This is a genomic window from Streptomyces sp. NPDC107562, from assembly GCF_055657325.1.
Map to the genome: position 1 here is coordinate 1 of NZ_JBVKBE010000003.1, position 461,373 is coordinate 461,373.

Below are 461,373 nucleotides of genomic sequence, written 5' to 3' on the forward strand. Positions count from 1 at the left end.
CCGGATATGGAAGCACGGTAACGTGTGGAGTTGACCGGTACTAATAGGCCGAGGGCTTGTCCTCAGTTGCTCGCGTCCACTGTGTTAGTTCTGAGGCAACGACTGTGTTTTTTCCGGTCGTAACTTCATAGTGTTTCGGTGGTCATAGCGTGAGGGAAACGCCCGGTTACATTCCGAACCCGGAAGCTAAGCCTTTCAGCGCCGATGGTACTGCAGGGGGGACCCTGTGGGAGAGTAGGACGCCGCCGAACAATTATTAGAAGAGTTGGACCCTGAACTTCGGTTCGGGGTCCAACTCTTTTTTGTTGTGCGTCACTTGAAGTTCACGTTGCGCAACCACGATCCGCAGCATGGGTACTGCTGCAATGCTCAGGGCCGCCGGCGCAGGAGTCGGTGACGAGGTCATCGTGTCGGCGTTCGGGAACGTCGAGGTCTGCGAAGCGGTGACCCTGGCGGGTGCGCGCCCGGTGTTCGCCGACATAGACCCCCTGTCGTACGGCCTCGACGCGTCCGCGGTCGAAGCGGCCGTAACTCCGCGAACCGCGGCAGTCGTTGTGGTCCATCGGTTCGGCAGGCCGGCGGATGTCGAGGCGCTGCGTGGCGTGGGGCAGCGGCACGGGCTGCTGGTGCTGGAGCTGGGCGAGTCCGAGGCGCCGTGCGACGAGGTCGCGCAGCGCCGGCAGCGAGCCGCCTATCTGGACGCCAAGTTGCGTGGGGTGCACACGCCGGACGGCGGTGTCGGGCACACCTATCAGCAGTACGTGGTGCGGGTGCCCGGGAACGGGCGACCCGACCGGGACGCGTTCGCGCGATCGCTGCGGGCCAGGGGAGTCGAGTGCTCGGTGCCGGTGAAGACACCGGTGCACCGACTGCCGGCTTTCCGTGAGTGGGTGGCGCTGCCGGAGACCGAGCGGGCCGCCGAGGAGACGCTCGCGCTGCCCGTGGACGGCGCTCTGACGAAGCGTGACATGCAGCGGACAGTGTCCGCGTGCAATGCACTGGGTGGGCTGTTGCAGCCGGCCTTCTGATCGTCCCTGGACGGGACGGCGGTGGTTGGGAGCAGCGGTCTGTTCGGGGTATGATCTATTCCGTCGCCGCGAGGGAGACCTCAAGACGGTGACCGGCCCCTATAGCTCAGTCGGTAGAGCGTCTCCATGGTAAGGAGAAGGTCAACGGTTCGATTCCGTTTGGGGGCTCCGAATCAGAAGGCCCCCGCCCATTCGGGCGGGGGCCTTCTTGCTTTTCAGGCGTTGCTCAGGCCGTTGTGGATGCCCGGGACACGCATCGCCAGGATCGCCATGTCGTCGGACGGCGCGTCCGAGGCGAAGCGCTCCACCGCGCGCATGATGCGCGCCGCCACCGCGCCCGCCGTGAGGCCGGTGCAGGTGGTGAGGACGTCGGCGAGGCCGTCGTCGCCCAGCATGCGGTTGCCCTCGCGGCGCTCGGTGACGCCGTCCGTGACGCACAGCAGGACGTCACCGGGGTCGAGGGTGACGGTCTGCTCGTAGAGGTCCAGGTCCTCCAGGACGCCGAGGAGCGGCTGGGGCTCGGCAGCGGCTTCCACCGTGCCGTCCTGGCGCAGACGCAGCGGGAGCGGGTGGCCCGCGCAGACGACCTTCAGCTCGGCGCTGCCGTCCTCCTGCGGGCGCATCTCGCCGTAGAGGAGCGTGAGGAAGCGGCTGCGGGCGCCCTCGTCGAGGATGGCGGAGTTGAGGCGTTGCAGGACCGCCGGGCCGCTGAGGCCCTCGCGGGCCAGCAGGCGCAGGGCGTGCCGGGCGAGGCCCGTGACGGCCGCCGCGTTCGGACCCGTGCCGCAGACGTCGCCAATGGCGAAGCCGTAGGCGCCGTCGCGGATGGGGAACAGGTCGTAGAAGTCGCCGCCGACCTCGTTGCCCTCGCCGGCCGCGCGGTAGATGACCTCGACCTCGACGCCGTCGATCACGGGGAGTTCGGGCGGCAGGAGGCTGCGCTGGAGGGACTGGCTGATGGCCGTGCGCTCGGAGTAGAGGCGGGCGTTGTCCAGGGCCAGGGCGGCTCGGCGGGAGAGGTCCTCCGCCAGCTCGAGGATCTCCTGGCGGAAGTGCTCGTCGGTGGGTTTGCCGAGGGTGAGCATGCCGATGACGCGGTTGCGGGCGACCAGGGGCAGGACGACGGTCTCGCCGCCGACCGCGGACGCCGTCGCCAGCGTCGTACCGATGCCGGAGCTGACCGTGGCGGGTTCGCCGAGGCCCAGACTGCGCATGGAGGTGCGCAGGGCGGCCTGGTGGGCGGCGTCCGCCGGGGCGGACCAGACGCGGGCGCCGGGCGTCGGTACCGGGTCCGGCGGGTCGATCTTGGACAGCAGGGACTTGATGCCGTCGATCAGTTCCTCGTCCTCGTGCAGGACGTACGAGAGGTAGGGCTCCGAGGCCTGGTCGGCGATCGTGTAGACCGCGCACCAGGTGGCGAGCGTCGGGACCGTCATCTGCGCCATGAGGGCGAGTGTCTGGTCCCGGTCCAGGGTGCCGGCGAGCAGGTCGGAGGCCTCGACGAGGAAGCTGAGCGAGCCGCGGCGCAGGCGTTCGAGCTCGCCGAGGCGGGCGGACTCGACGGCCAGGGCGATGCGGTCGGCGGCGAACTGGAGGCGCAGGGCCTCCTCGTTGGAGTACCTGCCGGCGCCCTCCGCGGCGACGCCGAGGGAGCCGGTGAGGCGGCCCTCGACCTTGAGCGGAACGGTGACGACCGAGCGCATGCCGGTGCCGTTGAGCAGGGGCACGGCGCCGGGGACGGCGGTGAGGTCGTCGTGGACGGCCGGCATGCGGGCCGAGCCGTAGCGGCCGGGGCCCGCCTCGACGGGGACGCGGGCGAAGCGCTGGCGGGCGGAGGGCAGGCCCGTGGAGGCGCGGACCTCCAGCTCCGTCTCGTCGTCGGTGGCGAGGAGGAGGAACGCGGAGTCGCCGTCGAGCATGTCGCGGGCGCGTTCGACCGTGCGCTGGAGCAGGCCGTCGAGGTCGTCCGGGGCCGGGGAGCCGATGAAGACCTCGAAGGGGTCGGTGCTCTGGCCCTCGGAGGAGGTGGCCGCGTCGGACGCCGCGATGCGCATGGGCGTCTGCAGGACGGCGCGTTCGTGGTCGCGGACGAGGAGGCAGACGGTGGAGGGCTCGCCGTCGGTGTCGCGGACGCGGAGGTGGGAGGCGTACACCGGGACGACCCGGCCGCCGGCGTCGCGGATGCCGTAGCTGCCTTCCCAGCGGGAGAGTTGCAGGGCCTCGGCGATGCCGGTGCTGGTGCCCGGGGTGTGCGGCCAGGCGGCGAGGTCGGTGAGGGGCTTTCCGGTGACCTGTTCGCCCTGGTAGCCGAAGAGCTCCTCGGCGTCCTCGTTCCAGGCGGTGATGGCGCCGCTCCGGTCGATCTGGACGACGGCGACGCGGACTCGGCCGTCGGCCAGGGGCAGCAGGTCGGCGGGGAGGGACGGGCCGGCGGTGCGGGTGCCCACGGCGCGCTCGGGGAGGTCGAGTTGGAACCAGACCTGCTTGTGCGTCGGTGTGTAGTCGACGCCCCAGCGGCCGGCGAGGGCCGCGCACAGCTGGAGGCCCCGTCCGCCCTCGCGGTCGGGGCTGCCCATGTTGACGGCGGAACCCTGCAGGGGGACTTCGCGTTCCGGGTAGTGGTCGGCGACCTCGATGCGGACGCCGCCGTCGAGGCGCAGGCACAGCACGTCGGCGGTGGTGCCGGCGTGGACGACGGCGTTGGTGACCAGTTCGCTGGTGAGCACCACGGCGTCGTCGACGACGTCGGCGTACCCCCAGCCCTGGAGCGTGTCGCGGACGAAGGAGCGTGCGGAGGCGACCGAGCGTCCGACGGGCTCGAAGCTGGCGGCCGCGCGCGCGGTGATCACAAAACTCCTCGATCTGCTCTCGATGTGCTGGGCTGCCGTGCCGGCCGGCTCGCCGCGCGTCTGTGTCGGCAGGCCGCTCGTCGGCCCGGGGTCCGGGGGCTGTCCCCCGGGGATCAGTCCGGTGGTCATGTGTGCGGCCGCCCCTCCGATGCCCGCTCGTTCTCGTGCCACCGCCCAGGCCGGACGGAACCGGTGCGGCTGGACAGCCGCATGCAAGGTTACTTACCTTCGCGGTTCATGCGGATGCCGGTCCGCAGTGTTTCCGTCCGGAGGGTGTGCGGACGATGTGCGAAGCTGCCGAACTGTTATGGCCTGGTTCAGCCGGGGTGAAACACTGGGCAGGCTTGTGATGGAGGTACGGGCAGGGCGAGTGCGGTGCGCCTTCGGTGGGCAGCAGCCCCTGGTGCGGACCGTTGCCTCCTGGTGGGATCGACGGCTGGTGCCACCGGGTGCGGATACGCAGTAGTGATCGATACGTCGAGCAGCAGTAGCCGAGCACAGCAGTAATGGTCGACCCCTGCGGGAGGGACACAGTGGAGTCTGGCGCAGCGACGCGGGGCACGAAGCCGCGCGCCAAGGGCGGACAGTCCCCGAGCAGCCGGAACGGGACCACTGAGGTGGACGCGGCTGCCCTGAACCGGCTGAAAGCGGCCCTGGTGTCGATGCGGGACGGCAACTTCCGCAAGCGGCTGACGGTGTCCGGGGACGGCGTGATGGCGGAGATCGCCGCCATCTTCAACGAGGTCGCCGACCGGAATCTGCACCTTACGGGTGAGCTGTCGCGGGTGCGGCGTGTCGTGGGGCGCGAGGGCAAGCTCACGGAGCGGCTGGAGACGGGCGCGTGTGAGGGGTCGTGGGCGGCCGCGATCGACGCGTCGAACGCGCTGGTCGACGATCTGGTGTGGCCGGTGTCCGAGGTCAGCCGGGTCCTGTTCGCGGTGGCCGAGGGTGATCTGGCGCCGCGGATGGAGCTGCGGACGAACGCGCCCGACGGGAGCGGGCACCCGCTGCGGGGCGAATTCCTGAAGGTGGGGCGGACCGTCAACAACCTGGTCGACCAGTTGTCGACGTTCACCGACGAGGTCACGCGCGTGGCCGGTGAGGTGGGCACCGAGGGCAAGCTGGGCGGACAGGCCCAGGTGCGCGGTATGTCCGGTTCATGGAAGGACCTGACGGAGTCCGTCAACACGATGGCGGACCGGCTGACCGCGCAGGTGCGGGACATCGCGCTGGTGACGACCGCGGTCGCGAAGGGTGATCTGTCCCGGAAGGTCACGGTTCACGTGGCCGGCGAGATGCTGGAGCTGAAGGAAACCGTCAACACGATGGTGGACCAGCTCTCCGCGTTCTCCTCCGAGGTGACCAGGGTCGCCCGGGAGGTGGGTACCGAGGGCGAGCTGGGCGGCCAGGCCCAGGTGCCCGGGGTGGCCGGGGTGTGGAAGGAGCTCACCGACTCCGTCAACACCATGGCCGGCAACCTCACCGCGCAGGTACGCGGTATCGCCGAGGTGACGACGGCGGTCGCCAGCGGTGACCTGTCCCGCAAGGTGACCGTGCAGGCGCGCGGCGAGGTGGCGCAGCTCGCCGAGACGATCAACCAGATGACCGAGACGCTGCGGATCTTCGCGGACGAGGTCACCCGCGTGGCCAACGAGGTCGGCGGGGAGGGGCGGCTCGGCGGGCAGGCGAACGTGCCGGGCGCGGCGGGGACCTGGAAGGACCTGACGGACTCCGTCAACACGGTGTTCCGGAACCTGACGACCCAGGTACGGGACATCGCCGCCGTGACGACGGCGGTCGCCAGCGGTGACCTGTCGCAGAAGGTCACGGTCGACGTGGCCGGCGAGATGCTGGAGCTGAAGAACACCGTCAACGGCATGGTGGACCAGCTGTCCGCCTTCGGTTCCGAGGTCACACGCGTGGCGCGGGAGATCGGCGACGAGGGTGAGCTGGGCGGCCAGGCGCAGGTGCCGGGGGCGGCGGGGACCTGGAAGGACCTGACGGACTCCGTCAACACGGCGTTCCGCAACCTCACCGGACAGGTGAGGAACATCGCGCAGGTGACGACGGCGGTCGCCAACGGTGATCTCTCGCAGAAGGTCACCGTGGACGTCTCCGGCGAGATGCTCGCGCTGAAGAACACCGTGAACACGATGGTGGACCAGCTGTCGTCGTTCGCCGACCAGGTCACGACGATGGCCCGGGAGGTCGGCACCGAGGGACGCCTCGGCGGCCAGGCGCGCGTGGACGGCGTGTCGGGCACGTGGAAGGAGCTGACCGACTCCGTCAACTCCATCACCGGCAACCTGACCGCTCAGGTGCGGCAGATCGCCCAGGTGACGACGGCGGTGGCGCGGGGTGACCTGTCGCAGAAGATCACCGTGGACGCGCGCGGGGAGATCCTGGAGCTGAAGAACACCGTCAACACGATGGTCGACCAGCTCTCCGCCTTCGCGGACCAGGTGACCCGGGTGGCCCGTGAGGTGGGTACGGAGGGCCGGCTGGGCGGTCAGGCGCAGGTGCCCGGCGTCGCCGGTGTGTGGCGCGACCTGACCGACTCCGTGAACGGTATGGCCGGCAACCTGACGGCTCAGGTGCGGCAGATCGCGCAGGTCGCGACGGCGGTGGCGCGGGGTGACCTGTCGCAGAAGATCACCGTGGACGCGCGCGGGGAGATCCTGGAGCTTAAGAACACCCTGAACACGATGGTGGACCAGCTGTCGTCGTTCGCCGAGGAGGTCACCAGGGTGGCCCGTGAGGTGGGCACCGAGGGCAAGCTGGGCGGCCAGGCCGAGGTGCAGGGCGTCTCCGGCACCTGGAAGGACCTCACGCAGTCCGTCAACTTCATGGCGAACAACCTCACCGTGCAGGTGCGCAGCATCGCCCACGTCACCACCGCCGTCGCCAAGGGCGATCTCTCGAAGAAGATCACCGTCGACGCCAAGGGCGAGATCCTCGAACTCGTCACCACCGTGAACACGATGGTCGACCAGCTGTCGTCCTTCGCCGACCAGGTGACCCGGGTCGCGCGCGAGGTGGGCACCGAGGGCATCCTGGGCGGTCAGGCGCATGTGCCGGGTGTCACCGGCATCTGGAAGGACCTCAGCGACAACGTCAACCTGATGGCCAAGAACCTGACCGTCCAGGTGCGCAACATCTCGCAGGTCGCGGCGGCGGTCGCCAACGGCGACCTGACGCGCACGGTGACGATCGAGGCGCGCGGCGAGGTGGCGCAGCTCGCCGACACCTTCAACACCATGGTGAAGACACTGAGTTCGTTCGCCGAGCAGGTCACCAAGGTGGCCCGCGAGGTGGGCACGGACGGCATCCTCGGTGGTCAGGCCCATGTGCCGGGTGTGGCGGGTACGTGGAAGGACCTCACCGAGTCGGTGAACCAGATGGCGTCCAACCTGACCGGCCAGGTGCGCAACATCGCGATGGTGACGACGGCCATCGCCAAGGGTGACCTGACGAAGAAGATCGACATCGATGCCCGCGGTGAGATCCTCGAACTGAAGACGACCATCAACACGATGGTCGACCAGCTGTCCTCCTTCGCCGAGGAGGTCACGCGGGTGGCCCGCGAGGTGGGCACGGAGGGCCAGCTGGGCGGTCAGGCGCGGGTGCGCGACGTCGACGGCACCTGGCGGGACCTGACGGAGTCCGTGAACGAGATGGCCGGGAACCTGACCCGGCAGGTGCGCGCCATCGCGCGCGTGGCGACCGCGGTGACCCGCGGCGACCTGAACCTGAAAATCGACGTGGACGCCTCCGGCGAGATCCAGGAGCTTCAGGACTACATCAACAAGATGATCGCCAACCTGCGCGACACCACGATCGCCAACAAGGAGCAGGACTGGCTCAAGGGCAACCTCGCCCGTATCTCCGCGCTGATGCAGGGCCGCCGGGACCTGGAGGACGTCGCCTCGCTGATCATGAGCGAGCTGACGCCGGTGGTCTCCGCGCAGCACGGCGCGTTCTTCCTGGCGCTGCCGCCGGCCGACACCACCGGCAAGGACGACCAGTACGAGCTGCGGATGCTGGGCTCGTACGGCTACTCGATGGGCTCCATGCCGACGTCGTTCCGGCCCGGTGAGGCGCTGGTCGGCACGGCCGCGCAGGAGAAGCGCACGATCCTCGTGGAGAACGCGCCCAGCGGCTATCTGAAGATCTCCTCCGGGCTCGGGGAGGCGCCGCCCGCCCAGGTCATCGTGTTGCCGGTGCTGTTCGAGGGCAAGGTGCTCGGCGTGATCGAACTGGCCTCGTTCACACCGTTCACGCAGATCCAGAAGGACTTCCTCAACCAGATCGCCGAGATGATCGCGACCAGCGTCAACACCATCTCCGTCAACACCAAGACGGAGGTGCTGCTGAAGCAGTCGCAGGAGCTGACCGAGCAACTGCGCGAGCGCTCCGCCGAGTTGGAGAACCGGCAGAAGGCCCTCCAGGCGTCCAACGCCGAACTGGAGGAGAAGGCCGAGCTGCTGGCCCAGCAGAACCGGGACATCGAGGTGAAGAACACCGAGATCGAGGAGGCGCGCCAGGTCCTGGAGGAGCGCGCCGAGCAGCTCGCGGTGTCGATGCGCTACAAGAGCGAGTTCCTCGCCAACATGTCGCACGAGCTGCGTACGCCGCTGAACTCGCTGCTCATCCTGGCCAAGCTGCTCGCCGACAACGCGGACGGCAACCTCACCCCGAAGCAGGTGGAGTTCGCCGAGACGATCCACGGGGCAGGCTCCGACCTGCTCCAGCTGATCAACGACATCCTGGACCTGTCGAAGGTCGAGGCGGGCAAGATGGACGTCTCCCCGACGCGGATCGCGCTCGTCCAGCTCGTCGACTACGTGGAGGCCACCTTCCGGCCGCTGACCGCGGAGAAGGGCCTGGACCTGTCCGTGCGGGTCTCCCCGGAGCTGCCGGCCACGCTGCACACCGATGAGCAGCGACTGCTCCAGGTGCTGCGCAACCTGCTCTCGAACGCGGTGAAGTTCACCGACTCGGGCTCGGTGGAGCTGGTCATCCGCCCCGCGCGCGACGACGTGCCGAAGGCGATCCGGGAGCAGTTGCTGGAGGCCGGGTCGCTGACCGGTCCGGAGGCCGGGCTGATCGCCTTCTCGGTGACCGACACCGGCATCGGGATCGCGGCGAGCAAGATGCGGGTGATCTTCGAGGCGTTCAAGCAGGCGGACGGCACGACCAGCCGCAAGTACGGCGGCACGGGCCTCGGCCTGTCGATCTCCCGCGAGATCGCGCAGTTGCTCGGCGGTGAGATCCACGCGCAGAGCGAGCCGGGCCGCGGCTCGACGTTCACGCTGTACCTGCCGCTGCACCCGAGCGAACTGCCCCCGAACGGCTACCAGCAGCTGCCGCCCGCCCCGCCCGTGGCGGAGCTCACCGAGTGGCCGGAGCCGGCCGAGGTGGCGGTCGAGAGGCCGGCCGAGACGCCGGCCGAGGTGAAGTCGTACCGCGAGACCCAGAACGGCGCCGCGGCGCTCTTCCGGCGGCGCCGCCGGAGCATGCCCGGGATCGAGCGGCGGGCGCTGCCGCAGGAGCCGTGGCGGGGCGCTGAGACGGTGGCGGAGGCGCACCCGCGCGCGGGCATCCGGTTCGGGGGTGAGAAGGTACTCATCGTCGACGACGACATCCGCAACGTGTTCGCGCTCACCAGCGTCCTGGAGCAGCACGGGCTGTCGGTGCTGTACGCCGAGAACGGCCGTGAGGGCATCGAGGTGCTGGAGCAGCACGACGACGTGGCGGTCGTCCTGATGGACATCATGATGCCCGAGATGGACGGCTATGCGACGACGACGGCGATCCGCCGGATGCCGCAGTTCGCCGGGCTGCCGATCATCGCGCTGACGGCGAAGGCGATGAAGGGTGACCGGGAGAAGGCGATCGAATCGGGTGCGTCAGACTATGTGACGAAGCCGGTCGACCCCGATCATCTGCTGGCGGTGATGGAGCAGTGGATGCAGGGCGAATGAACGGTGGATGTCGTTGGGGAGTTGCTGACTCAGAGTGCGCGTAGCCGTGTACGAGCGCGGGATTCGGGGAACCTTCTGGTCCCCTGCTGCGTTTCTGCTACGTGCACAGTGACATCGCGGTGACAGGGTGTGGCGACAAGCGGGGTGCGGCTACGATGACCGGCACGAGGATGGGCGGCGCAACGGAGTCGTCCCACGGGGCGGCGCCCGGTGCACTGCCGGGGCGAGGAGGGCGGGCCATGGTGCAGAAGGCCAAGATCCTCCTGGTCGATGACCGGCCGGAGAATCTGCTGGCGCTGGAGGCGATCCTCTCTGCGCTCGATCAGACGCTGGTGCGGGCATCGTCCGGGGAGGAAGCGCTCAAAGCACTACTCACGGACGACTTCGCGGTCATTCTGCTGGACGTCCAGATGCCGGGAATGGACGGTTTCGAAACCGCCGCGCACATCAAGCGGCGCGAGCGGACCAGAGACATCCCGATCATCTTCCTCACCGCGATCAACCACGGGCCCCATCACACCTTCCGGGGCTACGCGGCCGGCGCGGTGGACTACATCTCCAAGCCGTTCGACCCGTGGGTGCTGCGCGCGAAGGTCTCCGTCTTCGTCGAGCTCTACATGAAGAACTGCCAGCTGCGCGAGCAGGCCGCGCTGCTGCGGCTCCAGTTGGAGGGCGGCGGCAAGGGCGCGGTCGGCGGCAAGGAGGCCGCCGGGCTGCTCGCCGAGCTGTCGGCGCGCCTCGCGGCCGTCGAGGAGCAGGCCGAGGCGCTCTCCAAGCAGCTCGACGACGAGGCGGCGGACGCGGCCGCGGTGGCCACGGCCGCTCATCTCGAACGCAAGCTCACCGGTCTGCGGCGGGCGCTGGACGCGCTGGAGCCGGGTACCGGCGGGTCTCCCTCCGTGCCGTCGCAGAACTGACGGCGGGCCGGGCGGAGTTCCCCGCCCGTCCACCGGAGTTCACGTCACCGTCCCGCCGTGGCTCCCCTGGCCCCCGCTCGTGAGCCCGCGTCAGTTTCGCGCCTCCGTAAGGGCGACACGAACGGGTGAACCGGTAGGCGCGCGTGTCCACCGGCGACTCCACCGGTAATCTCACACCTATGGCCTCACGTCCCTCCGCAGCCAAGAAGCAGCCCGCCAAGAAGGCTGCCGCTTCCGCGAAGGCTCCGGCGAAGAAGGCCGCTGCGAAAAAGCCCCCCGCGAAGAAGACGCCCGCCAGGAAGGCACCGGCCAAGAAGGTCGCGCCCAAGCCCGCGCCGAGCCCGACCGGGGGCGTCTACCGGCTGGTGCGCGCCCTGTGGCTCGGCCTCGCGCACGCCGTGGGAGCCGTCTTCCGCGGCATAGGGCAGGGCGCCAAGAACCTCGACCCCGCCCACCGCAAGGACGGCGTCGCGCTGCTGCTGCTCGCGCTCGCGCTGATCGTCGCCGCCGGCACCTGGTCCAACCTGCGCGGTCCCGTCGGTGACCTCGTGGAGATCCTCGTCACCGGTGCCTTCGGCAGGCTGGACCTGCTCACCCCGATCCTGCTCGCGGTCGTCGCCGTGCGCTTCATCCGCCACCCCGAGCAGCCCGAGGCCAACGGCCGCATCGTCATCGGGCTGTCCGCGCTGCTCATCGGCGTGCTCGGCCAGGTCCACATCGCCTGCGGCTCACCCGCGCGCAGCGCCGGGATGCAGGCCATACGGGACGCCGGCGGCCTGATCGGCTGGGGCACGGCGACCCCGCTGACGTACGCCCTGGGCGAGGTGCTCGCCGTACCGCTGCTGGTGCTGCTCACGATCTTCGGGCTGCTGGTCGTCACGGCCACACCCGTCAACGCCATCCCGCAGCGGCTGCGGCTGCTCGGCGTGAAGCTCGGCGTCGTCCGTGACGTCGAGGCCTACGAGGACGAGTACTCCGACGACGACGAGCGCTACGACGAGCAGTGGCGGGAGGCGATCCCCGCCCGCCCGCGCGGACGCGCGCAGGCCCCGGCGGCCTACGACCCCGACGGTGCCGAGCAGGACGCCCTGTCCCGGCGCCGTGGCCGTACCAGACGTTCCTCGGTGCCGCAGCCCGAGGGGGAGCGGCAGCCGGACGCCGTGGACGTCGCGGCGGCCGCCGCCGCCGCGCTCGACGGCGCGGTGCTGCACGGCATGCCGCCGTCGCCGATCGTCGCCGACCTCACCCAGGGCGTCGCCGTGGGCGACCGCGCGGAGACCACCCCGACCCCCACGCCGGTGCCGGCCGCGCGTCCCCAGCGGGAGAAGATCGACAACGGCGTCCCCGACCTCACCAAGTCGCCGCCCGCGCAGACCCGCGACCTGCCGCCGCGCGCCGAGCAGCTCCAGCTGTCCGGCGACATCACCTACGCGCTGCCCCAGCTCGACCTCCTCACGCGCGGGGGCCCCGGCAAGGCGCGCAGCGCCGCGAACGACGCCGTGGTGGCCTCGCTGACCACCGTGTTCACCGAGTTCAAGGTCGACGCGGCCGTCACCGGCTTCACCCGCGGTCCCACGGTGACGCGCTACGAGGTCGAGCTCGGCCCCGCCGTGAAGGTCGAGCGGATCACCGCGCTCACCAAGAACATCGCGTACGCCGTCGCCAGCCCCGACGTGCGGATCATCAGCCCCATCCCCGGCAAGTCCGCGGTCGGCATCGAGATCCCGAACACGGACCGCGAGATGGTCAACCTCGGCGACGTGCTGCGGCTCGCGGAGTCCGCCGAGGACGACGACCCGATGCTGGTGGCGTTCGGCAAGGACGTCGAGGGCGGGTACGTCATGCACTCGCTGGCGAAGATGCCGCACATGCTGGTCGCCGGAGCCACCGGTTCCGGCAAGTCGTCCTGCATCAACTGCCTGATCACCTCGATCATGATGCGGGCGACCCCGGAGGACGTCCGGATGATCCTGGTCGACCCCAAGCGCGTCGAGCTGACCGCCTACGAGGGCATCCCGCACCTGATCACGCCGATCATCACCAACCCGAAGCGGGCCGCCGAGGCGCTCCAGTGGGTCGTGCGGGAGATGGACCTGCGCTACGACGACCTGGCCGCGTACGGCTACCGGCACATCGACGACTTCAACCGTGCCGTGCGCGAGGGCAAGGTCAAGTCGCCCGAGGGCAGCGAGCGGGAACTCCAGCCGTACCCCTATCTGCTGGTGATCGTCGACGAGCTCGCCGACCTGATGATGGTGGCGCCGCGGGACGTCGAGGACTCGATCGTGCGCATCACGCAGCTCGCGCGCGCGGCCGGCATCCACCTGGTGCTGGCGACGCAGCGGCCCTCCGTGGACGTGGTCACGGGTCTGATCAAGGCCAACGTGCCCTCACGGCTCGCGTTCGCCACGTCGTCGCTCGCGGACTCGCGCGTCATCCTCGACCAGCCCGGCGCCGAGAAGCTGATCGGCAAGGGCGACGGACTCTTCCTGCCCATGGGCGCGAACAAGCCGACGCGTATGCAGGGCGCGTTCGTGACCGAGGAGGAGGTCGCGCTCGTCGTCCAGCACTGCAAGGACCAGATGGCGCCGGTCTTCCGGGACGACGTCACCGTGGGGACCAAGCAGAAGAAGGAGATCGACGAGGACATCGGCGACGACCTCGACCTGCTGTGCCAGGCGGCCGAGCTGGTCGTCTCCACGCAGTTCGGGTCGACCTCCATGCTCCAGCGCAAGCTGCGGGTCGGTTTCGCCAAGGCGGGGCGCCTGATGGACCTGATGGAGTCGCGGAACATCGTCGGGCCGAGTGAGGGGTCCAAGGCACGTGATGTTCTTGTGAAAGCCGATGAGCTGGATGGCGTGCTCGCCGTCATCCGTGGGGAGTCTGAAGGGTAGGCAAGTGGGTCACGCTCGTCGGCTCGCCGCACATGGTTGTTCGATCGTGACTCACCCGTAAGGGATCATTGAGCAACCGTTTCCCCGCCCCGCACGTCAAGTTGAGGGAAGCGACAAGCACCCGCCCCATCATTCGTCAAGCACCACCCCCGTCATCGGGACGTCAGGCCATTCGGATGGCGTACAAAGTCCCTCCGCCGGGTTGCCCCACCCTTTTGCACCCCCCCTAGACTGAACCTCCAGCACAGGTGGCTACACGCTCGAAAGGCGCCCCCGTGTCCATCGGCAACTCCCCTGAAGACGAGCGTCCGTTCGAAGACGTTTCCGAGGAAGCCCGCACCTCCATCGGCCGTGCCCTGCAGCAGGCGCGTATCGCCGCAGGGCTGACCGTCGATGACGTCAGTACCGCCACCCGGGTCCGCATCGGCATCGTGCACGCCATCGAGTCGGACGACTTCGCGCCCTGCGGCGGCGACGTCTACGCGCGCGGGCACATCAGGACCCTGGCCAAGCACGTCCACCTGGATCCTGGACCCCTTCTCGCGCAGTACGACGCCGAGCGCGGCGGGAGCCCGGCGCCGACGCCGGCGGCGCCGCTGTTCGAGGCCGAGCGCATCCGTCCGGAGCGGCGGGGGCCCAACTGGACCGCCGCGATGGTCGCCGCCATCGTCGCCGTGATCGGCTTCGTCGGCTTCACCCTGTTCAAGGGGGACTCCGAGGACGGCTCCAAGGCGCCGGTCGCGGAAGGCGCCAAGCCCTCCGACGGCAAGACCGCCTCGCCGTCCGCGGACGCGCCGAAGCCCACCGACCCCAAGCCCGACCCCACCGAGAGCGCCATCGCGGCCGCGCCCCGGGACAAGGTCACCGTCCAGGTCAGCGCCACCGACGGCCGCAGCTGGATCTCCGCCAAGGACCACAACGGCCGGCTCCTGTTCGACGGTCTGCTCAAGCAGGGCCAGTCCAAGACCTTCCAGGACAGTTCCAAGATCAACCTGGTGCTCGGTGACGCGGGCGCCATCCAGCTCTACGTGAACGGCAAGAAGATCGACGACGACTTCCAGCCCGGCGCCGTGGAGCGCCTCACCTACACAAAGGGCGACCCGCAGGCCGGCTGACGGCCCATGCGGGGGCGCGGTGCGTACGGGGTTGGCCGTGATCGGCCAACCCCGTCGACGTGGGGTGTCCGTGGGACGAAGTAGTCTAGAGCCCATGCCTGAACGCCGTACCGTCGCACTTGTCACCCTTGGCTGCGCCCGTAACGAGGTGGACTCGGAGGAGCTCGCAGGCCGCTTGGAGGCGGACGGCTGGGAACTCGTCGAGGACGCCGGGGACGCGGACGTCGCCGTCGTGAACACGTGCGGCTTCGTCGACGCCGCCAAGAAGGACTCCGTCGACGCCCTCCTGGAGGCCAACGACCTCAAGGGACACGGCAGAACCCAGGCCGTCGTGGCGGTGGGCTGCATGGCCGAGCGGTACGGCAAGGAACTCGCCGAGGCCCTCCCCGAGGCCGACGGCGTGCTCGGCTTCGACGACTACTCGAACATCTCCGACCGCCTGCAGACCATCCTGAACGGCGGCATCCACGCCGCACACACCCCCCGCGACCGGCGCAAACTGCTGCCGATCAGCCCCGCCGAGCGGCAGTCCGCGCCCGACGTGGCGCTGCCCGGACACGGTGCCCCCTCGGACCTTCCGCAGGGCCTCGCCCCGGCTTCGGGCCCCCGCGCGCCGCTGCGGCGCCGGCTCGACGGCAGCCCCGTCGCCTCGGTGAAGCTGGCCTCCGGCTGCGACCGGCGCTGCACCTTCTGCGCCATCCCGTCCTTCCGCGGCTCCTTCATCTCCCGCCGCCCCAGCGACGTGCTGAACGAGACCCGGTGGCTGGCCGAGCAGGGCGTCAAGGAGATCATGCTGGTCTCCGAGAACAACACCTCCTACGGCAAGGACCTGGGCGACATCCGCCTCCTGGAGTCGCTGCTGCCGGAGCTGGCGGACGTCGACGGCATCGAGCGGGTGCGGGTCAGCTACCTCCAGCCCGCCGAGATGCGGCCCGGCCTGATCGACGTGCTCACCTCGACGCCCAAGGTCGCGCCCTACTTCGACCTGTCCTTCCAGCACTCCGCGCCCGCCGTGCTGCGCTCCATGCGCCGGTTCGGCGACACCGACCGCTTCCTGGAGCTGCTCGACACCATTCGCGGCAAGGCGCCGGAGGCCGGCGTGCGCTCCAACTTCATCGTGGGCTTCCCCGGCGAGACCGAGGCGGACCTGGCCGAGCTGGAGCGCTTCCTGAACGGCGCGCGGCTCGACGCGATCGGCGTCTTCGGCTACTCCGACGAGGAGGGAACCGAGGCGGCTACCTACGACGGCAAGCTCGACCAGGACGTCGTCGCCGAGCGGCTCGCGCACATCTCCCAGCTCGCCGAGGAGCTCGTCTCCCAGCGGGCCGAGGACCGCGTCGGCGAGACCCTGAGCGTCCTCGTGGAGTCGGTCGGCGGCGAGGACGGCACCTACGGCCGTGCCGCCCACCAGGCGCCCGAGACCGATGGACAGGTGCTGCTCAGCGGGGGCGAGACGCTGAGCGTCGGTCGTATGGTCGAGGCGAAGGTGGTCGGCACGGAAGGTGTCGACCTGGTGGCCGAGCCGCTGGTGTTCGCCGCGACCGGCGCCGACGGCAGGGCCGGCAGTGAGGAGGCGGGCAGATGACCGGAGTACCGGCGTCCGCCGCGGGTGGCCCCGCCCCGGCGAACGGCACGGCCGCGGCCTCGAAAGGGACCTCCTCGCAGCGCGCACCCCTGAAGGGCCCCTCGCCGGGCACGGAGACCCTGGGCGGGCTCGGCGCGGTCGGTCCGGTCGGCGCGGAGGCGGGTGTCACGGGGGCCGGCGCCACCAGCGCGCAGCCGGAGTCCAGGCCGGTGCGCGGCGGGAAGATCGCGGCCGCCGCGGTCAACCAGGCCAGCGTCTGGAACGTCGCCAATCTCCTGACCATGCTCCGGCTGCTCCTCGTCCCCGGCTTCGTCGCGCTGATGCTGGCCGACGGCGGATACGACCCCGCCTGGCGCTCGCTCGCCTGGGCGGCGTTCGCCATCGCCATGATCACCGACCTGTTCGACGGCCATCTGGCCCGCACGTACAACCTCGTCACCGACTTCGGGAAGATCGCCGACCCCATCGCGGACAAGGCGATCATGGGTGCGGCGCTGATCTGTCTCTCGGCGCTGGGCGATCTGCCCTGGTGGGTGACGGCGGTGATCCTCGGGCGGGAACTGGGGATCACCCTGCTGCGTTTCCTGGTCATCCGCTACGGCGTCATCCCCGCCAGCCGCGGCGGAAAGCTCAAGACGCTCACCCAGGGCGTGGCCGTGGGAATGTACGTGCTGGCGCTCACGGGCTGGCTGGCCACCCTGCGGTTCTGGGTCATGGCCGCGGCGGTCGTCCTGACCGTGGTGACCGGGCTGGACTATGTGAGACAGGCCATGGTGCTGCGCAGGCAGGGAATCGCCGAGCGCAAGGCCGCGTTGGAGGAGACGCAAGGGTGAGTGTCCCGGCCGGTTCGTCGGCCACCGAAGTCGTACGGCTACTCACGGTGAGGGGCGAGACCGTCGCCGTCGCCGAGTCGCTGACGGGTGGACTGGTCGCGGCGGAGCTGACGGCGGTGGCCGGGGCCTCGAAGGCCTTCCGGGGATCGGTGACGGCGTACGCGACCGAGCTCAAGCACGAGCTGCTGGGCGTCGACGCCACCCTGCTGGCTCAGCGTGGAGCGGTGGATCCGCAGGTGGCGGCCCAGATGGCGGCCGGAGTGCGGAAGGCGCTGGGCGCCGACTGGGGTCTCGCGACCACCGGTGTCGCAGGCCCGGACCCACAGGACGGACAGCCCGTCGGAACCGTTTTCGTCGCCCTGGACGGCCCGTTCGGGGCGGGTGCGGGTTCTGCCGGTGGCGGAAAAGTGGAGGCCCTGAGGTTGAACGGCCGGCGGGCGGAAATTCGTATGGAGAGTGTACGGAGCGTACTCGCGCTTCTTCTGAGGGAGCTTGCGAGCGAACACACTGGGAATGAGCGGGCACAGGATACGGAACGGAACGGGGGGTTTTGATGTTTGCAGCCCTGAGTGAACACGACATCGCTCCCCGCACGGCCGCAGCGCAAGGCGGTACGGTGGGGCGTGAAGGATGCGGCTACGCGGTCCGAGGAGGGAGCCACCGATGATTCTGCTCCGTCGCCTGCTGGGTGACGTGCTGCGTCGGCAGCGCCAGCGCCAGGGCCGTACTCTGCGCGAAGTCTCCTCGTCCGCCCGAGTCTCGCTCGGCTATCTCTCCGAGGTGGAGCGGGGGCAGAAGGAGGCTTCCTCCGAGCTGCTCTCCGCCATCTGCGACGCGCTGGACGTACGGATGTCCGAGCTCATGCGGGAAGTGAGCGACGAGCTCGCCCTCGCCGAGCTGGCACAGTCTGCAGCGGCCACCCCCAGTGAGCCTGTTCCCACGCCGGTTCGCCCGATGCTGGGTGCCGTGTCGGTGGCCGGTGTGCCACCGGAACGGGTGACCATCAAGGCGCCCGCCGAGGCGGTGGACGTGGTCGCCGCCTGAGGCGAGGCTCGCGTGCGCGGCACACCGCCGCGTCGCACGGGCTCCGTGACAGTCATGAACGTGTGAGGCCCCGGCCGGGGCTTCTCCGGGGAGACCCGGGGGAGCGGTCGGGGTTTTCGCGTGTTGGGAAATCCTTTACGTTCCGTTTGGGTGCGTTTGCCGGTCCGGGGTGTCGCGGTCATCGTGGAGGGAGATGACGGGGCCGGCCCAACGGAGGTGCGATGTACGTCGTGAAAAGTCCGCTGTCCGACGCGGATCTGAAGACCGTCGCCGAGGCGCTCCAGGGTGCCCTCGTCGATCTCATCGACCTCGCACTCGTGGCCAAGCAGGTCCACTGGAACGTCGTCGGCCCCCGCTTCCGCAGCGTGCACCTACAGCTCGACGACGTGGTGACCAGCGCGCGCACCCACTCCGACACGGTCGCCGAGCGCGCCTCGGCGCTGGGTGTCTCACCCGACGGGCGGGCCTCGACGGTGGCCGTGGGCAGCGGCATCGCGGCGACGGCCGGCGGCTGGATCAGGGACGCGGAGGCGGTCGGGGTGCTCGTGGACGCGCTGGGCGCCGTGATCGGGCGCATGCGGGAGCGGGTGGCCGCCACCGAGGCGCCGGATCCCGTCTCGCAGGACCTCCTGATCGGGATCACCGCGGATCTGGAGAAGCACCACTGGATGTTCCAGGCCGAGAACGGCTGACGTGCTGTGACGCGGCTGACGGACGTTCTGAGGAACGGCCGGCGGACGTGGTGAGAAGCGGCTGACCTGGCGTGCACGCCGGTCGCGCGTGCGCCTGGTCCCGCCAGTGGCTGCCGCGCCTGTGCGCCCCTGTGCCGTGGGTGCGCCCTCCCGTGGCGCGAGGGCACGCGACTAGCGTCGTCGGCGTCGCCCCGGAGATGAGGACGGCGTTTCTGGCGCCGAGCTGGAGGTGACGGCCATGGCGGGGCGAATAGTGGGCTGGGGGGCCGTACTGGGGCTCGGCGTGGTGTGGTGGTGGGCCGTGCTGCGACTGGCGACGGCGCCCGAAGCGGGGGCGCTGGAGGGGGCGGTCGTGGCCGGGGGGTGGGGGCTGAGCCTGCTGCCGGTGCACTGTGTGCCCGGGGGGCGTGCGGCAGGCTCGCTCGGGGCGGCGGCCTGGCGGATGGTCCGGGGGGCCGCTACCAGGGCATTGCCACACCCCCGTTCGGACGCAGGATCTGGCCCGTCGTGAAGGCCGACGCGTCCGAGGCCAGGTACAGGACCGCGTGAGCGACCTCCTCCGCCTCTCCGACCCGGCCCAGGGGCGACATCCGTGCCATCAGTGACTCCGTGTGCGCCTGGGCCGCGCTGTCGTGGCGGTCCGTCATCGGCGTGCGGATCCAGCCCGGTGCGACGGCGTTCACCCGGATGCCGTATCGGCCCACTTCGGTGGCCAGCGTCTTCGTCAGCTGTACGACGGCCGCTTTGGCCGCGCCGTAGCAGAGCAGTCCCGGGCCGCCGGTGTCGACGGCTCCGGAGGCCATCGTCACGATGCTGCCCCGCACGCCGTGCGCGAGCATCAGGCGGGCGGCTTCCTGGCAGGCGTACAGGACGCCCTTGAAGTTGACGTCCAGGACCCGGTCGAGGTCCTCGTCGCGGGTCTCAAGGACCGGGCTGCTGTGCATGACGCCGGCGATCGCGGCCAGCACGTCCAGGCGTTCGCAGGACTCGACGGCACGCCTGACCTGGGCGCGGTCGGTGACGTCGAGGTGGTGGGTGTGGGGGGCGCCGCCCCGGTCCTTGATGAGGGTGGCCGTCTCGTGCAGGCCTGGGGCGTCGCGGTCCGCGCAGTGCACGGTGGCGCCCGCCTGAGCGAGCAGGATCGCCGAGGCGCGGCCGATGCCGCCCGCGGCGCCGGTGATGAACGCGGTGCGACCGGTGAGGTCGTATGCCGGTACGGCCATGCTGGGACGGTACGAGGTTTTCTGACGGGTCGTCAATTGTGCTGACGTCACTGGGCCTTGTCGGGCGGTGCGGGGGCCTTGCCGGGAGGTGTGGGGGCCTGCCCCGGGTGCCGCCGCGTGGCGGGGCTGCCCGGTGTCGGGGCCGGGCCCGTCTGGCAGTGGGGGCACCAGTAGGTGGGGCGTTCGCGGGAGCCGTCGCCCTGGTCGGCCACGCGGATGGAGGTGCGGCAGCGCAGACAGGGGCGGGGCGCGCGGCCGTACACGAACAGGTCCTGGCCGCGGCGGCCTGTCGTGCTGCGGATCGGGCGGTCGCGGTTGGCCTCCAGGAGCTTCTTCGCGACGGCGGGCAGTTTGGCGGCGCGGTCGGCCGGCAGGGCGCCCACCGGGAGCCAGGGGGTCGCGCCGAGCAGGAAGCACAGCTCGCTCTTGTAGACGTTGCCGATGCCGGCGAGATTGCGCTGGTCCAGGAGCGCCTCGCCGAGGGGGCGGGCCGGGTCGCCGAGGAGGTTGGCGAGGGCTTGGTCGGGGTCCCAGTCCGGGCCCAGGAGATCGGGGCCGAGGTGGCCCACCACTCGGTCCTCGTCGGCGGTGCGGAGCAGTTCGAGGACCGGGAGGCGGTAGCCGACAGCGGTGTGCTCGGGGTTGCCGAGGATGGCCCGGATCTGGTGGGCGGGGCCGCCGGTCCAGCGCGCGCCGGCCGCGAACACCCTCCAGGAGCCGTCCATCCGGAGATGGGAGTGGAGCGTGAGGCCGCCTTCGATGCGGGTCAGGAAGTGCTTGCCGCGGGGGGTGACGTCCAGGACGGCGCGGCCGGTGAGGTCGGCCGTCGCGAACTTCGGTACGCGCAGGTCGGAGCGGGTCAGGACCTTGCCCGCGAGCGCCGTGTGCAGGCGTTTCGCGGACTGCCAGACCGTGTCTCCTTCGGGCATGGGTTCAGGGTGGCACGTTCTGCCGGGGGACACTCGGGGGGCGTCGGGTGGCGGCGACTCCTGAGGGCCGGGAGCCGGGAGCCGGGAGCTGCCGGGTGCCGCGGCGGGGCGTCGGCTCGGGGGCCTCGGGTCACGCCCGGAGGCGCAGGCCTCTCGGAGTGGCGATGAAGCCGGCCGCTTCCAGGAGCGTGCCGACGGGTGAGGTGAGGGCGGCCGCGCCGTTGATGCGTTCCACCGTGACCGTGCCGAGGGAGCCCGCGCGCGCGGCAGCCGCGAGGGCCTCGGCGGCGGCACCCAGGCGGGGGTCGTCGGTGGGGGTGGCGTCCTGGTCGGTGGGCCAGGCCAGCAGGGTCTTGCCGCCGCGTTCCATGTACAGCGCCGGTTCGCCGTCGACCAGGACGATCAGTGAACCCGCCTTGCGTCCCGGCTTGTGGCCGGCCCCGGTCGGGGGCTCGGGCCAGGGCAGGGCCGCGCCGTACGCGTTCGCCGGGTCGGCGGCGGCGAGGACGACCGCGCGGGAGGCGGCGGTGGCGCGGCCACCGCGTGCGGGCGAGCCGCGGTCGTACGGCGAAGGGCCGCCGTTGTGCCAGGGCGGTGCCTGGGCGGCTGCCGCCGCGGCGTAATCCTTGGGCGACACGTACTCATCCGGCGCGGGATGGGCCAGCGGGGGCTCGCCGTCCGCGTCGCCGTATGCCCCGTCGCCCTGGTAGGCGTGGTCGTCGAAGGGGCCGAGAGCGTCAGCCGGGGAGAAGAAGCCCTCGGGGGCGGTGCCGAAGGCGGCGGCGCCGGGCATGCCGTCGCCGTGGGGGGAGCCGAGCGCGTGCGCGGCATCCGGGCCGGGCAGGGCTTCGCCCCGGTCGCGGGCGTTGGCCACGGCGCGCAGGCGGTCGACTGCGCCGTCCATCGCGAACTGCGCGGCCCCGAGGCCCTCCACGACGTAGCCGCGCCGGGCCTGCCCGCTGTCCTCGAACGCGGACAGGATGCGGTACGTCGCCGAGAAGCCGCCCTCGACGCCTTCCGCGGAGACCGCGCCCCGGGTGACCACGCCGTGCCGGTCGAGCAGGGTGCGGGCCAGGGCGTGCGCACGGACCGTGGGGTCGGGTTCATGGGCCGGCAGCAGGGACCAGCGGCCGGCGACGGTCGGCGGGCCGCTGCGGGACGCCGTACGGGCGGCGGCGGTCAGCGAACCGTAACGGCCGCGCGGGACCGTGCGCTTGGCGCGGTGGGCCGTGGACCCCGCGGTGCGGCCCGAGCCGAGCACGGATCGCAGCGGGGTGAGGGTGTCGTTGGTCAGCCGCCCGGACCACGCCAGGTCCCAGAGGGCGTCAGCCAGTTGGGGGTCGGTGGCCTCGGGGTGCGTGGTGGCGCGCACCTGGTCGGCGATCTGGCGGAAGAACAGTCCGTAGCCCCCGGACAGGGCGGCGAGCACGGACTCGTGGAGGGCCGTCGGCTCCAGGGGGTGCGGGGGCGGCAGCAGCAGGGGGGCGGCGTCCGCCATGTACAGGGAGACCCAGCCGTCCTTGCCGGGGAGCGCGCCCGCCCCGGCCCACACCACCTCGCCGGCGGCCGTGAGCTCGTCGAGCATGGCGGGGCTGTAGTCGGCGACGCGGGACGGTAGAACGAGCTTCTCCAGGGCGGACGCGGGCACCGAGGCGCCCTGCAACTGCTCGACGGCGCGCACCAGTCCGTCGACGCCCCGCAGTGTGTGGCCCCGGCCGATGTGCTGCCACTGCGGGAGGAACTGGGCCAGCGCCGCGGGCGGCACCGGCTCCAGCTCGTGCCGCAGGGCCGCCAGGGAACGGCGGCGCAACCGGCGCAGGACCGCCGCGTCGCACCACTCCTGGCCGATGCCGGCCGGATGGAACTCGCCCTGGACGACCCTTCCGGACGCCCCGAGCCGCTGGAGCGCGCCCTCGGTGACCGCCACGCCCAGGCCGAACCGAGCGGCGGCCGTGGCCGACGTGAAGGGGCCGTGGGTGCGGGCGTAGCGCGCGAGGAGGTCGCCGAGCGGGTCCTTCACCGGTTCCGTGAAGGCTTCCGGGACGCCGACCGGCAGGGCCGTGCCCAGCGCGTCGCGCAGGCGGCCGGCGTCCTCGATCGCCGCCCAGTGGTCGGCGCCGGCGATACGGACCCGGATCGCGCGGCGGGCCCGGGCCAGCTCCTCGGCCCACTGCGGCTCGGCGCCCCGCTCGGTCAGCTCGGCGGCCGTGAGCGGGCCGAGGAGGCGGAGCAGGTCGGCGACGCCTTCGGCGTCCTTGACGCGGCGGTCCTCGGTGAGCCACTGAAGCTCCCGCTCCAGTTCGGTCAGCACCTCCGCGTCGAGCAGTTCGCGCAGCTCCGCCTGGCCGAGCAGCTCGGCGAGGAGACGCGAATCCAGGGACAGCGCGGCGGCGCGGCGCTCGGCGAGCGGCGAGTCCCCCTCGTACAGGAACTGGGCGACGTATCCGAAGAGGAGGGAGCGGGCGAAGGGGGACGGCTCGGGGGTGGTGACCTCGACCAGGCGGACCTTGCGGGACTCCAGGTCGCCCATCAGCTCGACCAGGCCCGGGACGTCGAAGACGTCCTGGAGGCATTCGCGGACCGCCTCCAGGACGATCGGGAACGAGCCGAACTCGCCCGCCACCTGCAGCAGTTGCGAGGCCCGCTGGCGCTGCTGCCACAGCGGCGTGCGCCTGCCCGGGTTGCGGCGGGGCAGCAGCAGCGCGCGGGCGGCGCATTCGCGGAAGCGGGACGCGAACAGGGCCGATCCGCCGACCTGGTCGGTGACGACCTGGTCGACCTCGCCCTTGTCGAAGACCACGTCCCCGGCGCCGACGGGAGCCTGCTCGGCGTCGTACTCCGTGCCCAGCTTCACCGGCTCCTGGTCCAGCAGGTCCAGGCCCATGAGGTCGGCGTCGGGCAGGCGCAGCACGATGCCGTCGTCGGCGTGCATGACCTGGGCGTCCATGCCGTACCGCTCGGACAGGCGGGCCCCGAGCGCCAGCGCCCACGGGGCGTGCACCTGGGCACCGAAGGGCGAGTGGACGACGACGCGCCAGTCGCCGAGCTCGTCGCGGAAGCGCTCGACGACGATGGTGCGGTCGTCGGGGACGTGGCCGCACGCCTCGCGCTGTTCGTCGAGGTAGGACAGCACGTTGTCGGCGGCCCAGGCGTCGAGGCCCGCGGCGAGCAGCCGCAGGCGGGCGTCCTCCTTGCCCAGGGAGCCGACCTCGCGCAGGAACGCGCCCACCGCGCGGCCCAGTTCGAGCGGGCGGCCGAGCTGGTCGCCCTTCCAGAAGGGCAGGCGGCCCGGGACGCCCGGGGCCGGCGAGACCAGTACCCGGTCGCGGGTGATGTCCTCGATCCGCCAGGAGCTGGTGCCGAGCGTGAAGACGTCCCCGACGCGGGACTCGTAGACCATCTCCTCGTCGAGCTCGCCGACCCGGCCGCCGCCCTTCTTCGGGTCGGCGCCGGCCAGGAAGACGCCGAAGAGGCCGCGGTCGGGGATGGTGCCGCCGGAGGTGACGGCGAGGCGCTGGGCGCCGGGGCGGCCCGTGACGGTGCCCGTGACGCGGTCCCACACCACGCGCGGGCGCAGCTCCGCGAAGGCGTCGGACGGGTAGCGGCCGGCCAGCATGTCGAGGACCGCGGTGAACGCCGACTCGGGCAGCGAGGCGAAGGGCGCGGCCCGGCGGACCGTGGTGAGCAGGTCGTCGACCTGCCAGGTGTCCATCGACGTCATCGCGACGAGCTGCTGGGCCAGGACGTCGAGGGGGTTGGCGGGGACCCTCAGGGACTCGATCTCGCCGGTGCGCATCCGCTCGGTGACCACCGCCGCCTGGACCAGGTCGCCGCGGTACTTGGGGAAGACCACGCCGGTCGAGACGGCGCCGACCTGGTGTCCCGCGCGGCCGACGCGCTGGAGGCCGGAGGCGACCGAGGGCGGGGACTCGACCTGGACGACGAGGTCGACCGCGCCCATGTCGATGCCGAGTTCCAGACTGGACGTGGCGACGACGGCCGGGAGCCGGCCGGCCTTCAGGTCCTCCTCGACCAGGGAGCGCTGCTCCTTGGAGACCGAGCCGTGGTGGGCGCGGGCGATGACGGCCGGGGCACCCTGGGCGGCGCCGGAGCCGCCCATGAGCTCGGCCGGGGAGTGGTGCTCGTCCAGGGGCTCGCCGGTCGCGCGCTCGTACGCGATCTCGTTGAGCCGGTTGCAGAGGCGCTCCGCGAGACGGCGGGAGTTCGCGAAGACGATGGTGGAGCGGTGGGACTGGACGAGGTCCGCGATGCGCTCCTCCACGTGCGGCCAGATGGAGGGGCGGTCGCCGCCCTCGGGACCGCTGTCGGTGGCCGGGGAGCCGCCCAGCTCACCCATGTCCTCGACCGGGACCACGACGGAGAGGTCGAACTCCTTGCCGGACTTCGGCTGGACGATCTCCACCTTGCCGCGCGGCGAGAGGAATCGGGCGATCTCGTCGACCGGGCGGACGGTGGCGGAGAGGCCGATGCGGCGGGCCGGCTTCGGCAGCAGCTCGTCCAGGCGCTCCAGGGAGAGGGCGAGGTGGGCGCCGCGCTTGGTGCCGGCGACCGCGTGCACCTCGTCGAGGATCACCGTCTCCACACCGGTCAGGGCCTCGCGGGTGGCCGACGTGAGCATCAGGAAGAGGGACTCGGGAGTGGTGATCAGGATGTCCGGCGGGCGGGTGGACAGGGCCCGGCGCTCCGCGGCCGGGGTGTCGCCGGAGCGGATGCCCACCTTGACGTCGGGCTCGGGCAGGCCGCGGCGGACCGATTCCTGGCGGATGCCGGTGAGAGGGCTGCGGAGGTTGCGCTCCACGTCGACGGCCAGGGCCTTGAGCGGCGAGACGTACAGGACACGGCAGCGCTTCTTGGGGTCGGCCGGGTGCGGGGTGGAGGCGAGCTGGTCCAGGGCCGCGAGGAAGGCGGCCAGCGTCTTGCCCGAGCCGGTGGGGGCCACGACCAGGACGTCCGACCCCTCGCCGATGGCCTGCCACGCGCCGGCCTGGGCCGCCGTGGGCGCGGAAAAGGCCCCCGTGAACCAGCCGCGGGTCGCGGGGGAGAAGCCGTCCAGGGCTCGGTGCGTGGAGCTCGCCATGCGTCCATCCTGCACCTCGGCACTGACAATGGGGCTGAGCTGCGGATCCGGGCGGAGGGGCGAGGTGCCGGCGGCCGTGACGCAGAATGAGGGCATGGGGTCGGGTGAGCGTGCGCGGCACTGGCGGTACCCGGAGCTGCCCGGTGTGGACCTGCTCCGGGCGCGCTACGTGCGCAAGACGTTCGTGCGGCACACCCACGAGCACTTCGTGATCGCGGCCATCGCGGACGGGGTGGAGGTCTTTCACCACGGCGGGGCCGATCAGTACGCGGCGGCCGGGGCGCTGGCGCTGGTCAATCCCGACACGCCGCACACCGGGCGGGCCGGGGTGCCCGAGGGGTGGCGTTACGGGGCTGTCTACCCCTCGCCCGACCTGGTGGCGGAGATCGCCGCCGAGACGACGCTGATTCGTGGGACACCGGGCTTCGTGCGGCCGGTGCTGGAGGATCCGTACGCGGTAGGGCTGGTGCACCAGGTGCTGCGTGCCGCCGACGAGGGGAACGCCCTCGCCGCCGACACGCTCCTGCGGGTCGCCGTGACGCGGCTGCTGCGGCTCAACGGCGGGGTGCTGCCGCGGCGCGAGGTGCGGACGGCGGGGGCGCGCGTCGCGGCACGCGCGCGGGAGGTCCTGGAGGTGCGGATGGCCGAGCCGCCGAGTCTGGAGAGGCTCGCCGAGGAGCTCGGGACCGGTCCGTTCGCGTTGCTGCGCGCGTTCCGGGAGTCGTACGGGATGCCGCCCCACACCTGGCTGACCGATGCCCGGGTGCGGCGGGCGCGGCGGCTGCTGGACGGCGGGACGGCGCCCGCGGAGGCCGCGGCGCTGGTGGGGTTCACCGATCAGCCGCACCTGAATCGTCACTTCAGCCGGATCGTGGGGGTCCCGCCGGGGGCGTACCAGCGCGAGCGCAAGAACGTACAAGACGAGGGCCGGGGAGTGCGCCTACCGTCCGTGGCGTGGCAGATCGGACAGCACTCGCAGACATACGAACCGACGGACGGCCGGATGCCGCCGTCGTACGGGACGCCCTCGGCGTCGGAGTCGCCGTAGGACTGTCGGGGTTCGCCTTCGGGGTGACCTCGGCGGGCAGCGGGCTCACCTTGTGGCAGACGTGTGCGCTCAGTCTGCTGGTGTTCACCGGCGCCTCCCAGTTCGCACTGGTGGGGGCGCTCGCCGCAGGCGGCAATCCGTTCACCGCGGCGGCCGGCGCCTTCTTCCTGGGCGTGCGCAACGCCTTCTACGGGCTGCGGCTGTCGCAGTTGCTGGCCCTCCCGCGCGCGGTGCGCCCGTTCGCCGCGCAGTGGGTGATCGACGAGACGGCGGCGGTCGCGCTGGCGCAGCCCACGCGGCGCGGCGTCCGGATCGGGTTCACGGTGACCGGGCTCAGCCTGTACGTGCTGTGGAACCTGACCACGCTGCTCGGCGCGCTGGGTGCGGAAGCCATCGGCGACACCGCCGCATGGGGGCTCGACGCGGCCGGCCCGGCGGTCTTCCTGGCGCTGCTGGCGCCGATGCTGACGAGCGGCACCGAGCGGGCGGTCGCCGGGCTCGCGGTTCTTCTGGGGCTGGGGCTGCTGCCGGTGCTGCCCGCGGGGCTGCCGGTGCTGGTGGCCGCGCTCGCGGCACCGGCGGTGCTGTGGGCGCGTGGGCGCCGCGCCGGATCGGAGGAGAGCCGTTGAACGTCTGGATCGCGATCGGTGTCACCGCCGTCAGCTGTTATGCCGTGAAGCTCGCCGGGCTGCTGGTGCCGGCCGGCGTACTGGAGCGACCTCTCGTCAAGCGCCTCGCCGCCCTGCTCCCCGTCGCCCTGCTCGCCGCGCTCACGGCCCAGCAGACGTTCGCCGACGGGCGGGTCCTGGTGCTGGACGCCCGGGCCGCGGGTGTCGCCGCGGCCGCCGTGGCACTGCTCCTGCGCGCTCCCTTCCTGCTGGTCGTCGCGGCGGCCGTGGTGGTGACGGCGGGGGTACGGGCGATCAGCGGCTGAGGTGCGGGGTCGGCCGACGGCGCGGAGTCGGCCCTTGTCGCGGAGCGAACCGGTCACGTGGGGTCAGCCGATGGCGCGGGCGTAGGACCTGAGGGTCCGCAGGGCCTGGATCGTCACCAGCGGGCGGGCCTCCAGCGCGGGGGCGGGAGCCCACCGGCGCCAGCGGATCGGCCAGCCGCCGTCCTCCTCCTGTTCGCCCGCGAGGAAGTCCAAGGAACGTTCCATCTCGTCGTCGGTGAACCACCCGCGCGCGAGGGAGTGCGGCGTCCTGGCGTAGTCGTGCGGGAAGTGGTGCTCGCCCGGGGCGTACCCGGGAGCGACGGGCTGGGCGTCCCGAGCAACGGGGTCAAGGGCGACGAGGCGGTGCTCGCGCACCAGGCGGCCCAGACGGGCGGCGGCCGCCTCCGCGCGCGGGCGGTCGGGTGCGGCTTCGAGGAAGGTCACCGCCGCCTGGATCTCGTAGGGATGGGACCGCTCCAGCGACTCGACCGCCTGCCAGCAGAAGTCGGTCGCCCTGAACAGCCAGGCGTGCCATACCTCGTTGCGGTGCAGGAGACCCACCACCGGCCCGGTGGCGAGGAGTTCGCTGGGCGGATCGTCGACGACGGGCACGAAGGGGGCCGTCGGATAGCCGAGCTGACTGGGAAGGACCGCGGGCAGAGCACCGTCCGGCGTGGAGACGGCGGTCAGATAGCGGCACACCCGCTCCACGCGCTGGCCGCCGCAGCGCCCGATGGCGTCCAGCACGTGCAGGGCGTGCGCGGTGTGCAGCGGCTGGCTGACCGGACCACGCAGATCGGGCTCCAAGGCGTGGCCGTATCCGCCGTCCTGGTTGCGGTACGCGTCCAGCGCCGTCTCCACCGGGTCGGCGCCGCCGTGGAGGAAGTGGTACGCGAAGAGGCGCTGCTCCAGCACGCGCGCGGTGAGCCAGACGAACTGCTCGGCGCGGAACAGCGGGGAGTGCGCCGGGGGCGTCGGGGGGAGTGATGAAGCTCCTGTTTCGGCCATGGCTCAGACCGTAGGACGGAAAGCGGTCTCGGCACGTGCTCCCGGCTCGGGCCCACTCTCAGGGGCGGGATACTGATGTCATGAGGTTGACGGTCTTCTGGGAGCGGATGGCGGAGCACTTCGGCACGGGGTACGCCGACACCTTCGCGCGCGATCACGTGATGTCGGAGCTCGGTGAACGCACCGTGCACCAGGCGCTCGACGCCGGCTGGGAGGCCAAGGACGTGTGGCGTGTGGTCTGCGCGGTCATGAACGTGCCGCAGGAAAGGCGCTGACCGGACAGGAAGATCGCAGGACGTCACCCGATTGTCGGTGACGTGGGCGAGACTTGCATCGTGGCAGACGAGACAGGGCAGGCAGCAGCACCGCACGCATCCCCCACCGGCACGACGCCGCCGCCCCGGCCCCCGGCCGGCGGTCGCGTCACGGCCGACGGGCGCATGCCGCGTTGGCTGCCGCGCGCCATGGTGCTTGCGCTCACCCTGGTCGCCGTCTTCCAGTTGGGCAGTTGGGCCTTCCACCAGCTCATCGGCCTGCTGATCAACATCCTGATCGCGTTCTTCCTCGCCCTCGCGATCGAGCCCGCAGTGAGCTGGATGGCCTCGCGGGGAATGCGTCGGGGGCTGGGCACCGGCCTGGTCTTCCTCGCCGTGATGATCGCGTCGGCGGGGTTCGTCACGCTGCTCGGCTCGATGCTCGCGGGGCAGATCATCACGATGGTCGAGGGCTTCCCCGGCTACCTCGACTCCGTCATCAACTGGATCAACGCCCACTTCAAGACCGAACTTCGGCGCGTGGACATCCAGGAGGGCGTGCTCCGCTCCGACTGGCTGCGCAACTACGTGCAGAACAGCGCGACCGGCGTCCTCGACGTGTCCGCGCAGGTCCTCGGGGGCCTGTTCCAGCTGCTGACGATCACCCTGTTCGCGTTCTACTTCGCCGCCGACGGCCCGAGGCTGCGCCGCGCGCTGTGCTCGGTGCTGCCGCCCGCCCGGCAGGCCGAGGTGCTGCGCGCGTGGGAGATCGCGGTCGACAAGACCGGCGGCTATCTGTACTCCCGCGGTCTGATGGCGCTCATCTCCGGGGTGGCGCACTACATATTGCTGGAGATCCTGGGCGTGCCGTACGCGCCCGTGCTGGCCGTCTGGGTGGGGCTGGTCTCGCAGTTCATCCCCACCATCGGCACGTATCTCGCCGGTGCCCTGCCCATGCTGATCGCGTTCACGGTCGATCCCTGGTACGCGCTGTGGGTGCTGATCTTCGTCGTGATCTACCAGCAGTTCGAGAACTACGTGTTGCAGCCCAAGCTGACCGCCAAGACCGTGGACATCCACCCGGCCGTCGCCTTCGGGTCGGTCGTCGCGGGGACCGCCCTGCTCGGGGCCGTCGGCGCGCTGATCGCCATCCCGGCGGTCGCGACGCTCCAGGCGTTCCTCGGCGCGTATGTGAAGCGGTACGACGTGACGGACGACCCTCGGGTCCACGGGCACCGGAGGCAGGCCCCGGGAACGGGGCTGATCACGCGTGCGCGGCAGGTGTGGGGGCGGCTGCGGGAGGCGGAGTCCGGGGACGCGCGGGACCTCGGTGAGTCGGACGGCTCGGGCGAGTCGGGGGACGGCTCGGCGGGCGGGCGTTCGTGACCTGAGTGCCCTTCTCGTACGGCCGGGGAGGTCGTCGCACCCCGGGGGAGCGGGGTGGGTTTCGGGGCGGTGGGGTGGAAACCGAGCCCGGTGTCGGTGCGCGGTCGTAGTCTCGGAGGTGCCGCGTGGTGAGCTTGACACCAAAATCGAACATCCATTCTCATGGAGGCTCCGGTGAGGCTCTCGGCGGGGATTTCCCCAGGGATTTGACACAGAAGTGCCCGAGTTATCCACAGGCCGGACCGGCGTCGGGGCGCATTGTCAGTGGCAGGCGTTAGCGTCTTTGACGTGAAGCGATCGACTCAAGCAAACCGGGTGGAACCCATGGCAGGAACCGACCGCGAGAAGGCTCTCGACGCCGCGCTCGCACAGATTGAACGGCAATTCGGCAAAGGCGCGGTCATGCGCATGGGCGATCGGACGAAGGAGCCCATCGAGGTCATCTCGACCGGGTCGACCGCGCTCGACGTGGCCCTCGGTGTGGGCGGCCTGCCGCGCGGCCGAGTGGTAGAGATCTACGGCCCGGAGTCCTCGGGTAAGACGACCCTGACCCTGCACGCGGTGGCGAACGCCCAGAAGGCCGGCGGACAGGTCGCCTTCGTGGACGCGGAGCACGCCCTCGACCCCGAGTACGCACAGAAGCTCGGCGTCGACATCGACAACCTCATCCTGTCCCAGCCCGACAACGGCGAGCAGGCCCTGGAGATCGTGGACATGCTGGTCCGCTCCGGCGCCCTCGACCTCATCGTCATCGACTCCGTCGCCGCGCTCGTCCCGCGCGCGGAGATCGAGGGCGAGATGGGCGACAGCCACGTGGGACTGCAGGCCCGCCTGATGAGCCAGGCCCTGCGGAAGATCACCAGCGCGCTCAACCAGTCCAAGACCACCGCGATCTTCATCAACCAGCTCCGCGAGAAGATCGGCGTGATGTTCGGCTCCCCGGAGACCACGACCGGTGGCCGCGCGCTGAAGTTCTATGCCTCGGTGCGACTCGACATCCGTCGCATCGAGACCCTGAAGGACGGCACGGACGCGGTCGGCAACCGCACCCGCGTCAAGGTCGTCAAGAACAAGGTCGCCCCGCCCTTCAAGCAGGCCGAGTTCGACATCCTCTACGGCCAGGGCATCAGCCGCGAGGGCGGTCTGATCGACATGGGCGTGGAGCACGGCTTCGTCCGCAAGGCCGGCGCCTGGTACACCTACGAGGGCGACCAGCTCGGCCAGGGCAAGGAGAACGCGCGCAACTTCCTGAAGGACAACCCCGACCTGGCCAACGAGATCGAGAAGAAGATCAAGGAGAAGCTGGGCGTGGGTGTTCGGCCGGAACAGCCGGCGGTCGAGCCGGGCACGGACGCCGCCGCCTCCGCCCCCGCGGACGACCCGGCCAAGGCGGTGCCTGCCCCGGCGGCGGCGAAGACCGCCAAGACCAAGGCCGCGGCTGCCAAGAGCTGATCCGTGACACGGCGAACCGACTGGGCCGAGTACGCATACCCCGATCCCGGCGTCCCGAGGGAGCCGGATCCGGGAAGCGCGGACGAGGGGGGCTTTGCCGGGGCCGGGCACGGTGAGGACGGGCAGGACGGCGGCTCGCGCGCCGCTGGGGGTGCGAGCGGTGGCGGTCGCTCTCGTGGCGACCGCGGGGGACGCGGCGAGGCCGGCGCACGGCGGGGGCGCGGGCGTCGTCGACGGGGCTTCGCGGAGTCGTCCGCAGAGGACGGGGGCACCTCCTCCTCGTCGAGGGCCGAGCAGGAGGAGTCCTCAGGGGACCCCGCTGAGCGGGCACGGGCTATCTGCCTGCGCCTGCTCACCGGGACCCCGCGAACCCGCAAGCAACTGGCGGACGCCCTGCGCAAGCGGGAGATCCCGGACGACGTGGCCGAGGAGGTGCTGTCGCGGTTCGAGGAGGTCGGGCTGATCAACGACAGTGCCTTCGCCGACGCCTGGGTGGAGTCCCGGCATCACGGCCGAGGGCTGGCCCGGCGGGCCTTGGCGCAGGAGCTGCGGACCAAGGGGGTCGACTCCACGCTGATCGAGGAGGCCGTCGCCCAGCTCGACACCGAGCAGGAGGAGGCCACCGCGCGCGAGCTGGTCGCCCGCAAGCTGCGCTCCACCCGTGGCCTGGACCGCGACAAACGGCTCCGGCGGCTGGCGGGGATGCTCGCGCGGAAGGGGTATCCCGAGGGGATGGCCTTGCGGGTGGTCAGACGGGCGTTGGAGGAAGAGGGCGAGGACACGGAGTCCTTGGGCGAGGACGGGTTCTAGGCGCGCCGGATTCCCAGGTGTTGCGCCCGTCGCCCGTCGCCTGTTGCCCCGTGGCCCGCCGGTTCCGAGCCGCGCGTCACGGAAGCGCTGTCACGGAGGGCGGTCACGGGTGTGCTGGTCATGGGTGTGCCGTCACGGGGAGCCCCGCACTGCGCCAGGCCTGGAAGCCCCCCGTCAGGTCGGTCGCCCGCTTCAACCCCAGGCGGTGCAAGGACTCCGCCGCGAGGCTGGACGCGTACCCCTCGTTGCAGACGACCACGACACGCAGGTCATGGCCGGTTGCCTCGGGAACGCGATGGCTGCCGAGCGGGTCGAGGCGCCACTCCAGTTCGTTGCGCTCGACCACCAGGGCACCGGGGATCAGGCCGTCGCGTTCGCGGAGGGCCTCGTACCGGATGTCCACGAGGAGGGCCTCGCCGGCCCGGGCGGCCTCGTAGGCCTCCCGCGCTTCGATCCGTACGTACCCCTCGCGCACCCGCTCCAGCAACCCGTCGATGCCGACCGGCACTTCACGCTCGCCGCTCATCGTTCCTCCTCAACGCCCTTGCGTGACCCGCGCGTCCAGCGGTGCTCCGACGCACCGGCCGGGATCTCACTGCCAGTCCTCCGGCCGTTCCACCTGTTCCAGCCGCAGCACGTTCCCGGACCGGCTGTACCGGCGGATGCGTGGCAGCGGCGGGTAGTAGGCGTGCACGGAGACGGCGTGCCGGTCGGAGGACTCGTTGAGCACCTCGTGGACGTGGTGGTGACCGAAGGAGCGGCCCCGGCCCGCCGGCAGGTGGCGCGACCGGTCGACGTCCTCGGTGAGTTCGAGGGTCTTCCAGCCGTCGGTGGGGAGCCGGGCGGCGAGGGAGTTCTCCTCGAGTGCGCCGCGGGCGGTGAGGAAGGCGCCGACCGAGTCGGCGTGGTCGTGCCAGCCGGTGCCGGTGCCGGGCGGCCAGCCGATGAGCCAGGCTTCGCTGCCGCCGGGCCCCTCCAGCCGCACCCAGGTACGGCCTTGCGGGTCGAGCGGAAGCGAGTCGATCAGCGCGTCGTCCGCGGCCGTGCGGCGGACGAAGTCGAGAAGCTCGGCCTGCGTCGGCGCGCCGACGGATCCCGCGGCGGAGGCCATTGCGGTGGAGCCGGACACGGCGACGGACTCCGCGGCGGAAACGGATGCGGAAGCGGAAGGAGAGACAGACAACGTGCACCGTCCTGATGAGCGTTCGCGTGAGCGCGCGGCGAGGAGTCAGCGGCGCGCGGAGAGAGGCGAGGTCAGCAGGAGGGGCGACACACGCAGCCCGCATAGCGGACGAGGTCCATATGGACCCTCCGCCACAGGCGCACACAGGTGTCGGTCACGATCCGGAGTACACCACGCCGGTCCGGACCGGTCAACTCTCCGCCACCCTGTGGACAGGGGGGCGGGCGGCGGAGAGGACGTGGCGGGTGCGGTGCCCGGGAGGAGTGACGTCAGCGCGATCCCGCGGTGGCTTCCGCCGTCGCCTGGGCCGGGCCGCCCAGCGCCGCCTCGGCGGCCGCGTACAGGTCGGCCGGTCGAACGCCGTTCAGGGCGGTGACCAGATGTCCGTCGGGACGGATCAGGAGGACGGTGTGGGCGGAGGCGCCCGGGTAGCGCTCGGCGACCAGCAGCTCGGCCGGGTGCGGCAGCGCCATGACGGCGGCCGCGAGCCGGGGCATGATCCCGGCGGTCACCCAGTGCTTGCGCTCCCAGACGCCGGTGCCCGGGGCGATCAGCACGACGAGCAGCGCACCGCGTCCGAGCCGGTCGCGCAGTCGTACGAAGGAACCATCCTCCGCCGTGACCCGCACATCCGTCACCGGCGCCCCCGGGGGCGTCTCGACGGGGACCTCCGCCTCGATGGGCGGGGGCGAGAGGGGCGAGTCGGCGTAGGTGGCCGTCTGGCCCAGCGGACCGCGCCCCAGGTGGCCGTCGGTGAGCAACGCGTCGTGGCCGCGGCTCGTGCCGGGGACGTAGGCGCGCAGGGCACCGCCGCCGCGGAGCAGGGGCAGTACCTGGTCGGCGGCGCGCAACCGGGCGGCGACGATGGCGCGGCGCTCGGCCTGGTAGCTGTCGAGAAGCGCTTCGCGAGGTCCGTGGTGCCAGGACAGGGCCAGTTTCCAGGCGAGGTTGTCGGCGTCCTTGAGCCCCTCCTCCAGTCCCTGGGTGCCGAGCGCGCCGAGCAGGTGGGCGGCGTCTCCGGCGAGGAAGACCCGGCCGACGCGCCACCGGCGGGCGAGGCGGTGGTGGACGGTGTGGACGCCGGTGTCCAGCAGTTCGTACGGCGGGGTGGAGCCGCCCTTCCAGCCGGCGAGGGTCTCCCGGATGCGGGTCACCAGCAGCTCGGGCGTGACCAGGTCCTTGCCGGGGGGCAGCAGCCAGTCGATGCGCCAGACACTGTCGGGGAGCGGGCGGGCGGTGATCTCGCCGGCCGAGGGACCCGACGTCCGCCACGGAGGTGTGCGATGGAGCAACGCCTGGCCGGGCCAGGGGAGTTCCGTGCGCAGTGCGGCGACGGCGTATCGCTCCACCGCCGTACGGCCGGGGAAGCGGATGTCCTGGAGCTTGCGCACGGTCGAGCGAGGGCCGTCGCAGCCGACCAGATAACTGCCGCGCCACCAGGTGCCGTTGGGGCCGCGGGTGTGTGCGGTGACGCCGGAGGCCTCCTGCTCGACGGTGTCGAGCCTGCTGTCCACGGCGATCCTGGTGAGGGGCTCGTGCTCGACGGCCGCGCGCAGGGCGTCGGTGAGGACGTGCTGGGCGAGGTGCAGGGGCGGCTGCTCGGGAGCGGCGCCGGTGGTCACGGCGTAGTCCGAGCCGAGTTGGCGTGCCGGGTCTGCCGGGCGGAAGCGGTCGGGCTCGGTGGCGTTCGGACGGGGGCCCGCGCCGATGACGCCGCCGGAGGCACCGGCGTGGCCGGGGTCCTCGAAAGTGACCTCACGAACCACCTGCTTGCGCCGCATCGACCGCCATCCGGCCCAACGGGTCCCGACCTCGTCGAGCGGCACGCCGGTCAGTCGTTCCATGAGCGCGGCGGTGTCCTCGCGCAGGACGAGGGTGCGGGCGAGCCGTGGTTCGTCCTTGCCGGGGCCCTCGTCGAGGACGACGGAGGGCACTTCCTGGCGTGCCAGCGCCAGGGCGAGCGTGAGCCCGACGGGCCCCGCTCCGACGATGATCACCGGATCCACGCGGCGCTCCCTGTCCGCAGCGGTGCCTTCGGAGACGTGTGTGAACAGGAGGTTGGAGCAGGGTGCACGATCACAGAACGTATGCAACCCATTGCCGGTGCTTGCGTCAAGTGACGTAGGCCTTGGTGATCACGCTGTTGCCCTACGGTCGTTCACCCGTGTGCCCGGACAAGCCGTCGCCAGGCAGGAGTCATCACAGGAGTCGTCCCCCACAGGGACCAAGAAGTCATCATGGGCCGTCGAGCGTCGTCCCCCGCGCGACCATGCACGAGGGGTGGCGCATCACATGCGCCACCCCTCGTGCTGAAACCCGCGGTCGAACCTATTTCTTGAGGTCGCTGCCGGCCTCCGGAGGCGCGTGACCCACGGTTTCGAGGTCCTCCATCATCTCCGCGCCGACCACGACGCCCGTGCTCTTCTTGCTGCGCCTCAGCCGGGCTTCCAGCCAGCCGGCGAACGAGGTGAGCGCGAAGTTGATCAGGATGAAGATGATCGCGACGATCGTGAAGCTGGCGATGGTGTTGGCGCCGTAGAAGGCGCTCATCGGGCGGACCGCCGCCATGAGGTCGGGGAAGTTCAGGAGCGCGCCGCCGAGCGCGGTGTCCTTCACGATCACGACCAGCTGGCTGACGATGGCCGGGAGCATCGCGGTGACCGACTGCGGCAGCAGGACGTACCGCATCGTCTGGCCCTTGCGGAGCCCGACAGCCATCGCGGCCTCGGACTGCCCCTTCGGCAGCGACAGGATGCCCGCCCGTACGATCTCCGCGAGCACCGACGCGTTGTAGAGCACGAGGCCGGTGACCACCGCGTAGAGCGGGCGGTCTTCCGAGCTGATGTCCGTGAACTCCGAGTACGCCGCGTTGGCGAAGAGCATCAGGATCAGGACCGGAATGGCCCGGAAGAGCTCCACCACCGCACCCGAGGGCCACCGGACCCACCGATGGTCGGAGAGCCGCGATATGCCGAAGAACGCGCCCAGCGGCAGCGCGATGACCATGGCGAGGGCGGCCGCGATCAGGGTGTTCTGCAGACCGGGGAGGATGTACGTGGTCCACGCACGGGAGTCGGTGAAGAACGGCTCCCACTTGACCCAGTCGAGCTGGTTCTTCTCGTCGAGCTTCTGGTACACCCACCAGAGCACGGCGGCGAAGACGGCGATGAACGCGACCGAGAGGAAGACGTTGCGCCGCCTGGCCCGGGGGCCCGGAACGTCGTACAGGACGGAAGTCATCGCTTCACCGCAACCTTCTTGCCCACCCAGCCGAGGATCAGACCGGTCGGGAGGGTGAGGCAGACGAACCCGAACGCGAAGATGCCACCGATGAGCATGACCTGGGCCTCGTTCTCGATCATCTCCCTCATCAGGAACGCCGCCTCGGCCACGCCGATCGCGGCGGCGACCGTCGTGTTCTTGGTCAACGCGATCAGTACGTTGGTCAGCGGACCGACCACGGAGCGGAACGCCTGCGGGAGCACGATCAGGGTGAGGACCTGCCGGAAGTTCAGCCCGATGGCTCGGGCGGCCTCGGCCTGGCCGACGGGCACCGTGTTGATGCCGGAGCGCAGCGCCTCACATACGAAGGCGGAGGTGTAGACGATCAGGCCGAGCACGGCGAGCCGGAAGTTGATGACCGTGAAGTCCTCGGCACCGAGCTTGACACCCAGGGTCTGGAAGAGGCCCAGTGACGTGAAGAGAATGATGATCGTCAGCGGGATGTTCCGCACCACGTTCACGTAGGCGGTGCCGAAGCCGCGCATCAAGGGCACGGGGCTGACACGCATGCCGGCGAGCAGGGTTCCCCAGATCAGCGAGCCGACGGCGGAGTAGGCGGTGAGCTGCACCGTCACCCAGAAGGCTCCCAGCAGGCTGGGGTTGTCGTAGTCTGCAAGAAAGTCGAACACTGTCTCCCGCGCTTCCGCGTTGGGCGAGGACGCGGCACGCCGCCCTCGCGGACGGCGTGCCGATGCGCCCCTGCTTTACTTGACGATGTTGCCGATCTTCGGCGCGGGCTCGTTCTTGTAGTTCGCGGGGCCGAAGTTGGCCTCCACGGCCTTGTCCCACGACTTGTCGGAGACCATCTTCTCCAGGGCGGCGTTGATCTTGGCCTTGAGGTCGCTGCCTTCCTGGACGCCGATGCCGTAGTTCTCGTTGCTCAGCTTCAGGCCGGCGAGCTTGAACTTGCCCTTGAACTGCTCCTGCGACGCGTAGCCGGCGAGGATGGAGTCATCGGTCGTCAGCGCGTCGACGGCCTTGTTCTCCAGGCCGGTCAGGCACTCCGAGTAGCCGCCGTAGGTCTGCAGGTTGGCCTTCGGCGCGATGGTGTCCTTGACGTTCTGCGCCGACGTCGAACCCGCCACCGAGCAGAGGTTCTTGTTGTTGAGGTCCTCAGGCTTCGTGATCGAGCTGTCGTCGGCCCGGACCAGCAGGTCCTGGTGCGCGAGGAGGTAGGGGCCGGCGAAGTCGACCTTCTGGTCCCGCTCGTCCGTGATGGAGTACGAGGCGGCGATGAAGTCGACGTCACCGCGCTCCAGCATCGTCTCGCGGTCGGCGCTCTTCGCCTCCTTCCACTCGATCTGGTCCTCGGTGTAGCCGAGCTCCTTGGCGACGTAGGTGGCGACATCGACGTCGAAGCCGGTGTAGTCGCCGTCCGCGGTCTTCTGGCCGATGCCCGGCTGGTCGAACTTGATGCCGATCGTGATCTTCTTGCCGTCACCCGAGCCCGAGTCGCCGTCGTCGCCGCCACCGCCGCACGCGGTGGCGGTCAGGGACAGGACAAGTGCGGTGGTCGCCGCGGCGGTGGCCTTGCGGAGCTTCATGTGAACATCCTTTGCGTGGTGAAGTGGAGGGCCGTCCGGTGCTGGAAACGCGGCTCGTCGCGAAGGTGCGAGAGTGCGAAGGTGCGACGAGTGACGGTCAGTGGTGGAGGATCTTCGACAGGAAGTCCTTGGCGCGGTCACTGCGCGGGTTGCTGAAGAACTGGTCCGGCACCGCCTCTTCGACGATGCGGCCGTCCGCCATGAACACCACGCGGTTCGCCGCGGATCGGGCGAAGCCCATCTCGTGCGTCACGACGATCATGGTCATGCCGTCGCGGGCGAGCTGCTGCATGACCTCCAGCACCTCGTTGATCATCTCCGGGTCGAGGGCCGAGGTCGGCTCGTCGAAGAGCATCACCTTCGGGTCCATGGCCAGCGCCCGCGCGATCGCGACGCGCTGCTGCTGGCCACCGGAGAGCTGTGCGGGGTACTTGTCCGCCTGCGAGGCCACGCCGACCCGGTCGAGCAGGGCCCGGGCCTTGGCCTCGGCCTGCTGCTTGTCGGTCCTGCGGACCTTGATCTGGCCCAGCATCACGTTCTCGAGCACGGTCTTGTGCGCGAAGAGGTTGAACGACTGGAACACCATGCCGACATCGGCGCGCAGCCGCGCCAGCGACTTGCCCTCCGCGGGCAGCGGCTTGCCGTCGATGGCGATCGAGCCGGAGTCGATCGTCTCCAGCCGGTTGATGGTGCGGCACAAGGTGGACTTTCCGGACCCGGAGGGTCCGATGACCACGACGACCTCGCCGCGTGCGATCGTCAGATCGATGTCCTGGAGTACGTGCAACGCGCCGAAGTGCTTGTTGACGCTCTTCAGGACGACCAGTTCGCCGGTCGCGGCCACATCTTCCTTGGCCACCGATACTTCGGTCATCGCTCTCGGGCTCCGTCCTCCTCGGTTTCGGAGGACAGTAGCTACCCTTTGCGACCTGCGTCATTACATCTGAGGCGAATTTGAGTATCACGATCCGGTAGCAGCTGGACACGGGTGGTAGTACGGAGGCCCGAGCGCGTATCGGCCGGATAACGGAAGGCCCGCGCAACCGGAACCCTCTTGACGCCGTCCTCTTCCATCAGCGTGACTGCCTTGGTGCACGCGCGCGCGTGCACACCTTTTTGTGCCCAGCGACCTGTGTACCCGCCGAGTCCGTACCGCCGATGAACCGAAGGAGGCCGGGATGAGACTGCTCCTCGTCGAGGACGACAACCACGTCGCCGCCGCCCTGTCCGCGGTTCTCGCGCGGCACGGGTTCGACGTCACGCACGCGCGCAGCGGCGAGGAGGCTCTCCAGGCGCTGGTCCCGGAGGGCGCGGGCTTCGGTGTCGTCCTGCTCGACCTCGGCCTGCCGGACCAGGACGGCTACGAGGTGTGCAGCAAGATACGCAAGCGCACCAGCACCCCGGTGATCATGGTCACCGCGCGTTCCGACGTCCGCTCCCGCATACACGGCCTCAACCTCGGCGCCGACGACTACGTCGTGAAGCCGTACGACACGGGAGAACTGCTCGCCCGGATCCACGCCGTCAGCCGGCGCACCGTCCACGAGGACCCCGCGTCCGGCGGGGAGAGCGCGCTGCTCCTGGGCGCCGTACGCATCGAACTGCACACCCGGCAGGTCACGGTGGACGGATCGGCCGTCCAGCTGACCCGCAAGGAGTTCGACCTGCTCGCCCTGCTCGCGCAGCGGCCCGGGGTGGTGTTCCGGCGGGAGCAGATCATCAGTGAGGTGTGGCGCACCAGCTGGGAGGGGACCGGACGCACCCTGGAGGTGCATGTCGCGTCCCTGCGCGCCAAGCTGCGCATGCCCGCCCTGATCGAGACCGTGCGCGGCGTCGGCTACCGGCTCGTCGCCCCGGCCACCTAGCGGGGCCGGGTGCACACACGTCTGCTGCCGCTGCTCATCGTCCTGATGGCGGCCGTACTGCTGGCGCTCGGCGTCCCGCTGGCCGTCAGCGTGGCCGCCGCCCAGCAGCAGAAGGTGGTCGTCGACCGGATCGACGACACGGCGTTCTTCGCGGCCCTCGCCCAGTTCGTCACCGCCTCGCCCACCGGATCCCGCCGCACCGAGCCGGACGAGCGCCTGGAGACGCTCAGCCGCGAACTCGACAGCTACTACGAGGTCTACGGCATCCGCGTCGGCGTCTTCTACGCCGACGACACCCCGATGGCTCATGCGCCGGCGGAGTGGTTCCTCCCCCGGGAGGGCGAGGTGCGCGCAGCCGTCGACGAGGCCCTGCTGAGCCGCCGCAGCGACGACCCGAAGCAGGTGTGGCCCTGGCAGGACGGGCGCCTCGTCGTGGCCTCGCCGGTCATCCGGGACGGCGACGTCGTCGCGGCCGTGGTCACCGACTCGCCCACGGACCAGATGCGTTCGAAGATCATGTACGGCTGGTGGGTGATCGCCGCGGGGGAGACGGCCGCCATGCTGCTCGCCGTCGGCGCCGCGCTGCGCCTGACCGGCTGGGTGCTGCGGCCCGTCCGCGTCCTGGACGCCACCACGCACGAGATCGCCACCGGACGACTCAAGTCCCGGGTCGCGGTGGCCAGCGGACCGCCGGAACTGCGGCGCCTGGCCCGGTCGTTCAACGAGATGGTGGACAACGTCGAGGACGTGCTGGAGCAGCAGCGCGCCTTCGTCGCCGACGCCTCGCACCAGTTGCGCAACCCGCTCGCCGCGCTGCTGCTGCGCATCGAGCTGCTCGCCCTCGAACTGCCCGAGGGCAACGAGGAGATCGCCTCGGTCCAGGCCGAGGGCAAGCGCCTGGCCCGGGTGCTGGACGACCTGCTCGACCTGGCGCTCGCCGAACACGCGGGGGCCGACCTCCGGCTCACCGACGTGGGCGCGCTGGCCGCCGAGCGGGTCGCCGCCTGGTCGCCGACCGCCGAGGCCAAGGGCGTACGGCTGGTGGCGGACTGCCCGGCGACGACGGCCTGGGCCGACCCGGTGACCCTGTCCAGCGCGCTGGACGCGGTGATCGACAACGCGGTGAAGTTCACGCCCGAGGGCGAGTGCGTGCAGGTCACCGTCGCCTCCAACGGCGGCACCTCCACCGTCGTGGTCGCCGACCGGGGTCCCGGCCTGACCGACGAGGAGCTGACCCGTGTCGGTGACCGCTTCTGGCGCAGCGGACGGCACCAGAACGTGAAGGGTTCGGGGCTCGGGCTGTCCATCACGCGCGCGCTGCTCGCGGCGGCCGACGGCTCGATCGCCTACGAGCACCACGCGCCGCACGGGCTGAAGGTCACGCTGACCGTGCCCCGCAACAGCCCTACGGCTTGACGGACCGGTAGTAGCGCCGGGCGCCGTCGTGCAGGGGAAGCGGGTCGGTGTAGATGGCGGTGCGCAGATCGACCAGCTGGGCGGAGTGGACGTGCGCCCCGATCTCGTCACGGCTCTTGATCACCGTGCGGGTCATCCACTCGGTGAGCTCGGGATCCATGTCCTTGCGGGTGATCAGCACGTTCGACACCGCCATCGTCGGCACGGTGCCGCCACCGCGAGTCCCGTAGGCCGACTCGGGCAGGTTGGTCGCGCGGTAGTGGTGGGTCGCCGGGCCCTGCCGGTGCAATGCGGAGACGAAGTCCGCGTCGATCGGCACGAAGCGGAACTTGAACTTCTTGGCCAACTGGAGCAGCCCGTCCGTGGGCAGCCCGCCGGACCAGAAGAACGCCTCGATCTCGCCCCGCCTGAGCCGTGCGGGGCCGGTGTCTATCCCGTCGGACAGCGGCGTGATGTCCTCCCGCGCGTCGATGCCCGCCGCCTTCAGGACCCGGGTCGCGATCAGCCGCACGCCCGAGTGGGGCAGCCCTATGGCGACCCGCCTGCCGCGCAGATCCTCGACCGACCGGACGTCCGAGTCGCGGGGGACGACCAGGTGCACGTAGTCGTCGTACAGCCGCGCGACGCCGCGCAGCCGGTCCGCGCCCGGCCCCTTGTTCAGCTCGTACGTCTCCACCGCGTCGGCCGCCGCGATGGTGAAGTCGGCCTCGCCGGTCGCCACGCGCGCGACGTTCTCCTGGGAGCCGTCACTGGTCAGCAGCCGCACCTTGAGGTTCGGCATGTCCCGGGACAACTCGGTGCGCAGCAGGGTGCCGTACTCCTGGTAGACACCGCGCGGGGTGCCGGTGCTGAACGTGATCGAGCCCTTCGGCGGCTCCTCGCCCAGCGGCAGCAGCCACCACAGCAGCAGGCCGAGGGCGACGGCACCGGCTGCCGTGCTCTGCAGGGCACGGCGGGTGCCGACACGGGGGAGCGCTCTGGACATGCGCGCGATCCTGCCAGTCCGTACGGCTGCTGACCAGGGCGGGAATCACAGGAGGCTGTCAGTGGGGGCGGCTAGTGTTCCCGGTATGAGTTCCTCGCCCGCCGACCTGGTCCGTGCGTTCCACCTCGCCTTCGGTCTCGACGCCCGCAGCGTTCCGACGGAGGTGTCGCCGAAGCTGGCGGGCCACCGGGGCGAGTTGCTGGCCGAGGAGGCCGCGGAGGTCGCCGAGGTGTCGGTGACGGGCCCCCTCGACAAGCTGGCGCACGAACTGGCCGACGTCGTCTATGTGGCGTACGGCACGGCCCTGGTGCACGGCATCGACCTGGACGCGGTGATCGCCGAGATCCACCGTTCCAACATGACCAAGCTGGGCCCCGACGGCCAGGTGATGCGACGGGCGGACGGCAAGGTGCTGAAGGGGGAGCACTACGAGGCTCCGGACGTGGCGGCGGTGCTGCGCCGGCAGGGGTGGCGGCCGGACGGGGTGTGAAGCGGTTCTCCCGGTAGTGGGGACCCCGCCCGGCCTGCGCGGTGTGGGGGCGTCTCAGTCCCCTACCGGCGCCTCCGTCACCGGTGCCTCGGTCCGGGCGTCCTCCTCGCGTCGTACCGGTGCGGACGACTTCTTGGAGCGGTGGCGCATCCAGCGCATCGCGATCGGCTCGGTGTAACGGGCCGTGAGGGGGCCGATGATGACCAGGATCAGGACGTACGCGGTGGCCAGGGGGCCCAGGGACGGTTCGATGCCGGCCGTCACCGCCAGGCCCGCGATCACGATCGAGAACTCGCCGCGCGCCACCAGCGCCCCACCCGTGCGCCAACGGCCCTTGAGGGAGATCCCGGCGCGCCGGGCCGCCCAGTAGCCGGTGGCGATCTTGGTGAGGGCGGTGACGAAGGCCAGGCCGAGGGCGGGCAGCAGGACCGGCGGGATGCTCGCCGGGTCGGTGTGCAGACCGAAGAAGACGAAGAACACCGCGGCGAACAGGTCACGCAAGGGGCTCAGCAGCGTGTGCGCGCCCTCCGCGACCTCCCCCGACAGCGCGATGCCGACCAGGAACGCGCCCACCGCCGCCGACACCTGGAGCTGCTGGGCGATGCCCGCGACCAGGATGGTCAGCCCGAGGACCACCAGCAGCAGCTTCTCCGGGTCGTCGCTGGAGACGAACCGCGAGATGACCCGGCCGTAGCGGACCGCCGCGAAGAGGACGAGGCCCGCCACGCCCAGGGCGATCGCCAGCGTCACGCTGCCCGCCGCCAGGCTGACCCCCGCAAGCAGCGCGGTGATGATGGGCAGGTACACGGCCATCGCGAGGTCCTCCAGGACCAGCACGCTGAGGATCACGGGCGTCTCGCGGTTGCCGATCCGGCCCAGTTCGCCCAGCACCTTCGCGATGACACCGGAGGACGAGATCCAGGTGACGCCAGCCAGGACCACGGCGGCCACTGGGCCCCAGCCGAGGAGCAGCGCGACGGCCGCGCCCGGCAGCGCGTTGAGCGCGCAGTCGACCAGGCCCGCCGGGTAGTGGGCCTTGAGGTTGGTGACGAGGTCGCTGGCCGTGTACTCCAGGCCGAGCATGAGCAGCAGCAGGATGACGCCGATCTCGGCGCCGATGGCGACGAACTCCTCACTCGCGCCGAGGGGCAGCAGACCGCCCTCGCCGAAGGCCAGTCCGGCGAGCAGATAGAGGGGAATGGGGGAGAAGCCCAGCCGGCCGGCCATCCGGCCGAGCAGGCCGAGGCCGAGGAGGATCGAACCGAACTCGATCAGCAGAACCGCGGAGTGCACCGGCTCACTCCCGCCCGAGTATCGCCGCGGCGGCGTCGACGCCCTCGCGGGTGCCGATGACGATCAGCGTGTCGCCGCCCGCGAGCCGGAAGTCGGGGGTCGGGGACGGAATGGCCTCGGCCCGCCGCAGCACGGCGACGACGGACGCGCCGGTCTCGGTCCGCAGCCGGGTGTCACCGAGCACGCGGCCGTTCCAGCGTGAGGTCGCGCCCACCTCGATCCGCTCGGCCACCAGGCCGAGGTCGGTGGTGGAGAGCAGGCTGTTGCTGTGGTGCGAGGGCTGCAGCGCGTCGATCAGTGCGCCTGCCTCGGCGGTGGTCAGGTGCAGCGACTGGGCGCAGGAGTCGGGGTCGTCGGTCCGGTAGACGTTGACCGTCCGGGTGCCGTCGCGATGGGCCACCACGGACAGGTGGCGGTGTTCCCGGGTGACGAGGTCGTACTGGACCCCGATGCCCGGCAGCGGCGTCGCCCTGAGGCGTGGAGCGGACACGATTGTTCCCCTTGCTGATCGTCGTGCGGATGCCGTGTGGTGTCGTGCGGATGCCGTGCGGCGTCGTGTGCATGCCGTGTCGTGCGCATGCCGTGTGGTGCAGTGCAGTGCAGTGCGGTGCGCGGTGCCGTACGGAAAGCGGTGCTGATCCTGGTGGCGCCGGGAGCGGTGCTTGCCTGCCGACGGTCGCGCGGAGGCCGTCGGCCCCGCCATGCTGCCATCCGCCCGTACCGTGGCGACATGGGTGTCAGCACGGATGGACAGCGGCGGCGGGGAGCGGAGAGGCTGGTCAGGGCGGTGCTGTCGGCCAGGGCAGGGAGAGGAGTCGGTACAGGCGTGTCGTTGTTCTGGCGGATCTTCTCCCTGAACGCCCTCGGCCTGCTCGTGGCCACCGCCCTGCTGCTCGGCCCGGTCACGGTGTCGACCCCGGTGCTGCCGGGCGAGGTGCTGGTCGTCGTCTGCGGCCTCGCGGCGCTGCTCGCGGTCAACGCCGCCGTCCTGCGCGTGGGTCTGGCGCCGCTGGGCCGTCTGGGACGGGCCATGGCCACCGCGGATCTGCTGCGGCCCGGCGCCCGCGCCGAGGTCTCCGGGCCGGTGGAGACCGCGGTGCTCATCACGACGTACAACACGATGCTGGACCGGTTGGAGACCGAACGCGCCGCGAGCGCGGCACGCGCCCTCTCCGCGCAGGAGCGGGAACGCCACCGCATCGCGCGCGAGCTCCACGACGAGGTCGGGCAGACCCTCACCGCCGTTCTGCTCCAGCTCAAGCGGGTCGCCGACCGCGCGCCGCGGGAGTTGAGGGACGAGGTCGGCCAGGCGCAGGACGCGACCCGGGCCGGTCTCGACGAGATCCGGCGTATCGCGCGCCGGCTGCGGCCCGGGGTGCTGGAGGAGCTGGGGCTGGCCAGTGCGCTGCGGGCGCTGGCCGGTGAGTTCACCGGCCATGGGCTGACGGTGCGCCACGACGTGCAGGGCGAGCTGCCCGCACTGGACCAGGAGACCGAACTGGTGGTCTACCGGGTGGCCCAGGAGGCGCTCACCAACACCGCGCGGCACTCCGGTGCCGACCGTGCGGACCTCCGGTTCGGACCGGTCGCCGGAGGCGTCGAGCTGTACGTCCGCGACAACGGCCGGGGTCTCCAAGGGGCGCCGGAAGGAGCCGGCATCGGCGGTATGCGGGAACGGGCGCTGCTCGTCGGGGCGGCGCTGACACTGGGGCCGGCACCGGGGCGGGGTGCGGAGCTGCGGCTGCTCGTTCCCACGGCCGGCGGGGAACGGTGAGCTCACGAGGGGCGCGATCCGGGCAGGGCCGACCGCGTGTGTACCCGGAAGGCGCTGGTCGGCGTTCTACCGTGTGCGGATGCGAACGGTTCCCAGGTGGGCCTTGGTCTCGTCGGGATGCCCGCCCGTCCTGCTGATCTCGGGCTGGACGGTCGCGGCACGACTGGAGGGACCGGCCTACGACCCCGTCACCCAGACCATCAGCGTCCTGGCGGCGTACGGGGCGGCGGGATTCTGGGTGATGACCGTCGCGCTGCTCGCCCTCGGCACCTGCCACCTGCTGACCGCCTGGGCACTGCGCGCGGCCGCGCTCGCCGGACGGGTGGCGCTGGCGGCCGGGGGAGTGGCGGCGCTCATGGTGGCGCTGCTCCCGACCCCGAGCAGCGGGGGTTCCCTGCGTCACGGATCCGTCGCCACGGTCGCCTTCACGCTCCTCGCGGTGTGGCCGGTGCTGGCCACCGAGCGCGGCGGGGGCGCTCCGTGGGCCCTGCGCCCCGCACCCTGCGTCGCGGCCACCGCCGTGATGTGCGCCGGCGCGGCCTGGTTCCTGGTCGAGGCGAGCCGGCAGGGCTCCGCCGGAGCCGTCGAACGCCTGGTGACCGGCTTCCAGTCCGTGTGGCCCTTCGTGGTCGTCGTGTCCTGCGTCCTCGCCTCACCACCGGCGACACCGCCGCCGTCACCGCGGACTCCACCCCTGCCTCCGCCCGGCGAGTGACGTCCCCGTTTGCCCGTGCGACCCTGCGACGGGGCCCTTCCGGGACCGGGAGGGCCCCCTTCCAGGACGGGGACGGCCCCCTCGCGGGACCGCCTACCCTTGACGCATGACCAGCAGCAGCGACCGGAGCCCGGCAGTGGACGTTCAAGCACCCAAGAGCTACGAGATCCGCACCTACGGGTGCCAGATGAACGTCCACGACTCCGAGCGATTGGCCGGCCTGCTGGAGGACGCCGGTTACGTCCGCGCCCCGGAAGGGGCGGACGGCGAGGCGGACGTCGTCGTCTTCAACACCTGCGCGGTACGGGAGAACGCCGACAACCGGCTCTACGGCAACCTCGGCCACCTCGCGCCGAAGAAGGCCCAGCGGCCCGGCATGCAGATCGCCGTCGGCGGCTGCCTCGCGCAGAAGGACCGCGACACCATCGTGAAGCGTGCGCCCTGGGTGGACGTCGTCTTCGGCACGCACAACATCGGCAAGCTGCCCGTCCTGCTGGAACGCGCGCGCGTGCAGGAAGAGGCCCAGGTCGAGATCGCCGAGTCGCTGGAGGCGTTCCCCTCGACCCTGCCGACGCGCCGCGAGAGCGCGTACGCGGCATGGGTGTCGATCTCCGTCGGCTGCAACAACACCTGCACCTTCTGCATCGTCCCGGCGCTGCGCGGCAAGGAGAAGGACCGCCGCCCCGGCGACATCCTCGCCGAGGTCGAGGCCCTGGTCGCCGAGGGCGTCTCCGAGATCACGCTGCTCGGCCAGAACGTCAACGCCTACGGCTCCGACATCGGTGACCGCGAGGCCTTCAGCAAGCTGCTGCGGGCCTGCGGCGGGATCGAGGGCCTGGAGCGCGTCCGCTTCACCTCGCCGCACCCGCGTGACTTCACGGACGACGTCATCGCCGCCATGGCGGCGACGCCGAACGCGATGCCGCAGCTGCACATGCCCCTCCAGTCCGGCTCGGACACGGTCCTGAAGGCCATGCGCCGCTCGTACCGCCAGGAGCGCTACCTCGGCATCATCGAGAAGGTCCGCGCCGCCATCCCGCACGCGGCGATCACCACGGACATCATCGTGGGCTTCCCCGGCGAGACCGAGGAGGACTTCGAGCAGACCCTGCACGTGGTGCGCGAGGCCCGATTCGCGCAGGCGTTCACGTTCCAGTACTCGAAGCGTCCCGGTACGCCGGCCGCCGAGATGGAGGGGCAGATCCCCAAGGAGGTCGTCCAGGCTCGCTACGAGCGTCTCGTCGCCCTCCAGGAGGAGATCTCCTGGGACGAGAACAAGAAGCAGGTCGGCCGCACCCTGGAGCTGATGGTCGCCGAGGGCGAGGGCCGCAAGGACGGCGCCACCCACCGCCTGTCGGGCCGCGCCCCCGACAACCGGCTGGTCCACTTCACCAAGCCGGACGAGGAGGTGCGCCCCGGCGACGTGGTCACGGTCGAGGTGACCTACGCCGCTCCGCACCACCTCCTCGCCGAGGGACCCGTCCTCGCCGTGCGCCGCACGCGCGCGGGCGACGCCTGGGAGAAGCGGAACACGGCGGAGGCCGCCAAGCCGGCGGGCGTGCTGCTGGGCCTGCCGACGGTGGGCGTCCCGGAGCCGCTGCCGGTGGCCACGGGCGGCGGTTGCGCCCTCGACTGAGGCCGACCGACCGGGCGGGCGGCCTCCGCGGGGTGGGCCTCTGCGGGGGCGAGCGCTTGAGTACGGGGGGCGGCGGGGCGGCTTGTGAGGATGACGTCCGCGGAGCGGCTTACGAGGATGACGTCCGCGGGGCGCCTTGCGAGGATGACGTCCGCGGGGGCGACGACGGTGGGGGTTACGCTGCCGATCATGCTTGTCGCCGCCGCAGTGTGCCCCTGCCCGCCGCTCCTCGTCCCCGCGGTCGCCGCGGGGGCCGCTCCTGAGATGGACCTCGCCCGCACCGCGTGCACGGACGCGCTGGGCGTCCTCGCCGCCGCCCGGCCCGACAGGCTGATCGTCGTCGGGCCCACCCGCGAGGGCGGGACCGAGTCGTATCCGGAGGGTACGCACGGTTCGTTCCGCGGCTTCGGTGTCGACGTCGGCGTACGGCTGGGCCGGGGCGGCGCGGCCGACGGGGCCGGGACGACCGTGCCGGCCACGCTGCCGCCCTCGCTCGCGGTCGCCGCGTGGCTGCTGGAGCGAACCGCCTGGGCGGACGCGCCGGTCGAGGGGCTCGCCGTGGGGGAAGATCTCCCGCCCGAGCGGTGCGGCGACATCGGCAGGGAGATCGCCGCCGGGGGCGAGCGGGTCGCGCTGCTGGTGATGGGCGACGCGAGCGCGTGCCGCACGCTGAAGGCGCCGGGCTATCTCGACGAGCGGGCGGAGCCGTTCGACGCGGCGGTGGGCCGTGCGCTCGGGTCGGCGGACCTCGCGGCCCTGGCGGCGCTGGACGTGGAGCTCGCGCGTCAGCTCATGGTGTCGGGGCGTGCGCCCTGGCAGGTGCTCGCGGGCGCGGCCGAGGGCGCGCCGCTCGGCGGGGCACTGCTGTACGAGGACGCACCGTACGGAGTGGGGTACGTGGTGGCGTCCTGGTCGTAGGGCCCGATACGGCGGACGGCCGGGAGCGTGGTGCTCCGCGGCCGCCCGTCGGTCGTGCCGTATGACCGGTTCGCTGGTCCGCGCTCGCCTCAGGAGGCCGGCGGCGGGCCGCTCGGCGGCGTGGTCGCACCGCCTCCCGTACCCCTGTCGTCCTTGTGCGCGAGCCGGTCCATGGCACCCTTCGCCTTGTCGGTGCCGTGGTGGATCTTGTCGCTGTACTTGCCCTTGGTCCGGTCGTCGACGGCCTTGGCGGCCTTGTCGATGCCGTGCTGGATCTTGCCCCCGTGCTGCTGCGCGAGGTCGGAGACCTTGCCCTTGGCCGGGCCCAGCCTGGCCTTCAGATTGTCCAAAAGACCCATGGGTTCACCTTCCCTCGCGGGACCGTCACGTGCGGGCGCCCTCGTCGGCCTCGCTGTCGGCCGCCTGGCCGGGCGACTGCTGCTGCGGGATCTCGACGGACTCCGGAGCGTCGCCCTCGCCGCCCGTCCTGGCCGCCGCGTCCGTCGCGGCCCCGGCTTCGGTCCCACCGGGTGCCTTGGCCTCCGTGACCTCGTCCGTCGCCGGCCGGGCCGACGGCTGGTCGGTCCCCGCCTCGGCGGTCGACGTCTCGGCGGTCGACGTCTCCTCCGTGGTCTTCTCCTCCGTCGTCTTCGACTTGCGGAAAAGTCGCGCAAAAACGCCCATATCAACTCCATACGTTACTCGCGCGGGCAAAATCCCGCGTCGCCATGAGGTCCCCCTGCCCGGGCGAGGCCGAGGAGGCCGGGAAGCGTCCGTGTGTCGCCCGGGTCGCCGCCCCGGTGAACCGGCGGCGCGAACCCCGCAACGGGCAACGACTCCGGGAAGCCTCCGTCACGTAACTCGTTCGAGAGCGGCCTCGGAGGTTTGCGAGACTGGTGCGGTGAGCAGCGCACTTCCCGCCCCCCGAGTCATCGCCGTCGTCGGACCGACCGCGGCCGGAAAGTCCGATCTGGGCGTCCACCTCGCCCAGCAGCTCGGTGGGGAGGTCGTCAACGCCGACTCCATGCAGCTCTACCAGGGGATGGACATCGGCACCGCCAAGCTGACGCCCGAGGAGCGCGGCGGGGTCCCGCACCACCTCCTCGACATCTGGGACGTCACGGTCACGGCTTCCGTCGCCGAGTACCAGCGGCTGGCCCGCGAGCACATCGAGCGCCTGCTGGCCGAGGGGCGCTGGCCGATCCTCGTCGGCGGCTCGGGCCTGTACATCCGGGGGGCGGTCGACAACCTGGAGTTCCCCGGCACCGACCCCGAGGTCAGGGCCCGGCTGGAGGAGGAGCTCACGCTGCGCGGCTCGGGAGCGCTGCACGCCCGACTGGCCGCCGCCGACCCCGACGCCGCGCGCGCGATCCTGCCGAGCAACGGCCGCCGCATCGTCCGAGCGCTCGAGGTGATCGAGATCACCGGGATGCCCTTCACGGCCAACCTGCCGGGGCACGACTCGGTGTACGACACCGTGCAGATCGGCGTCGACGTGGCGCGACCCGAGCTCGACGAGCGCATCGCGCTGCGCGTCGACCGGATGTGGGAGTCCGGGCTCGTCGAGGAAGTGCGCGCACTGGAGGCGCGGGGCTTGCGCCAGGGGCGCACGGCGTCGCGCGCACTCGGCTACCAGCAGGTGCTCGCCGCGCTGGCCGGTGAATGCACGATGGAGGAGGCCCGGGCCGAGACCGTACGGGCCACCAAACGCTTCGCGCGCCGTCAGGATTCATGGTTCAGGCGCGACCCCCGGGTGCATTGGCTCAGTGGGGCCGCGGCGGACCGCGGGGAACTTCCACGGCGCGCCCTGGCGTTGGTCGAACGACCGGTCACAGCCTGATCACGTGATGGCATCGGGACGCCCCGGCCGTCATCCGGGCCTCCGGCGCCGTGCCATCATCGAGCTTCGATCGACCAAGTGGAGTCCTAGTTGGGAGGGCGCGTGGCGATGGAGGCCGGCCCTCGCAACACGGCACAAGCCGCCGAGCACGCCGCCACCGGGAGTGGTGAAGCGGAGCGGGACGACCACGGGCGTCCGGGCGTCGACGTGGGGGGACCGACCGCGGGCGGCCATGTCCGTCCCGGCGCCGACACGGACGGGCCGGCCGGCGCCCACGGGGACGATCCGCTCGGCATCGACGGTGCGGCACCCGGCTCCGGCGCCGAGGCCGCCCCCGGACTCGGCGGTGAGAGCCCTCTGGCCTCGGACGGGGACGTCCGACTCACCCCGGACGGCGACGTCCGCCTCGCCGCGGACGGGCTCGACGAGACGCCGGACGGTGTGAGCGACGACGGCCCCGAGCCGGACGAGCTGTTCGTGGGCGGTCCCGAGGTCGAGGTCGAGCTGCGCCCGCAGCGCCGCCTGCGCCTGTGGCAGCTCGCGCCGATCGTCGGCCTGGCCGCGGTGGGCTCCCTGATGTTCGCCTTCCCGCTCGCCTTCGACTTCGGCGACAGCGGCGCCGTGATCGCCATGCTGGGGCTGCTGATCTGCTCCTGCGCGGCCGGCTGGGGCATGATGGCCGCTCGCAAGGTCGGCCACACCTGGCCGGGGCTGCCGCAGCGCGGCTCCGGACGGCGACCGGACTGGCGGGTGGTGCTCGCGTACGTGGTCGTGGTGGCCGCGGTGGTGGTGCTCGCGGTCTGGCGGGTCGCGCGGCTGCGCTGAGCGGGCGCTCGACCGCGCCCCGGGCGCGACCGGGTGCCGTGCTCACCCCGTACGATCGAGGAATGAGCACGCGGATCGCCTTCCTCAAGGGGCACGGCACCGAGAACGACTTCGTGATCGTCCCGGACCCCGAGAACGCCCTCGACCTGTCGGCCACCGCCGTGGCCGCCCTGTGCGACCGCCGCGCGGGCATCGGCGGCGACGGCCTGCTGCACGTCGTGCGGTCCGCGGCGCACCCCGAGGCCAAGGAGATGGCCGCCGAGGCGGAGTGGTTCATGGACTACCGCAACGGCGACGGCTCGATCGCGGAGATGTGCGGCAACGGCGTGCGCGTGTTCGCGCGCTACCTCCAGCGGGCCGGTCACGTGACCGAGGGTGACATCGCCGTCGCCACGCGCGGGGGCGTGAAGACCGTGCACCTTGCCAAGGACGGTGACGTGACCGTCGGCATGGGCAGCGCACGGCTCCCCGAGGGCGAGGTCACGGTGGGCGTGGGCGAGCGCAGCTGGCCCGCGCGGAACGTGAACATGGGCAACCCGCACGCCGTGGCGTTCGTGGACGACCTCACCGACGCCGGCGACCTGCTCTCCCCGCCGCCGTTCAGCCCGGCCGCCGCCTACCCGGACGGCGTCAACGTCGAATTCGTCGTCGACCGCGGCCCCCGGCACGTCGCCATGCGCGTGCACGAGCGCGGCTCCGGCGAGACCCGCTCCTGCGGGACGGGCGCGTGCGCCGTCGCCGTGGCGACCGCCCGCCGCGACGGCGCCGACCCCGCCGTCACCGGGACTCCGGTGACGTACACCGTCGACGTCCCCGGCGGACGCCTCGTCATCACCGAACGGCCGGACGGCGCGGTCGAGATGACCGGTCCGGCGGTGATCGTCGCCGAGGGTGAGATCGACATGGAGTGGCTCGCGGGCGCGACGGGCTGACGGGGCGTCCGCTTCTCCGGGCCCGCGTGATCGGCTGACACCCCGCCAGGAAGCGGCCGCCGTACGGCGAATGGCGGCCGGTCCTCCGCTCGGACGTTCGACACCTGGCAGCCCAGTTCATGCCGTGCCCGGCCATAAACATCCAAATCATCGCTCGAATGGGTGATCCGTTTCACGCTGGCCGAGAGGCGGTCAGGTGGGCGTGGTGGGCTCGATAGCATCAAGCACCGGCCCGGACGGGGGAGATGTCAACCACCCCTGAGCCGTGTCCGCCATGGGGCACCCCGTTCGCCGGTCCACGCAGCCGGAGGTGCCCATGAGTGCGGAGGCCACGAACCCTGCGAGCCCAGGTGCCGTAGCGGGCCCGATGACAGGCCCCGTGCCCTCGCCGGCGCCCCGCAGAAGGTCGCTCCCGCGACTCGACCTGCGGCGCCTCGGCCGCGCCGCCCTGCTCGGGCCCGCTGCCCGCGACCGGTTGCCCGACGCGATCGGCCACGTGGTCGAGGCGCATCGCGCCCACCATCCCGACGCCGACCTCGAACCGCTGCGCCGCGCCTACCTCCTGGCCGAGTCCTCGCACCGCGGCCAGATGCGCAAGAGCGGTGAGCCCTACATCACGCACCCGCTCGCGGTCACCCTCATCCTCGCCGAACTCGGCGCCGAGACCACCACCTTGACGGCCTCCCTGCTCCACGACACCGTCGAGGACACCGACGTGACCCTCGCCCAGGTGCGCGAGCAGTTCGGCGAGGAGGTGCGCTACCTCGTCGACGGCGTCACCAAACTCGAGAAGGTCGACTACGGCGCCGCCGCCGAACCCGAGACGTTCCGCAAGATGCTCGTCGCCACCGGCAGCGACGTCCGGGTGATGTCGATCAAACTCGCCGACCGGCTGCACAACATGCGCACCCTCGGCGTGATGCGTCCCGAGAAACAGGCCAGGATCGCCAAGGTCACCCGGGACGTCCTGATCCCGCTCGCCGAACGCCTCGGCGTCCAGGCCCTCAAGACCGAACTGGAGGACCTGGTCTTCGCGATCCTCCACCCCGAGGAGTACGAGCACACCCGCGCCCTGCTCGTCGAGAACGCCGCCCGTGGCGACGACCCGCTCGCCGAGATCGCCGCCGAGATGCGCACCGTGCTGAACGAGGCCGACATCGCCTCCGAAGTCCTCATCCGCCCCCGGCACTTCGTCTCCCTGCACCGCGTCTCCCGCAAACGCGGCCGGCTGCGCGGCTGCGACTTCGGCCGGCTGCTCGTGCTGGTGAACGAGGACGCGGACTGTTACGGCGTCCTCGGCGAACTGCACACCTGCATGAAGCCCGTGGTCTCGGAGTTCAAGGACTTCATCGCCGTACCGAAGTTCAACCTCTACCAGTCGCTGCACACCGCCCTCGCCCGCGCGGACGGCCAGGTCGCCGAAGTGCTCATCCGTACCCACCAGATGCACAAGGTCGCCGAGGCCGGAGTGATCGCGCTCGGCAACCCCTATGCGCCGCCCGCCTCCTCCGAGGACCCGGCCGACGGCGAGCGCGCCGACCCGACCCGCCCCGGCTGGCTCTCCCGCCTCCTCGAATGGCAGCGGGCCGCACCCGACCCGGACACCTTCTGGTCCACCCTGCGCGAGGACCTCGCCCAGGACCGTGAGATCACCGTCTTCCGCCCCGACGGCGGCACCCTGGGACTGCCGGAGGGCGCCTCCTGCGTGGACGCCGCGTACGCCCAGTACGGCGAGGACGCGCACGCCTGCATCGGGGCCCGCGTCAACGGCCGCCTGGCGACGCTGAGCACCGTCCTGCGCGACGGCGACACGGTCCAGCTGCTCATGGGGCAGGACCCCGCTTCCGAGCCCTCCCGGGAGTGGCTGGACCACGCCCACACGCCGGCCGCCCGGATCGCCATCCAGCGGTGGCTGACCGCGCATCCCACACCCACGGACACGGGCGGGACGGCCACGACGGAGACGAACCGCGAGCCACGCGCCGACGAGACCGCCGTACGCCCCGCGTCACCCGCGCCCACCGCGGCCGCGGCCGCGGTCGTCGACCGCCCGGGCGCGAGCGTCCGGCTCGCCCGCTGCTGCACCCCCGTACCGCCCGATGAGGTCACCGGCTTCGCCGTACGCGGGGGAGTCGTGACCGTCCACCGCGTCGGGTGCGCGGCGGTGGCCCGGATGAAGGGCACGGGACGTGCCGAGGTGGGCGTGAACTGGGGGGACAGCGCGGAGTGCCGGGTGACGCTGGTCGCTGAATCGTTCGGGCGCCCCCACCTTCTCGCGGACCTGACCGAGGCCATCGCCCTGCAGGGCGCCGAGATCGTCTCGGCCACCGTGGAACCCCCGACGCAGCAACGGGTCCGCCACACCTACACGCTCCAACTGACCGACGCCGCCCACCTGCCCGGCCTGATGCGCGCGATGCGCAACGTGGCCGGTGTGTACGACGTGAGCCGGGCGCAGCACCCCGTGTCGACCTGGTGACCCGGGCCTGAACCGGGCAGCCGCGTCCCGCGCGCACGCGGAACCCACTCGGGCCCCTCTGCGCCGCCCCCTGCCACTGCGCGCCTTGGCCCCCACCCCGCACCCCGTTCGGGTGCGCCCGGCGCGCGTCGCCGTGGCGCCGTACGCGCGCGCTGATAGCCGTAGCCCATGCTGCTCACCCCCCGTGACAGGGCTCACCGGCCCGCCACCGACGGCGCCCGAGCCCGCACCCACCGCCCCAGGATCAACCGTCGGCTGAAGGCCGCCCTGACCGCCTCCGCCGCCTCCGTCTGTCTGGTCGCCGCGAGCGCCTCGCCCATCCCCCTGGGCGTCGGCGACCGCCTCTTCCCGTACCTCGGCAACCCGGGGTACGACGTGGCGGCCTACGACCTGTCCCTCACGTATCCCGGCAGCAACGACAAGCCGCTCCAGGGCGTCACCACCATCGACGCCCGCACCACCGCCCCCCTCTCGCGCGTCAACCTCGACTTCGCCCGCGGCAAGGTCTCCTCCGTGGAGATGGACGGGGAGCCGGTCTCGTTCGCCGCGGCCGGCGAGGACCTGGTGATCACGCCGGAGGAGTCGCTGCCCCAGGGGCAGCGGATGCGCATCACCGTGCGGCACACCAGCGACCCCATGCCCGCCGCCGGCCGCGAGGGCGGCTGGGTCCGCACCTCCGACGGCCTGGCGATGGCCAACCAGGCCGACGCGGCCCACCTGGTGTTCCCCTGCAACGACCACCCCTCCGACAAGGCCGCCTTCACCTTCCGCATCACCGCCCCCGAGGGCTACACGGCCGTCGCCAACGGACTCCAGGCCGACGTACGCCGCGCCGGCACCGCGACCCTTTGGACGTACCGCACCCGGCACCCCATGGCCACCGAGCTGGCCCAGGTCTCGATCGGCCGCTCCACGGTGCTCCGCCGCACCGGACCGCACGGGCTCCCCCTGCGCGATGTCGTCCCGACCCGTTACAAGACCGCGCTGGAGCCGTGGCTCGCGAAGACGCCCGAGCAGATCTCCTGGATGGAGGAGAAGATCGGGCGGTACCCCCTGGAGACGTACGGCCTGCTGGTCGCGGACGCCTCCACCGGCTTCGAACTGGAGACGCAGACCCTCTCCCTCTTCGAGAGGGAGCTCTTCAGCGACCCCGCGTTCCCCGAGTGGTACGTCGACTCGGTCATGGTCCACGAGCTGGCCCACCAGTGGTTCGGCAACAGCGTCAGCCCCCGCACCTGGTCCGACCTGTGGCTCAACGAGGGACACGCGACCTGGTACGAGGCGCTGTACGCGCAGGAGAAGTCGAACCGGTCCCTGGAGTCGCGGATGCGCGCCGCATACGGCGCCTCCGACCGCTGGCGCGCCGCCGGCGGCCCGCCCGCCGCACCCATGGTGCCCGAGTCCGACAGCCGCCTCGGCATCTTCCGCCCCAACGTCTACGACGGGGCCGCCCTGGTGCTGTACGCCCTGCGCCAGGAGATCGGGCAGCGGGTCTTCGAGGGCCTGGAGAGGGCCTGGGTGAGCCAGTACAGGGACGGCACGGCGACCACGGCCGACTTCGTCTCCCTCGCCTCCCAGCTGTCCGGACGCGACCTGGACAGCTTCTTCCAGGCCTGGCTGTACGGCGAGAAGACCCCGCCGATGCCCGGGCACCCCGACTGGAAGCCGGAGACGGCCCGCCAGTCGCCGGAGAAGCCGGCCGCACCCAAGGTCAAGACGCCGAGGAAGGCTACGGCGGGGCACGGCGGGGAATAACACAGTGACGAGACGGGGCGTTGCGTGCGACCCTTTTCAGGTCGGCGGCGCAGGCGACGGGAATCTCCCCGGAGCCTCGTGCGTTGAGCACAGTGACGGACCAGCTACGCACAGGGGTCCGACAGGCTCTTCCGACGCGGCGCCCCGTCGCCGCACCACGGTATCCCCAACGACGTAAGGACCCAATGACCTCCTCTTCTTCCCCTTCCCAGGACACCAAGCGCCTCGCGCACGACTTTCCCGAAGGTCTTCGGGCCGATGCCCTGATGGAAGAGGACGTCGCCTGGAGCCACGAGATCGACGGAGAGCGGGACGGCGACCAGTTCGACCGTTCCGAGCGTGCGGCCCTGCGCCGCGTCGCCGGCCTCTCCACCGAGCTCGAGGACGTCACCGAGGTCGAGTACCGCCAGCTCCGTCTGGAGCGGGTCGTCCTCGTCGGCGTCTGGACCTCGGGGACCGTGCAGGACGCGGACAACTCCCTCGCGGAGCTCGCCGCCCTCGCGGAGACCGCGGGCGCGCTCGTGCTCGACGGTGTGACCCAGCGCCGCGACAAGCCCGACGCCGCGACCTACATCGGTTCCGGCAAGGCCGAGGAGCTGCGCGACATCGTGGTCGACGTGGGCGCGGACACCGTCATCTGCGACGGTGAGCTCAGCCCCGGCCAGCTGATCCACCTCGAGGATGTCGTCAAGGTCAAGGTCATCGACCGTACGGCGCTGATCCTGGACATCTTCGCCCAGCACGCCAAGTCCCGAGAGGGCAAGGCGCAGGTCGCGCTCGCGCAGATGCAGTACATGCTGCCGAGGCTGCGAGGCTGGGGTCAGTCGCTGTCCCGTCAGATGGGCGGCGGCAAGGGCGGCGGTCTCGCCACCCGTGGTCCCGGTGAGACCAAGATCGAGACGGACCGGCGCCGGATCCGCGAGAAGATGGCGAAGATGCGCCGGGAGATCGCGGAGATGAAGACCGGCCGCGACATCAAGCGCCAGGAGCGCAAGCGCCACAAGGTGCCCTCCGTCGCCATCGCCGGCTACACCAACGCGGGCAAGTCCTCCCTGCTCAACCGCCTCACGGGCGCCGGCGTCCTGGTCGAGAACGCGCTGTTCGCGACCCTGGACCCGACCGTCCGCCGGGCGGAGACCCCGAGCGGCCGGCTGTACACGCTGGCCGACACCGTCGGCTTCGTCCGGCACCTGCCGCACCACCTGGTCGAGGCGTTCCGCTCCACGATGGAGGAGGTCGGCGAGTCCGACCTGATCCTGCACGTGGTCGACGGTTCGCACCCGACCCCGGAGGAGCAGCTGGCCGCCGTGCGCGAGGTGATCCGGGACGTAGGCGCCACCGACGTGCCCGAGATCGTCGTGATCAACAAGGCCGACGCCGCCGACCCGCTGGTCCTCCAGCGGCTGATGCGGATCGAGAAGCGTTCGATCGCCGTCTCGGCCCGTACCGGCCGGGGCATCGACGAACTGCTCGCGCTGATCGACAACGAGCTGCCCCGCCCCTCCGTCGAGGTCGAGGTGCTCGTGCCGTACACCCAGGGCAAGCTGGTCGCCCGCGCCCACGACGAGGGCGACGTCGTCTCCGAGGAGCACACCCCGGAGGGCACGCTGCTCAAGGTCCGGGTGCACGAGGAGCTCGCGGCGGAACTGGCGCCGTACGTTCCGAGCCCGGCCGCCTAGCGGATCGACCCGTCCGCCCGGCGCCTCCGACGGAAAAGGCCCGCCCCTGATGTGAGGGGCGGGCCTTCGTCATCGGCGCGTCACCGACCGCCGTACGTCCGGCTCATGTTCTCGTACAGCGCCTGTGCGTCCTGCCCGAGCTGCGGCCCCGCGAGCCAGGTGCTGTCGGGCGGTCCGATCGAGGTGTTCGAGACCAGCACGGTCTTGCCGTCCACCACCCGGAACCAGCCGCCGCCCGACGAACCGCCCGTCATGGTGCAGCCGATCCGGTACATCGTCGGCAGCGCCGGGCTGAGCGAGAACCGCCCCGGCCGGTCGATGCACTTGAACATCTGCAACCCGTTGTACGGCGGCCCCGCCGGATACCCCCACGCGCCCATCTCGCCGGACTCCGCCGCGGACGGTGCCGAGAAGTCCACATCCAGTGCCGCGCCGACCGTCTCCTCCAGGGACTTGGCCCCCTGCTCGGGCTGCACGTGCAGCACGGCGTAGTCGTACGCCGCCCCCGCACCGCCGGTCGCCGAGCCGCCCTGCAGCCAGCCGTCGGAGGTGGAGGCCCAGTCCGCCCACCAGTTCCCGTACGGCGCTATCTCGCTGCTGGAGGCGTTGCCCAGCTCCGCCTGGGACTTGCCGAGGTCGTTGTAGGCCGGGGCGAACATGATGTTCCGGTACCAGCCGCCGTTCTGCCCCGCGTGCACGCAGTGGCCCGCCGTCCAGACGAGGTTGGACTTCCCCGGGTGGTTCACGTCCTTGATGACCGTGCCCGAGCAGACCATCGAGCCCTCGGGCGAGTCGAAGAAGACCTTGCCGACCGGTGCGGCGTTGCGGTGGTACGGCGTCTTCTCCGCCGCGGCCTGGACCGGTGCCGGCTCCGGATCGCTGACGCCCAGGCCGGCCGACGCGTCCTTCGTCGACAGCGTCTTGTCGGCCTCCTGCGCGGACTGCATCCGCTCCGGCTTCCACAGGCCCTCGATCACCGGATTGGCGAAGTCCTCGGCCGCACTGAGCCACTTGTCCTTGTCCCAGTTCTTCCAGCCGCCGTCCTTCCAGGCGTCCACGTCGATGCCCGCCTCGGCGAGGCGGTCCGCGATGTCCGCCGGTATCCCGGCCTTGCCGTCACCGTCGCCGGTCTCCTGCGAAGCCGCGGCGCCCGCCCGGTCGGCCCCCTCGTCCGCGCTGCCGCCGCCGCACGCGGTGGCGGTGAGGGCGAGGGCGATGAGCAGGGAGGAAGCGGCGAAGGTGGTGCGGGTGGTCCTGGCGGTCCTGGTGCTCCTGGTGGCTCTGGTCGTGCTGTTGGTGCGGCGTTCAAGTAGGGAACGCATGGTGGTGTGACCCCCGTTGAGATGTCGTCAGAAGGTGCTGGGCCGCGGTGCCCACGTGCTGGGCGCGGCCCAGCCTGATCACCGGCCGGCGAACTTGCCGCTCACGGCCTGGAACACACCCTCGGCCTCTTCACCCAGTCGCGGTCCCGCCAGCCAGCCCGAAGTAACCGGCCCTATCGAGGTGTTGGACACGAGCGCGGGCTTTCCGTCCGAGCCCGTCGAGACCCAGCCGCCCCCGGACGAGCCACCGGTCATCGTGCAGCCGATCCGGTACATCGTCGGGTCCGAGGCATTGATCGACAGACGACCCGGCTTGTCCTCGCACCGGTACAGCTTCTGCCCGTCGTACGGCGGCGCCGCCGGGTAGCCCGTCGCCGTCATGCTGTCCATCTCGGGCACGGCCGGAGCGTCGAAGTCGACCGGCACCGCCGCGCCCACCATCTCCTCCAGCGACTTGCCCCCACTGCCGTCCTCCGGCGTCACATGCAGCACGGCGAAGTCGTACGCCGCCCCCTGGCCGCCGGTCGCACTGCCCTGCTCGATCCACTGGTCCGAGGTCTGCACCCAGTCGCCCCACCAGACGCCGTACGGAGCGACCTCCTCCTTGGTGGCGCTCTGCAGCTCCGCCGCCGACAGGCCCGCGTCGTTGTACGACGGCACGAACGCGATGTTGCGGTACCAGCCGCCGCTCTTGCCCGCGTGCACACAATGCCCCGCGGTCCACACGAGGTTGGACTTGCCGGGGTTGGCCGGGTCCTTCACGACCGTGCCCGAGCAGACCATCGTGCCCTCGGGGGAGTCGAAGAGCACCTTGCCCGCCTCGGGGGCGTTGTCGTGGTACGACGCCGGCACGGCCTCCGCCTCCACCGGCTCGGGGGTCGGGTCGGTCACCCCCTGGTCACCGGAGATGTCACCCTCGTCGACCGCCTGGTCCGGCTCCTCGGCCTCCCGCATCCGGTCCGGGTCCCACAGGTCCTCGATGATCGGGTTGATGTAGTCCTCGGCCTCGCGAAGCCAGTCGTCCTTGTCCCAGTTCTTCCAGGCGCCGTTCCGCCAGTTGTCCAGATCGATCCCGTGCTCCTTGAGCTGGTCCTTGATGTCGTCCGGGATCTTGAACTCGCCGTCGGCCCCCGCAGTGGCCGAGGTCGACGCCTTGGCATCCACGGCGGAGTCACCCGAGTCGCACGCGGTGACGGTGAGCGCGAGCGTGGAGGCCAGCGCGACGGCGGCCAGCGCCGGGGAGGTTCTGCGACGGGCGCGACCCTCCCGGCTAGCGGTGAACGACGGCCGTATGGATCGCATGGTGGTACTCCCCCTGGTGGTGAAAGGACTCGGCGCCGCAGCCGCGATCCTGGCCGAACTCACCTGCGGTTCAGGCCGATCTCACGGCTTTCCGGGAACGGCACACCACACTATGCGCTCGCTGTGGGGGACTTCCGACGGAACGGCAACGGTTCCGTCACGGCAAGGATCTTGAAGCAACCCGTAACCCGGTGGCGGGACCGCGGTTGGTAGCGGTGGGGGCGGGGACCGGGGCCGGTCCTGTGTGCCCATGTACCACGTGGATCGCCTCGGGAGGTGTGCCGTCGACAGTGACCGTCCCGGGGTGCGGCGTGGGCGCGAGTCCTGCGACGGGCGCGTCGGATGTGTGGACGTCGTCGACGTCATCAAGGACACGCGTGGACAAGGCCCATCGGCCTTGGTGACCCCGTGGGCGTCTCGCGGCGCTCCGGGCTCCGAGGGCGGTGTGCGGGCAGAGCACGTGCGGGCAGAGCAGTGGGGCGACGGGCGCGCGCGTGCCGTGCGGCCCACCCGCACGTGAGCGCACCGCCGGCGGAGGCGGGCGAGACGCGGCCGCCCGCCGGGAGCGTGCGACCAACCAGCCACCCCACAGCGGCCGGAGGGTGCCCAAGAACGGGAGGACAAGGAGTCGTGCCAGTGACCGAGGGTGCCCCGCGCCGACAGCAGTCGCGCGAGACGGCGGCGCGGACCTACGCACGCGCCCTGCCGATCGTGCCGGTACGCGCCCGCGGCATGACCGTCGAGGGCGCGGACGGACGCCGCTACCTGGACTGCCTCTCGGGCTCCGGAACCCTCGCTCTCGGCCACAACCACCCCGCCGTACTCGCGGCGATCCGCAAGGTCCTCGACTCGGGCGCCCCTCTCGACGTCCCCGACCTCGCCACCCCCGTCGAGGACTCCTTCGTCACGGAGTTGAGGCGCACCCTGCCGCCCGGGCTCGCCGAACACGCCCGCGTGCGGTTCTGCGGCCCCTCGGCGACGGAAGCCGTCGAGACCGCCGTCGCGCTCGTACGCGCGGCCACCGGACGCTCCGGAATCGTCGCGCTGACGCGCACCGAGCGCGGGCCGCTCTCGGCGGGCGGGTCGAGGACCGGTTCTCGCTGCCCCTTCGGGGCCGCCGACGAGGGCCACGGCGACCTGGCGGCTCAATGGAGCGAGTCGGCTCGACGGAGCGAGTCGGCTCAGGGGAGAGAGGCGGCCTTTTCCGCCACGCCCGCTGCGACCGATCCCGCCGGAATCGTCGTCGAACCCGTCCACGGCGACTGTGGGGCCTTCCCCATGTCCGACGCCTGGATGCGGGCGACCCGGCAGTTCACGGCCGCCCGCTCGATCCCTTTGATCGCCGACGAGACGCGGACCGGCGTTGGCAGGACAGGTGCCTTCTGGGCCGTCGAGCACAGCGGGGCCACGCCCGACGTGATGATCCTCTCCGATGCCATCGGCGGCAGCCTTCCGCTGGCCGCGGTGATCCACCACGAAGCCCTTGTGCCGCCCCGGCCCATCGCGTCGGCCGGTCCCTTCCGCGGCAACCAACTCGCCCTCGCCGCGGGCGCCGCGACCCTCGCCCATGTCCGCGAACACCGACTCGCCCAACGAGCAGCGATCATCGGCTCCCGCCTTCTCTCCGAACTCGACTTCCTGGCTGATGAGTTCGCCTGCATCGGCGAGGTGCGCGGACGAGGGTTGATGATCGGCCTCGAGTTGGTGGCGGATCGGGAAGCGGCTGATGACCGACGGCCCCGCGATGAGTTCGGCACTGCATGGCCCGGCGGCGCTGCCGATTCGCCGCCGACCGGGGAAGTACCTGCGCACGGCGGCGCGCATTCCGCCGCCGCCGGCCTGGCCGCCACCGTGCAACGGGAGTGCCTCCGGCGCGGCTTGATCGTCGGCATCGCCCCTGGCCGACCGAGCGTCGTCCAGTTGCTCCCCCCGCTCACCATCACCGACGAACAGGCCTCGGCCGTGCTCGACCGCTTGGCCGACGCCCTGACGTCGACCGCCCGAGCCCACCCCGCCGGGGGCCGCCGCACCTCGCAACGCCCGCTTCGCCGCCCTCACGGCAACACCGCCCAAGGCGAACACTCCGGCGACACCGATCGACCCCCCCGCTTCCACAGGTCGCGATAGCGGGAGCGCGGATGCAGATCTCCCCCACACCCCACGGCGCGCGCTGTCGCCTGAGCCGGATCGACCCCCCAAGGAACCGACTTGACCACCGCCCCCACACCTGACGACTGTCTCCGCACCCCCGCGCAACGCCGCGAGGAGTATGGGACCGAACCCGCACCCACGGCAGCGACGGTCCCCGGACAGCACAACGATCGCCAGGAGCCCGCGCGCCTCGACGGCACCGTCACCGACCTCCTGGACCACCCCGACGCCCACACCGCCGCCGAGGCGGCCACCGTGGAGAACCTGCTGCGCTGCTGGGTACGCGAGACGAACCAGCCTGCCCCCGCCCATGACACCCTCCTCATCCCGCTCCCCGCCACTGGCACCGCTCTCCTCGCCCCCGTGCGTTACTGGTCTCGCACGGGCTGGCACCGCTTCGGCCCACCTCGTCCGGCCGGCGCACCGGCGGACTCCCCGCCCCTCGACGCGGTCACCGTCGCCGCACTGCTCGCCCGGGAGACGCCCGGCGGCTTGCACACGAGCGCGCACGGACACCGCGACGACCTCCACAACCGCGACGCCCGCGATGACCGCGACGTCCGCGATGACCGTCACGGCCGCGACGTCGGCGATGACTCCGTCGTCCGCGACGACCGTCACGGCCGCGATGACCGCGACGACTACGCCTTCCGCGACGACCGTCCCGTCCGCGACGACCATTACGGCCGCTACAACACCGACCTCGTCGCGCGCGTGGCCGACTCCGTCCGTCGCGTCGCGACCTTCATCGGCGAGCGCGGACAGCCCCCCACCGACAAGGCGGACCTCTTCCTCGCAGCCGAGCAGGCACTGCTCCTCGGGCATCCCCTGCACCCGACCCCGAAGAGTCGCGAAGGTCTCACCGAGAGCGAAGCGCGCCTCTGGTCACCTGAGCAGCGCGGTTCTTTTGCCCTGCACTGGATGGCCGTCGCCCCCTCCCTGCTCGCCACCGACTCCGCCTGGACGGAACGCGGCCGCGTCGTCCCCGCAGCCCGGCTCGCCGCTCACCTGGCCGGGGGCGGGCTGCCCCTGCCCGACGGGTACACAGCCCTTCCCCTGCACCCCTGGCAGGCGCGCGAGCTGCGGCACCGCGACGACGTCGGCACACTGCTCGACGCCGGACTGCTCCGCGACCTCGGGGTGCATGGGCCGGCCTGGCACCCCACCTCCTCCGTCCGAACCGTCTACCGGGGCCACGCCCCCGCCATGCTCAAACTCTCCCTGGGCCTGCACATCACCAACTCCCGTCGCGAAAACCTCCGCAAAGAACTGCACCGTGGTGCCGAGGTCCATCGACTGCTGCGCACCGGGCTGGCCCAGCAGTGGCAAGCCGCGCACCCCGGCTTCGACGTGGTGCGGGACCCGGCCTGGCTCGCCGTCGACGGGCCGGACGGCAGCCCGGTGCACGGTCTCGACGTCGTGATCCGGCACAACCCGTTCACGCCCACGGACGACGTCTCCTGCCTCGCCGGGCTCACGGCACCCCTGCCCCGGTCCGACCGCCCGCGCCGCCCCGACCGCCCGCAGCAGTCCGACCGGTTGTCGCCCCGGTCCCGGCTGGCCGGGATCGTCACCGGACTCGCCGCCCGGACCGGTCGTCCACGCGGGGCCGTCGCCGCCGAGTGGTTCCTGCGCTACCTCGAACACGTCGTCCGACCTGTGCTCTGGCTGGACGGCGAGGCCGGGATCGCCCTGGAGGCCCACCAGCAGAACACGCTGGTCCTGCTCGACAGCAACGGCTGGCCGGCAGGCGGCCGATACCGCGACAACCAAGGCTTCTATTTTCGCGAATCGCGGCGTGCCGAACTCGCCTCCCGGCTCCCGGGCATCGGCGAGCGCAGTGACACCTTCGTGGCCGACGAGGTCGCCGACGAGCGCTTCGCCTACTACGTGGCGATCAACAACGTGTTCGGTCTCGTCGGCGCGTTCGGATCGCAGCGTCTGACGGACGAGGGGCTGCTGCTCGCCGCCTTCCGCCGCTTCCTCGAACGCGCCGCCTCCGGTCCTGTCCGGCTGCGCACTTCACTTCCCTCCCGTCTCCTCGACTCACCCGTCCTGCGCTGCAAGGCCAACCTCCTGACCCGGCTGCACGGCCTGGACGAGCTCGCGGGCCCCGTGGACACCCAGTCCGTCTACGTCACCATCGCCAACCCCCTTCATCCCTGACCAACAGCAACTCCCTTCACCCACAAGGAAGACGCCCCGACGCCGCCTTCTGAGAGGAGCCTCAAGTGCCTCCGACCGACGCGAGCACCGACGCCGCTGCCGACACGCCCCAGGACACCGACGCCGAGGACACGCTGGACCTGCGTCTGCCCAAGGAGTTCCTCGCCTTCCTGGCCGAGCAGGACCAGGGCGCGGACCGGACCGAGCCTGCTGAGCCAGGTCAAGCACCGGAACCAGGTCCAGCACCGGCCCGGCGCGCCCCTGACGACCTCCTCGACCAGGTTGGCGACTGGGGGCCCACCGACACGCCCGCAGGCGTGTTCCAGCTAGTCCCCGTGCGTGTGGAACGGGATCTGCCCCTCCTCTGCCGCTGGATGAACGACCCGGCCGTGGCCGCGTTCTGGGAGCTGGACGGATCCCAGGAGCGGACCGAGGACCACCTGAACGCCCAGTTGGCCGGCGACGGACGCAGCGTCCCCTGCCTCGGCGTCCTGGACGGCACTCCGATGAGCTACTGGGAGATCTACCGGGCCGACCTCGACCCGCTGGCCCGCCACTACCCGGCCCGTCCGCACGACACCGGCCTTCACCTCCTGATCGGTGATATCGCCAGACGGGGACGAGGTCTCGGCAGCCTGCTCCTCAGATCCGTGGCGGACCTCGTCCTCGACAGACGCCCCGCCTGCGCCCGCGTCGTGGCCGAACCCGACATTCGCAACACCCCCTCCGTGGCCGCCTTCCTCAGCGCCGGTTTCCGGTTCGCCGCCGAGGTCGACCTGCCTTCCAAACGGTCCGCCCTCATGGTGCGAGACCGGTCCCTCCGTCATCTGCTGTAGCGCTGAGCGTCAGCGTCATCACTTTTGGTACACCGGTCGCGGCGATCCGGTTCCCACTCAATTTCTTCGCGGTCGGCGAGGGAGTTCGACGAGGGAGTCCGCGACCCGACCGATCGAGCTGCGCTCGATCACTCGTCGCTCCCATCCATCCAGGCCCGATCGTCGTCGGTCCGTACCGATCCCGTGCCGCACCCAACCGATCCACAGGCCGGCTGCACCCTCGGCCCGCACCCCGTCACCGCGGGTCTTGCCCTCACCTCCGCCCCATCCCCCACCTCCCCGTGATCACCCCTTTGTCAGTGCGGCGCCGTAGGGTGGTCGGGCTATGACGAAGCCCTCACTCCCCGAACTCCTGCATGCCGCCGTCACAGCCGTCGGCGGCACGGAGCGCCCAGGCCAGGTGACCATGGCCGAATCCGTCGCGGAGGCGATCGACGACGGCTCCCATCTGCTGGTCCAGGCCGGCACCGGCACCGGCAAGTCGCTGGGCTATCTGGTGCCCGCGCTCGCGCACGGGGAGCGGGTCGTCGTAGCGACCGCCACGCTCGCCCTCCAGCGCCAGCTGGTGGAGCGGGACCTGCCCCGCACGGTCGAGGCGCTGCACCCGCTGCTGCGCCGCCGCCCGGAGTTCGCGATGCTGAAGGGCCGGTCCAACTACCTGTGCCTGCATCGCCTGCACGAAGGCGTTCCACAGGACGAGGAAGAGGGCCTCTTCGACCAGTTCGAGGCGGCCGCACCCACCAGCAAGCTGGGTCAGGACCTGCTGCGGCTGCGGGACTGGTCCGACGAGACCGAGACCGGCGACCGTGACGACCTGACACCGGGTGTGTCGGACCGCGCGTGGGCCCAGGTGTCGGTCTCGTCGCGGGAGTGCCTGGGCGCGTCGAAGTGCGCGTACGGCGCCGAGTGCTTCGCGGAGATGGCCCGGGAGCGCGCCAAGCTGGCCGAGGTCGTCGTTACCAACCACGCGCTGCTCGCGATCGACGCCATCGAGGGCGCCCTGGTCCTTCCACAGCACGAGGTGCTGATCGTGGACGAGGCCCACGAGCTGGTCTCCCGGGTCACCGGCGTCGCCACCGGCGAGCTGACTCCCGGCCAGGTCAACCGAGCCGTCCGCCGCGCCGCGAAGCTCGTCAACGAGAAGGCCGCCGACCAGCTCCAGACCGCCGCCGAGGGCTTCGAGCGGCTGATGGAGCTGGCCCTGCCGGGTCGGCTCGAAGAGATCCCGGAGGATCTCGGCTACGCGCTGACGGCGCTGCGAGATGCCTGCCGGACGGTGATTTCCGCGATCGGCGCGACCCGCGACAAGTCCGTCCAGGACGAGGACGCGGTCCGCAAGCAGGCATTGGCGTCCGTGGAGTCGGTGCACGACGTGGCGGAGCGCATCACGCAGGGCTCGGAGTGGGACGTCGTCTGGTACGAGCGCCACGACCGCTTCGGCGCCTCTCTCCGCGTCGCCCCCATGTCGGTCTCGGGCCTGCTCCGGGAGAAGCTCTTCGCGGACCGGTCGGTGACGCTGACCTCGGCGACCTTGAAGCTCGGCGGCGACTTCAACGGCGTCGGTGCCTCCCTGGGACTCGCACCCGAGGGCACCGAGGGCGACGACCTCCCGCAGTGGAAGGGGGTCGACGTCGGCTCGCCGTTCGACTACCCCCGGCAGGGCATCCTCTACGTCGCCAAGCACCTCTCGCGTCCCGCGCGCGACGGTGATCGCGCGGACATGCTCGACGAGCTGACGGAGCTGATCCAGGCTGCGGGCGGGCGCACCCTTGGGCTGTTCTCCTCGATGCGGGGCGCCCAACTGGCCGCCGAGGAGCTGCGCGCACGCATCCCCGAGTTCCCTATCCTCCTCCAGGGCGAGGAGACCCTCGGCGAGCTCATCAAGAACTTCGCGGCCGACCCCAGGACGTGCCTGTTCGGCACGCTGTCGCTGTGGCAGGGCGTGGACGTGCCCGGGCCCAGCTGTCAGCTGGTCGTCATGGACAAGATCCCGTTCCCGCGCCCCGACGACCCGCTGATGAGCGCGCGCCAGAAGGCGGTGGAGGACGCCGGAGGCAACGGCTTCATGGCGGTGGCCGCCACCCACGCGGCCCTGCTGATGGCCCAGGGCGCCGGTCGCCTGGTGCGGGCCTCGGGGGACCGCGGTGTGGTCGCCGTGCTCGACCAGCGTCTGGCCACCGCCCGCTACGGGAGCTATCTGAAGGCGTCACTGCCCGACTTCTGGTACACCACGGACCGTAACCAGGTCCGGAAGTCGCTGGCCGCCATCGACGCGGCGGCGAAGAAGGCGGAGGCCGAGGCGGACCTGTAGCGAAGCACGTCATCGTGGGCGAGGCCCCGAGCCGGGCTCATCGGCCGTCCGGTCTGGACGCCCTGCCTTCGGGCTCATCGGCCATGGGCCGGACGCCCTGCCTTCCGGCTCATCGGTCGTCAGGTCTGGACGCACTGCCATCCGGCTCATCGGCCGTCAGGTCTGGACGACCCGCCTTCCGGCCCACCCGCCATCAGGTCTGGACGCCCTGCCTTACGGCTCATCGGCCGTCAAGTCCGGACGACCCGCCTTCCGGCCCACCGGCCATCAGGTCCGGACGCCCTGCCTTCCCACTCATCGGCCATCAGGTCCGGACGACCCGACTAGCGGCCCATCGGCCATCAGGTTCCGGGCGGTCGGCCCTCGGGGCATCAGCCATCAGGTCCGGGGCGCCGCGCTTCCCGGACCCATCCGCCATCGGAGCCCGGACGGCAGCCGCCCTCTGGGCCCCCTCGGCATGTGCGCCGGACAGCACAGGACCCCGGAACCGGCGCAGAGGTCCCGGGGCCCGGTCAGGGAGGGCGGCGGTCTCGAAAGGGCCGCCCGCGGTGGGCGTCAGACTCGCCGCAGAACGGCGACCACCTTGCCGAGGATCGTCGCGTCGTCGCCCGGAATCGGCTCGTAGGCCGCGTTGTGGGGCAGCAGCCAGACGTGGCCGTCCTCGCGCTTGAAGCGCTTGACGGTGGCCTCGCCGTCGAGCATCGCGGCCACGATGTCACCGTTCTCGGCGACCGGCTGACGGCGGACGGTGACCCAGTCGCCGTCACAGATCGCGGCCTCGATCATCGAGTCGCCCACGACCTTGAGCACGAACAGCTCACCGTCACCGACGAGCTGCCGGGGGAGCGGGAAGACGTCCTCGACCGACTCCTCGGCGAGGATCGGGCCACCGGCGGCGATGCGGCCGACCAGCGGAACGTAGGAAGCGGCCGGCTTGCCCGCGGTGTCCGTCGGCTGCACCGACGCGGCCTGGTCGGAGCCGCGCACCTCGTAGGCGCGGGGGCGGTGCGGGTCACGGCGCAGGAAGCCCTTGCGCTCCAGTGCCATCAACTGGTGGGCCACAGAGGACGTGCTGGACAGGCCGACCGCCTGGCCGATCTCCCGCATCGACGGCGGGTAGCCGCGGCGCTGCACCGAGTCCCTGATGACCTCGATCACCCGGCGTTGCCGGTCGGTCAGCCCTGAGCTGTCCGCCCGGATGCCTGGAGGTCGGCCCGGCAGGGAGCGCTTGTGCCCCTCTGGGTTCGTGGCTTCGTTCATCGCATGCACCGGCTCGAGTCGGCCCTGGGAGCGGTCCTGGGCAGTGATGGTGGCACTGTCTGCGGTGGTGGTCACGTCGGCCCCTCTCGATGGTCTCCCTGCTGGACAACGGTAGTTGCTTTCGAAAGGTTGCGCCAAACACACGTTCGAGTGAAAAAGCGCGAATCACGGGGTGTGATCGTGCGCCTGGGTGTATGGCTGACGCGGAGTCCCGCGGACAAAAGCGTCGATTGTTGTACCCTTCACCGCCGAGGTGATCCCTCGTGAAGCGCGGCCCAGTCTGCCATCCGGTGTCCTCCGGGCCGGGTATCGGCCCCCTCGGACGCGGGAAGTCGTACGTCTTCTCCGTGTGGCGCCCACGGTATCTCCCCACCTGCGACCTCGGTACGGCCGTGCGCCCAGGTCACCCGAGCGCCGCACGCGCGCGGGGAGCCGGATGGTGCCGCCGTCGACACGCGAGTCTGGGTGGATGTGCGAGCCAATCCCCACATGTAGTGGTTGGATGGCTACAGCAGCCCAGAAGTTGTGGTCCCCCCGGTCTTGGCTCGCACGATCATCGCCTATGCTTGTGCTCGCTTCGAGGGGCCCAAGGGTCTGTTGAGGCTATTGAGTCTGCTGTGAGGAGGGATGGGAATCCATGCACTGCCCCTTCTGCAGGCACCCCGACAGCCGTGTGGTCGACAGTCGTACGACCGACGACGGCACGTCGATCCGCAGGCGCCGCCAGTGCCCTGACTGCTCCCGTCGTTTCACGACCGTGGAGACGTGCTCGCTCATGGTGGTGAAGCGCTCCGGAGTCACCGAGCCCTTCAGTCGCACCAAGGTCATCAACGGGGTGCGCAAGGCGTGCCAGGGGCGACCCGTCACGGAGGACGCGCTCGCGCAGCTCGGCCAGCGGGTCGAGGAGGCGGTGCGGGCCACCGGGAGTGCCGAGCTGACCACCCATGACGTGGGGCTGGCCATACTCGGTCCGCTGCAGGAGCTGGACCTCGTCGCCTATCTGCGCTTCGCCTCCGTCTATCGGGCGTTCGAGTCGCTGGAGGACTTCGAGGCGGCCATCGCGGAACTCAGGCACAAGCGGGAACACCCCGCCGCGGACGACGGCGCCGGCGGCGTGGGGAGCCAGGAAGACGACCGCGGGTCCGGAGGAGCTGCTCAGCTCCCCGAGCCCGCGCGCTCCGCCGACTGACAGGTGGGCCGGGCCCGGGGGCGGCTTCCGGGTCGGCCGGTCGGCGGCGACAGAAGACCTGTTGCGGGTGGCAGTGGCAGGGCCCCGCAACACCAGACAGAACACGTGCCACGGGAACATCGTGGCACTTCAGGGCGTTTTTGCCCGTAGAGGGAGGCGGCATGACAGAGACGGCGAGCGGTCCGGCACGGAGTTCCCGCGCCAAGGGCATCAAGGCGACCAAGGGACTGCGTATCGAGCGCATCCACACCACCCCCGGCGTGCACCCGTACGACGAGGTGGCCTGGGAGCGCCGTGACGTCGTCATGACCAACTGGCGCGACGGCTCGGTCAATTTCGAGCAGCGTGGCGTCGAGTTCCCCGACTTCTGGTCGGTGAACGCGGTCAACATCGTCACCAGCAAGTACTTCCGCGGTGCCGTGGGCACCCCGCAGCGCGAGACCGGCCTTCGGCAGCTGATCGACCGCATCGTGAAGACGTACCGGAAGGCCGGCGAGGACTACAAGTACTTCGCCTCGCCCGCCGACGCCGAGATCTTCGAGCACGAGCTGGCCTACGCGCTCCTGCACCAGATCTTCAGCTTCAACAGCCCCGTCTGGTTCAACGTCGGCACGCCCCAGCCCCAGCAGGTCTCCGCCTGCTTCATCCTGTCCGTCGACGACTCCATGGAGTCGATCCTCGACTGGTACAAGGAAGAGGGCATGATCTTCAAGGGCGGCTCCGGCGCCGGCCTGAACCTCTCCCGCATCCGCTCCTCCAAGGAGCTGCTCTCCTCCGGCGGCAACGCCTCCGGTCCGGTCTCCTTCATGCGCGGTGCCGACGCCTCCGCAGGAACGATCAAGTCCGGTGGCGCCACCCGCCGCGCCGCCAAGATGGTCATCCTCGACGTCGACCACCCCGACATCGAGGACTTCATCGAGACCAAGGTGAAGGAAGAGGAGAAGATCCGCGCCCTGCGGGACGCGGGCTTCGACATGGACCTGGGCGGCGACGACATCACGTCCGTCCAGTACCAGAACGCCAACAACTCGGTCCGCGTGAACGACGAGTTCATGAAGGCGGTCGAGCAGGGCGGGAAGTTCGGTCTGCGTGCGCGGATGACCGGCGAGGTCATCGAGGAGGTCGACGCCAAGGCCCTGTTCCGCAAGATGGCCGAGGCCGCGTGGGCCTGCGCCGACCCGGGCATCCAGTACGACGACACGATCAACCACTGGCACACCTGCCCGGAGTCCGGCCGCATCAACGGCTCGAACCCCTGCAGCGAGTACATGCACCTGGACAACACGTCCTGCAACCTCGCCTCGCTGAACCTGATGAAGTTCCTCAAGGACGACGGCAAGGGCAAGCAGTCCTTCGACGTCGAGCGCTTCGCCAAGGTCGTCGAGCTCGTCATCACCGCGATGGACATCTCCATCTGCTTCGCGGACTTCCCGACGCAGAAGATCGGCGAGAACACGCGCGCGTTCCGCCAGCTCGGCATCGGCTACGCCAACCTCGGCGCCCTGCTGATGGCGACCGGCCACGCCTACGACTCCGACGGCGGCCGTGCCCTGGCCGGCGCCATCACCTCCCTGATGACCGGCACGTCGTACCGGCGCTCCGCCGAACTCGCCGCGGTCGTCGGCCCGTACGACGGCTACGCGCGCAACGCCCAGCCGCACCTGCGGGTCATGAAGCAGCACTCCGACGAGAACACCAAGGCCGTCCGCATGGACGACCTGGACACGCCGATCTGGGCCGCCGCCACGGAGGCCTGGCAGGACGTGCTGCGCCTCGGCGAGAAGAACGGTTTCCGTAACTCCCAGGCGTCCGTCATCGCCCCGACCGGCACCATCGGTCTGGCGATGTCCTGCGACACCACCGGCCTGGAGCCCGACCTCGCGCTGGTCAAGTTCAAGAAGCTGGTCGGCGGCGGCTCGATGCAGATCGTCAACGGCACCGTCCCGCAGGCCCTGCGCCGCCTGGGCTACCAGGAGGAGCAGATCGAGGCGATCGTCGCCCACATCGCCGACCACGGCAATGTCGTCGACGCCCCGGGCCTCAAGCACGAGCACTACGAGGTGTTCGACTGCGCCATGGGCGAGCGTTCCATCTCCGCGATGGGCCACGTCCGCATGATGGCCGCGATCCAGCCGTGGATCTCCGGTGCCCTGTCCAAGACGGTCAACATGCCGGAGTCGGCGACCGTCGAGGAGGTCGAGGAGATCTACTTCGAGGCCTGGAAGATGGGCGTCAAGGCGCTCGCCATCTACCGCGACAACTGCAAGGTCGGCCAGCCCCTCTCGGCCAAGACCAAGGAGAAGGAGAAGGCGGAGATCACGGAGAAGGCCGAGGCCACCATCCGTGAGACGGTCGAGAAGGTCGTCGAGTACCGCCCGGTCCGCAAGCGCCTCCCGAAGGGACGTCCCGGCATCACCACGTCCTTCACCGTCGGCGGTGCCGAGGGCTACATGACCGCCAACTCCTACCCGGACGACGGTCTCGGCGAGGTCTTCCTGAAGATGTCCAAGCAGGGCTCGACCCTCGCGGGCATGATGGACGCCTTCTCGATCGCCGTCTCGGTGGGTCTGCAGTACGGCGTGCCGCTGGAGACGTACGTCTCGAAGTTCACGAACATGCGCTTCGAGCCGGCCGGTATGACCGACGACCCCGACGTCCGCATGGCGCAGTCGATCGTCGACTACATCTTCCGCCGCCTGGCGCTGGACTTCCTGCCCTTCGAGACGCGCTCCGCGCTCGGCATCCACTCCGCCGACGAGCGTCAGCGTCACCTGGAGACCGGTTCGTACGAGCCGTCCGACGAGGACGTCGACGTCGAGGGCCTGGCCCAGTCGGCGCCGCGTGCCCAGGAGCTCAAGGCCGTGGTCACGCCGAAGGCGGAGGTCGAGGTGGCCGCGCCCGCCCCGAAGCAGGTGCACACCAGCGCCGAGCTGGTGGAGATGCAGCTGGGCATCCAGGCCGACGCCCCGCTGTGCTTCTCCTGCGGTACGAAGATGCAGCGCGCCGGCTCCTGCTACATCTGCGAGGGCTGCGGCTCGACGAGCGGCTGCAGCTGACGTCTGAGTGACACTCCCTGATGGCGAGGGGCGCCGGCTTCGTGCCGGCGCCCCTCGCCGTGTGCGCTCAGGTCCCCGATCGGTCGGCGGGATGTCGACATGTGGTCACGACTTGTGGTCGCGACCTGTGATCACGACATCTGGTCACGACATGCGTCACGACCTGTGCGGGTGGCCCATCGTGCTGGTGAAGGCGACCGGGTCGTCCTCGAAGCCGTGGACACCGGAGTGGAAGTCCCACGCCCCGGAATCGCCCCGGACGAACTCCGCGACCCTGGCGGCCGTAGAGCCGAGGACGCCGCCGAAGTCGTCCGTGGCGAGGTCCGCGTAGCCCTCGCGGATCCGCAGGGACGGCTTGATCACGCTGACGAATGTGCGCCGGTCGGGCCGCTGCTGGATGACGACGCCGACCACCACGCGCCCGTAGCGGGCGTCCAGCCGGTCGAGTTCCACCGTCATGACCTCGTCCCACCCGAAGCCCTTGCCGTCCTTGCTGTCCCGGTTGAGCGTGATGGTGCCGTCAGGGGAGCGGCTGTCGAAGTGGACCGTGTAGGCGGGATCGCCGTACGGATCACCCGCCAGGTAGGTGGCGGCCACTATGTCCAGATCGCTCGGCGGCTGCCCCGGCCCACTCGGGTCCCACTTGACCGCGATCTCGACCTTGCGGATGCCCTTGCTGATGCCGCTCATCGGACGTCGTCCCCCTTCTCCTGCGCCCGTAGCCCGAACTGCCGGGCGATTGAAGCCGGTTGTCCATCCTGCCACGTGCGTGGGCGGGTGTGCGCGAGTGCGCCTCGGCCGAACGTGACCGGGGCCACGCCCGTGGCCGTACGATGGCGCGGTGCTGGTCAAGTGGATTCGCTGCACCGTGGTGGACCGCCGCGGCTTCGAGCGGGGGCAGCGAAAATGGGCGGGGCTTCCGGGGGAGCCGGGATTTCGGGGACAGGGCGGAGGCTGGAGCCGGAGCCGGCCCTCGGTGGCGCACATCTTCGCCTTCTGGGAGAGCCGTGCGTTCTACGACTCCTTCATGGCCCGCTCCCATGACCGGCTGGCGGCGGCACAGGCCGGAACCTTCAAGGATGCCCAGGTCAGGCTGTTCGACTACCGCTTCGACGTGAAGACGGGCTTCGAACCGCGCTTCACGGACGCCGACCTCGTCCGGGTCGCGCTGTGCCGCGTCCACGAGCAGCGCGTCGACAATTTCACGCTGATGCAGGAGAAGGTCTGGAACCCCGCCATGGCGGGCTCTCCGGGGATGATCCGGGGCCTCTTCGCCGAGGCGCCGGGGCACGAGTTCATGGTCCTGTCGATGTGGCGGTCGGCCGCCGAGCACGGAAAATACCGCACCGAACGCGTGGAGAGGCTGGCTCTGCGGGCCCAGACGGAGGCGGACGTCGCGGCGCTGACGGGCGACATCGTGGAGCTGGAACCCAGCTGGATCGTCTGAATCCCGGCTCCGCGGAACGTGCGCCTTATGTGGCGTATGGTGCGGGAAGTGTGTGACCTACGCCGTATGGAGCCCGTACGAGTGCTCGATACGGCCTCGCCCGAACTAGGGTTTTGGCATGGCACGACCACGGCGCATCGTCCTTGTCCGGCACGGCGAGTCAACGGGCAATGTTGATGACTCCGTGTACGAACGCGAACCCGATCACTCACTGGCACTGACCGAACGCGGATGGCGACAGGCCGAGGAGGCCGGCAAGCGGCTTCGTGATCTCTTCGGGCGCGAACAGGTGAGCGTCTACGTCTCCCCCTACCGCCGCACCCACGAGACGCTCCGCGCCTTCCACCTCGACCCCGACCTGATACGCGTACGCGAGGAGCCCCGGCTGCGCGAGCAGGACTGGGGGAACTGGCAGGACTGCGACGACGTCCGGCTGCAGAAGGCCTACCGCGACGCGTACGGACACTTCTTCTACCGCTTCGCGCAGGGCGAGAGCGGCGCCGACGTGTACGACCGGGTCGGTGGCTTCCTGGAGAGCCTGTACCGCAGCTTCGAGGCGCCGGATCATCCGTCCAACGTGCTGCTGGTGACGCACGGCCTGGCCATGCGGCTGTTCTGCATGCGTTGGTTCCACTGGACCGTCGCCGAGTTCGAGTCGCTGTCGAACCCCGGGAACGGCGAGATACGGATGCTCGTTCTGGGGGAGGACGGCAAGTACACGCTGGACCGGCCGTTCGAACGCTGGCGAGACCCGGAACCGTACGGGATCACCGAATAGAGTGGCAGACCAATGACTGACTCCTCTCCCGGCGGGCGCCTGGATCGCGCCTTGGCCAGCCTGCGCGGCCTCGCCGTCGGTGACGCGCTCGGCTCCCAGTTCTTCGTGCCCGCGAACTATCCGCTGCTCAAACGCCGCGAGCTGCCGCCCGGCCCCTGGCAGTGGACCGACGACACGGAGATGGCCTGCTCCGTGGTCGCCGTCCTCGCCGCCCACCGCCGGATCGACCAGGACGCCCTCGCCCGCTCCTTCGCCGAGCGCCACGACTTCGACCGCGGCTACGGCCCGGCGGTCAACCGGATGCTCCGGCTGATCCGCGAAGGCGGCGACTGGCGGGAACTGTCCTCCGCGCTCTTCAACGGCCAGGGATCCTGGGGCAACGGCGCCGCCATGCGCATCGCCCCGCTGGGCGCCTGGTACGCCGACGACCCCGAGCAGGCCACGCACCAGGCGGAGATCTCCGCCTATCCGACGCATCAGCACCGTGAGGCGGTGGTCGGTGCCATGGCCGTAGCGGCAGCCGCCGCGCTGGTCGCGGCCCCCGGCGGACCACCGAGCCCCGAGTCGCTGCTCGACGACGTCGTCGCCCTCGTACCGAAGAGTGCCGTCGGGGCGGGCCTGCGCCGCGCCCGGGACATGCTCGACTACGGAGACGCAGGAACGGTGGCGGCGGTACTGGGCTGCGGGCGGCGGACGTCCGCCCATGACACGGTGCCCTTCGCCCTCTGGTCGGCCGCCCGCTCCCTCGGCGCCTACGAGCAGGCCTTCTGGACGACCGCACAGGCCGGCGGCGACGTGGACACCACCTGCGCCATCGTGGGCGGCGTGCTCGCGGCGGGGGAGGCCGGGGCGCCGCCCGCGGAGTGGGCGCAGCAGACGGAGGCGCTGCCCGACTGGACGGGCGTTCCGGTCTAGAGCCGGCCGTCTTTTCGGTTCGGTTCACGAGTGCGACGGTGGAGGCGCGGAGCGCTTCCGTGACGGCATGCCGAGGGACCTGCGCACGCGCCGTGCCCCCTGGCGGTGTCTTGGGGGACCGGGGTGTCGGAGTCGGTTGCGGGCGGCGTAATCTAAGGGCGCCATGCCGTACGAACCACCTACTCACACCGTCGAGCGCTCCCTCCGCGCAACGACCGGAGCGAAGATCATTGCCGGTGTCGACGAGGTGGGGCGTGGCGCTTGGGCCGGCCCCGTGACCGTCTGCGCGGCGGTCACCGGACTCCGTCGGCCTCCCCTGGGTCTTACCGACTCCAAGCTGCTCACCGTGAAACGACGGACCGAGCTGGCCGGGTTGTTGCGGACCTGGGTGACGTCGTACGCCTTGGGGCACGCCTCTCCGGAGGAGATCGACGACCTCGGGATGACGGCGGCACTGCGGATCGCGGCCGTGCGTGCTCTGGACGCGCTGCCGGTCCGTCCCGACGCGGTGATCCTCGACGGGAAGCACAACTACCTCGGGGCGCCCTGGCAGGTCCGCACGGTGATCAAGGGCGATCAGTCGTGCGTGGCCGTGGCGGCTGCCTCGGTGATCGCCAAGGTTCAGCGCGACAAAATGATGGCCGAACTGGGTATCGACCATGCAGACTTCGGTTTTGCGGACAACGCCGGGTATCCCTCACCCGTGCACAAGGCCGCACTGGCGGAGCGGGGCCCCACCCCCTACCACCGGTTGACGTGGGCGTATCTTGATGGGCTGCCGCAATGGCGGCACCTCAAGAAGGCCCGCAGCTGGGCGGACGGAAACGTTCCGGAGATCGACGGCCAGCTCGGCTTCGACTTCTGACGCTTCCGGTCGCACGTATGTGCCACCCGCTGGCGCGACCCGTACCAACGTTTGATAGACATCAACTCATGCCTCTCATCCCCGAGGAGCCTCAGATTCACGAGAGTGCCCAGGGCCCCCGCGCTGCTTCGGCCACCGGCCGTACCGCGCCGACCCCTCGTCCCGTACCCGGCCCCCGCCCCGCGGCCCCGCCGCGTCCTGGTCGTCCCGGCTCTCTCCGGCCCTCGCCGCCGGCGCAGCGTTCGGGTGCGGTCGGGTCGGCCAAGCCCGGCCCCGCGGGTCCGGCCGTAACTTCCACCCCTGTCGCGCCCGCTCCGGCCTCGGCCCCGGCGACCCCGCAGATCCAGTTGATCCCGGCCCCGGCCGGGGGTGCGCTGGACGCTGCCGAGGAAGCCGTGGACCTGCTGCTGGACTCCGGCCGCGCCCCCAGCGACGTGCTGGTGATCACCACCGGCGAGCCACACCCCTGGGCCGCTCACGAGCTGTCCTTCGGTGAGGCGTCGTACTGGGCGCAGCACGACGCGGGCGACGACGTCTTCTACACGGACGCCACCGTGGCCGAGCGTGCCGCGTCCCGGCCTGTGGTCGTGGTCGCCGTCAACGGTGGGTCCGACGGCGCTGCCGCCACCGCATTGCCCCTGGCTCTGGCCCGGGCCGGCGCCCTGCTGATCGTCTGCGGTGACCCGCAGCAGATCAACTCGGTGCTGGGCGCCGGCGTCTGAGCCGGTTCCAGCAGGTCGGGGGCGTTGGGTCGGCGGATGCGCCGGTCCGGCGGCACGCGCACAGCGAGGTCTTCGGCGTGCTCGCGTTCACGCCGTGCCGGGTGACCGGCGTGCTCGCGTCCAGGCCCGCTTGGGTGCCCGGGGTGTCGGTGTGAGGTGCGTCCGGGCTGGGTGACTGGCGTGTTCGCGCGAGGATCGCCGGGCTTGGGTGACCGGCGTGCTCGCGTGCGCAGCGCCGGGCCTGGGCGACCGGCGTGCTCGACTGCCGGGCGTGTGCGAGCCGGCGGTTCGTGCAGGGGTCTGGTGTCGTGCGGGTGCGTCGGTGTAGTCGCTCCTGTTTCGTGGCCCTCAGCGGGCAGCCACGCGGCTCAGGATGTCGGAGGCGGCGCCTCCGGTGCGCGGCAGTGGGGGCGGTGCCTCCGACGTCGCGAACGGCTCGGGCGCCGACACGGAGTTCGGGCGGCGGCCGCCCCGGCCCTCACCGAGGACCTGCCAGCCGTCGCGGGTCAGCGTGATGTACGCCCCGCAACGCAGTCCGTGCAGCGTGCAGGCGTCACGCAGGCCCCACATCCACGCGCCGTCCTCCTCGGTCCAACGCGCGTCGCCCTCCCGGCAGTAGAGCAGCACGGCGGTCCGTACCGGCGTGCGGCGGCGCAGGTCGTGCGGGATGACCCGGCGCAGCTGGTCGAGCAGCGCGTTACGGAACATCCAGCCGTCGGCGCCCGCCGGACGCCTGGTGAACGAGGCACTCGCGCACAGCCGATCGTCCATGTCGAGGACGGCCACGACCGCCGTCGACGGCCCGGGGCGGTGCCGCGTGTGCAGCCCGCTGACGACTTCGCGAGGATTGCGCAGCAGCGGGATGCCGGCGGCGGCCCACTCCGCGGGTTCCAGCAGCCGCGTCCCGGCGTTGACTGAGGCGGCGGAAGTCGACGTGGATGCCGCGGAGGACGGAGCGGATCCGAAGGTCACGTTCCTCCCTTCGGCTACGCGCCCACACTGCGGGCGGGGTCTGGATCGGGGGAGCGCACGCCGCAGCAGAGCCCTACCTGGTCACGGGGTGAGCCGTGCGGGGAGCGGACCTCAATTCTTCCCGCCGAACTGGGATGCGGCAACGAGCAATTGGGGCGCCCGACCCTTATCGAGTGGTCCGTGGCTTATATCCGTACCCGGCGGCGTGCCGAGTGATGCGAAGAGGGACGGCGCAGGTGACCGCTTCGTTCAGCCCTGTACGGCAAGAACGAGGGGCAACACCCCCTGCGCACCCGCGCGCCGGAGCAGGCGGGCCGTGACCGCGAGGGTCCAGCCCGTCTCCGTGAAGTCGTCGACGAGGAGCACGGGGCCGGGTGTCTCGGCCAGCGCCGCGCCCAGGGCGGGCGGTACGGTCAGGGCTCCGTCGAGCGCCTTGAGGCGCTGAGCGCTGTTGCTCCGTGAGAGCGGTGGCACGTCGGTCGCGTACTCCAGCGACCCCAGCAACGGCAGTCGGCCGATCTCGGCGATGCGTGCGCCGAGTGAGCTGATCAGCCGCGGCCGGGTGCGTGAGGGGACCGTGACCACACCCACGGGACGTGGCTGGGCGTCCGCCGCGCCCGGAGCCCAGCCCCCGGGGCCCTTGGCCCAGTCGGCCAGGACGCCGACCACCGCCTTCGCCACGTCGTCCGGCACCGCCCCGTCCGGGGTGTGCGGGGCGAGCATCGGCCGCAGCCGGTTGCCCCAGCCGATGTCCGACAAGCGTCCCAGCGCGCGGCCCGGCGAGGCCTGTTCACCGGCCGGAATGCGGCCCTTGAGGTCGACGCCGATCGCCGGCAGGCCGGTCGGCCACATGCGGCGGGGTTCCACCTCGACGCCCGCCCGGCCCAGATCGACGCGGGCGGCGTCCAGCGCGGCCGTGGAGGTGTCCACGGTGAAGCGCGCACCCGCGCAGTTGTCACAGCGACCGCAGGGCTTGGCGCCCTCGTCGTCCAGCTGGCGTTGCAGGAACTCCATGCGGCATTCCGTGGTCGCCGCGTACTCCCGCATCGCCTGCTGCTCCGCCTTGCGCTGGCGGGCCACCCAGTCGTAACGCTCCGCGTCGTACGTCCACGGCTGTCCGGTCGCGATCCAGCCGCCCTTGACCCGGTGCACCGCACCGTCGACGTCCAGGACCTTGAGCATCGTCTCCAGCCGGGAGCGCCGCAGCTCCACCAGCGGTTCCAGCGCGGGCAGCGACATGGGCCGCTCGGCGCGTGCGAGCACGTCGAGCGTGCGGCGCACCAGCTCCTCCGACGGGAAGGCGAGGGAGGCGAAGTACTCCCAGATCGCCTCGTCCTCCTTCCCCGGCAGCAGGAGGACCTCGGCGTGCTGGACGCCACGACCGGCGCGGCCGACCTGCTGGTAGTAGGCGATGGGGGACGAGGGCGAGCCGAGGTGGACCACGAAACCGAGGTCGGGCTTGTCGAAGCCCATTCCGAGTGCCGACGTGGCCACCAGGGCCTTGACCTTGTTCCCGAGCAGGTCGTCCTCGGCCTGCTGGCGGTCGGCGTTCTCCGTCTTCCCGGTGTACGACGCGACCACGTGCCCCCGATGGCGCAGGAACGCGGTGACCTCCTCGGCGGCGGCCACGGTGAGCGTGTAGATGATCCCGGAACCCGGCAGATCGTCGAGGTGGTCGGCGAGCCAGGCCATGCGGTGCGCGGCGTCGGGCAGCGGCAGCACACCGAGGCTCAGGCTCTCCCGGTCCAGCGGGCCGCGCAGCACGAGGGCGTCCGACGTGCCGCCGGTACCGAGCTGCTCCGCGACGTCGGCCGTCACCCGCGCGTTGGCGGTCGCCGTGGTGGCGAGGACGGGCACGCCCGCGGGCAGATCGGTGAGCATCGTGCGCAGCCGCCGGTAGTCCGGGCGGAAGTCGTGGCCCCAGTCGGAGATGCAGTGGGCCTCGTCCACGACCAGGAGTCCGGTCGCCGCCGAGAGCGCGGGGAGCACCTGGTCGCGGAAGTCCGGGTTGTTCAGGCGCTCCGGGCTGACGAGCAGGACGTCGACCTCGCCCGCGGCGATCTCGGCCTGGACGGCGTCCCACTCCTCCGTGTTCGCGGAGTTGATCGTCCTGGCGTGGATGCCGGCGCGGGCCGCGGCCTCCACCTGGTTGCGCATCAGCGCGAGCAACGGGGAGACGATCACGGTGGGACCGCTGCCGCGGGCGCGCAGCAGCGAGGTCGCCACGAAGTACACCGCGGATTTGCCCCACCCCGTGCGCTGCACGACCAGGGCCCGGCGCTTCTCGGCGACCAGCGCCTCGATCGCGCGCCACTGGTCCTCGCGAAGCCGGGCCGTGCCCGTGGCGTCGCCGACCAGGCGGGCGAGGACGGCGTCGGCGTCCGCGCGGAGTTCCGCGTTGCTCGTGTGCTCCATGCGTCCATACAACAGGACGGCACTGACAGACGGGCGACTCGGCCGGGGCGGGCGGCACACGCCGGGAGCTGGGCACCACGAGGTGTCGTGTCCCTGATCGGACTTATCCACAGGTCTGAGCGGAGTTTTGGATTCCGCGAGATCGTCGGCGCATGACGCATCACGGCGAATCGACAGAATCCTTCGAAAACGACAACGCGTCCAGGAGGGGTCGGGGGTGGCGACCCCGTGCCCACGGACGCCGAATGAACGGTGAGGGGCTCCCCGCCGCCCACCAGATCACCTTGCGCACCCCGGCCGAACTGGCCGACGCCCTCCCGTACCTGCTCGGCTACCGCCCGGAGGACAGCATCGTCCTCGTCGCTCTCCATGGCGGGCGCGGGCGGTTCGGCGGCCGGGCGCGACTGGGTATCCCGGCGAATCCGGACGACTGGGAGTCCGTCGCGGGTCAGCTGGCGCACGGCCTGATCCGGGGAGGCGAGCGCAGGGGAGCACGACCGGAACAGATCGTGGCCTACGTCTGCCAGGAACCGGGCGTCGGCGAGACCGGCCGGCAGGTCATGGAGCGACTCCGCCCGCTGGCCCACCATCTGCGCTACCAGTGCGGCCAGCTCGACGTGCCGGTGATCGAGGCCCTGTGCATCTCGGGCAGCCGCTTCTGGTCGTACTGCTGCGACATCAAGGGATGCTGCCCGGACGAGGGCGAGCCCATGGGACTCCCGGGCACGTCGGTACTGGCCGCCGCGGCCACCTACGCCGGTCTTCAGGTGCGCGGCACGCTGCGGGAGCTCAGGGCGAGGCTCCAGCCCTGGGAGACGGCCGCGGCACTGGAGCAGGAGGGCGCGCTGGACACCGCGAGCATGGCCCTGGTCCCCAGGATGCTCGACGGCACCCGTCGCGTGGGTGTGGCCGAGGAGACGGTGGACCTGGCCCGGCAGGTCATGAGCCGCCTGGCCGACGCGCCGCCCGCCTCCGGCGCGTTCATGGCGGACCTGCGGGACGACGGCATTCTCCGGTACGAGGAAGCGGCGACCCTGATTCTCGGCCTGCAGGACCGCACCACCCGCGACCGGGTCGCCGAGTGGATGGAAGGCGAGGAGGCCGCCCCCGCGCTCCGGCTCTGGCGCGCCCTGTCCCGCCGCTGCGTCGGTCCCTACGGCGAGCACGCGGCAGCGCCCCTCACCCTCGCGGGCTGGGTGGCCTGGTCGACCGGTGACGACCTCGAAGCACGGGAGGCGCTGGCCATGGCCTTGGGTGCCGATCCCGGCTATCTCTTCGCCCGACTCCTCCATCAGGCCGTCAACGAGGGCCTCGATCCTGAATCGATCCGCCGCTGCCTGCGCGCCGAGCGGGACGACCGGGTCCGCGTCACCTCCGAGGAGCCCGCAGCGGCGCGGGGAGGGTCGGACGTCGACACGACGCAGGGCACTGAGGGCGCCGATGGCGAGGGCAAGGGCAGCGGCGGTGACGGGGGAGAGAAGTCGCGAGAGAAGTCGCTCCCACGACGCGGCGTGGCAGCGGGAGGGACCGGTCCGGGGAACGGGCCCAGGGGCGGTACGCGTCCGCCGGTGGCCGGGAAGGGCGGCGTGCGGCGTCGCACGTCCCGGCGCGGCGTTCTTCCTGCTCGCAGGGACGGCGAGGGGAACGCGGCAAGGGTGGTCGAGTGAGTTGCCGCATCACTCGGCGCCCTGGCGCCCGCCACCGTTCGATCGCCGGGAGGGTGTCCGCACGGCCGGCGGTGCTCGCGTTCCGCCTGCCCATCCCCTGGGCGGGCCCGGTACGTGCGTGACCCGAAGGAGCCCCGATGCGTTCACCTGAGTGGCGGAACGCCTGGACGAGTGGCACCGCCGCGACGCCATGTCCCGACGGAGCTTCGCACCCGGTCCCGAACCAGTCCGAGGCGCACAGAGCGCAGAGGAAGCAGCCCGATGCACCAGACGACTCCGCCCTCCGGCGATCGCGCGATCCGCGGCCGGCATACGCCACGGTCCGGCCCGGGCACCGGCCCGCCGCAGCGGACCGACGGTCTCGGCCACCGGGAGTCCTCCATGAACGGCGGGGGACCCCCGTCTCGCGCGGCAAGTCAGGACGTGGCACCTTCAGCCAGGCCCAAGGGGGAGGTCCCGGCGGTGTCACCGACCCGGCTCCGCCCCGCGTCCCCGCTCCCACCCCGCCCCGGCGACCTGCCGCCCACCCACACCGTCATGGTCTGCGTCGCCCTTCCGGGCCTCGTCATCTCCACCGGGCAGGGGCAGTTGACGGGGGAGGGGCTGGAAGGCTTCTATCGCGCGGGCCGGCGGCTGCTCTCCCGGTGCCAGGTCCGCGTGGCCGGACGCGAACCACTCGCGGTGCAGGCCCGGACGACGGGCGCCGATCGCGCGCGCTTCGTCGGCACGCTGCGTGCCTCGCCGCACTCCGGACCGGACCCGGACGTCATGGTCGAGCGCACCCGGTGCGCCGACGGCACGGAGCGGATCACCCTGCGCAGCGCGGCTTCCCGCCCCCTGCGCCTGCCCGTCGAGGTCGCCCTGGGGACGGACCTCGCCACCCTGGGTGCCATCGCCTCCGGAAACGCGGGGCCGGAGGTGCCCGCCAGCGTTCATGACGCGGGTCTGCGCTGGACCGACGGGAAGGAGACCTCTTCGGTCACGGCGGACCCGCCGCCCACCGACGCGCTGGCCTCGGCGGGCCTGCTGCGCTGGGAGGTCGAACTGGCCCCGGGCGGCAGCACGACCCTGGAGCTGAGAGTGCGCACGACCGGCGCGGGACCCACCCGCGCGGTCGGCCGTTCGGCGGCGAGTCCGTTCGCCCGGGCGGCGGTGTCGGGCGACGACCCCCGCGTGCAGCCGTTCCTGCGGACCTGCGTCGACGACCTGCACGCGCTGCTGCTGCGCGATCCCACGCATCCGGCGGACGTGTACCTCGCCGCCGGCGCACCCTGGCGCTGCGGCCTCGCGCCGGCCGACGCCCTCGCGGCCGCGAGGATGGCACTGCCACTCGGAACCCGTCTCGCCACGGGCACGCTGCGCACGCTCGCCCGGACCCAACTGGCCGGTCCCGGGCAGCAGTCCGGCATGATCCCCGGGCCGCGCCGGGACGCCGGCGGTCATCTGCCGCCCGCCTGCACGGGCACCGAGGCCACGCTGCTGTTCCCGGTGCTCCTCGCGGAGGCCCGCCGATGGGGGATGCCGGAGCACGAGGTGGAGGAACTGCTGCCGGCCGCCGAGCGCTGCCTCACCTGGTTGCGGACGGCGGTGGGCGACGGCACGTACGTGTGCGACCCGCAGCCCGGTGGCCCCGTCCGGTGCGAGACACAGGCCCATGCCCATCGCGCGGCGCTGCTTGGCGCCGATCTCCTCGACGCCTGCGGCAGGCCGGGGGGCGCCGGACTGAGGGAGTGGGCGGGGGAACTGAGGTCCGCGTTCAGGACCGGCTTCTGGATCGAGGACCCGGGAGGCGGGCGACCGGCGGCGGCCCGTTCCCGCGACGGTCGCCTCGTGCCGCACCTCGGGGCGACCGTCGTCCACCTGCTCGACACCGGACTGCTGGGCGGGGGCGAACTGGCGCAGGGGCTGCTCGACCGGACGCAGGCCGACCAGGTCGCCCGGCTTCTGGGCAGTCCGGCGATGGACTCGGGGTGGGGACTGCGGGGCCTGGGCGTCAAGGAGACGGGCTACAACCCCTTCGGTCACCGCAGTGGTGCCGTACGGGTCCAGGAGACCGCGACAGCGGTCGCGGGGCTGGCTGCCGCCGGGTACGAGAAGGAGGCGAGTGCGCTGCTGCGGGGGGTCCTGGCGGCAGCCGTGGCATTCGAACACCGGCTGCCGGAGATGTACGCGGGCGAGCCGCGCGGCGACGGGAGTGCCCCGCTTCCCCACCCGGCGGCCTGTCGTCCCGCCGCCACCACGGCCGCCGCCGGGATCCTGCTGCTCACCACCCTCGCCGGCATGCGTCCGGACGCTCCTGCCGGCACGGTCACGCTGCGTCCCGTGCGCAGCGCGCCCCTGGGAGAGCTCACCCTGAACGGATTACGGGTCGCAGGCGCACCCTTCTCCGTACGGGTCAGCCGACTGGGCCTCGCCATGGTGGAGGAGGCCGCGGAGGGACTGCAGCTCGGGGTGTGACGCCACAGCGGGGCGAAGGCTCGGTCGAGCAGGTCCACGAGTGCGGGGCGACAGCCGGGAGCCGCAGGTGAAAGCCGCACCGCCAGGACGCGGAACGGCTGCCGACGGAGGCGACGAGGGGAGTGTTTATCGTCAGGCAGACGACTATGATCGCGGCATGCCCTACGACCCGTCAGCCTTCCCGCCCTTCGCCGTGACCGTGGACCTGGTCGTGCTGACCGTGCGTCGCCATGCGCTGTGCGCGCTGGCCGTGCGCAGGGGCGAGCAGCCGTTCCAGGGGCGCTGGGCGCTCCCGGGAGGCTTCGTGCGGGACGACGAGGACCTCTCCCAGGCCGCGGCGCGCGAACTGGTCGAGGAGACCGGGCTCTGTGTGCACGACCCCGCCGTCCCCACCCAGGACAACGGCGCGCACCTGGAGCAGCTCGCCACCTACGGCGACCCCAAGCGGGACCCCCGCATGCGCGTCGTCAGCGTCGCGCATCTGGCCCTCGCCCCCGACCTGCCGGCCCCGCGTGCGGGCGGCGACGCCAGCAACGCGCGCTGGGCGCCGGTCGAGGAACTGCTGCAACAGGGCGGCTACGGCCGGGACGGCGAGCCCGTGATGCCGCTGGCCTTCGACCACGCGCAGATCCTCGCGGACGGGGTGGAGCGCGCCCGTTCCAAGATCGAGTACTCCTCGCTGGCCACGGCGTTCTGCCCGCAGGAGTTCACCGTGGGGGAGCTGCGCCGCGTGTACGAGGCGGTCTGGGGGGTGGCGCTGGACCCGCGGAACTTCCACCGCAAGGTGACGGGCACGCCGGGCTTCCTGGTGCCCACGGGCGGTACCACGACCCGGCAGGGCGGCCGACCCGCACAGCTCTTCCGCGCGGGCGGGGCGACGCTCCTGAACCCGCCGATGCTGCGCCCGGAGGTGTGACCGCGCCCGCGTCGGGCACGGGGCGTCCGGTCGCGCTCCGCGGGGCCACGTGTTAGGTACCCGAAAAAACGGACATAGCACGCTATCTTGCTACGGGTGATCCAGGCCTTCGGATTGACCAGCAACTCCCGCAAGGACCTTCCGCCTGCCGTCGACGACGTCTCCTTCGAAGCGCCCGCGGGCCGCGTCACCGCGCTGCTCGGGGATCCGGGTGCAGGCAAGACGACGGCCCTCAGGCTGATGCTCGAACTCCAACCGGGCCGCGGCATTACCTACTTCAGGGGTCGCCCCCTGCACCGCATCGACCACCCGTCCCACGAGGTCGGCGTCCTGCTGGGCGACGTGCCGGGGCACCCCGGCCGGACGGTTCGGGGGCATCTGCGCATGCTGTGCGCCGCCGCGGGCATCTCCGCCCGCCGGGCCGACGAGGTCCTGGAAGTGGTGGGCCTCGTCAGCCTCCGTGACGAGTGCCTCGGCACCCTCTCGCGCGGGATGGACCGCCGCATGGGTCTGGCCTGCGCGCTGTTGCCCGACCCCCACACGCTCGTCCTGGACGAATCCGCGGCCGGGCTCTCGACCCGGGAGAGCCACTGGCTGTACGGCATGCTGCGCGCCCACGCCGCGCAGGGCGGCACGGTCCTGGTCACCACGTCCGACCCCAAGGAGGCAGCCCGCACCGCCGACCGCGTCGTCACCCTGGAACGGGGCAGGGTCGTCGCGGACCAGGAGGCCAAGGAGTTCGCCCGCACCCGGCTGCGGCCGCGCGTCGTCGTCCACAGCCCGCACGCCGCCCGCCTCGCGGCCGTCCTCACCAAGGAGGCCCGCACCGCGCACCGCTCCGTCGAGGTCGTCATGGAGAGCGGCAACCGCCTCTCCGTGTACGGCAGTACCTGCGCCGACGTCGGCGAGGCGGCGTTCCGCCACAGCGTCCTCGTGCTCAAACTCGCCGACGAGGTGGGGGACATGGGGCCGGGGGCCGGGACGGGGAAGACGTCCGCGGAACCGCAGCACGCGGAGCGGACGCGGGCGCAACTTGAGCGGTCCCAGGCCGAGGAGGGGCCCGAAACGGATCCGCGTCGCTCGGGAGCGGGCCTGCCGCGCCAGAGCGACAGCGGGTCCCACAAGGACGCGGCTGCGACACAGGGAGCGGTCGACAGAGAGGCCGTCGGAGGGGCCGCAGCCGGCAAGGCCACCACCGGCAGGCCCGCCAACGGCAAGGCGGCCACCGGCGGAGAGGCGACCGACGAGGCCGCCGGCAAACCCACCCCACGGTCGACGCCGGCCTCGCTCGACACCCCGCCCACGGCCGCGCCACTCGCCTCGGAGCAGAACGTCCCCGCAGAGGCGGACGGCCCACGCCCCACCACGCCGGGCAACTCCGTCGCGGCCGGCAACCCTCAGGCCGCCCCGGCCTCTGCTCCGGACCGCGCACCCCTGGCCGGTCGCATCGCCCTCGCGGAGCACGACACATCAGCCAGCCACACCACCCCCGACGGCGAGAACTTCGACCGCACGGTCTCTGACCGCGAGCCCCCCGACGGCAAGCCCCTCACCGGCACGTCCTCCGATGGCGCCCCGTCCCCCGATCGCCCCCCGGCCTCCGATCGCGCCCCGTCCCCCGATCGCGTCACCCCCGACGACAGGACCCGCGCCACCGAATCCCTGCCCGCGCTCCCACCCCCCATCTCCGTCCACCCCGCACCCACCCCCCTCCGCCCCCTCCGCTACGAACTGCGCCGGGCCACCGGCATCAGCACCGGATTCGTCACCAGCGCCGCCGTGCTGGTCGTGTCTGCGCTCACCGCCCTCGTGCTCGCGCGAATCGGGCACACCCCGCAGGCGCGCCTGCTCGCCGCGTGGCCGCAACAGCTGCCGTTGCCGCCCGCCGCGCTCGGTGCGGGCCTGCTGGGGGCGCTGGCCTTCGGGGAGGAGTTCCGCCACCCCGCCCTGGCGGCGGACCGGGGCACCGTCCCCCGTCGCCTCGGGCTGCTCACCGCCAAGCTCCTCGTCTCCGCGGCCACCGCGCTCGCCCTGGCCGTCCTCACGGTGGGCTGCGACGCCGAGGTGCTCTATCTCGTCTACGGGCAGGACCTCGCGCAGATTCCCGGCGACTGGCTGTCGCTGAGCGCGAGTTGGTTCGGGCTCATGGTCGGGTGCGCCTGGGCGGGCGTGCTGGCGGCCGGTGTCTTCCGGTCCACCACGGCCGGGCTGGCCGCCGTTCTCGCCGTACCGGTCCTCGTCGTACCGCTCGTACAGAAGGTCGTCGAGGGATCATCCGTGCGAGCCGCCGCGGGGCTGCCGATGCGGATGAGGCAGATGTTTCTGCTGCAGTGGCCGTTCGGCGGGGAGCGATATCTGGAGGCCGCGGCGCGGGTCGTCGCCCAACCCGTCGGCAGCGCGCTGACGTTGTCGCTCACCGCGCTGCTCTGCGCGTATCTGTACACGACCCTGCGCAGCAGGGTCCGATGACAGGCTTCTGACTACCCTCCGTGCCCTTCCGATCCGGTGCTGCGCACAACTCCCTCGGGAAAGCCCATTTCTTTCCGATAAGGCGTCAATTGCGACGGGGTGAGCGATCACCCTTTCGTGTGCTTTTCACCAAAGACCTCAAGGGAGTTGGAGACAGCGCCGACAAAGGACTCGTGAGTACCCTTGCGCACACCATGATGACCTCCGCCCGTTCCACCGACTCCGGTCTCGTCGGTCCGGGCGAACTCGACCGCTACCCCTACGCCGAGGCCCACGGCCCCGACCGTGTGAGCGCCCCCGTCTGGGAGGGCGCGGACCCCGAGCTGGGCCGTGTGGGCCGCCGCGCCGCGGGCAGCCGCGGCCGCGGCCTGCACGGCCAACTCGTGCAGCAGCTGGGACAGATGATCGTCTCCGGCGACCTGGGGGCGGACCGCCCCCTGGTTCCCGAGGAGATCGGCCAGCGCTTCGAGGTCTCCCGCACCGTCGTCCGCGAGTCGCTTCGCGTCCTGGAGGCCAAGGGCCTGGTCAGTGCCCGCCCGAACGTCGGCACGCGCGTGCGTCCCGTCAGTGACTGGAACCTGCTCGACCCCGACATCATCGAATGGCGGGCGTTCGGTCCGCAGCGTGACGACCAGCGCCGCGAACTGAGTGAGCTGCGCTGGACCATCGAACCGCTCGCTGCCCGCCTGGCCGCCGGCCACGGCCGTGAGGACGTCCAGCAGCGGCTGTCCGACATGGTCGAGATCATGGGGCACGCGATGGGGCAGGGCGACGCGATCACCTTCTCGCGCGCCGACGCCGAGTTCCACTCGCTGCTCATCCAGGTCGCGGGCAACCGCATGCTGGAGCACCTCTCCGGCATCGTGTCCGCCGCCCTCCAGGTCTCGGGTGGCCCGGTGACCGGTTGTGACAGGCCGAACGAGACGTCCCTCGCGCATCACGCCCGGATCGCCGACGCCCTCGCGGCGGGTGACGGCGGGGCCGCCGAGGCGGCCATGCGCCAACTGCTGACCGTCCACCCCGAGGTGGAGCGCGTGGTGCCCGCACCGCGCGAGCACTGACCGCGGACCGCGGTGTGCCGCGGCCGGTAGGTGTCCGAGGTGTCCTCCTCCCCGGTGCCGCTGGGCTTCCCCGGTAACGCTCGGCCGGACGTGCAGTGCGTCCCCCTCGGACCCCGCAGGTTTCCCCAAGATCTGCGGGGTCCGACGACGCGACGCGCTGGACGGGCAGCCGGACGGGCGGGCGGAGGGGCAGTCGGGTGAACGGGTGGACGGACGGGACGGGCGAGGCGCGCGGATGGCTGGGCGGACGGATGGTGGGTAGACGGACGGTGGGCCGACGTGGGCCCGCAGGACGTTCCGAACGGAACGAATCAGAGCTCCCGGTGACCCCCTCTGACCGTGTCTGACCGTTTTTGAGCGCTTACGGGGTGTGACTCGGGCCACGCAGATTGGGCGTAACACTCGTGGAAACAGCGCGATGACCTAAGAGGTGACAGCCGAGAAGGGAACACGGACGCCGGACACGGCGTTGTGGTTCCTCCCGGCACCCGCCCGCGCCGTCGGCCCATCCCCAAGCCGGCGGTCGGCTCCTGTCCGCCGTGGACGGGGCCGGAAGTCGTTTTCCAACGTTCCGAGAGGTTGTTCGTGTCGGCCAGCACATCCCGTACGCTCCCGCCGGAGATCGCCGAGTCCGTCTCTGTCATGGCGCTCATCGAGCGGGGAAAGGCTGAGGGGCAGATCGCCGGCGACGACGTGCGTCGGGCCTTCGAAGCTGACCAGATTCCGGCCACTCAGTGGAAGAACGTACTGCGCAGCCTCAACCAGATCCTCGAGGAAGAGGGTGTGACGCTGATGGTCAGTGCTGCAGAACCCAAGCGCACCCGCAAGAGCGTCGCAGCGAAGAGTCCGGCCAAGCGCACCGCCACCAAGACGGTCGCAGCGAAGACGGTGGCGGCCCGTAAGACCTCCACCGCCAGTGCTGCCCCGGCCGCGCCCGCCGTCGACGATCCGGCCGAGGAAACCGCGCCCACGAAGAAGGCCGCTGCCAAGAAGACGGCCGTCAAGAAGGCGACCGCGAAGAAGACGGTCGCGGCGAAGAAGACGGCCGCGCCCAAGAAGTCCACCGACGGCAAGAAGGACGACGTCGAGCTCCTCGAAGAGGAGGCGCTGGAGGAGCCCAAGGGGGCCACCGAGGAGCCCGAGGGCACCGAGAGCGCCGGGTTCGTGCTGTCCGACGAGGACGAGGACGACGCGCCCGCTCAGCAGGTCGCCGCCGCCGGCGCCACGGCCGACCCGGTCAAGGACTACCTGAAGCAGATCGGCAAGGTCCCCCTGCTCAACGCCGAGCAGGAGGTGGAGCTGGCCAAGCGCATCGAGGCCGGTCTGTTCGCCGAGGACAAGCTCGCGAACTCCGACAAGCTGGCGCCGAAGCTCAAGCGCGAGCTGGAGATCATCGCCGAGGACGGCCGCCGCGCCAAGAACCACCTGCTGGAGGCCAACCTCCGTCTGGTGGTCTCCCTGGCCAAGCGCTACACGGGCCGCGGCATGCTCTTCCTGGACCTGATCCAGGAGGGCAACCTGGGTCTGATCCGCGCGGTCGAGAAGTTCGACTACACCAAGGGCTACAAGTTCTCCACGTACGCCACCTGGTGGATCCGTCAGGCGATCACCCGCGCGATGGCCGACCAGGCCCGCACCATCCGTATCCCGGTGCACATGGTCGAGGTCATCAACAAGCTCGCGCGCGTGCAGCGCCAGATGCTCCAGGACCTGGGCCGCGAGCCCACCCCGGAGGAGCTGGCCAAGGAACTCGACATGACCCCCGAGAAGGTCATCGAGGTCCAGAAGTACGGCCGTGAGCCGATCTCGCTGCACACCCCGCTGGGCGAGGACGGCGACAGTGAGTTCGGTGACCTCATCGAGGACTCCGAGGCCGTCGTCCCGGCCGACGCGGTCAGCTTCACGCTGCTCCAGGAGCAGCTGCACTCGGTGCTCGACACCCTGTCCGAGCGCGAGGCGGGCGTCGTCTCGATGCGCTTCGGTCTCACCGACGGTCAGCCGAAGACCCTCGACGAGATCGGCAAGGTGTACGGCGTCACGCGCGAGCGCATCCGCCAGATCGAGTCGAAGACCATGTCGAAGCTGCGCCACCCGTCGCGTTCGCAGGTGCTGCGCGACTACCTCGACTAGGTCGTCCGCGGGTTTCGAACGCGGAACGACAGGAAGGCCCGGCCACCCTAAGGGGTTGCCGGGCCTTCGTGCTGGGCTGAGCGGGTGCGCGCCGTAGCGGCCTGAATCACTCTGGGTGTCTCACGAAACTCCCAGAGTGAGGAGCACACATGCGTCGTCCCACTGTCCGGGCCCTGACCCGGCCGCTGGTACTGGCGGCCGCGGCCACCGCGATACCCCTGGCCACCGCCGTTCCCGCCGCCTCGGACGGCATAGTCGTCGGCGGCTTCCCGATCGACGCCGCCGACAGTCCCTACACGGTCGCGCTGTCCAGCCGTGACCGGTTCGGAGGTACGCGGTCGGGCCAGTTCTGCGGTGCGGTCGCGGTGGGCCGGACCACCGTCCTCACGGCGGCGCACTGCCTGGGCGAGGACGTCCTGGGGAAACCGCCGGGCAAGGTGCGCGACCTCAAGGTCATCGCGGGCCGCACCGACCTGCGCACGGACGAGGGGCAGGAGATCTCCGTCAGTGAGGCATGGGTGAATCCCGCGTACGACAACATCAGCAACGCCGGCGACTTCGCGGTCCTCACGCTCGCCGAGGAGCTTCCGGAGAAAGCGGTGATCCCGATGGCCGCGGCGGGCGACTCCGCCTACGCGGCCGAGACGAGCGCCACGGTCTACGGCTGGGGCGACATCGCCGGCGCCGGCAACTACCCGTCCGGCCTGCGGGCCGCACGCGTGCGCGTACTGCCGGACGCGCTGTGCGAGAGGGCGTATCCGGGCAGTAGCGACGGCACGTATCGCGCGGACGCCATGCTGTGCGCGGGGCAGCGGGTGGGAGGCCGGGACGCCTGTCAGGGGGACAGCGGAGGGCCCCTGGTCGCCGAGGGGCGGTTGGTCGGCCTGGTGTCATGGGGCAGCGGCTGCGGACGTCCGGGCAGCCCGGGTGTCTACACGCGGGTGTCGGACGTCCTCAAGAAACTGGGCTGGGACCGGCCTGCCCAGGAAGCGAAGCACCGCGTGCCGGGTGAGGGCCGCGGCAAGGTGCCCGAGAAGCCCGTACGGCTTCCCTGAGGGGCCCGGAGATCCTGGGCCTGAGGGGGTCTGGAGGGCCCTGGGCCGGGGAGGCCCGGACAGTGGTTCCGCCAGGACCGCCGAGAGTGAGTGGACGAGGACGGGCGGCCGCCCTGAGCAAGGGCGGCCGCCCGTTCACCGGTCTGTACCGGAGCTCGTCGTGGACGCTAGGCGTCAGCGCTCATCTTCGGGAGCGGTCGCAGGAGCGGCCGTGAGTCGCTCCGTCTCGTCCTGTATCTCAGCGGCGATCTTCTTGAGTTCCGGCTCGAACTTGCGGCCATGGTGCGCGCAGAAGAGCAGCTCTCCGCCGCTGAGCAGCACGACGCGCAGGTATGCCTGGGCGCCGCAGCGGTCGCAGCGATCAGCCGCCGTCAGCGGGCTCGCGGGGGTCAGAACAGTAGTCACGTCGCCTCTTCTCTAGCTCGACGAGCTGTCGTACCAGGGTCAACATCCAACCAGCCCGAAAACGTTCCCGCTCGTGGCGTTTCCTCGAAAAAAATCTTCGAGGTGGCTGTCTGCTGCCGGTTGGCGGCGAATGTGCCGTATTACGTGTCTATGTGTCTTACGGGTTCGCGCAGTCTGTCGGTGTCGGTATCCTCCCCGGCCGGCTTGCCGGTTGTTCATGAGGACGTGCCCGGAGCCTAAATGGTTCATGCCTCGAAGGGAACGTGATATGTGCTTCACTCCAACGAGGGATCGAACACGCATGCGACCGTGGACTAGTCTGAGTTCCGGACGAGGGTGGCGTTACAACGGCTCTACCAGGCCTCGGTACCCTCTGAACGGCTACCGGAGCCGCGCCCTTACCCCAATGGGCCCCATATGAAATTCAGCGAGGAGCGAACCGCGTGACCGCCGAAACGTCCGTGCCGTCCACAGCGCTGCTGGCAGGAGCAGACCGGGACGGTTCCAACTACACCGCGCGGCACCTGCTCGTCCTGGAGGGACTCGAGGCCGTCCGCAAGCGCCCTGGCATGTACATCGGGTCGACGGACAGCCGTGGCCTGATGCACTGCCTCTGGGAGATCATCGACAACTCCGTGGACGAGGCCCTGGGCGGCTACTGCGACCACATCGATGTGATCCTGCACGACGACGGCTCGGTGGAGGTGCGGGACAACGGCCGCGGCATCCCGGTCGACGTCGAGCCCAAGACCGGTCTGTCCGGCGTCGAGGTCGTGATGACCAAGCTGCACGCCGGCGGCAAGTTCGGCGGCGGCTCCTACGCCGCGTCGGGCGGTCTGCACGGTGTCGGCGCCTCCGTGGTGAACGCCCTGTCCGCCCGGCTGGACGTCGAGGTCGACCGCGGCGGCCACACCCACGCCGTCAGCTTCCGCCGGGGCGTCCCCGGCGCCTTCGCCGCCCTGGGGCCCGACGCGAAGTTCGAGGCCGGCAGCGGCCTGCGCAAGGCCAAGAAGATCCCCAAGACCCGCACCGGCACGCGCGTGCGCTACTGGGCCGACCGCCAGATCTTCCTCAAGGACGCCAAGCTCTCCCTGGACAACCTGCACCAGCGGGCCCGCCAGACCGCGTTCCTCGTCCCCGGCCTGACCATCGTCGTCCGCGACGAGTACGGCCTCGGCGAGGGCGGCAGCAAGGGCGAGGAGTCCTTCCGCTTCGACGGCGGCATCAGCGAGTTCTGCGAGTTCCTGGCCACCGACAAGCCGGTCTGCGACGTCCTGAGGCTCTTTGGCCAGGGCACCTTCCGGGAGACCGTCCCGGTCCTGGACGAGCACGGTCAGATGACTCCCACCCAGGTGACCCGCGAACTCGACGTCGATGTCGCGCTGCGCTGGGGCACGGGCTACGACACGACCCTCAAGTCATTCGTGAACATCATCGCCACCCCCAAGGGCGGCACCCATGTCGCGGGCTTCGAACAGGCCGTGACCAGCACGTTCAACGAGGTGCTCCGCACCAAGAAGATGCTGCGGGTCGCCGAGGACGACATCGTCAAGGACGACGCCCTGGAGGGGCTGACGGCGGTCGTGACCGTCCGTCTCGCCGAGCCGCAGTTCGAGGGCCAGACCAAGGAGGTCCTCGGCACCTCGGCCGCCCGGCGCATCGTGAGCACCGTGATCTCCAGGGAGCTCAAGGCGTTCCTGACCTCCACGAAGCGGGACGCCGCCGCACAGGCCCGGGTCGTCCTGGAGAAGGCGGTCGCTGCGGCCCGTACGCGCATCGCGGCCCGCCAGCACAAGGACGCGCAGCGCCGGAAGACGGCCCTGGAGTCCTCGTCGCTGCCGGCCAAGCTGGCCGACTGCCGCAGCGACGACGTGGACCGCAGCGAACTGTTCATCGTCGAGGGCGACTCCGCGCTCGGCACCGCCAAGCTCGCCCGGAACTCCGAGTTCCAGGCGCTGCTGCCGATCCGCGGCAAGATCCTCAACGTCCAGAAGTCGTCCGTCACGGACATGCTCAAGAACGCCGAGTGCGGCGCGATCATCCAGGTCATAGGGTCGGGCTCGGGCCGGACCTTCGACCTCGACGCGGCCCGCTACGGCAAGATCATCATGATGACCGACGCCGATGTGGACGGCTCCCACATCCGCTGCCTGCTCCTGACGCTCTTCCAGCGCTACATGCGCCCCATGGTCGAGGCCGGCCGGGTGTTCGCCGCGGTGCCGCCGCTGCACCGGATCGAGATCGTCCAGCCCAAGAAGGGCCAGGACAAGTACGTCTACACGTACTCGGACCGCGAGTTGCGCGACAAGCTCATGGAGTTCCAGAGCAAGGGCATCCGCTACAAGGACTCGATCCAGCGCTACAAGGGACTCGGTGAGATGGACGCCGACCAGCTGGCCGAGACCACCATGGACCCGCGCCACCGCACCCTGCGCCGCATCAACCTCGCGGACCTGGATGCCGCGGAGCAGGTCTTCGACCTCCTCATGGGCAACGACGTCGCGCCCCGTAAGGAGTTCATCTCCAACTCGGCGGCGACCCTGGACCGGTCCCGCATCGACGCATAGCGCAGACCGGGGACCACCAGCGCCCCCGGTCACCTGATGGGGTGAAGAGCGGGAAGAAGAATAGTCAGGGATCTTCCCGCTCTGTCCATGCTTGGGCATGCCCTCAAGCAACGGTCGCCCCGCGCACTACGACGACCCCTGGTACGACTCCCTGGCCTCCGGCTGGGGCGAGCAGGCCGGCCCCGCCGCATCCGTGCCCCCCGCGCGCGAAGAAGCCCCGGCCGCCGGCGACGTCTACCTCGAGGTGCAGCGCAGCGCGGCCTTCCAGGAGGTGCGCAGCCGCTACCTGAGGTTCGTGATCCCCGCGGTGACCGGATTCTTCCTCTGGTACGTGGCGTACGTCGTGGCCGCCACGACCGCGCCCGGGTTGATGGCGCGGCCCGTGGTCGGCGCGGTCAACGTGGCGATGCTGGCCGGGCTCGGCCAGTTCCTCAGCACCTTCCTGCTCACCTGGGCCTACGCGCGGCACGCCCGGCTGCGCCGGGACCGGGCCGCGCTCGAACTGCGCTGGGACACCCAGGAACTGACGCGCGGCGTCCGTGGCGGTGCCCTGTGACGGGCGATCACCAGACGCTGGCCCTCCTGCTGTTCAGCGCGTTCGTCGCCGTCACCCTCGGGATCACGACCTGGGTGAGTCGTGACCGACAGGGTTCGGCGGAGGAGTTCTACGTAGGCGGACGCCTCTTCTCGCCCATGGAGAATGGTTTTGCCATCGCCGGCGACTACATGTCCGCCGCCTCCTTCCTGGGCATCTCCGGACTCATCGCGCTGTTCGGGTACGACGGGATGCTGTACTCGGTGGGCTTCCTGGTGGCCTGGCTCGTCGTCCTGCTGCTGGTCGCCGAACTGGTTCGCAACTGCGGCCGGTTCACCCTCGCCGACGTGGTGGCCGCGCGCATGCGGGAGCGGCCCGTGCGGATCGCGGCGGGAACCTCCTCGGTCACCGTGTCCGTTCTCTACCTGGTGGCGCAGATGGTGGGGGCGGGCAGCCTGGTCGCGCTGCTGCTGGGCGGGACCAGCGAGGCGGCGCGGTCCTGGACGGTCATCGGTGTCGGCGCGCTGATGGTGATCTACGTGTCGTTGGGAGGGATGCGGGCCACCACCTGGATCCAGATCGTGAAGGCGGTCCTGCTGATGGGCGGCACGATCGCCCTGACCGTGCTCGTCCTGGCGCGCTTCCACGGGGACTTCGACCAACTGCTGCGCGCCGCGGCCGCGCGCAGCGGCCACGGGGAGGCGTTCCTCGCTCCCGGGCTCAGGTACGGAGGGGACTGGACCGCCCGGTTCGACTTCATCAGCCTCGGGCTCGCCCTGGTGCTGGGCACGGCCGGGCTGCCGCACATCCTGTCCCGGTTCTACACCGTCCCCACCGCACGGGCGGCCCGGCGCTCGGTGGTGTGGGCGATCGGGCTGATCGGCGGCTTCTACCTGATGACGATCGTCCTCGGTTTCGGCGCGGCGGCCATCGTCGGGCCGGACGCCGTCCACGCGTCGAACGCCGCCGGGAACACGGCGGTTCCGCTGCTGGCCCTGGACCTGGGCGGCGGGGCGGGCTCCACCGGGGGAACGGTGCTCTTCGCGATCGTCGCCGCCATCGCGTTCGCGACCATCCTCGCGGTGGTCGCGGGCATCACCCTGGCCTCCTCGGCGTCCGTGGCGCACGACCTGTACGCGTCGTTGCGGCGCCGGAGGTCCGCACCGCGCAGCGAGGTGGCCGTGGCCCGCACGGCCGCGGTCGGCATCGGCATCGTGGCCATCGCCCTCGGGCTGCTCGCACGGGACCTCAACGTCGCCTTCCTGGTCGGCCTCGCCTTCGCCGTCGCCGCCTCGGCCAACCTTCCCGTGCTGCTCTACTCGCTGTTCTGGCGGGGCTTCACCACCCGGGGCGCCGTGTGGTCCGTGTACGGCGGGCTCATCCCGGCCGTGGTGCTGGTGGCGCTGTCACCCGTGGTGTCGGGCAGTCCCGAATCACTGTTCCCCGGCGTCGACTTCCAGTACTTCCCGCTGCAGAACCCGGGCCTGGTCTCGATCCCCCTGGGCTTCCTGGCGGGCTGGCTCGGCACGGTCACCTCGCCGGAGACGCCGGACCCCGCGAAGCACGCGGAGACGCAGGTGCGGGCGCTGACGGGCGCGGGAGCCGCCTGAGGGGACGGGACGGGGCTCAGGTGCGGGTCGTCATCTGAGGGGACGGGCTCAGGTGCGGGTCGTCATCTGAGGGGCCAGGCGCAGGGGTGGGTCGTCAGGCGCGGGTCGCCCACGTGTAACGGTGTTCCGGGCGGCCCGCGTCGCCGTACTTGAGGGTCAGCGTGGCCCGCCCCGTGCGCTCCAGGAGCTTCAGATAGCGCTGGGCGGTCTGGCGGCTCACCCCGGTGCGTTCGGCGATCTCCTGGGCGGACAGAGGGCTTTCCGCGTGCATCAGGGCCTGCCGTACGAGCTCGGCGGTGGTGGGGGAGTGCCCCTTGGGCAGATCCGGCTCCGACGTCGCGGACAGCGCGCCGAAGATGCGGTCCACCTCGGCCTGTTCCGCCTCGCCGCCGCCGTCCAGGGTGCGGCGCAGCGCGGCGTAGGCCTCCAGCTTCGCCCGCAGACCCGCGAACGCGAACGGTTTCACGAGGTACTGCAGCGCGCCCTGGCGCATGGCCGCCCGCACCGTCGAGACGTCGCGTGCCGCCGTCACCATGATCACGTCGGTCTGATGGCCGCGCCGGCGCATCTCCTGCACCGCCGCGAGACCCGTCCCGTCGGGCAGGTAGTGGTCCATCAGCACCAGGTCCACCCGCGGCAGCGCATCCAGCTGACGCAGCGCCCCGGCAGCGGTGTGTGCCTCCCCGGCGACACGGAAGCCCGGCACCTTCCCGACGTACGCGGCGTTCACGCGCGCGACCCTGGTGTCGTCGTCCACGACCAGGACCTCGATCATCACGCCTCCTTGCCGGCGGCCCGCCGGGCGGACGGGACGGGGAGCGCGGGCTCCGCGCCCGGTTCGGACAGCGCCTCGGGCAGGACGACGGTGAACTCCGCGCCGCCGCCCGCGGCTTCGCCGGCCGTCGCGGAACCGCCCTGCCGCTCCGCCAGCCTGCGCACCATGGAGAGGCCTATGCCGCGCTCCCGGTGCGCGGGCGGCTCCTTGGTGGACCAGCCCTCCGTGAAGATCAACTCCCGTAGCTCCGCCGGGACTCCGGGACCGGTGTCCCTCACCACGAGCACGGCGGTCCGGCCCTCGCTGTACACCTCGACCTCCACGCGCGCGTGCGGGGTGCCCGCCGCGGCGTCCAGCGCGTTGTCCACCAGGTTGCCGACGACCGTGACCAGCCCTCGGGCGTCGACCAGCCGGTCCGCAAGGCGGGTACGGCCCGACAACCGCAGGGCGACGCCCCGCTCCGCCGCGACGGTGGCCTTGCCGACCAGCAGCGCGGCGAGCAGCGGGTCCTCGATCCGCTCGGTGACCTGCTCCGCGGTGGCCCGGTGATCACCGACCACCTCGCCCACGAACTCGACCGCGTCGTCGTACATCTCCAGCTCCAGCAGCCCCAGAAGCGTGTGCATCCGGTTGGCGTGCTCGTGGTCCTGCGCGCGCAGGGCGTCGATCAGGCCGCGGGTGGAGTCCAGTTCGCGGCCGAGCTGCTCCAGCTCCGTGCGGTCGCGCAGGGTGGCGACGGCGCCTCCGTCGCCGGTGGGCATCCGGTTGGCGACCAGGACCCGCGGGCCGCGCACCGTGAGCAGATCGGTGCCGGGCACCCGGCCGGCCAGCACGTCGGCCGTGCGTCCCTCGCCGAGGGCCTCGTCGGGGGAACGGCCCACGGACTCGTGCCCGATGCCCAGCAGGCGCTGCGCCTCGTCGTTGAGGAGCCGGACACGGCCCGTGCGGTCCAGCGCGACGACGCCCTCCCGGATGCCGTGCAGCATCGCCTCACGCTCCGCGAGCAGCCCCGCGATGTCGGAGAACGCCAGGTCCCGGGTCTGCCGCTGCACCCGCCGGGAGATCAACCAGGCGGCCAGCGCGCCGACGGCCAGGGCGCCGCCCGCGTACGCCAGCAACTCCGGGACGGCGTGGACCAGCAGGGCCCGGACGCTGTCGTAGGCGATCCCGACCGAGACCGCGCCGACGATCTGCCCGTCCGCGTCCCGCAGCGGCACCTTCCCGCGCGCGGAGCGGCCCAGGGTGCCCTCGTCGATCTCCATGACCTCGCGTCCGGCGAGCGCGTCGCCGGGATCCGTGGAGACGTGTCTGCCGACCTGCGAGGGCTCGGTGTGCGACCAGCGCACGCCCCGGCGGTCCAGCACCACGACGTACTCCGCCTGCGTGGCCCGCCGGATCCGCTCCGCCTCCCGCTGGACGGGCCCGTCGGGCGTCGCGGGCGTGGCACGGAGCTCCTCGGCGAGCTGCGGTTGCGCCGCGGTGGTCTGCGCGATGGCGAGCGCGCGCCGCATCGCCTGGTCGTCGAGCTGGTCACCGAGGGGCGCGAGGAACAGCCCGGTCGCGAGCACCGCGACTCCCGCCGCGATCGCCACCTGCATCAACAGCACCTGCGAGAACACCCGGCGGGGGAGTCCCAGGCGCAGGCGTCGGGTGGGGGGAGTGGGGCGCATACCCACGAAGGTACGTGGGGGAACGCGGAGTGCCGCAGAGGGGTGGCGCGGCTCACCTCGGGGGCGACAGGGAGCGCCGAAGGCCGCCGGTCAGCTCGCGAGTGCCGAGGCCTCGAGTGCGTGGACCGCGACCACGTCCATGCGTGCCGGGGAGCCCAGGACCGACGTACCGCAGCTCTCCGCGCGCGGGGGGAGCGACGCTCCCTGGGCGACGATCACCCGCCATTGGCGTCCGTCCGTGTGGGCGACGACCACCTCCCAGCGCGCTGCCGCACCGTCCACACGTACCGCGTTCTCCGTCCGTGCGACGCTCAGCGCGTCCGCCGCGTACTCGTCGGCGGCTGTCCGCACGGCCAGCTCCGCCGCCTGGCCGGGCCGTTCCCAGGCCGAACGGCCACGGCAGCCCTCGGCGACCACGCGGCCCTCCTGGAGGCCGTCCAGGACGTCCTTGACGGTGTGGGCCTCGACCCGGCCGTACGCGTAGCCGTGGGGCAGCACGAGCACGGTCGGGGAGAAGCGATGACCGCCCAGATGGGTGACCTCCCAGATGCCGCCCATGCCGGAGGCGACGAGTTCGTTGGCCAGGGGGCGGCCGAGGAGCGCGCAGCAGCGGTCGCGCTTGCCGTTGGTGCAGACGAGGGCGAGCGGGGCGCCGGTGTGGGGGCGGGCCTGCAGCGTGGCGTCGAAGGAGCGGTGGTCGCCCGCGCCCAGGGCGGTGAGGTCGAGGTCGAGCAGCCGCTCCGGGTCGTCGACGGTGGCGGCCCGCAGCCAGGCGTTGCCGGGCAGGGTGTGCGCCGCGTAGACGTGGCGTACGGCGGGAGTGCCGAAGTCGGCGTGGCGGCCGGGGCGGCGGATGAGCGCGACCCGTACGCCTGTGCCTTTCGCGGCTGCTTCCAGGGCCCGGCCCAGCGCGGGATCCAGGTGGCTCGACGTGAGCGCCCGCGCGCCCCAGGGACCCGGCTGTTCCACCAGGAGCCAGGTCCTGGCGGTCGCGGCGGTTCCGGAAACGGGCTCGTCGAAGTCCCGCGAGACGGTTGCACACCTACTCACACAGGTGAGCCTAACCTGACTTCGTCCAGGGTGACTTCCGGACGTCCCCGTGTCCTGTTCCGGCAGCGGCTGTGGCAGCGGCTGTGGCCTTGGCAGCGGTTGCGACCGTGGTCCTGTCCGGTCGGCAGCGCGGTCCTACTCGGGCAGGGGCTGCGGAGGTCGCGAGCCGACGTACTGGCCGCTGGGGCGCATCCGCAGGGGACGTTCGCCGTACTCCTCCAGCGCGTGGGCGATCCAGCCCGCGGTCCGGGCCACCGCGAAGATCGTCTCGCCCGCGGTGGGTGGCATGCCGCCGGCCACGGTGAGCACGGCGAGGGCCAGGTCGACGTTCGCGTGCAACGGCGTGTGCCGTGCGGCGATGGCCACGACGTCGCGGGCGGCGGCCAGGGCCGGCTCGGCGTCGGGCATCTCCTCCAGGGCGGCGAAAAGCGCCCGCGCGCGGGGGTCCTCCCCCGGGTACAACTGGTGGCCGAGACCCGGGATGCGGCGGCCGGCCCGGAGCTCGTCCGCGACCACGGGCGCCGGGTCACCCTGGTCGAGGACCTCCACGAGCATCCGGTGGGCAAGACCACTGGCCGCGCCGTGCAGGGGGCCCTCCAGCACGCCGAGCCCGGCGGAGACGGCCGCGTAGGCGTGCGCTCGGGCCGACGCGGCGACCCGCACGGCGAGCGTCGAGGCGGCGAGGTCGTGGTCGACGAGCAGGCCGAGCGCCATGTCCAGGGCGCGCAGCGAGGTCTCGTCCGGGTCGCGCGGACTGAGCCGTCGCCACAGGCGCTGGGCCAGGGAGCCCTCGTCGCGCTGTGTGGGGCGGCGCGGCGGGAGGGCGGCGACGAGCGTGGGGATCAGCACGCGCGCGGTGCCGAGGACGGCGTCCTCGGACAGGTCGAACCGCAGCGGGTCCGCGCAGGCGGCGGCGACCACGGCGACGCGCAGCCGGTCGGTGGGTCGGCTGTGCTCGGGCAGCGAGTCGACGGCGCGCCGGGCCACGGCGACGGACGCCAGGGGCGCTGCGAAGGTGATCCCGGAGCGCAGTCGCCCCGTCCACAGCCACTCGGCGATCTCCTCGTAGCTGTGGCGTGCGGCGAGTTCGGTCGCGTCGACTCCCCGGAAGTAGTACCGGTCGTCGTCGATCAACGTGATGCGGGTGCGGACGGACAGCTCGGTGGCGGTGCCGGGACTCCCGGTGCTCTCACGCCTGTTGCGCCGGGCGAGCGCCGCCACTTCCTCGGCGTCGAACGTGCTGCCCCGGCCGCCCGGCGTGCGGTGGCTGGTCAGCTGGCCGCGGCTGACATAGGCGTACACCGTCTCCGCCTTCACGCCGAGCAGCTCGGCGGCCTCCTTGGTGCTCAGTCGCCGGCCCGGTGGGACGGGGCCGGGTTCTTGATCGCGCATGGGGGTCACCGTAGCGGCCTGGGCGACACGTTGACTCCTGTATTGATTCAATCAATATTGACAGCAATTGAGTCAACCATGGACAGTCACATCAAGTCCAGGGAGGAAAACATGTCCGTCAACAGGTCCGCATCCAGTGCCGTCGACGTGCCGCGGGGACTCGCGGGTGTCGTTGTGACCGACACCGAGATCGGTGACGTACGGGGTCTTGAGGGCTTCTACCACTACCGGCAGTACTCCGCCGTCGACCTCGCGCAGACCCGCTCGTTCGAGGACGTCTGGCATCTCCTGGTGCACGGAGAGCTGCCGGACGGCCCGAGCGCGGCGGCCTTCGCCGCCCGGACCGCCGCGCTGAGGCGGCTGCCCGACGAGGTGTCGGCGGCGCTGCCCGCCATCGCGGCGGCCGGTGGGCGCTCCGGTCCGCTCGCCGGGCTGCGCACCGCGTTGTCCCTGCTGGGCGCGGCGCACGGCTTCCGTCCGCTGTACGACATCGACGCGGACCGGCGGCGCGAGGACGCGCTCGTGGCGACCGCGGCCGTGCCGACCGTCCTCACGGCGCTGCATCGGCTCGGTCAAGGGCTCGCGCCGGTGCCGCCGCGGGAGGACCTGTCGTACGCGGCGAACTACCTGTACATGTTGACGGGCGAGGAACCGGATCGGCGGCGGGCCCGTGCGGTCGAGCAATACCTGATCTCAACCATTGATCACGGATTCAATGCGTCAACCTTCACCGCGCGGGTGATCGCGTCCACCGGTGCCGACGTGGGCGCGTGCCTGGTCGGTGCGGTCGGAGCGCTGTCTGGGCCCCTGCACGGAGGTGCCCCGAGCCGGGCGCTGGACACCCTGGACGCCATCGGCACGGTGGACCGTGTCGACCCCTGGATCCGGGAGCGGGTCCTCTCCGGCGACCGCATCATGGGCTTCGGGCACCCCGTCTACCGCACGGAGGACCCGCGTTCCCGCATGCTGCGGGGCATCGCCCAGGAGTTCGGCGGGCCGCTGGTCGACTTCGCGGTGGAGGTGGAACGCCGCGTCGAGGCGATCCTCGCCGAACTCAAACCCGGCCGTGAACTGCACACCAATGTCGAGTTCTACGCCGGCGTGGTCATGGAACTCTGCGGCCTGCCCCGCGAGATGTTCACCCCGACCTTTGCCGCGGCCCGCGTGGTCGGCTGGAGCGCCAACATCCTGGAACAGTCCCAGGACTCGAAGATCATCCGCCCGGCGGCACGCTACGTGGGGCCCGGGGCGCCGGTGAAGGTGCCGCAGGCGGCGTGAGGCCGGCCGCGGAACGAACGAGGTCCGGCACCGTTCTGGTGCCGGACCTGCACGCAGTGGTCCCGGCGGTTACCGGGCTAGGGCTGCGGTGGTGGTGGTTGGTCCGGAGACCGGTCTCTCGACCGCGACTTGAACGCGTTGATCACTGCTGCGATTCCGGCGAGCAGGCCGCCGGCCGCACCTACAAGCGCGGCTATCGTGGCGAGGTCCATAGTTCACTCACACATCAGGAATGTCGCGCTTTGCGCGAATAAGGGTTTCGCGGGTGATGACGACGATGCGCTCGTAATCGGCCCGTGAGGCGTCGGAGGGTAGATCCGGGTCGAGTGAGTCCGTGGCGTCCCTGCCGATGACGGCGAAGTTTCCGTCGGCCAATTCGAAGATGTCAGGGCAATTGCCTCCTCCAGTGCTTCCGCGCTGGCTTGGAGGTACACCGATCCGACGGATGATCTGACTCACTGTTTGTTCCCTTTGGTCCACGACTGAAGAGGGGTGCACGACGGCAGCTGGTGCGAAGGCGCCTTGTGGGTGCACTCGTCGTCCGGCAGCGTGAGCGACGCTTGTGGGGTCACTCGGCACGGTCAGGCGAGAGTCAACCCCAGTGGCGACTGGGACAACTGACGTATTCACCCGTTCGTTATGGCCCGAGGGTGTGATTTCTGCGCGAGCGTGTTCCTACTCGGGCGGCGGCTCGCCCACCACCCACCATTCCTCGGTGTCCGCCTCCTCCAACTGCCGAAGAAGGTCGTCCACCATGCGTCCCAACTCGGCCTCGTCCGAGTCCTCCGGAAGGGTGGCGCGCTGGCCGCGCGTCGCGATCCAGTACTCCCGGACGACCGGGTTCTGCAGCAGGCCGCGCATCCGTCCGAAGACCTCCTCACGGCTGAGGTTGCCGATGCGGTAGTAGAAGAGGAGGTTCGTGTAAAGGGCATTGGCGAAGAGGTACTGCCTGCGCTCCAGCGGTGACGCCGGTGCCTCGAAGATGTCCAGCACCTCTGCCAGTTCAGGACTGTCGATCGCCTTGCTGAGCAGCTCCCAGTGCAGATGCTGCTGGTTCGCGAGGTTCGCGTGCCGGTGCGAATGGGCCACCTGTGCTTCCAGGCGGTCGAGTCGCGCTCGCATGGCGTGTGCCGTGCGGCGTTCCGCGGCCAGCGCGGCGAGGGCTCCTGTCAGCAGACCCAGGCCCGCTGCCGCAGCGGTGCCCAGCCCCCGTGTCCTTATTTTCCGTGTGGCCATGTCAACCCCCGATTCAGGCAGCCGCCCGCCGGTCGTCGGGGTGCGGGTCGACGGGTGGGGACCGGCGAGCGGTGGGCGGCGCTTGCCGTCTCCCAGGGTGCCGAGCGGCTCTGATCGGCGGGGAGGCGGAGAGGAGGCGCACGGAAGGAAGCGAGGGTCGCACAAACCGGCGCCATGCCCAACGTCTGCCCCGCCCGCGCTGCTAACAATCGTTCACTACGCGGAGATTCTGCGTGCTCGTATCCTGGCCCGGCATGCAAGTTCCGTAAGGTGCGCCCGGGTGTGAACCGGTGTGCGCGTAGGCGTGAGAGAGGTCGCACGGTGGGTCCGAGCCCCGGTTCCCGGCAGATCCCGGTCGTCGTACTCGCCGGATTCCTGGGTTCCGGCAAGACGACCTTGCTCAACCATCTCCTGCACCGCAGCAGAGGCAGCCGCATCGGCGCCCTCGTCAACGACTTCGGGTCCATCGAGATCGACGCCATGGCGGTGGCCGGCGCCCTCGGGGACTCCACCGTCTCCCTCGGCAACGGCTGCCTGTGCTGTGCCGTCGACGCCGGTGAGCTGGACGTCTACCTCGAACGGCTGGCACACCCGGGCGCCGGGATCGACGTCGTGGTCATCGAGGCCAGCGGGCTCGCCGAGCCCCAGGAACTGGTGCGGATGGTGCTGGCCAGCGAGCATCCGGGCATCGTCTACGGCGGGCTCGTGGAGGTCGTCGACGCCGCCGAGTTCGACGACACGCGCGCGAAGCACCCCGAGATCGACCGGCACCTCGCGCTCGCCGACCTCGTCGTCGTCAACAAGACAGACCGGGCGCCGGACTCCGCGCGGGTCCTCGCCCTCGTCCGTTCCCTCGCCGACCGTGCGGCCGTCGTCCCGGCGACCTACGGCCGTGTCGACCCCGAGTTCCTCTTCGACTGCCGGCCCTCGCGGGAGCGCGTCGGGCAGCTGTCCTTCGACGACCTGCGCGAGCACCACGGCGCGGGCGCGGGCGAGGAGCACGAGCACGCCGGGCATCTGCACGCCGCCTACGACAGCCTCTCCTTCGTCTCCGAGACGCCCCTGGACCCGCGCCGGTTGATGACGTTCCTCGACAGCCGGCCCGAGGGGCTCTACCGGATCAAGGGGTACGTCGACTTCGGCCCGCACGATGCGCGCAACCGGTACGCCGTGCACGCCGTCGGACGGTTCCTGCGCTTCTACCCGGAGCCGTGGGAAGCCGACGCCGAACGCCTCACCCAGCTCGTCCTCATCGGCTCCGGCATCGACGCCCCCGCCCTCGACAAGGAACTCTCGGCGTGCGCCGACGACGCCCCGCACGCCGATGAGCACGGCATGTGGGGCGTCCTGCGCTACGTACCGGACGCACGGGATGCGCACCCCCGTGATGCGGACCCTCGGGATCCGTACCCCACGCATCCCGAGGAGCCCCCGCTCTAGACCGGCCCCGCCACCGCCCCGACCGGCTTCGCCAGGGACACGCCCGAGCCGTCGCGGCGGGGGTCGATCTCGGGCAGCTCGGTGGGCGAGCCGTTCTTCTGAGCGGCGAGGGCCGGCGTGGCGCCCGCCCAGGCGAAGGACAGGCAGTCCTCGCCCTTCAGGAACCGCTGGCAGCGCACGCCGCCGGTCGCCCGGCCCTTGCGCGGGTACTGGTCGAACGGGGTCAGCTTGGCCGTCGTGTGCACGGAGTCGTCCAGCGTGCCGCGCGAACCCGCGACGGTGAAGACCACCGCGTCCACCGCCGGGTCCACGGCCGTGAAGGAGATGACCTTGGCGCCCTCGGTGAGCTTGATGCCCGTCATGCCGCCCGCCGGGCGTCCCTGCGGGCGCACCTGCGAGGCCTGGTAGCGCAGGAGCTGCGCGTCGTCGGTGACGAAGACCAGGTCCTCCTCTCCCGTGCGCAGCTCGACCGCTCCGATGATCCGGTCGCCCTCCTTGAGGGTGATGACCTCCAGCTCCTCCTTGTTGGCGGGGTAGTCCGGCACCACCCGCTTGACGACGCCCTGCTCCGTCCCGAGCGCGAGTCCCGGGGAGGACTCGTCGAGCGTGGTCAGGCAGACCACCGTCTCGTCGCCCTCCAGGGAGACGAACTCGGCGAGCGGCGCACCGCCGGAGACGTTCGGCGCCGCCGCCGTCTCCGGGAGCTGGGGAAGGTCGACCACGTTGATCCGCAGCAGCCGGCCCGCCGAGGTCACCGCGGCCACCTCGCCCCTGGCCGTGGCCGGGACCGCCGAGACGATCACGTCGTGCTTGGCGCGCTTGGCCGCGGCGGCCTCGGGGAACGGCTCGGCGTCGGCCGTACGGGCCAGCAGCCCCGTCGAGGACAGCAGGATGCGGCACGGGTCGTCGGCGACCTGGAGCGGAACCGCGGCCACCGCCGTGGCGGTCGAGTCCAGCAGGACCGTACGCCGGTCGGTGCCGAACTTCTTGGAGACGGCGGCCAGTTCGGTGGAGACCAGTTTGCGCAGCTCGGCGTCCGACTCGAGGATCCGGGTCAGCTCCTCGATCTCCGTGGTCAGCCGGTCCTTCTCGGCGTCCAGCTCGATGCGGTCGTACTTGGTCAGCCGGCGCAGCGGCGTGTCCAGGATGTACTGCGTCTGGATGTCGCTCAGCCCGAAGCGCTCGATCAGGCGTTCCTTGGCCTGCGCGGAGTTGTCGCTGGAGCGGATGAGGCGGATCACCTCGTCGATGTCCACCAGCGCCGTGAGCAGGCCCTCGACCAGGTGCAGGCGGTCGCGCCGCTTGCCGCGGCGGAACTCCGAGCGGCGGCGCACGACCTCGAAGCGGTGGTCGAGGTAGACCTCCAGGAGTTCCTTGAGGCCGAGCGTGAGGGGCTGGCCGTCGACCAGCGCGACGTTGTTGATGCCGAAGGACTCCTCCATCGGCGTGAGCTTGTAGAGCTGCTCCAGGACCGCCTCCGGCACGAAGCCGTTCTTGATCTCGATGACCAGGCGCAGTCCGTGCTCGCGGTCGGTGAGGTCCTTGACGTCGGCGATGCCCTGCAGCTTCTTGGAACCGACCAGGTCCTTGATCTTCGCGATCACCTTCTCCGGGCCGACCGCGAAGGGCAGCTCGGTGACGACCAGGCCCTTGCGGCGTGCCGTCACGTCCTCCACGGCGACCGTGGCGCGGATCTTGAACGTGCCGCGGCCCGTCTCGTAGGCGTCGCGGATCCCGGTGAGGCCGACGATCCGGCCGCCGGTGGGCAGGTCGGGGCCCGGGACGTGCCGCATCAGGGCGTCGAGATCGGCGTTCGGATGCCTGATCAGGTGGCGGGCAGCCGCGATCACCTCGCGCAGGTTGTGCGGCGGCATGTTCGTGGCCATGCCGACCGCGATGCCGGAGGCGCCGTTGACCAGCAGGTTCGGGAAGGCGGCGGGCAGGGCCACCGGCTCCTGCTCCTGGCCGTCGTAGTTCGGCGCGAAGTCGACGGTGTCCTCTTCGATGGACTCCGTCATCAGGCTCGTGGCCTCGGCCATCCGGCACTCGGTGTACCGCATGGCGGCGGGCGGGTCGTCGTTGCCCAGCGAGCCGAAGTTGCCGTGGCCGTCCACCAGGGGCACCCGCATGGAGAACGGCTGCGCCATGCGCACCAGGGCGTCGTAGATCGACGCGTCGCCGTGGGGGTGCAGCTTGCCCATGACCTCGCCGACCACGCGGGCGCACTTCACGTACCCGCGGTCGGGGCGCACGCCCATCTCGTTCATCTGGTAGACGATGCGGCGGTGCACGGGCTTGAGACCGTCACGGGCGTCCGGCAGGGCCCGGGAGTAGATGACCGAGTACGCGTACTCGAGGAAGGAGCCCTGCATTTCGTCCACGACGTCGATGTCGAGGATCCGCTCCTCGTACGAGTCGTCGGGCGGCGGGGTCTTCGTGCTGCGGCGGGCCATCGCTGCCGGCTCCTCCTGTTTTCGGTCGTTCGCCCACGGGGCGCTCAGGTCCCTGCGGCTCACTCCAGCTGAGCGTGAACCACATCTGACGCGGACCATTGTGGACCGCGCCACTGACAGCGCGGACGCTGGACCCGACGTCGGCCACCCGGCCCCGCGCTGACCCGCAGGCTACGCCCTCGCGCCGGGCATCCGGATTCTCGCTGTGGGCGTACGCGCTCCGGGAACTTCACACCAGGTCCGCGCGCTTGCATACAGTGGCAGGACTGGCAGGATTTCCGCGGTTTCCCGACCGCACCGCGATCGAAGGGACGTACATGCCCATGGGTCACACGGCCACAGCCGAGGCAGGCTCCGGCGGGCTGACAGCGACAGAGCACCGCCTGGACAACGGCCTGCGTGTGGTGCTCTCCGAGGACCACCTGACCCCGGTCGCGGCGGTGTGCCTGTGGTACGACGTCGGCTCGCGCCACGAGGTCAAGGGGCGTACCGGCCTGGCTCACCTCTTCGAGCACCTGATGTTCCAGGGGTCCGCCCAGGTCAAGGGGAACGGTCACTTCGAGCTGGTGCAGGGTGCCGGTGGCTCCCTGAACGGCACGACCAGCTTCGAGCGCACCAACTACTTCGAGACCATGCCCACCCACCAGCTGGAGCTCGCCCTCTGGCTGGAGGCGGACCGCATGGGCTCGCTGCTCACCGCCCTGGACGACGAGTCCATGGAGAATCAGCGGGACGTCGTCAAGAACGAGCGCCGCCAGCGCTACGACAACGTCCCCTACGGGACCGCCTTCGAGCGGCTCACCGCCCTCGCCTACCCGGAGGGCCACCCGTACCACCACACGCCGATCGGCTCGATGGCCGACCTGGACGCGGCGACCCTGGAGGACGCGCGCCAGTTCTTCCGTACGTACTACGCGCCGAACAACGCGGTGCTGTCGGTGGTCGGCGACATCGATCCCGAGCGGACGCTCGAATGGATCAAGAAGTACTTCGGTTCCATCGCCGGCCACGACGGCAAGCCCGCCCCGCGTGACGGCTCGCTGCCCGAGGTCATGGGCAAGGAGTCGCGCGAGGTCATCGAGGAGGAGGTTCCGGCGCGTGCCCTGATGGGCGCCTACCGGCTCCCGCACGACGGCACGCGCGCGTGCGACGCGGCCGATGTCGCGCTCACCATCCTCGGCGGCGGCGAGTCGTCCCGCCTGTACAACCGGCTCGTCCGGCGCGACCGCACGGCGGTGGCGGCCGGGTTCGGCCTGCTGCGGCTGGCCGGAGCGCCGTCCCTGGGGTGGCTGGACGTGAAGACGTCCGGCGACGTCGAGGTGCCGGTCATCGAGGCCGCGATCGACGAGGAGCTCGCCCGGTTCGCCGAGGAGGGCCCGACGGCCGAGGAAATGGAGCGCGCGCAGGCGCTGTTGGAGCGCGAATGGCTGGACCGGCTGGGCACGGTAGCCAGCCGCGCCGACGAACTCTGCCGCTACGCCGTGCTGTTCGGTGACCCGAAGCTCGCCTTCACCGCCGTGCAGCGGGTCCTGGAGGTGACGGCCGAGGAGGTCAGGGAGGTCGCCAAGGCCCGCCTGCGGCCCGACAACCGCGCGGTGCTCGTCTACGAGCCCACGGCTGCGGCAGACGCCGAGACCGACGCAGACGACGACACCGAGGAGGCGGCGAAGTGACCGAGCTCGCCACGATGGACTTCCACCCGCAGCCGCAGGCGGGCGAGGCCCGCCCCTGGGCGTTCCCGGCTCCCACGCGCGGGACGCTCGACAACGGCCTCACGGTGCTGCGCTGCGATCGCCCCGGCCAGCAGGTCGTGGCCGTGGAGGTGCTGCTGGACGCGCCCCTGGAGGCCGAGCCGGCCGGACTCGACGGCGTCGCCACGATCATGGCGCGGGCCTTCTCCGAGGGCACCGACAAGCACTCCGCCGAGGAGTTCGCCGCCGAACTGGAGCGCTGCGGCGCCACCCTGGACTCGCACGCCGACCACCCCGGCGTCCGGCTGAGCCTGGAGGTGCCGGTCTCCCGCCTGCCCAAGGCGCTCGGGCTGCTGGCCGACGCGCTCCGGGCGCCCGCCTTCGCCGACAGCGAGGTCGAGCGGCTGGTCCGCAACCGCCTCGACGAGATCCCGCACGAGCTGGCCAACCCCGCCCGGCGGGCCGCCAAGGAGCTCTCCAAGGAGCTGTTCCCGACCGCCTCGCGCATGTCCCGCCCGCGTCAGGGCACCGAGGAGACGGTCGCGAAGATCGACTCCGCGGCCGTACGCGCCTTCTACGAGCGGCACGTCCGCCCCGCCACCGCCACCGCCGTGGTCGTCGGCGACCTCACGGACATCGACGTCGAGGTGCTGCTCGGCGAGACCCTGGGCGCCTGGGCCGGCTCCCAGGCGCAACCGCGTCCGGTGCCGCCGGTGACGGCGGACGACACGGGCCGCGTGGTGATCGTGGACCGTCCCGGCGCCGTCCAGACCCAGCTGCTCATCGGCCGCGTCGGCCCCGACCGGCACGACCGCGTGTGGGCGGCCCAGGTGCTCGGCACGTACTGCCTGGGCGGCACCCTCACCTCGCGTCTGGACCGCGTCCTGCGCGAGGAGAAGGGCTACACCTACGGGGTGCGCTCGTTCGGTCAGGTGCTGCGCTCCGCGCCCGACGGCAGCGGTGCCGCGATGCTCGCCATCAGCGGTTCCGTGGACACCCCGAACACCGGTCCCGCGCTGGAGGACCTCTGGACGGTGCTGCGCACGCTCGCCGCGGAGGGGCTCACGGACGCCGAGCGGGACGTCGCCGTGCAGAACCTCGTCGGGGTGGCGCCGCTCAAGTACGAGACCGCCGCGGCCGTCGCGGGGACGCTGGCCGACCAGGTCGAGCAGCACCTCCCCGACGACTACCAGGCGACGCTGTACCAGCAGCTGGCCGCGACCGGCACCGTCGAGGCCACCGCGGCCGTCGTCAGCGCCTTCCCGGCGGACCGTCTGGTGACGATCCTCGTGGGTGACGCGGCGCAGATCAAGGAGCCCGTGGAGGCCCTCGGCATCGGCGAAGTCACGGTCGTGTCGGCCGAGTAGAGGCCTGCGCACGGCACGCGCGTGCAGGGGCCCTGGTGACGGATGCGTCACCAGGGCCCCTTTATGTCCCAATTGAGGGAGAGGTCGCCTGTCTGGCCTGTGGGATGCGCTACAAACGCCCGGTTGGGTTTGGGGATTGAAAGATGTCCCGCTTAGCGTCATCCGGGCTGTCCGTCAGGCAGTGCGCCGCACCCGCGGCACCGGACAGCCATCGCCGAGTCCCCGTACGGCGCGAGCCAGGGGAGCCGGGGACCCAACCATGAAGTCCCTGGGGTGAATCGGACTCCCGCGCACGGCGAGGGAGTCCGTAGGAGACCTTCCTGCTCCGAACCCGTCAGCTAACCCGGTAGGCGAGAGGGAAGGAAAGGACCAGCCACTACATGGCGTTCACGCGCGCCACCGGGAAGCACCGTCGTCCCAGCCGGATGAAGCGCACCACCGCCCGCGCGGCGGGGGTCGCGGCCCTCACCACCACCGGTGTCATCGGCACCCTGGCCGCTCCCGCGCTCGCCGCCGAGCCCGCGGCCGAGCAGACCGGCCTGCTCCCGGTCATCACCATCGGCGACTCGGTCGCCGAACAGATAGACGCCCAGGCCGTCGCCCAGCAGCAGGCGGCCGCGGAGGCCGAGGCCGAGAAGAAGGCCGAGGCCGCCGCCAAGAAGCGCGCGGAGGAGCGGGCCGAGGAGGCCCGCGAGGCCAAGGAGCGCGCCGCCCGCGAGGCGGAGCGCAAGCGCCTCACCACCTATGTGTCGCCGATCAGCGGCTCCTACGTCTCCACCGGCTACCGGTCCGGCGGCGCCCTGTGGTCGTCCGGCAGCCACACCGGTGTCGACTTCCACGCGGCGAGCGGCACGCCCGTGCACGCGGTCGGGTCCGGCACCGTCGTCGAGGCCGGCTGGGGCGGGGCGTACGGCAATCAAGTGGTGATCAAGATGAACGACGGCACGTACACCCAGTACGGGCACCTGTCGTCCTTCTCGGTCTCGGTGGGCCAGACGGTCACGCCGGGGCAGCAGATCGCCCTGTCCGGCGCCACCGGCAACGTCACCGGAGCGCACCTCCACTTCGAGGCCCGGACGACGGCGGAGTACGGCACGGACATCGACCCGGTCGCCTACCTCCGCTCGCACGGCGTCGGCGTCTGACGGCGGATCGCCCGTTTCCCGTGGCCCCGGCTCCGTGAGCCGGGGCTTTCGGTGTTTCGCACGCCTGTATGTCCAAAAAATATGCATGGATTCCGGCCCGCCATCGGAAATTCCGGCTCATTGCAATAGAGTCGCGGAACACACGTCAGTCGTCGGCGTTTCACGGGGATTAAGGCGGAGGTCGGTCATGCGTGTTCCGGCGCATTCGGTGTGCACGGCCATCCGGGACGACATCGTCGCGGGTGTCTACGAGCGTGGCGGCCGGCTCACCGAGGAACTCCTCGCGCGCCGCTACGGGGTCTCGCGCGTCCCCGTCCGCGAGGCCCTGCGCACGCTGGAGGCCGAGGGCTTCGTGGTGACCCGGCGGCACGCGGGCGCGTGCGTGGCGGAGCCCACCGAGCAGGAGGCCGCCGACCTGCTGGAGATGCGCCTGCTGCTGGAGCCGCTCGGTGCCGCGCGGGCCGCGCAGCGGCGTACCGAGGCCCATCTGAAGGTGCTGCGCGGCCTGGTCCGGCTGGGCCAGGAGCGGGCGAGGCGGGGCAGCAGCGAGGATCTGCGCTCCCTGGGCGGCTGGTTCCACGAGACGCTCGCCCAGGCCTCCGGCAGCCCCGCGCTGATCGCGATGCTGACCCAGCTGCGGCACAAGATCGCCTGGATGTACTCCGTGGAGGCGCCGCTCAGCCACGTGGAGTCCTGGTCGGAGCACGGCGCGATCGTGGACGCGGTGGCGCGCGGCGACGGTGAAAGGGCGCGCGCGGTCACGGCGCTGCACGCCGAGCGCGCGACCGGCGCGCACCGGCTCCGATTTCCCGGCGTCGGAGACCGCGCGGACCGTGTGAGGACTTCGCAACATGCCGTCAACATGTCGGGCCTGCGGCATTAACACGAGCGCCGTATACAAAGAAACGACTTTCGGCGGCGGAGCAATTTCCGCTGCCCTTTTCGGCATGCCCTGAATTCGGGCGCGTCGTGGTGCGGAAAACCGACCGGGTGTGCCGGAGAACGGCAAAGCCGCGCCGCCCGGAAAGAGGCGACGCGGCTTCGGAAATGCCGTCGGGGGGGCTCAGACGGTCTCGGGAAGTTCCTCGAGGCCCTCCGCGACCAGCTTGGCCAGACGGTCGAGCGCGGCGTCCGCGCCCTCGGCGTCGGAGGCCAGGACGACCTCCTCGCCACCCTGGGCGCCCAGACCCAGGACGGCCAGCATGGAGGCCGCGTTGACGGGGTTGCCGTCCGCCTTGGCGATCGTCACCGGGACGCCTGCGGCCGTGGCGGCTCGGACGAAGATGGAGGCGGGGCGGGCGTGGAGACCCTCGGCCCAGCCGACGTTGACGCGGCGCTCAGCCATGTGATGCTGCCCTTCAGGTGTTCAGGGTTGTCTAGACCAGTTTCCCACATCGTGGAGCATGCCCCGACGGGCCCGGTGTCCCGCCCCGGGCGGCGCCGGAACGCGGCCTCGCTCCGGCTCGTGTCCCTCCACAGACTGCCTCGCGCCGTTGTCGTACGCGAGCCGTACTCTGGGCCCCATGCAGAGCCCGTCGGACCGGCACGAGTACCCCGCCCACTGGGAGGCCGACGTGGTGCTGCGCGACGGCGGCACCGCACGCATCCGGCCCATCACCGTCGACGACGCCGAGCGCCTGGTCAGCTTCTACGAGCAGGTCTCGGACGAGTCGAAGTACTACCGCTTCTTCGCGCCCTACCCGCGGCTGTCCGCGAAGGACGTCCACCGCTTCACGCACCACGACTTCGTGGACAGGGTGGGACTCGCGGCGACCATCGGCGGCGAGTTCATCGCCACCGTGCGCTACGACCGCATCGGCGCCGACGGGATGGCCGCGTCCGCGCCCGCCGACGAGGCCGAGGTCGCCTTCCTGGTGCAGGACGCCCACCAGGGGCGCGGCGTCGCCTCCACCCTGCTGGAGCACATCGGCGCCGTCGCCCGCGAGCGCGGCATCCGTCGCTTCGCCGCCGAGGTGCTGCCCGCCAACAACAAGATGATCAAGGTGTTCACGGACGCCGGGTACACCCAGAAGCGCAGCTTCGAGGACGGCGTCGTACGGCTGGAGTTCGACCTCGAACCCACCGACCGCTCGCTCGCGGTGCAGCGCGCGCGGGAGCAGCGCGCCGAGGGGCGGTCGGTACGGCGGCTGCTGACGCCCGGTTCGATCGCCGTCGTCGGCGCCGGGCGCACGCCCGGGGGAGTGGGCCGCAGCGTGCTCGGCAACCTCCGGGAGGCCGGGTTCACCGGCCGCCTGTACGCCGTGAACAGGGCGCTGCCCGACGGGTGGAAGGAACTCGACGGGGTGCCCGCCCACAGGTCGGTGCGCGACATCGAGGAGACCGTCGACCTCGCGGTGGTGGCGGTGCCGGCGGAGCATGTCCCGGACGTGGTCGCGGAGTGCGGGGAGCACGGCGTGCAGGGGCTCGTCGTGATTTCCGCCGGGTACGCCGAGAGCGGGCCCGACGGGCGCGAGCGCCAGCGTGAACTCGTGCGGCAGGCACGCGCGTACGGCATGCGGATCATCGGCCCGAACACCTTCGGGATCATCAACACCTCCCCGGCGGTGCGGCTCAACGCCTCGCTGGCCCCTGAGATGCCGCGGCCCGGGCGGATCGGGCTGTTCGCACAGTCCGGGGCGATCGGCATCGCCCTGCTGTCCCGGCTGCACCGGCGCGGTGGCGGGGTCACCGGGGACACGGGCGTGTCGACCTTCCTGTCCTCCGGCAACCGTGCGGACGTGTCCGGCAACGACGCCCTCCAGTACTGGTACGACGATCCGGACACCGACGTCGTCCTCATGTACCTGGAGTCCATCGGCAACCCGCGCAAGTTCACCCGGCTCGCGCGGCGGACCGCGGCGGCGAAACCGCTGGTCGTGGTCCAGGGCGCGCGGCACGGGGGCGCGGCGCCACAGGGACACGCGGTACGGGCCACGCGCCTGCCGCACGCCACGGTGTCCGCGCTGTTGCGGCAGGCCGGGGTGATCCGGGTGGACACGATCACCGAACTGGTGGACGCCGGGCTGCTGCTCGCGCGCCAGCCGCTGCCGGCGGGGCCACGCGTGGCGATCCTCGGGAACTCCGAGTCGCTGGGGCTGCTGACGTACGACGCCTGCCTGGCCGAGGGGCTGCGACCGCAGGCGCCGCGCGACCTCACGACCGCGGCCTCGCCCGAGGACTTCCGGGCGGGGCTGGCGCGGGCGCTCGCCGACGAGACGTGCGACGCCGTCGTGGTGACCGCGATACCGATGGTGGGGGAAGGCAGGGCAGGGGACGCGGCGCTGGCCGAGGCCCTGCGGTCGGGCGCGGCGGCGGTGCCCTCCAAGCCGGTGCTGGTGGTCCACGTGGAGCTGGGCGGTCTCGCGGACGCGCTGTCGGCGGCGGCGAGCACGGCACCGCAGGCGGGACCGACGAGCGAGGACACCGGCGCCGGCACGAGCAGGCCGGACGCCCTGGAGGAAGGCCCAGCCCGGTCACGGACACCGTGGCCCCCGCGCACGGGCACGCCTCCGAAGCCCCCGGAGTCCCCGAGGCCCCCGGAGCGACGAACGGCGCCGGCCCCCGACGGCCAGGAGGCCGCGGCCCCCTCCCCCCTCCCCGTCGATTCCCATCTCATCCCCGCCTACCCCGCCGCCGAGCGGGCCGTCCGCGCCCTCGCCCAGGCCGTCCAGTACGGGCAGTGGCGACGGGAGGCGGCCGACCCCGGCAAGGTGCCGGAGTACGACGACATCGACGAGAAGGGGGCGGCGGAGCTGATCGGAGGGCTGCTCGCGCGCGGGCAGGGCCTCACGCTCGGCATGGAAGAGACCTGCGAGCTGCTGCGCCGGTACGGCATCCATGTGCACCGCGCCCGGCCCGCCCCGACCCCCGACGACGCCGCCGAGGCCGCCCGCGCCCTCGGCTACCCCGTCGCGCTCAAGGCCACCGCCCCGCACCTGCGCCACCGTGCCGACCTCGGCGGTGTCCGGCTCGACCTCGCGGACGAGGAGCAACTGCGGCGGGCGTACACCGAGTTGAAGGAGCTGTTCGGGAAGCCGGAGGAGCTGCGGCCGGTCGTGCAGCGGATGGCGCCACGCGGAGTGGACACCGTCGTACGGGCCGTGATCGACCCGGCCGCCGGAGCCGTGCTCTCCTTCGGGCTCGCCGGTGCCGCCTCCCAGCTGCTCGGCGACACCGCGCACCGGCTGGTCCCGGTCACCGACCGTGAGGCGACCTCGCTGATCCGCTCGATCCGGACCGCCCCGCTCCTCTTCGGCTGGCGCGGCTCCACCCCCGTCGACACCCCCGCCCTCGAACAGCTGCTCCTACGGGTGTCCCGCCTGGTCGACGACCACCCGGAGGTGGTGGCGGTCACCCTCGAACCGGTCGTCGTCGCCCCCCACGGCCTCAGCGTCCTCAGCGCCTCGGTCCGCCTGGCCCCACCCCCCGTCCGCGACGACCTGGGCCCACGCACCCTGCCCACCTACTGAGCCCGGGGCCCGCACCACCCGAGCGGTGCCTCGCAGTCAGTGGGCCCCCGTAGGATGGACGGCATGGCCAAGACCAGTACGACGACCCAGGGGCTGCGTGCGGCGATCGAGCGCAGCGGCTACTACCCGGCCCTCGTGGCCGAGGCGGTGGAGGCCGCCGTGGGCGGCGAGCCCATCCGGTCGTACCTGGTCCACCAGGAGACGACGTTCGACCAGAACGAGGTGCGCCGGCACGTCACCGTGCTCGTCCTGACCGACCACCGCTTCGTCGTCAGCCACACCGACGAGCAGGCCGCCGACAGCACCTCGCCGACGCCCTACGCCACGACGTCCACGGAGTCGGTCAAGCTCGACCGGATCTCCTCCGTCGTGGTCAGCCGCGTCGTCGCGAACCCGGAGTCGTACACCCCGGGCACCCTCCCGCGCGAGGTGGTGCTCACCATCGGCTGGGGCGCCGTCTCCCGCATCGACCTGGAGCCCGCCGCCTGCGGCGACCCCAACTGCGAGGCCGATCACGGCTACACGGGCAGTTCGACGGCGGACGACCTCAGCCTGCGCGTCAGTGAGGCCGGGGACGGCCCCGAGACGGTCCGCCAGGCCCTCGTCTTCGCGCAGGCCGTCTCCGAGGCGACCGCGGACCCCACACGCTGATGGCACAGCCCGCCGCCTGGGACCACCCCGAGCCCCTCGCCGTCGACTCCGCCCCGCGCCCCGAGTACGGCACGGGCTCGCTCGCCGACCTGCTGCCCACCCTGGCCGCCGGCATGGGCGTACCCGACATGACCGCGGCGATCACCGAGCTCACCCCCGTCGACCGGGCCTGCGTGTTCCTGATCGACGGGCTCGGCTGGGAGCAGGTGAAGGCGCACCCGCTGGAGGCGCCGTTCCTGACCTCGCTCCTTCCCTCCTCGCGCGGCGGCACGGGCCGCCCCCTCACCGCCGGCTACCCGGCGACGACCGCGACCTCGCTGGCCTCGGTCGGCACCGGACTGCCGCCCGGCGCGCACGGCCTGCCCGGGTACACCGTGCGCAACCCGGACACCGGCGAGCTGATGAACCAGCTGCGCTGGCACCCCTGGACACCGCCGGCCGCCTGGCAGCCCTACCCCACCGTCTTCGAGCTCGCGGACCGCGCCGGGGTGCACGCCGCGCAGGTCTCGTCGCCCGCCTTCCAGAACACCCCGCTGACCAAGGTCGCGCTCAGCGGCGGAACGTTCCACGGGCGGCTGACCGGCGAGGAGCGCATGGACCTCGCCGCCGAGCAACTCGCCGCCGGCGACCGCAGCCTGGTCTACACGTACTACGCCGAACTCGACGGAGCAGGCCACCGCTACGGTGTCGCCTCGGACACCTGGGTCGGCCAGCTCATGTACGTCGACCGCCTCGTCCAGCGCCTGGCGGAGCAACTGCCCCCGCGCAGCGCGCTCTACGTCACCGCCGACCACGGCATGGTCGACGTGCCCTTCGACGAGCGGCACCGCATCGACTTCGACGAGGACTGGGAGCTGAGCGCGGGCGTCGCCCTGCTCGGCGGCGAGGGCCGCGCCCGCCATGTCTACGCGGTCCCGGGCGCCGCCGACGACGTGCTGACCTGCTGGCGCGAGGTGCTCGGCGAGCAGTTCTGGGTGGCCTCACGGGACGAGGCGATCGCGGCCGGGTGGTTCGGGCCGCACATCGACGAGCGGGTGTACGCACGCATCGGCGACGTGATCGCGGCCGCGCGCGACGACGTCCTGCTCATCGCCTCCCAGCGGGAGCCCAAGGAGTCCCTGATGGTGGGCAACCACGGCTCGATGACCCCCGCCGAGCAGCTGGTGCCGCTGCTCGAAGTGCGTTCCTGACCCCCACCGCCGACCTCTCCCCGAAAGGTGCTCAACTTCCCATGCCCGAGCTGGTGTTCTTCTCCGGAACGATGGACTGCGGGAAGTCGACGCTGGCTCTCCAGATCGAGCACAACCGTTCCGCGCGGGGGTTGCAGGGCGTGATCCTCACCCGCGACGACCGCGCCGGCGAGGGCAAGCTGTCCTCCCGGCTCGGCCTGGTCACGGACGCGGTCGAGGTCGCCGACGGCATGGACCTGTACGCGTACCTCGTCGACCAGCTCTCGCAGGGAGGTCGCGCGGACTACGTCATCGCGGACGAGGCACAGTTCCTGGCGCCGGAGCAGATCGACCAACTCGCCCGCGTGGTCGACGACCTGGGCCTGGACGTCTACGCCTTCGGGATCACGACCGACTTCCGCACCAAGCTCTTCCCCGGCTCGCAGCGACTGGTGGAGCTGGCCGACCGGGTCGAGGTGCTCCAGGTCGAGGCGCTGTGCTGGTGCGGGGCGCGCGCCACGCACAATGCCCGCACGGTCGGCGGCCAGATGGTCGTCGAGGGCGCCCAGGTGGTCGTCGGCGACGTCAACCAGGCGGACACCGTCGGCTACGAGGTGCTGTGCCGCCGGCACCACCGGCGCCGTATGACGGCGGCCTCGGCGCACGCGGCGGCGCTGTCGCCCGACGTGCTGCCGGTGTCACCCGTCTGAGGGCCGGCTCTGGATCAGCGCGAAGCGCGCGCCCTCGGGATCGGCCACCGTGGCCACGCGCCCGTGGGCGCTCTCACGCGCCGGTCCAAGGACGTGCCCGCCCAGTCCGGCGACATGGTGCAGCGCCTCGTCCGTGTCGTCGACCTCGAAGTACGTCAGCCAGTGCGGGCCCCGGTCACGGGGCACCGACATGCCCAGTCCGTGCACGCCGGCGACCGGGCGCCCGTCGAGGTGCAGGGTGAGGTAGTCGACGTCGGCGGAGACCACAGGCTCCCGCACATGGCCGAAGACGCTGCCGTAGAACTTGGCGACCCGCTCGGACTCGAACGTCAGCAACTCGTGCCAGGCCGGCGTCCCCGGCAACCCCGCGATGCCGATGCCCTGATGGGCCGCCGCCTGCCAGACACCGAAGACGGCGCCCGAGGGGTCCGCGCAGATGGCGAGCCGCCCGGCGTCCTCCGCGTCGAGGGGGCCCACGCCGACCGTGCCACCGCACAGGCGAATCGTCTCAGCGGTCCGGTCGACGTCGTCGGAGGCCAGGTACGGGGTCCAGGCGACCGGGAGATGCCGGTCCGGCGGCAGTCTGCCGATGCCCGCCACCTCACGGCCGTCGAGCAGCGCCCGCACATAGGGGCCGAGCTGCTGGGGGCCGGGCCGGAACTCCCAGCCGAACAGGATGCCGTAGAACTCCTCGGTCGCCGCCAGGTCGTGCACCATCAGGCTCACCCAGCAGGGTGTTCCGGGCGTGTACCGCGCGTGCGCCCCGCCCGCGCGGTCGGCCGGCCCCCGTGCCTCGGTCATCGTCACTCTCCCCTCGGCCCCTCGCGGTGGCCGTGTCGCTTCCGCCCTCGGACCCCCGTGCCCGATGCTCGCACCGCCCTCGTCGTCCCGCTCTCGGGGCGCGCCGCCGCATTCCGCTGCCCGCCCGGCAGTTGCCCGGTCCGCGGTTGCTTGTTCGGTTCCGTCGGATTGCTTCGGATGCCGCTCTGCTCTACGGGTTGTGCCCGATCCCGTACGCCTGGTGATCGAGCGTGCCCGGCCGAGCAGAGTAGCCCGAGCTGGACGATGCGGCCACCCTGTGCGCAAGACTGGTGACCATGAACGCCATCATCACCGCATCCGAACTCGCCGACGACCTGGCGGGTGGCCACCCGCCCGTCCTGCTCGACGTCCGCTGGCAGCTCAGCGTGGCCAAGGCGGCCGGTGAGCCGTCGTTCGACGGTCGCGCCGAGTACGCCGCCGGGCACATTCCGGGCGCCGTCTACGTGGACCTCGACCGTGAGCTGGCCTCCGCGGCCGGCGCGCACGGGCGTCATCCGCTGCCGGACCTCGCGGAGTTCGGTGCCGCGATGCGCCGTGCGGGTGTGTCCGCCGGTCGCCGGGTCGTCGTGTACGACGGCGGCCAGGGTTGGGCCGCGGCCCGCGCCTGGTGGCTGTTGCGCTGGACGGGTCACCCGGACGTGCGAGTCCTCGACGGGGGGTTGCCGGCGTGGGAGGGAGCGCTCTCCCGGGAGGAGCCGGTGCCGGCGGAGGGCGACTTCCGTCCCGAGCCCGGGGCGCGGGGGCACCTCGACGCCGACGGGGCGGCGGCATTGGCCCGTTCGGGTGTACTGCTCGACGCGCGGGCGGCGGAGCGGTACCGGGGCGACGTGGAGCCGATCGACCGGGTGGGCGGGCACATCCCCGGCGCGGTGTCGGCGCCGACGAACGAGAACGTGGGTGCGGACGGCCGCTTCCTGCCCGCCGGGGAACTCCGGACGCGCTTCGAGGCGCTGGGGGCGCACGACGAGGAGCAGGTCGGCGTGTACTGCGGCTCCGGTGTCTCCGGAGCGCATGAGGTGCTGGCGCTGGCCGTGGCGGGGATCCCGGCCGCGCTGTACGTGGGCTCGTGGTCGGAGTGGTCGTCGGACCCGTCGCGACCGGTGGCGGTCGGTCCGGATCCCCAGTGACCCGGGCCCTGGCGGGGCGCGCCGCTCTCCCGCGCGGGCAGAGGGCCCGCCCCTGAGCGATCAGGGGCGGGCCCTCGTGGCGATGGCGGCCGTGCCGCCGGTACTACTCCTGCTTCTTGCGTCGCGTCCCGAACACGATCTCGTCCCAGCTCGGGACCGCCGCTCTGCGCCCCGGGCGGACGCCGTCCGCCTCCGCCTGCCGGTCGGTGGCACCGACCAGGCGGTCGCGGTGGCTGCCGACGGAGCGCGGCATGAGGACGTCCGCGTAGGCGGAACCGGCCGAGGCCGCGGGCGCCGGGGGCTCCTCCGCCTCGGGTTCGGCGGCGGGCTCCTCCACCGGATCGGGCGCGGGACGCTCCGGGACCACCAGGTCGCCCCGGAAGCTCGGCACCGCCTCCAGGAGGCTGGTCAGCGAGTCCCGCTCGGCCACGCCCTCCTCGACCGGATCGACCGCGGGCGGCGGCAGGCTCGGCCGCTCCCGTTCCCGCTCCAGAGGGCGGTCCACCGTCCGCTCGCGCGGCAGCCGTGCGATGCGCGGCACGAAGGGAAAGCTGGGCTCGGGCGTGCCGAGGTCGTCGGCCTCGCCGATCAGCGAACGAGCCTCGTCGTCGACGGCCTGGACGAGCCGCCGGGGCGGGTCGTACGTCCAGCTCGCCGAGTGCGGCTCGCCCGCCACGACATAGACCAGCAGCACTTCCCAGGTGCCGTCGTCGCGGCGCCAGGAGTCCCACTGCACGGTGTCCTTCTCGGCGCCGCGCAGCACCAGCCGCTCCTGCACGGCCTCGCCGAGCAGGGGGCCGGAGTTCTCGCCGGGGCGGCGGACCGGAGTCTTACGGGCCCGCTCGGCCATGAACGCGCGCTCGGCCAGCACGGGGCCCTCGAAGCGACGTACGCGATCGACGGGGATGCCCGCCATCTGGGCGACCTCTTCCGCGCTCGCGCCCGCACGTATCCGCGCCTGGATGTCTCGGGGGCGGAGATGGCTCTCCACCTCGATCTCGATCTGGCCGAGGCGGGGACGGTCGCCGCGCACGGCGGCACGGAGCCGTTCATCGATCGGAAGCGTGTACTCCGTGCTGTCCGCAGCCTTCAGCACCAGCCGTGTGCCGTCATTGGAGACGGCCACGACACGCAGTTCGGGCATGGGGACCTCCCGGGTGGTGCCTGCCGACGTCACGTGCGTCGCTGCTTCCGCTAGTCGAGTGTGGCCTGCCCGGGTGCAGCCTGCCACAACCTTGCCGAGTTGCCCGGCGTGTCGGGCACAGGGCCCCCGACGCCGTTATGGCACGGTTACCTATTCGCAACGCTAAGTGACCAACTCCGTCACCCTGTGCAACTTGCCCCCTCCCGGCGGTCCACCGAGGTCGCGGACGCCCAGGCGGGAGACCGGACCCAGGGCTCGCAACAGTACTCCATTTGGACCACGTGCGTGGATTGGCGCGCCGCTCAACTTCTCCCAGGGGACGGTACTTGGCCGCCGCTGGTGGATTTTCCTGATCATGTACGTGGCGTACTTCACGGAATCCCCCGATACGGAACTACCGCTTTCGGCCGTACGTCCCCCTCTCGTACCCCCAGTCGATCAAGTACGGGAAAGGCAGGCAAGGCACCGGAATGCGTGAAAGGCCCGAAGTCGTCCAGGAGTCGAGCACCGGCGAGGAGGGGGGACGACGGCGGATCGACCTGAGCGTGCCCCAGGTGGCGGGCAGCGCCGTGGCCGCCGTGGTGGCCGCCAAACTCGCCTCGTACTTCGGGGTGTACGGCACCATCCTCGGTGCCGGACTCGTCAGCGTCGTCGCCACCTGCGGCGGTTCGCTGTTCCAGCACTTCTTCACCCGAACCGGCGAGCAGCTCCGTGACACCAGGGCGCCGGCCCCCACGGCGGAGCAAGCCCCGCGTGCGCCGGGCGAGTTCTCCGCGGGCACGGTCCACCGCGCGCGGGTCAGAGGCCCCAAGCGCCCCCTGCTGGCGGCCGCCCTGGTCTTCGGCGTCACGATGGCGGGCATCACCACGTTCGAACTGGCCTCCGGCAGCAGCTTCAGCGGCAAGGGCGACACGACGGTCGGCGACGCCCTCTCCCGCCACGGCGGGTCGTCCCCGGACTCCGGGGACCCCGAGGCCCCCGCGGGGACCGGCGGTTCCGGCGACTCCGACTCCGACTCCGACTCCGGTTCCGGCGGGGTCGGTTCGACACCGGCGCCGTCCGCGACCCCCGGCACCCCGGAGGGCGCCACTCCGTCCGACGGCGCCTCCTCGGGCGGCGACGACGGCGGTACGGCGGGGGACGCGACGGCCGAGCCCGGCCCGGGCGTGAGCGAAGAAGGCGAACAGGGAACCGGCGAGGAGCCGGCGGCGACCTCCACGCCCAGCGCGCCCGCTACGGACCCAGCACCCTCCGCAAGTAGTCGTTCTGGAAGCGGCGATCCGGATCCAGCCGGTCCCGCAGCGCCGTGAACTCCCCGAAGCGCGGATAGACCCCGGCGAAGTACTCCGCGTCCCTCGTGTGCACCTTGCCCCAGTGCGGCCGCCCCTCGTACGCGGTGAAGATCCGCTCGGCGGCCGTGAAGTACGCCTGGTGGGGGGTGCCCTGGAACATGTGGACGGCGATGTACGCGGTGTCCCGGCCCGACGCCGTGGACAGCGTGATGTCGTCGGCCGGGGCGGTGCGCACCTCGACGGGGAAGCTCACCCGCAGCCGGGACCGGTCGACCGTCGCCTTCAGCTCGCGCAGCGCCTCCACGACCGCCTCGCGCGGGAGGGCGTACTCCATCTCCACGAACCGCACCCGGCGCGGGGAGGTGAAGACCTTGTACGGGATGTCCGTGTAGGTGCGGGCGGAGAGGGCCTTGCTGGAGATCCGGGCGATCGCCGGGATGCTCGCGGGCGCGGCGCGGCCGACCCAGTTGGCCATCTGGAAGACGCCGTTGGAGAGGAACTCGTCCTCGAACCAGCCCTTGACCGGCCCCACCGGGCGCTCCGGCCCGGCGCTGCGGTTGTTGCGCTTGGTGTTGGTGTTTCCGGTGTGCGGGAACCAGTAGAACTCGAAGTGTTCGTTCTCCGCCCAGAGTTCGTCGAACGAGCTGGTGACCCGGTCGAAGGTCATCGGCTCCTCGCGCGCGGTGAGCAGGAAGAGCGGCTCGACGGCGAAGGTGATCGCGGTGACGATGCCGAGGGCGCCGAGGCCGATCCGGGCGGCCGCGAAGAGGGCCCGCTCCTCCTCGGTCCCCGTGTCGGAGCAGGTGAGCACCGAGCCGTCGGCGGTGACCATCTCCAGGCCCCGGATCTGGGCGGCGATGGAGGCGGAGTCGCGGCCGGTGCCGTGCGTGCCGGTACTGGTGGCCCCGGAGACCGTCTGCTCCATGATGTCGCCCATGTTCGTCAGCGACAGCCCCTCCCGCGCGAGGGCCAGGTTGAGCCTCTTGAGCGGAGTGCCGGCCTCGACCGTGACGGTGCCTGCCTCCCGGTCGATGTCGCGAATACCGGTCAACAGTTGAGGGCGGATCAACACACCGTCCGTCGCCGCTATGGACGTGAAGGAGTGCCCGCTGCCGACGGCCTTGACCGGGAGGCCTTCCTCGGCCGCCCGCCGTACCGCCTCGGTCAGCTCCTCCACGGAGGCGGGCGTGACCGCCCGTGCCGGGCGGGCGGCGACAGTGCCGCCCCAGTTACGCCACGTGCCGTTCTTCCCGTTCGCTGTGCTGCTCAACGGAGCCTCCCCGACCCGGAGCCGGCCGCTTGAGCCGGCGGTACCCGAGGAAACCGACCGCGACCGCGACGGCTCCGGACACCGCCGGAACCCCGTACCCGGCGCGCGCACCGGCGGCGTCGATCACCCAGCCGGCCACGGAGGAGCCGAGCGCGACCCCCACCGCGAGCCCGGTGCTCACCCAGGACATGCCCTCGGTCAGTTGCGCGCGTGGTACGTGCTCCTCGATCAGGGACATCGTCGTGATCATCGTGGGAGCGATGGACAGGCCCGCGACGAAGAGCGCCACGGCCAGAAACGGCAAGTTTCCGACCAGTAGGAGGGGGATCATACTCACGCCCATCGCACACACACCCAGCAGCCACCGAGGTTCGGGCGCTCCCTTGAAGTGCACGAGCCCGAAAACGGCACCCGCCACGCAGGAGCCCAGCGCGTAGACGGCGAGGACCACGCTGGCCGCCGCCTTGTGGCCCTGCTCGTCGGCGAAGGCCACCGTGACCACGTCCACGGCACCGAAGATCGCGCCGGTGGCCACGAAGGTGCTCACCAGGACCTGGAGGCCGGGGGAGCGCAGTGCGGAGCCACCACCGCGCCGCTCGCGCGGGTGCGGGGCGGGCTCCGTGGCCCGTTGCGCGGTCAGCCAGAACACGCCGGCCGCCAGGAAGCCGGCCGCCAGCAGCGGGCCCGCCTCCGGGAACCACGCGGTGGACAGGCCGATCGAGATGATCGGCCCGAAGATGAAGCAGATCTCGTCCACCACGGACTCGAAGGAGTACGCGGTGTGCAGCTGCGGCGTGCCCCGGTACAGCGCCGCCCAGCGGGCCCTGATCATCGCGCCGACGCTGGGCACGCACCCGATGCCCACGCAGGACACGAACAGCACCCAGTCCGGCCACCCGTAGTGCGCGGCGAGCAGCAGCACGGCCGCCGCGCACAGCGCCAGCAGGGTCGCCGGACGCAGCACCCGCCGCTGTCCGTACTGGTCGACCAGACGCGAGACCTGGGGGCCCGCCACCGCCGCCGACAGCGCGATGGTGGCCGACAGGGCGCCCGCCAGCCCGTACCGCCCGGTGAGCTGGGAGATCATCGTGACCACGCCGATGCCCATCATCGACAGCGGCATCCGGCCGAGGAACCCCGCGGCGGAGAAGCCCTTGGAGCCGGGGGCGGCGAACAGGGCGCGGTAGGGGCTGGGCACTGGGTCTCCGGGCGGTTCGGAAGAGGCGGCGAGGGATCGGAACCGCCGCATGCGCGCGCGGCACGGCTCGTACCGGTGGGTAAGGCGCGAAGTCGGCGCATACAGCTTACGAGTGCGGTGACCCCGATGCACCCACGGGTATGGCTCCGTGCGCGTGCGGCACCGCCGTTGCGGCACTGTCGGCGCCGGGTGGCAGGATCGGAGGCATGCCAGACGCGCTCGATGCCACCCCTTACGACGCCCTGCTCCTGCTCTCCTTCGGCGGCCCGGAAGGGCCGGACGACGTGGTCCCGTTCCTGGAGAACGTGACGCGCGGGCGCGGCATCCCCAAGGAACGCCTCAAGGAGGTCGGCGGGCACTACTTCCTCTTCGGCGGGGTCAGCCCGATCAACGACCAGAACCGCGCCCTGCTGGACGCCCTGCGCAAGGACTTCGCGGACCACGGCCTTCAGCTCCCCGTTTACTGGGGAAACCGCAACTGGGCGCCGTACCTCACGGACACCCTGCGCGAGATGGTCCGCGACGGCCGCCGCCGCATCCTGGTCCTCGCCACCAGCGCCTACGCCTCGTACTCGGGCTGCCGGCAGTACCGCGAGAACCTCGCCGACGCGCTGGCCGCCCTTCAGGACGAGGGCCTGGAACTGCCGAAGATCGACAAGCTGCGGCACTACTTCAACCACCCCGGCTTCGTGGAGCCCATGGTGGACGGCGTGCTCCGGTCCCTGGCCTCCCTGCCCGAGGACGTGCGCGACGGCGCGCACCTCGCCTTCACCACCCACTCCATCCCCCTCTCGGCCGCCGACACCTCCGGCCCGGTCGAGGAGCACGGGGACGGCGGGGCCTACGTCCGGCAGCACCTGGACGTCGCCGGGCTGATCGCCGACGCCGTACGCGAACGCACCGGTGTCGACCACCCCTGGCAGCTCGTCTACCAGTCGCGCTCCGGCGCCCCGCACATCCCGTGGCTGGAGCCGGACATCTGCGACCACCTCGAGGAGCGGCACGCGGCCGGCGTCCCGGCCGTCGTGATGGCCCCCATCGGCTTCGTCTCCGACCACATGGAGGTCCTCTACGACCTCGACACGGAGGCCGAGGCCAAGGCCGAGGAACTGGGCCTGCCGGTGCGCCGCTCGGCCACCGTGGGCGCCGACCCGAGGTTCGCCGCCGCGATCCGTGACCTCGTCCGGGAGCGGGCCGCCGCCGAGCGTGGCCAGGAGGTCACGCCGTGCGCCCTGGGCGCGCCGGGCGCGAGCCACGACCTCTGCCCGGTGGGCTGCTGCCCCGCCCGCGCCCCGCGTCCCGCCGCCGCGGGCGCCGACAGCCCCTACGCATGAGGAGCGACGTGACCGACGCCCACCACCTCGAACTGCTGGCGCTCGCCCAGGAGGCCGCGCGCCGCGCCGGAGAGCTGCTGCGCGACGGCCGGCCGGCCGATCTCGCGGTGGCGGCCACCAAGTCCAGCCCGATCGACGTGGTGACCGAGATGGACATCGCGGCGGAGAAGCTGATCACCGATCTGATCTCCACCCGCAGGCCCGACGACGGATTCCTCGGCGAGGAGGGCGCCTCCAGCGAGGGCAGCAGCGGCGTCCGCTGGGTGATCGACCCTCTCGACGGCACGGTGAACTACCTCTACGGGCTTCCCACCTGGGCCGTCTCCATCGCGGCGGAGCAACACGGCGAGACCGTGGTCGGGGTGGTCGCGGCGCCGATGCGCGGGGAGACCTACCACGCGGTACGCGGCGCCGGGGCCTGGGCCACGGGGGCCTGGGAGGGCGCACGCGAGCTGGCCTGTCGGCCCTCCGCGCCATTGGAGCAGGCGCTGGTGTCCACCGGCTTCAACTACGTCACCGCCGTCCGCGCCCACCAGGCCGAGGTCGCCCAGCGGCTGATCCCGCTGGTCCGGGACATCCGGCGCGGCGGTTCCGCCGCCGTCGACCTGTGCGACCTCGCCGCCGGCCGCCTGGACGGCTACTACGAGCGGGGACTCAACGCCTGGGACTACGCGGCCGGTGACCTGATCGCCCGGGAGGCGGGCGCCCTGACCGGGGGACGCCCCTCGGAGCGCCTTTCACCCGATCTGACGGTCGCGGGGACCCCCGGCGTCTTCGAGCCCCTCCAGCGGCTCCTGGAGGATTTCGGCGCCTGGCACGACTGAGGCCTTCACCGCGAGACCTCCCCGCACACCACAGCACAGCGGGCCCCCGGCGCTGGACTCGCCGGGGGCCCGCTGTCGTGCTGGGTCAGACGCTGGTCGCGCCTACTTCCACACCGTGCTCGGCCGCGAGGCGGCGCAGGTCGTCGAGCTCGCCCTGCTCCACGTCGACGAGGAAGTCGTCGCCCTCGTCACGCGCCCGCGTCAGATCGGACTCGGTAGCCCTTATGCGCTGCAGAAGTCCTGCGGTGAATGCGTCCATGCTGCGCCCCCTCGTCCTGGGTCGTGGGTCGATGGCACGGGGGTGTGCCGTTCGGAAGGGGCGATCACGGCTCCCATGGGTGCCCAGCGCTGCCCTGCCGGGCGGCGACGGTGCCGGACACCCACGCCCACTCTGCGGAAGCGGACCGCGGCGTACCGCATGGTGCTGCGGCACAAGCAGAGCGTGATCGCGGGGTGTAAACCGTCCTCCCCCCAGTCCCTCCCGCAGAAACCTCAACCGGAAGAGAAAATCTCGCATTCCCGGATCCGGCGCCCGGTTCCCGCGACGTCGGCGGCCTCCTCGCCTTACTGCCGACTTATGGCCGAAAAGGGCAGGATGGAGGTCCACACACCCCCGAAGCCCCCTGCTCGCGTGCGCCCGCCGGCGTCCCGTGGGCGGACACAGGAAGGACAAGCCGTGCGCGTACTCGTCGTCGAGGACGAGCAGCTGCTCGCCGATGCGGTGGCCACCGGACTGCGCCGGGAGGCCATGGCCGTCGACGTCGTGTACGACGGTGCGGCCGCCCTGGAACGCATCGGCGTCAACGACTACGACGTGGTCGTCCTCGACCGCGACCTCCCGCTGGTGCACGGCGACGACGTCTGCCGCAAGATCGTCGAACTCGGCATGCCCACGCGGGTGCTGATGCTCACGGCGTCGGGCGACGTCAGCGACCGGGTCGAGGGCCTGGAGATCGGCGCCGACGACTACCTTCCGAAGCCCTTCGCGTTCAGCGAGCTGACGGCACGCGTGCGTGCGCTGGGCCGCCGGACCAGCGTGCCGCTGCCGCCGGTCCTGGAGCGCGCCGGGATCAAGCTCGACCCGAACCGCCGCGAGGTCTTCCGGGACGGCAAGGAGGTGCAGCTCGCGCCGAAGGAGTTCGCCGTGCTGGAGGTCCTGATGCGCAGCGAGGGCGCGGTCGTCTCGGCCGAGCAGCTCCTGGAGAAGGCCTGGGACGAGAACACCGATCCGTTCACCAACGTGGTGCGCGTGACCGTCATGACCCTGCGCCGCAAGCTGGGCGAGCCGCCGGTCATCGTGACCGTGCCCGGCTCCGGCTACCGGATCTGACCCGCGGTGGCCGCGCACCCCGCGCCTCCCCAGGCGCCTCCGAAGCCGACCTGGGACCCCAGGAAGGCAGCCCCTCCGTTCCCGCTGCTGCGGCCGACGATCCGGATACGGCTCACGCTGCTCTACGGCGGCATGTTCCTGATCGCCGGGATCATGCTGCTGTCGATCATCTACCTGTTCGCCGCCAACGCCATGAACGTCGGCAGCGATCTGCCGTTCAAGATCCTCTCCGGGCAGGTGGCCAGCGAGACCTGCAACTTCCCGGCCTCGCCGAGCGCGTCCGAGCTCAACCAGGCCATGAACGCCTGCGTCAACGAGCAGCGCCAGCACGCCCTGGACAATCTGCTCAGCCGCTCCCTGCTCGCCCTCCTCGGCCTCGCCGTGATCGCCTTCGCCTTCGGCTACGCGATGGCCGGCCGCGTCCTGTCGCCCCTGGGCCGGATCACCCGCACCGCCCGCGCGGTCGCCGGGTCGGACCTGTCCCGGCGGATCGAGCTGGACGGCCCGGACGACGAGCTCAAGGAGCTGGCCGACACCTTCGACGACATGCTGGAGCGGCTGCAGCGGGCCTTCACCGCCCAGCAGCGCTTCGTCGGCAACGCCTCCCACGAGCTGAGAACGCCGCTCGCGATCAACCGCACGCTGCTGGAGGTGCACCTGTCGGACCCGGGGGCGCCCGTGGAGCTCCAGCAGCTCGGCAAGACGCTGCTGGCCACCAACGAGCGCAGCGAGCAGCTCGTGGAGGGCCTGCTGCTGCTCGCCCGCAGCGACAACCAGGTCGTCGAGCGCGGGCCCGTGGACCTCGCCGAGGTGGCATCCCAGGCCATGGACCAGGTGCACGCGGAGGCGGACGCCAAGGGCGTGCAGATGCGCGGCACCCGCGAGCCGGCGGTCGTCCAGGGCAACGGCATCCTGCTGGAGCGGATCGCCCTGAACCTGGTGCAGAACGCCGTGCGGTACAACGTCCCCGAGGGCGGCTGGGTGGAGGTCACCACCGAGATCCAGCACGGCCAGGCCGTCATGGTCGTCGCGAACACCGGGCCGGTGGTGCCGGCGTACGAGGTGGAGAATCTCTTCGAGCCCTTCCGCAGGCTCCGCACGGAGCGCACGGGCAGCGACAAGGGCGTGGGTCTCGGCCTGTCCATCGTGCGGTCCGTGGCCCGGGCGCACGGCGGGCACATCGCGGCACGGCCCCGAGAGGGGGGCGGTCTCGTGATGCGCGTCACGTTCCCGATCTGAGATTCTGGGACACACCCGAGGATGTTCGCTTTGCGCGGAATTTTTTGGGCACTCGTCCGAGGGTTGCCTGTGTGATCGATCACAAAGGCGATTTTCCGGCCATCTACTCTGCGTGATCATGATGGTCCCGTAAAGCCCGGAAAATCCGGGTTTTCCGGGGCCTTGATCACGGGAAGTACACGGTGGGACCCCTTTGAAGTGCGACATTCGGACCGTGTACGGTCCCGATCGCCATCCAAGCCGATCACTCGTGAGGAGTCCGGTTGGGTGTCGATTGAGTAACAGACCTTGATGTGAGGCAAAATCTCCGCCTCGGGTCGGGCACAAGTCCGGCCTCTCACGCGTTACGTGCGCTGGAGACACCGCAGACACCCGGAGGGGGAGAGCGACATGGCAACCGACTACGACACCCCACGCAAGACCGACGACGACGTCGACTCGGACAGCCTGGAAGAACTGAAGGCCCGGCGGAACGACAAGTCCGCCTCGGCCGTCGACGTCGACGAGTTCGAGGCCGCAGAGGGGCTGGAGCTTCCCGGCGCAGACCTCTCGAACGAAGAACTGGCGGTCCGCGTACTGCCCAAGCAGCAGGACGAGTTCACCTGCATGAGCTGCTTCCTGGTGCACCACCGCAGCCAGCTGGCCAGGGAGAAGAACGGTCAGCCGATCTGCCGCGACTGCGACTGAGGCGGGGTCGGCCGTGACTGGCTCGACCTCACCTCGGAAGCGCCGCTTCCCCTGGGGAGCGGACTCAGGGCCGTCCGACGGCCCTCACGGCGCGCGTGACGACGAGCGAGGCTCTTCCGGTACGGGGCAGTTCCCCGCCGGGTCGGCCTCGCTCGAACCCGCCGGTGACCGGGCTGACCTCCCGGTACCGGCGCAGGGCCCCGCACCCGTCGCCCGGCGGCGGGCGGCGGTGATCCGGGACAGGGCCCGGGACCTGGCGAAGGAAGGCGCCCGCAAGGGCGGCCGGCACGCCAGGGCCGGTCTCGGGTACCTCGCCGACCGGCTCATCGAGATCGCTCCGCGGATCCCCGTACGGGACCTCGCGACACTGCGCAGGCAGTTCCCGGGCCTCGGTCCCGAGCAGCTCGCCGACAAGCTCGTGGCGGGCGCGGCGAACGCCTCGGCGACGGTCGGAGCGGGCGTGGGAGCGGCGGCGATGCTGCCCATTCCGCCCGCGATGCCCACGGAACTGGCCGCGGAGATCACCGGAGTCGCGGCGATCGAGCTGAAGCTGATCGCGGAGCTCCACGAGGTCTACGGCGTCCGGCCGGCGGGCAATCTCAAGGACCGCAGCGCCGCCTACCTCAGATCGTGGTCCGAGGAGCGCGGCATCGACCCCATGAAGCCGAACACGGTCAACGCCGCTCTCGGCGGGCAGATGAAGCGCGAGCTGCGCCAGCAGATCATGAAGCGCATGGTGCGCAACCTGCCGAACCTGATGCCGTTCATGGTGGGCGCCGCGGTCGGCGCGGTCATGAACCGGCGCGACACCAAGAAGCTCGCCGCCCGGATCAGGGCGGACCTGCGCAAGACGCAGGTGCCGTGGGACCACCTGACGGAGCTGCCGCCCCTGGAGCGGCCCGCGGACGCGTTGCCGATGGAGAACGGCCGCTACGGCGAGCTCGGGCACTGAGCGGCCCGTGACGGGCCGCCTCGGCCGGGTTACGCGGCGGCGGACGCTTCCCGCGCGACCCTGATCGCCTCCGCCAGCCGCTGCGGCTCACGCGTCGACAGGTACAGGTACGGCGTGGGGTCCGCGGGGTCGCTGACCTCGACGCGCAGGGCTGTCGGGACGTAGGCGCGCAGCAGCATGAAGGCACGGGTGTCGGCCTTGTGCGTCCGCCAGGCCCGGGCCTCCTCCGGGTCGAGGATCTCCGTCCCGCCGAGCGCCGTGACCGGGATCTTCGCCTCGCCCGCGATCAGGGCGCCGCCCACCACGCGGATGCGGACCGAGCCGTACGAACTCGCCGCGACCGCCGCGGTCGCCGTGCCGCCGACGAGGCCGCCCAGCATCGGCAGCGTGCCGAAGGGGAGCAGGATCAGGGCGAGCGAGGCCCCGGCCAGGAAGCTGATCAGCCACCAGGAGCGGGGCGCGGTGAGGCGTTCTTCGTAAGGGGCGGCGGAGAGCTGCATGACGTCAAGCTTGGCACGGTGTCCGCGCACCGCCGACGCGCGGGTAAGGTCTGCGGCTGTGAGTGGTACATCCCCAGCTCTGACGCCTCCCGCCGACGCGACGAAGCCCGTGCGGCACGCCGACGCACCCGCCCCCGGTGAGCTGCTGGGCGCGCACTACGGCCAGTGCTTCGGCTGCGGTGGCGAGCAGCCGCACGGGCTGCACCTGGAGGCGCGGGCCGGCGAAGGGGTGTCGATCACCGCGGAGTTCACCGTCCGGCCCGAACACCAGGGCGCTCCCGGCCTCGCGCACGGCGGAGTGCTCGCCACGGCCCTGGACGAGACGCTCGGCTCGCTGAACTGGCTGCTGCGCACCATCGCCGTGACGGGCCGGCTGGAGACCGACTTCGTGCGGCCGGTGCCGGTGGGCACCACGCTGCACCTCGCCGCGGAGGTGATCGCCGTGGCCGGACGGAAGATCTACTCCTCGGCCACCGGACGCATAGGCGCCCCGGACGGCCCGGTCGCCGTCCGCGCCGACGCCCTCTTCGTCGAGGTCAAGGTCGATCACTTCGTCGACCACGGCCGCGAGGCGGAGATCCAGGCCGCCATGAACGACCCCGACCAGATCAGGCGCGCCCGTGCCTTCGAGGTGAACCCGTGACCAGCGACCCCGTGCACGTGCTGATCCGGCGCGTAGACGCGGACGTACCGCTTCCGACGTACGCGCATCCCGGTGACGCGGGAGCCGATCTGCGGACCACCGAGGCGTGCGAACTGGCGCCCGGCGAGCGGGCCGTGCTGCCCACCGGGGTGTCTGTCGCCCTGCCTGAGGGGTACGCGGCCTTCGTGCACCCACGTTCCGGTCTCGCCGCCCGCTGCGGTGTCGCCCTGGTGAATGCCCCGGGGACGGTTGATGCCGGGTACCGTGGGGAGATCAAGGTGATCGTGGTGAATCTCGACCCGCGCGAGAGCGTGCGGTTCGAGCGCTTCGACCGGATCGCCCAACTGGTCGTCCAGCAGGTCGAGAGGGTCCGCTTCCAGGAGGTCGCGGAGCTTCCCGACTCGGTGCGGGCCGAGGGGGGCTTCGGGTCCACCGGCGGTCATGCCGCGGTGGGCGACGAGAGCGGCACAAACGGTCATGCCGCCGTCGGCGGCAAGGCGGGTGGGAATCGATACGCTTCGGTCGTATCCGACCGGGAAGGACAGTGACGTGTTCGGACGTCGCAACAAGAAGGGTGCCGCCGAGGACGCGGCCGGCGAGGCCGAGCAGGTCGTCGACAGCGTCGACACTGAGGCGGACGAAGAGGTCGGGCGCGAGCGGGTACGGCTGGAGCCGGAGCCGCGCCCCGACGGACCGTGGGACAGCACCGAGGTGCGGAACCCGGCCGAGGGCCGGGTCGACCTGGGCGGACTGCTCGTGCCGGGAGTCGAGGGCATGGAGCTGCGGGTGGAGGTCGCCGGTGACGCGATCGTCGCGGCGACCGTGGTCCTGCGCGACAGCGCCGTCCAGCTCCAGGCCTTCGCCGCTCCCAAGCGCGAGGGCATCTGGGGCGAGGTGCGCGAGGAGATCGCCGGCGGCATCACGCAGCAGGGCGGCATCGTCGACGAGGTCGAGGGCCCGCTCGGCTGGGAGCTGCGGGCCCAGGTGCCGGTGCAGCTGCCGGACGGCACGGGCGGCTTCCAGGTCGTCCGGTTCGTGGGTGTGGACGGCCCTCGCTGGTTCCTGCGCGGTGTGATCTCCGGCCAGGGCGCCGTGCAGCCGCAGGCGGCCGGGCTGCTGGAGAACATCTTCCGGGACACGGTCGTGGTCCGCGGCGAGGGCCCGATGGCCCCCCGCGACCCCATCGTCCTCAAGCTGCCGAACGACGCGCAGATGGTTCCCGAGGGCGTCCAGCAGGACGACCAGGGCAGCTCGCGCTTCTCCGGCGGCATGGGACAGCTCCAGCGCGGACCGGAGATCACCGAGGTCCGCTGAGCCCGAACGACAGAGCGAGGGCCGCATCCCGACGGGGTGCGGCCCTCGCTCTTCGGTGCGTCAGGGTTCCGTCAAAGGCGTCACCCCGTGCCCTCTGTGTCCGTTTTGCCCTGAACGCTGGCCGTAAGGTCGACGCTGCGTACGCAGTTTGCAAAAGACGGACAATGAGGCCATGGCACGCGGCAAGCTTCGGATCTACCTCGGCGCGGCACCGGGAGTGGGCAAGACGTACGCCATGCTGTCCGAGGCCCATCGTCGGCTGGAGCGCGGCACGGACTGCGTGGTGGCCTTCGTCGAGCACCACGACCGGCCCCGGACGGAGGTGATGCTGCACGGTCTGGAGCAGGTCCCGCGCAGGCGGCTGGAGTACCGCGGCGGGACCTTCACCGAGATGGACGTGGACGCCGTCCTGGCCCGGCACCCGCAGGTCGCACTGGTGGACGAACTCGCGCACACCAACGTGCCGGGCTCACGCAACGCCAAGCGCTGGCAGGACGTCGCGGAACTGCTCGCGGCGGGCATCGACGTGGTGTCGACCGTCAACATCCAGCACCTGGAGTCGCTGGGTGACGTGGTCGAGTCGATCACGGGGGTGCGGCAGCAGGAGACGGTGCCCGACGAGGTGGTGCGGCGGGCGGATCAGATCGAACTCGTCGACATGTCGCCGCAGGCGCTGCGCCGCCGGATGGCGCACGGGAACGTCTACCGGCCCGACAAGGTGGACGCGGCGCTGTCGAACTACTTCCGGCCGGGGAACCTGACCGCGCTGCGGGAGCTGGCCCTGCTGTGGGTGGCGGACCGGGTCGACGAGTATCTGAAGCAGTACCGCAGTGAGCACCGGGTCTCGAGGATCTGGGGCTCGCGGGAGCGGATCGTGGTCGGTCTGACGGGCGGTCCCGAGGGACGGACCCTGATCCGGCGGGCGGCGCGGCTGGCCGAGAAGGGCGCCGGCGGCGAGGTGCTCGCCGTGTACATAGCGCGCAGCGACGGGCTGACGGCGGCCTCGCCGAAGGAACTGGCGGTGCAGCGCACGCTCGTGGAGGACCTCGGCGGAACGTTCCACCATGTCGTCGGGGACGACATACCGGCCGGGTTGCTGGAGTTCGCGCGCGGGGTGAACGCCACGCAGATCGTGCTGGGTTCCTCGCGGCGCAAGGCCTGGCAGTACGTGTTCGGGCCGGGCGTCGGCGCGACCGTGGCCCGGGACTCCGGACCCGACCTGGACGTGCACATCGTGACGCACGACGAGGCGGGCAAGGGGCGGGGACTTCCCGTCGCCCGCGGCGCGCGGCTGGGACGGGCCAGGATCATCTGGGGCTGGGCCGTGGGCCTCGCCGGTCCGGCGATCCTCGCGGTGGTGCTGAACGCCGTCGACCTCGGCCTCGCCAACAACGTGCTGCTGTTCCTGGCGATGACGGTGGCGGCGGCGCTGCTCGGCGGGCTGTTCCCGGCCCTCGCCGCGGCGGCCCTCGGATCGTTTCTGCTGAACTATTTCTTCACTCCGCCCCTGCACCGGCTGACCATCTCCGACCCCCGGAACATCGTCGCGTTGGTGATCTTCGTGGCGGTCGCGGTGTCGGTGGCCTCCGTGGTGGACCTCGCGGCACGGCGCACCCACCAGGCGGCCCGGCTGCGGGCGGAGTCGGAGATCCTGTCCTTCCTCGCGGGCAACGTGCTGCGCGGCGAGACCAGCCTGGAGGCCCTGCTGGAGCGGGTGCGCGAGACCTTCGGGATGGAGTCGGCCGCGCTGCTGGAGCGCGAGAGCGACGTCGAGCCGTGGACCTGCGTGGGCCGGGTCGGCGTCGGCGGGCCGCCGGCACGGCCGGAGGACGCGGACGTGGACATGCCGGTCGGGGACCACCTGGCGCTGGCGCTGACCGGGCGAGTGCTCCCGGCCGAGGACCGCCGGGTGCTGGCCGCGTTCGCCGCCCAGGCCGTGGTCGTGCTGGACCGCCGCCGGCTCCAGCAGGAGGCCGAGCAGGCCCGTGCGCTGGCCGAGGGCAACCGGATCCGCACGGCGCTGCTGGCCGCCGTCAGCCACGACCTGCGCACCCCCCTGGCCGGGATCAAGGCATCCGTCTCCAGCCTGCGCTCGGACGACGTGGCATGGTCCGAGGAGGACCGGGCGGAGCTGCTCGAAGGCATCGAGGCGGGCGCCGACCGGCTCGACCACCTGGTGGGCAACCTGCTCGACATGTCCCGCCTGCAGACCGGCACGGTCACGCCGATCGTCCGCGAGACCGACCTCGACGAGGTCGTGCCGATGGCGCTGGGCGGCGTACCCGAGGACAGCGTGACCCTGGACGTGCCGGAGACCCTGCCCATGGTCCGGGTCGACGCCGGGCTGCTGGAGCGGGCGGTGGCGAACGTCGTCGAGAACGCGGTCAAGTACAGCCCCGACGGCACGCCGGTGCTGGTCTCCGCCAGCGCGCTCGCCGACCGCGTGGAGGTGCGCGTCGTGGACCGGGGCCCCGGGGTCCCGGACGACGAGAAGGAACGCATCTTCGAGCCGTTCCAGCGCTTCGGCGACGCCCCGCGCGGCGCCGGGGTCGGCCTCGGCCTCGCGGTCGCCCGCGGCTTCACGGAGGCGATGGGCGGCACCCTGAACGCCGAGGACACACCCGGCGGCGGCCTCACCATGGTCCTCACCCTGCGCGCGGGGGCGCGTCCCGAGTCCCTCTCCGTACCCTCAGAAAGGCAGGCCTCATGGTGAGTTCCACTGGGGGTGCTCCCCAGCCCCCCAGAGTGCTCGTGGTCGACGACGAGCCCCAGATCGTGCGCGCGCTGGTGATCAACCTCAAGGCACGCAAGTACGAGGTCGACGCGGCCCACGACGGGGCGTCCGCCCTCCAGCTCGCCGCCGCCCGCCACCCCGACGTCGTGGTCCTCGACCTGGGGCTGCCCGACATGGACGGCGTCGAGGTGATCAAGGGACTGCGCGGCTGGACCCGGGTGCCGATCATCGTGCTGTCGGCGCGGCACTCCTCCGACGAGAAGGTCGAGGCGCTCGACGCCGGCGCGGACGACTACGTCACGAAGCCGTTCGGCATGGACGAGCTGCTCGCCCGGCTGCGGGCCGCCGTGCGGCGTGCCGAGCCCACCGGGGCCGGTGAGGACGAGGTGGTCGTGGAGACCGACGAGTTCACCGTCGACCTCGCCGCGAAGAAGGTCAACCGCGACGGCCGGGACGTGCGGCTGACGCCCACCGAGTGGCACCTGCTGGAGGTGCTGGTGCGCAACGCCGGCCGGCTGGTCAGCCAGAAGCAGCTGCTCCAGGAGGTGTGGGGGCCGTCGTACGGCACGGAGACGAACTATCTGCGGGTCTACATGGCACAGCTGCGGCGGAAGCTGGAGGCCGACCCGTCGCATCCGAGGCACTTCATCACCGAGCCCGGGATGGGCTACCGCTTCGAGAAATGAGTCGGAGCGCGCGTCGCGGCACGATCCCGGCACGAGTCGGGACCGTGCGGTCGGTTCGGGCGGTGGGACCGGGGTAGGTGACTGGGGGTACGTTGCTGTCAGTCACCCCGGTAGGCTTCAGACATGAGTGCTGTTCCTCGTTCCGACAAGCCGGTGGGCCGGTTCCGGCGCATGCTCGACCGGCTCTCCTCTTCGCAGGAGGACCTGGAGTCCGAGGAGCTGCGGGAGGACACCGAGACCGCGGGCTGTACGCGCATCGGCGACTGTCACGACCGGCAGATCGTCACCGTTACTGGTACCTTGCGCACGGTCACGCTGCGTCCGCGCGCGGGAGTCCCGGCCCTGGAGGCCGAGCTGTTCGACGGTTCCGCCGCACTGGACGTGGTGTGGCTCGGCCGGCGCTCCATCGTCGGAATAGAACCGGGACGCAAGCTGATCGCATCGGGCCGGATCTCGATGAGCCGGGGCCGCCGGGTGCTGTTCAACCCCAAGTACGAACTGAGACCCCTCGGACGGGAGTAGCCGGTGACGTCGCTCGACAAGCCGACTGAACACACCGAAGACACGGAGCACGAAGCCAGGGCAGTGACGGAGGCCGCGCTGTTCGAGGCCTTCGGCGGCGTGCGAGGCATGGTCGAGACGGTGCTGCCGGGCCTCCTCTTCGTGACCATCTTCACGATCAACAAGGACCTGCACCTGTCGGCGCTGGCCGCCCTCGGTGTGTCCGTGCTGCTCGTGGTGGTCCGCCTGGCGACGAGGGACACCGTCAAGCACGCCTTCAGCGGTGTCTTCGGCGTGGCCTTCGGCGTCGTCTTCGCGATGATGACCGGCAACGCCAAGGACTTCTACCTGCCCGGCATGCTGTACACGCTGGGCCTGGCGCTCGCGTACATCATCACGACGCTGGCCGGTGTGCCGCTGATCGGGCTGATGCTCGGCCCGGTCTTCAAGGAGAACCTCTCCTGGCGCACCCGGAACCCGGGCCGCAAGAAGGCGTACGCCAAGGCCAGCTGGGCGTGGGGTCTGATCCTGCTCGCCAAGTGCGCGATCCTCTTCCCGCTGTACTGGTGGGCCGACACCACGCAGCTCGGCTGGGTGCTGGTCGCGCTGAAGATCCCGCCCTTCCTGCTGGCGGTATGGCTGACCTGGGTCTTCCTGGCGAAGGCGCCGCCGCCCATCGATGTCTTCGCCGAGATGGAGGCGGAGGAGAAGCGCCGTGAGGCGGAGGAGGAGCGGCGCGGGGCCGAGGCACGGTCCGGCGAGTAGGCCTCCGGCGGTAGCCGGGATTGCAAGGATCTCCGTACGAGTGGCTCTCCGTGCGAGTGGCTCTCTGTACGAGTGGCTTTCTGTACGCGTGAGGGCGCCCCGCGAGTCGCGGGGCGCCCTCGTCGCCGTTGTGGGCCGGGCGGCTAGTCCAGCGGGGGTTCGCGGCGGACCGACAGCAGGTCCTCCAACTGCTCCTCACGGGCCTGTGCGGCCACGAAGAGCAGTTCGTCGCCCGCTTCCAGGGAGTCCTCCCGGGAAGGGGTGAGGACGCGGGTGCCGCGGATGATGGTGACCAGCGACGTGTCCTCCGGCCACTCGACGTCGCCGACCTGGGTGCCGGCCAGGGCCGACTCCTCGGGCAGGGTCAGCTCGACGAGGTTGGCGTCGCCGTGGCTGAAGCGCAGCAGGCGGACCAGGTCGCCGACGCTGACCGCCTCCTCGACCAGGGCGGACATGAGGCGGGGCGTGGAGACGGCGACGTCGACTCCCCAGGACTCGTTGAACAGCCACTCGTTCTTGGGGTTGTTGACGCGGGCGACGACGCGCGGGACGCCGTACTCGGTCTTGGCGAGCAGGGAGACGACCAGGTTCACCTTGTCGTCGCCCGTCGCGGCGATCACGACGTTGCAGCGCTGGAGCGCCGCCTCGTCCAAGGACGTGATCTCGCAGGCGTCGGCGAGCAGCCACTCGGCCTGCGGGACGCGCTCGACCGAGATGGCGGTCGGCGCCTTGTCGACGAGCAGGACCTCGTGGCCGTTCTCCAGCAGCTCACCGGCGATCGACCGGCCGACCGCGCCGGCTCCGGCAATGGCGACGCGCATCAGTGACCGCCCTCCACTTCGGGTCCCTCGGCGAACGACGCCTCGACCTTCTCGACATCGTCGCTGCGCATCATCACGTGCACGAGGTCGCCCTCCTGCAGCACGGTCTGCGACGTGGGCAGTATGGCCTCGCCGAGCCGGGTCAGGAACGCCACGCGGACGCCCGTCTCCTCCTGCAGCTTGCTGATCTTGTGGCCGACCCAGGCGCTGGAGGCGTGCACCTCCGCGAGTTGGACGCCGCCGGTGGGATCGCGCCACAGCGGCTCGGAGCCGGACGGCAGCAGGCGGCGCAGCATCTGGTCCGCGGTCCAGCGGACCGTGGCGACCGTCGGGATGCCGAGGCGCTGGTAGACCTCGGCGCGGCGGGGGTCGTAGATACGGGCGGCGACGTTCTCGACACCGAACATCTCGCGGGCCACCCGGGCGGCGATGATGTTGGAGTTGTCGCCGCTGGAGACCGCGGCGAAGGCGCCGGCCTCCTCGATGCCGGCCTCGCGCAGGGTGTCCTGGTCGAAGCCGACGCCGGTGACCCTGCGGCCGCCGAACGAGGAGCCCAGTCGTCGGAAGGCGGTGGGGTCCTGGTCGATCACGGCGACCGTGTGCCCCTGTTGCTCCAGGGTCTGGGCGAGAGCGGAACCCACTCTGCCGCAGCCCATGATGACGATGTGCACGACCGTCCTTCCGAGGTCAGGGATGTTGACTTGGCTTGAAACAGGGTCTCAGACCGCCGACCAAGCTACACACGCGCGGTCCGCGGCGGGGACCCCTGTGCACGGTTCGCGCCGATCAGCGCCCTCTGATGCTCCAGACGCTGAGAACGGTGAGGATGCCGAGGACGACCAGCGAGGCGAGGGCACCGATGAGCTCTGCGGTCGCGGGCATGGGACCTCCGGGGGAGAGGGGCAGCGGGAAGGCGCGCATGGAGGGGGTGCATTCGGGAAGACCGTACGAAAAGATGGTCGAAACGGTCGTACGGAAAGGGTTTTGTCATATAGACATGCGGGTGGTCTCGTCGGCCGGATCCGTGCCCTGACCTGCCGGGTATTTCACCCGTGGGGCAGATGCGGGGAGGCCGGTAGGCGGCCCCCTGTTCGAAGGCTTACGATCCTCTGTTGTGTCCAAACTGACCGACGTGCCCAAACGGATCCTGATCGGGCGCGCACTGCGCAGTGATCGGCTGGGCGAAACGCTCCTGCCGAAGCGCGTCGCACTCCCCGTCTTCGCTTCCGACCCGCTCTCCTCCGTGGCCTACGCGCCAGGCGAGGTGCTGCTCGTCCTGTCCATCGCGGGTTTGTCGGCCTACCACTTCAGTCCCTGGATCGCCGCCGCGGTCGTCGTACTGATGTTCACGGTCGTGGCCTCCTACCGGCAGAACGTCCACGCCTACCCGAGCGGTGGCGGTGACTACGAGGTCGCGACCACCAACCTCGGCCCCAAGGCCGGTCTCACCGTCGCCAGCGCCCTGCTCGTCGACTACGTCCTGACCGTCGCCGTCTCCATCTCCTCCGGCATCGAGAACCTCGGCTCGGCCATCCCCTTCGTCGTCGAGCACAAGGTGTTCTGCGCCACGGCCGTGATCGTGCTGCTGACCCTGATGAACCTGCGGGGGGTCAAGGAGTCCGGCAAGCTCTTCGCGATTCCGACGTACGTCTTCGTCACGGGCGTGTTCATCATGATCGCCTGGGGCTCCTTCCGCGGTCTGGTGCTGGGCGACACGATGCGGGCCCCGACGGCCGACTTCGAGATCAAGCCCGAGCACCAGGGCCTCGCGGGCTTCGCGCTCGTCTTCCTGCTGCTGCGGGCCTTCTCCTCCGGCTGCGCCGCGCTCACCGGCGTGGAGGCGATCTCGAACGGCGTCCCCGCCTTTCGCAAGCCCAAGTCGCGCAACGCGGCCACCACGCTGGCGCTGATGGGCCTGCTGGCCGTCACCATGTTCTGCGGCATCATCGGCCTCGCCATGGCCTCCAACGTGCGGATGGCCGAGAACCCGTCCCACGACCTGCTCGTCAACGGCGTGCCGGTCGGCTCCGACTACGTCCAGAACCCGGTGATCTCGCAGGTCGCCGAGGCCGTGTTCGGCAAGGGCAGCTTCCTGTTCATCGTGCTCGCCGCGGCCACCGCGCTGGTGCTGTTCCTGGCGGCGAACACGGCGTACAACGGCTTCCCGGTGCTCGGCTCGATCCTCGCCCAGGACCGTTACCTGCCGCGCCAGCTGCACACGCGCGGTGACCGTCTCGCCTTCTCCAACGGCATCGTGCTGCTGGCCGGCGCCGCCGCGCTGCTGGTCTGGGTCTACGGCGCCGACTCCACGCGTCTGATCCAGCTGTACATCGTCGGGGTGTTCGTCTCCTTCACGCTCAGCCAGATCGGCATGGTCCGGCACTGGAACCGCCACCTGGCCACCGAGACCGACCTCGCCAAGCGCCGTCACATGGTCCGCTCCCGGGCGATCAACACCTTCGGCGCCTTCTTCACAGGACTGGTCCTGGTCGTCGTCCTGGTCACCAAGTTCACCCACGGCGCCTGGGTCGCGCTGCTCGGCATGGTGATCTTCTACGCGACCATGACCGCGATCCGCCGCCACTACGACCACGTGGCCAAGGAACTCGCCGCCCCCGACGGTCCCAGCGACGACAGCGTCCGGCCGGCGCGGATCCACTCCGTGGTGCTGATCTCCAAGATCCACCGTCCGGCGCTGCGGGCCCTGGCCTACGCCAAGCTGCTGCGCGCGGACACCTTGGAGGCGCTCAGCGTCAACGTCGACCCGGCGGACACCAAGGCGCTGCGCGACGAGTGGGAACGGCGGGGCATCACCGTGCCGCTGAAGGTGCTGGACTCGCCGTACCGCGAGGTCACACGGCCCGTCATCGAGTACGTGAAGAGCCTGCGGCGGGAGTCGCCGAGGGACGTGGTCTCCGTGATCATTCCCGAGTACGTGGTCGGACACTGGTACGAGCACCTGCTGCACAACCAGAGCGCGCTGCGGCTGAAGGGCCGGCTGCTGTTCACGCCGGGTGTGATGGTGACGTCGGTGCCCTACCAGCTGGAGTCCTCGGAGGTCGCGAAGAAGCGGGCCGGCAAGCGCCAGGACTGGAACGCGCCGGGTGCGGTGCGGCGGGGACCGGCGCAGGACCACAGCAAGGAGCAGGCGAAGGAGCCCAGCGGCAGGGAGTGAGCTCGGCTTCTTCGGTGGCGAGCGGTTCGTTCAGCGGGGCTGTGGGCGGGCGTCGGTGCCGGGGTCGTGTCGGATTCGGTGTCTTCGGGAGCACGTAGACTGGTGGGCTGTTGTCCGGTCGTACCCCCTCTCGCATCTGGAGCGCCCCCGCCATGCAGGCAGAACCGAAGAAACCGCAGGTGGGGTCGCTCGTCGGCGAGGAGTACGAGGTCGAGGTCGGCCCCGTCGCCCACGGCGGGCACTGCATCGCCCGCACCGAGGCGGGGCAGGTGCTGTTCGTCCGGCACGCGCTGCCCGGGGAGCGGGTCGTCGCCCGGGTGACCGAGGGCGAGGAGGGTGCGCGGTTCCTGCGGGCGGACGCGGTGGAGGTGCTCACGGCGTCCAAGGACCGGATCGAGGCGCCCTGCCCGTACGCCGGCCCCGGCCGGTGCGGCGGTTGCGACTGGCAGCACGCCAAGCCGGGAGCGCAGCGGCGGCTGAAGGGCGAGGTCGTCGCCGAGCAGTTGCAGCGGCTCGCCGGACTCACGCCGGAGGAGGCGGGCTGGGACGGCACGGTGCTGCCGGCCGAGGGCGACAAGCTGCCGGCCGGTCAGGTGCCGCAGTGGCGGACGCGCGTGCAGTACGCGGTGGACGCCACGGGGCTCGCCGGTCTGCGCCGGCACCGCTCGCACGAGGTGGAGCCGATCGACCACTGCATGATCGCGGCCGAGGGGGTCAGCGAGCTGGGTGTCGAGAAGCGTGAGTGGCCCGGGATGGCGTCGATCGAGGCGATCGCCGCGACGGGGTCGCAGGACCGGCAGGTGATCCTGACGCCACGACCGGGGGCACGGCTGCCGATCGTGGAGCTGGACCGGCCGGTGTCGGTGATGCGGGTCGAGGAGAAGGACGGCGGCGTGCACCGCGTCCACGGCCGGCCCTTCGTCCGGGAGCGGGCGGACGACCGCACGTACCGGGTGGGTTCGGGCGGCTTCTGGCAGGTGCACCCCAAGGCCGCGGACACCCTGGTCAAGGCCGTCATGCAGGGACTGCTGCCCCGCAAGGGCGACATGGCGCTCGACCTGTACTGCGGGGTCGGCCTGTTCGCCGGTGCGCTCGCCGACCGGGTGGGCGACAAGGGCGCCGTCCTCGGCATCGAGTCCGGCAAGCGGGCGGTGGAGGACGCGCGGCACAACCTCGCGGACTTCGACCGCGTGCGGATCGAGCAGGGCAAGGTCGAGTCCGTCCTGCCGCGCACGGGCATCACGGAGGTCGACCTCATCGTCCTGGACCCGCCGCGCGCCGGCGCGGGACGCAGGACGGTGGAACATCTGACGTCCCTCGGGGCACGGCGCATCGCATACGTGGCATGCGATCCGGCGGCGCTGGCCCGGGACATCGGGTACTTCCGGGACGGGGGGTACCGGGTGCGGACGCTGCGGGCGTTCGATCTGTTCCCGATGACGCATCATGTGGAGTGCGTGGCGATTCTGGAGCCGGCGGCCAAGGGCTGACCCACGCACATGTCCGCGGCCGGGCGCTCGTCCGGGATCGGTACAGGCTCGATGCCGGCCGCAGCGCGGTCCATCCCGGCGCGATGCCGGCGGAGCGTGGACGATGCTGTGCGCATGGAGTACGTGTCCAGAGTGCCGCGACCGCCGCTGGACGGGCTGATCGACGACCTCTACTACCTGGAGGGTGCGTCGCCGTACGCCCGGCTGACGCTGCCGCCGATGCCGTCGGCGCTGCTCATCGTCAACCTCGGGGCGCAGTTCCGCATCCGCGGCGGCACCGACATCGAGACGGCCGGGTACGCCGACGGGTGCGTGGTCACCATGCCCACCCGCGCGCTGGAGTTCGGCTACCCACTGCGGACCCGGTCCGTCGGCGTGCACTTCAAGCCGTGGGGGCTGGCGCCGTTCCTGCCGATGCCCGCGGCCGAGCTGTGCGACCGGCCGGTGACGCTGGAGCAGGTGTGGGGCCGGCCCGCCGTCGCTGAGCTGCGAGACCGGCTGGCCACGGCGGACGGACCGCACGAGATGCTGACGCTGCTGGAGGAGGAGCTGATGCGACGGCTGTGCGAGACCGACGGTCTGGGGCTGGTCCGCCACACCAGCGGCGTCATCGCGGCGACCAGCGGGTCGGTGGCGATCGGCGAACTGAGCGTGGCAGCCGGTGTCAGCAGCACTCATCTGGCACACCGGTTCAAGGAGCTCATCGGCGTCACGCCGAAGCGGCTGGCCCGCACGTACCGCTTCGCCGCCACCGTGTTGTCGATCGACCCAGCCGGGCCGATCGACTGGGGCGATCTCGCCAGTGGCGCCGGCTACTTCGACCAGGCCCACTTCGGCCACGAGTTCCGGGCGTTCACCGGGCTCACGCCCACCCGGTACGTCGAGGTCCGGCGGCGGTTCCTGCGCGAACACCCCGGCCACGTGCTGGACAGCTGGCCGCTGCCGGCCGATTGATTTCTTACAAGAGCGACAGCTGACGACACGCTAATTTGGGGCACCCCAGAGCGGAGGAGGGCCCCGTGGGCAAGGTGGTCATGTACAGCTCGGTGTCGTTGGACGGCTTCGTCGCGGACGAGAGCGACCAGCCCGGACCGCTGTTCGACTGGCTGTCCGGCGGCGACGTTCCGTTGGACGAGAGCGGCGTCTTGAAGGTGTCGCAGACGTCCTACGACTACATCCGGCCGTACTGGGACCAGATCGGGGTGACGGTGGTCGGCCGCCACGTCTTCGACCTGACGGACGGCTGGGAAGGGAAGCCCCCGAGCGGGATCGACCACGTGGTCGTCGTGACGCATCGGCCGGAGCCCGAGGGCTGGGACCCCGAGGCGCCGTTCCACTTCGTCGACGGCGTCGAGGCGGCCGTGGCCAAGGCGCAGGAGCTCGCGGGTGATCGCGTGGTCGAGGTCGCCGCCGGCGACGTCGGTGGCCAGGTGCTCGCCGCGGGTCTGGTCGACGAGGTGCGCATGGACGTCGTACCCGTGGTGTTCGGGTCCGGCAAGCGCTACTTCGGGTCGGTCGACGCGCAACACCTGTTGGAGGATCCCGACGTGGTGATTCAGGGCAACCGGGTGCTCCACTTGCGCTTTCGGGTCCGCCGTTGACGATCTGAGCGCCTCAAGATCACTTTTTGCCGGTTTCCGCCCAGGCCGGTCCACGAAGCGACAGCCTGCAGGTGACGGTATCCCGGGGTCTTTTTGGAGGTGCCGGTCATCGGCTGGCGCGGATCCTCACGGTGAGGACGGGCGAGGCCGGTGACGGCCGGCTCTGTCCGATGTCGGCGGGGTTGACCACCCGGCGCCGATCCGGACGTGCTCTCCACCACGGTGTGGGCGCTCGTCCACGGCCTGGCGTTCCTGCATCTCGACGGCAAGCTCGACGCCTCCAGCTCCGAGGCGGTCGCCGACCGGTGCGCGCCACGGTCCGCGCGCTGTTCGCCGTTCCGGCGGCGACGTCTCCTGCCGGGACGGCCGTGCCGGGTGAACGGGCACAGGCGTAGCGGATCGCGCGAAGGCGTGGTCCCCCGGCGGTGCTACTCCTCGTGCCGATGCCGGAGGCGGCGGGGGAGGCGGGCGGCGAGGAAGTCGACGATCCGGCTGACCCGCCGCGGGATGTGCGCGTCGTCCTCGATCAGCGCGTAGATGTCCGCCGCCGGCGTGGGCACCCCGGGAAGCACCTGGACGAGTTCGCCGCGCTCCAGATGCGGTCCCACGTGCCACTCCGAGCGCATGACGATGCCCCGGCCCTCCAGCGCCCAACCGGTCACCACGTCACCGTCGTTGCTGGAGAGGCTGCCGTGGACGCGGATGTGCCGCGTTCCGGTGGTGTCCCCGAACCGCCAGAGGGCGTAGTCGCTCTCGTTCTCGCGCAGCACGATGCAGTCGTGCTCGGCGAGGTCCTCGACGGTGGCCGGCGTGCCGTGCCTGGCGAGGTAGGACGGCGCCGCGCAGGGCACCCGGCGGTTCTCGGCGAGGCGGCGCATACGCAGTGACGAGTCCGACGGGGCCCCCACGTGCACGGCCACGTCGAACTCGCGCCGGTGGGGCCGCAGCGGCAGGTCCGAGGTCTGGAGCCGGACGTGGAGGTCCGGGTGGGCCTCCGCGAACTCGCCGAGCAGCGGGGCGATGTGGGCCCGCCCGAGCCCGAGCGTGGCCTCGACGGTCAGCGAGCCGCGCAGCCCTCCCGACCGGTCGGTGAGCGAGTCCTCCAGCTCCCGCACCTGGTCGAGGATGGTCGACACCCGTGCCGCGTACAGCTCGCCCTCCGACGTCAGCACCAGGCGGCGGGCGCCGCGCTGCACGAGCCGCACGTCGAGCCGGCGCTCCAGCGCGCTGAGGCGCTTGCTGACGACGGGCAGGGAGCAGCCCAGTTCCCGCGACGCGGCCGTGAGGGTCTCGCTCGACGCGACGACCTGGAAGAACTCCAGGTCGTCCAGAGGAGAGCGGCCGGCGCCCGGCCGCCCGGGACGACGGAGGCTTTCCACGACGGAAAGCCTACCTTGCCGGTCGGCGCCTTGTTGCGGGCATCGCGGCTGGCCAGGGTGGTTGGCAGGGCGCAACGGGGCCCGCGCGTCGTGGCCGGCGCGCGGCCCCGGTGGCCGCGTCCACCGTGACCTTGCCGAGGAGTGAGTCTCGTGTCGCAGAGTTATCGCATCGCAGCGATCCCGGGCGACGGGATCGGCCACGAGGTCGTACCGGAGGGCCTCAGGAGCCTCCGGGCGGCCGCCGACGCGTACGGATTCACCCTCGACGTCACCGAGTTCGACTTCGCCGGCGCCGACTACTGGAAGCGCCACGGGACCATGCTCCCCGAGAACTGGCGTGACATCCTCGGCGGCTTCGACGCGCTCTATTTCGGCGCGGTCGGATGGCCCGAGGTCGTCCCGGACCACGTCTCGCTGTGGGGCAGCCTGCTGCAGTTCCGGCGTGGCTTCGACCAGTACGTCAACCTGCGCCCCGTCCGGCAGTTGCGCGGCGTCCGTAGCCCCCTGCGCGATCACGGCCCCGGCGACATCGACTTCTACGTGGTGCGCGAGAACACCGAGGGCGAGTACTCCAGCATCGGCGGCCGGATCTTCGAGGGCACCGACCGCGAGACGGTCCTCCAGGAGACCGTCATGACCCGCGTCGGCGTCGACCGCGTTCTGCGCTACGCCTTCGAACTCGCCGCCGGCCGCCCCCGCAGGCACCTCACCTGGGCGACCAAGAGCAACGGCATCTCGATCTCCATGCCCTACTGGGACGAGCGGGCCACCGCGATGGCCGAGCGGTATCCGCACGTGACCGCGGACAAGGACCACATCGACATCCTGGCCGCCAAGTTCGTGCTCCAGCCCGACCGGTACGACGTGGTCGTCGCCAGCAACCTCTTCGGCGACATCCTCTCCGACCTCGGTCCCGCCTGCACCGGCACCATCGGCATCGCCCCCAGCGCCAACATCAACCCCGAACGCACCTACCCCAGTCTGTTCGAACCGGTGCACGGTTCGGCGCCGGACATCGCGGGCCGCGGCATCGCCAACCCCGTCGGCCAGATCTGGAGCGGCGCGATGATGCTCGACCACCTCGGCGAGACGCGGGCCGCGGCCGCCGTCGTCGCGGCCGTCGAGACCGTCCTCGACGAGCAGCCCGGCGTGCTCACCCCCGACCTCGGTGGCACGGGCACCACCGCCGGACTCGGCAAGGCCGTCGCCGCCGAGATCACGGCGGGCGCGAGCCGGGCCACCGACCGGCCGGCCGGAAGGGCCGCGGCCACGCCATGACCTCGGCAGTACGCCATGTCCGTGGCGGTACGCCATGACCATGGCAGTCGCCGACCGACCGGCGACCGCCTCGCCACCGGGCCACGCGGCGATCGTCGTACGGCCCGTGCCGACGAGGCGGCATCCGTCGGCGCGTGGGCCCTCGCAGCGGCTGGCACCGCGTCCCCCGCCGTCGTCGTCCAGGCGCGGTCGTCGCCGCCCCGGCCCTCCCGCCGCCCGCGCGCCCGGTCGGCTCCCTCGGTGCCGACCGGCCCGCGGAGGTCGCCGGCGACCTGCCCCACGTACTCGCAGTGAACGCCCGCAAGTCCGCACCCCGCACCTCATCCGACAGCCGCCGGCCCGGCGGCGGCGCGAAGGGACGACCCGCATGACGACGACGTCGGCAGGGCAGCGCTCACGTACCCGCACCATCACCTTCCTCGTCGCGCTCGCGGTCTTCGCGCAGGAGTCGACCTGGAACTTCTACGAGTCCCAGGTCCCGCCCCTCCTGCGGGAGCACGTCGGCAGCGCGGCCGTCGTGGGGGTGCTGATGGGCATGGACAATCTGCTGGGCATCTTCATCCAGCCCTGGATCGGCAACCGTTCGGACCGCACCCGCACCGCCTGGGGCCGCCGTATCCCGTATCTGGTCGTCGGCATGCCGATCGCCGCCGCGCTGTTCGTGACCATCCCGCACACCGCGGCGTCCCTGCCGCTGCTGATCGCGGTGATGTTCACCTACGCGCTGGTCGCCAACACCTTCAAACCCGTCGCCGAGGCCCTGGTGCCCGACTTCATCGCGCCCGAGCGGCGCAGCCGTGCCAACGCGGCCGTCAAGATCGCGTCGAGTCTGACCGCCATCGTCGCCGCCCTGATCAGCATCTTCCTCGTCGACGACCATCTGCACATCGCCTTCGCGATCCCCGCCGCCATCATGCTGGTGTCGATCGTGGTGCTCGGCGTCACCGTCCGGGACAGCCGGTCCCCGGCCTACCAGGAGGTGGTCGCCGAGACGCGCGAAGAGCCTCCAGGCAGCCGGGCCCCACGGGTTCGCGACACCTTCGTCGAGATCGTCAAGGACCGGGATCGCAGCAGGCTGCTCCTGCTCGCCGCGATCCTCGTCTTCGGGAGCGCCTGGGCCGCCTCGCGGTCCCTGGTCACCCCGTACGGCATGGAGGCACTCGACCTGTCCCGTGGCGACGCGGGCGGTCTCACCCTTCCCAGCGGCGTCGCCTTCATCGTGGCCGCCTACCCGGCGGCGATGCTCGCCGAGCGCTACGGACGGCTGCGCGCCATGGCGGTCGGCATGTCCGTCTTCGCCGGTGCCATGCTGCTGGGGACCCTCGTGCAGACGCCGGCGGCCGTCGTCGTCGCCCTGTGCGTGGCCGCCGCCGGTGCGAGCAGCTTCCTGGTCAACGCGGTCGTGGTCCTGTGGAACCTCGCGCCGTCGGCGAGGGTCTTCGGGACGTACGCGGGTCTGTACACCGTCAGTTGGGCGGGCGGCGGCTTCCTCGGACCGGCCGTGATCGGGGGGATGGTCGACCTCAACGGCTGGTCCCTGATGCTCGTCGACATCGCCGTCGTCGCCGTGCTGGCCATCGTCCTCATCAGCCGGATCGGCCTGATGCGGCGGCGCACCGCCCTCTCCCCCGCGAAGTGACGGGCCGCCACGCAGCGGCACAGCCAGAAACGAGGACCGCGTGCCCCACATCCTGATCACCACGGACTATCTGCGCCCCGGCGACGAGGTCGACACCCACCTCCGCTCCCTCGGCCACACCACCGTCCACGCGCCCCTGGTCGGCCGGCGCGACCCCGAGGAACTCATCGCCGCACTGGACGGCGTCGACGCCGCCCTCGTCGCGAACGAGCCGCTCACCGCCGACGTCCTCGCTCGCGCGCCCCGACTGCGCGTGGTCGTGCGGACCGGTGTCGGCCACGACTCCATCGACATCGCCGCCGCGGGCCGGCGCGGGATCACGGTGAGCAACCTGCCCGGCGTCAATGCCAACGCCGTCGCCGAGTACACCCTCGGCCTGCTGCTGTCCGGCGCACGGCGCCTCGTGCAGAGCGCGACCGCCGTCGCCGCCGGCCACTGGCCCCGGGAGGACGGCCGCGAACTGCGGGGTGCCCTCCTCGGCCTGCTCGGGTACGGCGCGGCGGCACGCGCCGTCGTACCGCTGGCGCAGGCGTTCGGGATGCGGGTGCTGTGCACCACGGGCGTCCCCGAGGACCTGCGGACCGATCCGACGGTCACCTTCGTCACGCTGGAGGAACTTCTGCGCTCCTGCGACTACCTCTCCGTGCACACCGCGCTGACCGACCGGACCCGTGGCCTCCTGGACGCCGCCGCCTTCCGCCGGATGAAACCCACGGCGATCCTGGTCAACACGGCCCGCGGTGGCGTCGTGGACGAGGCCGACCTCGCCGCGGCGGTACGCGCGGGGGAGATCGCCGGGGCGGCGCTCGACGTGGTGTGCGAAGAACCGCTGCCCGCCGACAGCCCGTTGCGCGGCGTCGACGGCATCGTCGTCCACTCCCATCTGGCGGGCCAGACCGCCGAGGCCCGCGCGGCCACCGGAAGGGCAGGAGCCGCCGAACTGGTGGCGGCACTCGCCGGGCGACCCCGCCACGCGGTGAACGCCCACCTCCTGCCGGGCGCCGGCCGCAGCGCGTGAGCACGTCGGCCGCGTACCCCTGGAATCCGTACCCCTGAAAACCCGTACCCCTGAAACCCGTACCCCTGGAAGGGAAGAGGAACAAGAAGATGGACAAGGAACAACCCGTGCGGTCCGTCCGGGTCCTGGCGCCCACCGGCATGCTGGGCGCCGGGTTCCCCGAGGCGACCGTCGAGCGGGGCGTCCGACTCGGCGCCGACGTCATCTCCGTCGACGCGGGAAGCACCGACTCCGGGCCGTACTACCTCGGCGCGTCCCGCCCCAAGACCACCCGCGCCGCCGTCGCGCGCGACCTGCGCATCCTGTTGAAGGCCGCCGCGGGCGCCGGCATCCCGCTGATCGTCGGCTCGTGCGGGACCAGCGGCACCGACAGCGGCGTGGACTGGATCGCGGGCATCGTCGCCGAGATCCAGCACGACGAGGGCCTGGACCTGCCGGTGGCCCGCATCTACAGCGAGCAGAACGCCGAGGACCTCAAGAGGCGCCTGGCGGCGGGACGCATCCGTCCGCTGCGCCCCGCCGCCGAATTGCAGCCGGAGACCCTGGACAGCTGCACCCGCATCGTCGGCGTGATGGGGCACGAACCGATCGTCGCCGCCCTGGAGGCCGGTGCCCGCGTCGTGCTCGCCGGCCGGGCCACGGACACCGCCATCGCCGCCGCCTATCCTCTGATGAAGGGCATGCCGGCCGGCCCCACCTGGCACGCCTCGAAAATCATCGAGTGCGGTGGGCAGTGCACCACCGACCCGCGCCTGGGAGGAGTGCTGGCCACCATCGACGCGGGCGGCTTCACGGTCGAGCCGCTGGACCCCGCGGCGGCCTGCACCCCGATCCTGGTCGCCGCCCACATGCTGTACGAGACCGCGAACCCCTTCGAGATGCGCGAGCCCGACGGGACGCTGGACGTCCGGGAGGCCACGTACACCGCGCTGGACGACGTCACCGTCCGGGTCGAGGGCTCGCGGTTCCATGTCGCCGACCAGCACACCGTCAAGCTGGAGGGCGCCCGGACAACCGGGTACGAGACCATGTCGTTCACCGCGATCCGCGACCCCCACATCCTCGCGCGCATCGACGACTGGGCCGCGCTGCTGAGGACGACGCTCAGGGAACGGGTGGAGCAGACGATCGGCCTGAGCGAGGACAAGTACGCGTTCGACGTCCGCCTCTACGGCCACAACGCCGTCCTCGGCGACCTCGAACCGGCGACGGGCGTGCCGCGCGAGGTCGGCGTGATGCTTCTGGTTCGCGCCCCCGACCAGGCCACCGCCACCGCCGTGGCGAAGATCGCCAACCCCCTGATGCTGCACCTGCCGACGCCCGACATGCACCACCTGCCGAGCCTCGCGTTCGCCACCTCGCCCGCCGAGACCGAGCGCGGTCCGGCGTACGAGTTCGTCCTCAACCACGCCGTCGACACCACCGGACCCACCGACCTGTTCCGCATCGAGTACGAAGAGGCCCCCGCGTCATGACCGACACCACCGCGACCACCCTCGCCGATCTGGCCCTGGAGATCCGCTCGAAGAACGCCGGCCCCTTCTGGGTCACGATGGAACTCTTCCTGCGCGACGCGGACGCCTACCGGGTCGCCGCCGACGAGACGTTCCTGGACGAGCGGGTCGTCGCCCGGCTCTACGGAGTCGACGAGAGCGAGATCCAGATGTTCCGCATCCCCTCGCTGAACGTCGTGAAGATCTCCTTCCCCCGGCCGGTGAGCCAGGCGTCGCTGTTCGACCGCGACATCCACTCGGGTCAGCACCATGTGCCGCTGGCGATGCTGCCCGTGCCGGTGGCCCGGTAGGAGGGCGGGCCCGGCGACAATGGCCGGCGTGAGCGCTGACAGGTCTCGCGAGACGACCCCCGACGGGCATCACGTGGTCATCGGGGGTCGGCGATGGCGGGCCACCGATCCGTCCGTTCCCGAGGAGACGGCGGCCCGGCTCCGTCACCACCTCATGGCGGCCCGCCGTGCGGTGCGGGCGGCCTTGGCGGCGGGCGACGCGGAGGCCGAACGAGCGGCACGCGCACGCGTCGACGGTGCGAAAGTGGCGCTGGGCGAACGCGGTACGCCGTGGTGGGAGCAGTCCGAGGCCGTGCGCCGCCGGCGATGGGAGCGGGGGCTGGCCGCGCTGGACGACGACACGACGTCGTGAGGCGTGGCGGCTGTCGCAACTGCCCCCGCACCCTCACCGGTTCAGCCACCCCCGCAGCACCCTGCTGACCGCCGGCATCGCCGCGTACGTCATCAGGACGTTGAAGATGCAGGCGACGACGGCGCTGCTGACGACGACGGGCAGGGCGGTGAGGTGGGGGACGAGGAAGTAGCTGCCGAGCAGGGAGATCGGGTAGATCGCGAGGGTCGCGCTGATCGCCATCTTCCAGCGCGGCGGCGCCGGGCGGGTCGAGCCGGGCTCGGCGAACCAGGTCTCCATGCCGGTGAGTTCGCGGCGTGCGATCTCCGTGTGGTGATGGCCCTCGCAGTGCGCGAACCAGGCTGCCCGCTCCGGCGACTCCTGCCAGGTCCGGCAGGCCCGGGCGTCGCGGAAGCGGTGGACCAGGAACCACGGGGCGTCGCCGCCGGAGGATCGGAAGAGTCCGTACCCGAGATGGCCCTCGAAGCGGGCCGCGCAGTCGAGGATGCCTTTGGCCCACTTCTCGAACGCGGCCTCGTGTCCGGGCTCCACCCGGCGGGCTATCAGCAGCGTCACCTCGCCGGCGTCGGCGGGGACGGTGGCGTGCTCAAGGCTCACCGCAGTCACTCGTTCTCCTCGTGATCACGCCGCGCCGCCCCCAAGATACACAGCGGGGGCGGCGCGTCACGGTGCGGATGTCGGTGCGCGGACACCGTGAGGGGGTCACGGCAGTGGGCGCGCGTGCGGACGCGCGCCCACCGTTGCGCTCCCGCCGGCCGAGCAACCCGTTCATCCTGGTGATCTCCTCAGCCTGCGCCGTGACGACATCACGGGCCGGCTTCCACGCCGGGCCGAAAGCGCCGTCCTCGATCTCGCTCCGGGCCATCTCGACCGCGCCCGGTGGTGTTCGATGACCTCGCCCTCAGCCCCGATCCCTCGGCCCGCCGGACCCGCCCCCTCCGTGCCGCCGCCTCGCTGGCTCCGTGCCCCGTCGGACCGCGTCCGCGCTGTTCATGGTGTCGCAACCCGGCTCGCGTATCGTCGGGCCGAGTCGGGCGGCCCGTGGCCGGTATGAGGGAGTGGTCTTGAGCGAGACGTCGAACGGCGCCCGTACGCCGGACGAGCTGGACCGTCGGCTGGGCGTGCCGGACGCCGTGGTGATCGGGCTGGGCTCGATGATCGGCGCCGGGATCTTCGCCGCGCTCGCCCCCGCCGCGCAGGCCGCCGGCTCCGGGCTGCTGCTCGGTCTCGCGCTCGCCGCGGTGGTCGCCTACTGCAACGCCACCTCCTCGGCCCGGCTCGCCGCCCGCTACCCCGCCTCGGGCGGCACCTACGTCTACGGCCGGGAGCGGCTCGGCGACTTCTGGGGCTACCTGGCCGGCTGGGCCTTCGTGGTCGGCAAGACCGCCTCCTGCGCGGCGATGGCCCTGACCGTGGGCGCCTACGTCTGGCCCGGCCAGGCCCACGCGGTGGCCGTCGCGGCGGTCGTGGCGCTCACCGCCGTGAACTACGCCGGAGTGCAGAAGTCCGCCTGGCTGACCCGCGTGATCGTCGCCGTGGCGCTGGCGGTGCTCGCCGCGGTCGTGGTGGCCGCCCTCACCTCCGGCGCGGCCGACGCGGACCGACTCGCGCTCGGCGACGACGCGACGTTCGGCGGCGTACTGCAGGCGGCGGGCCTGCTGTTCTTCGCTTTCGCCGGGTACGCCCGGATCGCCACCCTCGGGGAGGAGGTCCGCGACCCGCGGCGGACGATCCCCCGGGCCGTCCCGCTCGCGCTCGGCATCACCCTGTGCGTCTACGCCGTGGTCGCCGTGGCGGCCCTGACCGTCCTCGGCCCGGCCGGCCTCGCGCGGGCGGCGGCCCCGTTGTCGGACGCCGCCCGGGCGGCCGGCGCGGACTGGCTGGCGCCGGTCGTCCGGGTCGGCGCCGCGGTCGCCGCGCTCGGCTCGCTGCTGGCCCTGATCCTCGGCGTCTCGCGCACCACCCTCGCGATGGCCCGCGACCGGCACCTTCCGCACGTCCTCGCCACGGTCCACCCGAGGTTCAAGGTGCCGCACCACGCCGAACTCGCCGTCGGGGCCGTGGTGGCGGTGGTCGCGGCGACGGCGGACGTACGCGGGGCCATCGGGTTCTCGTCGTTCGGCGTCCTCGCCTACTACGCCGTCGCCAACGCGTCGGCCTGGACCCTCGCCCCGGACGAGGGCCGTCCCCACCCCGCGATCCCCGTGGTCGGGCTGGCCGGCTGCCTCGTGCTGGCGTTCGCCCTGCCGCTCTCCTCGGTGATCTCCGGAGCCGCGGTGCTGGCCGTGGGCGCGGTGGCGTACGCGGTGCGCGCAGCCGTCCGGCAGCGCACCACCTGAGGAAACTCCCTTAGGCGCCGGGTTTCCGCGGCGTCCTGGCCCCGCCTCGCGGAATCGGGCATTCATTCGAGACCTTGACCACAGTTGCGCAGGTCGCCGTCGCTCGGGGTACCCGATACGAAACGGCAGCTCAGCCAACAGTTGCCGTTTGACAACTATGGCGTGAGGCAACAAAGTAACCGTGTGGTGACGGGGCACGGGGAAGGGTCGAGGATGTGTTCCGGTGAACGGAGGGCGCCCGGTGCCGGGCGTCGGCGCGACGGGGCGCGGCGGTCGTCCACGGATCGGCGGACTCAGGCGGTCCGGCCGCGCGGGATGCCGGCGTCCTCGTCGTGTATCCGCGCCGCGGCCGCGTCGCAGAACGCTTCCAGTCCCTGCACCAGCGCGATCCGGTGGGCCGCGGGCATCTGGTCCAGCACCGCCTGCAAGGCCCGTTCACGGCGCGTGCGCAGATCGGACAGGAAGGAACGTCCCCGGCCGCTGAGATACAGCCGTACCTCCCGCCGGTCCGTCGGGCTGACCACGCGCTCGACGAATCCGGCCGCCTGCAGCCGGTCGCACAGGCGGCTGGTGGACGGCGGGGTGGAGGCCAGCGAGTCGGCGAGGGTGCGCAGGTTGATGCCCTCGTGGTGTTCGAGGATGAGCATCACGCGCAGCTGGGAGGCGGACGCGGGCGCGGTGGAGGCCCGGCCCCACAGGACCTCCAGCAACTCCGCGGCCGTGGCCGTCACGCGCGCGGCGACCTCGTGCGGCTCGGGGCGGGGGCGGAAGGCAGTCACAGTCACACTCTCGCAGCTACTGGGATGTCCGTCAGCGTACTAGGCGCGGCAAGCGGCCGGAGATGCCCGTGAGGACCGGGGCGGGCGGCCCGGGCGGCTCCGGCGCCCGCGTGAGGACCGTACGCATTCGGCGAAGGATTGGTGTGTTGTGAACATCGTGAACAGATTCGTGGCCGCTGAGCGCGCGTTGCGCACGGCGGCACCCCATGAGTTGCTCGACGCCGTCCGGCGCGTACTGGTCGAGCAGTACACGGCGGAGTCCGTCGAGCTCTACATGGCCGACTACGGCCTGACGGTGCTGCAGCCGGTGTCCGTGCTGCCGCACACCCTGGAGCCGGTGTCGGTCCACGACAGCCCCGCGGGCCGGGCCTTCGGGGCGCAGGAGCCCTTCCTGGAGGATGTGCGCGACGGAGCCGTCCGCGTGCATCTGCCGGTCACCGTCCGCGGCGACCGGCTCGGCGTGCTGTCGGTGACGCTGTCGGACGGCGGCCAGGTCAAGGAGTGCCTGGGCGAACTGGCGGAGATCGCGGAGGTGCTCGGGCACGAGGTGGTCGTGGCCGAGCGGGACACCGACGTCTATCTCCAGGCCCGCCGCAGGGACCGGCTCACGCTCGCCGCCGAGATGCAGTGGCATCTGCTGCCCGGCCGCTCCTGCGCCCGCCGCGAGTACGAGCTGGGCGCCCAACTGGAGCCCGCCTACGCGATCTTCGGGGACAACTTCGACTGGTCCGCGACGGCCGACCGGCTGACGCTGTACGTCACCAACGGCATGGGCGAGGGCATAGAGGCCTCGCTGCTGACGAACCTCGCGATCAACGCGCTGCGCAACGCGCGGCGGGCCGGAATCCCCATCGCCGACCAGGCCGCGCTCGCCGACCAGGCGGTCTACGCCCATTACCGGGGCCGCAGCTATCTCTCCGTGCTGATGCTCGACTTCGAGCTCGCCACCGGCCGCGCCCGCGCGGTGGACGCCGGCTCCCCGCAGTTGCTGCGGATGCGCGACGGCACGGTCGAACGGATCACCTTCGAGGCCCAGCTCCCGCTCGGCATGTTCGAGGAGACCGACTACGTGGCGCAGGAGTTCCGGGCCGAGCCCGGCGACCGCCTCGTCTTCGTCAGCGACGGGGTCTACGACGTGGCCTCGCCGGGCGGGGAGGTGTACGGGGACGCCGCGCTCGCGCGCGCGATCCTGGCCACCCGCCTGCTTCCCGCGGCCGAGGTGCCGCGCGCCATACTCCGCGAGCTGACCGGCCACCGGGGCCGGCCGGCACCGGACGACGACGCCCTCGTGGTGTGTCTCGACTGGCACGGACGATGACCAAAGGCACACCGAGGCGCGGTCCGGGGTAGAGGGATCGCGTGTTGTTCGTCCCGCGCCGCCGGGGCTAATGTTTGTCATACGGCAATAAATGGCGGAGGCTGAGCCGCTCGCGAGGCCGCAGGAGCCTGTGGAGAAGGAGACGATGCAGGTGCAGGAGTACGACGCGGCGACCGAGTCGGCCGCGCGGCAGGTGGCCGCCTTCCTCGACCGTTCTCGGGAGCAGATCGCCCAGCGCTGGGCCGAAGCCGCCCTGTTCCGCACGGTCTTCACCGTCTCGCGCGACGAGGCGGTGGAGGCCGGCAAGGCCGTGGTCGACGCCCTGTCCACGGTCGCCGGGTCCGGCCGGCTGGAGGACATCGCGGCGCCCGGTTTCGAGGGCGTGCGCGACCAGTTGGGGCGGATGGCCTCCTCCCGGGCCCGTACCGGACTGACCCCGGCACAGATCGCCGACGAGGTCGCCGCGTTGCGTGAACCGGCGGTCCTGCTGCTGCGCGAGGGCTTCGCCGACCCGGCCGACCGGCACGCGGACGGCGCCGTCCTGGCGCTGACCGTGCTGATGGGTACGCTGCGGCTGGTGGTGATGGAGCGGGCGCTCAGCGCGGGCGAGGAACTGATCGAACGCCAGCGACAGCAACTGCTGGAAGTGGCCACCCCGGTGGTGAAGTTGTGGGAGGGGACCGTCGCCGTGCCGCTGATCGGCACCCTGGACAGCGCGCGCAGCCAGGTGGTGATGGAGAACCTGCTGGACGCGATCGTCGCCCAGCGCGCCCGCTTCGCCATCCTCGACATCACCGGTGTGCCAACCGTCGACTCGCTCGTCGCGCAGCACCTGATGAAGACGGTGGCCGCCGCCCGGCTCATGGGCGCCGAGTGCATCGTCTCCGGTATCCGCCCCGCCATCGCGCAGACCATCGTCCACCTCGGTATCGACCTCGGCTCGGTGCTCACCCGTGCCACCCTCGCCGACGCGCTGGCCCACGCCATCGCCCAGCAGGACGCCGAGGTCTCGGCCCGCGCGGCGGCGGGAGCGAGCCCGCGGTGAACGCCTTTCCCGACCCCGCGGCCCCGGTGCCCGTACTGACACTGGGGGACGTCCTGCTCGTCAGTCTCCAGGGCGAGTTGCACGACGGCATGGCCGAGCAGCTCCAGCAGGACATCGCACGGCGCATCGCGGACAGCGGGGTGGCCGGAGTGATCATCGACATCTCCGGCGTGGACATCGTGGACTCCTTCCTCGGCCGCATCCTCGCCGAGATCGCCTCCAGCGCCAGTCTGCTGGCCGCCCGTACGGTGCTGGCCGGCATGCGGCCCGCCGTGGCCATCACCCTGGTCGAACTGGGGCTCACGCTGCCCGGTCTGCACACCGCGCTGGACACCGAGCGCGCGCTCGAACTCCTCGGCCACGCGGCGGGCGGAGGGCACACATGACGTCGACCTCGCCCCAGGCCGCCACGACCACCCTGCCGATCGGCTCGGACGCCGACCTGGCCTGGGTGCGGCAGCAGGTGCGCCAGGTCGGGTCCGAACTCGGCTTCGGACTGGTGCAGTTGACCAAACTGGTCACGGCCGCCAGCGAGCTGGCCCGCAACACGCTGGTCCACGGCGGCGGAGGACATGTGGAGATCACCCCGCTGGACAACGGGCAGGAGCGCGGGCTGCGGCTGTCGTTCGTCGACGCCGGCCCCGGCATCCGGGACGTCGAGAGGGCCATGACCGACGGCTACACCACCGGCGGCGGCCTGGGCCTCGGCCTCAGCGGGGCCAAACGCCTCGTCCACGAACTCTCCATCGACACCGCGCCCGGCCGCGGCACCACCGTCACTGCCGTCGCCTGGGGCTCCGTGCTCCCCTCCGCCCGGCCGGGGTCCGTATGAGCAGGGTGTGGGACATCCCCGTGCACGACTCCACCCGGGTCCGGGACGTGCGGGTCGCCGCCGAGGCGGCCGGCGCGCGGGCCGGGCTGGACCCGCACCGCATCGCGGTGGCCTCGCTCGTGGCCACCGAACTCGCCACGAACCTCGTCAAGCACGCGGACGGCGGCCGCATCGTGATCAACCTCGTCGAACGCCCCACCGTGGACGCGCCCGTGCCCTCGGTGCAGCTCGTCTCCCTCGACCACGGTCCCGGCATCACCGACGTCGAGGCCGCGCTGCGCGACGGCCACACCACCGCCACCACCTCACTCGGCGCGGGCCTCGGCACGTGCCGGCGGATATCCAGTGACTTCGACCTCCACAGCATCCGCGGCCGGGGCACCGTGGCGATGGCCCGCATCGACCGGACGCCCCCGGCCCGGCACGCGGTGCCCGCGTCCGGCCCGCGCGTGGGCGGCGTCAACCTCCCCCTCGCGCAGGCCGATCACTCCGGCGACGCCTGGAGCTGGGTCCGCACCCCGACGCTGCTGACCCTGATGCTGGCCGACGGGCTCGGGCACGGCGACAAGGCCGCCCAGGCCTCCGGTGCCGCCGTCGAGGAGCTGCGCCGCTCTGAGCACCTGCCGCCGGTGGAGATCCTGCGGCACCTCAACACCGCGTTGCGGCCCACCCGGGGGGCCGCCATCGCCGTAGCGCAGCTGGACCTGGACACCGACCAGCTCCGCTTCGCCGGGATCGGCAACATCGGCGCCCGGCTGCACCACGGCGGCGACTGGCACGCCCTCGTCTCGCACCCCGGCATCGTCGGCTCGCACTTCCCGGCCACCGTCCCCGAGCAGCGACTGGCCTGGCGGCCGGACAGCCTGCTCGTCCTGCACAGCGACGGACTGCCCAGCCGCTGGACCCCGCCCGGCGACCCCGGCCTCCCGCATCACGACCCGGCGGTGGTGGCCGCCGCCATCCTGCGTGACGCCAGCAGTGCCGCCCGCCCCCTGCGCGACGACACCAGTGTGGCCGTACTGGCCCCCGACAGCCGGACCCGCGCCGATGACCGCCGCTCCTGACACCTGGACCATCAGCTCGGCGGCCGACGCCGCCCGGGCCCGCAGCGCCGTGGCCCGCCTCACGGAGCACGCCCCGGCCCTCGACCGCGCCCGCCTCCTGACCGACCTCACCGCCCAGCTGCGGCGCTGCCTCGACGAGGGCGGCGCCGAACTCGTCCTCAGCACCCGGCACACCGACCGGCTCCAGATCGACGTGCACCCCACCGGCCGGCCCACCCACCGGCTCACCCTCACCTGCCCCCAGCGCCCCGCCGGGAAGGGCCCCGAGGGCGCCGACCTCGCGGACGCGCTGCTCACCGCCGACGAGGACGCGGGCCGCCTGGTGGACCAACTCGACGGCGTCCGCGGGGAACTGGACGAACTCCAGGGCAAGCTCGCCGGACTCCGCCGCCAGCAGGGCGCCCTCCAGGAGAAACTCGACGAGAAGGAAGCCCTGGTCCGCTTCCATCGCGAGGAGCTGCACGAGACCAACCAGGGCGTGCTCGCCCTGCACGCCGAGCTGGACGCGGCGGCCCTCGCCCAGCGGGAACTGCTCGACGCCGAACGGGCCGCGCGCGCCGAGGCCGAGAGCGCGCGCCGGCTGCTGACGTTCCTCGCCGACGCCAGCGCCGTCGTCACCGCCTCGCTCGACCACGACGCCATCCTGCGCCGCCTGCCCGAGCTCCTGGTCCCCGAGTACGCCCGCGACGTCGACATCTGGCTCTTCGAGGACGAGCAGGTGCCCAGGGGCGGCACGCGCCCCGCCGCCGCCGTGACCGCCGCCCGCACCGGCCGCCCCCAGCACGCCGCGGACCACCCCGGCGGGTTGCCCGGCGTCGACGACCTGCCCCCCTCCGTGCTGGCGCCGGACCGGCCGCTGCTGTGCATCCCGCTCACCGCGCACCGCATGCTGGGCGTGCTCACGCTGACCGCGCCCGGCCCCCGCTTCGACCCGGACACCTCCGTCATGCTGGTCGAGCTGGCCCGCCGGCTCGGCACCGCGCTGGACCACGCCCGCCGCTACGAACAGCACCGCGACATCGCCGAGGCCCTGCAACGCGCCCAGCTCACCGACCTGCCCGAGGTCGCGGGCCTCAGCCTGGCCGCCCGCTATCTGCCCGCCACGCGCGGACTCAACATCGGCGGCGACTGGTACGACGCCTTTCCGCAGCCCGACGGAAGCCTGCTCGCGGTGATAGGGGACGTCACGGGGCACGGACTGCGCGCGGCGGTCATGATGGGCCAGTTGCGCACCGCGCTGCGCGCCTACGCCGTCGAGGGCGACGGCCCCGCCCGGATCCTGACGCGGCTGCACCACATGCTCCGCCACCAGCAGCCCGACCTCTACGCCACGGCGGTCGTCGCCCGCTTCCGGCCCGGCGACCCGGCCCTCGTCTGGGCCTCCGCCGGGCACCCGCCCCCCGTGGTGCGCGAACCGGGGGGCGCGGTACGGGTGCTGGACGCCAAGCCGGGCATCATGCTGGGCGTCCCCATCGCCTACGAGTACCAGGAGCACTCCGTCGACCTGCCACGCGGCTCGACGCTCGCGCTGTACACCGACGGCCTGGTCGAGCGGCGTGCCCTCGGCATCGACCCGGGCATCGAACGGCTCACGGCGACGCTGGCCGCGCTCGGCGGGACGGAGTTGGAGCGCGACCTGGACGCCTCCGCCGAGTCCCTGCTCACACCGATGCTGCACGACTCCGAACGCGACGACGACGTCTGCATGCTGCTGTGCCACACCACCGGCACGCCGTCCCCCGTGCCCGTACCGTCTCCGAGGTCGGACCGGGGCGCCGTGCGTTCCGACGCCGCGGGGCGGCCGCTGTCGCGCTGACCGGGGGCGTTTCCGGGCCGCCGGGGCGGTGCTCAGCTGTCCAAGGCACCGTCGCCCGGCAGCGGTGCTCGCTCTGTCCGGGTCGCGAGGAAGGCCCGCAGCCCTCGGCCGAGCGCTTCGCGCTCCTCGGGTTCCATCCCGGCCAGCGCCGCCCCCAGTGCCCACGCCCGCCGCTCGGCCACGTCGTCGAGCACATTCCTGCCGTGGGCACTGGGGGCGCCGTGCGCACCGACGCCGCGGGGCGGCCGCTGTCGCGCTGACCGTGGGGGCTTTCCGCGCCGCCGGGGCGGTGTTCACCTGTCCAGGGCACCGTCGCCCGGCAGTGGCGTTCGCTCTGTCCGGGTCGCGAGGAAGGCCCGCAGCCCTCGGCCGAGCGCTTCGCGCTCCTCGGGTTCCATCCCGGCCAGCGCCGCCCCCAGTGCCCACGCCCGCCGCTCGGCCACGTCGTCGAGCACATTCCTGCCGTGGCCCGTCAGGCTCAGCCGCACCTCGCGCCGTTTGTGCGGGTGCAGCGTCCGCTCCAGCAGCCCCGCCGCCTCCAGCCGGTCGCACAGCCGGCTGGCGGTCGGCAGCCCTATGTCCAGCCGCTCGGCGAGACCGGTCAGATTCAGCCCCGGCGCGATCTCCAGCGCGCGCAACGCCCTCAGCTGGTGCAGCGACAGCCGCAGCACCGCGCCCTGCGCCGCCAGCGACCACAGGTTCGTCAGACGCTCCACGGCATCGGCGATCTCCGGCGCGACGGCCTGGGGACCGTCAGCCGATCTCTTCGCCCGATCGTCGCCGGGGCCGACGAGGTGGGTCACGAAAAACATCACATCCAGTAAGCACCGCGCAGGTGAAATCACCCTCTCAGAGGCTGTACCCGAAGGACGCGAGGACATACAGCCCGGACGCGATGCGCGGCTCAGCCCCGCTGTTCGCTGATGTTGACCATCCAGGCGGTGCCGAAGCGGTCCTGGCACATGCCGAAGACGTCGCCCCACATCTGCTTGTCGAGCGGCACCGTCACCGTGCCGTCGGCGGACAACTTCTCCCAGTAGCCGCGCAGTTCGGCCTCGTCCTCGCCGCTGAGGCTGATCGAGTACGCGTTGCCGCGGCGGTAGTCCTCGCCGGGCGGGGTGTCGGCGCACATCAGGGTGAACCCGCTCGGCGTCTCCAGCATGCCGTGCATGATCTTGTCGGCGTCGGAGGGGCTCGACTGGCCGCCGAGGTCGGCGTAGGTGTTGACCGCGAGGGTGCCGCCGAAGACCTCCTTGTAGAACTCCAGCGCCTGGCGCGCGTCGCCTTCGAAGACCAGATAGGGGTTGAGTCGCGAAGCCATGAGAACCTCCCGAGGGGAGTGGACGGTCGTTGCTTCCGCACCCTAGCCGGGGCCACCGACAACGGCCCGCCGCACACGACGGCCCCCGACCGGACGCCCGTACGTTCGCCTCGGCACCCGCTTCCGGTCCGCCGTCCGCTCCTGCGACCGTGTCGCTGTTCGGCCGAACGGGTGACATGGCGTAAGAATTGGTCGGTGCAGGCGATGAGTGCGAGGCAGAGCGGGGGAGCGGTGAACAGCCACGACGTCACCGATGAACAATGGGAAGGGCTCGCCCAGGTCGTGCCGTTGCGGGGCCGCGACGCCTGGCCGTCCGCGGTGGGGCACCGGGCCCTGCCGGAAGCGCCCACCGAGGCCCGCCGCCGATTCGTGGTCCTGCGCGTCAACGTCTTCGCGGACGCCCGTGAGGTCGCCGAGACCCTGATGGCCGGCTTCCCGGTCCTCCTCGACCTCACCGGCGCCGAGCCGGACGTCGCCAAGCGGGTCCTGGACTTCAGCACCGGCGTCGTCTTCGGCCGGGCCAGCGGAATGCACCGGGTGGACCGGAACGTGTTCCTGCTGACCCCGCCCGGGACGGAGGTCCAGGGGCTGATGGAGGGGGCGGCGGGCGTGCCGGGCAGATGACGGGCCGCCGGGGGCGCGAGGTGCGGGCCGCGGTCGCCCGATCGTAGGAAGCTCCGTCGGGCGGAACGGTTCAGCCGTCCCGTCGTCTCCTACGGTCCGGACATGGCCGTGTCTCCCCCCACCTCGCCCCTCGCGTTCCCCGAACCGCCCGCCTCGGGATGTCCCGAGCGGCCGTGCGTCACGGAATTGCGGCTGTCCGCGTTCGCCGGGCACCGGGGTGCCAGGTTCCCGTTCGGGCCGTGCACCCTACTCGCCGGGCCGAGTGGTTCCGGCAAGACGACCGCGCTACGGGCCTACGAGGCGCTGGCCCGGCTCGGCGGCGGAGCCGCGCTCCAGGAGGTGTTCCCGGACCCGGCCGCCTGCGTGCCGGAGCGGGCACGGCCGGACGCCCAGCGGCGGCGCGGTTTCCGGATCGGCTGTACGGCCGACGGTCCCGAGGGCCCGGTACGGCTCGACCTCGCCGTGCAGGCCGAGCCCGAACTCCGCGTCGTCGGCGAGCGGTTGACCTCCGGACGGCTGGTCCTGCTGGAGACCGCGCTGCGCGATCCGGGGCGGCGTGCCGTGCAGGCCGCCTGGCACAACGGCAGGTCGGTGCCGGTGACGCGGGCCCCGCTGCCCGACGACCGGCTCGGCACCGCGCTGCTGCCGTTGCGGGTGGCGGGCAAGACCGACGGGCAGCGGCAGGTGCTCGCCGCCGCGGAGCAGATGGTGGTGGCCCTGCGGTCGGTGTTCGTCTGCGACCCGGTGCCCGAGCGGATGCGCGTGCCCGCGCCGGCGGGTGCCGGGCGGCTGCTCGGCGGCTGCGGCAACCTGGCGGGCGTCCTGCGCCGCACCCGCGAGGAGTGCGCGCGGCGGCACGGGCTGTTCGTCGCGGCGGTACGGGCCGGCTGCGCCGGGAACGTCACGGACGTGCTCGCCGAGGCGGCCGCCGACGGCACGATCCGGGGGAGCCTCGACCGGGGCGACGGCCACCGGACCGGCTTCGGGCGGCTGGGCGACGGGGAGTTGAGGTACCTGGCGCTCGCCCTGGTGCTGCTCACCGGGCCCGGCGTCCTGGAGGTCGACCCGGCCGGCGAGGTGCCCGCGGCGCTCCAGACGCTGACGGTGCTCTCCGACGGCTTCGACCGCGCGCTGGACGTGCCGCAGCGCACCGAACTGGTGCGGCTGGCGGCCCGGATGGGGTCGCGCGGGCACATCCGCTGGGTCGGTGCGGTGAGCGACGCGTCCTGGGCGGAGCGGGAGGACGGGATCACGGTGGTACACCTGGAGCCGTGACAGCATCGTCGAGGCATCCGCATCCCGAACCGCCGGATCTCGCCACCCTGCAGCGCCGGCTCGTCGCGTTCGCCGCGGCGCGCGACTGGCAGCCTTACCACACGCCCAAGAACCTGGTCGCCGCGCTCAGTGTCGAGGCCTCGGAACTCCAGGAGATCTTCCAGTGGTTGACGCCTGAGGAGTCCGCGCAGGTCATGGCCGACGCGGAGTCCGCCCATCGGGTCAAGGACGAGGTCGCCGACGTGCTCGCGTATCTGCTGCAGCTGTGCGACGCGCTCGGCGTCGACCCGCTGGCCGCGCTCGCGGCGAAGATCGACCGCAACGAGGAGAGGTTCCCGGCGCCCAAGGGCCCGTGAGCACGGGCGGAATGTGGCCGTCCGCCCGCAGGAGGGCAGCAGTCCGCTTTCACGCTACGTATATGAATTCCGAACTGAATCCGAATTGTTGTCCACAGATTTCGGTCTTCCCCTGGCTTTTCGTCTCAGCTGACCTCACGCTGGGTAGTGAACAACTGAGTTCGGTCAGACGTGCGGTGAGAGCGCGTCGGGACAGACGGGGGCAGCGCATGGACGCGGTGCGGCTCATCCTGACGAGCAGGCGTGCCCTGGCAGGAGGCGGTGAGGTCTCCCAGACGATGACGGAGGTGTGGCAGGCGCAGGCTCTCGCGCAGGCGATCGGCAGTCGCCTGGCCGTCTCCGGCCCGCCCGAACTACGCGGTGAGGCACTGGGGTTGACCGAGCTGGCGGGCCGCGGCTGCGGTGTGCTGGACGCCCCGGAGCTGGCGCCCGGTGAGCTGCGCGCGGCCCAGCTCACCGAGCTGGGCGACGCCCGCCAGGCCCTGCTCCACCTGGGCGGCCTGCTCGGCGAGGTGGGCATCGCGCTGGTCGGCATCACCTGCGCCGCCCCCGACGAGGGGACGTACTGGCAGTGCATGGAAGCCATCGACGCGGCGGACGAGTCGCGAGACCGCGTCCTGGAGATGCTCCGCAAACTGGCCGACCGCGAACAGACGGTCCCGGCCCGAGAGGCCGGCTGACCCCGCACCGGGACGCGGTCCGGGCAGGCGGCTCCCGCTGACCCGGCCTCCGAGCGCGCCGTCGGTGGCCCCCGCGCGACCGCTCACGGCGCGCGGCGCCGCCGCACGACGGTCAGCAGGCCCGGTGGCACCCGGCCGTCCGCCGCGCTCTGCTGGCGCGGGGCGGAGCCCCGACCGTGCCCGCCCGCCGGCAGGGCCTTCCGATGCTCAGCGCCTCGCCCTTCCCTCGGGTGGCTCGAACAGCCGGTCCTGGCGGGCCTGCGGGGTGGATCCGTTCGTGCCTGCGGACTGCAGCTCCGCGTCCAGGGCCGACAGGTCCGCGTTCAGTGCCGCCATCAGTTCCTCCATCTGCTCCAGCAGCCCCTTCGGGCGGGGCTCGTCCCCGGCCTGCTGCGGGGCGCTCTCTTCGGACATGACGGCCTCCTCGGCCCTGGCCCCCCGGAGGGCCGACGCGCGGGTCGCGCCGGCGTCGACCGGCCGGTGCGGGCGCCGGGCGGTCCGGCTCCGCCCGAGCCAACGATCACCCAAGGGGCCGGTCACTGGCGCGGTCGCGCACCCGTGCGCCGCGTCGACGCATTTCACCCGGGGCGGGGACGCGGCCACACCCCGCGCGACGGCGGCCCGTCCGATGCGGTATCAGGCCGCCCGAGCAGGCAGGATGGGGCCATGGATCTTCGAATCTTCACCGAGCCCCAGCAGGGGGCGACCTACGACACCCTGCTCACCGTCGCGAAGGCCACCGAGGACCTGGGCTTCGACGCCTTCTTCCGCTCCGACCACTATCTGAAGATGGGCTCCGGGGACGGCCTGCCCGGCCCCACGGACGCCTGGATCACCCTCGCCGGGCTGGCCCGTGAGACCCAGCGCATCCGGCTGGGCACCCTGATGACCGCCGGCACCTTCCGGCTCCCCGGCGTGCTCGCCATCCAGGTCGCGCAGGTCGACCAGATGTCCGGTGGCCGGGTCGAACTCGGCCTGGGCGCGGGCTGGTTCGAGGAGGAGCACGCGGCGTACGGCATCCCCTTCCCGAAGGAGAAGTTCGGCCGCCTGGAGGAGCAGCTGGAGATCGTCACCGGGCTGTGGGCCACGGAACCCGGCCGCACCTTCGACTTCCAGGGCACCTACTACGAGCTCAGCGACTCGCCCGCGCTGCCCAAGCCCGCCCAGCCGAAGATCCCCGTGCTCGTCGGCGGCCACGGCGCGACCCGCACACCCAGGCTGGCCGCGAAGTACGCCGACGAGTTCAACATGCCCTTCGCCTCCGTCGAGGACAGCGAGCGCCAGTTCGGCCGGGTCCGCGCCGCCGCCGAGGAGGCCGGCCGCAAGGGCGACGACCTCGTCTACTCCAACGCCCTCGTCGTCTGCGTCGGCAAGGACGACCAGGAGGTGGCCCGCCGCGCCGCGGCGATCGGCCGTGAGGTCGAGGAACTGAAGCTCAACGGCCTGGCAGGTTCCCCCGCCGAGGTCGTCGACAAGATCGGCCGCTACGCCGAGATCGGCTCCGCGCGCCTCTACCTGCAGGTCCTCGACCTCGCCGACCTGGACCACCTGGAGCTGATCTCCGCCCAGGTCCAGACGCAGCTGCCGTAGGCGGCGAGGCCGGCCGCGCCACCGCCGCGTCCCTCACCCGTTCCGCTCCTGCTCGCGCGCCTCACGTCCGGACGCGTACCCCGCGCCGACGGCGAGCAGGACGCAGGACAGGGCGAGGAACGCGGCGGTGGGGTTGATGTATCCGGGCATGTCGGTCGGGTAGCTCTCGCCCGTCCTCGTGTGGCAGATCAGCCGGATCGGGATCACCTGGACGTCCGCGCTCATGGTCACGGCGGCCTTCTGCGGCCCTCCGGCCGCGAGGCAGGGCCGCAGGGGCGCGGACCCCGCACCGCCGTCCTCCACCTCCATCCAGTCGTTCAGCACATGCAGCGCCCCCCAGGTGTACAGGGCGGCGGCCGCGGCCCCCGTCAGGGCGGCGAGCACGCGCAACCGCGTCACGCGGTCCGCCCGCCGCACGCCGTGCGTGGACAGGGTGCCGATGCCGTAGCCGCACAGCCCGAACGCGGTGACCGCGCCGACGACCAGGATCAGCAGCAGAACGAGTCCGTCGCCCATCAGCCCTCCGGCCGTTCCGGCATGTGTTCCTGCTCGTCCTTCTGCCAGGCCCCGACCCCGAGCTTCCCCGTCGTCCCCAGATCCAGCTCCGGGACCACCGTCACGGGCGCCGCGCCGGGCTTCGCCCGGATCCGCGCGTACGGCGCGTTCACGGCCTCGCCGAACTGCGTGGTGTTGCGCCAGACCAGGCCGGCGCGGGCGCGCTCACCGGGCGCCAGGGTCAGCGGCCGCGGCGGGGCGTCGGCCCCTGTGCCGGTGGCGACGGCGTCCCCACCCTTGAGGATGCGCACCCCGTCGACGGCCTCGTGGTCCTCGTCCAGGATCTGGATCTGCGGATAGCCGTCGAGGGCGTACGGCTTGCTGCCGCAGTTCTCCAGGTGCAACCCGACGACCCGCAGCCCCATCGCGGCGTCGCCCTGATCGGCGGAGACCCGCACCCCGGACGCCGGGCACCGGCCCGCCCGGGCGGGGGCCTCGTCCGCCGGGACGCTCCTGACCTGGGAGAGCGACACACGCTTCTGGCCGGTCATGGTGACGGTCCGCCGCACCGGGCGGCCCGGCGCGACCGACTCCACCGTCTCCTGCGCGCCGGACATCGCCGCACCGGCCTCGGACGCGAAGGTGAAGGAGACGAAGTACGTGAAGGCCTCGGTGCCCCCGTTGCTCACCTCGAACTCCACACGGTCGCAGGCGGGGCCGCTCAGGCCGGTGATCCGGACTCCGTCCCGCTCGGTCCAGGCGGGGTCGGCGGGGCAGGCGGAGGCCGCGCCGTCGCCCGGCGCACCGGGCTGCTGGGTTCCGCAGGCGGTGAGCAACAGCAGGGCACAGACGGGAAGGAGGAGGGGGCGCATCAGGCGAGTCGACCAGCACCGGCCGCGCGGAGCTGTGACGGAAGCCACCCCTCCGGTCACAGCCCTGTCACAGCCGTCCGGCGGCCGGGCGGAAAAACCCCAGGAGTCCCGGCGGTGTTGTCGGTACGTTGACAGGGTCCCGCGGGCCCGCAAACCCGCACTTCAGACCCTTTCGAGGCAACCACCGTGTTCCTGACGATCAGTACCACCGGCACCCAAGAACGCCCCGCGACCGACCTCGGGTTCCTGCTGCACAAGCATCCCGACAAGGCGCAGGCGTTCTCCACCTCGTACGGCACGGCGCACGTCCTCTACCCCGAGGCCGGTGCCGAGCGCTGCACGGCGGCGCTGCTGCTGGAGGTGGACGCGGTGGCACTGGTCCGGCGCGGCAAGGGCAAGGGCCGGGGCGGCGCACCCGACGCGGCCCTGGCGCAGTACGTCAACGACCGCCCGTACGCGGCCTCCTCGCTGCTCGCCGTCGCGTTGAGCGGCGTCTTCTCCAGCGCGATGCGCGGGGTGTGCGCCGCCCGCCCCGACCGCGCGGCCGAGCCGCTCCCGCTGCGCATCGAGGTGCCCGCGCTGCCGGCCCGCGGCGGAGCCGCCCTCGTCCGCGCCCTGTTCGAGCCGCTCGGGTGGACGGTGACGGCCGATCCGGTACCGCTGGATGCCGAGTTCCCGCAGTGGGGCGACTCGCGGTACGTGCGGCTCGTGCTGGAGTCGCAGGCGCTGACGCTGGCCGCCGCCCTGCGCCATCTGTACGTCCTGCTCCCCGTCCTCGACGACGCCAAGCACTACTGGGTCTCCTCCGACGAGGTCGACAAGTTGCTGCGGGCCGGTGAGGGCTGGCTGTCCGACCACCCCGAGCAGCACCTGATCACCAGCCGCTACCTCTCGCGCCGCTGGTCGCTGACCCGTCAGGCGCGCGAACGCCTCGAACTGGTGCGGCTGGCCGAGACCGACGACAGCGAGGTCGAGGCCATCGACAACGCGGTCGCGTCCGAGACGGAGGAGGCCGAGAGGCCGACGCCGCTCGCCGTGCTGCGGCGCGAGGCGATCCTGGCCGCGCTCGGGGAGTCGGGTGCCGCTCGCGTCCTGGACCTCGGCTGCGGGCAGGGCCAGTTGGTGCAGACGCTGCTCAAGGACGTGCGGTTCACGGAGATCGTCGGCGTCGACGTGTCGATGCGGGCGCTGACGATCGCCTCCCGGAGGCTGAAGCTGGACCGCATGGGGGAGCGGCAGGCCGCGCGCGTGAAGCTGTTCCAGGGGTCGCTCGCCTACACCGACAACCGGCTGGCCGGCTACGACGCCGCCGTGCTCAGTGAGGTGATCGAGCACCTCGACCTGCCCCGGCTCCCCGCCCTGGAGTACGCCGTGTTCGGGGCGGCCCGTCCGCGCACGGTCGTCGTGACCACCCCGAACGTCGAGTACAACGTCCGCTGGGAGAGCCTCCCGGCCGGGCACGTCCGGCACGGTGACCACCGCTTCGAGTGGACCCGCGCCGAGTTCCAGCAGTGGGCCGGGGCGGTCGCCGCACGGTACGGGTACGAGGTCGCCTTCCGGCCCGTCGGGCCCGACGACCCCGAGGTGGGACCGCCCACCCAGATGGCCGTGTTCGCCCAGAACACAGCCGTCACCGGCACCACGCAGGACATCACGAAGGAGGAGAAGACCGCATGACCCTCGACACCCCCGGGCGCGCCCTGCCCGTCACCGATCTCTCCCTCGTGGTGCTCGTCGGTGCCTCCGGCTCGGGCAAGTCCACCTTCGCCCGCAAGCACTTCAAGCCCACCGAGGTCATCTCCTCGGACTTCTGCCGGGGTCTGGTCTCCGACGACGAGAACGACCAGGGCGCCACCCGCGACGCTTTCGACGTCCTGCACTACATAGCGGGCAAGCGGCTCGCCGCGGGCCGCCGCACGGTGGTCGACGCGACCAGCGTCCAGCCGGAGGCCCGGCGGCAACTGGTCGAACTGGCACGGAAGTACGACGTGCTGCCCATCGCCATCGTGCTGGACGTGCCCGAGGAGGTGTGCGCCGAGCGCAACGCGGCCCGCGCCGACCGGGCCGACATGCCGCGGCGGGTGATCCAGCGGCACATCCGCGAACTCCGCCGCTCCTTGCGCCACCTGGAGCGCGAGGGCTTCCGCAAGGTGCACGTCCTGCGCGGCCCGGCGGACGTGGAGAGCGCCACGGTGGTCACCGAGAAGCGCTTCAACGACCTCACCCACCTCACCGGCCCCTTCGACATCATCGGCGACATCCACGGTTGTGCCGCCGAACTGGAGTCGCTGCTCGTCAAGTTGGGATACACCGACGGCGTGCACCCGGAGGGCCGGACGGCCGTCTTCGTCGGCGACCTCGTGGACCGCGGCCCGGACAGCCCGGGTGTGCTGCGCCGGGTGATGGCGATGGTGAGGTCCGGCGACGCGCTGTGCGTGCCCGGCAACCACGAGAACAAGTACGGGCGGCATCTGCGCGGCCGCAAGGTCCAGCAGACGCACGGGCTCGCGGAGACCGTCGCGCAGATGGAGGGCGAGAGCGAGGACTTCAAGCGGGAGGTACGGGAGTTCATCGACGGGCTGGTCAGCCACTACGTCCTCGACGGCGGCAGGCTGGTGGTCTGCCACGCGGGACTGCCGGAGAAGTACCACGGCCGCACCTCCGGCCGGGTCCGCAGCCACGCCCTGTACGGCGACACGACCGGCGAGACCGACGAGTTCGGGCTGCCGGTGCGCTATCCGTGGGCGGAGGACTACCGCGGCCGGGCGGCGGTGGTGTACGGCCACACCCCGGTCCCGGAGGCCACCTGGCTCAACAACACCATCTGCCTGGACACCGGTGCCGTCTTCGGCGGCAAGCTGACCGCGCTGCGCTGGCCGGAGCGGGAACTGGTCGACGTACCGGCCGAGCGGGTCTGGTACGAGCCGGCCAGGCCGCTGCGGAGCGAGGCGCCGGGCGGGCAGGACGGGCGACCGCTGGCGCTGTCGGACGTGCAGGGCAGGCGGGTCGTGGAGACCCGGCACGCCGGGCGGCTCTCGGTGCGTGAGGAGAACGCGGCGGCCGCCCTGGAGGTGATGAGCCGCTTCGCGGTCGACCCGCGGCTGCTGCCGTACCTCCCGCCGACGATGGCTCCGACGGCCACCTCTCGCGTGGACGGCTACCTGGAGCACCCGGCGGAGGCCTTCGCGCAGTACCGGGACGACGGTGTCGCGCGCGTCGTGTGCGAGGAGAAGCACATGGGCTCGCGGGCGGTGGCGCTGGTGTGCCGGGACGCGGAGGCGGCCCGCGGGCGTTTCGGGGTGGACGGTCCCACGGGGTCGCTGTACACCCGAACCGGCCGGCCGTTCCTCGACGACGGGTCGGTCACCGAGGAGATCCTCGGACGGCTGCGGGCGGCGGCCGAATCCGCGGGCCTGTTCGCGGAGTTGGACACCGACTGGCTGCTGCTCGACGCGGAGCTCATGCCGTGGTCGCTGAAGGCGTCCGGGCTGCTGCGCAGTCAGTACGCGGCGGTCGGTGCCGCCTCCGGGGCGGTGTTCCCGGGCGCGGTGGCGGCCCTGGAGGGCGCGGCGGGGCGCGGCGTCGACGTGGGCGCGCTGCTCGCGCGCCAGCGGGAGCGGGCGGCCGACGCCGCGTCGTTCACCGAGGCGTACCGGCGCTACTGCTGGTCCACGGACGGACTGGACGGGGTACGCCTCGCCCCGTTCCAGATCCTGGCCGTGCAGGGCCGCAGCCTGGCCGGCCTGCCGCACGACGAGCAACTGGCCCTGCTCGACCGCCTCGTGGAGCACGACGGCACCGGACTGCTGCAGACCACCCGGAGGCTCTACGTCGACACCGGTGACCCGGAGTCGGTGCGCGCGGGCGTCGACTGGTGGCTGGAGATGACCGGCCGCGGCGGTGAGGGCATGGTCGTCAAGCCGGTCGGCGCGCTGGTGCGCGACGGGCAGGGGCGCCTGGTGCAGCCCGGCATCAAGTGCCGGGGCCGTGAGTACCTGCGGATCATCTACGGTCCGGAGTACACGCGCCCGGACAACCTGGCCCGGCTGCGCTCGCGGTTCCTGAACCACAAGCGGTCGCTGGCGCTGCGCGAGTACGCGCTCGGCCTGGAGGCCCTGGACCGGCTGGCCGAGGGCGAACCGCTGTGGCGGGTGCACGAGGCGGTGTTCGGGGTGCTGGCGCTGGAGTCGGAGCCGGTGGACCCGCGGCTGTAGCCGCCCCCGGCCGGCGGGCCGGACCGTGTCCTGGACGCGGTCCGGCCCCGTGGTGTCGGGCCGACCTGCCGAAAGAGGGGGTGAACAGGAGCGCGAATGGTCAGGATGGAGGCATGGGATTCCATGTCGACTCCGAGGCCGGGCGCCTGCGCCGCGTCATCCTGCACCGGCCGGATCTGGAGCTCAAAAGGCTCACCCCCAGCAACAAGGACGCCCTCCTGTTCGACGACGTCCTCTGGGTGCGCCGGGCGCGCGCCGAGCACGACGGGTTCGCCGACGTGCTGCGCGACCGCGGCGTCACCGTCCACCTGTTCGGCGATCTGCTCGTCGAGGCCCTGGAGATCCCGGCGGCCCGCGCGCTCGTCCTGGACCGGGTCTTCGACGAGAAGGAGTACGGCCCGCTGGCCACGGACCACCTCCGGGCGTCCTTCGAGGCGCTGCCCACCCGGGAGCTGGCGGAGGCGCTGGTCGGGGGGATGACCAAGCGGGAGTTCCTGGAGGCGCACGCGGAGCCGACCTCGGTGCGCTTCCACGTGATGGACCTCGACGACTTCCTGCTCGAACCGCTGCCGAACCACCTCTTCACCCGGGACACCTCCGCCTGGATCTACGACGGGGTCTCCATCAACGCCATGCGCTGGCCCGCCCGGCAGCGCGAGACCGTGCACTTCGAGGCGATCTACCGGCACCACCCGCTGTTCCGCGACGAAAGGTTCCACCTCTGGTCGGAGGGCCAGGCGGACTACCCCTCGACCATCGAGGGCGGGGACGTGCTGGTGATCGGCAACGGCGCCGTGCTCATCGGGATGAGCGAGCGGACCACCCCGCAGGCCGTCGAGATGCTGGCGCACAAGCTGTTCGCCGCGGGCTCCGCGGAGACGATCGTGGCCCTCGACATGCCCAAGCGGCGCGCGCTGATGCACCTCGACACGGTGATGACCATGGTCGACGGTGACGTGTTCACCCAGTACGCCGGACTCGGGATGCTGCGCTCGTACACCATCGAGCCGGGTGTCGGCGAGAAGGAGCTGAAGGTCACCGACCACCCGCCGGAGCACATGCACCGCGCGATCGCCGCCGCGCTCGGGCTCAGCGAGATCAGGGTCCTCACCGCCACCCAGGACGTGCACGCGGCCGAGCGGGAGCAGTGGGACGACGGCTGCAACGTGCTCGCCGTCGAACCGGGCGTGGTCGTCGCCTACGAACGGAACTCCACCACCAACACGCATCTGCGCAAGCAGGGCATCGAGGTGATCGAGATCCCGGGCAGCGAGCTGGGACGGGGGAGAGGCGGACCGCGCTGCATGAGCTGCCCGGTGCAGCGGGACGCCGTATAGAACGGGTCCTCCGGGTTCTCCGGGTCCGCCGCGGGGAGAGAAACGCAGGCCTGCATAGAAATTCTGAACGTCGTATAGACTTTCAGCGCCCTGTCCCTGACCCCGTACTTCTGGAGCGCCCCTCATGGCGACAGTCCCGACCGCCCTCGCAGGCCGCCACTTCCTCAAGGAGCTCGACTTCTCCGAGCGGGAGTTCCTCGGCCTGATCGAGCTGGCTGCCGAGCTGAAGGCGGCCAAGAAGGCCGGGACCGAGCCCCGGTATCTGCGCGGCCGCAACATCGCGCTGATCTTCGAGAAGACGTCGACGCGCACCCGCTGCGCGTTCGAGGTGGCGGCGGCCGACCAGGGTGCCTCGACGACGTACCTCGACCCCTCCGGTTCGCAGATCGGGCACAAGGAGTCGGTGAAGGACACCGCCCGGGTGCTCGGCCGGATGTACGACGGGATCGAGTACCGCGGGGACAGCCAGGTCAAGGTGGAGGAGCTGGCCGCGTTCGCCGGGGTGCCCGTCTTCAACGGTCTCACCGACGACTGGCACCCCACGCAGATGCTCGCCGACGTGCTGACCATGACCGAGCACGGCACCCGGCCGCTGTCCGAAACCGCCTTCGCCTACCTCGGCGACGCCCGCTTCAACATGGGCAACTCCTACCTGGTCACCGGCGCCCTGCTCGGCATGGACGTGCGGATCGTCGCCCCGAGGTCCTACTGGCCCGCCCAGGAGGTCGTCGACCGGGCCCGCGCCCTGGCCCGGACCAGCGGCGCGCGGATCACGCTCACCGAGGACGTCGCCGAGGGCGTCCTCGGCGCCCACTTCGTCGCCACCGACGTCTGGGTCTCGATGGGCGAGCCCAAGGAGGTCTGGGACGAGCGGATCACCGCGCTCGCCCCCTACGCCGTGACCATGGACGTGCTGCGCGCCACCGGGGAACCGGACGTGAGGTTCCTGCACTGCCTGCCGGCCTTCCACGACCTCGGCACCGAGGTCGGCCGCGAGATCCACGAGCGGCACGGGCTGGACTCCCTGGAGGTCACCGACGAGGTCTTCGAGTCGGCCCACTCGGTCGTCTTCGACCAGGCCGAGAACCGGCTGCACACCATCAAGGCGGTCCTGGTCGCCACCCTGGCGTGAGCGGGCTCCTACGGAACGTCCCTGATCAGGCCTTATGCTAACCGGCGGCCCGGAGCCACCCCTTCCGCGGCCGTCGCGCGCCCCATCCGGGCGCACCCGTCCCCCCAGAAAGAGCACCACCCGTATGTCCCGCTTCAAATCCCCCGCCCTCCTGGTGGCCGAATCCGGCGCCGACCGCGAGGGCCACGGCCTCAAGCGCACGATGGGGCTGTTCCAGCTCATCTGCTTCGGCGTCGGCGCGATCGTCGGCACCGGCATCTTCGTCGGCCTGTCCGACTCGGTCGCCCAGGCCGGTCCCGCCGTCGTCGTCTCCTTCGTGCTGGCCGCGATCACCTGCGTGTTCACCGCGTTCGCCTTCGCCGAGCTGGGCGGCGCGATCCCGGTCTCCGGCTCCTCGTACTCCTTCGCCTACGCCGGGCTCGGCGAGACCACCGCCTTCCTGGTCGGCTGGTGCCTGCTCCTGGAGTACGGCGTCTCGGTCTCCGCCGTCGCGGTCGGCTGGAGCCAGTACGTCAACGAACTCCTCGACAGCCTCGTCGGCCTCCAGCTGCCCGCCGCGCTCTCCGCGAGCCCCGGCGACGGCGGCGTCGTCAACCTGCCGGCCGTCCTGGTCATCGCCATGGCCGCCGTGCTGCTGGTGCGCGGGGTGCGGGAGAGCGCCCGGGCCACGGCCGCGATGGCCGTGCTCAAGCTGGCCATCCTCGTCGCCTTCTGCGCCATCGGCTTCAGCGCGTTCAAGGACGGCAACCTGGTGCCGTTCGCCCCGGCCGGGCTGGCCGGCATCGGCGCGGGCACCACCGCCGCCTTCTTCTCCTACATCGGCTTCGACGCGATCACCACCGCCGGCGAGGAGGCCAAGAACCCGCGCCGGGACATCCCGGTGGCCATCCTCGTGTGCATCGGCGTGGTCACCCTGCTGTACTGCGCGGTCGCGCTCGCCGCGCTCGGCGCCGTGGGCGGCGGCGCGGTCGGCGACCGGCCCGCCGCGCTGTCCTACGTCGTCGACCGGGTGACCGGTTCCGGGATCGGCGGCGGGATCATCGCCTTCGGCGCGGTCGTCGCGATCGCCTCGGTGGTGCTCGCGGTGATGTACGGCCAGAGCCGCATCCTGATGTCGATGTCCCGGGACGGACTCGTCCCGCGCGTCTTCCAGAAGGTCTCGCCGCGTACCGCCACGCCCGTCGCGGGCACCCTGATCATCGCGGTCGTCTTCGCGGTCCCGGCGGCCTTCTCGTCGCTGGACTCGGTGGTCAACCTGTGCACGATCGGCACGCTCGCGGTCATGGCCGCGGTGAACATCGCGGTGATCGCCCTGCGCCGCCGGGAGCCGGACCTGCCCCGCACCTTCCGGGTGCCGCTGTACCCCGTGGTGCCGCTGCTGGGCGTCGGCTTCTGCCTGTACCTGATGTACGAGACGGGCTGGACGACCTGGGCGCAGTTCGCGGTGTTCCTCGCGGTGGGGCTGCTCGTCTACCTCGGCTACGGGCGGCGGAACTCCCGGATGGCGCGGGTCACGACGCGGGACGCTGCCGGCAGTGAGGCTGCCGCTGACGCGGTACGACAGGGAGTCTGAACCACACCGCCTTGCCGGACTCGGTGGGGCGGTGACCGCAGGACGCGCTCAGCGTGCGGATCAGCAGCAGGCCGCGGCCGTGCTCCTGCCAGGGGTCGGTCTCGCGCTCCGCGGGCCGTGTGAGGTTGCCGGGCGGCACGGGGTCGGGGTCGTGCACCTCGACCTTGCAGCCGCTCGGCAGCAGCTCCACGACCAGCTCTATCGGGGCGTCCCCGGTCGTGTGCTCCACGGCGTTGGCCACCAGCTCGGCGGTGAGCAGCTCGGCCGTGTCGCTGTCGGCGCCGTGCTGGAGCTCCGCGAGCGCCGTACGGACCAGCGCGCGGGCCACGGGCACGGCGGCCGTGGAATGCGGCAGCGCGATACGCCAGGAGGCGGGGGCTGAGGAGCGATCGTGCAAGGCGAGTCCGTTCATGGTGCAGGCATCCCCTGAATGCCGAGATCTTCAGGTTGTCCTGCGTTCAACCGTAGGAATGGTACGGCGCCCCCGGCGAAGTCTCACGACGGGCACCGCCCGGGGCCGGACGGCCCCGTGTGTGCGACCTACCCCGCTGAACGGACGGGCTTGCACGGATGCTCCCGCTGTTACCCCGTTATCGATGTCCGGTGACTTCTGTGACCCGGCGAAGCCCCTGTGACCAGGCCGGACGTCCTGATTGCTCCTATCGCGCAGTCCTGACGACAGTCACGGATGAGTGATAACGTCGCGGGGTAGAGGTCAGTGAGGCAGTGCCCGCCCCAGGAGGCCGCACCCCATGAGTCCCTTCACCGGTTCCGCCGCCCCCACCTCGCCCTGGCGCCATCTGCGCGTCGACCGGGACGACGGTATAGCGACGGTCACACTCGCCCGCCCGGACAAGCTCAACGCCCTCACCTTCGGCGCCTACGCCGACCTGCGCGACCTGCTGGCCGAGCTGTCGCGGGAGCGGTCGGTGCGCGCGCTGGTGCTGGCCGGGGAAGGGCGCGGCTTCTGCTCGGGCGGCGACGTCGACGAGATCATCGGTGCCACCCTGGCCATGGACACCGCCCAGCTCCTGGACTTCAACCGGATGACGGGCCAGGTGGTCCGCGCCCTCCGGGAGTGTCCGTTCCCGGTGATCGCGGCGGTGCACGGCGTGGCGGCGGGCGCCGGGGCGGTCCTGGCGCTCGCCGCGGACTTCCGGGTCGCCGACCCCACCTCCCGCTTCGCGTTCCTCTTCACCCGGGTCGGTCTGTCCGGCGGCGACATGGGCGCCGCCTACCTGCTGCCCCGGGTCGTCGGTCTCGGCCACGCGACCCGCCTGCTGATGCTCGGCGAACCGGTCCGGGCGCCCGAGGCCGAGCGCATCGGCCTGATCAGCGAGATGACCGACGAGGGCAGGGCCGACGAGGCCGCCCAGCGGCTGGCCCGCCGGCTGGCCGACGGACCGGCCCTGGCCCACGCCCAGACCAAGGCCCTGCTGACGGCCGAACTCGACATGCCGCTGGCGGCCTCGGTCGAACTGGACGCCTCGACGCAGGCCCTCCTGATGAACGGCGAGGACTACGCGGAGTTCCACGCGGCCTTCACGGAGAAGCGCCCGCCCACATGGCAGGGACGGTGAGCATGCCCACTCCCGGGGCGCGGGGAACCGCGCGTACGACCACGACCCGGCCGCGACGCATCGCCGTCATCGGCGGCGGCCCCGGCGGTCTCTACGCCGCCGCGCTCCTGAAACGCCTGGACCCGGATCGCGAGATCACCCTCTGGGAACGCAACGCCCCCGAGGACACCTTCGGCTTCGGCGTGGTCCTCTCCGACGAGACCCTGGGCGGCATCGAGCACGCCGACCCGGTCGTCCACGAGGCACTGCAACGGCACTTCGTCCGCTGGGACGACATCGACATCGTCCACCGCGGAGAACGCCACACCTCCTCGGGGCACGGCTTCGCGGCCCTCGGGCGCCGCACGCTCCTGGAGATCCTGCACGACCGCTGCCGTGAGCTCGGCGTCGACCTCCGCTTCCGCGCCGAGGCCCCGGACACGGCCTCGCTCGCGGCCTCGTACGACCTCGTCGTCGCGGCCGACGGGGTGCACAGCGGCACACGCGAGGCGCACGCCGACGCGTTCCGGCCGCAGATCACGGCGCATCGCTGCCGGTACATCTGGCTCGCCGCCGACTTCGCGTTCGACGCCTTCCGGTTCGAGATCGCCGAGACCGAGCACGGCGTGATGCAGCTGCACGGCTACCCCTACGCCCCCGACGCCTCCACCGTGATCGTCGAGATGCGCGAGGAGGTCTGGGACGCGGTGGGCTTCGACGAACTCGGCGAGCAGGAGTCCGTCGAGCGCTGCGCCAAGATCTTCGCGGACGCGCTCGGCGGCCGACCGCTGCGGTCCAACAACTCCACCTGGACCACCTTCCGCACGGTGGTCAACGACCGCTGGTCGCACGCGAACGTCGTCCTGCTCGGCGACGCCGCGCACACCGCCCACTTCTCCATCGGCTCCGGCACCAAGCTCGCGGTCGAGGACGCCCTCGCTCTCGCGGCCTGTCTGGAGGAACGGCCCACCCTCGCCGAGGCCCTGGCCGCCTACGAGGAGGAGCGCAGGCCCGTCGTCGCCTCCACCCAGCGCGCCGCCCGGGCCAGCCTGGAGTGGTTCGAGAACCTCGCGTCGTACCTCGGGCAGCGCCCCCGGCAGTTCGCGTTCAACCTGCTCACCCGCAGTCGCCGCGTCACCCACGACAACCTCCGGCTGCGCGACGCGCACTTCACCGAGGCCGTGGAGCGCGAGTTCGGCTGCCCGCCCGGCACGCCCCCGATGTTCACCCCGTTCCGGCTGCGCGGACTGACCCTGCGCAACCGGGTCGTGGTGTCCCCGATGGACATGTACTCGGCGGTCGACGGCGTCCCCGGCGACTTCCACCTCGTCCATCTCGGCGCCCGCGCGCTCGGGGGCGCCGGGCTGGTGATGACCGAGATGGTGTGCGTGAGCCCGGAGGGCCGGATCACCCCCGGCTGCGCGGGCCTGTACACCGGCAAGCAGGCCGAGGCCTGGCGGCGGATCAACGACTTCGTGCACCGTCAGGCACCCGGCACCGGGATCGGTGTGCAACTCGGTCACAGCGGGCGCAAGGGCTCGACCCGGCTGATGTGGGAGGGCATGGACGAGCCGCTGCCCGAGGGCAACTGGCCGCTCGTCGCCGCCTCCCCACTGCCGTACCGGCCCGACAGCCAGACGCCGCGCGAGTTGTCACGTGCCCAGCTCACCGACATAAGGGAACAGTTCACCGCCGCCGCCTGGCGGGCCGCACGGGCCGGCTTCGACCTGCTCGAACTGCACTGCGCCCACGGCTATCTGCTCTCCGGCTTCCTCTCCCCCCTGACCAACCGCCGCACCGACGCCTACGGCGGCTCGCTCGCCCAGCGGCTCCGCTTCCCGCTGGAGGTCTTCGACGCCGTGCGGGCGGTGTGGCCGGAGGAGCGGCCGATGACGGTGCGGATCTCGGCGACCGACTGGGCCGAGGGCGGTACCACGCCCGAGGAGGCCGTCGCCGTCGCCCGTGCCTTCGCCGCGCATGGCGCCGACGCGATCGACGTGTCGACCGGACAGGTGGTGGCGCAGGAGCGGCCGGAGTTCGGGCGGTCGTACCAGACGCCGTTCGCGGACCGGATCCGGCACGAGGCGGGCGTCCCGGTGATCGCGGTCGGCGCGATCTCCTCCTGGGACGACGTCAACTCCCTGATCCTGGCGGGCCGGACGGACCTGTGCGCGCTGGGCCGCCCGCACCTGTACGACCCGCACTGGACGCTGCACGCCGCCGCCGAGCAGGGGTACGACGGTCCGGGCGTGGTCTGGCCGGCCCCCTACCGGGCGGGCAGCCGCCCACCGCGCACCGGCCGCACCGACGCCCCCAAGCCGCGGCTGACGCTGAGCGGCTGAGGCCGAAGGTCACCGGCGGCCGTACCCCCGGCCGCCGGAGCGCTCCCGGGCGCTCTCCCCGTCACGTCACAGGCCCGCGAAGACGGCGCCCGCGTCCCGCAGCCGTTCGTGCAGTCCCCGGAACACCGCCGCCGAGCGCACACCCGGCCAGTTCCCGGGCAGCAGCGCGGCGGGCAGGCCGGGGTCGATGTACGGCAGATGACGCCAGGAGTCCAGCGCCGGCAGATAGTCCCGGTAGGCCTCCTCGGGCGGGGTGTCCGCGCGCCGCTCCCAGGCGCGCAGCACGCGCGCGTGCCGGTCGAGGAACGCCTCGTGCTCCTTGGCGATGGCCGCCAGGTCCCACCAGCGGCCCACCGCCTCGACGGTGGGCGTGAAGCCGAGGTGCCGGCCGCGGAAGAGGTCGACGTAGGGGTCGAGGCGCAGCCGTTGCAGGGTGTGCCTGGTCTCCTCGTGCAGCCGGGCCGGGGCGATCCACACGCCGGGGGCGGCCGTGCCGAAGCCGAGCCCGGCCAGGCGGGAGCGCAGCACGTGCCGCTTCTGCCGCTCCGACTCCGGCACGGAGAACACCGCCAGCACCCAGCCCTCGTCCTCGGGCGGCACGGCGCCGTAGATGCGCCGGTCGCCGTCGTCCAGCAACTGCCGGGCTTCCGGCGAGAGTGCGTACCCCGCAGCCCCCTGTTCGGTGCGGGCCGGCACGAGCAGGCCGCGGCGCTTGAGGCGGGACACCGACGAGCGCACCGAGGGTGCGTCCACGCCGACCGCGGCGAGCAGCCGGATCAGTTCGGCCACCGGAACCGGGCCGGGCATGAAGCGGCCGTACGCGCCGTACAGCGTGACGATGAGGGACCGGGGGGCGTGCTGGTCGGACACGTTGATCATCTTAAGTCGTGCGGATCACTGCCGGTCACCTCCGCTGCGCAGCCGGAACCGCTGGAGCTTTCCGGTCGCGGTGCGCGGCAGGGCGTCCAGGAAGACGATCTCGCGAGGGCATTTGTACGGCGCGAGCTCGGACTTGACGAAGGTGCGCAACGCCTCCGCGTCCCGTTCGGCGCCCTCCTTGAGGACGGCGAACGCCACCACCGTCATGCCGCGCGCCTCGTCGGGCCGGCCGACGACGGCCGCCTCCACCACGTCCGGGTGCCGCAGCAGCGCGTCCTCGACCTCGGGCCCGGCGATGTTGTACCCGGCCGAGATGATCATGTCGTCGGCACGGGCCACGTACCGGAAGTAGCCGTCGCGCTCACGGACATAGGTGTCGCCGGTGACGTTCCAGCCGCCGCGTACGTACTCCCGCTGCCGTGGGTCGGCGAGGTAGCGGCAGCCGACCGGGCCGCGCACCGCCAGCAGTCCCGGCTCGCCGTCGGGCAGTTCGTGCCCGTCGGCGTCCACCACGCGGGCCTGCCAGCCCGGCACGGGCACGCCGGTCGCACCGGGTCTGATGTGCTCGTCGGCCGCGGAGATGAAGATGTGCAGCAACTCCGTGGCGCCGATGCCGTTGATGACCCGCAGCCCGGTCCGCTCGTGCCAGGCCCGCCAGGTGGCCGCGGGCAGGTTCTCACCGGCCGACACGCAGCGCCGCAGGGATGTCAGGTCGTGCCCGTCCAGCTCGCCGAGCATCGCCCGGTACGCGGTCGGCGCGGTGAACAGCACCGACACCCGGTGCTCGGCGATCGCCGGCAACAGCTGCTTCGGGCCCGCCTGTTCGAGCAGCAGGGCGCCGGCACCGGCCCGCAGCGGGAAGACCACCAGACCGCCGAGGCCGAAGGTGAAGCCGAGCGGGGGACTGCCCGCGAAGACGTCGTCGCCGCGCGGACGCAGCACGTGCCGCGAGAAGGTGTCCGCGATCGCGAGGACGTCCCGGTGGAAGTGCATGCACCCCTTGGGGCGTCCGGTGGTGCCGGAGGTGAACGCGATCAGGGCCACGTCGTCCGCGGCGGTGTCCGCCGCCGGGAACGGCGTGGGGGGCGCCGGGCGGTGGAGGAGGTCGTCGGGCGTGTCACCGCCGAACGTGGTGATCCGCAGGTCCGGTATCTCCGCCTTGGCGAGGTCGTCGACGGCCCGGATGTCGCACAGCGCGTGCCGGACGCGGGCGATCTCGCAGATCGTGCTCAGCTCGTGCGGACGCTGCTGGGCCAGCACGGTGACGGCGACCGCGCCGGCCTTGAGCACTGCCAGCCAGCAGGCCGCGAGCCACGGTGTGGTCGGGCCGCGCAGCAGGACGCGGTTGCCGGGGACGATCCCGAGGCCGGTGGTGAGCACGTGCGCGAGCCGGTCGACGCGGGCGCGCAGCTCGCCGTACGTCCAGGCGGGGCCCTGCGGGGTGTGGAAGACGGGGCGGTCGTCGGGCGGGCCGGCCAGGAGGTCGGCGGCGCAGTTCAGCCGTTCGGGGTAGCGCAGCTCCGGCAGGTCGAAGCGGAGTTCGGGCCATTGGTCGCGCGGCGGCAGATGGTCGCGCGCGAAGGTGTCGAGGTGGCCGGAGCGGATCGGACGGTCGTCCATGGCGGTTCGCCCCCTTGCCTGGTGGGCGTAGTGGTGGGCTCGCACGAGGAGCGTATCGTGTTGGTGACGGCAGTCAACGGGGCGCGATACCGTCGGGTGAGACCGCTCCGGAGGGAGGACCGGCAGGTGCCCGCATTCTCACTCGAACCGGACCAGGTGGCACGGTGCGCCGAGCTGCGCACCCTCGCCGCCGAACGGCTGCGCCCGCTCGCCGAGAAGGGCGAGCCCGGCCACGTCAACCGCCCCCTCGTCGCCGAACTGGGCCGACTCGGCCTCCTGGACCGGCTGTTCAGCTCCGGCGCGCTGGACCTCTGCCTGATGCGCGAGTCCCTCGCCCATTCCTGCACGGAGGCCGAGACCGCCCTCGCCCTCCAGGGCCTGGGCGCCCACCCCGTCCACGCCCACGGCACCCCGGCCCAGCGCGACCGCTGGCTGCCGGGGGTGCGCGAGGGCGCGGTGATCGCCGCCTTCGCCCTCAGCGAGCCGGGCGCGGGGTCGGACGCGGCCGCGCTGTCCCTGCGCGCCGATCCGGACCACGACTTGGCCGACGCGCCGTCCGCCGAGGCCGACGGCCTCGGTCGCTGGCGGCTCACCGGCGAGAAGTGCTGGATCTCCAACGCCCCCGAGGCCGACTTCTACACCGTCTTCGCACGGACCACCCCGGACGCCGGCGCCCGCGGCGTCACCGCCTTCCTGGTGCCGGCCGACCGGCCCGGCCTCACCGGCACCGGGCTCGACATGCTCTCCCCGCACCCCATCGGCGCCCTCCGCTTCGACGCCGTGCCCGTCACCGCCGCCGACGTGCTCGGCGAGCCGGACCGGGGCTTCAAGGTCGCCATGGGCACGCTGAACCTGTTCCGCCCCAGCGTCGGCGCCTTCGCCCTCGGGATGGCCCAGGCGGCCCTGGACGCCACCCTCGCCCACACCGCACGGCGGGACGCCTTCGGCGGCAAGCTGAAGGACCTTCAGACCGTCGCCCACCAGGTCGCCGAGATGGCCCTGCGCACCGAGGCGGCCCGCCTGATGGTGTACGCCGCGGCGACGGCGTACGACGAGGGCGCGGACGGTGTCCCGAAACGCGCCGCGATGGCGAAGCTGCTCGCCACCGAGACGGCGCAGTACGTCGTCGACGCGGCGGTCCAGCTGCACGGCGCGCGGGCGCTGCACCGCGGCCACCTGCTCGAACACCTCTACCGCGAGGTGCGCGCCCCGCGTGTCTACGAAGGGGCGAGCGAGGTGCAACGCGGCATCATCGCCAAGGAGTTGTACGCCACCCTGGAGGCCCGACCGTGACCGCCGAGCGCATCGACCCGCCCGACCTCTCCCCGGCCACCGGCTTCTCGCACGCCGTCGTCGCCACCGGATCCCGGGTGGTCTTCCTGGCCGGCCAGACCGCCCTCGACACCGACGGCAAGATCGTCGGCGACACCCTGCCGGAACAGTTCGAGCGGGCGCTCGGCAATCTGCTGACCGCCCTGCGCGCCGCCGGCGGCACCCCGGCCGACCTCGCCCGCGTCACCGTCTACGCCACGGACGTCGCCGCCTACCGCGCGCACGCCCCGGAGCTCGGCCGCGTCTGGCGGAGCCTGGCCGGACGGAACTACCCCGCGATGGCGGTCGTCGAGGTCGTGAGGCTGTGGGACGAGACGGCGACGGTGGAGCTCGACGGGTTCGCGGTGCTGCCCTGACGCCACGGCGCGACCACGCGCCCGTCGGGCAGCAGCGCACCGGTGTCGTCGAAGACGATCGCACCGCTGCACAGCAGGCTCCACCCCTGCTCGGGGTGGGCGGCGACGACATGCGGGGCGCGGGCGTCGGGCCGGGAGCACGAAGGCTGGTGGGAACACATGGCGCACCTCAACGGTCGTAGGACCATCCGTACAGCTCACACCATCCTCCCGCCGTGAACGCCGGGGAACGGACCGCCGAGAAGCGTGACAAGACGGGGACAACACCCGGACGGTTCCCGTACGGCCGGGCGGACTCGCCACCGAAGGAGTGACGGTCACGCCCCCGGACGCGGGCGCCGGGTACCAGTGGAAGCCCCCACCTCAGGAGGTCCTCCCATGTCCCTGCGCCCCGCGCTCGGCGCCGCCGCCACGGTCGCGCTGGCCCTCGTCGCCGTCGTCCCCGCGACGTCGGCGGCGGCCGAGACCAAGGAGTCGATCACCGTCGACTCCGCGGCCCGGATCGGCCCCGACGGCTCGATCACCCTCAGCGGCACCTACCGTTGCGCCGACGCCACCGGACCTGTCTTCATCAGCTCCTCCCTCACCCAGGCGGACCCCTCGGTCCGGTACGGAATCGGCGGCTCCCGCGCCGTGTGCGACGGCAAGGAACACCGCTGGCAGAACACCGGCAAGCCGCGCAACCAGGTCTTCACGAAGGGCAAGGCCCAGGTCGAGGCCACGCTCATGGAGCTGCGCATGCAAGGCGGCCTGCCGCTGCCGGACTTCCACGCGGCACAGCAGCAGGGCGTCATGCTGGCCCAGAGCTGACCGCCGGCCCGCGCAGCTGCCGCCGGCCCGTCCGGCAGCGGGTGCGCGGGCCACGTCGTGCCCCGCTGCGGACCCCCACGCCGGGAGGGCGGCCGTGCGGCCGGCGCGCTCTCACCCTCCGCCCCACGTGCCAAGATGGGAGCAGCCCGTCCCGCCGCCCACATCCGCCGAGGTTGCCGTGACCAAGCCCGCCCCCCGTGAGCCGATGCGGCGCAACTCGCGGTCCAACCGGGCGCGCATCCTGGCGACGGCCCGCCAGGAACTGGGGCAGAACCCCGACATGACCTTGGAGGAGCTGGCGCGGGCCTCCGGCGTGGTACGGCGCACCCTCTTCGGGCACTTCCCGGGCCGCGCGGCCCTGCTGGAGGCGCTCGCCGAGGAGGCCGCCGAGACGCTGCGCGGCGCGGTGACCGAGGGCAGACGGCCGGGGGATCAGGCCGAACGGGCGCTCGCGTGGTTCACGCTGGCCCTGTGGCCGGTCGGCGACCGCTACCGCCTGCTGCTCGCCCTGGCCCGCCAGGACCTGGGCGTCGACCGGATCCCCGAGATCCTGGCCCCGGCCCGCGCGGAGGCCACGGCCATCCTGGAACGCGGGCAGCGCGAGGGCGTCTTCCACACCCAACTGCCGCCCGCCGTCCTCAGCGCCGGTCTGGAGGCCCTGATCCTCGCCCTGCTGCAGAGCGTCAACGCGGGCGACCTGGACGACGACGGCACCCGCGTCGCCGTGGCCCTCCTCATCGCGGCCGGCGTGCCGGAGCAGCGGGCGGCGACGGTGGTCGAGGAGACCGCCGCGGCACTCGGTACGACGTCCTAGCCGCCTCCGTCATCCCGGGGAGCACACCATGACGACCATCGCCATCATCGGAGCCGGCCCCGGACTCGGGGCCGCCGTCGCCCGCAGGTTCGGCAGCGAGGGCCACTCCGTCGCCCTCGTCGCCCGTGACCGGGCCCGGCTCGACAGGTTCGCCGCCGACCTGTCCGACGAGGGGATCGTCGCGCGCGGCTTCGCCGCCGACGTACGCGACACCGAGGCCCTGCGGGCGGCACTGGACGCGGCGGACGCGACGCTCGGCACGGTCGAGATCCTCCAGTACAGCCCGGTCCCGCACCCGGACTTCATGCGCCCGGTCCTGGAGACCGGCCCCGCGGACCTGCTCGGCCCGCTGGAGTTCTCCGTGCACGGCCCGGTCACGGCGGTCCGCCAGGTGCTGCCCGGTATGCGGGCCCTGGGGCGCGGCACCGTCCTGTTCGTCAACGGCGGCACCGCGGTGGTCCCGCACCCCGACCGGGCGGGCACGTCGATCGCCTTCGCCGCGGAGAGCGCCTACGGTCATCTGCTGCACGACACGCTGGCCGCGGAGGGCATCCACGTCGGGCAGCTGGTCATCCCCGGCGCGATCATCACCGGGCACGACCGCAAGGACCCGGCAGTGCTCGCCGAGGTGCTGTGGGGCATGCACACCGACCGGCACGGCTACCGTCACTTCGCCGACGACCTGGACGCCTGACCGGACCGCCGGGCGCGGCCGCGGCCCCGCCCGGCGTCGAGGAGGTCGGCGCGGACCCGTACGCCGACGGGTGTCAGGTCGACCAGACGACCCGGCCGTCGTGCACGATGACCACCTTGGCGTCGGCCTGGAGGACCAGCTGCGCGCCGTCGTTGCCGTGGCTCTGCGAGGCCCAGATGGGGCGGTCGTCGCCGTTGTGGATGACGAGGTTGCCGTCCTGCTGGAAGATCGCACGGTGGTTGCTGCCGAAGGTCATGGACGCCCACACGGGCTTGTCGTGCTCGTTGTAGACGACGAGGTTGCCGTCGGTCTGCATCACCATGCGTATGCGGTTGGTGGTCCAGGCCTGGTTGACCTCCAGCACGCTGGTCGCGTGGACGGTCTCCGTGCTCCAGTTCGGCTGCGGGCTCGACTTCGGCTTCGGCTTCGGTTTCGGCTTGGGCGTGGGCTTCGCCTCGGGCGTCCCGCTCGGGCTGGGGTGCGGCGCGGGCGCGGCGGGCACGGGAGCGTCGGCCTTCGGGGGGTCGCTCCTCCTCGGCTTCTCCTTCTTCGGCGACGGATCCGGCTTCTGCGCCACGTAGTCGTCCAGGGCCGCGGGGGAGGAGTCCTGGTTCAGGACGGTGTCGGAACCGGCGGCGAGCCCCTTGGCGGAGTCACGGGGCTCGTCCCTCCCGCTCCCGGCCAGCAGCAGCGGTACGGCGACGAGAACGGCGCCGGCGATCGCGGCGCCCGCAAGGACCGGCTTCCTGGGGCGTCCACGGCCGACGGCGGTCTCCGTCCTGACGCCCGGCGGCACCGCCACGACGGCCGCCGCCACGGCGCCATCCTCGTCCGCGGCCGCGGCGGCCCCGTTCGTGGGTGAGGGGGCGGTGGTCGACGTGTCCGCGGGGGACGGGGCGGTGTCCGGCGCCGGTGAGGACGGGGTGGTGGTGTTCCGTTGCCCTGCCGGGGAAGCGGTGGCGTCGGTGTCCTCCGCGGGGGCCGGAGCCGTGGTCCCGGACGGGGTGGTGCCGGGCTCCGCCTCGGGGGACGCCGACGTGCTCGGCGCCTTCTCGTCCGGGCTGGAGGGCGTGGACGGTAAGCCGGCCTCCTCTACGCGGGCGACGGCCGCCTCCGCGTTCTCGCCGGGTGGCTGGTGCTGGGGGGACATGCGGTACTCCTCCTCGGTGGCGGAGCTGACGGTGGTGGGGGCGGGACCCGACGCGGTGGCGGCCGCGGGCCGGTCCGGCGCCTCTGCGCGCTACGAGGTCTTCCCGTACGCCTCAACTTAGCCCGTACCGGGGGTGATCAGCCGACCCACCCGCCCCCACTGCCGCGCCGCTATGTCCCGCACGCCTTCCTGCTCCCGGAAAGTCCCCCACCCGGGCGGGAATCGGGCGTGGGGAAGCCCGATACGGACCCTGCCCGACCCGTTACGGGCGGGGCTCGTGTGGCATCCTGTTGGCTCCCCGATCCGATCAGTGCCGACCCGCGCGCATGTCGTTCGGCACTCAAGTACTCGTACGGAACCTAGAGTTCAGGTGGAGATGCGGCCCGGACAACGGCAGGAGGGCGGGCACGGTGCCCTGCCCGAGGGGTCCGACGACTCCGGCTCCGCGGACATACCCGACGCCGTACGTGCCGCCGCCCGCCGGGCGCCGGGGCACTGGATCGGGGTGGTGGACCCGGAGTGGACGCGGCGTCAGGCGCCGCCGTCGTGGGCCGTGGTGGGGGAGTGGCAGTCGGACGAGAGCGGCGGCGTGGGGGCCTACCGGGCCAACCCGGAGTACCGGCCCTCGGCCCGGGTGCTGGGCTGGCCGGACCCCACCGATCCGGTGGACGCGGCGGCACAGCGGGCCGCCACCGGCTACGGCTCGGTGGACGAGGCGCTCGCGGCGCTCGCCGAGGCGGACATCACCGTGGTGCGCGGACCGGACGGCGGACCGCTCACGGCCGCCGGGCGGGACGGGGCGCCGGTGGTGCTGTTGTTCACCTCACCGGCGCACGCGTTCATGTCCGCGGCACTTCGGCATGACACCCTCCCGGCGCGGGAGTTGGCCCGCTCACTCAGTGGTTCGGGCACCCTGCTGATGGTCAACGCCGGAGCCGCGGCTCCCCTTGTCGTCCCGGCGGACAGCCTGCTCGGTCCCGTACCGGCGCCGGACGCCGAGGGGACACGCGGGGCGGAGGCGGACCGTAGCGGACCGCCGGCCGCGGACCGCACTCCCAGCTCATCTGAACCCTGGCCCCACATCACAGGGAGGACCCCGTGACGCGCTCGGTCCAGCACACCCCTACGTCCCGACGGACGGAGTCGGGCTCCGACGGCGAGGAGACGGCCCCGACCGCGGTGGCCGCCACCGCCGCCGCACCGGAGCCCGGTTCCGTAGCGGCGAAGACCGGTGCCGACGCCGGCACCGGGGAGGCCGGCACGGCGGAGACGGCCCCCGAGGCCCGGACCACCGAACCGGACACCGGCGGCCCGGAGAACGGCCCGGAGCACGGCCCGAAGAACGGCCCGGACAACGGCCACGAGAGCACTCCCGACAGCGGGGCGGTCTCCGGCAGCCGGTCCGAGTCCGGGTCCCGGTCCGAGTCCGATTCCGGGTCTCGGCCCGACTCCGACTCCGTGACCGGGCCCGGCTCCGAGACCGGGTCCCGGTCCGGGTCCGATTCCGGGTCTCGGCCCGATTCCGAGACCGGGTCCGACTCCGTGACCGGGTCCGACTCCGGGACCGGGCCCGGCTCCGGGGCACGGCAGGAGGCCGAGGCCGATCCGAGCGCCGCCGCGGTGGCCAAGAGCCGGCTGCCCGCACTCGTGCGGACCATGACCGCGACCGCCATCGACCGGCCGCAGCAGCAGGCCGGTCAGGTGGGACGACCGGGCAAGGCGGCGCTCGCCGGTGCCGCGGTCGCGGGCGCGCTGCTCGTGTCGGTGCCGTTCCTGGTGCTCGCCGGGAACGACGACAAGCCCCCGAGGTCGACGTCCGCCGGAGGGACCGTGCTCGGTGGCGGCTCCCAGGAGGCACCGGGCGAGTTCGTCGCCACCGAACCCGACGCGGGCTCCCGGGGCGACGGCGGAAAGGACTCCGCCGAGCCGGACAAGCCGTCGCGGGAGGCCCCCGCGGGCACCTCCGCGCAGACCCCCGCGGGCGGGACGGGCAAGGACGCCGACGAGGACACGCCGCGGAAGGACACCCCGCGGCAGGAGCGCCCGAAGAGCGACACGGTCCAGGAGGACCGGCCCGCGAAGTCGAGCGGCGACACGGCCTCCGGCGGCGACGACAAGCCCGCCCGGCCGGGAGTGACGTTCAGCGCCCCCCTCTCCGTGCGCAGCCATCTCTCGGGCCGCTGCATCGACGTACCGGGCAGCGACTTCGCCGACGGCAAGAGGCTGTGGGTCTGGGACTGCAACAACAGCAGTGCCCAGAAGCTGCAGTTCGCCTCCGACGGCACCGTGCGCATCAAGGACAAGTGCCTCGACGTGGCCAACGCGAACTTCGGCGACGGCACGCCCATCCAGCTCGCCTGGTGCAACGGCAACGCGGCCCAGAAGTTCGTGCTGAACGGCAGCCACGACCTGGTCAACACCGTCGTCGGCAAGTGCGTCGACATCGTGGACAACAACCGGGGCAACGGCGCCTGGCTGCAACTGTGGAGCTGCGCCGGCACCGACAACCAGAAGTGGAGCGTCTGACCGGACGCCCGCAGGCCAAAAGCATCGCTCCCGGCGACCGCCCGCCCTCCGGCGCGGGGCATGATGGGCACCGTCGGCTCGCCGACACGAGCCCCCGGGCGACCGGGGGCGCGCCCGTTGAAGACGCCGCCCTAGCAAGGAGGTTGGTGCGTGTCGCGCCAGGTACTCACGGTCGGTCCGGGGGACCGGGACCGCTTCCGGACGATCGGTGAGGCACTCGCGGCCGCCCGTACCGGCGCGCTGATCAGCGTGCGGCCCGGGACGTACGCGGAGAACCTGGTGATCCACACCAGGGTCACCCTCACCGCCGCCGAGGGGCGCGGGACGGTCGAGATCCGGCCGCGCTCGGGCAGTGTGCTCGCGCTGCGCGCCGACGCCGTAATGCTCTCCGAACTGACCCTGCGCGGCGGCGACGCCGAGCTGCCCGCCGTGGACGTGCGGCGCGGACAGGCCGCGCTCGACGGCTGCGAGGTCGTCGGCGCCGCCTGGACGGCGATGCTGGCCGGGGGCACCGGTTCCCTCGCGCTGCGCGACTGCCGGGTGAGCAACCCGCAGGGCGCCGGCATCGTGGTCACCTCGACCACGCCCACCACCGTGGAGTCCTGCACGCTGGAACACCTTGGCACCAGCGGTCTGGTCCTCGCCGAGCAGGGCGAGGCCCGCATGCGCGGCTGCACGGTGCGCGACGCCCGCGGCAACGGGCTGCTCGCCAACGGCGAGTCCCGCGGCACCGTCGAGGACTGCGACATCTCCTCCACCGACAAGCCCTCCATCGCGCTCGAACAGAACTGCGCCCTCACGGTGATCCGCACCGTGGTGCACGACACCAGTACCGGCGTGCACCTGAGCAGCGGGGGCCGTACGACGCTGGAGGACGTCCGCGTCACCGGCGCCTCCGGCAACGGGCTCGCGCTGGCCGGCGGCACCGACCCGGTGCTGCGCCGCTGCCGTGTCTCGCGCACCCGAGGGCACGGCGTCCTGGTCACCGACCGGGCGCGCGGCACCTTCGAGGACTGCTGGGTGGACGGCGCCCAGGGCGCGGCGCTGCGGGTCGCCGGGGCCGCCTCCCCGGCGCTGACCGGCCTGACGGTCCGCGACTGCGAACAGGCCGGGCTGCTCCTGGAGGAGGACTCGGCGCCGGAGCTCGACCGTCTTGAGGTGATCGGCGGCGCGCCCGCGGTCGCCGTGCGCGCGGGCGCCAACCCGCTGCTGCGCCGCGCCCGGCTGGTGGAGCCCGCCGGCGACGGCATCGCGGCCGGCAAGGACGCCCGGGGCCGTGCCGAGGACTGCGAGATCGTCCGCCCCAAGGGCGCCGGCGTGCGCGTGGCCTCCGGCAGCACCCTCTACCTGGCCGGTGGCGGGGTGTCCGACTCCGCGGGCAACGGACTGCTCGTGGAGGACGGCGGCAACGTCACCGTCCGCGACTTCCGCGTCGAGACGTCCGGCGAGGAGGGCGTGGTGGTGGCCTCCGGCGGCGAGTTGACCGCCAACCGGACCACGGTGCACGCCGCCCGGGGCCACGGCTTCCTGCTCCGCGAGGGCGCGCTGGCCTCGCTCAGCGGCTGCGAGGTCAGCGGCGGCGCCCAGGACGGTTTCCGGGTGGAGTCCACCGCACCGGTCTCGCTCGTGAACTGCCTCGCCCGGGAGAACGAGGGCGGCGGCCTGGTGCAGACCGTGCCCGGCGAGCGGCTGGCCGTGGACGGCCTGAACAGCACCGGCAACGGCAAGCGGGACGCCTGGGGCACCGGCAGCGCCGAGAACACCGACCCGGCCGGCTCCGGCGCCGCGGACACGCCCCCGCCGGACCGCGCGGACGGCCCGCTCGGCGCCCTCAACGCGCTGATAGGCCTGGAGAACGTCAAGCAGCAGGTGCGCACGCTGGTCAACCTCACCCAGCTCGCCCAGCGCCGGGAGCAACTCGGCATGTCCGCACCGCCGATGAGCCGGCATCTGATCTTCGCCGGGCCGCCCGGCACCGGCAAGACCACCGTCGCCCGCCTCTACGGCTCCATCCTCGCCGAGCTCGGTTCCCTGCGCAGCGGCCACCTGGTGGAGGTCTCACGCGCCGACCTGGTCGCCCAGGTCGTCGGCGGTACGGCGATCAAGACCACCGAGACCTTCCAACGGGCGCTCGGCGGCGTGCTGTTCATCGACGAGGCGTACACGCTCGCGGCGGACAGCGGCAACGGCGGCGCCGACTTCGGCCGGGAGGCGGTGGACACGCTCCTGAAGCTGATGGAGGACCACCGCGACGACGTGGTGGTGGTCGCGGCCGGCTACTCGCGAGAGATGGACTCCTTCCTCGGCTCCAACCCGGGTCTGGCGTCCCGGTTCTCGCGGACCGTCGAGTTCGAGAACTACTCCGTGCCCGAACTGGTCGCCATCATGGAGAACATGTGCGCCCAGCACCAGTACGAGCTGGGGGAGGGCACCGCGGCGGCGCTGGCCGCGCACTTCGAGGCGATGCCGCGGGACGCGGGCTTCGGCAACGGCCGTGCCGCGCGCGGCGTGTTCGAGGAGATGGTGGACCGGCAGGCGGTCCGGCTCGCGGCCCAGTCGCAGGTCGGCGAGCACGATCTGCGGCTGCTGCTGCCGGAGGACGTCTCCGCCACCGCCGCGAAGGCCGCGGAGTCCACCCCGCAGGACGACCCGCTGACCCGCCTCGGCGACATGATCGGCCTGGCCGAGGTGAAGCGCGACGTGGCGGACCTGGTCAATCTGATCACCACCGCCCGCCACCGTGCCGCGGCCGGGCTGCCGGTGCCCTCGCTCAGCCACCACCTGGTCTTCACCGGTCCGCCCGGCACCGGCAAGACCACCGTGGCCCGCCTCTACGGCGAGATCCTGACGCAGCTCGGCATCCTCGACCGCGGGCAGCTCGTCGAGGCGGCCCGCGCCGACCTGGTCGGCCGCTACATCGGCCACACCGCCCAGCTCACCCGCGAGGTCTTCGAACGGGCCCGGGGCGGCGTGCTGTTCATCGACGAGGCGTACACGCTCACCCCGCGCGGGGGCGGCGCCGACTTCGGCCAGGAGGCGGTGGACACGCTGCTGAAGCTGATGGAGGACCACCGCGACGAGGTGGTCGTCATCGTCGCCGGTTACACCGACGAGATGGAGCGCTTCCTGGCCTCCAACCCGGGCCTGTCCTCCCGCTTCCCGCGCCGGATCGGCTTCGCCGACTACACCTCCGAGGAACTGGTCACCATCGTGCGTTCCCAGGCCACGAGCATGGGCTACGAGTGCGGACCCGGCACCGGCCCGCTGCTCAAGGAGTACTTCGACGCGATGCCGCGGGACCGTTCGTTCGGCAACGCCCGCCTCGCCCGCCAGGTGGTCGAGGCGATGGTCACCCGCCAGGCGGGACGGCTCGGTTCGCTGTCCGCGCCGACCCTGGACGACCTGCGCATCCTGATCCCCGAGGACGTCCCGGCCGCGGCCCCGAAGGCGGCCCCCCGATGAGCCCGCGCGCCCTCGGGGCGGCCCGTCTGCTGTCCGGGGCCGGTCTGGCCACCGCCCTGCTGCTGCCGGTGGCCGCACCGGCCCACGCGGCGCCCGCGGGCCCGCCCGTGGCCGACGGCAAGAAGGGCCAGGAACTGCCCGGCATGCCCTCCGCGCTCGATCCCGAGGCCGACCAGGTGGCGTGCACCGCCGCTTCCCGCGCGCAGGCACATAAGCAGGACTGGTCCCGCCAGCGCCTCGACCTGGACCGGCTGCGCGGGCACGGCACCGGCACGGGCGTGACCGTCGCGCTGATCGACACCGGTGTCGCCCCGGGCGCCGCCGGCCTCGACGGGCGGGTCACCGCCGAGGGCGAGGCGGCCGACGACTGTGTCGGACACGGCACCTTCCTGGCCGGCCTGATCGCCGGAACGGGCGGGGACAGCCCGAGCCTCGCCGGGATCGCGCCGGGCGCGAGAATCCTGGCCCTGCGCGGCACCGACCCGCGCGGTCGGGCCGGCGCGGACCTGGTCGCCGACGCGCTGCGGGCGGCCACCGCGGCCGGGGCCGAGGTGATCGCGGTCACGGTGGCGCTGCCGGACCGGGACGCGGCGCTGACCGACGCGGTCGCGCAGGCGCGCCGCGCGGGCGCCGTGGTCCTCGCCGCGGCCACCCCTGACCCGCCGTCACGGGGCGGTACCGACGAGATCCCGTCCCGTGTCTACTGGCCGGCGGGCGAGCCCGGCGTCCTCTCCGTCGCCGACATGCTGCCGGGCGGCGTCCGCCCGGACGGCGCGTTGCCGACCACCGGTGTCGACCTGGCCGCGCCCGGCGCCGGGGTGGTCTCCGGGGGCCCGCGCGGCGACGGCCACTACCTCGGGGCCGGTGCCTCGGTGGCGACGGCCTACGCCGCCGGCGCCGCCGCGGTGGTCCGGGCCGCCCACCCCGAGGACTCGCCCGAGACCGTGGTGCGCCGCCTGACCGCCACCGCCTACCCCGCCGACATCCCCCAGCTGGACGCCTACGCCGCGGTGACCACGGTCCTCGGCGACGCGGGCGGGCGCGCCGGTGCCGAGCGCGCCGCGGACCCGGTGGCCGTCCGCGACACCTCCGGCGCCGACCGTGCCACCGGCCGCGCCACCCTCTTCGTCCTCCTCGGGTCGGCAGCCGTACTCGCCGTCCTCTGGGCCGCGTTCACGCTCCCGAGGGCCCGCTCCCGAGGCTGGCGTCCGGCGGGCGCGGGCGAGGACTGAGCCGCGTGGGGCGACGGTGACGTAGCAAACGGGCGGGGGCCACCTCAGGTGGCCCCCGCCCGGACTTTCCGCTCCGTCAGGCTCCCTGCGGGCCGTCCTCCACCAGCGCCGTCTGCATCAGGCGGGACTTGCGCCGGGCGATGTGCAGGGCGCGGCCGGGCGGCAGGTTGAGGGGCTTCGCGTTGCCGAACAGGCGGCCCTCGGTGGGCGGGCAGGACAGCAGCACGGCCGGGTTGTTCGCCTCGTCCATACGGCGGATCAGCGCGTCGCTGAGGCCCCGTCCCGCGCCCATGGCGCTGCGGGCGACGATCAGGTGCAGGCCCATCTCGAAGCCGAGCGTCAGATGCTCGAAGAGCGGCTCGAAGGGGCTCTGGAAGGAGTTGCCGGAGACCATGTCGTAGTCGTCGACCAGGATGAACAGCCGCGGGCCGGTCCACCAGTCGCACCGACGCATCCGGGCGGGGGCGATGTCCGCGCCCGGGACGCGGGTCTTGAGCGCGCGCGCCGCGCCCTCGACGGTCTCCTTGAGGTTGTCCAGGGAGATCACGTGCCCGATGCGGTACTCCTCCGGGACGGCGTCGACCAGCGTGCGGCGGTAGTCCACCACGATGATCTTCGCCTCGTTCGGGGCGTAACGGGCGGTGACGCCCTCGGTGATGCGGCGCAGCAGATTGGTCTTGCCGCTCTCGGTGTCACCGACCACGATCAGGTGCGGGGTGCGGCTGAAGTCGTGCCACACCGGTTCGAGGGCGTCCTGGTCGATGCCGAGCGGCAGCCGCAGGCCGCCGCCCTCGGTGGCCTCGGGCGCGGGGAGTTCGGCGAGCGGCAGCCGGTGCGGCAGCATCCGTACCGGCGGTGCGGCCGGACCGGACCAGTGCTTGGCGACCTCGCCGACCAGATGGGCCACGCCCTCGCCGAGGTCGTCGAGGGAACCGCTGCCGTCGAGGCGCGGCAGACCGGCCAGGAAGTGCATCTTGCTGTCGGCGGTGATGCCGCGACCGCCGCTGCGCGGCACCGAGCGGGCCTTGCGGGTGTCGATCTCGGAGTCCATCGGGTCACCCATCCGCAACTCCAGGCGGGTGGCGGCCTGGTCGCGGACCTGCGCGGACAGCTCCACCCAGCGGGTCGTGGTGATGAGCAGGTGGATGCCGTAGTTCAGGCCGCGGGCGGCGAGTTCGTTGAACTTCGGGACCAGGTCGTCGTAGTCCTGGCGGACCGTGGACCAGCCGTCCACCACCATGAACACGTCGCCGAAGGGCTCGTCGGGGAACTCCCCGGCGGCCCGGCGGCGGCGGTAGGACTGCATGGAGTCGAGGGTGTGGTCCACGAAGAACTGCTCGCGGCGGGCGAGCAGCGTCATCACCTCGGCGACGGCCCGGTGCACCCGCTCCGGGTTGAGCCGCGCCGCGACACCGCCGACGTGCGGGAGCCCGGCGAGCTGCGAGAGGCCGCCGCCGCCGAAGTCGAGGCAGTAGAACTGGATCTCAGCCGGGGTGTGGGTGAGGGCCAGGGCGGCGATCAGCGTGCGGGCGAGGGTGGACTTGCCGCTCTGGGAGCCGCCCGCGATCGCGACATGGCCGCCGGCCCCGGAGAGATCCACGATCAGCGGGTCGCGGCGCTGCTCGAAGGGCTTGTCCACCAGGCCCACCGGGACCCGCAGCCTGCCGTTGCCGGCCCAGCCGGCCGCGGTGAGGCCACGCCCGGGGTCGGGGGCGATGCCGGGCAGCAGGGCGTCCAGCGGCGACGGCTCGTCCAGCGGCGGCAGCCACACCTGGTGGGCGGCCGGGCCCGAGTCGCGCAGCCGGTCGAGCGCCACGTCGAGCAGGGTCTCCTCGTCCCCGCTCTCCCCGGTCTTCTCGGGCTCGGGCTCCGGCTCGGACGACGGCTCCAGCGTCCGCGGCACCACCCAGCCGCTGGTCCACGGCACCACCTGGCTGGCCACCCGGGCCTGCACCACCGCGCCGGTGCGGCGCCGGTACGTGCCCGAGGAGTACGCGGCGCGGAACCGGGTCAGGGCCTCCACGCCCGACTTGAGGTAGCCGCTGCCCGGCTGGGCCGGCAGTTCGTAGGCGTCCGGCACGCCGAGCACGCCGCGGCTCTCCATGGCGGAGAAGGTGCGCAGGCCGATGCGGTACGACAGATGGCTCTCCAGCTGGTGCATGCGGCCCTCGTCCAGGCGCTGCGAGGCCAGCAGCAGATGCACGCCGAGGGAGCGGCCGAGGCGCCCGATCATCACGAACAGGTCCATGAACTCCCGGTGCGCGGAGAGGAGTTCGCTGAACTCGTCGACCACCACGAACAGGCTGGGCAGCGGGGTGAGGTCGGTGCCGGCGGCGCGGGCTCGCTCGTACTCCAGGGCGGAGGTGTAGTTGCCGGCGGCGCGCAGCAGTTCCTGGCGGCGGATGAGTTCGCCGTGCAGGGCGTCCTGCATGCGCTCCACCAGGGCGACCTCGTCGGCGAGGTTGGTGATGACGGCGGAGGTGTGCGGGAGCTCCTCCAGGCCGAGGAAGGTGGCGCCGCCCTTGAAGTCGACGAGGACGAAGTTGAGGGTCTCGGAGGAGTTGGTCAGGGCGAGGCCGAGGACGAGGGTGCGCAGCAGCTCGCTCTTGCCGGAGCCGGTGGCACCGATCAGCATGCCGTGCGGGCCCATGCCGCCCTGCGCGGACTCCTTGATGTCGAGTTCCATCGGGCGGCCGTCCACCCCGACCGCGATCGGCACCCGCAGCCGGGCCGAACCGGTGTGCCGGGCGAAGAGGGTGGCCGGATCGTGCCGGTGCAGGTCGGGGATGCCGAGCAGGGTGGTCAGCTCGACGTCGGTGTCCAGCGGCTGCGCGATGTCCGTGCCCAGGCTCATCCGGCGGGCGGTCAGCAGCCGGGCCAGCGACTCCGCGCCGAGCGGGCCGAGCCGGTCCGGCCGGCCGAGCGGCACCGAGCGTTCCTTGCGGCTGCGGTCGGTACGCACCAGGTTCACCTGGTCCGCGCCGACGGTCAGCCGCAGGGTGTTGCGGCCGGGCCGCCAGCGCAGCGCACCCGAGACGTCGAGGACCAGGGCGTTGCGATAGCCGTGGCCCTCCCACCGGTGCCCCTCGGGCACGGTCACGCCGTCCAGGACGACGACCGTGTACGGCTCGTCGCGGCCGGGGCGGGCGTCCGGGTCGAAGCCGGGACGCTCGGCGAACTCCGCGCCGAGCAGATCGTCCAGTTCGGTGAGGTCGGCGGTGATCCGGCGGACCTGACCGGCCCCGTCCTCCTCGTGCGGGTGCAGTGCGTGCGGCAGCCACTTGACCCACTCCCAGTCGGACCGCCGCTCGTCGCTCACACACACCGCGAGCCACAGCTCCTCGGGTGCGTGGAACACCGCGAGCTGACCGAGCACGGCGCGCACCAGGGCACGTACGTTCTCGACGTCCTCGGGTCGGCCCTCCCCGCTGTCCCCGGACGACGGGGCGCCCGGCGCGGCGGGCTCCTCGCCAGAGGGCTCCTCGGGGCGCAGCAGGACGCGGGCCGAGGAGCGCAGATAGAGGCCGAGGGGCTGCTCGGGGATGGTGGAGTAGGCGCGGATGAAGCGGCGCAGGGCGTGCGCGCAGAGCGGTTCGAGGTCCTCCACCGGGCGGGTGGAGACCGGGTTGAGGGTGAGCGCGAGCTGCTGCTCGCCCACGGCGAGCCGGACCTCGCCGAAGTCCTCGTCGGCCGGGCGGCGTTCCCACAGCCGCGAGGTGCGGGCCAGGGAGCGGAGCGAGGCGGGCTCCGGGTGGCGCCAGGCGAGCGCCCGCTGCTGCTCCGTGATGGTGGCCCGGACCCGCTTGCGGGTCTGCGCCAGGTAGCGCAGGTAGTCGCGGCGTTCGCCCTTCAGGCGCTGCTTGCGCTCACTGGAGCGCCGCATCAGCTGCCCCAGCAGCATGGCACCGGCGGAGAGCGCCATGACGCCCATCGCCAGATACATGAAGACGCCGTTCCCGCCCCCCGGGCGCAGGAACATCAGCATCATCGACACCGACATCAGGGCCATCGGCAGATAGGTCCATATCGCCGAGGTGTCGGGCACCGTCTCGGCGAGGACCGGCGGCTCCTGGAGGGTCAATTGCCCGTCGGGCATCTCGGGTCCGCGCCTGCGGGCCGGCCGGCGAAACAGCACCACACTCAAGGAACGAAACCTCCGGTTTCACTGGCTTTCCGGCCCGCGTCGAATACCGGCACACCCGGCAGCGGGAAAGACCGCACCGCGCCCATTCTGCGGGCCCCGGGCGTCGCGGTGAACGCCGGATGAATGTTGTGAGCGGAAAGCGGGGGACGGTCAACTCCCCCCGCACTCAACCGCATACCGGACGAGGAGTCCGGTCCGCAGCACGATCCGGCGGGCGTAGGCAGTAGTCTGCATTCACGTAACGCGACCTGTCCACGCGGGAGAGGTGGTTTCCGGGCGCACGGACGCAATTCCCTTGTCCGAGCGCCCGGTTCCAGGCCGCGCGGGTCTTCCGTACTCCGCGCACGGCCCCTCTCCCGGAGAAGTCCTCCTGTCAAAGTCCCCACCGAAGACGAGAGTTCAGCTGATGACCGACAGTGCGGTGGCCGAACTGTGCCGCCTGACCGTACGTGCGCCGAGCGTCTCCGTCGATCTGGCCGTACCCGCCGACGTGCCGGTCGCCGATCTGCTGCCCACGCTGCTGCGCTACGTCGGCGAGGAGGCCGAGGAGGCCGGGCTCGACCACGCCGGCTGGGTGCTCCAGCGGCTCGGTGACGCCCCGCTCGACGAGGAGAGCACCCTCGCGCACGCCGGGCTGGCCGACGGGGACGTGCTCTATCTGCGCCCGCACACCGAGGCGCTGCCCGAGGCAAGGCTCGACGACCTGGTGGACGGGATAGCCGACACCGCGGGCCGCAAGCTGCACACCTGGCACCCCGAGGCGGCGCGCGGCCTGCTGGTGGGCACCACCGTGGCGACCGTGGTGGCCGCGCTGGTGCTGGTGTTCCGGCCGGGCGCCGGGCCCGGCTCGACCCGGGCCGCCTGCGCGGCCGTGGCGGGGCTGCTGCTGCTCGCGGGCGCGGGCACCGCCAGCCGTGCCGTCGGCGACCGCCTCTCCGCGACCGCGCTCGGACTGCTGGTCGCGCCCTGCCTCGCGCTCGCCGGCTGGGTACTGCCGGGCGGCGATCCCACCGGGCCGGACGCGGCACAGGTCGTGGGCGCGCGGCTGCTCGCGGCGGGCGCCGCGGGCGCCGGTGGCGCGGTCCTCGCGCTGGCCGCCACCGCGGTCGGCGCGCCCGCCCTGCTCGCCACCGCGGTCGTCTCGGTGGCCCTCGCGACCGCCGGGGCCCTGATCGGCTACTCGGGCCTGGACATGCCGGCCGCGGTGGCGCTGGTGGCGGCCGTGGTCGCGCTCGCGGCCGGTGCGGTCGCCCCCCTGGCCTTCAAGCTGGCCGGCATGCGGATGCCGTCCCTGCCCTCCTCCGCCGGCCAGCTCCAGGAGGGGATCGAGCCCTACGCGGGCGACGAGGTCGCCGAGCGGACCGAACTGGCCGGACGCTGGGTCACCGCGCTCTTCGCGGCCACCGGCACCGTCGCCGCGGGCGCGCTGGTCGTCCTCGCCGAACACCCGGACCTGGCCGAGGTGCTGACCGCGCTCGCGCTGAGCCTGCTGCTGCTTCTGCACTCCCGGGGCCTGGTGCACATCGGGCAGCGGCTGACCCTGGCCGTGCCCGGGGTCTGGGGGCTGCTGCTGCTCGCCCGCGCCTGGGCGGTGGACAGCGACGGCGACGGACGCCTCGTGGTCTTCGCGGTGCTGCTGGGCGCCGCGGCCGCCCTGGTCATCGCCGCCTGGACGGTGCCCGGCAGGCGGATGCTGCCCTACTGGGGCCGCGCGGCGGAGATCGCGCACACCGGCCTCGCCGTGGCGCTGCTGCCGCTGAGCCTGTGGGTGGCCGGGCTCTTCGGCTGGCTGCGCGGCCTGTTCGGCTGAGCCCGCCCGCACGCCGGCAAGAGGAACGGATCGAGGAGAGGCCGTGCAGTCCAAACGCGACCAGGTACACGCCCACAGCTTCATGATGGGCAGGCTCAGCTCGGGCCTGCTGATGGCCGACCCGGACGCTCCGGAGAGCCCGCTCGGGCGCACCACCCGCGGCGTGGTCTTCGGTGTGCTGGTCACCGTCCTGATCGGCGCGGGCGCCACCGTCTACGGCCTGCTGCGGCCCGGCGGGAACGACAGCTGGCGCGACGGCGAGCACCTGGTGGTCAACCACGACACCGGCGCCCGCTACCTGTGGACCGACACCGACGGCGTCCTGCACCCGGTGCGCAACTACGCCTCGGCGCGGCTGATCGGCGGCTCGGATCTGAAGACCGTGGACGTCGGCACCGCCTCGCTGCGCGACGTCCCCGTGGGCGCCCCGGCGGGCATCCCCGGCGCCCCCGACACCGTGCCCGGCCCCGGCCAACTCGACGACGGCCCCTGGCACCTGTGCGTCACGGGTCCGGGCGGCGCGCTGCCCGACACCTCCGGCGCCGTGGCGGACACCGGGGTCGACGAGCCGGGGGCCACCACCGTGGTCGCCGGCGCGCCCCTGGACTCCCGCGGCATCGGCGGCGACCGGGGACTCCTGGTGCGCGGGCCGGACGACACCGAGTACCTGGTGTGGCGGGGCAGCAGGCTGCCGCTGGACCGCGAGTCCGACGCCCGCAACGCCCTCGGCTACGGCTCCGAGCGGCCGATGCCGGTGTCGGCCGCCTTCCTCGACGCGCTCGCCCCCGGGCCCGCGCTGAAGCCGCCGGAGGTGGTGGGACGCGGCGAGGAAGGGCCCGAGATCGGCGGTGAGGCCAGCCGGATCGGGCAGCTCTTCGAGGTCAGCGTGCCCGGCGGCGGCAGCACCTACCACCTGCTGCGCAAGGACGGTCTGGTGCCGCTGACCCGGCTCGGCGCCGCCCTGGTGCTGGGCGACCCGGCCACCCAGAAGGACGCCTACGAGGGACGGTCGCCCACGGCACGCACGGTGGGCGCGGACGCGCTGCGCGAGCACCGGGCGCAGGGCTCGGGCCCCGCAGGCTCCGCCGAGCTGCCGGACGCGCCGCCCTTGCCGCAGTCCGCGCCGCGCGGCACGGCGCTCTGCGCGCAGGTGGACGGCGACGACGGCGGCGCCCGGATCAGGTCGGTGCTGGTACCGCTGAACAGGCTCGCCCCGGTCGCGGTCGCGCAGGGCACGGCAGCGCCGGTCGAACCGGCCTGCGTCCCGGTCGACGCCACGGTGGTACGGCCAGGGCGCGGCGCCCTCGTGAGGGCCCTGCACGCCAGCGGCGCCGCGCACGCCGGGACCACCTATCTGGTCGCGGAGAACGGCGTGAAGTACCGCGTCCCCGCCAAGGATTCGCTGGCCGCGCTCGGGTACGGGGCCGAGGACATCGGCTCGGTCCCGGCACCGCTGCTCGCGGCCCTCCCGACCGGCGCGGACCTCGACCCCTCCGCCGCCTCGGGCGTCACGGAGCCCAGAGTCACGGCCCCTGAGTGCGGCGGCGCCGGACAGCCGGCGGGCGGCGCGCGGAGCGCCGGGGCGGCCGAGCTGGACAAGGCGGACACCGCGAGCTGATCACGGCAAGGACCGCATACCGTGCCGAAGAAAGGGAAAAGGACGGCAGCAGGAGAGTAATTCGGCCAAACTCGGAGCCGACGGTGGGAAGTCCGCCGAGTGGTCACGGGATCGGGCCCGGCGGAGAACCTCAAATAAAGCTCAGAATTCCCCACCGGGCGCGGCGCCGTAATCCCGCCGAAGCGCCCGCAATGCCGGGCGGGCGCTCCTCGATGCCCGTTCTCGTGCCGCGCCTGCCCGTTTTCCGCCCGCCTCACAGGGCCGCGCCGGACGGGTTGTGTCCCGGTGTCCGCCGGGCGAGCTCGGCTGTTCATACCGGGGAAACCTCCGCACAACTCCCTTGCCACGCACGAATTCTGGAGCGAGCTGACCGATGCTCAAATCTTCCCTGCACGCGTTGCGCGGAACGTCGGCTTCTCTTTAGCCTCAGCGAGCAACGGTGTGACGAGACATGCCCGAAGGAAGGGAGCGCGACATGGCGGACAGTGCCGCGAGGAAAGCGGACTATGCCAAGGGCTTGGGGGGCGTCTCCTCCCTGGAGTCGGCCCGTGACCAGGTCGAGAAGATCCAGAACAACGTCGGCGAGATCGCCGCGCGTTCGGGTGTCGGCGGCGACGAGGGCCAGGCCCTGCTGAAGCTCTTCCGCAGCTGGAACACCGAGGCGCAGAAGGTCGTCGTCCAGATCAGCAAGATGATCGACGCGCTCCAGGAGAACGTGACCTCCGCCAACCGCCTGGCGCAGGAGAACCAGGACCTGACCGAGGTCCTCAACAGCAAGACCAGCCAGGGCGTCTTCGAAGCGCTGCGCTGACCCGTCCCGCAGCACCGGCTCCGGCGACGCGGCCGGATCCCCCTTCCGAGAGGAGACGTCATGGCCGACGGCATCATCGACGTGCAGTACCCCGTGGTCCGCAACGCCATCGAGGAGTTGATGGCGCAGACCCAGCAGATCATCACGACCCTCAACAACCTGGAGGACGAGCTGAAGCCGCTCGTCAGCTCCTGGGAGGGCGCGGACCAGGAGACGTACCGCCAGGTCCAGGCGGAGTGGGACCAGGCGACCAAGAACATGGCCCTGCTGCTCGGCGACAACGGCGAGCTGATCCAGACCATTCACGACAACCACTCCCGCGACGAGCGCAGGAGCGCCGACAACTGGGGGAGCGTGCGGGCCCGCTAGGCATCGCCGGAGCGGTCAGCCACCCCTGTGCGGGGCGGAGGGCCCCCTCGCGGGGCCCGGCACCGGCGTCCGCGACCCGCTCCTCGCGGCGGGTACGGCCGCGCGCCCGGGGACGACACCCGAACAGTCCCGTCCGACACCCCGCCCGGCAAGTACCTTCCGGGCTCACGCTTCGGGAGGTACGTCGGGGCTCGCGCTTGGGGGGCTTCCGGGCTCGCGCTTGGGGGAGTGGCTTCCGGGCTCGCGCTTGGGGGAGTGGCTTCCGGGCTTGGCTTCGGGAGGTACGTCCGGGCTTGCGCTCCGGGGGGCGGCTCGTGGGCTCGCGCTCTGGGGAGTGGCTTCCGAGCTCGCGCTCCGGGGAGTGGCCTTCGGGCTCGCGTCCCCAGGAAGTGGACCTGGGCTCGCGCTGAGGGAGTGGCTCCTGGGCTCGCGCCCCGGGGAGTGGCCTTCGGAGGCTGTCGTTCCAGGAAGTGCCGTCCGGCGCGGCGCTTCGGGGCGTGCCTTCGGTGCCTCGCCCCGAGAAGTACCTTCCGGGCCAACGCCGGAAGTACCGTGCGGCACCACACCTGGAGTGGCTCCGTGCGGGGCCGGCGTCCCAAGGTTCCGTGCGGGGCCCTGCGTCCCGAGCAGCGCCGTCCGGGCGGCGTCCCGAGCGGTCCCGTCCGGGTCGGTGTCCCGAGTGGTTCCGTGCGGGGCCCTGCGTCCCGAGCGGTCCCGTCCGGGTCGGTGTCCCGAGTGGTTCCGTGCGGGGCCCTGCGTCCCGAGCGGTTCTGTCCGGGTCGGTGTCCCGAGCGGTCCCGTCCGGGTCGGCGTTCCGAGCAGTGCCGTCCGGGCGGCGGCCCGAGCGGTCCCGTACGGGCGGCGTCCCGAGCTGTCCCGCCCGGGTCGGTGTCCCGAGCGGTCTTGCCCGGCTCGGTGTCCCGAGCGGTTTCGTCCGGGGCCTGCGTCCCGACGTCGTTCGGTGGCGCCGGCGTCGTGTTGGAGACGTGCCGGACGTCGGCGTGCGGGCGCGGGCTCCGGATCGACCCCGGTGTGCCCGACCGGCGCACCGGCCGGCCGTCGCCCCCCGGGGCGGCCGCCGGCCACCCCCGTATCCCCGTCCGGCACCAAGCGGCAGGAGAGCGTCCCATGGCCGGTGAGAAGGCCGACGTCAAGCATTTCGACCTCAAGCAGATGGAGAACTTCCGGGACAACGAGGTACAGCCCGTCCACACCGCCGCGAAGAAGCACCGCGAGGAGGGCGACGGCGCGCACATCCGCCCGCTCGGCCACCTCATCGACGGACACACCACGCCCGAGAACCTCGCTCAGGACAAGCAACTCCTGCGCATCGGCCGGATGGTCACCGAACCCCTGGTCTCGGGTCCGAAGCTGATCGAGGACATCCGTGCCGCGGCCGAGGCCATCGACAAGCTGCTCGGTGACCAGATGGAGCTCTTCAAGGAGCTCAAGGAGGCCCTCACGGAGACCATCGAAGAGGCCAACAAGACCAAGGACAAGAATCTCGGCGCGATCGACGCGCAGACACTCCTCCAGACCTTCGACGAGGTCGACACCCTCACCGCCGGCAGCACCGGCGACCCGGACGACGAGTCCTGACCCACCGACCAGAAAGGAAGCCCGGTGCCAGATCGGTACGATCCCAACTCCGCCGCAAACCTCGACAAGTTCGACAACGCAGGCGACCCGTCGACCGACACCTGGGCCACCCTGGTCACCCACATCACCGGCTATCCGGTGCCGGACCGCAACACCATCTTCGACACGCTCCGCTCCGAACACGGCGGCAAGCTGTTCCGGATGGACATCCCCGAGCGCAGCCTCTCCCTGCTCGTCAAGGACTCCGGGTTCCTGACGAACAAGGGCGAGGACTACGACATCTGGTTCTTCGACAGCGGCAAGAAGCGCTCGATCATGCAGGCCCGCATCGTCTTCGAGGGCCGTGTGAAGGTCGGCGAGGAGATCATCTTCGCCGGTCCGGGCTCGGACAACGTCCACGACGCCCAGGTCCGTGAGGGCAACGAGTTCACGGACTACAACAAGGACAAGATGAGCACCATCCCGCTCGCCCGGTACATGAACGGGCCGCGGGCGGCGCTCCTGGCCCTGCTGGGCGGCAGCACGGCGGACGCCCGCTTCAGCAACCTCGGCGCGCCCGGGGCCGACGTGGTGGACCTGAAGTCCTTCACCACCACCGGCGAGTCCTTCGACTTCGCCGCCAAGTTCTTCAAGGACCACGCGGTGGTGCTGAAGGACTGGGAGGACCGCTTCGGTCGGGACGACGCGAGCTGGAAGGGCGAGGCGGCCGAGGTCTTCCGCATCCTGCTGAAGAAGATCCGCGAGAACTACGACAGTTACGTGGAGACCTTCAACCAGAACCCCGGCTCCGGCAGCGAGACCGGCACCGGCAACACGGTCTACTCGCGCGCCCTCTCGCTGGGCCGCAAGTACCTGGAGGACTCCGCCACCAAGCTGCTGGAGGCCTGGCTGGCCTGGGCCAAGTCCCCCTACTACGACCCGCACCAGGTGCTGCGCTACGTCCTCGACGACCTCGCCCAGTGGGTGGACGCCAACAACGTCGCCAAGACCGACATCAAGTCGACCAGCACCCGCTACACCACGACCGTCGGCCACAGCCCGCAGGCCGGTTTCTCCCAGGTGCACCCCGAGTACGGCGACCTCACCGACATCGCGAACTGGGCGAAGGTCGGCGACAAGGCCGTGAAGATCTGGAGCCAGGGCGTCGACGAGTTCCTGGGCAAGCCCGCCGCCCAGGTGCAGTCGGCCCTGAACAACCACTTCCTCGACCTGGGTGACGACTTCTCCGACAACGTGCCCAAGCCGAAGTCGACCAGTACGGCCTCGGAGGAGTACGAGAAGAAGCAGCTGGAGGAGGAGAAGGAGGAGATCAACCGGCAGAACGAGGAGAACCGCAAGTACCAGGACGAGCTGCGCGCGGAGCAGGAGCGCCAGCGCGAGGAGGACCGCAAGTACCAGGAGGAGCTGCGTGAGGAGCAGAACCGCCAGCGCGAGGAGGACAAGAAGTACCAGGACGAGTTGCGTGAGGAGCAGAACCAGCAACGCGAGGAGGAGAAGCGACTCCAGGAGGACCTGCGCAACGAGCAGAACCAGCAGCGCGAGGAGGACCGGAAGTACCAGGACGAGCTGCGCGAGGAGCAGGCCAGGGTCATGCAGGAGAGCCTCGGCGGCCTCAACGACCCCAACGCGGTCACCGAGCAGAACCTCGGGAGCCTCGACGACCTGCTGGGCTCGAACAACGTGGTCACCGAGAGCCCCGGCGACCTCGGCGACGGCCGGCAGTCCCTGACGGACCAGCCCCCGACCACCACGGACCTGGGCAACCTCGGCCCCCTGAACGTCGGCGGCGGCCCCCTCAGGACCCCGACCGGCGGCAGCACCCAGCTCAACGACGGCAAGCTCACCACCGACTTCCCGGACGGCAGCAGCACCAGCTTCGATCCCGACAGCGGGACGCTGACGACCACGCATCCGGACGGTTCGACCACCACGACGGATCTGGGTGACGGCGTCAAGGTGACCAACCCGGACGGGTCGGTGACCTCGCTGGGTGACGACGGCAAGCTGACGACGACGTTCCCCGACGGCACCACGCAGACCGTCGACCCCGCCACGGGGCAGACCACGACCACCGACCCGGACGGCACCACCACCACGGAGAACCTCGGGAGCCTCGGCGACCTCAACAGCCGGAACAGCTTCGGCGACCTGGGCGACCTCGACCTCGATCTGCCGACGCAGTCCGACGGCGACCTGGGAGACCTCGGCGACCTCGGGGATCTCAACAGCGACCAGGACGTGCTGGAGACCCCGACCGGTGGGCGGACCGAGCTGGTGGGCGACGACTTCGCCACCACCTTCGCGGACGGCAGCAGGGCCGTCTTCGACCCGGACACCGGGCTGCTCACGACCACCGACGCCGACGGGTCCACGACGACGACGGACCTCACCCACGGCGCGAAGGTGACCAATGCGGACGGCTCCACCACCGTCCTCGACAACGGCCGGCTGACCACCACCTTCCCCGACGGCAGCACCCAGGTCATCGACCCGGACACCGGCATCGCCACCGTCACCGACCCGCAGGGCAACACGGAGACGGTGAACCTGCACGACCTCAACTCGTCCGGAGGCCGGGACGGTTCACCCGACCTCGACCTCGAGAGCCTCGGCGGCCTGGGCGGCCCGAGCGGCGACGGCGCCACCACCCGGGACCTGTCCCCGTCCGATCTGGGTCTCGGCGGGAGCGTCGGCACCGGTGCCACCGGCGGTGGTCTGTCCGGGACGGACGCCTTTTCGCCGGACGGCGTCGCGGGAGGCGGTGCCGCACCGCTCTCTGACGGTGCCTCCGGCGGCGCGGGCACCCCGCTCGCCCCCATGGCAGGGGCCCCCGGCGCGCCCGGCATGCCCGGCAGCCCCGGCATGCCGATGGGCGGCATGGGCGCGGGTGGCATGGGCGCCGGCGGCGACCGTGGCAACGGCGAACGCGTACGTGCCGTCCTGGTCGACGCGGCGGAGGAGAGCGAGCGGCGCAACCGCAGGCGGCGCAACCCGTGGAACCGCCAGGAGGACTCCGACACCTTCCTGACCCCGGCCTCCCGGGTGGCGACCACGGGCGGCGACTCCCCCGAGGAGGAGGCGGAGCCGGGCCGCAGGGCGACCAGTTCCGCGGACTACCTCGAGGAGGACGCGGACGTGTGGGGGACCGAGGAGGGCGGCACCCCGGCCGTCATCGGACGATGAGTGCCGCGCGGAGACGTATCCCACCCGGCCCCGGCTTTCGCGACCGTGCCCCCACCAGGCAGGATCAGCACGACAGTTGACGGAGACCGACTGAGATCGACAGAGACCGACGGAGACCGACGGAGAGGGGCGGGAGCGCCGTGACGGAACCGCTGGAGAAGCGCCTGGAGAAGGCCATGGCCGAGCTCCAGGCCGCCCAGGAAGCGGTCGCGCGCACCGAACGGGAGCTGCGACAGGCGTCGTTCGCGGTGCTCTCCTCCGACCGCGCGGTCCGCGCCACCGTGGGCCCGCAGGGCGAACTGGCCGGGATCGAGTTCCTGGAGCACAAGTACCGCGACATGTCCCCCCAGGAGCTGGCCGCCAGCGTCCTGGAGGCGGCGAACGCGGCGCGCTTGAAGATGAACCGGCACGTGATGAAGGCGATGGCGCCCTTCACCGAGCCCAGCGCCGACGTACCGGAGCTCAAGGGCTTCGAGCTGGACTGGGAGCGGATCTTCGGCCCCGAGGTGCTGCGCGAGGACGACGAGGACACGGAACGCGAGGACCAGGCGCCCCCCGCCTGGCGGGACGCGCTCGGCGAGGACGGGGAGGACTGACGATGGGACAGCGCTACTACGTCGACCCACACCGCATCGAGGCCCTGGCGAGGCAGCTGGAGGAGATCGGCGACCTGGCCGGCAGCATCACCGAGGAGTTCCTCGACGAACTGGCGCCCACCGTCCGGTGGCCGGGCACGGAGGGCGAGTTCGCCGAGAAGGCCAAGCCGCAGGAGCAGAAGGAGCGGCAGACGACCAAGGAGACCATGATGTCCATCCGCGACGCGCTCGTGGGCATCACGGACGCCACGGTCGGTCAGGTCCGGATGATGAAGGACACCCGCGACCGCCACCTCGAGGAGATCGAGCGGGGCAACAACCGCATCGACACCCACGGCGTGAACGGTGACGGCGGCCCGGGCGGGCATGGCCGCCGCTGACCCGCGCACCGCCGGCCGCTCCCGCACCACGCCGGGAGCGGCCGCTCCGTCCTGCCCGCACGGTCTCCAGGACGGCCCCGGATGAGCATCCAGGCATCGCCCGAGGTCAACGCGATGATCTTCATCCTCACCGGGGAGAAGCTCATCGACGCCGACGAGGACCTCGCCTACGAGAGCCGCCGGCCCTACTCCGGCCTCGGTCGCAAGCTCGACCGGCTCTCCTCGCTGATCGACAAGTCGGTCCACGACATCGCCGAGGTGATGCCCGACGACCTCTCCAAGTCGTACGCCAGGGCCATGGGCATGCTCATCGACGACGCCGGCCGGAACTACCTGCGCGACTTCGCCGAACAGCTCGACAAGATCGCCGAGGGCCGGCGCAAGACCTCCATGGACATCATGGAGTCCAAGTGGCAGGTCATCGCCGAGGTCATCCGGCTGCTCATCGAGATCGCCCTCTACCTGGCGATGTCCTTCTTCACCGGCGGTCTGTCGGCCAGCCAGATCATGATGGCCAAGCTGCGCAGCCGCTTCCTCATCCTCACCACGCTCAGCCATCTGCTCCAGCGGCTGCACATAGCGCCCTCGCTGACCGAGGCGTTCGCCGAGGCGTTCACCACCTTCGCGGTGCGCCTCGCGATGATGAACTTCGCTCCCGACGGCCGCCGCCCCGACGGCTTCGACTGGAACGACATCCTCAAGTCCGCCGCGTTCGGTGCCGCGGCCGGCTTCCTGACCAGCATCTTCGACAACTTCGCGAAGAACATCGTCAAGAGCTACGACCACAACTTCCTGAAGAACGGGCCGGACCTCGACTTCAAGAACAACCCCAACTGGCGGAACAACCCGGACCTCGACTTCAAGAGCGACGGCCCCACCCCCAAGCCGGACCCCGGTCCCGGTCCTGGTCCCGGCCCGAACGACCGCCCCGGCCCCACCCCGAACGGCAACGGTCCCCACCTCACGAACAACACGCCGCTGACGTTCCGCGACGGCCCGCTCTCCTTCCGGAACAACCCCGACCTGTGGCGCAACAACCAGATCCTGCGCAACAACGCCGACCGCCCGGGCGCGCTGGCCGGCCACTACGGGCTCAAGGGGACGGCCGACTTCCTCGCCGCCGGCGCCGGCGAGGCACTCGCGGAGATCCTCATCAAGGGCGCCTTCGACGGCGACTGGTCCACCAGCTGGTCCACCTTCGTCGGCGCGGGCATCAGCAGCCAGGTCGAGGCCACGCTCACCGACACCGCCCTGAACAGCGGGGCCGAACTGCGGCACGTCATCGACACGTTGCGCAACCAGCCGCCGCCCACCGTCTCCTCCGACACGGACGGGGACACGGACTCGCGGGACACCACCGGCTCCGCCCGCTCGCAGGACGGCGACGGCGCCGGCCGCACCGGCGGTCCCTCGACCACGGGCTCCGCCGGCGGCGCCACCCCCGCGAACACCGGCGCCGACCTCGCGCAGGACCCCCCGCCGTACACGCCTGCCCACACCACCCAGGACCCGCCCGCCTACACCACCCAGGACCCGCCGCCGTACTCGCCGGGCACGCTGCCCTTCACCGCCGCCGAGAACGCGCTGTGGCAGCAGGTCCACAGCGGCCCCGCGGAGGTCCGCGAGCAGGCCCTGCGCGACCTCGCCGCTCTGCGCGGCGCCCAGCCGCCCGGCAGCACGGAGATCGGCGTCCGCGACGGCCTGCACACCAACCTGTCGCAGCTGCCCGAGGTCAGGGTCGTACCCGCCGGGAACAGTCCCGCCGCCGAGGTCGACGCCGACCAGGTCCGCCGCGCCCTCGACGCGTTCGGTACGCCGGTCACGGTGGAGACCCCGTTCTCCTCGGACGTCGAGGTGTCCGGGCAGGACGAGCGCACTGCCGTGGCCCCCGGCCCGGGGACCGGCGGCCCCGTCGCCACCCAGGCGCCCACCGGCACCACCACGCCCGGGTCGGGCACCACCACGCCCGGGTCGGGCACCAGTACGCCCGGCTCGAGCAACGGCGGTCGGCCGGGTACCTCCACGGAGTCCTCGACCACCACGGAGTCCACGACCTCCACGCCCTCCGCTCCGGAGACCATCTCGTCCACGGAGGCCGACTCGTCCACGGCGGTCGACTCGTCCACGGCGGTCGACTCGTCCACGGAAGCCGACGCGTCCACGGCGAGCACGACCTCCACGGACACCACCGCCCCGTCCGTCCTCGCCGCCGCTCCGCCCAAGGTGGACACCACCGGCTCGTACACCGCCGCCGACGACGTGAACGCGACCGGCGACGTACGGGACACCGGCGACGCGCGGGACACCGGGCACATGACCTCGGCGCCGCCGCTGACGATCGTGGTGTCCGAGGGGTCGCCGCCGGGGGAGGGGTCGCCGGAAGCCGCCGACCTGCTGGACCGGGCCGGGACGGACCGGGCCGTGGTGCTCGGTCCTGCGGGCGCGCCCGACGGTGCGGGACGCCCGGTGCGCGCCGCCGTGGAGCTGACCCGCGAGAGCCCCGGCGCCCCCGTCCGGGTCCGCCCGCTCACCGCTCTGCCGCTCCCGCCGGCGCCGGACGGCAGCACGGAGGACATGCGCACCGCCTTCCCCGGCGCCGACGTCCTGCTGCCGCTGGCCGATGCCCTCGGCACCACGGCCCGCCCCGCCACCCTGAGCGACGCGACGACCGACGGCGAACCGGTGACCACCCCGCGGGCCGAGCCGCCGCCGAAGGCGCTCAAGGTGGTCACGGAGACCTCCACCCCGGTACCCGGCGACGGCACCGCGCAGGACTCCACCGTCCGCGCCGAACCCCCCGCCGCCAAGCTCGCCACCCTGTCCCGGCCCTGGACCGAACCGGCGACCGACCTGCACCTGGAGTCGGGCCAAGAGGACAACGCGGACGACGGCGCTCCGCCGCCCCCGCCCACCACGCCGGACCAGTCCACGCCCGACCGGTCCACGCCGGCCCCCCTCGTGGCGGCCCCGCCCCCGCCGCCGGCGCGGATCGTCGTACGGCCCGCGGACGGCACCGGCGCCACTGACCAGGGGAACGGACCCGCCCGGACCGCGCACGAGCCGGCCGTCACCACCCTGGACGGCCTCACGGTGCCTCTCGCGCAGGTACGGCGCTGGGTGCCGGACGCGGCCCACACGCCCCGGCCGGGGCGTGCCGTACAGACGTTGACCATCTCCCAGAGCCCGGCCCAGGACGACACGGCGCACGGCGCGGCGCGGCGGGCCCTGCTGGGCCAGGACACCTTCCGCGGTGTGCGCACGACCTCGGCTCCCCTCCCCACCGCTCCCACCGCCACCGGTCCCGCCGACCCCGATCCCCCCGCGCCCCGCACGGTGTTCACCGGCCCGCCGACTCCGCTGCCCGGCTCGGGCACCGAGCACGGCGCCGACTACTTCGCCGGGCACGGCACCCCCCGTACCGTCACGCTCGGCACCGACGACGCGGCGCACCCGACCGTGAAGGTCAGCGGTGTGCAGCTCGGTGAGGTGCTCAAGTCCTGGGCGCGGGACGGCGATCAGGACCGCCCGCTGGTGCTGTTCTCCTGCGAGACGGGACGGCAGCCCGAGGTGGCGGGGCTCCCGGTGGCGCAGCACGTGGCGAACCGCACCGGTCGCCCCGTGTACGCGCCGACCACCGAGGTGGGCACCGCACGCGACCGGGACGGCGACGTCCGTGCGGTGCTCACGGAGGGACCGGAGGGGCCCGGCCGGTGGCGGCTGTTCACCCCGGAGCCCGGCGGCGCCGACCTGGACGGGCTGGCGCGCGACGCCGGCCTGCACGCGGGCCCCGAGCCCGCCGACGCCTTCGCCCGGGCCCGTACCCTCCAGCAGATCCGCACCCTGCGCGACGCCCTCGGCCCGGACGCCGAACAGCGCCCTGAGAACCGGGAGTTGCTCGCGGGGCTCGCCCATGTGGACGGCCTGCGCTGGCTCAGCCCCGACGCCGCGGCCCGCTACGGCGACGGCCGGATGACCCCGGACCTGCTGCGCCGGATGGTCGTCGACCGGCGCGGCACCACGGCGGGCGCCACCTCCGACCCGGCGTCCGCCCCCACGGCCGAGGAGTACACCGCATTCCTGCGCGCCGCGGCCGAGTTGCGAGGCACCGCCGGACCCGGGACCACGCTCGACGCGCTGCTGCCCCCGCCGCCGCCCGCCCTCCCGCCGCACACCCTGGTCTCGCCGGAGGACGTGCGGGGCCTCGCCTACGCGCCCTCCGCCCAGGTCACCTGGTCGCTCTCCAGCACCCCCCTGCCGCTGTCCGAACTGGCCCTGAGCCCCGAGGACACCGCCGAACTCGCCCGCCGCAGACCCGACCTGGCACCCGCGCCGGGCCGCGCGGAGAGCCTCGCCGAGGACCTGGACCTGTTCAGCAAGGGTGCCGCCGCGACCCCCGACCCGGCGGACACCGTGCACGTCGACGGCCTCGCTTTGCGGCGGCTGGACACCCGCGCGGACGGGAACTGCCTCTTCCGCGCGCTGCTCGACAGCGCGCGCGGCCAGGACGTACCGCCCGCCTGGGCGGCGCGGAACGTCGCGGGGCTGCGCCGCCTGCTGCGGGACCGGATCACCGGGTCCGAACTGGCCGCCGCCGCCGCGGAGGCGACCCCGGACCCGGTGCTCGCCGTCGTGGACGACCTGCGGATGACCGCCCTCGCCGGGGTACGGGACGCGGACGCGCGGCGCCGGATCACCGAGCGCTGGAACCGGATCGCGCGGACGGTCGTCACCGACGGCGACGCCCGCCAGTGGCGGCGCGTCCTGCGCGACAGCGGCTACCCGCACCTCGCCGACGTGGCGCCCACACCCGCCGACGCGAGGCGGCTCGGCACCGAGGAACTCCTCGCCGCGGCGGCGGAGCTCCCCGAGTTGTGGTCCTCCCCCTTCGCCGACCTGCTCCCGCAGGCGCTGGCGCACACCCTCGACCTCGACCTGCGGCTCGTCCAGCCCGACCCGCAGGCACCCGGGAACACCCTCGTCACCACCCTCCACCCGGGCGGACAGGGCGGCATCCTGCACCTCGCCTACAACGGCAGCGACCACTACGACGCCCTGGTCCCGGCCACGGCACCGCTCACCCCCGTGCCCGACACCGGCACCACCGGCCCCGAGCCGGTCACGGAGGAGACGGAGGACGCCGGCCCCTTCGACGAGTGGCTGCGTGCCATGGGCGGGATCACCGACCTCGACAGTCCCGCGCCCGAGACCCCCGACCGGGGCGACCCGGTGCCGCTGGAGACCCAGCTCGAACGGCACCGTCCGGCACGGCTGCTGACCGGCCCGGACGCCCGGCCGCCGGGCCCGGCTCCGCGTACCGTCACCTTCGAGGACGGCAGCAGGCTGCCCGCCGTACTGCTCAGCCCGGACTCCGGTCCGGACGCCGGAAGTCCGGGCGGCCGCACGGACACCGGCCCGACCGGACTCCTCACCGGGCCCGGTGTCCTCACCCTGCGCTCGCCCGAGCAGGTGGCCGCGGAGATCCTCGGGAAGCTGCCGAAGAAGCTGCGCGCCCGGTTCGACGAGACGGAGCTGCTGCGCCTGCTGACCGACCAGCCCGGCGCGTTCACCGCATCGCGCGGCGCGCGCCTCGTGGGCCGGGAGAAGTCCGGCGTCGGACTCGAGATGACCGTCGAGGCCGTTCCCTACCACCGCTGGGAACGCTTCTCCGACGTCGGCGGCGGCACCGTCCGGCTGGACACCATGCGGCGTGGCCAGGCCGGTACGGGCGGCGGGCGCAGCGTCGGCTACGGGCGCCGGATCGCCGCCGCGCTGAGCATGGGCCCGCCGCTCAGCTGGCTGCTGAAGATCGGCGTCTCCCTGGGCTGGACCCGCAGGACCGACTACACCCAGGGCACCCAGGCCTACCACCAGACCGAGTACCGCGCCGTGGAGGGCTCCCACCTGCACCTGGACGACGTCCACTACCGGGTGCGGGTGGACCGGGTCACCGAGGCCCCGCAGACCTCAGGCCCGGGCGACACCGCCCCCGCGACTGCCCCCCGCTGGCAGCGCACCCCGGCGCACACCGCGGAGTTCGCCCTGCGGGACGGGCTGAGCTGGCGGCTGCCGGACGACCTCACCGTGCCCTTCAAGGGCCCCCGCAGGGCGCCCGAGACGCTCACCTTCCCCGACGGGGTCGAGCCGCGCGTCGCCGACACCACCGCACTGCACCTGACGGACCCGCCGGAGGACCTCGCGCTCGCCGTCTACGGCGCCCGGCCCGGCAGTTCGGCGCACCGCACCCTCGTCTCGTACGTCCGGCCGGGTCGGCTGCTCGCCCTGTTCGGCCGGTTCTCCGGTCCCGTGAGCGGACCCGAACTGACCCGGGGGAGCGGGCAGCACCCGCTCGGGCACCTGATCGTCGAGCGGTCGATCCCGCACCGGGCCACCCTGGTCACCGAGTCCGTCAAGGCGGAACTGCGCGACCTCACCCAGACCACGTACCAGAACGAACGCGGCCACGCCCGCGACACCCGCTTCGGCATCCAGGTCACCGCCGGGCCCAACTACACCCTCGCCGGTCCGGAGACCGACGTACGGCTCCAGGGCGGCCCGCTGGTCCGCGCGGACCTCAGCACCGGACGGGGCCACCATCTCGGCACCGACGCGGCCCGCAAGACCACCGGACGCGTCCGCAACCACCCGGTGGCGCTCTACCGGGTGGAGCGCACCCTGATGGTGCGCAAGGCGGGCGAAGCGGCCTCCGCGGCCCGCCCCGTCCGGGTGGTCAGCCTGGACTGGATGTCCACCCAGGACGCCCGCCGGCTCGCGGGCTGGGACAGCCGTACGCCCGGCCGGACGGGCCCCGACCCGGACGCCGAGCCGCCGGTGCCGTGGTACCTCACCCGCGAGGACCCCGTCCACCTCAGCGGCCAGGTCCGCGCCGAGGGCTTCCGCCCCGACCGCGCCCAGAACGCCGTACCGGGCCATCCCGCCCCAGAGGGTCCTCCCGCCCCAGCGGGCCGTCCCGCCCCACCGGACCCCATGCGGGCCTTCGCCGACTCGGTACTGGACACCCTGCACCGCTCGTACCCGTCGCTGTTCGTCCCGCCGCTGATGCTGCGGCACCCGCGACTGGCGAAGTTCTGGTACGGCGACGGGCGGATGCGGACCGCGCTGCACAACGACCGGCAGGTGCGCGAGGCGCTCAACCGGCCCACCCTCGCGCAGAGTCTGGACGATCTGACCACCACCGGCGTGCCGGTCACCCTCACCGAGGACGGCAAGGTGCGCCGCGGCCACCACACGCTGATCCTGCGGGCACGGCTCTCCGACCGGCGCTTCGAGACCACCATGAGCGAACGCTCGCTGCGCAACGCGGTGATCGGCACCGAGATCTCCGGCCAGGGCCAGCAGGCGTCCACGACCCTCTCCAGCGGCGTCGAACTGGGCATCTCGCCCCGGGACCACGACAAGGCGCCGGAGGCCGGGGTGCCCCGCCAGACCGGCAACGTCTCCCTCGGCATCCGCTACGCCAAGACCGACCAGAAGGCCACCCGCAGCACGGTCGCGGTCACTCACGACCACCTGATGTTCCAGAACGGCGCCGACCTCTACAGCTACCAGGTGGAACTCGGCGCCTCCTTCGAGGGCCACCGGCGCCCCCGCGGGTGGGCCCGCCTCGCCTCCGTCGGGCTGCTCGGCGCCGGCGTCTTCGTCAGCAAGGTCGAGGAGCGCCCGCTGTTCACCCGGGGCAGCGAGACCGTGGGCCGGGTGGAGCTGGCCGTGCCCGCGGCGCACGGATCCGACCGCCACGCCCCCGCCGACCCGCCGCCCGGCGGCCCGGCACCGGCGCCCGCCCCCGCCCCCCAGCGGCTCTCCGCCACCGAGGCCGACCAACTCCTCGACGGCACCCGTCCGTTGCCGAGAACACAGGCGGCCGACCAGCAGCTCACCGGCAAGCTGCTCAGCGCTCCGCACGTGGTCCTCAGCACCGAGGGCGGCCCCGCCCGCCAGCAGCTCGCGCAGGACACCGCCGACCGCGCCTCGGGCGCGTCCTGGCACGTCGGCGCGCCCGGCGCCCCGGTGCGCACCGCGCTGCGCCGGGCGATGGCCAACCTCAACGTGGCCGGTCAACTCGGCCAGTACCTGGGGCCGTTCGGCGCCCGTGTCACCGGACTCAACGGCGCCGGGCCGCTCCAGACCCACTACCTGAAGGCCGCCGTCCGCGGCGAACTGCACAACCTGCGCGTCAAGAGCGACCCGAAGCCCGCCACCCTCGAAGCGACCATCGGCAACGAGCACCGCGTCGCCGCCGGCGCCAGCACCGTCTCCCGCACCACCCTCGGCCTCCAGGGCGCCGACATGCCCCTCCAGCAGGCCCCCGGCGGACCGCCGGTGGTCGGCTCCTACGCGACCGCCCTCCAGTACGCCTGGGGCAAGGGCCGCAGCGTCTCGCAGACCCTCACCCGGGGACGCAACACCACCCTCACGTACGCCGGGCGGATGTACCTGGTGGTCGCCGACGCGGCCGAGACCGTCGCCGTGCGGGACCGCTGGACGGCCGCCATGGGCGCGGTCGGCACCCGCGCCGGAGCCCGGATCAGCGGCGCGGCCGGCCGGCTCTCCGGGCGTCTGGGACGCGGCCTGTCCCCGCGCCGGGCCGCCGCCGCCCTCCACCGCGTCGCGGACGCGGTGATGTTCCACCTGCCGATGCAGGACGCCATCGAGACCGGGCTCGCCCCGGACGGCCTGGGCACCACCACGCCGCGCAACCTGGGCGGCGGCTACCGGCTGCCGCCGTTCCTGCGGGGCCGCCGCTTCCCCACCCACCCCAGCGGACGGCTCGACGCGAGCCAGGCGGCACGGCAGCTGATGGGGCGGCTCGAGAAGATCGGCGTACCCTCGCACGACCGGGAGCAGGTCCTCCAGCGGCTCTCCCCGGACTTCCTCCGCGCCCATCTGCACGAGCTGACGACCGACGGGATGACCCTGCCCGTCCGTCACCGCACCTGGTCCAGCCCGCTCCGGCTGCCGGTCGGCGGCAGCCCCGCACAGGTCCGCTTCAAGCTGACCCCGGTCACCACCACCGTGCAACGACTGCGCACCGGCATCGAGCTGGAGGACTACCGCACCACGGCCCGCGACGACTCCGCCGCCGGCTCCCAGGACCGCGGCGCCGACGTGACCCTCAGCGCCTCCGAACGCGCGGCGGGCGGCGGCGTCCTCGCCGCCGCCCCCTCGCTGCAGGGCACCGCCGCCAAGCAGCGGTCGAGCACCCGCACCGAGACCGCGGGCAGCACCGCGATGCCGAACATCGCCACCACCCAGGCCCACGCCGAGATCGTCACCAGCTACGTCCTGACCGTCACCATGGCGGACGCCACCGGCCGGCCGCTCTCCCCACGCGCCTTCGCCCCGGTCGGCAGCCTCCACGAGATCCTCCCGGCCGGCCTGCTCACCCCGGACGGCGACGGCGCCGACGGCGCGCTCACCGAGCAGGACGTGCCGGAACCCGAGCGCGCGGTACGGATGCTGACGGCCGATCAGGCGCGCCCGAACGGCATCTCCTCCTGGCGCGGCGCCGACGACCCGGACGTGCTGACCTTCGACGACCGCATCGGCTCCGGCATCCTCGCCGTGGACATCCGCGGCGCGGCCAACGTGCACGACGCCCTGACGCTCGCCACCGCCCGCGCCGACGGCCTCGGCGACGGCGACCTCGGCAAGCGGCACACCGGCAAGGTCCTCACCGAACGCGTCCGCATGGCCCGCCTCACCCCCCTCACCGGCCTCGGCACCGCCCCCGCCCAGGCCCAGCAGGAGGCCACCACGCAGGTAGGCCTGACCGCCGGCTTCCGCGAGGCGCTCGGCGCGAGCGGCACACCGCTGCCCACGCAGGCCTCCGCCCGCCTCTTCGGCCAGTCCCACACCGCCGACTCCCGCCTCTACGCGAAGATGCACCGCCGCGGCGCCCGGCTGCTCGCCGTGGAGAGCAAGCCCCGCATGGAGGCCATGCAGCGCACCAAGACCTCCGACGCCATGGAGGCCGGCATCACCGACAACGTCGAGGGCACGGTGGGCACCTCGCCGCTGGCGGGCAACAGCAACGCGGGCGTCACCAACCCGGGCGCGAGCGTCCCCATCGGCGGCGCCAACGACGGGACCGCCCTCAAGGGGACCGTGGACACCACCCTCGGCACCCACCTCAAGGTCGTCACCGACCGCAGCATGCTCTTCGCCGTGCCGGTGAGCTGGCTGACGGTGGCCGAGGTGGACCACCGGGTCACCGACAGCCGCCCGCTGCACGCCCTCGGCAAGGCCAAGCGCGGCCCGCGTGCCGCCGAGGCCGAGACCACCGCCCTGGTCTGGCTGCGCGAGGACCTCGCACGCGACCACGGCCTCCTGGACGACACCACCTTCCCCGACGAGGTCGGCGCGGCCTGGGACGACATGGCCAAGGCGGCCGCCGACCTCGCCGCGGCCGACAAGGGGTACTACGACGCCCGGGCGCGGGCCCGCGAGACCTGGCTCGACCTGAGCGCGGAGGAACAGGCCGCGCTCGGCGACGACCACCCCGACCGCCCGACCGTCCTCCCGCAGGCCATGGCACAGTCCCCGGCCGTCGCCGCCTGGCAGGCCGCCCGTGAGGACGTACGCCGCTGGGAGGAGCGCGCCGGCGCGGCCGCCGCCGACCACCACCGCCTCCACCTCGCCGCCACCCGCCTCACCGCCCACCACCAGGGCTCGGCCACCGTCCAGGTACCGGACCGGCCGCAGGCGTACACGGCGCCGGACTGGCGCTCCGAGGCACCCGAGCCGTACACCGTCACCGACGGCACCGGCCCCGGCCCGCGCACCCTCACCTCACCCGACGGCACCACCGTGCGCGAGCTGCACGACATGCCGCACGACGGCGCCTCCTTCTTCCACGCGTTGCTCGCCGCCGCCGCAGCACGGGGCCGGCTGCCCCATCTGCTGGGCAGCGGTCTCGCCGACCGCTTCACGGCCGCGCCGGGCGACCCGGCGGTCACCGAGCGGGCCGTCCGCGCCGCCCGCGACCGCCTCGCCTGGGCGCTGGGCGAGGACAGCAACACGGACCTGCTCGACGCCCTTGCCCTGGACGCCGCGGACACCTTCACCCAGGACGAACTGGACGTCGCCGGGGTGCGGCTGACGCCGCCGCAGCAGGCCGAGTTCGACGCGTTCGGCCGCCTCCCGCAGACCTTCTGGCCGACGCCCGCGCAGCGCGTGCGACTGGCCACCGCGGCGATGCTCCGCCCCTTCACGAGCGAGCCGCGGCCGGACGACGGGCGAGCGGACGGCGAACCCGCCCCGCCCGAGCGCCGCGCGGGCGACCACGGCGGCGCCGACCTGCTGCCCGCCCTGGCCGCCCGGGTCCTGGGCACCCCGCTCACCGTGGTGACCGGCGAGGGCCACGCGCAGCTGTTCCTGCCGCACGGCACCGACCCGGCCGCCGTCGACCGGGCCGGTGATCCGGTCCTGTTCACCGCCGACGGCTACTTCCACGCCGCCCTCCCGCCCGGCACCGCGCCGCCGGTCGCCACCGCGCTTCCCGCTCCCGCGGCCACGACGGACGGCGGCACCAACGCGGCCACCACGCCCGCGGCTTCGGGGCGGCCGCCCGCCCACCGCAGCCACTCCACCCCGCCCTGGCTGCCGCCCGCCGACAGCGAAGGACCGCGCTACCGCCTCGCCCGGGACGGGGTCCTCACCGCGCCCGACGGCGCCACCTACACCCAAGGCACCCCCGCCGGCCGCGGGAACGGCTTCTTCGCCGCGCTCTCCACGGCCCTGCGCCAGGCCGCCGACCAGCCCGGCCTGGACAGCCACGAGGCGACGAGACTGCGCACCCGCGCCGCATCCCCGCCCGCCCGACTGATGCGCCTGAACGGCCTTCCGGGCGACCCGGCCGAGCGGGACTCCCTCTTCACGCCCCCACCGCTCCGGCAGCGCCCCGGCGCGCCCGCACCGAGCAGCCAGGCCCGCGACGGCCACCTGCGCCGCCACCTCGCCGACGCCCCCTGGGGACCCGACGCCGACCGCGCCGTCGCCCGCTGGGCGGCAGCCGCGACGGGCACCACCGTCACCCTGGTCGAGGAGAACGGCACCGCACACACCTACCCCGGCCCGTCCGGCGAGAGCGGCCCGCACCTGCGCCTGCGCCGCCGCGGCGGCGACTTCGTCCCCCTGATCCCGCGCACCCCCGCACCCCGGCCCCCGGGGAACGAGCGTGACCCGGCCGCCGTCCCGCTGCCCCCGTCCCCGCCGGGCGGCGACACCCCCGGCCTGCCCGCCGAGGAGGAGGCGCTCGACCTGAGCACGCTGTCCGGGAACGCCCCCACCACCGACCCGGGCGTGGACACGGACGCCGAGATGGCCCTCGGCTCCGACCACGACCGGGACGACGACGCCGACCCCGCGCCCGAGGTCCCGGCGCACATGCCGCCGACGCCGGCCCTGACGCCGTTCAGGTCGGGGAACTTCGAGTTCACCAACCTCAAGCACACGGACGACCGGTACCGCGACAAGGCCATCCGGATCATCGAGCTGCTGCGCAAGCACGACACGATCCGCGACTACATCGGCACCCGTCCGTGCCGCATCACGCTGCACCTGCGCACGACGGAGACCCCGGCCGACGTGACCGACCTCGGTGACGAGGGCGTGCAGATCAACCTGGCCAGCTACTACTTCGAGAAGTACGGCATCGGCTACATCATGGGGATGCTGGCCCACGAGATCGGCCTGCACCCCCTCGCCTCCCGGGACACGAACATCCCCGACGAGGAGTCCATGTTCGCGGGCGTCCCGCTGACGGTGCCGGGGCTGGCGGACCTCAAGAACCCGCGCACCATGAACACCGAGGGCGCGGGGCAGGCCGACCACGTCATGGCGGCGTTCCCCAGCAGCACGAGGCACCGCACGTACCGCGACATCGTCGCGAGGATGGCGCATCTCCTGGCGGAGGAGGCCGCGGCGGGCGAGGAGGGCGCGAGCACCAGGGACGTCACCGATCTGATCGACTGCTACCTGATGGACCTCGCCACGATCGCCGTCACCAACGACAACCGCAAGAGCGCGGCCTGGGAGCCCCGGTACACGGCGAGGGTCTACAACGCCTACAAGGAGATGTTCGCCGCCCGGCTCGCGCAGGACAGCCCGGTGCGGCCACTGCTCCCCGCGGACAAGGGCATGTTCGGCGTCACGAACAACTTCCTGGGTCTCGGTACGAGCTTCACGTTCAACAACCAGGGCGACAGCATCCAGACCGTCGGCCCGCGACTGCCCCGGCCGGACTCCGGCACGGAGCCGTCGTCGCGCACGCCGAGGCCGCGGGGCCCCCGCGACAACCGCCCCCGTTTCGTCGTACGTTCGGGATTCGACGCGCGCCGGTTCACCTTCGACGGCGAGCCGGTCACCGACCTCACCGTCCGTGTCGCGCTGCGCGGCACGGACGGACAGGCGGCCCGTGTGTTCGACCAGCTCGCCGCGGGTGTCGCCGAGTTCCTGAACGAGCGCCGCCATCGCCTCCCCAACGGTGACCGACTGCACGTCACCGTCGAGCACGTCGACCCGTCCGAGTACCCGCACCTGACCGTCGACCTCGTGGACCGGGAACGGACGATGGACCAGCACACCTGGTGGGCCGACGCCTCCCCGGTCCAGCTCGTCCACGAACTGAGTCACCAGCTGGGCCTGCGCGACGAGTACCGGGACGCCGACGCCCCGCACCGCCCGCACATCCCGGGCAGCTTGTTGGGCGACCTGGACGCGCCGCCCGAGGACTCCTCCCTCGCCGCTTCGGGCCTGCGCGGCCGGCACCTCGCCCTGCTCGGCGCACTGGTCGGCAACGTGCCCCCGCAGCCTCGGCCGAAGGGGGAGCAGGCCTGGGAAGCGGCTCGCACCGCCACCGCACCGGTCACCCGCGAGTCCGTCTGGGTCGACCCGGTCTCCCTGCCCCGACCCGCCGACGGCACGACGACCACCGAAGCCGCGGCCCGCATGCCGCAGACCGCGACCCTCACACCGTTCCGGTCGGGGCGCTTCGAGTTCACCAACCTCAAGCACACGAACGAGCGGTACCGCGACAAGGCGGTCCGGATCATCGAACTGCTCGGGGACCACCCGACGATCCGGGACTACATCGGCACCCGCCCCTGCCGCATCACCCTGCACCTGCGCACGACCGAGACCCCGGCCGACGTGACCGACCTGGGCGACGAGGGCGTCCAGATCAACCTGGCCAGCTACTACTTCGAGAAGTACGACATCGGCTACATCATGGGCATGCTGGCCCACGAGATCGGCCTCCACCCCCTCGCCTCCCGCAACCGGGACATCCCCGACGAGGAGGCGATGTTCCGGGGCATCCCGCTTCCGGTGCCGGGGCTCGGCGACCTGCGGACGCCGCGCACCATGAACACGGACAGCGCCGGCCAGGCCGACCACATCATGGCCGCCTTCCCGAGCAGCACCCGGCACCGGATCTACCGCGACATCGTCCTGAAGACCGCCGACATGCTGGCCGAGGCCGCGCGGGACGGCGCGGAGGGGGCCAAGGCCAAGGACGTCACGGACCTGATCGACTGCTATCTGATGGACGTCGCCTCCATCGCGATCACCAGTGACTACCGGATGAACGCGGCGAAGGAGCCCGGGAACACCGCCAAGGTCTACAACGCCTACAAGGCCCTGCTCGCCCAGCACATGGCCGAGGACAGCCCCGCCCGCCCCCTGCTTCCGCCGGACAAGGGGCTGTTCGGCGTCGTACGGGACTTCGCGCAGCTCGCCACCAGCCTCGCGACCAACAACCGCGGCGACAGCATCCAGCAGCCCACCCCGGCGGACGAGGCCGCCCCACGGCTCCCGCGCCCCTCCGAGCCCCCCGCGCAACAGACCGCGTCGCCCGCGTCCCCGACCCCCCGTGACAACCGCCCGCGTTTCGTGGTGCGGTCGGGCTTCGACGCCCGCCGGTTCACCTTCGGGGACGAGCCGGTCACCGACCTGACCGTCCGTGTGGCGATGCGCGGCACGGACGGCGAGGTCGCGCATGTTCGCGGGCAACTCGACGCGGGTGTACGGGAGTTCCTGAACTCCCCGGCGTACCGCCTGCCCAACGGCGACCGCCTGAACGTGACCGTCGAGTACGTCGACCCGTCCGAGGACCCGCACCTGACGGTGGATCTCGCGGGCCGGGACCGGGCGATGGACCAGCACACGTGGTGGGCGGACGCCGACCCGGTGCACCTGGTCCACGAACTCACCCACCAGCTGGGCCTGCGCGACGAGTACCGCGACGCCGACGCCCGGCACCGTCCGCACATCCCGGGCAGCCTCCTGGGCGACCTCGACGCGCCCCCCGAGGACTCCTCCCTCGCCACCGCCGGCCTGAGAGGCCGGCACCTGGCCCTGCTCGGGGCGCTGATCGGGGGCGTACCTGCGGTGCCCGAACCAGCCACCGATCAGACCTGGGAGGAGGCCCGCACGGCCGGCGCCCCCACCCCCCGTGAGTCGGTCTGGGTGGACCCGGTCTCACTGCCCCGCGCGGCCGACGGCGCGGCCGAAGTCGCCGCCCGCATGCTGCCGACGCCGGCCCTGACGCCGTTCAGGTCGGGGAACTTCGAGTTCACCAACCTCAAGCACACGGACGACCGGTACCGCGACAAGGCCATCCGGATCATCGAGCTGCTGCGCAAGCACGACACGATCCGCGACTACATCGGCACCCGTCCGTGCCGCATCACGCTGCACCTGCGCACGACGGAGACCCCGGCCGACGTGACCGACCTCGGTGACGAGGGCGTGCAGATCAACCTGGCCAGCTACTACTTCGAGAAGTACGACATCGGCTATGTGATGGGCATGCTGGCCCACGAGATCGGCCTGCACCCCCTCGCCTCGCGCCGGACGGACATCCCCGTCGAGGAGTCCATGTTCGAGGGGGTCCCGCTCATGGTCCCGGGCCTGTCGGACCTGAGGACGCCCCGCACGATGAGCACGGAGGGCGCGGGCCAGGCCGACCACATCATGGCCGCCTTCACCAGCAGCACCCGACACCGGATCCACCGGGACATCGTCCTGAGGATGGCCCATGACATGGCGCAGGAGGCCCAGGCGGGGGAGGAGGGCGCGAAGGCCCAGGACGTCACCGATCTGATCGACTGCTACCTGATGGACCTGGCCACGATCGCCGTCACCAACGACAAGCGCAAGGACGCGGCCTGGGAGCCCCGTAACACGGCCAAGGCCTACAACGCCTACAAAGAGCTGTTCACCGCGCAGCTGGCCGACGACAGCCCCGTAAGGCCACTGGTGCCGCCGGACAAGGTCTGGTGGAAGGTCACGGGCAACTTCCTCGGCCTCGGCGCCAGCTTCACGTTCACCAACCGCGGCGACAGCATCCAGACCGCCGCCCCGCGCCTGCCCCGGCCCGGCACCGCCCCGGACGCGTCGCCCACCGCCCCCACCCCGCGCGGGCGGCGTGACAGCCGGCCGCGTTTCGTGGTGCGGTCGGGCTTCGACGCCCGCCGTTTCTTGTACGGGGGAGACGGGATCACCGACCTCACCGTCCGCGTGGCGATGCACGGTACGGACGGCGAGGTCGCGCACGTCCGCGAGCAACTCGACGCGGGTGTACGGGATTTCCTGAACAGCCCGGCGTACCGCCTGCCCAACGGCGACCGCCTGAACGTGACCGTCGAGTACGTCGACCCCGCCGAGAACCCGCACCTGACGGTGGACCTGGCCGCCAAGGACCGGGCGATGGACCAGCACACCTGGTGGGCCGACGCCTCCCCGGTCCAACTCGTCCACGAACTCACCCACCAACTGGGCTTGCGCGACGAGTACCGCGAGGCCGACGCCCCCCACCGCCCGCACATCCCGGGCAGCCTCCTGGGCGACCTGGACGCGCCGCCCGAGGATCCCACCCTTGCCGCCGCCGGGCTGCGCGGTCGTCATCTCGCCCTCCTCGGCGCGCTCGTCGGGCACGTGACCCCCGCCCCCGAGCCGGTCACGGACGGGCCCTGGGACGACGCCCGTGCGGCGAGCGCCCCCACCCTCCGTGAGTCGGTCTGGGTGGACCCGGTCTCCCTGCCCCGCCCGGCCGACGACGCCGCACCCGAGGTCCCGGCACGCATGCCGCAGGCCCCGACCCCCTTCAAGTCGGGGAACTACGAGTTCACCAACCTCAAGTACACGGACGACCGCTACCTAGAGAAGGCCATCCGCATCATCGAACTGCTGGAGGCGCACCGGACGATCAAGGACTACATCGCCGGTCGACCCTGCCGCATCACCCTGCACGTGCGGACGACGGAGACCCCGGCCGACGTGATCGACCTGGGCGACGAGGGCGTGCAGATCAACCTGGCCAGCTACTACTTCGAGAAGTACGACATCGGCTACGTGATGGGCATGCTGTCGCACGAGATCGGCCTGCATCCGCTGGCCTCCCGGAACGGGGACATCCCCGACGAGGAGATGATGTTCCAGGGCGTGCCGCTCACCGTTCCCGGGCTGGCGGACCTGAAGGCGCCGCGCACGATGAGCACGGAGGGCGCCGGGCAGGCCGACCACATCATGGCGGCCTACCCCAGCAGCACCCGGCACCGGGTCTACCGCGAGATCGTCGTGGAGATGGCGCAGGTCCTCGCGCGCAGCGGGACCGGGGGCGCCGCGGCCAAGGACGTCGCCGACCTGTTCGACTGCTACCTCATGGACGTCGCCTCCATCGCGGTCAGCAACGACCACCGGCTGAACGCGGCGACGGAACCCGGCTACACGGCACGGGTCTACAACGCGTACAAGGAGATGCTCGACGCCGCGCTGGCGGCCGACCCCACCCTCCTGCCACTGCTGCCGCTCCTGCCCTCGCACAAGACCATGTTCGGCGTCATGAACGACTTCCGCCGCATCGGCACCTCCGTCGCCCTCAACAACCGGGGCGACAGCATCCAGCAGCCCGGCACGCCCTGACCCACCCGCGGCCCCTGCCGCGGGCCACCGGGTCCGGTTCCCGACATGCAGGCGATGAGGGCCGCGGATAGGCTTTTGCGCAGCACGTCATGTTTCTCCGGGCGGCCACGGCCGCCGGTCGCCTCGCACGCGACGCCCCCTAGGCCCTGTGGACACCCGAAACCCGACACCCGACGAGCGCGGTGCGCCCTCGCCCTCACAGTGCGCGAGAACCGGGACAGAGACCGCAAGGGCCCACAGTCCCGCAGCGGAGGTCGGGATGAGAGTTGTCGTTGATCTTTCCCGGTGCCAGGGCTACGCGCAGTGCGCGTTCCTGGCTCCGGACGCGTTCCGGATGCACGGCGAAGAAGCGCTGATGTACGCCCCGAACCCCGACGACGCGGGACGCGAGCAGGTGCTGCGTGCCGCGGCGGCCTGCCCGCTCCAGGCGATCCTGGTCGACCAGTTGGAGGGACACGACGCACCGACGGGAGGGGCGCCGTCATGACCAGCGCCGACAACCTGCGTGCGTTCCGGCGCGACGGCCGCATCGTGATCGTCGGGGCCTCCCTGGCGGGACTTCGGGCGGCGGAGGCCCTGCGCGACGAGGGCTTCACCGGTTCGCTGACCCTGATCGGTGACGAACTGGGCGAGCCCTACGACCGGCCCCCCCTGTCCAAGCAGGTACTGACCGGGTGGGTTCCGGCCGACGGCACCACGCTGCCGCGACGTCGCGAGATCGACGCGGAGTGGCTGCTGGGCGTACCGGCGACCGGGCTCGACCTCGCGACCGACCACGTCCGGCTCGCCGACGGACGGCAGATCCCCTTCGACCGGGTGCTGATCGCGACCGGGGTGCGGGCCCGCCCCTGGTTCGTCGAGAGCGAGGCGGCCCTGGAGGGGGTGTTCGTCGTCCGGACTCGCGAGGACGCCGAGGGCCTGCAGCGGGCCCTCGCGGCCGGGCCGTCCCGCGTCCTGGTCATCGGCGCGGGATTCACCGGGTCCGAGATCGCCTCCATCTGCCGTGAGCGGGACATTCCGGTGACCGTCGCGGAACTCGCGCCGGCCCCGCTGGTCGGGGCGCTGGGCGCCATGGTCGGGGACATCGCGGCGGACATGCAGCGCGCCCACGGCGTCGACCTGCGGTGCGGCGTCAAGGTGACGCGGCTGGAGGGCGACGCGCAGGGGCGTTTCCGACGGGCCCACTTCGACGACGGCAGCGCGATCGACGCCGACGTGGCGGTGGTCGCGCTCGGCGGCATCCGCAACACCGACTGGCTGCGGGACTCGGGCCTCGCGGCGGGCGTGTGGGGCATAGCCTGCGACACGGGCTGCCGCGCCCTCGACCTCAACGGCCTGATCACCGACGACGTCTTCGTCGCGGGAGACGTGGCACGCTGCCCGAACCCGATCTACGAGTACCGGCTCATCTCCCTGGAGCACTGGGCCAACGCCGTGGAGCAGGCCGAGGTCGCGGCGCACAACATGGTCAGCGGCCAGGCCGACCGCTGGCCCCACCTGTCCCTCCCGGTGTTCTGGTCGATCCAGTTCGGCGTCAACATCAAGACCGTCGGCGTACCGACGTTCGCCGACGAGGTGGTCGTCACCCAGGGCTCGGTCGCCGACCGCCGCTTCGTCGCGGCCTACGGCTACCAGGGCCGCGTCACCGCCGCGGTGAGCTTCAACAACGCCAAGTGGCTCGACCACTACCGGGAGCTGATCGAGACGGCCGCGCCCTTCCCGCCGCCCTTCCCCGCGCCCGACCAGCCGGCCGACACGAAACCGGTGCCCGTGGACTTCCCCGGCCCCACCCTGCTCGCCCAGGGCGCCACGGTGGTCGTCACCGGCCACGACCCGGGCGAGCGACGCGTCACGTCCGCGCAGCAGCACCACCGGTAGGGAGCGGAGTGAGATGACCACGACCGAGACGCACGGCACCCTGCAGCGCATACTCGACTACTCCTCGCGGCCCGACCCGTACCCCCTCTACGCCGAACTGCGCCGCACGCCGGTCGCCCTCCAGGAGGACGGCAGTTACGTCGTCAGCACCTACCGCGAACTCATGGACCTCCTGCACAACCCGCACCTCAGCTCCGACGTCCGCAATCTGGCGCGTCCGATGGAAGCGGCCGAGGGACGCAGCTCGCCGGCGTTCATCAACCTCGACCCGCCCGAGCACGACCGCCTGCGGCGCATGGCGATGCGCCACTTCGGCCCGCCGCACACCCCGGGGCTGGTGAACGGCCTGGAACCGCACCTGACCAGCACGGTCTCCGGCCTGATCGACGACTTCGCCGGCAAGGAGCGGATCGACGTCGTCGACGACTTCGCCTACCCGTTCCCTGTCACGGTGATCTGCCGCCTGCTCGGCGTGCCGCGCGAGGACGAACCGCGGTTCCGGCTGTGGGTGAACGACATCATCGAGTCGATCGACTACAACCCGAGGACGGATCCCCCGGAGAAACTGGAGAACGGCCGGCGGGCCACCCAGGACCTGCGCGGGTACCTCGGCGGCCTGGTGGAGGCCCGCCACGACCGGCCCGCCGACGACCTGCTGTCCCGGATGGTCAACGACGACGGGCCCGACGGGCGGATGACCGACGAGGAAATCGTCTCCACCGCCAACCTGTTGCTGATCGCCGGTCACGAGACCACCGTCAACCTCATCACCAACGGCATGCTGACGCTCCTGCGCCACCCCCAGGTGCTGCGGCGGCTGCGCGACGAACCCGGCCTGGTCGTGCCGCTGGTGGAGGAACTGCTGCGCTACGAGCCCCCCGTGCACATCATTCCCTGGCGAGCGGCGTACAGCGCCATCACCGTCGCCGGCACGGTCATCCCCAAGGGATCCCAGATCATGCTCATGCTGGCCTCGGGCAGTCGCGATCCGGACCGGTTCCACGACGCCGACCGTTTCGTGCCCGACCGGCGGGACAACCAGCACCTCGGCTTCGGCAGCGGCATCCACCTGTGCTTCGGCGGCCCGCTGGCCCGGCGGGAGACCCAGATCGCCCTGACCGAACTGGTGCGCCGCCTCGACCGGCCTCGTCTGGTCGCCGACCCGCCGCCCTACCGGCGCAGCCCCGTCCTGCGCGGCCCGATCCATCTGCCCGTCGAGCAGGGCGACGGGTGACGCGGCTGCCGGGCGGCGGCCGAACGGAGCGTCCGACGGTCCGGCCCGGCGTCCCCGCATGCTTCCGGAGGCACCATGGGCAACGCTCTCGGCGACGTCCTGGGGCTGGCGGCCGGTGTCGCCGTCAGCCCCCTGCCGGTCGTCGCGATCATCCTCGTGCTGGCCACACCCCGGGGGCGGCCGAACGGGCTCCTGTTCGCGGTCGGCTGGATGCTGGGCCTGTCCGCGCTGGGCGCGGCGATGCTCGCGATCGGGGGATCCTCCGGCGCCGCCACGAACAAGCAGCCGGCCACCTGGGTGGGCATCCTGCAACTGGTGCTGGGCGCGGCGCTGCTCGTGTTCGCCGCCCGGCTGTGGCGCAAGCGCCCCGCGGACGCCGCCGAGGCCCGGCTGCCGAAGTGGATGGCCGCGATCGACCGCCTCGCCCCGGTGAAGGTCTTCGGACTGGGAGTGGCCCTGTCGGCGGCCAACCTCAAGAACGCTCCGCTGACCATCGCCGCGGGAGCCTCGATCAGTTCGAGCGGGCTGCCGCCGGGTCAGCAGATCGCCACCCTCGCGGTCTTCGTGGTCATCGCCTCGCTGGGCATCGTCGTCCCGCTCGGCGTCCTGCTGCTCATGGGCGAACGGGCCACCGGCCTGCTAGGCAGCTGGAAGGACTGGGCCGCCCGGCACAACATCGCCATCATGGCCGTCCTCTTCTTCGTCTTCGGCCTGAAACTACTGGGCGACGGCATCGGCAACCTCAGCGCATGACGGGCCGCGTGGTTCGTTTGCCGGCCCTGTGCTGCGCCGGTCGGACGAATGCCGCCTGGTGCGGGTGCCGCGTCACGGCCGGTCGTTGACATGCCAGCGTTCCGCATCCTCGGGGCCGGGCACCTCGGCCCTCAGCGCCGCGTAGACCGACGGGACGGCCGTTGCGGCGAGGTGGGCGAGTTCGCGGAGCCCGGTGTACTGGTAGCCGTCCTGGGTGTCGCCGATGATCTCCTTGACCACTTCGGGATGCCGACCGTCCCAGCCGAAGATCGTCCGCGCGGCGGACCCCGGCAGTCCCTCCGAGCCGAGGAAGGCCGCGAAGACGTGCTCCACGTCGACGATCCGGTGACGTGCGGCCTGGGCGATGGCCTCGGCAGCCGTCAGCAGGCTCATGACCTGCTCGTCGGGCAGTACGTCGGCCGCGCCGGGGCGGCGTCTGAGCACCGCACGGCGCGCCTCCGCAGCGAGCACGTAGAGGTAGACGGGCGCCAGCCCGGTCCACCGGCGCAGGGCGTGAGGCGTCTCGAAACCGTACAGTCCGAGCTGGACCAGGAGGTCCCAGCGGGTGAGGGTGCGCCGTCCTGCCCGGGCCGCGTTTTCGGCGGCGTCGTCGAGGAGCCCCATCACACTGTCGTGCACGTAGCGCCGTCGCAGCGGTGGCAGGGAGCGGGGGACGCCCAGTTCTCCGTAGGCTCCCATCGCCAGATGTCCGCCCCAGTGGATCGGTGCGCCGTCCCGGCCCGTCCTGCGCCAGCGTGCCAACTGTTCGCGCTGCACGGCGTGCAACGCGTCGATCACAGGCTGCCGCCGTACGAGAGCCGTCAGCAGGCGCTGGTCGATCACGTCGCCCTCGCTGCCCGCGGCCTCGGACGCGACCTGGGACTCGGTCTCCGCCACCGAGTCGATGACCGGGAAGCTGGTGACGACGAGGCGGTCGGCTCCGGCCCACAAGAGGGCGGGGCCCAGGACGAGCCACTCGCCGGCCGAGACGTTGCCCACGTCGCCGCTGTCACAGGCGAGCACAAGAATCTGACGAGGCATCGGATACTGGTCCGGCGCGTCGATGAGCATGTGCGAGGTCAGCACACGCGGGGGTACGGCGGGCGGGTCCTCGGGGCTCCCGGGCCTGAGCTGGACGCCCCGGTGCCCTGACGCGGCGTCCTCGGCGACATGGCAGACGAACACCGCGCTCGTCTCCGAGCCGACGGCGCGCAACCGCGCGGCGAACTCCGGCAGGGACAGGTCGGCGGCCGGAGTGATGGTCTCGACGTCTTCCGGGACCAGGCCGAGGAGCTGTCGGGCTGTCGGCAGCTGCTCCGCCTCGTCCACCCAGGGCAGATCACCTCCCGGCTCCACCACGACGAGGCCGAGCGGTGGGGCGTCGTCCAACCGCGGGCGGTCGGCGAGCTGGGCGAGCAGTCCGGCCGGTGGCACGAGCACGGCGGTACACCGCTCGACGAGCCGTACGTCCCGCTCGCCGCCCGGGACGCCGACGGCCGGCCACGGGACATGGCCGAACTGCGCCGCGGGCGCGATGGCGAGCCGCAGCCTGCCGCGGCCTTCCAGGAGCGCACGTGACAACGGGGGCGGAAGCAGTGCGCCCAGCCGACGTCCGAGTGACGACTCGGCGTGCGGCGGGCCCACCAGGAGCGGGCTGTTGAGCACCCGGTCCTCCCAGGCGAGAGCGTCCTCGCCCGGGTAGGTGCCGGGCAGGGCGTCCCTCAGGTCGGACAGGGCCCGAGCCGCTTCCGTCCCTTCGGCGAGCGAGAGCGTTCCGCCCGTCACCGGACCGCTCGGCGGCACGAGGGACCAGAACAGGGTGTCCTCGTGGACCCAGGTGCTCCACCACCAGGTGCCGGCTCCCAGTGCGATCTCGGCCATGTCCTCCAAGGCGAAGACGCGGGGCGGCTGCTCGGTCCGGTACCAGTGAGCCTGTTCCAGCCGGGAGGCGCCTCGCACCCGGATGAAGGGGGCGACGGTCCGGGAGGCGTCGAAGGCGCTGTCCTCCCTGTTCGGGCCGAGCTGGAGACGGGCCGACTCGATGAGTTCGGCGAGGGTCTGCCAGTCCGCGCCGGCCGCCGCCTGCCGCATGGCATGCTCGATGGTCTTGCCGAAGACCCCCCACCACTGACGGCGTTCTTCCGTGCTGCGCAGCTCGTGCCGGGTGGCGTTGAGCACGGCCAGAGCCTCGACGCGGCTCGTCAGCGCGGCGAGCCGGTGCGTCGGATCCGTGGCCAGCCGGTCGGCCAGGGCGTTCAGATAGGTCGCGGCTTCGATCGGCCGGTCGAGTCGCATCAGGAAGCCGGCCGCTCCGTCGCCCGCGCTCAGCGCGGAGACGGTGTCACTGTCCACCTCACGCGATGCCCGAAGGTCCGCCAGACTCGTGAGCGCGCCGCAACGGACCACCTCGAGTGCCACCGTCCTGCCTCGACCGGCGAGACCGAAGTCCTTGGCCAGAGAGTCCGGTTGGGCCGCACGGGCGAGGAGGAGCGCGGCGCCGGCCAGGTAGAAGGCGAGCGAGGGACGTGTCGGCAGTGCCGACTCGGCGGTCAGGCGCAGCAGGGCGACGGCCGTCGTCAGGTTGCGGCGGGTGACGCGCTCGGGCACCTCCCGGGCGATCGACTCGGTGAGTCCTTCGCCGGTACCGCGAAGTAACGCGACCCTGAACCCGGCGATGAGGATGTCCCGACGCCTGCGCCGTGCCCACTCGTCCCGCGTGGGATCGAGCCCTTGGAGGGCGGCTTCGGCCGCGTCGGCGTTCCCGAGATCGAGTTCGGCGAGGCAGGTGATCAGCGCGGCCGGCCCAGTCGGCTCCCGGCCCAGGACGGCGACGGCGCTCTTGGCGTCGCCTGGATGCCCGTGCTCCAGCAGCGCCCATCCGCGCAGCAGAGCGGTCTCGGGGCGGTGAGCCGCGTGCGTGACGGCGTCGAGCCTGCGCAGCGCGGCCACCGGGCGCCCCAGGCGAAGCAGCCGGTGGGCCCGGAGGGCCGCGCGGCCTTCGGCTCCGAGCGCGCGGTGCACGGGCGGGCGGTCGAGCGGGACGCGGGCCAGTGGAGGACGCCGGTGCCAGGCCACGGCCGCACGAGCGATCAGCCCCAGGGCGACGGCCGTCGGCAGAACCCAGGAGAAGTCTCCGGTGATGAGCGCGACCGCCGCGACCACGGCCGCGAGTCCGCCGAGGCCACGTGAGACGAAGACAGCCGTCAGGGTGTAGAGCGGCCACGGCATGTCGGCCACCGCTGCGAGGACACCTGCGGGAGCCGCGGCGAGCACCAGCACGAGTGCGTGCTCCCGGTATCGGCGTCGCACCGCATAGCTCTCGGCGACCGCTTGGCTGGTGGCCGTCCGCCGGCCGGTTCCTCGTACCTCCCGGCCCTCCATGCAGAGGTGGCGCGCCTCGCCCGCCTCCCCCCAGTGGGCGATCGACGGCAGCGCCAGATAGAGGACGGTGAGGACCGCGGCGGCGTCCACCAAGCCCGCGGCGGCGGCCACCACCGCGAGACACCCGTGCCACGGCCAGCGCAGTGGCAGTTCACCCACGGGCAAGTCGTCGGCCAGGTCCAGCGGCCTTCGGTGCACGTCCTTGGATGACGGTACGGCCGCGAAGGCGACCAGCCAGGCGAGCCAGCCGCCGTGCTGGGTGACGGCGAGGACCAGCAGGGCGACGAAAGCGGCACCGCGCGCCGTGTACAGGCAGACGAGCGCCGTGCGTTGACGTCGTCTGCCTTTCGGTGTGGGTCCCCAGGCGAGACCCTCCGTCGGCTCCCGGAGACCGCCGGTGGCCGGCTCGCCGCGCTCCCTCGCCAGCAGAAACTGGTTGAGCACCTCCGACGAGTTCTCCAGATGGCCGAGTCCGAAGGCCTCGCTGACGACGTCGACGTCCGTGGACTGCGAACCGTTCCGCGCGGTGAGCACGAGTGCGACGGCGATCAGGCCCACGCCGACGTGCTCGAAGCCGTAGAGGCGAGCGGCGGTGCGGGCGACGGCGAGGACGTCGGCAAGTTCGGCGGAGGCGTCCGGCCGTGACAGGAGCAGGGAGTCGACGCGCTGCTGCGGCAGGGCGATCCGCACCTGGGTCCACTCCGTGGTGGCGACCATGTCCAGGGCGTCCACTACCCGTTTCCGTTCCGGCAGCCGCACCGGCAAGCTGTCGATCACCGTCAGCAGGCGACGGGCGTTTTCGTCCAGGGGTGGCTCCGCCATGGCTCCTCGCTGGTGCAGGAAGGATGACTCGTGGAGGCCCAGCTGATCATTCAGACCGGGGAGACACTGTCCTGGGCGAAGTCCTCCCAGGACAGCGGAGCCAACTGCCACTTGTCCGACGTGGTGTTGCTCGCACCGGCGCCTGGGCCGCGGATCCGGAGCCTGGGCCGTGCGCTCAGTCCTTGGCGCATCGCGCTGAGTTCGAAGAGCGGGGTGAGCCCGCCGTCGAGGGTGACCGCTTCGGCGGCGAGGGCGGAGCCGGTCGACGTACCGATGCCGGGGCCGGCCGACACGAGGGGCAGGGACATCGGGGCCAGATCGACGGAGGCCTGGAACTCCACGCGCGTACCTCCGCTGCTGGAGACCAGGATCACCGCGGGGCCGGTCTTGACCAGCTTCGTCACGATGACGTACTCACGGCGCCAGACGCCGGCCTCGCGCAGGTCCGCGATGGCGCGCTGGAGGCTCAGGTGGTCGCCGAGCACCTCCTCCGTGCACCCCACCGCGCGCAGGTACGTGGCGTGCGCCTTGTGAAAGGTCACGGTGACCGTCAACTGCGGTGCAAGCCCCAGAACTTCAGGGGTGCCCACCTCGCCGCTCACGGCGACGTCGACCTCCCCGGCGGACGAGTAGCTGTGGGCCATGGGGACCCCCGGGCCGACCGTCTCGAAGGCGATGCCGAGATCCGCGAGCGAAGTCATCCGGTGAAAGCGTCGACCGCGCAGTACCCCGACGTCCCCGAGCGACACCGGGCTGTTCGGCATCCACACCGCGAAGTAGCCGAGCCCGTTGTAGATCTCTTTCGTGTACCGCTCATGGATGGCTGTCGTCATCACGCCCCCGCACTCGCTCAGCCGATGAGTCATCGTAGCGTTCCGGTCACACGTCGTCACCGATCTCGCTGAACGTCGCCTGCCACGGGCGTCACGCCCGCCGCCGCGCCCCACCCGGGACGCGGCGACGAGCCGCCTCAGATGTCCCGGAAGATCTCGATCTGCGCCCCGATGGAGTTCAGCCGCTCCGCCAGATCCTCGTAACCCCGGTTGATGACATACACGTTGCGCAGCACCGACGTGCCGTCCGCCGCCATCATCGCCAGCAGCACGACCACGGCCGGACGCAGCGCCGGCGGGCACATCATCTCTGCGGCGCGCCAGCGGGTCGGGCCCTCGACCAGGACGCGGTGCGGGTCGAGGAGCTGGAGCCGGCCGCCGAGGCGGTTCAGGTCCGTGAGGTAGATCGCGCGGTTGTCGTAGACCCAGTCGTGGATGAGCGTCTTGCCCTGCGCGACCGCCGCGATCGCCGCGAAGAACGGGACGTTGTCGATGTTCAGGCCGGGGAACGGCATCGGGTGGATCTTGTCGATCGGCGCTTCCAGCTTGGAGGGCCGCACGGTCAGGTCCACCAGCCGCGTACGGCCGTTGTCGGCGACGTACTCGGGGGTGCGGTCGTGGTCGAGGCCCATCTCCTCCAGGACCGCCAGCTCGATCTCCAGGAACTCGATCGGCACCCGGCGCACCGTCAGCTCCGACTCGGTGACCACCGCGGCGGCGACCAGGCTCATCGCCTCGACCGGGTCCTCGGAGGGGGAGTAGTCCACGTCGACGTCGATGGTCGGCATGCCGTGCACCGTGAGCGTGGTGGTGCCGATGCCCTCGACCTTGACGCCTAGCGCCTCCAGGAAGAAGCAGAGGTCCTGGACCATGTAGTTGGAGGAGGCGTTGCGGATGACGGTCACGCCGTCGTGGCGGGCCGCGGCAAGCAGCGCGTTCTCCGTCACCGTGTCGCCGCGCTCGGTCAGGACGATCGGGCGGTCCGGCCGCACCGACTGGTCGACCACGGCGTGGTACTGACCCTCCGTCGCGGTGATGTCCAGGCCGAACCGGCGCAGCGCGATCATGTGCGGCTCGATGGTGCGCGTGCCGAGGTCGCAGCCGCCGGCGTACGGCAGCTTGAAGCGGTCCATGCGGTGCAGCAGCGGGCCGAGGAACATGATGATGGAGCGGGTGCGGCGGGCCGCCTCGGCGTCGATGGACCCCAGGTCCAGATCGGCCGGCGGGACGATCTCCAGGTCGACGCCGTCGTTGATCCAGCGTGCCCGGACACCGATGGACCCCAGCACCTCCAGGAGGCGGTACACCTCCTCGATGCGGGCGACCCGACGCAGCACCGTGCGCCCCTTGTTGAGCAGCGAGGCGCACAGCAGCGCCACGCACGCGTTCTTGCTCGTCTTCACGTCGATGGCTCCGGAGAGCCGGCGACCTCCGACCACCCGCAGATGCATCGGACCCGCGTAGCCCAGAGAGACGATCTCACTGTCGAGAGCTTCACCGATTCGGGCGATCATCTCAAGGCTGATGTTCTGATTGCCGCGCTCGATGCGATTGACGGCGCTCTGGCTGGTGCCGAGCGCCTCGGCGAGCTGCGACTGCGTCCAGCCCCGGTGCTGCCGGGCGTCACGGATGAGCTTGCCGATGCGTACGAGGTAGTCGTCTGCCATGAGGTTGAGGCTATCTCAGATATGAGATGCCGCCTCCTGGGGGGTCCGCCCGGGTGACGACCCGTCAACGCCGCCGCTTCGTACGGGTGCTGCGCCATCCGAAAGGTCCGGGCAAATCCATCGATGTCGTACGACGTCCGGTGCTGCTGTGGGTGTGCCGGGGGCCGTTCTTGCCGCCGGTCGTGATGGACCAGGAGCGCTTGTTGATGTTGAGCCGCACCCCGGGCAGGATCTGGAAACTCTTGCGGAACGTGAGTGGCATGCGTGTCCCCTCCGACTGTGGTGCGCCGGTCCTTCCGGCTCGCTCACCTTCGGTTACCCCGACTTGACGTGGTGATGGCGAATTCGGAGAGGACGATGGAAGGGAAAGGAAGGGAAGGGAAGAGCATGGACGACACCTCCGGCCCCGTGCGCCCGGTACGGCTGGGCACGTGGCCGACGCCCCTGGAACCGGCGCCCCGCCTCGCCGCCGCCCTCGGCCTCGACGCGGGCGATCTGTGGGTGAAGCGCGACGACCTGACCGGTCTCGGGGGCGGCGGGAACAAGGTCCGCAAACTGGAGTGGACGGTGGGCGCCGCGCTGGCCCAGGGTGCCGACACGCTGGTGACCACGGGTGCCCCGCAGAGCAATCACGCCCGGCTGACGGCGGCAGCCGCGGCGCGCCTCGGCTTGGCGGCCGTGCTGGTCCTCCCCACCTTCCGGGGCCTGGGCGGGTCCGGGAATCTGGCGCTGGACGGCCTCTTCGGCGCCCGGATCGTCCGGGCGGGCGACGTCGACGCCGACGGCCTGGACGCGGCGGCGTCCCGGACGGTGGCGCGCCTGGTGGCGGAGGGGCGGCGGCCGGCGCTCCTCCCGTTCGGCGGTTCGAACGCGCTCGGCGCACGGGGCTATGCGGAGTGCGGGCGCGAACTGCTGGCGGAGGCGCCGGACGTGGCGACCGTAGTGGTCGCGGTGGGTTCGGGCGGCACCATGGCGGGGCTGGTCGCCGAGATGGGTCCGCAGCGTGTGCTGGGGGTCGACACGGGCGCGCTGCCCGATCCGGCGCGGGCGGTGGCCGCGATGGCGACCGAAGCGGGCGGCCGGCCGGTGACGCCGGGCGAGCTCGCCCTGCACGACCAGGTGGGGGAGGGGTACGGCGTCCTCACTCCCGCGGTCGCGGACGCCCTGACGCTCGCCGCCCGAACCGAGGGCCTGGTCCTGGACCCGGTGTACTCGGGGCGGGCGCTGGCCGGCCTGGCCGCCGCGGTGGCGGCCGGATCCGTCGTCCCCGGGCGCCGCACGATTTTCCTGCACAGCGGCGGACTGCCGGGCCTCTTCGGCCACCCCGCCGCGATCGCCCATGCGGAGAGCGGCCTGCGGGACATCACGCCGGGCGGCTGAACCCCGCTCCGCGCCGTCCCCCGTGCCCGTGGTGCGGGGGTCCGGGGCCCGTGGTGCGGGGGTCAGGGCATGACCATCCAGCCCCCATGTACTAGAGTTATCTCGACATCGAGATATCTGCCGAGGCGCACCGCGGTTGCACGCCCTCACCAGGTCTGGCACTAAGGGTTACCTAACTTAGCCTTACCTTAGCGGATCGGCCAGGACGGCGTGGCGGCAGGATGCGGTGGTACGCGCACATGAATGAAGGAGACCGTCGTGTCGGCGAACAGCTTCGACGCCCGCAGCACGTTGCAGGTGGGCGACGAGTCGTACGAGATCTTCCGCCTGGACAAGGTGGAGGGCTCGGCCCGGCTCCCCTACAGCCTTAAGGTCCTGCTGGAGAACCTGCTCCGCACCGAGGACGGCGCGAACATCACCGCCGACCACATCCGCGCCCTCGGCGGCTGGGACTCGCAGGCCCAGCCGTCCCAGGAGATCCAGTTCACGCCGGCCCGCGTGATCATGCAGGACTTCACCGGCGTCCCCTGTGTCGTCGACCTCGCCACCATGCGCGAGGCCGTCAAGGAGCTCGGCGGCGACCCGGCGAAGATCAACCCGCTGGCCCCGGCCGAGCTGGTCATCGACCACTCCGTCATCGCCGACAAGTTCGGCACGAACGACGCCTTCAAGATCAACGTCGACCTGGAGTACGGCCGCAACAAGGAGCGCTACCAGTTCCTGCGCTGGGGCCAGACCGCCTTCGACGAGTTCAAGGTCGTCCCGCCCGGCACCGGCATCGTCCACCAGGTGAACATCGAGCATCTGGCCCGCGTCGTCATGGTCCGTGACGGCAAGGCCTACCCCGACACCCTGGTCGGCACCGACTCGCACACCACCATGGTCAACGGCCTCGGTGTCCTCGGCTGGGGCGTCGGCGGCATCGAGGCCGAGGCCGCGATGCTCGGCCAGCCGGTCTCGATGCTCATTCCGCGCGTCGTCGGCTTCAAGCTCACCGGTGAACTCAAGCCGGGCACCACCGCCACCGACCTCGTGCTGACCATCACCGAGATGCTCCGCAAGCACGGCGTCGTCGGCAAGTTCGTCGAGTTCTACGGCGAGGGCGTCGCCGCCACCAGCCTCGCCAACCGCGCCACCATCGGCAACATGTCGCCGGAGTTCGGCTCCACCGCCGCGATCTTCCCCGTAGACGATGAGACGCTGAACTACCTGCGCCTGACCGGCCGCTCCGAGCAGCAGGTCGCGCTCGTCGAGGCGTACGCCAAGCAGCAGGGCCTGTGGCTGGACCCGGCCGCCGAGCCGGACTTCTCCGAGAAGCTGGAGCTCGACCTCTCCACGGTCGTCCCCTCCATCGCCGGCCCGAAGCGCCCGCAGGACCGCATCGTCCTCGCGAACGCCGCCGAGCAGTTCAAGCAGGACGTGCGCAACTACGTCGACGCCGTGGACGAGGCGGGCCAGGAGTCCTTCCCGGCCTCCGACGCCCCGGCCGTCGCCCCGAACGGCGCCCCGTCCAACCCGGTCACCGTGACCGCCCCCGACGGCTCGTCGTACGAGATCGACCACGGCGCGGTGACGGTCGCGGCCATCACCTCCTGCACCAACACCTCGAACCCGTACGTCATGGTCGCCGCCGCGCTGGTGGCCAAGAAGGCGGTCGAGAAGGGCCTGACCCGCAAGCCGTGGGTCAAGACCACCCTGGCCCCGGGCTCCAAGGTCGTCACCGACTACTTCGAGAAGGCGGGCCTGACCCCGTACCTCGACAAGGTGGGCTTCAACCTCGTCGGCTACGGCTGCACCACCTGCATCGGCAACTCCGGCCCGCTGCCGGAGGAGGTCTCCCAGGCCGTCAACGACCACGACCTCGCCGTCACCTCGGTCCTCTCCGGCAACCGGAACTTCGAGGGCCGTATCAACCCCGACGTCAAGATGAACTACCTGGCGTCCCCGCCGCTGGTCGTCGCCTACGCGCTGGCCGGCTCCATGAAGGTGGACGTCACCAAGGACGCCCTGGGCACCGACCAGGACGGCAAGCCGGTCTACCTGCAGGACATCTGGCCGACCGAGGCCGAGGTCAACGACGTCGTCGCGGGTGCCATCGGCGAGGACATGTTCTCCAAGTCCTACAGCGACGTCTTCGCGGGCGACGCCCAGTGGCAGGCGCTGCCGATCCCGACCGGCAACACCTTCGAGTGGGACGCCGAGTCCACCTACGTCCGCAAGCCCCCGTACTTCGAGGGCATGCGCATGGAGCCGGACCCGGTCCAGGACATCGCCGGCGCCCGGGTGCTCGCCAAGCTGGGCGACTCGGTCACCACCGACCACATCTCCCCGGCCGGTGCCATCAAGGCCGACACCCCGGCCGGCCAGTACCTCACGGAGCACGGCGTCGAGCGCCGCGACTTCAACAGCTACGGCTCCCGCCGCGGCAACCACGAGGTCATGATCCGCGGCACGTTCGCCAACATCCGCCTGCGCAACCAGATCGCGCCGGGCACCGAGGGCGGCTACACCCGCGACTTCACCCAGGCCGACGGCCCGGTCTCCTTCATCTACGACGCCTCGCGCAACTACATCGAGCAGGGCATCCCGCTCGTCGTGCTCGCGGGCAAGGAGTACGGCTCCGGCTCGTCCCGTGACTGGGCCGCCAAGGGCACCGCGCTGCTCGGCGTCAAGGCCGTCATCGCCGAGTCCTACGAGCGCATCCACCGCTCGAACCTCATCGGCATGGGCGTCCTGCCGCTGCAGTTCCCGGAGGGCGAGTCCGCCGCCTCCCTCGGCCTGACCGGCGAGGAGACCTTCTCCTTCTCCGGCGTCACCGAGCTCAACGACGGCACCACGCCGCGCACGGTCAAGGTCACCACCGACACCGGCGTCGACTTCGACGCGGTCGTCCGCATCGACACCCCCGGTGAGGCGGACTACTACCGCAACGGCGGCATCATGCAGTACGTGCTGCGCAGCCTGATCCGCAAGTAGGACCGCAGGCACGGCGATCGGGCCGCATCCCTGGGCTTCGGGGATGCGGCCTTCGTCGTGTCCGCGCGACCGTCAGGGGTGGCTCGTGAGCCGCTGGGCCGAGTGCTCGTAGGCCTGCAGCTTCTCCGGCGTCAGGACCCAGTAGACCCCGTCGATGCCGTCCGGCCCCACGGTGAGGCTCACCAGGGCGACGACGGCCCCGTCCTGGACCAGCAGCACGCTCGGCATGCCGTTGGCCTCCACCACGCTGTACTCCGCCCGGGGGAAGAACTTCTTCGCGGAGCCGCAGATCATCGCCACCCTGGCGGCGCCCATGACCTTCAGCCTGGCCACGCCGCGCATGCCGTTGCCGTCGGCGTAGGCGACCGCGTCGGTCGACAGCACGTGCTCCAGCGCGGTGACGTCGCCGCCCCGCGCGGCGGCGACGAAGGCGTCGAGCAGCCGCCGGTGCTGCGCCGTGTCGACGGGGGCCCGGCGCTCGGTGGACAGGCGCTTGCGGGCCCGGCTGACGATCTGGCGCGTATTGGCCTGCGTGAGCCGCAGCATGCCCGCGATCTCCTCGTAGGCGTAGTCGAACGCCTCCCGCAGCACGTAGGCGGCCCGCTCCACCGGGTTCAGCTTCTCCAGGACCAGCAGCACGGCCATCTCCAGCGCCTCACCGCGCTCCGCGCCGACCTGCGGATCCACGCTGGTGTCCACGGGCTCCGGCAGCCACGGCCCCACATAGGCCTCACGGCGGACCCGCGCCGACTGCGCCACGTTGATCGCCAGCCGGGTGGTGATCTTCGCCAGGAAGGCCGCCGGCTCCAGCACGACACTCCGGTCGGTGTCCTGCCAGCGCATCCACACGTCCTGCACCACGTCCTCCGCCTCGGAGGCGCTGCCCAGGATGCGGTAGGCGATGCCGAACAGCCGGGGACGCAGTTGCTCGAACACCTCCGCCGCCGCTTTGAGCGAGTCGTTGTCGGGGGAGTGTCCCTCGTCCATGGTGCCGGTGCCTCCGCTGTTCGAACGTCGTACCCCCCGGCAGGCGTACTCCCCGCGTGAGGAGAGCCCGCTCCGAATGATCCTACGGCGGCCCGGGCAGGAGACGCGTAAGGCGGTGGCTGCGCCTCCCCGGGCGGGGCGCGAGAGGTCGGGACAAGGAAGCGGCGCCCCCCGCGACAAGCCGCGCGGGAGGCGCCGCACCGGATCCCGGTGTCCTCACCGGCCGAGCAGTTCGACCTCCGAGAGGGTGGCCTCACCGGTCAGGACCAGGCGGTACCTGGTGTAGTCACCGGCCCGGGGCACGGAGAACGCCCTGGTCTGCCGGTCCCACCGGAAGGACTCGCCCGCCCGCTCGTCCAGCGTCCGCCACCGCTCGCCGTCCACCGAGCCCTGGAGCGTCCACCCGGTCGGGGCCTTCGTGTGGTCGCCGGATGTCAGCGTGTACTGGACTGCCTTGGACCGGCCGGACACCGGCACCTCCACGGACGTCACGCTCGCGTTCGTCGCCGAGGTGTTGTCGAAGAGGGCGCCCTCGCCGGTGCTCAGGTCCGCGCGGGGAGCCGGCACCTTGTCGTCCTGGGTGACGGAGACCGGCGCCGCGTTCCTGCCCGTGCCCCACTTGGACGGCTTCGGCCCCATGTCGAACTCCAGCACCCCGCCCTTGGCCAGCAGCGAGTGCGGCAGCGAGGTCGACGTCCAGGTACGGCCGTTGACCTTGAGCCCCTGCACGTAGACGTTCTTCGCGCTGTTCCTCGGCGCCTTGACCACCAGGTCCCGGCCGTTCTCCAGATGCACCGTGGCCTTGGTGAACAGGGGCGAGCCGACTGCGTAGTCGCCGCTGCCCATCACCAGCGGGTAGAAGCCGAGCGCGGAGAACAGGAACCAGGCCGACTGCTCGCCGTTGTCCTCGTCACCGTGGTAGCCCTGGCCGATCTCGCTGCCGGTGTAGAGGCGGGACAGCACCTCACGGACCTTCTCCTGCGCCTTCCAGGGCTGCCCGGCCGCGTCGTACATGTAGATGGCGTGGTGGGCGACCTGGTTGGAGTGCCCGTACATGCCCATCCGGACGTCCCGGGCCTCCGTCATCTCATGGATGACACCGCCGTAGGACCCGACGAACTCGGGCGAGGCCGTCTCCGGCGTGGAGAAGTACTCGTCCAGCTTGTCGCCGAGCCCGGCACGCCCGCCGTACAGGTTGGCGAGCCCCCGGCTGTCCTGCGGGGCGGTGAAGGCGTAGCCCCACCCGTTGGTCTCGGTGTAGTCGTGGCCCCAGACCCGCGGGTCGTACTGCGAGGACTCCACCCGCCAGTCACCCTTGGCGTCGCGGCCCTGGAAGAACCCCGCCTCCGAGTCGAAGAGGTTCACGTACTCCTGGGCGCGGTTCAGGAAGTACTCCGACTCCTCCTTGTAGCGCTTGTCCCCGGTCTTCTCGTACAGCGTCCGGCCCATTCGGGAGATGCCGTAGTCGTTGAGGTAGCCCTCCAGCGCCCACGACAGGCCCTCGTGGGTCTCGGTGCTGGTGTAGCCGAGGAAGGGGGAGGTCGCCATGCCCTTGCGGCCCACGCCCGACGCGGGCGGCACGACTGTGGCGTTCTTCACCGCCGCGTCGTACGCCGCCTTCTCGTCGAAGTCGACACCCTTGACGTACGCGTCCGCGAACGCGACGTCCGAGGAGGTGCCGGTCATCAGGTCCGCGTAGCCGGGCGAGGACCAGCGCGAGGTCCAGCCGCCGTCCTTGTACTGCTGCACGAAGCCGTCGACCATCTCCCCCGCCTGGCGGGGTGACAGCAGCGAGTACGCCGGCCAGGTCGTGCGGTAGGTGTCCCAGAACCCGTTGTTGACGTACACCTTGCCGTCGACGATCTTCGCGCCGGTGTGGGTCGGGGTGTCCGGACCCGTCATCGGGGAGAACGGGGAGGCGTACTTGTAGGTGGAACCGACCTTCTCGAAGCCCGAGTTGGGGTACAGGTACAGCCGGTAGAGGCTGGAGTACAGCGTGGTCAGCTGGTCCGGCGTCGCGCCCTCGACCTCGACCTTGCCGAGCAGCCGGTCCCACAGCCGCTGGGCCTTGGCCTTGACCGACTCGAAGGAGGTGCCCTCCGGCATCTCCTGGCGCAGGTTGTCCTTGGCCTGGTCGATGCTGATCAGCGAGGTCGCCAGGCGCAGCGTGACCGTGCGGTCGGCGCCCGCGTCGAAGCGCAGGTAGCCCTTCACCCCGCTCGACGAGCCCTCCTTCACCGGCTTGTCGAAGGTGCCGTAGACGAAGAGCCGGGTCGCGCCCGTGGACAGGCCGGACTTCACGTCCGAGTACCCGGTCACGACGCCGGTCTCCTGGTCCAGGGTCAGGCCGGCCTGGTCGGTCACGTTGTCGAACAGGACGCTCGCGTCGTCGCCCGGATAGGTGAACCGGAGCATCGCCGCGTGGTCCGTCGGCGTCATCTCGGCCTTCAGGCCGTTCTCGAAGCGCACCCCGTAGTAGTGCGGACGCGCGACCTCGTTCTCGTGCCGGAAGGGCAGCGCACGCGCCGTCCGGGCGATGTCCGGGGTGCCGCTGGCGGCGGACGGCATCACCTGGAAGGTCTGCCGGTCACCCATCCACGGGCTCGGCTCGTGGCTCGCGCTGAACGCCTGGACCGTCGGCAGGTTGTCCGCGTTGTTCGCACGTGCGTAGTCGTACAGCCAGCTGAGCGAACCGGCGTTGGTCACCGGCGTCCAGAAGTTGAAGCCGTGCGGCACGGCGGTCGCCGGGAAGTTGTTGCCGCGCGAGAAGCCGCCGCTGGAGTTGGTGCCGCGCGTGGTGAGCGCGTAGTCGGACACGTGCGCCTTGGGCTTCTCGGGCGCCTTCACGGCCAGCGAGACGTCGTCCACCCAGCCGCGGAACTTCGCCGGACCGGCGGGTGAGTCGTACGCCACCAGGATGCGGTCGACGGTCTTGCCGGCCGCCACCGAGCCGATCCGGGAGACGACGTTGTTCCACTGGTTGACGTAGAGCACCTTGGCATCGCCCTGCGCGCGCGGGGTCAGCCCGAAGCCGTGCTGGTCCTTCGCCCCGAGGCCGCTGAGGTGGGTGCCGTCGGTGAAGGCGAGGTCGACGGAGACGTTCGTGGCGTCGTAGTCCCGGTCGCCGTCCGCCATCGACGGGAAGATCCGGTACGAGAGCGCGGTGTCCCGGCCGACGGCCACGTCCACGTCGAAGATCTTGTTGTACGAGTAGGCCCGGCCGTCGGCGGTGTGCCGGCCGGCGTAGCGCAGCGCCCGCTTGCCGGTGAAGCCGGCGCCCGCCTTCGCGGTGGGCGAGCCGCTCGGGCCGCGGTCGACCAGCGACAGCATGTCCTGGGGCACGGGGCCGTCGCTGCCGCCGGTGGAGAACTGCACGTCCGCCAACTGCAGAATGGTTCCGCCGTTGTTCTTGGTGATGTCCAGCCGGTAGTGCTGGTACTCGGCGGCGGCGGTCTGCGCGATGTCGTACGTCTTCGTCTGGAAACGCTCCGAGAAGGCCTCACCGGAGCGGCTGTCCAGGGTCTTCCAGTCCTTGCCGTCCGTGGACCCCTGGAGCGTCCAGTCCGCCGGATCGCGTTCGTCGTGGTCGTTGGCCGAAGTGAGGGCGTAGCGCGCCAGTTTCACCGGCTTGTCGAGGTCGAACTCGACCCAGCCCGTGGGCGTGAAGGTCAGCCACTTGGTGGTGGGCTCGGTGTCGACCAGGCTCTCCTTCACCTCGCCGGCACCGGCGTTCTCGCCGTTCGCCCGCACATCGGTGACGTGGTCGGTCACATTGCCCGGAATGCCGCTGCTGTAGCCGCCGTCCACGCCGGCGGCGCGCTTGCTGCCGTCCGGCGCGGTGTCGACCGTGTTCAGCCAGTCCGGCGCCGGTTCCCCGGTCTCGAACGAGGACGTGAACTCCCGGTCGGCGGCGGGTGCCTCCGGCAGGGCGACGGCCACGCCCTGTGAACCGACGGCCATGACAAGGGCGGCCGTTGTCCCGACCGCCGTACTCCATCTGTGCCGAACTCTGTGGCGCATCCGCCAACCCACTCCCTGCGCGCTGTGGACAACGTTGTCAAATTCTGTGCGCAAGGACCAGTAGTGGCCCAAGTTGTCGATGCTGTCAAGGGTGTTGGCTGAGTCGTTCGCGGCGGCATGTCCTGAATTTTTCAGTCAAGGAACCCGCTGGGGACTCATATTTCCGCGAGGTCTCAACTCGGAAAAGACCGGCGGCGAACCTTGCATTCGATCTTGCTCCGCTGGCGGGAAGTGGACTATACCTGTCGGCGATTCACACGCGCATCCCGCACGACCCTGCTTGACCCGATCGCGGTGCCGGGGAGGATCCGGTTCACCGCCTGAGTCCTGTTCAGAAGGCGAGGACTTGAGCATGGGATCCCCATCCGCAGAGAACTCCGGCGCCGAAGGCGTCGGCCGCCGCTCACTGATCAAACGGTCCGCCGCGCTCGGCCTGGTCTCCGTACCCACGATGAGCTTCCTGTCCGCGTGCGCCAGTGGCGGCGGGGACGAGGAATCGTCCGGTGACTCCCAGGGCAAGACGTCGAAGGACAACCCCTTCGGCGTGAAGGAGGGCAGCAAGCTCGACGTCGTCATCTTCAAGGGCGGATATGGCGACGACTACGCCAAGGCGTGGGAGGCCGCGTTCCAGAAGAAATGGAGCGTCACCTCCACGCACACCGGCACCCAGGAGATCACCGGCAAGCTCCAGCCCCGCTTCAACGCGGGCAACCCGCCGGACATCGTGGACAACTCCGGTGCCCAGAAGATCAAGATCGATGTGCTGTACAAGAACGGCCAGTTGCTCGATCTCGCCGAGGTGCTGGACGCGCCGAGCGTGGACGACCCCGCGAAAAAGGTCCGCGACACCGTCATTCCCGGCACGCTGGACCCGGGTCTGCAGGGCGGCAAGGTCGTCGCGCTGAACTACATCTACACGGTGTGGGGCCTTTGGTACTCCGGCAAGCTCTTCAAGGAGAAGGGCTGGGAGGAGCCGAAGACCTGGGACGACTTCCTCGCCATCTGCAAGGACGCCAAGTCCCAGAACATCGGCGGTCTCGCCCACCAGGGCAAGTACCCGTACTACATCAATGTCGCCATCATGGACCTGATCGCCAAGAAGGGCGGTCTGGACGCCATGAAGGCGATCGACAACCTGGACCCGAAGGCGTTCGTCGGCTCCGACGCGGCGCAGGCCGCCGTCGAGGCCGTCTACGACGTCGTCGAAAAGGGCTATCTGATGCCCGGCACCAACGGGTTGACCCACACCGAGTCGCAGACCCGGTGGAACCAGTACAAGGCCGCCTTCATCACCAGCGGTTCCTGGCTGGAGAACGAGCAGCTCAAGCAGACGCCCCCCGACTTCGACATGAAGTTCCTGCCCATGCCGGTGCTGCCGGACAGCGTCATGCCGTTCGAGGCGATCCGCGCGGGCTCCGGTGAGCCGTTCATCATCCCGGCCAAGGCGAAGAATCTGCCGGCGGCCAAGGAGTTCATGCGGATGATGCTGTCCAGGGAGTGGTCGACGCTGTTCGCCAAGGAGGCGAACTCGCTGACCATCCTTCAGGACGGCGTCGATCCCAGCGTCCAGCTGCGGCCCGGTACGCAGTCCACGGTCGAGGCGTCCAAGGCCGCCGGCGACAACACCTTCCGCTTCCTGTACACCGAGTGGTACAGCGAGATGGACACCGCGATCCAGAACGCGTCCAACGAGCTCATGGCGCGGCGAATTCAGCCCAAGGAGTGGCTGAAGCGGGCGCAGGCCGCGGTCGACAAGGCGGCGGAGGATCCCGCGTCCAAGAACAACCGTCGGGAATAGTTCTCCGGGGAGTGCCGTAGGGGTGCGGGGGACCGCGCGGGGACGGGCCGTCTCCGGCTTGTCGCGCGGTTTCCCGCGCCTCTTTGGATCGGGACAGCAGGGGCAGGTTTCATGCGTAAAGGGCAGTACCGGTTCGTCGCGGGGTTTCTCCTGGTTCCCGTGGTGCTTTATCTGACGTTCGTGATCTGGCCGTACATCCAGACGTTCGGGTACTCCCTGACCGACTGGAAGGGCCAGTCGCAGACCTTCGACTTCGTCGGTCTCGACAACTACAAGGCGTTGTTCCAGGACGACATCTTCATGGGTGCCATCTGGCACAACATCCTGTTCCTGGTCTTCATCCCGGTGATCACCATTCTGCTCGCGCTGTTCTTCGCCTTCATGCTGAACGCGGGCGGGCGCAGCCGGGCCGGCGGGGTCGCGGGCGTGGCCGGATCCAGGTTCTACAAGGTGGTGTACTTCTTCCCGCAGGTGCTCTCGCTGGCGATTCTCGCGGTGCTGTTCGGCGCCGTGTACCGCAGTGACAGCGGCGGCATGCTCAACGGCTTCCTGGTGAAGCTGGGCCTGGTCGACGCGAACAATCCCGTCGAGTGGCTCAACGAACCCGATTTCGTGCTCTGGGCGCTGATCCTCGTCGTGGTCTGGCACGGGGTCGGCTTCTACCTGGTGCTGTTCTCCGCCGCGATGCAGTCCATCCCGCGGGACATCTACGAGGCCGCTCTGATCGACGGTGCCGGGCGGTCCCAGTCGTTCTTCCGCATCACCCTGCCGCTGCTGTGGGACTCCGTGCAGACCGCGTGGGTCTACCTCGGTATCGCGGCGATGGACATGTTCATCCTGGTGTCCACCATGACCTCGGGCGAGTTCGGCGGCGGACCGGACCACGCCAGCGAGGTCATGTCGACGGTGATGATGCGCAACTTCCTCTACTACGGGAAGAGCGGTTACGCCTGCGCCATGGGCGTCGTCATGCTGCTTCTCACCCTGATCCTGTCCGTGGTCATGCTGCGCGCCACCCGCCGCGAGCGCGTCGAGTTCTGAGCGGGAGACGACGATGAGCGCACCCATCAAGGAGAACGCCCCCACCCGCGCCGAGGAGCCCGCCTCCCGGCCCCCCGGCCGGTCCGGCGAGCGACGCGGCGAGGGTGTGACGCTGAACGCGTTCTCGCACGGGTTCCTCGCCCTCTGGGCCCTGATGATCGTCCTGCCGCTGCTGTGGCTGATCCTCAGCTCCTTCAAGACCGACTCGCAGATCGCGGGCTCGGCCTTCGGCTGGCCGCAGAACTGGTCCCTCGACGTGTTCACGCGCGCGTGGGAGAAGGGCATCGGCGACTACTTCCTCAACACGGTCGTCGTGCTCGTCTTCTCGGTGCCGCTGACCATGCTGTTCGGCTCCATGGCGGCGTACGTGCTGGCGCGCTACCGGTTCTGGGGCAACCGGCTGCTGTACTACTTCTTCGTCGCCGGCGCGATGTTCCCGGTGTTCCTGGCCCTGGTCCCGCTGTTCTTCATGGTGAAGCGGCTGGACATGCTGAACACGTACCAGGGGCTGATCCTGGTCTACGTCGCCTACTCGATGCCGTTCACGGTGTTCTTCATGCACGCCTTCTTCCGGACCCTGCCGACGGCGGTCTTCGAGGCGGCGATCCTGGACGGGGCCTCGCACACCCGGACGTTCTTCCAGGTCATGCTGCCGATGGCCAAGCCGGGTCTGATCAGCGTCGGGATCTTCAACACGCTCGGGCAGTGGAACCAGTTCATCCTGCCCACGGTCCTCATGCAGCCGCAGAGCGGTGACGATCCGGAACGCTACGTGCTGACCCAGGGGCTGATCCAGCTCCAGCAGCAGCAGGGCTACGCCTCCGACCTGCCCGTGCTGTTCGCGGGCGTGACCATCGCGATGATCCCGATGCTGGTCGTGTACCTGTCCTTCCAGCGTCAGGTACAGGCGGGCCTGACTTCGGCAACCCTGAAGTAACGGGAGTAGCGCTTCGTAACCGCGCGCACGCACACCGCTTCCCGCCCAGGAAGGGGTGTGCGTGGCGTGTGCCGGGCCCCTCGAAACTGTTCAACCTCTTGACGGGAGGCAACCCGAACGGCTCAGCTTAGAGTTCACTAGTTGGACATAGACGGGGCCTCATCGAAGCGGTCCCGCGCGCAGGAGGTCGTCGTGGAGACTCCGGGGTCGCAGTCGTCGCTGCACCGAGCCAACCTCGAGCGGGTGGTCCGCGCCGTACGGCTGGCCGGATCCCTCACCCAGGCGGAGATCGCGAGGACGACCGGACTGAGCGCGGCGACGGTCTCCAACATCGTCCGCGAACTCAAGGACGGCGGCACGGTCGAGGTCACGCCCACGTCGGCGGGCGGCCGCCGGGCCCGCAGCGTCTCGCTCAGCGGCGACGCCGGCATCGTCATCGGCGTCGACTTCGGCCACACCCATCTGCGCGTCGCGGTCGGGAACCTCGCCCACCAGGTCCTGGCCGAGGAGTCCGAGCCGCTGGACGTGGACGCCTCCGCCGCCCAGGGCTTCGACCGGGCCGAAGAGCTGATAAACCGGCTGATCGCGGCGACCGGGGTGGACCGCTCCAAGATCGCCGGGGTGGGCCTCGGCGTGCCCGGCCCGATCGACGTGGAGTCCGGGACGCTGGGCTCGACCTCCATCCTGCCCGGCTGGACCGGCGCACGGCCCGCCGAGGAGCTGCGGGGGCGGCTCGGCGTACCGGTGCACGTGGACAACGACGCCAACCTGGGCGCCCTCGGCGAGCTGGTCTGGGGCGGCGGCAAGGGCGTGCGCGACCTGGCCTACATCAAGGTGGCCAGCGGGGTCGGCTCGGGTCTGGTGATCGACGGGAAGATCTACCGGGGGCCGGGCGGCACCGCCGGTGAGATCGGACACATCACGCTCGACGAATCGGGCCCCGTCTGCCGCTGTGGGAACCGGGGCTGCCTGGAGACCTTCGCCGCCGCCCGCTACGTGCTCCCGCTCCTGCAGTCCAGTCACGGCAGCGACCTGACGATGGAGGGCGTGGTGCGCCTCGCGCGGGACGGAGACCCGGGGTGCCGCCGGGTGATCGCCGACGTCGGCCGCCACATCGGCAGTGGGGTGGCCAACCTGTGCAACCTGCTGAATCCCAGCAGGGTGGTCCTGGGCGGCGATCTCGCCGAGGCCGGGGAGCTGGTCCTCGGGCCCATAAGGGAGTCCGTGGGCCGCTACGCGATCCCCAGTGCCGCACGCCAACTGTCGGTGCTTCCGGGGGCACTTGGCGGGCGTGCGGAGGTGCTCGGGGCGCTCGCCCTCGCGCTCAGCGAGATGGGTGATTCGACCCTTTTGGATGGCAGCGTCGGCGGCTCTCTTCCGGCCGTTGCACCTGCCTTCACTTAGAGAACGGATGGCACCGTTGCCAACCCGTTAAGGATTTACTTCTTGACGTCGCACGTGTGGCCGAGTTGACTTCCAGCCACCTCGGCCGCAACGACGCGGCCTCGTCAGGGAGGTTATGAAGTGAACACGCGTATGCGTCGTGCCGCCGTTGCCATTGCCGCGGGTGCGATGGCCGTCTCGCTTGCTGCCTGTGGCAGCGCTGAGGAAGCGGGCGGCGACAAGGACGCCAGCGGCTCCGCCGCCAAGGGCGACAACATCAAGGTCGGCCTGCTCCTTCCGGAGAACAAGACCGCGCGTTACGAGAAGTTCGACCGTCCGCTGATCGAGAAGAAGATCAAGGAGCTGACGGACAACAAGGCGGAGATCCAGTACAACAACGCCCGCCAGGACGCCAACCTCCAGGCCCAGCAGGTCGACACGATGATCACCAACAAGGTGGACGTGCTGATCCTGGACGCCGTGGACGCCAAGGCGATCAAGAACTCCGTGCAGAAGGCCGCCGACGCCGGCATCAAGGTCGTCGCCTACGACCGCCTCGCCGAGGGCCCGATCAGCGCCTACACCTCGTTCGACAACGAGGAGGTCGGCCGGACCCAGGGTGAGGCCCTGCTCCAGGCCCTGGGCGCCAAGGCCAAGAACAGCCAGATCGTCATGATGAACGGTTCGGTCACCGACCCGAACGCCGCCATGTTCAAGAAGGGCGCGCACTCCGTCCTCGACGGCAAGGTGAAGATCGGCAAGGAGTACGACACCAAGGAGTGGTCGCCGGACAACGCCAACGCCAACATGGAGGCGGCGATCACGGCGCTCGGCAAGGGCAAGATCGCCGGTGTCTACTCCGCCAACGACGGCATGGCCGGTGGCATCATCACCGCCCTGAAGGCCGCGGGCATCGCCGACATCCCGGTCACCGGCCAGGACGCCGAGCTCGCCGCCGTGCAGCGCATCATCATGGACCAGCAGTTCATGAGCGTCTACAAGTCCTACCCGCAGGAGGCCGAGGTCGCCGCCGAGATGGCGGTCGCCCTGGCCAAGGGTGAGGACCTGGGCGCCATCGCCAAGGACAAGGTCTCCAGCGACAGCGCCAAGGACGTCCCGTCGGTCCTGGTCCCGGTGATCTCCCTGACCAAGGAGAACATCAACGACACCGTGATCAAGGACGGCATCTACACCGCCGACGAGATCTGCGCCGGCAACTACAAGTCCGCCTGCGACAAGCTCGGCATCGGCGGCTGACACGGTCCTCGTCCCACTCGCGTAAGGGAGCCCCGCAGCGGGCTCCCGTACGGGACGGCCGTACCCAAGGCTCCGCCGGCGCCCCTGGTCACACACAGCCCCGCAAGCTCGTCCCGGGGCGCCGGACGGAACATCCCCCCAGTCTTTCTGCACAACCTCCCGCCGGGTCAGGCGGCGAAGGAGATGGTTCACGTGTCCGCTACGCCCGTGCTGGCGTTGCGCGGGGTCTCCAAGCGTTTCGGTGCCGTCCAGGCGCTCACCGACGTAGAGCTTGAGGTCCACGCCGGTGAGGTGGTCGCCCTTGTCGGCGACAACGGCGCCGGAAAGTCCACGCTGGTCAAGACGATCGCCGGCGTGCACCCCATCGATGAGGGTGTCATCGAATGGGACGGCAAGGCCGTTTCGATCAACAGGCCGCACGACGCCCAGGCCCTGGGCATCGCGACCGTCTACCAGGACCTCGCGCTGTGCGACAACATCGACGTCGTCGGCAACCTCTTCCTCGGCCGTGAGCTGAAGAAGTGGGGCGTCCTCGACGAGGTCGAGATGGAGCGCCGCGCGCGCGAGCTCCTCACGACGCTCTCGATCCGCATTCCCAGCGTCCGCATCCCGATCGCCTCGCTCTCCGGCGGTCAGCGCCAGACGGTGGCCATCGCGCGCTCGATGCTCGGCGCGCCCAAGCTCGTCATCCTCGACGAGCCGACCGCCGCGCTCGGCGTCGAGCAGACCGCCCAGGTCCTCGACCTGGTCGAGCGGCTGCGGGAGCGCGGCCACGCCGTGATCCTGATCAGCCACAACATGGCCGACGTCAAGGCCGTCGCCGACAAGGTGGCGGTACTGCGCCTCGGCCGCAACAACGGCGTCTTCGAGGTCAAGACGACCTCGCAGGAGGAGATCATCTCCGCCATCACGGGCGCCACCGACAACGCCGTGACCCGCCGTGCGGCGCGCACGACCGGGGAGGTTTCCCAGTGAGCATCGACAAGACCTCCACGTCGGCGGCGGACGAGAGCGCCGTCGAGAACCCCGAGGCGGCCGCCGCCGCGGTGACCGCGGTCGACCCCCGGCTGCTCGTGCGCGAGCAGGGCCTGGCCGGCTACCTCGGCGAGTTCAAGCGCAAGCTGAAGGCGGGTGAGCTGGGCTCCCTCCCGGTCATCGTCGGCCTGATCATCATCTGCGTCGTCTTCCAGAGCCTGAACTCCGCGTTCCTGTCCGCGCAGAACATCAACGACATCACCGTCACGATGGTCGGCACCGGCATGATCTCGGTCGGCATCGTCTTCGTGCTGCTGCTCGGCGAGATCGACCTGTCGGTCGGCTCGGTCAGCGGTGCCTCCAGCGCGATCGCGGCCGTCCTCGCGGTGAACCAGGGCTGGCCCGAGTGGGCGGCCGTGCTGTTCGCCGTCGCCGCGGGTGCCGCCATCGGCGCGCTGCACGGCTTCTTCTTCGCGGTGCTCGGCGCCCCGGCCTTCGCCGTGACGCTGGCCGGTCTGCTCTTCTGGCTCGGCTTCATGCTCCAGACGCTGGGCGAGAACGGCACGATCAACCTCGACAGCGACGGCTTCATCGGCAAGCTGACGACGTACTTCTTCACGGACGTCGCCGCCGCGTACGGCCTGGCGGCGGTGGTGACCGCGGTCTTCCTGGTCACCTCCTTCCTCGGCAACCGGCGCCGTGAGGCCGCGGGCGTCCCGTCCCGGCCGCTCAGCGACACCCTGATGCGCACGGGCCTGCTCGCGGTGGTCTCCTTCGCCGCGGCGTTCATGTACAACCAGTACAAGGGCCTGCCGCTGGCGACCGTGATCTTCCTGGTCTTCCTGGTCGGCACGGACTTCGTCCTGCGCCGCACCTCCTACGGCCGGAAGGTCTTCGCCCTCGGTGGCAGCGTCGAGGCCTCGCGACGTGCCGGCATCAACGTCACCGCGGTCCGGATCTCGGTGTTCGCGATCTCCGGCGGCTTCGCCGCGATCGGCGGTCTCTTCCTGGCCTCGAAGATCGCCTCCGCCAACCAGAGCGCCGGCACCGGTGACCTGCTGATGAACGCGATCGCCGCGGCGGTCATCGGTGGCACCAGCCTCTTCGGTGGCCGTGGCCGCACCTGGAACGCGCTGCTCGGTGTGCTGGTGATCGTCTCCATCCAGTACGGCCTCCAGCTGGAGTCCATCGCCGAGCCGGTGAAGTACATGATCACGGCCGGTGTGCTGCTGACCACGGTGGTCATCGACTCGATCACCCGCAAGACGCAGAAGACGGCCGGCCGCGCCTAGCCACACGCCGCAACGGACAGTGCCCGGCACCGACGAGGTGCCGGGCACCGTCATGTCGTCGAAGCGGCTCTCGCCGGGTGGAGCCGAACGCGTGAGGTACGACCCACCGCCCTGGCGTCGGGCGCCCGGGCGGAACATTAGACTCGACGAGCCCGGCAACAGCTCTACTGCAAGGAGGCACGGGTGCCGCTGCTGACCCGCATCACGGGACCGCGCGATCTGGACCGGCTCAGCCTGGAGGAGCTGACCCAGCTGGCCGAGGAGATCCGGACCTTCCTTGTCGAGGCCGTCTCCAAGACCGGCGGCCACCTCGGACCCAACCTCGGCGTGGTCGAGCTGACCCTCGCCCTGCACCGGGTGTTCGACTCGCCGAAGGACAAGGTGCTCTGGGACACCGGCCACCAGGCCTACGTCCACAAGCTGCTGACCGGGCGGCAGGACTTCTCCCGGCTGAAGATGAAGGGCGGCCTGTCCGGCTACCCCTCGCAGGCCGAGTCCGAGCACGACGTCATCGAGAACAGCCACGCCTCCACGGTCCTCGGCTGGGCCGACGGCCTGGCCAAGGCCAACCAGCTGCGCAAACGCGACGACCACGTGGTCGCCGTGATCGGTGACGGGGCGCTCACCGGCGGCATGGCCTGGGAGGCGCTGAACAACATCGCCGACGCCAAGGACCGCCCCCTGGTCATCGTCGTCAACGACAACGAGCGCTCCTACGCCCCGACCATCGGCGGCCTCGCCAACCACCTCGCGACGCTGCGCACCACGGACGGCTACGAGCGGTTCCTGGCCCGCACCAAGGAGGTCCTGGAGCGCACCCCGGTCGTCGGCCGCCCGCTCTACGACACCCTGCACGGCGCCAAGAAGGGCCTGAAGGACTTCATCGCGCCGCAGGGCATGTTCGAGGACCTGGGCCTCAAGTACGTCGGCCCGATCGACGGCCACGACATCGAGGCCCTGGAGTCCGCCCTGGCCCGCGCGAAGCGCTTCGGCGGCCCGGTGATCGTGCACTGCCTCACCGAGAAGGGCCGCGGCTACCAGCCCGCCCTCCAGGACGAGGCCGACCGCTTCCACGCCGTCGGCAAGATCCACCCCGACACGGGCCTGCCCATCGCCTCCTCGGGCGCCGACTGGACCTCCGTCTTCGGCGACGAGATGGTCAAGCTCGGCCAGGAGCGCGAGGACATCGTCGCCATCACCGCGGCGATGCTCCAGCCGGTCGGCCTCGACCGGTTCGCGAAGGTCTTCCCGGACCGGGTCTACGACGTCGGCATCGCCGAGCAGCACGGCGCCGTCTCCGCGGCCGGCCTCGCCACCGGCGGGGTGCACCCCGTCTTCGCCGTGTACGCCACCTTCCTCAACCGCGCCTTCGACCAGGTCCTCATGGACGTCGCCCTGCACAAGTGCGGGGTGACCTTCGTGCTGGACCGGGCCGGCGTCACCGGCACCGACGGCGCCTCCCACAACGGCATGTGGGACATGTCGATCCTCCAGGTCGTCCCGGGCCTGCGGCTCGCCGCCCCGCGCGACGCCGAGCAGGTGCGCGCCCAGCTGCGCGAGGCCGTCGACGTCGACGACGCCCCGACGGTGGTGCGCTTCTCCAAGGGCGCCGTCGGCCCCGCCGTCCCCGCGGTGGGCCGGGTCGGCGGCATGGACGTGCTGCGCGAGCCCGGCACGACCACGCCGGACGTGCTCCTGGTCTCGGTCGGCGCGCTCGCGCCGATGTGCCTGGAGATCGCCTCGCTCCTCGACAAGCAGGGCATCTCCACCACCGTCGTCGACCCGCGCTGGGTCAAGCCCGTCGACGAGGCCATGGCCCCGCTCGCCGAGCGCCACCGGGTGGTCGTCACCGTCGAGGACAACTCCCGCGTCGGCGGCGTCGGCTCGACCGTCGCCCAGGCGCTGCGGGACGCGGGCGTCGACGTACCGCTGCGCGACTTCGGCATCCCGCCGCGCTTCCTCGACCACGCCTCGCGCGCCGAGGTCATGGCCGAGATCGGGCTGACCGCCCCGGACATCGCCCGGCAGGTCACGGGCCTGGTCTCGCGGCTCGACGGGCGCTACGAGCGGGCGGCCGCCGACGAGATCGAGGCCGCGCGCGACTGACCCGCGCGTCCCCGCGTCCCCCTGAATGGGCCGGTTCCACCACCGCGAAGAGTGGTGGGACCGGCCTCTTCGCGTGAATTCGGCGGCCTCGGGGCATACGGACTACGCCCCCTCTCGATCATGTCGAGGACGGCAAGCGTGGGAGGTACGCCGTGAGCAGCACCCTCTTCCGGACGAAGAAGGTCGAGCAGTCCATCCTCGACACCGAGGAGCCCGAGCACGCGCTCAAGAAATCCCTGTCCGCCCTGGACCTGACGGTCTTCGGCGTCGGTGTGATCATCGGCACCGGCATCTTCGTCCTCACCGGAGCGGTCGCGAAGAACAACGCCGGACCGGCCGTCGCGCTGTCCTTCGTGGTGGCCGGCGTCGTCTGCGCCCTCGCCGCGCTCTGCTACGCCGAGTTCGCCTCCACCGTCCCGGTGGCCGGCTCCGCTTACACGTTCTCGTACGCCTCCCTGGGCGAGCTGCCCGCCTGGATCATCGGCTGGGACCTCGTCCTGGAGTTCGCCCTCGGCACGGCGGTGGTGGCCGTCGGCTGGTCGGGGTACATCGCCTCGCTGCTGGAGAACGCGGGCTGGCAACTGCCGGAGGCGCTCGGCACCCGGGAGGGCGCCGACGGCTTCGGCTTCGACATCCTCGCCGCCGCCCTGGTGCTCGTGCTCACCGCCATCCTCGTGGTCGGCATGAAGCTCTCCGCGCGGGTCACCTCGGTGGTCGTCGCCATCAAGGTGGCCGTCGTCCTGGTCGTGATCATCGCGGGCGCCTTCTTCATCACCAGCAGCAACTACGACCCGTTCATCCCCGACCCGCAGCCCGTCCCGGCCGGGCACAGCCTGGACGCGCCACTCATCCAGGTGATGTTCGGCTGGGCACCGGCCAACTTCGGCGTGCTGGGCATCTTCACCGCCGCCTCCGTCGTCTTCTTCGCCTTCATCGGGTTCGACATCGTGGCCACCGCCGCCGAGGAGACCAAGAACCCGCAGCGCGACATGCCCCGCGGCATCCTCGGCTCGCTCCTCATCTGCACCACCCTGTACGTCGCGGTGTCGATCGTCGTCACCGGCATGCAGCACTACAGCGAACTGTCCGTGGACGCGCCGCTCGCCGACGCGTTCAAGGCCACCGGGCACCCCTGGTTCGCCGGGTTCATCAGCTTCGGCGCCGCCGTCGGCCTGACCACCGTCTGCATGATCCTGCTGCTCGGCCAGACCCGTGTCTTCTTCGCGATGAGCCGCGACGGTCTGCTGCCGCGCTTCTTCTCCCGCGTCCACCCGCGCTTCAGGACGCCGCACCGGCCGACCATCCTGCTCGGCGTGCTGATCGCGGTCCTCGCGGGCTTCACGCCCCTGCAGGAGCTGGCGGCGCTGGTGAACATCGGCACCCTGTTCGCCTTCGTGATCGTCGCCATCAGCGTGATCATCCTGCGCAGGACCCGCCCCGACCTGCCCCGTTCCTTCCGCACCCCCTGGGTCCCGGTGCTCCCGATCGTGTCCGTCCTGGCCTCGCTGTGGCTGATGCTGAACCTGCCCACCGAGACCTGGATCCGGTTCGCCGTCTGGATGGCGATCGGCATCGTCGTCTACTTCCTGTACGGCCGTTCCCACAGCCGTCTCGGCCGCCACGAGGAGACCACGGTCGAGGAAGTCAAGCACCCCCCGCACGGCGACACGGCGTGAGCGTCCCGCTCGAAGCGTCCGGCCTCGTATGTCCCGCTTAGTCGGGAGATGCGGGGCCGGATAGCGTACGGCCCATGCGCGTCGAGCCCCTCGCCCCACCACGCTCCGTAGTCGAACGAGGGGCGGCGCACGGTTACTGGACCGGGCTGCTGCCCCTGCTGGCCGCCCTGGCCTGCCTCACCCGGGTGCCCTCCTTCACCCGCCCGCTGTGGAACCCCGACGAGGGCTTTCTCGCCGTACAGGCACGCCTGCTGGCACACGGCGGGGAGCTGTACGAGACGGTCGTGGACCGCAAACCGCCGCTGGTGCCGTGGCTGTACGAGGGGGCCTTCGCCCTCGTCGGCTCGCAGTCGCTCGCCCCGGTCCGGATCCTGGCGGTGCTCGCGCAACTGCTCACCGCCGTCCTGCTCGCCTCGCTCGCACGACGGCGCTGGGGCGATCGCGCGGGCCGCACCGCCGGGGTGCTGTACCTGCTGGTGTCCGTCGGGCTCAACCCGCAGGACGCGCAGGCCGCCGGCTTCGAGGTGTTCATGCTGCCCTGCACCGCCGCCGCCATGTGGTGCGCGGACCGAGGCCGCTGGGGTGCCGCGGGCGCGGCCGTCGCCGCCGCCTTCCTCACCAAGCAGACCGGGGCGGCCGTGCTGCTGCCGGTGATCTGGCTGTACGTCCGCACGGGCGGGGGAGCGCGGGGCCCTCTGGCACGGCTGGTCGCGGGGGCCGTCCTGCCGGTGCTGGGCGCGGCCCTGGCCACCGACCCGGCCGGCTTCCTGTTCTGGACGGTGACCGGGTCGGCGGCGTACGCCTCCTTCACCGGCTCCGAACTGCACGTGCTGACCCGCGGCCTGGCCAACACCGCGCTCTGTGCGCTCGGCTGCGCGGGTCTGCTGCCGCCGGTGGCACGGGCCCTGCGGGTGCTCCGCGCCGAGGCCGCGGACCTGTGGCTGTGGCTGGCCGCGTCGGCGGGGGCGGTGCTGGCCGGGTTCCACTTCTTCGGCCACTACTACCTGCAACTCCTGCCGCCGCTGGCCCTGCTGGCCACCGCCGCCCTGCGGGTCCTGCCCCGCGACCGCGCGGTGAGCGCCGTCGTCACCTCGGCCCTGTGCTGCGGTCTCTTCCTCGCCTGGGGCCTGTTCGCGCCCCGGACCGAACTCGCCCACGTCCAGCGTCTGGCGGAGGCCACGGCACGCCGCACCGAGCCCGGGGACCGCGTCCTCGTCTGGGGCATGCACCCCGAGACGTACTGGCTGGCCGACCGCGCCCCCGCCAGCCGCTTCCTGACGGCCGGTCTCCTCACCAACTACAGCGGCGGCCGCAACGGCCCCCGGGTCGGCGAGAAGTACGGCGTCGAGGGCGCCTGGCCGGCCTTCTGGGCCGAACTGGCCGCCCATGCCCCCGCCCTCGTCGTGGACGACTCCCGGGGCAAGCCCTACGCCCCGCAGCGGGTGCCGAGCCTGCGCAAGGTGCTGGTGGCGGAATACAAGGAGGTCGGGGAGGTGGACGGAGCGGTGCTGTACGCGCGGGTTTCGAGGGGTGCGGGGACCCCGTGAGCCACCGGTACGGGGAGGCCGTCGGGGGAGCGCCCGAAGGCGCGGCACTAGCGGTTCACCGACCGTGGTCCCGCCACGCGCGCGCCGAGTTCCATGACCCGGCGGCGGAGTTCACGGTCGGCCGTGACGACCAGGCACGGACGGTCGCCGGCCTCGCCGGCCAGCTCGACCATGCGGTCGTCGCCGCTGCCGGGTGCCGCGTCCACGCGCACGCCCGGCACGGACTCCACCCCGCGGGCCGCGCCCTCCACCACCAGGACGATCTCCACCGGCTCGGCGTGCCCCGGCAGTCCGTCCGCCGCCAGCCGGTCGCGCAGGCGCTCGGCCGCGCCGCGCCGGTCGCGCCACCAGCCGTCGGGTACCGAACCGACCACGTTCGCCGCGTCGACGATCACCAGGAGCGGGGCAGTCATGTCCGCAAGGGTCCCACGAGCCGTCGAGGGGATCCCGAGGGGCGCCCGATTAAGGTAGGAGCGTGCCAATGGTCCCTGCGGTGAACGGTGACTGGGTGATACGAGGCCGCGACGGGCGGCTCGGCGTCTACGCCCCGAGGGGCGAGGCCGTCCATTGCCGGGCCGAACGTCATCCGGGCGGCGCCTGGCTGCCACCGCGCAGGGCGGGCGGCGAGCAGCGGCTGCTGCCCGGTATCGCGGTCGGCCAGGGAGCCGACGGGTACGCGCATCTCGTCGCCTGGCGTCCCACGCCGAACGGCGAGGCGGGCCTCGTGCACTCCACGCACTTCCGCCCGCACCTCGCCCCGCTGGACTGGCTTCCGATCGGCCACCCCGACAGGAAGGGGGAGCGGACCGGGATGCCGGCGGTCGCCGTGGACGCCGAGGGGCGTGCCCATCTCTTCGTGCGCAGTGGGAACCAGAACGTCCGGACCACCAACCAGAAGGAGCGCGGCGGCTGGAACGGCTGGCACGACCTGCCGGGCACCGGGGTGCACGAGGAACTCGTCGCCGTCACCGCGGAGTCGGGCCGGGTCGAGGTGTACGCCACCAACGCCGACGGCGTCCTGCGCTGGTACCAGCGGGAGCCCGGCGCGCGTCCGGTCGCCGCGGACCCGCTGGCGGTGCCGGTGGCGCCGGGCTCACTGAGCGCGCTGCCCACGTCGAAGGAGCACACCACGCTCTTCTTCGCGGATCCCGGGGGCATGTTGTACGCCTGGCGTCCCGACGGCGACCCGGTCGCGCTGATCACCGCGGCCGGTCCGGGTCCGGTGGCGCTGCTGCGCTGTGCGCTGGACGGCCACGACTGCACGCTGCTCGCCCAGCGCTCGTCCTCGGGGCGGGTGGCCTTCGCGGCCTACCCCACCGAGCGGGAGGCGGCGGGCCTGTGGTGGACCGAGTCGGGGCCCGAGCTGCCCGCGGGCTCGCGGGTCGCGCTCGCGGAGGACGCCGAGGGCCGCGTCGTCGCCGTGACGGCCACGCCGGAGGGCGAACTGCGGGTGGCCCGCCAGCAGGACGAGCCGGGACTGGCGCTGGCGGCCTGGCGGCTGATCTGAGTCACCTGTACCGGAAGAGGGCCCCCGCCGTGGCGGGGGCCCTCTGTCCTTGTCAGGCGGTTACGCCGGGACGCTCGCGGTGCCCTGCTCCAGGAACCGCTTCCCGGTCACCCGCTCGGAGACGCCCTCGCGGTCCAGGTACGGCGTGATGCCGCCCAGGTGGAAGGGCCAGCCCGCACCGGTGATCAGGCACAGGTCGATGTCCTGCGCCTCGGCGACGACGCCCTCGTCGAGCATGAGCCCGATCTCCTGCGCCACCGCGTCCAGCACCCGGGCCCGCACCTGCTCCTCGGTGAGCACCGAGTCGCCCTGCTTCAGCAGCGCGGCGACCTCCGGGTCCAGCTCGGGCTTGCCGCTGTCGTAGACGTAGAAACCGCGCTTGCCCGCCTCGACGACCGCCTTGAGGTTGGGGGAGACGGTGAAGCGGTCCGGGAACGCCCTGTTGAGGGTCTCCGAGACGTGCAGCCCGATGGCCGGGCCGACCAGCTCCAGCAGCACCAGCGGCGACATCGGCAGCCCCAGCGGCTCGATCGCCTTCTCCGCCACCTCGACGGGCGTGCCCTCGTCGATGACGTTCTGGATCTCGCCCATGAAGCGGGTCAGGATGCGGTTCACCACGAACGCCGGGGCGTCCTTGACGAGCACGGCCGTCTTCTTCAGCTTCTTGGCGACGGCGAACGCCGTGGCCAGCGAGGCGTCGTCGGTCTGCTCGCCGCGGACGATCTCCAGCAGCGGCAGGATCGCGACCGGGTTGAAGAAGTGGAAGCCGACGACCCGCTCCGGGTGCTTCAGCTTCAACGCCATCTCCGAGACGGACAGCGAGGAGGTGTTGGTCGCGAGGATCGCGTGCGCCGGGGCGACCGCCTCGACCTCCGCGAACACCTTCTGCTTGACGCCCATCTCCTCGAACACGGCCTCGATCACGAAGTCCGCGTCCGCGAAGCCCTCGGCCTTGTCCAGGACACCGGTCACCAGCGCCTTGAGGCGGTTGGCCTTGTCCTGGTGGATCCGGCCCTTGCCGAGCAGCTTGTCGATCTCGGCGTGGACGTAGCCCACACCCTTGTCGACGCGCTCCTGGTCGATGTCGGTCAGCACGACCGGCACCTCCAGGCGGCGCAGGAACAGCAGCGCGAGCTGGGAGGCCATCAGGCCGGCGCCGACGACGCCGACCTTGGTGACCGGGCGCGCCAGGTTCTTGTCCGGGGCGCCGGCCGGGCGCTTGCCGCGCTTCTGCACCAGGTTGAAGGCGTAGATGCCGGCGCGCAGTTCGCCACCCATGATCAGGTCGGCGAGCGCCTTGTCCTCGGCGTCGTAGCCCTGCTGGAGGTCGCCGTTCTTGGCGGCGGCGATGATGTCGAGGGCGCGGTAGGCGGCCGGGGCGGCGCCGTGCACCTTGCTGTCGGCGAGGAAGCGGCCCTTGGCGACGGCCTGGTCCCAGGCCTCACCGCGGTCGATCACCGGGCGCTCGATGCGGATCTCGCCCTTGAGGACGGCGGCCGTCCAGATGAGCGACTGCTCCAGGAAGTCGGCACCCTCGAAGATCGCGTCGGCGATCCCGAGCTCGTAGACCTGCTTGCCCTTGAGCTGCTTGTTCTGGTTGAGGCTGTTCTCGATGATCACCGAGACGGCCTTCTCGGGGCCGATCAGGTTCGGCAGCAGGGTGCAGCCGCCCCAGCCGGGGACCAGGCCGAGGAAGACCTCGGGGAGCGAGAAGGCGGGGATGGCCGCGGACACCGTGCGGTAGGTGCAGTGCAGGCCGACCTCGACGCCGCCGCCCATCGCGGCGCCGTTGTAGTACGCGAACGTCGGCACGGCGAGGCCGGCGAGGCGCTTGAAGACGTCGTGGCCGCCCTTGCCGATGGCGAGCGCGTCCTTGTGCTCCTTCAGCAGCTCGACGCCCTTGAGGTCGGCGCCGACGGCGAAGATGAACGGCTTGCCGGTGATGCCGACGCCGACGACGTCACCGTCCCCGGCCTCCTTCTCGACCTGGTCGATCGCGGCGTCGAGGTTCGCCAGCGACTGCGGGCCGAAGGTGGTCGGCTTGGTGTGGTCCAGGCCGTTGTCCAGGGTGATCAGGGCGAAGCGCCCGGCACCCAGGGGGAGGTCGAAGTGGCGTACGTGCGCGCTGGTGACGACCTCGTCGGGGAAGAGGGTCGAGGCCTGCTGCAGAAGCTCGGCGGTGGTGCTCACTTGTCCCCCTCGAAGTGCGGGTTCTCCCAGATGACCGTCGCGCCCATGCCGAAGCCGACGCACATGGTGGTCAGGCCGTAGCGGACGTGCGGGTGCTCCTCGAACTGGCGGGCCAGCTGCGTCATCAGACGGACGCCGGAGGAGGCCAGCGGGTGGCCGAAGGCGATGGCGCCGCCGTACTGGTTGACGCGCGCGTCGTCGTCGGCGATGCCGTAGTGGTCGAGGAAGGCCAGGACCTGGACGGCGAAGGCCTCGTTGATCTCGAAGAGGTTGATGTCCTCGATCGACAGGCCCGCCTTGGCGAGGGCCTTCTCGGTGGCCGGGATGGGGCCGTAGCCCATCACCTCCGGCTCGACGCCCGCGAAGGCGTACGACACCAGGCGCATCTTGACCGGCAGGCCGTGCTCACGGGCGAAGTCCTCGCTCGCGATGATCGACGCGGTGGCACCGTCGTTCAGACCGGCCGCGTTGCCCGCGGTGACGCGCCCGTGCACACGGAACGGGGTCTTCAGACCGGCCAGGTTCTCCAGGGTCGTCCCCGGACGCATCGGCTCGTCGGCGGTGACCAGGCCCCAGCCCGTCTCACCGGCTCCGGCGTCGGTGCGGCGCACCGAGATCGGCACCAGGTCGGCCTGGATCTTGCCGTTGGCGTACGCCTTGGCGGCCTTCTCCTGGGAGCGCACGGCGTACTCGTCGGCGCGCTGCTTGGTGATGTGCGGGTAGCGGTCGTGCAGGTTCTCCGCGGTCATGCCCATGAACAGGGCCGACTCGTCGACCAGCTTCTCGCTGACGAACCGCGGGTTGGGGTCGACGCCCTCGCCCATCGGGTGGCGGCCCATGTGCTCGACACCGCCGGCGATGACGGCGTCGTACGCGCCGAAGGCGATGGAACCGGCCGTGGTGGTCACGGCGGTCAGCGCGCCCGCGCACATGCGGTCGATCGAGTAGCCGGGCACCGACTGCGGCAGGCCCGCGAGGATGCCGGCCGTGCGGCCGATGGTCAGGCCCTGGTCACCGATCTGCGTGGTCGCGGCGATGGCGACCTCGTCGATCTGCTGGGGGTCCAGGCCGGGGTTGCGGCGCAGCAGCTCCCGGATCGCCTTCACGACGAGGTCGTCGGCGCGGGTCTCGTGGTAGATGCCCTTCGGGCCCGCCTTGCCGAACGGGGTGCGGACGCCGTCTACGAAGACGACGTCCCTGACGGTACGAGGCACGATGGCTCTCCTCCAGGGTGCGGGATGGCACTGCTGCGATGCGGCTCACTGAGCGCGCGCTCAGCCCCATGCTACTTATGGGTAACGTAGCTGCCCAGCCCCCCCGGGGGGAGCGGCGAACGTCACACCACTCCCCGGGGGCACCCCCGACGGCGGATGGCCGAATATCGCCGCACTCACCCCAGGGGCGCGGGAGCCCCCGGCTCCCGGCCCGAGCGCCGCCGCCCCAGCGGCGCGAGGAACTGCGCGACCAGCCCACGCCACCCCCGGCTTCCGGCCCGAGCGTCGACGCCTCAGGGGCGCGAGGAACTGCGCGACCAGCCCACGCCGCCCCCGCTCCCGGCCCGAGCGTCGACGCCTCAGGGGCGCGGGGAACCGCGCGACCAGCCCACGCCGCCCCGCACCCGCCCCACGAGCCCGCCCCCGGCTCCCGGCCCGAGCGCCGCCGCCTCAGCGGCGCGAGGAACCGCGCGACCACCCCACGCCACCCCGCACCCGCCCCACGAGCCCGCCCCCGGCTCCCGGCCCGAGCGTCGACGCCTCAGGGGCGCGGGGAACCGCGCGACCAGCCCACGCCGCCCCGCACCCGCCGTACGTCGGACGCACGCGAGTGCTCAGGCGCCCTTGGCCGCCAGCGCGTCCACCAGCACCGGCGTCACCAGCTCCACCTGCCAGGGGCGCGCCCCGTGCCCGGCCAGTGCGGCGCGCACGGACTCCGTGTCGGCCACCGCCGGCGGCTCCCAGCACACCCGCCGCACGGTGTCCGGCGCGATCAGGTTCTCCTGGGGCAGCCCGAGCTCCTCGGCCAGCGCGGACACGCCCGCACGGGCCGCGGACAGCCGCGCCGCCGCCGCCGGATCCTTGTCCGCCCACGCCCGCGGCGGGGGAGGCCCCGCGACCGGCTGCCCCGGTTGCGGCAGCTGGGCCTCGGGCAGCGCCTTGGCGCGGTCCACCGCCACCTGCCACTGCTCCAGCTGCCTACGGCCCATCCGGTGCCCGAAACCGTTCAGCGCGGACAGCGCCTGCACCGTGGCCGGAAGCGCGAGCGCGGCCTCGACGATGGCCGCGTCCGAGAGCACCTTGCCGGGCGAGATGTCCCTGCGCTGCGCGATCCGGTCCCGGGTCTGCCACAGCTCACGCACCACGCCGAGCTGCCGCCGGCGGCGCACCTTGTGCATCCCGGACGTACGGCGCCAGGGGTCCTTGCGGGGCTCCGCCGGAGGCGCGGCCGCGATCGCGTCGAACTCCTGCCGGGCCCACTCCAGCTTGCCCTGCCGGTCCAGCTCCTTCTCCAGCGCGTCCCGCAGGTCGACGAGCAGCTCGACGTCGAGCGCGGCGTAGCGCAGCCACGGCTCGGGGAGCGGCCGGGTGGACCAGTCGACGGCGGAGTGGCCCTTCTCCAGGACGAACCCGAGCACGCTCTCGACCATGGCGCCGAGGCCGACCCGGGGGAACCCGGAGATCCGCCCGGCCAGCTCGGTGTCGAACAGCCGCGTCGGCACCATGCCTATCTCCCGCAGGCAGGGCAGGTCCTGGGTCGCGGCGTGCAGCACCCATTCCACCCCGGACAGCGCGTCGCCGAGCGCCGAGAGGTCGGGGCAGGCGACGGGGTCGATCAGCGCGGTGCCCGCGCCCTGACGGCGCAGCTGCACGAGGTAGGCGCGTTGTCCGTAGCGGTAGCCGGAGGCGCGCTCGGCGTCGACGGCGACGGGACCGGAGCCGGCGGCGAAGGCCGCGATCACCTCGGCGAGGGCGGCCTCGTCCGCGATCACGGGCGGAATGCCCTCACGTGGCTCCAGCAAAGGGATCGGCGCCTCCGTAACAGAAGCTCCGCCGTCTTCCGGAGGGGCGCCTCCGGTGGTTCGCAGTGAACTGTCTGCTGCGGTTTCTTGGGCGTCGGTCACCTGTCAAGGGTATCTGTGTATGCGCGGCGCCCGCCGACGGAACGTTACGTCGACGGGCGCCGGAGGGTCGCAAACCAGTCAGGTCCCGGGGGGTTCCCGGTCACGGCCGTCCGGCGAACGGGTGGCTCGGCACCGTGCTCGGGGAGGGACCGGTGGAGGGATCAGGGGAGCGTACGGGGGAGAGACCGGGCGAGGGGCCGAGGGAGGGACAGTGACATTGCGGCGGGCGGGCGGGGGAGCGGGAGGCGCGGCGGTGGGCGGTGATCAGTGGATGATGCCGGTGCGCAGGGCCACGGCGACCATTCCGGCGCGGTCACCCGTGCCGAGCTTGCGGGCGATGCGGGCGAGGTGGCTCTTGACGGTGAGCGCGGACAGGCCCATCGAGACGCCGATCGCCTTGTTCGACTGGCCTTCGGCGACCAGGCGCAGCACCTCGACCTCGCGACCGGAGAGCTCGCGGTAGCCACCCGGGTGACTCGGGGCACCCGGGGGGCGGCGGTGCAGACGGGCGGCGGCCGCGCCGATGGGGGCGGCACCCGGTCGGGTGGGGAGCCCGACGTTGGTACGGGTGCCGGTGACGACGTAGCCCTTCACACCGCCCGCGAGGGCGTTGCGCACGGCGCCGATGTCGTCGGCGGCCGACAGGGCGAGCCCGTTGGGCCAGCCCGCGGCGCGGGTCTCCGACAGCAGCGTCAGACCGGAACCGTCCGGCAGGTGGACGTCGGCGACGCAGATGTCGCGGGGGTTGCCGATGCGGGGACGAGCCTCGGCGATGGAGGAGGCCTCGATGACATCGCGCACACCGAGCGCCCACAGGTGGCGGGTGACGGTGGAGCGGACGCGGGGGTCGGCCACGACCACCATCGCGGTCGGCTTGTTCGGGCGGTAGGCGACCAGGCTTGCGGGCTGCTCAAGGAGAACGGACACCAGGCCTCCTGGGTGCGGGGACGGAGTCGGCTCGTGGGGGGCGAAGCCGGGACGAACCGTGCTTTCAAGGTCACAGTCGTCTTCGGCACCAAACCGGTCTGCCTTTAGAGAATGATCACGATCTGGTGAGTAACAATCCGAGCAATTCGGACACGCGAGCGATCATCCGAAGATCGAACGGTTTCGGTTCGATTCGTTGTCCGGCCGAAAGTGGCCGTATCGACAAAGAGATCCGCCCGAATGGGTGCATGCGTGTGTGCCCGGCCCGAATGCGGCGAGCCGGGGTGCGGGAAAGGGGTCCGACGGACCGGAATTGTCGGATTCCGACCGGAGTCCGGCCGGAACCGTCAGAGGGGTTGCTCGGGAGAGGGAGAACTGCCGTTCGCGCGCCGCCGGTCAGCGGGCCTGCGGGTCGCGCCGCTGCGGCAGTGTCACCACCGACGCGTCACCCGGGCCCGCCGGCGGCAGCCCCGCGATCTGGGAGAGCAGATCGCACCAGGAGGCGAGATGGGCGCCGGTGTCCGGTACGCCGCCCAGCCCCTCCCGGGGCGTCCAGGAGGCCCTGATCTCGATCTGCGAGGCGGCGGGACGCGCGGACAGCCCGCCGAAGTAGTGCGAACTCGCGCGTGTGACGGTCCCGCTGGGTTCGCCGTACGTCAGGCCGCGCGCCTGGAGCGCGCCGGTCAGCCAGCTCCAGCACACCTCGGGCAGCAGCGGGTCGGAGGCCATCTCCGCCTCCAGCTCGGCCCGCACCAGCGTCACCAGCCGGAAGGTGCCGTGCCAGGCCTCGTGCCCCGCCGGGTCGTGCAGCAGCACCAGCCGGCCGTCGGCCAGGTCCTGGTCGCCGTCGACGACGGTGGCCTCCAGCGCGTACGCGTGCGGGGCCAGCCGCTGGGGCGCCCGGGTGGGCTCGACCTCGATCTGCGGCCGCAGCCGCGCGCAGCGCAGTCCCTCGACGGCAGCCCGGAAGAGTGGCGGAGCAGTGTCGCCCGTATGCAGATGCCCCTCCTTCGAGTCGTCCATTCCGCCAGCGTCGTCCGACAGTCGTCCCTGAGCCGCAGCCATGCGGTGCAGATTAAGGGGAACGGACGCCCGGTGCAGGCTAGACACCCCGCCCGGCGGTACCGGGACGCCGGGTCCTGCCACTAGAGCACCCGTCGTCGGCACCGGAGGCCCCGCCCTGCCCGTTCGGCCGCCGTGCGAAACTTTCCCCGTGAGTGCCAACGGAAGCCCCACGGGCCAGCAGCCGACAGCGACGTACGACTCCGCCTTCCTGAAGGCGTGCAGGCGCGAGCCCGTGCCGCACACCCCGGTCTGGTTCATGCGGCAGGCCGGTCGCTCGCTGCCCGAGTACCGGAAGGTGCGCGAGGGCATCCCCATGCTGGAGTCGTGCATGCGGCCCGAGCTGGTCACCGAGATCACCCTGCAGCCGGTGCGCCGGCACCACGTGGACGCGGCGATCTACTTCAGCGACATCGTCGTCCCCCTCAAGGCCATCGGTGTCGACCTCGACATCAAGCCCGGCGTCGGCCCGGTCGTCGAGCGCCCGATCCGCTCCCGCGCCGACCTCGCGCAGCTGCGCGACCTGACCCCCGAGGACGTCTCCTACGTCACGGAGGCGATCGGCATGCTGACCGCCGAACTCGGCGCGACGCCCTTGATCGGTTTCGCCGGCGCCCCGTTCACCCTCGCGAGCTACCTCGTCGAGGGCGGTCCGTCCCGCACGTACGAGAACGCCAAGGCGATGATGTACGGCGACCCGCAGCTGTGGGCCGACCTCCTCGACCGTCTCGCGGACATCACCGCCGCCTTCCTCAAGGTGCAGATCGAGGCGGGCGCGAGCGCGGTCCAGCTCTTCGACTCCTGGGCCGGCGCCCTCGCGCCCGCCGACTACCGGCGCTCCGTCCTGCCCGCCTCCTCGAAGGTGTTCCGCGCGGTCGAGGCCTACGGCGTCCCGCGCATCCACTTCGGCGTCGGCACCGGCGAGTTGCTCGGCCTGATGGGCGAGGCCGGCGCGGACGTCGTCGGCGTCGACTGGCGCGTCTCCCTCGACGAGGCCGCCCGCCGCGTCGGCCCCGGCAAGGCGCTGCAGGGCAACATCGACCCCACGGTCCTCTTCGCCACCCAGGAGGCCGTCGAGAGCAAGGCCCGCGAGGTCCTGGACACGGCGGCGGGCCTGGAGGGCCACGTCTTCAACCTCGGTCACGGCGTCATGCCGTCCACCGACCCGGACGCCCTGACCCGGCTCGTCGAGTACGTCCACACGCAGACCGCCCGCTGAGCGCTCACCACGTCTGCCGGGGCCGCGCCCGCCTGCCGAAGAGCAGGCCGCGCGGCTCCGGCGGCGGTGGTGTCCCCGGTTTGAGGGGCCAGGCGAGGAGCATGCCGGCCAGGAAGCCGACGATGTGGGCCGCGTACGCCACGGTGCCCGCGGCGGAGACCCCCTCGCCGGACGAGTACACCGCTTGCAGCACGAACCAGAAGCCCAGCACCATCCAGGCCGGCAACCGCAGCGGCAGGAAGATCAGGAACGGGACGAGCACCCACACCCTGGCCTTCGGGAACAGCACCAGATAGGCGCCCAGCACACCGGCGATCGCTCCCGAGGCGCCGATCAACGGCTCCGCGGAGCCGGCGTTCAGGACCGCGAAGCCGTACGACGCCGCGTAGCCGCAGACGGCGTAGAACAGGGTGAAGCGCACATGCCCCATGCGGTCCTCGACGTTGTTGCCGAAGATCAGCAGGAAGAGCATGTTGCCCAGCAGGTGCAGCCAGCTGCCGTGCAGGAACATCGCCGTGAGCACGCTCAGTTCGGGCGACTTCTCGTACGTCGGCGGTCCCACCACGCACCCGGGTCCCCGCGGGCCGACCGCGGTCTCGCCGGTGGGCACCAGCTGCGGCAGCTGATGGTGGATCAGCTCCTGGGGGACCGCCGCGTACCGGTCCAGGAACGCCTGGAGATGGCACAGTTGCGCCAGGCTGCTGTCGCCGGCCACCGAGCCGGCGAGGCCGGGCGTGAACAGGAACACGATCACGTTCGCCGCGATCAGCGCGTACGTCACCCAGGGCGTGCGGCGCACGGGGTTGACGTCATGGACGGGGATCACCACAAGGAAGTACTGCCCTCGATGGGACCGTCGAACCGGTGAACGCCGCCCGGCGGGCGCGCGTATCTCCTCTCGACCGGCCGCGGCCCGGCGAGGCGCGTCGCGGGACGACGTGAGGAACAGGCGATGAACGACCGAGTTACTCCTCCGATCCAGGCCACCCCCGAGGGCGAGGCACAGCTCGCGCTGGTGGTGCACCTCCCCTGGGAGGACGTCGCGCGGCTCGGCCAGGAGGCCGGCCGGATGGCGGCCCAACTGCAGCGGCCGGTGACCCTGGACGAGGCGGTCGGCAACCGGCTGCGGTCCGTCTCCCCGGGTGCCCACGCGAGGCCGTCGGGCGCCCAGCCCACGGCCATGCCGGCGGCGTCCGCCGGCTCGGTGTCCTCCCTGCCGTCCCGCCCGCCGGGGGAACAGGCCCGCCAGGCGATCGACCGCATCAACGGCACGGCCTGAGAGGCGCTGAGGCCCGCCCGGCGATCAGGGGTCAGCCGACCGGCCGCTCCTGCGAGGCGTCCGCTCCAGCCGGCCAGCCGGCCAGCAGGCGCAGCGCCTCCGCGGAGGGCGAGCCGGGCCTGGCAGTTCCCCGACCGGCGGATGCGACAGGCGCATGAGGCCGTGCGCCTGCCTCTTGACGTCGTGCGCGGCCCACAGCCCGCGGAAGTCCGCCGGCCCCGACGCTCAGCCGCCGCGTACCTTCCCCGCGGCCTTGCGTGCGGCCACCAGTACGGGGTCCCAAACAGGGGAGAACGGTGGGGCGTACCCGAGGTCCAGTGCCGTCATCTGCTCCACCGTCATCCCGGCCGTGAGCGCCACCGCCGCGATGTCGACCCGCTTGCCCGCCCCCTCCCGGCCGACGATCTGCACGCCGAGCAGCCGTCCCGTGCGGCGCTCGGCGAGCATCTTCACGGTCATCGCGGAGGCTCCGGGGTAGTACCCGGCCCGGCTGGTGGACTCGATCGTCACCGCCTCGAAGCGCAGACCCGCCCGCAGCGCGTCCTTCTCCCGCAGTCCGGTCCGGGCGATCTCCAGGTCGCACACCTTGCTCACCGCGGTGCCGACCACCCCGGGGAACGTCGCGTACCCGCCACCCACGTTCATGCCGATGACCTGGCCGTGCTTGTTGGCGTGCGTGCCGAGGGCGATGTGCCGCTGCCGCCCGGCGACCAGGTCGAGGACCTCCACGCAGTCGCCGCCGGCCCAGATGTTCTCGTGGCCGCGCACCCGCATCGCGAGATCGGTCAGCAGCCCGCCGTGCTCCCCCAGGGGCAGGCCCGCCGCCCTCGCCAGCGTCGTCTCGGGGCGTACGCCGATGCCGAGCACGACCACGTCCGCCGGGTACTCGGCGTCCTCCGTTGCCACCGCCCGCACCTCCCCGTCGTCACCGGTGAGGATCTTGGTGACCTCGGCGTCGTTGACCATGGTGATGCCCATGCCCTCCATGGCCTCGTGCACCAGCCGTCCCATGTCCGCGTCGAGCGTGGACATGGGCTCCGCACCCCGGTTGACGACCGTCACCTCGTAGCCGCGGTTGATCATTGCCTCGGCCATCTCGACGCCGATGTAGCCCGCGCCGACGACCACCGCGCGGTTGCCCCGCGCGCGGGTGAGGGTGTCCAGGAGCTCCTGGCCGTCGTCCAGGGTCTGCACCCCGTGCACCCCGGGAGCGTCGGCGCCGGGCATGTCGGGGCGGATCGGCCGGGCCCCGGTGGCGATCACGAGCTTGTCGTACGGCGTCCAGGACTCGGCCCCCGAATCGACGTCCCGCGCGCGTACCCGCGCCCCGGCGACGTCGATCTCCACGACCTCCGTACGCAGCCGCAGGTCGATGTCGCGCGCGCGGTGCTCCTCGGGGCTGCGGGCGATCAGCTCGTCCCGCTCGGAGACCTGGCCGCCCACCCAGTACGGGATGCCGCACGCGGAGTACGAGGTGAAGTGGCCGCGTTCGAAGGCCACGATCTCCAGCTCGTCGGGGCCCCTCATCCGGCGGGCCTGGGACGCCGCGGACATCCCCGCGGCGTCCCCGCCGATCACGACCAGTCGTTCTTTCGTACCGCTCGCAGCACTCATGCTCATGCGCACACGCTACGACCCGGGCTCACTTCGGTCCTGCCCACCCCGCTCCGGCGCCGGTGCGAGGCGGTCCGCCCTGCGCGGCCGTACGACCCGCAGCCAGACAAGGGCGAGCAGCGCCGCGAGCGCCGCGAACGGCAGGACCGCGCCCAGGGCGACCACGATCCAGCGCACCATCGTCACGAAAGCGTCCCAGCCGCCCGCCAGCGCGTCGGTGAACCCGGGGTCGCCGTCGTCCTGTGCCGCCTTCGCCGCCGGCCTCTCGGACAGCGACAGGGTGATGGTGGACAGGCTCGTGCGGTCCTTCAGGGACGCCTGCTGGGCGAGCAGCGACTCCAGGTCGGCCTGGCGGGCGCTCAGCTCCCCCTCCAGCTCCACCACGTCGCTCAGCCCGGTCGCCCGGTCCATCAGCTCGCGGATCCTCGCGACGCTGGCGCGCTGGGTCCTGATGCGGCTCTCGACGTCGACCACCTGGTCGGTGACGTCCGTCGCCTTCGCGGTGCGGTCGAGGAGCCTGCCCGCGCCCTCAAGGTCGGCCAGCACGTCCTCGTACTGCGCGACGGGCACCCGCAGGACGACACGCGTGCGCTCGTTGCCGTGCTCGTCCCGGGTGGTCGTCTCGCTGCCGACGAAGCCGCCCGCGGTCTCGGCGGTCGTCCGGGCCTCGTCGAGGGCTTCGGGCACATCCTTGACCTCCACCGTGAGGGCGGCGGTGCGGATGATGTGGCTGGTGGGCAGCCGGGGAGCGGCCGGGGGGTTCTCGGCGCCGGAGCGGCTGTCGCCGCCGTGGGCGCCCTCCTTGGCGCCGGGCTCCACGGCCGCGTGGTCCTGGGCGGCGGCCGCCTCGCCCGCGGAGTCGGACGAGGTGTCGTCCCCGCCGCTGCACCCGGTCAACGCCAGGGCGGTGGCGAGCAGGAGCCCGGCCAGGGCCGGGGCGGGGCGGGCGGCGAAGAGGCGTGCGGTGCGTCGTGCGGGCATGTGGACGAACCCCCGAGGGTCGTGGCAACGGACGCTCCTTGGACGCCGGGACCGGTGCGGACGTTGGACCGGCCCGGTCCCGATGCGATCCCGATGCGGTCACGGCCGGGACTCGGTGGGCCGCGGGGCCCGCGCCCGGCCGTCGGGGTGACTGTCGGTGGCGTCTGAGAAGGTGGAGCCATGAACGCAGCACGCACCGACGCCGGGCAGGCCGTCGTCATCGGAGCCGGGATCGCCGGGCTGGCCGCCGCCCACCGGCTGCTGGACCGCGGGGCGCGGGTGACCGTGCTGGAGGCGTCCGGCCGAATCGGCGGCAAGCTGCTGCCCGGCGAGATCGCGGGCGTGCGCGTGGACCTGGGCGCCGAGTCGATGCTGGCCCGGCGGCCCGAGGCGGTCGCCCTCGCGCGCGAGGTGGGCCTCGCGGACCGGCTCCGGCCGCCGTCCACCGCGACGGCGGCCCTGTGGACCCGGGGCGCGCTGCGCCCCATGCCCAAGGGACACGTCATGGGCGTGCCCGGCACCGCCTCCGCGCTCGCGGGCGTCCTGTCCGAGGAGGGCCTCGCGCGCATCGAGCGCGACGCCGGTCTGCCCCGCACGGAGATCGGCGACGACGTCGCGGTGGGCGAGTTCGTGGCCGCGCGGCTCGGCCGCGAGGTCGTCGACCGGCTCGTGGAGCCGCTGCTCGGCGGCGTCTACGCGGGCGACGCCTACCGCATCTCGATGCGCTCGGCCGTCCCGCAGCTCTTCCAGGCCGCCCGGGCGCACGACTCGCTCACCGCGGCGGTCCGGGAGATCCAGGCCGAGGCGACCGCCGCCGCGCGGACCGGGCCGGTGTTCATGGGCATCGAGGGGGGCGTGGGCGGCCTGCCGCTCGCCGTGGCAGAGTCGGTGCGCGCCCGCGGTGGCGAGATCGTCACCGGGGCCCGGGTCACGGAACTGCGCCGCGCGGGCGGCGCGGGCTGGCGGGTCGTGGCCGGCGGCCGTGTCCTGCACGCCGACGCGGTGATCGTCGCCGCGCCCGCACCGGCCGCCGCCGAACTGCTGCGCGCCGAGGCACCGGCGGCCGCGACCGACCTGGCCGCCGTGGAGTACGCGTCGATGGCGCTGGTCACCCTCGCCTACCGCAGGTCCGAGGCCCGCCTCCCCGAGGGCAGCGGCTTCCTGGTGCCGCCGGTCGACGGACGGACGATCAAGGCGTCCACGTTCGCCTCCCAGAAGTGGGGCTGGATCGCCGACGACGACCCGGACCTGGTCGTGCTGCGCACCTCCGTCGGCCGGTACGGCGAGACGGAGATCCTCGGCCGTGACGACGACGGCCTGGTCGACGTGTCACGGCACGACCTCGAAGCGGCCACCGGCCTGGACGCCACGCCCGTCAGGACGCGCGTCACACGCTGGGACGAAGGCCTGCCCCAGTACCCCGTGGGCCACCACGCGCGCGTGGCCCGCGTCCGGGAGCAGGTCGGCAAGCTCCCGGGCCTCGCCGTGTGCGGCGCGGCCTACGACGGCGTGGGGATCCCGGCCTGCGTCGCCGGTGCCTACGCGGCCGTGGACCAGATCCACGGCGACCTGGCGGCGGTGCGCGAGCTCACCGCCCACCCGGTGCAGAGTCTGCACGGCGGAGCGGGAGAATAAGGGACATGAGTGACGACGCCTCCACCACCGCCCCCGACCGGATCCCGAACAAGGGCAAGCTGGCCAAGGACCTCAACGAGGTCATCCGCTACACCCTGTGGTCCGTGTTCAAGCTGAAGGACGTGCTGCCCGAGGACCGCGCGGGCTACGCCGAAGAGGTCCAGGAGCTGTTCGACCAGCTCGCCGCGAAGGACGTCACCGTCCGCGGCACCTACGACGTCTCCGGGCTGCGGGCCGACGCGGACCTCATGATCTGGTGGCACGCCGAGACCAGCGACCAGCTGCAGGAGGCGTACAACCTGTTCCGCCGCACCAGGCTGGGCCGCGCCCTGGAGCCGGTGTGGTCGAACATGGCGCTGCACCGCCCCGCCGAGTTCAACCGCAGCCACATCCCGGCGTTCCTCGCCGACGAGACGGCCCGTGCGTACGTCAGCGTCTATCCCTTCGTGCGCTCCTACGACTGGTACCTGCTGCCGGACGAGGACCGCCGCCGGATGCTGGCCGACCACGGCAAGATGGCCCGCGGCTACCCGGACGTGCGCGCCAACACGGTCGCGTCGTTCTCCCTCGGCGACTACGAGTGGATCCTCGCCTTCGAGGCCGACGAGCTGTACCGCATCGTCGACCTCATGCGTCATCTGCGCGCCTCGGAGGCGCGGATGCACGTCCGCGAGGAGGTGCCCTTCTACACCGGCCGCCGCAAGGAGATCGCGGAGCTGGTCGCGGGCCTCGCCTGAGCGGCGAGGGCCCGAGGCGGGCGCACGCTACCGGCCGGGGACGCTCCGTTCGGCGGCGTCCGCCGTCCCCCCGGCGCCCGGCTTCGGCTCCGGGTGCGGCGCGCAGTTCGCGCGGCGCGCCGGGAGCCGCCCCTCGATCAGATACGCCTCCAGATAGCCGTTGACGCAGGCGTTGGGGCCGCCCGCGATGCCGTGCGTGCCGGCGTCCCGTTCGGTGACCAGCACCGAGCCGGACAGCCGGCGGTGGAGTTCGAGGGCGCCGTCGTAGGGGGCGGCGGCGTCCCGTTCGGCGGCCAGGATCAGCGTCGGCGGCAGCTCGCCCGGCCCGGTCCGCACGTCCAGCGGCCGCTGCCGCGGCACCTGCCAGTGGGCGCACGGCAGGTTCAGCCACACGTTGTTCCACGTCTCGAACGGTGCCACGCGCGCGAGCCGGGTGTTGTCCCGGTCCCACACCTTCCACTCCGTCGGCCAGGGCGCGTCGTTGCACTCGACGGCCGTGTAGACCGCACGCGAGTTCTCCGCCTGCGCAGCCGATCCCTCCCGCGGCGCGGCCAGGCCGATCAGGGGCCGGGGATCGCCCTTCAGATACGACGACAGCGCCTGGGCCCGGGACGGCCAGTGGCCGTCGTAGTAGCCGGCCTCCAGGAACGCGCTCTGCAACTGGCCCGGCCCGACCTTCCCGCCCGCCGGTTCGTCCGCGAGCCGGGCACGCGCGGTGTCGTAGCCGTGCTGCACCTCCTCGGCCGTGGTGCCGAGGCCGTACACGGAGTGGTGCGCGGCGATCCACTCCTTCATGTCCGTCCAGCGGTCCTCGAACGCGGCGGACTGGGCGAGGTTGTTGCGGTACCAGACCTGCGCCGGGTCGGGGTCGACGGCCGAGTCGAACACCATCCGCCGGACGTGTGAGGGGAACATGGTCGCGTACAGGGCCCCGAAGTAGGTGCCGTACGAAGCCCCCAGGAACGTCAGCCGGTCCTCGTCCAGCGCGGCGCGCAGCACGTCGAGATCGCGGGCGTTGTTCAGGGAGTGGTAGTGCCGCAGCGCCTCACCCGACCGCTCGGCGCAGCCGCGCGCGTAGGCGGCGGCCCGCGCGACGCGCTCCCGCTTGTACGACTCCGAGGGGTGCGTGGGTGCGGACGACGGTCCCTTGAAGTGCTGTGCGGGGTCCTCGCAGGACAGCGGCGCGGAGCGGCCGACGCCGCGCGGGGCGTATCCGACGAGGTCGTACGCGGCGGCCAGGCGCTGCCACTTCGGAAGGTGACCGATCATCGGGAACTGCAGTCCGGAGGCGCCCGGGCCGCCCGGGTTGAAGACGAGGGCGCCCTGACGGGGCACCTTCCGCTTGCTGTTGCCCGGGTCGCGCCGGGTGGCCGGCATCCGGCTGACCGTGAGACCGATCTGCTCGCCGTCGGGGCGCGCGTAGTCCAGGGGGACGGTGACGGTGCCGCACTCCATGCCCGGCGGGGTCTTCGCCCCGTTCAGCGCGTCGGCGCAGTCGCCGAAGTCGACACCGGCGGCAGCGGCGCGGGCGGCGGCCACGGCGGTGCCGCGCACCTCGGCCGTCGCGTCCGGGCGGGCCGGGGCACTGCCGGCGGGGGCGGCGGCGAGGCCGGTGAGGAGCAGGGAACCGGCGGCCGTGTAGAGGGCGGCAGCTCTCATCGCGTATCCCTTCGAAGCGCGGCAGCGACAGAAGGGATGTTTCGTACGATTGTGGGAAAAGGCAAGCACAGGTGGTCGGTGTCGGCCCCAATGCGCCCATACGCCCCCGGGGCGTTCCGGGACCCGGTGAGACCCCGTCAGGAGCGGCGGTGGGGCCCGCGGTGTGCGAAGGCCGCCCGCAGGTCCGGCTCGCCGACCGCGCGGATGCCGCGTACGGCGACCGAGGTGAGGTAGGCGCGGTCGTCCCCGGTGTTGTCCGGGTGCCGGGCCAGCGTGCCGAGCAGGCGCTGTCCGGCCGGGGAGGCCCAGCGCGAGTAGGGGTGCGCCTCGATCCGGGCCAGGACCAGGCAGCTCAGGCAGAGGATCTGCGGCAGGGCGAACCAGAGTGCGACCAGATGGCCGGGCACGCCTTCCTGGGCGGGCATCAGCAGCGCAGCCACACCTAGCGCGAGCACCGCCAGCGAGGCGATCCGCACCTGGCGCACCCCGGACCCGACGGTGATCCCCGCACCGGCCGGCACGGCGAGACCGGCGCTGACGAGCCGGTCGGCCAGGCCGTGCACCGCGTCGGCGGACGCTGCGGCGGCCCGCACGGGGGCGATGGGGGACTGCCCCTCCGGCCCGATGGCGCCTATCACCGACCGCTCGATGTCGTCGCGCCCGCGCGGGTCCACGACGGTCGCCCAGCCCGTGTGCGCGAGGAGCAGGCGTCGCTGGCGGGCCATCGACACCAGTGTCAGGTCGGCGACCCGCGCCGGTCCGCCGGACAGGAAGGCGGCCTCGTACAGCGTCAGGTCGTGCTTGCCGCACGGCTCCGCCTCGGCGTCCGCCGCGCGCACGGCGGCCAGGCACAGCCGGGTGCACGCCAGACCGGCCACGGCCCATGCCAGCAACAGGAGGAGGACCCAGAACATGCCGTTTTTCTATGCCAACCGACTGGGAAACTCCATGCCTTGTTCACATCTCGGGACGGAGCGTTGTCGGTATGTGACGTTCCGCATGCCCGGCCGTCAACGGCGCAGCAGGACCCGCCGGGCCCGGGCCATCCGCGAGCGCGGACGCGGCGCCGGTCCGGAGCGGTCCAGCCACCACTCCCGCAACTCCCGCCTTGAGCGGGCCTCTTGGGGCCGGCCGGTCAGCAGCAGTTCCTCGGCGAAGTCCAGGGCGTCCCGGCGGTACCCCCCGGTCATCGGGCGCCGCTGCGCGTACGCCAGGAAGGAGGCCCGATAGGCCGACCCCAGGATCACCGGCAACTCCGGGGCCACCTTGGCCACCACGTCCGCCCGCTTCCCGGCCAGCGCCCGCGCCTGCACCCCGAGCCGCGCCCGGTCGAACCCCTCGGGGACCGGGGTGCCGGCCACCAGGGCGGAGAGCAGCGCGGCCTGCGTGAGGGCGAGACGCTGCCGGGCGGGATCGGTGGGGGAACCGGTGGACCCGGCGCCGACCGACCCGGCCGTGGCGGGAGGGTCGGCGGCTTCCGCGCTGGGCGGTGGTTGTGTGCGCGCCCGTGCCCCCCGCGCGAGTGCCTGCCGGATCGCCGTCAGTTCGCCCTCCAGCTCGGCGGGTTCCGGGAAGTTCTCGTCGCGTTCCAGCAGGACGCCCGGCGGGGTGACCCGGGAGGCGAGGTCGGTGAGGATGTCGAGGACCGGGCGGGGGACGGGGTGGGCGTGGCTGTCGTGCCAGACGCCGTCGCGTGCGAAGCCGCCGGCGACATGGACGTACGCGACGGCCTCCAGCGGGAGTTCGGCGAGCGCCTCGGCGGGGTCCTCGCCCCGGTTGACGTGGTTGGTGTGCAGGTTCGCCACGTCGATCAGGAGCCGTACGCCGGTGCGGTCGGCCAGTTCGTACAGGAACTGCCCCTCCGTCATCTCCTCGCCCGGCCAGGAGATGAGCGCGGCGATGTTCTCCACGGCGAGCGGCACCGGCAGCGCGTCCTGCGCGATGCGGACGTTCTCGCACAGCACGTCGAGGGCGTCCTTGGTGCGCGGCACGGGGAGCAGGTGGCCGGCCTCCAGGCGCGGGGACGCGGTGAGCGGGCCGCCCGCACGGACGAAGGCGATGTGCTCGGTCACCAGGGGCGAGCCGAGCGCCTCCGCCCGTGCGGCGAGCGCCGTCAGACGCCCGGGGTCGGGCCGTTCGGCGTCACCGAGGCCGAGGGAGACGCCGTGCGGCACGACGGTCACCCCGCGCTCGCGCAGCCGCAGCAGCGACGGCGGAAGGTGTCCCGGGCAGAGGTTCTCGGCGACCGCCTCGACCCAGTCGACGCCGGGCATGCGCTCCACGGCGTCCGCGATCTCCGGCCGCCACCCGATTCCGGTTCCCAGCCGCTGCATGGCCCCCTCCTTCACCTCTGCCCTCCGGCACCTGATGCGCTGTGTCGTCCCCTTCGACGGACCGCTCTTCTCCGGCGTGCAGGGGGTATGGCCCCGCTCCCGGTGCCCGAACCCTGCCGCACGCGCCTTCAGAGCAACATTTGAGGTTGTCCGCGGGTCACCCGAGGACGCCGGCGGTGTCCTCCGGGTCCGGCCGCTTGGTGTTGACCGTGCCCGGCGCGCCCGGCGACGGCTCGGACGTCGTCTGGACGTCCCCGGTCGCCTCGGCCGCCGGCGCCGAAGGCACGATCTGGCCGGGGACCGGGGCGGGCGGACCGGTCGGGCTGGAGGTCGCGGCGTTCGCGGCGGCGTTGGCGATGGCGTCGAAGTCGACCCGGCCGGTCTTCTCCAGCACGGTGATGTGGTCGAGGACGGTCTGGTTGGCGTCCGAGGCGAGCTGGCGGACGAGCGTGTTGCGGGTGCTGTTGCGGACCGCGCCGATCGCCGGGAAGATCTTGCCGTGCGCGGAGCGCAGCAGGTTGGCGAACTTGTACTCGTACTCCACGCCGCTGGCCGCGGTCATCTCGTTCAGCCAGCCCTGCTGTTCCTCGGTCGGCTGGTTGGGCAGCTCGACGCCGAGCTGGGCGGCGACGATCCGGACCCGCTTGTCGAGGTCCGTGTGGCCGACGATCAGGTGGTCGGCGGCTTCCTTGACCGCCGCGCTGGTGGGGCGCTCCATCGCCTGCTGGCCCGCCGGCAGCTCCCACAGACCGGCCAGCCGCACCCGGACGATGAGATCACGGTCCTGCGCGGTCAACGGCCCCCACTGGGTGTTCACGGTTCCGGCGGCCATGTTCGCCTGGCCGGTGCCGGAGCGGTCGGCGTACGACCACACCGGGAAGGCGAGCGCGCCGACGGTGGCGGCGAGCGCCGCGATGATGAGGGCCGTACCGTTGATACGCCGCAAGGGATGCCTCCTGGGAGAAGCCAACTGGTCGTTGGTGCACGAGTCGCTAGGCCAGCGCCAGGAGATACGCGGTACGGACCCCGGATGTTCAAGGCTCCGTGAAACCGCGGCCCGAGAGTTTTCTCAGCGCAGCGCCGGGTGGTCGGCGACGACGGTGCAGCTGCCCGCCGGGATCTCGGTGAACCCGGCGTCGCGCACCAACGGCAGCCCGGACGCGGTGAGGTGGGCCCAGCGGTCCCGGGGCGCGGTCCGCACGGCGAGCGGGAACCCGGCGTCCCGCCAGGCCGTGCGCTCGGCGTCGGACAGCGCCCACCAGGCGAGTTGGGCGCCGTGACCGGCCTGGGCCATCGCCTTGCCCGCGGACATCACGATCTCCGGGTTCAGCCACAGTACCGGCGCCCCCGGGTCGGCCTCGGCCGGCGGCTCGGGGTCGTCGAGGTCCGTCCCGGAGACCTGCAGCCGCGCCAGGTCCTTCGGCCAGCCGTCCAGGGGGACCGGCGGGAAGACCCGCACCTCGGCCGCCTTGCCGGTCACCGTGATGCCGGGCAGTGCCCCGGCACGCCGCCACTCGGCGCCCCGGGCCCGCCGCACCACCTTCCGGATCCGTGCGTCCTGCCAGTCCCGCACGGCCTCGGCCCACTCCCCGTCGCCCAGCGAGCGCGCGTCGCTCAGCATCACGAGCACGGCACGGGCGGCCGTCTCCAGGGCGTCGGTCCGGGCGGGCGGGGCGTCCCGCTCCAGCCGCACGACCAGCGGCAGCACGAACTGGGGCGCGACGTCGCGCGGGCCGGGCTCGGGGCGGAAGGGGCCGACTGTCGGTTCGGTGGTCACGCGCTCCAGTCTGCCAACCCCGTCGGCACCCGGAGACACGGGCATACGCTGGAGTCATGAGCGAGGGTGACGACTACTGCCTGATCGACGCGAGCAGGCCGCCCAAGGCGGCGGGACCGCCGTACGCGGAGTGCGTGCTGTGCCGGAAGCCGACCGAGTACCCGGAGGCCTACAAGGGGATCACCCTGTGCCCCGAGTGCGAATGGCTGGAGGCCCAGCGGACGGCCTGTTCGGGCTAGTGCCGCGTCAGCCGAAGTTCGCCCCGTCGCGACGTCCGGCCCGCAGAGAGGACGCACCGGACGCCGCTCCTCACGGGCCAAACCCTGACTGACGCGGTACTAGGGACCGTCCGGGGCGAGCGCGGCGGTCACGGTCGTCCGTCCGAGGCGGCCGTCCGGATCAGCTCGGACACCTTCACGAACCGGTACCCCTGCCGCCGCAGCTCGGGCACGATCGTGCGGATCGCCCGCTCGGTCGTCGGCGCCGCGCTGCGCGTGCAGTGCAGTACGACGACGGATCCCGGCCGCACCCCGTCCAGCACCTGCCGGGCCACCGCGTCCGCGTCCGTCGCGAAGGCGTCGCCGCTGACCACGTCCCACTGCACCGCCGTGACACCGGTGGCGCTCAGCGCGCGCAGAGCCCGCTGGTCGTAGCAGCCACCGGGGAACCGGAAGTACGGCTTGGCGTCGCGCACGCCGGCCCGGCGGAAGGCCGCGTAGGCCCGCTCCACCTCCGTGCGCATGCGCTCCGCCCCGACGGTCGGCAGGCCGTAGCAGTCGTCGGTGAAGGCGTAGTGGCTGTAGGAGTGGTTGGCCACCTCGAACAGGGGGTCCCGGCCGATGCCGCGGGCCTGGATCGGGTACTGCTCGGCCCATCGGCCCGTCATGAACACGGTCGCCGGCACCTTCAGCGCCCGCAGTGTCGCGATCAGCTGCGGATTGTCGAAGTGCTCGCCCCCGGCGGCACGCGGCCCCTGGTCGGCGGTCATGTCGGCGTCGAAGGTGAGCGCCACGGTCCTGCCCCCGGTCCGCGGGCCGCTGGTGAAGACCGGTGTGAGGCCCTGGGGGCCGGGGGCGAGGGTGGGCGGTCTCGCCGGAGAGGCGGGCGCCGAGGGGGCGGCCGTCCGGCCGCCCTGCGGCGCCTGTGCGGTGCCGCAGGCGGCCAGGGCGGCGCCCAGGAAGCAGACGGTGATGACTCTTCGTACGGAAGTGATCACCGTGTGAAAATATGACCTTTTGGGTCGGGGTCAGCGCCGACGCGGCGGACGCGTCACCCGGCCGGCGGCCTCCGCCACGGCCCGCGCACCGCGAAGGTCGTCCCGGGGTCGTAGCAGTTGACGTACATCGTCTCGCCGTCCGGCGAGAAGGTGACGCCCGCGAACTCGCCGTACTTCGGGGCCTCGGAGGTGCCCGTGTTCTGCCGGTTGCGGGCCAGCGCGTACACCTCGCCCCGGCGCGTCACCCCGAAGACGTGCTGCGCGCCGTTGCCGTCCTCGCAGACCATGAGGCCGCCGCCCGGGGCGAGGCAGATGTTGTCCGGCCACTCGCCGGGCAGGTCGACGTCCTGGTCCGGGCCGAAGACGATCACCAGGGTGAGGCGGCGGGCCGCCGGGTCGTAGCGCCAGACCTGGCCGGAGTGGTCGCCCGCCGAACCGTCCGCGCTGCGGGCGAACGACGAGACGAAGTACACGCTCCGTCCGCCCCAGTAACAGCCCTCCAGCTTCTGCGCCCGTGTGATGCCCCGGGGGCCGTAGTCCTGGAGGCGCACGGAGGTGCTGGTGGCGAGGGGGTCCGGTACGTCGACCCACTCGACGCCGCCGAAGCTCGCGCCCGTCTCCTGGATCGACGACAGGTCGGGCACGCCGGGTACCCGCATCGCCTGGAGCCGGCCGCCCGCCCGCAGGGAGCCGGTGCCGCCGAGCGGCTTCTCGGGCAGGAAGCGGAAGAAGAGCCCGAAAGGCGGGACGAAGGCGTCCTCCGTCTCGTAGACGACACCCGAGCGCGGGTCGACCGCGATCGCCTCGTGCTGGAAGCGGCCCATCGCGGTGAGCGGAACCGCGCCGGTGCAGTGCGGGTCGGCCGGGTCGACCTCGAAGATGAAGCCGTGATCCTTGGTGTAGCCGGAGGTGCCCGCGCGGTCCTCGGTCTCCTCGCAGGTCAGCCAGGTGCGCCACGGCGTGTGGCCGCCAGCGCAGTTGACGGCCGTTCCGGCGACGGCGACCCGCTCCGCGCGGACGTGGACACCGGCCTCCAGCGTCAGCGCCGTGCAGCCGCCCTTGGCCGCCGGGTCGTAGGTGAGGCCCTCGACCACCGGGACGGGACCCCTCGACGTGACGCGGTTCTCGTGGTTGCGCACGAGGTGGACGCGGCCGTGACGCCCGGGCAGGGCGGTCATGCCGTCCTGGTTGGAGGGGACGCGGCCCTCGCCGGAGAGCATCGGTTCGCCCTCGCGGGAGAGCACCCGGTAGCGGAATCCCTCCGGCAGGTCGAGCAGTCCGTTCGGATCGGGTACGAGGGGGCCGTAGCCGGTGTGGCCGAGGTCGCGGGCGGCGGCCGTGCCGGCGAAGAGCTCGGACAGGGCGCCGGAGAACGCGATGCCCGCTCCCAGGGCACCGCCGCGGGCGAGGGCATGACGACGCGTCACAGACATGGGGGAAACCTTCCTGCTGGCGGACAGGACAGTGACCCCGTCGTGTCTATCAGCTACCGCCGGTCGCTGGAACCACGCGCGAAGCACTCGTCACGGGACGTCGCCGCGGCCGGGGCGGAGCCGCGCCCCTCCGGCTCGTCCGGCTCGGGCTCGTCCGGCGCGCGGTCCGCGACCGCCGCCTCCAGTTCCTGGTCCTGGCTCATGTCCTGGCCCTGGTCCTGGCCCAGGCCCTGGTCCTGGCTCACGCTCCGGTCCGGTGTCCGGGCGTGGCCCTGAGGGTGGTCGGTCGGCTGGGGCGGCCGTTCCAGGAAGCGGAGCAGCTCCACCGGGAAGGGCAGCACCAGCGTCGAGTTCTTCTCGGCGGCCACCGCCACGATCGTCTGGAGCAGGCGCAGCTGGAGCGCGGTCGGCGTGTCCTCCATCTGCTGGGCCGCCTCGGCCAGCTTCTTCGACGCCTGGTACTCGGCGTCGGCGTTGATGACGCGGGCACGCCGCTCCCGGTCGGCCTCGGCCTGGCGGGCCATGGAGCGCTTCATCGTCTCCGGCAGCGACACGTCCTTGATCTCGACCCGGTCGACCTGCACGCCCCAGCCGACCGCCGGGCTGTCGATCATCAGCTCAAGTCCCTGGTTGAGCTTCTCGCGGTCGGAGAGCAGATCGTCCAGCTCGCTCTTGCCGATGATCGAACGCAGCGAGGTCTGGGCCATCTGGGAGACCGCGAACTTGTAGTCCTCGACCTTGATCAGCGCGCTCGACGCGTCGACCACCTTGAAGTACACGACGGCGTCCACGCGCACGGTCACGTTGTCCCGGGTGATGCCCTCCTGGGCCGGCACCGGCATCGTGACGATCTGCATGTTCACCTTGTGCAGCCGGTCCACGAACGGGATGATCAGCGTGAATCCGGGCGTCCGCACCTGGCCCTTGAGCCGGCCGAGCCGCAGCACCACACCACGCTCGTACTGCTTGACGACCCGCGCCGCCGCCCCGAGGTACACCACACCGGCGGAGCCGACCGCCGCGGCGGTCACCAGGATTTCCTCGACCATTGACGACCTCCTCGCCAGCGGCCCGTGATGTCCGTTCCTGCAACGATATGCCCGGTCTCCGGTCCGGGGCCACGGGGGCTCCGTACCGGACACCGGGCTGTCGGACGGGTCAGGGTATGGTCACCTTCACCGGGTCGGTGCCGGACGCGCTGTGCCGCTCGGCCCAGCTCTCCAGCGCCGTACGGCACGCGTGGTCCAGGTGGTGGAGACCGGACAGGTCGAGCTCGATGGGCCGGTCCTGCGGAAGCGACTCCAGGCTGTCGAGGATCTTCGGCAGCCGCAGGAAGGTCGCGTTGCCCGACAGGTGGGCCTGGATCGGCCCGGCGCCCTTGTCTATCACCTCCAGCTTGAGGTGCGAGGCCTCCCAGGCGGTCTTGGCGACCGACAGGGCGAGACCGATCAGGACCCCCTCGAACATGTTCACGCCGACGATGGCGGCCGCCGTGACGACGAGGATGAGCGCCTCGCCCCGGTGGTCGCGCCACATCGCCACGAGCTGCCGGAACGGGATCAGCTTCCAGCCCGCGTGGACCAGGATGCCCGCCAGCGCGGGCAACGGGATCAGCGCCAGCGCGGACGGCAGCAGGGCGGCGAACAGCAGCAGCCAGACGCCGTGCAGCACCCGGGAGGCCTTGGTCCGGGCACCCGCCTGGACGTTGGCCGAACTGCGCACGATGACCGCGGTCATCGGCAGCGCGCCGAGCACACCGCAGACCGTGTTGCCGGCGCCCTGGGCCATCAGCTCCTTGTCGTAGCGGGTGCGCGGACCGTCGTGCAGCCGGTCCACGGCCGCCGCGCTGAACAGGCTCTCCGCCGAGGCGATCAGGGTGAAGGCCAGCACGGTGCCGATGACGGCCGGGCTCGCCAGCTCCGCGAAGGCGTCGGCGCCGGGCGGCTGGACCGCGTCGATCAGGCCGCTCACCTCGACGGTGCTGACCGGGAGGTCGAACGCGAGGGTGACGAGCGTGGCCAGGGCGACGGCGGCGAGGGCGCCGGGCACCGCGCGCACCCGCTCCGGCATTCTTTTCCACGCCACCATGACGGCTACCGTGGCCGCCCCTATCGCCACGGAGGCCAGCGCCGTGGTGCTGCTCACGGCCGCGACGACGGCCTCGGGCAGACCGGCGATCTTGTCGACGCCGGATGTGGGGGCCTTCATGCCGGCCGCCGCGTACAACTGCCCCGCGATGATCACGAGGCCGATGCCGGCCAGCATGCCCTCGACGACCGACACCGAGATCGCCCGGAACCAGCGCCCCAGCTTCAGGGCGCCCATCACGAGCTGGAGCAGACCGGCCGCGAGCACCAGCACCCCGAGCACGGGCAGCCCGAACTCGGTGACCGCCTCGTAGACCAGTACCGTCATGCCCGCCGCCGGGCCGGACACCTGGAGGCTGCTGCCGGGCAGCAGGCCGGTCACGAGGCCGCCCACGATGCCGGTGACCAGGCCGAGTTCGGCCGGGACACCGGAGGCGACGGCCACGCCCACGCACAGCGGCACGGCGACGAGGAAGACGACGACGGAGGCGGCGAAGTCCTGCCGTAAGTAGGGGTACTTGGCCATGGCGGGGCTCACAGCGCCTCGAACGCGTCGGCGTCGGGGCGGTGTTCGCGTACGGCGCCGGTGTGCACCTCGTAGTACCAGCCGCGCAGCCGCAACCGGCCGTCCGCCAGCCGTCGCTCGACGCACGGGTACGAGCGCAGCCGCAACAGCTGGGCCAGGACGTGGTGCTGCACCGCCTCGGCGACGGTCGGGTCGGCCGGGTCGGCTGCCTCGGGCTGGTCGGCGGCGTGCGCCAGCCAGTCCCGGACGGCCGGTACGGCGTCGAGGTCGTCACCGCGCACCAGGGCGCCGACGGCCCCGCAGTGCGAGTGGCCGCAGACGACGACGTCCTTGACGCCGAGCACCTCCACGGCGTACTCGATGGTTGCCGCCTCACCGGTGGGGCGGCCGGAGGTGTACGGGGGAACGATGTTGCCCGCGGTGCGCAGCTCGAACAGCTGGCCGGGGCGGGCGCCGGTGATCAGGGCGGGCACGACCCTGGAGTCGGAGCAGGTGATGAACAGGACTTCAGGGGACTGGCCCTGAGCCAGCTGAGCGAACTCCTCAGGGCGCTGTCCGAACGTGCGGGCGTTGTCGATGAGGGGCTGCATGACGTGGTGATTCCTCCTGGCGCGCAGTGGGGGCGCGTCGGACGTGCATGACAGGGTGAGGTGGGGGGACTGCTCCGCTCCCGGCGTCCGGTCCGGACGTCAGCGGCCGAGGATCGGGGAACCGGCCGGGGAGGGGGCGGTCGAGGGTCTCGACTCGTGGTCGTACGCGGCGCCGGGGACGACCGCGTCGGGTTCGGCCCCCTCGCCTATTCGCTCACCGGAGCGCGTCGCTCCGCACCGAGCTTTGGCCTCGATGTGACGGGCCGTGTACGCAGCTGCGAAGGGCGGGTGAGGTGCCGGGAACGGCAGGGCGCGCGGAGCCGCGGCAGGGGCCGTGCACAGGAGCCGGACCGTCGTACCTAGGAACATCACGCCTCCCTCCGGTTCGGTCACACCTCTAGCCCACACCAACGGTTGGTCAACAGCTGGTCAAGAAAGACATTAACCCTGCAAAGTTGTTTGCAGGGTCAACTCGGCGTCTTGAGCGGAAGAGAGCCTCAAAAGTGAGGTTGAGCTGGCGTGATCCGTCCCTCTGACGCGGGGGACGGCGTGGCGTCAGCGGTCCTCGGTCAGCCGCTGCCCGTCCCGGGCCAGCGCGGTGAGCCGCGAGATGGCGCGGAAGTACTTCTTGCGGTACCCGCCCTTCAGCATCTCCTCGCTGAACAGCTGGTCGAAGGGCGACCCCGAGGCCAGGACGGGCACTTCACGGTCGTAGAGCCGGTCCGCGAGCACCACGAGCCGCAGCGCCGTCGACTGGTCGGGAACGGGCCGCACGTCGGTCAGGCACACCGCCGTGACGCCGTCCGTCAACGCGCCGTACCGGCTGGGGTGGACGCGGGCGAGGTGGTCGAGCAGTCGCGGGAACGCGTCGAGCGAGGCCCCCTCGGTGACCTGCGCGGCCCGCGTCACCTGCTCGTCGGTGAACGGCGCCGGCGCCTGCGGCAGGCCGCGGTGGCGGTAGTCCTCGCCGTCGATGCGCAGGGCACGGAAATGCGCCGACAGGCCCTGGATCTCGCGCAGGAAGTCGGCGGACGCGAACCGGCCCTCGCCGAGCTTGCCCGGCAGGGTGTTCGAGGTCGCGGCGAGCGCGACGCCCGCGTCGACCAGCTTGCCGAGCAGGGTGGAGACCAGGACGGTGTCGCCCGGGTCGTCCAGCTCGAACTCGTCGATGCACAGCAGACGGTGGCCGGAGAGCGTCTGGACGGTCTGCTGGAAGCCGAGGGCGCCCACCAGGTTGGTCAGCTCCACGAACGTGCCGAAGGCCTTGCGGGCGGGTTCTGCGGGGGTCGCGTGCCAGAGGGAGGCGAGGAGGTGGGTCTTGCCTACGCCGTAGCCGCCGTCGAGGTAGACGCCGCGGGGTCCGGCCGGAGCCTTGGGCGCCTTGGCCCTGCCGAACCCGAGAAATCCCCGCCTGCCGGTGTCCGGGGCCGCGCCCAGGCCGGCCGCGAAGCCCTCCAGGGCCCCGACCGCCTCGCTCTGACTGGGCTGGTTCGGGTCCGGGATGTACGTGCTGAAGCGCACCGAGTCGAACCGGGGCGGGGGCACCATCTCGGCCACCAGGCGGTCCGCGGGGACGTGCGGCTCCCGCGCGCAGAGGGAGAGGGGGGCGGCTTCGGCGGCTATGGGGCTTCGGCCGGCGGCGGTGGAGGAGGACACGCTTACCCATGCTAAAGGGTGCGGCAGGGGCGGTTCCGGCGCGGGGTGAGCGACCGGGCCCGGACGGATCGCGGCCCGCGTGGAACACTGCACGGCATGCGACGCCTCTTTCCCGTGACCGACACGACAGCGGATCCGGCCGGACGTGAGTGGGACCTCGCGGAGCTGGCACAGGCCTACGCCTACCCGCAGCAGCGGGCCGGGGAGGCGGTCCCCTGGCTGCGGGCCAACATGGTCTCCACGCTCGACGGGGCCGCCCAGCACGACGGGAAGTCGCAGCCCATCTCCAACGCCACCGACATGCGGATCTTCGGCACGCTGCGGGCGCTGGCGGACGTCGTGATGGTCGGTGCGGAAACGGTCCGCCAGGAGGGGTACCGCCCGGCACGCGTGCGCGCCGAGTTCGCGGCGGCGCGCGCGGCGGCCGGACAGGAACCCGTGCCCGCGATCGCGGTCGTCAGCGCCGGCCTGGACCTGGACTTCTCGCTGCCGCTGTTCACCTCTCCGGTGGTGCCCACACTGATCCTCACCGGAGCGGCCGCGGCGCCGGAGCGGGTCGCCGCGGCCAAGAAGGCCGGGGTGCGGGTGGTGGTCGCCGGGGACGGCGTCGGCGTGGAGCCCGCACGGGCCGTACGGGCGCTCGCCGCGCTCGGTCACACCCGGCTGCTCACCGAGGGCGGGCCGCGGCTGCTGGGGCAGCTGGTGGCGGCCGGAGTGCTCGACGAGCTCTGCCTGACCGTCTCGCCGATGCTCGCGGCCGGGAGCGCCCAGCGGATCGCCGGCGGGCCGGCGATCGCGGTGCCGCAGCGGTTCGAACTGGCGTCCTTGCTGGAAGAGGCCGGTTTTCTGTTCACCCGTTACCGTCGGTCGTGAGATCGACGGAATGTGTTGTTCCGCTTGACCCGCGACGGGCACGCCGGGACGCGCACTACCGGCGCGATCACGGGGCAGGATGGTTTCCGCAGGGCCGGACGGCCGATGGAGGACGGAGGGCCGAGAGGCCCTCGGAGGAGAAGGGGCGCCTGGTGTTCACAAGCGTTTTGATGATCGAGAAGGCCCTCACGTCCGCCGACGTGGAGTTCGTCACCACCTTGCACGGGGACGAGCCGGTGGCCTTCCACGTACTGCTCCAGCCGCGCGGTGAGCAGGCGGACCGCCTGCTGCGGGCCATCGACGACCTCGCGCTCGGCGAGCTCGACGAGGCGGCGCGCGAGGGCGAGACACCGGAGGGGGAGGCGGCCAGAGGGGAGGGCCGGCGGGCGCTGGACGTGTCCTTGCAGGCACTGCGGGCCTCCGGCAGCGCGGCGGAGGGCCGGCTGATCGAGGACCATCCGCTCGACGCGCTCAAGGGCGTGGTGGAGGAGGTCGGCGCCGACGAGGTGATCGTCCTGACGGACCCCCACTACGTGGAGGAGTTCTTCCACCGGGACTGGGCCTCGCGCGCGCGGCACAAGGTGGGGGTGCCGGTACTGAAGCTGTTCTCGCACAGCAAGGCCTAGGGGCCGTCCGGCGGATCGTGGCCTGTCACGTCACGCGTGCGGCGTGGGGGTGCCGCCCCCTTGCCGGGCGCCTAGCGCCGCACGCAATAGGCTGGGGGCGCGCTTCCCCGTCGGGGCGCGCTGATCGTCGTACCGGATCTTGGGGAGAACACGCATGGCACCCGCCCTTCCTGCCGCCATGGACCGACCGCACTTCATCGGTATCGGTGGGGCCGGGATGTCCGGTATCGCGAAGATTCTGGCGCAGCGCGGGGCCAAGGTCGCCGGCAGTGACGCCAAGGAGTCGGCGACCGTCGAAGCGCTGCGGGCGCTGGGCGCCACCGTGCACATCGGGCACGCGGCGGAGCACCTCGCGGACGACGCCAGCTGTGTCGTGGTGTCCTCGGCGATCAGGTCCGACAACCCGGAGCTGGCCCGCGCGGCCGAGCTGGGCGTGCCGGTGGTGCACCGGTCCGACGCGCTGGCCGCCCTGATGGAGGGGCTGCGGCCGATCGCCGTCGCCGGTACGCACGGCAAGACCACGACCACCTCGATGCTGGCCGTCTCGCTGTCCGCGCTCGGTCTGCGGCCGTCGTACGCGATCGGAGGGGACCTCGACGCACCGGGCTCCAACGCGCTGCACGGCGACGGTGACATCTTCGTGGCCGAGGCGGACGAGAGCGACCGCAGCTTCCACAAGTACGCTCCCGAGGTCGCGATCGTGCTCAACGTCGAGCTCGACCACCACGCCAACTACGCCTCGATGGACGAGATCCACGAGTCCTTCGAGACCTTCACCGGCCGGATCGTGCCCGGCGGCACGCTGGTGGTCTCGGCGGACCAGGAGGGCGCGCGGGAGCTGACGCGGCGCGTCGCGGCCTCGGGTGTGAAGGTCGTGACGTACGGCTCGGCGGACGACGCCGACGTGCGGGTGCTGTCGGTCGTGCCGCAGGGGCTGAAGAGCGAGGTCACCGTCCTGCTGGAGGACCAGGAGCTCACCTTCACGGTCTCCGTCCCCGGCCGGCACTACGCCCACAACGCGGTCGCGGCGCTCGTGGCGGGCGTGGCCCTCGGGGTCCCGGCGGCGGACCTGGCGTCGGCGCTGGCGGCGTACACCGGGGTGAAGCGACGGCTGCAGCTGAAGGGCGAGGCGGCCGGGGTCCAGGTGATCGACTCCTACGCCCACCACCCGACCGAGATGACCGCGGACCTGGAGGCGATGCGGGCGGCCGGCGGTGACGCGCGGATCCTGGTGGTCTTCCAGCCGCACCTGTTCTCGCGGACGCAGGAGCTGGGCACGGAGATGGGCCAGGCGCTCGCCCTCGCGGACGCCTCCGTGGTGCTGGACATCTACCCGGCCCGTGAGGACCCGATCCCGGGTGTCACCAGCGAGCTGATCATCGAGGCGGCACGGGCCGCGGGCGCCGACGTCACCGCCGTGCACGCCAAGGACGAGGTGCCCGAAGCGGTGGCGGGAATGTCGGGACCGGGCGATCTGGTTCTCACCATGGGCGCGGGCGATGTCACCGACCTCGGACCGCGCATCTTGGACCGCCTGTCGAAGTAAGGGGCTGACACCCATGTCGTACGACGTCGAGAAGCCGGACGAGCAGTGGCGCGTGGAACTGACGCCGGCCGAGTACGCCGTGCTGCGCCAGGCCGCGACGGAACCCGCGTTCACCGGTGAGTACACCGACACCAAGACCAAGGGCGTGTACTCGTGCCGCGCCTGCGGCGCCGAGCTGTTCACCTCGAACACCAAGTTCGAGTCGCACTGCGGCTGGCCGTCCTTCTACGACCCCAAGGACAGCGACGCGGTGGAACTGGTGCAGGACCGCTCGCACGGCATGGTGCGCACCGAGGTGCTGTGTTCCCGCTGCGGATCTCATCTCGGACACGTGTTCGAAGGCGAGGGGTATCCGACGCCGACGGACCAGCGCTACTGCATCAACAGCATCTCGCTGCGCCTGGCGCCCGACGAGGCGTAGGCGACGACCACGGGCCCGGTCTCACCGCGACGGTGGGGCCGGGTCTTCCGTGTCGCCCCCGAACGCCCGCAGGATGCGCTCCGCCGCCAGGGTCGCCGTCACCTCGCCGCCCCGGACCTGACGCTCCAGGTCCGGGGCGAGCGTGCGGACGGCCGGGTGGGCGTGCAGTCTGCCCAGCAGGTCGTCACGGACCATCGTCCACGTCCAGTCCACCTGCTGATCGCGGCGCTTCGCGGCGAGCCGGCCCGTGGAGTCGAGCAGCGAGCGGTGCTGTTCGAGGCGCTCCCAGACCGTGTCCAGACCGGTCGACTCGCGGGCGCTGCAGTGCAGCACGGGCGGCGTCCAGAAGGCGTCCTTGCCGTGCATCAGCCGCAGGGCGCCCGACAGCTCACGGGCGGCCGCGCGGGCGTCCCGCTCGTGCGGGCCGTCCGCCTTGTTCACGGCGAGCACGTCGGCCAGCTCCAGCACGCCCTTCTTGATGCCCTGGAGCTGGTCGCCGGTGCGGGCGAGGGTCAGCAGCAGGAACGAGTCGACCATGTCGGCGACGGCCGTCTCGGACTGGCCGACGCCGACCGTCTCGACGAGGACCACGTCGTAGCCCGCCGCCTCCATCACCACGATCGACTCGCGGGTCGCCTTGGCGACACCGCCGAGCGTGCCGGCCGTGGGGGAGGGGCGCACGAAGGCCGCCGGGTCGACGGCCAGCCGCTCCATCCGCGTCTTGTCGCCCAGGATCGAGCCGCCCGTCCGGGTCGACGACGGGTCGACGGCGAGCACGGCGACCCGGTGGCCGAGGGCGGTCAGCAGGGTGCCGAAGGCGTCGATGAACGTCGACTTGCCGACCCCCGGCACCCCGCTGACGCCGATGCGCCGCGCCTTCCCGCTGTGGGGCAGCAGCTCGGTCAGCATCTCCTGGGCCAGCGCCCGGTGCTGCGGCCGGGTGGACTCGACGAGTGTGATCGCGCGTGCCACGAGCGCCCGCTTCCCGTCGAGCACGCCCTTCACATACGCGTCGACGTCGATCACCGCGCGTGCCCGAGGCCCGCCGCCAGCCGTCGCACCAGGTCGTGGGCCGCGTCAGGGATCACCGTCCCGGGCGGGAACACGGCCGCCGCGCCCATCTCCAGCAGGGTCGGCACGTCCTGCGGCGGGATCACCCCGCCGACGACGATCATGATGTCCTCGCGGCCCTCCTCGGCGAGCTGCTCGCGCAGCGCCGGTACGAGGGTGAGATGGCCGGCGGCCAGCGAGGACACCCCCACGATGTGCACATCCGCCTCGACCGCCTGGCGGGCGACCTCGGCGGGCGTCTGGAACAGCGGGCCGACGTCGACGTCGAAGCCGAGGTCGGCGAAGGCGGTCGCGATCACCTTCTGGCCGCGGTCGTGCCCGTCCTGGCCCATCTTGGCGACCAGGATGCGCGGGCGGCGGCCCTCCGCCTCCTCGAACGCGTCCACGAGGACGCGGGTGCGGTCGACGGACGGGGACTCGCCGGCTTCGTTGCGGTACACGCCGGAGATCGTACGGATCTGGCTCGCGTGCCGCCCGTACACCTTCTCCAGGGCATCCGAGATCTCCCCGACGGTGGCCTTCGCGCGGGCCGCGTGCACGGCCAGCTCCAGCAGGTTGCCGTCGCCGCCGGCGGCCCGGGTCAGCGCGTCCAGCGCGTCGCGGCAGGCGGTCTCGTCGCGCTCCGCGCGCAGCCGGCGCAGCTTCTCGATCTGCTGGGCGCGCACCGAGGAGTTGTCGACCTTGAGCACCTCGATCTGCTCGTCGCTGTCGACGCGGTACTTGTTGACGCCGATCACCGGCTGCCGCCCGGAGTCGATCCGGGCCTGGGTGCGTGCCGCGGCCTCCTCGATGCGCAGCTTGGGGATGCCGGCGTCGATCGCCTTGGCCATGCCGCCCGCCGCCTCCACCTCCTGGATGTGCTGCCAGGCCTTGCGGGCGAGGTCGTACGTCAGCTTCTCGACGTAGGCGCTGCCGCCCCACGGGTCGATGACGCGGGTGGTGCCGGACTCCTGCTGGATGAGCAGCTGGGTGTTGCGGGCGATCCGGGCCGAGAAGTCGGTGGGCAGCGCGAGCGCCTCGTCGAGCGCGTTGGTGTGCAGCGACTGGGTGTGGCCCTGGGTGGCGGCCATCGCCTCCACGCAGGTACGCGTGACGTTGTTGAACACGTCCTGGGCCGTCAGCGACCAGCCGGAGGTCTGCGAATGCGTCCGCAGGGACAGGGACTTGGTGTTCTGCGGGTCGAACTGCCTGACCAGCCTGGCCCACAGCAGCCGGGCCGCGCGCAGCTTGGCGACCTCCATGAAGAAGTTCATGCCGATCGCCCAGAAGAAGGACAGCCGCGGCGCGAACGCGTCCACGTCAAGACCCGCCTCCCGGCCTGCCCGGATGTACTCCACGCCGTCCGCGAGGGTGTACGCCAGCTCCAGGTCGGCCGTCGCGCCCGCCTCCTGGATGTGGTAGCCGGAGATGGAGATGGAGTTGTAGCGGGGCATCCGCCGGGAGGTGAAGGCGAAGATGTCGGAGATGATCCGCATCGACGGCTTCGGCGGATAGATGTAGGTGTTGCGGACCATGAACTCCTTGAGGATGTCGTTCTGGATGGTCCCGGCCAGCTTCTCGGGCGGTACGCCCTGTTCCTCCGCGGCGACGATGTACAGCGCGAGCACCGGCAGCACCGCGCCGTTCATCGTCATCGACACGGTCATCCGGTCCAGCGGGATGCCGTCGAAGAGCCGGCGCATGTCGTAGATCGAGTCGATCGCCACGCCCGCCATGCCGACGTCGCCGGTCACCCTCGGGTGGTCGCTGTCGTAGCCGCGGTGCGTGGGCAGGTCGAAGGCGACCGACAGGCCCTTCTGACCGGCCGCCAGGTTGCGCCGGTAGAACGCGTTGGACTCCTCTGCGGTGGAGAAGCCCGCGTACTGGCGGATGGTCCAGGGCTGGTTGACGTACATCGTCGGGTAGGGGCCGCGCAGATACGGGGCGATGCCCGGGTAGGTGTCCAGGAAGTCCAGGCCCTCCAGGTCCTGCCCGGTGTAGAGCGGCTTGACCGCGATGCCCTCCGGGGTCTCCCAGAGCAGGTCGTCACCGCCCGCCGCCTTCTTCACCGCCGAGCGCCACTCGTCGGCGGCCCCGTCGGCGACCGGGGTCCCCAGTTCGATCCCGGAGAAGTCGGGGAAGGACATCAGGACACTCCCATCCGGTCGAGGGTCGCGGAGAGCACGGCGATCGCGTCGCAGCCCGCGAAGACGTAACCGCCGACACCCGCGTACTGCCCCGGCCGTCCCGCGAGCAGCACCTGCGTGGCGCCCGCCGCCGTCAGCTCCCGGGCGCGGGCCTCGGCCTGCTCCGCGTACAGCTCGTCGCTGGAGCACAGGCAGGCCTCGCTCGCCCCGCTCTCCTCGAAGGTGCCCTCGGTGACGGGCTCGATGCCGCCCGCCTGGAAGAGGTTCGCGGCGAAGCCGGCGCGCGCGGTGTGCGCGGCGGCCGGGCCGAGGGTGGCGAGGTAGATCCGCGGGCGCGAGCCGGTGGCCGCGAGATGGGCGTCGGACCGCGCGCGCAGCGCCTCGTAGGCGTCGTCGCGGCGTACGCGGGGCAGGCCGCCGGAGGGCGGCTCGGGGGCCGGTTCGCGCACGACGGGCTTCTCGGCCAGGTGCGGGAACTCGCTGACGCCGGTGACGGGTTCACGCCGCTTGGCGAGCTTCGCGCTCCGTGCCGCCCAGGTCTCGGCCAGCCGCTCGCGGACCGTTCCCGACCGCAGGGCGGCCGCCTGGCCGCCCGCGCGCTCGATGTCCTGGAAGAACTCCCAGCCCGCGTGGGCGAGTTCGTCGGTCAGCCGCTCCACGTACCAGGAACCGCCCGCCGGGTCGATCACCCGGGACAGGTGCGACTCCTCGATCAGGATCGTGGAGGTGTTGCGGGCGATACGGCGTGCGAACGCGTCCGGCAGGCCGAGCGCGTGGTCGAACGGCAGCACGGTCACGGCGTCGGCGCCCCCGACGCCGGCCGCCAGCGTGGCCACGGTGGTGCGCAGCATGTTCACCCACGGGTCGCGGCGCGTCATCATCACCGGCGAGGTCACGACGTGCTGCACCTGGGCGCCCGGACCGCCGCACACCTCGGCGACCCGCGCCCACAGCCGGCGCGCCGCGCGCAGTTTGGCGATCGTCAGGAACTGGTCGGCGGTGGCCGCGTACCGGAACTCCAGCTGTCCGCAGGCCTGCTCGATGCTCAGGCCCGCCTCGGTCAGCGCCCGCAGGTAGGCGACACCGGTCGCCAGCGAGCACCCCAGTTCCTGCGCGGCCGAGCCGCCCGCCTCGTGGTACGGCAGCGCGTCCACGGTGAGCGCCCGCAGCCCTGGGTACTCCTCGGCGCAGCGCCGCGCGAGCCCCGCCACGACGGTGAAGTCGTCACTCCGCCCCGTACGGGCCTCGTGGCCCAGCGGGTCGGCGCCGAGGTTGCCGCGCGCCGCCTCGGGGGCGACGCCCCGCTCCTCGTACAGGCGCAGCAACTCCTTCGCCGCGTCCGCGACGTCGCGTCCGGCGTCCAGGACGACGGGTGCCAGGTCGAGGTAGACGCCGTCGAGGACCTGACCCAGCGACGACACCGGCAGGCCGCCCTCGCCGGCGACCAGCCAGAGGGAGGTGACGCCGTTCTCCAGGTCGGCCAGCACCGCGGCGCCGTCGGCGCTCGCGTGCCGCTGCCGCACGTCCCAGCCGCCGAGGGTGTTCCCCTCGGCCCGGGCGCTGCGCACAAAGGGCGCGAAACCGGGGAAGCCGGACTCCGGCGCCGCGTCGTGGGCGGTGTACAGGGGCCGGACTCGGAGTCCGTCCTCCAGCGTGGTGGCCAGGGCGTCCTCGGCGGCCGCGCCCTCGACGTCCTTGCCCGACTTGCGCAGTACGCCCGCCACAAGGCGCTGCCACTGCTCACGGGTCGCGTCGGAGAACTCGGCGGCCAGGGAAAGCCCGTCGTCGGGCAGGACCGTCATGCTCGGATGCTAGGCCAGGGGGACAAAGGAGCAGCAGAGGGCGCGGCTGTGACCTTGCCCTCTCCGGGTGAGCCTTGATGAGGCGACGGATTCCGTACTACGCGGCGGTGTGACGCCCTTCACCCGGGTGGCGTGGGCACGGGTGCCGGGTCCTGGGCGGGGGCCGGACGGGGTGCCGCCGGGTCCGGAGCCGCCCACATGCCCCGGACATGGCTCAGATGGCGGGTCATGACGGCGCGGACCGACTCCTCGTCGCGCGCGAGGAGGGCGTCGAGGAGCTCCAGGTGCTCCTCGGCCGACGCCTGGAGGCGGCCTTGTTCGGCCAGCGCGGTCAGGCCGTAGAGCCGGGCGCGGCGGCGCAGGTCGCGGACCACCTCGACGAGGTGCTCGTTGCCCGCGAGGGACAACAGCCCGAGGTGGAAGCGCACATCGGCCTCGACGTAGGCGATCAGGTCGCCGGCCACGGCCGCGGCGACGATCTCCTCGGCCACCGGACGCAGCGCCGCCAGCGCCACCGGGTCCGCCGTGCGGGCCAGCCGGGCCGTGGTGGGGATCTCGATCAGCGCGCGCACGTGCGTGTACTCGTCGAGCTGCTTCTCCGAGACGGCCGTGACCCGGAAGCCCTTGTTGGGGACCGTGTCGACCAGGCCCTCCTTGGCCAGGTCCAGCATCGCCTCGCGCACCGGCGTCGCGGAGACCCCGAAGCGCGCGGCGAGCGTGGGCGCCGAGTAGACCTCCCCGGTGCGCAGTTCACCGGCGACCAGCGCGGCCCGCAGGGCGTCGGCGACCCGCTCGCGGTAACTGCTCCTCCTGCCGCCGAGCGTGGGGAGGCTGGAGGGCGGCGCCGTCATGGGGTGGCTCCTCGGTTTCCGTACGACGTGGTGCCTGACATGGTTCCTCACAGCACGAAGCCGGCCGGGAACGGGTCCGTGGGATCCAGCAGGTACTGGGCCGTGCCCGTGATCCACGCGCGCCCGGTGAAGCTCGGCAGCACCGCCGGGAGCCCGGCCACCTCCGTGGTCCCGAGCAGCCGGCCGGTGAAGTGGGTGCCGATGAAGGACTCGTTGACGAACTCGGTGTGCAGGGGCAGTTCACCGCGGGCGTGCAGCTGCGCCATGCGCGCGCTGGTGCCCGTACCGCAGGGCGAGCGGTCGAACCAGCCGGGATGGATCGCCATCGCGTGACGTGAGTGACGGGCGGTGGCGTCCGGGGCGAGCAGGTGGACGTGGTGCAGGCCGTGGATCGACGGGTCCTCGGGGTGGACCGGCTCCTCCTCGGCGTTGACGGCCGCCATGAGCGCCAGTCCCGCCTTCAGGATGTCGTCCTTGCGGGACCGTTCGAAGGGCAGGCCGAACTCCGCGAGCGGCAGGACGGCGTAGAAGTTCCCGCCGTAGGCGAGGTCGTACGTCACCGTGCGCCCGTCGGCGAGCGTGGCCTTGCGGTCGAGGCCCACCGCGAACGACGGCACGTTGCGCAGGGTGACGTTCCTCGCCGCGCCGCCCTCGACGGCCACCTCGGCGACCACGAGGCCCGCGGGGGTGTCCAGGCGGATGGTGGTGACCGGCTCGGTGACCTCGACCATCCCGGTCTCCACGAGCACGGTCGCCACGCCGATCGTGCCGTGCCCGCACATCGGCAGATAGCCGGAGACCTCGATGAACAGGACGCCCCAGTCGCAGTCGGGGCGGGTGGGCGGCTGGAGGATCGCGCCGCTCATCGCGGCATGACCGCGCGGCTCGTTCATCAGCAACCGCTTGACGTCGTCGCGGTGTTCACGGAAGTACAGCCGCCGCTCGTTCATCGTCGCGCCGGGTACCGGGCCGATCCCGCCGGTGATCACGCGGGTGGGCATGCCCTCGGTGTGCGAGTCGACGGCGTGCAGGACGAGTGTGCTGCGCATGACGGTCCGTCTCCTTATCCGAGGCCCGCGGCGAGGGCCTTCTCCGTCGCCGCCCGCACCGCCGCCTCCTGTTCCGGCGCCAGCGGCACACGCGGGGGCCGGCACGGGCCGCCGTACCGACCGGCGATGTCCATCGACAACTTGATGGCCTGCACGAACTCCACCCGTGAGTCCCAGCGCAGCAGCGGATGCAACTGCCGGTACAGCGGCAGCGCGGTCACCAGGTCACCGGCCACCGCCGCCCGGTAGAACTCCACCGAGGACCTCGGCAGCGCGTTCGGGTACCCGGCCACCCAGCCCTTGGCGCCCGCGATCGCCAGCTCCAGCGCGACGTCGTCGGCGCCGATCAGCAGGTCCAGCTCCGGGGCGAGTTCGGCGATGCGGTACGCGCGCCGCACGTCGCCGGAGAACTCCTTGACGCCCTGCACGTGCCCCTCCCCGTGCAGCCGGGCGAGCAGTTCCGGCACGAGGTCGACCTTGGTGTCGATCGGGTTGTTGTACGCCACCACCGGCAGCCCCGCGCGGGCCACCTCGGCGTAGTGGGCGAGGACCGACCGCTCGTCGGCCCGGTAGGCGTTGGGCGGCAGCAGCATCACGGCGCCGCACCCCGCCTCGGCCGCCCGCTCGGCCCAGCGCCGGGCCTCCACGGCGCCGTAGGCGGCGACCCCGGGCATCACCCGCTCGCCCCCGACCGCGGCGACGGCGGTCTCCACGACCCTGACGCGTTCCTCGGGCGTGAGCACCTGGTACTCGCCGAGCGAGCCGTTCGGTACGACGCCGTCGCAGCCGTTCGCGACGAGCCAGGCGCAGTGCTCGGCGAAGGCGTCGTGGTCGACGGCCAGATCGGCGGTGAGCGGGAGCGCGGTGGCGACGAGGACGCCACGCCAGGGGCGGTGCCGGTCAGTCGTCATGAGGGTCCTTTCCGTCCGGGGTGTCGAAGGGTGGGGGCGCGGTTCCTGCCGGGGGATCCTGTCCGGCGAGCACGCCGAGGGGTACCGGCCGGGCGAACGGGGTGCGGGCGGGGGTCGGGGGACAGCCGGCGAGCGCGGCGACCGCCGTCGCGCACATCCGGCCCTGGCACCAGCCCATGCCGGCGCGGGTGAGCAGCTTCACGGTCCGCACGTCCCCGGCGCCGAGCTCGCCGGTGGCCGCCCGCACGGCGGACACCGGGACCTCCTCGCACCGGCAGACCAGGGTGTCGTCGCCGACCTGCTCGGCCCAGCGCGCGGGCGGCGCGTAGACCGCGTCGAGCGCGGCGGAGAACCGGCGCAGCGCGGCCCTGCTCCGCGCCGCCGCGCTCCACGTCCGGGCGTCGGGCGGCAGGCCGGTCAGGCGCGCGGCGGCCGAGCGCCCGGCGATGTGCCCCTCGGCGAGCGCGAGGTCCGCGCCGCCGACGCCGGTGGCCTCGCCCGCCGCCCACACGCCGGGCACGTCCGTGCGCTGCTCGTCGTCCACGTGCACGGCGACCCCGTCGAGGCGGCAGCCCAGGGTGGCGGCCAGATCGGTGTGCGGCAGCATGCCGTGGCCGACGGCGAGCGTGTCGCACGCGACGCGGCGCCGGGAGCCCGGCCGGACCCGGCCCCCGGCGTCCAGGGCGGCGACCGTCACGGCCTCCAGCCGCTGGTCGCCGTGCGCCTCGACCACCGTGTGGCGGGCCAGCACGGGGATCCGCCGGCGCAGCAGCCGGGCGGCGTACCCGGCCCCCTCGGCGAGCTTGGCCGGCCGGGCGGCGAGCGCCCGGGAGTGCCGTGCGAGGGCGCCCGGTCCGCTGTGCTCGACCAGTGCGGCGACCCGTGCGCCCGCCGCGGCCAGCCCGGTCGCGACGGGCAGCAGCAGCGGTCCGGTCCCGGCCACCACGGCGGTGCGGCCGGGCAGCACGAGCCCGGACTTGAGCATGGCCTGCGCGCCGCCCGCGGTGACCACGCCGGGCAGGGTCCAGCCGGGGAAGGGCAGCACCGTCTCGTAGCCGCCGGTGGCGAGGACGACCGCGTCGGCGTCGACCGCGACCCCCTCCTCCTGGAGCGGCCCGAGCAACGCGTGCACCGTCAGACCGTCCGCGTGCCGCTCCACGCACCAGACGTGATGGTCCGGCAGATGCACGACGGTGCCCGCGGCGAGCTGCCGGTCCAGGCCCTCGCGCAGCCGCCGCCAGGTGCGCCAGTGGTGGTGCAGCGCCTGCGGGCGGCGCGCGCCGAGTCCGGACGCGGGCTGCCGGTAGAACTGGCCGCCCGCGTCGGGGGCGGAGTCGACGAGGGTGACGCGCACGCCCGCGGCGGCCGCCGCGAGCGCCGCCGCGAGCCCTGCCGGGCCCGCGCCGATCACGGCGAGGCGGGGGTGTTCAGTCATCGTGCCCCGTCCCTTCCTGCGTGCGGATCGTGTCGCCCGGCCGCGCCGGAACGAGGCAGGCGCGCAGATTGGGGCGGCCGTTGACGGTCACCAGGCAGTCGAAGCAGACGCCGATCCCGCAGAACACCCCGCGCGGTCGTCCGGCACCCCGGGTGGTGCGCCAGGAGGTGACACCGGCCGCCCACAGCGCGGCGGCGAGCGTCTGCCCGGGCAGCGCCTCGATCTCACGCCCGTCGAAGGTGAGCGTGGCGGCGGGTCCGGGCCGGGCGTCGGCCAACTCCAGCGGATTCGAGGGCCGTTGCCCTCGCACCCCGTTCGGCGGGTGCTTCTCGAAGCGCGTCATGGGGCCTCCTCCTCGAACCGGTCCGGGCGGAAGGGCGCCAGGTCCAGCTCAGGGACCTGTCCGGTCAGCACCTGGGCGAGCAGGTGCCCGGTCCCGGTCGCCAGCCCGATGCCCGCGCCCTCGTGCCCGCAGGCGTGCAGCAGTCCCGGCACCCGCGGATCGGGCCCGACGGCGGGCAGGTGGTCGGGGAGGTAGGGGCGGAAACCGGCGTACGTCCGCATGGCCCGCGCCCGCCCGAGGAACGGGAACAGCCGGACCGCGCCGGCCGCCAGCTCCCGCACCACCGGCAGCGAGAAGGACCGGTCGAACCCGACCCGTTCGCGGCTGGCGCCGATCAGGACCGGCCCTGCCGCCGTGCCCTCGACGACCGGCGAGGTCTGCAGCGCCGCCGAGTCGCTGGCCACGTCGGCCACGTAGTCGGCGGCGTACACCTTGTGCCGTACCAGGCGCGGCAGCGGCTCGGTGACCAGGACGAACCCGCGGCGGGGGAGGACGGGCAGGTGGACCCCGGCCAGCGCGGCGACCTCGCCGCCCCAGGTCCCGGCGGCGTTCACGACGGCGGGCGCGTGGATGTCGCCCCGGTCGGTACGTACCCCGCGCACGGCGCCGCCGGGGCCGCGCAGTACGGCGGTCACGGTCCGGCCGGTCTCCAGCCGCGCGCGGGAGGCCCGTACGAGGTGCGCGGCGGCCAGGGCGGGCATGACCTGGGCGTCCTGCGGATAGTGCATGCCGCCCGGGAGGCCGGGCGCGAGGTGCGGCTCCAGCTCCTGGAGCTGCCGCTCGTCGACGGGCACGGCCTCGACACCGGCGGCGCGCTGGGCGGTCGCGAACCTCTCCAGGGCTTCGCGGCCCGCGGCCGAGGAGGCGACGACCACGCCGCCCTTGGCCTCGTACTCGATCGCCGTGCCGAACTCCTTCGCGAGCCCTGCCCACAACCGCGTGGAGAGCAGCGCGAGCGCGAGCTCGGGGCCTGGTTCCTTGTCGGAGACGAGGACGTTGCCCTCGCCTGCGCCGGTGGTGCCGCCGGCGACGGGGCCCCGGTCGACGAGCGTCACGGCGAGGCCTGCCCGTGCCGCGTGGAAGGCGCAGGCAGCGCCCACCATACCGGCCCCCACAACCACGACATCGCAGGTCAGCGACTTGGTCACGTCAGTAATATGTCACACACCACAGCGCCTCGGAATACCCCCGGGCCGGATTTTCCGGGTGGCTCGGGGGTGTTCCGACCGGGGGGAGGGGATCGACCGGAGGCCGAGGGGCTCGGCGGGGGCCGAGTCGCTCAGCCGGCCGACTCGGCGGCGTGCGGGCTGATCACCCCGAAGGTGACCAGCGCGATGATCACCAGGCCGAGGGCGATGCGGTAGTGCACGAACGGCATGAAGCTGCGGGTCTCGATGAACTTCATGAACCAGGCGATCACCGCGTATCCCACGCCGAACGCGACGAGGGTGGCCAGCGCCGTCGGTCCCCAGCTGACGTGGCCGCCCTCGGTGGCGTCCCGGAGCTCGAACAGCCCGGAGGCGAGGACGGCCGGGATCGCGAGCAGGAAGCAGTAGCGGGCGGCCGCCGCGCGGGTGTAGCCCATGAACAGGCCGCCGCTGGTGGTGGCGCCGGAGCGGGAGACGCCCGGGATGAGGGCCAGCGCCTGGCACAGGCCGTAGATCAGGCCGTCCCTGACGGTGAGGTCGTGCAGGGTCTTGCCGGAGGCGCGGGGGGTGGCGGGGGCGGCGGAGGTCGTCGTGGTGCTCAGGGCGGCGGGCGCGCCGGGTGTGCCCGAGCGGGTGAGGAGGGCGTCGTGGGCCTCGTGGGCGCCGGGAGCGCCGGCCTCGCCGGCGCCGGCGAGGCTCTCCCGTTCGGCGCGGGCGGCGAGGCGGTCGGCGACGCCCAGCACCACGCCCATGACGATGAGCATGGTCGCGGTCAGCCGGAGATCGCGGAACGGCCCCTCGATCTGGTCCTTGAACGTGACACCCAGGACGCCGATCGGGATAGAGCCGATGATCAGCATCCAGCCGAGCCGGGCGTCCTGGTCCTGGCGGAGCGTGCGGTCCGTCAGGGAGCGGCACCACGCGGTGACGATGCGGGCGATGTCCGACCGGAAATAGATCAGTACCGCGGTCTCGGTGCCGATCTGCGTGATCGCGGTGAACGCGGCGCCGGGGTCCTGCCAGCCGGAGAAGGCGGCCACCAGACGCAGGTGCGCGCTCGACGAGATCGGCAGGAATTCGGTCAGTCCCTGGACGAGACCGAGGATGATGGATTCGAACCAGCTCATGGAAGCGCAAGGGTATCCAAGGACCCCGGGCGGCCGACGCGCGATCGGTGTCGGTTTCATCCCATTTAAGGTGTTCTGTGTGGCGCGATGGCTCCGGTCCTTCCGAAAATCACCGACATCCGGCTCCGTCGGCCGCACACGCGCGCCCGAACCGGGGCCCGGCGTGTCGTCGCGGCTGATGACGCTGCGCTCCACCGTGGCCGGGGTCGGGACGACGCTCGACGAGGAGACCACCTGCACCGAGCTCACCAGGGTGGCGGCCGAGCACGGAGGGTGCACGGCGGCCGTCGTGCGGCGCCACCTGGAGGAGGCCGATCCGTCGTACGAGGCGGTGCACGGCGACCGCACCCTGCTGCCCGACCTGGGCTGGCCCGCGGCGATGGCGCGCCGGACGGACAGCCGGAGCGGCTACGAGAGGGACGGCCCCGCGCTGTGCGTGCCGCTCGTCAGCGGCGACGACCGCTACGGCGTCCTGGTGTGCGTCCGGGGCGCGGGACCGTTCACCCCGCCGGAGGCGGACGTGCTGGCACTGCTCGCCGAGCGCGCCGCCTCGCACATCCGGCACGCCCGGGAGCACGACCGGATGAGCCGGATCGTCGGCGACCTCCAGCGGGCGCTGCTCGCCGAGCCCGGCCGGCCGCACCCGAACCTGGACGTCGCCATCCGCTACCTGCCGGTGGGCCAGCGTGCCCTGGTCGGCGGCGACTGGTGCGAGACCGTCCGCCTGCACTTCGGGCGCACCCTGCTCGTCGTCGGGGACGTGATGGGCCACGGCCTGGAGGCGGCCGTCGACATGACCGCCTACCGCTCGGCCCTGCGCTACATCGCCTCCGCCGACCTGCCGCCGCACCGCGTGCTGCGCCAGCTCGACGACATCGCCTCCAACGAGTCCGAGCGGCGGCCCGCCACCTGCCTGATCGCCCGCGTCGACCCCGTGCGCGGCCAGATCACCCTGGCCAGCGCGGGTCATCTGCCGCCCGCCGTGATCGACGGCAGGGGTGACACCTCGCTCCTGCCGGTGCCCGTCGGACCACCGCTGGGCACCGGCCTCGGCGGCTACGAGCCGGCGACGTACCGGCTGGACGGCGCGGAGACGCTGCTGCTGTTCACCGACGGGCTCGTCGAGCATCGCGGGGAGGACATCGACGAGTCCCTGAACCGGCTGGCCCGGCTGCGCTTCGACGCGGCGGAAGGGGTGGAGACGATCCTGGACACCGTCCTCGCCAACCTCGACGCCGGACACGCGGAGGACGACGTGGCCATCCTGGCGTCCCGGCTGCGGCACCGGCCGCAGCCCGACGAGGAGGGCATGGCCTTCGCCACCTGAGCCCACCGCGCCCGCCGGCTTTCTTACGGAACCGGGACGTCGAGCGGTCTCGCTCCCGTTGCCGCGGGCGGGATGCGAGGCTGGCCGGCATGGAACAGCAGTCGTACGGGGCCCGGGTCCTGGTCGTCGACGACGACCCGACCGTCGCCGAGGTGGTCTCCGGGTACCTCGTCCGGGCCGGGTACGTCGTGGACCGCGCCGGTGACGGCCCCGACGCGCTGGCCCGGGCCGCCGCGCACTGGCCCGACCTGGTCGTGCTGGACCTGATGCTGCCCGGCATGGACGGGCTGGAGGTGTGCCGGCGGATGCGGACGCGCGGCCCGGTGCCGGTGATCATGCTCACCGCGCGGGGGGACGAGGACGACCGGATCCTCGGTCTGGAGGTGGGCGCCGACGACTACGTCACCAAGCCCTTCAGCCCCCGCGAACTGGTCCTGCGGGTGGAGTCCGTGCTGCGCCGGAGCAGGCCCGCCCCGCACCAGTCCACCGACGCGCTGGGCGCCGCCGGCCTCACGGTCGATCCGGCCGCCCGGCGTGCCGCCAAGCACGGCGACGAACTCGCCCTGACCATCCGGGAGTTCGATCTGCTCACGTTCTTCCTGCGCAACCCCGGGCGGGCGTTCAGCAGGGAGGAGCTGATGCGGGAGGTGTGGGGGTGGGACTTCGGCGACCTGTCGACGGTGACCGTCCATGTGCGGCGGCTGCGCGGCAAGGTGGAGGACGACCCGGCGAGGCCCCGGTTCATCCAGACGGTGTGGGGCGTCGGCTACCGCTTCGACGAGGGAGAGGGGTGAGCCGTGCGGGACACCCTGCTCATCGCCCTGTTCGCCTTCCTCGGCGCCGGCGCGGCCGGACTGCTCGGGGCCGGCGTACTGCTGCTGATCCGGCGGCGCACGCTCACCGAGCACATCACGGTGGTCGCCGCCGTCGCCGTGGGCGCGATGTTCGCGGGCACGCTCGCGGTCGCCCAGGCGATGTTCCTGTCGGCGCACGACCTGACCGTGGTGACCACGGTGGTCGCGATGGCCGCCGTGGTCTCGCTGGCCACCGCCCTGCTGCTGGGCCGCTGGGTCGCCGCGCGCAGCCGCGCCCTCACCCTCGCGGCCCGTTCCTTCGGTGACGGCGGCGACTTCACCAGCCCCGACGGCCCCGCCGCCTACGAACTCGCCGCACTGAGCCGTGAGCTGGAGGCGACCAGCCGCAAGCTCGCCGAGTCCCGGGACCGGGAGCGCGCCCTGGAGAGCTCCCGGCGCGAGCTGGTCGCCTGGATCTCGCACGACCTGCGCACCCCGCTCGCCGGACTGCGCGCGATGTCCGAGGCGCTGGAGGACGGCGTGGCCGCCGATCCCGACCGCTACCTCCGCCAGATCCGCGCCGAGGCCGAGCGCCTCAACGACATGGTCGGCGACCTCTTCGAGCTCTCCCGCATCCACGCGGGCACGCTCGCCCTGAGCCCGAGCCGGATCTCGGCGTACGACCTGGTCGGCGACGCCCTCGCGGGCGCGGATCCGCTCGCCCGGGAGCACGGCGTACGGCTGGTCGGCGACCGGGTGGAGGCCGTGCCCATCGAGGTGGACGGCAAGGAGATGAGCCGGGTGCTCGGCAACCTGCTCGTGAACGCGATCCGGCGGACACCCTCCGACGGCACGGTGGCGGTGGCCGCCGAGCGCTCGCCCGACGGGGTCGTCCTGTCCGTGACGGACGGCTGCGGGGGGATCGCGGAGGAGGACCTGCCGCGCGTCTTCGACACCGGCTGGCGTGGCACCGACGCCCGCACGCCGCCGGCCGGTGCCGGGCTGGGGCTGGCCATCGTGCGGGGCATCGTGGAGGCCCACCAGGGCCGGGCCGCCGTACGCAACGTCTCCGGCGGCTGCCGCTTCGAGGTGACCCTCCCGACGGCGGACGCCTGAACCACGCGCTCCCCGCCGCGGCCGTCCGTCACGGACGGGACGACCCCGTCGGCAGGCGCACCGTGAATACCGTGCTCCCGGGTTCAGTGGCCAGTTCGATGGTGCCGCCGTGCGCCCGGACCAGTGAGCCGGCCACCGACAGACCGAGCCCGCTGCCGCCCCGGTCGCGGCTGCGGGCCTTGTCGACCCGGTAGAAACGGTCGAAGACGCGCTCCCGGTCGGCGGCCGGTATCCCGGGCCCCGTGTCGTGGACCCGTACCAGCGCGGCCCCGGCCGTGACCGAGACCGCCACGGACACCTCCGTGCCGGGCGGGGTGTGCACGGCCGCGTTGGTGAGCAGGTTGTCCAGCACCTGCCGGATGCGCTGGGCGTCGAGGCGCAGCACCACCGGCGCCTCCCCGGTGCCCACCGTCAGCGGATGGCCGCGGTGCGCCGCCCGGAAGGCGTCGGCGGCCTGCTCGACCAGCTCCGCCAGGTCCGCCTTCGCGAGCCGCAGCGGAGCCTCCACCTCGGCGGCGTCGAGCCGGGCGAGCAGCAGCAGGTCGTCCAGGAGGAAGCCCATCCGGGCGGCCTCGGCGCGCAGGCGCGCCAGGTGCCGCTCCCGTTCCCCGGGCTCGTTGGCGGCCGCGTACTGGAAGAGGTCCGCGTAGCCGCGCACCGACATCAGCGGGGTGCGCAGCTCGTGCGAGGCGTCCGCGACGAACCGGCGCAGCCGCTGCTCGGCCTCGGCGCGCACGGCGAGGGAGTCGTCGATGTGCTCCAGCATCGTGTTGAACGCCGTCCGCAGCTCCTCCACCTCAGGCCCGCCGCCCCGGCGGTCGGCCCGCAGCGGCAGCCGGGCCGCCGACTCGGTGAGGTCGTGGGAGGCGATGCCGTGCGCGGTGTGCGCCATGTCGCTGAGCGGTTGCAGCCCGCGCCGCAGCATCTTCCGGCCGAACACCACGAGTGCCAGCAGGGCCAGCCCGAACGTGACCGCCTGGATCGTGACCAACTGGCGGACGGTGTCCTCGATGTCGTCCATGGGTGCGGCGCTCACCAGGACGACGCCGGGTTCGACCTCGCAGGCGCGCAGCCGGTAGGTGCCCGCGTCCTTCAGGTGCTCGGTGCGCAGGAGTTCCGTGTGCGAGGCGACCTGGGCACGGGCCAGGGAGGTGAAGTCGCCGACGTCCGCGGGCAGATCGGCCGCCGCCTCGGGCTTGCGCAGTTCGGCGACGCCGTCCGACACGTCGTACACGGCGTAGTACCAGCGGTAGTACTTCTTGCCCTGGAGCGTGCCGTGGTCCGCGATGCCCTTGGACTGGGCGATCTGGCCGATCTGCAACTGCTCGTCCAGCTGCGCCGACAGGTAGTCCCGCATATACGTCGTCAGCGCCGTGCCCACCACGGCGAACACGACGAGCGACAGCGCGCCCAGCCCCAGCGCCAGCCGGGTGCCCAGCCGCAGACTGCCGTAGCCGTGACGCAGTCGGCGCACCACCCGCCGCACCCGGGTCACTCGGCGGCCTGCCGGATCACGTAACCGAAGCCGCGCACGGTGTGGATCAGCTCCCCGCCGCCGTCCCCGCCGTGGTGGGGCTCGTCGAGCTTGCGGCGCAGCCGGCTGACGACCAGCTCCACCACGTTGGAGCGGCCGCCGAAGCCGTACTCCCACACGTGGTCGAGGATCTGCGCCTTGGTGAGCACCGTCGGCGACTTGCGCAGGAGGTAGCGCAGCACCTCGTACTCGGTCGGGGTCAGCGTCAGCAGCCGCTCGCCGCGCCGCACCTCACGGGTGTCCTCGTCCATGGTCAGGTCCCCCACCCGCAGCACCGACCGCTGGAACCCGGGCCCCGCGGCGCGCCGCAGCACCGTCCGCAGCCGGGCCATCAGCTCCTCGACCGCGAACGGTTTCACCAGGTAGTCGTCCCCGCCCCGGGTCAGCCCCGCCACCCGGTCGGACACCGCGTCCCGCGCGGTCAGGAAGACCACCGGCACCATCGTCCCCGAGGCGCGCAGCCGGTCGAGGACGCCGAAGCCGTCCACGTCCGGGAGCATCAGATCCAGCACGACGATGTCCGGACGGAACTCGGCGGCACGGCGCAGCGCCTCGTCGCCGGAGTGCGCGGTGACCGCGTCCCAGCCCTCGTAGCGGGCGACCGTCGCGACGAGGTCGGCGATGGGCGGGTCGTCGTCCACGACCAGCAGTCGTACTTTTTCCACCCGTTCATAGTGCGGGAACGTCCGCCCCTCGCCGGGGCCGGTCGCCCCGCGGACGCACATCGATATCCACTTGAAAGTCGTACGACAGGAGATCGACAGCTGCGGCCGGTCAAGCTCGGTGTCCCAGGGCCCCGACCGAGGAGTTGCCGTCCGTGACGACCGTCCAGTCGCCCGCCGCGCCCGCCGCGGCGATACGTCCCAGGGTGGTGGCCCGCACCGGCCTGTACGCCGTGCTCGCCGCGAACGTGGCCGTGGTCACCTACTTCTTCGTGCAGGCGGGGTTCGCCTCCAACGCGCTGATCGTCGTCGGCCGCCTCACCGGGCTGTACGCCGCCCTGCTCATGGCCTTCCAGCTGCTGCTCGTGGCCCGGCTGCCCTGGCTCGACCGCCGGATCGGCATGGACCGGCTCACGCTGTGGCACCGCCGGCTCGGGTTCTCGCTGCTGTGGACGCTGCTCGCGCACGCGGTGTTCATCACCTTCGGCTACGCCGACTCCTCCGGCATGGACCCGGTCGACCAGCTCGTCGACCTCGCCGAGACCGTCGAGGGCGTGCTGCGGGCGGTGGTCGCGCTGGCGCTGATCATCGTGGTCGGCGCGGTCTCGGGACGCTTCGCCCGGCGCCGGCTCGCCTACGAGACGTGGCACTTCCTCCACCTCTACACCTATCTCGCCGTCGTGCTGGCCTTCTCCCACCAGATCGCGGTCGGCACGACCTTCGTCGCCTCGCCCGGGGCCACCGCCTACTGGTGGGCGCTGTGGAGCGTCGCGCTCGGATCGGTGTGCGTCGGCCGCCTGGCGCTGCCGCTGTGGCGGAACTGGCGCCACCGGCTGCGCGTCACGGCCGTCGTCCCCGAGAACGACGACGTCGTCTCCGTCCACATCACCGGACGCGACCTCGACCGGCTGCCCGCCCGCGCCGGCCAGTTCTTCCTGTGGCGCTTCCTGACCCGTGGGCGCTGGTGGCAGGCCAACCCCTGGTCGCTGTCGGCCGCGCCGGACGGCCGTTCGCTGCGTCTGACCGCCAAGGCCGTCGGCGAGGGCAGCGCCGGGCTGCGCCACCTGAAGGCGGGCACCCGCGTCTTCGCCGAGGGCCCCTACGGCGCCTTCACCACCCTGCACCGAACCCGTCCGGACGTCCTGCTGATCGCCGGCGGCGTCGGCATCACCCCGATGCGGGCCCTGCTGGAGGAACTGCACGGGCACGCCGTCCTCGTCTACCGGGTGGCCACCGACCGGGACGCGGTGCTCTACGACGAGCTGCGCGAACTCGCTCTCGCCAAGGGCGCCGAGCTGTACCTGGTCACCGGACCCGCCCGGCCGGATCGCCTCTCGCGCGACGAGCTGGCCCGGTTGGTGCCCGACATCGCCGAGCGCGACGTCTATCTGTGCGGGCCGCCCGGAATGACCCGGGGGGTGCTGCGCAGCCTGCGCGAGCTCGGTGTGCCCAAGGCGCAGATCCACCACGAGCGCTTCAGCCTGGCCGGCTGACGGTCCCGACGGGCCGAGGGAACCGAGCGAAGAGAAGAGAAGAGAAGGGGAGAAGAGGAGAAACGTGAAACGAGCACTGCCTGTTCTGGTCCTGACGGTGGCGGGCCTGATCCCGGTCTGGCGCTACGCGCCCTCCACCGACGCGCCGATCGCCGAGGCGTCCCGGCCGGCCGCACCGCCGACCCCCACGTCCACCTCGTCCTCCGGCGCCCGGGTCGTCGCGGGCTCCACGGTGCACACCGAGAAGGGCCCGGTGCAGGTGGAGGTGACCTTCGCGGGGGACGAGATCACGGCCGTGCGGATGCTGCGGCAGCCGGACCACCCGCAGACGACGGCCGCCGTACCGACGCTGATCGAGGAGACGCTCCAGGCGCAGAGCGCGGAGATCGACTCGGTGTCGGGCGCGACGATCACCAGCGAGGGCTACCGGGAGTCGTTGCAGGCCGCCCTCGACGCGCGGGGCGCCTGACGTGCGTCGCGTCGAGCACGTCATGGGCTTTCCCGTCTCGCTGCGGGTCGACGACGAGCACGTTCCGCAGGGGCTCGCGGACGCCGTCTACGCCTGGCTGCGCGAAGTGGACGACCGGTTCAGCCCGTTCAAGCCCCACAGCGAGGTGTCCCGGCTGGACCGGGGCGAGATCGGACGCGACGACGTCAGCGAGGACCTCGCCGAGGTCCTCGACGTCTGCGAGCGGTACCGGATCGCGACCGGCGGTGCCTTCGACGCCCGGCTGCCCGGCCGTGGCCTCGATCCCTGCGCGGTCGTCAAGGGATGGTCGGTGCAGCGGGCGGCCGAGATGCTGACGGCCGCCGGGGTGCGGCGGTTCTGTCTCAACGCCGGGGGAGACGTGGTCGTCGCGGGCGGTCCGTGGCGGGTGGGGGTACGGCACCCCGAACGCGCCGACCGGCTGTGCACGGTGCTGGAGCTGACCGAGGGCGCGGTCGCGACGTCCGCCCCCTACGAGCGCGGCGAGCACATCCTCGACGGCCGCACCGGGCGCCCGGCGACCGGACTGCTCAGCGTCACGGTCGTCGCGCCGACCCTCACGGAGGCGGACGCCATGGCCACGGCGGCGTACGCGATGGGTCCCGAGGGCGTGCTGTGGGCGGCCGGCCGGGAGGGGTGCGAGGTGTACGCCGTGGACCGGGGGCGCCGGGTGCGGCGCACGGCGGGGCTGCCGGTCGTCTGAGCAGCCGGTCGCCCGGCCATGTTCCGGCAACACTGCGGGTCTAGACTCTCCCGGCAATGGCCCGCCACCAGGCGAGAGCGGGCGGCGACTGCCACACCCGAAGGGCGTTCGGCGTTTTGATACGGATAGATTCAGTCACCAAGCGGTATCCCGACGGCACGGTGGCGGTCGACCGGCTGTCACTGGAGATACCCGACCGTTCGATCACGGTCCTGGTCGGGCCCTCGGGGTGCGGCAAGACGACGACCCTGCGGATGATCAACCGGATGGTCGAGCCCAGCGAGGGCAGGATCCTCCTCGACGGCACCGACATCATGCAGCAGCCGGTCAACACACTGCGCCGGTCCATGGGTTACGTCATCCAGAACGCGGGCCTCTTCCAGCACCGCACGATCGTCGACAACATCGCCACCGTGCCCCGCATGCTCGGCTGGGGCAAGGACAAGGCCCGTGCCCGCGCCCGCGAGCTGATGGAGCGCGTCGGCCTCGACGCCGCCCTCGCGCGGCGCTACCCCTACCAGCTCTCCGGCGGCCAGCAGCAGCGCGTCGGCGTGGCCCGGGCGCTCGCCGCCGACCCGCCGGTGCTGCTGATGGACGAGCCGTTCTCCGCCGTCGACCCGATCGTGCGCAAGGGCCTCCAGGACGAACTGCTGCGCATCCAGGCCGAGCTGGGCAAGACCATCGTCTTCGTCACGCACGACATCGACGAGGCCGTCAAGCTCGGCACGATGGTCGCCGTGATGCGCACCGGCGGCCGGCTCGCCCAGTTCGCCCCGCCCGCCGAGCTGCTGTCCAGCCCCGCCGACGAGTTCGTCGAGGACTTCCTCGGCGCCGACCGGGGCATCCGGCGGCTGTCCTTCTTCCCGTCGGCCGGACTGGAGCTGCTCACCACGCCGATCGTCGCCGTCGACGCCACCGCCGAGCAGATCGCCGCCCGCGGCTCGGCCGACGTCCCCTATCTCCTCGTCACCGGCCTGGACGGCAGGCCGCTCGGCTGGAGCGCGCCGGGCGACCTGACCGCCGGGCGGATCGAGCGCGACGGACTGCTGCCGTTCGGGCGGCCGTTCGTCGCCGAACGGGACTCGCTGCGGGCCGCGCTCGACTGCGCCGTCCTGTCGCCCACCGGCTGGGCCGTCGCCGTGGACGGCGAGGGCCGGGTGGCCGGGGTCGTCGCGCAGCAGACCATCGCCGAGGCGATCCGTGGCGCGCACGCCGCGGCACCGGCCGCCGACACCCCGGCCGGCGGCGCGAAGGCCGTCCGATGAACGGCCTCTTCGACATGCCGAGCGACCTCCAGAGCACCTACTGGGGCCTGGTCGGACTGCACCTGCGCGAGGCACTGGTCCCCGTGCTCGTCGGACTGCTCGTGGCGCTGCCCATCGCCCAGCTGTGCGTGCGGCTGCGCTGGCTGTACCCGCCGGTGCTGTGGGTGACGACCGTGCTGTACGCGATCCCCTCGCTCGCCTTCTTCGTCGTCCTCATCGACTACACCGGCCTCAGCGAGACCACCGTCATGATCCCGCTCGCCGTCTACAGCCTGGTGGTGTTCGTCCCGGCGATCGTGGACGGCGTCCGCTCGGTGCCCCGCGAGACCCTGGACGCCGCCACCGCCATGGGCTTCGGACCCGTACGCCGCTATCTGCAGGTGCAGTTGCCGATCGCCGCGCCCGCGATCATCGCCGGGCTGCGGGTGGCGTCGGTGTCGAGCATCTCCCTGGTCAGCGTCGGGATGCTGATCGGCAACCAGGGGGCCCTCGGCAACCTGCTCAACAGCGGCATGATCTACAACCAGCCGCGCCTGGTGTGGCTGTCCGTGATCGGCACGGCCGTCCTCGCCATCCTGGTGGACGCCGTACTCATCGGCCTGCGCATCCTCGTCACGCCGTGGATGCCGCGCGACACCCGCAGGTCCCCGCGTACGAACACCCTGAAGGACGCCGCCCGGTGAACGTACTGAACTTCATCAACGCCTTCTTCAGCGACAGTGCCCACTGGCGGGGCTACGACGGCATCCCCACGCGTCTGCTGGAACACCTCCAGTACACACTGATGGCGCTCGGCATCGCCGCCGCCGTCGGGCTGCCCGTCGGCCTGCTGACCGGGCACACCGGACGCGGCGGCAACACGCTCGCCCTGATCGCCACCGCGGGCCGCGCGCTGCCCAGCTTCGGCCTGATGGTGCTGATGTTCGTGCTGCTCGGACTCGGACTGGCCCCGGTGATGATCCCGCTCGTGGTGCTGGCGATCCCGCCGATCCTCGTCACCACCTACGAGGCGATGCGCTCGGTCGACCCCGCCCCCGTGGACGCCGCGCGGGGCATGGGCATGGGCGAGGCCGAGGTCCTGTTCCGCGTCGAGGTCCCGGTCGCGCTGCCACTGATCCTCAGCGGTCTGCGCTCGGCCGCCATCCAGATCGTCTCGACGGCCACCATCGCCGCGTACGTCAGCTTCGGCGGCCTCGGCCGCTACATCGTCGACGGGCTCTACCAGCGGAACTACGAGAAGGTCGTCGGCGGCGCCACGCTGGTGGCCCTGCTCGCGCTGGCCACGCTCGGCGTGTTCTGGGCGGCCGGACGCCTCACGGTGTCGCGCGGGGTACGCCGCGGCGGCTGACCCGCGTCAGCCCTCGGTGCGGGCCAGCGCCAGCTCCAGTACGACGAGCAGCGCGTCCCGCACCGAGCCGCGCTCCCGGGCGTCGAACACGATCACCGGGACGTGCTTGGCGACGTCCAGCGCCCAGCGGACCTCGTCCAGCGCGTGCTCGACCGTGCCGTCGAAGGCGTTGATCGCCACCGCGAACGGGATCTGCCGGTGCTCGAAGTAGTCCACGGCCGCGTAGCAGTCGTCCAGCCGGCGGGTGTCGACGATGACCAGCGCGCCGATCGCGCCCTCGACGATGTCGTCCCACATGAAGCCGAAACGGTCCTGTCCCGGCGTACCGAAGAGATACAGCTTCAGCGTCGGGTCGATGGTGATGCAGCCGAAGTCCATCGCGACCGTGGTCGTCGTCTTGCGCGGGGTGTGCGACAGGTCGTCGACCCCGGCCGCGACCTCGGTGATGGCGGCCTCGGTGGTGAGCGGCTCGATCTCGGAGATGGCCCCGACGGCGGTGGTCTTGCCCACGCCGAAGCCGCCCGCGATCACCAGCTTCACCGGCAGCGGCGGCCGTACGGCACTCTGCGCGGCCGCGCCGACGGCGAGTGGTTCAGTCGGTGTCACGGAGTACCCCCCGGGAGTCGGGGATGGCGCGGAGGCCATCGATAACCCTGCGCAGGACGGACGCGTCATGGGTGACGGCGGCGTTCGGCACGTACACCGCCAGATGCCCGGCGGTGCGCAGGTCCTCGGCGAGGACCCGGACGACGTTGAGGTGCAGCCGCAGCAACGCGGCGATCTCCGCGATGGACTGGGGCTGCTTGCAGGCGGCGACGATGTCGTGCCGCTCGAAGGAGAGCAGGTCGAGGGCGTCGAGCCCCTCGGCGGTGGCCACCACCTGGGTCTCGACCGGGATGGTCCGGGCGGACGCGGCCTCACCCGCGCCCGCCACCCGGCCGGCGGTGACGAGGAACGGCCGTACGGCGGGGACGGGGCCTGCCGGGTCCGGGCCCGGGGGCGTCGGGTCGTCCGCCATGGGGGTGTCTTCCTCCTCGACCGGGCGGGGACCGGTCAGCCCGTCGAGCCGGCGCCGACGCTGTTCTTCAGTTCGAGCACGAGCTGCGGGCTGAGCGCGGCACCCGCCCGGTTGGCGAACAGCGTCATCTCGTAGGCGATGTTGCCCAGCTTGGCCTCCTTGTCGGCGACCACGCCGAGCACGGCCCCGCTGCCGATCGCGGAGACCAGGACGTGACCGCCCTCCAGGTCGATGATGACCTTGTTGAGGGCGCCCAGGCCGTAGTTGCCGGAGGCCCCTGCGGCCAGGCTGGTGAGACCGGAGACGATCGCCGCGAGCCGCTCGGAGTGGGCGCGCTCGCGCAGTTGGGCCACGGCGATCAGCAGCCCGTCGGAGGAGACCGCGATGGCGTCCACGACGCCCGCGGTCTCGGTCGCGAAACGGTTCAGCAGCCAGGTGAAGTCGGCCGCTGCGGCCCGCAGTTCGTCCGGCGTGGCGCCTCCCGTCGGAGTACCACCTGTCGACGTGCTCACTGCTCCGCTCCTTCCGGGAGGTGCCTGGGTTCTTGCGACTCGCTGTCGTGGGTGCCGTCGGCCGTGTCCGCGTCGCGCCGGGCGTCGCGGCGGGCGCGTTCCACGGCCGCCTCGAACTCCTCCAGGGCGTCGCGGACGGCCTCGGCGTCGGCGGGCGCGGCGGCCTGGGGTGAGGCCAAGCGGTCGGCCTCGGCGGCGGTGGTCCGCAGCGTCGCGCCACGGACGCGGCGGCGCAGCGGCCGTGCACCGCCCGCGGGGGCCTCGGTGCGGGCCCGCGGGATGAGCGGGGAGGCGTCGTCGTCCGCGGGGTCGCGCCGGGGGACCCGGCGGGGGAGCGGGACGGAGTCGTCGGCGGCGGCGGGGCGCGGCCCGGATGCGGACGCCGGGGCGGCCGGTACCGCCGCCTCGCCGTCCGTGCCGGCACCGGTCGCGGCGCCCGTGCCGTCCGTCTTACCCGTGCCGCCTGTCTCGGTGCCGTACTCCGTCGTCCCGCCGGCGGCCACCGCGCTCATCGTCAGGAGCAGCGTCGACGGGATGCCGATCTCGGCCGTCACACCGCCGCCGGGCGTGCGCGAGAGGGTCACACCGATCTCCCAGCGGCGGGCCAGGTTGCCCACCACGAACAGGCCCAGCACCTTGGTCGGGACCAGGTCGAGGCGTTCGCGGCGGATCAGACGGCCGTTCTCCTCGTCCAGCCGCTCGGCGCTCATCCCGAGGCCGTGGTCGGCGACGGTGATCGTCGCCCCCGCGTCGACGGTACGGACGGTCACCTCCACGGGACTGCCTGCGGGCGAGAACGACACGGCGTTCTCCAGGAGTTCGGCCACCATCAGCGTCAGGTCGCCGATGATGTCCGGCTCGACCATGACCTCGGTGCCGGCGTGCAGCTCGACCCGCTGGTAGCCCTCGATCTGGCCGAGCGCGGCCCGTACGACGTTGGTGAGCGCGGTCGGGCCGCCGTCCAGGACGGTCTCGCGGATGCCGGCGAGCAGCATCAGGCTGTCGGCGTTGCGGCGCAGCCGGACCGCGATGTGGTCGATGCGGTAGAGGCGTTCGAGCAGCGCGGGGTCGGTCTCGCCGCGCTCGACGGCGTCGATGAGGGCGAGCTGCCGGGTGGTGAGGTTGCTGACCCGGCGGCCGACGTTGCCGAACATCTCGGCGACGTTGCGGCGGCTGAGGACCTGCCGCTCCAGCAGGGCGGCCGCGGTCGTCTGCACCTGGTTGAAGGCGTCGGCGAGGTCGCCGATCTCGTCCTGCGCGGTGACCGGGATCTCGCGCAGCCGCGGCGGGGCGTCGTCCTCGGTGTCGTCGTCGGCCACGCGCGCGAGTTCGCGGCCGGCCACGTCGGCGACCTGCCGGGCGGCTCCGGTGAGCGCCTGGACCGGCCGGACCACGGAGCGGCGCACGGCCACCGAGAGCGCACCCCACAGCAGGAACCCGAACAGGGCGAGGCCCAGCAGCCAGGCGGCGTTCCACCAGGCGTCGGCCGAGGCCTCGTCGGCCCGGTCGGCGATCTGGTCGATCAGCGAGCCGGTGACCGCCAGCCGGGTGTCGGACTGCTGGCCGTAGGTCGGGTAGTTGGACAGGGCGAGCGTGAACTTCGCGCGGGTCACGCTCGGTGTCGCGGCCTGGAGCGCGCTCGGGTCGATCTGGAGCTCGGCGTACTGCCGCAGGATGATCGCCTGGGCCGGGTTGTGCTCGATGCCGCGCAGCTCGGCGGCCTGCCCCTCGGTGGCGAACCGGGCGAAGCGCTCGGCCTGGTGCTCGTACAGCTCGTAGGCGCCGACGGCTCCGATGAACTCGATCAGCGCGTTGGAGTCACCGGTCGTCGCCGAGAAGACGCTGGTCTCGAAGGAGCTGTGCGCGGCGTCGGCGCGCAGCAGGGAGTCCAGCAGATTGCCCGTGAAGGTGGCGGCGAGGGCGGGGTTGTGATCCAGGCCGAGGCCGTCGATCAGGCCCTTGGCGGCGTTGTGGTAGGCCGGGTCGATGTTGTCGGCGGGCAGGTAGCTTTGCTCGACGGTCTCGCGCAGGCCGTCGAGGCCGTCGATCTCTCGCAGCGCCTGCCACTCGGTGCGCGGCAGCCGGTCGCCGAACGTGCGGCGCACCTTCTCGACCTGGGCGTCGGTCTCCTGCTGGGCCGTGCGGTAGTCGGTCAGCGAGGGCTTGGCGTCGCTGCCGCGGGCCTCGTGGCGCACGGACAGCAGGACGGCCTGCTGGTGCTCGGTGTTCACCCGGTCGACGAGTTCGGCGACCTGCGCGCTGTCCCGGACCAGGGTGGCCGCCTCCGCCGCGCTGCGGGCCAGCATCACCTGGTGGGAGATGAGGTAGCTGAGCAGCACGGCGACTCCGGCCAGCGGCACGCCGACCAGGACGTTGAGTTTCTGGCGGAAGGGCAGGCGGTCGGCGAGGCCGCGCAGGCCGCCTCGGGACCGCGGCGGTGCCGGCAGCGGGAGATCCCCCTGTCCCGGCGCGGCCGAGAGCCCGGGGGAGGGCGCGCCCACCTCGTTCGTGGACACCGAGCCTCCTTCGTGGGGTGTCGCACCGCGCGGAGAAGCTACGCGCGTGTCCTTCGCGTGTCGAATTCCGATCGGCTTTCGTCCGGTGTACGACGACACCGATGCGGTTTGTGGCACCGCTGTGACCGGAGGGCAACTGCGGTGAGACTATCGCCTCTTGGGACGGCGGATCGCGCCACTCCACGTCAAGAATCCGTTACAACCTGCTCCTCAGAAGCGGGAAGTCGTCCGCATCTCCTTCACAATGCGACCATGAATGGTCACTCATCGAAGCCAATTGGTGACCTGAATTCGCTTGACTGGGTGAGAACCGGCTGGATTGGATCAGTAGGTGCGGTGTGCGTGCCACGTCCGCGGTGGGCCCGAAGTGCCCGCATGTCACGTCACCGCCCACCCCCCGCCACATCCCCAATCCCGGAACGGGAATCGTGACTTCAACCGTGAAGAGCACCTGGTCCAACAAGAGACAGCGCGGCGCGGCCGCCGTGGCATTCGCCGTCGCGGCGGCGCTGGTCGCCGGTTGTGGCTCGTCCTCCGACGACACGTCCGACCCGCTCTCGGAGGGCACGTCCGACGGCAAGACCGTCGTCGTGGGCTCCAACAACTTCGCCGAGAGCATCCTCCTCGCCGACATCTACGGCGAGGCCCTCAAGGCCAAGGGCATAGAGGTCGAGTACAAGCCCAACATCGGTAGCCGCGAGACCACCTACGGCCTGCTGAAGAACGGTTCCATCACCGTTCTGCCCGAGTACAACGGCTCGCTTCTCGCCTACCTCGACCCCGAGGCCGAGCAGAAGTCGGCCGAGGCGGTCAACGCCGACGTGAAGGCCAAGCTGGACCCCAAGCTGACCCTGCTGGACTCGTCGCCGGCCGAGGACAAGGACTCGGTGTCCATCAACGCCGAGACGGCGAAGAAGTACGACCTCGGTGCCCAGTCCACGCTCGCCGACCTCAAGGACATCGCGCCGGAACTGGTCATCGGGGGCTCGCCGGAGTTCCAGACCCGTCACCAGGGGCTGGTCGGGCTGGAGAAGGAGTACGGCCTGAAGTTCAAGTCCTTCAAGGCCCTGGACGCCGGTGGCCCGCTGACCCAGGCGGCGCTGACGAAGAACACAGTGCAGGCCGCGGACATCTTCACCACCGACCCCACGATCATCAAGGAGAAGTTCGTCGTCCTCCAGGACCCGAAGAACCTCTTCGGCTTCGCGAACGTGACCCCGCTGGTGCACAGGAGCGGCCTCACGCAGGAGGGCATCGACGCCCTCGACGCGGTCTCCGCCAAGCTCGACACCAAGACGCTGCTCGACCTGGACGCCCAGGTGCAGCTGGAGAACAAGGACCCGCTGGACGTGGCCCAGGCCTGGCTGAAGTCGGTCGGCCTGAGCTGACCCGCCCCGCCGCCACCGGCGGACCCGCGGTACCCGACGTGCCCCGCACCGCTTTCGAGCGTGCGGGGCACGGCCGTTTCCCCGGCCGCCCGACCGCCCCCCAGGGGCCGGTCCTTGCGTGCGCCGCCCTTTCCGGCACGTTGCGCACCGAGGCGATCGTGAGGCGAACCGAAAGTGGACGTCCCAGGTCAACCCTTGGTCAGCAAGGGTGAGTTTCCAGCCTGCCCAAGGGTTTCCCCTGTATCCGCACGGCCGTTCCGTTGCCTATCGTTCCAGCACCGCTGACCCCCCGGGTGATCCCCGACGGGTCGGCGCCACGCCAGGCCGGCCTCCGCACGCCGCTTTTCGGTATCACCCCCCTCCGCTTCGAGGACGAAGCGCACCGACCGCCGCTCCGCGCTGTCCGGAGTACGGCCACGAAAGGCAGACCCTTGCGAACCTCCCCTGCCGTCAGACGCAAGCTGATATCCGTCGCCGCGGTCTCCGCGGCGCTGCTCACCGCCGCCACCGCACAGGTGGCCACGGCCCAGGACGCCTCCCCCCACGAGGCCGTCGTCCCCACCGCGCAGACCGAGGCCGCCCCCGGCGCCCCCGCCGAACGGCTCATCGTCGGCTACAAGGCCGCCGCCACCGAGGCCAGGTCCGACGAGGCCGCCGAGGCCGACGCCGAGGCCAAGGGCGAGAAGGCCGGCGAGAGCGTCGACTTCCAGCGCCGCCTCGGCACCGGCGCCGCCCTGGTCGACCTGGGCGAGCGCCTCACCAGGTCGGACGTCGCCGACGTCGTCGCCGAGTACCAGGCGGACCCGCAGGTCGCCTACGTCGTGCCGGACCGCCTCAACACCCCGCAGGCCGACCCGAACGACACCGACTACGCCAAGCAGTGGGACCTCTTCGAGGCCACGGCCGGCATGAACGTTCCCGGCGCCTGGCCCACCTCCACCGGCAGCGGCGTGACGGTGGCCGTCATCGACACCGGCTACGTGACCCACTCCGACCTCGCCGCGAACGTCGTCGGCGGCTACGACTTCATCGCCGACACCGCGGTCTCGGTGGACGGCGACGGCCGTGACAGCAACCCGGCCGACCCGGGCGACTGGTACCTGGCCAACGAATGCGGCGCCGGCCGCCCCGCGAGCAACTCCTCCTGGCACGGCACCCACGTGGCCGGCACCGTCGCCGCGGCCACCGACAACGCCAAGGGCATGGCGGGCATCGCCTACGGCGCCAAGATCTCCCCGGTGCGGGTGCTCGGCAAGTGCGGCGGCTACGACAGCGACATCATCGACGCCATCACCTGGGCGTCCGGCGGCACCGTCGCCGGCGTGCCCGCCAACGCCAACGTCGCCAAGGTCATCAACATGAGCCTCGGTGGCGACGGCGCGTGCACCTCCGCCACCCAGAACGCCGTCAACGCCGCCGTGGGCCGGGGCACGACCGTCGTCGTGGCCGCCGGAAACGCCAACGACAACGTGGCGAACCACTCGCCGGGCAACTGCAACAACGTCATCTCGGTCGCCGCCACCAACCGCTCGGGCGCCAAGGCGTCCTACTCCAACTACGGCGCGCTGGTGGACATCTCGGCGCCCGGCGGCCAGACCAGCACCGGCACCGCCAACGGCATCTACTCCACGCTGAACTCGGGCACCCGGACCCCGTCCACGGAGTCGTACGCCTACTACCAGGGCACCAGCATGGCCGCCCCGCACATCGCCGGCCTCGCCGCGCTGATGAAGTCGGCCAAGCCGGCGCTGACCCCGGCCCAGATCGAGTCGGCGATCAAGTCCAACGCCCGTGCGCTGCCCGGCGCCTGCTCCGGCGGCTGCGGCGCGGGACTCGCGGACGCCGCGAAGACGGTCCAGGCCGTGGTGGCCGGCACCCCCACCGGCACGACCTTCTCCAGCACCGCCGCCGTCGCCGTCCCGGACGCCGGATCGGCCGTCGAGTCCCCGATCACCGTCAGCGGCCGCACCGGCAACGCGCCCTCGGGCCTGAAGGTCGCGGTGGACATCACCCACACCTACCGCGGTGACCTGGTCGTCGACCTGGTCGCCCCGGACGGCTCGACCTACCGCCTGAAGTCCTCCAGCGGCTCGGACTCCGCGGACGACGTCAGGACCACCTACACGGTGAACGCCTCCTCGGAGGTGGCCAACGGCACGTGGAAGCTGCGGGTCCAGGACACGGTCGCGCAGGACACGGGCCGCCTGAACAGCTGGAGCCTGACCTTCTGAGGCATCCTCCGCATCGGCACCGCGGGCCGGACGGGGCACTCGCCCCGTCCGGCCCGCGGCGCGTCACGACGCGACGCGGGCCTCCAGCGACGCCAGCACCCGGGCACCCCGGTCGGCGCGGCTGTCGAGGCCCAGCAGCAGGCCGGGCACCGCGATGCTCGGCAGCATGTGGGACCACAGCACCGACAGCCGGCGCCCGAGGTCGTTCCGTCCCGTCAGGGCCCGCGACATCAGCTGTATGCCGGTGAACGAACCGATCAGCATCTCCACCGTGTCCCGGGGGTCCACCGTCGGCAGCAACTCCCCCCGCGCCTGCGCCTGTTCGAGCAGCGGCGTCAGGTGCTCGGCCCACTGGCGGAACGGCCCGGTGTGATCCACCCCCGGCGGCGCGCACTGGTCGACCGCGAGGCGCACGCTCCCGCGCAGCAGCGCGTTGCCCAGCAGTCGCTGGCCCACGACGAACGTGATGTCGACGACCTCCTGGAGCTTGCAGGCCTGCGACGGAATCGCACCGAAGGGCACCTGCTCGTCGAGCACCGCCTGCGCGAGGGCTTCCTTGGAGGGGAAGTGGAAGTACAGCGCTCCTTTGGTGACTTCTGCCCGTTCCAGCACCATGGAGATGGTGGTGGAGGTGTAACCGTGTTCGTCGAAGACCGCACCGGCGGCTTCCAGGATCGCCCTGCGTGTCCTGATGGCGCGTTCCTGTTTCGCCATGAGTGACCCTCTCCGGCGCCCAGTTGGCCGGTTCATACCGCTGGCGCCACGATCGTGCCGGAACTGCCCTGATCATAGGGTGTAACGGAGTGATCGCATTGAAAACAAACCGGTCACCTCGTATTCTGACGCCCACCCACGGCGGACACCTCACCGTCCGCAGAACCCTTCGGGGGACCGTAGGGAGAAACATGCCACAAGCGCGCGAACCTGCCGAAGCCCCGACCCTGACGGCGACTGTGCCCCGGCAGCTGGTGCACCGCGCGGCCGTCGCCGAAACCTTTCTGACCGGCTGGGAACAGACCGGGACCGACCGCTTCGCCGTGGCGGCCCAGTGGCCACGGGCCCACGGGGTGCACGTGTCGCACGACCGCTCCGCGTACGAGCCCCTGCTCGTCGTGGAGACCGTCCGCCAGAGCGGCACCCTCCTCGCGCACACCGAGTACGACGTCCCGCTGGGTCATCACTTCGTGCTCCAGGAGTTCGAGGTGGACACCTCTCCCGAACACCTGGCCGTCGGCCCGGTGCCCGCCGAACCGACCGTCGAGGTGCACTTCGCCGAGGTGCGCCGCCGGGCGGGCCGTCCGGCCGGCGCCCGCTACACCGCCGAAGTCCTGCTGGACGGCGTTCGCGTGGCGACCGCCCGGGCCTCCTTCACCTGCGTCGCCGCGTCGGTCTACGACCGGCTCCGCGGCGGCCGAACCCGGGCCACCGTGACGGTCCCGCCCCCGCCGCCCGGACTGCCGCCCGAGGCGGTGGGCCGCGCGCTGCCGGCGGATGTCGTCCTGGCGCCGTCCGGGATCCAGGACCGCTGGCGCCTCAGAATCGATACCGCGCATCCCGTTTTCTTCGACCATCCGCTCGACCACGCCCCCGGCATGCTCCTGCTGGAGTCCGCCCGGCAGGCGGCCTGGGCCCGAACGCCCTCGGGCGGGACCCCCGCGGCCTTCCGCTCGGTCTTCCATCGCTACGCCGAACTGGATGAACCGGTATGGATCGAGGCGTTCGACGGGGAGGGCACGGACATCCGAATCGTCGCCGCACAGGGTGAGTTGACGGTCTTCGAATGCCGGGTCGCCATTGCCAGGGAGTGAGATATCGTGTGCGGGGGGTAAGAAACAAACGGCACAACCCGTTTTGATTCCCAGGAGAGTCCAGCCGATGGCGAGGCAGTTACGAGCCGAGCAGACCCGCGCCACGATCATCAGGGCCGCCGCCGACCTGTTCGACCGTCACGGCTACGAGTCGACCAGCCTGAGCGACATCGTCGAGCACGCCCAAGTCACCAAGGGCGCCCTGTACTTCCACTTCGCGGCCAAGGAGGACCTGGCGCACGCCATCATGGAGATCCAGTCGCACCACTCGCGACGGCTGGCCCGTGAGGCGGACGACCGGGACTGCTCGTCGCTCGAAGGCCTGATCCGGATCACCTTCGGCCTCGTACGGCTCACCGTGGAGGGACCGGTCGCGCGTGCCGGACTGCGGCTCGCCACCGGCGGGGTGGGGGTGCGGCCGCCGCTGTCGCATCCCTTCGCCGAGTGGTTCGACATCGTCTCCAGACGGCTGGTCGGAGCCGTCAAGGAGTGCGACATCCACCCGGACGTCGACGTCGACGCCGTCGCCCACTCCCTCCTCAGCTTCTTCATCGGTATACGCGTCGCGGGCCGCACCCTCGAACCCGTCCTGCGGCTGCCCAGGCGGCTCACGGAGATGTGGTACGTCCTCATCCGCGGCCTGGTGCCCGTGACCAGGCGTCCTCGCTACCTCGGCCTCGCCACGCAGCTGGAACGGGAGATCAGAGCCGTCTGAGCGGTGCGCGGTACGGTGAGCCGCATGCCCGACACCGCGCCCGCGCCCGTGATCCTCGGCAACGCATCCGGCTCGTTCCCGCACAGCGTGCTGGCCGAACGCCACCCCGCGATCATCCGGCAGGTGTGCGCGTCCCTGCCGTACGGCCCCGAGCGCCGGCGCGCGCTCGACGCCCTGCTCGACAGCTGCACCGCGGGCGTGCTCGAACCCCTCCCGGCCGACGCGCCCGACCGGGACCGATGGGCGGCGTGGGGGCTCACCGGGTACGCGGGGCGGTCCTGGTTCGACGTGCCCTGGCTGTGGTCGGAGAGCTACTTCTACCGCGCGCTCCTCGAAGCCGTCGGCTACTTCACTCCCGGACCCGACCAGGGCATCGACCCCTTCCGCCCCGTCAAGCTCGCCGAACTCGACGCACCCGCGGCCGACGAGGAACTCGCCGCACTCGACGACCTGAAGCCCCGCACGGCCGCCGAGCGCGGCCAGGCACTGCTGCACGGCTCGCTCTGGGGAAACCGCGCCGACCTCGGCTTCCGCCTGTCCGCCGGGGGCGACACCCCGGCCGCCGTCTCCGGTCTGGTCGCCGACGACAGCGAGACCCTGTGGTCCCTGCTCCCGGAGTCCGGCACCGGCACCGTCTGCCTGATCGCCGACAATGCCGGCCGCGAACTCGTCCCCGACCTGCTGCTCCTCGCCCACCTCCTCGCGGAGGGACGCGTCGAGCGGGCCGTACTGCACGTCAAGTCCCACCCGTACTACGTCTCCGACGCCACCCCGGCCGACGTGCTGGACGCGCTGCGCCGACTGACGGCCGCGCCGGGCGAGGCCGGCGCGTACGGGAGGCGGTTGTGGTCGGCGGTGACCGACGGCCGCCTGACCGTGCGCGCCCACCCCTTCTCCTGCGCACCCCTGCCGTACGCCGAGATGCCCGGCGACCTGCGCGCCGAGTTGGCCGAGGCGACGGTGACCGTCCTCAAGGGGGACCTCAACTACCGTCGCCTCGTGGGCGACCGCCGGTGGCCGGCGACCACGCCCTTCACCGAGGTCACCGACTACTTCCCCGGCCCCGTCGCCGCCCTGCGCACCCTGAAGTCCGAGGTGGTCTGCGGCCTCGACGCGGGCACCGAGGCCGCCCTGGTGGCGGCGGAGGGGCAGCGGTGGCGGACCGGGGGCACGCACGCGCTGATCCAGGTCAACGCGGCTCCGGGCGGAGGTCCAGGCGCAGGTGCTTGATGCCGTTGATGAAGTTCGACACCAGCCGCCTCGGGGGCCGCGCCGTACGAAGCGTCGGGGGCAGTGCTCGTAGTGCCTCCTGGTACAGCACGCGCAGTTGCAGCCGGGCGAAGTGCGCTCCGAGGCACACGTGCGGGCCGTCGCCGAACGAGACGTGTGGATTGGGCGTGCGCAGCAGGTCCAGGCGGTCGGGCGCGGCGAAGACCCGCTCGTCGTGGTTGGCGGCCGCGTGGAAGACGACCACCTTGTCCCCGGCCCGGACGGTACGCCCGGCCAGCACCGTCTCCCGGGTAGCGGTCCTGCGGAAGGTGAGCACGGGCGGGTGCCGGCGGAGCAACTCCTCCACGGCCGGGGCGAGGTCGGCCGTGGGGGAGCGCAGCCGCGCGTACGCGTCGGGATGCTCCGCCAGCGTCAGCAGGCCGCCGGGCGCCGCGCCGCGCACCGTGTCGTTGCCGGCGACGGTGAGCAGGAAGAAGAACATCTCCAGCTCGGCGTCGGCGAGGTCCGCCTCGTGGGCGAGCGTGGTCAGGATGTCGTCGGCCGGGTGGCGGCGCTTGTGCGCGGCGAGCTGCTGCGCGTACGCGAACATGTCCCGCAGCGCCGCCGGGGACCGCGGATCGAGCGGCCTGCCCGTCGCGTCCGGTGCCGCGGGACCGGCCTCGTCGGGGTCCTGGTAGCCGATCACCCGCTGGGTCCAGTGCAGCAGCAGCTTGCGGTCGCTCTCGGGGACGCCGAGCAGATCCGCGAGGTTGAGCAGGGCGTAGTCGTCGGTGACCGTGGTGACGACGTCGACCGTGCCGTCGCCGGACCGGGCCTGTGCCACCGCGTCCGCGAACAGGGTCCGGGCGCGTCCCCGCGCCACCGCCGCGAAGCGCTCGATCCGCCCGGGCGTGAACGCGCGGCTCACCAGGCGCCGCAGCCGGTGGTGGTGCGGCGGGTCCTGATTGAGCATCATGCGGCGGATGAACGGCAGATCGTCCGGGTCGGGGTCCCGGATCTGGGTCGCGCCCAGACACGAGGAGAAGGCCGTCGCGTCCCGCAGGACGCGGACGACGTCGGCGTGCCGCGTCACCGCCCAGAATCCGGGCCCGGCCGGCCAGCCCAGCACCTCGGGCTCGTCCTGCCAGGCCACCGGGTGGTGGTCCCGCAGGACGCGGTAGGCGTCGAACGGCACACCGGTGGCGTACCGGCGTGGATCGAAGACGTCGGGGACGGGCGGGACCGCGTGCGGTGTCACGCCTGCCCGCCGCCGTCGGCCTCGCCGGCGCGGCGCAGGAAGTCCTCCACCACGCGGACGAGTGCCAGCGGGGTCTCGTCCATCGCGTAGTGGCCGGCGGACGGCAGTTCGTGCAGTTCGGCCCGGGCGTACCAGGTCAGCCAGGTTCCGCGGAGCAGCTCGGCCGACAGGGCGGGATCGAGCGCTCCGGCGACGGCGAGCGCGGGCACCGTCGCGCCCTCGACGTCCTCGTGGAAGTCCTCCCGCGCCCAGGAGTCCAGCCAGGCACGGAACGCCTTCGCGTCGCTGCGCGCCAGGGAACGGGCGACCATGCGGTCCAGCCAGGCGCCGGGACGCCGCCCGCCCGTGGTGATGTCGATGATGGCCCGCCGGTTCTCCGACAGGTGGGCGGCGTCCGCGAACAGCTCCCACTGCTCCGGCGGCAGGGCGAGCCCGCAGGCCGGCACCGGGGAGACGCCCACCACCGCACGCAGCCGGTGCGGGGCGACGGCGAGCAGCCGCTGGGCGACCGCGCCGCCCATGGAGTGCCCGACGACGGAGAAGCGCGCCCAGCCGAGACGGTCGGCCAGTGTCACCAGGTCCACCGCCGCCTCCGCGGTCGTGTACGCGCCGTGCGCGTCCCTGGCCTCGCCGTAGCCGCGCAGGTCGACGGGCACGTACTGGAAGGTCGTACCGTCCAGGTCCGGCAGGACGGGCGCGAACGCGGACCGGTCGGCGAACCAGCCGTGCACCGCGAACACCTTGTGGGCGCCGTCGCCGTGCACTTCATGGGGGAGCACGAAGGAGGTCATGCGAACACGGTGGCCGGTGGGCGGTGGCCCGGCAAGTGCGCGTGAGGCGTGAGCCCGGGAAACCAGGCGTCCTGAACTCCGATCAGAACTGCCGGTGTTCGGCCGTGATTCACGCGATGGTGTGATCAGATCCCCGCGCGCGGATGCCTCCCAGAGGCCGCGGGTAGTGCCCGGCCATGACGCAGCAGCCGTTCGAACTCCCGCACTTCTACATGCCGTATCCCGCGCGGCTGAACCCGCACCTCGACGAGGCCCGTGCCCATTCGACCGTGTGGGCACGCGAGAGGGGCATGCTGGAGGGGTCCGGGATCTGGGAGCAGGCCGACCTCGACGCGCACGACTACGGCCTGCTCTGCGCCTACACGCACCCTGACTGCGACGCCGCGGCGCTCTCCCTCGTCACCGACTGGTACGTGTGGGTCTTCTTCTTCGACGACCACTTCCTGGAGACGTTCAAGCGCAGCCAGGACCGCGCGGGCGGCAAGGCCTACCTGGACCGGCTGCCGCTGTTCATGCCGCTGGATCTGTCGACGCCCGTGCCGGAACCGGAGAACCCGGTGGAAGCGGGCCTCGCCGACCTGTGGGCGCGCACGGTGCCTTCGATGTCCATGGACTGGCGCCGCAGGTTCTCCGTCGCCACCGAGCATCTGCTCAACGAGTCCCTGTGGGAGCTGTCCAACATCAACGAGGGGCGGATCGCCAACCCCGTCGAGTACATCGAGATGCGCCGCAAGGTGGGTGGTGCTCCCTGGTCCGCGGGGCTCGTCGAGTACGCGACCGCGGAGGTGCCCGCGTCGGTGGCCGGCTCCCGGCCGCTCAGGGTGCTGATGGAGACGTTCTCCGACGGCGTCCACCTGCGCAACGACCTGTTCTCCTACCAGCGTGAGGTGGAGGACGAGGGCGAGCTCAGCAACGGAGTGCTCGTCCTGGAGACCTTCTTCGGCTGCACCACGCAGGAGGCCGCGGAGGCCGTCAACGACATCCTGACCTCCCGGCTGCACCAGTTCGAGCACACCGCGTTCACCGAAGTGCCCGCGCTGGCCCTGGACAGGGGCCTCACCCCGGACCAGCTGGCCGCGATCGCCGCCTACACCAAGGGCCTGCAGGACTGGCAGTCCGGCGGCCACGAGTGGCACATGCGCTCCAGCCGCTACATGAACGAGAACGCCACGGCCACCAGCCCCTGGACCGTGGGTGCCACCGGTGTCGGCACCTCGGGCACCGACATCCGCTCGCTGCTCGCCTCGGCGGGCGCCGAGCGGATGCGCGCCTACACGCACGTGCCCTTCCAGAAGGTCGGACCGTCCCGGATCCCCGACATCCACATGCCGTTCCCGCTGCGCCTCAACCCCGACCTGGACGGCGCGCGGGCCCGCCTGCTGCCGTGGGCCCGGAGCATGGGCTTGCTCAGCGAGGGTGTCTGGGACGAGGACCGGCTCGCCGCCGCCGACCTGGCGTTGTGCTCGGCGGGGCTCGACCCGGACGGCACGGCGGAGGCCCTGGACCTCAGCGCGTGCTGGCTGGCCTGGGGCACCTACGGCGACGACTACTACCCGCTCGTCTTCGGGCACCGCCGCGACCTCGCCGCCGCCAGGCTGGCCACGGAGCGGCTGTCGGCCTGCACGCCCGTCGACGGTCCGGTGGTGATCGTCCCGTCGAACGCCATGGAGCTGGGCCTCGTCGACCTGTGGCGGCGGACCACGGCGGACATGGACCAGGAAGCGCGCCGGCGGTTGAAGGCCGCCATCGAGGTGATGACCGAGAGCTGGGTGTGGGAGGTGGCGAACCAGGTCCACAACCGGATCCCCGACCCGGTCGACTACCTGGAGATGCGCCGCGCCACCTTCGGCTCCGACCTGACCCTCGGCCTCTGCCGGATGGGCCACGGCCCGCACGTCCCGCCGGAGGTCTACCGCAGCGGCCCCGTCCGCTCGCTGGAGAACGCCGCCATCGACTACGCGTGCCTCGTCAACGATGTCTTCTCCTACCAGAAGGAGATCGAGTACGAGGGGGAGATCCACAACGCGGTGCTGGTGGTGCAGAACTTCTTCGGCACCGACTACCCGACCGCCCTCGCCGTCGTGGGCGACCTGATGACGCAGCGCATGCAGCAGTTCGAACACGTCGCGGCCACCGAACTGCCGGTCGTGTACGACGACTTCGACCTGTCGGCCGAGGACCGCGCGAGCATGGGCGAGTACGTGGCCGCGCTGCAGAACTGGATGGCGGGCATCCTGAACTGGCACCGCCGCGTCGCCCGCTACAAGGCGGACTGGCTGGGGAGCAGGGCCCACGGCTTCCTGCCGGACCGCGCCCCGTCCCCGCCCCTGACGGTCGGCTGATCCCGCGGCCACGGGCAGTCTCACTCTTTCGTGGCTCGTGGTGGGGCGGGGCGTCGGGTAGGGGTTCCGTGGAGGCGAACCATGGAACAGACTGCGCTGCGTCCCAAGCCGATCCCCGGACAGGAGCACGGCGGCTCCGCTGCCGATCCCGTGCGGCGCCCGCATGCCGCGCGGCGGCGCGGACGGCGGCTCACGACGCTGCTTCTCGGGCTCCTCGTCGGGACGGGTCTCGTCCTCTCCGGCGTCGGGCTGGGCACGGTGGCCGCCACGGTGATCGGCATGAGCAGGCTCGCCGAGGCCCAGGGCGCGTCGGTACGGCCCGGGGCCCCCGCCCCGGCGTCGTCGGCGCGCCCGTCCCCCTCGTCGGGACCGGGCGCACAGGGGTCACCGGCCACCGGACCGGCCCCCGCGGCGGACCTGGTCATGGGCGTCGAGGTCACCGACGCCGAGAAGTCCGGCGCGCTGGTCGTGGGCGTGCACATCCCGGGTCCCGGCTACGCGGCGGGCCTGGTGCGGGGTGACGTGCTGCTCACGTTCGACGGCACGCCCGTCGAGTCCGCGGCCGACCTCGTCCGGGCGGTCGACAAGGCGCGCCCCGGAGTGGGCGTCCTGGTGACGGTGCTGCACGAGAGCGGCGGCTACCAGCAGTTGTCGGTGGCGCCCGGCGTCCTCACGTGACCACCCGGAAGTGGCTGGTGAGGCCGCCCTTCGCCGGCCGGCACACGAGAGGCGGGCCCGACGACCAGCGGCCGTCCCGCGCACGTGGTCGAGGTCGCGCCGGGCCTCCCGGGGCACTGACCGACAGACTTACTAATGGAATTTCTTCCTCCAAGCATTAGTTTTACCGGCTCGCGTCGCCCCGCGCGGGCGGGCAGGATGCTGCCCGTGGTTCCGAACGGCTCAAGGAGGCTGGGATGACCGGCAGTACGGCCGCGCCCTTCACGGCAGACGACTACCGCACCCGGATGCGGCGCGCCGCGCGGGCCGCCGCCGACGCGGGACTGGCGGGGTTGCTGGTCGCCCCGGGGCCCGACCTGGTGTGGCTCACCGGCTACGCGCCCACCGCCGCCACCGAACGGCTCACCCTGCTGGTCCTCGCCCCGGACCGGGAGCCCGTCCTCGTCGTCCCGACCCTGGAGGCCCCCGACGCCGCGCACGCGGCCGGGGCGGCCGCCCTGACCCTGCGGGACTGGACCGACGGCAAGGACCCCTACGCCCTCACCGCCGGCCTGCTCGGCGCCTCCGGGCGCTTCGGCATCAGCGACAACGCCTGGGCCATGCATCTGCTGGGCCTGCAGAAGACGCTGCCCGGCACGTCCTACGCCTCCCTGACGGAGGCCCTGCCCATGCTGCGTGCCGTCAAGGACGCGGCGGAGCTGGACCTCCTGGCCGCGGCCGGAGCGGCCGCCGACGCCGCGTTCGAGGAGATCCGCCGCGTCGCCTTCGCCGGTCGCCGGGAGTCCGACGTCGCGGCCGACCTCGCCGCCCTGCTGCGCCGGTTCGGGCACTCCCAGGTCGACTTCACCATCGTCGCCTCCGGCCCCAACGGGGCCAACCCGCACCACGAGGTCGGCGACCGGGTCATCGAGCGCGGCGACATGGTCGTCCTCGACTTCGGCGGCCTCAAGGACGGCTACGGCTCCGACACCTCGCGCACCGTCCACGTCGGCGAACCCACCGGCGAGGAGCGTGAGGTGCACGACCTCGTGCGCGCGGCCCAGGAAGCGGGCTTTCGCGCGGTGCGGCCGGGCGTGCCCTGCCAGGACGTCGACCGGGCCGCCCGCGCGGTCATCGCCGACGCCGGCTACGGCGAGTACTTCATCCATCGCACCGGGCACGGCATCGGCGTCACCACCCACGAGCCGCCGTACATGATCGAGGGCGAGGAGCAGCCCCTGGTCCCCGGCATGTGCTTCTCCGTCGAGCCCGGGGTCTACCTGCCGGGCCGCTTCGGGGTGCGCATCGAGGACATCGTGACCGTGACCGAGGACGGCGGCCGTCGCCTCAACAACACCTCACGGGAGATGCTGATAGTGGAGTGAGCCGACCCAGAGCCCCTGCACGCACCCGAGCGACAACGGTCCCGCCATGACCCAGGCACCGCCACCCACCGAGGAAACCGTCCGCGAACTGGTCCGTTCCCTGCTCAAGCAGGGCGCGGGAAGCCTCGACGTCCGGCCGGTCGCCGGGAGCGGCGGGCACGTCACGTGGTGGGTCGGCACCCGGCACGTGCTGCGCCTCGCCCCCGACCGCGAGGCGGCGCTGCGCCAGCGCCGCGAACTGCGGGTCCGCGACCTCGTCCGCCCGCACCTCCCGGTCACCGTCCCGGTCAGCGTGGCGCACGGCGAGTGGGCACCCGGCCTCACCTACACGCTGGACGCCAAGGTGCCCGGTGGCCCGGCGCCCGAGCACGACGTCTCCGCCCTCGGCGAGGCCGACCTGGCGGGGCTTCTCACGGGGCTGCGCGAGGTGCCCGTACGGCAGGCGGAGGCCCTCGGTGTGCCGCGCGCCGCCCCGCGCTCGCTGGAGGACCTGCGCGCCGCCGCCGAGGACGCCGCCGAACGGCTCGCGGCGGCCGACGAGTTCGACGCCGTCCGCCTGCACCAGTTCACCCCGCCCGGGGCCGTGCAGCTCGCCGCGCAGGGCGGTGGAGCGGTGCTCGTCCACCACGGTCTCACCGCCGCGCACCTGGTGGTCAGCGCCGACGGCCGGGTCCGCGGCGTCCTCGGCTGGGCCGACGTGGTCCTCGGCGACCCCGCCGAGGACATCGCCGTCCTCGCCCTCGCCGTCGGTGCCCCCGCCGCCGTCCGCGCCGCCACCCTCGCCGGTTACGGTGCCCGGCCCTGCCTGCGCGGCCTGTGGCTGGCCCGCTGCGACAGCCTCGTCGACCTGGCCGCCCGCCTCGCCGGCCGGGGCGACGCGGCCCTGCCGGCCCTGAGGAAACGGCTCCGGCACGCGTGGGAGGCGATCCTCCTGGAGCGCGTGACGGAACTCAGGGGGGCCGACGCCGACGCCGACGACACGGACGACGCCGACGACGGCCTCTAGGGCCTGTCTGACAATTCCCGTCTGCCGGACTCCGGGCGACGACGCGAATTGTCAGACAGCCCCCAGCGCTCCGGCGGCGGGTGGCGTACCCGCGGGCGGGGCGGACCCTAGGGCTGTGCCACCACCACACAGGACTCCGCGGGCACCCGCAGCACCCCGTCCTCGTCCGGCGCCGTGACCGGCTCCCAGGCGGCGAGGATCTCGGTCGGACGGGTGCCCAGGGGGATCCCGACGGGGGTCTTGGCGAGGTTCACCACCACGCAGATGTCACCGCGCCGGAAGGCGAGCCAGCGTGCCTCCTCGTCGTGGACCACCTTGAGGTCGGCGAGGTCCGGGTCGGTGAGGTCCGGCTGTTCGTGGCGCAGGGCGATGAGCCTGCGGTACCAGGCCAGCACACGCGCGTGGTGATCGCTGCCGGGCTCGGTCCAGTCGAGGCAGGAACGGTCCCGGGTCGCCGGGTCCTGCGGGTCGGGCACGTCCTCCTCGGCCCACCCGTGCGCCGCGAACTCCCGTCGCCTGCCCCGCCGTACCGCCTCCGCGAGCTCGGGGTCGGTGTGGTCGGTGAAGAACTGCCACGGCGTGCCCGCCGCCCACTCCTCGCCCATGAACAGCATCGGCGTGCACGGGCCGGTCAGCACCAGCGCGGCGGCGCAGGCCACCAGGCCGGGGGACAGGTCCGCGCAGAGACGGTCTCCCTGTGCGCGGTTGCCCACCTGGTCGTGGGTCTGGCTGTAGCCGAGGAGCCGGTGCGCGGCGATCCGTGACCGGTCCAGCGGCCGGCCGTGCCGCCGGCCCCGGAAGCTGGAGTAGGTGCCGTCGTGGAAGAAGCCGCCGGTGAGGGTCTTGGCGAGCGCGCCGACCGGGGCCCGCGCGAAGTCCGCGTAGTAGCCCTGCGACTCACTCGTCAGCGCCGCGTGCAGGGCGTGATGGAAGTCGTCGTTCCACTGCGCCTGGAGCCCCAGGCCGCCCGCCTCGCGGCCGGTGACGAGCCGGGGGTCGTTGCGGTCGGACTCGGCGATCAGGAACAGCGGCCGGCCCGTGTCCGCGGCAAGGGCGTCCACCGCGGCCGACAGTTCCTCCAGGAAGTGCACCGCGCGGGTGTCCACCAGTGCGTGCACGGCGTCCAGCCGCAGCCCGTCCAGCCGGTAGTCGCGCAGCCACGCCAGCGCGCTGCCGATCAGGAACGCCCGCACCTCGTCCGAGCCGGGCGCGTCCAGGTTGACGGCCGTGCCCCAGGGGGTGTGGTGCCGGTCGGTGAAGTAGGGGCCGAACGCGGGCAGGTGGTTCCCGGACGGCCCGAGGTGGTTGTGCACCACGTCCAGGACCACGCCGAGACCGAGCTCATGGGCCCGGTCGACGAAGCGCTTGAGCGCCGCGGGCCCGCCGTAGGGCTCGTGCACCGCCCAGAGCGAGACCCCCTCGTAACCCCAGCCGTGCCGCCCCGGGAACGGGCACAGCGGCATCAACTCCACGTGGGTGACGCCCAGTTCCGCGAGGTGTCCGAGGCGGTCGGCCGCCGCGTCCAGCGTGCCCTCGCGGGTGTACGTGCCCACGTGCAGTTCGTAGAGGACCGCACCCGGCAGCGGGCGGCCGGGCCACTCGGCGCGCCAGGTGTGCAGTCCGTGTTCCACCACCGCGCTCTGCCCGTCCGGACCGTCCGGCTGCCGTCGCGAGCGGGGATCGGGCCGCACCGGGCCCTCGTCCACCGCGAATCCGTAGCGCGTGCCGTCCCGCGCCTCCGCCTCGATCACCCACCACCCCGCTCGCTGCGGATCCTGCTCCATCGCGCGCGTGGCTCCGTCGCAATGGAGCGTCACACGGTCGGCCTGCGGTGCCCACACCTCGAACTGCACGGACGGTTCCCCTTCGTCTGCTCACCGTGATGTAGCTCGACCATCGTGCTTCACACGAGATCAATCCGCTTGTGCTTACCCCCTTTTGCGCCGGGTGTCGTCCGGTACGCGCGTGTGGTGGCCGTTTCCCCGATTTCTGGACACCCGGGGTTCACTGCCCGACAATCACCCGTGTGACGTCGTCCTTCGAGTTCTCGACCTACCCCGCGCGGCTGTCCGACGCGGAGCGCGACAAAGCGCTGAAGGTGCTGCGTGACGGCGTCGCCATGGGCCGTCTCTCGCACGACACGTTCGTCCGGCGGATGGAACTGGCGCTCGCCGCCCGCCGGTCCGACGAGCTCGCGGTCCTCACCGCCGACCTGCCCACCGAGAGCCGGCTCGCGCGCATGGTGTTCGGCACGGTCGAGGCGGTGTCGGGCTTCACCGAGCGGTTGCGCAGGTCCTGGCGGGCCGAACGCCTGCCCAAGCTGCTGCTGCCGCACCCCGCCGTCGGCCACCCCCTGCGCATAGGCCGTGACCCCGCCAACGGACTCCGGCTCAACCACGAGACGGTCTCCCGGGTGCACGCCGAGCTCACCCGCCAGGGCGGCATGTGGGTCCTTCGGGACCTCGGCTCCACCAACGGCACCACCGTGAACGGGCGGCGCGTCACCGGCGCCACCGTCGTCCGCGAGGGCGACCAGGTCGGCTTCGGGCAGACGGCGTTCCGGCTCGCCGCCAACTGAGCACGACCGGGCGGCACCGGGCGGCACCGAGCGGAGCCGTGCACCCGCCGCGCCGAGGCCCGCGGAACGCCCCCGGTCCGCGCGCGGCGGACCTTCGACCGCCTCAAGTCGCCCTGACCGTCGCGGTGTTGACGTACTCCTGAACTCGTGACTGACTGTGCGTACACCACGCACATCAGGTGAACCGACGGCACCGGAGGTGTGCCCTGCCGCCACTCCTCCGGTATCCGACCGTCGACGAGCTCGGCGCACGCGCGGCCGCCCTGGTCGCCCGCCACCCCGGTGCCGCCCGGCTGCGCCGCGTCGGCACCTCGCGCGCGGGAACTCCCCTGTGGCTGCTGTCCGTCGGCCACGGCAGCCGGCACGCCCTGGTCGTCGCGGGACCGCACGCCAACGAACCGGTCGGCGGCGCCACCGTCCTGCTGCTGGCCGAGCACGCCCTCGCCGACCCCCGCCTGACCGAGGGCGCCGACACGACCTGGAACCTGCTGCTGTGCCTCGACCCCGACGGCCTGCGGCACAACGAGGGCTGGCTGACGGGGCCGTACAGCCTCGACAGGTACTTCCGGCGGTTCTTCCGCCCCGGCTTCCACGAACAGCCCGAGTGGCTGCCCGACGGCGCGGCCGGCGCCGCGCTGCCGGAGACGCGTGCGCTGCTCGCCCTCCAGGACGAACTGAAACCTTTCTTCCAGTGCTCCCTGCACGGCGTGGACGTCGGCGGCGGCTTCGTCGAACTCACCCGTGACCTGCCCGGCCTCCCCCAGGCCGTGGCCCAGGCGTCGGCCCGCCTCGGCATCCCGCGCGAACTCGGCGCGTACGACGCCCTGTACTGGCCGGTGCTCGGTCCCGCCGTCTACCGGATACCGCCACCACGCCGGGGAGACCTGGTCGCGGCGATCACCGAGGCGGCCGTCGAGTCGACGTGGTACCACCCGCACCGGCACGGCACGGTGACGGCGGTCGTGGAGGCCCCCATGTGGGGCGTGGACGCCGTGGGGGACGGCTCCGCGCCCGCCGACACCGAGGCGGCGCTACGCGCGCTCAGCCGGGCGCTGCGCCACGACACGCGGCTGCTGCGCGGCATCCTCGCGCGCGTGCGCCCGCACGCCGCCACGGTCCCGGACGCGGCCCGGCTGCTCGCGCCGGTCGACGACTACCTGCTCGTGTGCCCCGGGCTCGCCGACGACTGGGACCCCGACCTCGGCGACCGGCCGCGCCGCACCCTGCCGCCGCTGACCACCGCCCATCTGACGGCCCTGCGCGTCTCCGCACGCCGGCTCGCGCTGCGCACGGCGGGGCTGCTGCACCAGCTCGTCACGCGCGCGGGGCGCGATCCGGCCGGTGTGCTGCCGGAGCTGGACGGGCTGGTCGACCGGTGGTGCGCCGACTACCGGGACGGCTGCGGGGCCCGCTGGATCCCCGTCGCGCGCCAGGCCGAGTACCAGTCCCAGGTGATTCTCGCCGCGTTCGACCTGGCCCGGCGGCACGCGCCCCGGGACTTCCGTTCGGGTGAGTCGGGCTGGGGCTGCGAACCGGTCGTGCCGATGCACCGGGAATGACGCACACCCTCACCACGAAAGCCCTGCGGGGCGGTCTGTCGGCCGCCGCCGCCGCCCTCCTCCTCGTCGGTGCCGCACCGGCGCGGGCGACGGTCCCGGAGTCCCGTGTGAGCGACTGGCTCTACCTCACGGTCACCCGGGGCGAAGGCGGGTCCGGCGACACGCGGGGCGCCCTGCTGCTGTGCGACCCGCCCCAGGGCCACGGCCGGGCCACCGAGGCCTGCGCCCAGCTCGCCTCCGTGGGCGGCGACATCGGCCGGCTCCCGCTGAAGCACGCGTACTGCCCGATGGTCCACGCGCCGGTGACGGTCCACGCGCGCGGGCACTGGCGGGGGCAGGCCGTCGACTACCGGCGGACGTTCGGCAACGCCTGCGAGACGGAGGCACGCACGGGGGCGGTCTTCGCGCTGGACGGCTGACCGGTCACGCCGCGCGGTCGCGGGCGTGCAGGGCCGCCGTGACGACGGTGCGGGCCTGGTGCTCGACCTGGTTCTCCAGGGGCACCCAGCGGGCCCGGAATCGGTCGGCGAAGGCCTCGCTCCAGGCGGCGACGAGCCGTTCGAGGCGCGGGGCCGCCCGGTCGTCGGTCTCCTGAAGGACCCGCAACAGCATCGCCGCCGCCCGCAGGGGCAGGCGGCGGGCGAAGGCGTCGACGCTCCCGACGTACGCCATGGTGTGCCCGGCGGGCGGAGTGTCCCTCCAGTCGGCGGCCAGCCCGGGCACCAGCTCCAGCGCCCATCTGGCGGCCCGCAGCAAAGGGCTGTCGAGGCCCTCCAGACGCGGTGCGGCCTGCGAGAGCACCCGCTCCACCCGGAGCGCGTCCCGCAGCAGCCGGCCGGCCAGACGCCGCATCGCCGCGGCCGGCGCCGGATGCGGGGCGGGGTCGTCCACCAGGTCGCTCGCCCACATCGGCACCTCCACGACCGCTGTCAGACCGCCGTACCGGTGCACGTGGTACCAGGTGCTGCGGCGGGCGTCGTCCGAGGGCATGCTCGGGTAGGCCTGTCCCGCGCCGGCGGCGGGCATCACATGCACCCCGGGTCCGGCCGCGGGCCACCCCGCGGCGTCCGAGGCGCCTGTCTCCACGGGGATGTGCAGCTCCGCCGCAGACTTGGCGAACGGCTCGGCGAGGCCGGGTATGTCCTTCGTCAGCTGCACCCAGCTGCCGCCCAGGTCGGTGCCGTGCAGTGTCACCTGGAGATAGGGCCGCAGTTCGTCGATCACGCCGGTCAGGGCCCGCGTCTCGGGCGGCAGCCGGTCCGGCGGCAGCACCGCCGGCGACCACTCCGGCTGCTCCGGGCCCGCGGGCCGGAAGAATCCGAGGTGGTAGTCGTACAGGCTGCGCGGCGCCGGCGTCACGTGCAGGCTCGCCCCGTCCGGGTCCGCGCACAGCAGGAAGTGCCAGGAGATGCCGGCCCGCAACTGCCAGTCGTGCACCACCCGTTCGGCGACCGCGAGCAGCGTCGAACCCCCCGTCGGCTCGTTCGCGTGGGCGCCCGCCACGACCAGGACCGCGTGCCGCGAGCGTCCCACGGACAGCATGTGGAGCGGCCGGCCAGCGCGGGAGAGGCCGATCTGGCGCAGGGCGCACAAGCCGGGATCCCGAGCGGCCAACGCCCGGGCGGACGACACGATTTCGGTCACGGTGGGGTAGCGCAGCTCCGGCAGAGGACTCACCCCCGACGTGTCCGCCCGGCTTCGCTCCCGCAGTACCGCACGGTCCAGGTGCGGTGTCAAGGAGAGGGCGGGGGAGCCTGCGGGGGGCGCCCGGATGCGCGCACGGCAGCGCGCGGACGCGTGCACGCCAGGACGGCGCACGCACGCCCCCGCCGATCCGCTCCTCCTGGCGGCCCGGTCGACCTGCCGCGGGGCGGCCCGGTCCCGCACCGGACCGCCCGGATCCGCCCGACCCCGCCCGCGCCCGCCTGGATCCGCCCGACCCGGCCCGCGCCCGCGTGTGCCCGCCCAGCTCCGCCCCAGGACTCAGCCGACCCGCTCCAGCAGCACCACCGGCAGCGGCTCCAGAAGCTCCCCCACGCGCGCGTGCCCGCTGAACCCCCGCTCGGGAGCGAGCACGTCGACCCAGCGTCCCGGCGGCAGCGGCAACGCCGTTTCCCGCCAGCCGCCGGCCTCCGCCAGCCGCCGCGACAGCCGGGTGACGGCCACGACGACCTCGTCGGAGCGGGCGTACGCCAGGCAGTGCGCGGCCGCCGCCCCCTCGGCCGCCAGCGGCACGTAGGTGGCCCCCTCCCCGAACACCCCGGGCCGCCGCGCCCGCAACCGCAGTGCCGCGGCGGTCAGCGCACCCTTGGCGCCGGGGTCCTCGGCCGGCGGGAACGCGGCGGGGCGGCGGTTGTCCGGGTCGACCAGCGCCCGGTACTCGCCCTCCGTGCCCTGGTACAGATCCGGCACCCCCGGCATCGTCAGATGGACCAGTGCCGTGCCGAGCACGTTGGCCCGGACGTGGGGTTCCAGCTCCGCGCGCAGGGCGGCCACGGACTCTCCCGGCGGACCGCACGGCCCCGCGTCCACGAACGCCGTCACCGCCTCCTCGTACGGCGGCTCCTGCTCCGTCCAGCTGGTGTACAGGCCCGCCTCGCGGACATGCTTCAGCAGCGCCTGCCGTACCCGGTCCGCGTCGGCGGGACCGAGGCCGAACACCGTCTGCCAGGCCGCCCACGCCACCTGCGCGTCGGGCACCCCCTCACCGGTGCGGGTCACCTCCGTCAGCACGTCCGCCCAGCGCTGCGGGCACTCGGTGAGCACGGCGAGGGCCGCCCTGACGTCCGCGCTGCGCTTGGTGTCGTGCGTCGAGACGACCGTCCCGGTGAGCGGCCAGTCGCGCTGCACGCGCGCGCAGTACGCGTGGAAGACCTCCGGAGCCAGCGCGGGCACCCCCGGGTTGCCGCCCACCTCGGTCGCCGACAGCAGCGGCACGTAGCGGTAGAACGCGGTGTCCTCCACGGACTTGGCCCGCAACGCCGACGCGGTCTGCGCGAACCGCGCCCGGAAGTCCAGCTGGTCCGGCCCGTCGCCGTAGCGGCCCAGCACCAGCCCCCGCACGACGTCGACCGCGCCGGCCTCCTCGGGTACGACGAAGGCGGCCACCGCCTCCACCGCGGCCGCCTCGGTGACGACGGCCGCCGCGTCCCCGGAGCGGTACGGCCGGTAGACCTCCATCCGCACCAGCAGCTCCCGCAGCGCCGTGTGCAGCGCCCAGGGAGCGCGGTCGCGCAGCTCCGGCTCGGGCGAGGCCGCGCACAGGCGGCTCGCCGCCCGGGTCAGCCGGTCCACCTCGGCGGCCAGCTCGTGCTCCAGCACGCGGTACGCCGCCCGCCGTACCGTCGCCTCCCAGTGCCCGCCCCGGTCCGTCTGCGGAGCCGCGAACCGCCGGTACTGGCCGAGGAGTTCACCGGCGCCGGCGGGGTCCACGAACACGCCGTCGACGTGCCGCAGGGCGTCGTAGCCGGTGGTGCCCGCGACGGGCCAGGAGGCCGGCAGGCTCTCCCCGTCGGAGAGGATCTTCTCCACGACCGTCCAGCGCCCGCCGGTCGCCTCGTGCAGCCGCCGGAGGTAGGCGTCGGGGTCGGCGAGCCCGTCGGGGTGGTCGATGCGCAGCCCGTCCAGCACACCCTCGTGCAGCAGCTGGAGGATCTTGGCGTGCGTCGCCTCGAACACCTCCGGGTCCTCCACGCGCACCCCGATGAGCTCCGAGATGCTGAAGAAGCGCCGGTAGTTGAGCTCGGTCCGGGCCAGCCGCCACCACACCGGGCGGTACCACTGCGCGTCCAGGAGCTGCGGCAGGGGCAGCCGGTCGGTGCCCTCGCGCAGCGGGAACGCGTGGTCGTGGTAGCGCAGGACGTCCCCGTCGACCTTCAGGTCCTCGATCGCGTCGCCGAGCGGCTGCCCGAGCACCGGCACCAGCAACTGGCCCCCCTGCGCCTCCCAGCCGATGTCGAACCAGCGGGCGTACGGCGACGTGGGGCCCTGGCGCAACACCTCCCACAGGGCGTGGTTGTGGCGCGGCGCCATCGCCATGTGGTTCGGGACGATGTCCAGCACCAGGCCGAGGCCGTGCTCGCGCGCGGTGCGTGCGAGCGCCCGCAGCCCTGCCTCGCCGCCCAGTTCCTCGCGCACGCGCGCGTGGTCCACCACGTCGTAGCCGTGCAGTGAGCCCGGTACGGCCTCCAGGACCGGGGACAGATGCAGATGGGAAACGCCGAGCGAGGCGAGGTACGGCACCGCCGCCGCCGCGGCGCCGAACGGGAACTCGGGCTGCAGCTGCAGCCGGTACGTGGCCGTGGGCACCACCGGGTCAGGACGCTCAGGTGTCATGCAGAGCTACGTACCCGCCCCGCCGGGTTTCGTGTCATCGCCCGCCGCCCGTGCGCCCACACGCGTGGCCGGATCCCGGCGGGCGGGAGCGAGGGTGACGCCAGGGGAGTGACCCGTGCCGGCCCCGCCCGCCCGGCACGGCGGCCACGGCGCGCCCGGCGACCTGCACCGGGCGCGCCGGGAGCCACCTCACCCCGCGCGCGTGCAGCGGCCCCCGGTCTAGGCGGGCCGCTGGAGCACCGTCAGGCTCCGGTCCGGCAGGGTGATGCGGTCCCCGTCGGCCACCTTCGCGCCGGTGCCCGCGGGCACGCCCTCGGGCCGGGCGGTTTCGACGACGACCTGCCACTGCCGTCCGTGGTCGACCGGCACCACGAAGTCCAGCGCCCTGGGCGAGGCGTTGAACATCAGCAGGAACGAGTCGTCGGTGATGCGCTCCCCGCGCGGTCCGGGCTCGGAGATCGCGTTGCCGTTCAGGAACACCGTCAGGGCCGACGCCTGCGCCGACTCCCAGTCCCGCTGGGTCATCACCTCGCCCTCGGGGGTGAACCAGGCGATGTCGGACAGCTCGTCGTGGGTGCCCTCCACCAGCCGGCCGTGGAAGAAGCGCCGCCTGCGCAGCACCGGATGGTCCCTGCGCAGCCACACCATCGCGCGGGTGAAGTCCAGCAGCTCGCTGCCGTCCTGCGGCCACCGGACCCAGGCCAGCTCGCTGTCCTGGCAGTAGGCGTTGTTGTTGCCCCGCTGGGTGCGCGCGAACTCGTCACCGTGGCTGATCATCGGCACGCCCTGGGAGAGCATCAGCGTGGCGATGAAGTTGCGCATCTGCCGGCCGCGCAACGCCAGCACGTCCGGGTCGTCGCTCTCGCCCTCCGCGCCGCAGTTCCAGGACCGGTTGTGGCTCTCGCCGTCGCGGTTGTCCTCCCCGTTGGCCTCGTTGTGCTTGTCGTTGTACGACACCAGGTCGTGCAGCGTGAAACCGTCGTGGCAGGTGACGAAGTTGATGGAGGCGAGCGGCCGGCGTCCGTCGTCCTGGTACAGATCGGACGAGCCGGTCAGCCGCGAGGCGAACTCCGCCATGGTGCGCGGCTCGCCCCGCCACAGGTCCCGCACGGTGTCCCGGTACTTGCCGTTCCACTCCGTCCACAGCGGCGGGAAGTTGCCCACCTGGTAGCCGCCCTCGCCCACGTCCCACGGTTCGGCGATCAGCTTCACCTGGGACACCACGGGGTCCTGCTGCACCAGGTCGAAGAACGACGACAGCCGGTCCACCTCGTGGAACTGCCGCGCCAGCGTGGCCGCGAGGTCGAAGCGGAAGCCGTCGACGTGCATCTCGGTGACCCAGTACCGCAGCGAGTCCATGATCAGCTGGAGCACGTGCGGCGACCGCATGAGCAGGGAGTTCCCGGTCCCGGTGGTGTCCATGTAGTACCGGGGATCGTCCGCCAGGCGGTAGTACGACGGATTGTCCAGGCCCCGGAAGGACAGGGTCGGGCCCAGGTGGTTGCCCTCGGCGGTGTGGTTGTAGACGACGTCCAGGATCACCTCGATCCCGGCCTCGTGCAGCGCGCGCACCGCCGACTTGAACTCCAGGACCTGCTGGCCCCGGTCGCCCCAGGAGGCGTACGCGTTGTGCGGGGCGAAGAAGCCGATGGTGTTGTAGCCCCAGTAGTTGTTCAGGCCCATGTCCACCAGCCGGTGGTCATTGACGAACTGGTGTACGGGCATCAGCTCCAGGGCGGTGACCCCGAGCCCGGTCAGGTGCTCTATGACCGCCGGATGGGCGAGCGCCGCGTAGGTGCCGCGCAGCTCCTCGGGCAGCCCCGGGTGCCGCATGGTCAGGCCCTTGACATGGGCCTCGTAGATCACCGTCTCGTGGTACTCGGTGCGGGGCGGCCGGTCGTCGCCCCAGTCGAAGTACGGGTTCACCACGACGGACGTCATGGTGTGCGGGGCGGAGTCCATGTCGTTGCGCTCGTCCGGGGAGCCGAAGCGATAGCCGTAGACCTCCTCGCCCCAGGAGACCGCACCGCTGATCGCGCGCGCGTACGGGTCGAGCAGCAGCTTCGCCGAGTTGCAGCGCAGCCCCCGCTCGGGCGCGTCGGGTCCGTGCACGCGGTAGCCGTAGCGCTGCCCCGGCATGACGCCCGGCAGGTACGCGTGCCGTACGAACGCGTCGCTCTCCCGCAGTTCCACCGCCGTCTCCGAGCCGTCGTCGTGCAGCAGACACAGCTCTACTCGGTCCGCGGCCTCCGTGAAGACCGCGAAGTTGGTGCCGGCGCCGTCGTACGTGGCGCCGAGCGGATATGCCTCTCCAGGCCAGACCTGCATGGATACGACTCTTCCAGGTGTGTCGTGGTGGTGGGACCGCCTTGGCACCGAGTCTCCACGAAAGTGAGGGAACCACCTATGACTTACTGCCCTCTTACCGGTCGACCAGTGCATACGGAGGTATGCCGAATCAGTGGGGCAGACACGTACTCCCCTGGAGATCAGGGGGAGTAGGGGGAGATTGTGCGCAACACAGTGCACCGCCATCTGGGCAAGGTGGTGGCCGGAGCCGCCATCGCGCTCGCCGGGACCGCGGTGATGGTGGGGATCACCCTGCCGGGCACGGCGGGCGCCGACGACACGGCCGGGGGAACGGCCGACGCACGCGGGGCCCAGCGGACGTCCCAGGGCGCCGCGGACGGCCGCGAGGCCGTGCCCCCGGGCGTCGTCGAGCAGGCGCCGGCCCAGGGCGAGACGGGCACCGGCCGTGACCCGCTCACCGAGGACGAGACGAAGCGGGTGGAGCGCCTCGCGCTCAGCCGGCAGCTGATCAGTTCCGGCGAGGGCGTCGACGGCGGCCGCGGACCGCAGCGGCTCGGCGTCGAGCTCGCCGAACCGGAGGCCGCCGAACTGGGCGACCCGAAGGCGCCCCGGCGCGCCGAGGTGTCGTTCTACGACTACGGGGACGACACCCTCGTCACCCGGACGGTCGACCTCGGCACCGGGAAGGTCGAGCGGACCGCCCGTCAGCGGGGTGTCCAGCCGCCGCTCAGCCGGGCCGAGGCCACCGAGGCGGCCAGGCTGCTGATCGCCGACCCGCTGGGCGCGGGTCTGAAGGCCGACTACAAGGACGCCACCGGCCAGGACCTCACCTCGCCGGACCAGCTGCTGCTCAACAGCATGGTGTACCGGGCCACGCCGGGCGCCCAGCCCGCCGTGCTCGACCGGTGCGGTGAGCACCGCTGCGTGCGCCTGTTCCCGAAGGTGAAGAACGGGCCGTGGATCGACGCCCGGCACCTGGTGATCGACCTGAGCGCCCGCAAGGTGGGCGAACTCCCCGACTGAGCCGCTCGCGCGGGTGCAACCCCGCCGCCGGCCTGCCTCGGTCCCTCCTTCCCACCGATCCTCCAGAGGGCTCCGGTGAGCCTTCCGCAAGGGAGTCGATTTCGTCATGTCCGTGATCAGCAACAGCCGCGCCCGCAGGCGGACGGCCCTGGCCCTCGCACTGGCCGGGCTGGCCGCCGGTGTCACCACCGGGGCGGGTCCCGCCGCCGCGCGGCCCAAGGCGGCGGCACCGGCGGCCGAGTGCAGCGCCGCGTACCGCATCGAGCAGAAGCTCTCCACCGGCACCACCTGGCGCATGTGCTGGCGCTACCACAAGGAGGCCGGTCTCGTCCTGGAGCACATCACCTACCAGCCGCCGGGCGAGGCCCGCCCGATCAAGGTGCTGGCCTCCGCCAAGCTCGGCCAGATCCATGTGCCCTACGACGACGGCAAGGCCGAGTACCAGGACCTCACCCAGGCCGGCTTCGGCCAGGGACTGAAGGACCTCGCACCCGGGGAGTGCCCCGGCGGCACCATCAAGACCGTCCGGGTGCCCGAGGCCTGGGACCCCGCCCACCAGAACGTCAAGGGCCTGTGCACCACCACTCGTTCGCGTGGTCATGCCTACCGCATGCAGGGGGAGACGGCGAACAAGGTCTTCCAGAAGCAGGGCAAGGACCTGCTCGTCTACACCGTCAACCAGGTCGGCTGGTACGAGTACATCACCGAGTGGCGTTTCCAGGACGACGGCACGATCAACATGAACGTCGGCGCCACCGGGTCCCTGTCGCCCGTGGACTACGACGCCGGCGACGGCCGCGGCTGGCCGATCGGCAAGGGTGCCAAGGCCTACGCCACCAGCCACAGCCACAACGTCTTCTGGCGGCTCCACTTCAACCTGGACGGCTCCACCAAGGGCCGGGTCGAGCAGTACGACTCGAAGGTCAGCGCCCCCGCCGGCGGCCGCCCGGCGCCCACCAACAAGACCACCCGCACCGCGATCACCAAGGAACTCGCCGGCGACGCCAGGAACATGCGCTGGTGGCGCGTGGTCAGCGCGACCGGCAAGAACAAGGACGGGCACCGGCGTTCGTACGAGCTCGTGCCCGGCGCCGGGGCCAAGTACCCCGGCCGCAGCTACACCAGGCACGACGTGTACTTCACCGAGTACGCCAAGTGCGAGCAGTACGCCAGCGACAACCTGCCGGACTGCGGCGCGGGACACGGCAGGTCCGTCGACAAGTGGGTGAACGGACAGGCCCTGAAGAACCCGGTGGTCTGGGTCAACGTCGGCTTCCACCACGTGGCGCGCGACGAGGACCAGCAGCCCATGCCGGTCCACTGGCAGGGCCTGTCCGTCGCCCCGCGCGACGTGACCGCTATGAATCCGCTCACGCCGGCCGAGCTGGCTGATCAGAATGGACGCCCCGAGTAAGGAAGTTGGGAGACGAGCCTGCCCATCCGGCTGCACCGCCGACCGCTCCCGGAGTACCCTTCCTTGATCGTTGGGACGGGGAGTGCTCGGGGGAGCGGAAGGCGGTGCGCGGGTGGGCTCGGGAGGGCTGGAGCTGCCCCCAGGTGACGAGGGTCACGAGGGGGGCTCCACAGAGGTCCCGCCCGGCACGGTGTCCCTGGCCAGACCGATGGAGACGCACTCGATCGGCCCGGAACTGGACTGGGACGCCGACGCCTGGCACGAGGTGCGCACCCGCGCCCAGCGAGCCGGCCGGGCCTACATCTGGCTGAACCTCGTCGAGCAGCGGCTGCGCGCGGTCGTGGCCGCCGTCCTGCGCCCCATCTACGAACCCGTCCACGGCGACGAGTGGGTGGTCGCCGCGGCCGGTCCGGCCGGCCAGGAGTGGGTCCAGCGCGCGGTCGCCGTGCGGGAGGTCAGCCGGCGCAAGGGATATCTCCTCGACCCCGCGGACGACAACGTCCTCAGCTTCCTCACCCTGCCGCAGCTGCGCGAGCTGATGGTGCAGCACTGGCCGTGCTTCGAGCCCTACGTCGACGAGCGCCGGGACGTCGAACTCGCGCTCGACGAGCTGGAGGTCACCCGGAACGTCGTCTCCCGCAACCGGGCCCTGTCCGAGGCCGTGCTGAACCAGGCCGAACGGGCCTCGGCGCGGCTGCTGGAGACCCTCGGCTCGGGAGGGGACGTGCCCTCGGCGCGCCGGCTGCCGGTCGACGCGGTCGAGGACCTGGTCGGCGACCGCTACTCCGACGTCGTCGCCGTGCACTCCGACCGGGTGCGGCTGATGCGCCGGTTCCCCGCCGAGGACATCTTCGGCGGGGCCCGCCGTCTCGACGCCGTCGGCATCGGCCTCAACCTGCTCGTGCAGAACTTCTCCGGGCGCCGTCTGGTGCGCCTGGCCGAGGCCGGGTGCCGGGTGCGGCTGCTGTTCCTCAACCCGGCGTCCAGCGCGGTGAAGCGCCGCGAGCGCGAACTGGGCATCAAGCGGGGCGAGCTGGGCCGGGCCGTGGAGATGAACATCCTCCACATGCGCCGGGTGCGCGCCCGGCTGCGGGACCCGGACGCCTTCGAGATCCAGGTCTACGACGAGACCCCCCGCTTCACGGCCTACCTCGTGGACGGCGACGGCTCGGACGGCATCGCGGTCGTGCAGTCCTATCTGCGCCGCACCCGCGGGATGGAGGCGCCGGTGCTGGTGCTGCGCAACGGCAACCGGGTGGTCAAGTCGGGCGAGGTGGACGAGGGGGGACTCTTCGGTACGTACCGGGAGGAGTTCGAGGCGGCATGGGTGGATTCACGCCCTGTGTCCTGAATCGCCGTCACCTTTTGCGGCGTCATGCCGGCGGCCGATGCGGAACGCTGTCCTCTGGTTGTCAGTGCCGCATGCGATCGTGGAGATCACTGGGGGAAAGCACCACCAAGAAGGGGGGCCGCCCATGGGCTGGCACCGGGAGCTGCTGATCGGCTTCGACCTGGAGACGACCGGGACCGATCCGCGCGAGGCGCGCATCGTCACGGGTGCCGTGATCGAGGTCAGGGGCGGACAGCCCCTGGGACGCCGGGAATGGCTGGCGGATCCGGGAGTGGAGATCCCGGCGGACGCGGTGGCGGTGCACGGCATCAGCAACGAGCGCGCGGTCGCCGAGGGCCAGCCGGCCGACAGGGTCGCCGACGCCATCGCGGACGTCCTCGCGGGGTACTGGAAGACGGGCGTCCCCGTGGTCGCCTACAACGCCGCCTTCGACCTGACCCTGCTCTCCGCCGAACTGCGGCGCCACGGCCTGCCATCACTGCGTGACCGCCTCGGCGGCCTGCACCCGGCGCCGGTCATCGACCCGTACACCATCGACCGCCAGGTCGACCGCTACCGCCGCGGCAAGCGCAACCTCGAAGCGGTCTGCACGGAGTACGGCATCGTCCTCGACGGCGCGCACGACGCCTCCGCCGACGCGCTGGCCGCGGCCCGGCTGGCCTGCGCGATAGCCGGCCGCCACCCCAAGATCGCGGGGCTCGGCCCGGCGGAGCTGCACCGCCGCCAGGTCGAGTGGTACGCCGAGTGGGCGGCGGACTTCCAGAAGTTCCTGCGCCGCAAGGGGGACGCCACCGCCGTGGTGGACGGGCTGTGGCCGCTGCGGGAGCCGGCCGGCGAGCGGGTCTGAGCCCCCGCCCGGCAGCGGCCGTGCGCTCAGAACGGATACCAGCGCACGCTCTCGTCCCCGTCCCGCAGGGAGGCCACGCGGCGCCCGAACTCGGCCAGCGCCTTGGGGTTGCTCGGCGCGTGCTGGGCCACCCAGGCGCAACTGGCCGTCTCCCGCGCCCCGCGCAGCACCGCACAACCCTCCCATTCGCGCACGTCCCAGCCGTACGCCTCGGTGAACGAGTCGTACGCCTCGGCCGGCAGGCCGTAGCGGTCGCGGGAGAGGGCCATCACCACCAGATCGTGCTCGCGCAGGTCGGCGGAGAAGGTCTCCAGATCGACCAGCACCGGTCCGTCCGGTCCGATGTGCACATTGCGGGGCAGCGCGTCGCCGTGGATCGGGCCGGGCGGCACATGCGGGGTGAGCGCCGCCGCGGCCCCCGCGAACCCGTCGCGCCGCTCCCGCAGATATGCCGCGTCCGCCGGGTCGATCGCGTCCCCGGCGAGCCGCAGCCAGCGTTCCACCCCGCCCAGCAGCGCGCGGGGCGGCAGGGCGAAGGAGGGGGAGGGCAGTGCGTGGACGACCCGGAGCAGTTCGGCCAGATCCCGGGGCTCGGCGGGCCGTACGGGATCGGGCAGCCGGTGCCACACGGTCACCGGGTGTCCCTCGACGAGCAGCGCGGTGTCCTGGGCCGCCCGGACCGCGGGGACCCCGGCCTCCGCGAGCCACCGGGCGACGGACACCTCCCGGCGCGCCCGGTCGCCGAGTTCGGCGTCCCGGCCCACCTTCACGACCAGGTCGCCCGCCGCGAACACGGCGTTCTCGCCGAGGGCGAGGAGTCGCGCGTCCCGGGCCGCACCGGGCAGGACCCCCGCCGCCGCCAGTACGTCCCGCGCCCGTGCCTCGTCCATCGTCCGCCTCCGTGATCCGTCCGCGCGGGGCCCGTGGCCAGGATCCCGCGGTGCCGCGTTCGTGCCGTCCGTCGGCCAGTGTCGCATTCGCACAGGTCGGAGGGTGTGCGCGGGCCCTTGACGACATCGACCGCCTTCACGACCATGACGGGGGCCCGCCGGGCTCCGGAACGTCACGAGCCGCGCAAAGGAGCCGATCCGTGACAGTGGTGACCGAGGCGAGGCGTGCCGAGCGCGCGCCGGACCGGGGCCGGCAGCGGCGTGGCGGCGACCACGGCGCGTGGTTCCTGGTGCTGCCCGCGCTCGTCCCGATCCTGGTACTGAGCGTGGGTCCGCTGCTGTACGGGATCCTGCTGGCGTTCACCGACGCCCAGGCGGGGCGCACCGAGCCCACCGAGTGGATCGGCACCCTGAACTTCCAGGACCTGCTGCGGGACACGCTGTTCTGGGAGTCGTTCCGGATCGGGCTGGTGTGGGCGGTCGGGGTGACGGTGCCGCAGTTCCTGCTGGCGCTCGGCCTCGCCCTGCTGCTGAACGAGCGGCTCAGGCTGCGCTGGCTGGCCCGAGCCCTGGCGATCGTGCCGTGGGCGATGCCCGAGGTCGTCGTCGGCATCATGTGGCGCCTCGTCTACAACCCGGACGCGGGCGTGCTCAACGAGACCCTGCGCGACCTCGGCCTCGGCGACGGCCGGGACTGGCTGAGCGGGCTCGGCACGGCCCTGCCCGCGGTGATCGTCGTCGGCGTCTGGGCGGGGATGCCGCAGACGACGGTCGCCCTGCTCGCCGGACTGCAGAACACCCCGCGCGAGCTGCACGAGGCGGCCGCGATCGACGGCGCGGGTGCCTGGCGCCGCTTTTGGACGGTCACCTGGCCCGCCCTCAGACCGGTCGCCCTCGCCATCACGGCCCTCAACTTCATCTGGAACTTCAACGCGTTCGCCCTGGTCTACGTGCTGACCAGTGGCGGTCCGGGCGGCCGGACCCGGCTGCCCATGCTCTTCGCCTACGAAGAGGCCTTCCGCTACGGCCAGTTCGGCTACGCGGCAGCGATGGGCTGCGTGATGGTCGCGGTCATCTCGGTACTGCTGGCGCTCTTCCTGGTGGGCCGGCTCAGGGGAGGCGACGACGTATGAGGACCAGCACCGGGGCGCGCGTCGGTCAGTACGTGGCGTTGCTCGCGTATCTCGTCTTCCTCGCCTTCCCCTTCCTGTGGCTCCTCTCCACCGCCTTCAAACCGCCCCAGGAGCTGGGCAGTCTGCACCCCACGTGGATCCCCGAGAACCCCACACTGGACAACTTCCGGCAGGCCTTCGAGGAGCAGCCGCTGCTGCGGGCCGCGCTCAACTCCCTGCTCGCCGCGACCGGGGCGGCCGTGATCGCCGTGCTGGTCGCGACGCCGATGGCGTACGTGATGGCCCGTCACCGCACCCGGACGGCCCGGGCGGCGACCGGCTGGGTCGTGGTCAGCCAGGCGTTCCCCTTCGTGCTGGTGATCATCCCGCTCTTCCTGGTGCTGAAGAACCTGCGGCTGATCGACTCCCTGGCGGGCCTGGTGATGGTCTACGTCGTCTGGGCGCTGCCCTTCGCGCTGTGGATGCTGGTCGGCTACGTCCGGGCCGTGCCGGCCGAACTGGAGGAGGCGGCGGCGGTCGACGGTGCCGGCCGGCTGCGGACGCTGGTGTCGGTGACGGCGCCGCTGCTGGCGCCGGGGATCGTGGCGACGGCCCTGTTCGCCTTCATCACCGCCTGGAACGAGTTCTTCTTCGCCCTGGTCCTGCTCAAGACCCCGGAGAAACAGACACTGCCCGTGATCCTCACCCATTTCATCGGCGCCGAGGGCGTGGCCGACCTCGGTCCTCTCGCCGCCGCCGCGTTCCTCGCGACCCTGCCCTCCCTGCTCGTCTTCGCCCTGATCCAGCGGCGGATCACGGGCGGCATGCTCGCCGGGGCGGTGAAAGGCTGATGCGCGGGAGGCGGGCAGGGATCGTCGCGGCCGCGCTGATGCTGCTCACCGCCTGCACGGGCGGCGCGCGGGAGGACTCCCCGGACGGCGGGATCACCCTCCGCTTCCAGTCCCTGGCCTGGCAGCAGGAGTCCGTGGAGGTCAACAAGGAGCTGGTGGCGGAGTGGAACGCCGCCCATCCGGACGTCCGCGTCGAGTACGTCCAGGGCAGCTGGGACAGCGTCCACGACCAGCTCCTGACCTCCTTCGAGGGCGGTGAGGCACCGGACATCATCCACGACGCCTCCGACGACCTCGCCGACTTCGCGTACGGCGGCTACCTCGCCGACCTCACCGGTCTGCTGTCCGAGCGGCTCCAGGCCGACATCCCGCGGCGGAGCTGGGAGACGGTGACCTTCGGGGACGGGATCTACGGAGTGCCCTTCCTCCAGGAGCCACGGGTGCTCATCGCGAACGCGACCTGGCTGAAGGAGTCGGGGGTGCGGATCCCGACCCCCGAGGAGCCGTGGACGTGGGAGGAGTTCCGCGAGGTGACGAAGGAGCTCAGCGCCGAGGGGAGGTACGGGGTGGCCTGGCCGCTGAAGGAACCCGTCTCGGCCACGCTCAACCTCTCCCTGTCGGCGGGCGGGCAGCTCTTCCATCGGGGCGCGGACGGCAAGGTCACGGTCCGCTTCGAGGCGGGCGACGCGGTGGTGCCGCGCACCATCCACGACCAGGTCGGCTCGGATGCCAGTGCGGCGGCTTCGACGCTCGGCAGCGGCGGTTCGGACACGCTCCCGGGATTCTTCGGCGGCAAGTACGCGATGGTGCCGCTCGGCTTCTCCTACCGTCAGCAGATCGTGCAGCAGGCGCCGGAGGGCTTCGCCTGGCAGGTGCTGCCGGCCCCGGCCGGTGCGGGCGGGCTCGCCCAGGGGGTCAGCCCGCAGACCCTGTCCGTCGCCGAGGACAGCCCGCACAAGAAGGAGGCGGCCGCCTTCGTCGACTTCCTGCTCCGGCCGCGGAACATGGTGCGCCTCGCCCTGGGCGACTGGATGCTGCCCACCGGCACCGAGGCCCTGAAGGACCCCGCACTGCGCTCCGCCCGGTACGGCTGGGCCACCGGCACCGCGCTGGCGACGCACCTGCGCCCGGCGCCCGCGCAGTCCGTGCGGGGGTATCCCGAGTGGAAGGACAAGGTGGCGACACCGGCGCTGCAGGAGTACTACAGCGGCGCGATCGGCCTCGACGAGCTGCGCAGACGACTGGAGGAGGACGGGAACCTGGTGCTGGCGCGATATCAGCGCTGACGGGGAGGGCTCGGGAAAGCAGTTGCACGAGACGTATCGTCTCGCTTAAGGTCGGGGGCATGACGCACATCGCCATGTTCTCCATCGCCGCCCACGGCCACGTGAACCCGAGCCTGGAGGTGATCCGTGAGCTCGTCGCGCGGGGCCACCGGGTGACGTACGCGATCCCCCCGGTGTTCGCGGAGAAGGTCGCCGAGACCGGTGCCGAGGTGAAGCTCTGGAAGTCGACGCTGCCGGGCCCCGACGACGACCCGGCCGCGTGGGGCGACACGCTGCTCGACAACGTCGAGCCCTTCCTGAACGACGCCATGCAGGCCCTGCCGCAGCTGATCGAGGCGTACGAGGGCGACGAGCCGGATCTCGTGCTGCACGACATCGCCTCGTACCCGGCGCGGGTGCTGGCCCACCGCTGGGGCGTCCCCGCCGTCTCCCTCTCTCCCAACCTGGTGGCCTGGGAGGGGTACGAGGAGGAGGTCGCCGAGCCGATGTGGGCGGAGCCGAGGAAGACCGAGCGCGGCCGGGCCTACTACGCGCGCTTCCAAGCCTGGCTGGAGGAGAACGGCATCACCCGGCACCCCGACCCCTTCGCCGGGCGGCCGGACCGTTCCCTCGTGCTGATCCCGAAGGCGCTCCAGCCGAACGCCGACCGGGTCGACGAGAAGGTGTACAGCTTCGTCGGCGCCTGCCAGGGTGACCGCGGCGCGGAAGGGGACTGGCAGCGGCCCGCCGACGCCGAGAAGGTCGTGCTGGTCTCGCTCGGGTCGGCGTTCACCAAGCAGCCGGCGTTCTACCGGGAGTGCGTGACGGCGTTCGCCGGGCTGCCCGGCTGGCACGTGGTGCTCCAGATCGGCAGGCACGTCGACCCCGCCGAGCTGGGAGAGGTGCGGGGGAACGTCGAGGTGCGGTCGTGGGTCCCGCAGCTCGCGATCCTCAAGCAGGCCGACCTGTTCGTCACCCACGCGGGCGCGGGCGGCAGCCAGGAGGGCATGGCCACGGCCACGCCGATGATCGCCGTGCCGCAGGCGGTCGACCAGTTCGGCAACGCCGACATGCTCCAGGGCCTCGGCGTGGCCCGTCATGTCCCGGCGGATCAGGCCACGGCGCAGACGCTCCGCGAGGCGGCGCTCGCGCTCGTCGACGACCCCGAGGTCGCCCGCCGTCTGGCGGTCCTCCAGGGGGAGATGGCCGAGGAGGGCGGCACCAGGCGCGCCGCGGACCTGATCGAGGCCGAACTGGCCGCCGCGGGGGCATGAGTGAGGGCCCGTCGGTTCCACGGGAACCGACGGCCCTCGCCGGTCACGGCCCCGGGTCAGACCCGCACCCGCTCGCCCTCCTTCTCGGCCAGCGGCGCCCGCGCCGGTGTGTCCACCGACTCGTCGTGCGTCAGATCCGGAAGCCGGTTCAGCCACTTCGGCAGATACCAGTTGCGTTCCCCGAGGAGCGCCATCACGGCCGGCAGCAGCACACCCCGGATGATCGTCGCGTCGATCAGCACCGCCGCCGCGAGACCGACGCCCATCTGCTTCATCGACTGCATGGACAGGGTGCCGAAGATCGCGAAGACGGCGACCATGATGACGGCGGCGCTGGTCACGACCCCCGCCGTGGTGACCACTCCGTGCGCGATGGCGTCCTGTGTCGTACGGCCGCGCAGCCGTGCCTCGCGAATCCGCGAGACCACGAACACGTGGTAGTCCATCGACAGCCCGAACAGGATCACGAACAGGAACAACGGCAGCCAGCTGACGATCGCGCCGACGCCCTCCGCGCCCACCAGCGAGGCGCCCCAGCCGTGCTGGAAGACGGCGACCAGGATGCCGTAGGCCGCGCCCACGGACAGCAGGTTCAGCACGATCGAGGTGATCGCGATCGTCAGCGAGCGGAACGACAGCAGCATCAGCAGGAACGCGAACACCACGACGAACGCGAACACCGGGGCGACCGCGCCGACGAGCTGGTCGTTGAAGTCCTTCGACATGGCGACCCCGCCGGTGATCGGCGCCTCGACGCCCTCGACCGTGCCGAGCGTGGCGGGCCGCACCTCGTCGCGGAGCTTGTCCAGGCTGGCGCCCGCCTCGTCCAGGTCGGAACCGCCGACCAGCGGCACATGGACGAAGGCGACGTTCTTCGCGTCGTCCAGCTCGATGTCGACGGGCCCCCGCGAGGCGCCCGAACTGATCGCCCGCTCCCGGAAGTCGGCGAGCGCCGACTGCACCTCGGGGGCGTTGATGTCCTCGGCCCTCACCACCACCTCGGCCGGTTCCGAGCCGCCCGGGAAGGCCTCGTTGAGCCGGTCGTAGGTCTGCACGATGGGCAGCGAGTCGCCGAACTCCTGGTCCAGCGTGAGGTTCTGGGTCTTCATGCCGACCGCGGGAGCCGCGACGGCCAGCAGTGCCCCGGTGGCCACGACGACGGAGACGACGGGCTTGGCCAGGACCCCCTTCAGCACGGCCGTCCAGAAGCGGCTCTCGCCGCTCGCGCCGCGGCGACGGCGGCGGCGGCGGAGGAACGGTATCCGCCCCTTCTCCACCCGCTCGCCCAGCAGCGACAGCAGTGCCGGCAGCACCGTCACCGAGCCGACCATGGCCACCGCGACCACCATCAGCGAGGCCAGGCCCATGGCCTCGAACTCGGCGAGCCCGGTGAAGAGCATGCCCGCCATCGCCACGCACACCGTGACACCGGAGACGATGATCGCGCGCCCACTGGTGGCCGCGGCGACCCGGAGCGCCGTCTGCGCGTCCCGGCCGGCCTCGCGCTCCTCCCGCTCACGGCGCAGATAGAACAGGCAGTAGTCGACGCCGACGGCCAGACCGACCAGCAGCATCACGGAGTTGGCGGTCTCGCTCATCGGCATCACATGGCTCACGACGCCCATCAGGCCCATCGTCGCCATGATCGCGGTGAGCGCCAGTGCGACCGGCAGCAGCGCCGCCACCAGCGCGCCGAACGCGATGAGCAGGATGCCGAGGGCGACCGGCACGGCCGAGTACTCGGCCTTGCGGAAGTCGTCGCCGAACGCGTCGTCGAACGTCTTCGTCATGCTGGCGCCGCCGATCTCCTCGATCCGCAGCGACCCGTGGTCGCGCTGGACCCGCTCGACGGCCTCCAGCACCGGCTCGACCCGCTCGCCCGCGGTGTCCGACGCCCCCCGCATGTCGAACCGCACCAGCGCGCTGCGCCCGTCCTCGGAGATGGTTTTCGTGTCGTACGGCGTGGTGACGTCCGTGACCTCGCCGGTCGCCTCGACGGCCTCGACGACGTCGGCGACGGCCGCCCGGAACGCCGGGTCGGTGGCCCGCGGTCCGCCGTCCTTCGACTGGATGAGGACCGTCTCACCGGCCGGCTCCTCGATCCCGGCGTCCTCGACGATCCGCGCGGCGGTGTGGGTCTCGCCCTTGAGCTGATCGCTGTCGTCGACCTCGACCCGGCCGGCGGCCGAACCCAGCCCCATCGCCAGGACGACGAACAGCACCCAGATACCGACGGCCGCCCATCGGTGCCGGGCACTCCAGCCGCCGGCCCGGGCGGCGAGTCCCCGCACGCGTATGTCTCCGTTCCCCATGACGGGCTGCCCCCTCGTGAGCGGTGACGGCCCCCTGCCGGCACCTTCCGTCTCGAAGGTAGGGGCCGGACAAGGCCGTCTCGTCGTGCTGCCCGGTGAGGCGCGGGGGCCCCGGGTCCTCCGGACGGCCACCTCGCCCTCAGTACTGGGGAGGACACCGGGCCCCTACATCCATCGGCGGATCTCCGGGCCGACGATCAGGGATCCGCCCTTGGGACCCTTTGTGCCGACTCGTGATTTCGAAACCTTGTTGAACAAGTCACAGGTGCGTGTAGCGGTTGATCCGGACCCGTTCCATGGGCCAGAGTTTCGCGCAGCCCGCGACCCGGGCCCGGCCGTCGTGCCCGCCCCCACGGGGCACGACGGCCGCCTAGGGTGGACGGGTGACGACATATGCGGCGCTGCTGCGCGGGATCAACGTGGGCGGCAGCAAGAAGGTCCCGATGGCCGACCTGCGCACCCTGCTGGAGAGCCTCGGTCACGGGGGCGTGCGGACGTATCTCCAGAGCGGACAGGCGGTGTTCACCGCCGACCACGGCGACGAGGCGTCCCTGGCCGCGGAGCTGACGGGGGCGATCGAGAGCCGGTTCGGCTTCGCGGTGGACGTCATCGTGCGCGACCACGCCTACCTCAAGGCGGTCGCCGACGACTGCCCGTTCCCGGCCGCCGAGCTGGAGGGCAGGCAGCTCCACGCCACCTACTTCTCCGCGCCCGTCGACACCGGGCGTCTCGCGGAGATCGACCAGGAGGCCTTCCTGCCGGAGGAGTTCCGCTGCGGCGACCGCGTCCTGTACCTGTACGCGCCGAACGGACTGGGCCGCTCCAAGCTCGCCGAGTACCTGGCCAAGCCGCGGCTGAACACGGGCGTCACCGCGACGACCAGGAACTGGAACACCGTCGTCAAGCTGGTGGAGCTCACCGCGCCGGCGGCTGAGTGACGGAAGTGGCCCACGGGAACTCCCCTTGAATGGACCAGAGTTCCGTGCCACTGCGCGGCTAGCATCGCCGGCATGAATGACTCCGCCACCACCCGCGTCGACTGCTGGTTCGACCCCGCCTGCCCCTTCGCCTGGATCACCTCGCGCTGGCTGCTGGAGGTGGAACGGCACCGCCGGCTCGACCTACGCTTCCATGTGATGAGCCTGTACCTGCACAACCTCGGGGGCGAACTCCCCGACTGGTACCGGGACCTGGTCGACAGATCGATCGGCCCGGTGCGGGTGGCGGTGGCCGCGGCGGAGCGGCACGGCGAGAAGGTGCTGCGCGACCTGTACACCGCCCTCGGCGTGCGCATCCACGAGCGCGAGGCCGGGGACTTCGACGTGGTGATCGCCGAGGCGCTGGCCGAGCTGGGACTCGACGCCGACCTCGCCGCCGCCGCGCACGACCCGGCGTACGACGAGGCGGTCCGCCGCAGCCACGCGGCGGGCGCGGAGGCCGAATCCGGGCGCTACGTCGGGACTCCCACCGTCCACGTCGACAAGACGGTGTGGTTCGGCCCCGTGCTCCGCGCCGTTCCGCGCGGCCCGCGCGCGGCCGAGCTCTTCGACAGCCTCCGCGTCCTGGCCGGCGACCCGGACTTCTTCGAGCTCAAGCGGACCCGCACCGGAGGGCTCCGTTTCGACTGACGGAGCCTGCGGCGGGACCCGGACGGCCTCAGGCCCCGACGGCCGCGAGCAGCGGCGCCCGCGCCCCGTCGTAGCGCCGCAGCAGCAGGCGGGCCACCTCCGGCGCCGGACCCAGCACACCGGCCAGGACGTCCGCCTCGGCGGCGCCCCGGGCGATGCGGTCCGGCAGGAAGCCGGGCGCGAGGACGTAGGGCGCGACGGCGACGCGCTCGCAGCCGAGGGCGCGCAGCTCGCGGATCGCGACCTCGGTGCGGGGCAGGGACGCGGAGGCGAACGCAGGCCGCACGGCGCACCAACCGGTGTGCCGCCACTCCCGCGCGATTTCTGCGATCACTGCGATCGCCTCCGGGTCGGTGGACCCCGCCGAGGCCAGGACGACCCCGGTCGAGGGCTTGTCGGCGGGGGTAAGCCCCGCCTCGTACAGCCGCCGCTCCAGCGCGGCCAGCAGCAGCGGCGAGGGGCCGAGCACCTCCGCCTGGCGGACGCGCAGGCGCCGCGGCGCCTCCCGCAGCACCGCCGGGATGTCCGCCTTCGCGTGGAAGGCGCGCGTCAGCAGCAGCGGCAGCGCCACCACGTCGCGGACGCCCTCCGCCGCCAGGGACTCCAGCACGCCCTGCACGGACGGGATGGTGAAGTCCAGGAAGCCGGTTTCGACCCGCAGGCCCGGCCGCAGCGACCGCACCCGCCGCACCAGGGCGTGCACGGTCGCGGCGTGCCGCGGGTCGCGGCTGCCGTGGGCGATGACGAGGAGGACCGGTTCGTGGCGCATGGGATCAGCTCTTCACCAGGAGGCCGCGGCTGCGCAGCACCCGCCGCTCCAGCGGACTGAAGAGCAGCAGGTCGATGGCGATACCGACGATCAGGATGAGCAGGATGGCGAGGAAGACCATGGACATGGAGCTGGTGTTGCGGCCGTTCTCCAGCAACTGGCCGAGTCCCACGCCCAGGTCGGGGGAGGAGGCGATGATCTCGGCGGCCATCAGGGACCGCCAGGCGAACGCCCAGCCCTGCTTGAGGCCGGCGAGGTAGCCGGGCAGCGCGGCCGGCATCACGATGTGCCAGGTGCCCTTCAGGCCGGTCGCGCCGAGGGTGCGCCCGGCCCGCAGGTAGAGCGGCGGCACCTGGTCGACGCCCGAGACGAGGCCGTTGGCGATGGAGGGGACCGCGCCGAGCAGGATCACGGCGTACATCATCGAGTTGTTCAGGCCGAGCCAGATGACGGCCGGCGGCACCCAGGCCACCGACGGCAGCGACTGCAGGCCGGACAGGATCGGGCCGATCGCGGCCCGCACGAACCGCACCCGCGCCACCAGCAGGCCCAGCGGGGTGCCGATGGCGAGCGCCATCAGGAAGCCGAGCAGACCGCGCGAGACGCTGGTCCAGATGTAGTCGAGCAGCGTGCCCTGGAGCCAGGCGGTGCGCACCTCGCCCCACACGTCGGAGGGCGAGGGCAGCTTGCCGGGGTCGTCGACGACGCCGAAGGAGACCAGCGCCTGCCACACCGCGAGCACCAGCACGACCGCGGTGAGCGGCGGCACGACCTTCTGCGTGAGCGTCGTACGCAGCGGCGTGCGGCGCGTGTGCACCGTGTCCAGGGCGTCCAGTCCCGCCTCGACGCCGGCCAGGTCGTGGCCGTCCTTGACGGCGGGCGTGTCAGTGCTGGCCATGTCGGCGGATCTCCCCACGCAGTTCCTCGGTGATCTCACGGGACAGTTCCGCCACCGCGGCGTCCTCGATGCGGCGCGGCTGCGGGATGTCCACCGTCCACTCGCGCGCGACGCGTCCCGGACGCGACGACAGCAGGACGACGCGCTGCGCGAGCCGCGCCGCCTCCCGCACGTTGTGCGTCACGAAGAGCACGGACACCCGTGTCTCCTTCCAGATCCTGGTCAGCTCGTCGTGCAGCACGTCACGGGTGATCGCGTCCAGCGCCGCGAACGGCTCGTCCATCAGCAGCAGGCTGCTGTCCTGCGCGAGCGCGCGGGCCAGCGCGACCCGCTGGCGCATGCCGCCGGACAGCTCGTGCACCCGCTTGCCGTACGCCCCCTGGAGCCTGACCAGTTCCAGCAGTTCCTCCGCGCGGCCGCGCCGGTCCGCCTTGGGCACCCCGCGCAGCTTCAGGGCGAGCTCGATGTTCTTGCCCGCGGTCAGCCACGGGAACAGGGCGTGCTCCTGGAACATCAGCGCCGGGCGGCCGTCGGTCGCGATCGAACCGGCCGACGGCCTGTCGAGCCCCGCCACCAGGTTCAGCAGCGTGGACTTGCCGCAGCCCGAGGCCCCGAGGAGGGTGACGAACTCGCCCGGCGCGACATCGAGCGAGATGTCGTCGAGGACGAGCTGAGGCCCGGCGGGGCCGGCGAAGGACTTCGAGACGTGCTCGATGCGCGCGGCGTGCTCCACCGACGTAGCGGCGTCGGCGGCCTTGGCGAAGGTCGTGGCCATGGTCGTCACCTCCTGAAAACTGATCGTGGACTCATGAAGCGGCGCCGAGACCGGCGTCGGAGACGGTCGCCTCGCCGTCGGCGGCGAGGATCTTGTTCAGCGGCCGGAGGTCGTAGATGCCCTTCAGGTCGGGCCGCTCCAGCAGCCCGGCCTTCACCGCGTGCCGCGCCTGGACGTCGAGCGTCGCGGCGAGCGGGTCGTCGGTGACGTGGATCGACTTCCACGCCGGGTCCAGCACCTCGGGCGGCAGCGGTTTGCCGGTGTCCTCCTGGAGCTGCCGGTTGGCCGCCGCCTTCGCCGGGCCGGGGTGGGCGTCGATCCACTTGTTGGTGCCCACGGAGGCCCGCAGCACCGCTTCCACGGCCCTCGGGTGCTCCTTGAGGAAGCTCTGCGACACGATGACGTTCGTGATGACGAACTTCTTGTCCGGCCACAGGTCGGCCTCGTCGAGCAGCACCTTCCCGCCTTCGACGACCAGCTTCGAAGCCGTCGGCTCGGGCACCCAGGCGCCGTCGACGGACCCCGACCTGTAGGCGTCCGGGACCACCTTGTTGTCCGTGCGCACCACGGAGACGTCGCCCCGGCCGCTCTGCGCGTCCACCTTCCAGCCCTGCTCGGAGATCCAGTTCAGGAAGGCCACGTCCTGCGTGTTGCCGAGCTGCGGGGTGCCGATCCGCTTGCCCTTGACGTCCGCCAGGGACTTGATCTTGTCCGGGTCGACCACGAGCTTGACCCCGCCCGACGCCGCACCGCTGATGATCCGCAGGTTCTCGCCGCCCGACTTGATGTAGCCGTTGATCGCCGGCGACGGGCCGATCCAGCCGATGTCGACCGAGCCCGAGTTGAGCGCCTCGATCTCGGAGGGCCCGGCGTTGAAGGTGGCGTACTCGGCCTTGGTGGCGCCGAGTTCCTTCTGGAAGAAACCCTGCTGCCTGCCGACCAGCGCGGTGGCGTGGGTGAGGTTGCCGAAGTAGCCGATCCGGACGGAGTCCAGACCGTCGACCTTCTTCGCCCCGGCGGCGACCTGGACGGTGTCGTCGTTCCTGGCCTGGGAGCCGTAGCCGCAGGCCGCGAGCGCGAGCAGCGGCAGCACGGCCGTCGCCACGAGCGAGCGGCGCAGAGCGGTGGTGGCAGGCACGGGAGGTGTTCCTCTCGGTGGCCCGGCGTCACGACACCTCAGGTCGTGGCCGGGGGGTCGGCGGATTCTCGGCGCCCGGAGCGGCGCGTGCGCTTCACGGACATCGCGCCACCCCGCCCTGGCAGCCCGACGGGCAGATGTCGTTCGGGCGCATGGTCAGAAGTCCCATCCGTCGTCGTCGGCCTCGTTGCGGACCGGCTCCGGGGCGGCGAACGACTCGCCGACCATGCCCGCGGTCAGCGTGGTGCCGTCGCCCGGGTCGATCAGGATGAACGAGCCCGTGCGCCGCGAGTCGGCGTAGGAGTCGACCGGCAGCGGCTCGGCGGTGCGGACCTTGACCCGGCCGATGTCGTTGGCGGCGAGCTGCCCCGGGTGCGGGTGCAGGGACAGGTCGTCCAGGGTCAGCCGGGACGGGATGTCCTTGACCAGTGCCTTGACCGTGCGTGTGCCGTGCTTGAGCAGCACCCGGTGGCCGACCGTCAGCGGCTGGTCGGCAACGTGGCAGACGGTCGCCTCGATGTCCTGGGTGGTGGGCGGCGCGTCCTTGCTGGGCACGATGAGATCGCCGCGCGAGACGTCGATGTCGTCCTCCAGCAGGAGGGTGACCGACTGCGCGGTCCAGGCGACGTCGACCGGCCTGCCCAGCACGTCGATGCCGGAGATCTTCGTGGAACGGCCGGACGGCAGCACCGTGATCTGCTCGCCGACGCGGAAGGTGCCCGCCGCGATCTGCCCCGCGTAGCCCCGGTAGTCCGGGTGCTCCGCGGTCTGCGGCCGGATCACGAACTGCACGGGCAGGCGGGCGTGGCAGTGCGCCAGGTCGTGGCTGACCGGAACGGTCTCCAGGTGCTCCAGGACGGTCGGGCCGCCGTACCAGTCCATGTTCGCGGACGGTTCCACGACGTTGTCGCCGTTCAGCGCGGAGATCGGGATCGCGGTGACCTCCGGGACGCCGAGCTCGGTGGCGTACGCCGTGAACTCCTCGGCGATGCGGCCGAAGACCTTCTCGTCGTAGCCGGCGAGGTCCATCTTGTTGACGGCGAGCACGACGTGCGGGACCCGCAGCAGCGCGGCGATGGCGGCGTGCCGGCGGGTCTGCTCGACGACGCCGTTGCGGGCGTCGACCAGGATGACCGTCAGCTCGGCGGTGGAGGCGCCCGTGACCATGTTCCGGGTGTACTGCACGTGCCCCGGGGTGTCGGCGAGGATGAACCGGCGGCGCGGGGTGGCGAAGTAGCGGTACGCCACGTCGATGGTGATGCCCTGCTCGCGCTCGGCGCGCAGACCGTCCGTGAGCAGCGCGAGGTCCGGGCCCTCCTGGCCGCGGCTCGCCGAGACGCGCTCCACGGCCTCCAGCTGGTCGGTGAGGACCGACTTGGAGTCGTGCAGCAGCCGGCCGACCAGGGTGGACTTGCCGTCGTCGACGGAGCCCGCGGTGGCGAACCGCAGCAGGGTGGTCGCCGACAGCTGCTCGACCGACAGCGTCTCGGTGGGTTCGGTGGTGCTCGTCATGGCTAGAAGTACCCCTCGCGCTTGCGGTCTTCCATCGCGGCCTCGGAGAGCTTGTCGTCGGCCCGGGTGGCGCCCCGCTCGGTCAGCCGGGACGCGGCGATCTCGGTGATCACCTGCTCCAGGGTCCGGGCGTCGGAGTCGACGGCGCCGGTGCAGGACATGTCGCCGACCGTGCGGTAGCGGACCTGCCGCTTCTCGACGGTCTCGCCCTCCTTCGGGCCGCCCCACTCGCCGGCGGTCAGCCACATGCCGCCGCGCCGGAAGACCTCGCGCTCGTGCGCGAAGTAGATCTCGGGCAGCTCGATGCCCTCGCGGGCGATGTACTGCCAGACGTCCAGCTCGGTCCAGTTGGACAGCGGGAAGACACGGACGTGCTCGCCGGCGGCGTGGCGGCCGTTGTACAGGTTCCACAGCTCGGGCCGCTGCCGGCGCGGGTCCCACTGGGAGAACTCGTCCCGCAGCGAGAACACCCGCTCCTTGGCCCGCGCCTTCTCCTCGTCGCGGCGTCCGCCGCCGAACACCGCGTCGAAGCGCTCGGCCTGGATCCGCTCCGTCAGCGGCAGCGTCTGGAGCGGGTTGCGGGTGCCGTCGGGACGCTCCTTGAGCACACCGCGGTCGATGTAGTCCTGCACGGACGCGACGTGCAGCCGCAGGCCGTGCCGGTCCACCGTGCGGTCGCGGTAGTCGAGGACCTCGGGGAAGTTGTGCCCGGTGTCGACGTGCAGCAGGGAGAAGGGGATCGAGGCCGGAGCGAACGCCTTCAGCGCCAGATGCAGCATGACGATGGAGTCCTTGCCGCCGGAGAACAGGATCACCGGCCGCTCGAACTCGCCCGCCACCTCACGGAAGATGTGCACCGCCTCGGACTCCAGCGCGTCCAGGTGCGAGAGGGCGTACGGGGTCTCCGTCTCCTCGGTCACCGGTGCGACGGTCGTCATGCCAGTCCCCTCTCGGCGAGCAGGGCGTACACCGAGGCGGCGGACTCCTGCACGGTCTGGTGCTGCGACTCGATGCGCAGGTCGGGCGAGGCGGGCTCCTCGTACGGGTCGTCCACGCCGGTCAGCCCGGTCAGCTCGCCCGCCGCCTGCTTGGCGTACAGCCCCTTCACGTCACGCACGGAGCACACCTCCACCGGGGTCGCCACGTGCACCTCGACGTAGGCGGTGCCGTTCGTCGCGTGCCGCTTGCGCACCGCGTCGCGGCTGTCGGTGTACGGCGCGATCACGGGGACGAGCGCCGTCACGCCGTTACGGGCCAGCAGTTCGGCGACGAAGCCGATGCGCTGCACGTTGGTGTGCCGGTCCTCGCGGCCGAAGCCCAGGCCCGCGGAGATGAACTCGCGGATCTCGTCGCCGTCCAGCACCTCGACGAGGTGGCCCTCCTCGCGCAGCCGGCCGGCCAGCTCGTACGCGATCGTGGTCTTGCCGGCGCTCGGCAGGCCCGTGAGCCAGACGGTGGCTCCGCTCCTCACGTGCTTCCCCCCAGGGGTCGGTGTGGTGGTCGTCATCCGTGCAGTCCGCACTCGGTCTTGGACCGCCCGGCCCAGCGGCCGGCGCGCGCGTCCTCGCCCTCCAGCACGCGGCGGGTGCAGGGGGCGCAGCCGATGGAGGCGTAGCCGTCCGTCAGCAGCGGGTTGGTCAGTACGCCGTGCTCGGTGACGTAGGCGTCCACGTCGTCCTGGGTCCAGCGGGCGATCGGCGAGATCTTGATCTTCTGGCGCTTCTCGTCCCAGGCGACGACGGGGGTGCCCGCCCGGGTCGGGGACTCGTCGCGGCGCAGCCCGGTCGCCCAGGCCGTGTAGTCGGCCAGCCCCTGCTCCAGCGGCTTGACCTTGCGCAGGAAGCAGCACAGGTCGGGGTCGCGGTCATGCAGCCTCGGGCCGTACTCGGCGTCCTGCTCGGCGACCGTCTGCGCCGGGGTGAGGGTGATGACGTGGACGTCCATCACCGCCTCGACGGCGTCGCGGGTGCCAATGGTCTCCTCGAAGTGGTAGCCGGTGTCGAGGAAGACGACGTCGACGCCGGGCATCACACGGGACGCGAGGTGGGCGACCACCGCGTCCTCCATGGAGGACGTCACGCAAAACCGCTCGCCGAAGGTCTGCGCCGCCCACCGGAGGATCTCCAGCGCGGACGCGTCCTCCAGATCGCGGCCCGCCTGCTTGGCGAGCGCCTTCAGCTCCTGGGTCCCGCGGGTCTCCTGAGCGGTCGTCATATCTCGTCCCCTCCCTTCGTGTCCTGCGCGAGCCCACGGGACAGCAGCCCGAGGAACTTCAGCTGGAAGGCGCGGTTGCACGCCGCGCACTCCCAGGCGCCGTGGCCCTGCTCGCTCGGTCGCAGGTCCTCGTCGCCGCAGTAGGGGCAGTAGAAAGGTGCGGCACGCTCACTCATCGGGCATCCCTCGCTTCGCTCGCCTCGTCGCCGCGCTCACGAAAGGGCCTCCTCGGAGGCGCGGGCCGCCCAGGTCGCGAACCGCTCGCCGTCCTCGCGCTCCGCCTGGAAGCGCTTGAGGACACGTTCGACGTAGTCGGGCAGCTCCTGCGAGGTGACCTTCAGGCCGCGCACCTTGCGGCCGAACCCGGCCTCCAGGCCGAGTGCGCCGCCCAGGTGCACCTGGAAGCCCTCGACCTGCTCGCCCTCGGCGTTCGTGACCAGCTGGCCCTTGAGACCGATGTCCGCGACCTGGATACGGGCGCAGGCGTTCGGGCAGCCGTTGATGTTGATGGTGATCGGCTCGTCGAAGTCCGGGATCCGGCGCTCCAGCTCGTCGATCAGCAAGGCGCCGCGCGCCTTGGTCTCGACGATGGCGAGCTTGCAGAACTCGATGCCGGTGCAGGCCATCGTGCCGCGCCGGAACGGCGACGGGCTGACCGTGAGGTCCAGCGCCTGAAGGCCCTCGACGAGCGAGTCGACCTGCGACTCCTCGACGTCCAGCACGATCATCTTCTGCTCGACGGTGGTGCGGACCCGGCCCGAGCCGTGCGCCTCCGCCACCTCGGCGATCTTCGTCAGCGTGGCGCCGTCCACGCGGCCGACCCGGGGTGCGAAACCGACGTAGAACCGGCCGTCGTTCTGCCGGTGCACCCCGACGTGGTCGCGCCAGCGCTCCACGGGCTGCGCGGGCGCGGGGCCGTCGGTCAGCTTGCGCCCCAGGTACTCGTCCTCCAGCACCTGACGGAACTTCTCCGCGCCCCAGTCGGCCACCAGGAACTTCAGGCGGGCACGGGTGCGCAGCCGCCGGTAGCCGTGGTCACGGAAGATCGAGATGACGCCCTCGAAGACGTCCGGCACCTCGTCCAGCGGGACCCAGGCGCCGAGCCGGACACCGATCTTCGGGTTGGTGGACAGGCCGCCGCCGACCCACAGGTCGAAGCCGGGGCCGTGCTCGGGGTGCACGACACCCACGAGGGCGATGTCGTTGATCTCGTGCGCCACGTCCAGCAGCGGCGAGCCGGAGATCGCGGACTTGAACTTGCGGGGCAGGTTCGAGAAGTCCTTGTTGCCGATGATCCGGCGGTGGATCTCCTCGATCGCCGGGGTGCCGTCGATGATCTCGTCGGCGGCGATACCGGCGACGGGCGAGCCGAGGATCACGCGGGGCGTGTCACCGCAGGCCTCGGTGGTGGACAGGCCCACCGCCTCCAGGCGGTTCCAGATCTCGGGGACGTCCTCGATGCGGATCCAGTGGTACTGGACGTTCTGCCGGTCGGTGATGTCGGCCGTGCCGCGTGCGAACTCCTGCGAGATCTCACCGATCACCCGCAGCTGCTCGGTGGTGAGCCGGCCGCCGTCGATGCGGACGCGGAGCATGAAGTACTCGTCGTCCAGCTCCTCCGGCTCCAGGATCGCGGTCTTGCCGCCGTCGATCCCGGGCCTGCGCTGGGTGTACAGGCCCCACCAGCGCATGCGGCCGCGCAGGTCGTTGGGGTCGATCGAGTCGAAACCCCGCTTGGAGTAGATCGTCTCAATGCGTGTCCGCACATTGAGACCGTCGTCGTCCTTCTTGAACTGCTCGTTGCCGTTGAGCGGGGTGAAGTGCCCCGCGGCCCACTGACCCTCACCGCGGTGACGGCTCACCTTGCGGCGGGAACTCGCGGCAGCAGGGTTCTGCGGGTTGGCGGCCATGGTGTCTACGTCCTTCGGGACAGGCGGAAAGCGGCTCTGACCTGCGCGTACGAGAGCATGCGGGCGTACGGGCGCAGCGTTGCGCAGGAACAGACGAAGCTGGGGGGATCGGCGCTGCTGGAGAGGTCTCAGCTCGCCGGACAGATGGCGCTGGACATGCGGCCGAGGTCGACGTGCCGCCGACTCACCAAGGCAATTCCAGTTCCAGACATGACGGAAGCGTGTCACGGCGATCTGGACACAGTCCAGCTTTATCCAAAATGTGGACACCCTTGTCCCGGAATGTGGAACAAGGGTGTCCTCGGTCACATGGCCAGAACGGCGTCTTGTCCGGCCAGGTCAGACGGGGTACGCGCCGGGCCAGGGGCCGGGCGTCGCGACGTCCGGCTCCTCCTCGACCTTGGTGTCGAACAGCGTGAAGCCGCGGCGCAGGTAGTTGTCCATGGCGTGCTCGCCGTCCTTGCTGCAGGTGTGCAGCCAGACTCGCTTCGTCGCGGCGAGACCCGGCCACCGCTCGGCGAGATCCCACGCGCGGGCGGCCCCGTACGCCAGCAGGTGCCCACCGATGCGGCGGCCCCGGAAGGCGGGAGCGAGGCCGAAGTAGACGATCTCCACCACACCGTCGTCCTGCGGCTCCAGTTCCACGTACCCGGCGGGCGTGCCCCGGTCGTGGGCCACCCACGTCTCCACCCCGGGCCGCCCCAGGTGCTCCTGCCAGCGCGCGTACGGCCAGGCCAGCCGGTCCGTCCAGCGGATGTCCCCGCCCACGGACGCGTACAGGAAACGGCTGAACTCGGGGGAGGGCACCTCGGCGCGGACGATCCGCACGTCGCCCTCCGGCGCCGCGGCCGGGAGCAGGTCCGTGGGGGCGGTCTGCTCCAGGGACCAGGTGGTCACGGGGATGTTCGTCATACCGGTCAGGGAATCATCTAGCCCAGCGCCCTGTCGATCGTGTCCAGCGGCAGCGAGAACAGCATCCGCCCCGACTGCGACCAGACCTCGCCGCTCTCCTCCCAGTAGGAGAGGGACTGCGCGGGGCCGCTCCAGCACAGGTACGTCTCGTCCGTCCCGCACCGCGCGACCCGCGCGCCGTCGCCGTCCTGCCGCCACAGCGTCCCGTGCTCGCCCGCCGTGCGGGCCAGGTACCACCGGGACCGGTGGGCGAGCACACCGCGGACGTCGGTGGCCTTCGTCTCGTAGGCCTCCTGCGGCGCGGTGCCCAGCAGGCCGGCCCCGGAGGGGTCGTCGTCGAGCCCGTAGCGCCACAGCCGGGTCGGCCGGTCGCCGTCCGCCGGGACGGACTCGCTCGCGACCAGGCTGTCGGGTGTGGTGCTGCGGTCCAGGGAGAGCGCGCCGATCCGGGCGCCGGTCAGACGGTACGCGCGGACGGCGGGCAGGGTGTAGCGGTCGCCCCGCGCCGGTGGCGTGGGCGCGGCGGTGTCGGCGGAGGCGCGCCGGATGCGGTCCAGGTCGTAGACGTAGAGGCCGCGCCCCTCCTCGGCGGTGACGAGCAGCTTGTCCTGGTACCAGACCATGCCGGTCAGTGGCGAGACGAGCGGGCGGCCGACGGGGTCGCCGTCCGCGGGCACGGTGAGCGCGACCCAGGTGTAGGTGAGCCGCTCCGGATCGTTGGCGTCGACGAAGGCGACCCGAGAGTGGCCGCGCTGGTCGCTCCAGCCGGCCAGGATCACGCGGTTCGCGCCCCAGCGGCCGTCGTCGTCGGCGTCCCCCGAGGTGGTCAGGGCGCCGGTGTGCCATTTCTCGGTGCCGGCCTCGTCCCAGCAGTGCGCCCGGGTGGCGGCGGGCGCTATCGGCAGCGCGGAGCGGTCGGCACCGTCGCAGTCGGCCGCGGCACGCAGGCCGCGGTCGGCGTCCGCGAGGACGGCGGCGACACCGACGGGCCGGGCCGGTCCGTCGGGCGCCGGCCGCGCGAGCGGCTTCTGGCTCAGGCGCAGATCTGCCAGGGAGGGCGCGGAGGTCATCGGCTTCAGGGCGCCCGGGTCGCTGCCGGACGTGGCCTGGGAGGTGCTGATCAGGGTGGCGGCGCCGGTGAGCGCGAGAGCGGTCCCGGCCAGGAACGCCCGCAGCGCCTGGCCCCGCTTGCGTCGGCGGTGTCTGCCGCGTTGCTTCATCTGTCCTCCCGAGGTGGGCCAACTGCGCCTGTTGATCCGTGCGTTGACCTGGGAGCAGGTGGGGTGGCCCGGTAGGGGATGCTACGTCAGGTACGGCGGAGCGGGGACGAAGACCCCGTAAATACGCGGAAGAAGCCCTCGGATCCGTGAAAGTCGCCATCGGATGTACGGCGACGGCATACCCTGCTGTCACGGTGTGTAACCTCACGCCGGGTCAGAGCGCCGCCAGGAGGTGGCCGGGGCCTCCCGCGCCCGGAGCACCTCGGGCGCGCTGGAGTGCGGCAGCAGGCCGGACGGCTCGGGCGGGACGACCACCTGTACCTCGGCCTCATCGCAGAAACGATACGGCCGGTGCTCCAGAACTCCCCCCAGATACCGCCTCACCCGCGACATCTCGGCACGCACCGTCACCGTGCGGCGCGGGTCGCCGAACACGTCCGCGGCGAGTTGCGCGGCGGTGCGGCCTGCCCGGTGCTCGGCCAGCAGGAACAGCAACTCGGCGTGCCGCGGGCTCAGTTCGTGGGCCCAGGAACCGGCGCTGCCCGACACCGTGACGGTCCAGCGGCGCGGTTGCCCCAGATCCAGCACGATCCGGGTGTCACCGGAGGGCAGCGGCTCGTCGGCGGGCCGCACCAGCCAGCCCTCGGCCAGCGGTTCCACCCCGCACGGCCCCAGCAGGGGCAGCGGACGGCGGCCCGGCGACAGCGCCTTGGGCAGCGCGATCCGGCTGGTGTACGGCATCCCCGTCACCGCCGCCGTCCAGCCCTCACGGTCCACCACCAGCGCGCGGCCGGTCAGCCGGGCCAGCACCGGTGCGGCCACGGCGCGCAGCCCTTCCAGCGCGGTCAGATGCAACTCCCGCAACCGGGCCTCGGCGAGCTTGGCCACCGAGTCGACCCAGGCGAGGGTGGCCGGATGCATCGTCTCCAGCGGCCCGCTGACGTCCACCACGCCGATCAGCCGCCCGTCACGCGGATCGGTGAGGGGGGCGCCGGCACAGGTCCACGAGGTGTGCGAGCGCACGAAATGCTCGGCGCCGAACACCTGAACGGGCCGCCGTACCACGGCCGGTGTGCCGACGCCGTTGGTGCCTACGGTGTCCTCCGCCCAGTCGGCGCCGAGCAGGAAACCCAGCCCGTCCGCCTTGCGCAGCACCGCGGCACTGCCCTCACGCCACAGCACCCGGCCCTCCGCGTCGGCGATCACCATGATGTGCTGGGCCGCGTCCGCGACGGAGACCAGGCCTTCCCTGAGCACCGGCAGCACATGCCGCAGCGGCGACTCCTCGCGCCGGCGCAGCACTTCCTCCGGCGGCAGCAGACCGGATCGGAAATCGTGGTCCGGGTCGACGCCGGTGCGCAGCATCCGCCCCCAGGACTCCCCGATCACCGGGCGGGGGGCGAGGTGCGGACTGCGGCCGGCGAGGGCGTCGTCGCGTAAGGCGCTGAGCACCCGCGCGGCCCGTGGCGCGTCGACGGCGGCCAGGTGCGACACATTCATAGGCGACCGCGGCACTGAGGTCCTCCCCCGGGTTCACACTGATGTGCGACCGGCTGTCAAGGCCTGGTGGCGTCGTTTTCCGGTCGCGTCCTGCATGTGCGTCCCATACTGCCGCCCGCCCGGCGACGGAGGGGCCGAGTCCGGTCACAGACACCGGAAAGTTGCAACCCCTTGCAACCCTGGTGGACCGACCCCCGCTGTCTGAAACTTGAGCGACGTCGCCCGTGCGGCGCGCTGGGCCTCAACGGGCCGGCAGGGGCAGGGGTGGTGCCGTGTCGGCGCAGCACCACCCCTGTCGGCGCCCCGGAGCAGACGTCAGGAGACCGGCCGCGCCCGCTCCACCACGGACGCCAGGTCCAGGGTGTGCGGCAGGGTCCCGAAGGCGTGCCCCCAGTCGCCGCCCAGCCGTGAGCCGCAGAACGCGTCGGCGACCTCCGGTGGCGCGTACCGGACGAGGAGCGCGCCCTGGAGCACCAGCGCGAGCCGCTCGACCACCCGCCGGGCGCGGGCCTCGACGCCTTCCAGATCGGCCAGTTCGGTCAGCAGGTTCTTGATCGCGGCGTCCAGCCGGTGGTCGGCGCCGCGGGCCCGCCCGACCTCCTGGAGCAGGGCGTCGAGGGCCGACGGCTCACGCTGCAACGCGCGCAGCACGTCCAGCGCCTGGACGTTGCCCGCGCCCTCCCAGATCGAGTTGAGCGGCGACTCGCGGACCAGCCGGGGCAACCCCGACTCCTCGACGTAACCGTTTCCTCCGAGGCACTCGGCAGCCTCCACCGCCACCGGCGCACAGCGCTTGGTCACCCAGTACTTGGCGGCGGGCACCGCGAGCCGCAGGAACGCCCGCTCCTGCTCGCCGCCGTCGTCGTAGGCGGCGGCGAGCCGCAGCCCCAGCGTCGTCGCGGCCTCGGACTCGAGGGCGAGATCGGCCAGGACGTTGCGCATCAGCGGCTTGTCGATCAGCTTGCCGCCGAACGCCTCCCGGTGGGTGCAGTGGTGGATCGCCTGCGCGACGGCCTGCCGCATCAGGCCCGCGGAGCCGAGCACGCAGTCGAGCCGGGTCGCGGCGACCATCTCGATGATGGTCCGCACCCCGCGCCCCTCGTCGCCGACCCGGCGCGCCCAGGTCCCGTCGAACTCGACCTCGGCGGAGGCGTTGGAGCGGTTGCCGAGCTTGTCCTTCAGGCGCTGGATCAGGAACACGTTGGCGACGCCGTCGTCGAGGATCCGCGGCACGAGGAAACAGGTCAGCCCGCCCGGAGCCTGTGCCAGCACCAGGAAGCCGTCCGACATGGGGGCCGAGCAGAACCACTTGTGGCCGGTCAGCTCGTACGTCCCGTCCTGCGCGAGGGGCCGGGCGACGGTGGTGTTGGCGCGGACGTCGCTGCCGCCCTGCTTCTCCGTCATGCCCATCCCGAACAGCGCCCCGGCCTTCTGCCCGGCGGGCCGCTGATCGCGGTCGTAGATCATCGACGTGAGCCGCGGCTCCCATTCGGCGGCGAGCGCCGGGTCGGTGCGCAGCGCGGGCACGGCGGCGTGGGTCATGGACAGCGGGCAGCCGTTGCCGGCCTCGACCTGCGTCCACATCAAGAATCCCGCCGCCCGGCGCACGTGCCCGGCCGGCCGGGCCCAGGCCGCCGTCAGGCCCGCGGCCACGCCCTTGCCGAGCAGCCGGTGCCAGGACGGGTGGAACTCGACCTCGTCGACGCGGTGCCCGTAGCGGTCGTGGGTGCGCAGTGCGGGCGGGTGCTGGTTGGCGAGCACCCCCCACTCCTGCACCTGCGCCGAGCCGCAGGTGCGGCCGAACGCCGAGAGCTCGTCCAGGGCCTCGTCGAGCAGGTCCGGGGCGACGTGCCGTTCGACGGCCGCGAGCAGGGCGCGGTCGGCGGTGAAGACGTCGTGTCCGACGAGCGGGGGGGCCTGGTTGGTCACGATGTGGGTGCTGCGTGCCATGTCTCGGAACCTACCCCGAGGTACGGGGCCGGTCACCCCGGGATCGTGGCCGCCGCGGGCCTCCGTCCGACCAGGGTGAACCGGGCCCGGTGCGGCGGATACCTTTGGCTCGTGCAGCCAGCAAGTGACATCCCCGAACCCTCCGGTCGCCTCCACCGTGCGCGTGCCCTGTACCGGAACGTCTCCAAGCGCAGGACCGCCTGGCTGCTGCTGAAGGACACCGTCAACTCCTGCATCGAGTACCGCATCCTCGGCCTGGCCGCCGAAGCGGCGTTCTTCACCCTGCTGTCGGTCCCGCCGCTGCTGCTCAGCCTGATCGGCCTGCTCGGCTACGTCGACGACTGGACCGGCACCGACACCATCTCCAGCCTGGAGACCAACCTCCTGGAGGCCTCCCGCACGGTCCTGTCCGACAAGGGCGTCAACCAGATCGCCCGGCCGATCCTGGACGACGTGATGCAGGGCGGGCGCCCGGACGTCATCTCCATAGGCTTCCTCTTCGCGCTGTGGTCGGGGTCCCGGGCGGTGAACGTCTTCATCGACACGATCACCGTGATGTACGGGCTCGACGGCGTCCGGGGGATCGTGAAGACCCGGCTGGTGGCGTTCCTGCTGTTCATCGCGGCCCTGCTGATCGGCTCGGTGGCGCTGCCGCTGATGGTCGCGGGACCCGACGCGGTGGTGCGGATCGTGCCGTGGTCGACGACGGTGGTGCAGGTCCTGTACTGGCCCGTGGTGATGGTCCTGTCGATCATCTTCCTGACCACGCTCTACCACGTCTCCGTCCCGGTGCGCTCCCCCTGGGTGGAGGACGTGCCCGGTGCCCTGGTCGCCCTCGCCATGTGGGTGCTCGGCAGCTTCCTGCTGCGGATCTACCTGGCCAACACCATCGAGGGCGCGACGATCTACGGTTCGCTGGCGGCCGCCGTGGCCGTACTGCTGTGGATCGGTGTGTCCGCCTTCGCCGTGCTCGTCGGCGCCGCCGTCAACGCGGCGATCGACCGGGTCTGGCCGGCCGCCGCGACGGCCGCCGCCCGTGCCGCCAACGAGCGCCTGCGGGAGGCGCAGGTCGCCGAGTACGTCGCCCGCGCCGCCGCGGCCCGCGGGGCCGACCCCGATCCGGACGACCCCGACATGCCGTCCGAGTTCCCCGAGCGCTGGTCCCGCTTCCTGCCGCCTGAGGACGTGACGGCACGGCTGCGCACACAGGTGAAGAGCTCGCACCACGCGTCGCAGAACTCCTCCGGGCCGCCCTCGCAGAACTCCGCGCGGAAGACGACCGGGGAGAACGGGGCGGAGCCGCCCCGGGAGCAGTGAGGCGGGCCCGGGTGCGCCCGGCGCTCAGGGCGTCCAGGTTCCCGCCGCGGCCGCCTCGGTCGCGAACGCCGTGAAGTCCCGCGGCTCGCGGCCCAGCACCTGCCGGACACCGTCCGAGAGATGGGCGTTGCGGCCGTCCAGGAGGGTCTCGAACACGTCGACGAGCAGCTCCACCACCTCCGGCGGCTCCCCGAAGCCGGCCAGCCGCGCGCCGTACTCCTCCGCCGGCACCGGCCGGTACGTCAGCTCGCGCCCGGCCGCCTTCGCGACCTCGGCGACCGCCTCGCCGAAGGTCAGCAGCCGGGGCCCGGTCACGTCGATGCCCAGCCCCACGTACCGGTCGCCCGTCGTCAGCGCGGCCACCACCACGTCCGCGACGTCCCGCAGATCGACGAACGGCTCCCGTACCGCGCCGCCCGGAAACACCAGCTCCCCGCCCAGCCGCAGCTCCTCCACCAGCGGCCCCTCGCTGAAGTTCTGCATGAACCACGCGGAACGCACGACCGTCCAGTCCGCCCCCGACTCCCGCAGCGCCTCCTCGGTGGGCCGCGCCTGCACCTCGCCCCGCGCCGACAGCAGCACCAGCCGCCGCACGCCGAGGGCGACCGCCTCGTGCGCGAGCAGTCCGACCCCGCGGGTGGCCGCCGGGGAGCCGACGTCGCCGGGGTGGACGAGGTAGGCCGCGTCCGCGCCCCGCAGCGTGGGCGCCCACGTCGCGCGGTCCGCCCAGTCGAAGCCCTGGGCGCGCGAGGCCGCCCGTACCTCCAGCCCCGCCGCCCGCGCGGCCCGCGCGACCCGGCCGCCCGTACGACCGGACGCCCCGGTCACCACCACCGTCATGCCCGATTTCTGTGTCATGTCTCCAGTGAACTGCCGCACCCCTTCCCGGGCCCATCACTGAACGGCTCATTCCGCTGCGCGCGCGTCTACGCTGACGCCATGGACCCACTGGCAGGCCTGCTGGAAGGCCCTCGCGCCCGTGGCGCCTTCATGATCCGGGCCTGCTTCGATCCGCCCTGGGCCGTGCGGGTCGAGGACCGGGCGCCGCTGACCGTGATGCTCATGGTGCGCGGTGACGCCTGGATCGTCCCGGACAGCGGCGAGCCGATCCGGCTGCGGGCGGGCGACCTCGCCGTCGCGCGCGGCCCCGAGCCCTACACCTGCGGCGACGACCCCGCGACGGCGCCGCGGGCGGTGATCCTGCCGGGCGGCGAGTGCCACTACCCTCACGGCGGACCGCTCGGCGGCCGGATGGACCTGGGCGTGCGCACCTGGGGCGACCGCCCCGACGGCGCCGCGGTGATGCTGATCGGCACCTACCTCCACCGGGGCGAGATCAGCGGGCGGCTCCTCGACGCCCTGCCTCCGCTGCTGTCGCTGACCTCGGAGGTCTGGAGCTGTCCGCTCACCCCGCTCCTGATGGAGGAGGTCGTCCGGGACGAGCCGGGGCAGGTGGTCGTCCTGGACCGGTTGCTGGACCTGTTGGTGATCGCCGCGCTGCGAACCTGGTTCTCCCGCCCCGAGGCCGCCGCGCCGGCCTGGTACCGGGCGCAGGCCGACCCCGTCGTCGGAGGTGTGCTGCGCCGTCTCCAGGACGATCCGGCCCGGCCGTGGACGGTGGCGGCCCTCGCCGCCGAGGCCGGGGTGTCCCGGGCCGCGCTCGCCCGCCGCTTCACCGAGCTGGTGGGCGAGCCGCCGATGACGTACCTCACCGGCCGGCGCCTCGCCCTCGCCGCCGACCGCCTGCGCGACAGCGAGGACACCCTGGAGGCGATAGCCCGCCGCATCGGCTACGGCAGTGCCTTCGCCCTGTCCAACGCGTTCAAGCGGGTGTACGGGGTGAGCCCCCAGGAGCACCGGACGCGGGGACGCGCGACAGGGGTGGGGGTCGCGCGGTAGCGGGGTGAGCCCGGCCCGAGCGGCGTAGCCTTGCCCCGTGTACGCGGAGCGGGCGTCGAGGCTGGCCGGTGCGGTGGTGTGGACGAACACCCCGTCCGCCGCGTCCGGCGTGGGGCGGGTGCTGCCCGACGGCTGCATGGACCTGCTGTGGCACGACGGTCGCCTGCTGGTCGCGGGCCCGGACACGCGCGCGCACCGCACGGACGGCCACGGCGGCGCCTGGGCGGGCGTCCGCTTCTTCCCCGGCACGGCGCCCACCTTCCTGGGCCTGCCCGCGCACGAGGTCCGCGACCGGCGCGTCGAACTGCGCGACCTCTGGCCGGACGCACGGGTACGCCGGCTCACCGCGCGCGTCGCGGCGGCCGCGGACCCCGCGCGCGGCCTGGAGGAGGCGGCGCTGGCCCTCGCGGCGGACGCCGGTCCGCCGGACCCGCTGCTGCGGCGGATCGTCACGGCGCTGGACGCGGGCCGCCCGGTCGCCGAGACCGCCGACGAACTCGGCATCGGCGCCCGCCAGTTGCACCGCCGTGCGCTGACCGCCTTCGGATACGGCCCGAAGACGCTCGCCCGCGTGCTGCGCCTGCAACGGGCCCTGACCCTCGCGCGGGGCGGACTGCCGCTCGCGCAGACCGCCGTGGCGGCCGGTTACGCGGACCAGCCGCATCTGGCGCGGGAGGTCAGGGACCTGACGGGCACCACCCCGGGCGAGCTATTCGGCGGCGGCTGACGGCAGCGGGGCGAACAGGTCGACGCCGTTGCCGTCGGGGTCGTTCACGACGGCGTAGCGCTGGCCCCAGAAGGCGTCCCACGGCTTGAGCTCGCCGCGGTGGCCCGCGCCCACGATCTCCTCGTACACCGCGTCGACCTCGGCGGGTCCGTCGCACAGCAGCGCCAGCGAGGCGCGGCCGCCCCCGGTGGGGGGCTGCCATCCGGGGTGGAAGGACCGCACGCTCTCCTCCGTGTCCAGCAGCAGCCGCAGCCCGCCGGGCAGTCCGGCCTCCGCGTGCGGCTGCTCCTCCGACCCCTGCGGGAACGCGAATCCGAGGCGGCGGTAGAAGGCGACGGAGGCGGCCATGTCGGAGACGACCAGGCCGATGGCATCGAATCGTGGAGTCATGCCGCCCACGGTAGGAGGGCCGGGGGGCACGGGTCTTGAAGGAAACGGACAGCGGGCGCGAGGAACCGCGGCGGCCGCTCAGTCGAACCGCACCGGCCCCTTCGGCGTGTCCACCGTGAACGTCAGCCCCACCGGGCCTTCCTCGAGGGGCAGTTCGGTGTCCAGGGCCGCCAGGAGGGGGCGGATCTCGCCGGGGTCGGGGGCCGTCGCCGTCAGGGACAACAGCGGGGTGACGGGGAGTCCGGTCGCCGAGGGATGGCGTGTGGCACCCCAGTCGATCAGGAAGGGGACCAGGCCGGAGGGGTGCGCGGCCGGGCCGTCGGTCAGGCGCCAGCGCAGCAGGGTGCCGCCGGGGGTGCGGCGGCTCATCGCCCGCGGGGTGCCGGGGTCGTAGCCCCGCTCCCGTGCCGCGGCCACCGCGGCGTCCAGGTCCGGCGGGCTGATCGCCCAGGTCAGCGTGCGGGGCGCGGGGAGTTCCCCCACGCCGAAGGGTGCGACGCCCGCGGGCCGGGTCTGCTCGGGATCCGGGCCGATGATCTCCAGGTATCCGGTTCCGCCCAGACCGACCAGGTGGTTGCGCGTGCCGCGACCGACGTGGGAGCCGCCGGCCGCCGGTGTCACACCGGTGCGCCGGGTGAACTCCGCGACCGTGGCCGCCAGATCCGGGGTTGCGAGGACGAGGTGGTCGAGGTGTGCGGGAATCGTGTTCATCGCCGCCGAGGCTACGCAACCCGCGCGCCCGCGGGGAACACCTGTGCGGCACCATGGGCGGCATGTCGCCCACCGCGCGTCCCCCGGCAGCCCGGCTGCTCGTCTTCACCCGCACCACCGCCTACCGCCACGACTCCCTTGCGGACGCCGTCGCCGCGGTGGCCGCGCTCGGGCCGTTCGACGTCGAGCACACCGAGGACCCCGCGGCCCTGGAGGCCCCGCTCGACGGGTACGCGGCGGTTCTCTTCCTCTCCACCAGCGGCGAGGTGCTCACCCCGGCCGGACGCGAGCGGCTGGTCGCGTACGTCGAGGCGGGCGGCGGCTTCGCCGGCGTGCACGCGGCGGCCTGCACCGAGGAGGACTGGCCGTACTACGGCGAGCTGCTCGGCGCCCGTTTCGCCCGCCACCCCGCCCACCAGCCGGGCCGGGCACTGGTCGAGGACCACGACCACCCGGCGACCCGGCATCTGCCCGCCGCCTGGGACTTCACCGACGAGTGGTACGACTTCCGCACCAGCCCCCGCGGCGTCGCGCGCGTCCTGGTGTCCGCCGACGAGACCTCGTACGAGGGCGGCGGGATGGGCGAGGACCATCCGCTGGTCTGGTGCCGCGGGCAAGGCGCCGGCCGCGTCTTCTACACGGCGCTCGGACACGCCCGTGAGGCCTACGCGGACCCGGACTTCCGCGCCCATCTGCGGGGCGGCATCGGCTGGGCGGCCGGGCTGTTCCCCTGATCGGCGGGAGAGCCGGAAGGTTTCAGGCCAGCCGTGTCAGGTCGGCGTGGCGCACCTGGTGGACCAGGGGCCGGCCGATCGCCAGGCGCTCCAGCTCCTCCACGACGACCTGGCCGAGACGTTCCAGTTCGTTGCCGAGGGCACCGGCGACGTGCGGGGTGAGGAAGACGTTGGGGAGGGTGTAGAGCGGGGAGTCCGGCGGGAGCGGCTCCGGTTCGGTGACGTCCAGGATCGCGCTGAGGCGCCCCGCGACCAGTTCGTCGGTGAGGGCGGCGTGGTCGACGAGGGCGCCGCGTGCGGTGTTGACGAGGACGCCGCCGTCCCGGATCAGGGCGAGGCGCTCCCGGTTCAGCATGTGGTGGGTCTCGGGGAGGTCGGGAGCGTGCAGGGTGACGACGTCGCTGCCCGCCAGGAGGGCTTCCAGCGTCACCGGGCGGGCCCCGAGCGCGGCGGCGCCGGCGGCGTCCACGTAGGGGTCGTGGAGCAGGACCTCGACGTCGTACGGACGCAGCAGTTCGAGCAGTCTGCGGCCCACGCGGGAGGCGCCGACGACCCCGACGCGGCGGCCCAGGTTCCCCGTCGTCGCCGTCCGCGCGGCGTCCGGGCGCGCGTGGGTGGCGCGGAAGCGCTCCCGGTGGGCGAAGACGTCCTTGCCGGCCAGCAGGATCATCGCGAGCGTGTACTCCGCCACCGGCACGGCGTTGCCGGTGACCGCGCTGGAGACGGCGACACCTCGCCTCCACAGCGCCTCCCCGACGAGGGCGCGCACGGACCCGGCGGCGTGCAGGACCGCGCGCAGGCCCGGCGCCGCGCCGAGCACGTCCTCGTCCAGGTGCGGGCAGCCCCAGCCGGTGATCAGCACCTCGGCGCGGGACAGCGCCCGGGTGACGCCGGGGTCGGTGAAGTCCCGCACGACGAGCGCCGGATCGACGTCCGCGGCCTGTCGCAGCCGCGCGAGCAGCGGAGGGGGGAAGAGCAGCGGGAGGTGCACCGGATCCATGGCGAACACCGCCGTGGGCGGCGAGGCGCTGGGCATGACCCTCCAGGGGCGCAAGGGAGCGGAGCGAGGCGTGGCGTGGGTTTCTGACGGTGCCTCCACCGTAGGTCCGCTCCCGGTGCGGGAGCAATCGACGGCCCGGCACGCCCCCTTCGCCCTCGCGGATGCCCGGCCGCGGGCCCGCCCTGTCCGGCCCGGGCGCGGGACGTACGCCGAACGGCCCACCCGGGGACCGGACTCCCCGCGCGTGCGCCGGAACGCGTCCCGGCGATGTGATGATCTGACCTGAGCGGTGCACGGGCACGGTGAAGGGCGGGTGAGCGGATGACGTCGGCAGCGGTGACGGGCCCCGTGGTCAGGACGCCGTACGGGGCCGTGCGCGGCCGTCACGAGCAGGGCGTGGCCGTCTTCCGCGGAATCCCGTACGCGGCGCCCCCCTTCGGCCGAAACCGGTTCCGGCCCCCCGTGCCGCCGGAGCCCTGGGACGGCGTGCGCGACGCCGGCGCCTTCGGTCCCACCCCGCCGAAGCCGCCGTACTCGGAGGCGTTCGCCGCATACCTGTGCGACCCGGTCGTCCCCGGGGACGACTGCCTCAACCTCAACGTCTGGACGCCCGAACCCGCCCCGGGAGCCCGCCTCCCGGTGCTCGTGTGGTTGCACGGCGGTGCCCTGACCAGGGGATCGTCCTGCGTCCCCGTGTACGACGGGCGCTCCTTCGCGCGCGACGGCGTCGTCTTCGTCTCCGTCAACTACCGGCTGGGCGTGGAGGGATACGGCCTGTTCCCGGACACGCCCGCCAACGCGGGGCTGCGCGACCAGCTCGCCGCCCTGCGCTGGGTGGCGGAGTCGATCGGGGCATTCGGCGGCGACCCCGGCAGGGTGACCCTGGCGGGGCAGTCGGCCGGGGCGATCAGCGTCGGCGCCCTGATCGCCGCACCGCAGGCGCAGGGCCTGTTCCGGCGGGCGGTCCTGCAGAGCGGGCCCCCGGAGGTCGCCGAGCGCGACAAGGTACGGCGGATGGTGCGCCGCATGGCGGCCCGGCTGAAGGTGCCCGCGACCGCCGAGGCCTTCGCCGCCGTCGACCCCGAACCGCTGCTGCGCACCCAGGTCGAGGTCGGCCGGCTCAGCAGCCCGGTGGTGGGCGGACCGGCCTTCGGGATCGTCGTCGACGGCGACCTCGTACCCCGCGATCCTTTGCAGGCGCTGATCGACGGGGACGTCGCGTCGGGCGCCGACCTGATGATGGGCTGGACCCGCGACGAGTACCGGCTCTGGCTCGTGCCGGGCGGCCTGGTGGAGCGGATCGACCGGCTCGGCGCCTTCGCCCTGGCCGGCGCGATGGCCCGCTGCCGCTGCGGCCACGAGGTGCCGCGCGGCTATCGCGCCCTGCACCCCGAGGCCGGCGCCGCCGAGATCGTCGGCCAGCTGGTGACCGACCACCTGTTGCGCCGGCCGCTGCACCGGCTCGCCGACGCCCGTCCCGGCTCGGCGTACGTCTACGAGTTCGCCTGGCCCTCGCTGCGGCCCGGGCTCGGCGCCTGCCACGCACTGGAGCTCGGATTCGTCTTCGACACCGGGGAGGCCCCCGAGTCGGCCCAGCTGGCGGGCTGGGGCGCGCCGACGGAGCTCGCCGACGCGATGCACTCGGCCTGGGTGCGGTTCGCGGCCGACGGGAACCCGGGCTGGGAGCCGTGGGACGACTCGCACCCGGTGCGGATCTTCGGCGAGTACGAGCCGGGGGAGCGGGACGAGACGCCGGGGCGGACGGGCCCGGGGCAGCGAGGCGAGCCGGGGGAGCGGGACGAGGAGCCCGGGGAGCGGGGGCCGGTCAGGGAGCCGTACACCGTGCACGGGCCGCGCGACCGGGAACTCGCGCTGTGGACCGCCGACACCGGCGGCCGGGACACGGAGCCCGCCCTGGCGCCGGACGGCGCGGCCGACCGCAACGCGGAGCTGCGGTCCGTCGTCCGGCTCCTGCGCCGTACGAGCGGCGCGCGGCGCCGCTGACGACCGGCGCGCCGCTCAGTCCGCCAGGGTCCGTGCGACGGAGCGGATCGTGTCGGGGCCGACCCGGCAGCATCCGCCGATCAGACGGGCCCCGGCGGCCCGCCAGTGCGCGACCCGCTCCGGTGTGAAGGTGGCGCCGCCGGTCCAGGCGCGTGCCTCGGGGTTCCAGACCTCGCCGCTGTTGGGATACGCCACCACCGGTCTGCCGGTCACCCGGGCCGCGAGCGCGACGGCGGCGTCGACGTCCTGCGGCGCGCAGCAGTTCACCCCCACCGCGATCACCTCGTCCACGTCGGCGGCCCGCGCGAAGGCCTCCGCGAGCGGCTCGCCCGCGCGCGTGCGGTCCCCGGCCACGGTGTACGACAGCCAGGCCGGCACGCCCAGCCCGCGCACCGCCCGCAGCAGGGCCGTCGCCTCGTCGGCGTCCGGGACCGTTTCCAGAGCCAGCACGTCGGGACCGGCGGCGGCCAGGGCCTCCATCCGGGGGCGGTGGAAACGTTCCAGCTCGGCCACCGTCAGCCCGTAACGGCCCCGGTACTCCGAACCGTCCGCCCGCATCGCCCCGTACGGCCCGACCGAGGCCGCCACCCACAGCGGCCCCGCGACGCCCCGCTCCGTCGCCCGCGCCGCCGCCTCGCGCGCCGACGTCACGCTGAGCCGCAGCAGTTCGGCCACCCGGTCACGACCGACGCCGCGCCTCGCGAACCCCTCGAAGGTGGCCTGGTAGCTGGCGGTGATCGCCACGCTCGCGCCCGCCAGGAAGTACGCGAGGTGCGCCTCAGTGATCGCCTCGGGCCGCTCGGCCAGCAGCCGCGCCGACCACAGCTCGTCGCGGAGATCGTGCCCGGCCGACTCCAGCTGGTTGGACAGGCCGCCGTCGAGCACGACCGTCCCGGCGGCGAGGGCCTCGGCGAGGCGGACGGGGGCTTGCGGGGTGGTGCCGGTCATGTCACCGACGCTAGGGCATGTCCGGCGGCTCAGGCCGGCTCCGGGCAACGGTGCCCTCGTCAGCAGACGTGAGCGCACCGCGATTCCGGCATGATCCGCCGGACAGGCCCTGGTCGACGAGCGCCGTTTCCGGTCGGGCCCACCATGGGGACGACCAGGAGGGCCGGGACGCACCCGGCCCGGCAGGAAGGGAGCCCGTCGATGGAACTGCCCCCGGACGACCGCGCCCGGAGCCCGTACACCGGCTACACGCGTGCCCACTGGGAGGCCGCCGCCGACGCCCTGCTCGCCGCCGTCGAGCCCTACGCCACCGCCGACCGCGCCCTGTACCACCTGCCCGGCGACCGCACCAGTTCGTCCGGCAGGCTCTCGGACGGCCTGGAGGGCTACGCCCGGACGCTGCTGCTGGCCGCCTTCCGCCAGGACGGCACCGCCCTGGAGCGCTACGCGGACGGCCTTGCCACCGGCGTCCGCGGCGTCTGGCCGCGTGTCCAGGACCGCAGCCAGCCCCTGGTCGAGGCGGCGTCCGTCGCCCTCGGACTGCGCCTGACCCGCGCACTGCTGTGGGACCGGCTCGACGACGCCGTCCGCCAGCGGGCGGCCGACTGGCTCGCCGACGCGCTCGTGGCGCGGCCCTGGCCGAACAACTGGGAACTGTTCCCCGTGACCGTCGGCGGGTTCCTGGAGGACATCGGCCACGAGACGGAGGCGGCCCGCGCGGCGGTCGACCGCGGGCTGGAGCGCATCGAGCGGTGGTACCTCGGCGACGGCTGGTACACCGACGGGGACGGGCGCAAGTTCGACCACTACAACGGCTGGGCACTGCACCTCTACCCGGTTCTGCACGCCTGGCTCGCCGGCGACGGCGAACTGCTGGACCGGTACGGCGGCCGCCTGCGCCGGTATCTCGCCGACCAGGCCCGCCTGTTCGGGGCCGACGGCGCCCCGATGCACCAGGGCCGCTCCCTCACCTACCGCTTCGCGGCCGCGGCTCCGCTGTGGCTGGGCGCGCTCACCGGCCACACCCCGCTGCCGCCCGGACAGACACGGCGGCTGGCGTCGGGCGCCCTGCGCCACTTCCTGGACCGGAAAGCGGTGGACGAGCACGGAGTGCTGACCCTGGGCTGGCACGGCCCCGACCGGGCGCCGCTCCAGGCGTACTCCGGACCCGCCTCGCCCTACTGGGCGAGCAAGGGCTTCGTCGGGCTGCTCCTGCCGGCCGGGCACGAGGTGTGGACGGCGGCCGAGGAACCCGGTCCGGCGGAGCGTGCCGACGCCGTCACGCCCCTCGGCCCGCCCAACTGGCTGGTGCAGTCCACGCGCGGGGACGGCGTGGTGCGGCTCCACAACCACGGCAGCGAGGACGCGCGCTACGACCCCTACTACACCCGGCTCGCCTACTCGACCGTGACGCGGCCCTCCGCGGCGTACGACAACAGCGTGATCGTCGGGGGTGACGCGGGGCGGACGCGGATCGTGCCGCTGGGGGTGGGGGAGGGCTGGGCGGCCTCCCGGCACACCGTCCGGGACGGGGTGCGCGTCACGAGCCTGGTGGCCGCGGACGGCGCGGTGGAGGTGCGCGCGCACCTGGTGGCGGGGGCGGCGGTCGGGACCCCGGTCCGGGTCACCGGGTGGGCGGCGGCGGACGGCCTGCGCGCCGACCTCGTCCCCGCCGTCGGACTCGACGACACCCTCACCGGCACGGTCACCGGCCCGCACGGCTTGTTCGTCGCGCTCGCCCGCCTGACCGGGGACACGGATCCGGACCCGCTGGCGCACCTGGTCACGGTGGACGTGCGCGACACCTACGAACTGCGCGTACGGTGGGCCACCGGATCCACCGCACGCTTCCGGTTCACGCGCTCCGCCGAGCGGTCCGCGCCGCCGCTGTGGACGGTGACCGCCGGGTGAGCCGGGCCTCGGCCGGCCAGACACCGACACTTCGGCCGAGGCCGAAGCGATCCGCGCCTACGGTGCGGTCATGACGGTCATGACACCCTTCGCCGCCCTCCACCACCGCGCCGAGCCGCTGCTGCTGCCCAACGCCTGGGACCACGCCTCGGCCCGGGCGCTCGCGGCCCGGGGCTTCGCGGCGATCGGCACGACCAGCCTCGGGGTCGCGGCGGCGGCGGGGCTGCCCGACGGGGCGGCCGGCACCCGAAACGAGACGCTGCGCACGGCCCTCACGCTGGGCAGCGGGCCGTTCCTGCTCTCCGTCGACGCGGAGGCCGGGTTCAGTGAGGATCCCGACGCGGTGGGGGAGTTCGCGCGGCAGCTGGCTGCCGTCGGTGCCGTCGGCATCAATCTGGAGGACGGTCTCGGACCGGTCGCGCGACACGCGGCGAAGATCGCCGCGGTGAAGTCGGCCGCCCCCGGGCTCTTCGTCAACGCCCGCACCGACACGTACTGGCTGGACGGCGGCCACCGGCGCACGGAGACCCTCGCCCGCCTCGACGCCTACCAGGAGGCGGGCGCCGACGGGGTGTTCGTGCCCGGACTCACCGACCCCGCCGGGATCGCCGCACTCGTCGAGCGCCTGGACGTCCCGCTCAACATCCTCTACTCGCCCTCCGGCCCCGCCCTCAGCCACCTCGCCGACCTCGGCGTCCGTCGCGTCAGCCTCGGTTCGCTGCTCTACCGGCGGGCGCTGGGAGCTGCCCTTCAGGCCCTGACGGAGGTGCGGGAGGGCCGGGCGCCCCGTGGTCCGGTACCGACGTACGACGACGTGCAGGCGCTCAGCCGCTGACCGGCCCGTCGCGCCCGGGAGTCAGGCGGCGGGGCGCGCGGGCCAGTGCGCGAGGGCGATGTGCAGCGCCTCGACGGCCCGTTCCCACGACGCCTGCACCTCGCGCGGCGCACCGAAGGCGCCGGCGGCCTCCAGCGCGCAGAACCCGTGGAAACTGCTGCGCAACAGGCGCACGGCGTCGGTGAGATCGGGCTCATCCAGGCCGTAGGCGCGCAGCATGCCGTAGGTGATGTCGGCGGTGCGCCGCATGGCGGGGGTGTCGGCGAGAAGGTCCTGGTCGACGCGGATCTGGGTGGCGGCGTACCGGCCGGGGTGGGCCAGCGCGTACTCCCGGTAGGCGCCGGCGAAGGCGGCCAGCGCGTCCTTGCCGGCCCGTCCCGCCACCGCCTGCGCGATGCGGTCGATCAGCTCGCCGCCCGCCAGCAGGGCCAGACGGGTGCGCAGGTCCTGGAGGTTGCGGACGTGCGAGTAGAGGCTCGCGTCCTTGACGCCGAAGCGCCGGGCCAGCGCCGAGAGCGTGACGTGGTCGAGGCCGGCCTCGTCGGCGAGATCGGCGGCGGCCGCGACCAGGCGGTCGACGGTGAGTCCGGCTCTGGCCATGCGGCACCTCCCTTCAGAACCTAGGGCCTTTAGGTTAGTGCCTAGTGCCACTACGGAGGGGGAGGCACCTGGAATCGGCCGTAAATGCCGTTGTGGAAAGGGGCAGTTGAGGGGAACGGTGCGGGTGGGGTCGAGCGGCCGTTCCTATGACGCCCGGGGAACACGCGGGGGTCGTGGAAAGTTCATCTGCTGCCTCGATTCTCCTCAACACGGCGCAGGGGCGCCGCTGATCCAGGAGGCGCATCATGGGGCACAGCCACGGGCCCGGGCATCACCACCACGGACACGACCACGACCACGGCCACGAGCACGCGGCTCTGCCGGCCGCGTTCGACACCTCCGTGCCCGACGACGCACTGACCCCCGAGCAGAGCTCCCGCCGCTCGCTGCTGCGCCGCGCGGGACTGCTGGGCGCGGGCCTGGCCGCCGGCAGCGTGCTGTCGGGCGCCGCCGCCGCGACGGGCGCCGCGCCCGCGGCCGCCGCCCCCGGCAACCGCCACGGCAAGGGCTTCCTGTGGCTCGCCGGTGACCACCACATCCACACCCAGTACAGCAGCGACGGCAAGTACCGTGTCGTGGACCAGGTCCGCCAGGGCGCCAAGCACGGCATGGACTGGCTGGTCATCACCGACCACGGCAGCGCCACCCACGCCAAGATCGGTGTCGAGAAGGTCAACCCCGACATCCAGCAGGCCCGCGCCGCCTACGAGGACACCCTCGTCTTCCAGGGCCTGGAGTGGAACATCCCGGCCGCCGAGCACGGCACGGTCTTCGTCCACCCCGGCCGCAACGAGGTCTCCGTCCTCAAGCAGTTCGAGACCGACTACGACGGCAGCGTCAAGAACGCCTCCGGCAACTCGCCCGCCAACGAGGCGCTGGCCGTCGCGGGCCTCGCCTTCCTCTCCGACCAGGTCAAGCGGCGCAAGGTCCAGGACGCGCTGATGCTCGCCAACCACCCGGCACGGCGCGGTGTCGACTCCCCGCACGAGATCCGCGCCTGGCGCGACGCGAGCCCGGCGAGCCACCAGATCGCCGTCGGCTTCGAGGGCGCCCCCGGCCACCAGGCCGCCGGCCTCCCCGCGCCGCTCGGCATGGGCCGGGCCCGTGGCATCTACGACAACAACCCGAGCGCCGACTCCTTCGCGGGCTACCCGCTGGAGAGCTACCGCACCTGGGGCGGCTTCGACTGGATGACCGCCACCGTCGGCGGACTGTGGGACAGCCTGCTCGCCGAGGGCAAGCCCTGGTGGATCACCGCCAACTCCGACTCCCACCAGGTCTACGCCGACACCGCGGCGCGCGGCGGCGGCGACTTCAACGCCAACGGCCGCTACGACGACCCGGTCTACGCCGGGAAGATCGACGTCAGCCAGGGCGACTACTGGCCCGGCTACTACAGCCGCACCCACGTCGGCGCCGACGGCTTCTCCTACGCCGCCGTCATGGACGGCATCCGCGCGGGCCGCATCTGGGTCGACCACGGCCAGCTGATCAGCGGTCTCGACGTCCGGGTCTCCGGCGGCAGCCGCTGGGCCACCCTCGGCGGCGCCCTGCACGTGCGCAAGGGCACGAAGGTCACGCTCACCGTGGACGTGGCACTCGCCGGCGGCCCCAACTGGGCGGGCTTCCTCCCGAGTCTGGCCCGCGTCGACGTCATCCAGGGCGACGTGACCGGCGAGGTCTCCGACAAGGACACCTTCACCGCGCCCACCGCCAAGGTCGTCAAGTCGTACGAGGTCAACAGGTCCAGCGGCACCGTCCGCCTCACCTACGACCTCGGCCGGGTCGACCGCCCCGTCTACGTCCGGCTGCGCGGCACCGACGGCAACCGTGGCGCCGTCGGCGCGAGGGGCGCGGCCGTGGACCCGGCGGGTCCGGCGCTCGACGTCGTCGGTGACGCCGACCCGTGGCTGGACCTGTGGTTCTACTCCAACCCGGTGTGGGTCCTGCCCTCGTGACCCCGTACGTCCTCACCGTCGACGCGGGTCTGAGGGACCTGCGCGGGGCCGACCACCTCCTCCAGGCGCTGGCGGCCGAACTCGACCTCCCCGAGGGCACGTTCGGCTGCACGCACCTCGTCAGGGACGAGCGGCCCCGGGTCGCGCTGTCCCTCGCGGTGGAGTCGGGGAAGGCCCTGCTGTCGGCCCGCCGACAGCTGACGGAGGCGGGCTACGAGGTGTCCGAGGGCGCGCCCGACGAGGTGGGCCGCGCCGTGCTCTACCCGGGCGCGGCCGGCCTCACCGGCACGGTGTCGGTCGCGGAGCTGCTGTCCCGCTCCGCGATCGCCCGTGTCACCGTGCTCGGCACGACGGAGCCGCCGTCCGCGCAGACCGCCGTCGTCACCCGGGACCACGTACGCCCGCAGTGGCTGGACGGTGAGCTGGTGCTCGCCGTCCAGCCCGCGGCAGGGGGGACGCTCACGCCCTTCGAGGTGCCGGACCCGACCCCCTGCTGCGCCGACCACTGAAAGCCGGCCGCGGCGCGGCCCTCAGCCCGTCTCCGTGAAGACGAAGGCGAACGTGCTGGGGACCGCGTGCAGCTGGTACCGGGGCAGGACGCCGGGTCCGCAGGACTGGGAGCCGATGCCCATCTGGCCGTGGTCCAGGTTGACCCACACCGTCCCGCCCGGCGTGAGATCCGTCAGGTGCCTGGCCGCGTCCAGCTCCTCGGTGCTCCAGCGCCGGGCGGTGAACCAGAACGCGGGCTCGCCCTCGATGCGCAGACCGCCCAGTTCCGCCCAGCGGACGTCGGCGCGGGCGCCGTTCTCCTGCGGGCGGACGTAGGGGGTCTGCAGCGCGTCGACCGTCGCGTGCCAGCGGCCCAGCATCGAGGCCGATCCGGTGTCGGGGTACGCCTCGCCGGGGCCGCCGCCGAACCATGTGACGTGGTCCGCCGAGGCCAGGCCGAGGCGGACACCGAGCCGCGGCAGCGGCAGCCGCCAGTCGCCCTCCGGCGTCACCGAGACCGACAGCCGCAACCGGGTGCCGTCGGCCGTCCAGCGGTACACCGTCCGCAGGGCGACCTCCGCCGCCGCGGGCGCCACCCGGGTCCGTACCGTCAACGCGTCCCGCTCCCACTCGACGCCGTCCAGCCGGTGCCGCATCCGGTGCAGGCCGAGCTTTCGCCACAGCGGCCCGTACCGGGCGTCGGGCTGCCAGGGGGCGCCCTCGTCGTTGTCGGTGGGGGCGCGCCAGACGTCGAGGCGCGGTGATGTCACCTCGACGCCACCGATGCTCCTCAGCGCGCCCGTGCGGGCGTCGAAGACGCCCGGTCCGAGGCGGACGAGCGGCCCCTCGGCGACGGGCGCGGCGCCGGCCCGCAGGGCGGCGTTCTCCCGCTTCCTGAGCGGCAGCTGGGCCCAGGCGACCACATGGCCACGCTCGGCCCACGGCGTGTCGCGCGCGAGCAGCGCCCGTACCGTCCACTGCGTCTCCGCGCCGGCGGGAGCCTCGGGCGGCGCCGGGAGCTTCACGTCGGCCGACTCGCCCGGGGTGAGCGGCGGGACGGACAGCGGGCCGGAGTCCACCGTCTCGCCCTCCACCTGCCAGGACCACTCGAAGGCGAGCGCGGACAGGTCGGCGAAGTCGTGGGCGTTGGTGACCCGCACCGCGCCGGTCGGGCCGTCCCCCTCGATCCGGACCGGCTCGATGACCTTCTTGAAGTCGGACAGGCCCGGCGACGGCGTCCGGTCCGGGAAGACCAGCCCGTCGCACACGAAGTTGCCGTCGTGCAGTTCCTCGCCGAAGTCACCGCCGTAGGCGAAGCCCAGCTCGGGGTGGGCCACGCCGTGGTCGATCCACTCCCACACGAAGCCGCCCTGGAGCCGCTCGTAGGACGCGAAGATCCGCTGGTAGTCCGCGAGTCCGCCGGGGCCGTTGCCCATCGCGTGGCCGTACTCGCACAGGATGAACGGCAGCCGGCGGCGCTTGTGCGTACCGCCGTCCAGGCGGCGGCCGATCTTCTCGACCTCGGCGTGGCGGGCGTACATCCGTGAGTACATGTCGGTGTCACGGCAGTCGACGTCGCCCTCGTAGTGCACGAGGCGGGAGCCGTCGCGGGCGTGGATCCACTCGGCCATGGCGGTCAGCCCGCGTCCGGTGCCGGCCTCGTTGCCGAGGGACCAGACGAGGACCGACGGGTGGTTCTTGTCCCGCTCGACCATCCGGGCCGCCCGGTCGAGCAGGGCGGGGGTCCAGCGGTCGTCGTCGACGGGGTTGTCGCGCCAGGACTGCTCGGTGAATCCGTGGGTTTCCAGGTCGCACTCGTCCATCACCCACAGGCCGTACTCGTCGCACAGGTCGAGGAAGGCGGGGTGCGGCGGGTAGTGGGAGGTGCGGACCGCGTTGACGTTGTGCCGCTTCATCAGCAGCACGTCCGCGCGCATGGTCTCGACGTCGAGGGCCCGCCCGCGCTCGGGGTGCCACTCGTGCCGGTTGACGCCCTTGAAGAGGACCGGGCTTCCGTTGACCTTGATCAGGCCGCCCTCGACCGACACCGTACGGAACCCGATCCGCAGCCGGACCCGCTCGCCCCCGGTCGCCAGCACGCCGTCGTACAGACGCGGGGTCTCCGCCGTCCAGGGCTCCACGGCGACCGTGACCGGCTCGCCGGCGGCGACGTCGACGGACAGTTCCGCGACGGTGACCCGGCCGGGCACGTCGGAGTCGACGCGCAGGGTGCCCTCGCCGGTGACGTGGTCGTAGGAGGCGTGCACGAAGACGTCGCGCGCGGCGTGCTCCGGGCGGTGCAGCAGGGTGACGTCGCGGAAGATGCCCGGCAGCCACCACTGGTCCTGGTCCTCCAGGTACGAGCCCGCCGACCACTGGTGGACCCGTACCGCGAGCACGTTGCCGGCCGGCTCCAGCAGCCCCCCGACCTCGAACTCGTGGGGCAGGCGGGATCCCTTGAACTCGCCGAGCTCCGTGCCGTTCAGCCAGACCCGCGCACAGGACTCGACACCGTCGAAGCGCAGGACCGCCCCGCCGGTCCGCGGCCAGTCCCCGGGGAGGTCGAAGTGGCGCAGGTGGTCGCCGGTGGGGTTCTCGGTGGGGACGCGCGGCGGGTCCACCGGGAAGGGGTAGAGGTGGTTGGTGTAGACGGGGGCCCCGTGGCCCTGGAGGACCCAGTGGCCGGGGACGGCGATCTCCGCCCAGCCCGTGGCGTCGTACCCGGGCCCGGCGAAGGACTCGTCCTCGGTGTCGGCGCCCGGCGACAGACGGAAGCGCCAGTCGCCGTTGAGGGAGACGGAGGCCGCGTCGGAGGCGTACCGGGCACGTGGCGGGAGACTCCCGCGACCCGGTGCGACGTCCTCGACGTAGCCGACGGCAGGTGTGGTGGTGCGCAGGGACATCGGTCTCCTAGGTCAGCCCGTGATGCCGTACTTCGAGTGGGGCACCCTCAGCTCCTTCCCCGCGACGCTCAGGTCCCGGGGGCCGTCCACCCGACCGGGTGACGGGGCCGCCGCGCGGTCCGTGCCGTTCCCCTCGGGGTGCCCGCGGACCGCAGGGCGCCCTCCAGCGCGAACGTCGCCGCGCCGAGGGAGACCGGGTCGGTGGTGACGGGGGAGAGGACGATCTCGGTGGCGTCCAGGGGGCGCCGCAGAGCGTGCCGGGACACGGCCGCGCGCACCTCGGTCAGCAGGGGCTCGCCGAGACTCGCCGCGACCCAGCTGCTGAGCACGACCACCTCCGGATTGAGGAGGTTGACCAGGTCCGCGACACCGGCGGCGAGATAACGGGCGGTGGTACGGACGACGCCGAGGGCGACCGGGTCCTGCGCGGCGGCCGCGCGGGCGAGCGCGGCCACGGTGGCGGTCTGGTCCCCGGGGTGCAGCAGCGGGCTGTGCGGGCTCAGCTCCCGCAGGTGCTGCATGATGCCGGGAGCGCCCACATAGGCCTCCACGCAGCCGTGGTTGCCGCAGTGGCACGGCCGGCCGTCCAGCACGAGGGTGGTGTGGCCCCACTCGCCGGCGCTGTTGCTGACACCGCGGTGCAGCCCGCCGCCGAGGATCAGCCCGGCGCCCACCCCGGTCCCGAGATTGACCACCACCGCGTCACCGCGCCCCCGCGCCGCCCCGAACCACGACTCGGCCACCGCGCAGGCCCGCAGCGGGTTGTCCAGGTGCAGCGGGTAGGAGAGGTGTGCGGCGAGCAGGCCGAGCAGGGGGACGTCGTGCCAGCCCCAGTTGGGCGCGTACTCGGCGACGCCCGTGTCGCGGTCCACCTGCCCCGGCACGCTCACCCCCACGCCCAGCACCCGCGCGTCCGCGACGCCGGCCCGCGCCACGACCGAGGCGACCGCGGCGGCGACATGGCCGACGACCTGCTCCGGGCGGCTCTCGTCGGGTCGCATGTCCACGTCCGCGCGGGCGAGGACGTTCAGCGAGAGGTCGAACAGCTCGGCGTGGACGTACGTCTCCGCCACGTCCACGCCGATCAGTGCGCCGCCGGAGGCGTCGACGGCCACCAGTCCCCGGGGTCGGCCCCCCGCCGAGTCCTCGAAGCCGACCTCCGTGATCAGGCCGAGGTCGAGCAGTTCGCCGACGAGTGTGGCGACGGTCGCCAGGCTCAGTCCGGTCGCGGCGGCCAACTCCTGCCGTGAGGTGGGAGACTCGGCGATGATCTGGCGCAGCACCTCGTAGCGGTTCGCGGTGCGGATGTCCCGTGAGGTGCCGCGCTTCATCCCGTTGCCCCCGTCCCCTGGGCCGGGCGGCCTCGGCCCCGGCGCGGCGCAAGGCTATGGGCCCCGGAGACTTTCGACAAGGGGTTAGGAAAGGGGGTGGGGAAAGGGGCGTGGGGAAGGGGGCGTGGAAAGGGAGGCGTCAGTCGCCGAGCACCCCTCGCACGAAGGCGTTGCCGAACTTCCCCGCCGGATCCAGATCCGCCACCAGTGACCGGAACCTGGGCAGTGCCGGGAACCGCTCCCGCAGCACCGGCCCCGGCATCGCGAACACCTTGCCCCAGTGCGGCCGGGCGTCGAACTCCTCCAGCGCCGCCTCCACCCGTCGCACCACCGGCAGCACCGCCGCCGTGTCCGCGACCCAGGTGAAGTGCACGGCCACGCTGTCCCGTCCGTACGCGGGACTCAGCCACTGCTCGTCGGCGGCCACGGTGCGCACCTCGCAGGTCTGCAGGACGGGCGCGACGGTGCCGCGGATCGCGTCGAGGGCACGCAGGGCACCGGCCGCGTGGGCCCGCGGCATCAGATACTCCGACTGCAGCTCCGCGCCGCTGCTCGGCGTGAACTCCGCCCGGAAGTGCGGCAGTCGCTCGTGCCACGGCCCCGGCACACCGAACTGCTCGGTGCAGTTGACCGCGGGCATCCCGGGCACCGGGTGCAGTGCCCGGGTCGCGGGCGCCGCCCAGGGGAAACCGGGCAGCGGCCGGTCGGTGCGGCGCTTGACCCACACCTGCCGGAAGCCGGGCGCGCGCCAGTCGGTGAACAGGCTGACGCTGTACGCCACCGCCATGACCGTGTCGAAGTCCCAGCCCTGGAGCGGCAGTTCGGTGAACAGGTGCTGCTCGACCTCGAAGGCCGGCTCCAGGTCGAGGGTGAGCGCGGTGACCACGCCGAGCGCGCCGAGCGAGGTCACCGCGCCCGCGAACCGCTCCTCGCCCCGGCCGATCCGGACCGTCCCGCCGTCGCCCGTGACGAGCTCGACCTCGCGCACCGCGGCCGCCAGCGGGGCGTTGCCCACACCCGAGCCGTGCGTGCCGGTCGCCACCGAACCGGCGACCGAGATGTGCGGCAACGACGCCATGTTGGCGAGCGCGAGGCCGTGCGCGTGGACCCGGCGGGCCAGTTCGGCGTACCGGACGCCGCCCGAGACCCGTACCGTGCGGGCCGTCGTGTCGACCTCGATCGCGGGCGGCAGCGCGTCCAGGGCGAGCAGGACGCCCTCGGGTCCCGGGTCGGCGATGTCGTTGAACGAGTGGCCGCTGCCGAGCACCCGCACCCGCGTGCCGCCCGCGACGAGCGCGCGCAGGGCGTCCGGTGTGGGCGGCCGGTGCAGCTCCCCGGCGCTGTACGTGATGTTGCCCGCCCAGTTGGTCACGGTCCCGGTCATGCGGTCGCCCTCTTCCCGACGAATTCCCGACGACACGTGTCGACGTCGGGGATCAGCAAACCACCCGTGCCCGGCGGCACGGCGCGGGGGCCGGTCGGGGCCGTGGCGCGGCGGTGGCGGTGACGAAGCGGGTCAAAAGCGAAGGCCGTGCCACCGTATGCTGTCCGCCGGGCGGTGTCCGTTTCGTTCGCCTTCCGGCGCTCGCGCCGGACCCGGCTGCACGGCCCCGAAGGCAGGGGGCATACCGTGAGGAGTCGAACACCGCAGCAGGCCGTCGCAGGGAGGAGTCACGGGATGAGCAGCCGCACCGCGCTCGTCGAGGATCTGATGGAGCGCTTCCCGCACGTGCCGCGGGAAGCCGTCTTCAAGGAGGACCTGCTCCGGGGCGGTGTCGCCTTCGATCCTTCCGCGCTCAGCGACAACGAGGGCGGCGAGGTCAAGCCGAAGTCGTACTTCATCTTCTCCTTCGACCACGGCACCCTGCCGGAGCTGGGTGAGGCGGCGCTGCGCCGTCCGCCGGAGGAGATCATCCTCACCGGAGGCCCCTACGACCTGCGCCGGACCGTGGTGTCGGTGCGGGTGAACCCGGCCTCGCCCTACCGCGTCGCCGCCGGCGAGGACGGAGTGCTCGGCCTCTACCTCGACGGGAAGCGCATCGCCGACGTCGGGGTGCCGCCGATGCCGGAGTACTACCGGCACACGCTCTCCAACGGGAAGTCCGTCATGGAGGTGGCCCCGACCATCCAGTGGGGTTACCTCATCTACCTGACCGTCTTCCGGGTCTGCCAGTACTTCGGCGCCAAGGAGGAGTGCCAGTACTGCGACATCAATCACAACTGGCGCCAGCACAAGGCCGCCGGCCGGCCGTACACCGGGGTCAAGGACGTCGAGGAGGTCCTGGAGGCCCTGGAGATCATCGACCGGTACGACACGGCGAAGGCGTCCACGGCCTATACGCTCACCGGCGGTGCCATCACCAAGACCGTCTCCGGACGGGACGAGGCCGACTTCTACGGCCACTACGCCAAGGCCATCGAGGACCGCTTCCCGGGCCGCTGGATCGGCAAGGTGGTGGCCCAGGCGCTGCCGCGCGACGACGTCCAGCGCTTCAAGGACTACGGCGTGCAGATCTACCACCCGAACTACGAGGTGTGGGACGAGTACCTGTTCAAGATGTACTGCCCGGGCAAGGAGCGCTATGTCGGCCGGGACGTGTGGCACAAGCGGATCCTGGACTCGGCCGAGGTGTTCGGGGCGCGCAATGTGATCCCCAACTTCGTCGCGGGCGTGGAGATGGCCGAGCCGTTCGGCTTCAAGACCGTCGACGAGGCGATCGCCTCCACCACCGAGGGCCTGCGCTTCTTCATGTCGCACGGCATCACGCCCCGGTTCACCACCTGGTGCCCCGAGCCCACCACCCCGCTCGGCAAGGCCAACCCGCAGGGCGCCCCGCTGGAGTACCACATCCGGCTGCTGGAGGCCTACCGCGCGACCATGGACGACTTCGGTCTGTCCTCCCCGCCCGGCTACGGCCCGCCCGGACCCGGCAACGCGGTCTTCTCCGTCAGCTCCTTCATGGACAGCCTCCCGGCCCGGGAGGAGCCACAGGAGCCGCGGACGGCACCGGAGACCTCCGCGACGGCCACGCCGTAGGGCGGTACGGACCGCACCCTTTCACGAGGGCCCGATCGCGCGTCGCCGCGATCGGGCCCTCGCGGCGTTTTGAATACCCCGCTTGTCAGTTGTGTCGGAAGCGTGAAAGGCTCTTGCCCTGCCCGAGGTTGCCCCACAACTCCCCTTGTCCACAGGGTGAGTTGACCTCGCACGATGCAGGAGACCCATGCCCGACCTGCCGACCCCTCAGGACGCCTCCGAGGCGGCGCTGTTCTCCGAGTGCTGGGACACGGTGCTGTCGTACGCCGACCTGTGCACGGCCGGGTCCGCGGCCGCGACCGCCCTCGCCCGGGAGGCGTTCGCGCGCGGGATACGCGAGGTCCGCACCGCCGAGTCCGGAACGGACCGCAACACCGGCCGTCGCCCGCCCCGGCAACCTCGGCTGCCCCGAATAGCCCTGCTCCTGACGGCCGTTCGCGCCACGGCGGCCGACTGGGAGGCGCAGGGTCAGGGTCACCGGCTCGACCCCGAGCTGCGTCTGTGGCTCAACTCCGAGGGCGCCGCCCGCCACACCGGCCCTCCGCTGCGCCGCCCGCTCGCGCTGCGCGTCCTGCGCGACATGCAGGGTCCCGACGCCGAACTGCTCTGGCTCGTCGAGGTCGAGGCCCTGCCGCTGCCCGCGGTCGCCCGCCGCCTCGGCCTCGACCCGAGCGGCGTCGCCGGTGAACTCACCGAGGTGCGCCGCCTGTTCCGCGACCGCTGCCTGCGCAACCATCTCGACGCACCGATGGACCCGCAGTGCCGCAGCTACGCCCGGCTCCTGGACGGCGTCACCCGCTCACCGCTCTCCGACACCCCCGACGACCTCTCCCGGCACCTCGCCCGCTGTGTGCAGTGCGCCGAGGCCGCCGCCTGTCTGCGCCTGCACGGCGGCGGCCTGCCGGGCGCCCTGGCCGGCGGTGTGATCGGCTGGGGCGGCCTCGCGTACCTGGAACGACGCCGCCGCGCCGCCGAGGTACGGCTGGGGGCCGGCCGTCCCGGCGCCGTCGACCCCGACGACGCGGCGGCCTCGGCCGCGGCCGACAAGGCGCGCGTGCTGCGCGGCGGCCTGATCGTGGCCGCCGTGCTGGTCTCCCTGCTGGCTCTCGCCGTCACCCTGATGCCGCGGGGCGACAGCGACGACGGCGGCGCCGCGCCCATCGACACCACCGACCGCCAGCCGGTGGCCGGCCCCGGCCTCTCCCTGCCGGCCGTGACCCGCGCCCCCTCGAAGAAGGCCTCCCCCTCGCCGAAGCCGTCGGCCGGGAAGACGTCCGCCTCGCCGTCCGCGCACCGGGCCCCCGACCCGGAACCCCAGGGCTCGACGGCGAGCCCCTCGGCGCGGACCGACCCGCCGGGCGCGGGCCCCCGGCCGGCCTGCCACGTGGCCTACGACCTCGTCGGGCAGTGGACCGACGGCTTCCAGGCGGCCGTCACCGTCACCACCGAGCGCCCCCTGACCGACTGGCGGGTCGTCTGGACCTTCCGGGACGGCCAGCGGGTCGGCCAGATGTGGGACGCGGACGTCCGCCAGGACGGCTCCCGCGTCACCGCCACCGCCGCCGACTACAACCGGACCGTCGCCGCCGACGGCAGCCTCGCCTTCGGCTTCCTCGGCTCCTGGCACGGCAGGAACTCGCCGGCCCACGACTTCACGCTGAACGGCCGCGTGTGCACGGGGGCCTGAAGGGCCGGGTCGGGAAAACGCGTTGACGGGCCACCGAGGCGCCCGGTTAGAGTGAGGGCGCAACCGGCGGTGGCCCCGTGCCGCCGCCCTACGACCGAGTGTGTTCGAGGAGGTGCAGACCCGATGACTGTCGCCGTGCTGTGCGCTGCGCGCACCCCGAAGCTCATCAAGTCCACCTCCGTGGCCACCGGCTGACACACTCCACGTTCTCGCGACGTTCTTGCGCGCCGTCCGCGCGCCCGCCGGGGCCCCCTTGTGAAGGGTCACCCTGTTGTCTTCCACCTCTGTTTCCGACGCGCTCGCCCCCTACGGCTGGGACGACGCGTGGGCGGACGAGTTCACCCCGTACGACGCCGAAGGACTGCTGCCCGGGCGGGTGATCCGGGTCGACCGCGGCCAGTGCGACGTGGTCACCGCCGCCGGCGTGCTGCGGGCCGACACCGCCTTCGTCACGCCCCACGACCCGCTGCGGGTCGTGTGCACCGGCGACTGGGTCGCCCTCGAACCCGGGGGCAACCCCCGCTACGTACGCACGTATCTGCCGCGGCGTACCGCGTTCGTGCGCTCCACCTCGTCCAAGCGGTCCGAGGGACAGATCCTCGCCGCCAACGTCGACCACGCGATCGTCGCCGTGTCGCTGGCCGTCGAACTCGACCTCGGGCGCATCGAGCGCTTCCTCGCGCTTGCCTGGGAGTCCGGGGCGCAGCCGGTGGTCGTCCTGACCAAGGCCGACCTGGTGCCGGACGCGGCCACGCTCTCGTACCTCGTGCAGGACGTGGAGACCACGGCGCCGGGCGTGCCCGTGCTGGCGGTGAGCGCCGTCGGCGGGGACGGCCTGGACGTGCTCGCCGCCGTCGTCGCCGGGGGGACGTCCGTCCTGCTCGGGCAGTCCGGCGCGGGCAAGTCGACCCTCGCCAACGCGCTGCTCGGGCAGGACGTGATGGAGGTGCAGACCACCCGGGACGTCGACGGCAAGGGGCGACACACGACCACCACGCGCAACCTGCTGCCGCTGCCCGGCGGCGGTGTCCTGATCGACACACCGGGCCTGCGTGGCGTCGGGCTCTGGGACGCCGGCACCGGGGTCGGGCAGGTGTTCGCCGAGATCGAGGAACTGGCGGCCGACTGCCGGTTCCACGACTGCGCCCATGAGTCGGAGCCGGGCTGCGCGGTGCTGGCCGCGATCGACTCGGGCGAACTGCCGGTACGGCGGCTGGAGAGCTATCGCAAGCTGCTCCGGGAGAACCAGTGGATCGTGGCCAAGACCGACGCCCGGCTCCGGGCCGAGATCCGCAAGGACTGGAAGCGCAAGGGCGCCGAGGGCCGGGCCGCGATGGAGGCCAAGCGGGGCCGCCAGCGATAGGGCCTGTCTGACAGTTCCCGTCTGCCGGACGGCGCCGTGCACGCACTCTCGCCGCACCGGGGGTCGGGGCCCTGCGCTCCACCAGCCTTCGGCCGGGGAGACCCCCGGAGCACGCACCTGACGCCGTCCGGCCGCCCTCCGGGCGACGACGCGAATTGTCAGACAGGCCCAGGACGTGACCGGGGCGGACGCGGTGGGAGCCACTGAGTACCGTCCGGTGCTCGCGGTGCCCCCCGTGCCCGTTCCCGCGGCGTCTGTCGCATGTCACACAGCGGGGTGTCCGAATTCCGCCAGCCGCGCCCCTTTCCAGGGCGCAGACTGGACAGCGTGATGGACGAAGACACCAGGTACGCGGCGGTGCGCAGCAGGGACGCCCGGTTCGACGGCGAGTTCTTCTTCGCGGTCGAGACCACGGGCATCTACTGCCGGCCCAGCTGCCCCGCCGTCACCCCCAAGCGGCCCAACGTGCGGTTCTTCGCGACGGCCGCCGCCGCGCAGGGAGCGGGCTTCCGTGCCTGCCGGCGGTGCCGTCCGGACGCCGTGCCGGGCTCGGCCGAGTGGAACGTCCGGGCCGATGTCGTGGGCCGGGCCATGCGGCTGATCGGCGACGGCGTCGTGGACCGGGAGGGCGTCGCCGGGCTCGCCACGCGGCTCGGGTACAGCGCCCGGCAGGTGCAGCGCCAGCTGACCACCGAGCTCGGCGCCGGGCCCGTGGCCCTCGCCCGGGCCCAGCGCGCCCACACGGCGCGCGTGCTGATCCAGACCACCGACCTGCCCATCACGCGGATCGCCTTCGCGGCCGGGTTCGCCAGCGTGCGCCAGTTCAACGACACCGTGCGGCAGGTGTACGCCTCCACCCCGAGCGAACTGCGGGCCGCCGCGCCCAGGGGACGTACCGCCCGGCGGGCGGACAGCCCGAGCGCCGGGATCCCGCTGCGACTCGCCCACCGGGGCCCCTACCACGCGGGTGCCCTCTTCGACCTGCTCGCGCGCGAGGCCGTGCCCGGCGTCGAGGAGGTGAGCGGGCCGCCCGGCCGGCGCACCTACCGGCGGACGCTGCGGCTGCCGTACGGCACCGGCATCGTCTCCGTCGACGAACGCACCCGCAGCTCCGGCTCCGCCACCCGTCCGGGCGGCTGGCTGGACGCCCGGATGCACCTGACCGACCAGCGGGACCTCACCACCGCCGTGCAACGGCTGCGGCGGCTGCTCGACCTCGACGCCGATCCGTACGCCGTCGACGGGCGCCTCGGCGCCGATCCGCGGCTGGCCCCCCTGGTCGCCGCCCGCCCCGGACTGCGCTCGCCCGGCGCCGCCGACCCCGAGGAACTGGCGGTACGGGCGCTGGTGGGGCGGGCGGCGGCGGAGGGGCTGGTCCGGCGGTACGGCAAGGCCCTCGACGCGCCCTGTGGCAGCCTCACCCACCTCTTCCCCGAGGCCGCCGTCCTCGCGGGCGCCGAGCCGGAGGGTGCGCTGGGCGCCCTCACCACGGCACTCGCCGACGGCGCCGTACGTCTCGACCCGGGCGCCGACCGGGAGGACGCGCAGGCCGCCCTGCTCGCCCTGCCCGGCCTGGACGCCCCCACCGTCGCCCGCATCCGCGTCCGCGCCCTCGGCGACCCCGACGTCGCCCCGCCGGGCGCGGACATCCCCGACAGCTGGCGCCCCTGGCGCTCCTATGCCGTACAACACCTGCGCACAGCAGGGGAGTTGGAGTTCCCGTGAGTACCGCAACCCCCGTCCCCGTGACCGACACCCACTGGACCACCGTCGACAGCCCCCTCGGCGAGCTGCTGCTCACCGCCGACCCGGCCGGCACCCTCACCTCCCTGTCCGTGCCCGGGCAGAAGGGCGGGCGGACCGTCCAGGACGGCTGGCGCCGCGATCCCGCGCTCTTCCGGGAGGCCGAGGACCAGCTCGCCGCGTACTTCGCCGGGGAACTGAAGGAGTTCCGGCTGCGGTGGCGCTCCGAGGGGACGCCGTTCCGGCACCGGGTGTGGGACGCCATCGACTCGCTGCCCTACGGCGCGACCACGACCTACGGCGAGATCGCCGCGCGGATCGGCGCCCCGCGCGCCGCGGTACGGGCGGTCGGCGGCGCGATCGGCGCCAACCCGCTGCTCGTGCTTCGCCCCTGCCACCGGATCATCGGCGCCGGCGGCGCGCTGACCGGCTACGCGGGCGGCCTGGAGCGCAAGGTGCGGCTGCTCACGCTGGAAGGCGTGCTGCCCCCGGCGGGCGCCGCCGGTTAACCCGTTGAAGCGCCCGCCGCCCCCGTGGTTCCGTGGGCGGCATGGTGTCGACCGATCGACTCGCGGCCTTCGCCGCCATGTCCTTCCTGCTCATCGTCGTCCCCGGGCCGAGTGTCCTGTTCGTGGTCGGGCGCGCTCTGGCGCAGGGGCGCCGGGCCGCGCTGACCACGGTGGTCGGCAACACGCTCGGGGCCTACGCCGCCGTGATCGCCGTGGCGTTCGGCGTCGGCGCCGTGGTGGAGCGGTCGGCCGCCGTCTTCCTGGCGCTGAAGCTGGCCGGCGCCGCCTATCTGATCCACCTGGGCATCCGCGCGATACGGCAACGGCACACCCTGCGGGCGGCGTTCGGCCGGCCGGAACCCGGCCCCGGGGGGCTGCGCACGCTGTGGGAGGGGTTCGCGGTCGGGGTGACCAACCCGAAGACGATCGTGTTCTTCGCCGCCGTGCTGCCCCAGTTCGTGGACCGCGCGCAGGGGCACGTCAGCGCGCAGATGCTGCTGCTCGGGCTGGTCTTCAACCTCATCGCCGTCGCCTGCGACAGCGTCTGGGGGCTGGCCGCGGCCGGCGCGCGGGACTGGTTCGCCCGGTCCCCGGGGCGGCTCGCGGCCGTCGGCGGCGCCGGCGGCCTGACCATGATCGGCCTCGGCGTGACCGTGGCGGCGACCGGCCGCAAGGACTGAGCGACCCGTCAGCCCCGGATCACCACGCACAGCCAGGCGGCCATGATCAGCTGACATGTGAACAGCTCCACGAGCACGCTGGAGCCGCCCGAGCGCATCGCCGTGCGTACGGCGGCCCAGGCCCCGGCGTGCCGGCCGAGCCGGAGGCGTTCGCAGAGGTAGATGCCGGCCATGAAGCCGGGGATCGCGCCGACGACCGGGACGACGACGAAGCCGACGAGGGAGCCCAGCCCCGCGTAGGCGGCCGTCCGGGGCGTCGCGTCGCTCTCGCGCGGCCTGCGGGGTGGCAGGGCCCAGCGCACCACCTGCGCCAGGAACAGCGCGACGGTGGCGCCGACCAGCACGTACCAGGCGGCCGGCCCCGGGTCCTGCAGCGCCCACCACATCACCGCCGCCCACACCAGCCACGACCCCGGCACGCCGGGCACCAGCACTCCGCACAGGCCGGCGAGCATGAGCAGGCCCGCCAGCAGGAGCTGCCACACTCCCATCCGCCCAGCCTGCCGGAGCGCGGCGCACCTCGCAGGTCGCCGGTGCCGGGTGCGGGCGGCCCGGCCGGTGGCCGGCGGTCGCACCGGACGTGGCGCAAACAGGCCACGGCGCATATGCGCCACGGAACCTCGTGGTCGTACCGTGCGTAACCCTGCCAGGGTGGGGCCACCGGCGCCGACGGGCTCCGGATGTTTCACGTCGCCGGGCGGCTCTCCCGTGGGGGGTGGAGTCGCCCGGTGACCTCTGCCGTGCACCCGTACACCTGTGCGGACGCCGGCTCCGGAGGACGTACTCCGCGCTCCGACACTTGAACGACACGTCACCCCGACACGCCGTGCGCGGGCGGAGAGCCGCGTGCCAATTTCCCGACGCCCCGTTTTCAACCGGGCCGTACGGTGGACAATTGAGGGCATGAGCCAGCAGGGGGGAAGGCCCGCCGGTCACTCCGACGACTGGTGGGGGGAGCTGTACGACGACACCAGCGACGACACGGGACCCGCGCGCACGCCCGAGTCGCTGGACGACCGCTTCGCCTCGGCGGCGGACGCCGTGACCGGGCCGCCGGAGCCCTTCGGGGGCCCACCCGCGCCGGGCCACGACGGCGCACGAACGGCGCGGGACGGCGCTGACCGCGCGCAGAACCCTCCCCGCGCCGGCGCGTCCGTCCCCGGACCGCGCGAGGGCGGGACGCTCCCCTCCGTGCCGCTCCCGCCCACCGGCCCCACCACGTCGGTCACCGGCCGCCCCGCCCCCACCTTCGCGGAGCCGCCCCCGCCGTTCCCGCCCCCGCCCGCACCACCGCGCCTGGCCCCCGTCACCCCCGTTCCGCCGCACCACGTCGGCTCCGGCCCGCCCACCTACGAGCCCGAACCCACCGCCCTGCCGCCCGCCGACCCCGACGACCTCGGCGATCTGGTCGCCGACACCGTGCTGGACGGCGCGCACTACGGCGCCTGCACCCTGCGCGCGGCCTCCGTCCGGGGCGACTCCGCGCGCTACCGGGGCGAACCCCGCCGCGACGCCCTGTTCACCGCGCGGTTCGGCACCGGCGACACCGCGCTCGTGCTGGTCGCGATGGCCACCGGCGCACGCGCCACCGCCGGCGCGCACCGCGCGGCCGCCGAGGTGTGCCGGTGGATAGGACGGGCGGTCGGGCGCAGCCACGCGCGCCTCGCCGAGGACATCCGCGCCGGCCGGCGCGGCGACCTGAAGTCCGGCCTGCACCGCCTCACCGACCGCAGCCTCGGCAAGCTGCGTGCCAGCGCCGCCGAACAGGGACTGCGGCCCGACGAGTACGCCGCCACCCTGCGCTGCCTGCTCCTGCCCGCCGACCCCGGGTGCCGTACGCGCGTCTTCTTCGGCGTCGGCGCCGGAGGCCTGTTCCGGCTGCGCGACGGCGCCTGGCAGGACATCGAACCGCAGCCCGGCGAGGTCGCCGGCGCACCCGTCCTCGGCTTCGGCTCGCTGCCCGAGGTGACCGTCGCGGGTGACCGGCTCACCATGGACCTCGGCATACCGACCCCGCCGAGCCCCTACGAGCCGGCCCCCGAGCCGCCCCGCGAACCCTTCCGCTTCCGCGCCTCCGTCGCCCGACCGGGCGACACCCTCCTGATGTGCACGGGCGGCCTCGCGGAGCCGCTGCGCGGCGAACCGGAGCTGCCCGCGCACCTGCGGGAACGCTGGACCGCCCCGCAGCCGCCGGGGCTCGCCGCCTTCCTCGCCGACACCCAGGTACGGGTGAAGGGCTACGCCGACGACCGTACGGCGGCCGCCGTGTGGGAGGCGTGAGGGCGCACCCTGTGGATTGATGGACCCCAGGAGAGCCGAAGGGGTGCACCGAACCATGGCCAAGCAGAACGTCGCCGAACAGTTCGTCGACATCCTCGCCCGCGCCGGAGTCAAACGCCTGTACGGCGTCGTCGGCGACAGCCTCAACCCGGTCGTCGACGCGATCCGCCGCAACCCCGCCGTCGACTGGATCCACGTGCGGCACGAGGAGACCGCCGCCTTCGCGGCCGGCGCCGAGGCGCAGATCACCGGGAAACTGACGGCCTGCGCCGGCTCCTGCGGGCCCGGCAACCTGCACCTCATCAACGGGCTCTTCGACGCCCACCGGTCCATGGCGCCGGTGCTCGCCCTCGCCTCGCACATCCCCTCCGGCGAGATCGGCCTCGGCTACTTCCAGGAGACCCACCCCGACCGGCTGTTCCAGGAGTGCAGCCACTACAGCGAGATGATCTCCAGCCCGCAGCAGATGCCGAGGCTGCTCCAGACCGCCATCCAGCACGCGATCGGTCAGGGCGGCGTCAGCGTCGTCACCCTGCCCGGCGACATCGCCGACCGGCCCGCCCCCGACCGGGCGCCCGAGTCCGCCCTCGTCACCTCCCGGCCCGGCGTCCGGCCCGCCGACGCGGAGATCGACCGCCTCGTCCAGCTCATCGACGAGGCCGACAAGGTCACCCTGTTCTGCGGCAGCGGCACGGCCGGGGCGCACACCGAGGTGATGGAGTTCGCGGAGAAGATCAAGTCCCCCGTCGGGCACGCCCTGCGCGGCAAGGAGTGGATCCAGTACGACAACAAGTTCGACGTGGGGATGAGCGGACTCCTCGGCTACGGCGCCGCCTACGAGGCCACCCACGAGTGCGACCTCCTGATCCTGCTGGGCACCGACTTCCCGTACAACGCCTTCCTCCCCGACGACGTGCGGATCGCCCAGGTCGACGTCCGCCCCGAACGCCTCGGGCGCCGCTCCAAGCTGGACCTCGCCGTCTGGGGCGACGTCCGCGAGACGCTGCGCTGCCTCGTCCCGCGGGTGCGGACCAAGACGGACCGGCGCTTCCTCGACAAGATGCTCAAGAAGCACGCGGACGCGCTGGAGGGGGTCGTCAAGGCGTACACCCGCAAGGTCGACAAGCACGTCCCGATCCACCCCGAGTACGTGGCGGCCGTGCTGGACGAACTGGCCGACGAGGACGCCGTGTTCACCGTCGACACCGGCATGTGCAACGTCTGGGCGGCCCGCTACATCTCGCCCAACGGCCGCCGCCGCATCATCGGCTCGTTCTCCCACGGCTCGATGGCGAACGCGCTGCCGATGGCGATCGGCGCCCAGTTCACCGACCCGGGCCGGCAGGTCGTGTCGATGTCGGGGGACGGCGGGTTCGCCATGCTGATGGGGGACTTCCTGACCCTGGTGCAGTACGACCTGCCGGTGAAGGTCGTACTGTTCGACAACTCGGCGCTCAGCATGGTCGAGCTGGAGATGCTGGTGGCCGGCCTGCCCTCGTACGGCACCACCAACACCAACCCCGACTTCGCCGCCGTCGCCCGCGCCTGCGGTGCCTACGGGGTGCGCGTCGAGAAGCCGAAGCAGCTCGCCGGCGCCCTCAAGGACGCCTTCCGCCACAAGGGGCCCGCCCTGGTGGACGTCGTCACCGACCCCAACGCGCTCTCCATCCCGCCGAAGATCAAGGCCGAGATGGTCACCGGGTTCGCCCTGTCCGCCTCGAAGATCGTCCTGGACGGCGGCGTCGGCCGCATGCTCCAGCTGGCCCGCTCCAACCTCCGCAACGTGCCCCGGCCCTGAGGCCCGTCCGGCGGCGTCTACTCGACGTAGGGCGTCCAGCGGCGCGCGGACGTGTCGTAGGCGTACCGGGGGAGGTCCTCGATGGCGGTGGTGCGGAACGGGCGGCCGTCGTCGTCGATGCGGAGCGTGCCGGACCGGCCCTGGGAGGACCAGTCCAGCTCCAGGTACCACGCACACTCGCACCGCACGGTACGGGCGTTGACCAACAGCACCTCCGGGTCCTCGGCGGAGACGCGGTAGGGCATGCGCACCGCCGGGAGCGGGTCGCCCGCGTCGTTGCCGGGCATCGCGCGGACGATCGGGCGGTCGACGTCCAGGTCCACCGCGAAGTGGCGGGGCGTCAGCGCGCCACCGCAGCCCTGGTCCATGGCGTACGCCGTGCCGGGCACCGGGTCGGCCCGGCCGACCACGCGGACCCGCAGCGCCTCCAGGACCACGGCCGTGGACGTCCTGCCCTGCACGGAGACGCGGATGTTCGTCTCCCGCCCGTGCACGGCGTCCTGGCTCGCCGCCCATCTGCCGGCGTCCTGCGGGGCCGGGGGCGGTGGCACCCGGTCCGGAGATCTGCGGATGACGTAGTCGTGACCGCAGCCGAGCGACCACGCCTGCGAGTCGGCGGTCCACGCGAGCGGAGCGGCGACCGCCACCGGGCGCGGCGCGCGCGCCTGTTCCCCGCCGCCCCCGCCGCCGGGACGCAGCGCGACGAGCGCCACGACCAGGGCGGAGGCGAGTCCGGCGGCGAGGGCCAGGCGGCGGTGCCGGTACCAGGGCCGGACGGCCGCGCGCGGAGGTGCCGGCGCGGGCGGCTCCTCCCTGCGGGGCTCCTCCGCGGCAGGTCCCTGGGGAGCCTCCGGGAGGGCCTCGCCCCGCACGGTGGCGGACGACGATGGCGCCGTGCGTCCCTTGCGGCGGGCCGCGGTGGCCAGAAGCCAGTGGCGGTGGAGGTCCAGGCGTTCCTCCGGCGAGGCGCCGCACAGCGCGGCGAAGCGTTCGACGGGGGCGAAGTCGAGCGGCACCGCGTCGCCCGCGCAGTAGCGGTGCAGGGTCGAGGTGTTCATGCCGAGACGGCGGGCCAGCGAGCCGTAACTGCGGTCGGTGCGCGCCTTGAACGCCCGCAGCAGCGCCGCGAACTCCTCCACGTCGTCGTGTGCCGGCACCGCACCCTCCGTCCCGGCCCGGGGACCGCATCCCAGGCACTCACATATCTGCACGTCAGCCGGGCTGGGATGGTTCCACCGTGCCCGATGCCGCGCCGGCCGTTGCGGGCGGCCGGCGGTACGGCCGATGCTCTGGGTGTCGCCCCGCTTCCGCCGGACCCGACCGCCAGGCGGCGCGCGACGATTCCATCGCATACGACACCTCCAGGGGGAGACCCATGTCCCACCGCATCCGAGCCGGCGCGCTCACCGCACTCGTGGTCGCCGGACTCACCGCGCTCACGACCCTCGCCGCACCGGCGGGCGCCGCCGCGCGGGCGCTGCCCTCGCCGGCCTTCCTCTCGGCCTCCCAACTGCCCCCGCACCCCTCGTCCTCCTGGACCGCGGGCAAGGTCACCGACGGGGTGCCGCTGGAACTCGGTCTCTGCCTCGCCGACGTCTTCCCGGGCTACGACTCCCGCTACCGGGAGTTCCGCACCGACCTCGACACCAGCGCCCGCCAGCTCACCATCGTCACGGGCAGTGCGGTCAAGGCCAAGGCCCTCGCCGACCGTATGAACGAGGAGATCCGCACCTGCCCGGACCGCCTGGAGGCGGACCCGGAGATCGGCGCCGCGCACCGTGACCACGGCGCCGTCGCGGTCGAGGAGGGCGCCCATGTCCACGGCCTGCACACCTGGACCGCGTGGGGTGCCACGGACGTCCGCCTGATGTCGGTGGGCCGTGACGGCCGGACCGTCACCGTCGTGGACTGGGCGCAGATGGGCGACTTCTCCGACGCCCCGGTCCGCGCCTTCAAGCGCACCACCACCACGGCGGTCAACAAGCTGTACTGACCGCACCCGCACCGGGCGCGATGGCGGCGCCCTCTCCCACGGGGGTGGGGAGGGTGGCCGCCCTGCCGTACGTATTCGGCCAGTCTCGCCGGCCGCGCCGCCGCACGGACACGGCGGGCCGCCGGGCGGACGTCGAGAACCGGCGGCCCCACGCGCTCCACGGCTACGACCGGATCGGCAGCCCCGGATGCGCAGTTGGGGCGAGCCGGTCCGGCCCGGAGCGCGGCCGGTGCGCGGGCGCCGCCCCCGTGGGGCGGCCGGGGCGGAGGCCGCCGTGGCCGAACACTCGGTCGTTGACAATTCCACATGACTGCCTCGGTGCCCATCGGGCAAGGATCTCCGTGAACGTGTTCGAGCAGGAGGGGAACCGACATCGGCACGCAGGCGGGGGACATGAAGAGGCAGGCACGGGCGCCGCAACTGCGGCGCAGACTCGGGCGGGCGGACCTGAGAGCGGTCCCGGAGGCCCGCAGAGAGCTGCGCGACCTGCTACGGCACTGGGGGCAGCCCGGCAGGGCGGAGATCGCGGAACTGCTCACGAGCGAACTCGTCACCAACGCGATCGTCCACACCGGCGACGAGGCGGTCCTGACAGCCACCCTCGACCCTCACGGGCTGCGGGTGGAGGTACGGGACTACGTGGCCGGCAGGCCGCGGGTGCGGGTGGCCGAGCCGGACGAGAACACGCACGGCAGGGGGCTGGTCCTGGTGGAGTCCCTCGCGGACGCGTGGGGTGTACGGCCGCACGAGCGGGGCAAGTCGGTCTGGTTCGAACTGGAGGCGGACGCGGACGCCGCCTGAACGGCACGGGGTGCGGTCCGTGGCGGACCGCACCCCCGTCCTCTGCCGTCCGGTCCTAACCGAACTGCTGCTCCAGGTCCTTCAGCTTGCGCTCAAGGGAGTCGAGGCGCGGGAGGGCCATGGTGTCGTCCTCCGCGGTGAGGTCGACGGTGATCGGGTCGGAACCGGTGCGCACGGGCTGCAGGGAGGGCCGGGCGCGGACCGGCAGCGGCTCCGCGGTGGATATGGCAGGCTCCGCGGGGACGCGCTCGGCGCTCTGCTCCACCGCGGGCAGCTCGGCGGGACGCCCGCCGCCGCGGCCGATGAAGCCGCGACCGTGGCCCCGGCTGATCGCCTTGAGCTGCGCCCGCTCCAGCCGCTCCTGCTCACGCCGCCGCAGCCGCGACTGCTCCTTCTGCCGCTGGTCCTCGCGCACCTCGTCGACCGCCTCGTCGAGGGTACGGACACCTTCCAGCAGCATCAGCGACCAGGCCTTGTACGTCTCACGCGGCGCCCGCAGCCAGCGGACGATGCGGATCTGCGGCAGCGGACGCGGAATCAGGCCCTGCTCGCGCAGCGCGGCCCGGCGGGTCTGCTTCAGGGCGCGGTCGAAGAGGACCGCCGCCGACAGGGACATGCCCGCGAAGAAGTGGGGCGCGCCGTCGTGGCCGAGGCCACGGGGGGCGTGCACCCAGTTGAACCAGGCCGCGGCGCCCGCGAACGTCCACACCAGTATCCGGGAGCCGAGCGCCGCGTCGCCGTGGCTGGCCTCGCGCACCGCGAGCACCGAGCAGAACATCGCCGCGCCGTCGAGACCGAACGGGACCAGGTATTCCCAGCCGCCGGTGAGGCCGAGGTTCTGCTGGCCGAAGCCGACGAGGCCCTTGAAGGAGAGCGCCGCGGCGACCGCGGCGCAGCAGAAGAGGAGCACGTAGGAAGCGGTGCCGTATATGGCTTCCTTGCGCCTGCGGCGCTCCTCCATACGCTCCCACGAGTCGTCCGCGCTCGCGTCCTTCCCCGCGGAACGCTTGCCGCGCTGGAGCACCGCTACCGCCGTCAGCATCCCCGCGAGCAGTACGGCGCTCGGTAGCAGCCAATTCAGCGATATGTCGGTCAGTCTCATCTGGGGTCCCTTGCATTGGGATAGGGCGTAACGCCCGCCATGGTGGCCCAAACCCACCGGCCCTCAGGGGGTTTCGGGGCAAGAGGCCGCCAGAGAAGTGCAAGGGGATGCCCGGGGCGGCGTTCTGCTCGAACTGCCGCGTGAGGGGCGGGAGTTGAGTTCGAATAAGACTACCCGTACGAGTGGTGCGGCGGAAAGTTGCCGTTCCTCGTGAGGGAGTTGTGAATGCCCAGTCCGCGGGCGGGTGGGCGGTCCTGTTGATCTTACGGGACGTGCCGGGGTGACGGCGCCTCAGCCGGCCGTCGTGGCCAGCAGTTTGGTCACGCGGTCCGCGTCGCAGGTGCGCGGGCAGGTGGCGCAGGTGTCCTCGGGGCGGAGGGTGTAGAACATGCAGCAGCTGGCCCGGTCGCGGGTGGGCAGCTTCTCGCCGCCCGGGCCGGTGAGCTCGCGGAAGGCGGCCGAACCCGCGTACGGCTTGGTCGCGCCGGGCAGCAGCAGCTCCAGCTCGTGGCGCGCGCGGTCCTCCTCGCCGATGAGGTGGGCGACGTACCACAGGCCCTCGACGATCTCGTCGGTCGCCATGCCCCACAGGGCGCGGCCGCGGCGGCGCATCCGGGGGCCGAAGGCGGCGAGGACGGGTTCGAGGTGCTCGGCGACGGCCGCGCGCACCTCGGCGCGCAGCGCCTCCTCGTCCGGTACCACCGTGGCGCCCGGGAGGGTCGCGGCGGGGTCGTCGGGGAGGCAGGCGAAGCCGTGCGGGCGGACCATGAGGTGGCCCATGTCGAAGCCGGGGGCGTCGCGGTCGTACGAGACATGCGTCACGGGGTAGCGGGGGACGCGGCGGCCGAGGAACCACGGGACGGTGATCAGCAGGCAGGCCGGCCAGGCGTAGCGGTGCAGGCCGAAACTGGCGATCACGTCGGGGCGGGCCCGCTGGCCGTAGTCGCGCACGACCTGGGCGTCGTCGTGGGCGAGGAAGGCGTCGAGGGCGGTGCTGCCTGCGGCGAGGGCGTCGCTGGTGATCCATCCGGGGCCGGTGGGGAAGGGCTCCGCGGCGGTCAGCTCGGTGATGCCCATGCTGGGGAGGACTTCCGCGAGGCGGGCGTACGCGCTTGCTGTGGCCGAGGCGGGCACGGGCATACGGGGACCACCCATTCGCAGATGTCTGGGGCCGTTTAGAGGTAAGGCTTACCTTACCCGACGGGATGCGGATAGGAACCCGTGGCTTCAGCGCCTAAGGTGCTTGACGGACGAGTAACAAGCCGCCGTTAATGACCCCAAGTACTGACACGTCCGGAGCCGGAGGAGTGAGCCGTGGAGCGAGGTGCGCAGGGCTTCGCCGGTTCCGCGGTGCCGTGGGGGCGGGTGCCGGGCCAGGGTGTGGGTGCTGTGGGTGCTGTGCGCGCCGCGGAGGTGGCTGAGGGGCGTGAGCGGGGCGGTGCCGGTGGGGGTGTGCGGGGGGAGCACACGCACGGCGAGGCGCCGATGCGGCCTGTGGTGCAGCGGGCGTCCGTGCGGGGGCAGGTGCTGGACGCGCTGCGGGCCGCGCTGGTGAGCGGGGAGCTGCGGCCGGGGGAGGTGTACTCGGCGCCGGCGTTGGGGGAGCGCTTCGGGGTGTCGGCGACGCCCGTGCGGGAGGCCATGCAGCAGCTGGCGTCGGAGGGCGCGGTCGAGGTCGTGCCCAACCGGGGCTTTCGGGTGGTCGTGCGGGATGCGGGTGAGCTGGCCGAACTCGCCGAGGTGCGGCGGCTGATCGAGGCGCCGGTGATTCTGCGACTGGCGCGGGTGGTGCCCGCGGAGCGGTGGGCCGAGCTGCGGCCGTCGGCCGAGGCGACGGTGCGGGCGGCGTCGTCCGGGTGCCGGGTGACGTATGCGGAGGCCGATCGGGCGTTCCACCGGGCCGTGTTGGGGCTCGCGGGGAACGAGCAGTTGGTGCGCGTCGCCGATGACGTGCAGCGGCGGGCGCAGTGGTCGTTGGTCTCGGCGTCCCGGCCGCGTACGGAGCTGGTCGCCGACGCGGCCGAGCATGCGGCGCTGGTGGATGCGCTGGTGCTGCGGGATATGGGCGCCGTGCGGGTCGTCGTGGAGGGGCACTTCGCGCGCTGGTGCTAGTCGCGTCGTGCGGCGCGTGTGGGGGTTGCTGTCGCGCGGGGGGTGCGGGTCTCGTCGGGGGCGGGTCGGGGGGTGTCCGTCCTCGGAACGGCGCGGAATCGGTCACTTACCAACGCACCCGTGTTGACGCGCCAACCGCTGCGGGCGGACACCCCCCGACCCACCCCCTTCCCGCCGTACGCGGGCGCGGCGCCATACGACTGACGCCGGCGCGAGCCGGTCTCTTCCCGCCGCGGGCGGCTGCCGCGCCATGCGCCCAACGCCGGCGCGAGCCGATCTCTTCCCGCCGCAGGCGGCTGCGGCGCCATACGACTGACGCCGGCGCGAGCCGGTCCCTTCCCGCCGCGGGCGGCTGCCGCGCCATGCGCCCAACGCCGCCAGCGAGCGGACCTCTTCCCGCCGCAGGCGGCTGCCGCACCATGCGCCCAACCCCCGGACCGGCCACACGCGGTGCACCTGTGTGTGTCTGCCGCCCGCCGCTCGGGCGAGCCCATCCCCTGCCGCCGTACGCCGGTGCGGATCCATGTGCCCATGCCGGGGTGAGCCGGTCCGCGTCCGCCGGGCGGGTGCCGTGCCGCGCGCTCAACGTCCGGGCAGGGCGCACGTGGTGCCCCTGCGTGTGTCCGGCGCCCGCCGCTCAGGCGAGCCCATCCCTGCCCCGCCGCGGACTGACGGCTGCGGCGCCATGCGCCCGACGCCGGAGCGAGCGGGTCTCTTCCCGTCGCGGGCGGCTGCGGATCCGTGCGCGCATGCCGGGGTGAGCCGGTTCGCGTCCGCCGGGCGAGTGCTGCGTCGTGCGCTCAACGTCCGGGCAGGGCGTACGTGGTGGCCCTGCGTGTGTCCGGCGCCCGCCGCTCGGGCGAGCCCGTACGCCGGTGCGGCGCCGTGCGCGCATGCCGAGGTGAGCTGGTCCCCGTCCGCCCGGCGGGTGCCGGGCCGCGCGCCCAACGCCGGGATCAGGCCCCTGCGTGTGTCCGCCTCCCCTGCCGTCGTACGCCGGTGCGGCGCCGTGCGCTCGCGCCGGTGCGCTCGAACCAACATGTGCGCCGGACGCCCGGGCGCGGCCGGTCCTTGCTGCTGTTTGTTCGCTTCGGGGTGGGGGTCAGGCTGTTGCGGCGTCCGGGGTGGGTGGGGTGAGGTGGGCCGCCAGCCAGGTGGGGACGCCGCCCAGGAGGCGGTAGAGGCGGCGGGCCTCCTCGCGGAGGCGGGAGGCCTCCGGTTCGGGTTCCGTGTCGGCCAGGGAGGCCAGGGCGGGTGCCGTGCCGACGAGGTAGCCCAGTTCCTCGCGGATGCGCAGGGACTCGGCGAAGCCGTGGCGGGCCTCGGCCAAGTCGCCCTCCCGCAGGGCCAGTCCGGCGAGGTGGCGCCAGGTGAAGGAGAGCAGGAGGGCGTTGGCGTGGGCCGTGGCGCCCGCGTGGGCGCGGCGGTAGGCGGCCTGGGCGGACTGGGGGGAGTGGGCGAGGTTCTCGGCGAGCAGGCCGCGGCGGAAGTCCAGCAGGGGGCGTCCGGGGGTGCCGGGAGGGATCAGGGCGGCGGCGCGGCCGAGGGCCGCGCGGGCCTCGTCGGCGCGGTCCCGGACCGTGTGCAGCGTGGCCGCGTAGGCGAGCTGCCCGCGCTCGCAGGCCGCCGCGCCCCGTTCCTCGTCGGTGAGGGCGAGGGCCTCGGCCGTGCGCAGGGCGTCCTCCGCCTCCTCCCAGCCCCGTTCGGTGTACAGACACCGTTCGACCAGCAGCGCGGCGCGCTGCAGCGCGGGCGCCGGCGTGTCCGGGATCAGCAGGGCGGCCGCGTCGGCCCAGCAGGCCCGTGAGCGCAGCCTCCATACCGCGGTCTGGAGGGGATCGTCGTCAGAGGTCGTTCCAGAACCAGACATGGCGGTATGCGCCACGTTGCCCTCCCCGAGCACGCCATCGAGCTGTTGAGTGGTGGCCGCATTTCAACACCAATTCAGCTGCCCGGCCAAGAGGGTGGGTGAAGGATTTCACAAAGTCGTGGGAGTCCTCGGCCTCTCAGGTTTCAGCTCATGCGCAGCGCGAGGAAGAAGTCCAGCTTGTCCTCCAGGCGGGAAAGGTCGCGACTCGTCAACTGCTCGATGCGGCCGACCCGGTAGCGCAGCGTGTTGACGTGCAGGTGGAGCCGGGAGGCGCAGCGGGTCCAGGAGCCGTCGCTCTCCAGGAACGCCTCCAGGGTCGGGATCAGCTCGGCCCGGTGGCGGCGGTCGTAGTCGCGCAAGGGGTCCAGGAGCCGGGCCGTGAAGGCGCGGCGCACGTCGTCGGGGACGAAGGGCAGCAGCAGGACGTGCGACGCCAGTTCCTGGTGGCCCGCCGCGCAGACCCGCCCGGTGCGTGCCGCGGCCACCCGGCGGGCGTGCCGGGCCTCCTCCAGGGCGCCGCGCAGGCCCTCCGCCGAGTGGACGGCCGCGCTGACACCGAGGGTCACCCGCCCGTCGCCGTCCAGGCCGGCCGAGAGGGGGTCCCGTACGGAGGCGAGCAGGGCGTCCGCGAGCACGCCGGTCTCGGAGCCGTCGTGCTCCGCCGAGACCGCCGGAAGGGGGACCAGGGCGATCGCCTCGTCGCCCGTGTGGGCGACGGCGATGCGGTCGGACGGCTCGGGGCCGGTGGCCGCCGGGTCGACCAGGATCTCCTCCAGCAGGGACTGGGCCACCGGTCCGGCCTCGATCTCGGAGCCCTCCCACTCGACGCGGGCCACGACCACCTGCCAGTGCGGGGCGGCGCCGAGGCCCGGCAGCAGGACCGGCGCGGCCACCCGCAGGCGGGCCGCGATCTCGGCGGGCGCGGCGCCCGTCTGGACGAGCTCCAGGACCTCCTGGGCCAGCCGGCGGCGGACCGTGCGAGCGGCGTCGCGGCGGTCGCGCTCCACCGCGATCAGCTGGGTGACGCCGTGCAGCAGGTCCAGGCGCTCCTCCGCCCAGTCGCCGGCGTCCGCCTCCACGGCGAGCAGCCAGTCCGACAGGACCGTCTCGCGGACGTCCCGGGCGGCCCCCGGGGCGCGGCCGCCGCCGCGGACGGGGAAGACGGAGTACGTGGTGGTGCCGAGGATCAGGCGGTGCGGGCCGCGGCGGCCGGTGCGGGCGGCCGCCAGGTGCTCGGCGGCCAGCTGCGCGCAGGCCTCGGGGGGCAGCGTGGGCCCGCCGACCTTGGAGCCCGCGATGAGGCGGCCGGTGGGCGACAGCACCCAGGCGCGCAGGTCCAGGTCGGAGCCGAGGAGGTCGAGCACGACGTCCGGGCCGCCGCCCGCCGGGCCCGAGGTCATCATCCGGCGGTGCCGGTCGACCACGGCGGCGAGGTCCCCGGCGCGCTCGCCCGAGACCTGCCGTACGACGTGCTCGGTGATCGTGGCGAAGGCCACCGACTCGTGCACGGCGAACAGCGGGAGGCGGTGCCGGGCGCATGCGGCGACCAGGTCCTCGGGCACGTCGCCGAGCTCCGCCTCACCGGCCGCGAGGGCCGCGACGCCCGCCTGCGCCAGGAGCCGTACGAAGGGCTCGGAGTCGGCCGCGTCCCGGCGCCAGGCGAGGCCCGTCAGCACCAGTTCACCGCCGGAGAGGTAGCGGCTGGGGTCGCGCAGGTCCGTGGTCATCACGCCCCGGACGGTGCGGTCCAGCTCGTCCTCGCCGCCGAGCAGCCTGAGGCCCAGCGCGTCGGTGTCCAGCAGTGCGCGCAGCCGCATTCTCGTCGCCGCCGTTCTTTGTCTCGAAAACTACGATGGATCTTGACGGGCCTCGGATGGGTGGCCCGTGCGGTGGGCCGTTGAGCGGTGCTCGCCGTCTCCCGTGCTGTGCCCCAGGTCACGACGGCTGTGCCGGACGTTTCCCCAGGAAATCCAGGAGGTTGCTGATGACCTCTGTTCATACGAATCTACAAGATGCCCGCACTGGCCAGCCAACTCCTTCATGGTTTCGGTGACTGACCCCGTTGGAGCAAGGGGCTGTGTACTGACGTCAATCCGCGTTAACAGCACATGAACGAGCCGGGCCCGCCGCACACGGATTGGCTCAATCTGTACGACTCACGAGACGAAGAAGAGAGCCGGTCATGGACTTCCTTCGCCCCGCCAGCTGGGAGGAGGCGCTCGCCGCGAAGGCCGAGCACCCCACCGCTGTGCCGATTGCGGGTGGCACCGATGTGATGGTCGAGATCAACTTCGACCACCGCCGGCCCGAGTACCTCATGGACCTCAACCGCATCGGCGACCTCTGCGAGTGGGAGGTCGGCGAGGACTCCGTGCGACTGGGCGCCTCCGTCCCGTACTCCCGGATCATGGAGCACCTGCGCGCCGAGCTGCCGGGTCTGGCCCTTGCCTCGCACACCGTGGCCTCGCCGCAGATCCGCAACCGCGGCGGCGTCGGCGGCAACCTCGGCACCGCCTCCCCGGCCGGTGACGCCCACCCCGCCCTCCTCGCCGCCGGCGCCGAGGTCGAGGTGGAGTCCGTCCGGGGCTCCCGGCGCATCCCGATCGACGCGTTCTACACCGGCGTGAAGCGCAACGCGCTCGCCGCCGACGAGTTGATCCGCGCCGTGCACGTGAAGAAGGCGGACGGCCCCCAGCAGTACTCGAAGGTGGGCACCCGCAACGCCATGGTCATCGCCGTGTGCGCCTTCGGGCTCGCGCTGCACCCCCGGACGCGGACGGTCCGCACCGGCATCGGCTCCGCCGCCCCCACCCCGGTCCGGGCCAAGGCCGCGGAGGAGTTCCTGAACGCGGCGCTCGAGGAGGGCGGCTTCTGGGACAACGGGAAGATCATCACTCCGTCGGTCGCCAAGCAGTTCGCGCAGCTGTGCTCCGGTGCCTGCAACCCGATCGACGACGTCCGGGGCACGGCCGGCTACCGCCGGCACGCGGTGGGCGTCATGGCCCGCCGGACCCTGACCTGGACCTGGGAGTCGTACCGCGGCACCGCCGCACGCACGGAGGGAGCCGCGTAATGCGCGTCAATTTCACGGTCAACGGCCGTCCGCAGGAAGCCGACGACGTGTGGGAGGGCGAGTCCCTGCTGTACGTGCTGCGCGAGCGGCTCGGCCTGCCGGGGTCCAAGAACGCCTGCGAGCAGGGCGAGTGCGGCTCCTGCACGGTCCGCCTGGACGGGGTGCCGGTGTGTTCCTGCCTGGTCGCCGCCGGACAGGCCGAGGGCCGCGAGGTCGTCACCGTCGAGGGCCTCGCCGACTTCGCCAAGCAGCGGGCCGCGGGCGGCTGCGCCACCGGCGCGTGCGGCACCTCGCTGGACGAGGCGAAGGGCTGGCAGGCCAAGGGCACCGACTCGCAGACCGGCGAGGGCGGCGAACTCTCCCCGGTCCAGCAGGCGTTCATCGACGCCGGCGCCGTCCAGTGCGGTTTCTGCACGCCGGGCCTGCTGGTCGCCGCCGACGAGATGCTGGAGAGCAACCCGAACCCGTCCGACGCGGACATCCGCGAGGCGCTCTCGGGCAACCTGTGCCGCTGCACCGGCTACGAGAAGATCATGGACGCGGTCCGCCTGGCGGCCGCCCGTCAGTCCGAGGGGGTCTGAGATGCCGGCCAACGGCGCTCCTACGAAGATCACGCAGGGCTCGCAGACCAAGGGCGGCATCGGCGAGTCCACGCTGCGCCCGGACGGCACCCTGAAGGTCACCGGCGAGTTCGCGTACTCGTCCGACATGTGGCACGAGGACATGCTGTGGGGGCAGATCCTGCGCTCCACGGTCGCCCACGCCGAGATCGTCTCGATCGACACGTCCGAGGCGCTCGCGACAGCCGGTGTGTACGCCGTGCTGACCTACGACGACCTGCCCACCGAGGTGAAGAACTACGGCCTGGAGATCCAGGACACCCCGGTCCTCGCGCACGGCAGGGTGCGCCACCACGGTGAGCCGGTCGCGATCGTCGCCGCCGACCACCCCGAGACGGCCCGCCGCGCCGCCGCCAAGATCAAGGTCGAGTACCGCGAGCTGCCCGTCATCACCGACGAGGCGTCCGCGACCGCGCCGGACGCGATCCTCCTCCACGAGGGCCGCGACGACCACCACGCCGGCCATGTCCCGCACCCCAACATCGTGCACCGCCAGCCGATCGTGCGCGGCGACGCGGACGCGGCCGCCCGCAGGGCGGACGTGATCGTCCGGGGCGAGTACACCTTCGGCATGCAGGACCAGGCCTTCCTCGGCCCCGAGTCCGGCCTCGCCGTACCCGAGGAGGACGGCGGCGTCCACCTCTACATCGCCACCCAGTGGCTCCACTCCGACCTGCGCCAGATCGCGCCCGTGCTCGGCCTGCCCGAGGACAAGGTGCGGATGACCCTGGCCGGCGTCGGTGGCGCGTTCGGTGGTCGCGAGGACCTGTCGATGCAGATCCACGCCTGTCTGCTGGCGCTGCGCACGGGCAAGCCGGTGAAGATCGTCTACAACCGGTTCGAGTCCTTCTTCGGACATGTGCACCGCCACCCGGCCAAGCTGTACTACGAGCACGGCGCCACCAAGGACGGCAAGCTCACGCACATGAAGTGCCGCATCGTCCTGGACGGCGGCGCCTACGCGTCCGCCTCCCCGGCGGTCGTGGGCAACGCCTCGTCCCTGTCGGTCGGACCGTACGTCGTCGAGGACGTCGACATTGAGGCCGTCGCCCTCTACACGAACAACCCGCCCTGCGGCGCCATGCGCGGCTTCGGCGCCGTCCAGGCGTGCTTCGCCTACGAGGCGCAGATGGACAAGCTCGCCGCGAAGCTCGGTATGGACCCGGTGGAGTTCCGGCAGCTCAACGCCATGGAACAGGGCACCCTCCTGCCCACCGGCCAGCCGGTCGACTCGCCGGCCCCCGTCGCCGAACTCCTGCGCCGGGTACGGAAGATGCCGATGCCGCCGGAGCGCCAGTGGGAGTCCAGCGAGGGCGCCGACGTGCGCCAGCTGCCCGGCGGCCTGTCCAACACCACGCACGGCGAGGGCGTCGTCCGCGGTGTCGGCTACGCGGTCGGCATCAAGAACGTCGGCTTCTCCGAAGGATTCGACGACTACTCCACCGCCAAGGTGCGCATGGAGGTCGTCGGTGGCGAGCCCGTCGCGACCGTGCACACCGCCATGGCGGAGGTCGGCCAGGGCGGCGTCACCGTCCACGCGCAGATCGCCCGCACCGAACTGGGCGTGGCGCAGGTGACGATCCACCCGGCGGACACCCAGGTGGGCAGCGCCGGCTCGACGTCCGCCTCGCGGCAGACGTACGTCACCGGTGGCGCCGTCAAGAACTCCTGCGAGCTGGTGCGCGAGAAGGTGCTGGAGATCGGGCGCCGCAAGTTCGGCTCCTACCACCCGGCCTGGGCCACCGCCGAGTTGCTGCTGGAGGGCGGCAAGGTCGTCACCGACGGCGGTGAGGTGCTGGCCGACCTGGTGGACGTGCTGGAGGACGAGTCCGTCGAGGTCGAGGAGGAGTGGCGGCACCGGCCGACCGAGGCCTTCGACCTGCGCACCGGCCAGGGCAACGGCCACGTCCAGTACTCCTTCGCCGCGCACCGCGCCGTCGTCGAGGTCGACACCGAGCTCGGCCTGGTCAAGGTGATCGAGCTGGCCTGCGCCCAGGACGTCGGCAAGGCGCTGAACCCGCTGTCCGTCATCGGCCAGATCCAGGGCGGTACGACCCAGGGACTGGGCGTGGCGGTCATGGAGGAGATCGTCGTCGACCCGAAGACCGCGAAGGTGCGCAACCCCTCCTTCACGGACTACCTGATCCCGACCATCCTCGACACGCCGACCATTCCGGTCGACGTCCTCGAACTCGCCGACGACCACGCCCCGTACGGGCTGCGCGGTATCGGCGAGGCCCCGACCCTGTCCTCCACCCCGGCGGTCCTCGCGGCGATCCGCGCGGCGACGGGCCTGGAGCTGAACAGGACGCCGGTCCGCCCCGAGCACCTGACCGGCACCGCGTAAGACTCTCCGGGCGACGCACGGAACGTCACACACTCCGCGTCGCCCGGAGCCCCGGACACCGCTCCGCTCGCGGTGCCCAAAACCGATCCGCATCGTTCGTCCCGGCCGTCCTCCGGGTCGTGCGGCCGAAGCACCTTCCCAAATCCCGCAGCCGCCACGGCGGTCGCGTGCGGGTGCCCCTTTGAACCTTGGGAGTAGGCCCACATGACCCAGCAGTCACTGGAGCCCAAGACCGTCTCGGAGGACGCGGGTGGAGGAACCCGCGTCCCGGCCGGACGCTCTTGGCTCGACCGGTACTTCCACATATCCCACCGGGGATCCACGGTCGCGCGTGAGGTGCGCGGCGGCGTCACCACCTTCATGGCGATGGCGTACATCCTCCTCCTCAACCCCCTGATCCTGTCCGGCAAGGACGCGGCGGGGGACACGCTCGGCCAGAAGGCCCTGATCACCGCGACCGCGTTCGCGGCGGCACTCACCACGCTGCTGATGGGTTTCGTCGGCAAGGTTCCCCTCGCGCTCGCCGCGGGCCTCTCCGTCTCCGGAGTCCTCGCCTCCCAGGTCGCACCCCAGATGACCTGGGGCCAGGCGATGGGCATGTGCGTGATGTACGGCGTGGTCATCATGCTGCTGGTCGTCACCGGCCTGCGCGAGATGATCATGAACGCCATCCCGCTGCCCCTGAAGCACGCGATCACCATGGGCATCGGGCTCTTCGTCGCACTGATCGGCTTCTACAAGGCCGGCTTCGTGCACCAGGGCGAGAGCACCCCCGTCGTCCTCGGCCCCACGGGCGAGCTGGCCGGCTGGCCGGTGCTGCTCTTCGCGGTGACCCTGCTGGCGATCTTCATGCTCCAGGCGCGCGGCGTCCCGGGCGCCATCCTGATCGGCATCGTGGCCGGCACCGTGGTCGCCGTCGCCCTCAACGCGGCCGAGGTGATCGACCCCGGGCAGTGGGCCGGCGGCGCGCCCGAACTGAGCGGCGGCGCGGTCTCCATGCCCGACTTCTCGGCCTTCGGCGACGTCGAGTTCGGCGGCTGGGGCGAGGTCGGCGCGATGACCGTCGGCATGATCGTCTTCACCCTGGTGCTGGCGGGCTTCTTCGACGCGATGGCCACCATCATCGGCGTCGGCACCGAGGCCAAGCTCGCCGACGACAAGGGCCGGATGCCGGGCCTGTCCAAGGCGCTGTTCATCGACGGCGCGGGCGGCGCGATCGGCGGCGTCTCCGGCGCCTCCGGGCAGACCGTGTTCGTCGAGTCGGCGACCGGGGTCGGCGAAGGGGCCAGAACGGGCCTGTCGTCCGTCGTCACCGGCCTGTTCTTCGCGGCGTGCCTGTTCTTCACGCCGTTGACGGCGATCGTGCCGGGCGAGGTCGCGGCCGCCGCCCTGGTGGTGATCGGCGCCATGATGATGATGAACGCCCGGCACGTCGACTGGTCCGACCGGGCCACCGCGATCCCGGTCTTCCTGACCGTCGTGATCATGCCGTTCACGTACTCGATCACCGCGGGTGTCGCCGCGGGCGTCGTCTCGTACGTCGCCATCAAGACCGCGCAGGGCAAGGCGCGCGAGATCGGGGTCTTCATGTGGGCCCTGACGGTGATCTTCGTGGTGTTCTTCGCGCTTCACCCCATCGAGAGCTGGATGGGCGTCCACTAGGACAGGCCCCAGGGCGGCCGAGGCGCCCGCCCTTCACCCGACCGCTTGAGGAGAACGACAGATGCTGGACATCGCCGACGAGCTGCACCGGTGGGTCGAGCAGGGACGCGACTTCGCCGTGGCCACCGTGGTGGCCGTGGGGGGCAGCGCCCCGCGCCGGCCCGGCGCCGCCCTGGCGGTGGACGCCGACGGCACGGCGATCGGATCGGTCTCCGGCGGCTGTGTGGAGGGCGCGGTCTACGAACTGTGCGGGCAGGCGCTGCAGGACGGGGAGCCGGTCCTTGAGCGCTTCGGCTACAGCGACGACGACGCCTTCGCGGTCGGTCTGACCTGCGGCGGCGTCATCGACATCCTGGTCACCCCGGTCCGGGCGGACGATCCCGTCCGGCCGGTGGTGGCGGCCGCGGTGGCCACGGCGTCCCGGCGCGAGCCGGCCGCTGTGGCCCGCATCGTCTCCGGCCCCGGCGAGCTGACGGGCGGCCGCGCGCTGCTGGTCCGCCCCGACGGGTCGTACGAGGGCGGCTTCGGCGCCCATCCCGAGCTGGACCGCACCGTCGCGGCCGAGGCGGGCGCCTTCCTGGACGCCGGCCGCACCGGCACCCTGGAGATCGGTGAGCAGGGCTCCCGGTGCGGTACGCCGCTCACGGTCCTGGTCGAGTCCTCGGTCCCGGCGCCTCGCATGATCGTCTTCGGCGCCATCGACTTCGCCTCGGCACTGGTCCGCGTCGGCAAGTTCCTCGGCCACCACGTCACGGTGTGCGACGCCCGGCCCGTGTTCGCGACGCGGACCCGCTTCCCCGACGCCGACGAGATCGTCGTCGAGTGGCCGCACACCTACCTGGAGCGCACCGACGTCGACGCCCGCACGGTCCTGTGCGTGCTGACCCACGACGCCAAGTTCGACGTACCCCTGCTCCAGCTCGCGCTGCGGCTGCCGGTGGCCTACGTCGGCGCCATGGGCTCCCGCCGTACCCACCTCGACCGCGAGCGGCGGCTGCGCGAGGTCGGCGTCACCGACCTGGAGCTGGCCCGTCTGCGCTCGCCGATCGGCCTCGACCTCGGCGCGCGGACGCCGGAGGAGACGGCACTGTCCATCGCCGCCGAGATCGTCGCGGGCCGGCGGGGCGGCAGCGGGGTCCCGCTGACCGGCGCGCACACCCCGATCCACCACGACACCCCGTCGGCCCCGGCGGGACGCATCGGGTCGGTGGCCTGAGCGGGCTGCTCAGGGGCGGGGCCACGTCGGGGCGCCGCCGGTCACCGCCCGCGCAGCAGGCGGTTCGCCGCCCGGCCGAACACCAGGCGGGACGCGCGCTCCACGGTGCCGTCGAGGAAGGACGGCAGCATGCGCACGCGCAGTTCCTCACGCCAGACGACGTGCGCGCGCCCGCCCGGTCCGGGGCGGACCTCGATCTCCGCCCAGCCGCGCATCACCCGCCCGCGCTTCTCCAGCCGGCACCGGCCGGGGGTGTCGTCGCCGGGCGGCTGCCAGACGGTGACCTCCATCCGGTCGTCGAAGGTGAGCGGCCCGAGGCCCGAGCGGGCCACGAACTCCGTGCCCTCGCGCGTCGGTCCGGGGGTGAGCACGGTGACGCGGGTCAGCGGGACGACGTCACCGTGCCGGGGCCAGTCGGTGAGCCGGCGCCAGGCCTCGGGCGGGGGGAGCGGAGCCGTGCGTTCGAGCAGGAAGGTCGCCACGCGGGGATCCTAAGCGGGATGCCCGCCCGGCCCGAGCCCGACAGGCCCAGGGCTCGCCGCACAGGCCTTAGGGCCTGTCTGACAATTCCCGTCTGCCGGACGGCGCCATGCACGCACTCTCGCCGCACCGGGCCCTGACCCGAGTACGTCCAGTACGCGGGTCAAGGCCCGGCGCACCGAGAGCACGCACCTGACGCCGTCCGGCCGCCCTCCGGGCGACGACGCGAATTGTCAGACAGGCCCTCTAGCGGTACACCTGGCCGGGTTCGGCCCTTCCGGGGGCGAGCAGTTGAGGGACCGTCACGAAGACGAACCCGCGCTCCTTCAGCGCGTCGATGATGCCCGGCACGGCCGGCACGGTGCCGTCGTAGATGTCGTGCAGCAGGATGATGCCGTCGCGCTCCGTCTGCGCCAGCACACGCCGGCGGATCAGATCGGAGTCCTCGGTCGTGTAGTCCTTGGCGGTCACGCTCCACAGGACCTCGGACAGGCCGAGTTCGCGGCAGATCTCGTGCACGGTGTCGTCCGTGCGGCCCTGCGGCGGGCGCATGAGGGTGGGGCGGTGGCCGGTGAGCCGCTCTATCTCCGCGTTGGGGCGCCGGAGTTCCTCCCGTATCTCGTCCGGCTCCAGCTCGGTGAGGATCTTGTGGTCCCAGGTGTGGCTGGCCACCTCGTGGCCCTCGTCGGCCATCCGCCGCACCAGCTCCGGGAACTTCTCGATGTGCCGCTCGCCGAGCAGGAAGAAGGTCGCCGGGACCTGCTTCTCCTTCAGGATGTCGAGCAGGCGTGGGGAGTTCTCGCTGGGGCCCGCGTCGAACGTGAGCGCGACGCACTTGGCCCGCCGGCAGTCGACGCTGCCGAACGCGGCGGCCTTCGCGGCGGGGGCGGCCTCGGCGCGGACCGCGCTGGGAGCGGTGGTCTCCAGGGTGGTGCAGCCCGACAGGACGGGCGCCAGGCACAGGGCCGCCAGGAAAGTGGCGGCGCCACGGAACGAGGTGCCCCGTCTTCGCATCTTCCCGGTCGGCTCGGTCGGCTCGGTCGGCTCGGTCGGCTCGGTCGGCTCGGTCGGCTCGGTCGGCTCGGTCGGCGAGAGCGCGCGTATTCGGCGCCGGACGGCAGGTCGTAGGGGCATGGCGTGACTATACATTGCGTGTATAGACGGGGTGCATAGTGGGTCGCGCGGTCGGCGGGTGAGCGTCCCGGGCGCCCCCGGAGCTCCCGCAGGGGTTTGAGCCGGCCGCACACTGGCACCCGGGCACACATGACCACCGCCTACGCCGTGGTGATCCCCACGCTCGCCCGTGACACCCTGGCCGACTGCCTCGCCGCGCTCGCCGCCGCCATCGGCCCCCGGCCGCGAGAGATCGTCCTGGTCGACGACCGGCCCGACCCCGATCCGGTGGCGCTGGAGCACCCGATGCGCGTCCTCGGCGATCTGCGCGACCGTACGACCGTGCTGTACGGCGGCGGTCTCGGACCCGCCGCCGCCCGCAACACCGGCCTGCGCGCGGTGGCCTCCCCCTGGGTGGCCTTCCTGGACGAGGACGCGCAGGTCGGGCCGTACTGGTGCGAGCAGATCACCCAGGACCTGGCCGCCGCGAGCCCCGACACGGCGGGCGTGCAGGGCGTGATCGCCGTGCCGCTGCCGGCACGCCACCGCCCCACCGACGGGGAGCGCGAGACGGTGGCACGGGCGCGGGCCCGCTGGGGCACCGTCGACATGGCCTACCGCACCGAGGCCCTCAAGCAGGCCCGGGGTTTCGACGAACGCTTCCTGCGCGCCCACCGCGAGGACGTCGACCTGGCACTGCGGCTGCTGGACTCCGGATGGGGCATACGGCAGGGGCGGCGCACCACCCGGCACCCGGTGCCCCCGGCCGGCCGCTGGGCCTCGCTGGCCGCCCAGCGCGGGCAGGCCGACGACGCGCTGATGCTGCGCCTGCACGGCGCCGGATGGTGGTACAAGGCGGCCGCGCGGCGAGGCCGGATCCGCAGCCACCTCGCCGTGACCGCGGCGGGCGCGACGGCCTGCGTGCTCGCGGCGACCCGGTGGCGTACGCCGGCGGCCCTCGCCGCGACCTTCTGGGCCGCGGGCACCGCCGAGTACGCCTGGGCCCGCATCGCGCCCGGCCCGCGCACCCGGGACGAGGTGACCACTCTGCTGGCGACCAGCGTGCTCATCCCCCCGGCCGCCACCTGGTACTGGCTCGGCGGACTGTGGCGGCACCGAGGCGTCCGCCCCTGGCGCGAGGCGGCCCCGTGAGCCGGATCCGCACCGCGCACCCGGCCGAGGAGGCCGAGGTGACTACAGGGCCCGTGCCACGAGCAGGGCGACGTCGTCGTGGTCCTCGGGGCGGCGCAGCCCGTACAGGAGGAGGTCGCAGGTCTCCTCCAGGGGCCGGCGCGGCTCGTCGAGGAAGGTGAGCAGGGCGTCGAGGCGTTCGTCGATGGGGTGGTGGCGGGTCTCGACGAGGCCGTCGGTGTAGAGGACCAGCAGGTCGCCGGGGGCCAGTTGGACGGTGGTGGCCTCGAAGGGGATGCCGCCGATGCCGAGCGGGGCCGCCGGCGGCAGGTCGAGCAGTTCGGGGGCGCGGCCGGGGCGGGCCAGCGCGGGCGGCATGTGTCCGGCGTTCGCGATGCGGCACCGGCCGGTACGGGGGTCGTACACGGCGAAAAGGCACGTGACGATGTAGTGCTCCAGATCGCAGGTGATCTTGTCGAGGTGCTGGAGCACCGCCTCGGGCGCGAGATCGAGGTCCGCGTAGGCACAGGTCGCCGTGCGCAGCCGCCCCATGGTGGCGGCGGCGTCGATGCCGTTGCCCATGACGTCGCCGACGATCAGGGCGGTCTTGTCGTCCTCCAGTCCGATCACGTCGTACCAGTCGCCGCCCACCTCGCTGGTGGACTGGGCGGGCTGGTAACGCGACGCCAGCTCCAGGCCGGTGTGGTGCGGCGCGTGGTCGGGGAGCAGGCTGCGCTGGAGAGTGAGGGCGGTGTTGCGCACGCTCTGGAACCACCGCGCGTTGTCGATGGCCACCGCGGCCCGGCTGGCCAGCTCACCGGCCAGGACGACGTCGTCCTGGTCGAACGGCAGCGGGTTGCTGGTCCGTTTGAGGTCGAGGGCGCCCAGCACCTCGCCGTGCGCGATCAGCGGCACGGCGAGATAGGAGTGCACCCCCGCCTGGGCCAGCAGCGCGCCGGCCTCCTCGTCCCGGGCGATCCGCGGCAGGTCGCGCTCGCCCACGTTGCGCACCAGCACCGGCCGCCCGGTGTGGACGCACAGGGTGACCAGGCGGTCCCCCTCGTAGGAGGCGAGGTCGCCGGGTGGGTCGGCCGCGCGCAGCGCCACCGTGGGCTGCGCCGCCTTCAGGGCGAGGGCGCGGAACAGCTCCGGGCCGTTGTCGGGGGTCCGGGTACGGCGGCAGGCCAGCGCCGAGTCCAGCACGTCCACCGCGACGACGTCGGCCAGTTCGCGGGCGGCGATCTCCGCCAGTTCGCGCGCGGTCTGCTCCACCTCCAGCGTCGTACCGACCCGGGTGGACGCGTCGGCGATCAGCGCCAGCCGCCGCCGGGCGCGGTCGGCCTCGGCGGCCGCGCGGTGCCGTTCGGTGACGTCGACGACCGAGGTGGCCGCGCCCAGGACGCGCCCGCCGGAGTCCTCCAGCCGGTAGAACGACAGCGACCAGGCGTGCTCGTGCTCGGGGTCGGTCGGCGGCCTGCCCACGTGGTACTGGTCGAGCAGCGGGGTGCCGGTGGTGAGCACCTGACGCAGGCAGGCCTCGACGGTGTCGACGTCCGGCAGCTCCATGATCTCCCGGAGGTGGTGCCCGATGTGGTCCTCGGCCGGCACCCCGTCGATGCGCTCCAGCGCCGGGTTGACGAGCAGATACCGCAGATCGGGGTCCATGAGGGCCAGACCGATGGGGGACTGGTTGATCAGCCGTTCGCACAGGGCGAGATCCGTCTCGACCCGCTGGAGCAGGTTGTGGTCGGCGGCGATGCCGAGGGCGTAGACGTCGCCGAGGTCGTCCAGCAGCCGCATGTTGCGGAACTCCGTCAGCCTGCTGCTGCCGTCCTTGTGCCGGATGGGGAAGGCGCCCGCCCAGCTCCGGCCGGTCTCCAGCACCTCCATGAACAGCTTCGCCACGGCCGGCAGGTGCTCGGGGTGGACGAACAGCCGTGCCGCGTACGTGCCGAGCGCCTCCTCCGCGGTGTAGCCGAAGAGCTCCTGCGCCTGCGGGGTCCAGAACACGATGCGTCCCTCGGCGTCGACCACCACCGCGCCGACGCTCAGCACGTCCAGCAGGCCGATCGGCCTGGGCGTCTCCGGGCCGTACTCGGCCTCCTCGGACGGGAAGGATTCGGCTGTCATCCCTGATCCTCCTCCACCGGCAGGCGGAAGTGACGACGTGCCCTTCCATGCTGCCCCCGGCCCCCTGCCTTGCCCAGTCCGGGGCCCGCGCCACCCGCCGGGACCGTGCACATCGGTCCGACTAGCAGGACCATGGTTCGTGTAAAGGATGGGGACCCATGGAAGCTGCGCGACACGGTTCCGAACCGCCGGCGCCCCCCGGCGAGCGCGACCCCCTCGACGCGTCCACCGACGCGGCGGCGGTGGTCTCCGGCACCGGCGCGGTGATCGGCTGGACCCGCGCCGCCGAGCAACTCCTCGGTCTCCCGGCGCGGGACGTGGTCGGCGGCTCGGCCGCCCGGCTCCTGGCGGGGCCCGCCGACCGGTTGCGCGTCGGCGGTGTCGCCGAGCGCTGCCGCGCCGGTATGGGGTGGAGCGGGCGTCTCGCGCTGCGGCACCGCGACGGCCGCCGGATCGACGCCGACGTGCGGGTGTCGGCCGGCTTCCGGATCGGTGCGCAGGAGTGCTTCCTGGTCTCGGCGCGGCAGCAGCGCGGGCAGTGGGCGGCCGGCCGGACCGTCCTCGACAACTTCCTGACCCGCTCGCCGGTCGGCATGGCCGTCGTGGACCTGGACCTGCGGTACGTGTGGCTGAACGACACCCTGGAACGCTTCGGCGGCATCCCCCGGGAGCAGCGCCTGGGCCGCCGGATGAGCGACCTGCTGCCGGGGCTCCAGGCGGAGACCCTCGAAGGCCTGATGCGCAAGGTGCTGGCCACCGGGATCCCCGTCACCGACTACGAGTACGTCGGCTGGAGCTGGGCCGACCCGCACCGCCAGCACGCCTACTCCACGTCCTTCTTCCCGCTGGTGGACGGCGGCGGGACGGTCACGGGCGTCTGCTACATGGTCCTCGACGTCACCGAGCGGTGGAACGCCCGCCAGTTGCTGTCCCTGGTCAACGACGCCGGGGCCAGCATCGGCCGGACGCTCGACGTGATGCGCACGGCGCAGGAGCTCGCCGACTTCGCCGTCCCCCGCTTCGCGGACTTCGTCGTCGTCGACCTGCTGGAACCCGTGCTCAGCACCGAGGGGCACGGAGCGTGGCTCACCGACGCGGGACCGGCGTCCGCCCGGCCGGTGATGCGCCGCGCGGGCATGACCTCGGTGCGCGCGGGCTGCCCCGAGGCCGTGGCGCGGGTCGGGGAGCGGGTGGACTTCCTTCCGCCGCCGCACAACCCGCGCGTGCTCATCGACGGCGAGCCGATCCTCATCCCGGTGCTCGATCCGGCCGACGCCCTGTGGGTCGCCGAGCAGCCCGCGCGCGTGGAGTCCATCCGGGACTTCGGACTGCACTCCCTCCTGTCCGTGCCGATGCGGGCACGGAACACCGCCCTCGGCCTCACCACATTCCTGCGGTCGCTCAATCCCGTGCCGTTCCAGCCCGACGACGTGCTATTGGCCCGCGAGCTGGTGGCGCGGGCGGCGCTGTGCGTCGACAACGCCCGCCGCTACACCCGGGAGCACACGGCGGCGATCACGCTGCAACGCAGCCTGCTGCCGCAGGCCCTGACGGGCGGTACGGCGCTGGAGGCGGCCTCCTACTATCTGCCGGCCGATCCGATCGGCGGGGTCGGCGGCGACTGGTTCGACGTGATCCCGCTGTCCGGGGCGCGCGTGGGCCTGGCCGTCGGGGACGTGGTCGGCCACGGCATCACCGCCGCGGCGGCGATGGGACGGCTGCGCACCGCGGTGCAGACCCTCGCCGACATGGAGCTGTCCCCGGCCGACCTGCTGGCCCACCTCGACGACCTCGTGCTGCGGCTGAGCGAGGAGACCGACGAGAGCACGACCGCCTTCCTCGGCGCGACCTGCCTGTACGCCGTCTACGACCCGGTCAGCAGGCGCTGCACGATGGCTCGCGCGGGGCATCCGCCCCCGGTCGTCGTCGCGCCCGACGGCCGGGTCTCCTTCCCGGAGCCGCCCGCCGGGCCGCCGCTGGGGCTGGGGGGCCTGGGGTTCGAGTCCTCCGAGATCGAACTCGCCGAGAACAGCCTCCTCGGCCTCTTCACCAACGGCCTCGTCTCAGGGGCCGACCGCGACATGGAACGCGGTATGTCCCGGCTCGGCGAGGTGCTGGCACGACACCCCGCCACACCGGACGTACCGCCCGCGTCCGACAAGGACGGCGCGGAGCGGCAGGGCGGGGCCGTGCTCGCGAGGGCCGACGACGCGGCCGGTCCCGCGCAGGGCGACGGCGCGGACACGGAGGCAGGCGCGGGCACCGATCCCGACGCCGGTGTCGTGGAGGGCGACGGCTACCGTGCCGACGCGGGACCGGCAGGGTCCGGCGGCGGTCACGCGCAGGCGAGCGTCACCGCGGACGGCGGCACCCGCGGCGACCGGACGCCGGGCGCCGATCTCGCGGACCTGTGCGCGTCCGTGGTGCGGGGACTCGTGCCCGTGCCCCAGTCCGACGACATCGCACTGCTCCTGACGCGCACCCACGTCCTGGGCGCCGACCATGTCGTCTCCTGGGACGTGCCCGCCGACCCCGCGGCCGTCGCCGACGTCCGGGGCCGGGCCACCCGCCAGGTCGCGGCCTGGGGCCTGGAGGAGCTGGCCATGTCCACGGAGCTGATCGTGAGTGAACTGGTCACCAACGCGGTCCGCTACGCCGCGCCCCCGATCCGTCTGCGGATGCTCCGCGACTCCCGGCTGACCTGCGAGGTCGCCGACGCGAGCAGTACCGCGCCGCGGCTGCGGCACGCCCGCAGCACGGACGAGGGCGGCCGCGGGCTGTTCCTGGTGGCCCAGCTCGCCCACCGCTGGGGCGCCCGCCACACCGCCGGAGGAAAGATCATCTGGGCGGAGCAGGAGATTCCGTGAGGCGACGGAGCGGGGCGCCCGGTACGGCTTCTGGAAGCGCGGCCGGGGTGCCCGATCGACGGGGTGCCGCGCGCTCGTCGGGGGCGTAGCGTCCTCATATGGGCGAGTTCGGGCGCCTCGGAGCGTGCGGATGCCGAGCCCCCGGGGGACCCCGCGGCCGGCCGCACGGCTGCCCCCCGACGGCGGAGGTGCCAGGTGGCCGGCAGGCGTGACGCGGCCGACGGCGTGAAGGAACTGGACACCGCGTTCGCGGATGCGGTGCGCGGAACCGGCGCGTCCGTGGGTGCGCTCTTCCTGCTCGCGGCGGACGAGCAGGTGCTGTGCCTGGAGGCGCTGTGCGGCGCGCCGGCCGAGTTCGCGGCCCCCTGGGTGCGGGTCCCGCTCGCCACCCCGGATCCGGTGTCGGTCGCCGTCCGCGAGAAGCGCCTGGTGTGGGTGGGCAGCCAGGAGGAGATGTCCCGCACCTATCCGCGCACCGCGATGGTGCTGCCGTACCCCCTCGCCCTGGTCGCCGCGCCGGTCACCGGCGTCCGGCGGTGGGGCGTGCTGCTCCTGATGTGGCCGGCCACCCGCCCGCCGTACATGACGGGACGGGAGCGGGGGAACATCGCGTCCAGCTGCCTGCGTCTGGCCCGGCTGCTGGAGGACGCGCAGCAGACCGGCAGGTGCCGCGCCGCGGGGGACCGTCCACGCGTCGTCCCCGCCGGGACCGGCCGCCGCTCCACGAGCCCGGCCATGGCGGCCGCCGACTTCGTGGAGCGCCTGCCCGGCGGCAGCTGCGCCCTGGACCTGGAGGGCCGCCTCACCTACGTCAGCGACGGCGCCCAGGAACTGCTCGGCGCCGACGCCGGGCAGTTGCTGGGCACCGTGCCGTGGCAGTCGCTGCGCTGGCTCGACGATCCGACGTACGAGGACCGCTACCGTGCCGCGGTCCTGACCCGCGAGCCCGTCTCCTTCACCGCGTGCCGCCCGCCGGGACGGTGGCTGGACATCCACCTCTACCCGGACGCCAGCGGCATCAGCGTCCGGATCGTGCCCACCGGTGCCCGGCCGCCGCCCGCTCCGGCGCCCCGCCACCCGGCGCGCCCCGCCACGCCGGTCCGCGCCGGCCACCTCTACCAGCTGACCCACCTGGCCGCGGGGCTGACCGAGGTCGTCGGCGTCCAGGACGTCATCGCGCTGGTCGCCGACCAGATCATGCCCGCCTTCGGGGCCCAGGGCCTGGTGCTGTCCACCGCCGAGGCGGGACGGCTGCGGATCACCGGCTACCGCGGCTACAGCGCCGCCGTCGTCGAACGTCTCGACGGACTGCCCATCGACACCGGCCTCACCCCGGCCGGGAGCGCCCTCACCAGCGGCATCCCCGCCTTCTTCGGCGACCCGGCGGAGATGCGGCGCGTCCACCCCGAGGCCCAGCCCATCAGCGGCAAACAGGCCTGGGCCTTCCTGCCGCTGATCGTCTCCGGCAGACCGGTGGGCATCTGCGTCCTTTCCTACGACCAGCCCCACACCTTCCCGGCCGAGGAACGCGCCGTGATGACCTCGCTCGCCGGCCTCATCGCCCAGGCCCTCGACCGCGCCCGCCTCTACGACACCAAGCACGACCTGGCCCACGGGCTCCAGCAGGCGCTGCTGCCGCGCACCCTCCCCGCGGTCGACGGTCTGCGCGTCGCCGCCCGCTACCTGCCCGCCACCTGGGGCATGGACATCGGCGGAGACTTCTACGACCTGATCCGGCTCGGCGACACGGACGTCGCGGCCGTCATCGGTGACGTCCAGGGCCACAACGTCGCGGCCGCCGCCCTGATGGGGCAGGTGCGCACCGGCGTCCACGCGCACGCCACCCTCGGCGCCACCCCCGACCAGGTGCTCCGCGGCACCAACCGGCTCCTCACCGATCTCGCCCCCGACCTGTTCACCAGCTGCCTCTACGCCCATCTCGACTTCGCCCGCCGCCGCGTGACGCTGGCCAGCGCCGGTCACCCGCCACCGCTGCGGCGCCTCTCCGGCCGGGACGCCTCTCCCGTCGAGGTGCCGCCCGGGCCCTTGCTGGGGATCGACCCCGACGCCGACTTCCCCGTCACCGAGATCCCGTTCACCCCCGGGCTGATGCTCGCCTTCTACACCGACGGCCTCATCGAGCGGCCCGGCGTCGACCTGGACGACTCCATCGCCGGGCTCACCCGGCACTTCGCCGCCGCCGACGACCGCGACCTCGACGTGCTGGCCGACACCCTGCTGCGGCAGTGCGGCAGCGCGGCGCAGCGCACCGACGACATCGCCCTCCTGGTCCTGCACGACCGCCCGGCCGGGGCCGGTAAGGAGCCCGGCTGACGCGGCCGGCGCGTCGGCCCGGCGGGACAGCGGACACCGGGCGACGTCCCTTCGACGTCGCCCGGTGGTCGCGCGCCTCTCAGACGGACTCGGCGTGTTCGCTGTCGCGGTCGGCCTCCGCCGCCGGTGCCCCCGCGCGCCGCTCGCCGCCCGTACGACGGCCGGGCAGGACCGCCAGCACGATCAGCGTTCCGGCGGCCATGATGATGCCGCCCACCAGGCTGGTCTGCGCGACGCTGTGGGCGAAGGCCTCGTGCACCGCGTCGACCAGGGCCTGCGCCTGCTGCACGCCGCCGCCCGGCGCCTTCGCGACCTGCTCGGCCACCGCCAGCCCGGCGCCCACCGAGTCCTGGGCCTTCTCCAGCGCGGCGGCCGGGAGGTGCCCGCCGGCCAGGTCGGCCAGCTCGTCCCGGTACGTCGTGCCGAGCAGGGAGCCGAGCAACGCGATGCCCAGGGAGCCGCCCAGCTCCACCGAGGTGTCGTTGGCGCCACCGCCGACGCCCAGCTCGGCCTCGGGGAAGGTGCCCATGATGGTGTCGGTGGCGGGGGAGACGCTCAGGCCGATCGCGAGCCCCAGCATCGTCAGCGCGGCCAGGAAGTCGGCGTAGGTCGAGCCGTCGTCGACCCGGGTGAGCAGGAGGACGCCGACGGTGCCGATCACCATGCCCGCCACCACCATCGGCTTCACGCCCAGCTTCGGCGTCAGGCGCCCGGTGACCGCGGCGCCCACGACGACGGCGCCGGCCAGCGGCAGCAGCCGTACGCCGGTCTCCAGCGGGCCGTGGCCGAGGACGAACTGCAGGTACTGGGTGGAGTAGTAGAGCGCGCCGAAGGCGCCGAAGAAGAAGAACAGCACCGCGAGCATCGAACCGGTGAACGGGCGCAGCCGGAACCTGCGGACGTCCAGCATGGGGTGGGGGTGGCGCAGCTCCCAGGCCACGAAGGCGGCCAGGCCGACCGCGGCGACGACGGCGGCGGTGACCGGGCCGGGGCCCCAGCCGAAGTGCGGGCCCTCGATCGTCGCGTACACCAGGGAGCCGATCGAGACGATCGAGAGCAGTCCGCCGACGTAGTCGATCCGGCCGGCACCCCGCGCCTTGGACGGCGGCACCAGCGTCAGCGCGCCGACGACGGCGACGAGGGCTATCGGCACGTTGATCAGGAAGGTCGAGCCCCAGGCGTGGTCCTCCAGCAGCCATCCGGCCAGCAGGGGGCCGACGGCGACGGCGAGTCCGGTGGTGGCGGTCCAGGCCGTGATGGCCCTCGCGCGTTCGTTCCTCGGGAAGATCGCCACCAGCAGGGACAGCGTGGCCGGCATGACCACGGCGGCACCGACACCCATGACCGCCCGCGCGGCGATGACGAGTCCGGTCCGGTCCACGAGGCTGCCCGTGACCGCGCCGGCCGCGAAGAGCAGCAGGCCGACGACGAGGGCGCCGCGGCGGCTGTACTTGTCGCCGATCGCGCCGAGGACGAGCATCAGCGCGGCGTACGGGACGGTGTAGCCGTCGATGACCCACTGCAGGTCACTGCTGCTCAGGCCGAGGTCCCAGGTCATGTCGGGCGCGGCCACGATCAGCGACGTGTTCGCCATGACGACGATCAGCAGGCTCAGGCAGAGCACGAGCAGTGCCCACCAGCGCCGGGCGTAGGGCCCGGGCATCTTCTCGACGGGGGTGGTGGCAAGGAAGGGCACGGGGACTCCCGAGGGCGTGACGAGTTATTTGCACATCGATGAGCAGACTAGTTTCTTGCACGGCCATGTGCAAATATCGCCGGACCTTGCCCCCATTTCCCCGTCCGAGGTGCCGATGTGAGCAGCCCGACCACCCCGCCGCCGATACGCCGGCCGCGGGCGACGCGCGCCACCCGCGCCCGCATCCTGGACGCGGCGCGTCGGGAACTGGGCCGCAGACCCGACAGCAGCCTCGGCGACATCGCCGTCGCCGCCGGCGTCGCCCGGCGCACCGTGTACACGCACTTCGCCGGGCGGGCCGCGCTGGTGGAGGGACTGGCCGAGGACGCCGCGGAGGCGATACGCCGCGCGCTCGCCGCGCCGGGCACCCCGGTCGACGGTCCCGCGAGCGCCCTCGCGCACCTCGTCCTCACGCTCTGGCCGCTCGGCGACCGCTACCGCACGCTGACCGCCCTCGCTCCCCAGGACCTGGACCCCGACCGGACGAGCGGACTGCTGGCCCCGGTCCGTGAGACGGCCGCCGGCATCCTCGCCGAGGGACAGCGCCAGGGCGTCTTCCACAGCGTCGTGCCGGCCGGCCCGCTCAGCGGCGCCATCGAGGCTCATCTGCTGGCACTCCTCGGCACCGTCACCGCCGGGACCTGGACCGACGACGGCACGAGCGCCGCCGTCGCCGCCCTGATCGCCGCGGGAGTGGACGCCGACACCGCCGCGGCCACGGTGCACCGGGCACGCCGGCCCCACTGAGGGAGACACCCTCGCCTGCGGCCACGGATCGGGGCCGCCCCGACCCTGCGCGGCCCTCGTCGCGCTCCCCGCGCCCTCGGCGAGGGGACTCCGATTTCAGCCGGACGACGTGACGCCGTCCGCCGACGACGGCGAGGGGCCTACGCGCGCGCCGCGCAGGCGACGGCCCTCCTGTCGTACCCGGACGTCTCCCGCGCTCCCGCTGGGGCGTCCCGTGGCCTCCTGGCCGTGGGCCGTGGGTCGCACGCGTAGGCTGCTGGGCGACTTTCGTGCGTGACGGACAGGAGGCCGCGGTGACCGGGACGACAGTGGCGCAGGTCATGGCCGATCTGGCCGTGCTGGAGGATCCGAAGATGCGCGCCGTGAACGAGAAGCACGGCGACGACCACGGGGTGAACCTCAGCAAGCTGCGCGCGCTCGCCAAGCAGCTCAAGACGCAGCAGGACCTGGCGCGCGAACTCTGGGACACGGAGGACACCGCGGCCAGGCTCCTGGCCCTGCTGATCTGCCGGCCGAAGGCGTTCGAGCGCGACGAGCTGGACACCATGCTGCGCGAGGCACGCGCCCCCAAGGTGCACGACTGGCTCGTGAACTACGTGGTGAAGAAGAGCCCGCACGCCGAGGAGCTGCGCCTGGCCTGGTTCGGCGATCCGGATCCGGTGGTAGCGAGCGCCGGCTGGGCGCTGACCGCCGAGCGCGTGGTGAAGAAGCCCGAAGGCCTCGACCTCGCGGGGCTGCTCGACGTCGTCGAGGCGGAGATGAAGGACGCCCCGGACCGCCTGCAGTGGGCGATGAACCACTGCCTGGCCCAGATCGGGATCGAGCACGCCGAGTACCGCGACCGCGCGGTCGACATCGGCGAACGCCTGGAGGTCCTCAAGGACTACCCGACTCCCCGCAACTGCACCTCACCGTTCGCCCCCACCTGGATCGCCGAGATGGTGCGCCGCCGACAGGAGGGGTAGCGCCGCGCTCGCACGGCCGTCGCCCTTGTTCGCCGATGTTCTGTCGGACAGAGCGTATGCGGAGTGAACTAAAGTGGACGGGTGACTGCGCACCGTGACTCCGGCGAAGAGGTAGAGGCCGGCGACACCGGCAACGGGTACGACTTCGGGATGGCCATCGGTGTCGTGTTCCGCGCGTACGCCAAGGCGACGGAAGCCGCGGTCGGGGACATCCCCGGGGGGCCTCGCGGGTACTTCGTGCTGACCGCCGCCGTGCAGGGCGAGGCCAGCAGCCAGCGCGCCCTCGCCGACCGCTTCGGCGTGGACCGGACGGTGATGACGTACCTCCTGGACGATCTGGAGCGGGCCGGGCTGGTCGAGCGCAGGCCGGACCCCTCCGACCGCAGGAGCCGGCACGTCGTCGCCACCGGGCACGGCCGCGAGCGGTGGGCGGAGCTGTCCCGCCGCGTGTCGCTGGTGGAGCAGCACATCCTCGCGCCGCTGCCCGAGGAATCACGGGCGGCTTTCCAGTCCATGCTGTGCGCACTCGCCGGGCATCTGAACGCGCACGGTCCCGCCGTCGACCTCTGCCGGATCGCCGCCGACCTCGACGGCGGCGCGGAGGAGGACCGCGTATCGGGCCGGGGCCGGCGGCACGTCACCGGTTGACCGGGGCCCCGCACCCGACGCCGGGTCGGCTCAGCGCCCCCGTTCCCGGGCCACCAGTTCACGGGCGGCGGGCGCCACTTCGGCGCCGAAGCGCTCGATCGTGGCCGGATCGTCGCCGCCGATGACGAAGGCGCTGAGACCGTGGTCGAGCGCGAGCCCGGCGATCTGCTCCGACCACGCCCCGACCGGTCCGTCGAGCAGTCCCCGCGACGTGGGGGAGAACCGGACCTTCATGAAGTTCATCAGCCGGCGGACGTCCGACGGAGCACGGCCGGCCGCCTCGGCGGCCTCGTCGACACGGGCGTTCATCTCCGGCAGCGATTCGGCTCCGCGGGGCAGGTACTCCATGGAGGGGAGCCAGCCGTCGCCCACGGCGCCGGTCAGGGCGAGCATCCTGGGCTTGTACGCGCCGACCCAGACGGCGATGTCGTGCGCGGGGCGGGGGCCGCGCTTGGCCCCGTCGACCTCGTAGTAGCGGCCGTGGTGGCGGACCCCGCCACGGGTGTCGGTGTCCCACAGGTCGCGGATGACGGCGATCGCCTCGCGCAGTGCCTCGACCCCCTCCCCGGCCGTCAGGCGACGGCCTCCCATGGCCGCGATGCCGTCCCAGAACGCCCCTGCGCCGAGGCCGAGTTCGAAGCGTCCACCGGAGAGCAGGTCCAAAGAGGCGGCCGCGCGTGCCAGCACGGCCGGCGGACGCAGCGGGAGGCTGGTGACGTTGGCGCTGAGGTGGACGTTCTCGGTGCGCGCGGCCGCGTAGGCGAGGAGCGTGGAGGTGTCCAGGAACGAGGCCTGGTAGGGGTGGTCCTGGAAGGTGACCAGGTCGAGACCCGACCGGTCCGTGGTGACGGCAAGGTCGACGGCCTGCTGGGGCCGGTCCGCGGTCGGGGTGACGAACGAGCCGAAGAGCAGGTCGTGTCCGTAGTCGGTCATGGGGAGGTCCTTAGCTCTGGAGTGCGCCGGCCGCCGTGGGCCGCGCGTCCGGGTACGGGTCGATGTTGAAGTTGTCACGGAAGAGGTTGCCGGGGTCGTAGCGGCGCTTGATCTCCCGCAGCCGGTCCAGGACGGCCGGTGGGAAGGCGTCGTGCAGCCGCTCGGGGCGGCGGTCGCTCTCGAAGCTGAGGTAGAGACCGTCGAAGTGGTGCCGCAGCGGGTCCCAGACGGCGTTGACGGCGTCGCGGTTCGCTCCCATCGCCGTGACCTGGAAGGCGGACGCCCGGTGGGGGAAGGCCGTGTCCCCGGCGGGCACCTCGGCGATGGCACCGCCCATCGCGCGCAGTTCGAAGAAGTAGACCTTCCCCGTGCGCAGCAGTGCGGCGGCGTCCTGCGCGAACTCGGCGGTGAGCTCGGGCAGGAACGCCGAGCGGGAGACCGGGTCGCCGAAGCCCTGCTGGCCCTCGGGGCCGACGTCGGCGGCGGAGGCCATCACGCCCATGTAGGGCGTGAGGACGACCTCTTGCCGGGCGAGCAGGCCTGTGCGCGCGAACGGCGTCAGGCGCTCCACGACGACGTCGGGGTCCGGGTTGTCCACGACGCCGAGGAGCTGGAAGCTCCACTGGCCGTTGCGTGGCCGCCCGGTGATGAAGAAGACGGTGGTGTCGCGCGGCGCCTCGGAGGCGAGCTCGCCGAAGTCCGCGAGCGCCTTGGCGATGTCCGTGGTCAGGAAGGTGAGATGGGCGTGGCCGACCTGGCCGACCCGGTCGGCCTGGAACTCGAAGGCCGTGGCGACGCCGAAGTTCGCTCCCGCGCCGCGTACCGCCCAGAACAGGTCGGGGTGCTCGTCGGCGTCGGCGCGTATCTTGCTGCCGTCGGCGAGCACCATGTCCACGGCGCGCAGGTGGTCGATGGTGAGGCCGTGGGCGCGGCCGAGCAGTCCGATGCCGCCGGCGGTCGCGAGGCCGCCGACGCCGACTCCGCCGTAGTCTCCGGAGCCGAGTGCCCAGCCGTGCGGGTGCAGGGCGGCCGCCACCTGCTTCCAGGTCGCGCCCGGGCCGACGCGTACGAGGCGCCGGGCGGGGTCGAGCACCTGGATGCCGTTCATCCGCCGCAGGTCGACGACGAGCCCTCCCTTGTTGGTCGAGCGGCCGCTGATGCCGTGTCCCGCGCTGCGGACGCCGAGCGGCAGATGGGTGTGGCGGCGTGCGAAGGCGAGTGCGTCGGCGACCTCGTCCTGGGTGCCGGGGCGCAGGACCAGGCCGGGGGAGCCGCCTCGCAGGTAGGTGGACTTGACGCCGTCGTAGCCGGGGTCGCCCGGTTCGACCGCGTGGGCGGCCAGCGACTCGGGTACGGACTCGTAGTCGATGCCGGGGCGGCGACGGGCACGTGCCGCGAGGGGACGCCGCGGACGGGCCGCGTCGGACGCCTGCTCCACGAGAGCGCCGAGTCGCCGCACCTCCTGGGCGGAGTCGACGGGGACCACCACCGGGCGGCCCTGCTCGGCAAGGGCGGACAGCTGCTCGGCAGATGCCCCGCGAGGAGCGGTCACCCAGGCCGACGCATCGGTGACGAGCCTGCCCGGCGCCAGGGCGTCGAAGCTCTCCCGGGCCTTCGCCACGACTGCCGGCAGGGGCCGCGTGGCGTCCTCGGGCGACGCCGCCGGGGAGCCGGGCGGGGCCACCCCGATGCCGATGCCGCTGGTCCGGCCGGCCAGCCAGGTGGCCGCGGTCCACGGATCCAGACCGGTCGTGCCCTCGGCGGGGGCGCCGTCCCCGCTCCACGCCGACCCGTCGGACGCCGCGACGACGACCAGAGCCAGACCCCGCTTCTCGGCCAGCCCGGCCAGCTCGTCCCACCCACCGGTGAGAGCCCCGGGGTCCGAGGGGTCGAGGACGATTCCGAGCTCCATGCCTGTCTCACTCCTATTATCGATTTCCATCAACCATATGCTTCACAAACGTTCTGCATTCCAGCGTATTCCTCGTCCCGAAGTCGATCGGTCAGAGAGGCGCTCTAATCGATAGAGCCACGAAAGAAAATCAGAGTCATACTCTTGTTATTGAAGTGACTCTGTGCATGGAAGGACGGGTGATCCCGATGGCGGTGGACTTCCTGGCGGACCTGACGCCGCAGCTCGCCAACTGCAGGGACTACTGGCTCGGTTGGGGAGCCGGCGGCTCGCTGGACGACGACCTCGGCTGCTACCGCAGCGGGCTCGCCGATCCGCAGCTCAACGGCGTGCTGCGCCGGCGGGGCACTCGGCGGGCCGAGGCGGCGATACGCGAGGCCGCCGAGCGTCTGGCCGGGGTGCCGTGGAGGTGGTGGGTGGGGCCCGACAGTGCCCCGGACACCGCCGAGTGCCTCGTCCGCCACGGCGCCGTCCCGTCCGGCGCGATGCCGGTCATGGCCGTCGACATCGATCGGCTCGCGGAGCCCCAGGGGCCGCAGGGCCTCTCGGTCCGGACGGTCGACGACGCCGCCGCACTCGCCGAGTGGGTGCGGGTGTACCAGCCCTCCTTCGGCTTCCCGCCCGGACTCCACGAGGGCATCCTGCGCGTGGAGTCGGAGCGGCCGGACGCCTCCCGCATCGTCCGGCTCATCGGACGGATCGACGGTCGGGCCGTCGGAACCGCCCTGCTCTACGAGGCCCACGGGGTGGCCGGCGTGTATGTGGTGACCGCCCTCGAAGCCGATCGTCGTCAGGGTGTCGGTACCGTCCTCACGGCCGCCGCCCTCAGGGCGGCCCGGGCCCGTGGGGTGCGCATCGGCACCCTCCAGGCGAGCGGGCCCGGTGCCTCGCTCTATCGCCGGATGGGATTCACCGAGATCGCCGCGTACCGGCTGTTCCGGCTCCCGGCGGGGTGATCGGCCCCGTCGTCAGCGCACGGCGCGGGCCTGGCGGGCGAGGGCCAGGAGTTCGGCGTCGGTGGACCAGATGCAGCTGTTCTCGATCGCCCAGCCGCTGCCGGCGTGCTCGGTACGGATCCGGAGCAGGACCCAGTCCTCGGCGGGTCCCGCGTCCAGCGCGTCGGTGAAGTGCACCGTCAGTTCGGCGGTGGGCACCGGGCGTGGCGCGGTCCACAGGGCGAACAGGGCGGGCGGCAGGGCGTCCGCGAGGACCACCAGGGTCTGCGCGTCCAGCGGCCTGCGGTCGGCGAAGCGTATCCAGGCGAGGAGTTCGGCGCGTTCAGCGCCGCCCAGCGGGCGCGCGTCGGTGGCCGGGCGGATCTCCAGGTGGGCGGCGAACAGGGCGAGATCGCGCGGGAGCGTGAGCGTCGGACAGTCGTCCGGGCGGGGTACGGCCGGCGGCGGTGGATCGGTCGGATCGGTGTACGCGGGGCCGCTGCCGCCGTGCCCGAACACGGCCGAGCCGGTCAGGACCGGTTTCCCGTCCTGCACCGCGGTGACCGAGGACACGGAGGTGCGGCGGCCCTCGCGCAGCACGTGGGTGGTGAAGCGCAGCGGACGACCGTCCACCGGCGCCAGGAAGTGCGCGCCAAGGGTGCGGACGGGGGCGGGGCGCGAGGTCCGTGCCGCCATGTCCGCTCGCATGGCCGCGAGGGCGAGTGCGGCGACGTAGCCACCGTGTGCGCCCTGCCAGGAGGCCCAGGAGCGGTCGATGCGGACCGTGGTGCCGGTGGAGTGTGCTGCTGATCCAGTCATGTCGCCCCTCCCGGGGAGCGAGTAAGTTTGAAATTCAAACCTATGACAGCCTAGGGGATTTCCCGTCGATCGGGCGGAGTGGCCGGGGCCTGCTCGCGCAGAAGCTCCGCCACGCGTGCGGCGACCGACCGCACCGCGACGGCCAACGCGGGCTCGTGCCGGGCGAACCGGCGCAGCGGGGCGCTGACGCTGAGGGCCGCCACGACCCGTCCGCCGGGACCGTGCACGCCCGTGGCCGCGACCCCCACGTCCTGGAGGAATTCGCCGCGGTCGAAGGAGACCCCGGAACGCCGGATCCCCTCCAGCCGCCGGTCGGCCTCGTCGTATGACCGGGCGGCCAGCAGGAGCCGCCCGGAGGGGAACGCGTGGGCCTCGTAGCGGATGCCGACGCGTGGCCCGAGCACCGACAGCGGGCCGTCGCCCACGGCCTTGTCGACGAACAGCACACGGTCGCGCAGCAGGACGCTCAGGCAGACGGTCTCGCCCAGGCGGCGGGCCGTGGACTCCACGACGGGGTGGGCGGCGCGGACCAGGGCGGAGGACGCGCGGTGCAGCTCGCCCAGTTCGAAGGCGCGCCAGCCCAGTTCGTAGCGGCCCCGGCGGCGGAGCTGGAGCAGGCCCGTCTCCGTGAGCCCGGTGAGCAGGGAATGCGCGGTGGACCGGGGGATGCCCAGCGAGGCCGCGACCTCGCTCACCCCCCACTCCGGTACATCGGCCGTGAACAGATCCAGCAGGCGGCCGGCTTTCGCGAGCGTCGACATCACCACGCTCCTCGGTTCCGGCGCGCATCCCGGTCCGGGGCCCGGTGCCGGTCCCGTTCCCGGGCGGCGGTGCGCGATCCGGCATGTCCGCACAGGCGCTGCCCTTTTCCGGGGGTCGTACGGATATGCCGACCGCGGCGTGCGACGGGACGCCGCCCGGCAGACAGTTCACCTGTCACCCCACGAAAGGCGGCATCATGACCTCCCCTTCTCTCGCGGCTCCCGACAGGTTCGCCGAGGTGGACGGCACACGCTTCGCCTATCGCCGCTTCGGCCGGACCGACGGCACCCCCCTCGTCCTGCTGAACAGGTTCCGCGGCACGATGGACGACTGGGACCCGTCGCTCGTCGACTCGCTCGCCGCCACGCGACCGGTCCTGCTGTTCGACAACGCCGGCGTCGGCCGGTCCGGCGGCCGGACGCCCGGCACCGTCACGGAGATGGCCGAGGCCGCGGCGGGCTTCGTCGCCGAGGTCGTCGGCGCCCCGGCCGACCTTCTCGGCTTCTCGCTCGGCGGATACGTGGCCCAGCGGCTGGCCCTCGCCCATCCGGCGGCGGTACGGCGCCTGGTCCTGGCCGGGACGGGGCCCGGCGCCGGCGAGGGCATGCTGCCCTCCCGGCCCCAGGTCGCGCCCCTGCGCTCGGCGCCGGAGATGGATCAGGCCGCACTGCGCGTGCTGTTCTTCCCCGACTCCGCCGCCGGCTCGCGATACGCCGAGGACCTGTGGGAACGCACCCACCGTCGGGCAAAGCGCGAGCCGGAGGTCCCGGCGGCGTCCTACGAGCGGCAGGTCGAAGCCATCAGGCACTGGTCGTCGGCCGACGGCGACGGCACCTACGGCGCTCTGGCGGACCTGCGCCTTCCGGTGCTGGTCGCCAACGGCAGCGACGACGTCATGGTGCCCACCGTGAATTCTTTCCTCATGTCCCAGCTGCTCCCCGACGCGGAGCTGGTGATCTATCCGGGCTCCGGACATGGCTTCCTCTTCCAGTACGCCGAGATCTTCGCGGCGCGTGTCGGCGAGTTCCTGGACCGACCGGCCCGCTGAGGCTCGCGCGCCCGCCGAAGGGCCGCTCCATCAAGCGTACTCCTGCTCTGAAGTCTGGAGTGTGGCTCTGATGAACTCTTCGGGCGCAGGCTAGGGCGCGACCTCGTCGAGGAGCTGGGGGCCGTTGTTGCGCACGCTGTTGACCTCGGTGGAGACCGGCCGGACGTCCAGGCGGCCGTCGGCGGGCCGGGTCAGCAGGGCGCGCAGGTCGTCGGGGTCGTGGCGGCGGGGGTCGAGCCAGGCGGCGTAGTGGTCCGGGGGGAGGGCGAGCGGCATGCGGGGGTGGACGCGCCCGGCGGCGTCGGTGGCCTCCGTGGTGAGGACGGTGCAGGTCGTCAGCCAGGCGGCCGGGTCGTCGTCCTCCTCGACGTCCGGGTCGCGCCAGTACGCGTACAGCCCGGCGAGCGCCATGACCTGGTCGTCCTCGGGGTGGATGTAGTAGGGCCGCTTGCGGGACCTGCCCGTGGCCGGGTCCTCGGCCTGCTGCCACTCGTAGAAGCCGTCGGCGGGCAGCAGGCAGCGGTGCCGGGTGAAGGCGCGACGGAAGGCGGGCTTCTGGTGCACCGTCTCCACCCGGGCGTTGATCATCCGCGCGCCGATCTTCACGTCCTCGGCCCATGACGGCACGAGGCCCCAGCGCAACGGCCGCAGCTCACGTCCGGACGCGACGTCGTCGCCCGCGCCGCGCGGCGCGCGTTCGAGGACGGCCCAGACCTGGTCGGTGGGCGCCACGTTCCAGCTCGGGGCGATCGTCTCCTCGGGGCGCCAGTCGGTGACCTCGAAGAGCCGTACGAGGTCCTCGGGGCTTCGGCTGGATGCGTAGCGGCCGCACATACCGCCACTGTGCCACCCCGTCCGGGCCGCGCGTCCGACCCGCTCAGCGGTGTTGCCCGGCCAGGACGTCCTCCGCCTCGCGCACGACCCCGCGCACGATCTCGCCCGCCGGCCGGATGTCGTGCACGAGCGCCGCCGACTGGCCCGCGAACGGCATGAACTCGTCGCCGCGGCCCGCGTGGATCGCCCGCATCAACCGTGGCCCGGCCTCGCCCGGGTCGATGTCCTCGGGCTTCTCCCGCAGGGTGTCCACGAAGGGCGTGCGCAGCGCGCGCGGCACGCCGAAGCTGCCGGGGCGGGAGTACGGCGGAAGGATCCGCTCGCTGCCGGCCACCTTCACCGCGTCGACCGCGTCCGCGGCGATGATCCGCTGCTTCCATTCGTCGGACGCCGGCATCTCCTGCGACGCCAGGAAGCGGGTGCCCATGGAGACGCCCTGGGCGCCCAGCACGAGGGCCGCGGCGAGACCGCGTCCGTCGGCGATGCCGCCCGCCGCGAGCACCGGGGTGTCCCCCGCCATGTCCACGACCTGCGGTACGAGCACCAGGGTGCTGACCTCGCCCCCGTGGCCGCCTGCCTCGCCGCCCTGCGCGATGAGGACGTCGGCACCCGCGTCCAGGGCCTCGGCGGCCTGCCGGGCGTCCATGACCTGCTGGATCCACAGGATGCCCGCGTCGTGTGCCCGGCTGATCAAATCCCGGGGAACGGCCAGATGGAACGAGATGACGCGCGGGCGGTCCTCGATCGTGGCCTGGAACGCGTCCTCGTCCAAGGGCCGGGTGGTGTGGTTGACCGCGAACGGGCGGCTGGTCAGCCGGCGCATCTCGGCCCACTCGTCGCGCAGCCGCGCGAGGTCGCGGGCGGCCGTTCCGAGGCTTCCGAGCCCGCCGGCCTCGCACACCGCGACCGCCAGCGGGACCTCGTTCCAGGGGCCGAAAGGCGCGCAGACGACGGGCAGTTCGATGCCGAGCAGCTCGCATACCGGGGTGCGGAGCATGAGTGCCTCCCGCTCGATCCGGGCGGGAGCCACGGATCTCCGTGGCCGTGGGCGGACGGTCGGATTCCGCTTCTCCTCCCAGCCTATCCGGGGCCGGGGCGGGGGGCACCCTCGCGCTCTTTTCGGGGGCTTCGGACGCACGGCGAAGACGGATTCGCTGATCTTGTACACATTCGAGTGATCACCGCCGGTCCGTGGGTTTTTCAGTGGTTAAGATCCGCTGCTGTGACAGCAAGTCAGAACGTCACGCCCGTCGAGGGCGTGGCTGACGTGGTCGTTCTCGGTGCCGGTCCGGCGGGGCTGGTGCTCGCGAACCTGCTCCACGGGAGCGGGGTCGACTGCGTCGTCCTGGAGCGCGCCGGCCGAGCGCATGTACAGACCCGGGCGCGTGCGGGCTTCCTCGCCGCGAACACCGTACGGATCCTGGACAGGCACGGTCTCGCTGAGGGACTGCGCCAACGTGGCCGGGAGCACGGAGCCTGCGAGTTCCGTACCGACGACGGCCGTTTCCGCCTGGAGTACGGCAGCCTCGGCCGCGGGGAGCCGCACACCGTCTACCCGCAGCAGGAGTTGGTCACCGATCTGCTGACGCGGTACGTGAACGCCGGTGGCCGGATCCGGTTCGAGGCGGAGGCGGTGGCCGTCCTCGGGGCGGACACCCCCCGGCCCGCCGTCACGGTCCGCGAGCCGGACGGCCGTACCGTGCGCTGGCAGGCACGGTACGTCGCCGGCTGCGACGGCCGACGGGGCGCGGCGCGCGCCTCGCTCCCGCCCGGCGCGGTCCGCCACCACCGCCTCGACCACGGGGTGTCCTGGCTCGGCCTGCTCGTTGAGGCGCCGCCGAGTCTCGACGCCGTCGGCTACGCGGTGCACCAGCGCGGATTCGCCGGACACATGGCACGCACCCGCGACATCACGCGCTACTACCTCCAGTGCGAGCCCGACAGCCCCGCCGACGCCTGGTCGCAGGAGAGGATCTGGGAGGAACTGGAGCTGCGGATGCGCGCGGCGCGGTACGGTCCGCTGCACCGGGGCCCGATCGTGCAGCGCGGCGTCGTCGACCTGGACTCCGACGTGCTCGAACCCCTGCGCCACGGTGCGCTCCTCCTCGCGGGGGACGCCGCGAGCGTGATCAGCCCGTCCGCCGCCAAGGGCGCGAACCTCGCGGTGCTGGAGGCCGAGATGCTCGCCGACGCCCTGGTCGACGACCTCGTGCGGGGTGACGGCGAGGGGCTCGACCGTTACTCCGCGCGCTGTCTGACGCACATCTGGCGTGCGCAGGACTTCTCGCGGTGGATGATCCAGCTGCTGCACGCGCCGTCCGGGCCGGACGGCGACTCGTCGTTCCACCACTCGCTGCGGCGCTCCCGCATCGAGGCGCTGCGCACCTCGCGCAGCCAGCAGGACTGGTTCGCCGAGAACTACGTCGGCGTCTGAGGCCCCTGACCCACGCACCGGCCCAACGGCGCCCCGCACACCGAACTCCTGCGTACCGAAATCCCGGCGCACCGAACTCCTGCGTACCGAAAACCCCGCGCACTGAAATTCCCGAGCACCTGAGCCCTGCGCACGAAATCCCCGGGCACCGAAGCCCCGAGCGCCGACAGCCCCGAAGTCCCGCGCACCGAGAAACCCTGCCTACCGAAACCCCGCCTACCGAAACCCCGTGTACCGAAATCCCGCGTGTCGGGATTCCGTGTGTCGACATTCCTTGCCGGCGCGTCCCCTTGCGCCGCGCGCAACCCCCGTACCGAAATGAGGATGCCCTCGTGACCATGACGACGATGCCGGGCGACGAGGACCGCCTGAGGGCCACGGCCGACTTCGTCAGGGAGCAGGACACCACCACGTTGTTCCCGCTGCTGCTGCCCTGCCTGGACGGCCCCGAAGTGCGGGCGCTCACCGGCCGTTGCCGCTTCGCGCACGCCGCGCTGCTCGTCTTCCCGCACAACGGGCGGGCGCTGCGCGCCGCGCTGGCCGGCTGCGGGCTGGACGCGGAGGCCGCCGACCTGCCGAGCGTCGTCGTACGGGAGCGCCTGGCCCTGCGCCACGGGCTGGCGGCGACGGAACTCGACGTGCGGATCCTGCGTCCCGCGGTGGTGGGTACGGACGGGGCGCGGCGTGCGGTCGAGGTGTTCGCACTGACCGTGCCGCCGGGCTCCGACCTGGCGCCGATCGCCGCGCACGAACGGGCCCGGCAGCACGAGGCACATCTCGCCTTCGAGGTCGAGTGCCCGGATCCGCTGGTGCTGCGCGGACTGTGCGCGATCCTCGCCCGGCACGGCGCGGTCCCCGACGGCGGGGGATACAACGCGCACGAGGACGGCACGGTGTTCTACTTCACCGCACCGCCCGGCTCGAAGGCCGGATACCACCGGGTGGAGCTCTACGCGCACGGCGACCACCAGGACGTGCTGACCACGCACCTGGACGAACAGCGCGCCCGACAGCCTGCTGAATCGCTCCTGCGCCTGCTGACCGGAGCGTGGACCACGCAGGCCCTGGCCACGTTCGCGCGGTTGCGGATCGCCGACGCCATGGACACGCACACCGGGGCCGCTGTCGAACCCCTGGCACGGACGGTCGGCGCCGACCCGCACAACCTGGCCACGCTGCTGCGGTACCTGAGGATGCTGGACGTCGTGGCCGAGGAGGGCCGCGGCTACCGGCTCACCGAACGCGGCGCGCTGCTGCGCGAGGACGTGCCGGGCTCGATGCGACCGCTCGCGCTGATGTACGGCGGTCCCTTCTACGAGTCCTTCGCCGATCTCCCGCACACGGTGCGCACCGGACAGGTCGCCTTCGAGCACCGTTTCGGCGAGAACCACTTCGACCACTTCGCCCGCGACCCCGAACTCGCCGACCTCTTCGACCGGTCCATGGCGGCGAGCTCCCGCATGTTCGCGCCCCTGCCGAGCCACCCCGTCCTCACGGCCGCGAGCCAGGCGGCCGAGCCGGCGGTCGTCGTCGACGTGGCGGGCGGTACCGGGGAACTCCTCGGCCGCGTCCTCACCGCGCATCCCCGGCTGCGCGGTGTCCTGCTGGAACGCCCGCACGTCGTCGAGGCCGCCCGCCGCTCCCTGGACGGCGCCGGCTGCGGCGATCGGTGCGCCTACCGGACGGGCGACTTCGCCGACGTACCGCCGGGCGGCGACGTCTACGTGCTCTCCCGGGTGCTGCACGACTGGGACGACGAGCGGTGCGCCGAGATCCTCGGCCACTGCGCCCGCGCGATGCCCGGCCACGCCGACCTGCTGATCGTCGAACGCGTGCTGCCCACCGACGGCTCGGTCTCGCTGGCCACCGCCTGGGACCTCCACATGATGTGCAACGTCGGCGGCCGCGAACGCACCACCGCGCACTACGCCCACCTGCTCGACGGCGCGGGACTGACCCTCGTGGACCGCTCACCGCTCCCGCTGGACGGCAGCGTGCTGCACGCCCGCAGGTCCCCGGCGCCCTGAGCGCCGCCCGCGCGGCCCGTTCACGCCGTGGCCTCCGTCGGGAGCACCACGCAGACCTCGTAACCGCCGTCGCTCGTCGGACCCGAGGTCATGGTGCCGCCGAGGAGCTCGGTGCGCTGGCGCAGACCGATCAGGCCGTGGTGTGCGCTGGGGAGGGGCAGGGCCGGACGGGTCGGCGCGGTGTTGGTGACGCGGACGCGGACGCGGCCGTCGGTGTGGGACAGGTCGATGCGCGCGGTGGCACCGGGGGCGTGCTTGCGGGTGTTGGTCAGGGCCTCCTGGACCGTGCGGTAGACCGCGCGCTGCACGGTGGGCGAGAGATCCTCCGACAGGTCGGTCTTCAGCTCGGTCTCGATCCCGCAGTTGTCCGCCAGCTTCTGCAGGTCGGTGAGGGCGGGCTGCGGTGTGAGTTCCGTGGGGCGGCCGCCGGAGGCGCGCAGGACGGTGACCATGTGGCGCAGCTCGTCGAGTGTCTGCGCGCTCAGCCGCCTGATCGTCGCGGCGGCCTCCTTGACCTCGGGATCGGCCGTCCCGACCTGGAGCGCTCCGGCACGCACGGCGATGAGACTGACCTGGTGGGAGACGACGTCGTGCATCTCCCGCGCAAGCTGTGCGCGTTCCTTGGCGAGGACCGCCTGCGCGGTCAGCAGCTGCTGGTGGTCGCGTGCCTGCGAGATCTCGGTCAGCTTCAGCGACAGGTCGCGGCGCGTCAGCACCAGTTGCCCCAGGAACACGGCGGCGGCGGCCGTCGCGGAGGTGTAGCCGAGTCTGATCAGTGTCGAGGGGTCGCCCAGATCGAGCTCTACCGACGGCAGGAGCGTGGAGTCGCTGAAGGTGTAGATGAGGGCGCACACGACGAGCAGCGTCCGGTTGCGACTGAGGGAGGCGAGTGTGTACAGCGCGACCAGACACGCGAACAGCGCGTCGGACAGCAGCACCGCCGGGAGGGTGAGGACGAAGGTGAGCAGCGGTCGCCGTCGGCGCAGCACCAGGACGAGGGCTCCGGCCAGGCCGCAGGCCGATCGCCACAGCTCCTCGGCGTCCCAGTGCACCCAGACGTCGAGGAGGGCCAGGCCCACCACCAGGCCGTCCAGGAGCAGCGGGGACACCCGGCGGGTCACGGCGAACCCCTGGTGAGGAGGCCCGCGCGCTGGGCGAAGAGGGCGGCCTGCACCCGGCCGCTGACCTCCAGCTTGGTGAGGATCGCGCTGACGTGGTCCTTGACCGTGCCGGTGCTCAGGTGCAGCCGGGTCGCGATGTCCGCGTTCGACAGGCCCTCGGCGACGAGCACCAGCACGTCGCGCTCCCGGTCGGACAGGCGCTTGAGGACGTCCGGCGGGTGTTCCTGTGCACCGGCGCTCAGGTATCCCTCCACCACCGTCCGCGTCACCTTGGCCGACAGCACCGTGCCGCCGCTCGCCAGGCTGCGCACCGCGAGCGGCAGCTCCTCGGGATCGGTGTCCTTGAGCAGGAAGCCGGCGGCGCCCGAGCGCAGCGCCGTCTCCACGTACTCGTCCATGTCGAACGTGGTCAGCATGGCCACCACGGGGGGCTCCGGCAGTCGGCGAAGATCACCCAGGACGGTGAGCCCGTCCACGTCCGGCATCCGGATGTCCAGCAGGACCACGTCGGGCCGCGTCTCCCGCGCCGTCCGCAGGGCCTGTCCGCCCGACACCGCGCCGACGACCTCGATACCGTCGGCTGCGTCGAGGATGCGCTCGAAGCCCGTGCGGATCAGGGCTTCGTCGTCGACCACCAGTACCCGGATCACGTGTGCTCCAGCCGGTTTCGGACCACTGTCCGATTCGTATCACGGCGAGGACTGCTCCGCCGCCGGGAGCCGCCCGCCGGCGGACCGCCGGAGCACCGGGGTCAGGGCTGTACGAGCAGGGGCGCGAAGAGTCCGGCCGCCCCGGCGTCGGCCGCCTGCCGGCGTTGCCCCGGGATCGCCATGGTCCCCGGCCGGACGGTCCAGCAGCCGTCGTGGAGTGTCAGCGTGATCGCCGCGGGGGGCGGGGTGCCGAGGTGCCAGAAGGCGCGGTCGGGCGCGGACAGGCCGTGCACCAGGGCGGCCCGGACGACGGCGGCCTCGGTGACGGTGAGTACGCGTCCGGTGTCCGTGGGAAGGGAGTCCAGCCATGCCGCCGTGCGGCGGCAGAGCGCGGCGACCGACTCGCCTCCGTGCGGTGCCGCCTCGGGGTCGGTCAGCCACGCCGAGAAGCCGTGCGGGTCCTCGGCGGCGACGTCTTCGCGCGGGCGGCCGTCCCAGCTCCCGCGGTCCAGGTCACGCAGGGCGTCCTCGGGCGCGGCGGCGATCGCGAGGGCCTTTGCGGCACGCGCGCAGCGGGCGGAGGGCGCCCGCAGGGCCAGTGCGTACGGCGGAAGGACGACCTCGTTCGCGGCGCCCGCGCCGCCGTTCCCGAGGAACAGCTCGTCGCCGGCGTCCGTGCCGGTGGCACTCAGCATCGTCACTCGCAGAGTCACCCCGCCACCTCCCTCTCCGCCGCGGACGCGCCCGTCGCGGCTTCGATCACCACACTTCAGCAACCGCGGCGCCACATCCATCCGGCAGACGGCCGGAACACCCCCGCCGACCGGCGGATCCCCACCCGCCGGTCGACGGACCGCCGTGCGTCAGCCGACGAGTTCCCTGGGCGGCTGGGGCTGGGGCTGCGGTACCGGTGCCGGGGCCTTCGGCTTCGGCCGGAAAAGGAAACGGTCGATCGGGGGACGGGTCAGAGGACGGGCCAGGCGGCGCATCAGGGGGCTGCCGAGGAAGACGGCCAGGGCGACCGCGCCGAGGAACATGGCGGCTTGTTCGGCGCGGGTGTCGACGCGGTCGGCGTAGCCGAGGACCAGGAAGGGGCGGATGAACAAGGGGTGGAGGAGGTAGATGGTGAAGCCTGCGGCGCCCATCGACGTGATGTACGGGATGCGCCGGTTGGGGGTGACACGGAGCAGGCACAGCACCAGGGCTGCCGACGCCACCAGGATGAAGAACCGGGGGAACCAGGCGAGCTCGGCGGGCAGGGGCACGTCGTCGTAGAGCACCGCGGAGTGGGGCCACGGCCGCCAGACGAGGAAGGCACCGCCGAGACCGGCGATCAGTCCGGCCCAGGCAAGGGGCAGGGTGCGGCGCGAGGTGAACCACGAGGCGAACAGGGTGCCTTGGCCGAGGCGCCAGCCCAGGTAGAACAGCGGCAGATACATCAGGGTCCGGGCCCCGGCGTAGTTGTCGCCGATCTCGCCGAAGTAACCGGCCACGAGGGCGAGCCCCGTCGTGCAGAGCAGCGGAAAACGCAACTGCGTGATGAGGGGCAGCAGCAGCCGCCACCACAGCAGGGCCATCAGGAACCACAGGGTCCAGGGCCACCGGCTCAGGTGGAAGGTGAACTCCATGCCGAGCAGGATCTTCTCCGTGGAGAGCAGGATCCAGCACAGTGTGGCGGGGACGAGGATCCTGCCGACGAGGCCGCGCGCGTAGCGCGACTCCAGAGGGCCCCCGTGACTGAACACCCCCGCGAGGATGACGAACGCCGGGACGCGCAGCGGCCACATGGTGATGTTGAAGGTGTCGAGCAGTCCACCGTCCGGCACGGCCGGCCCGGTGGTGTGCAGCACCACGATCAACGTCGCCGACAGCGCCCGCACGTTGTCCCAGCGCGGGACTCTGTCCGATATCGAGGCAGCCTGAAGCCGCTCGTTCGATGGCAGTGCCATAACTGCTCGAAGCCTCCGACACGATTCCGATGTGTGCCCGACACAGGAGCGCCACCGATGGACCGGAGGCGGAAACGTCGCGCCGTGGGGCCAGGCGAGCATAGGTGATCGGTGTGGTAATCGTAAAACTTAGTTGCGTTTTCTGTGCCCTACGGGCGCCGTCGGTCGGGCTCAATAGCCAGCCACAAGTGAACAGAGAAATTCAAAAAGACAAACTTCCAGCGAACTTTCACCCTGAACCAGGTTCTCGTAGGTCCCTCGCTGACGGGCTCAGAGCCAGTCCTTGCGCTTGAAGATGAAGTACAGACTGGTGCAAACGATCGCCATGAGGCCGATCGCGAAGGGGTATCCGAACCCCCAGTGCAGCTCGGGCATGTGGGAGAAGTTCATGCCGTAAATGGTTCCGACCAGCGTCGGGGCGAACAGGATCGCCGCCCACGAAGAGATCTTCTTGATCTCCTCGTTCTGCTCGAATCCCGCCTCCGCCAGCGTGCGCATCTCCGCGTTCTGCTGCTGGGTCACCAGGGTGGCGTTCACCGTCAGGATGTCGGTCAGTGCCTGGCGGAAACCGTCGACGCGTTCGCTGATGTGGGTGACGTGGTCGGCGACGTCGCGGAGATAGCGCTGGAGTTCCTCGTCCGTGCCGTACTTGGCGAAGCCCGCCATCAGGCCGTGCAGCATG

General features: G+C 72.4%; 368 protein-coding genes, 1 tRNA gene, 1 rRNA gene, 3 pseudogenes and 1 riboswitch (1 of these 374 only partly in view). Of the genes and pseudogenes, 220 read left to right on the forward strand and 153 right to left on the reverse strand.

Going from position 1 to position 461,373, the window contains the following annotated elements; translation table 11 throughout:
- Positions 1–134: 134 nt before the first annotated feature.
- The 3 genes from rrf (at position 135) to ACZ7LV_RS10425 (ending at position 1,196) form a co-directional block, all read left to right on the forward strand.
- Positions 135–251, forward strand: a 5S ribosomal RNA gene (rrf, locus tag ACZ7LV_RS10415).
- 114 nt (positions 252–365) lie between these two features.
- On the forward strand, positions 366–1,028 hold the full coding sequence (locus ACZ7LV_RS10420; protein WP_471939161.1) for a DegT/DnrJ/EryC1/StrS family aminotransferase: 663 nt from the start codon (positions 366–368) through the stop codon (positions 1,026–1,028).
- 95 nt (positions 1,029–1,123) lie between these two features.
- Positions 1,124–1,196 (forward strand) — tRNA-Thr (locus ACZ7LV_RS10425).
- Between the two features lie 47 nt (positions 1,197–1,243).
- Here ACZ7LV_RS10425 and ACZ7LV_RS10430 read toward each other — a convergent pair.
- A complete protein-coding gene (locus ACZ7LV_RS10430) occupies positions 1,244–4,006 on the reverse strand; it encodes a SpoIIE family protein phosphatase (RefSeq protein WP_471937820.1) in 2,763 nt (920 codons plus the stop codon).
- Between the two features lie 404 nt (positions 4,007–4,410).
- Between ACZ7LV_RS10430 and ACZ7LV_RS10435 the strand changes: the two genes are divergently transcribed.
- The 10 genes from ACZ7LV_RS10435 to ACZ7LV_RS10480 all read left to right on the forward strand — a co-directional run bounded on the left by ACZ7LV_RS10435 (position 4,411) and on the right by ACZ7LV_RS10480 (position 19,452).
- On the forward strand, positions 4,411–9,861 hold the full coding sequence (locus ACZ7LV_RS10435; protein ID WP_471937822.1) for a HAMP domain-containing protein: 5,451 nt from the start codon (positions 4,411–4,413) through the stop codon (positions 9,859–9,861).
- A gap of 239 nt (positions 9,862–10,100) precedes the next feature.
- Positions 10,101–10,778, forward strand: coding sequence for a response regulator (locus ACZ7LV_RS10440; protein ID WP_401678332.1), 678 nt, complete (start codon positions 10,101–10,103; stop codon positions 10,776–10,778).
- Positions 10,779–10,957: 179 nt separating this feature from the next.
- A complete protein-coding gene (locus tag ACZ7LV_RS10445) occupies positions 10,958–13,672 on the forward strand; it encodes a DNA translocase FtsK (RefSeq protein WP_471937825.1) in 2,715 nt (904 codons plus the stop codon).
- Positions 13,673–13,947: 275 nt separating this feature from the next.
- Positions 13,948–14,787: a helix-turn-helix domain-containing protein gene (locus ACZ7LV_RS10450; RefSeq protein ID WP_401678338.1), complete on the forward strand. Its 840-nt coding sequence runs from the start codon at positions 13,948–13,950 to the stop codon at positions 14,785–14,787.
- 94 nt (positions 14,788–14,881) lie between these two features.
- Positions 14,882–16,372: a 30S ribosomal protein S12 methylthiotransferase RimO gene (gene rimO / locus ACZ7LV_RS10455; protein ID WP_471937828.1), complete on the forward strand. Its 1,491-nt coding sequence runs from the start codon at positions 14,882–14,884 to the stop codon at positions 16,370–16,372.
- Positions 16,369–17,205, forward strand: a complete 837-nt coding sequence (gene pgsA / locus ACZ7LV_RS10460; RefSeq protein WP_471937830.1) for a CDP-diacylglycerol--glycerol-3-phosphate 3-phosphatidyltransferase — start codon at positions 16,369–16,371, stop codon at positions 17,203–17,205. Before rimO ends, pgsA begins: the two co-directional genes overlap by 4 nt.
- Positions 17,202–17,759 (forward strand): CinA family protein, encoded by a 558-nt coding sequence (locus tag ACZ7LV_RS10465; RefSeq protein ID WP_471937832.1) that lies wholly within the window; start codon positions 17,202–17,204, stop codon positions 17,757–17,759. Before pgsA ends, ACZ7LV_RS10465 begins: the two co-directional genes overlap by 4 nt.
- Positions 17,760–17,868: 109 nt before the next feature.
- Complete coding sequence (locus ACZ7LV_RS10470; RefSeq protein ID WP_471937834.1) at positions 17,869–18,249, forward strand: helix-turn-helix domain-containing protein; 381 nt, start codon at positions 17,869–17,871, stop codon at positions 18,247–18,249.
- 221 nt (positions 18,250–18,470) lie between these two features.
- The gene (locus ACZ7LV_RS10475; RefSeq protein WP_401678350.1) at positions 18,471–18,941 is read left to right on the forward strand and encodes a Dps family protein; all 471 of its coding nucleotides are present in this window, start codon (positions 18,471–18,473) and stop codon (positions 18,939–18,941) included.
- A 238-nt stretch (positions 18,942–19,179) separates the two neighbouring features.
- Positions 19,180–19,452, forward strand: coding sequence for a hypothetical protein (locus ACZ7LV_RS10480; RefSeq protein ID WP_471937836.1), 273 nt, complete (start codon positions 19,180–19,182; stop codon positions 19,450–19,452).
- Here the strand turns inward: ACZ7LV_RS10480 and ACZ7LV_RS10485 are convergent.
- The 3 genes from ACZ7LV_RS10485 to ACZ7LV_RS10495 form a co-directional block, all read right to left on the reverse strand.
- Positions 19,400–20,164: an SDR family NAD(P)-dependent oxidoreductase gene (locus ACZ7LV_RS10485; RefSeq protein ID WP_471937838.1), complete on the reverse strand. Its 765-nt coding sequence runs from the start codon at positions 20,162–20,164 to the stop codon at positions 19,400–19,402. The genes ACZ7LV_RS10480 and ACZ7LV_RS10485 overlap by 53 nt on opposite strands.
- 47 nt (positions 20,165–20,211) lie before the next feature.
- On the reverse strand, positions 20,212–21,093 hold the full coding sequence (locus ACZ7LV_RS10490) for an Fpg/Nei family DNA glycosylase (RefSeq protein WP_471937840.1): 882 nt from the start codon (positions 21,091–21,093) through the stop codon (positions 20,212–20,214).
- A 130-nt stretch (positions 21,094–21,223) separates the two neighbouring features.
- A complete protein-coding gene (locus tag ACZ7LV_RS10495) occupies positions 21,224–26,191 on the reverse strand; it encodes an ATP-dependent helicase (protein WP_471937842.1) in 4,968 nt (1,655 codons plus the stop codon).
- A gap of 94 nt (positions 26,192–26,285) precedes the next feature.
- On the opposite strand from ACZ7LV_RS10495, the gene ACZ7LV_RS10500 reads away from it, so the two are divergent.
- The 3 genes from ACZ7LV_RS10500 to ACZ7LV_RS10510 are packed head-to-tail and all read left to right on the forward strand — an operon-like array spanning position 26,286 to position 28,173.
- Positions 26,286–27,239, forward strand: coding sequence for an AraC family transcriptional regulator (locus ACZ7LV_RS10500; protein ID WP_471939163.1), 954 nt, complete (start codon positions 26,286–26,288; stop codon positions 27,237–27,239).
- Positions 27,146–27,868, forward strand: a complete 723-nt coding sequence (locus ACZ7LV_RS10505; RefSeq protein ID WP_401678361.1) for an AzlC family ABC transporter permease — start codon at positions 27,146–27,148, stop codon at positions 27,866–27,868. The genes ACZ7LV_RS10500 and ACZ7LV_RS10505 overlap by 94 nt, the downstream gene beginning before the upstream one ends.
- Positions 27,865–28,173, forward strand: coding sequence for an AzlD domain-containing protein (locus ACZ7LV_RS10510; RefSeq protein WP_471937844.1), 309 nt, complete (start codon positions 27,865–27,867; stop codon positions 28,171–28,173). The genes ACZ7LV_RS10505 and ACZ7LV_RS10510 overlap by 4 nt, the downstream gene beginning before the upstream one ends.
- 63 nt (positions 28,174–28,236) lie before the next feature.
- Here the strand turns inward: ACZ7LV_RS10510 and ACZ7LV_RS10515 are convergent, their stop codons facing one another.
- Complete coding sequence (locus ACZ7LV_RS10515; RefSeq protein WP_471937846.1) at positions 28,237–29,181, reverse strand: hypothetical protein; 945 nt, start codon at positions 29,179–29,181, stop codon at positions 28,237–28,239.
- A gap of 80 nt (positions 29,182–29,261) precedes the next feature.
- Here ACZ7LV_RS10515 and ACZ7LV_RS10520 point away from each other — a divergent pair, with 80 nt between their 5' ends.
- From ACZ7LV_RS10520 to recX, 4 genes are all read left to right on the forward strand, one after another.
- On the forward strand, positions 29,262–29,456 hold the full coding sequence (locus ACZ7LV_RS10520) for a DUF3046 domain-containing protein (RefSeq protein ID WP_471937848.1): 195 nt from the start codon (positions 29,262–29,264) through the stop codon (positions 29,454–29,456).
- A gap of 165 nt (positions 29,457–29,621) precedes the next feature.
- Positions 29,622–30,821 carry an AI-2E family transporter gene (locus tag ACZ7LV_RS10525; RefSeq protein ID WP_471939165.1) on the forward strand — a complete coding sequence of 400 codons (1,200 nt, stop codon included), beginning with the start codon at positions 29,622–29,624 and terminating at the stop codon, positions 30,819–30,821.
- A 324-nt stretch (positions 30,822–31,145) separates the two neighbouring features.
- Positions 31,146–32,273, forward strand: coding sequence for a recombinase RecA (gene recA, locus ACZ7LV_RS10530; protein WP_471937850.1), 1,128 nt, complete (start codon positions 31,146–31,148; stop codon positions 32,271–32,273).
- A gap of 3 nt (positions 32,274–32,276) precedes the next feature.
- Positions 32,277–33,083 (forward strand): recombination regulator RecX, encoded by an 807-nt coding sequence (gene recX, locus ACZ7LV_RS10535; RefSeq protein WP_471937852.1) that lies wholly within the window; start codon positions 32,277–32,279, stop codon positions 33,081–33,083.
- A 118-nt stretch (positions 33,084–33,201) separates the two neighbouring features.
- Here the strand turns inward: recX and ACZ7LV_RS10540 are convergent, their stop codons facing one another.
- The 8 genes from ACZ7LV_RS10540 to ACZ7LV_RS10575 all read right to left on the reverse strand — a co-directional run bounded on the left by ACZ7LV_RS10540 (position 33,202) and on the right by ACZ7LV_RS10575 (position 39,966).
- A complete protein-coding gene (locus ACZ7LV_RS10540; protein ID WP_471937854.1) occupies positions 33,202–33,609 on the reverse strand; it encodes a rhodanese-like domain-containing protein in 408 nt (135 codons plus the stop codon).
- Between the two features lie 66 nt (positions 33,610–33,675).
- Complete coding sequence (locus tag ACZ7LV_RS10545; protein ID WP_471939167.1) at positions 33,676–34,194, reverse strand: cupin domain-containing protein; 519 nt, start codon at positions 34,192–34,194, stop codon at positions 33,676–33,678.
- A 143-nt stretch (positions 34,195–34,337) separates the two neighbouring features.
- Positions 34,338–34,424, reverse strand: coding sequence for a putative leader peptide (locus tag ACZ7LV_RS10550; RefSeq protein ID WP_313960178.1), 87 nt, complete (start codon positions 34,422–34,424; stop codon positions 34,338–34,340).
- 111 nt (positions 34,425–34,535) lie between these two features.
- Entirely contained in the window at positions 34,536–36,272 is a 1,737-nt protein-coding gene (locus ACZ7LV_RS10555) for an FAD-dependent monooxygenase (protein ID WP_471937856.1), read from the reverse strand.
- A 322-nt stretch (positions 36,273–36,594) separates the two neighbouring features.
- Positions 36,595–37,506, reverse strand: a complete 912-nt coding sequence (locus ACZ7LV_RS10560) for an amino acid ABC transporter permease (RefSeq protein ID WP_471937858.1) — start codon at positions 37,504–37,506, stop codon at positions 36,595–36,597.
- Positions 37,503–38,177 (reverse strand): amino acid ABC transporter permease, encoded by a 675-nt coding sequence (locus ACZ7LV_RS10565; protein WP_471937860.1) that lies wholly within the window; start codon positions 38,175–38,177, stop codon positions 37,503–37,505. The genes ACZ7LV_RS10560 and ACZ7LV_RS10565 overlap by 4 nt, the downstream gene beginning before the upstream one ends.
- Positions 38,178–38,252: 75 nt before the next feature.
- The gene (locus ACZ7LV_RS10570) at positions 38,253–39,092 is read right to left on the reverse strand and encodes a glutamate ABC transporter substrate-binding protein (protein ID WP_471937862.1); all 840 of its coding nucleotides are present in this window, start codon (positions 39,090–39,092) and stop codon (positions 38,253–38,255) included.
- Positions 39,093–39,189: 97 nt separating this feature from the next.
- Complete coding sequence (locus ACZ7LV_RS10575) at positions 39,190–39,966, reverse strand: amino acid ABC transporter ATP-binding protein (protein WP_471937864.1); 777 nt, start codon at positions 39,964–39,966, stop codon at positions 39,190–39,192.
- Positions 39,967–40,270: 304 nt separating this feature from the next.
- Between ACZ7LV_RS10575 and ACZ7LV_RS10580 the strand changes: the two genes are divergently transcribed.
- Positions 40,271–40,957, forward strand: a complete 687-nt coding sequence (locus ACZ7LV_RS10580; RefSeq protein WP_471937866.1) for a response regulator transcription factor — start codon at positions 40,271–40,273, stop codon at positions 40,955–40,957.
- Between the two features lie 9 nt (positions 40,958–40,966).
- On the forward strand, positions 40,967–42,373 hold the full coding sequence (locus ACZ7LV_RS10585; RefSeq protein ID WP_471937868.1) for a sensor histidine kinase: 1,407 nt from the start codon (positions 40,967–40,969) through the stop codon (positions 42,371–42,373).
- On the opposite strand, the gene ACZ7LV_RS10590 is transcribed toward ACZ7LV_RS10585, so the two are convergent.
- On the reverse strand, positions 42,363–43,358 hold the full coding sequence (locus ACZ7LV_RS10590) for a TAXI family TRAP transporter solute-binding subunit (protein WP_471937870.1): 996 nt from the start codon (positions 43,356–43,358) through the stop codon (positions 42,363–42,365). The genes ACZ7LV_RS10585 and ACZ7LV_RS10590 overlap by 11 nt on opposite strands.
- 85 nt (positions 43,359–43,443) lie before the next feature.
- On the opposite strand from ACZ7LV_RS10590, the gene ACZ7LV_RS10595 reads away from it, so the two are divergent.
- Complete coding sequence (locus ACZ7LV_RS10595; protein WP_471937872.1) at positions 43,444–43,848, forward strand: pyrophosphohydrolase domain-containing protein; 405 nt, start codon at positions 43,444–43,446, stop codon at positions 43,846–43,848.
- A gap of 54 nt (positions 43,849–43,902) precedes the next feature.
- Here ACZ7LV_RS10595 and ACZ7LV_RS10600 read toward each other — a convergent pair whose 3' ends face one another.
- Both ACZ7LV_RS10600 and ACZ7LV_RS10605 read right to left on the reverse strand, forming a co-directional pair.
- Positions 43,903–45,141, reverse strand: coding sequence for a cation:proton antiporter (locus ACZ7LV_RS10600; RefSeq protein WP_471937874.1), 1,239 nt, complete (start codon positions 45,139–45,141; stop codon positions 43,903–43,905).
- A 4-nt stretch (positions 45,142–45,145) separates the two neighbouring features.
- Positions 45,146–45,631, reverse strand: a complete 486-nt coding sequence (locus ACZ7LV_RS10605; protein WP_471937876.1) for a cation:proton antiporter regulatory subunit — start codon at positions 45,629–45,631, stop codon at positions 45,146–45,148.
- 336 nt (positions 45,632–45,967) lie between these two features.
- Between ACZ7LV_RS10605 and ACZ7LV_RS10610 the strand changes: the two genes are divergently transcribed.
- The 4 genes from ACZ7LV_RS10610 (at position 45,968) to ACZ7LV_RS10625 (ending at position 50,184) form a co-directional block, all read left to right on the forward strand.
- Positions 45,968–46,915, forward strand: a complete 948-nt coding sequence (locus ACZ7LV_RS10610) for a sensor histidine kinase (protein WP_471937878.1) — start codon at positions 45,968–45,970, stop codon at positions 46,913–46,915.
- A gap of 79 nt (positions 46,916–46,994) precedes the next feature.
- Positions 46,995–47,630 (forward strand): DUF998 domain-containing protein, encoded by a 636-nt coding sequence (locus ACZ7LV_RS10615; protein WP_471937880.1) that lies wholly within the window; start codon positions 46,995–46,997, stop codon positions 47,628–47,630.
- A 106-nt stretch (positions 47,631–47,736) separates the two neighbouring features.
- Positions 47,737–49,266 carry a tRNA (N6-isopentenyl adenosine(37)-C2)-methylthiotransferase MiaB gene (gene miaB, locus ACZ7LV_RS10620; protein ID WP_471937882.1) on the forward strand — a complete coding sequence of 510 codons (1,530 nt, stop codon included), beginning with the start codon at positions 47,737–47,739 and terminating at the stop codon, positions 49,264–49,266.
- Between the two features lie 189 nt (positions 49,267–49,455).
- Positions 49,456–50,184, forward strand: coding sequence for a class III extradiol dioxygenase subunit B-like domain-containing protein (locus ACZ7LV_RS10625; RefSeq protein ID WP_471937884.1), 729 nt, complete (start codon positions 49,456–49,458; stop codon positions 50,182–50,184).
- 89 nt (positions 50,185–50,273) lie between these two features.
- On the opposite strand, the gene ACZ7LV_RS10630 is transcribed toward ACZ7LV_RS10625, so the two are convergent.
- The gene (locus ACZ7LV_RS10630) at positions 50,274–50,543 is read right to left on the reverse strand and encodes an antitoxin (RefSeq protein ID WP_471937886.1); all 270 of its coding nucleotides are present in this window, start codon (positions 50,541–50,543) and stop codon (positions 50,274–50,276) included.
- Positions 50,544–50,568: 25 nt separating this feature from the next.
- Positions 50,569–50,868, reverse strand: coding sequence for a hypothetical protein (locus tag ACZ7LV_RS10635; protein WP_471937888.1), 300 nt, complete (start codon positions 50,866–50,868; stop codon positions 50,569–50,571).
- Between the two features lie 217 nt (positions 50,869–51,085).
- Here ACZ7LV_RS10635 and miaA point away from each other — a divergent pair, with 217 nt between their 5' ends.
- The 6 genes from miaA (at position 51,086) to hflX (ending at position 59,694) form a co-directional block, all read left to right on the forward strand.
- Positions 51,086–52,024 (forward strand): tRNA (adenosine(37)-N6)-dimethylallyltransferase MiaA, encoded by a 939-nt coding sequence (gene miaA / locus ACZ7LV_RS10640; protein WP_471937890.1) that lies wholly within the window; start codon positions 51,086–51,088, stop codon positions 52,022–52,024.
- Between the two features lie 357 nt (positions 52,025–52,381).
- Positions 52,382–52,849 carry a hypothetical protein gene (locus ACZ7LV_RS10645; protein WP_471939169.1) on the forward strand — a complete coding sequence of 156 codons (468 nt, stop codon included), beginning with the start codon at positions 52,382–52,384 and terminating at the stop codon, positions 52,847–52,849.
- A gap of 62 nt (positions 52,850–52,911) precedes the next feature.
- On the forward strand, positions 52,912–53,781 hold the full coding sequence (dapF, locus tag ACZ7LV_RS10650) for a diaminopimelate epimerase (RefSeq protein WP_471937892.1): 870 nt from the start codon (positions 52,912–52,914) through the stop codon (positions 53,779–53,781).
- 316 nt (positions 53,782–54,097) lie between these two features.
- Complete coding sequence (locus ACZ7LV_RS10655) at positions 54,098–56,260, forward strand: RelA/SpoT family protein (protein WP_471937894.1); 2,163 nt, start codon at positions 54,098–54,100, stop codon at positions 56,258–56,260.
- Positions 56,261–56,428: 168 nt separating this feature from the next.
- Positions 56,429–58,015, forward strand: a complete 1,587-nt coding sequence (locus ACZ7LV_RS10660) for a M1 family metallopeptidase (protein ID WP_471937896.1) — start codon at positions 56,429–56,431, stop codon at positions 58,013–58,015.
- Between the two features lie 185 nt (positions 58,016–58,200).
- Positions 58,201–59,694: a GTPase HflX gene (gene hflX, locus ACZ7LV_RS10665; RefSeq protein ID WP_471937898.1), complete on the forward strand. Its 1,494-nt coding sequence runs from the start codon at positions 58,201–58,203 to the stop codon at positions 59,692–59,694.
- 80 nt (positions 59,695–59,774) lie between these two features.
- Here hflX and ACZ7LV_RS10670 read toward each other — a convergent pair whose 3' ends face one another.
- Entirely contained in the window at positions 59,775–61,016 is a 1,242-nt protein-coding gene (locus ACZ7LV_RS10670; RefSeq protein ID WP_471937901.1) for a trypsin-like serine peptidase, read from the reverse strand.
- A 78-nt stretch (positions 61,017–61,094) separates the two neighbouring features.
- The gene (locus tag ACZ7LV_RS10675) at positions 61,095–62,318 is read right to left on the reverse strand and encodes a trypsin-like serine peptidase (protein ID WP_471937904.1); all 1,224 of its coding nucleotides are present in this window, start codon (positions 62,316–62,318) and stop codon (positions 61,095–61,097) included.
- Between the two features lie 630 nt (positions 62,319–62,948).
- Here ACZ7LV_RS10675 and ACZ7LV_RS10680 point away from each other — a divergent pair.
- From ACZ7LV_RS10680 to ACZ7LV_RS10695, 4 genes are all read left to right on the forward strand, one after another.
- Positions 62,949–64,445, forward strand: a complete 1,497-nt coding sequence (locus ACZ7LV_RS10680; protein ID WP_471937907.1) for an aminotransferase class III-fold pyridoxal phosphate-dependent enzyme — start codon at positions 62,949–62,951, stop codon at positions 64,443–64,445.
- A 237-nt stretch (positions 64,446–64,682) separates the two neighbouring features.
- Positions 64,683–66,635 (forward strand): IucA/IucC family protein, encoded by a 1,953-nt coding sequence (locus ACZ7LV_RS10685; protein ID WP_471939170.1) that lies wholly within the window; start codon positions 64,683–64,685, stop codon positions 66,633–66,635.
- Between the two features lie 65 nt (positions 66,636–66,700).
- Positions 66,701–67,471, forward strand: coding sequence for a GNAT family N-acetyltransferase (locus tag ACZ7LV_RS10690; RefSeq protein ID WP_471937909.1), 771 nt, complete (start codon positions 66,701–66,703; stop codon positions 67,469–67,471).
- A gap of 325 nt (positions 67,472–67,796) precedes the next feature.
- Complete coding sequence (locus ACZ7LV_RS10695) at positions 67,797–69,782, forward strand: ATP-dependent DNA helicase (RefSeq protein WP_471937912.1); 1,986 nt, start codon at positions 67,797–67,799, stop codon at positions 69,780–69,782.
- 555 nt (positions 69,783–70,337) lie between these two features.
- Here the strand turns inward: ACZ7LV_RS10695 and lexA are convergent.
- The gene (gene lexA / locus ACZ7LV_RS10700; RefSeq protein ID WP_171145262.1) at positions 70,338–71,117 is read right to left on the reverse strand and encodes a transcriptional repressor LexA; all 780 of its coding nucleotides are present in this window, start codon (positions 71,115–71,117) and stop codon (positions 70,338–70,340) included.
- Between the two features lie 562 nt (positions 71,118–71,679).
- On the opposite strand from lexA, the gene nrdR reads away from it, so the two are divergent.
- Positions 71,680–72,231: a transcriptional regulator NrdR gene (nrdR, locus tag ACZ7LV_RS10705; protein ID WP_471937915.1), complete on the forward strand. Its 552-nt coding sequence runs from the start codon at positions 71,680–71,682 to the stop codon at positions 72,229–72,231.
- 161 nt (positions 72,232–72,392) lie between these two features.
- A complete protein-coding gene (locus ACZ7LV_RS10710; RefSeq protein ID WP_471937917.1) occupies positions 72,393–75,287 on the forward strand; it encodes a vitamin B12-dependent ribonucleotide reductase in 2,895 nt (964 codons plus the stop codon).
- Between the two features lie 156 nt (positions 75,288–75,443).
- On the opposite strand, the gene ACZ7LV_RS10715 is transcribed toward ACZ7LV_RS10710, so the two are convergent.
- A complete protein-coding gene (locus ACZ7LV_RS10715; protein WP_471937919.1) occupies positions 75,444–75,977 on the reverse strand; it encodes a TerD family protein in 534 nt (177 codons plus the stop codon).
- A gap of 151 nt (positions 75,978–76,128) precedes the next feature.
- Here ACZ7LV_RS10715 and ACZ7LV_RS10720 point away from each other — a divergent pair, with 151 nt between their 5' ends.
- The 5 genes from ACZ7LV_RS10720 (at position 76,129) to ACZ7LV_RS10740 (ending at position 80,014) form a co-directional block, all read left to right on the forward strand.
- Complete coding sequence (locus ACZ7LV_RS10720) at positions 76,129–76,734, forward strand: YdbC family protein (protein WP_401678464.1); 606 nt, start codon at positions 76,129–76,131, stop codon at positions 76,732–76,734.
- A 118-nt stretch (positions 76,735–76,852) separates the two neighbouring features.
- A complete protein-coding gene (locus ACZ7LV_RS10725; protein ID WP_401678467.1) occupies positions 76,853–77,512 on the forward strand; it encodes a histidine phosphatase family protein in 660 nt (219 codons plus the stop codon).
- A gap of 12 nt (positions 77,513–77,524) precedes the next feature.
- Complete coding sequence (locus ACZ7LV_RS10730) at positions 77,525–78,427, forward strand: ADP-ribosylglycohydrolase family protein (protein WP_471937921.1); 903 nt, start codon at positions 77,525–77,527, stop codon at positions 78,425–78,427.
- 163 nt (positions 78,428–78,590) lie between these two features.
- Positions 78,591–79,292: a ribonuclease HII gene (locus ACZ7LV_RS10735; protein ID WP_471937923.1), complete on the forward strand. Its 702-nt coding sequence runs from the start codon at positions 78,591–78,593 to the stop codon at positions 79,290–79,292.
- A 68-nt stretch (positions 79,293–79,360) separates the two neighbouring features.
- A complete protein-coding gene (locus ACZ7LV_RS10740; protein WP_471937925.1) occupies positions 79,361–80,014 on the forward strand; it encodes a hypothetical protein in 654 nt (217 codons plus the stop codon).
- Between the two features lie 348 nt (positions 80,015–80,362).
- Here the strand turns inward: ACZ7LV_RS10740 and ACZ7LV_RS10745 are convergent, their stop codons facing one another.
- Together ACZ7LV_RS10745 and ACZ7LV_RS10750 are read right to left on the reverse strand one after the other, a co-directional pair.
- The gene (locus ACZ7LV_RS10745) at positions 80,363–80,986 is read right to left on the reverse strand and encodes a hypothetical protein (protein WP_471937927.1); all 624 of its coding nucleotides are present in this window, start codon (positions 80,984–80,986) and stop codon (positions 80,363–80,365) included.
- A 249-nt stretch (positions 80,987–81,235) separates the two neighbouring features.
- Positions 81,236–83,401, reverse strand: a complete 2,166-nt coding sequence (locus ACZ7LV_RS10750) for a RecQ family ATP-dependent DNA helicase (protein WP_471937929.1) — start codon at positions 83,399–83,401, stop codon at positions 81,236–81,238.
- A gap of 152 nt (positions 83,402–83,553) precedes the next feature.
- Here ACZ7LV_RS10750 and ACZ7LV_RS10755 point away from each other — a divergent pair, with 152 nt between their 5' ends.
- From ACZ7LV_RS10755 to ACZ7LV_RS10785, 7 genes are all read left to right on the forward strand, one after another.
- Positions 83,554–85,068, forward strand: a complete 1,515-nt coding sequence (locus tag ACZ7LV_RS10755; RefSeq protein ID WP_471937931.1) for a DUF4192 domain-containing protein — start codon at positions 83,554–83,556, stop codon at positions 85,066–85,068.
- A gap of 537 nt (positions 85,069–85,605) precedes the next feature.
- Positions 85,606–87,525, forward strand: a complete 1,920-nt coding sequence (locus ACZ7LV_RS10760) for a glycogen debranching N-terminal domain-containing protein (RefSeq protein WP_471939171.1) — start codon at positions 85,606–85,608, stop codon at positions 87,523–87,525.
- A gap of 157 nt (positions 87,526–87,682) precedes the next feature.
- On the forward strand, positions 87,683–88,441 hold the full coding sequence (locus ACZ7LV_RS10765; RefSeq protein WP_471937933.1) for an NUDIX hydrolase: 759 nt from the start codon (positions 87,683–87,685) through the stop codon (positions 88,439–88,441).
- 96 nt (positions 88,442–88,537) lie between these two features.
- On the forward strand, positions 88,538–90,910 hold the full coding sequence (locus ACZ7LV_RS10770) for an ABC transporter ATP-binding protein (protein WP_471937935.1): 2,373 nt from the start codon (positions 88,538–88,540) through the stop codon (positions 90,908–90,910).
- A gap of 173 nt (positions 90,911–91,083) precedes the next feature.
- Positions 91,084–91,971, forward strand: a complete 888-nt coding sequence (locus ACZ7LV_RS10775) for a FadR/GntR family transcriptional regulator (protein ID WP_401678494.1) — start codon at positions 91,084–91,086, stop codon at positions 91,969–91,971.
- A 585-nt stretch (positions 91,972–92,556) separates the two neighbouring features.
- Positions 92,557–94,101, forward strand: a complete 1,545-nt coding sequence (locus ACZ7LV_RS10780; RefSeq protein WP_471937938.1) for an RNA polymerase sigma factor — start codon at positions 92,557–92,559, stop codon at positions 94,099–94,101.
- A gap of 149 nt (positions 94,102–94,250) precedes the next feature.
- Positions 94,251–95,156: a S1 family peptidase gene (locus ACZ7LV_RS10785; protein WP_471937940.1), complete on the forward strand. Its 906-nt coding sequence runs from the start codon at positions 94,251–94,253 to the stop codon at positions 95,154–95,156.
- A 174-nt stretch (positions 95,157–95,330) separates the two neighbouring features.
- On the opposite strand, the gene ACZ7LV_RS10790 is transcribed toward ACZ7LV_RS10785, so the two are convergent.
- Entirely contained in the window at positions 95,331–95,561 is a 231-nt protein-coding gene (locus ACZ7LV_RS10790; RefSeq protein WP_401678502.1) for a DUF7455 domain-containing protein, read from the reverse strand.
- 443 nt (positions 95,562–96,004) lie between these two features.
- Between ACZ7LV_RS10790 and ACZ7LV_RS10795 the strand changes: the two genes are divergently transcribed.
- From ACZ7LV_RS10795 to ACZ7LV_RS10805, 3 genes are all read left to right on the forward strand, one after another.
- The gene (locus ACZ7LV_RS10795) at positions 96,005–98,128 is read left to right on the forward strand and encodes a DNA gyrase/topoisomerase IV subunit B (protein ID WP_471937942.1); all 2,124 of its coding nucleotides are present in this window, start codon (positions 96,005–96,007) and stop codon (positions 98,126–98,128) included.
- A gap of 97 nt (positions 98,129–98,225) precedes the next feature.
- A complete protein-coding gene (locus ACZ7LV_RS10800; RefSeq protein WP_471937944.1) occupies positions 98,226–98,684 on the forward strand; it encodes a DUF485 domain-containing protein in 459 nt (152 codons plus the stop codon).
- Complete coding sequence (locus ACZ7LV_RS10805; protein ID WP_471937946.1) at positions 98,681–100,273, forward strand: solute symporter family protein; 1,593 nt, start codon at positions 98,681–98,683, stop codon at positions 100,271–100,273. The genes ACZ7LV_RS10800 and ACZ7LV_RS10805 overlap by 4 nt, the downstream gene beginning before the upstream one ends.
- Before the next feature lie 94 nt (positions 100,274–100,367).
- Here ACZ7LV_RS10805 and ACZ7LV_RS10810 read toward each other — a convergent pair whose 3' ends face one another.
- The 4 genes from ACZ7LV_RS10810 to ACZ7LV_RS10825 form a co-directional block, all read right to left on the reverse strand.
- Positions 100,368–101,048, reverse strand: a complete 681-nt coding sequence (locus ACZ7LV_RS10810; RefSeq protein WP_471937948.1) for a response regulator — start codon at positions 101,046–101,048, stop codon at positions 100,368–100,370.
- A complete protein-coding gene (locus tag ACZ7LV_RS10815; protein WP_471937950.1) occupies positions 101,048–102,718 on the reverse strand; it encodes an ATP-binding protein in 1,671 nt (556 codons plus the stop codon). The genes ACZ7LV_RS10810 and ACZ7LV_RS10815 overlap by 1 nt, the downstream gene beginning before the upstream one ends.
- 90 nt (positions 102,719–102,808) lie before the next feature.
- The gene (locus tag ACZ7LV_RS10820; RefSeq protein ID WP_471937952.1) at positions 102,809–103,768 is read right to left on the reverse strand and encodes a sucrase ferredoxin; all 960 of its coding nucleotides are present in this window, start codon (positions 103,766–103,768) and stop codon (positions 102,809–102,811) included.
- A gap of 135 nt (positions 103,769–103,903) precedes the next feature.
- Positions 103,904–105,160: a citrate/2-methylcitrate synthase gene (locus tag ACZ7LV_RS10825; protein WP_471937954.1), complete on the reverse strand. Its 1,257-nt coding sequence runs from the start codon at positions 105,158–105,160 to the stop codon at positions 103,904–103,906.
- Between the two features lie 111 nt (positions 105,161–105,271).
- Between ACZ7LV_RS10825 and ACZ7LV_RS10830 the strand changes: the two genes are divergently transcribed.
- Positions 105,272–106,438, forward strand: a complete 1,167-nt coding sequence (locus tag ACZ7LV_RS10830) for a citrate synthase/methylcitrate synthase (RefSeq protein ID WP_471937956.1) — start codon at positions 105,272–105,274, stop codon at positions 106,436–106,438.
- 219 nt (positions 106,439–106,657) lie between these two features.
- Here the strand turns inward: ACZ7LV_RS10830 and ACZ7LV_RS10835 are convergent, their stop codons facing one another.
- Both ACZ7LV_RS10835 and ACZ7LV_RS10840 read right to left on the reverse strand, forming a co-directional pair.
- Positions 106,658–106,897, reverse strand: coding sequence for a hypothetical protein (locus ACZ7LV_RS10835; protein ID WP_365446107.1), 240 nt, complete (start codon positions 106,895–106,897; stop codon positions 106,658–106,660).
- A gap of 216 nt (positions 106,898–107,113) precedes the next feature.
- On the reverse strand, positions 107,114–107,674 hold the full coding sequence (locus tag ACZ7LV_RS10840; protein ID WP_471937958.1) for a DUF6082 family protein: 561 nt from the start codon (positions 107,672–107,674) through the stop codon (positions 107,114–107,116).
- 321 nt (positions 107,675–107,995) lie between these two features.
- Here ACZ7LV_RS10840 and ACZ7LV_RS10845 point away from each other — a divergent pair, with 321 nt between their 5' ends.
- Positions 107,996–109,114 (forward strand): CobW family GTP-binding protein, encoded by a 1,119-nt coding sequence (locus ACZ7LV_RS10845; protein WP_471937960.1) that lies wholly within the window; start codon positions 107,996–107,998, stop codon positions 109,112–109,114.
- On the opposite strand, the gene ACZ7LV_RS10850 is transcribed toward ACZ7LV_RS10845, so the two are convergent.
- Positions 109,111–111,567, reverse strand: a complete 2,457-nt coding sequence (locus ACZ7LV_RS10850; RefSeq protein ID WP_471937962.1) for a DNA gyrase/topoisomerase IV subunit A — start codon at positions 111,565–111,567, stop codon at positions 109,111–109,113. The genes ACZ7LV_RS10845 and ACZ7LV_RS10850 overlap by 4 nt on opposite strands.
- Before the next feature lie 317 nt (positions 111,568–111,884).
- Here ACZ7LV_RS10850 and ACZ7LV_RS10855 point away from each other — a divergent pair, with 317 nt between their 5' ends.
- The 4 genes from ACZ7LV_RS10855 to ACZ7LV_RS10870 all read left to right on the forward strand — a co-directional run bounded on the left by ACZ7LV_RS10855 (position 111,885) and on the right by ACZ7LV_RS10870 (position 116,653).
- A complete protein-coding gene (locus ACZ7LV_RS10855; RefSeq protein WP_401678535.1) occupies positions 111,885–113,240 on the forward strand; it encodes a M16 family metallopeptidase in 1,356 nt (451 codons plus the stop codon).
- The gene (locus tag ACZ7LV_RS10860) at positions 113,237–114,625 is read left to right on the forward strand and encodes a M16 family metallopeptidase (protein WP_471937964.1); all 1,389 of its coding nucleotides are present in this window, start codon (positions 113,237–113,239) and stop codon (positions 114,623–114,625) included. The genes ACZ7LV_RS10855 and ACZ7LV_RS10860 overlap by 4 nt, the downstream gene beginning before the upstream one ends.
- 202 nt (positions 114,626–114,827) lie before the next feature.
- Positions 114,828–114,993, forward strand: a riboswitch (cyclic di-AMP (ydaO/yuaA leader).
- 12 nt (positions 114,994–115,005) lie between these two features.
- Positions 115,006–115,770, forward strand: coding sequence for a M23 family metallopeptidase (locus ACZ7LV_RS10865; protein WP_471937966.1), 765 nt, complete (start codon positions 115,006–115,008; stop codon positions 115,768–115,770).
- Between the two features lie 187 nt (positions 115,771–115,957).
- Complete coding sequence (locus tag ACZ7LV_RS10870; RefSeq protein WP_471937968.1) at positions 115,958–116,653, forward strand: GntR family transcriptional regulator; 696 nt, start codon at positions 115,958–115,960, stop codon at positions 116,651–116,653.
- Between the two features lie 180 nt (positions 116,654–116,833).
- On the opposite strand, the gene ACZ7LV_RS10875 is transcribed toward ACZ7LV_RS10870, so the two are convergent.
- Entirely contained in the window at positions 116,834–117,115 is a 282-nt protein-coding gene (locus tag ACZ7LV_RS10875; protein ID WP_055697115.1) for an HPr family phosphocarrier protein, read from the reverse strand.
- Positions 117,116–117,293: 178 nt separating this feature from the next.
- Here ACZ7LV_RS10875 and ACZ7LV_RS10880 point away from each other — a divergent pair, with 178 nt between their 5' ends.
- Genes ACZ7LV_RS10880 through ACZ7LV_RS10895 form a run of 4 tightly spaced genes read left to right on the forward strand, consistent with a single transcriptional unit; the run spans position 117,294 to position 122,769 of the window.
- Complete coding sequence (locus ACZ7LV_RS10880) at positions 117,294–120,239, forward strand: bifunctional acetate--CoA ligase family protein/GNAT family N-acetyltransferase (RefSeq protein WP_471937971.1); 2,946 nt, start codon at positions 117,294–117,296, stop codon at positions 120,237–120,239.
- A gap of 54 nt (positions 120,240–120,293) precedes the next feature.
- Positions 120,294–120,890, forward strand: coding sequence for a DUF5998 family protein (locus ACZ7LV_RS10885; protein ID WP_471939172.1), 597 nt, complete (start codon positions 120,294–120,296; stop codon positions 120,888–120,890).
- Positions 120,890–122,080, forward strand: coding sequence for an alkaline phosphatase family protein (locus ACZ7LV_RS10890; RefSeq protein WP_471937973.1), 1,191 nt, complete (start codon positions 120,890–120,892; stop codon positions 122,078–122,080). The genes ACZ7LV_RS10885 and ACZ7LV_RS10890 overlap by 1 nt, the downstream gene beginning before the upstream one ends.
- 41 nt (positions 122,081–122,121) lie before the next feature.
- The gene (locus ACZ7LV_RS10895) at positions 122,122–122,769 is read left to right on the forward strand and encodes a thymidine kinase (protein WP_471937975.1); all 648 of its coding nucleotides are present in this window, start codon (positions 122,122–122,124) and stop codon (positions 122,767–122,769) included.
- On the opposite strand, the gene ACZ7LV_RS10900 is transcribed toward ACZ7LV_RS10895, so the two are convergent.
- The gene (locus ACZ7LV_RS10900; protein WP_471937976.1) at positions 122,758–123,570 is read right to left on the reverse strand and encodes a VOC family protein; all 813 of its coding nucleotides are present in this window, start codon (positions 123,568–123,570) and stop codon (positions 122,758–122,760) included. The two genes, ACZ7LV_RS10895 and ACZ7LV_RS10900, sit on opposite strands and share 12 nt — an antisense overlap.
- A gap of 296 nt (positions 123,571–123,866) precedes the next feature.
- On the opposite strand from ACZ7LV_RS10900, the gene ACZ7LV_RS10905 reads away from it, so the two are divergent.
- On the forward strand, positions 123,867–124,718 hold the full coding sequence (locus tag ACZ7LV_RS10905; protein ID WP_471937978.1) for a sulfurtransferase: 852 nt from the start codon (positions 123,867–123,869) through the stop codon (positions 124,716–124,718).
- A 103-nt stretch (positions 124,719–124,821) separates the two neighbouring features.
- Here ACZ7LV_RS10905 and sepH read toward each other — a convergent pair whose 3' ends face one another.
- On the reverse strand, positions 124,822–125,862 hold the full coding sequence (sepH, locus tag ACZ7LV_RS10910) for a septation protein SepH (RefSeq protein ID WP_471937980.1): 1,041 nt from the start codon (positions 125,860–125,862) through the stop codon (positions 124,822–124,824).
- Between the two features lie 470 nt (positions 125,863–126,332).
- Between sepH and ACZ7LV_RS10915 the strand changes: the two genes are divergently transcribed.
- Entirely contained in the window at positions 126,333–127,172 is an 840-nt protein-coding gene (locus tag ACZ7LV_RS10915; protein WP_471937982.1) for a hypothetical protein, read from the forward strand.
- Here the strand turns inward: ACZ7LV_RS10915 and ACZ7LV_RS10920 are convergent.
- Both ACZ7LV_RS10920 and ACZ7LV_RS10925 read right to left on the reverse strand, forming a co-directional pair.
- A complete protein-coding gene (locus tag ACZ7LV_RS10920; protein WP_471937984.1) occupies positions 127,096–128,424 on the reverse strand; it encodes a D-arabinono-1,4-lactone oxidase in 1,329 nt (442 codons plus the stop codon). The genes ACZ7LV_RS10915 and ACZ7LV_RS10920 overlap by 77 nt on opposite strands.
- Complete coding sequence (locus ACZ7LV_RS10925) at positions 128,384–129,622, reverse strand: MFS transporter (protein WP_471937986.1); 1,239 nt, start codon at positions 129,620–129,622, stop codon at positions 128,384–128,386. Before ACZ7LV_RS10925 ends, ACZ7LV_RS10920 begins: the two co-directional genes overlap by 41 nt.
- A gap of 206 nt (positions 129,623–129,828) precedes the next feature.
- Between ACZ7LV_RS10925 and ACZ7LV_RS10930 the strand changes: the two genes are divergently transcribed.
- A complete protein-coding gene (locus ACZ7LV_RS10930) occupies positions 129,829–130,956 on the forward strand; it encodes a ferrochelatase (protein WP_471937988.1) in 1,128 nt (375 codons plus the stop codon).
- 8 nt (positions 130,957–130,964) lie between these two features.
- Entirely contained in the window at positions 130,965–131,780 is an 816-nt protein-coding gene (locus ACZ7LV_RS10935; protein WP_471937990.1) for an inositol monophosphatase family protein, read from the forward strand.
- An 85-nt stretch (positions 131,781–131,865) separates the two neighbouring features.
- On the opposite strand, the gene ACZ7LV_RS10940 is transcribed toward ACZ7LV_RS10935, so the two are convergent.
- Positions 131,866–132,039, reverse strand: coding sequence for a hypothetical protein (locus ACZ7LV_RS10940; RefSeq protein ID WP_365460207.1), 174 nt, complete (start codon positions 132,037–132,039; stop codon positions 131,866–131,868).
- 417 nt (positions 132,040–132,456) lie between these two features.
- Between ACZ7LV_RS10940 and ACZ7LV_RS10945 the strand changes: the two genes are divergently transcribed.
- From ACZ7LV_RS10945 to ACZ7LV_RS10960, 4 genes are all read left to right on the forward strand, one after another.
- Positions 132,457–133,110, forward strand: a complete 654-nt coding sequence (locus tag ACZ7LV_RS10945; protein ID WP_007385219.1) for a response regulator transcription factor — start codon at positions 132,457–132,459, stop codon at positions 133,108–133,110.
- A 6-nt stretch (positions 133,111–133,116) separates the two neighbouring features.
- Entirely contained in the window at positions 133,117–134,349 is a 1,233-nt protein-coding gene (locus tag ACZ7LV_RS10950) for a sensor histidine kinase (protein WP_471937993.1), read from the forward strand.
- 390 nt (positions 134,350–134,739) lie between these two features.
- Entirely contained in the window at positions 134,740–135,036 is a 297-nt protein-coding gene (locus tag ACZ7LV_RS10955; protein WP_003993510.1) for a DUF4193 domain-containing protein, read from the forward strand.
- 13 nt (positions 135,037–135,049) lie between these two features.
- Positions 135,050–135,988, forward strand: coding sequence for a hypothetical protein (locus ACZ7LV_RS10960; protein ID WP_471937995.1), 939 nt, complete (start codon positions 135,050–135,052; stop codon positions 135,986–135,988).
- 29 nt (positions 135,989–136,017) lie between these two features.
- On the opposite strand, the gene ACZ7LV_RS10965 is transcribed toward ACZ7LV_RS10960, so the two are convergent.
- Positions 136,018–136,488 (reverse strand): DUF3093 domain-containing protein, encoded by a 471-nt coding sequence (locus ACZ7LV_RS10965; RefSeq protein WP_471937997.1) that lies wholly within the window; start codon positions 136,486–136,488, stop codon positions 136,018–136,020.
- 58 nt (positions 136,489–136,546) lie between these two features.
- Here ACZ7LV_RS10965 and ACZ7LV_RS10970 point away from each other — a divergent pair, with 58 nt between their 5' ends.
- The 7 genes from ACZ7LV_RS10970 (at position 136,547) to ACZ7LV_RS11000 (ending at position 143,131) form a co-directional block, all read left to right on the forward strand.
- Entirely contained in the window at positions 136,547–137,131 is a 585-nt protein-coding gene (locus tag ACZ7LV_RS10970) for a PaaI family thioesterase (RefSeq protein ID WP_471938000.1), read from the forward strand.
- On the forward strand, positions 137,128–137,679 hold the full coding sequence (gene dut, locus ACZ7LV_RS10975) for a dUTP diphosphatase (RefSeq protein ID WP_471938002.1): 552 nt from the start codon (positions 137,128–137,130) through the stop codon (positions 137,677–137,679). The genes ACZ7LV_RS10970 and dut overlap by 4 nt, the downstream gene beginning before the upstream one ends.
- Before the next feature lies 1 nt (position 137,680).
- Positions 137,681–138,445 carry a DUF3710 domain-containing protein gene (locus ACZ7LV_RS10980; RefSeq protein ID WP_401678594.1) on the forward strand — a complete coding sequence of 255 codons (765 nt, stop codon included), beginning with the start codon at positions 137,681–137,683 and terminating at the stop codon, positions 138,443–138,445.
- Positions 138,446–138,617: 172 nt separating this feature from the next.
- Positions 138,618–141,158 (forward strand): DUF4118 domain-containing protein, encoded by a 2,541-nt coding sequence (locus tag ACZ7LV_RS10985; RefSeq protein ID WP_471938005.1) that lies wholly within the window; start codon positions 138,618–138,620, stop codon positions 141,156–141,158.
- Positions 141,152–141,865: a response regulator gene (locus ACZ7LV_RS10990; RefSeq protein WP_471938007.1), complete on the forward strand. Its 714-nt coding sequence runs from the start codon at positions 141,152–141,154 to the stop codon at positions 141,863–141,865. The genes ACZ7LV_RS10985 and ACZ7LV_RS10990 overlap by 7 nt, the downstream gene beginning before the upstream one ends.
- Positions 141,866–141,988: 123 nt before the next feature.
- Positions 141,989–142,387 (forward strand): OB-fold nucleic acid binding domain-containing protein, encoded by a 399-nt coding sequence (locus ACZ7LV_RS10995; protein WP_365457928.1) that lies wholly within the window; start codon positions 141,989–141,991, stop codon positions 142,385–142,387.
- 3 nt (positions 142,388–142,390) lie between these two features.
- Positions 142,391–143,131 (forward strand): DUF3159 domain-containing protein, encoded by a 741-nt coding sequence (locus ACZ7LV_RS11000; RefSeq protein ID WP_401678603.1) that lies wholly within the window; start codon positions 142,391–142,393, stop codon positions 143,129–143,131.
- Positions 143,132–143,274: 143 nt separating this feature from the next.
- On the opposite strand, the gene ACZ7LV_RS11005 is transcribed toward ACZ7LV_RS11000, so the two are convergent.
- A complete protein-coding gene (locus ACZ7LV_RS11005; RefSeq protein WP_471938010.1) occupies positions 143,275–143,952 on the reverse strand; it encodes a potassium channel family protein in 678 nt (225 codons plus the stop codon).
- The gene (locus ACZ7LV_RS11010) at positions 143,952–144,623 is read right to left on the reverse strand and encodes a potassium channel family protein (protein WP_401678608.1); all 672 of its coding nucleotides are present in this window, start codon (positions 144,621–144,623) and stop codon (positions 143,952–143,954) included. Before ACZ7LV_RS11010 ends, ACZ7LV_RS11005 begins: the two co-directional genes overlap by 1 nt.
- Before the next feature lie 443 nt (positions 144,624–145,066).
- Between ACZ7LV_RS11010 and ACZ7LV_RS11015 the strand changes: the two genes are divergently transcribed.
- From ACZ7LV_RS11015 to ACZ7LV_RS11035, 5 genes and pseudogenes are all read left to right on the forward strand, one after another.
- Positions 145,067–147,127, forward strand: coding sequence for an APC family permease (locus ACZ7LV_RS11015; protein ID WP_401678611.1), 2,061 nt, complete (start codon positions 145,067–145,069; stop codon positions 147,125–147,127).
- 152 nt (positions 147,128–147,279) lie between these two features.
- On the forward strand, positions 147,280–148,617 hold the full coding sequence (locus tag ACZ7LV_RS11020; RefSeq protein ID WP_471938012.1) for a class I SAM-dependent RNA methyltransferase: 1,338 nt from the start codon (positions 147,280–147,282) through the stop codon (positions 148,615–148,617).
- 114 nt (positions 148,618–148,731) lie between these two features.
- Positions 148,732–149,571: an AraC family transcriptional regulator gene (locus tag ACZ7LV_RS11025; protein WP_471938014.1), complete on the forward strand. Its 840-nt coding sequence runs from the start codon at positions 148,732–148,734 to the stop codon at positions 149,569–149,571.
- Between the two features lie 65 nt (positions 149,572–149,636).
- Positions 149,637–150,218, forward strand: a complete 582-nt coding sequence (locus ACZ7LV_RS11030) for a dihydrofolate reductase family protein (protein ID WP_471938016.1) — start codon at positions 149,637–149,639, stop codon at positions 150,216–150,218.
- 189 nt (positions 150,219–150,407) lie between these two features.
- Positions 150,408–150,613, forward strand: a pseudogene (locus ACZ7LV_RS11035) (TetR family transcriptional regulator); the annotation flags it as partial.
- Between the two features lie 33 nt (positions 150,614–150,646).
- Here ACZ7LV_RS11035 and ACZ7LV_RS11040 read toward each other — a convergent pair.
- Entirely contained in the window at positions 150,647–151,597 is a 951-nt protein-coding gene (locus ACZ7LV_RS11040) for a LysR family transcriptional regulator (protein ID WP_471938018.1), read from the reverse strand.
- A 150-nt stretch (positions 151,598–151,747) separates the two neighbouring features.
- Between ACZ7LV_RS11040 and ACZ7LV_RS11045 the strand changes: the two genes are divergently transcribed.
- The 6 genes from ACZ7LV_RS11045 to ACZ7LV_RS11070 all read left to right on the forward strand — a co-directional run bounded on the left by ACZ7LV_RS11045 (position 151,748) and on the right by ACZ7LV_RS11070 (position 157,688).
- Positions 151,748–152,875 (forward strand): tartrate dehydrogenase, encoded by a 1,128-nt coding sequence (locus ACZ7LV_RS11045; RefSeq protein ID WP_471938020.1) that lies wholly within the window; start codon positions 151,748–151,750, stop codon positions 152,873–152,875.
- A gap of 367 nt (positions 152,876–153,242) precedes the next feature.
- A complete protein-coding gene (locus tag ACZ7LV_RS11050) occupies positions 153,243–154,514 on the forward strand; it encodes an MFS transporter (RefSeq protein WP_471938021.1) in 1,272 nt (423 codons plus the stop codon).
- Between the two features lie 40 nt (positions 154,515–154,554).
- On the forward strand, positions 154,555–155,532 hold the full coding sequence (locus tag ACZ7LV_RS11055) for an NAD(P)-dependent oxidoreductase (protein WP_471938023.1): 978 nt from the start codon (positions 154,555–154,557) through the stop codon (positions 155,530–155,532).
- A gap of 89 nt (positions 155,533–155,621) precedes the next feature.
- Entirely contained in the window at positions 155,622–157,007 is a 1,386-nt protein-coding gene (locus ACZ7LV_RS11060) for an acyclic terpene utilization AtuA family protein (protein WP_471938025.1), read from the forward strand.
- A complete protein-coding gene (locus tag ACZ7LV_RS11065; RefSeq protein ID WP_471938027.1) occupies positions 157,004–157,336 on the forward strand; it encodes a DUF4387 family protein in 333 nt (110 codons plus the stop codon). The genes ACZ7LV_RS11060 and ACZ7LV_RS11065 overlap by 4 nt, the downstream gene beginning before the upstream one ends.
- A gap of 19 nt (positions 157,337–157,355) precedes the next feature.
- Positions 157,356–157,688: a hypothetical protein gene (locus ACZ7LV_RS11070; RefSeq protein WP_471938029.1), complete on the forward strand. Its 333-nt coding sequence runs from the start codon at positions 157,356–157,358 to the stop codon at positions 157,686–157,688.
- Positions 157,689–157,721: 33 nt separating this feature from the next.
- On the opposite strand, the gene ACZ7LV_RS11075 is transcribed toward ACZ7LV_RS11070, so the two are convergent.
- Positions 157,722–158,294, reverse strand: coding sequence for an antibiotic biosynthesis monooxygenase (locus tag ACZ7LV_RS11075; RefSeq protein ID WP_471938031.1), 573 nt, complete (start codon positions 158,292–158,294; stop codon positions 157,722–157,724).
- 458 nt (positions 158,295–158,752) lie between these two features.
- On the opposite strand from ACZ7LV_RS11075, the gene ACZ7LV_RS11080 reads away from it, so the two are divergent.
- Positions 158,753–160,027, forward strand: coding sequence for an APC family permease (locus ACZ7LV_RS11080; protein WP_471938033.1), 1,275 nt, complete (start codon positions 158,753–158,755; stop codon positions 160,025–160,027).
- A 293-nt stretch (positions 160,028–160,320) separates the two neighbouring features.
- Here the strand turns inward: ACZ7LV_RS11080 and ACZ7LV_RS11085 are convergent, their stop codons facing one another.
- On the reverse strand, positions 160,321–160,812 hold the full coding sequence (locus ACZ7LV_RS11085; RefSeq protein ID WP_471938035.1) for a MarR family transcriptional regulator: 492 nt from the start codon (positions 160,810–160,812) through the stop codon (positions 160,321–160,323).
- A gap of 151 nt (positions 160,813–160,963) precedes the next feature.
- Between ACZ7LV_RS11085 and ACZ7LV_RS11090 the strand changes: the two genes are divergently transcribed.
- From ACZ7LV_RS11090 to ACZ7LV_RS11115, 6 genes are all read left to right on the forward strand, one after another.
- Complete coding sequence (locus tag ACZ7LV_RS11090) at positions 160,964–162,124, forward strand: PP2C family protein-serine/threonine phosphatase (RefSeq protein ID WP_471939174.1); 1,161 nt, start codon at positions 160,964–160,966, stop codon at positions 162,122–162,124.
- A gap of 145 nt (positions 162,125–162,269) precedes the next feature.
- Positions 162,270–163,169: an STAS domain-containing protein gene (locus ACZ7LV_RS11095; RefSeq protein ID WP_471939176.1), complete on the forward strand. Its 900-nt coding sequence runs from the start codon at positions 162,270–162,272 to the stop codon at positions 163,167–163,169.
- Positions 163,166–163,555 (forward strand): STAS domain-containing protein, encoded by a 390-nt coding sequence (locus ACZ7LV_RS11100; protein ID WP_471938037.1) that lies wholly within the window; start codon positions 163,166–163,168, stop codon positions 163,553–163,555. Before ACZ7LV_RS11095 ends, ACZ7LV_RS11100 begins: the two co-directional genes overlap by 4 nt.
- Positions 163,552–164,001, forward strand: coding sequence for an ATP-binding protein (locus ACZ7LV_RS11105; RefSeq protein ID WP_471938039.1), 450 nt, complete (start codon positions 163,552–163,554; stop codon positions 163,999–164,001). Before ACZ7LV_RS11100 ends, ACZ7LV_RS11105 begins: the two co-directional genes overlap by 4 nt.
- Complete coding sequence (locus ACZ7LV_RS11110; RefSeq protein WP_471938041.1) at positions 163,998–165,065, forward strand: SpoIIE family protein phosphatase; 1,068 nt, start codon at positions 163,998–164,000, stop codon at positions 165,063–165,065. Before ACZ7LV_RS11105 ends, ACZ7LV_RS11110 begins: the two co-directional genes overlap by 4 nt.
- Positions 165,049–166,881 (forward strand): PP2C family protein-serine/threonine phosphatase, encoded by a 1,833-nt coding sequence (locus tag ACZ7LV_RS11115; protein WP_471938043.1) that lies wholly within the window; start codon positions 165,049–165,051, stop codon positions 166,879–166,881. Before ACZ7LV_RS11110 ends, ACZ7LV_RS11115 begins: the two co-directional genes overlap by 17 nt.
- Before the next feature lie 32 nt (positions 166,882–166,913).
- Here the strand turns inward: ACZ7LV_RS11115 and ACZ7LV_RS11120 are convergent, their stop codons facing one another.
- The 3 genes from ACZ7LV_RS11120 to ACZ7LV_RS11130 all read right to left on the reverse strand — a co-directional run bounded on the left by ACZ7LV_RS11120 (position 166,914) and on the right by ACZ7LV_RS11130 (position 168,202).
- The gene (locus tag ACZ7LV_RS11120) at positions 166,914–167,075 is read right to left on the reverse strand and encodes a hypothetical protein (RefSeq protein WP_471938045.1); all 162 of its coding nucleotides are present in this window, start codon (positions 167,073–167,075) and stop codon (positions 166,914–166,916) included.
- 99 nt (positions 167,076–167,174) lie between these two features.
- Positions 167,175–167,684 carry a MarR family winged helix-turn-helix transcriptional regulator gene (locus ACZ7LV_RS11125; protein ID WP_471938047.1) on the reverse strand — a complete coding sequence of 170 codons (510 nt, stop codon included), beginning with the start codon at positions 167,682–167,684 and terminating at the stop codon, positions 167,175–167,177.
- 101 nt (positions 167,685–167,785) lie between these two features.
- On the reverse strand, positions 167,786–168,202 hold the full coding sequence (locus tag ACZ7LV_RS11130; RefSeq protein ID WP_471938049.1) for a VOC family protein: 417 nt from the start codon (positions 168,200–168,202) through the stop codon (positions 167,786–167,788).
- A gap of 204 nt (positions 168,203–168,406) precedes the next feature.
- Here ACZ7LV_RS11130 and ACZ7LV_RS11135 point away from each other — a divergent pair, with 204 nt between their 5' ends.
- From ACZ7LV_RS11135 to ACZ7LV_RS11150, 4 genes are all read left to right on the forward strand, one after another.
- On the forward strand, positions 168,407–168,826 hold the full coding sequence (locus ACZ7LV_RS11135) for a cell division protein SepF (RefSeq protein WP_471938051.1): 420 nt from the start codon (positions 168,407–168,409) through the stop codon (positions 168,824–168,826).
- Positions 168,827–168,928: 102 nt separating this feature from the next.
- Positions 168,929–170,101, forward strand: a complete 1,173-nt coding sequence (locus tag ACZ7LV_RS11140; RefSeq protein ID WP_471938053.1) for an AAA family ATPase — start codon at positions 168,929–168,931, stop codon at positions 170,099–170,101.
- Entirely contained in the window at positions 170,098–170,457 is a 360-nt protein-coding gene (locus ACZ7LV_RS11145; RefSeq protein ID WP_471938055.1) for a nucleotide pyrophosphohydrolase, read from the forward strand. The genes ACZ7LV_RS11140 and ACZ7LV_RS11145 overlap by 4 nt, the downstream gene beginning before the upstream one ends.
- A gap of 209 nt (positions 170,458–170,666) precedes the next feature.
- On the forward strand, positions 170,667–171,137 hold the full coding sequence (locus tag ACZ7LV_RS11150; RefSeq protein ID WP_471938057.1) for a DUF6099 family protein: 471 nt from the start codon (positions 170,667–170,669) through the stop codon (positions 171,135–171,137).
- 207 nt (positions 171,138–171,344) lie between these two features.
- On the opposite strand, the gene ACZ7LV_RS11155 is transcribed toward ACZ7LV_RS11150, so the two are convergent.
- Positions 171,345–171,551, reverse strand: a complete 207-nt coding sequence (locus ACZ7LV_RS11155; protein WP_471938059.1) for a hypothetical protein — start codon at positions 171,549–171,551, stop codon at positions 171,345–171,347.
- A gap of 252 nt (positions 171,552–171,803) precedes the next feature.
- Between ACZ7LV_RS11155 and ACZ7LV_RS11160 the strand changes: the two genes are divergently transcribed.
- A complete protein-coding gene (locus tag ACZ7LV_RS11160) occupies positions 171,804–172,727 on the forward strand; it encodes an LLM class F420-dependent oxidoreductase (RefSeq protein ID WP_471938061.1) in 924 nt (307 codons plus the stop codon).
- Between the two features lie 33 nt (positions 172,728–172,760).
- Here ACZ7LV_RS11160 and ACZ7LV_RS11165 read toward each other — a convergent pair whose 3' ends face one another.
- Both ACZ7LV_RS11165 and ACZ7LV_RS11170 read right to left on the reverse strand, forming a co-directional pair.
- A complete protein-coding gene (locus ACZ7LV_RS11165; RefSeq protein ID WP_471938063.1) occupies positions 172,761–173,243 on the reverse strand; it encodes a hypothetical protein in 483 nt (160 codons plus the stop codon).
- Positions 173,243–174,094, reverse strand: coding sequence for a DUF4232 domain-containing protein (locus ACZ7LV_RS11170; RefSeq protein WP_471938065.1), 852 nt, complete (start codon positions 174,092–174,094; stop codon positions 173,243–173,245). Before ACZ7LV_RS11170 ends, ACZ7LV_RS11165 begins: the two co-directional genes overlap by 1 nt.
- Before the next feature lie 186 nt (positions 174,095–174,280).
- Between ACZ7LV_RS11170 and ACZ7LV_RS11175 the strand changes: the two genes are divergently transcribed.
- The 5 genes from ACZ7LV_RS11175 (at position 174,281) to ACZ7LV_RS11195 (ending at position 182,350) form a co-directional block, all read left to right on the forward strand.
- On the forward strand, positions 174,281–175,771 hold the full coding sequence (locus ACZ7LV_RS11175; protein WP_471938067.1) for a 3' terminal RNA ribose 2'-O-methyltransferase Hen1: 1,491 nt from the start codon (positions 174,281–174,283) through the stop codon (positions 175,769–175,771).
- Positions 175,768–178,308: a polynucleotide kinase-phosphatase gene (locus ACZ7LV_RS11180; protein WP_471938069.1), complete on the forward strand. Its 2,541-nt coding sequence runs from the start codon at positions 175,768–175,770 to the stop codon at positions 178,306–178,308. The genes ACZ7LV_RS11175 and ACZ7LV_RS11180 overlap by 4 nt, the downstream gene beginning before the upstream one ends.
- Before the next feature lie 113 nt (positions 178,309–178,421).
- Positions 178,422–179,645: an arginine deiminase gene (locus tag ACZ7LV_RS11185; protein WP_401678710.1), complete on the forward strand. Its 1,224-nt coding sequence runs from the start codon at positions 178,422–178,424 to the stop codon at positions 179,643–179,645.
- A 124-nt stretch (positions 179,646–179,769) separates the two neighbouring features.
- Positions 179,770–180,777: an ornithine carbamoyltransferase gene (gene argF / locus ACZ7LV_RS11190; RefSeq protein ID WP_471938071.1), complete on the forward strand. Its 1,008-nt coding sequence runs from the start codon at positions 179,770–179,772 to the stop codon at positions 180,775–180,777.
- A gap of 124 nt (positions 180,778–180,901) precedes the next feature.
- The gene (locus tag ACZ7LV_RS11195) at positions 180,902–182,350 is read left to right on the forward strand and encodes an amino acid permease (RefSeq protein WP_471938073.1); all 1,449 of its coding nucleotides are present in this window, start codon (positions 180,902–180,904) and stop codon (positions 182,348–182,350) included.
- Here ACZ7LV_RS11195 and ACZ7LV_RS11200 read toward each other — a convergent pair.
- Positions 182,289–182,762 carry an ATP-binding protein gene (locus tag ACZ7LV_RS11200; RefSeq protein ID WP_471938075.1) on the reverse strand — a complete coding sequence of 158 codons (474 nt, stop codon included), beginning with the start codon at positions 182,760–182,762 and terminating at the stop codon, positions 182,289–182,291. The two genes, ACZ7LV_RS11195 and ACZ7LV_RS11200, sit on opposite strands and share 62 nt — an antisense overlap.
- A 340-nt stretch (positions 182,763–183,102) precedes the next feature.
- Between ACZ7LV_RS11200 and ACZ7LV_RS11205 the strand changes: the two genes are divergently transcribed.
- The gene (locus tag ACZ7LV_RS11205; protein ID WP_471938077.1) at positions 183,103–183,930 is read left to right on the forward strand and encodes an enoyl-CoA hydratase family protein; all 828 of its coding nucleotides are present in this window, start codon (positions 183,103–183,105) and stop codon (positions 183,928–183,930) included.
- A gap of 2 nt (positions 183,931–183,932) precedes the next feature.
- Entirely contained in the window at positions 183,933–186,251 is a 2,319-nt protein-coding gene (locus tag ACZ7LV_RS11210; protein WP_471938079.1) for a bifunctional salicylyl-CoA 5-hydroxylase/oxidoreductase, read from the forward strand.
- A gap of 66 nt (positions 186,252–186,317) precedes the next feature.
- Here ACZ7LV_RS11210 and ACZ7LV_RS11215 read toward each other — a convergent pair whose 3' ends face one another.
- Both ACZ7LV_RS11215 and ACZ7LV_RS11220 read right to left on the reverse strand, forming a co-directional pair.
- On the reverse strand, positions 186,318–187,130 hold the full coding sequence (locus tag ACZ7LV_RS11215) for a PaaX family transcriptional regulator (RefSeq protein ID WP_471938081.1): 813 nt from the start codon (positions 187,128–187,130) through the stop codon (positions 186,318–186,320).
- A gap of 15 nt (positions 187,131–187,145) precedes the next feature.
- Positions 187,146–188,750, reverse strand: coding sequence for an AMP-binding protein (locus tag ACZ7LV_RS11220; protein ID WP_471938083.1), 1,605 nt, complete (start codon positions 188,748–188,750; stop codon positions 187,146–187,148).
- Positions 188,751–188,876: 126 nt separating this feature from the next.
- On the opposite strand from ACZ7LV_RS11220, the gene ACZ7LV_RS11225 reads away from it, so the two are divergent.
- Both ACZ7LV_RS11225 and ACZ7LV_RS11230 read left to right on the forward strand, forming a co-directional pair.
- Entirely contained in the window at positions 188,877–190,043 is a 1,167-nt protein-coding gene (locus ACZ7LV_RS11225; RefSeq protein ID WP_471938085.1) for an acyl-CoA dehydrogenase family protein, read from the forward strand.
- A complete protein-coding gene (locus ACZ7LV_RS11230; protein ID WP_401678734.1) occupies positions 190,040–190,438 on the forward strand; it encodes a RidA family protein in 399 nt (132 codons plus the stop codon). Before ACZ7LV_RS11225 ends, ACZ7LV_RS11230 begins: the two co-directional genes overlap by 4 nt.
- Here the strand turns inward: ACZ7LV_RS11230 and ACZ7LV_RS11235 are convergent.
- Positions 190,438–190,599, reverse strand: a pseudogene (locus ACZ7LV_RS11235) (DUF5999 family protein); the annotation flags it as partial. The gene ACZ7LV_RS11230 and the pseudogene ACZ7LV_RS11235 sit on opposite strands and share 1 nt — an antisense overlap.
- 217 nt (positions 190,600–190,816) lie before the next feature.
- On the opposite strand from ACZ7LV_RS11235, the gene ACZ7LV_RS11240 reads away from it, so the two are divergent.
- The 3 genes from ACZ7LV_RS11240 to ACZ7LV_RS11250 all read left to right on the forward strand — a co-directional run bounded on the left by ACZ7LV_RS11240 (position 190,817) and on the right by ACZ7LV_RS11250 (position 192,756).
- Positions 190,817–191,248, forward strand: coding sequence for a DUF6299 family protein (locus ACZ7LV_RS11240; protein WP_471938087.1), 432 nt, complete (start codon positions 190,817–190,819; stop codon positions 191,246–191,248).
- Between the two features lie 178 nt (positions 191,249–191,426).
- Positions 191,427–192,062: a TetR/AcrR family transcriptional regulator gene (locus ACZ7LV_RS11245; RefSeq protein WP_471938089.1), complete on the forward strand. Its 636-nt coding sequence runs from the start codon at positions 191,427–191,429 to the stop codon at positions 192,060–192,062.
- Between the two features lie 28 nt (positions 192,063–192,090).
- A complete protein-coding gene (locus tag ACZ7LV_RS11250) occupies positions 192,091–192,756 on the forward strand; it encodes an SDR family NAD(P)-dependent oxidoreductase (RefSeq protein WP_471938091.1) in 666 nt (221 codons plus the stop codon).
- Between the two features lie 73 nt (positions 192,757–192,829).
- Here the strand turns inward: ACZ7LV_RS11250 and ACZ7LV_RS11255 are convergent, their stop codons facing one another.
- Positions 192,830–193,906, reverse strand: coding sequence for a mannose-binding protein (locus ACZ7LV_RS11255; RefSeq protein WP_471938093.1), 1,077 nt, complete (start codon positions 193,904–193,906; stop codon positions 192,830–192,832).
- Between ACZ7LV_RS11255 and ACZ7LV_RS11260 the strand changes: the two genes are divergently transcribed.
- The 5 genes from ACZ7LV_RS11260 to ACZ7LV_RS11280 all read left to right on the forward strand — a co-directional run bounded on the left by ACZ7LV_RS11260 (position 193,905) and on the right by ACZ7LV_RS11280 (position 201,126).
- Entirely contained in the window at positions 193,905–194,027 is a 123-nt protein-coding gene (locus ACZ7LV_RS11260; RefSeq protein ID WP_471938094.1) for a hypothetical protein, read from the forward strand. The genes ACZ7LV_RS11255 and ACZ7LV_RS11260 overlap by 2 nt on opposite strands.
- A gap of 255 nt (positions 194,028–194,282) precedes the next feature.
- Positions 194,283–195,008, forward strand: coding sequence for a type VII secretion system-associated protein (locus tag ACZ7LV_RS11265; RefSeq protein ID WP_471938096.1), 726 nt, complete (start codon positions 194,283–194,285; stop codon positions 195,006–195,008).
- On the forward strand, positions 195,005–196,432 hold the full coding sequence (locus ACZ7LV_RS11270; protein ID WP_471938098.1) for a ricin-type beta-trefoil lectin domain protein: 1,428 nt from the start codon (positions 195,005–195,007) through the stop codon (positions 196,430–196,432). Before ACZ7LV_RS11265 ends, ACZ7LV_RS11270 begins: the two co-directional genes overlap by 4 nt.
- A gap of 150 nt (positions 196,433–196,582) precedes the next feature.
- Positions 196,583–199,894 (forward strand): right-handed parallel beta-helix repeat-containing protein, encoded by a 3,312-nt coding sequence (locus ACZ7LV_RS11275; protein ID WP_471938100.1) that lies wholly within the window; start codon positions 196,583–196,585, stop codon positions 199,892–199,894.
- Complete coding sequence (locus ACZ7LV_RS11280; protein WP_471938102.1) at positions 199,891–201,126, forward strand: S8 family serine peptidase; 1,236 nt, start codon at positions 199,891–199,893, stop codon at positions 201,124–201,126. Before ACZ7LV_RS11275 ends, ACZ7LV_RS11280 begins: the two co-directional genes overlap by 4 nt.
- 76 nt (positions 201,127–201,202) lie before the next feature.
- Here the strand turns inward: ACZ7LV_RS11280 and eccCa are convergent, their stop codons facing one another.
- On the reverse strand, positions 201,203–205,222 hold the full coding sequence (gene eccCa, locus ACZ7LV_RS11285) for a type VII secretion protein EccCa (protein WP_471938104.1): 4,020 nt from the start codon (positions 205,220–205,222) through the stop codon (positions 201,203–201,205).
- Between the two features lie 454 nt (positions 205,223–205,676).
- Here eccCa and eccD point away from each other — a divergent pair, with 454 nt between their 5' ends.
- The 13 genes from eccD to ACZ7LV_RS11350 all read left to right on the forward strand — a co-directional run bounded on the left by eccD (position 205,677) and on the right by ACZ7LV_RS11350 (position 237,441).
- Complete coding sequence (eccD, locus tag ACZ7LV_RS11290; RefSeq protein ID WP_471938106.1) at positions 205,677–207,080, forward strand: type VII secretion integral membrane protein EccD; 1,404 nt, start codon at positions 205,677–205,679, stop codon at positions 207,078–207,080.
- A 43-nt stretch (positions 207,081–207,123) separates the two neighbouring features.
- Complete coding sequence (eccB, locus tag ACZ7LV_RS11295; protein ID WP_471938108.1) at positions 207,124–208,698, forward strand: type VII secretion protein EccB; 1,575 nt, start codon at positions 207,124–207,126, stop codon at positions 208,696–208,698.
- A 475-nt stretch (positions 208,699–209,173) separates the two neighbouring features.
- Positions 209,174–209,509, forward strand: coding sequence for a hypothetical protein (locus tag ACZ7LV_RS11300; protein WP_401678772.1), 336 nt, complete (start codon positions 209,174–209,176; stop codon positions 209,507–209,509).
- A gap of 60 nt (positions 209,510–209,569) precedes the next feature.
- The gene (locus ACZ7LV_RS11305) at positions 209,570–209,878 is read left to right on the forward strand and encodes a WXG100 family type VII secretion target (protein WP_385376217.1); all 309 of its coding nucleotides are present in this window, start codon (positions 209,570–209,572) and stop codon (positions 209,876–209,878) included.
- A gap of 1,128 nt (positions 209,879–211,006) precedes the next feature.
- A complete protein-coding gene (locus ACZ7LV_RS11310; protein ID WP_471938110.1) occupies positions 211,007–211,477 on the forward strand; it encodes a type VII secretion system-associated protein in 471 nt (156 codons plus the stop codon).
- 24 nt (positions 211,478–211,501) lie between these two features.
- A complete protein-coding gene (locus ACZ7LV_RS11315; RefSeq protein WP_471938112.1) occupies positions 211,502–214,660 on the forward strand; it encodes an AAWKG family protein in 3,159 nt (1,052 codons plus the stop codon).
- A 140-nt stretch (positions 214,661–214,800) separates the two neighbouring features.
- Positions 214,801–215,256 (forward strand): YbaB/EbfC family nucleoid-associated protein, encoded by a 456-nt coding sequence (locus ACZ7LV_RS11320; protein WP_471938114.1) that lies wholly within the window; start codon positions 214,801–214,803, stop codon positions 215,254–215,256.
- Positions 215,257–215,258: 2 nt separating this feature from the next.
- Complete coding sequence (locus ACZ7LV_RS11325) at positions 215,259–215,636, forward strand: hypothetical protein (protein ID WP_385376205.1); 378 nt, start codon at positions 215,259–215,261, stop codon at positions 215,634–215,636.
- Positions 215,637–215,717: 81 nt separating this feature from the next.
- Complete coding sequence (locus ACZ7LV_RS11330) at positions 215,718–233,576, forward strand: hypothetical protein (RefSeq protein ID WP_471938116.1); 17,859 nt, start codon at positions 215,718–215,720, stop codon at positions 233,574–233,576.
- 259 nt (positions 233,577–233,835) lie between these two features.
- The gene (locus ACZ7LV_RS11335; protein WP_385376199.1) at positions 233,836–234,063 is read left to right on the forward strand and encodes a ferredoxin; all 228 of its coding nucleotides are present in this window, start codon (positions 233,836–233,838) and stop codon (positions 234,061–234,063) included.
- The gene (locus ACZ7LV_RS11340; protein WP_471938118.1) at positions 234,060–235,454 is read left to right on the forward strand and encodes an NAD(P)/FAD-dependent oxidoreductase; all 1,395 of its coding nucleotides are present in this window, start codon (positions 234,060–234,062) and stop codon (positions 235,452–235,454) included. Before ACZ7LV_RS11335 ends, ACZ7LV_RS11340 begins: the two co-directional genes overlap by 4 nt.
- Positions 235,455–235,467: 13 nt before the next feature.
- Positions 235,468–236,688 carry a cytochrome P450 gene (locus ACZ7LV_RS11345; protein WP_471938121.1) on the forward strand — a complete coding sequence of 407 codons (1,221 nt, stop codon included), beginning with the start codon at positions 235,468–235,470 and terminating at the stop codon, positions 236,686–236,688.
- 75 nt (positions 236,689–236,763) lie between these two features.
- Complete coding sequence (locus ACZ7LV_RS11350; protein WP_471938123.1) at positions 236,764–237,441, forward strand: GAP family protein; 678 nt, start codon at positions 236,764–236,766, stop codon at positions 237,439–237,441.
- 72 nt (positions 237,442–237,513) lie between these two features.
- On the opposite strand, the gene ACZ7LV_RS11355 is transcribed toward ACZ7LV_RS11350, so the two are convergent.
- From ACZ7LV_RS11355 to ACZ7LV_RS11370, 4 genes are all read right to left on the reverse strand, one after another.
- Entirely contained in the window at positions 237,514–241,644 is a 4,131-nt protein-coding gene (locus ACZ7LV_RS11355; protein WP_471938125.1) for a CHAT domain-containing protein, read from the reverse strand.
- 50 nt (positions 241,645–241,694) lie between these two features.
- Positions 241,695–242,477, reverse strand: coding sequence for a hypothetical protein (locus tag ACZ7LV_RS11360; RefSeq protein WP_471938127.1), 783 nt, complete (start codon positions 242,475–242,477; stop codon positions 241,695–241,697).
- A 137-nt stretch (positions 242,478–242,614) separates the two neighbouring features.
- On the reverse strand, positions 242,615–244,144 hold the full coding sequence (locus ACZ7LV_RS11365; RefSeq protein ID WP_401678807.1) for a helix-turn-helix domain-containing protein: 1,530 nt from the start codon (positions 244,142–244,144) through the stop codon (positions 242,615–242,617).
- 64 nt (positions 244,145–244,208) lie between these two features.
- Positions 244,209–244,406 (reverse strand): DUF4236 domain-containing protein, encoded by a 198-nt coding sequence (locus tag ACZ7LV_RS11370; RefSeq protein ID WP_471938129.1) that lies wholly within the window; start codon positions 244,404–244,406, stop codon positions 244,209–244,211.
- 125 nt (positions 244,407–244,531) lie between these two features.
- On the opposite strand from ACZ7LV_RS11370, the gene ACZ7LV_RS11375 reads away from it, so the two are divergent.
- Positions 244,532–245,524, forward strand: a complete 993-nt coding sequence (locus ACZ7LV_RS11375) for a pyridoxal-phosphate dependent enzyme (protein WP_471938131.1) — start codon at positions 244,532–244,534, stop codon at positions 245,522–245,524.
- Positions 245,525–245,782: 258 nt separating this feature from the next.
- Positions 245,783–248,500 carry an aconitate hydratase AcnA gene (gene acnA / locus ACZ7LV_RS11380; protein WP_471939178.1) on the forward strand — a complete coding sequence of 906 codons (2,718 nt, stop codon included), beginning with the start codon at positions 245,783–245,785 and terminating at the stop codon, positions 248,498–248,500.
- A 72-nt stretch (positions 248,501–248,572) separates the two neighbouring features.
- On the opposite strand, the gene sigJ is transcribed toward acnA, so the two are convergent.
- Both sigJ and ACZ7LV_RS11390 read right to left on the reverse strand, forming a co-directional pair.
- Positions 248,573–249,487 (reverse strand): RNA polymerase sigma factor SigJ, encoded by a 915-nt coding sequence (gene sigJ, locus ACZ7LV_RS11385; RefSeq protein ID WP_471938133.1) that lies wholly within the window; start codon positions 249,485–249,487, stop codon positions 248,573–248,575.
- A 216-nt stretch (positions 249,488–249,703) separates the two neighbouring features.
- Positions 249,704–253,447 carry a GH92 family glycosyl hydrolase gene (locus tag ACZ7LV_RS11390; RefSeq protein ID WP_471938135.1) on the reverse strand — a complete coding sequence of 1,248 codons (3,744 nt, stop codon included), beginning with the start codon at positions 253,445–253,447 and terminating at the stop codon, positions 249,704–249,706.
- Positions 253,448–253,859: 412 nt separating this feature from the next.
- Between ACZ7LV_RS11390 and ngcE the strand changes: the two genes are divergently transcribed.
- The 10 genes from ngcE to ACZ7LV_RS11440 all read left to right on the forward strand — a co-directional run bounded on the left by ngcE (position 253,860) and on the right by ACZ7LV_RS11440 (position 267,519).
- Positions 253,860–255,305 carry an N-acetylglucosamine/diacetylchitobiose ABC transporter substrate-binding protein gene (gene ngcE, locus ACZ7LV_RS11395; protein ID WP_471938137.1) on the forward strand — a complete coding sequence of 482 codons (1,446 nt, stop codon included), beginning with the start codon at positions 253,860–253,862 and terminating at the stop codon, positions 255,303–255,305.
- A gap of 111 nt (positions 255,306–255,416) precedes the next feature.
- Complete coding sequence (locus ACZ7LV_RS11400) at positions 255,417–256,346, forward strand: carbohydrate ABC transporter permease (RefSeq protein ID WP_471938139.1); 930 nt, start codon at positions 255,417–255,419, stop codon at positions 256,344–256,346.
- 13 nt (positions 256,347–256,359) lie between these two features.
- Positions 256,360–257,283 (forward strand): carbohydrate ABC transporter permease, encoded by a 924-nt coding sequence (locus ACZ7LV_RS11405; RefSeq protein ID WP_471938141.1) that lies wholly within the window; start codon positions 256,360–256,362, stop codon positions 257,281–257,283.
- Positions 257,284–257,475: 192 nt separating this feature from the next.
- Positions 257,476–258,687, forward strand: coding sequence for an ROK family transcriptional regulator (locus tag ACZ7LV_RS11410; RefSeq protein WP_471938143.1), 1,212 nt, complete (start codon positions 257,476–257,478; stop codon positions 258,685–258,687).
- Positions 258,688–258,819: 132 nt separating this feature from the next.
- The gene (locus ACZ7LV_RS11415) at positions 258,820–259,923 is read left to right on the forward strand and encodes a sugar ABC transporter substrate-binding protein (protein WP_471939180.1); all 1,104 of its coding nucleotides are present in this window, start codon (positions 258,820–258,822) and stop codon (positions 259,921–259,923) included.
- 183 nt (positions 259,924–260,106) lie between these two features.
- Positions 260,107–260,898 carry an ATP-binding cassette domain-containing protein gene (locus ACZ7LV_RS11420; protein ID WP_471938145.1) on the forward strand — a complete coding sequence of 264 codons (792 nt, stop codon included), beginning with the start codon at positions 260,107–260,109 and terminating at the stop codon, positions 260,896–260,898.
- Positions 260,895–262,190, forward strand: a complete 1,296-nt coding sequence (locus tag ACZ7LV_RS11425; RefSeq protein ID WP_401678834.1) for a sugar ABC transporter permease — start codon at positions 260,895–260,897, stop codon at positions 262,188–262,190. Before ACZ7LV_RS11420 ends, ACZ7LV_RS11425 begins: the two co-directional genes overlap by 4 nt.
- A gap of 183 nt (positions 262,191–262,373) precedes the next feature.
- Positions 262,374–264,296, forward strand: a complete 1,923-nt coding sequence (gene dxs / locus ACZ7LV_RS11430) for a 1-deoxy-D-xylulose-5-phosphate synthase (RefSeq protein WP_401678837.1) — start codon at positions 262,374–262,376, stop codon at positions 264,294–264,296.
- A gap of 152 nt (positions 264,297–264,448) precedes the next feature.
- The gene (locus ACZ7LV_RS11435; protein WP_471938148.1) at positions 264,449–265,972 is read left to right on the forward strand and encodes an amino acid permease; all 1,524 of its coding nucleotides are present in this window, start codon (positions 264,449–264,451) and stop codon (positions 265,970–265,972) included.
- A gap of 74 nt (positions 265,973–266,046) precedes the next feature.
- Positions 266,047–267,519 (forward strand): ArnT family glycosyltransferase, encoded by a 1,473-nt coding sequence (locus ACZ7LV_RS11440; protein ID WP_471938150.1) that lies wholly within the window; start codon positions 266,047–266,049, stop codon positions 267,517–267,519.
- Positions 267,520–267,566: 47 nt separating this feature from the next.
- Here the strand turns inward: ACZ7LV_RS11440 and ACZ7LV_RS11445 are convergent, their stop codons facing one another.
- Complete coding sequence (locus ACZ7LV_RS11445) at positions 267,567–267,932, reverse strand: NTP pyrophosphohydrolase (RefSeq protein ID WP_471938152.1); 366 nt, start codon at positions 267,930–267,932, stop codon at positions 267,567–267,569.
- Positions 267,933–268,000: 68 nt separating this feature from the next.
- Here ACZ7LV_RS11445 and ACZ7LV_RS11450 point away from each other — a divergent pair, with 68 nt between their 5' ends.
- Entirely contained in the window at positions 268,001–269,026 is a 1,026-nt protein-coding gene (locus ACZ7LV_RS11450) for a DUF8189 domain-containing protein (RefSeq protein ID WP_471939182.1), read from the forward strand.
- A 60-nt stretch (positions 269,027–269,086) separates the two neighbouring features.
- Here ACZ7LV_RS11450 and ACZ7LV_RS11455 read toward each other — a convergent pair whose 3' ends face one another.
- The 5 genes from ACZ7LV_RS11455 to ACZ7LV_RS11475 form a co-directional block, all read right to left on the reverse strand.
- Entirely contained in the window at positions 269,087–271,216 is a 2,130-nt protein-coding gene (locus ACZ7LV_RS11455) for a 3-hydroxyacyl-CoA dehydrogenase NAD-binding domain-containing protein (RefSeq protein WP_471938153.1), read from the reverse strand.
- A complete protein-coding gene (locus ACZ7LV_RS11460) occupies positions 271,213–272,430 on the reverse strand; it encodes a thiolase family protein (protein WP_471938154.1) in 1,218 nt (405 codons plus the stop codon). The genes ACZ7LV_RS11455 and ACZ7LV_RS11460 overlap by 4 nt, the downstream gene beginning before the upstream one ends.
- A 614-nt stretch (positions 272,431–273,044) precedes the next feature.
- Positions 273,045–274,334 (reverse strand): ribonuclease D, encoded by a 1,290-nt coding sequence (locus tag ACZ7LV_RS11465; protein ID WP_471938156.1) that lies wholly within the window; start codon positions 274,332–274,334, stop codon positions 273,045–273,047.
- A 264-nt stretch (positions 274,335–274,598) separates the two neighbouring features.
- Positions 274,599–275,261 carry a response regulator transcription factor gene (locus ACZ7LV_RS11470; protein WP_003993737.1) on the reverse strand — a complete coding sequence of 221 codons (663 nt, stop codon included), beginning with the start codon at positions 275,259–275,261 and terminating at the stop codon, positions 274,599–274,601.
- 396 nt (positions 275,262–275,657) lie between these two features.
- Entirely contained in the window at positions 275,658–276,284 is a 627-nt protein-coding gene (locus ACZ7LV_RS11475; RefSeq protein ID WP_471938159.1) for a DUF3000 domain-containing protein, read from the reverse strand.
- Between the two features lie 190 nt (positions 276,285–276,474).
- Here ACZ7LV_RS11475 and hemE point away from each other — a divergent pair, with 190 nt between their 5' ends.
- Positions 276,475–277,542, forward strand: a complete 1,068-nt coding sequence (gene hemE, locus ACZ7LV_RS11480) for a uroporphyrinogen decarboxylase (RefSeq protein WP_471938161.1) — start codon at positions 276,475–276,477, stop codon at positions 277,540–277,542.
- 4 nt (positions 277,543–277,546) lie between these two features.
- Here the strand turns inward: hemE and ACZ7LV_RS11485 are convergent, their stop codons facing one another.
- Positions 277,547–278,371, reverse strand: a complete 825-nt coding sequence (locus ACZ7LV_RS11485) for a rhomboid family intramembrane serine protease (RefSeq protein ID WP_471938162.1) — start codon at positions 278,369–278,371, stop codon at positions 277,547–277,549.
- A gap of 123 nt (positions 278,372–278,494) precedes the next feature.
- On the opposite strand from ACZ7LV_RS11485, the gene ACZ7LV_RS11490 reads away from it, so the two are divergent.
- Positions 278,495–278,821 (forward strand): hypothetical protein, encoded by a 327-nt coding sequence (locus tag ACZ7LV_RS11490; protein ID WP_471938164.1) that lies wholly within the window; start codon positions 278,495–278,497, stop codon positions 278,819–278,821.
- Positions 278,822–278,845: 24 nt separating this feature from the next.
- Here ACZ7LV_RS11490 and ACZ7LV_RS11495 read toward each other — a convergent pair whose 3' ends face one another.
- Genes ACZ7LV_RS11495 through ACZ7LV_RS11505 form a run of 3 tightly spaced genes read right to left on the reverse strand, consistent with a single transcriptional unit; the run spans position 278,846 to position 281,416 of the window.
- Complete coding sequence (locus ACZ7LV_RS11495; protein ID WP_471939184.1) at positions 278,846–279,019, reverse strand: hypothetical protein; 174 nt, start codon at positions 279,017–279,019, stop codon at positions 278,846–278,848.
- Between the two features lie 27 nt (positions 279,020–279,046).
- On the reverse strand, positions 279,047–280,441 hold the full coding sequence (locus tag ACZ7LV_RS11500) for an FAD-dependent oxidoreductase (protein WP_471938166.1): 1,395 nt from the start codon (positions 280,439–280,441) through the stop codon (positions 279,047–279,049).
- A gap of 9 nt (positions 280,442–280,450) precedes the next feature.
- Complete coding sequence (locus ACZ7LV_RS11505) at positions 280,451–281,416, reverse strand: DUF4349 domain-containing protein (RefSeq protein ID WP_471938168.1); 966 nt, start codon at positions 281,414–281,416, stop codon at positions 280,451–280,453.
- 180 nt (positions 281,417–281,596) lie between these two features.
- Between ACZ7LV_RS11505 and hemG the strand changes: the two genes are divergently transcribed.
- Together hemG and hemQ are read left to right on the forward strand one after the other, a co-directional pair.
- Complete coding sequence (gene hemG / locus ACZ7LV_RS11510) at positions 281,597–283,051, forward strand: protoporphyrinogen oxidase (protein ID WP_471938170.1); 1,455 nt, start codon at positions 281,597–281,599, stop codon at positions 283,049–283,051.
- A gap of 5 nt (positions 283,052–283,056) precedes the next feature.
- Complete coding sequence (hemQ, locus tag ACZ7LV_RS11515; RefSeq protein ID WP_471938172.1) at positions 283,057–283,788, forward strand: hydrogen peroxide-dependent heme synthase; 732 nt, start codon at positions 283,057–283,059, stop codon at positions 283,786–283,788.
- A 27-nt stretch (positions 283,789–283,815) separates the two neighbouring features.
- Here hemQ and ACZ7LV_RS11520 read toward each other — a convergent pair whose 3' ends face one another.
- The 5 genes from ACZ7LV_RS11520 to ACZ7LV_RS11540 form a co-directional block, all read right to left on the reverse strand.
- Positions 283,816–285,447, reverse strand: a complete 1,632-nt coding sequence (locus ACZ7LV_RS11520) for an alpha/beta hydrolase (protein WP_471938174.1) — start codon at positions 285,445–285,447, stop codon at positions 283,816–283,818.
- 137 nt (positions 285,448–285,584) lie between these two features.
- On the reverse strand, positions 285,585–286,361 hold the full coding sequence (locus ACZ7LV_RS11525) for a TIGR04222 domain-containing membrane protein (RefSeq protein ID WP_471938176.1): 777 nt from the start codon (positions 286,359–286,361) through the stop codon (positions 285,585–285,587).
- 96 nt (positions 286,362–286,457) lie between these two features.
- Positions 286,458–287,780 carry an MbnB/TglH/ChrH family RiPP precursor modification enzyme gene (locus tag ACZ7LV_RS11530; protein WP_471938178.1) on the reverse strand — a complete coding sequence of 441 codons (1,323 nt, stop codon included), beginning with the start codon at positions 287,778–287,780 and terminating at the stop codon, positions 286,458–286,460.
- A gap of 157 nt (positions 287,781–287,937) precedes the next feature.
- The gene (locus ACZ7LV_RS11535) at positions 287,938–288,726 is read right to left on the reverse strand and encodes a DUF4142 domain-containing protein (RefSeq protein ID WP_471938180.1); all 789 of its coding nucleotides are present in this window, start codon (positions 288,724–288,726) and stop codon (positions 287,938–287,940) included.
- A gap of 123 nt (positions 288,727–288,849) precedes the next feature.
- On the reverse strand, positions 288,850–289,602 hold the full coding sequence (locus ACZ7LV_RS11540) for a peptidyl-tRNA hydrolase (RefSeq protein ID WP_471938182.1): 753 nt from the start codon (positions 289,600–289,602) through the stop codon (positions 288,850–288,852).
- Between the two features lie 11 nt (positions 289,603–289,613).
- Between ACZ7LV_RS11540 and ACZ7LV_RS11545 the strand changes: the two genes are divergently transcribed.
- Complete coding sequence (locus ACZ7LV_RS11545; RefSeq protein ID WP_471938184.1) at positions 289,614–289,796, forward strand: hypothetical protein; 183 nt, start codon at positions 289,614–289,616, stop codon at positions 289,794–289,796.
- A gap of 128 nt (positions 289,797–289,924) precedes the next feature.
- Here the strand turns inward: ACZ7LV_RS11545 and ACZ7LV_RS11550 are convergent, their stop codons facing one another.
- From ACZ7LV_RS11550 to zapE, 6 genes are all read right to left on the reverse strand, one after another.
- Entirely contained in the window at positions 289,925–290,773 is an 849-nt protein-coding gene (locus tag ACZ7LV_RS11550; protein ID WP_471938186.1) for a polysaccharide deacetylase family protein, read from the reverse strand.
- Between the two features lie 53 nt (positions 290,774–290,826).
- Complete coding sequence (locus ACZ7LV_RS11555) at positions 290,827–292,206, reverse strand: alkaline phosphatase PhoX (protein WP_471938188.1); 1,380 nt, start codon at positions 292,204–292,206, stop codon at positions 290,827–290,829.
- Between the two features lie 53 nt (positions 292,207–292,259).
- The gene (locus tag ACZ7LV_RS11560) at positions 292,260–293,255 is read right to left on the reverse strand and encodes a slipin family protein (RefSeq protein WP_471938190.1); all 996 of its coding nucleotides are present in this window, start codon (positions 293,253–293,255) and stop codon (positions 292,260–292,262) included.
- A gap of 109 nt (positions 293,256–293,364) precedes the next feature.
- Positions 293,365–294,819, reverse strand: coding sequence for a SulP family inorganic anion transporter (locus ACZ7LV_RS11565; RefSeq protein WP_471938192.1), 1,455 nt, complete (start codon positions 294,817–294,819; stop codon positions 293,365–293,367).
- An 8-nt stretch (positions 294,820–294,827) separates the two neighbouring features.
- On the reverse strand, positions 294,828–295,409 hold the full coding sequence (locus ACZ7LV_RS11570; RefSeq protein WP_471938194.1) for a carbonic anhydrase: 582 nt from the start codon (positions 295,407–295,409) through the stop codon (positions 294,828–294,830).
- A gap of 555 nt (positions 295,410–295,964) precedes the next feature.
- Entirely contained in the window at positions 295,965–297,065 is a 1,101-nt protein-coding gene (gene zapE / locus ACZ7LV_RS11575; protein ID WP_471938196.1) for a cell division protein ZapE, read from the reverse strand.
- Positions 297,066–297,161: 96 nt separating this feature from the next.
- Between zapE and ACZ7LV_RS11580 the strand changes: the two genes are divergently transcribed.
- The 4 genes from ACZ7LV_RS11580 to msrB all read left to right on the forward strand — a co-directional run bounded on the left by ACZ7LV_RS11580 (position 297,162) and on the right by msrB (position 300,531).
- On the forward strand, positions 297,162–297,938 hold the full coding sequence (locus tag ACZ7LV_RS11580; protein ID WP_471938198.1) for a pyrimidine reductase family protein: 777 nt from the start codon (positions 297,162–297,164) through the stop codon (positions 297,936–297,938).
- Positions 297,939–298,090: 152 nt separating this feature from the next.
- Positions 298,091–298,564 carry an indole-3-glycerol phosphate synthase gene (locus ACZ7LV_RS11585; protein WP_471938200.1) on the forward strand — a complete coding sequence of 158 codons (474 nt, stop codon included), beginning with the start codon at positions 298,091–298,093 and terminating at the stop codon, positions 298,562–298,564.
- A 154-nt stretch (positions 298,565–298,718) separates the two neighbouring features.
- Positions 298,719–300,110 carry a UDP-N-acetylmuramate--L-alanine ligase gene (murC, locus tag ACZ7LV_RS11590; RefSeq protein ID WP_471938202.1) on the forward strand — a complete coding sequence of 464 codons (1,392 nt, stop codon included), beginning with the start codon at positions 298,719–298,721 and terminating at the stop codon, positions 300,108–300,110.
- A 13-nt stretch (positions 300,111–300,123) separates the two neighbouring features.
- A complete protein-coding gene (gene msrB, locus ACZ7LV_RS11595; RefSeq protein WP_471938204.1) occupies positions 300,124–300,531 on the forward strand; it encodes a peptide-methionine (R)-S-oxide reductase MsrB in 408 nt (135 codons plus the stop codon).
- A gap of 21 nt (positions 300,532–300,552) precedes the next feature.
- On the opposite strand, the gene meaB is transcribed toward msrB, so the two are convergent.
- From meaB to ACZ7LV_RS11645, 10 genes are all read right to left on the reverse strand, one after another.
- Complete coding sequence (gene meaB, locus ACZ7LV_RS11600) at positions 300,553–301,557, reverse strand: methylmalonyl Co-A mutase-associated GTPase MeaB (RefSeq protein ID WP_471938206.1); 1,005 nt, start codon at positions 301,555–301,557, stop codon at positions 300,553–300,555.
- Positions 301,554–303,728, reverse strand: a complete 2,175-nt coding sequence (gene scpA, locus ACZ7LV_RS11605; protein ID WP_471938209.1) for a methylmalonyl-CoA mutase — start codon at positions 303,726–303,728, stop codon at positions 301,554–301,556. The genes meaB and scpA overlap by 4 nt, the downstream gene beginning before the upstream one ends.
- On the reverse strand, positions 303,728–305,530 hold the full coding sequence (locus ACZ7LV_RS11610) for a methylmalonyl-CoA mutase family protein (protein WP_471938211.1): 1,803 nt from the start codon (positions 305,528–305,530) through the stop codon (positions 303,728–303,730). The genes scpA and ACZ7LV_RS11610 overlap by 1 nt, the downstream gene beginning before the upstream one ends.
- Positions 305,531–305,649: 119 nt before the next feature.
- Positions 305,650–306,381 carry a GntR family transcriptional regulator gene (locus ACZ7LV_RS11615; RefSeq protein ID WP_471938213.1) on the reverse strand — a complete coding sequence of 244 codons (732 nt, stop codon included), beginning with the start codon at positions 306,379–306,381 and terminating at the stop codon, positions 305,650–305,652.
- A gap of 47 nt (positions 306,382–306,428) precedes the next feature.
- Complete coding sequence (locus ACZ7LV_RS11620) at positions 306,429–307,430, reverse strand: proline racemase family protein (RefSeq protein WP_471938215.1); 1,002 nt, start codon at positions 307,428–307,430, stop codon at positions 306,429–306,431.
- Between the two features lie 14 nt (positions 307,431–307,444).
- Positions 307,445–308,341, reverse strand: coding sequence for a dihydrodipicolinate synthase family protein (locus tag ACZ7LV_RS11625; RefSeq protein ID WP_471938217.1), 897 nt, complete (start codon positions 308,339–308,341; stop codon positions 307,445–307,447).
- Positions 308,331–309,776, reverse strand: coding sequence for an FAD/NAD(P)-dependent oxidoreductase (locus tag ACZ7LV_RS11630; protein WP_471938219.1), 1,446 nt, complete (start codon positions 309,774–309,776; stop codon positions 308,331–308,333). Before ACZ7LV_RS11630 ends, ACZ7LV_RS11625 begins: the two co-directional genes overlap by 11 nt.
- Positions 309,769–310,119: a (2Fe-2S)-binding protein gene (locus tag ACZ7LV_RS11635; RefSeq protein ID WP_471938221.1), complete on the reverse strand. Its 351-nt coding sequence runs from the start codon at positions 310,117–310,119 to the stop codon at positions 309,769–309,771. The genes ACZ7LV_RS11630 and ACZ7LV_RS11635 overlap by 8 nt, the downstream gene beginning before the upstream one ends.
- Positions 310,116–311,267 carry an NAD(P)/FAD-dependent oxidoreductase gene (locus ACZ7LV_RS11640; protein WP_471938223.1) on the reverse strand — a complete coding sequence of 384 codons (1,152 nt, stop codon included), beginning with the start codon at positions 311,265–311,267 and terminating at the stop codon, positions 310,116–310,118. The genes ACZ7LV_RS11635 and ACZ7LV_RS11640 overlap by 4 nt, the downstream gene beginning before the upstream one ends.
- Before the next feature lie 131 nt (positions 311,268–311,398).
- Positions 311,399–312,394: an undecaprenyl-diphosphate phosphatase gene (locus tag ACZ7LV_RS11645; RefSeq protein WP_471938225.1), complete on the reverse strand. Its 996-nt coding sequence runs from the start codon at positions 312,392–312,394 to the stop codon at positions 311,399–311,401.
- Between the two features lie 178 nt (positions 312,395–312,572).
- On the opposite strand from ACZ7LV_RS11645, the gene ACZ7LV_RS11650 reads away from it, so the two are divergent.
- The 3 genes from ACZ7LV_RS11650 (at position 312,573) to ACZ7LV_RS11660 (ending at position 315,631) form a co-directional block, all read left to right on the forward strand.
- Complete coding sequence (locus tag ACZ7LV_RS11650) at positions 312,573–313,721, forward strand: PP2C family protein-serine/threonine phosphatase (RefSeq protein ID WP_471938227.1); 1,149 nt, start codon at positions 312,573–312,575, stop codon at positions 313,719–313,721.
- An 89-nt stretch (positions 313,722–313,810) separates the two neighbouring features.
- Positions 313,811–314,515 carry a response regulator transcription factor gene (locus tag ACZ7LV_RS11655; protein WP_471938229.1) on the forward strand — a complete coding sequence of 235 codons (705 nt, stop codon included), beginning with the start codon at positions 313,811–313,813 and terminating at the stop codon, positions 314,513–314,515.
- A 3-nt stretch (positions 314,516–314,518) separates the two neighbouring features.
- The gene (locus tag ACZ7LV_RS11660; RefSeq protein WP_471938231.1) at positions 314,519–315,631 is read left to right on the forward strand and encodes a sensor histidine kinase; all 1,113 of its coding nucleotides are present in this window, start codon (positions 314,519–314,521) and stop codon (positions 315,629–315,631) included.
- A 28-nt stretch (positions 315,632–315,659) separates the two neighbouring features.
- On the opposite strand, the gene ACZ7LV_RS11665 is transcribed toward ACZ7LV_RS11660, so the two are convergent.
- Together ACZ7LV_RS11665 and ACZ7LV_RS11670 are read right to left on the reverse strand one after the other, a co-directional pair.
- The gene (locus tag ACZ7LV_RS11665) at positions 315,660–317,108 is read right to left on the reverse strand and encodes a sensor histidine kinase (protein WP_471938233.1); all 1,449 of its coding nucleotides are present in this window, start codon (positions 317,106–317,108) and stop codon (positions 315,660–315,662) included.
- Positions 317,109–317,122: 14 nt separating this feature from the next.
- The gene (locus ACZ7LV_RS11670; RefSeq protein WP_471938235.1) at positions 317,123–317,890 is read right to left on the reverse strand and encodes a response regulator transcription factor; all 768 of its coding nucleotides are present in this window, start codon (positions 317,888–317,890) and stop codon (positions 317,123–317,125) included.
- Between the two features lie 92 nt (positions 317,891–317,982).
- Between ACZ7LV_RS11670 and ACZ7LV_RS11675 the strand changes: the two genes are divergently transcribed.
- The 6 genes from ACZ7LV_RS11675 (at position 317,983) to ACZ7LV_RS11700 (ending at position 323,123) form a co-directional block, all read left to right on the forward strand.
- The gene (locus ACZ7LV_RS11675; RefSeq protein WP_471938237.1) at positions 317,983–319,320 is read left to right on the forward strand and encodes a ferredoxin reductase family protein; all 1,338 of its coding nucleotides are present in this window, start codon (positions 317,983–317,985) and stop codon (positions 319,318–319,320) included.
- A 64-nt stretch (positions 319,321–319,384) separates the two neighbouring features.
- On the forward strand, positions 319,385–319,789 hold the full coding sequence (locus ACZ7LV_RS11680) for an FMN-binding protein (protein ID WP_471938239.1): 405 nt from the start codon (positions 319,385–319,387) through the stop codon (positions 319,787–319,789).
- 1 nt (position 319,790) lies between these two features.
- Positions 319,791–320,510, forward strand: coding sequence for an FAD:protein FMN transferase (locus ACZ7LV_RS11685; RefSeq protein ID WP_471938241.1), 720 nt, complete (start codon positions 319,791–319,793; stop codon positions 320,508–320,510).
- A 116-nt stretch (positions 320,511–320,626) separates the two neighbouring features.
- Entirely contained in the window at positions 320,627–321,775 is a 1,149-nt protein-coding gene (locus ACZ7LV_RS11690) for an ABC transporter ATP-binding protein (RefSeq protein ID WP_401679257.1), read from the forward strand.
- Positions 321,772–322,458: an ABC transporter permease gene (locus ACZ7LV_RS11695; protein WP_471938243.1), complete on the forward strand. Its 687-nt coding sequence runs from the start codon at positions 321,772–321,774 to the stop codon at positions 322,456–322,458. The genes ACZ7LV_RS11690 and ACZ7LV_RS11695 overlap by 4 nt, the downstream gene beginning before the upstream one ends.
- A complete protein-coding gene (locus ACZ7LV_RS11700) occupies positions 322,455–323,123 on the forward strand; it encodes an ABC transporter permease (RefSeq protein WP_471938245.1) in 669 nt (222 codons plus the stop codon). The genes ACZ7LV_RS11695 and ACZ7LV_RS11700 overlap by 4 nt, the downstream gene beginning before the upstream one ends.
- Before the next feature lie 6 nt (positions 323,124–323,129).
- Here ACZ7LV_RS11700 and ACZ7LV_RS11705 read toward each other — a convergent pair whose 3' ends face one another.
- From ACZ7LV_RS11705 to ACZ7LV_RS11720, 4 genes are read right to left on the reverse strand one after another with little or no spacing between them, the layout of a single operon-like run.
- The gene (locus tag ACZ7LV_RS11705) at positions 323,130–323,729 is read right to left on the reverse strand and encodes a GTP-binding protein (RefSeq protein ID WP_471938247.1); all 600 of its coding nucleotides are present in this window, start codon (positions 323,727–323,729) and stop codon (positions 323,130–323,132) included.
- On the reverse strand, positions 323,716–324,141 hold the full coding sequence (locus ACZ7LV_RS11710; protein ID WP_365446412.1) for a DUF742 domain-containing protein: 426 nt from the start codon (positions 324,139–324,141) through the stop codon (positions 323,716–323,718). Before ACZ7LV_RS11710 ends, ACZ7LV_RS11705 begins: the two co-directional genes overlap by 14 nt.
- 35 nt (positions 324,142–324,176) lie before the next feature.
- The gene (locus ACZ7LV_RS11715) at positions 324,177–324,653 is read right to left on the reverse strand and encodes a roadblock/LC7 domain-containing protein (RefSeq protein ID WP_401678994.1); all 477 of its coding nucleotides are present in this window, start codon (positions 324,651–324,653) and stop codon (positions 324,177–324,179) included.
- Positions 324,650–327,169 (reverse strand): sensor histidine kinase, encoded by a 2,520-nt coding sequence (locus ACZ7LV_RS11720; protein WP_471938249.1) that lies wholly within the window; start codon positions 327,167–327,169, stop codon positions 324,650–324,652. Before ACZ7LV_RS11720 ends, ACZ7LV_RS11715 begins: the two co-directional genes overlap by 4 nt.
- Positions 327,170–327,597: 428 nt before the next feature.
- Here ACZ7LV_RS11720 and ACZ7LV_RS11725 point away from each other — a divergent pair, with 428 nt between their 5' ends.
- Together ACZ7LV_RS11725 and ACZ7LV_RS11730 are read left to right on the forward strand one after the other, a co-directional pair.
- A complete protein-coding gene (locus tag ACZ7LV_RS11725; RefSeq protein ID WP_471938251.1) occupies positions 327,598–328,557 on the forward strand; it encodes an ABC transporter substrate-binding protein in 960 nt (319 codons plus the stop codon).
- A 431-nt stretch (positions 328,558–328,988) separates the two neighbouring features.
- Positions 328,989–330,788, forward strand: coding sequence for a S8 family peptidase (locus tag ACZ7LV_RS11730; protein WP_471938253.1), 1,800 nt, complete (start codon positions 328,989–328,991; stop codon positions 330,786–330,788).
- Between the two features lie 63 nt (positions 330,789–330,851).
- Here the strand turns inward: ACZ7LV_RS11730 and ACZ7LV_RS11735 are convergent, their stop codons facing one another.
- Positions 330,852–331,502, reverse strand: a complete 651-nt coding sequence (locus ACZ7LV_RS11735; RefSeq protein WP_471938255.1) for a ScbR family autoregulator-binding transcription factor — start codon at positions 331,500–331,502, stop codon at positions 330,852–330,854.
- A 191-nt stretch (positions 331,503–331,693) separates the two neighbouring features.
- Between ACZ7LV_RS11735 and ACZ7LV_RS11740 the strand changes: the two genes are divergently transcribed.
- From ACZ7LV_RS11740 to ACZ7LV_RS11750, 3 genes are all read left to right on the forward strand, one after another.
- The gene (locus ACZ7LV_RS11740; protein WP_471938256.1) at positions 331,694–332,596 is read left to right on the forward strand and encodes a ScbA/BarX family gamma-butyrolactone biosynthesis protein; all 903 of its coding nucleotides are present in this window, start codon (positions 331,694–331,696) and stop codon (positions 332,594–332,596) included.
- A gap of 67 nt (positions 332,597–332,663) precedes the next feature.
- On the forward strand, positions 332,664–333,311 hold the full coding sequence (locus ACZ7LV_RS11745; RefSeq protein WP_471938258.1) for a ScbR family autoregulator-binding transcription factor: 648 nt from the start codon (positions 332,664–332,666) through the stop codon (positions 333,309–333,311).
- A gap of 24 nt (positions 333,312–333,335) precedes the next feature.
- Positions 333,336–334,541, forward strand: a complete 1,206-nt coding sequence (locus ACZ7LV_RS11750; protein WP_471938260.1) for a damage-control phosphatase ARMT1 family protein — start codon at positions 333,336–333,338, stop codon at positions 334,539–334,541.
- On the opposite strand, the gene ACZ7LV_RS11755 is transcribed toward ACZ7LV_RS11750, so the two are convergent.
- Both ACZ7LV_RS11755 and ACZ7LV_RS11760 read right to left on the reverse strand, forming a co-directional pair.
- Positions 334,501–335,778, reverse strand: a complete 1,278-nt coding sequence (locus ACZ7LV_RS11755) for a cytochrome P450 (protein WP_471938262.1) — start codon at positions 335,776–335,778, stop codon at positions 334,501–334,503. The two genes, ACZ7LV_RS11750 and ACZ7LV_RS11755, sit on opposite strands and share 41 nt — an antisense overlap.
- A complete protein-coding gene (locus ACZ7LV_RS11760) occupies positions 335,775–336,569 on the reverse strand; it encodes an alpha/beta fold hydrolase (protein ID WP_471938264.1) in 795 nt (264 codons plus the stop codon). The genes ACZ7LV_RS11755 and ACZ7LV_RS11760 overlap by 4 nt, the downstream gene beginning before the upstream one ends.
- Positions 336,570–336,745: 176 nt before the next feature.
- On the opposite strand from ACZ7LV_RS11760, the gene cyc2 reads away from it, so the two are divergent.
- The 4 genes from cyc2 to ACZ7LV_RS11780 all read left to right on the forward strand — a co-directional run bounded on the left by cyc2 (position 336,746) and on the right by ACZ7LV_RS11780 (position 341,959).
- A complete protein-coding gene (gene cyc2, locus ACZ7LV_RS11765) occupies positions 336,746–338,911 on the forward strand; it encodes a germacradienol/geosmin synthase Cyc2 (RefSeq protein ID WP_471938267.1) in 2,166 nt (721 codons plus the stop codon).
- Between the two features lie 81 nt (positions 338,912–338,992).
- On the forward strand, positions 338,993–339,589 hold the full coding sequence (locus ACZ7LV_RS11770; protein ID WP_471938269.1) for a PDZ domain-containing protein: 597 nt from the start codon (positions 338,993–338,995) through the stop codon (positions 339,587–339,589).
- Between the two features lie 236 nt (positions 339,590–339,825).
- Complete coding sequence (locus ACZ7LV_RS11775; protein WP_471938271.1) at positions 339,826–340,953, forward strand: M24 family metallopeptidase; 1,128 nt, start codon at positions 339,826–339,828, stop codon at positions 340,951–340,953.
- 46 nt (positions 340,954–340,999) lie between these two features.
- Positions 341,000–341,959 (forward strand): phosphotransferase family protein, encoded by a 960-nt coding sequence (locus ACZ7LV_RS11780; protein WP_471938273.1) that lies wholly within the window; start codon positions 341,000–341,002, stop codon positions 341,957–341,959.
- A 107-nt stretch (positions 341,960–342,066) separates the two neighbouring features.
- Here the strand turns inward: ACZ7LV_RS11780 and treZ are convergent, their stop codons facing one another.
- Positions 342,067–343,812 (reverse strand): malto-oligosyltrehalose trehalohydrolase, encoded by a 1,746-nt coding sequence (gene treZ, locus ACZ7LV_RS11785; protein WP_471938275.1) that lies wholly within the window; start codon positions 343,810–343,812, stop codon positions 342,067–342,069.
- A gap of 173 nt (positions 343,813–343,985) precedes the next feature.
- On the opposite strand from treZ, the gene ACZ7LV_RS11790 reads away from it, so the two are divergent.
- The 3 genes from ACZ7LV_RS11790 to ACZ7LV_RS11800 all read left to right on the forward strand — a co-directional run bounded on the left by ACZ7LV_RS11790 (position 343,986) and on the right by ACZ7LV_RS11800 (position 346,515).
- A complete protein-coding gene (locus ACZ7LV_RS11790; RefSeq protein ID WP_471938277.1) occupies positions 343,986–344,537 on the forward strand; it encodes an FHA domain-containing protein in 552 nt (183 codons plus the stop codon).
- 179 nt (positions 344,538–344,716) lie between these two features.
- On the forward strand, positions 344,717–346,096 hold the full coding sequence (locus ACZ7LV_RS11795; RefSeq protein ID WP_471938279.1) for a M14 family zinc carboxypeptidase: 1,380 nt from the start codon (positions 344,717–344,719) through the stop codon (positions 346,094–346,096).
- Positions 346,093–346,515, forward strand: a complete 423-nt coding sequence (locus ACZ7LV_RS11800) for an SSI family serine proteinase inhibitor (RefSeq protein ID WP_471938281.1) — start codon at positions 346,093–346,095, stop codon at positions 346,513–346,515. The genes ACZ7LV_RS11795 and ACZ7LV_RS11800 overlap by 4 nt, the downstream gene beginning before the upstream one ends.
- A 4-nt stretch (positions 346,516–346,519) precedes the next feature.
- Here ACZ7LV_RS11800 and ACZ7LV_RS11805 read toward each other — a convergent pair whose 3' ends face one another.
- From ACZ7LV_RS11805 to glgX, 3 genes are all read right to left on the reverse strand, one after another.
- A complete protein-coding gene (locus ACZ7LV_RS11805) occupies positions 346,520–347,773 on the reverse strand; it encodes a M14 family zinc carboxypeptidase (RefSeq protein WP_471938283.1) in 1,254 nt (417 codons plus the stop codon).
- A 306-nt stretch (positions 347,774–348,079) separates the two neighbouring features.
- The gene (gene treY / locus ACZ7LV_RS11810) at positions 348,080–350,431 is read right to left on the reverse strand and encodes a malto-oligosyltrehalose synthase (RefSeq protein ID WP_471938285.1); all 2,352 of its coding nucleotides are present in this window, start codon (positions 350,429–350,431) and stop codon (positions 348,080–348,082) included.
- Between the two features lie 219 nt (positions 350,432–350,650).
- The gene (glgX, locus tag ACZ7LV_RS11815; protein ID WP_471938287.1) at positions 350,651–352,759 is read right to left on the reverse strand and encodes a glycogen debranching protein GlgX; all 2,109 of its coding nucleotides are present in this window, start codon (positions 352,757–352,759) and stop codon (positions 350,651–350,653) included.
- Positions 352,760–352,942: 183 nt separating this feature from the next.
- Between glgX and ACZ7LV_RS11820 the strand changes: the two genes are divergently transcribed.
- The 4 genes from ACZ7LV_RS11820 (at position 352,943) to ACZ7LV_RS11835 (ending at position 357,376) form a co-directional block, all read left to right on the forward strand.
- Complete coding sequence (locus ACZ7LV_RS11820; protein WP_471938289.1) at positions 352,943–353,764, forward strand: Tat pathway signal sequence domain protein; 822 nt, start codon at positions 352,943–352,945, stop codon at positions 353,762–353,764.
- Between the two features lie 106 nt (positions 353,765–353,870).
- The gene (locus tag ACZ7LV_RS11825; RefSeq protein ID WP_471938291.1) at positions 353,871–355,178 is read left to right on the forward strand and encodes a copper amine oxidase; all 1,308 of its coding nucleotides are present in this window, start codon (positions 353,871–353,873) and stop codon (positions 355,176–355,178) included.
- Positions 355,179–355,290: 112 nt separating this feature from the next.
- Positions 355,291–356,529, forward strand: a complete 1,239-nt coding sequence (locus ACZ7LV_RS11830) for an SAV2148 family HEPN domain-containing protein (RefSeq protein ID WP_471938293.1) — start codon at positions 355,291–355,293, stop codon at positions 356,527–356,529.
- Positions 356,530–356,653: 124 nt separating this feature from the next.
- A complete protein-coding gene (locus ACZ7LV_RS11835) occupies positions 356,654–357,376 on the forward strand; it encodes an exonuclease domain-containing protein (protein WP_471938295.1) in 723 nt (240 codons plus the stop codon).
- A gap of 26 nt (positions 357,377–357,402) precedes the next feature.
- Here ACZ7LV_RS11835 and ACZ7LV_RS11840 read toward each other — a convergent pair whose 3' ends face one another.
- Positions 357,403–358,266 carry a phosphotransferase enzyme family protein gene (locus ACZ7LV_RS11840; protein WP_471938297.1) on the reverse strand — a complete coding sequence of 288 codons (864 nt, stop codon included), beginning with the start codon at positions 358,264–358,266 and terminating at the stop codon, positions 357,403–357,405.
- A 200-nt stretch (positions 358,267–358,466) separates the two neighbouring features.
- On the opposite strand from ACZ7LV_RS11840, the gene ACZ7LV_RS11845 reads away from it, so the two are divergent.
- The 4 genes and pseudogenes from ACZ7LV_RS11845 to ACZ7LV_RS11860 all read left to right on the forward strand — a co-directional run bounded on the left by ACZ7LV_RS11845 (position 358,467) and on the right by ACZ7LV_RS11860 (position 362,768).
- On the forward strand, positions 358,467–359,399 hold the full coding sequence (locus tag ACZ7LV_RS11845; protein WP_471938299.1) for a carbohydrate ABC transporter permease: 933 nt from the start codon (positions 358,467–358,469) through the stop codon (positions 359,397–359,399).
- On the forward strand, positions 359,396–360,229 hold the full coding sequence (locus ACZ7LV_RS11850; RefSeq protein ID WP_471938301.1) for a carbohydrate ABC transporter permease: 834 nt from the start codon (positions 359,396–359,398) through the stop codon (positions 360,227–360,229). The genes ACZ7LV_RS11845 and ACZ7LV_RS11850 overlap by 4 nt, the downstream gene beginning before the upstream one ends.
- Positions 360,229–361,515 (forward strand): ABC transporter substrate-binding protein, encoded by a 1,287-nt coding sequence (locus tag ACZ7LV_RS11855; protein ID WP_471938303.1) that lies wholly within the window; start codon positions 360,229–360,231, stop codon positions 361,513–361,515. The genes ACZ7LV_RS11850 and ACZ7LV_RS11855 overlap by 1 nt, the downstream gene beginning before the upstream one ends.
- Positions 361,505–362,768 (forward strand): annotated as a pseudogene (locus tag ACZ7LV_RS11860) (glycosyltransferase). Before ACZ7LV_RS11855 ends, ACZ7LV_RS11860 begins: the two are co-directional and overlap by 11 nt.
- Positions 362,769–362,824: 56 nt before the next feature.
- On the opposite strand, the gene ACZ7LV_RS11865 reads toward ACZ7LV_RS11860, so the two are convergent.
- Positions 362,825–365,080: an MMPL family transporter gene (locus ACZ7LV_RS11865; RefSeq protein ID WP_471938305.1), complete on the reverse strand. Its 2,256-nt coding sequence runs from the start codon at positions 365,078–365,080 to the stop codon at positions 362,825–362,827.
- Positions 365,081–365,463: 383 nt separating this feature from the next.
- Here ACZ7LV_RS11865 and ACZ7LV_RS11870 point away from each other — a divergent pair, with 383 nt between their 5' ends.
- Together ACZ7LV_RS11870 and ACZ7LV_RS11875 are read left to right on the forward strand one after the other, a co-directional pair.
- Positions 365,464–366,018, forward strand: coding sequence for a DUF1697 domain-containing protein (locus tag ACZ7LV_RS11870; protein WP_471938307.1), 555 nt, complete (start codon positions 365,464–365,466; stop codon positions 366,016–366,018).
- Positions 366,019–366,090: 72 nt separating this feature from the next.
- On the forward strand, positions 366,091–366,708 hold the full coding sequence (locus tag ACZ7LV_RS11875) for a DsbA family protein (protein WP_471938309.1): 618 nt from the start codon (positions 366,091–366,093) through the stop codon (positions 366,706–366,708).
- Positions 366,709–366,736: 28 nt separating this feature from the next.
- Here ACZ7LV_RS11875 and ACZ7LV_RS11880 read toward each other — a convergent pair whose 3' ends face one another.
- From ACZ7LV_RS11880 to ACZ7LV_RS11950, 15 genes are all read right to left on the reverse strand, one after another.
- Positions 366,737–367,477, reverse strand: coding sequence for a sirohydrochlorin chelatase (locus ACZ7LV_RS11880; RefSeq protein ID WP_471938311.1), 741 nt, complete (start codon positions 367,475–367,477; stop codon positions 366,737–366,739).
- A gap of 4 nt (positions 367,478–367,481) precedes the next feature.
- Positions 367,482–368,375, reverse strand: coding sequence for an ABC transporter permease (locus tag ACZ7LV_RS11885; protein ID WP_471938313.1), 894 nt, complete (start codon positions 368,373–368,375; stop codon positions 367,482–367,484).
- On the reverse strand, positions 368,362–369,150 hold the full coding sequence (locus tag ACZ7LV_RS11890; RefSeq protein WP_471938315.1) for an ABC transporter ATP-binding protein: 789 nt from the start codon (positions 369,148–369,150) through the stop codon (positions 368,362–368,364). The genes ACZ7LV_RS11885 and ACZ7LV_RS11890 overlap by 14 nt, the downstream gene beginning before the upstream one ends.
- Before the next feature lie 31 nt (positions 369,151–369,181).
- On the reverse strand, positions 369,182–370,288 hold the full coding sequence (locus ACZ7LV_RS11895) for an aliphatic sulfonate ABC transporter substrate-binding protein (RefSeq protein ID WP_471938317.1): 1,107 nt from the start codon (positions 370,286–370,288) through the stop codon (positions 369,182–369,184).
- Positions 370,289–370,444: 156 nt separating this feature from the next.
- Entirely contained in the window at positions 370,445–371,800 is a 1,356-nt protein-coding gene (locus ACZ7LV_RS11900; RefSeq protein ID WP_471938319.1) for a sulfate adenylyltransferase subunit 1, read from the reverse strand.
- A gap of 2 nt (positions 371,801–371,802) precedes the next feature.
- Positions 371,803–372,738, reverse strand: a complete 936-nt coding sequence (gene cysD / locus ACZ7LV_RS11905; protein ID WP_471938321.1) for a sulfate adenylyltransferase subunit CysD — start codon at positions 372,736–372,738, stop codon at positions 371,803–371,805.
- A complete protein-coding gene (gene cysC, locus ACZ7LV_RS11910; RefSeq protein WP_471938323.1) occupies positions 372,735–373,271 on the reverse strand; it encodes an adenylyl-sulfate kinase in 537 nt (178 codons plus the stop codon). Before cysC ends, cysD begins: the two co-directional genes overlap by 4 nt.
- Positions 373,272–373,303: 32 nt before the next feature.
- A complete protein-coding gene (locus ACZ7LV_RS11915; RefSeq protein WP_471938325.1) occupies positions 373,304–374,014 on the reverse strand; it encodes a phosphoadenylyl-sulfate reductase in 711 nt (236 codons plus the stop codon).
- Entirely contained in the window at positions 374,011–374,190 is a 180-nt protein-coding gene (locus tag ACZ7LV_RS11920) for a hypothetical protein (protein ID WP_401679107.1), read from the reverse strand. Before ACZ7LV_RS11920 ends, ACZ7LV_RS11915 begins: the two co-directional genes overlap by 4 nt.
- A gap of 36 nt (positions 374,191–374,226) precedes the next feature.
- Positions 374,227–375,924 (reverse strand): nitrite/sulfite reductase, encoded by a 1,698-nt coding sequence (locus ACZ7LV_RS11925; protein WP_471938327.1) that lies wholly within the window; start codon positions 375,922–375,924, stop codon positions 374,227–374,229.
- A 128-nt stretch (positions 375,925–376,052) separates the two neighbouring features.
- The gene (locus ACZ7LV_RS11930) at positions 376,053–376,136 is read right to left on the reverse strand and encodes a putative leader peptide (protein ID WP_309486338.1); all 84 of its coding nucleotides are present in this window, start codon (positions 376,134–376,136) and stop codon (positions 376,053–376,055) included.
- A 127-nt stretch (positions 376,137–376,263) separates the two neighbouring features.
- Positions 376,264–376,836 (reverse strand): GNAT family N-acetyltransferase, encoded by a 573-nt coding sequence (locus tag ACZ7LV_RS11935; protein ID WP_471938329.1) that lies wholly within the window; start codon positions 376,834–376,836, stop codon positions 376,264–376,266.
- A gap of 17 nt (positions 376,837–376,853) precedes the next feature.
- The gene (locus ACZ7LV_RS11940; protein ID WP_471938331.1) at positions 376,854–378,056 is read right to left on the reverse strand and encodes a hypothetical protein; all 1,203 of its coding nucleotides are present in this window, start codon (positions 378,054–378,056) and stop codon (positions 376,854–376,856) included.
- Positions 378,057–378,260: 204 nt separating this feature from the next.
- Complete coding sequence (locus ACZ7LV_RS11945) at positions 378,261–379,556, reverse strand: helix-turn-helix domain-containing protein (protein WP_471938333.1); 1,296 nt, start codon at positions 379,554–379,556, stop codon at positions 378,261–378,263.
- Positions 379,557–379,871: 315 nt separating this feature from the next.
- On the reverse strand, positions 379,872–381,506 hold the full coding sequence (locus ACZ7LV_RS11950; RefSeq protein WP_471938335.1) for an acyl-CoA dehydrogenase family protein: 1,635 nt from the start codon (positions 381,504–381,506) through the stop codon (positions 379,872–379,874).
- Positions 381,507–381,617: 111 nt separating this feature from the next.
- Between ACZ7LV_RS11950 and ACZ7LV_RS11955 the strand changes: the two genes are divergently transcribed.
- Positions 381,618–382,823 carry a YihY/virulence factor BrkB family protein gene (locus ACZ7LV_RS11955; RefSeq protein WP_471938337.1) on the forward strand — a complete coding sequence of 402 codons (1,206 nt, stop codon included), beginning with the start codon at positions 381,618–381,620 and terminating at the stop codon, positions 382,821–382,823.
- Positions 382,824–382,847: 24 nt separating this feature from the next.
- Here the strand turns inward: ACZ7LV_RS11955 and ACZ7LV_RS11960 are convergent, their stop codons facing one another.
- Positions 382,848–383,681, reverse strand: coding sequence for an NAD(P)H-binding protein (locus ACZ7LV_RS11960; protein WP_471938339.1), 834 nt, complete (start codon positions 383,679–383,681; stop codon positions 382,848–382,850).
- An 81-nt stretch (positions 383,682–383,762) separates the two neighbouring features.
- Here ACZ7LV_RS11960 and ACZ7LV_RS11965 point away from each other — a divergent pair, with 81 nt between their 5' ends.
- Together ACZ7LV_RS11965 and ACZ7LV_RS11970 are read left to right on the forward strand one after the other, a co-directional pair.
- Positions 383,763–384,722 carry an AraC family transcriptional regulator gene (locus tag ACZ7LV_RS11965; protein WP_471938341.1) on the forward strand — a complete coding sequence of 320 codons (960 nt, stop codon included), beginning with the start codon at positions 383,763–383,765 and terminating at the stop codon, positions 384,720–384,722.
- A gap of 37 nt (positions 384,723–384,759) precedes the next feature.
- Positions 384,760–385,449 carry a helix-turn-helix domain-containing protein gene (locus tag ACZ7LV_RS11970; RefSeq protein ID WP_471938343.1) on the forward strand — a complete coding sequence of 230 codons (690 nt, stop codon included), beginning with the start codon at positions 384,760–384,762 and terminating at the stop codon, positions 385,447–385,449.
- Here the strand turns inward: ACZ7LV_RS11970 and ACZ7LV_RS11975 are convergent.
- Both ACZ7LV_RS11975 and ACZ7LV_RS11980 read right to left on the reverse strand, forming a co-directional pair.
- The gene (locus ACZ7LV_RS11975) at positions 385,432–385,839 is read right to left on the reverse strand and encodes a VOC family protein (RefSeq protein WP_471938345.1); all 408 of its coding nucleotides are present in this window, start codon (positions 385,837–385,839) and stop codon (positions 385,432–385,434) included. The genes ACZ7LV_RS11970 and ACZ7LV_RS11975 overlap by 18 nt on opposite strands.
- A 78-nt stretch (positions 385,840–385,917) precedes the next feature.
- Positions 385,918–386,550 carry a VOC family protein gene (locus tag ACZ7LV_RS11980; protein ID WP_471938347.1) on the reverse strand — a complete coding sequence of 211 codons (633 nt, stop codon included), beginning with the start codon at positions 386,548–386,550 and terminating at the stop codon, positions 385,918–385,920.
- A gap of 62 nt (positions 386,551–386,612) precedes the next feature.
- On the opposite strand from ACZ7LV_RS11980, the gene ACZ7LV_RS11985 reads away from it, so the two are divergent.
- On the forward strand, positions 386,613–387,284 hold the full coding sequence (locus ACZ7LV_RS11985; protein ID WP_471938349.1) for a ThuA domain-containing protein: 672 nt from the start codon (positions 386,613–386,615) through the stop codon (positions 387,282–387,284).
- A gap of 22 nt (positions 387,285–387,306) precedes the next feature.
- Here the strand turns inward: ACZ7LV_RS11985 and ACZ7LV_RS11990 are convergent, their stop codons facing one another.
- Positions 387,307–388,320, reverse strand: coding sequence for a hydroxyacid dehydrogenase (locus tag ACZ7LV_RS11990; protein WP_471938351.1), 1,014 nt, complete (start codon positions 388,318–388,320; stop codon positions 387,307–387,309).
- A gap of 285 nt (positions 388,321–388,605) precedes the next feature.
- Between ACZ7LV_RS11990 and ACZ7LV_RS11995 the strand changes: the two genes are divergently transcribed.
- On the forward strand, positions 388,606–390,288 hold the full coding sequence (locus tag ACZ7LV_RS11995) for a carboxylesterase/lipase family protein (protein WP_471938353.1): 1,683 nt from the start codon (positions 388,606–388,608) through the stop codon (positions 390,286–390,288).
- A gap of 15 nt (positions 390,289–390,303) precedes the next feature.
- On the opposite strand, the gene mmuM is transcribed toward ACZ7LV_RS11995, so the two are convergent.
- Positions 390,304–391,236 carry a homocysteine S-methyltransferase gene (mmuM, locus tag ACZ7LV_RS12000; RefSeq protein WP_471938355.1) on the reverse strand — a complete coding sequence of 311 codons (933 nt, stop codon included), beginning with the start codon at positions 391,234–391,236 and terminating at the stop codon, positions 390,304–390,306.
- Positions 391,237–391,437: 201 nt separating this feature from the next.
- Here mmuM and ACZ7LV_RS12005 point away from each other — a divergent pair, with 201 nt between their 5' ends.
- Together ACZ7LV_RS12005 and ACZ7LV_RS12010 are read left to right on the forward strand one after the other, a co-directional pair.
- Positions 391,438–393,147, forward strand: a complete 1,710-nt coding sequence (locus ACZ7LV_RS12005) for a DUF2264 domain-containing protein (protein WP_471938357.1) — start codon at positions 391,438–391,440, stop codon at positions 393,145–393,147.
- Positions 393,148–393,226: 79 nt separating this feature from the next.
- Entirely contained in the window at positions 393,227–393,982 is a 756-nt protein-coding gene (locus ACZ7LV_RS12010; RefSeq protein WP_471939186.1) for an isocitrate lyase/PEP mutase family protein, read from the forward strand.
- A gap of 21 nt (positions 393,983–394,003) precedes the next feature.
- Here ACZ7LV_RS12010 and ACZ7LV_RS12015 read toward each other — a convergent pair whose 3' ends face one another.
- Positions 394,004–394,582: a TetR/AcrR family transcriptional regulator gene (locus ACZ7LV_RS12015; protein WP_471938359.1), complete on the reverse strand. Its 579-nt coding sequence runs from the start codon at positions 394,580–394,582 to the stop codon at positions 394,004–394,006.
- A 245-nt stretch (positions 394,583–394,827) separates the two neighbouring features.
- On the opposite strand from ACZ7LV_RS12015, the gene ACZ7LV_RS12020 reads away from it, so the two are divergent.
- Together ACZ7LV_RS12020 and ACZ7LV_RS12025 are read left to right on the forward strand one after the other, a co-directional pair.
- Positions 394,828–396,540 (forward strand): PHP domain-containing protein, encoded by a 1,713-nt coding sequence (locus ACZ7LV_RS12020; RefSeq protein WP_471938361.1) that lies wholly within the window; start codon positions 394,828–394,830, stop codon positions 396,538–396,540.
- Positions 396,537–397,049 carry a hypothetical protein gene (locus tag ACZ7LV_RS12025; protein ID WP_471938363.1) on the forward strand — a complete coding sequence of 171 codons (513 nt, stop codon included), beginning with the start codon at positions 396,537–396,539 and terminating at the stop codon, positions 397,047–397,049. The genes ACZ7LV_RS12020 and ACZ7LV_RS12025 overlap by 4 nt, the downstream gene beginning before the upstream one ends.
- Before the next feature lie 21 nt (positions 397,050–397,070).
- On the opposite strand, the gene ACZ7LV_RS12030 is transcribed toward ACZ7LV_RS12025, so the two are convergent.
- The 3 genes from ACZ7LV_RS12030 to ACZ7LV_RS12040 all read right to left on the reverse strand — a co-directional run bounded on the left by ACZ7LV_RS12030 (position 397,071) and on the right by ACZ7LV_RS12040 (position 402,647).
- Positions 397,071–399,932: a glycoside hydrolase family 2 TIM barrel-domain containing protein gene (locus tag ACZ7LV_RS12030; RefSeq protein ID WP_471938365.1), complete on the reverse strand. Its 2,862-nt coding sequence runs from the start codon at positions 399,930–399,932 to the stop codon at positions 397,071–397,073.
- A gap of 68 nt (positions 399,933–400,000) precedes the next feature.
- Positions 400,001–401,263: an ROK family transcriptional regulator gene (locus tag ACZ7LV_RS12035; RefSeq protein ID WP_471938367.1), complete on the reverse strand. Its 1,263-nt coding sequence runs from the start codon at positions 401,261–401,263 to the stop codon at positions 400,001–400,003.
- A gap of 139 nt (positions 401,264–401,402) precedes the next feature.
- Entirely contained in the window at positions 401,403–402,647 is a 1,245-nt protein-coding gene (locus ACZ7LV_RS12040; protein WP_471938369.1) for an FAD-binding protein, read from the reverse strand.
- A 294-nt stretch (positions 402,648–402,941) separates the two neighbouring features.
- Between ACZ7LV_RS12040 and ACZ7LV_RS12045 the strand changes: the two genes are divergently transcribed.
- The 6 genes from ACZ7LV_RS12045 to ACZ7LV_RS12070 all read left to right on the forward strand — a co-directional run bounded on the left by ACZ7LV_RS12045 (position 402,942) and on the right by ACZ7LV_RS12070 (position 410,282).
- Positions 402,942–404,300 carry a radical SAM protein gene (locus ACZ7LV_RS12045; RefSeq protein ID WP_471938371.1) on the forward strand — a complete coding sequence of 453 codons (1,359 nt, stop codon included), beginning with the start codon at positions 402,942–402,944 and terminating at the stop codon, positions 404,298–404,300.
- Between the two features lie 187 nt (positions 404,301–404,487).
- On the forward strand, positions 404,488–405,987 hold the full coding sequence (locus ACZ7LV_RS12050) for a cellulose binding domain-containing protein (RefSeq protein WP_471938373.1): 1,500 nt from the start codon (positions 404,488–404,490) through the stop codon (positions 405,985–405,987).
- Positions 405,988–406,258: 271 nt separating this feature from the next.
- A complete protein-coding gene (gene rsgA / locus ACZ7LV_RS12055; RefSeq protein WP_471938375.1) occupies positions 406,259–407,350 on the forward strand; it encodes a ribosome small subunit-dependent GTPase A in 1,092 nt (363 codons plus the stop codon).
- Positions 407,351–407,680: 330 nt separating this feature from the next.
- A complete protein-coding gene (locus tag ACZ7LV_RS12060; protein ID WP_471939188.1) occupies positions 407,681–409,075 on the forward strand; it encodes an AlkA N-terminal domain-containing protein in 1,395 nt (464 codons plus the stop codon).
- A 20-nt stretch (positions 409,076–409,095) separates the two neighbouring features.
- On the forward strand, positions 409,096–409,602 hold the full coding sequence (locus ACZ7LV_RS12065; RefSeq protein WP_471939190.1) for a methylated-DNA--[protein]-cysteine S-methyltransferase: 507 nt from the start codon (positions 409,096–409,098) through the stop codon (positions 409,600–409,602).
- Positions 409,603–409,643: 41 nt separating this feature from the next.
- Positions 409,644–410,282: a LysE family translocator gene (locus tag ACZ7LV_RS12070; protein WP_471938377.1), complete on the forward strand. Its 639-nt coding sequence runs from the start codon at positions 409,644–409,646 to the stop codon at positions 410,280–410,282.
- An 8-nt stretch (positions 410,283–410,290) separates the two neighbouring features.
- Here the strand turns inward: ACZ7LV_RS12070 and ACZ7LV_RS12075 are convergent, their stop codons facing one another.
- Complete coding sequence (locus ACZ7LV_RS12075) at positions 410,291–410,773, reverse strand: DUF456 domain-containing protein (RefSeq protein WP_471938379.1); 483 nt, start codon at positions 410,771–410,773, stop codon at positions 410,291–410,293.
- Between the two features lie 412 nt (positions 410,774–411,185).
- On the opposite strand from ACZ7LV_RS12075, the gene ACZ7LV_RS12080 reads away from it, so the two are divergent.
- Positions 411,186–412,562 (forward strand): protein phosphatase 2C domain-containing protein, encoded by a 1,377-nt coding sequence (locus tag ACZ7LV_RS12080; protein ID WP_471938381.1) that lies wholly within the window; start codon positions 411,186–411,188, stop codon positions 412,560–412,562.
- A 55-nt stretch (positions 412,563–412,617) separates the two neighbouring features.
- Complete coding sequence (locus ACZ7LV_RS12085; protein WP_471938383.1) at positions 412,618–414,360, forward strand: pyruvate dehydrogenase; 1,743 nt, start codon at positions 412,618–412,620, stop codon at positions 414,358–414,360.
- Between the two features lie 17 nt (positions 414,361–414,377).
- On the opposite strand, the gene ACZ7LV_RS12090 is transcribed toward ACZ7LV_RS12085, so the two are convergent.
- Entirely contained in the window at positions 414,378–415,517 is a 1,140-nt protein-coding gene (locus tag ACZ7LV_RS12090) for a helix-turn-helix domain-containing protein (protein ID WP_471938385.1), read from the reverse strand.
- Between the two features lie 218 nt (positions 415,518–415,735).
- Between ACZ7LV_RS12090 and ACZ7LV_RS12095 the strand changes: the two genes are divergently transcribed.
- On the forward strand, positions 415,736–416,353 hold the full coding sequence (locus tag ACZ7LV_RS12095; RefSeq protein WP_471938387.1) for a hypothetical protein: 618 nt from the start codon (positions 415,736–415,738) through the stop codon (positions 416,351–416,353).
- Between the two features lie 393 nt (positions 416,354–416,746).
- On the forward strand, positions 416,747–417,154 hold the full coding sequence (locus tag ACZ7LV_RS12100; protein WP_471938389.1) for an ATP-binding protein: 408 nt from the start codon (positions 416,747–416,749) through the stop codon (positions 417,152–417,154).
- A gap of 55 nt (positions 417,155–417,209) precedes the next feature.
- On the opposite strand, the gene ACZ7LV_RS12105 is transcribed toward ACZ7LV_RS12100, so the two are convergent.
- Together ACZ7LV_RS12105 and ACZ7LV_RS12110 are read right to left on the reverse strand one after the other, a co-directional pair.
- The gene (locus ACZ7LV_RS12105; RefSeq protein WP_471938391.1) at positions 417,210–418,256 is read right to left on the reverse strand and encodes a DUF2637 domain-containing protein; all 1,047 of its coding nucleotides are present in this window, start codon (positions 418,254–418,256) and stop codon (positions 417,210–417,212) included.
- A gap of 291 nt (positions 418,257–418,547) precedes the next feature.
- Entirely contained in the window at positions 418,548–419,396 is an 849-nt protein-coding gene (locus tag ACZ7LV_RS12110) for a (2Fe-2S)-binding protein (RefSeq protein ID WP_471938394.1), read from the reverse strand.
- 174 nt (positions 419,397–419,570) lie between these two features.
- Between ACZ7LV_RS12110 and ACZ7LV_RS12115 the strand changes: the two genes are divergently transcribed.
- Positions 419,571–420,368 (forward strand): GntR family transcriptional regulator, encoded by a 798-nt coding sequence (locus ACZ7LV_RS12115; protein WP_471938396.1) that lies wholly within the window; start codon positions 419,571–419,573, stop codon positions 420,366–420,368.
- 1,102 nt (positions 420,369–421,470) lie between these two features.
- Here ACZ7LV_RS12115 and ACZ7LV_RS12120 read toward each other — a convergent pair.
- Complete coding sequence (locus ACZ7LV_RS12120; protein WP_471938398.1) at positions 421,471–422,238, reverse strand: hypothetical protein; 768 nt, start codon at positions 422,236–422,238, stop codon at positions 421,471–421,473.
- 143 nt (positions 422,239–422,381) lie between these two features.
- On the reverse strand, positions 422,382–424,055 hold the full coding sequence (locus ACZ7LV_RS12125) for a PucR family transcriptional regulator (RefSeq protein ID WP_471938400.1): 1,674 nt from the start codon (positions 424,053–424,055) through the stop codon (positions 422,382–422,384).
- A gap of 365 nt (positions 424,056–424,420) precedes the next feature.
- On the opposite strand from ACZ7LV_RS12125, the gene ACZ7LV_RS12130 reads away from it, so the two are divergent.
- The 5 genes from ACZ7LV_RS12130 to ACZ7LV_RS12150 all read left to right on the forward strand — a co-directional run bounded on the left by ACZ7LV_RS12130 (position 424,421) and on the right by ACZ7LV_RS12150 (position 431,156).
- Entirely contained in the window at positions 424,421–425,311 is an 891-nt protein-coding gene (locus tag ACZ7LV_RS12130; protein WP_471938402.1) for an FAD binding domain-containing protein, read from the forward strand.
- Positions 425,311–425,892: a (2Fe-2S)-binding protein gene (locus ACZ7LV_RS12135; protein WP_401665279.1), complete on the forward strand. Its 582-nt coding sequence runs from the start codon at positions 425,311–425,313 to the stop codon at positions 425,890–425,892. The genes ACZ7LV_RS12130 and ACZ7LV_RS12135 overlap by 1 nt, the downstream gene beginning before the upstream one ends.
- A 1-nt stretch (position 425,893) precedes the next feature.
- Positions 425,894–428,278 carry a xanthine dehydrogenase family protein molybdopterin-binding subunit gene (locus ACZ7LV_RS12140; RefSeq protein WP_401665282.1) on the forward strand — a complete coding sequence of 795 codons (2,385 nt, stop codon included), beginning with the start codon at positions 425,894–425,896 and terminating at the stop codon, positions 428,276–428,278.
- Between the two features lie 204 nt (positions 428,279–428,482).
- Positions 428,483–429,940: an NCS2 family permease gene (locus tag ACZ7LV_RS12145; protein WP_471938404.1), complete on the forward strand. Its 1,458-nt coding sequence runs from the start codon at positions 428,483–428,485 to the stop codon at positions 429,938–429,940.
- 61 nt (positions 429,941–430,001) lie between these two features.
- Positions 430,002–431,156: an XdhC family protein gene (locus ACZ7LV_RS12150; protein ID WP_471938406.1), complete on the forward strand. Its 1,155-nt coding sequence runs from the start codon at positions 430,002–430,004 to the stop codon at positions 431,154–431,156.
- Between the two features lie 41 nt (positions 431,157–431,197).
- Here the strand turns inward: ACZ7LV_RS12150 and ACZ7LV_RS12155 are convergent, their stop codons facing one another.
- On the reverse strand, positions 431,198–431,638 hold the full coding sequence (locus ACZ7LV_RS12155; RefSeq protein WP_471938408.1) for an SRPBCC family protein: 441 nt from the start codon (positions 431,636–431,638) through the stop codon (positions 431,198–431,200).
- A 244-nt stretch (positions 431,639–431,882) separates the two neighbouring features.
- Positions 431,883–432,650, reverse strand: coding sequence for a polysaccharide deacetylase family protein (locus tag ACZ7LV_RS12160; RefSeq protein WP_471939192.1), 768 nt, complete (start codon positions 432,648–432,650; stop codon positions 431,883–431,885).
- Between the two features lie 249 nt (positions 432,651–432,899).
- Between ACZ7LV_RS12160 and ACZ7LV_RS12165 the strand changes: the two genes are divergently transcribed.
- Entirely contained in the window at positions 432,900–433,901 is a 1,002-nt protein-coding gene (locus tag ACZ7LV_RS12165) for a glycosyltransferase family 2 protein (protein ID WP_471938410.1), read from the forward strand.
- A 42-nt stretch (positions 433,902–433,943) separates the two neighbouring features.
- Here ACZ7LV_RS12165 and ACZ7LV_RS12170 read toward each other — a convergent pair whose 3' ends face one another.
- On the reverse strand, positions 433,944–436,010 hold the full coding sequence (locus ACZ7LV_RS12170) for a SpoIIE family protein phosphatase (RefSeq protein ID WP_471938412.1): 2,067 nt from the start codon (positions 436,008–436,010) through the stop codon (positions 433,944–433,946).
- 158 nt (positions 436,011–436,168) lie between these two features.
- Between ACZ7LV_RS12170 and ACZ7LV_RS12175 the strand changes: the two genes are divergently transcribed.
- Together ACZ7LV_RS12175 and ACZ7LV_RS12180 are read left to right on the forward strand one after the other, a co-directional pair.
- Complete coding sequence (locus ACZ7LV_RS12175) at positions 436,169–438,877, forward strand: SpoIIE family protein phosphatase (protein ID WP_471938414.1); 2,709 nt, start codon at positions 436,169–436,171, stop codon at positions 438,875–438,877.
- Positions 438,878–439,072: 195 nt separating this feature from the next.
- A complete protein-coding gene (locus tag ACZ7LV_RS12180; RefSeq protein ID WP_471938416.1) occupies positions 439,073–441,211 on the forward strand; it encodes a SpoIIE family protein phosphatase in 2,139 nt (712 codons plus the stop codon).
- A gap of 79 nt (positions 441,212–441,290) precedes the next feature.
- On the opposite strand, the gene ACZ7LV_RS12185 is transcribed toward ACZ7LV_RS12180, so the two are convergent.
- Positions 441,291–442,907: an MFS transporter gene (locus ACZ7LV_RS12185; RefSeq protein ID WP_471938418.1), complete on the reverse strand. Its 1,617-nt coding sequence runs from the start codon at positions 442,905–442,907 to the stop codon at positions 441,291–441,293.
- A 117-nt stretch (positions 442,908–443,024) separates the two neighbouring features.
- Between ACZ7LV_RS12185 and ACZ7LV_RS12190 the strand changes: the two genes are divergently transcribed.
- From ACZ7LV_RS12190 to ACZ7LV_RS12200, 3 genes are all read left to right on the forward strand, one after another.
- The gene (locus tag ACZ7LV_RS12190; RefSeq protein ID WP_471938420.1) at positions 443,025–443,654 is read left to right on the forward strand and encodes a TetR/AcrR family transcriptional regulator; all 630 of its coding nucleotides are present in this window, start codon (positions 443,025–443,027) and stop codon (positions 443,652–443,654) included.
- A gap of 320 nt (positions 443,655–443,974) precedes the next feature.
- Positions 443,975–444,619, forward strand: a complete 645-nt coding sequence (locus ACZ7LV_RS12195) for a DNA alkylation repair protein (RefSeq protein ID WP_471939194.1) — start codon at positions 443,975–443,977, stop codon at positions 444,617–444,619.
- An 81-nt stretch (positions 444,620–444,700) separates the two neighbouring features.
- Positions 444,701–445,267 (forward strand): MarR family winged helix-turn-helix transcriptional regulator, encoded by a 567-nt coding sequence (locus ACZ7LV_RS12200; RefSeq protein WP_471938422.1) that lies wholly within the window; start codon positions 444,701–444,703, stop codon positions 445,265–445,267.
- A 30-nt stretch (positions 445,268–445,297) separates the two neighbouring features.
- Here ACZ7LV_RS12200 and ACZ7LV_RS12205 read toward each other — a convergent pair whose 3' ends face one another.
- Both ACZ7LV_RS12205 and ACZ7LV_RS12210 read right to left on the reverse strand, forming a co-directional pair.
- Entirely contained in the window at positions 445,298–446,200 is a 903-nt protein-coding gene (locus ACZ7LV_RS12205; protein ID WP_471938424.1) for an LLM class flavin-dependent oxidoreductase, read from the reverse strand.
- A gap of 10 nt (positions 446,201–446,210) precedes the next feature.
- The gene (locus tag ACZ7LV_RS12210) at positions 446,211–448,112 is read right to left on the reverse strand and encodes an FAD-binding oxidoreductase (RefSeq protein WP_471938426.1); all 1,902 of its coding nucleotides are present in this window, start codon (positions 448,110–448,112) and stop codon (positions 446,211–446,213) included.
- 167 nt (positions 448,113–448,279) lie between these two features.
- Here ACZ7LV_RS12210 and ACZ7LV_RS12215 point away from each other — a divergent pair, with 167 nt between their 5' ends.
- A complete protein-coding gene (locus tag ACZ7LV_RS12215; protein WP_471938428.1) occupies positions 448,280–449,068 on the forward strand; it encodes a GNAT family N-acetyltransferase in 789 nt (262 codons plus the stop codon).
- 12 nt (positions 449,069–449,080) lie between these two features.
- On the opposite strand, the gene ACZ7LV_RS12220 is transcribed toward ACZ7LV_RS12215, so the two are convergent.
- Both ACZ7LV_RS12220 and ACZ7LV_RS12225 read right to left on the reverse strand, forming a co-directional pair.
- Positions 449,081–449,866, reverse strand: coding sequence for a thioesterase family protein (locus ACZ7LV_RS12220; protein WP_471938430.1), 786 nt, complete (start codon positions 449,864–449,866; stop codon positions 449,081–449,083).
- Between the two features lie 50 nt (positions 449,867–449,916).
- Positions 449,917–450,627, reverse strand: a complete 711-nt coding sequence (locus tag ACZ7LV_RS12225; protein ID WP_471938432.1) for an IclR family transcriptional regulator — start codon at positions 450,625–450,627, stop codon at positions 449,917–449,919.
- Positions 450,628–450,824: 197 nt separating this feature from the next.
- On the opposite strand from ACZ7LV_RS12225, the gene ACZ7LV_RS12230 reads away from it, so the two are divergent.
- Complete coding sequence (locus tag ACZ7LV_RS12230) at positions 450,825–451,676, forward strand: alpha/beta fold hydrolase (protein WP_471938434.1); 852 nt, start codon at positions 450,825–450,827, stop codon at positions 451,674–451,676.
- Between the two features lie 90 nt (positions 451,677–451,766).
- Here the strand turns inward: ACZ7LV_RS12230 and ACZ7LV_RS12235 are convergent, their stop codons facing one another.
- Together ACZ7LV_RS12235 and ACZ7LV_RS12240 are read right to left on the reverse strand one after the other, a co-directional pair.
- Positions 451,767–452,510, reverse strand: coding sequence for an SOS response-associated peptidase (locus tag ACZ7LV_RS12235; protein ID WP_471938436.1), 744 nt, complete (start codon positions 452,508–452,510; stop codon positions 451,767–451,769).
- A 43-nt stretch (positions 452,511–452,553) separates the two neighbouring features.
- Positions 452,554–453,507: an NAD(P)H-dependent flavin oxidoreductase gene (locus tag ACZ7LV_RS12240; RefSeq protein ID WP_471938438.1), complete on the reverse strand. Its 954-nt coding sequence runs from the start codon at positions 453,505–453,507 to the stop codon at positions 452,554–452,556.
- Positions 453,508–453,777: 270 nt separating this feature from the next.
- On the opposite strand from ACZ7LV_RS12240, the gene ACZ7LV_RS12245 reads away from it, so the two are divergent.
- Together ACZ7LV_RS12245 and ACZ7LV_RS12250 are read left to right on the forward strand one after the other, a co-directional pair.
- Positions 453,778–454,944, forward strand: coding sequence for a 4-hydroxybenzoate 3-monooxygenase (locus ACZ7LV_RS12245; protein WP_471939196.1), 1,167 nt, complete (start codon positions 453,778–453,780; stop codon positions 454,942–454,944).
- A 338-nt stretch (positions 454,945–455,282) separates the two neighbouring features.
- On the forward strand, positions 455,283–456,971 hold the full coding sequence (locus ACZ7LV_RS12250; protein WP_471939198.1) for a methyltransferase: 1,689 nt from the start codon (positions 455,283–455,285) through the stop codon (positions 456,969–456,971).
- Positions 456,972–456,991: 20 nt separating this feature from the next.
- Here the strand turns inward: ACZ7LV_RS12250 and ACZ7LV_RS12255 are convergent, their stop codons facing one another.
- The 5 genes from ACZ7LV_RS12255 to ACZ7LV_RS12275 all read right to left on the reverse strand — a co-directional run.
- The gene (locus ACZ7LV_RS12255) at positions 456,992–458,092 is read right to left on the reverse strand and encodes a sensor histidine kinase (RefSeq protein ID WP_471938440.1); all 1,101 of its coding nucleotides are present in this window, start codon (positions 458,090–458,092) and stop codon (positions 456,992–456,994) included.
- Positions 458,089–458,742: a response regulator gene (locus ACZ7LV_RS12260; protein ID WP_471938442.1), complete on the reverse strand. Its 654-nt coding sequence runs from the start codon at positions 458,740–458,742 to the stop codon at positions 458,089–458,091. The genes ACZ7LV_RS12255 and ACZ7LV_RS12260 overlap by 4 nt, the downstream gene beginning before the upstream one ends.
- A gap of 101 nt (positions 458,743–458,843) precedes the next feature.
- Entirely contained in the window at positions 458,844–459,455 is a 612-nt protein-coding gene (locus tag ACZ7LV_RS12265) for a histidine phosphatase family protein (RefSeq protein ID WP_471938444.1), read from the reverse strand.
- 150 nt (positions 459,456–459,605) lie between these two features.
- Positions 459,606–460,691: an acyltransferase family protein gene (locus tag ACZ7LV_RS12270; RefSeq protein WP_471938446.1), complete on the reverse strand. Its 1,086-nt coding sequence runs from the start codon at positions 460,689–460,691 to the stop codon at positions 459,606–459,608.
- A gap of 270 nt (positions 460,692–460,961) precedes the next feature.
- Positions 460,962–461,373: the 3' portion of a magnesium and cobalt transport protein CorA gene (locus ACZ7LV_RS12275; protein ID WP_471939200.1), read on the reverse strand. The gene runs 719 nt beyond the window's last position; the window shows 412 of its 1,131 coding nt (coding positions 720–1,131); its start codon lies off the right edge, out of view; its stop codon occupies positions 460,962–460,964.

Excerpts from the sequence above, each read along its gene's own strand:
- hflX (WP_471937898.1), top strand. The coding sequence starts at position 58,201 with ATGACCTCCTCTTCTTCCCCTTCCCAGGACACCAAGCGCCTCGCGCAC.
- ACZ7LV_RS12175 (WP_471938414.1), top strand. The coding sequence starts at position 436,169 with ATGGAAGCTGCGCGACACGGTTCCGAACCGCCGGCGCCCCCCGGCGAG.
- ACZ7LV_RS12010 (WP_471939186.1), top strand. The coding sequence starts at position 393,227 with ATGACACCCTTCGCCGCCCTCCACCACCGCGCCGAGCCGCTGCTGCTG.
- ACZ7LV_RS12235 (WP_471938436.1), bottom strand. The coding sequence starts at position 452,510 with ATGTGCGGCCGCTACGCATCCAGCCGAAGCCCCGAGGACCTCGTACGG.
- ACZ7LV_RS12030 (WP_471938365.1), bottom strand. The coding sequence starts at position 399,932 with ATGTCCCTGCGCACCACCACACCTGCCGTCGGCTACGTCGAGGACGTC.
- ACZ7LV_RS10765 (WP_471937933.1), top strand. The coding sequence starts at position 87,683 with ATGCCCTACGACCCGTCAGCCTTCCCGCCCTTCGCCGTGACCGTGGAC.
- ACZ7LV_RS10870 (WP_471937968.1), top strand. The coding sequence starts at position 115,958 with ATGCGTGTTCCGGCGCATTCGGTGTGCACGGCCATCCGGGACGACATC.
- ACZ7LV_RS11160 (WP_471938061.1), top strand. The coding sequence starts at position 171,804 with ATGGATCTTCGAATCTTCACCGAGCCCCAGCAGGGGGCGACCTACGAC.
- ACZ7LV_RS11325 (WP_385376205.1), top strand. The coding sequence starts at position 215,259 with ATGGGACAGCGCTACTACGTCGACCCACACCGCATCGAGGCCCTGGCG.
- ACZ7LV_RS11220 (WP_471938083.1), bottom strand. The coding sequence starts at position 188,750 with ATGGACGACCGTCCGATCCGCTCCGGCCACCTCGACACCTTCGCGCGC.
- ACZ7LV_RS11340 (WP_471938118.1), top strand. The coding sequence starts at position 234,060 with ATGACCAGCGCCGACAACCTGCGTGCGTTCCGGCGCGACGGCCGCATC.
- ACZ7LV_RS11775 (WP_471938271.1), top strand. The coding sequence starts at position 339,826 with ATGACCGGCAGTACGGCCGCGCCCTTCACGGCAGACGACTACCGCACC.
- ACZ7LV_RS10900 (WP_471937976.1), bottom strand. The coding sequence starts at position 123,570 with ATGACCGAGGCACGGGGGCCGGCCGACCGCGCGGGCGGGGCGCACGCG.
- ACZ7LV_RS10430 (WP_471937820.1), bottom strand. The coding sequence starts at position 4,006 with ATGACCACCGGACTGATCCCCGGGGGACAGCCCCCGGACCCCGGGCCG.
- eccCa (WP_471938104.1), bottom strand. The coding sequence starts at position 205,222 with ATGCCCGACGGGCAATTGACCCTCCAGGAGCCGCCGGTCCTCGCCGAG.
- ACZ7LV_RS10990 (WP_471938007.1), top strand. The coding sequence starts at position 141,152 with ATGGTGAGTTCCACTGGGGGTGCTCCCCAGCCCCCCAGAGTGCTCGTG.
- ACZ7LV_RS11300 (WP_401678772.1), top strand. The coding sequence starts at position 209,174 with ATGGCGGACAGTGCCGCGAGGAAAGCGGACTATGCCAAGGGCTTGGGG.
- ACZ7LV_RS10940 (WP_365460207.1), bottom strand. The coding sequence starts at position 132,039 with ATGGACGCATTCACCGCAGGACTTCTGCAGCGCATAAGGGCTACCGAG.
- ACZ7LV_RS10895 (WP_471937975.1), top strand. The coding sequence starts at position 122,122 with ATGCCCGAGCTGGTGTTCTTCTCCGGAACGATGGACTGCGGGAAGTCG.
- ACZ7LV_RS11020 (WP_471938012.1), top strand. The coding sequence starts at position 147,280 with ATGCAGGCAGAACCGAAGAAACCGCAGGTGGGGTCGCTCGTCGGCGAG.
- ACZ7LV_RS11615 (WP_471938213.1), bottom strand. The coding sequence starts at position 306,381 with ATGACGGCGCCGCCCTCCAGCCTCCCCACGCTCGGCGGCAGGAGGAGC.
- ACZ7LV_RS11240 (WP_471938087.1), top strand. The coding sequence starts at position 190,817 with ATGTCCCTGCGCCCCGCGCTCGGCGCCGCCGCCACGGTCGCGCTGGCC.
- ACZ7LV_RS12120 (WP_471938398.1), bottom strand. The coding sequence starts at position 422,238 with ATGTCTGGTTCTGGAACGACCTCTGACGACGATCCCCTCCAGACCGCG.
- ACZ7LV_RS11500 (WP_471938166.1), bottom strand. The coding sequence starts at position 280,441 with ATGAGCATGAGTGCTGCGAGCGGTACGAAAGAACGACTGGTCGTGATC.
- ACZ7LV_RS11115 (WP_471938043.1), top strand. The coding sequence starts at position 165,049 with ATGACCGCCGCTCCTGACACCTGGACCATCAGCTCGGCGGCCGACGCC.
- ACZ7LV_RS10760 (WP_471939171.1), top strand. The coding sequence starts at position 85,606 with ATGGTCTGCGTCGCCCTTCCGGGCCTCGTCATCTCCACCGGGCAGGGG.
- eccD (WP_471938106.1), top strand. The coding sequence starts at position 205,677 with ATGACCGACAGTGCGGTGGCCGAACTGTGCCGCCTGACCGTACGTGCG.
- ACZ7LV_RS10580 (WP_471937866.1), top strand. The coding sequence starts at position 40,271 with ATGAGACTGCTCCTCGTCGAGGACGACAACCACGTCGCCGCCGCCCTG.
- argF (WP_471938071.1), top strand. The coding sequence starts at position 179,770 with ATGGCGACAGTCCCGACCGCCCTCGCAGGCCGCCACTTCCTCAAGGAG.
- ACZ7LV_RS11945 (WP_471938333.1), bottom strand. The coding sequence starts at position 379,556 with ATGAATGTGTCGCACCTGGCCGCCGTCGACGCGCCACGGGCCGCGCGG.
- ACZ7LV_RS11365 (WP_401678807.1), bottom strand. The coding sequence starts at position 244,144 with ATGGCAGACGACTACCTCGTACGCATCGGCAAGCTCATCCGTGACGCC.
- ACZ7LV_RS12015 (WP_471938359.1), bottom strand. The coding sequence starts at position 394,582 with ATGGCCAGAGCCGGACTCACCGTCGACCGCCTGGTCGCGGCCGCCGCC.
- ACZ7LV_RS10880 (WP_471937971.1), top strand. The coding sequence starts at position 117,294 with ATGCAGAGCCCGTCGGACCGGCACGAGTACCCCGCCCACTGGGAGGCC.
- ACZ7LV_RS10560 (WP_471937858.1), bottom strand. The coding sequence starts at position 37,506 with ATGACTTCCGTCCTGTACGACGTTCCGGGCCCCCGGGCCAGGCGGCGC.
- ACZ7LV_RS10840 (WP_471937958.1), bottom strand. The coding sequence starts at position 107,674 with ATGGCCACACGGAAAATAAGGACACGGGGGCTGGGCACCGCTGCGGCA.
- ACZ7LV_RS10865 (WP_471937966.1), top strand. The coding sequence starts at position 115,006 with ATGGCGTTCACGCGCGCCACCGGGAAGCACCGTCGTCCCAGCCGGATG.
- hemG (WP_471938170.1), top strand. The coding sequence starts at position 281,597 with ATGAACGCAGCACGCACCGACGCCGGGCAGGCCGTCGTCATCGGAGCC.
- ACZ7LV_RS10965 (WP_471937997.1), bottom strand. The coding sequence starts at position 136,488 with ATGCAGCTCTCCGCCGCCCCTTACGAAGAACGCCTCACCGCGCCCCGC.
- ACZ7LV_RS10930 (WP_471937988.1), top strand. The coding sequence starts at position 129,829 with ATGCCAGACGCGCTCGATGCCACCCCTTACGACGCCCTGCTCCTGCTC.
- ACZ7LV_RS10445 (WP_471937825.1), top strand. The coding sequence starts at position 10,958 with ATGGCCTCACGTCCCTCCGCAGCCAAGAAGCAGCCCGCCAAGAAGGCT.
- ACZ7LV_RS11150 (WP_471938057.1), top strand. The coding sequence starts at position 170,667 with ATGGACGCGGTGCGGCTCATCCTGACGAGCAGGCGTGCCCTGGCAGGA.
- ACZ7LV_RS10830 (WP_471937956.1), top strand. The coding sequence starts at position 105,272 with ATGTCCGTCAACAGGTCCGCATCCAGTGCCGTCGACGTGCCGCGGGGA.
- ACZ7LV_RS10710 (WP_471937917.1), top strand. The coding sequence starts at position 72,393 with ATGACAGAGACGGCGAGCGGTCCGGCACGGAGTTCCCGCGCCAAGGGC.
- ACZ7LV_RS11540 (WP_471938182.1), bottom strand. The coding sequence starts at position 289,602 with ATGCCCGTGTCTCCGGGTGCCGACGGGGTTGGCAGACTGGAGCGCGTG.
- ACZ7LV_RS10885 (WP_471939172.1), top strand. The coding sequence starts at position 120,294 with ATGGACGGCATGGCCAAGACCAGTACGACGACCCAGGGGCTGCGTGCG.
- ACZ7LV_RS11645 (WP_471938225.1), bottom strand. The coding sequence starts at position 312,394 with ATGAGCTGGTTCGAATCCATCATCCTCGGTCTCGTCCAGGGACTGACC.
- ACZ7LV_RS11180 (WP_471938069.1), top strand. The coding sequence starts at position 175,768 with ATGACCCTCGACACCCCCGGGCGCGCCCTGCCCGTCACCGATCTCTCC.
- ACZ7LV_RS10480 (WP_471937836.1), top strand. The coding sequence starts at position 19,180 with ATGGCGGGGCGAATAGTGGGCTGGGGGGCCGTACTGGGGCTCGGCGTG.
- ACZ7LV_RS11965 (WP_471938341.1), top strand. The coding sequence starts at position 383,763 with ATGGACCCACTGGCAGGCCTGCTGGAAGGCCCTCGCGCCCGTGGCGCC.
- ACZ7LV_RS11925 (WP_471938327.1), bottom strand. The coding sequence starts at position 375,924 with ATGGCCGCCAACCCGCAGAACCCTGCTGCCGCGAGTTCCCGCCGCAAG.
- ACZ7LV_RS11780 (WP_471938273.1), top strand. The coding sequence starts at position 341,000 with ATGACCCAGGCACCGCCACCCACCGAGGAAACCGTCCGCGAACTGGTC.
- ACZ7LV_RS12205 (WP_471938424.1), bottom strand. The coding sequence starts at position 446,200 with ATGACCGACTACGGACACGACCTGCTCTTCGGCTCGTTCGTCACCCCG.
- ACZ7LV_RS10755 (WP_471937931.1), top strand. The coding sequence starts at position 83,554 with ATGACGCATCACGGCGAATCGACAGAATCCTTCGAAAACGACAACGCG.
- ACZ7LV_RS11440 (WP_471938150.1), top strand. The coding sequence starts at position 266,047 with ATGCGCGTCGAGCCCCTCGCCCCACCACGCTCCGTAGTCGAACGAGGG.
- ngcE (WP_471938137.1), top strand. The coding sequence starts at position 253,860 with ATGGGATCCCCATCCGCAGAGAACTCCGGCGCCGAAGGCGTCGGCCGC.
- ACZ7LV_RS10875 (WP_055697115.1), bottom strand. The coding sequence starts at position 117,115 with ATGGCTGAGCGCCGCGTCAACGTCGGCTGGGCCGAGGGTCTCCACGCC.
- ACZ7LV_RS11625 (WP_471938217.1), bottom strand. The coding sequence starts at position 308,341 with ATGACGACTGACCGGCACCGCCCCTGGCGTGGCGTCCTCGTCGCCACC.
- ACZ7LV_RS11490 (WP_471938164.1), top strand. The coding sequence starts at position 278,495 with ATGAACGACCGAGTTACTCCTCCGATCCAGGCCACCCCCGAGGGCGAG.
- ACZ7LV_RS11095 (WP_471939176.1), top strand. The coding sequence starts at position 162,270 with ATGCAGGTGCAGGAGTACGACGCGGCGACCGAGTCGGCCGCGCGGCAG.
- ACZ7LV_RS10740 (WP_471937925.1), top strand. The coding sequence starts at position 79,361 with ATGCCTCTCATCCCCGAGGAGCCTCAGATTCACGAGAGTGCCCAGGGC.
- ACZ7LV_RS11735 (WP_471938255.1), bottom strand. The coding sequence starts at position 331,502 with ATGGCGAAACAGGAACGCGCCATCAGGACACGCAGGGCGATCCTGGAA.
- ACZ7LV_RS11655 (WP_471938229.1), top strand. The coding sequence starts at position 313,811 with ATGGAACAGCAGTCGTACGGGGCCCGGGTCCTGGTCGTCGACGACGAC.
- hemQ (WP_471938172.1), top strand. The coding sequence starts at position 283,057 with ATGAGTGACGACGCCTCCACCACCGCCCCCGACCGGATCCCGAACAAG.
- ACZ7LV_RS10905 (WP_471937978.1), top strand. The coding sequence starts at position 123,867 with ATGAACGCCATCATCACCGCATCCGAACTCGCCGACGACCTGGCGGGT.
- ACZ7LV_RS11135 (WP_471938051.1), top strand. The coding sequence starts at position 168,407 with ATGAGTGCGAGGCAGAGCGGGGGAGCGGTGAACAGCCACGACGTCACC.
- ACZ7LV_RS11105 (WP_471938039.1), top strand. The coding sequence starts at position 163,552 with ATGACGTCGACCTCGCCCCAGGCCGCCACGACCACCCTGCCGATCGGC.
- ACZ7LV_RS11570 (WP_471938194.1), bottom strand. The coding sequence starts at position 295,409 with ATGCAGCCCCTCATCGACAACGCCCGCACGTTCGGACAGCGCCCTGAG.
- ACZ7LV_RS11350 (WP_471938123.1), top strand. The coding sequence starts at position 236,764 with ATGGGCAACGCTCTCGGCGACGTCCTGGGGCTGGCGGCCGGTGTCGCC.
- cyc2 (WP_471938267.1), top strand. The coding sequence starts at position 336,746 with ATGACGCAGCAGCCGTTCGAACTCCCGCACTTCTACATGCCGTATCCC.
- miaB (WP_471937882.1), top strand. The coding sequence starts at position 47,737 with ATGACCAGCAGCAGCGACCGGAGCCCGGCAGTGGACGTTCAAGCACCC.
- ACZ7LV_RS12270 (WP_471938446.1), bottom strand. The coding sequence starts at position 460,691 with ATGGCACTGCCATCGAACGAGCGGCTTCAGGCTGCCTCGATATCGGAC.
- ACZ7LV_RS11545 (WP_471938184.1), top strand. The coding sequence starts at position 289,614 with ATGAGCGAGGGTGACGACTACTGCCTGATCGACGCGAGCAGGCCGCCC.
- ACZ7LV_RS10890 (WP_471937973.1), top strand. The coding sequence starts at position 120,890 with ATGGCACAGCCCGCCGCCTGGGACCACCCCGAGCCCCTCGCCGTCGAC.
- ACZ7LV_RS11745 (WP_471938258.1), top strand. The coding sequence starts at position 332,664 with ATGGCGAGGCAGTTACGAGCCGAGCAGACCCGCGCCACGATCATCAGG.
- ACZ7LV_RS11960 (WP_471938339.1), bottom strand. The coding sequence starts at position 383,681 with ATGACACAGAAATCGGGCATGACGGTGGTGGTGACCGGGGCGTCCGGT.
- ACZ7LV_RS12130 (WP_471938402.1), top strand. The coding sequence starts at position 424,421 with ATGGACTTCCTTCGCCCCGCCAGCTGGGAGGAGGCGCTCGCCGCGAAG.
- ACZ7LV_RS10815 (WP_471937950.1), bottom strand. The coding sequence starts at position 102,718 with ATGCGCCCCACTCCCCCCACCCGACGCCTGCGCCTGGGACTCCCCCGC.
- ACZ7LV_RS10635 (WP_471937888.1), bottom strand. The coding sequence starts at position 50,868 with ATGGGCGTTTTTGCGCGACTTTTCCGCAAGTCGAAGACGACGGAGGAG.
- ACZ7LV_RS11255 (WP_471938093.1), bottom strand. The coding sequence starts at position 193,906 with ATGTCCCCCCAGCACCAGCCACCCGGCGAGAACGCGGAGGCGGCCGTC.
- ACZ7LV_RS12110 (WP_471938394.1), bottom strand. The coding sequence starts at position 419,396 with ATGCCCGTGCCCGCCTCGGCCACAGCAAGCGCGTACGCCCGCCTCGCG.
- ACZ7LV_RS10470 (WP_471937834.1), top strand. The coding sequence starts at position 17,869 with ATGATTCTGCTCCGTCGCCTGCTGGGTGACGTGCTGCGTCGGCAGCGC.
- ACZ7LV_RS10420 (WP_471939161.1), top strand. The coding sequence starts at position 366 with ATGCTCAGGGCCGCCGGCGCAGGAGTCGGTGACGAGGTCATCGTGTCG.
- ACZ7LV_RS11390 (WP_471938135.1), bottom strand. The coding sequence starts at position 253,447 with ATGGCCGTCGGTTCACAGGGCGTGGCCGTCGCCCTGCCGGAGGCACCC.
- ACZ7LV_RS11415 (WP_471939180.1), top strand. The coding sequence starts at position 258,820 with ATGCGTCGTGCCGCCGTTGCCATTGCCGCGGGTGCGATGGCCGTCTCG.
- ACZ7LV_RS11985 (WP_471938349.1), top strand. The coding sequence starts at position 386,613 with ATGTCGCCCACCGCGCGTCCCCCGGCAGCCCGGCTGCTCGTCTTCACC.
- ACZ7LV_RS11185 (WP_401678710.1), top strand. The coding sequence starts at position 178,422 with ATGGGATTCCATGTCGACTCCGAGGCCGGGCGCCTGCGCCGCGTCATC.
- ACZ7LV_RS11850 (WP_471938301.1), top strand. The coding sequence starts at position 359,396 with ATGAGGACCAGCACCGGGGCGCGCGTCGGTCAGTACGTGGCGTTGCTC.
- ACZ7LV_RS10850 (WP_471937962.1), bottom strand. The coding sequence starts at position 111,567 with ATGGCCCGCCGCAGCACGAAGACCCCGCCGCCCGACGACTCGTACGAG.
- ACZ7LV_RS10625 (WP_471937884.1), top strand. The coding sequence starts at position 49,456 with ATGCTTGTCGCCGCCGCAGTGTGCCCCTGCCCGCCGCTCCTCGTCCCC.
- ACZ7LV_RS11865 (WP_471938305.1), bottom strand. The coding sequence starts at position 365,080 with ATGGGGAACGGAGACATACGCGTGCGGGGACTCGCCGCCCGGGCCGGC.
- ACZ7LV_RS11855 (WP_471938303.1), top strand. The coding sequence starts at position 360,229 with ATGCGCGGGAGGCGGGCAGGGATCGTCGCGGCCGCGCTGATGCTGCTC.
- scpA (WP_471938209.1), bottom strand. The coding sequence starts at position 303,728 with ATGTCCTTCCCCGACTTCTCCGGGATCGAACTGGGGACCCCGGTCGCC.
- ACZ7LV_RS11920 (WP_401679107.1), bottom strand. The coding sequence starts at position 374,190 with ATGAGTGAGCGTGCCGCACCTTTCTACTGCCCCTACTGCGGCGACGAG.
- ACZ7LV_RS10995 (WP_365457928.1), top strand. The coding sequence starts at position 141,989 with ATGAGTGCTGTTCCTCGTTCCGACAAGCCGGTGGGCCGGTTCCGGCGC.
- recA (WP_471937850.1), top strand. The coding sequence starts at position 31,146 with ATGGCAGGAACCGACCGCGAGAAGGCTCTCGACGCCGCGCTCGCACAG.
- ACZ7LV_RS11330 (WP_471938116.1), top strand. The coding sequence starts at position 215,718 with ATGAGCATCCAGGCATCGCCCGAGGTCAACGCGATGATCTTCATCCTC.
- mmuM (WP_471938355.1), bottom strand. The coding sequence starts at position 391,236 with ATGACCGGCACCACCCCGCAAGCCCCCGTCCGCCTCGCCGAGGCCCTC.
- ACZ7LV_RS12040 (WP_471938369.1), bottom strand. The coding sequence starts at position 402,647 with ATGACCGGGACCGTGACCAACTGGGCGGGCAACATCACGTACAGCGCC.
- ACZ7LV_RS10660 (WP_471937896.1), top strand. The coding sequence starts at position 56,429 with ATGCTGCTCACCCCCCGTGACAGGGCTCACCGGCCCGCCACCGACGGC.
- ACZ7LV_RS12085 (WP_471938383.1), top strand. The coding sequence starts at position 412,618 with ATGGCCAAGCAGAACGTCGCCGAACAGTTCGTCGACATCCTCGCCCGC.
- ACZ7LV_RS12195 (WP_471939194.1), top strand. The coding sequence starts at position 443,975 with ATGGCCGATCTGGCCGTGCTGGAGGATCCGAAGATGCGCGCCGTGAAC.
- ACZ7LV_RS10590 (WP_471937870.1), bottom strand. The coding sequence starts at position 43,358 with ATGTCCAGAGCGCTCCCCCGTGTCGGCACCCGCCGTGCCCTGCAGAGC.
- ACZ7LV_RS11005 (WP_471938010.1), bottom strand. The coding sequence starts at position 143,952 with ATGCGCGTCGCCATTGCCGGAGCCGGCGCGGTCGGCCGGTCGATCGCC.
- ACZ7LV_RS10725 (WP_401678467.1), top strand. The coding sequence starts at position 76,853 with ATGGCACGACCACGGCGCATCGTCCTTGTCCGGCACGGCGAGTCAACG.
- ACZ7LV_RS11140 (WP_471938053.1), top strand. The coding sequence starts at position 168,929 with ATGGCCGTGTCTCCCCCCACCTCGCCCCTCGCGTTCCCCGAACCGCCC.
- ACZ7LV_RS11060 (WP_471938025.1), top strand. The coding sequence starts at position 155,622 with ATGGACAAGGAACAACCCGTGCGGTCCGTCCGGGTCCTGGCGCCCACC.
- ACZ7LV_RS12060 (WP_471939188.1), top strand. The coding sequence starts at position 407,681 with ATGGACGAAGACACCAGGTACGCGGCGGTGCGCAGCAGGGACGCCCGG.
- glgX (WP_471938287.1), bottom strand. The coding sequence starts at position 352,759 with ATGCAGGTCTGGCCTGGAGAGGCATATCCGCTCGGCGCCACGTACGAC.
- ACZ7LV_RS12145 (WP_471938404.1), top strand. The coding sequence starts at position 428,483 with ATGACCCAGCAGTCACTGGAGCCCAAGACCGTCTCGGAGGACGCGGGT.
- sigJ (WP_471938133.1), bottom strand. The coding sequence starts at position 249,487 with ATGGACGAGGGACACTCCCCCGACAACGACTCGCTCAAAGCGGCGGCG.
- ACZ7LV_RS11475 (WP_471938159.1), bottom strand. The coding sequence starts at position 276,284 with ATGGACGACTCGAAGGAGGGGCATCTGCATACGGGCGACACTGCTCCG.
- ACZ7LV_RS11065 (WP_471938027.1), top strand. The coding sequence starts at position 157,004 with ATGACCGACACCACCGCGACCACCCTCGCCGATCTGGCCCTGGAGATC.
- ACZ7LV_RS10800 (WP_471937944.1), top strand. The coding sequence starts at position 98,226 with ATGCCCTCAAGCAACGGTCGCCCCGCGCACTACGACGACCCCTGGTAC.
- ACZ7LV_RS10715 (WP_471937919.1), bottom strand. The coding sequence starts at position 75,977 with ATGAGCGGCATCAGCAAGGGCATCCGCAAGGTCGAGATCGCGGTCAAG.
- ACZ7LV_RS11555 (WP_471938188.1), bottom strand. The coding sequence starts at position 292,206 with ATGTCTGTGACGCGTCGTCATGCCCTCGCCCGCGGCGGTGCCCTGGGA.
- ACZ7LV_RS11610 (WP_471938211.1), bottom strand. The coding sequence starts at position 305,530 with ATGACGGTCCTGCCCGACGACGGGCTTTCCCTGGCCGCCGAGTTCTCC.
- ACZ7LV_RS12105 (WP_471938391.1), bottom strand. The coding sequence starts at position 418,256 with ATGAGACTGACCGACATATCGCTGAATTGGCTGCTACCGAGCGCCGTA.
- ACZ7LV_RS10545 (WP_471939167.1), bottom strand. The coding sequence starts at position 34,194 with ATGGCCTCCGCCGCGGGATCCGTCGGCGCGCCGACGCAGGCCGAGCTT.
- ACZ7LV_RS11635 (WP_471938221.1), bottom strand. The coding sequence starts at position 310,119 with ATGACGCGCTTCGAGAAGCACCCGCCGAACGGGGTGCGAGGGCAACGG.
- ACZ7LV_RS12220 (WP_471938430.1), bottom strand. The coding sequence starts at position 449,866 with ATGACTGGATCAGCAGCACACTCCACCGGCACCACGGTCCGCATCGAC.
- ACZ7LV_RS11770 (WP_471938269.1), top strand. The coding sequence starts at position 338,993 with ATGGAACAGACTGCGCTGCGTCCCAAGCCGATCCCCGGACAGGAGCAC.
- ACZ7LV_RS12240 (WP_471938438.1), bottom strand. The coding sequence starts at position 453,507 with ATGCTCCGCACCCCGGTATGCGAGCTGCTCGGCATCGAACTGCCCGTC.
- ACZ7LV_RS11875 (WP_471938309.1), top strand. The coding sequence starts at position 366,091 with ATGAATGACTCCGCCACCACCCGCGTCGACTGCTGGTTCGACCCCGCC.
- ACZ7LV_RS11840 (WP_471938297.1), bottom strand. The coding sequence starts at position 358,266 with ATGGACGAGGCACGGGCGCGGGACGTACTGGCGGCGGCGGGGGTCCTG.
- ACZ7LV_RS11530 (WP_471938178.1), bottom strand. The coding sequence starts at position 287,780 with ATGCAGCGGCTGGGAACCGGAATCGGGTGGCGGCCGGAGATCGCGGAC.
- ACZ7LV_RS10500 (WP_471939163.1), top strand. The coding sequence starts at position 26,286 with ATGGGGTCGGGTGAGCGTGCGCGGCACTGGCGGTACCCGGAGCTGCCC.
- ACZ7LV_RS11445 (WP_471938152.1), bottom strand. The coding sequence starts at position 267,932 with ATGACTGCCCCGCTCCTGGTGATCGTCGACGCGGCGAACGTGGTCGGT.
- ACZ7LV_RS11280 (WP_471938102.1), top strand. The coding sequence starts at position 199,891 with ATGAGCCCGCGCGCCCTCGGGGCGGCCCGTCTGCTGTCCGGGGCCGGT.
- ACZ7LV_RS11360 (WP_471938127.1), bottom strand. The coding sequence starts at position 242,477 with ATGACGACAGCCATCCATGAGCGGTACACGAAAGAGATCTACAACGGG.
- ACZ7LV_RS12225 (WP_471938432.1), bottom strand. The coding sequence starts at position 450,627 with ATGTCGACGCTCGCGAAAGCCGGCCGCCTGCTGGATCTGTTCACGGCC.
- ACZ7LV_RS11310 (WP_471938110.1), top strand. The coding sequence starts at position 211,007 with ATGGCCGGTGAGAAGGCCGACGTCAAGCATTTCGACCTCAAGCAGATG.
- ACZ7LV_RS12140 (WP_401665282.1), top strand. The coding sequence starts at position 425,894 with ATGCCGGCCAACGGCGCTCCTACGAAGATCACGCAGGGCTCGCAGACC.
- ACZ7LV_RS11170 (WP_471938065.1), bottom strand. The coding sequence starts at position 174,094 with ATGCGCCCCCTCCTCCTTCCCGTCTGTGCCCTGCTGTTGCTCACCGCC.
- ACZ7LV_RS11110 (WP_471938041.1), top strand. The coding sequence starts at position 163,998 with ATGAGCAGGGTGTGGGACATCCCCGTGCACGACTCCACCCGGGTCCGG.
- ACZ7LV_RS10615 (WP_471937880.1), top strand. The coding sequence starts at position 46,995 with ATGCGAACGGTTCCCAGGTGGGCCTTGGTCTCGTCGGGATGCCCGCCC.
- ACZ7LV_RS12100 (WP_471938389.1), top strand. The coding sequence starts at position 416,747 with ATGAAGAGGCAGGCACGGGCGCCGCAACTGCGGCGCAGACTCGGGCGG.
- ACZ7LV_RS11760 (WP_471938264.1), bottom strand. The coding sequence starts at position 336,569 with ATGACCTCCTTCGTGCTCCCCCATGAAGTGCACGGCGACGGCGCCCAC.
- ACZ7LV_RS11630 (WP_471938219.1), bottom strand. The coding sequence starts at position 309,776 with ATGACTGAACACCCCCGCCTCGCCGTGATCGGCGCGGGCCCGGCAGGG.
- ACZ7LV_RS10475 (WP_401678350.1), top strand. The coding sequence starts at position 18,471 with ATGTACGTCGTGAAAAGTCCGCTGTCCGACGCGGATCTGAAGACCGTC.
- ACZ7LV_RS10630 (WP_471937886.1), bottom strand. The coding sequence starts at position 50,543 with ATGGGTCTTTTGGACAATCTGAAGGCCAGGCTGGGCCCGGCCAAGGGC.
- ACZ7LV_RS11940 (WP_471938331.1), bottom strand. The coding sequence starts at position 378,056 with ATGAAGCAACGCGGCAGACACCGCCGACGCAAGCGGGGCCAGGCGCTG.
- ACZ7LV_RS11930 (WP_309486338.1), bottom strand. The coding sequence starts at position 376,136 with ATGTCTGGAACTGGAATTGCCTTGGTGAGTCGGCGGCACGTCGACCTC.
- ACZ7LV_RS11200 (WP_471938075.1), bottom strand. The coding sequence starts at position 182,762 with ATGAACGGACTCGCCTTGCACGATCGCTCCTCAGCCCCCGCCTCCTGG.
- ACZ7LV_RS11825 (WP_471938291.1), top strand. The coding sequence starts at position 353,871 with ATGTCCGTGATCAGCAACAGCCGCGCCCGCAGGCGGACGGCCCTGGCC.
- ACZ7LV_RS11980 (WP_471938347.1), bottom strand. The coding sequence starts at position 386,550 with ATGAACACGATTCCCGCACACCTCGACCACCTCGTCCTCGCAACCCCG.
- ACZ7LV_RS11375 (WP_471938131.1), top strand. The coding sequence starts at position 244,532 with ATGGACGACACCTCCGGCCCCGTGCGCCCGGTACGGCTGGGCACGTGG.
- ACZ7LV_RS12215 (WP_471938428.1), top strand. The coding sequence starts at position 448,280 with ATGGAAGGACGGGTGATCCCGATGGCGGTGGACTTCCTGGCGGACCTG.
- ACZ7LV_RS11205 (WP_471938077.1), top strand. The coding sequence starts at position 183,103 with ATGAGTCCCTTCACCGGTTCCGCCGCCCCCACCTCGCCCTGGCGCCAT.
- ACZ7LV_RS11880 (WP_471938311.1), bottom strand. The coding sequence starts at position 367,477 with ATGCGCCACGAACCGGTCCTCCTCGTCATCGCCCACGGCAGCCGCGAC.
- ACZ7LV_RS10440 (WP_401678332.1), top strand. The coding sequence starts at position 10,101 with ATGGTGCAGAAGGCCAAGATCCTCCTGGTCGATGACCGGCCGGAGAAT.
- ACZ7LV_RS12210 (WP_471938426.1), bottom strand. The coding sequence starts at position 448,112 with ATGGAGCTCGGAATCGTCCTCGACCCCTCGGACCCCGGGGCTCTCACC.
- ACZ7LV_RS11050 (WP_471938021.1), top strand. The coding sequence starts at position 153,243 with ATGACGACGACGTCGGCAGGGCAGCGCTCACGTACCCGCACCATCACC.
- ACZ7LV_RS10570 (WP_471937862.1), bottom strand. The coding sequence starts at position 39,092 with ATGAAGCTCCGCAAGGCCACCGCCGCGGCGACCACCGCACTTGTCCTG.
- ACZ7LV_RS11520 (WP_471938174.1), bottom strand. The coding sequence starts at position 285,447 with ATGAGAGCTGCCGCCCTCTACACGGCCGCCGGTTCCCTGCTCCTCACC.
- ACZ7LV_RS10495 (WP_471937842.1), bottom strand. The coding sequence starts at position 26,191 with ATGGCGAGCTCCACGCACCGAGCCCTGGACGGCTTCTCCCCCGCGACC.
- ACZ7LV_RS10670 (WP_471937901.1), bottom strand. The coding sequence starts at position 61,016 with ATGCGTTCCCTACTTGAACGCCGCACCAACAGCACGACCAGAGCCACC.
- ACZ7LV_RS11195 (WP_471938073.1), top strand. The coding sequence starts at position 180,902 with ATGTCCCGCTTCAAATCCCCCGCCCTCCTGGTGGCCGAATCCGGCGCC.
- ACZ7LV_RS10575 (WP_471937864.1), bottom strand. The coding sequence starts at position 39,966 with ATGACCGAAGTATCGGTGGCCAAGGAAGATGTGGCCGCGACCGGCGAA.
- ACZ7LV_RS11695 (WP_471938243.1), top strand. The coding sequence starts at position 321,772 with ATGAACGGCCTCTTCGACATGCCGAGCGACCTCCAGAGCACCTACTGG.
- ACZ7LV_RS11130 (WP_471938049.1), bottom strand. The coding sequence starts at position 168,202 with ATGGCTTCGCGACTCAACCCCTATCTGGTCTTCGAAGGCGACGCGCGC.
- ACZ7LV_RS10595 (WP_471937872.1), top strand. The coding sequence starts at position 43,444 with ATGAGTTCCTCGCCCGCCGACCTGGTCCGTGCGTTCCACCTCGCCTTC.
- ACZ7LV_RS12020 (WP_471938361.1), top strand. The coding sequence starts at position 394,828 with ATGGGGCACAGCCACGGGCCCGGGCATCACCACCACGGACACGACCAC.
- dapF (WP_471937892.1), top strand. The coding sequence starts at position 52,912 with ATGAGCACGCGGATCGCCTTCCTCAAGGGGCACGGCACCGAGAACGAC.
- ACZ7LV_RS12070 (WP_471938377.1), top strand. The coding sequence starts at position 409,644 with ATGGTGTCGACCGATCGACTCGCGGCCTTCGCCGCCATGTCCTTCCTG.
- ACZ7LV_RS12050 (WP_471938373.1), top strand. The coding sequence starts at position 404,488 with ATGCCCGACCTGCCGACCCCTCAGGACGCCTCCGAGGCGGCGCTGTTC.
- ACZ7LV_RS10540 (WP_471937854.1), bottom strand. The coding sequence starts at position 33,609 with ATGAGCGGCGAGCGTGAAGTGCCGGTCGGCATCGACGGGTTGCTGGAG.
- ACZ7LV_RS11025 (WP_471938014.1), top strand. The coding sequence starts at position 148,732 with ATGGAGTACGTGTCCAGAGTGCCGCGACCGCCGCTGGACGGGCTGATC.
- ACZ7LV_RS11305 (WP_385376217.1), top strand. The coding sequence starts at position 209,570 with ATGGCCGACGGCATCATCGACGTGCAGTACCCCGTGGTCCGCAACGCC.
- ACZ7LV_RS10655 (WP_471937894.1), top strand. The coding sequence starts at position 54,098 with ATGAGTGCGGAGGCCACGAACCCTGCGAGCCCAGGTGCCGTAGCGGGC.
- ACZ7LV_RS12230 (WP_471938434.1), top strand. The coding sequence starts at position 450,825 with ATGACCTCCCCTTCTCTCGCGGCTCCCGACAGGTTCGCCGAGGTGGAC.
- murC (WP_471938202.1), top strand. The coding sequence starts at position 298,719 with ATGGCACCCGCCCTTCCTGCCGCCATGGACCGACCGCACTTCATCGGT.
- ACZ7LV_RS11935 (WP_471938329.1), bottom strand. The coding sequence starts at position 376,836 with ATGACGAACATCCCCGTGACCACCTGGTCCCTGGAGCAGACCGCCCCC.
- treY (WP_471938285.1), bottom strand. The coding sequence starts at position 350,431 with ATGACACCTGAGCGTCCTGACCCGGTGGTGCCCACGGCCACGTACCGG.
- ACZ7LV_RS11355 (WP_471938125.1), bottom strand. The coding sequence starts at position 241,644 with ATGGCGGAGCCACCCCTGGACGAAAACGCCCGTCGCCTGCTGACGGTG.
- ACZ7LV_RS12080 (WP_471938381.1), top strand. The coding sequence starts at position 411,186 with ATGAGCCAGCAGGGGGGAAGGCCCGCCGGTCACTCCGACGACTGGTGG.
- ACZ7LV_RS10955 (WP_003993510.1), top strand. The coding sequence starts at position 134,740 with ATGGCAACCGACTACGACACCCCACGCAAGACCGACGACGACGTCGAC.
- pgsA (WP_471937830.1), top strand. The coding sequence starts at position 16,369 with ATGACCGGAGTACCGGCGTCCGCCGCGGGTGGCCCCGCCCCGGCGAAC.
- ACZ7LV_RS10785 (WP_471937940.1), top strand. The coding sequence starts at position 94,251 with ATGCGTCGTCCCACTGTCCGGGCCCTGACCCGGCCGCTGGTACTGGCG.
- ACZ7LV_RS10915 (WP_471937982.1), top strand. The coding sequence starts at position 126,333 with ATGCGTGAAAGGCCCGAAGTCGTCCAGGAGTCGAGCACCGGCGAGGAG.
- ACZ7LV_RS11335 (WP_385376199.1), top strand. The coding sequence starts at position 233,836 with ATGAGAGTTGTCGTTGATCTTTCCCGGTGCCAGGGCTACGCGCAGTGC.
- ACZ7LV_RS11890 (WP_471938315.1), bottom strand. The coding sequence starts at position 369,150 with ATGGCCACGACCTTCGCCAAGGCCGCCGACGCCGCTACGTCGGTGGAG.
- ACZ7LV_RS11710 (WP_365446412.1), bottom strand. The coding sequence starts at position 324,141 with ATGGCGGACGACCCGACGCCCCCGGGCCCGGACCCGGCAGGCCCCGTC.
- ACZ7LV_RS11210 (WP_471938079.1), top strand. The coding sequence starts at position 183,933 with ATGCCCACTCCCGGGGCGCGGGGAACCGCGCGTACGACCACGACCCGG.
- ACZ7LV_RS10515 (WP_471937846.1), bottom strand. The coding sequence starts at position 29,181 with ATGGCCGAAACAGGAGCTTCATCACTCCCCCCGACGCCCCCGGCGCAC.
- msrB (WP_471938204.1), top strand. The coding sequence starts at position 300,124 with ATGTCGTACGACGTCGAGAAGCCGGACGAGCAGTGGCGCGTGGAACTG.
- ACZ7LV_RS11505 (WP_471938168.1), bottom strand. The coding sequence starts at position 281,416 with ATGCCCGCACGACGCACCGCACGCCTCTTCGCCGCCCGCCCCGCCCCG.
- ACZ7LV_RS10730 (WP_471937921.1), top strand. The coding sequence starts at position 77,525 with ATGACTGACTCCTCTCCCGGCGGGCGCCTGGATCGCGCCTTGGCCAGC.
- cysD (WP_471938321.1), bottom strand. The coding sequence starts at position 372,738 with ATGACGACCGTCGCACCGGTGACCGAGGAGACGGAGACCCCGTACGCC.
- nrdR (WP_471937915.1), top strand. The coding sequence starts at position 71,680 with ATGCACTGCCCCTTCTGCAGGCACCCCGACAGCCGTGTGGTCGACAGT.
- ACZ7LV_RS11525 (WP_471938176.1), bottom strand. The coding sequence starts at position 286,361 with ATGTTCTGGGTCCTCCTCCTGTTGCTGGCATGGGCCGTGGCCGGTCTG.
- ACZ7LV_RS11750 (WP_471938260.1), top strand. The coding sequence starts at position 333,336 with ATGCCCGACACCGCGCCCGCGCCCGTGATCCTCGGCAACGCATCCGGC.
- ACZ7LV_RS12045 (WP_471938371.1), top strand. The coding sequence starts at position 402,942 with ATGAGCAGCCGCACCGCGCTCGTCGAGGATCTGATGGAGCGCTTCCCG.
- ACZ7LV_RS11405 (WP_471938141.1), top strand. The coding sequence starts at position 256,360 with ATGAGCGCACCCATCAAGGAGAACGCCCCCACCCGCGCCGAGGAGCCC.
- ACZ7LV_RS10485 (WP_471937838.1), bottom strand. The coding sequence starts at position 20,164 with ATGGCCGTACCGGCATACGACCTCACCGGTCGCACCGCGTTCATCACC.
- ACZ7LV_RS11420 (WP_471938145.1), top strand. The coding sequence starts at position 260,107 with ATGGTTCACGTGTCCGCTACGCCCGTGCTGGCGTTGCGCGGGGTCTCC.
- ACZ7LV_RS11560 (WP_471938190.1), bottom strand. The coding sequence starts at position 293,255 with ATGGTCGAGGAAATCCTGGTGACCGCCGCGGCGGTCGGCTCCGCCGGT.
- ACZ7LV_RS10520 (WP_471937848.1), top strand. The coding sequence starts at position 29,262 with ATGAGGTTGACGGTCTTCTGGGAGCGGATGGCGGAGCACTTCGGCACG.
- ACZ7LV_RS11990 (WP_471938351.1), bottom strand. The coding sequence starts at position 388,320 with ATGCCCAGCGCCTCGCCGCCCACGGCGGTGTTCGCCATGGATCCGGTG.
- ACZ7LV_RS12165 (WP_471938410.1), top strand. The coding sequence starts at position 432,900 with ATGACCACCGCCTACGCCGTGGTGATCCCCACGCTCGCCCGTGACACC.
- ACZ7LV_RS11400 (WP_471938139.1), top strand. The coding sequence starts at position 255,417 with ATGCGTAAAGGGCAGTACCGGTTCGTCGCGGGGTTTCTCCTGGTTCCC.
- ACZ7LV_RS10525 (WP_471939165.1), top strand. The coding sequence starts at position 29,622 with ATGCCGCGTTGGCTGCCGCGCGCCATGGTGCTTGCGCTCACCCTGGTC.
- ACZ7LV_RS11740 (WP_471938256.1), top strand. The coding sequence starts at position 331,694 with ATGCCACAAGCGCGCGAACCTGCCGAAGCCCCGACCCTGACGGCGACT.
- ACZ7LV_RS12125 (WP_471938400.1), bottom strand. The coding sequence starts at position 424,055 with ATGCGGCTGCGCGCACTGCTGGACACCGACGCGCTGGGCCTCAGGCTG.
- ACZ7LV_RS10825 (WP_471937954.1), bottom strand. The coding sequence starts at position 105,160 with ATGCGCGATCAAGAACCCGGCCCCGTCCCACCGGGCCGGCGACTGAGC.
- ACZ7LV_RS12250 (WP_471939198.1), top strand. The coding sequence starts at position 455,283 with ATGACGACGATGCCGGGCGACGAGGACCGCCTGAGGGCCACGGCCGAC.
- ACZ7LV_RS11345 (WP_471938121.1), top strand. The coding sequence starts at position 235,468 with ATGACCACGACCGAGACGCACGGCACCCTGCAGCGCATACTCGACTAC.
- ACZ7LV_RS12005 (WP_471938357.1), top strand. The coding sequence starts at position 391,438 with ATGGAACTGCCCCCGGACGACCGCGCCCGGAGCCCGTACACCGGCTAC.
- ACZ7LV_RS11250 (WP_471938091.1), top strand. The coding sequence starts at position 192,091 with ATGACGACCATCGCCATCATCGGAGCCGGCCCCGGACTCGGGGCCGCC.
- ACZ7LV_RS11215 (WP_471938081.1), bottom strand. The coding sequence starts at position 187,130 with ATGATCAACGTGTCCGACCAGCACGCCCCCCGGTCCCTCATCGTCACG.
- ACZ7LV_RS11800 (WP_471938281.1), top strand. The coding sequence starts at position 346,093 with ATGACGCACACCCTCACCACGAAAGCCCTGCGGGGCGGTCTGTCGGCC.
- ACZ7LV_RS11565 (WP_471938192.1), bottom strand. The coding sequence starts at position 294,819 with ATGGCCAAGTACCCCTACTTACGGCAGGACTTCGCCGCCTCCGTCGTC.
- ACZ7LV_RS11450 (WP_471939182.1), top strand. The coding sequence starts at position 268,001 with ATGGTCCCTGCGGTGAACGGTGACTGGGTGATACGAGGCCGCGACGGG.
- ACZ7LV_RS12150 (WP_471938406.1), top strand. The coding sequence starts at position 430,002 with ATGCTGGACATCGCCGACGAGCTGCACCGGTGGGTCGAGCAGGGACGC.
- ACZ7LV_RS10750 (WP_471937929.1), bottom strand. The coding sequence starts at position 83,401 with ATGGAGCACACGAGCAACGCGGAACTCCGCGCGGACGCCGACGCCGTC.
- ACZ7LV_RS11975 (WP_471938345.1), bottom strand. The coding sequence starts at position 385,839 with ATGACTCCACGATTCGATGCCATCGGCCTGGTCGTCTCCGACATGGCC.
- ACZ7LV_RS11620 (WP_471938215.1), bottom strand. The coding sequence starts at position 307,430 with ATGCGCAGCACACTCGTCCTGCACGCCGTCGACTCGCACACCGAGGGC.
- ACZ7LV_RS11155 (WP_471938059.1), bottom strand. The coding sequence starts at position 171,551 with ATGTCCGAAGAGAGCGCCCCGCAGCAGGCCGGGGACGAGCCCCGCCCG.
- ACZ7LV_RS10695 (WP_471937912.1), top strand. The coding sequence starts at position 67,797 with ATGACGAAGCCCTCACTCCCCGAACTCCTGCATGCCGCCGTCACAGCC.
- ACZ7LV_RS11070 (WP_471938029.1), top strand. The coding sequence starts at position 157,356 with ATGGCCGGCGTGAGCGCTGACAGGTCTCGCGAGACGACCCCCGACGGG.
- ACZ7LV_RS12135 (WP_401665279.1), top strand. The coding sequence starts at position 425,311 with ATGCGCGTCAATTTCACGGTCAACGGCCGTCCGCAGGAAGCCGACGAC.
- ACZ7LV_RS11670 (WP_471938235.1), bottom strand. The coding sequence starts at position 317,890 with ATGTGCGTCCGCGGGGCGACCGGCCCCGGCGAGGGGCGGACGTTCCCG.
- ACZ7LV_RS11900 (WP_471938319.1), bottom strand. The coding sequence starts at position 371,800 with ATGACGAGCACCACCGAACCCACCGAGACGCTGTCGGTCGAGCAGCTG.
- ACZ7LV_RS12095 (WP_471938387.1), top strand. The coding sequence starts at position 415,736 with ATGTCCCACCGCATCCGAGCCGGCGCGCTCACCGCACTCGTGGTCGCC.
- ACZ7LV_RS11950 (WP_471938335.1), bottom strand. The coding sequence starts at position 381,506 with ATGGCACGCAGCACCCACATCGTGACCAACCAGGCCCCCCCGCTCGTC.
- ACZ7LV_RS11265 (WP_471938096.1), top strand. The coding sequence starts at position 194,283 with ATGCGGCCCGGACAACGGCAGGAGGGCGGGCACGGTGCCCTGCCCGAG.
- ACZ7LV_RS11915 (WP_471938325.1), bottom strand. The coding sequence starts at position 374,014 with ATGACGACCGCTCAGGAGACCCGCGGGACCCAGGAGCTGAAGGCGCTC.
- ACZ7LV_RS11835 (WP_471938295.1), top strand. The coding sequence starts at position 356,654 with ATGGGCTGGCACCGGGAGCTGCTGATCGGCTTCGACCTGGAGACGACC.
- ACZ7LV_RS10855 (WP_401678535.1), top strand. The coding sequence starts at position 111,885 with ATGCCCATGGGTCACACGGCCACAGCCGAGGCAGGCTCCGGCGGGCTG.
- ACZ7LV_RS11165 (WP_471938063.1), bottom strand. The coding sequence starts at position 173,243 with ATGGGCGACGGACTCGTTCTGCTGCTGATCCTGGTCGTCGGCGCGGTC.
- ACZ7LV_RS11650 (WP_471938227.1), top strand. The coding sequence starts at position 312,573 with ATGACGCTGCGCTCCACCGTGGCCGGGGTCGGGACGACGCTCGACGAG.
- ACZ7LV_RS10735 (WP_471937923.1), top strand. The coding sequence starts at position 78,591 with ATGCCGTACGAACCACCTACTCACACCGTCGAGCGCTCCCTCCGCGCA.
- ACZ7LV_RS12035 (WP_471938367.1), bottom strand. The coding sequence starts at position 401,263 with ATGAAGCGCGGCACCTCACGGGACATCCGCACCGCGAACCGCTACGAG.
- ACZ7LV_RS11260 (WP_471938094.1), top strand. The coding sequence starts at position 193,905 with ATGCGGTACTCCTCCTCGGTGGCGGAGCTGACGGTGGTGGGGGCGGGA.
- ACZ7LV_RS11370 (WP_471938129.1), bottom strand. The coding sequence starts at position 244,406 with ATGCCACTCACGTTCCGCAAGAGTTTCCAGATCCTGCCCGGGGTGCGG.
- ACZ7LV_RS10675 (WP_471937904.1), bottom strand. The coding sequence starts at position 62,318 with ATGCGATCCATACGGCCGTCGTTCACCGCTAGCCGGGAGGGTCGCGCC.
- ACZ7LV_RS11885 (WP_471938313.1), bottom strand. The coding sequence starts at position 368,375 with ATGGCCAGCACTGACACGCCCGCCGTCAAGGACGGCCACGACCTGGCC.
- ACZ7LV_RS12170 (WP_471938412.1), bottom strand. The coding sequence starts at position 436,010 with ATGACAGCCGAATCCTTCCCGTCCGAGGAGGCCGAGTACGGCCCGGAG.
- ACZ7LV_RS11580 (WP_471938198.1), top strand. The coding sequence starts at position 297,162 with ATGCGACGCCTCTTTCCCGTGACCGACACGACAGCGGATCCGGCCGGA.
- ACZ7LV_RS10810 (WP_471937948.1), bottom strand. The coding sequence starts at position 101,048 with ATGATCGAGGTCCTGGTCGTGGACGACGACACCAGGGTCGCGCGCGTG.
- ACZ7LV_RS11995 (WP_471938353.1), top strand. The coding sequence starts at position 388,606 with ATGACGTCGGCAGCGGTGACGGGCCCCGTGGTCAGGACGCCGTACGGG.
- sepH (WP_471937980.1), bottom strand. The coding sequence starts at position 125,862 with ATGCCCGAACTGCGTGTCGTGGCCGTCTCCAATGACGGCACACGGCTG.
- ACZ7LV_RS12160 (WP_471939192.1), bottom strand. The coding sequence starts at position 432,650 with ATGCGAAGACGGGGCACCTCGTTCCGTGGCGCCGCCACTTTCCTGGCG.
- rimO (WP_471937828.1), top strand. The coding sequence starts at position 14,882 with ATGCCTGAACGCCGTACCGTCGCACTTGTCACCCTTGGCTGCGCCCGT.
- ACZ7LV_RS10490 (WP_471937840.1), bottom strand. The coding sequence starts at position 21,093 with ATGCCCGAAGGAGACACGGTCTGGCAGTCCGCGAAACGCCTGCACACG.
- ACZ7LV_RS12075 (WP_471938379.1), bottom strand. The coding sequence starts at position 410,773 with ATGGGAGTGTGGCAGCTCCTGCTGGCGGGCCTGCTCATGCTCGCCGGC.
- ACZ7LV_RS10985 (WP_471938005.1), top strand. The coding sequence starts at position 138,618 with ATGGCACGCGGCAAGCTTCGGATCTACCTCGGCGCGGCACCGGGAGTG.